General features: G+C 63.2%; 471 protein-coding genes, 6 tRNA genes and 2 riboswitches (2 of these 479 only partly in view). Of the genes, 285 read left to right on the top strand and 192 right to left on the bottom strand.

Annotation, left to right across the window (positions count from 1 at the left end; genetic code table 11):
- Positions 1–149, bottom strand: the start of a protein-coding gene (locus tag R8L07_04985) for a GNAT family N-acetyltransferase (GenBank protein MDW3204877.1). Its footprint begins 460 nt before the window's first position; 149 of the gene's 609 nt are visible here — the first part of the coding sequence; it begins with the start codon at positions 147–149; its stop codon lies off the left edge, out of view.
- Positions 150–510: 361 nt separating this feature from the next.
- Here R8L07_04985 and R8L07_04980 point away from each other — a divergent pair, with 361 nt between their 5' ends.
- Positions 511–879 carry a helix-turn-helix transcriptional regulator gene (locus R8L07_04980; GenBank protein ID MDW3204876.1) on the top strand — a complete coding sequence of 123 codons (369 nt, stop codon included), beginning with the start codon at positions 511–513 and terminating at the stop codon, positions 877–879.
- A gap of 108 nt (positions 880–987) precedes the next feature.
- On the opposite strand, the gene R8L07_04975 is transcribed toward R8L07_04980, so the two are convergent.
- Positions 988–1,338, bottom strand: a complete 351-nt coding sequence (locus R8L07_04975) for a helix-turn-helix transcriptional regulator (protein MDW3204875.1) — start codon at positions 1,336–1,338, stop codon at positions 988–990.
- A 232-nt stretch (positions 1,339–1,570) separates the two neighbouring features.
- Here R8L07_04975 and R8L07_04970 point away from each other — a divergent pair, with 232 nt between their 5' ends.
- Complete coding sequence (locus tag R8L07_04970; GenBank protein ID MDW3204874.1) at positions 1,571–2,179, top strand: hypothetical protein; 609 nt, start codon at positions 1,571–1,573, stop codon at positions 2,177–2,179.
- Between the two features lie 90 nt (positions 2,180–2,269).
- Here R8L07_04970 and R8L07_04965 read toward each other — a convergent pair.
- The 4 genes from R8L07_04965 to hemC form a co-directional block, all read right to left on the bottom strand.
- Positions 2,270–2,345: transfer RNA gene (locus R8L07_04965), tRNA-Thr, on the bottom strand.
- A gap of 321 nt (positions 2,346–2,666) precedes the next feature.
- Positions 2,667–3,935: a heme biosynthesis HemY N-terminal domain-containing protein gene (locus tag R8L07_04960; protein MDW3204873.1), complete on the bottom strand. Its 1,269-nt coding sequence runs from the start codon at positions 3,933–3,935 to the stop codon at positions 2,667–2,669.
- On the bottom strand, positions 3,932–6,322 hold the full coding sequence (locus tag R8L07_04955; protein MDW3204872.1) for a uroporphyrinogen-III synthase: 2,391 nt from the start codon (positions 6,320–6,322) through the stop codon (positions 3,932–3,934). Before R8L07_04955 ends, R8L07_04960 begins: the two co-directional genes overlap by 4 nt.
- Complete coding sequence (gene hemC / locus R8L07_04950) at positions 6,315–7,235, bottom strand: hydroxymethylbilane synthase (protein ID MDW3204871.1); 921 nt, start codon at positions 7,233–7,235, stop codon at positions 6,315–6,317. Before hemC ends, R8L07_04955 begins: the two co-directional genes overlap by 8 nt.
- Positions 7,236–7,321: 86 nt before the next feature.
- On the opposite strand from hemC, the gene tsaD reads away from it, so the two are divergent.
- On the top strand, positions 7,322–8,383 hold the full coding sequence (gene tsaD, locus R8L07_04945; protein ID MDW3204870.1) for a tRNA (adenosine(37)-N6)-threonylcarbamoyltransferase complex transferase subunit TsaD: 1,062 nt from the start codon (positions 7,322–7,324) through the stop codon (positions 8,381–8,383).
- Positions 8,380–9,378, top strand: a complete 999-nt coding sequence (locus R8L07_04940) for an NAD(P)H-dependent glycerol-3-phosphate dehydrogenase (GenBank protein ID MDW3204869.1) — start codon at positions 8,380–8,382, stop codon at positions 9,376–9,378. The genes tsaD and R8L07_04940 overlap by 4 nt, the downstream gene beginning before the upstream one ends.
- Positions 9,379–9,387: 9 nt before the next feature.
- On the opposite strand, the gene R8L07_04935 is transcribed toward R8L07_04940, so the two are convergent.
- From R8L07_04935 to R8L07_04920, 4 genes are read right to left on the bottom strand one after another with little or no spacing between them, the layout of a single operon-like run.
- Positions 9,388–10,086: a diguanylate cyclase gene (locus R8L07_04935; GenBank protein MDW3204868.1), complete on the bottom strand. Its 699-nt coding sequence runs from the start codon at positions 10,084–10,086 to the stop codon at positions 9,388–9,390.
- Between the two features lie 23 nt (positions 10,087–10,109).
- The gene (locus R8L07_04930; GenBank protein ID MDW3204867.1) at positions 10,110–10,490 is read right to left on the bottom strand and encodes a SiaC family regulatory phosphoprotein; all 381 of its coding nucleotides are present in this window, start codon (positions 10,488–10,490) and stop codon (positions 10,110–10,112) included.
- A gap of 50 nt (positions 10,491–10,540) precedes the next feature.
- Complete coding sequence (locus R8L07_04925) at positions 10,541–11,089, bottom strand: SiaB family protein kinase (protein ID MDW3204866.1); 549 nt, start codon at positions 11,087–11,089, stop codon at positions 10,541–10,543.
- Between the two features lie 3 nt (positions 11,090–11,092).
- Complete coding sequence (locus R8L07_04920; GenBank protein ID MDW3204865.1) at positions 11,093–12,379, bottom strand: PAS-domain containing protein; 1,287 nt, start codon at positions 12,377–12,379, stop codon at positions 11,093–11,095.
- Positions 12,380–12,510: 131 nt separating this feature from the next.
- Between R8L07_04920 and R8L07_04915 the strand changes: the two genes are divergently transcribed.
- Together R8L07_04915 and R8L07_04910 are read left to right on the top strand one after the other, a co-directional pair.
- A tRNA-Leu gene (locus R8L07_04915) sits at positions 12,511–12,597 on the top strand.
- Between the two features lie 83 nt (positions 12,598–12,680).
- Positions 12,681–13,682 (top strand): hypothetical protein, encoded by a 1,002-nt coding sequence (locus R8L07_04910; protein MDW3204864.1) that lies wholly within the window; start codon positions 12,681–12,683, stop codon positions 13,680–13,682.
- Between the two features lie 30 nt (positions 13,683–13,712).
- Here the strand turns inward: R8L07_04910 and R8L07_04905 are convergent, their stop codons facing one another.
- From R8L07_04905 to R8L07_04895, 3 genes are read right to left on the bottom strand one after another with little or no spacing between them, the layout of a single operon-like run.
- Positions 13,713–14,117, bottom strand: coding sequence for a Fur family transcriptional regulator (locus R8L07_04905; protein MDW3204863.1), 405 nt, complete (start codon positions 14,115–14,117; stop codon positions 13,713–13,715).
- Positions 14,114–14,947, bottom strand: a complete 834-nt coding sequence (locus R8L07_04900) for a metal ABC transporter permease (GenBank protein ID MDW3204862.1) — start codon at positions 14,945–14,947, stop codon at positions 14,114–14,116. Before R8L07_04900 ends, R8L07_04905 begins: the two co-directional genes overlap by 4 nt.
- A complete protein-coding gene (locus R8L07_04895) occupies positions 14,944–15,858 on the bottom strand; it encodes a metal ABC transporter ATP-binding protein (protein ID MDW3204861.1) in 915 nt (304 codons plus the stop codon). The genes R8L07_04900 and R8L07_04895 overlap by 4 nt, the downstream gene beginning before the upstream one ends.
- A 152-nt stretch (positions 15,859–16,010) precedes the next feature.
- Here R8L07_04895 and R8L07_04890 point away from each other — a divergent pair, with 152 nt between their 5' ends.
- Positions 16,011–17,099, top strand: coding sequence for a zinc ABC transporter substrate-binding protein (locus R8L07_04890; GenBank protein MDW3204860.1), 1,089 nt, complete (start codon positions 16,011–16,013; stop codon positions 17,097–17,099).
- A 6-nt stretch (positions 17,100–17,105) separates the two neighbouring features.
- Here R8L07_04890 and R8L07_04885 read toward each other — a convergent pair whose 3' ends face one another.
- The 3 genes from R8L07_04885 to R8L07_04875 all read right to left on the bottom strand — a co-directional run bounded on the left by R8L07_04885 (position 17,106) and on the right by R8L07_04875 (position 18,770).
- Positions 17,106–17,816 (bottom strand): sulfite exporter TauE/SafE family protein, encoded by a 711-nt coding sequence (locus R8L07_04885; protein MDW3204859.1) that lies wholly within the window; start codon positions 17,814–17,816, stop codon positions 17,106–17,108.
- Positions 17,817–17,941: 125 nt separating this feature from the next.
- Entirely contained in the window at positions 17,942–18,343 is a 402-nt protein-coding gene (locus tag R8L07_04880) for a RidA family protein (protein ID MDW3204858.1), read from the bottom strand.
- Positions 18,336–18,770, bottom strand: coding sequence for a thioesterase family protein (locus R8L07_04875; GenBank protein MDW3204857.1), 435 nt, complete (start codon positions 18,768–18,770; stop codon positions 18,336–18,338). The genes R8L07_04880 and R8L07_04875 overlap by 8 nt, the downstream gene beginning before the upstream one ends.
- Before the next feature lie 123 nt (positions 18,771–18,893).
- On the opposite strand from R8L07_04875, the gene pcaD reads away from it, so the two are divergent.
- Positions 18,894–19,676, top strand: a complete 783-nt coding sequence (gene pcaD, locus R8L07_04870) for a 3-oxoadipate enol-lactonase (GenBank protein MDW3204856.1) — start codon at positions 18,894–18,896, stop codon at positions 19,674–19,676.
- Positions 19,677–19,975: 299 nt separating this feature from the next.
- Positions 19,976–21,655 carry a PAS domain S-box protein gene (locus R8L07_04865; protein MDW3204855.1) on the top strand — a complete coding sequence of 560 codons (1,680 nt, stop codon included), beginning with the start codon at positions 19,976–19,978 and terminating at the stop codon, positions 21,653–21,655.
- A gap of 29 nt (positions 21,656–21,684) precedes the next feature.
- Here R8L07_04865 and R8L07_04860 read toward each other — a convergent pair whose 3' ends face one another.
- Positions 21,685–22,218 carry a hypothetical protein gene (locus R8L07_04860; protein ID MDW3204854.1) on the bottom strand — a complete coding sequence of 178 codons (534 nt, stop codon included), beginning with the start codon at positions 22,216–22,218 and terminating at the stop codon, positions 21,685–21,687.
- Positions 22,219–22,538: 320 nt separating this feature from the next.
- Here R8L07_04860 and R8L07_04855 point away from each other — a divergent pair, with 320 nt between their 5' ends.
- The 6 genes from R8L07_04855 (at position 22,539) to R8L07_04830 (ending at position 31,092) form a co-directional block, all read left to right on the top strand.
- Positions 22,539–23,402, top strand: coding sequence for an ABC transporter permease (locus R8L07_04855; GenBank protein ID MDW3204853.1), 864 nt, complete (start codon positions 22,539–22,541; stop codon positions 23,400–23,402).
- A 14-nt stretch (positions 23,403–23,416) separates the two neighbouring features.
- On the top strand, positions 23,417–24,259 hold the full coding sequence (locus tag R8L07_04850; GenBank protein ID MDW3204852.1) for an ABC transporter permease: 843 nt from the start codon (positions 23,417–23,419) through the stop codon (positions 24,257–24,259).
- A gap of 120 nt (positions 24,260–24,379) precedes the next feature.
- Positions 24,380–27,226 (top strand): [protein-PII] uridylyltransferase, encoded by a 2,847-nt coding sequence (locus R8L07_04845; protein MDW3204851.1) that lies wholly within the window; start codon positions 24,380–24,382, stop codon positions 27,224–27,226.
- A 72-nt stretch (positions 27,227–27,298) separates the two neighbouring features.
- Entirely contained in the window at positions 27,299–28,855 is a 1,557-nt protein-coding gene (gene murJ / locus R8L07_04840; GenBank protein ID MDW3204850.1) for a murein biosynthesis integral membrane protein MurJ, read from the top strand.
- 109 nt (positions 28,856–28,964) lie between these two features.
- Positions 28,965–29,996, top strand: a complete 1,032-nt coding sequence (trpS, locus tag R8L07_04835; protein ID MDW3204849.1) for a tryptophan--tRNA ligase — start codon at positions 28,965–28,967, stop codon at positions 29,994–29,996.
- A 70-nt stretch (positions 29,997–30,066) separates the two neighbouring features.
- Positions 30,067–31,092: an agmatine deiminase family protein gene (locus R8L07_04830; GenBank protein MDW3204848.1), complete on the top strand. Its 1,026-nt coding sequence runs from the start codon at positions 30,067–30,069 to the stop codon at positions 31,090–31,092.
- Positions 31,093–31,108: 16 nt separating this feature from the next.
- Here R8L07_04830 and R8L07_04825 read toward each other — a convergent pair whose 3' ends face one another.
- The 4 genes from R8L07_04825 to R8L07_04810 all read right to left on the bottom strand — a co-directional run bounded on the left by R8L07_04825 (position 31,109) and on the right by R8L07_04810 (position 36,113).
- Positions 31,109–31,849, bottom strand: coding sequence for an MBL fold metallo-hydrolase (locus tag R8L07_04825; GenBank protein ID MDW3204847.1), 741 nt, complete (start codon positions 31,847–31,849; stop codon positions 31,109–31,111).
- 5 nt (positions 31,850–31,854) lie between these two features.
- Positions 31,855–33,936 (bottom strand): ABC transporter permease subunit, encoded by a 2,082-nt coding sequence (locus tag R8L07_04820; GenBank protein MDW3204846.1) that lies wholly within the window; start codon positions 33,934–33,936, stop codon positions 31,855–31,857.
- 10 nt (positions 33,937–33,946) lie between these two features.
- Positions 33,947–35,044, bottom strand: coding sequence for a betaine/proline/choline family ABC transporter ATP-binding protein (locus tag R8L07_04815; protein ID MDW3204845.1), 1,098 nt, complete (start codon positions 35,042–35,044; stop codon positions 33,947–33,949).
- 97 nt (positions 35,045–35,141) lie between these two features.
- Positions 35,142–36,113, bottom strand: a complete 972-nt coding sequence (locus R8L07_04810) for an ABC transporter substrate-binding protein (GenBank protein ID MDW3204844.1) — start codon at positions 36,111–36,113, stop codon at positions 35,142–35,144.
- A 334-nt stretch (positions 36,114–36,447) separates the two neighbouring features.
- On the opposite strand from R8L07_04810, the gene R8L07_04805 reads away from it, so the two are divergent.
- The 6 genes from R8L07_04805 to R8L07_04780 all read left to right on the top strand — a co-directional run bounded on the left by R8L07_04805 (position 36,448) and on the right by R8L07_04780 (position 43,249).
- Positions 36,448–37,377 (top strand): 3-keto-5-aminohexanoate cleavage protein, encoded by a 930-nt coding sequence (locus tag R8L07_04805; protein ID MDW3204843.1) that lies wholly within the window; start codon positions 36,448–36,450, stop codon positions 37,375–37,377.
- A 44-nt stretch (positions 37,378–37,421) separates the two neighbouring features.
- Positions 37,422–37,769: an antibiotic biosynthesis monooxygenase gene (locus R8L07_04800; GenBank protein ID MDW3204842.1), complete on the top strand. Its 348-nt coding sequence runs from the start codon at positions 37,422–37,424 to the stop codon at positions 37,767–37,769.
- Positions 37,770–37,856: 87 nt separating this feature from the next.
- Positions 37,857–38,387, top strand: coding sequence for a PAS domain-containing protein (locus R8L07_04795; protein ID MDW3204841.1), 531 nt, complete (start codon positions 37,857–37,859; stop codon positions 38,385–38,387).
- A 94-nt stretch (positions 38,388–38,481) separates the two neighbouring features.
- Positions 38,482–39,045: a PAS domain-containing protein gene (locus tag R8L07_04790; GenBank protein MDW3204840.1), complete on the top strand. Its 564-nt coding sequence runs from the start codon at positions 38,482–38,484 to the stop codon at positions 39,043–39,045.
- Between the two features lie 54 nt (positions 39,046–39,099).
- Complete coding sequence (locus R8L07_04785; protein MDW3204839.1) at positions 39,100–39,639, top strand: PAS domain-containing protein; 540 nt, start codon at positions 39,100–39,102, stop codon at positions 39,637–39,639.
- 163 nt (positions 39,640–39,802) lie between these two features.
- Positions 39,803–43,249 (top strand): pyruvate carboxylase, encoded by a 3,447-nt coding sequence (locus R8L07_04780; GenBank protein ID MDW3204838.1) that lies wholly within the window; start codon positions 39,803–39,805, stop codon positions 43,247–43,249.
- On the opposite strand, the gene R8L07_04775 is transcribed toward R8L07_04780, so the two are convergent.
- Entirely contained in the window at positions 43,250–45,070 is a 1,821-nt protein-coding gene (locus R8L07_04775; GenBank protein ID MDW3204837.1) for an ATP-binding cassette domain-containing protein, read from the bottom strand.
- A gap of 119 nt (positions 45,071–45,189) precedes the next feature.
- Between R8L07_04775 and R8L07_04770 the strand changes: the two genes are divergently transcribed.
- From R8L07_04770 to R8L07_04760, 3 genes are all read left to right on the top strand, one after another.
- On the top strand, positions 45,190–45,894 hold the full coding sequence (locus R8L07_04770) for a glutathione S-transferase (protein MDW3204836.1): 705 nt from the start codon (positions 45,190–45,192) through the stop codon (positions 45,892–45,894).
- Between the two features lie 103 nt (positions 45,895–45,997).
- Positions 45,998–46,528 (top strand): ClpXP protease specificity-enhancing factor SspB, encoded by a 531-nt coding sequence (locus tag R8L07_04765; protein ID MDW3204835.1) that lies wholly within the window; start codon positions 45,998–46,000, stop codon positions 46,526–46,528.
- Positions 46,529–46,590: 62 nt separating this feature from the next.
- Positions 46,591–48,213, top strand: a complete 1,623-nt coding sequence (locus R8L07_04760; GenBank protein ID MDW3204834.1) for a fumarate hydratase — start codon at positions 46,591–46,593, stop codon at positions 48,211–48,213.
- An 82-nt stretch (positions 48,214–48,295) separates the two neighbouring features.
- Here R8L07_04760 and R8L07_04755 read toward each other — a convergent pair whose 3' ends face one another.
- The gene (locus R8L07_04755) at positions 48,296–49,315 is read right to left on the bottom strand and encodes a chemotaxis protein CheW (protein ID MDW3204833.1); all 1,020 of its coding nucleotides are present in this window, start codon (positions 49,313–49,315) and stop codon (positions 48,296–48,298) included.
- Positions 49,316–49,506: 191 nt separating this feature from the next.
- On the opposite strand from R8L07_04755, the gene R8L07_04750 reads away from it, so the two are divergent.
- Together R8L07_04750 and R8L07_04745 are read left to right on the top strand one after the other, a co-directional pair.
- Complete coding sequence (locus R8L07_04750) at positions 49,507–50,133, top strand: alpha/beta family hydrolase (protein MDW3204832.1); 627 nt, start codon at positions 49,507–49,509, stop codon at positions 50,131–50,133.
- A 99-nt stretch (positions 50,134–50,232) separates the two neighbouring features.
- Positions 50,233–50,511 (top strand): ribbon-helix-helix domain-containing protein, encoded by a 279-nt coding sequence (locus R8L07_04745; protein MDW3204831.1) that lies wholly within the window; start codon positions 50,233–50,235, stop codon positions 50,509–50,511.
- Here R8L07_04745 and R8L07_04740 read toward each other — a convergent pair whose 3' ends face one another.
- Complete coding sequence (locus tag R8L07_04740) at positions 50,512–51,789, bottom strand: nucleoside transporter C-terminal domain-containing protein (GenBank protein MDW3204830.1); 1,278 nt, start codon at positions 51,787–51,789, stop codon at positions 50,512–50,514.
- Between the two features lie 241 nt (positions 51,790–52,030).
- Here R8L07_04740 and phaP point away from each other — a divergent pair, with 241 nt between their 5' ends.
- Complete coding sequence (gene phaP / locus R8L07_04735; protein MDW3204829.1) at positions 52,031–52,528, top strand: TIGR01841 family phasin; 498 nt, start codon at positions 52,031–52,033, stop codon at positions 52,526–52,528.
- Between the two features lie 128 nt (positions 52,529–52,656).
- Positions 52,657–52,998, top strand: a complete 342-nt coding sequence (locus R8L07_04730) for a tRNA-binding protein (GenBank protein ID MDW3204828.1) — start codon at positions 52,657–52,659, stop codon at positions 52,996–52,998.
- An 8-nt stretch (positions 52,999–53,006) separates the two neighbouring features.
- Here the strand turns inward: R8L07_04730 and R8L07_04725 are convergent, their stop codons facing one another.
- Positions 53,007–53,906 (bottom strand): LysR family transcriptional regulator, encoded by a 900-nt coding sequence (locus R8L07_04725; GenBank protein ID MDW3204827.1) that lies wholly within the window; start codon positions 53,904–53,906, stop codon positions 53,007–53,009.
- Positions 53,907–54,009: 103 nt separating this feature from the next.
- Here R8L07_04725 and R8L07_04720 point away from each other — a divergent pair, with 103 nt between their 5' ends.
- Together R8L07_04720 and R8L07_04715 are read left to right on the top strand one after the other, a co-directional pair.
- Positions 54,010–54,633 (top strand): glutathione S-transferase, encoded by a 624-nt coding sequence (locus R8L07_04720; protein MDW3204826.1) that lies wholly within the window; start codon positions 54,010–54,012, stop codon positions 54,631–54,633.
- A gap of 9 nt (positions 54,634–54,642) precedes the next feature.
- Entirely contained in the window at positions 54,643–55,650 is a 1,008-nt protein-coding gene (locus R8L07_04715; GenBank protein ID MDW3204825.1) for a pyridoxamine 5'-phosphate oxidase family protein, read from the top strand.
- On the opposite strand, the gene R8L07_04710 is transcribed toward R8L07_04715, so the two are convergent.
- The 5 genes from R8L07_04710 to R8L07_04690 all read right to left on the bottom strand — a co-directional run bounded on the left by R8L07_04710 (position 55,643) and on the right by R8L07_04690 (position 58,962).
- Positions 55,643–56,260, bottom strand: coding sequence for an MliC family protein (locus tag R8L07_04710; protein MDW3204824.1), 618 nt, complete (start codon positions 56,258–56,260; stop codon positions 55,643–55,645). The genes R8L07_04715 and R8L07_04710 overlap by 8 nt on opposite strands.
- 43 nt (positions 56,261–56,303) lie before the next feature.
- Positions 56,304–56,477, bottom strand: coding sequence for a hypothetical protein (locus tag R8L07_04705; GenBank protein ID MDW3204823.1), 174 nt, complete (start codon positions 56,475–56,477; stop codon positions 56,304–56,306).
- 10 nt (positions 56,478–56,487) lie between these two features.
- Entirely contained in the window at positions 56,488–56,757 is a 270-nt protein-coding gene (locus R8L07_04700) for a DUF6460 domain-containing protein (GenBank protein ID MDW3204822.1), read from the bottom strand.
- A 12-nt stretch (positions 56,758–56,769) separates the two neighbouring features.
- Positions 56,770–58,356 (bottom strand): lysine--tRNA ligase, encoded by a 1,587-nt coding sequence (locus R8L07_04695; GenBank protein MDW3204821.1) that lies wholly within the window; start codon positions 58,354–58,356, stop codon positions 56,770–56,772.
- 102 nt (positions 58,357–58,458) lie between these two features.
- Entirely contained in the window at positions 58,459–58,962 is a 504-nt protein-coding gene (locus R8L07_04690; GenBank protein ID MDW3204820.1) for a PAS domain-containing protein, read from the bottom strand.
- Positions 58,963–59,065: 103 nt separating this feature from the next.
- On the opposite strand from R8L07_04690, the gene R8L07_04685 reads away from it, so the two are divergent.
- The 3 genes from R8L07_04685 to R8L07_04675 all read left to right on the top strand — a co-directional run bounded on the left by R8L07_04685 (position 59,066) and on the right by R8L07_04675 (position 61,615).
- Positions 59,066–60,010, top strand: coding sequence for a fatty acid desaturase (locus tag R8L07_04685; GenBank protein MDW3204819.1), 945 nt, complete (start codon positions 59,066–59,068; stop codon positions 60,008–60,010).
- A gap of 7 nt (positions 60,011–60,017) precedes the next feature.
- A riboswitch (FMN riboswitch) is annotated at positions 60,018–60,173 on the top strand.
- A 93-nt stretch (positions 60,174–60,266) separates the two neighbouring features.
- Complete coding sequence (locus R8L07_04680) at positions 60,267–60,758, top strand: 6,7-dimethyl-8-ribityllumazine synthase (GenBank protein MDW3204818.1); 492 nt, start codon at positions 60,267–60,269, stop codon at positions 60,756–60,758.
- Positions 60,759–60,856: 98 nt separating this feature from the next.
- Complete coding sequence (locus R8L07_04675; protein MDW3204817.1) at positions 60,857–61,615, top strand: TVP38/TMEM64 family protein; 759 nt, start codon at positions 60,857–60,859, stop codon at positions 61,613–61,615.
- Here R8L07_04675 and R8L07_04670 read toward each other — a convergent pair.
- Both R8L07_04670 and tldD read right to left on the bottom strand, forming a co-directional pair.
- Entirely contained in the window at positions 61,612–62,214 is a 603-nt protein-coding gene (locus R8L07_04670; protein ID MDW3204816.1) for a hypothetical protein, read from the bottom strand. The two genes, R8L07_04675 and R8L07_04670, sit on opposite strands and share 4 nt — an antisense overlap.
- Before the next feature lie 61 nt (positions 62,215–62,275).
- Positions 62,276–63,709 carry a metalloprotease TldD gene (gene tldD / locus R8L07_04665; protein MDW3204815.1) on the bottom strand — a complete coding sequence of 478 codons (1,434 nt, stop codon included), beginning with the start codon at positions 63,707–63,709 and terminating at the stop codon, positions 62,276–62,278.
- A gap of 165 nt (positions 63,710–63,874) precedes the next feature.
- On the opposite strand from tldD, the gene R8L07_04660 reads away from it, so the two are divergent.
- From R8L07_04660 to R8L07_04560, 21 genes are all read left to right on the top strand, one after another.
- Positions 63,875–65,281, top strand: coding sequence for a DUF3422 domain-containing protein (locus R8L07_04660; protein ID MDW3204814.1), 1,407 nt, complete (start codon positions 63,875–63,877; stop codon positions 65,279–65,281).
- A 341-nt stretch (positions 65,282–65,622) separates the two neighbouring features.
- Entirely contained in the window at positions 65,623–66,501 is an 879-nt protein-coding gene (gene coxB, locus R8L07_04655; protein MDW3204813.1) for a cytochrome c oxidase subunit II, read from the top strand.
- A 60-nt stretch (positions 66,502–66,561) separates the two neighbouring features.
- Positions 66,562–68,178 carry a cytochrome c oxidase subunit I gene (gene ctaD, locus R8L07_04650; protein ID MDW3204812.1) on the top strand — a complete coding sequence of 539 codons (1,617 nt, stop codon included), beginning with the start codon at positions 66,562–66,564 and terminating at the stop codon, positions 68,176–68,178.
- A gap of 93 nt (positions 68,179–68,271) precedes the next feature.
- On the top strand, positions 68,272–69,183 hold the full coding sequence (cyoE, locus tag R8L07_04645; GenBank protein MDW3204811.1) for a heme o synthase: 912 nt from the start codon (positions 68,272–68,274) through the stop codon (positions 69,181–69,183).
- A 26-nt stretch (positions 69,184–69,209) separates the two neighbouring features.
- Positions 69,210–69,380, top strand: a complete 171-nt coding sequence (locus tag R8L07_04640) for a hypothetical protein (protein MDW3204810.1) — start codon at positions 69,210–69,212, stop codon at positions 69,378–69,380.
- Positions 69,381–69,391: 11 nt separating this feature from the next.
- A complete protein-coding gene (locus tag R8L07_04635) occupies positions 69,392–69,988 on the top strand; it encodes a cytochrome c oxidase assembly protein (GenBank protein MDW3204809.1) in 597 nt (198 codons plus the stop codon).
- Between the two features lie 108 nt (positions 69,989–70,096).
- Complete coding sequence (locus tag R8L07_04630) at positions 70,097–70,936, top strand: cytochrome c oxidase subunit 3 (protein MDW3204808.1); 840 nt, start codon at positions 70,097–70,099, stop codon at positions 70,934–70,936.
- A gap of 113 nt (positions 70,937–71,049) precedes the next feature.
- Positions 71,050–71,421 (top strand): DUF983 domain-containing protein, encoded by a 372-nt coding sequence (locus R8L07_04625; GenBank protein MDW3204807.1) that lies wholly within the window; start codon positions 71,050–71,052, stop codon positions 71,419–71,421.
- 7 nt (positions 71,422–71,428) lie between these two features.
- Complete coding sequence (locus R8L07_04620) at positions 71,429–72,148, top strand: SURF1 family protein (protein MDW3204806.1); 720 nt, start codon at positions 71,429–71,431, stop codon at positions 72,146–72,148.
- A complete protein-coding gene (locus R8L07_04615) occupies positions 72,145–73,644 on the top strand; it encodes a carboxypeptidase M32 (protein ID MDW3204805.1) in 1,500 nt (499 codons plus the stop codon). Before R8L07_04620 ends, R8L07_04615 begins: the two co-directional genes overlap by 4 nt.
- A 3-nt stretch (positions 73,645–73,647) precedes the next feature.
- Positions 73,648–74,490, top strand: coding sequence for a mechanosensitive ion channel (locus R8L07_04610; protein MDW3204804.1), 843 nt, complete (start codon positions 73,648–73,650; stop codon positions 74,488–74,490).
- A gap of 9 nt (positions 74,491–74,499) precedes the next feature.
- Positions 74,500–75,903, top strand: a complete 1,404-nt coding sequence (gene thrC, locus R8L07_04605; protein ID MDW3204803.1) for a threonine synthase — start codon at positions 74,500–74,502, stop codon at positions 75,901–75,903.
- Positions 75,900–77,165 carry a pitrilysin family protein gene (locus R8L07_04600; GenBank protein MDW3204802.1) on the top strand — a complete coding sequence of 422 codons (1,266 nt, stop codon included), beginning with the start codon at positions 75,900–75,902 and terminating at the stop codon, positions 77,163–77,165. The genes thrC and R8L07_04600 overlap by 4 nt, the downstream gene beginning before the upstream one ends.
- Before the next feature lie 19 nt (positions 77,166–77,184).
- Positions 77,185–77,787 carry a GNAT family protein gene (locus R8L07_04595; protein ID MDW3204801.1) on the top strand — a complete coding sequence of 201 codons (603 nt, stop codon included), beginning with the start codon at positions 77,185–77,187 and terminating at the stop codon, positions 77,785–77,787.
- A gap of 271 nt (positions 77,788–78,058) precedes the next feature.
- On the top strand, positions 78,059–79,102 hold the full coding sequence (locus R8L07_04590; protein ID MDW3204800.1) for a rod shape-determining protein: 1,044 nt from the start codon (positions 78,059–78,061) through the stop codon (positions 79,100–79,102).
- Positions 79,103–79,226: 124 nt separating this feature from the next.
- A complete protein-coding gene (gene mreC, locus R8L07_04585; protein MDW3204799.1) occupies positions 79,227–80,072 on the top strand; it encodes a rod shape-determining protein MreC in 846 nt (281 codons plus the stop codon).
- 54 nt (positions 80,073–80,126) lie between these two features.
- Positions 80,127–80,651: a rod shape-determining protein MreD gene (gene mreD / locus R8L07_04580; GenBank protein ID MDW3204798.1), complete on the top strand. Its 525-nt coding sequence runs from the start codon at positions 80,127–80,129 to the stop codon at positions 80,649–80,651.
- 18 nt (positions 80,652–80,669) lie between these two features.
- The gene (mrdA, locus tag R8L07_04575; GenBank protein MDW3204797.1) at positions 80,670–82,646 is read left to right on the top strand and encodes a penicillin-binding protein 2; all 1,977 of its coding nucleotides are present in this window, start codon (positions 80,670–80,672) and stop codon (positions 82,644–82,646) included.
- Positions 82,646–83,800 carry a rod shape-determining protein RodA gene (gene rodA / locus R8L07_04570; GenBank protein MDW3204796.1) on the top strand — a complete coding sequence of 385 codons (1,155 nt, stop codon included), beginning with the start codon at positions 82,646–82,648 and terminating at the stop codon, positions 83,798–83,800. The genes mrdA and rodA overlap by 1 nt, the downstream gene beginning before the upstream one ends.
- A gap of 112 nt (positions 83,801–83,912) precedes the next feature.
- Positions 83,913–85,823: an AsmA family protein gene (locus tag R8L07_04565; protein MDW3204795.1), complete on the top strand. Its 1,911-nt coding sequence runs from the start codon at positions 83,913–83,915 to the stop codon at positions 85,821–85,823.
- Positions 85,824–85,943: 120 nt separating this feature from the next.
- Positions 85,944–86,019: transfer RNA gene (locus tag R8L07_04560), tRNA-Lys, on the top strand.
- A 21-nt stretch (positions 86,020–86,040) separates the two neighbouring features.
- Here R8L07_04560 and R8L07_04555 read toward each other — a convergent pair.
- A complete protein-coding gene (locus R8L07_04555) occupies positions 86,041–86,631 on the bottom strand; it encodes a TetR/AcrR family transcriptional regulator (protein ID MDW3204794.1) in 591 nt (196 codons plus the stop codon).
- Positions 86,632–87,041: 410 nt separating this feature from the next.
- Here R8L07_04555 and R8L07_04550 point away from each other — a divergent pair, with 410 nt between their 5' ends.
- The 11 genes from R8L07_04550 to R8L07_04500 all read left to right on the top strand — a co-directional run bounded on the left by R8L07_04550 (position 87,042) and on the right by R8L07_04500 (position 97,668).
- A complete protein-coding gene (locus R8L07_04550; GenBank protein MDW3204793.1) occupies positions 87,042–88,121 on the top strand; it encodes a hypothetical protein in 1,080 nt (359 codons plus the stop codon).
- 16 nt (positions 88,122–88,137) lie between these two features.
- On the top strand, positions 88,138–88,602 hold the full coding sequence (locus R8L07_04545; protein MDW3204792.1) for an SRPBCC domain-containing protein: 465 nt from the start codon (positions 88,138–88,140) through the stop codon (positions 88,600–88,602).
- A gap of 4 nt (positions 88,603–88,606) precedes the next feature.
- On the top strand, positions 88,607–89,479 hold the full coding sequence (locus tag R8L07_04540) for a xanthine dehydrogenase family protein subunit M (protein ID MDW3204791.1): 873 nt from the start codon (positions 88,607–88,609) through the stop codon (positions 89,477–89,479).
- Entirely contained in the window at positions 89,476–89,955 is a 480-nt protein-coding gene (locus R8L07_04535; GenBank protein MDW3204790.1) for a (2Fe-2S)-binding protein, read from the top strand. Before R8L07_04540 ends, R8L07_04535 begins: the two co-directional genes overlap by 4 nt.
- Positions 89,952–92,273, top strand: a complete 2,322-nt coding sequence (locus R8L07_04530; GenBank protein MDW3204789.1) for a xanthine dehydrogenase family protein molybdopterin-binding subunit — start codon at positions 89,952–89,954, stop codon at positions 92,271–92,273. Before R8L07_04535 ends, R8L07_04530 begins: the two co-directional genes overlap by 4 nt.
- Positions 92,263–93,117, top strand: coding sequence for an alpha/beta hydrolase (locus R8L07_04525; protein ID MDW3204788.1), 855 nt, complete (start codon positions 92,263–92,265; stop codon positions 93,115–93,117). Before R8L07_04530 ends, R8L07_04525 begins: the two co-directional genes overlap by 11 nt.
- A gap of 53 nt (positions 93,118–93,170) precedes the next feature.
- Complete coding sequence (locus tag R8L07_04520; GenBank protein MDW3204787.1) at positions 93,171–94,337, top strand: amino acid ABC transporter substrate-binding protein; 1,167 nt, start codon at positions 93,171–93,173, stop codon at positions 94,335–94,337.
- A gap of 77 nt (positions 94,338–94,414) precedes the next feature.
- Complete coding sequence (locus R8L07_04515) at positions 94,415–95,302, top strand: branched-chain amino acid ABC transporter permease (GenBank protein MDW3204786.1); 888 nt, start codon at positions 94,415–94,417, stop codon at positions 95,300–95,302.
- An 11-nt stretch (positions 95,303–95,313) separates the two neighbouring features.
- Positions 95,314–96,213, top strand: coding sequence for a branched-chain amino acid ABC transporter permease (locus tag R8L07_04510; GenBank protein MDW3204785.1), 900 nt, complete (start codon positions 95,314–95,316; stop codon positions 96,211–96,213).
- Positions 96,210–96,962 carry an ABC transporter ATP-binding protein gene (locus R8L07_04505; GenBank protein ID MDW3204784.1) on the top strand — a complete coding sequence of 251 codons (753 nt, stop codon included), beginning with the start codon at positions 96,210–96,212 and terminating at the stop codon, positions 96,960–96,962. The genes R8L07_04510 and R8L07_04505 overlap by 4 nt, the downstream gene beginning before the upstream one ends.
- Complete coding sequence (locus R8L07_04500) at positions 96,955–97,668, top strand: ABC transporter ATP-binding protein (protein ID MDW3204783.1); 714 nt, start codon at positions 96,955–96,957, stop codon at positions 97,666–97,668. Before R8L07_04505 ends, R8L07_04500 begins: the two co-directional genes overlap by 8 nt.
- Here the strand turns inward: R8L07_04500 and R8L07_04495 are convergent.
- The gene (locus R8L07_04495; GenBank protein MDW3204782.1) at positions 97,665–98,633 is read right to left on the bottom strand and encodes a LysR substrate-binding domain-containing protein; all 969 of its coding nucleotides are present in this window, start codon (positions 98,631–98,633) and stop codon (positions 97,665–97,667) included. The two genes, R8L07_04500 and R8L07_04495, sit on opposite strands and share 4 nt — an antisense overlap.
- A gap of 87 nt (positions 98,634–98,720) precedes the next feature.
- Between R8L07_04495 and R8L07_04490 the strand changes: the two genes are divergently transcribed.
- From R8L07_04490 to R8L07_04460, 7 genes are all read left to right on the top strand, one after another.
- Entirely contained in the window at positions 98,721–99,191 is a 471-nt protein-coding gene (locus tag R8L07_04490; GenBank protein ID MDW3204781.1) for a TRAP transporter small permease subunit, read from the top strand.
- The gene (locus R8L07_04485) at positions 99,188–100,486 is read left to right on the top strand and encodes a TRAP transporter large permease (GenBank protein ID MDW3204780.1); all 1,299 of its coding nucleotides are present in this window, start codon (positions 99,188–99,190) and stop codon (positions 100,484–100,486) included. The genes R8L07_04490 and R8L07_04485 overlap by 4 nt, the downstream gene beginning before the upstream one ends.
- 46 nt (positions 100,487–100,532) lie before the next feature.
- Positions 100,533–101,528 carry a TRAP transporter substrate-binding protein DctP gene (gene dctP, locus R8L07_04480; GenBank protein ID MDW3204779.1) on the top strand — a complete coding sequence of 332 codons (996 nt, stop codon included), beginning with the start codon at positions 100,533–100,535 and terminating at the stop codon, positions 101,526–101,528.
- Between the two features lie 61 nt (positions 101,529–101,589).
- Positions 101,590–102,684 (top strand): FAD-dependent oxidoreductase, encoded by a 1,095-nt coding sequence (locus R8L07_04475; GenBank protein ID MDW3204778.1) that lies wholly within the window; start codon positions 101,590–101,592, stop codon positions 102,682–102,684.
- The gene (locus R8L07_04470; protein MDW3204777.1) at positions 102,665–102,958 is read left to right on the top strand and encodes a (2Fe-2S)-binding protein; all 294 of its coding nucleotides are present in this window, start codon (positions 102,665–102,667) and stop codon (positions 102,956–102,958) included. Before R8L07_04475 ends, R8L07_04470 begins: the two co-directional genes overlap by 20 nt.
- The gene (locus R8L07_04465) at positions 102,939–104,336 is read left to right on the top strand and encodes an NAD(P)/FAD-dependent oxidoreductase (GenBank protein ID MDW3204776.1); all 1,398 of its coding nucleotides are present in this window, start codon (positions 102,939–102,941) and stop codon (positions 104,334–104,336) included. Before R8L07_04470 ends, R8L07_04465 begins: the two co-directional genes overlap by 20 nt.
- Positions 104,333–104,674, top strand: a complete 342-nt coding sequence (locus tag R8L07_04460) for a RidA family protein (GenBank protein ID MDW3204775.1) — start codon at positions 104,333–104,335, stop codon at positions 104,672–104,674. The genes R8L07_04465 and R8L07_04460 overlap by 4 nt, the downstream gene beginning before the upstream one ends.
- Before the next feature lie 97 nt (positions 104,675–104,771).
- On the opposite strand, the gene R8L07_04455 is transcribed toward R8L07_04460, so the two are convergent.
- Positions 104,772–105,521, bottom strand: a complete 750-nt coding sequence (locus tag R8L07_04455) for a sulfite exporter TauE/SafE family protein (protein ID MDW3204774.1) — start codon at positions 105,519–105,521, stop codon at positions 104,772–104,774.
- Between the two features lie 83 nt (positions 105,522–105,604).
- On the opposite strand from R8L07_04455, the gene R8L07_04450 reads away from it, so the two are divergent.
- A complete protein-coding gene (locus tag R8L07_04450) occupies positions 105,605–106,282 on the top strand; it encodes an FCD domain-containing protein (GenBank protein MDW3204773.1) in 678 nt (225 codons plus the stop codon).
- A gap of 430 nt (positions 106,283–106,712) precedes the next feature.
- Complete coding sequence (locus R8L07_04445) at positions 106,713–107,231, top strand: RNA polymerase sigma factor (GenBank protein MDW3204772.1); 519 nt, start codon at positions 106,713–106,715, stop codon at positions 107,229–107,231.
- Between the two features lie 170 nt (positions 107,232–107,401).
- Here the strand turns inward: R8L07_04445 and R8L07_04440 are convergent, their stop codons facing one another.
- On the bottom strand, positions 107,402–108,130 hold the full coding sequence (locus R8L07_04440; GenBank protein ID MDW3204771.1) for a response regulator transcription factor: 729 nt from the start codon (positions 108,128–108,130) through the stop codon (positions 107,402–107,404).
- On the bottom strand, positions 108,127–110,130 hold the full coding sequence (locus tag R8L07_04435) for an ATP-binding protein (GenBank protein ID MDW3204770.1): 2,004 nt from the start codon (positions 110,128–110,130) through the stop codon (positions 108,127–108,129). Before R8L07_04435 ends, R8L07_04440 begins: the two co-directional genes overlap by 4 nt.
- Positions 110,131–110,390: 260 nt before the next feature.
- Here R8L07_04435 and R8L07_04430 point away from each other — a divergent pair, with 260 nt between their 5' ends.
- From R8L07_04430 to R8L07_04415, 4 genes are all read left to right on the top strand, one after another.
- Entirely contained in the window at positions 110,391–110,807 is a 417-nt protein-coding gene (locus R8L07_04430) for a hypothetical protein (protein ID MDW3204769.1), read from the top strand.
- Entirely contained in the window at positions 110,804–111,157 is a 354-nt protein-coding gene (locus tag R8L07_04425) for a hypothetical protein (protein MDW3204768.1), read from the top strand. Before R8L07_04430 ends, R8L07_04425 begins: the two co-directional genes overlap by 4 nt.
- A 6-nt stretch (positions 111,158–111,163) precedes the next feature.
- A complete protein-coding gene (locus R8L07_04420; protein ID MDW3204767.1) occupies positions 111,164–111,667 on the top strand; it encodes a hypothetical protein in 504 nt (167 codons plus the stop codon).
- A gap of 141 nt (positions 111,668–111,808) precedes the next feature.
- Positions 111,809–113,101 (top strand): DUF2254 domain-containing protein, encoded by a 1,293-nt coding sequence (locus R8L07_04415; protein ID MDW3204766.1) that lies wholly within the window; start codon positions 111,809–111,811, stop codon positions 113,099–113,101.
- 77 nt (positions 113,102–113,178) lie between these two features.
- Here R8L07_04415 and R8L07_04410 read toward each other — a convergent pair whose 3' ends face one another.
- Both R8L07_04410 and R8L07_04405 read right to left on the bottom strand, forming a co-directional pair.
- Positions 113,179–114,141, bottom strand: coding sequence for an OmpA family protein (locus R8L07_04410; protein ID MDW3204765.1), 963 nt, complete (start codon positions 114,139–114,141; stop codon positions 113,179–113,181).
- Between the two features lie 484 nt (positions 114,142–114,625).
- Positions 114,626–115,045: a hypothetical protein gene (locus tag R8L07_04405; protein MDW3204764.1), complete on the bottom strand. Its 420-nt coding sequence runs from the start codon at positions 115,043–115,045 to the stop codon at positions 114,626–114,628.
- 174 nt (positions 115,046–115,219) lie between these two features.
- On the opposite strand from R8L07_04405, the gene R8L07_04400 reads away from it, so the two are divergent.
- From R8L07_04400 to R8L07_04380, 5 genes are all read left to right on the top strand, one after another.
- Positions 115,220–116,791: a mechanosensitive ion channel family protein gene (locus tag R8L07_04400; protein MDW3204763.1), complete on the top strand. Its 1,572-nt coding sequence runs from the start codon at positions 115,220–115,222 to the stop codon at positions 116,789–116,791.
- A 137-nt stretch (positions 116,792–116,928) separates the two neighbouring features.
- Complete coding sequence (locus R8L07_04395; protein MDW3204762.1) at positions 116,929–117,069, top strand: entericidin A/B family lipoprotein; 141 nt, start codon at positions 116,929–116,931, stop codon at positions 117,067–117,069.
- A gap of 14 nt (positions 117,070–117,083) precedes the next feature.
- Positions 117,084–117,278: a CsbD family protein gene (locus R8L07_04390; GenBank protein MDW3204761.1), complete on the top strand. Its 195-nt coding sequence runs from the start codon at positions 117,084–117,086 to the stop codon at positions 117,276–117,278.
- A gap of 52 nt (positions 117,279–117,330) precedes the next feature.
- Positions 117,331–117,507, top strand: a complete 177-nt coding sequence (locus tag R8L07_04385) for a DUF1328 domain-containing protein (GenBank protein MDW3204760.1) — start codon at positions 117,331–117,333, stop codon at positions 117,505–117,507.
- Between the two features lie 105 nt (positions 117,508–117,612).
- Positions 117,613–118,320: a Crp/Fnr family transcriptional regulator gene (locus R8L07_04380; GenBank protein MDW3204759.1), complete on the top strand. Its 708-nt coding sequence runs from the start codon at positions 117,613–117,615 to the stop codon at positions 118,318–118,320.
- 13 nt (positions 118,321–118,333) lie between these two features.
- Here the strand turns inward: R8L07_04380 and R8L07_04375 are convergent, their stop codons facing one another.
- The 5 genes from R8L07_04375 to R8L07_04355 form a co-directional block, all read right to left on the bottom strand.
- Positions 118,334–119,743: a TRAP transporter large permease gene (locus R8L07_04375; GenBank protein ID MDW3204758.1), complete on the bottom strand. Its 1,410-nt coding sequence runs from the start codon at positions 119,741–119,743 to the stop codon at positions 118,334–118,336.
- Positions 119,743–120,405, bottom strand: coding sequence for a TRAP transporter small permease (locus R8L07_04370; GenBank protein MDW3204757.1), 663 nt, complete (start codon positions 120,403–120,405; stop codon positions 119,743–119,745). Before R8L07_04370 ends, R8L07_04375 begins: the two co-directional genes overlap by 1 nt.
- Before the next feature lie 72 nt (positions 120,406–120,477).
- The gene (locus R8L07_04365; protein MDW3204756.1) at positions 120,478–121,485 is read right to left on the bottom strand and encodes a C4-dicarboxylate TRAP transporter substrate-binding protein; all 1,008 of its coding nucleotides are present in this window, start codon (positions 121,483–121,485) and stop codon (positions 120,478–120,480) included.
- Positions 121,486–121,629: 144 nt separating this feature from the next.
- The gene (locus R8L07_04360; protein ID MDW3204755.1) at positions 121,630–122,976 is read right to left on the bottom strand and encodes a sigma-54 dependent transcriptional regulator; all 1,347 of its coding nucleotides are present in this window, start codon (positions 122,974–122,976) and stop codon (positions 121,630–121,632) included.
- Positions 122,973–124,814, bottom strand: coding sequence for a cache domain-containing protein (locus tag R8L07_04355; protein ID MDW3204754.1), 1,842 nt, complete (start codon positions 124,812–124,814; stop codon positions 122,973–122,975). Before R8L07_04355 ends, R8L07_04360 begins: the two co-directional genes overlap by 4 nt.
- 98 nt (positions 124,815–124,912) lie before the next feature.
- Between R8L07_04355 and R8L07_04350 the strand changes: the two genes are divergently transcribed.
- The 15 genes from R8L07_04350 (at position 124,913) to leuS (ending at position 143,695) form a co-directional block, all read left to right on the top strand.
- Positions 124,913–125,968 carry a C4-dicarboxylate TRAP transporter substrate-binding protein gene (locus R8L07_04350; GenBank protein MDW3204753.1) on the top strand — a complete coding sequence of 352 codons (1,056 nt, stop codon included), beginning with the start codon at positions 124,913–124,915 and terminating at the stop codon, positions 125,966–125,968.
- Between the two features lie 33 nt (positions 125,969–126,001).
- Complete coding sequence (locus R8L07_04345) at positions 126,002–126,499, top strand: TRAP transporter small permease (protein MDW3204752.1); 498 nt, start codon at positions 126,002–126,004, stop codon at positions 126,497–126,499.
- 12 nt (positions 126,500–126,511) lie between these two features.
- Positions 126,512–127,852 carry a TRAP transporter large permease gene (locus R8L07_04340; protein MDW3204751.1) on the top strand — a complete coding sequence of 447 codons (1,341 nt, stop codon included), beginning with the start codon at positions 126,512–126,514 and terminating at the stop codon, positions 127,850–127,852.
- Positions 127,853–127,861: 9 nt separating this feature from the next.
- Complete coding sequence (locus tag R8L07_04335; protein ID MDW3204750.1) at positions 127,862–128,698, top strand: IclR family transcriptional regulator; 837 nt, start codon at positions 127,862–127,864, stop codon at positions 128,696–128,698.
- A 133-nt stretch (positions 128,699–128,831) separates the two neighbouring features.
- Positions 128,832–130,931, top strand: a complete 2,100-nt coding sequence (locus tag R8L07_04330) for a 3-hydroxyacyl-CoA dehydrogenase NAD-binding domain-containing protein (GenBank protein ID MDW3204749.1) — start codon at positions 128,832–128,834, stop codon at positions 130,929–130,931.
- Positions 130,932–130,934: 3 nt separating this feature from the next.
- Positions 130,935–132,110 (top strand): acetyl-CoA C-acyltransferase, encoded by a 1,176-nt coding sequence (locus R8L07_04325; GenBank protein MDW3204748.1) that lies wholly within the window; start codon positions 130,935–130,937, stop codon positions 132,108–132,110.
- A 14-nt stretch (positions 132,111–132,124) separates the two neighbouring features.
- Positions 132,125–133,321 carry an acyl-CoA dehydrogenase family protein gene (locus R8L07_04320; protein ID MDW3204747.1) on the top strand — a complete coding sequence of 399 codons (1,197 nt, stop codon included), beginning with the start codon at positions 132,125–132,127 and terminating at the stop codon, positions 133,319–133,321.
- Positions 133,322–133,323: 2 nt separating this feature from the next.
- Complete coding sequence (locus tag R8L07_04315; protein MDW3204746.1) at positions 133,324–134,460, top strand: acyl-CoA dehydrogenase; 1,137 nt, start codon at positions 133,324–133,326, stop codon at positions 134,458–134,460.
- A 6-nt stretch (positions 134,461–134,466) separates the two neighbouring features.
- A complete protein-coding gene (locus tag R8L07_04310) occupies positions 134,467–134,889 on the top strand; it encodes a PaaI family thioesterase (protein ID MDW3204745.1) in 423 nt (140 codons plus the stop codon).
- Position 134,890: 1 nt separating this feature from the next.
- Positions 134,891–135,685 carry an enoyl-CoA hydratase family protein gene (locus R8L07_04305; protein MDW3204744.1) on the top strand — a complete coding sequence of 265 codons (795 nt, stop codon included), beginning with the start codon at positions 134,891–134,893 and terminating at the stop codon, positions 135,683–135,685.
- Positions 135,682–136,704, top strand: coding sequence for a nitronate monooxygenase (locus R8L07_04300; GenBank protein MDW3204743.1), 1,023 nt, complete (start codon positions 135,682–135,684; stop codon positions 136,702–136,704). Before R8L07_04305 ends, R8L07_04300 begins: the two co-directional genes overlap by 4 nt.
- 15 nt (positions 136,705–136,719) lie before the next feature.
- On the top strand, positions 136,720–138,237 hold the full coding sequence (locus R8L07_04295; protein ID MDW3204742.1) for a class I adenylate-forming enzyme family protein: 1,518 nt from the start codon (positions 136,720–136,722) through the stop codon (positions 138,235–138,237).
- Between the two features lie 84 nt (positions 138,238–138,321).
- A riboswitch (cobalamin riboswitch) is annotated at positions 138,322–138,526 on the top strand.
- Between the two features lie 139 nt (positions 138,527–138,665).
- Complete coding sequence (locus tag R8L07_04290) at positions 138,666–139,904, top strand: aromatic ring-hydroxylating dioxygenase subunit alpha (protein MDW3204741.1); 1,239 nt, start codon at positions 138,666–138,668, stop codon at positions 139,902–139,904.
- A gap of 6 nt (positions 139,905–139,910) precedes the next feature.
- A complete protein-coding gene (locus tag R8L07_04285; GenBank protein ID MDW3204740.1) occupies positions 139,911–140,993 on the top strand; it encodes a hybrid-cluster NAD(P)-dependent oxidoreductase in 1,083 nt (360 codons plus the stop codon).
- A 164-nt stretch (positions 140,994–141,157) separates the two neighbouring features.
- On the top strand, positions 141,158–143,695 hold the full coding sequence (gene leuS, locus R8L07_04280) for a leucine--tRNA ligase (protein ID MDW3204739.1): 2,538 nt from the start codon (positions 141,158–141,160) through the stop codon (positions 143,693–143,695).
- Positions 143,696–143,701: 6 nt separating this feature from the next.
- Here the strand turns inward: leuS and R8L07_04275 are convergent, their stop codons facing one another.
- Positions 143,702–145,483, bottom strand: coding sequence for an ABC transporter transmembrane domain-containing protein (locus tag R8L07_04275; GenBank protein MDW3204738.1), 1,782 nt, complete (start codon positions 145,481–145,483; stop codon positions 143,702–143,704).
- 132 nt (positions 145,484–145,615) lie between these two features.
- Here R8L07_04275 and R8L07_04270 point away from each other — a divergent pair, with 132 nt between their 5' ends.
- Positions 145,616–146,668: a cupin domain-containing protein gene (locus R8L07_04270; GenBank protein ID MDW3204737.1), complete on the top strand. Its 1,053-nt coding sequence runs from the start codon at positions 145,616–145,618 to the stop codon at positions 146,666–146,668.
- On the opposite strand, the gene R8L07_04265 is transcribed toward R8L07_04270, so the two are convergent.
- Positions 146,665–147,858 carry an MFS transporter gene (locus R8L07_04265; GenBank protein MDW3204736.1) on the bottom strand — a complete coding sequence of 398 codons (1,194 nt, stop codon included), beginning with the start codon at positions 147,856–147,858 and terminating at the stop codon, positions 146,665–146,667. The genes R8L07_04270 and R8L07_04265 overlap by 4 nt on opposite strands.
- Before the next feature lie 311 nt (positions 147,859–148,169).
- Here R8L07_04265 and R8L07_04260 point away from each other — a divergent pair, with 311 nt between their 5' ends.
- From R8L07_04260 to R8L07_04240, 5 genes are read left to right on the top strand one after another with little or no spacing between them, the layout of a single operon-like run.
- The gene (locus R8L07_04260) at positions 148,170–148,724 is read left to right on the top strand and encodes a F0F1 ATP synthase subunit delta (protein MDW3204735.1); all 555 of its coding nucleotides are present in this window, start codon (positions 148,170–148,172) and stop codon (positions 148,722–148,724) included.
- A 3-nt stretch (positions 148,725–148,727) separates the two neighbouring features.
- Positions 148,728–150,257, top strand: a complete 1,530-nt coding sequence (gene atpA, locus R8L07_04255; protein MDW3204734.1) for a F0F1 ATP synthase subunit alpha — start codon at positions 148,728–148,730, stop codon at positions 150,255–150,257.
- Between the two features lie 55 nt (positions 150,258–150,312).
- Entirely contained in the window at positions 150,313–151,206 is an 894-nt protein-coding gene (locus tag R8L07_04250) for a F0F1 ATP synthase subunit gamma (protein MDW3204733.1), read from the top strand.
- Positions 151,207–151,236: 30 nt separating this feature from the next.
- Entirely contained in the window at positions 151,237–152,655 is a 1,419-nt protein-coding gene (gene atpD / locus R8L07_04245) for a F0F1 ATP synthase subunit beta (protein MDW3204732.1), read from the top strand.
- A 42-nt stretch (positions 152,656–152,697) separates the two neighbouring features.
- Positions 152,698–153,114: a F0F1 ATP synthase subunit epsilon gene (locus tag R8L07_04240; protein ID MDW3204731.1), complete on the top strand. Its 417-nt coding sequence runs from the start codon at positions 152,698–152,700 to the stop codon at positions 153,112–153,114.
- A gap of 74 nt (positions 153,115–153,188) precedes the next feature.
- Here R8L07_04240 and R8L07_04235 read toward each other — a convergent pair whose 3' ends face one another.
- Positions 153,189–153,788, bottom strand: coding sequence for a short chain dehydrogenase (locus R8L07_04235; protein ID MDW3204730.1), 600 nt, complete (start codon positions 153,786–153,788; stop codon positions 153,189–153,191).
- Positions 153,789–153,899: 111 nt separating this feature from the next.
- On the opposite strand from R8L07_04235, the gene R8L07_04230 reads away from it, so the two are divergent.
- Both R8L07_04230 and R8L07_04225 read left to right on the top strand, forming a co-directional pair.
- Complete coding sequence (locus tag R8L07_04230) at positions 153,900–154,862, top strand: LysR substrate-binding domain-containing protein (protein MDW3204729.1); 963 nt, start codon at positions 153,900–153,902, stop codon at positions 154,860–154,862.
- Positions 154,863–155,034: 172 nt separating this feature from the next.
- On the top strand, positions 155,035–155,286 hold the full coding sequence (locus tag R8L07_04225; GenBank protein MDW3204728.1) for a hypothetical protein: 252 nt from the start codon (positions 155,035–155,037) through the stop codon (positions 155,284–155,286).
- Positions 155,287–155,324: 38 nt separating this feature from the next.
- Here R8L07_04225 and R8L07_04220 read toward each other — a convergent pair whose 3' ends face one another.
- From R8L07_04220 to doeA, 3 genes are all read right to left on the bottom strand, one after another.
- Complete coding sequence (locus R8L07_04220; protein MDW3204727.1) at positions 155,325–155,717, bottom strand: hypothetical protein; 393 nt, start codon at positions 155,715–155,717, stop codon at positions 155,325–155,327.
- 177 nt (positions 155,718–155,894) lie between these two features.
- Positions 155,895–156,203, bottom strand: a complete 309-nt coding sequence (locus R8L07_04215) for an MmcQ/YjbR family DNA-binding protein (protein MDW3204726.1) — start codon at positions 156,201–156,203, stop codon at positions 155,895–155,897.
- 42 nt (positions 156,204–156,245) lie between these two features.
- A complete protein-coding gene (gene doeA / locus R8L07_04210) occupies positions 156,246–157,430 on the bottom strand; it encodes an ectoine hydrolase DoeA (GenBank protein MDW3204725.1) in 1,185 nt (394 codons plus the stop codon).
- Positions 157,431–157,566: 136 nt separating this feature from the next.
- Here doeA and R8L07_04205 point away from each other — a divergent pair, with 136 nt between their 5' ends.
- From R8L07_04205 to doeB, 4 genes are all read left to right on the top strand, one after another.
- Positions 157,567–158,070 (top strand): Lrp/AsnC family transcriptional regulator, encoded by a 504-nt coding sequence (locus tag R8L07_04205; protein MDW3204724.1) that lies wholly within the window; start codon positions 157,567–157,569, stop codon positions 158,068–158,070.
- 113 nt (positions 158,071–158,183) lie between these two features.
- Positions 158,184–159,680: an NAD-dependent succinate-semialdehyde dehydrogenase gene (locus R8L07_04200; GenBank protein ID MDW3204723.1), complete on the top strand. Its 1,497-nt coding sequence runs from the start codon at positions 158,184–158,186 to the stop codon at positions 159,678–159,680.
- Positions 159,681–159,685: 5 nt separating this feature from the next.
- Positions 159,686–161,056, top strand: a complete 1,371-nt coding sequence (locus R8L07_04195) for an aspartate aminotransferase family protein (protein ID MDW3204722.1) — start codon at positions 159,686–159,688, stop codon at positions 161,054–161,056.
- Positions 161,057–161,101: 45 nt separating this feature from the next.
- On the top strand, positions 161,102–162,091 hold the full coding sequence (gene doeB / locus R8L07_04190; protein MDW3204721.1) for a N(2)-acetyl-L-2,4-diaminobutanoate deacetylase DoeB: 990 nt from the start codon (positions 161,102–161,104) through the stop codon (positions 162,089–162,091).
- Between the two features lie 54 nt (positions 162,092–162,145).
- On the opposite strand, the gene R8L07_04185 is transcribed toward doeB, so the two are convergent.
- The 7 genes from R8L07_04185 to R8L07_04155 form a co-directional block, all read right to left on the bottom strand.
- Positions 162,146–163,087, bottom strand: coding sequence for a hypothetical protein (locus R8L07_04185; GenBank protein MDW3204720.1), 942 nt, complete (start codon positions 163,085–163,087; stop codon positions 162,146–162,148).
- Positions 163,088–163,096: 9 nt separating this feature from the next.
- Entirely contained in the window at positions 163,097–163,660 is a 564-nt protein-coding gene (locus R8L07_04180; GenBank protein MDW3204719.1) for a tautomerase family protein, read from the bottom strand.
- Positions 163,661–163,674: 14 nt separating this feature from the next.
- On the bottom strand, positions 163,675–165,015 hold the full coding sequence (locus tag R8L07_04175) for a TRAP transporter large permease (GenBank protein MDW3204718.1): 1,341 nt from the start codon (positions 165,013–165,015) through the stop codon (positions 163,675–163,677).
- A 36-nt stretch (positions 165,016–165,051) separates the two neighbouring features.
- Positions 165,052–165,573: a TRAP transporter small permease gene (locus tag R8L07_04170; GenBank protein ID MDW3204717.1), complete on the bottom strand. Its 522-nt coding sequence runs from the start codon at positions 165,571–165,573 to the stop codon at positions 165,052–165,054.
- A 71-nt stretch (positions 165,574–165,644) separates the two neighbouring features.
- Positions 165,645–166,649, bottom strand: coding sequence for a TRAP transporter substrate-binding protein DctP (gene dctP / locus R8L07_04165; GenBank protein MDW3204716.1), 1,005 nt, complete (start codon positions 166,647–166,649; stop codon positions 165,645–165,647).
- Between the two features lie 72 nt (positions 166,650–166,721).
- Positions 166,722–167,816, bottom strand: a complete 1,095-nt coding sequence (locus R8L07_04160) for a methyltransferase domain-containing protein (protein ID MDW3204715.1) — start codon at positions 167,814–167,816, stop codon at positions 166,722–166,724.
- Positions 167,813–168,103: a hypothetical protein gene (locus R8L07_04155; GenBank protein ID MDW3204714.1), complete on the bottom strand. Its 291-nt coding sequence runs from the start codon at positions 168,101–168,103 to the stop codon at positions 167,813–167,815. Before R8L07_04155 ends, R8L07_04160 begins: the two co-directional genes overlap by 4 nt.
- 142 nt (positions 168,104–168,245) lie before the next feature.
- Between R8L07_04155 and R8L07_04150 the strand changes: the two genes are divergently transcribed.
- Genes R8L07_04150 through R8L07_04115 form a run of 8 tightly spaced genes read left to right on the top strand, consistent with a single transcriptional unit; the run spans position 168,246 to position 177,543 of the window.
- Positions 168,246–169,076, top strand: coding sequence for a GntR family transcriptional regulator (locus R8L07_04150; protein ID MDW3204713.1), 831 nt, complete (start codon positions 168,246–168,248; stop codon positions 169,074–169,076).
- A complete protein-coding gene (locus R8L07_04145; protein ID MDW3204712.1) occupies positions 169,073–170,374 on the top strand; it encodes a 3-isopropylmalate dehydratase large subunit in 1,302 nt (433 codons plus the stop codon). The genes R8L07_04150 and R8L07_04145 overlap by 4 nt, the downstream gene beginning before the upstream one ends.
- Positions 170,371–170,859, top strand: coding sequence for a 3-isopropylmalate dehydratase (locus R8L07_04140; protein ID MDW3204711.1), 489 nt, complete (start codon positions 170,371–170,373; stop codon positions 170,857–170,859). The genes R8L07_04145 and R8L07_04140 overlap by 4 nt, the downstream gene beginning before the upstream one ends.
- The gene (locus R8L07_04135) at positions 170,856–171,740 is read left to right on the top strand and encodes an oxaloacetate decarboxylase (protein MDW3204710.1); all 885 of its coding nucleotides are present in this window, start codon (positions 170,856–170,858) and stop codon (positions 171,738–171,740) included. Before R8L07_04140 ends, R8L07_04135 begins: the two co-directional genes overlap by 4 nt.
- Position 171,741: 1 nt before the next feature.
- Positions 171,742–173,478, top strand: a complete 1,737-nt coding sequence (locus R8L07_04130; protein ID MDW3204709.1) for a hydantoinase B/oxoprolinase family protein — start codon at positions 171,742–171,744, stop codon at positions 173,476–173,478.
- Positions 173,475–175,556 carry a hydantoinase/oxoprolinase family protein gene (locus R8L07_04125; protein MDW3204708.1) on the top strand — a complete coding sequence of 694 codons (2,082 nt, stop codon included), beginning with the start codon at positions 173,475–173,477 and terminating at the stop codon, positions 175,554–175,556. Before R8L07_04130 ends, R8L07_04125 begins: the two co-directional genes overlap by 4 nt.
- A complete protein-coding gene (locus R8L07_04120; protein MDW3204707.1) occupies positions 175,553–176,164 on the top strand; it encodes a cysteine hydrolase in 612 nt (203 codons plus the stop codon). The genes R8L07_04125 and R8L07_04120 overlap by 4 nt, the downstream gene beginning before the upstream one ends.
- Positions 176,161–177,543 carry an FAD-dependent oxidoreductase gene (locus R8L07_04115; protein MDW3204706.1) on the top strand — a complete coding sequence of 461 codons (1,383 nt, stop codon included), beginning with the start codon at positions 176,161–176,163 and terminating at the stop codon, positions 177,541–177,543. Before R8L07_04120 ends, R8L07_04115 begins: the two co-directional genes overlap by 4 nt.
- Here the strand turns inward: R8L07_04115 and R8L07_04110 are convergent.
- The gene (locus tag R8L07_04110; GenBank protein ID MDW3204705.1) at positions 177,536–178,639 is read right to left on the bottom strand and encodes a histidinol-phosphate transaminase; all 1,104 of its coding nucleotides are present in this window, start codon (positions 178,637–178,639) and stop codon (positions 177,536–177,538) included. The genes R8L07_04115 and R8L07_04110 overlap by 8 nt on opposite strands.
- Positions 178,640–178,709: 70 nt before the next feature.
- Positions 178,710–179,183: a group III truncated hemoglobin gene (locus R8L07_04105; GenBank protein ID MDW3204704.1), complete on the bottom strand. Its 474-nt coding sequence runs from the start codon at positions 179,181–179,183 to the stop codon at positions 178,710–178,712.
- A gap of 147 nt (positions 179,184–179,330) precedes the next feature.
- Here R8L07_04105 and R8L07_04100 point away from each other — a divergent pair, with 147 nt between their 5' ends.
- From R8L07_04100 to R8L07_04085, 4 genes are read left to right on the top strand one after another with little or no spacing between them, the layout of a single operon-like run.
- On the top strand, positions 179,331–179,654 hold the full coding sequence (locus tag R8L07_04100; protein MDW3204703.1) for a metalloregulator ArsR/SmtB family transcription factor: 324 nt from the start codon (positions 179,331–179,333) through the stop codon (positions 179,652–179,654).
- Complete coding sequence (locus R8L07_04095; GenBank protein ID MDW3204702.1) at positions 179,651–180,082, top strand: SRPBCC domain-containing protein; 432 nt, start codon at positions 179,651–179,653, stop codon at positions 180,080–180,082. The genes R8L07_04100 and R8L07_04095 overlap by 4 nt, the downstream gene beginning before the upstream one ends.
- A 27-nt stretch (positions 180,083–180,109) precedes the next feature.
- Positions 180,110–180,325 carry a hypothetical protein gene (locus tag R8L07_04090; GenBank protein ID MDW3204701.1) on the top strand — a complete coding sequence of 72 codons (216 nt, stop codon included), beginning with the start codon at positions 180,110–180,112 and terminating at the stop codon, positions 180,323–180,325.
- Between the two features lies 1 nt (position 180,326).
- Positions 180,327–180,464 carry a hypothetical protein gene (locus R8L07_04085; protein ID MDW3204700.1) on the top strand — a complete coding sequence of 46 codons (138 nt, stop codon included), beginning with the start codon at positions 180,327–180,329 and terminating at the stop codon, positions 180,462–180,464.
- A gap of 13 nt (positions 180,465–180,477) precedes the next feature.
- Here the strand turns inward: R8L07_04085 and R8L07_04080 are convergent, their stop codons facing one another.
- Positions 180,478–181,215 carry a hypothetical protein gene (locus tag R8L07_04080; protein ID MDW3204699.1) on the bottom strand — a complete coding sequence of 246 codons (738 nt, stop codon included), beginning with the start codon at positions 181,213–181,215 and terminating at the stop codon, positions 180,478–180,480.
- 459 nt (positions 181,216–181,674) lie between these two features.
- A tRNA-Ser gene (locus R8L07_04075) sits at positions 181,675–181,764 on the bottom strand.
- Positions 181,765–182,112: 348 nt separating this feature from the next.
- Here R8L07_04075 and rplU point away from each other — a divergent pair.
- The 8 genes from rplU (at position 182,113) to R8L07_04035 (ending at position 188,226) form a co-directional block, all read left to right on the top strand.
- Positions 182,113–182,595, top strand: a complete 483-nt coding sequence (gene rplU, locus R8L07_04070) for a 50S ribosomal protein L21 (protein MDW3204698.1) — start codon at positions 182,113–182,115, stop codon at positions 182,593–182,595.
- A 30-nt stretch (positions 182,596–182,625) separates the two neighbouring features.
- On the top strand, positions 182,626–182,892 hold the full coding sequence (gene rpmA / locus R8L07_04065) for a 50S ribosomal protein L27 (GenBank protein ID MDW3204697.1): 267 nt from the start codon (positions 182,626–182,628) through the stop codon (positions 182,890–182,892).
- Between the two features lie 194 nt (positions 182,893–183,086).
- Positions 183,087–184,163 carry a GTPase ObgE gene (gene obgE / locus R8L07_04060; GenBank protein MDW3204696.1) on the top strand — a complete coding sequence of 359 codons (1,077 nt, stop codon included), beginning with the start codon at positions 183,087–183,089 and terminating at the stop codon, positions 184,161–184,163.
- A 17-nt stretch (positions 184,164–184,180) separates the two neighbouring features.
- The gene (gene proB / locus R8L07_04055) at positions 184,181–185,314 is read left to right on the top strand and encodes a glutamate 5-kinase (GenBank protein MDW3204695.1); all 1,134 of its coding nucleotides are present in this window, start codon (positions 184,181–184,183) and stop codon (positions 185,312–185,314) included.
- Between the two features lie 46 nt (positions 185,315–185,360).
- Positions 185,361–186,641, top strand: coding sequence for a glutamate-5-semialdehyde dehydrogenase (locus R8L07_04050; GenBank protein ID MDW3204694.1), 1,281 nt, complete (start codon positions 185,361–185,363; stop codon positions 186,639–186,641).
- 10 nt (positions 186,642–186,651) lie between these two features.
- On the top strand, positions 186,652–187,293 hold the full coding sequence (locus R8L07_04045; GenBank protein MDW3204693.1) for a nicotinate-nucleotide adenylyltransferase: 642 nt from the start codon (positions 186,652–186,654) through the stop codon (positions 187,291–187,293).
- Complete coding sequence (gene rsfS / locus R8L07_04040; GenBank protein ID MDW3204692.1) at positions 187,290–187,721, top strand: ribosome silencing factor; 432 nt, start codon at positions 187,290–187,292, stop codon at positions 187,719–187,721. Before R8L07_04045 ends, rsfS begins: the two co-directional genes overlap by 4 nt.
- Positions 187,722–187,767: 46 nt before the next feature.
- A complete protein-coding gene (locus R8L07_04035; protein ID MDW3204691.1) occupies positions 187,768–188,226 on the top strand; it encodes a 23S rRNA (pseudouridine(1915)-N(3))-methyltransferase RlmH in 459 nt (152 codons plus the stop codon).
- Positions 188,227–188,259: 33 nt separating this feature from the next.
- On the opposite strand, the gene R8L07_04030 is transcribed toward R8L07_04035, so the two are convergent.
- Entirely contained in the window at positions 188,260–189,249 is a 990-nt protein-coding gene (locus tag R8L07_04030; protein ID MDW3204690.1) for a putative metalloprotease CJM1_0395 family protein, read from the bottom strand.
- A gap of 278 nt (positions 189,250–189,527) precedes the next feature.
- Here R8L07_04030 and R8L07_04025 point away from each other — a divergent pair, with 278 nt between their 5' ends.
- Positions 189,528–190,241 carry a phosphoadenylyl-sulfate reductase gene (locus R8L07_04025; GenBank protein MDW3204689.1) on the top strand — a complete coding sequence of 238 codons (714 nt, stop codon included), beginning with the start codon at positions 189,528–189,530 and terminating at the stop codon, positions 190,239–190,241.
- Positions 190,242–190,337: 96 nt separating this feature from the next.
- Here R8L07_04025 and R8L07_04020 read toward each other — a convergent pair whose 3' ends face one another.
- From R8L07_04020 to gpmI, 5 genes are all read right to left on the bottom strand, one after another.
- Positions 190,338–190,892: an RNA pyrophosphohydrolase gene (locus R8L07_04020; GenBank protein MDW3204688.1), complete on the bottom strand. Its 555-nt coding sequence runs from the start codon at positions 190,890–190,892 to the stop codon at positions 190,338–190,340.
- Between the two features lie 70 nt (positions 190,893–190,962).
- Entirely contained in the window at positions 190,963–192,273 is a 1,311-nt protein-coding gene (locus tag R8L07_04015; GenBank protein ID MDW3204687.1) for a divergent polysaccharide deacetylase family protein, read from the bottom strand.
- A gap of 76 nt (positions 192,274–192,349) precedes the next feature.
- On the bottom strand, positions 192,350–193,594 hold the full coding sequence (locus R8L07_04010) for a S41 family peptidase (protein MDW3204686.1): 1,245 nt from the start codon (positions 193,592–193,594) through the stop codon (positions 192,350–192,352).
- Positions 193,595–193,686: 92 nt separating this feature from the next.
- Positions 193,687–195,051 (bottom strand): peptidoglycan DD-metalloendopeptidase family protein, encoded by a 1,365-nt coding sequence (locus R8L07_04005; protein MDW3204685.1) that lies wholly within the window; start codon positions 195,049–195,051, stop codon positions 193,687–193,689.
- On the bottom strand, positions 195,038–196,597 hold the full coding sequence (gene gpmI, locus R8L07_04000; protein MDW3204684.1) for a 2,3-bisphosphoglycerate-independent phosphoglycerate mutase: 1,560 nt from the start codon (positions 196,595–196,597) through the stop codon (positions 195,038–195,040). Before gpmI ends, R8L07_04005 begins: the two co-directional genes overlap by 14 nt.
- A gap of 140 nt (positions 196,598–196,737) precedes the next feature.
- On the opposite strand from gpmI, the gene R8L07_03995 reads away from it, so the two are divergent.
- Entirely contained in the window at positions 196,738–197,244 is a 507-nt protein-coding gene (locus tag R8L07_03995; GenBank protein ID MDW3204683.1) for a hypothetical protein, read from the top strand.
- Positions 197,245–197,251: 7 nt separating this feature from the next.
- Here R8L07_03995 and R8L07_03990 read toward each other — a convergent pair whose 3' ends face one another.
- From R8L07_03990 to R8L07_03950, 9 genes are all read right to left on the bottom strand, one after another.
- Positions 197,252–197,740, bottom strand: coding sequence for a GNAT family N-acetyltransferase (locus tag R8L07_03990; protein ID MDW3204682.1), 489 nt, complete (start codon positions 197,738–197,740; stop codon positions 197,252–197,254).
- Positions 197,731–198,183: a molybdenum cofactor biosynthesis protein MoaE gene (locus R8L07_03985; protein MDW3204681.1), complete on the bottom strand. Its 453-nt coding sequence runs from the start codon at positions 198,181–198,183 to the stop codon at positions 197,731–197,733. The genes R8L07_03990 and R8L07_03985 overlap by 10 nt, the downstream gene beginning before the upstream one ends.
- A 3-nt stretch (positions 198,184–198,186) precedes the next feature.
- Positions 198,187–198,438: a molybdopterin converting factor subunit 1 gene (gene moaD / locus R8L07_03980; GenBank protein ID MDW3204680.1), complete on the bottom strand. Its 252-nt coding sequence runs from the start codon at positions 198,436–198,438 to the stop codon at positions 198,187–198,189.
- A complete protein-coding gene (locus tag R8L07_03975; protein ID MDW3204679.1) occupies positions 198,435–199,733 on the bottom strand; it encodes a molybdopterin molybdotransferase MoeA in 1,299 nt (432 codons plus the stop codon). The genes moaD and R8L07_03975 overlap by 4 nt, the downstream gene beginning before the upstream one ends.
- A 30-nt stretch (positions 199,734–199,763) precedes the next feature.
- Positions 199,764–200,003: a hypothetical protein gene (locus R8L07_03970; protein ID MDW3204678.1), complete on the bottom strand. Its 240-nt coding sequence runs from the start codon at positions 200,001–200,003 to the stop codon at positions 199,764–199,766.
- Positions 200,004–200,036: 33 nt separating this feature from the next.
- Complete coding sequence (locus R8L07_03965) at positions 200,037–201,761, bottom strand: adenylate/guanylate cyclase domain-containing protein (GenBank protein ID MDW3204677.1); 1,725 nt, start codon at positions 201,759–201,761, stop codon at positions 200,037–200,039.
- A gap of 42 nt (positions 201,762–201,803) precedes the next feature.
- Positions 201,804–202,301 (bottom strand): molybdopterin-guanine dinucleotide biosynthesis protein B, encoded by a 498-nt coding sequence (gene mobB / locus R8L07_03960; protein ID MDW3204676.1) that lies wholly within the window; start codon positions 202,299–202,301, stop codon positions 201,804–201,806.
- A 3-nt stretch (positions 202,302–202,304) separates the two neighbouring features.
- The gene (gene pgsA / locus R8L07_03955; protein ID MDW3204675.1) at positions 202,305–202,859 is read right to left on the bottom strand and encodes a CDP-diacylglycerol--glycerol-3-phosphate 3-phosphatidyltransferase; all 555 of its coding nucleotides are present in this window, start codon (positions 202,857–202,859) and stop codon (positions 202,305–202,307) included.
- 130 nt (positions 202,860–202,989) lie between these two features.
- Positions 202,990–205,206 carry a primosomal protein N' gene (locus tag R8L07_03950; GenBank protein MDW3204674.1) on the bottom strand — a complete coding sequence of 739 codons (2,217 nt, stop codon included), beginning with the start codon at positions 205,204–205,206 and terminating at the stop codon, positions 202,990–202,992.
- Positions 205,207–205,350: 144 nt separating this feature from the next.
- On the opposite strand from R8L07_03950, the gene fsa reads away from it, so the two are divergent.
- The 8 genes from fsa (at position 205,351) to R8L07_03910 (ending at position 212,185) form a co-directional block, all read left to right on the top strand.
- A complete protein-coding gene (fsa, locus tag R8L07_03945; protein MDW3204673.1) occupies positions 205,351–206,004 on the top strand; it encodes a fructose-6-phosphate aldolase in 654 nt (217 codons plus the stop codon).
- Positions 206,005–206,068: 64 nt separating this feature from the next.
- Positions 206,069–206,776, top strand: coding sequence for a DUF484 family protein (locus R8L07_03940; GenBank protein ID MDW3204672.1), 708 nt, complete (start codon positions 206,069–206,071; stop codon positions 206,774–206,776).
- A 27-nt stretch (positions 206,777–206,803) separates the two neighbouring features.
- On the top strand, positions 206,804–207,763 hold the full coding sequence (locus R8L07_03935) for a tyrosine recombinase XerC (protein ID MDW3204671.1): 960 nt from the start codon (positions 206,804–206,806) through the stop codon (positions 207,761–207,763).
- A 213-nt stretch (positions 207,764–207,976) separates the two neighbouring features.
- Positions 207,977–208,912, top strand: coding sequence for a ribose-phosphate pyrophosphokinase (locus tag R8L07_03930; GenBank protein ID MDW3204670.1), 936 nt, complete (start codon positions 207,977–207,979; stop codon positions 208,910–208,912).
- Between the two features lie 155 nt (positions 208,913–209,067).
- A complete protein-coding gene (locus tag R8L07_03925; GenBank protein MDW3204669.1) occupies positions 209,068–209,739 on the top strand; it encodes a 50S ribosomal protein L25/general stress protein Ctc in 672 nt (223 codons plus the stop codon).
- 30 nt (positions 209,740–209,769) lie between these two features.
- On the top strand, positions 209,770–210,471 hold the full coding sequence (pth, locus tag R8L07_03920; GenBank protein ID MDW3204668.1) for an aminoacyl-tRNA hydrolase: 702 nt from the start codon (positions 209,770–209,772) through the stop codon (positions 210,469–210,471).
- Between the two features lie 21 nt (positions 210,472–210,492).
- A complete protein-coding gene (gene ychF, locus R8L07_03915) occupies positions 210,493–211,593 on the top strand; it encodes a redox-regulated ATPase YchF (protein ID MDW3204667.1) in 1,101 nt (366 codons plus the stop codon).
- A gap of 109 nt (positions 211,594–211,702) precedes the next feature.
- On the top strand, positions 211,703–212,185 hold the full coding sequence (locus R8L07_03910) for a YHS domain-containing (seleno)protein (protein MDW3204666.1): 483 nt from the start codon (positions 211,703–211,705) through the stop codon (positions 212,183–212,185).
- Positions 212,186–212,194: 9 nt separating this feature from the next.
- Here the strand turns inward: R8L07_03910 and R8L07_03905 are convergent, their stop codons facing one another.
- From R8L07_03905 to R8L07_03890, 4 genes are all read right to left on the bottom strand, one after another.
- Complete coding sequence (locus tag R8L07_03905) at positions 212,195–213,814, bottom strand: heparinase II/III family protein (GenBank protein MDW3204665.1); 1,620 nt, start codon at positions 213,812–213,814, stop codon at positions 212,195–212,197.
- 69 nt (positions 213,815–213,883) lie between these two features.
- The gene (rpe, locus tag R8L07_03900; protein ID MDW3204664.1) at positions 213,884–214,549 is read right to left on the bottom strand and encodes a ribulose-phosphate 3-epimerase; all 666 of its coding nucleotides are present in this window, start codon (positions 214,547–214,549) and stop codon (positions 213,884–213,886) included.
- Positions 214,550–214,624: 75 nt separating this feature from the next.
- Entirely contained in the window at positions 214,625–215,929 is a 1,305-nt protein-coding gene (locus R8L07_03895) for an adenylate/guanylate cyclase domain-containing protein (GenBank protein ID MDW3204663.1), read from the bottom strand.
- A 7-nt stretch (positions 215,930–215,936) separates the two neighbouring features.
- Positions 215,937–216,308 (bottom strand): VOC family protein, encoded by a 372-nt coding sequence (locus R8L07_03890; protein ID MDW3204662.1) that lies wholly within the window; start codon positions 216,306–216,308, stop codon positions 215,937–215,939.
- Between the two features lie 121 nt (positions 216,309–216,429).
- Here R8L07_03890 and R8L07_03885 point away from each other — a divergent pair, with 121 nt between their 5' ends.
- Positions 216,430–216,873, top strand: coding sequence for a heme-binding protein (locus R8L07_03885; protein ID MDW3204661.1), 444 nt, complete (start codon positions 216,430–216,432; stop codon positions 216,871–216,873).
- 46 nt (positions 216,874–216,919) lie between these two features.
- Entirely contained in the window at positions 216,920–217,984 is a 1,065-nt protein-coding gene (locus R8L07_03880) for a GntG family PLP-dependent aldolase (protein ID MDW3204660.1), read from the top strand.
- Positions 217,985–217,991: 7 nt separating this feature from the next.
- Here R8L07_03880 and R8L07_03875 read toward each other — a convergent pair whose 3' ends face one another.
- From R8L07_03875 to R8L07_03860, 4 genes are all read right to left on the bottom strand, one after another.
- Positions 217,992–219,395, bottom strand: coding sequence for a diguanylate cyclase (locus tag R8L07_03875; protein MDW3204659.1), 1,404 nt, complete (start codon positions 219,393–219,395; stop codon positions 217,992–217,994).
- 147 nt (positions 219,396–219,542) lie between these two features.
- Entirely contained in the window at positions 219,543–220,139 is a 597-nt protein-coding gene (locus R8L07_03870; GenBank protein ID MDW3204658.1) for a nucleotidyltransferase family protein, read from the bottom strand.
- A 41-nt stretch (positions 220,140–220,180) separates the two neighbouring features.
- Entirely contained in the window at positions 220,181–220,960 is a 780-nt protein-coding gene (locus tag R8L07_03865) for a hypothetical protein (GenBank protein ID MDW3204657.1), read from the bottom strand.
- Positions 220,961–221,039: 79 nt separating this feature from the next.
- A complete protein-coding gene (locus R8L07_03860; GenBank protein ID MDW3204656.1) occupies positions 221,040–221,681 on the bottom strand; it encodes a MarR family transcriptional regulator in 642 nt (213 codons plus the stop codon).
- Positions 221,682–221,735: 54 nt separating this feature from the next.
- On the opposite strand from R8L07_03860, the gene R8L07_03855 reads away from it, so the two are divergent.
- Positions 221,736–222,068, top strand: coding sequence for a hypothetical protein (locus R8L07_03855; protein ID MDW3204655.1), 333 nt, complete (start codon positions 221,736–221,738; stop codon positions 222,066–222,068).
- A 73-nt stretch (positions 222,069–222,141) separates the two neighbouring features.
- Here R8L07_03855 and R8L07_03850 read toward each other — a convergent pair whose 3' ends face one another.
- Positions 222,142–222,768 carry a hypothetical protein gene (locus tag R8L07_03850; protein MDW3204654.1) on the bottom strand — a complete coding sequence of 209 codons (627 nt, stop codon included), beginning with the start codon at positions 222,766–222,768 and terminating at the stop codon, positions 222,142–222,144.
- Positions 222,769–222,955: 187 nt separating this feature from the next.
- On the opposite strand from R8L07_03850, the gene R8L07_03845 reads away from it, so the two are divergent.
- The 3 genes from R8L07_03845 (at position 222,956) to R8L07_03835 (ending at position 224,353) form a co-directional block, all read left to right on the top strand.
- Positions 222,956–223,324 (top strand): DUF6152 family protein, encoded by a 369-nt coding sequence (locus R8L07_03845; protein MDW3204653.1) that lies wholly within the window; start codon positions 222,956–222,958, stop codon positions 223,322–223,324.
- A gap of 9 nt (positions 223,325–223,333) precedes the next feature.
- Positions 223,334–223,783, top strand: a complete 450-nt coding sequence (locus R8L07_03840; GenBank protein ID MDW3204652.1) for a hypothetical protein — start codon at positions 223,334–223,336, stop codon at positions 223,781–223,783.
- Positions 223,784–223,873: 90 nt separating this feature from the next.
- Complete coding sequence (locus R8L07_03835; protein MDW3204651.1) at positions 223,874–224,353, top strand: type II 3-dehydroquinate dehydratase; 480 nt, start codon at positions 223,874–223,876, stop codon at positions 224,351–224,353.
- Positions 224,354–224,423: 70 nt separating this feature from the next.
- Here R8L07_03835 and R8L07_03830 read toward each other — a convergent pair whose 3' ends face one another.
- From R8L07_03830 to R8L07_03820, 3 genes are all read right to left on the bottom strand, one after another.
- Positions 224,424–224,723, bottom strand: coding sequence for a CcdB family protein (locus R8L07_03830; GenBank protein ID MDW3204650.1), 300 nt, complete (start codon positions 224,721–224,723; stop codon positions 224,424–224,426).
- A gap of 8 nt (positions 224,724–224,731) precedes the next feature.
- On the bottom strand, positions 224,732–224,962 hold the full coding sequence (locus R8L07_03825) for a type II toxin-antitoxin system CcdA family antitoxin (GenBank protein MDW3204649.1): 231 nt from the start codon (positions 224,960–224,962) through the stop codon (positions 224,732–224,734).
- Positions 224,963–225,216: 254 nt separating this feature from the next.
- Positions 225,217–227,646, bottom strand: a complete 2,430-nt coding sequence (locus R8L07_03820) for an FAD-dependent oxidoreductase (protein ID MDW3204648.1) — start codon at positions 227,644–227,646, stop codon at positions 225,217–225,219.
- Between the two features lie 249 nt (positions 227,647–227,895).
- Between R8L07_03820 and R8L07_03815 the strand changes: the two genes are divergently transcribed.
- Positions 227,896–228,414, top strand: coding sequence for a PAS domain-containing protein (locus R8L07_03815; protein ID MDW3204647.1), 519 nt, complete (start codon positions 227,896–227,898; stop codon positions 228,412–228,414).
- 60 nt (positions 228,415–228,474) lie between these two features.
- Here the strand turns inward: R8L07_03815 and R8L07_03810 are convergent, their stop codons facing one another.
- Both R8L07_03810 and R8L07_03805 read right to left on the bottom strand, forming a co-directional pair.
- Positions 228,475–229,275, bottom strand: coding sequence for a formate/nitrite transporter family protein (locus tag R8L07_03810; protein ID MDW3204646.1), 801 nt, complete (start codon positions 229,273–229,275; stop codon positions 228,475–228,477).
- A gap of 58 nt (positions 229,276–229,333) precedes the next feature.
- Positions 229,334–230,770 (bottom strand): FAD-dependent oxidoreductase, encoded by a 1,437-nt coding sequence (locus R8L07_03805; protein MDW3204645.1) that lies wholly within the window; start codon positions 230,768–230,770, stop codon positions 229,334–229,336.
- 727 nt (positions 230,771–231,497) lie between these two features.
- Between R8L07_03805 and R8L07_03800 the strand changes: the two genes are divergently transcribed.
- The 3 genes from R8L07_03800 (at position 231,498) to R8L07_03790 (ending at position 235,700) form a co-directional block, all read left to right on the top strand.
- Positions 231,498–233,156, top strand: a complete 1,659-nt coding sequence (locus R8L07_03800) for a BCCT family transporter (protein ID MDW3204644.1) — start codon at positions 231,498–231,500, stop codon at positions 233,154–233,156.
- A 188-nt stretch (positions 233,157–233,344) separates the two neighbouring features.
- Positions 233,345–234,832, top strand: coding sequence for a SulP family inorganic anion transporter (locus R8L07_03795; protein MDW3204643.1), 1,488 nt, complete (start codon positions 233,345–233,347; stop codon positions 234,830–234,832).
- Between the two features lie 7 nt (positions 234,833–234,839).
- Positions 234,840–235,700, top strand: coding sequence for a universal stress protein (locus tag R8L07_03790; protein MDW3204642.1), 861 nt, complete (start codon positions 234,840–234,842; stop codon positions 235,698–235,700).
- A 6-nt stretch (positions 235,701–235,706) separates the two neighbouring features.
- On the opposite strand, the gene R8L07_03785 is transcribed toward R8L07_03790, so the two are convergent.
- Positions 235,707–236,564 carry a uracil-DNA glycosylase gene (locus tag R8L07_03785; GenBank protein MDW3204641.1) on the bottom strand — a complete coding sequence of 286 codons (858 nt, stop codon included), beginning with the start codon at positions 236,562–236,564 and terminating at the stop codon, positions 235,707–235,709.
- A gap of 89 nt (positions 236,565–236,653) precedes the next feature.
- Here R8L07_03785 and R8L07_03780 point away from each other — a divergent pair, with 89 nt between their 5' ends.
- Both R8L07_03780 and R8L07_03775 read left to right on the top strand, forming a co-directional pair.
- Positions 236,654–238,306 carry an electron transfer flavoprotein-ubiquinone oxidoreductase gene (locus R8L07_03780; GenBank protein ID MDW3204640.1) on the top strand — a complete coding sequence of 551 codons (1,653 nt, stop codon included), beginning with the start codon at positions 236,654–236,656 and terminating at the stop codon, positions 238,304–238,306.
- Between the two features lie 217 nt (positions 238,307–238,523).
- Positions 238,524–239,237: a DNA helicase gene (locus R8L07_03775; GenBank protein ID MDW3204639.1), complete on the top strand. Its 714-nt coding sequence runs from the start codon at positions 238,524–238,526 to the stop codon at positions 239,235–239,237.
- Here the strand turns inward: R8L07_03775 and R8L07_03770 are convergent.
- On the bottom strand, positions 239,234–240,211 hold the full coding sequence (locus R8L07_03770; protein ID MDW3204638.1) for a helix-turn-helix domain-containing protein: 978 nt from the start codon (positions 240,209–240,211) through the stop codon (positions 239,234–239,236). The two genes, R8L07_03775 and R8L07_03770, sit on opposite strands and share 4 nt — an antisense overlap.
- Positions 240,212–240,324: 113 nt before the next feature.
- Between R8L07_03770 and R8L07_03765 the strand changes: the two genes are divergently transcribed.
- Positions 240,325–241,494, top strand: coding sequence for an aromatic ring-hydroxylating dioxygenase subunit alpha (locus R8L07_03765; GenBank protein MDW3204637.1), 1,170 nt, complete (start codon positions 240,325–240,327; stop codon positions 241,492–241,494).
- Positions 241,495–241,500: 6 nt separating this feature from the next.
- Positions 241,501–243,162, top strand: coding sequence for a choline dehydrogenase (locus R8L07_03760; GenBank protein ID MDW3204636.1), 1,662 nt, complete (start codon positions 241,501–241,503; stop codon positions 243,160–243,162).
- A gap of 13 nt (positions 243,163–243,175) precedes the next feature.
- On the opposite strand, the gene R8L07_03755 is transcribed toward R8L07_03760, so the two are convergent.
- On the bottom strand, positions 243,176–245,197 hold the full coding sequence (locus tag R8L07_03755) for an aminopeptidase P family protein (GenBank protein ID MDW3204635.1): 2,022 nt from the start codon (positions 245,195–245,197) through the stop codon (positions 243,176–243,178).
- A 439-nt stretch (positions 245,198–245,636) separates the two neighbouring features.
- On the opposite strand from R8L07_03755, the gene R8L07_03750 reads away from it, so the two are divergent.
- From R8L07_03750 to R8L07_03735, 4 genes are all read left to right on the top strand, one after another.
- Positions 245,637–246,425 carry a class III extradiol ring-cleavage dioxygenase gene (locus R8L07_03750; GenBank protein ID MDW3204634.1) on the top strand — a complete coding sequence of 263 codons (789 nt, stop codon included), beginning with the start codon at positions 245,637–245,639 and terminating at the stop codon, positions 246,423–246,425.
- 147 nt (positions 246,426–246,572) lie between these two features.
- A complete protein-coding gene (locus R8L07_03745) occupies positions 246,573–247,265 on the top strand; it encodes a hypothetical protein (GenBank protein ID MDW3204633.1) in 693 nt (230 codons plus the stop codon).
- A 4-nt stretch (positions 247,266–247,269) separates the two neighbouring features.
- On the top strand, positions 247,270–248,400 hold the full coding sequence (locus R8L07_03740; GenBank protein ID MDW3204632.1) for a hypothetical protein: 1,131 nt from the start codon (positions 247,270–247,272) through the stop codon (positions 248,398–248,400).
- On the top strand, positions 248,400–249,404 hold the full coding sequence (locus R8L07_03735; protein ID MDW3204631.1) for a hypothetical protein: 1,005 nt from the start codon (positions 248,400–248,402) through the stop codon (positions 249,402–249,404). Before R8L07_03740 ends, R8L07_03735 begins: the two co-directional genes overlap by 1 nt.
- A gap of 45 nt (positions 249,405–249,449) precedes the next feature.
- On the opposite strand, the gene R8L07_03730 is transcribed toward R8L07_03735, so the two are convergent.
- The 5 genes from R8L07_03730 to R8L07_03710 all read right to left on the bottom strand — a co-directional run bounded on the left by R8L07_03730 (position 249,450) and on the right by R8L07_03710 (position 255,738).
- Complete coding sequence (locus tag R8L07_03730; protein ID MDW3204630.1) at positions 249,450–250,184, bottom strand: outer-membrane lipoprotein carrier protein LolA; 735 nt, start codon at positions 250,182–250,184, stop codon at positions 249,450–249,452.
- Positions 250,141–252,522 carry a DNA translocase FtsK 4TM domain-containing protein gene (locus tag R8L07_03725; protein ID MDW3204629.1) on the bottom strand — a complete coding sequence of 794 codons (2,382 nt, stop codon included), beginning with the start codon at positions 252,520–252,522 and terminating at the stop codon, positions 250,141–250,143. Before R8L07_03725 ends, R8L07_03730 begins: the two co-directional genes overlap by 44 nt.
- A gap of 40 nt (positions 252,523–252,562) precedes the next feature.
- The gene (locus R8L07_03720) at positions 252,563–253,783 is read right to left on the bottom strand and encodes an aminotransferase class I/II-fold pyridoxal phosphate-dependent enzyme (protein MDW3204628.1); all 1,221 of its coding nucleotides are present in this window, start codon (positions 253,781–253,783) and stop codon (positions 252,563–252,565) included.
- 268 nt (positions 253,784–254,051) lie between these two features.
- On the bottom strand, positions 254,052–255,383 hold the full coding sequence (gene amt, locus R8L07_03715) for an ammonium transporter (protein MDW3204627.1): 1,332 nt from the start codon (positions 255,381–255,383) through the stop codon (positions 254,052–254,054).
- Positions 255,384–255,399: 16 nt separating this feature from the next.
- Positions 255,400–255,738, bottom strand: coding sequence for a P-II family nitrogen regulator (locus tag R8L07_03710; GenBank protein ID MDW3204626.1), 339 nt, complete (start codon positions 255,736–255,738; stop codon positions 255,400–255,402).
- A gap of 384 nt (positions 255,739–256,122) precedes the next feature.
- Here R8L07_03710 and R8L07_03705 point away from each other — a divergent pair, with 384 nt between their 5' ends.
- Positions 256,123–257,361, top strand: coding sequence for a UbiH/UbiF/VisC/COQ6 family ubiquinone biosynthesis hydroxylase (locus R8L07_03705; protein MDW3204625.1), 1,239 nt, complete (start codon positions 256,123–256,125; stop codon positions 257,359–257,361).
- Positions 257,362–257,374: 13 nt separating this feature from the next.
- Entirely contained in the window at positions 257,375–258,013 is a 639-nt protein-coding gene (locus R8L07_03700; GenBank protein ID MDW3204624.1) for a glutathione S-transferase family protein, read from the top strand.
- A gap of 3 nt (positions 258,014–258,016) precedes the next feature.
- Here the strand turns inward: R8L07_03700 and R8L07_03695 are convergent, their stop codons facing one another.
- The 5 genes from R8L07_03695 to R8L07_03675 form a co-directional block, all read right to left on the bottom strand.
- On the bottom strand, positions 258,017–258,406 hold the full coding sequence (locus tag R8L07_03695) for a DUF971 domain-containing protein (GenBank protein ID MDW3204623.1): 390 nt from the start codon (positions 258,404–258,406) through the stop codon (positions 258,017–258,019).
- 5 nt (positions 258,407–258,411) lie between these two features.
- Positions 258,412–258,633, bottom strand: coding sequence for a Trm112 family protein (locus tag R8L07_03690; protein MDW3204622.1), 222 nt, complete (start codon positions 258,631–258,633; stop codon positions 258,412–258,414).
- A 29-nt stretch (positions 258,634–258,662) separates the two neighbouring features.
- Complete coding sequence (locus tag R8L07_03685; protein ID MDW3204621.1) at positions 258,663–259,325, bottom strand: LON peptidase substrate-binding domain-containing protein; 663 nt, start codon at positions 259,323–259,325, stop codon at positions 258,663–258,665.
- Between the two features lie 97 nt (positions 259,326–259,422).
- On the bottom strand, positions 259,423–260,346 hold the full coding sequence (locus R8L07_03680) for a co-chaperone YbbN (protein ID MDW3204620.1): 924 nt from the start codon (positions 260,344–260,346) through the stop codon (positions 259,423–259,425).
- Positions 260,347–260,468: 122 nt separating this feature from the next.
- Complete coding sequence (locus R8L07_03675; protein MDW3204619.1) at positions 260,469–260,981, bottom strand: prolyl-tRNA synthetase associated domain-containing protein; 513 nt, start codon at positions 260,979–260,981, stop codon at positions 260,469–260,471.
- Positions 260,982–261,178: 197 nt separating this feature from the next.
- On the opposite strand from R8L07_03675, the gene R8L07_03670 reads away from it, so the two are divergent.
- Positions 261,179–261,253, top strand: a tRNA-Gly gene (locus R8L07_03670).
- 82 nt (positions 261,254–261,335) lie between these two features.
- Here R8L07_03670 and R8L07_03665 read toward each other — a convergent pair.
- The 4 genes from R8L07_03665 to R8L07_03650 all read right to left on the bottom strand — a co-directional run bounded on the left by R8L07_03665 (position 261,336) and on the right by R8L07_03650 (position 264,620).
- Positions 261,336–262,439, bottom strand: a complete 1,104-nt coding sequence (locus R8L07_03665; GenBank protein MDW3204618.1) for a tyrosine-type recombinase/integrase — start codon at positions 262,437–262,439, stop codon at positions 261,336–261,338.
- Positions 262,424–262,624 (bottom strand): hypothetical protein, encoded by a 201-nt coding sequence (locus R8L07_03660; protein MDW3204617.1) that lies wholly within the window; start codon positions 262,622–262,624, stop codon positions 262,424–262,426. The genes R8L07_03665 and R8L07_03660 overlap by 16 nt, the downstream gene beginning before the upstream one ends.
- A 13-nt stretch (positions 262,625–262,637) precedes the next feature.
- Positions 262,638–262,832, bottom strand: a complete 195-nt coding sequence (locus R8L07_03655; GenBank protein ID MDW3204616.1) for a hypothetical protein — start codon at positions 262,830–262,832, stop codon at positions 262,638–262,640.
- A gap of 258 nt (positions 262,833–263,090) precedes the next feature.
- The gene (locus R8L07_03650; GenBank protein ID MDW3204615.1) at positions 263,091–264,620 is read right to left on the bottom strand and encodes a DNA cytosine methyltransferase; all 1,530 of its coding nucleotides are present in this window, start codon (positions 264,618–264,620) and stop codon (positions 263,091–263,093) included.
- An 82-nt stretch (positions 264,621–264,702) separates the two neighbouring features.
- On the opposite strand from R8L07_03650, the gene R8L07_03645 reads away from it, so the two are divergent.
- Entirely contained in the window at positions 264,703–264,993 is a 291-nt protein-coding gene (locus tag R8L07_03645) for a hypothetical protein (GenBank protein ID MDW3204614.1), read from the top strand.
- On the opposite strand, the gene R8L07_03640 is transcribed toward R8L07_03645, so the two are convergent.
- The 7 genes from R8L07_03640 to R8L07_03610 are packed head-to-tail and all read right to left on the bottom strand — an operon-like array spanning position 264,971 to position 266,945.
- Positions 264,971–265,177, bottom strand: coding sequence for a hypothetical protein (locus tag R8L07_03640; GenBank protein MDW3204613.1), 207 nt, complete (start codon positions 265,175–265,177; stop codon positions 264,971–264,973). The genes R8L07_03645 and R8L07_03640 overlap by 23 nt on opposite strands.
- A 16-nt stretch (positions 265,178–265,193) precedes the next feature.
- The gene (locus R8L07_03635) at positions 265,194–265,877 is read right to left on the bottom strand and encodes a hypothetical protein (GenBank protein MDW3204612.1); all 684 of its coding nucleotides are present in this window, start codon (positions 265,875–265,877) and stop codon (positions 265,194–265,196) included.
- Complete coding sequence (locus R8L07_03630) at positions 265,874–266,104, bottom strand: hypothetical protein (protein MDW3204611.1); 231 nt, start codon at positions 266,102–266,104, stop codon at positions 265,874–265,876. Before R8L07_03630 ends, R8L07_03635 begins: the two co-directional genes overlap by 4 nt.
- Complete coding sequence (locus tag R8L07_03625) at positions 266,101–266,343, bottom strand: hypothetical protein (GenBank protein MDW3204610.1); 243 nt, start codon at positions 266,341–266,343, stop codon at positions 266,101–266,103. Before R8L07_03625 ends, R8L07_03630 begins: the two co-directional genes overlap by 4 nt.
- Positions 266,344–266,347: 4 nt before the next feature.
- On the bottom strand, positions 266,348–266,557 hold the full coding sequence (locus tag R8L07_03620) for a hypothetical protein (GenBank protein MDW3204609.1): 210 nt from the start codon (positions 266,555–266,557) through the stop codon (positions 266,348–266,350).
- A 9-nt stretch (positions 266,558–266,566) separates the two neighbouring features.
- Complete coding sequence (locus R8L07_03615) at positions 266,567–266,755, bottom strand: hypothetical protein (GenBank protein ID MDW3204608.1); 189 nt, start codon at positions 266,753–266,755, stop codon at positions 266,567–266,569.
- 10 nt (positions 266,756–266,765) lie between these two features.
- Entirely contained in the window at positions 266,766–266,945 is a 180-nt protein-coding gene (locus R8L07_03610; protein MDW3204607.1) for a hypothetical protein, read from the bottom strand.
- Positions 266,946–267,152: 207 nt separating this feature from the next.
- Between R8L07_03610 and R8L07_03605 the strand changes: the two genes are divergently transcribed.
- Positions 267,153–267,917 carry a TerB family tellurite resistance protein gene (locus R8L07_03605; GenBank protein ID MDW3204606.1) on the top strand — a complete coding sequence of 255 codons (765 nt, stop codon included), beginning with the start codon at positions 267,153–267,155 and terminating at the stop codon, positions 267,915–267,917.
- 74 nt (positions 267,918–267,991) lie between these two features.
- Positions 267,992–268,690, top strand: a complete 699-nt coding sequence (locus tag R8L07_03600) for a hypothetical protein (GenBank protein MDW3204605.1) — start codon at positions 267,992–267,994, stop codon at positions 268,688–268,690.
- Positions 268,691–269,061: 371 nt separating this feature from the next.
- Here R8L07_03600 and R8L07_03595 read toward each other — a convergent pair whose 3' ends face one another.
- Positions 269,062–269,334, bottom strand: coding sequence for a hypothetical protein (locus tag R8L07_03595; GenBank protein ID MDW3204604.1), 273 nt, complete (start codon positions 269,332–269,334; stop codon positions 269,062–269,064).
- 81 nt (positions 269,335–269,415) lie between these two features.
- Positions 269,416–270,081 (bottom strand): helix-turn-helix domain-containing protein, encoded by a 666-nt coding sequence (locus R8L07_03590; GenBank protein ID MDW3204603.1) that lies wholly within the window; start codon positions 270,079–270,081, stop codon positions 269,416–269,418.
- Positions 270,082–270,132: 51 nt separating this feature from the next.
- Here R8L07_03590 and R8L07_03585 point away from each other — a divergent pair, with 51 nt between their 5' ends.
- Both R8L07_03585 and R8L07_03580 read left to right on the top strand, forming a co-directional pair.
- Positions 270,133–270,378: a Cro/CI family transcriptional regulator gene (locus R8L07_03585; GenBank protein ID MDW3204602.1), complete on the top strand. Its 246-nt coding sequence runs from the start codon at positions 270,133–270,135 to the stop codon at positions 270,376–270,378.
- A complete protein-coding gene (locus R8L07_03580; protein MDW3204601.1) occupies positions 270,375–270,716 on the top strand; it encodes a hypothetical protein in 342 nt (113 codons plus the stop codon). Before R8L07_03585 ends, R8L07_03580 begins: the two co-directional genes overlap by 4 nt.
- A gap of 45 nt (positions 270,717–270,761) precedes the next feature.
- Here the strand turns inward: R8L07_03580 and R8L07_03575 are convergent, their stop codons facing one another.
- Complete coding sequence (locus R8L07_03575) at positions 270,762–270,971, bottom strand: hypothetical protein (GenBank protein ID MDW3204600.1); 210 nt, start codon at positions 270,969–270,971, stop codon at positions 270,762–270,764.
- A 35-nt stretch (positions 270,972–271,006) separates the two neighbouring features.
- On the opposite strand from R8L07_03575, the gene R8L07_03570 reads away from it, so the two are divergent.
- From R8L07_03570 to R8L07_03415, 32 genes are all read left to right on the top strand, one after another.
- Positions 271,007–271,627, top strand: coding sequence for a hypothetical protein (locus tag R8L07_03570; GenBank protein ID MDW3204599.1), 621 nt, complete (start codon positions 271,007–271,009; stop codon positions 271,625–271,627).
- An 11-nt stretch (positions 271,628–271,638) separates the two neighbouring features.
- On the top strand, positions 271,639–271,899 hold the full coding sequence (locus R8L07_03565; protein ID MDW3204598.1) for a hypothetical protein: 261 nt from the start codon (positions 271,639–271,641) through the stop codon (positions 271,897–271,899).
- A gap of 12 nt (positions 271,900–271,911) precedes the next feature.
- Entirely contained in the window at positions 271,912–272,751 is an 840-nt protein-coding gene (locus tag R8L07_03560; protein ID MDW3204597.1) for a DUF6551 family protein, read from the top strand.
- Positions 272,748–273,104: a hypothetical protein gene (locus R8L07_03555; GenBank protein ID MDW3204596.1), complete on the top strand. Its 357-nt coding sequence runs from the start codon at positions 272,748–272,750 to the stop codon at positions 273,102–273,104. The genes R8L07_03560 and R8L07_03555 overlap by 4 nt, the downstream gene beginning before the upstream one ends.
- Positions 273,101–273,604, top strand: coding sequence for a GcrA family cell cycle regulator (locus R8L07_03550; protein ID MDW3204595.1), 504 nt, complete (start codon positions 273,101–273,103; stop codon positions 273,602–273,604). The genes R8L07_03555 and R8L07_03550 overlap by 4 nt, the downstream gene beginning before the upstream one ends.
- Positions 273,601–273,876, top strand: coding sequence for a hypothetical protein (locus R8L07_03545; protein ID MDW3204594.1), 276 nt, complete (start codon positions 273,601–273,603; stop codon positions 273,874–273,876). The genes R8L07_03550 and R8L07_03545 overlap by 4 nt, the downstream gene beginning before the upstream one ends.
- 25 nt (positions 273,877–273,901) lie before the next feature.
- A complete protein-coding gene (locus tag R8L07_03540) occupies positions 273,902–274,144 on the top strand; it encodes a hypothetical protein (protein ID MDW3204593.1) in 243 nt (80 codons plus the stop codon).
- Positions 274,135–274,578: a hypothetical protein gene (locus R8L07_03535; protein MDW3204592.1), complete on the top strand. Its 444-nt coding sequence runs from the start codon at positions 274,135–274,137 to the stop codon at positions 274,576–274,578. Before R8L07_03540 ends, R8L07_03535 begins: the two co-directional genes overlap by 10 nt.
- A 2-nt stretch (positions 274,579–274,580) precedes the next feature.
- The gene (locus tag R8L07_03530; GenBank protein ID MDW3204591.1) at positions 274,581–275,096 is read left to right on the top strand and encodes a hypothetical protein; all 516 of its coding nucleotides are present in this window, start codon (positions 274,581–274,583) and stop codon (positions 275,094–275,096) included.
- Between the two features lie 34 nt (positions 275,097–275,130).
- Positions 275,131–276,672: a replicative DNA helicase gene (locus R8L07_03525; protein ID MDW3204590.1), complete on the top strand. Its 1,542-nt coding sequence runs from the start codon at positions 275,131–275,133 to the stop codon at positions 276,670–276,672.
- Positions 276,669–277,658: a hypothetical protein gene (locus R8L07_03520; GenBank protein ID MDW3204589.1), complete on the top strand. Its 990-nt coding sequence runs from the start codon at positions 276,669–276,671 to the stop codon at positions 277,656–277,658. Before R8L07_03525 ends, R8L07_03520 begins: the two co-directional genes overlap by 4 nt.
- 43 nt (positions 277,659–277,701) lie before the next feature.
- Positions 277,702–278,310, top strand: a complete 609-nt coding sequence (locus R8L07_03515) for a hypothetical protein (protein MDW3204588.1) — start codon at positions 277,702–277,704, stop codon at positions 278,308–278,310.
- 122 nt (positions 278,311–278,432) lie between these two features.
- On the top strand, positions 278,433–278,771 hold the full coding sequence (locus R8L07_03510; GenBank protein ID MDW3204587.1) for an HNH endonuclease signature motif containing protein: 339 nt from the start codon (positions 278,433–278,435) through the stop codon (positions 278,769–278,771).
- Positions 278,772–278,946: 175 nt separating this feature from the next.
- The gene (locus R8L07_03505) at positions 278,947–279,501 is read left to right on the top strand and encodes a phage terminase small subunit P27 family (protein MDW3204586.1); all 555 of its coding nucleotides are present in this window, start codon (positions 278,947–278,949) and stop codon (positions 279,499–279,501) included.
- Positions 279,498–281,165 (top strand): terminase TerL endonuclease subunit, encoded by a 1,668-nt coding sequence (locus R8L07_03500; protein MDW3204585.1) that lies wholly within the window; start codon positions 279,498–279,500, stop codon positions 281,163–281,165. The genes R8L07_03505 and R8L07_03500 overlap by 4 nt, the downstream gene beginning before the upstream one ends.
- A gap of 3 nt (positions 281,166–281,168) precedes the next feature.
- Positions 281,169–282,452 carry a phage portal protein gene (locus R8L07_03495; protein ID MDW3204584.1) on the top strand — a complete coding sequence of 428 codons (1,284 nt, stop codon included), beginning with the start codon at positions 281,169–281,171 and terminating at the stop codon, positions 282,450–282,452.
- Complete coding sequence (locus tag R8L07_03490) at positions 282,439–283,065, top strand: HK97 family phage prohead protease (protein ID MDW3204583.1); 627 nt, start codon at positions 282,439–282,441, stop codon at positions 283,063–283,065. The genes R8L07_03495 and R8L07_03490 overlap by 14 nt, the downstream gene beginning before the upstream one ends.
- Positions 283,066–283,133: 68 nt before the next feature.
- The gene (locus R8L07_03485; protein ID MDW3204582.1) at positions 283,134–284,402 is read left to right on the top strand and encodes a phage major capsid protein; all 1,269 of its coding nucleotides are present in this window, start codon (positions 283,134–283,136) and stop codon (positions 284,400–284,402) included.
- A 68-nt stretch (positions 284,403–284,470) separates the two neighbouring features.
- Entirely contained in the window at positions 284,471–284,758 is a 288-nt protein-coding gene (locus R8L07_03480) for a hypothetical protein (protein MDW3204581.1), read from the top strand.
- On the top strand, positions 284,758–285,363 hold the full coding sequence (locus R8L07_03475) for a hypothetical protein (protein MDW3204580.1): 606 nt from the start codon (positions 284,758–284,760) through the stop codon (positions 285,361–285,363). Before R8L07_03480 ends, R8L07_03475 begins: the two co-directional genes overlap by 1 nt.
- Positions 285,345–286,133, top strand: a complete 789-nt coding sequence (locus R8L07_03470) for a hypothetical protein (GenBank protein MDW3204579.1) — start codon at positions 285,345–285,347, stop codon at positions 286,131–286,133. The genes R8L07_03475 and R8L07_03470 overlap by 19 nt, the downstream gene beginning before the upstream one ends.
- Complete coding sequence (locus R8L07_03465; protein ID MDW3204578.1) at positions 286,087–286,833, top strand: hypothetical protein; 747 nt, start codon at positions 286,087–286,089, stop codon at positions 286,831–286,833. The genes R8L07_03470 and R8L07_03465 overlap by 47 nt, the downstream gene beginning before the upstream one ends.
- A 7-nt stretch (positions 286,834–286,840) precedes the next feature.
- Positions 286,841–287,581, top strand: coding sequence for a hypothetical protein (locus tag R8L07_03460; GenBank protein ID MDW3204577.1), 741 nt, complete (start codon positions 286,841–286,843; stop codon positions 287,579–287,581).
- A complete protein-coding gene (locus tag R8L07_03455) occupies positions 287,562–288,218 on the top strand; it encodes an FkbM family methyltransferase (GenBank protein ID MDW3204576.1) in 657 nt (218 codons plus the stop codon). The genes R8L07_03460 and R8L07_03455 overlap by 20 nt, the downstream gene beginning before the upstream one ends.
- 4 nt (positions 288,219–288,222) lie before the next feature.
- Complete coding sequence (locus tag R8L07_03450) at positions 288,223–288,924, top strand: hypothetical protein (GenBank protein MDW3204575.1); 702 nt, start codon at positions 288,223–288,225, stop codon at positions 288,922–288,924.
- Positions 288,921–289,553 carry a hypothetical protein gene (locus R8L07_03445; GenBank protein MDW3204574.1) on the top strand — a complete coding sequence of 211 codons (633 nt, stop codon included), beginning with the start codon at positions 288,921–288,923 and terminating at the stop codon, positions 289,551–289,553. The genes R8L07_03450 and R8L07_03445 overlap by 4 nt, the downstream gene beginning before the upstream one ends.
- Positions 289,554–289,567: 14 nt before the next feature.
- Positions 289,568–289,909 (top strand): phage head closure protein, encoded by a 342-nt coding sequence (locus R8L07_03440; protein ID MDW3204573.1) that lies wholly within the window; start codon positions 289,568–289,570, stop codon positions 289,907–289,909.
- Positions 289,909–290,343 (top strand): hypothetical protein, encoded by a 435-nt coding sequence (locus tag R8L07_03435; GenBank protein MDW3204572.1) that lies wholly within the window; start codon positions 289,909–289,911, stop codon positions 290,341–290,343. The genes R8L07_03440 and R8L07_03435 overlap by 1 nt, the downstream gene beginning before the upstream one ends.
- Positions 290,340–290,753 (top strand): DUF3168 domain-containing protein, encoded by a 414-nt coding sequence (locus tag R8L07_03430; protein ID MDW3204571.1) that lies wholly within the window; start codon positions 290,340–290,342, stop codon positions 290,751–290,753. Before R8L07_03435 ends, R8L07_03430 begins: the two co-directional genes overlap by 4 nt.
- Before the next feature lie 29 nt (positions 290,754–290,782).
- Positions 290,783–291,262 carry a phage tail tube protein gene (locus R8L07_03425; protein ID MDW3204570.1) on the top strand — a complete coding sequence of 160 codons (480 nt, stop codon included), beginning with the start codon at positions 290,783–290,785 and terminating at the stop codon, positions 291,260–291,262.
- 1 nt (position 291,263) lies between these two features.
- Positions 291,264–291,635 carry a hypothetical protein gene (locus tag R8L07_03420; protein ID MDW3204569.1) on the top strand — a complete coding sequence of 124 codons (372 nt, stop codon included), beginning with the start codon at positions 291,264–291,266 and terminating at the stop codon, positions 291,633–291,635.
- 32 nt (positions 291,636–291,667) lie between these two features.
- Positions 291,668–291,913 (top strand): hypothetical protein, encoded by a 246-nt coding sequence (locus R8L07_03415; GenBank protein MDW3204568.1) that lies wholly within the window; start codon positions 291,668–291,670, stop codon positions 291,911–291,913.
- Here the strand turns inward: R8L07_03415 and R8L07_03410 are convergent.
- Entirely contained in the window at positions 291,910–292,224 is a 315-nt protein-coding gene (locus tag R8L07_03410; GenBank protein MDW3204567.1) for a helix-turn-helix transcriptional regulator, read from the bottom strand. The two genes, R8L07_03415 and R8L07_03410, sit on opposite strands and share 4 nt — an antisense overlap.
- Here R8L07_03410 and R8L07_03405 point away from each other — a divergent pair.
- The 18 genes from R8L07_03405 (at position 292,217) to R8L07_03320 (ending at position 306,691) form a co-directional block, all read left to right on the top strand.
- Positions 292,217–292,555 carry a hypothetical protein gene (locus R8L07_03405; GenBank protein MDW3204566.1) on the top strand — a complete coding sequence of 113 codons (339 nt, stop codon included), beginning with the start codon at positions 292,217–292,219 and terminating at the stop codon, positions 292,553–292,555. The genes R8L07_03410 and R8L07_03405 overlap by 8 nt on opposite strands.
- Positions 292,555–293,454: a BRO family protein gene (locus R8L07_03400; GenBank protein MDW3204565.1), complete on the top strand. Its 900-nt coding sequence runs from the start codon at positions 292,555–292,557 to the stop codon at positions 293,452–293,454. The genes R8L07_03405 and R8L07_03400 overlap by 1 nt, the downstream gene beginning before the upstream one ends.
- A gap of 85 nt (positions 293,455–293,539) precedes the next feature.
- Positions 293,540–295,765 carry a hypothetical protein gene (locus R8L07_03395; GenBank protein ID MDW3204564.1) on the top strand — a complete coding sequence of 742 codons (2,226 nt, stop codon included), beginning with the start codon at positions 293,540–293,542 and terminating at the stop codon, positions 295,763–295,765.
- Position 295,766: 1 nt separating this feature from the next.
- The gene (locus R8L07_03390) at positions 295,767–296,426 is read left to right on the top strand and encodes a hypothetical protein (protein MDW3204563.1); all 660 of its coding nucleotides are present in this window, start codon (positions 295,767–295,769) and stop codon (positions 296,424–296,426) included.
- Positions 296,423–297,019: a hypothetical protein gene (locus tag R8L07_03385; protein ID MDW3204562.1), complete on the top strand. Its 597-nt coding sequence runs from the start codon at positions 296,423–296,425 to the stop codon at positions 297,017–297,019. Before R8L07_03390 ends, R8L07_03385 begins: the two co-directional genes overlap by 4 nt.
- Entirely contained in the window at positions 297,012–297,452 is a 441-nt protein-coding gene (locus tag R8L07_03380; protein ID MDW3204561.1) for a hypothetical protein, read from the top strand. Before R8L07_03385 ends, R8L07_03380 begins: the two co-directional genes overlap by 8 nt.
- Positions 297,452–300,520, top strand: coding sequence for a hypothetical protein (locus tag R8L07_03375; protein MDW3204560.1), 3,069 nt, complete (start codon positions 297,452–297,454; stop codon positions 300,518–300,520). Before R8L07_03380 ends, R8L07_03375 begins: the two co-directional genes overlap by 1 nt.
- Positions 300,521–300,529: 9 nt before the next feature.
- Positions 300,530–302,086 (top strand): hypothetical protein, encoded by a 1,557-nt coding sequence (locus tag R8L07_03370; protein ID MDW3204559.1) that lies wholly within the window; start codon positions 300,530–300,532, stop codon positions 302,084–302,086.
- Positions 302,087–302,098: 12 nt separating this feature from the next.
- Positions 302,099–302,458 (top strand): hypothetical protein, encoded by a 360-nt coding sequence (locus R8L07_03365; protein MDW3204558.1) that lies wholly within the window; start codon positions 302,099–302,101, stop codon positions 302,456–302,458.
- Positions 302,458–302,634, top strand: coding sequence for a hypothetical protein (locus tag R8L07_03360; protein MDW3204557.1), 177 nt, complete (start codon positions 302,458–302,460; stop codon positions 302,632–302,634). Before R8L07_03365 ends, R8L07_03360 begins: the two co-directional genes overlap by 1 nt.
- Positions 302,635–302,638: 4 nt before the next feature.
- Positions 302,639–302,842: a hypothetical protein gene (locus R8L07_03355; protein ID MDW3204556.1), complete on the top strand. Its 204-nt coding sequence runs from the start codon at positions 302,639–302,641 to the stop codon at positions 302,840–302,842.
- Complete coding sequence (locus tag R8L07_03350) at positions 302,839–303,234, top strand: hypothetical protein (GenBank protein ID MDW3204555.1); 396 nt, start codon at positions 302,839–302,841, stop codon at positions 303,232–303,234. The genes R8L07_03355 and R8L07_03350 overlap by 4 nt, the downstream gene beginning before the upstream one ends.
- 11 nt (positions 303,235–303,245) lie before the next feature.
- Positions 303,246–303,815, top strand: coding sequence for a hypothetical protein (locus R8L07_03345; protein ID MDW3204554.1), 570 nt, complete (start codon positions 303,246–303,248; stop codon positions 303,813–303,815).
- Between the two features lie 46 nt (positions 303,816–303,861).
- A complete protein-coding gene (locus R8L07_03340; GenBank protein ID MDW3204553.1) occupies positions 303,862–304,389 on the top strand; it encodes a hypothetical protein in 528 nt (175 codons plus the stop codon).
- Positions 304,386–304,580 (top strand): hypothetical protein, encoded by a 195-nt coding sequence (locus R8L07_03335; protein MDW3204552.1) that lies wholly within the window; start codon positions 304,386–304,388, stop codon positions 304,578–304,580. Before R8L07_03340 ends, R8L07_03335 begins: the two co-directional genes overlap by 4 nt.
- A 326-nt stretch (positions 304,581–304,906) precedes the next feature.
- Entirely contained in the window at positions 304,907–305,503 is a 597-nt protein-coding gene (locus R8L07_03330) for a LysE family translocator (GenBank protein ID MDW3204551.1), read from the top strand.
- Between the two features lie 165 nt (positions 305,504–305,668).
- The gene (locus R8L07_03325; GenBank protein MDW3204550.1) at positions 305,669–306,184 is read left to right on the top strand and encodes a response regulator; all 516 of its coding nucleotides are present in this window, start codon (positions 305,669–305,671) and stop codon (positions 306,182–306,184) included.
- A gap of 12 nt (positions 306,185–306,196) precedes the next feature.
- Positions 306,197–306,691 carry an Hpt domain-containing protein gene (locus R8L07_03320; GenBank protein ID MDW3204549.1) on the top strand — a complete coding sequence of 165 codons (495 nt, stop codon included), beginning with the start codon at positions 306,197–306,199 and terminating at the stop codon, positions 306,689–306,691.
- A gap of 51 nt (positions 306,692–306,742) precedes the next feature.
- On the opposite strand, the gene R8L07_03315 is transcribed toward R8L07_03320, so the two are convergent.
- Positions 306,743–307,006 (bottom strand): hypothetical protein, encoded by a 264-nt coding sequence (locus tag R8L07_03315; protein MDW3204548.1) that lies wholly within the window; start codon positions 307,004–307,006, stop codon positions 306,743–306,745.
- 211 nt (positions 307,007–307,217) lie between these two features.
- Here R8L07_03315 and R8L07_03310 point away from each other — a divergent pair, with 211 nt between their 5' ends.
- Positions 307,218–312,110, top strand: a complete 4,893-nt coding sequence (locus R8L07_03310) for an NAD-glutamate dehydrogenase (protein MDW3204547.1) — start codon at positions 307,218–307,220, stop codon at positions 312,108–312,110.
- Between the two features lie 12 nt (positions 312,111–312,122).
- Positions 312,123–313,385 (top strand): kynureninase, encoded by a 1,263-nt coding sequence (kynU, locus tag R8L07_03305; GenBank protein ID MDW3204546.1) that lies wholly within the window; start codon positions 312,123–312,125, stop codon positions 313,383–313,385.
- 40 nt (positions 313,386–313,425) lie between these two features.
- On the opposite strand, the gene R8L07_03300 is transcribed toward kynU, so the two are convergent.
- The 16 genes from R8L07_03300 to R8L07_03225 all read right to left on the bottom strand — a co-directional run bounded on the left by R8L07_03300 (position 313,426) and on the right by R8L07_03225 (position 328,971).
- Positions 313,426–314,001 (bottom strand): hypothetical protein, encoded by a 576-nt coding sequence (locus R8L07_03300; protein ID MDW3204545.1) that lies wholly within the window; start codon positions 313,999–314,001, stop codon positions 313,426–313,428.
- Positions 314,002–314,197: 196 nt separating this feature from the next.
- A complete protein-coding gene (gene ptsP, locus R8L07_03295; protein ID MDW3204544.1) occupies positions 314,198–315,973 on the bottom strand; it encodes a phosphoenolpyruvate--protein phosphotransferase in 1,776 nt (591 codons plus the stop codon).
- A 7-nt stretch (positions 315,974–315,980) separates the two neighbouring features.
- Positions 315,981–316,244 carry an HPr family phosphocarrier protein gene (locus tag R8L07_03290; protein MDW3204543.1) on the bottom strand — a complete coding sequence of 88 codons (264 nt, stop codon included), beginning with the start codon at positions 316,242–316,244 and terminating at the stop codon, positions 315,981–315,983.
- A gap of 2 nt (positions 316,245–316,246) precedes the next feature.
- On the bottom strand, positions 316,247–316,642 hold the full coding sequence (locus R8L07_03285) for a PTS sugar transporter subunit IIA (GenBank protein MDW3204542.1): 396 nt from the start codon (positions 316,640–316,642) through the stop codon (positions 316,247–316,249).
- Entirely contained in the window at positions 316,639–317,562 is a 924-nt protein-coding gene (gene rapZ, locus R8L07_03280) for an RNase adapter RapZ (protein MDW3204541.1), read from the bottom strand. The genes R8L07_03285 and rapZ overlap by 4 nt, the downstream gene beginning before the upstream one ends.
- Positions 317,559–317,978, bottom strand: coding sequence for an aldolase (locus R8L07_03275; protein MDW3204540.1), 420 nt, complete (start codon positions 317,976–317,978; stop codon positions 317,559–317,561). Before R8L07_03275 ends, rapZ begins: the two co-directional genes overlap by 4 nt.
- A 112-nt stretch (positions 317,979–318,090) precedes the next feature.
- A complete protein-coding gene (locus R8L07_03270; protein ID MDW3204539.1) occupies positions 318,091–318,405 on the bottom strand; it encodes a cupin in 315 nt (104 codons plus the stop codon).
- 21 nt (positions 318,406–318,426) lie between these two features.
- Entirely contained in the window at positions 318,427–319,401 is a 975-nt protein-coding gene (locus R8L07_03265) for a GlxA family transcriptional regulator (GenBank protein ID MDW3204538.1), read from the bottom strand.
- A gap of 309 nt (positions 319,402–319,710) precedes the next feature.
- Positions 319,711–320,349, bottom strand: coding sequence for a LysE family translocator (locus tag R8L07_03260; protein MDW3204537.1), 639 nt, complete (start codon positions 320,347–320,349; stop codon positions 319,711–319,713).
- A gap of 45 nt (positions 320,350–320,394) precedes the next feature.
- Positions 320,395–321,639 carry a phenylacetate--CoA ligase family protein gene (locus R8L07_03255; protein ID MDW3204536.1) on the bottom strand — a complete coding sequence of 415 codons (1,245 nt, stop codon included), beginning with the start codon at positions 321,637–321,639 and terminating at the stop codon, positions 320,395–320,397.
- Positions 321,640–321,646: 7 nt separating this feature from the next.
- Positions 321,647–322,486: an ABC transporter ATP-binding protein gene (locus R8L07_03250; protein ID MDW3204535.1), complete on the bottom strand. Its 840-nt coding sequence runs from the start codon at positions 322,484–322,486 to the stop codon at positions 321,647–321,649.
- Between the two features lie 54 nt (positions 322,487–322,540).
- Entirely contained in the window at positions 322,541–323,878 is a 1,338-nt protein-coding gene (locus R8L07_03245; protein ID MDW3204534.1) for an ABC transporter substrate-binding protein, read from the bottom strand.
- 115 nt (positions 323,879–323,993) lie between these two features.
- Entirely contained in the window at positions 323,994–325,073 is a 1,080-nt protein-coding gene (locus R8L07_03240; protein ID MDW3204533.1) for a branched-chain amino acid ABC transporter permease, read from the bottom strand.
- Between the two features lie 14 nt (positions 325,074–325,087).
- Positions 325,088–326,053 (bottom strand): branched-chain amino acid ABC transporter permease, encoded by a 966-nt coding sequence (locus R8L07_03235; GenBank protein MDW3204532.1) that lies wholly within the window; start codon positions 326,051–326,053, stop codon positions 325,088–325,090.
- 17 nt (positions 326,054–326,070) lie between these two features.
- Positions 326,071–326,808: an ABC transporter ATP-binding protein gene (locus tag R8L07_03230; GenBank protein ID MDW3204531.1), complete on the bottom strand. Its 738-nt coding sequence runs from the start codon at positions 326,806–326,808 to the stop codon at positions 326,071–326,073.
- Between the two features lie 177 nt (positions 326,809–326,985).
- Positions 326,986–328,971 carry an AMP-binding protein gene (locus R8L07_03225; GenBank protein ID MDW3204530.1) on the bottom strand — a complete coding sequence of 662 codons (1,986 nt, stop codon included), beginning with the start codon at positions 328,969–328,971 and terminating at the stop codon, positions 326,986–326,988.
- Between the two features lie 310 nt (positions 328,972–329,281).
- Here R8L07_03225 and R8L07_03220 point away from each other — a divergent pair, with 310 nt between their 5' ends.
- Positions 329,282–329,899, top strand: a complete 618-nt coding sequence (locus tag R8L07_03220) for a TetR/AcrR family transcriptional regulator (protein ID MDW3204529.1) — start codon at positions 329,282–329,284, stop codon at positions 329,897–329,899.
- Positions 329,900–330,080: 181 nt separating this feature from the next.
- On the opposite strand, the gene glcF is transcribed toward R8L07_03220, so the two are convergent.
- The 4 genes from glcF to R8L07_03200 form a co-directional block, all read right to left on the bottom strand.
- Entirely contained in the window at positions 330,081–331,364 is a 1,284-nt protein-coding gene (gene glcF, locus R8L07_03215) for a glycolate oxidase subunit GlcF (GenBank protein MDW3204528.1), read from the bottom strand.
- 7 nt (positions 331,365–331,371) lie between these two features.
- Complete coding sequence (gene glcE, locus R8L07_03210) at positions 331,372–332,589, bottom strand: glycolate oxidase subunit GlcE (GenBank protein ID MDW3204527.1); 1,218 nt, start codon at positions 332,587–332,589, stop codon at positions 331,372–331,374.
- 4 nt (positions 332,590–332,593) lie between these two features.
- Positions 332,594–334,084, bottom strand: coding sequence for an FAD-linked oxidase C-terminal domain-containing protein (locus tag R8L07_03205; protein MDW3204526.1), 1,491 nt, complete (start codon positions 334,082–334,084; stop codon positions 332,594–332,596).
- Between the two features lie 76 nt (positions 334,085–334,160).
- A complete protein-coding gene (locus tag R8L07_03200) occupies positions 334,161–335,090 on the bottom strand; it encodes a DUF2817 domain-containing protein (protein MDW3204525.1) in 930 nt (309 codons plus the stop codon).
- Positions 335,091–335,227: 137 nt separating this feature from the next.
- Between R8L07_03200 and R8L07_03195 the strand changes: the two genes are divergently transcribed.
- Positions 335,228–335,791 (top strand): tetratricopeptide repeat protein, encoded by a 564-nt coding sequence (locus R8L07_03195; GenBank protein ID MDW3204524.1) that lies wholly within the window; start codon positions 335,228–335,230, stop codon positions 335,789–335,791.
- Here R8L07_03195 and R8L07_03190 read toward each other — a convergent pair.
- Positions 335,760–336,191, bottom strand: a complete 432-nt coding sequence (locus tag R8L07_03190) for a MerR family transcriptional regulator (GenBank protein MDW3204523.1) — start codon at positions 336,189–336,191, stop codon at positions 335,760–335,762. The two genes, R8L07_03195 and R8L07_03190, sit on opposite strands and share 32 nt — an antisense overlap.
- Positions 336,192–336,280: 89 nt before the next feature.
- Here R8L07_03190 and R8L07_03185 point away from each other — a divergent pair, with 89 nt between their 5' ends.
- Entirely contained in the window at positions 336,281–336,625 is a 345-nt protein-coding gene (locus R8L07_03185; GenBank protein ID MDW3204522.1) for a hypothetical protein, read from the top strand.
- A 54-nt stretch (positions 336,626–336,679) separates the two neighbouring features.
- A complete protein-coding gene (locus tag R8L07_03180; GenBank protein ID MDW3204521.1) occupies positions 336,680–336,913 on the top strand; it encodes a GDCCVxC domain-containing (seleno)protein in 234 nt (77 codons plus the stop codon).
- Between the two features lie 84 nt (positions 336,914–336,997).
- Here the strand turns inward: R8L07_03180 and R8L07_03175 are convergent, their stop codons facing one another.
- The 3 genes from R8L07_03175 to nth form a co-directional block, all read right to left on the bottom strand.
- Positions 336,998–338,095 carry a 3-hydroxyacyl-CoA dehydrogenase family protein gene (locus tag R8L07_03175; GenBank protein MDW3204520.1) on the bottom strand — a complete coding sequence of 366 codons (1,098 nt, stop codon included), beginning with the start codon at positions 338,093–338,095 and terminating at the stop codon, positions 336,998–337,000.
- 97 nt (positions 338,096–338,192) lie between these two features.
- Positions 338,193–338,621 carry a PaaI family thioesterase gene (locus R8L07_03170; protein ID MDW3204519.1) on the bottom strand — a complete coding sequence of 143 codons (429 nt, stop codon included), beginning with the start codon at positions 338,619–338,621 and terminating at the stop codon, positions 338,193–338,195.
- A gap of 13 nt (positions 338,622–338,634) precedes the next feature.
- Positions 338,635–339,273 (bottom strand): endonuclease III, encoded by a 639-nt coding sequence (gene nth / locus R8L07_03165; protein MDW3204518.1) that lies wholly within the window; start codon positions 339,271–339,273, stop codon positions 338,635–338,637.
- 121 nt (positions 339,274–339,394) lie between these two features.
- Between nth and R8L07_03160 the strand changes: the two genes are divergently transcribed.
- Positions 339,395–339,883, top strand: coding sequence for a DUF2244 domain-containing protein (locus tag R8L07_03160; GenBank protein MDW3204517.1), 489 nt, complete (start codon positions 339,395–339,397; stop codon positions 339,881–339,883).
- On the opposite strand, the gene R8L07_03155 is transcribed toward R8L07_03160, so the two are convergent.
- The gene (locus tag R8L07_03155) at positions 339,859–341,220 is read right to left on the bottom strand and encodes an MATE family efflux transporter (GenBank protein MDW3204516.1); all 1,362 of its coding nucleotides are present in this window, start codon (positions 341,218–341,220) and stop codon (positions 339,859–339,861) included. The two genes, R8L07_03160 and R8L07_03155, sit on opposite strands and share 25 nt — an antisense overlap.
- A 187-nt stretch (positions 341,221–341,407) precedes the next feature.
- Here R8L07_03155 and R8L07_03150 point away from each other — a divergent pair, with 187 nt between their 5' ends.
- A complete protein-coding gene (locus R8L07_03150) occupies positions 341,408–341,596 on the top strand; it encodes a hypothetical protein (GenBank protein MDW3204515.1) in 189 nt (62 codons plus the stop codon).
- On the opposite strand, the gene R8L07_03145 is transcribed toward R8L07_03150, so the two are convergent.
- Positions 341,597–341,869, bottom strand: a complete 273-nt coding sequence (locus tag R8L07_03145) for a DUF3572 domain-containing protein (GenBank protein MDW3204514.1) — start codon at positions 341,867–341,869, stop codon at positions 341,597–341,599.
- Positions 341,870–341,988: 119 nt separating this feature from the next.
- On the opposite strand from R8L07_03145, the gene R8L07_03140 reads away from it, so the two are divergent.
- The 4 genes from R8L07_03140 (at position 341,989) to R8L07_03125 (ending at position 345,399) form a co-directional block, all read left to right on the top strand.
- Positions 341,989–343,539 carry an MFS transporter gene (locus tag R8L07_03140; GenBank protein MDW3204513.1) on the top strand — a complete coding sequence of 517 codons (1,551 nt, stop codon included), beginning with the start codon at positions 341,989–341,991 and terminating at the stop codon, positions 343,537–343,539.
- 92 nt (positions 343,540–343,631) lie between these two features.
- A complete protein-coding gene (ppa, locus tag R8L07_03135; protein ID MDW3204512.1) occupies positions 343,632–344,174 on the top strand; it encodes an inorganic diphosphatase in 543 nt (180 codons plus the stop codon).
- Between the two features lie 13 nt (positions 344,175–344,187).
- Positions 344,188–344,736 (top strand): O-acetyl-ADP-ribose deacetylase, encoded by a 549-nt coding sequence (locus tag R8L07_03130; GenBank protein MDW3204511.1) that lies wholly within the window; start codon positions 344,188–344,190, stop codon positions 344,734–344,736.
- 63 nt (positions 344,737–344,799) lie between these two features.
- A complete protein-coding gene (locus R8L07_03125; GenBank protein MDW3204510.1) occupies positions 344,800–345,399 on the top strand; it encodes a GNAT family N-acetyltransferase in 600 nt (199 codons plus the stop codon).
- A gap of 8 nt (positions 345,400–345,407) precedes the next feature.
- Here the strand turns inward: R8L07_03125 and R8L07_03120 are convergent, their stop codons facing one another.
- From R8L07_03120 to R8L07_03100, 5 genes are all read right to left on the bottom strand, one after another.
- Positions 345,408–345,779, bottom strand: a complete 372-nt coding sequence (locus R8L07_03120; protein MDW3204509.1) for a MarR family transcriptional regulator — start codon at positions 345,777–345,779, stop codon at positions 345,408–345,410.
- 157 nt (positions 345,780–345,936) lie between these two features.
- Positions 345,937–347,313, bottom strand: a complete 1,377-nt coding sequence (locus R8L07_03115; GenBank protein ID MDW3204508.1) for a leucyl aminopeptidase family protein — start codon at positions 347,311–347,313, stop codon at positions 345,937–345,939.
- An 84-nt stretch (positions 347,314–347,397) separates the two neighbouring features.
- Positions 347,398–348,210 carry a DUF1849 family protein gene (locus tag R8L07_03110; protein MDW3204507.1) on the bottom strand — a complete coding sequence of 271 codons (813 nt, stop codon included), beginning with the start codon at positions 348,208–348,210 and terminating at the stop codon, positions 347,398–347,400.
- A 10-nt stretch (positions 348,211–348,220) separates the two neighbouring features.
- Positions 348,221–349,864 (bottom strand): acyl-CoA dehydrogenase family protein, encoded by a 1,644-nt coding sequence (locus R8L07_03105; GenBank protein MDW3204506.1) that lies wholly within the window; start codon positions 349,862–349,864, stop codon positions 348,221–348,223.
- Between the two features lie 9 nt (positions 349,865–349,873).
- The gene (locus tag R8L07_03100; GenBank protein ID MDW3204505.1) at positions 349,874–350,167 is read right to left on the bottom strand and encodes a hypothetical protein; all 294 of its coding nucleotides are present in this window, start codon (positions 350,165–350,167) and stop codon (positions 349,874–349,876) included.
- A 137-nt stretch (positions 350,168–350,304) separates the two neighbouring features.
- Here R8L07_03100 and R8L07_03095 point away from each other — a divergent pair, with 137 nt between their 5' ends.
- From R8L07_03095 to R8L07_03085, 3 genes are all read left to right on the top strand, one after another.
- Complete coding sequence (locus R8L07_03095) at positions 350,305–351,240, top strand: AEC family transporter (GenBank protein MDW3204504.1); 936 nt, start codon at positions 350,305–350,307, stop codon at positions 351,238–351,240.
- Positions 351,241–351,404: 164 nt separating this feature from the next.
- Positions 351,405–351,731, top strand: coding sequence for a hypothetical protein (locus R8L07_03090; GenBank protein ID MDW3204503.1), 327 nt, complete (start codon positions 351,405–351,407; stop codon positions 351,729–351,731).
- An 81-nt stretch (positions 351,732–351,812) separates the two neighbouring features.
- On the top strand, positions 351,813–352,679 hold the full coding sequence (locus R8L07_03085; GenBank protein MDW3204502.1) for a DUF4743 domain-containing protein: 867 nt from the start codon (positions 351,813–351,815) through the stop codon (positions 352,677–352,679).
- On the opposite strand, the gene gluQRS is transcribed toward R8L07_03085, so the two are convergent.
- Positions 352,651–353,505, bottom strand: coding sequence for a tRNA glutamyl-Q(34) synthetase GluQRS (gluQRS, locus tag R8L07_03080; GenBank protein MDW3204501.1), 855 nt, complete (start codon positions 353,503–353,505; stop codon positions 352,651–352,653). The genes R8L07_03085 and gluQRS overlap by 29 nt on opposite strands.
- 40 nt (positions 353,506–353,545) lie before the next feature.
- Here gluQRS and R8L07_03075 point away from each other — a divergent pair, with 40 nt between their 5' ends.
- Entirely contained in the window at positions 353,546–354,160 is a 615-nt protein-coding gene (locus R8L07_03075; GenBank protein MDW3204500.1) for a DNA-3-methyladenine glycosylase 2 family protein, read from the top strand.
- A gap of 47 nt (positions 354,161–354,207) precedes the next feature.
- Here R8L07_03075 and R8L07_03070 read toward each other — a convergent pair whose 3' ends face one another.
- Complete coding sequence (locus tag R8L07_03070) at positions 354,208–354,897, bottom strand: class I SAM-dependent methyltransferase (GenBank protein MDW3204499.1); 690 nt, start codon at positions 354,895–354,897, stop codon at positions 354,208–354,210.
- Positions 354,898–355,050: 153 nt separating this feature from the next.
- On the opposite strand from R8L07_03070, the gene R8L07_03065 reads away from it, so the two are divergent.
- The 3 genes from R8L07_03065 to R8L07_03055 all read left to right on the top strand — a co-directional run bounded on the left by R8L07_03065 (position 355,051) and on the right by R8L07_03055 (position 357,913).
- Complete coding sequence (locus R8L07_03065) at positions 355,051–355,752, top strand: alpha/beta fold hydrolase (protein MDW3204498.1); 702 nt, start codon at positions 355,051–355,053, stop codon at positions 355,750–355,752.
- Positions 355,753–355,978: 226 nt separating this feature from the next.
- On the top strand, positions 355,979–356,536 hold the full coding sequence (locus R8L07_03060) for an HNH endonuclease (GenBank protein ID MDW3204497.1): 558 nt from the start codon (positions 355,979–355,981) through the stop codon (positions 356,534–356,536).
- 78 nt (positions 356,537–356,614) lie between these two features.
- Positions 356,615–357,913, top strand: a complete 1,299-nt coding sequence (locus R8L07_03055) for an FAD-binding oxidoreductase (protein MDW3204496.1) — start codon at positions 356,615–356,617, stop codon at positions 357,911–357,913.
- On the opposite strand, the gene R8L07_03050 is transcribed toward R8L07_03055, so the two are convergent.
- From R8L07_03050 to R8L07_03035, 4 genes are all read right to left on the bottom strand, one after another.
- On the bottom strand, positions 357,897–358,385 hold the full coding sequence (locus R8L07_03050) for a demethoxyubiquinone hydroxylase family protein (protein MDW3204495.1): 489 nt from the start codon (positions 358,383–358,385) through the stop codon (positions 357,897–357,899). The genes R8L07_03055 and R8L07_03050 overlap by 17 nt on opposite strands.
- A 65-nt stretch (positions 358,386–358,450) precedes the next feature.
- Positions 358,451–358,966, bottom strand: a complete 516-nt coding sequence (locus R8L07_03045; GenBank protein MDW3204494.1) for a disulfide bond formation protein B — start codon at positions 358,964–358,966, stop codon at positions 358,451–358,453.
- The gene (locus tag R8L07_03040; protein MDW3204493.1) at positions 358,963–359,550 is read right to left on the bottom strand and encodes a YqaA family protein; all 588 of its coding nucleotides are present in this window, start codon (positions 359,548–359,550) and stop codon (positions 358,963–358,965) included. Before R8L07_03040 ends, R8L07_03045 begins: the two co-directional genes overlap by 4 nt.
- An 82-nt stretch (positions 359,551–359,632) precedes the next feature.
- A complete protein-coding gene (locus tag R8L07_03035) occupies positions 359,633–360,040 on the bottom strand; it encodes a DUF1036 domain-containing protein (GenBank protein MDW3204492.1) in 408 nt (135 codons plus the stop codon).
- 366 nt (positions 360,041–360,406) lie between these two features.
- On the opposite strand from R8L07_03035, the gene mdh reads away from it, so the two are divergent.
- Positions 360,407–361,363, top strand: a complete 957-nt coding sequence (gene mdh / locus R8L07_03030; GenBank protein MDW3204491.1) for a malate dehydrogenase — start codon at positions 360,407–360,409, stop codon at positions 361,361–361,363.
- A 21-nt stretch (positions 361,364–361,384) separates the two neighbouring features.
- Here the strand turns inward: mdh and R8L07_03025 are convergent, their stop codons facing one another.
- On the bottom strand, positions 361,385–362,266 hold the full coding sequence (locus tag R8L07_03025; protein ID MDW3204490.1) for a folate-binding protein: 882 nt from the start codon (positions 362,264–362,266) through the stop codon (positions 361,385–361,387).
- Between the two features lie 135 nt (positions 362,267–362,401).
- Between R8L07_03025 and R8L07_03020 the strand changes: the two genes are divergently transcribed.
- Positions 362,402–363,364 (top strand): glycosyltransferase family 9 protein, encoded by a 963-nt coding sequence (locus tag R8L07_03020; GenBank protein MDW3204489.1) that lies wholly within the window; start codon positions 362,402–362,404, stop codon positions 363,362–363,364.
- A 4-nt stretch (positions 363,365–363,368) separates the two neighbouring features.
- On the opposite strand, the gene R8L07_03015 is transcribed toward R8L07_03020, so the two are convergent.
- Together R8L07_03015 and R8L07_03010 are read right to left on the bottom strand one after the other, a co-directional pair.
- Positions 363,369–364,667 (bottom strand): Hsp70 family protein, encoded by a 1,299-nt coding sequence (locus tag R8L07_03015; protein ID MDW3204488.1) that lies wholly within the window; start codon positions 364,665–364,667, stop codon positions 363,369–363,371.
- A gap of 33 nt (positions 364,668–364,700) precedes the next feature.
- Positions 364,701–365,489: a glycosyltransferase family 2 protein gene (locus tag R8L07_03010; GenBank protein MDW3204487.1), complete on the bottom strand. Its 789-nt coding sequence runs from the start codon at positions 365,487–365,489 to the stop codon at positions 364,701–364,703.
- A gap of 147 nt (positions 365,490–365,636) precedes the next feature.
- Between R8L07_03010 and R8L07_03005 the strand changes: the two genes are divergently transcribed.
- The 4 genes from R8L07_03005 to pyrC are packed head-to-tail and all read left to right on the top strand — an operon-like array spanning position 365,637 to position 370,825.
- Positions 365,637–366,965, top strand: coding sequence for a hypothetical protein (locus tag R8L07_03005; protein MDW3204486.1), 1,329 nt, complete (start codon positions 365,637–365,639; stop codon positions 366,963–366,965).
- Positions 366,966–368,015 (top strand): glycosyltransferase, encoded by a 1,050-nt coding sequence (locus R8L07_03000; GenBank protein ID MDW3204485.1) that lies wholly within the window; start codon positions 366,966–366,968, stop codon positions 368,013–368,015.
- 3 nt (positions 368,016–368,018) lie between these two features.
- The gene (gene asnB / locus R8L07_02995; GenBank protein ID MDW3204484.1) at positions 368,019–369,788 is read left to right on the top strand and encodes an asparagine synthase (glutamine-hydrolyzing); all 1,770 of its coding nucleotides are present in this window, start codon (positions 368,019–368,021) and stop codon (positions 369,786–369,788) included.
- On the top strand, positions 369,785–370,825 hold the full coding sequence (gene pyrC, locus R8L07_02990; protein ID MDW3204483.1) for a dihydroorotase: 1,041 nt from the start codon (positions 369,785–369,787) through the stop codon (positions 370,823–370,825). The genes asnB (R8L07_02995) and pyrC overlap by 4 nt, the downstream gene beginning before the upstream one ends.
- Positions 370,826–370,831: 6 nt before the next feature.
- Here the strand turns inward: pyrC and R8L07_02985 are convergent, their stop codons facing one another.
- Positions 370,832–371,677 (bottom strand): branched-chain amino acid aminotransferase, encoded by an 846-nt coding sequence (locus R8L07_02985; GenBank protein MDW3204482.1) that lies wholly within the window; start codon positions 371,675–371,677, stop codon positions 370,832–370,834.
- 52 nt (positions 371,678–371,729) lie between these two features.
- Entirely contained in the window at positions 371,730–372,356 is a 627-nt protein-coding gene (locus R8L07_02980) for a S24 family peptidase (GenBank protein MDW3204481.1), read from the bottom strand.
- A gap of 327 nt (positions 372,357–372,683) precedes the next feature.
- On the opposite strand from R8L07_02980, the gene R8L07_02975 reads away from it, so the two are divergent.
- From R8L07_02975 to R8L07_02935, 9 genes are all read left to right on the top strand, one after another.
- Complete coding sequence (locus R8L07_02975) at positions 372,684–373,103, top strand: hypothetical protein (GenBank protein ID MDW3204480.1); 420 nt, start codon at positions 372,684–372,686, stop codon at positions 373,101–373,103.
- Positions 373,100–373,492: a hypothetical protein gene (locus tag R8L07_02970; GenBank protein MDW3204479.1), complete on the top strand. Its 393-nt coding sequence runs from the start codon at positions 373,100–373,102 to the stop codon at positions 373,490–373,492. The genes R8L07_02975 and R8L07_02970 overlap by 4 nt, the downstream gene beginning before the upstream one ends.
- A 127-nt stretch (positions 373,493–373,619) precedes the next feature.
- A complete protein-coding gene (locus R8L07_02965; GenBank protein MDW3204478.1) occupies positions 373,620–373,829 on the top strand; it encodes a hypothetical protein in 210 nt (69 codons plus the stop codon).
- The gene (locus R8L07_02960; protein MDW3204477.1) at positions 373,826–375,466 is read left to right on the top strand and encodes a portal protein; all 1,641 of its coding nucleotides are present in this window, start codon (positions 373,826–373,828) and stop codon (positions 375,464–375,466) included. The genes R8L07_02965 and R8L07_02960 overlap by 4 nt, the downstream gene beginning before the upstream one ends.
- Positions 375,456–375,719, top strand: a complete 264-nt coding sequence (locus R8L07_02955) for a hypothetical protein (GenBank protein ID MDW3204476.1) — start codon at positions 375,456–375,458, stop codon at positions 375,717–375,719. The genes R8L07_02960 and R8L07_02955 overlap by 11 nt, the downstream gene beginning before the upstream one ends.
- Positions 375,720–375,733: 14 nt before the next feature.
- Positions 375,734–376,435, top strand: a complete 702-nt coding sequence (locus R8L07_02950) for a hypothetical protein (protein MDW3204475.1) — start codon at positions 375,734–375,736, stop codon at positions 376,433–376,435.
- 33 nt (positions 376,436–376,468) lie between these two features.
- The gene (locus R8L07_02945) at positions 376,469–376,786 is read left to right on the top strand and encodes a hypothetical protein (GenBank protein MDW3204474.1); all 318 of its coding nucleotides are present in this window, start codon (positions 376,469–376,471) and stop codon (positions 376,784–376,786) included.
- Positions 376,787–377,008: 222 nt separating this feature from the next.
- A complete protein-coding gene (asnB, locus tag R8L07_02940) occupies positions 377,009–378,841 on the top strand; it encodes an asparagine synthase (glutamine-hydrolyzing) (protein ID MDW3204473.1) in 1,833 nt (610 codons plus the stop codon).
- Positions 378,842–378,867: 26 nt separating this feature from the next.
- Positions 378,868–379,914, top strand: coding sequence for a class I SAM-dependent methyltransferase (locus R8L07_02935; protein MDW3204472.1), 1,047 nt, complete (start codon positions 378,868–378,870; stop codon positions 379,912–379,914).
- A 7-nt stretch (positions 379,915–379,921) separates the two neighbouring features.
- On the opposite strand, the gene R8L07_02930 is transcribed toward R8L07_02935, so the two are convergent.
- On the bottom strand, positions 379,922–380,332 hold the full coding sequence (locus R8L07_02930; GenBank protein ID MDW3204471.1) for a hypothetical protein: 411 nt from the start codon (positions 380,330–380,332) through the stop codon (positions 379,922–379,924).
- Positions 380,333–380,463: 131 nt separating this feature from the next.
- Here R8L07_02930 and R8L07_02925 point away from each other — a divergent pair, with 131 nt between their 5' ends.
- Entirely contained in the window at positions 380,464–381,267 is an 804-nt protein-coding gene (locus tag R8L07_02925) for a helix-turn-helix transcriptional regulator (GenBank protein MDW3204470.1), read from the top strand.
- Between the two features lie 24 nt (positions 381,268–381,291).
- On the opposite strand, the gene R8L07_02920 is transcribed toward R8L07_02925, so the two are convergent.
- The 4 genes from R8L07_02920 to R8L07_02905 all read right to left on the bottom strand — a co-directional run bounded on the left by R8L07_02920 (position 381,292) and on the right by R8L07_02905 (position 383,804).
- Positions 381,292–381,615, bottom strand: a complete 324-nt coding sequence (locus R8L07_02920) for a DUF1330 domain-containing protein (GenBank protein MDW3204469.1) — start codon at positions 381,613–381,615, stop codon at positions 381,292–381,294.
- A gap of 90 nt (positions 381,616–381,705) precedes the next feature.
- Entirely contained in the window at positions 381,706–382,191 is a 486-nt protein-coding gene (locus R8L07_02915; GenBank protein MDW3204468.1) for a PAS domain-containing protein, read from the bottom strand.
- 105 nt (positions 382,192–382,296) lie between these two features.
- The gene (locus R8L07_02910; protein MDW3204467.1) at positions 382,297–382,632 is read right to left on the bottom strand and encodes a DUF1491 family protein; all 336 of its coding nucleotides are present in this window, start codon (positions 382,630–382,632) and stop codon (positions 382,297–382,299) included.
- 2 nt (positions 382,633–382,634) lie between these two features.
- Positions 382,635–383,804, bottom strand: a complete 1,170-nt coding sequence (locus tag R8L07_02905) for a CaiB/BaiF CoA-transferase family protein (GenBank protein MDW3204466.1) — start codon at positions 383,802–383,804, stop codon at positions 382,635–382,637.
- Between the two features lie 153 nt (positions 383,805–383,957).
- Between R8L07_02905 and R8L07_02900 the strand changes: the two genes are divergently transcribed.
- Complete coding sequence (locus R8L07_02900; protein MDW3204465.1) at positions 383,958–385,370, top strand: malonyl-CoA decarboxylase; 1,413 nt, start codon at positions 383,958–383,960, stop codon at positions 385,368–385,370.
- A gap of 39 nt (positions 385,371–385,409) precedes the next feature.
- Here the strand turns inward: R8L07_02900 and R8L07_02895 are convergent, their stop codons facing one another.
- Complete coding sequence (locus R8L07_02895; GenBank protein MDW3204464.1) at positions 385,410–386,090, bottom strand: YafY family protein; 681 nt, start codon at positions 386,088–386,090, stop codon at positions 385,410–385,412.
- A gap of 117 nt (positions 386,091–386,207) precedes the next feature.
- On the opposite strand from R8L07_02895, the gene R8L07_02890 reads away from it, so the two are divergent.
- From R8L07_02890 to R8L07_02865, 6 genes are all read left to right on the top strand, one after another.
- Positions 386,208–386,390, top strand: a complete 183-nt coding sequence (locus R8L07_02890) for a hypothetical protein (protein ID MDW3204463.1) — start codon at positions 386,208–386,210, stop codon at positions 386,388–386,390.
- A 40-nt stretch (positions 386,391–386,430) separates the two neighbouring features.
- Positions 386,431–386,835 (top strand): hypothetical protein, encoded by a 405-nt coding sequence (locus R8L07_02885; GenBank protein ID MDW3204462.1) that lies wholly within the window; start codon positions 386,431–386,433, stop codon positions 386,833–386,835.
- A complete protein-coding gene (locus R8L07_02880; protein MDW3204461.1) occupies positions 386,828–387,403 on the top strand; it encodes a GNAT family N-acetyltransferase in 576 nt (191 codons plus the stop codon). The genes R8L07_02885 and R8L07_02880 overlap by 8 nt, the downstream gene beginning before the upstream one ends.
- Positions 387,400–388,224 (top strand): isocitrate lyase/phosphoenolpyruvate mutase family protein, encoded by an 825-nt coding sequence (locus tag R8L07_02875; protein MDW3204460.1) that lies wholly within the window; start codon positions 387,400–387,402, stop codon positions 388,222–388,224. The genes R8L07_02880 and R8L07_02875 overlap by 4 nt, the downstream gene beginning before the upstream one ends.
- A 90-nt stretch (positions 388,225–388,314) precedes the next feature.
- Positions 388,315–388,806 carry a hypothetical protein gene (locus R8L07_02870; protein MDW3204459.1) on the top strand — a complete coding sequence of 164 codons (492 nt, stop codon included), beginning with the start codon at positions 388,315–388,317 and terminating at the stop codon, positions 388,804–388,806.
- A 28-nt stretch (positions 388,807–388,834) separates the two neighbouring features.
- Positions 388,835–389,137: a hypothetical protein gene (locus R8L07_02865; protein MDW3204458.1), complete on the top strand. Its 303-nt coding sequence runs from the start codon at positions 388,835–388,837 to the stop codon at positions 389,135–389,137.
- Between the two features lie 7 nt (positions 389,138–389,144).
- On the opposite strand, the gene R8L07_02860 is transcribed toward R8L07_02865, so the two are convergent.
- Complete coding sequence (locus R8L07_02860) at positions 389,145–389,708, bottom strand: TetR/AcrR family transcriptional regulator (protein MDW3204457.1); 564 nt, start codon at positions 389,706–389,708, stop codon at positions 389,145–389,147.
- 86 nt (positions 389,709–389,794) lie between these two features.
- On the opposite strand from R8L07_02860, the gene R8L07_02855 reads away from it, so the two are divergent.
- Entirely contained in the window at positions 389,795–390,613 is an 819-nt protein-coding gene (locus R8L07_02855) for a class I SAM-dependent methyltransferase (GenBank protein MDW3204456.1), read from the top strand.
- Positions 390,614–390,618: 5 nt separating this feature from the next.
- Complete coding sequence (locus R8L07_02850) at positions 390,619–391,344, top strand: hypothetical protein (GenBank protein MDW3204455.1); 726 nt, start codon at positions 390,619–390,621, stop codon at positions 391,342–391,344.
- A gap of 42 nt (positions 391,345–391,386) precedes the next feature.
- Here R8L07_02850 and R8L07_02845 read toward each other — a convergent pair whose 3' ends face one another.
- From R8L07_02845 to eutB, 10 genes are all read right to left on the bottom strand, one after another.
- Positions 391,387–392,085, bottom strand: coding sequence for a copper resistance protein B (locus tag R8L07_02845; protein ID MDW3204454.1), 699 nt, complete (start codon positions 392,083–392,085; stop codon positions 391,387–391,389).
- A gap of 3 nt (positions 392,086–392,088) precedes the next feature.
- Positions 392,089–393,801 carry a copper resistance system multicopper oxidase gene (locus R8L07_02840; GenBank protein ID MDW3204453.1) on the bottom strand — a complete coding sequence of 571 codons (1,713 nt, stop codon included), beginning with the start codon at positions 393,799–393,801 and terminating at the stop codon, positions 392,089–392,091.
- Positions 393,802–393,834: 33 nt separating this feature from the next.
- Entirely contained in the window at positions 393,835–394,392 is a 558-nt protein-coding gene (locus R8L07_02835; GenBank protein MDW3204452.1) for a plastocyanin/azurin family copper-binding protein, read from the bottom strand.
- A 68-nt stretch (positions 394,393–394,460) separates the two neighbouring features.
- Positions 394,461–394,805 carry a hypothetical protein gene (locus R8L07_02830; protein ID MDW3204451.1) on the bottom strand — a complete coding sequence of 115 codons (345 nt, stop codon included), beginning with the start codon at positions 394,803–394,805 and terminating at the stop codon, positions 394,461–394,463.
- 72 nt (positions 394,806–394,877) lie between these two features.
- Positions 394,878–395,390, bottom strand: coding sequence for a DUF934 domain-containing protein (locus R8L07_02825; GenBank protein MDW3204450.1), 513 nt, complete (start codon positions 395,388–395,390; stop codon positions 394,878–394,880).
- Positions 395,391–395,409: 19 nt separating this feature from the next.
- Entirely contained in the window at positions 395,410–397,080 is a 1,671-nt protein-coding gene (locus R8L07_02820) for a nitrite/sulfite reductase (protein MDW3204449.1), read from the bottom strand.
- Positions 397,081–397,083: 3 nt separating this feature from the next.
- Positions 397,084–397,404, bottom strand: a complete 321-nt coding sequence (locus R8L07_02815; protein ID MDW3204448.1) for a DUF2849 domain-containing protein — start codon at positions 397,402–397,404, stop codon at positions 397,084–397,086.
- Positions 397,405–397,424: 20 nt separating this feature from the next.
- On the bottom strand, positions 397,425–398,399 hold the full coding sequence (locus R8L07_02810; GenBank protein ID MDW3204447.1) for an NAD(P)-dependent oxidoreductase: 975 nt from the start codon (positions 398,397–398,399) through the stop codon (positions 397,425–397,427).
- Positions 398,400–398,573: 174 nt separating this feature from the next.
- On the bottom strand, positions 398,574–399,566 hold the full coding sequence (locus R8L07_02805; protein ID MDW3204446.1) for a cyclodeaminase: 993 nt from the start codon (positions 399,564–399,566) through the stop codon (positions 398,574–398,576).
- An 11-nt stretch (positions 399,567–399,577) separates the two neighbouring features.
- Positions 399,578–400,579 carry a hydroxyectoine utilization dehydratase EutB gene (eutB, locus tag R8L07_02800; GenBank protein ID MDW3204445.1) on the bottom strand — a complete coding sequence of 334 codons (1,002 nt, stop codon included), beginning with the start codon at positions 400,577–400,579 and terminating at the stop codon, positions 399,578–399,580.
- Between the two features lie 127 nt (positions 400,580–400,706).
- Here eutB and R8L07_02795 point away from each other — a divergent pair, with 127 nt between their 5' ends.
- Complete coding sequence (locus R8L07_02795; GenBank protein MDW3204444.1) at positions 400,707–402,116, top strand: amidase; 1,410 nt, start codon at positions 400,707–400,709, stop codon at positions 402,114–402,116.
- 10 nt (positions 402,117–402,126) lie between these two features.
- Here the strand turns inward: R8L07_02795 and R8L07_02790 are convergent, their stop codons facing one another.
- Both R8L07_02790 and R8L07_02785 read right to left on the bottom strand, forming a co-directional pair.
- Positions 402,127–402,585: a DUF4168 domain-containing protein gene (locus R8L07_02790; GenBank protein ID MDW3204443.1), complete on the bottom strand. Its 459-nt coding sequence runs from the start codon at positions 402,583–402,585 to the stop codon at positions 402,127–402,129.
- Positions 402,586–402,686: 101 nt separating this feature from the next.
- Positions 402,687–403,445: a prephenate dehydrogenase/arogenate dehydrogenase family protein gene (locus tag R8L07_02785; protein MDW3204442.1), complete on the bottom strand. Its 759-nt coding sequence runs from the start codon at positions 403,443–403,445 to the stop codon at positions 402,687–402,689.
- Between the two features lie 158 nt (positions 403,446–403,603).
- Between R8L07_02785 and scpA the strand changes: the two genes are divergently transcribed.
- Entirely contained in the window at positions 403,604–405,766 is a 2,163-nt protein-coding gene (scpA, locus tag R8L07_02780; GenBank protein MDW3204441.1) for a methylmalonyl-CoA mutase, read from the top strand.
- Between the two features lie 644 nt (positions 405,767–406,410).
- Here scpA and R8L07_02775 read toward each other — a convergent pair.
- Positions 406,411–407,406, bottom strand: a complete 996-nt coding sequence (locus tag R8L07_02775; GenBank protein MDW3204440.1) for a M23 family metallopeptidase — start codon at positions 407,404–407,406, stop codon at positions 406,411–406,413.
- Between the two features lie 117 nt (positions 407,407–407,523).
- On the opposite strand from R8L07_02775, the gene R8L07_02770 reads away from it, so the two are divergent.
- Positions 407,524–408,087, top strand: coding sequence for a hypothetical protein (locus tag R8L07_02770; protein ID MDW3204439.1), 564 nt, complete (start codon positions 407,524–407,526; stop codon positions 408,085–408,087).
- Positions 408,088–408,099: 12 nt separating this feature from the next.
- Here the strand turns inward: R8L07_02770 and R8L07_02765 are convergent, their stop codons facing one another.
- The 3 genes from R8L07_02765 to R8L07_02755 form a co-directional block, all read right to left on the bottom strand.
- On the bottom strand, positions 408,100–408,669 hold the full coding sequence (locus tag R8L07_02765; GenBank protein MDW3204438.1) for an MAPEG family protein: 570 nt from the start codon (positions 408,667–408,669) through the stop codon (positions 408,100–408,102).
- A 47-nt stretch (positions 408,670–408,716) separates the two neighbouring features.
- A complete protein-coding gene (locus R8L07_02760; protein ID MDW3204437.1) occupies positions 408,717–409,385 on the bottom strand; it encodes a DNA-3-methyladenine glycosylase I in 669 nt (222 codons plus the stop codon).
- A gap of 83 nt (positions 409,386–409,468) precedes the next feature.
- Positions 409,469–410,065: a CGNR zinc finger domain-containing protein gene (locus tag R8L07_02755; GenBank protein ID MDW3204436.1), complete on the bottom strand. Its 597-nt coding sequence runs from the start codon at positions 410,063–410,065 to the stop codon at positions 409,469–409,471.
- Positions 410,066–410,158: 93 nt separating this feature from the next.
- Here R8L07_02755 and R8L07_02750 point away from each other — a divergent pair, with 93 nt between their 5' ends.
- Positions 410,159–410,965, top strand: coding sequence for an alpha/beta hydrolase (locus R8L07_02750; GenBank protein ID MDW3204435.1), 807 nt, complete (start codon positions 410,159–410,161; stop codon positions 410,963–410,965).
- 133 nt (positions 410,966–411,098) lie between these two features.
- Here R8L07_02750 and R8L07_02745 read toward each other — a convergent pair whose 3' ends face one another.
- Positions 411,099–412,004, bottom strand: coding sequence for a LysR family transcriptional regulator (locus R8L07_02745; protein ID MDW3204434.1), 906 nt, complete (start codon positions 412,002–412,004; stop codon positions 411,099–411,101).
- A 138-nt stretch (positions 412,005–412,142) separates the two neighbouring features.
- Here R8L07_02745 and R8L07_02740 point away from each other — a divergent pair, with 138 nt between their 5' ends.
- Positions 412,143–413,132 carry a fatty acid desaturase gene (locus tag R8L07_02740; GenBank protein ID MDW3204433.1) on the top strand — a complete coding sequence of 330 codons (990 nt, stop codon included), beginning with the start codon at positions 412,143–412,145 and terminating at the stop codon, positions 413,130–413,132.
- A complete protein-coding gene (locus R8L07_02735; protein ID MDW3204432.1) occupies positions 413,129–413,965 on the top strand; it encodes a TIM barrel protein in 837 nt (278 codons plus the stop codon). The genes R8L07_02740 and R8L07_02735 overlap by 4 nt, the downstream gene beginning before the upstream one ends.
- A 194-nt stretch (positions 413,966–414,159) precedes the next feature.
- Here R8L07_02735 and R8L07_02730 read toward each other — a convergent pair whose 3' ends face one another.
- Both R8L07_02730 and R8L07_02725 read right to left on the bottom strand, forming a co-directional pair.
- Entirely contained in the window at positions 414,160–415,413 is a 1,254-nt protein-coding gene (locus tag R8L07_02730; protein MDW3204431.1) for a nucleotide sugar dehydrogenase, read from the bottom strand.
- Between the two features lie 66 nt (positions 415,414–415,479).
- Positions 415,480–416,223 carry a sulfite exporter TauE/SafE family protein gene (locus R8L07_02725; protein ID MDW3204430.1) on the bottom strand — a complete coding sequence of 248 codons (744 nt, stop codon included), beginning with the start codon at positions 416,221–416,223 and terminating at the stop codon, positions 415,480–415,482.
- 57 nt (positions 416,224–416,280) lie between these two features.
- Between R8L07_02725 and R8L07_02720 the strand changes: the two genes are divergently transcribed.
- Together R8L07_02720 and recQ are read left to right on the top strand one after the other, a co-directional pair.
- Positions 416,281–417,057 carry an alpha/beta fold hydrolase gene (locus tag R8L07_02720; GenBank protein MDW3204429.1) on the top strand — a complete coding sequence of 259 codons (777 nt, stop codon included), beginning with the start codon at positions 416,281–416,283 and terminating at the stop codon, positions 417,055–417,057.
- A complete protein-coding gene (recQ, locus tag R8L07_02715) occupies positions 417,054–418,856 on the top strand; it encodes a DNA helicase RecQ (GenBank protein ID MDW3204428.1) in 1,803 nt (600 codons plus the stop codon). Before R8L07_02720 ends, recQ begins: the two co-directional genes overlap by 4 nt.
- Before the next feature lie 6 nt (positions 418,857–418,862).
- Here recQ and R8L07_02710 read toward each other — a convergent pair whose 3' ends face one another.
- The gene (locus tag R8L07_02710) at positions 418,863–419,459 is read right to left on the bottom strand and encodes an HD domain-containing protein (protein ID MDW3204427.1); all 597 of its coding nucleotides are present in this window, start codon (positions 419,457–419,459) and stop codon (positions 418,863–418,865) included.
- Positions 419,456–420,577 (bottom strand): TauD/TfdA family dioxygenase, encoded by a 1,122-nt coding sequence (locus R8L07_02705; GenBank protein MDW3204426.1) that lies wholly within the window; start codon positions 420,575–420,577, stop codon positions 419,456–419,458. Before R8L07_02705 ends, R8L07_02710 begins: the two co-directional genes overlap by 4 nt.
- A gap of 261 nt (positions 420,578–420,838) precedes the next feature.
- On the opposite strand from R8L07_02705, the gene clpB reads away from it, so the two are divergent.
- On the top strand, positions 420,839–423,442 hold the full coding sequence (clpB, locus tag R8L07_02700; protein MDW3204425.1) for an ATP-dependent chaperone ClpB: 2,604 nt from the start codon (positions 420,839–420,841) through the stop codon (positions 423,440–423,442).
- Positions 423,443–423,510: 68 nt separating this feature from the next.
- Here the strand turns inward: clpB and R8L07_02695 are convergent, their stop codons facing one another.
- Positions 423,511–426,969 carry an EAL domain-containing protein gene (locus R8L07_02695; protein MDW3204424.1) on the bottom strand — a complete coding sequence of 1,153 codons (3,459 nt, stop codon included), beginning with the start codon at positions 426,967–426,969 and terminating at the stop codon, positions 423,511–423,513.
- A 150-nt stretch (positions 426,970–427,119) separates the two neighbouring features.
- Here R8L07_02695 and dusA point away from each other — a divergent pair, with 150 nt between their 5' ends.
- Complete coding sequence (gene dusA, locus R8L07_02690; GenBank protein ID MDW3204423.1) at positions 427,120–428,112, top strand: tRNA dihydrouridine(20/20a) synthase DusA; 993 nt, start codon at positions 427,120–427,122, stop codon at positions 428,110–428,112.
- An 18-nt stretch (positions 428,113–428,130) separates the two neighbouring features.
- Here the strand turns inward: dusA and R8L07_02685 are convergent, their stop codons facing one another.
- Positions 428,131–428,385, bottom strand: a complete 255-nt coding sequence (locus R8L07_02685; GenBank protein MDW3204422.1) for a hypothetical protein — start codon at positions 428,383–428,385, stop codon at positions 428,131–428,133.
- Between the two features lie 120 nt (positions 428,386–428,505).
- Here R8L07_02685 and R8L07_02680 point away from each other — a divergent pair, with 120 nt between their 5' ends.
- The 14 genes from R8L07_02680 (at position 428,506) to R8L07_02615 (ending at position 446,395) form a co-directional block, all read left to right on the top strand.
- The gene (locus R8L07_02680) at positions 428,506–429,222 is read left to right on the top strand and encodes a 2Fe-2S iron-sulfur cluster-binding protein (GenBank protein ID MDW3204421.1); all 717 of its coding nucleotides are present in this window, start codon (positions 428,506–428,508) and stop codon (positions 429,220–429,222) included.
- Positions 429,219–429,557 carry a succinate dehydrogenase gene (locus R8L07_02675; protein MDW3204420.1) on the top strand — a complete coding sequence of 113 codons (339 nt, stop codon included), beginning with the start codon at positions 429,219–429,221 and terminating at the stop codon, positions 429,555–429,557. The genes R8L07_02680 and R8L07_02675 overlap by 4 nt, the downstream gene beginning before the upstream one ends.
- Positions 429,554–429,904: a succinate dehydrogenase, cytochrome b556 subunit gene (gene sdhC, locus R8L07_02670; protein ID MDW3204419.1), complete on the top strand. Its 351-nt coding sequence runs from the start codon at positions 429,554–429,556 to the stop codon at positions 429,902–429,904. The genes R8L07_02675 and sdhC overlap by 4 nt, the downstream gene beginning before the upstream one ends.
- On the top strand, positions 429,905–431,650 hold the full coding sequence (locus R8L07_02665; GenBank protein ID MDW3204418.1) for an FAD-binding protein: 1,746 nt from the start codon (positions 429,905–429,907) through the stop codon (positions 431,648–431,650).
- Positions 431,647–432,903 (top strand): O-antigen ligase family protein, encoded by a 1,257-nt coding sequence (locus R8L07_02660; GenBank protein MDW3204417.1) that lies wholly within the window; start codon positions 431,647–431,649, stop codon positions 432,901–432,903. The genes R8L07_02665 and R8L07_02660 overlap by 4 nt, the downstream gene beginning before the upstream one ends.
- 41 nt (positions 432,904–432,944) lie before the next feature.
- Positions 432,945–434,114, top strand: coding sequence for an aminotransferase (locus R8L07_02655; GenBank protein MDW3204416.1), 1,170 nt, complete (start codon positions 432,945–432,947; stop codon positions 434,112–434,114).
- The gene (locus R8L07_02650) at positions 434,115–435,119 is read left to right on the top strand and encodes a GlxA family transcriptional regulator (protein ID MDW3204415.1); all 1,005 of its coding nucleotides are present in this window, start codon (positions 434,115–434,117) and stop codon (positions 435,117–435,119) included.
- 434 nt (positions 435,120–435,553) lie between these two features.
- Positions 435,554–437,182 (top strand): ABC transporter substrate-binding protein, encoded by a 1,629-nt coding sequence (locus R8L07_02645; protein ID MDW3204414.1) that lies wholly within the window; start codon positions 435,554–435,556, stop codon positions 437,180–437,182.
- A 137-nt stretch (positions 437,183–437,319) separates the two neighbouring features.
- Positions 437,320–438,288: an ABC transporter permease gene (locus tag R8L07_02640; GenBank protein MDW3204413.1), complete on the top strand. Its 969-nt coding sequence runs from the start codon at positions 437,320–437,322 to the stop codon at positions 438,286–438,288.
- Positions 438,285–439,265, top strand: coding sequence for an ABC transporter permease (locus tag R8L07_02635; protein MDW3204412.1), 981 nt, complete (start codon positions 438,285–438,287; stop codon positions 439,263–439,265). Before R8L07_02640 ends, R8L07_02635 begins: the two co-directional genes overlap by 4 nt.
- A 3-nt stretch (positions 439,266–439,268) precedes the next feature.
- Positions 439,269–441,092 (top strand): ABC transporter ATP-binding protein, encoded by a 1,824-nt coding sequence (locus tag R8L07_02630; GenBank protein MDW3204411.1) that lies wholly within the window; start codon positions 439,269–439,271, stop codon positions 441,090–441,092.
- 303 nt (positions 441,093–441,395) lie between these two features.
- Entirely contained in the window at positions 441,396–442,952 is a 1,557-nt protein-coding gene (locus tag R8L07_02625; GenBank protein MDW3204410.1) for an ABC transporter substrate-binding protein, read from the top strand.
- Positions 442,953–443,259: 307 nt separating this feature from the next.
- Positions 443,260–444,765 (top strand): hypothetical protein, encoded by a 1,506-nt coding sequence (locus tag R8L07_02620; GenBank protein MDW3204409.1) that lies wholly within the window; start codon positions 443,260–443,262, stop codon positions 444,763–444,765.
- Between the two features lie 4 nt (positions 444,766–444,769).
- Complete coding sequence (locus R8L07_02615) at positions 444,770–446,395, top strand: SGNH/GDSL hydrolase family protein (protein ID MDW3204408.1); 1,626 nt, start codon at positions 444,770–444,772, stop codon at positions 446,393–446,395.
- A gap of 78 nt (positions 446,396–446,473) precedes the next feature.
- Here R8L07_02615 and R8L07_02610 read toward each other — a convergent pair.
- Positions 446,474–446,550: transfer RNA gene (locus tag R8L07_02610), tRNA-Gln, on the bottom strand.
- 259 nt (positions 446,551–446,809) lie between these two features.
- Between R8L07_02610 and dnaG the strand changes: the two genes are divergently transcribed.
- Positions 446,810–448,316: the 5' portion of a DNA primase gene (gene dnaG / locus R8L07_02605; protein MDW3204407.1), read on the top strand. 395 nt of this gene lie beyond the right edge of the window; only the first 1,507 of its 1,902 coding nucleotides appear in the window; it begins with the start codon at positions 446,810–446,812; its stop codon lies beyond the right edge, outside the window.

Raw genomic sequence — 448,316 nt, 5'->3', positions numbered from 1 at the left:
AATTCTTCGTGGAACGGTTCGCCGCGGGCCAGGAATGCGGCGGATCTGACGGCGTTGCACGCCATGAAGTCGTTCATCGTGGTCACCACAATGACGCGTACTGAATCGGCATCCTTATGCCGGGGGTGGTCAATCTTGAGTTCTGACATGATCTTCCCTTCCACTTAAACGGTTGGATTTGGGCGCTTTCGGCACCCGTGAGTACTCTTTTACCGTGTTCTACGGATAAAAACGCGATTTTCCTTGAACATATGTAATTTCACTGTAATGTAATTGCACTTCTGCCGTGTATTCGGGTCCTGTATTGAAGACGCAAACTCGTGCTTCGGGACCTTGGGGCGAACGCCCCGTCAGTACGTCCGGCGGTGTCGGTGTCAGCCGGCCTAAATCCAGCTTTCCATGAATCCGTTGTTGCGGTCTTTGGTCCGCAGTGGATCGGTCGTGCCTCACACCATCCGCCAAGCCGGGCTCATGGGAGCGGTTTCATCCAAGTCGAAACAGGAGATTGATATGCCGCATCCTACGGATGTTTATGTTGGCCGCCGTGTGCGCGAAGCGCGTGTTGCCAAGGGAATGTCCCAGACTGATCTGGGCGACAAGCTGGGCGTAAGTTTTCAGCAGGTGCAGAAGTACGAGAAGGGCACGAACCGGATCGGCGCCAGCCGCCTGTTGCAGACCTCCGTCGCATTGAGTGTTCCGGTCGAGTATTTCTTTGACGGGATCGACGGCGTCGATGCCGATCAGGGGCCGAACAACGCGAAACTGTCGCGGAAGGCCATCGCCACGGCGACCAAGCTTCACCAGATCCCGGACGACGCCATGCGTCGTGAGATCATCCGCCTGATCGACGTTGCCGCCGAGGCGCGCCTGGCGAGCTAAAATCAGTGACGGTAGTGTATTGTTTCAAGGGCGGTCGCGCCGTTGTCAGCAGCGGTGCGGCCGAACCTTGCAGATCGGTACCGTATTCACCTTTTTTGCGCGACGACGTTACAGACGGGACATGGTCCGGACGAGCTGTTTGACCGCCGTCCGCATACCCTCGTTCTCGATCCGCTGGATATCCCGCGCGATCCGCATTGCCTCCGGATCGGCCAAAGGCTTGTCAGCGGCATCCGTGACGGACGCAATGCCGTCGAAAATGTCGTTCACCGACACTTTAAGGGCTTCGCAAATCTGAATGAGGCGGCTCGCCCCCATTCGGTTGACGCCCTTTTCATACTTCTGAACCTGTTGGAAACTGACACCGAGTTTCAGACCCAGATCCGTCTGAGACAGTCCGGCACGTGTACGCAACTCGCGAACGCGATTCCCTACTGCAACGTCAACTGGATGCGCCATCCCTTAGTCCCTCTCAACCCCCCAAATCCAGGTCGTAACGATTATCCTATCCCAGCGGTAATTCAACTTGATTGATTTTTTTCAATTCAATTAAAACGTGAGGTTAACGGTATTGAAATGCCGCACTCTAAAACTTTAGCGGTACAATTGGCAGTCCATAGGGTGTATTTGTTTCCTATTTGGCGGTTATTTCGCCACTAGAGGGTTCTGTAACAAAGGAGCAACAGTATCGATGCCAGATTATCGATTCGTCGCCGACCGGGATGCGGTCGTACTGGTCAGCGTCGGCAAGGATGGGGCAACAAATGCCGCTCCGATCCGGATAGAGGCGGCGCGAAGCCGGTCACCGGACGATGACGATCTGGAGATTTGGGGGATGACGGCGACGCTGGACGGCGACGAACTGGCTCAGGTTGCGGCTCGTTGCCTGAATGCGGCGCTCAGCATCGACCGGGAAGACATCGCGACCGCCTCACAGGCCCTGGAAATCCTGGTGGCGCAGCAACTGGCGAAAGTCGATGCCGACGATCCGGTGGCTTTGGTTGAGGAGGCGATGCGCTATGTCCTGCGGCAGGAGCGTTGGCGGTTCGAGATCGTTCGCGAAGGCCGAGAAGACGGTGTCAGACTGGCCCTTAGCAATCCGGCAGGGGCGCCGGTGCCGCTGGCGGTACATGTCTCCAATCGCGGCCGGACGCCCAGTTTCTGGGTCATGCAGGACAATCGTCTGGTTCAGGGGGGACATGCCTACAAGATCCCGATCCAGGCTGCGACCGCGCTGAAATCGGCGGTGGAAGACTACCTGTATGCCCACGATACCGGCGATATCCGTCCGCACGGATAGCGGCCCCTCCGATCAGGCTGCGGGGACAGCACGCATGACAGCCTGCCCCGAACGAAACGGGTTGGCGTCTGCTGTTTTTTCGGGAGGAAGTGGTGCCGCCAGGGTGACTCGAACACCCGACCTACGCATTACGAATGCGCCGCTCTACCAACTGAGCTATGGCGGCCCGCCACAATCGATGCCTGCTCGCCACTGGCGTCAGGCGGCAGGGTTTTATCCGCACCGCAGCCGCATTGCAAGTCCGACCTGACCTGATTTCGCCGCGAAATGTGACCTGAAAGACGAAAAAATTGGGGCAATGTGACGGCAATCACTTACGTTTGCGCCTATGTGACCCATATTGATCGTCAGAAGGCGGCGCAAATCCTCGGCGCTTCGATCCAAAAGGATCCGTCCCCCGCCGGGGAAACACCGCAACCTTCTACCTCCAAGTCAGACTCAGGCCGGTCCCGTCCGGCCTTTTTTTTGAGCTGAATCCGGCGACCGGTCAGACGACGACACCGTCATCCCGGTGGTCGCCCAGATGGGATTGGGGTTCGACGGCCGTGGTAAGACCCTGAGAATCTTCAACCTCCGTTGCGCGCATCAGCCAGGCATGCGCCGCCGTCAGGTCACCATGCTCGGATTCTTCCAGTCGCGCCCAGAGACGGCACAGGCGCGGTGGCACAGGCTCCCCGACGATGTCGAGGGACTTCGCCAGATGCGACCGGGCTTCACCCCACAATTCGGCATCCAGGCTGGCATCGGCCAGTGCCATATGGCTTTCCGCGTCATCGGGCGCGAGGCTGAGCAGTTTTTCAAACCGCTTTACCTGGGCGAGGGCGGTTGTCCCCTCCGGTGCAAGGTCCCGATAGGCTGCCGCCAGATGGGGGCCGGGCGCCTTCTGCCAGGCATCCTCGATCAGTTTCTCCGCCTTCCGGTCCTTACCGGCACGCGCCATCAGGCTTGCGGCCAGGGTGACGGCCTCCGCATTTTCCGGATCGGCCTTCAGCGCGGTCTGCGCCGTTTTCAGGGCCGGCCCGTCATCGCCTCTAATTGACAGCAACTCGGCCTGCCGGACGGCCAGACGTGCGCGAACCGGGGCGGCTTCCTCGGGCGGCAGAGCGCCGGTACGCTCTGCATCCTCCAATGTTTTGAGGGCGCTGGCCCAACGGCCGGCATTGATCTGCAGGTCCAGCAGCTCCAGCAACACCCATTTGGCGGCAGGGCGCAGCTTTCGTGCTTCCTCGGCCAATTCCAATGCACGGGCCTTGTCCCCGGCACGCAGAGCCTGGGTCATCAGACCGCGCAGTCCGAGGAACGCCACCTCGGGGTCGCCGCGCATATCCTCGAAATAGGCCACAGCGGCCTGATCGTCGCCGGACAGGCGGGCGCTTTGGGCCTGCAGCAGCTTGGTCAGGGGCGCGTCGGTCAGCAGATCCTTGGCGCGGCGTGATTGCCGCCGGGATTCGTCCTTGTCGCCCGCCGCGACCGCAACCATGCCCAGCGTCAGGGCGCGATAGCCCTTCATCTCACGGATGGCTTTGCGCTGAGCACGCCAGCGGCCCGGGAAACGAAATACGGTCTGTCGGATTCGTTCCCCGTAGACGAACAAAAGCACCAGAACCAGAAGGCTCAGCGCGAAGACGCCGACCGGCATGTCGATGACCCAGCCCTGCCAGTCGAAGGTGACGCGACCGGGCTCCAGCGCAAAGAACACCGCAAGGGCACCAATGATGCCCAGCTTGATCAGAAACCAGAGAACCCGCCAGGTCATGCGCCGTCCCCGTCTTTGCTGTCGCCGTCCGTAACGCCGTTCAGGCCGGCCGCAACCGTTCGGCGGAGGTGGCGCAATGCGGCTTCCGCCGCCAGTCGGGCTTCTGCGCCGGCGAGCCAGAGATCGACTGTCGTGGAGACATCTCGAACCGGCGTCAGAGCGGCAACGGCGCCGGTCAGGTCGCCGCGTGCCAGCGCTGCCTCTGCGCGGCTGACGGGGGGCGCGTCGGGGGCATCGCCCTTGCGACGGACCGAAACCAGTGACCGAGCGCCGTTCAGCAACGTATCCAGGACATCGCCATCGGTTTTGCCCAGCTCGGTCTGCATTGCCGGGGCTTCACGGCGGAATGCGGCCAGCAGATCGGCATCCGTCGGCACCCCGGAAGCAGCGTAGGGCACCAGCGAGCCGGCGGCCTCGGCAATCGCGGGGTCGTTCTCCGCCAGCGCCTGCAATCGAAGCAGCGCGTCTGAGAAGGGGCGTCCGTCGGCCATGGCGGATTCGACATCGCCGACCGCCAGGGCGAGGCCGGCCTGAGCCGCCCCCTCTATCGCGGGACGACGTTCCAGGGCAGCGATGGCATCGTCCTGACGATTCAGGGTCGCCTCGACACCGGCCAGACCGGCCATAGCCCTTTCGGCCTCCGTGGTGGCCTGTTCTGTCAGACTCTCGATGACCCCCAACCGTTCCAGCAGGCGTGCCCGCGTGTCGTCATCGCGTTCGATCGATGCCTTGACCGAATTGATGGCACCGCGCAGTTCCGATATCTCGCCTTCGAGCGCGGACAGGCGGCTCGCCATGCCGTAGACCACACCGTGGCCGTCTTCACCGGGGACACCCTGTATGGCGACGGGACGCTCCTCAACCGACTGCAGTCGGGTCCGCAGATCCGCGATCTCGGCATTGAGTTCCGACAGATCGACACTTGGAGTGGCTGGTACCATCGGCGCACCGCTGCCCGATGTCCCCTGTGGGATGTACTTGGCCAGATGGGGATCGACGTAGGGGCCCCAGACCGGCCGGGCGACCACTGCCAGGATCGCGGCGACACCGACCAGCAGTGCAAGCTTGCCGCCGCCTTGCGACGCTGTCGCCGGGCGTTCGTCCTGCGGGGAGTCCGGAGCGGCGTCCTCGGACGTGGGCTGTGCCGCGCTCTCCTCCGTATCGATTCTCTGTTCCGTTGCCATGTCGTGACCATCCGTGTCGCCGGCTGCGGCATCGACGGAACCGGCCGCGTCGCTCTGCTCGTTCGCTTCTTCTGACCAGGGAGTCTCGCTCTCCGCCACGCCGTCGTCCGCGTCCCGCTCGGCCGGACCGTCTTTCGGCAGCGCCGCACTCAGGTCGATGTCATGGGCACCGGCGGCGGCGATGATGTCGCGCCATCGGGAATCGGGAATGTGGCCGCGGGTTTTCCAGCCCTGGACGGTGCTGACGGCGACGTCCAATTTCGACGCCATCGGTCGAATGCCGCCAAAAGCCTCGATCACCGCATCGGCATTGAGGTCCTCGACGGGCTCCGCGATCGTATCCTCGTCGGCGATCGCATCGTCGGTCTCGTTGTCCGGCTTGGTTTTGTCTTCCGTCATGGCACCTGCCTTGTTCATTGTCGCGGATTCGACCGCGTTCACACTCGTCGCGCCTGGCCCGACCGTCTCCGCAAGAGCAGCGATTATCGCCGCGGTATCCCGGGTTTCGGCGACTTTGGTTCCGGTCCATTCGATGGCCCGAGCTTCCGCAGCCACGGCCTCGCTGAGACAGATGGCCCAAACCGTACGCGCACGGGGCGCACGCCCTGATTCTTCCAATAGCCTAACAAAGGCTGTGGCGGTACGGGGAGAAAAAAACGTGGTCGCGGCAATTCGACCGCTGTCGAAGGCCGCCAGGCACGCATCGCTCAGCCCGGTAGCCGGTTCGGCATTGTAGAGGTGTTCGCGCCGGACACGGTATCCGATGGCCTCCAGGCGCCCTTTGAGGTCCCCTGCGGTGACGGTACCGGCTGCATGAAAGAACGGCGCTTCCCCCGGCGAAAACCGGGCCTGCACCGACTCGATCAGGGCGTCGACATCCCCTGCGGCTGCTTCAACATCCTCGAATCCGGCCTCCGACGCGGCCAGGGCACTGGCGGGGCCGACAGCGATGACCGGCAGATCCCGACGGGTCGACAATCTTGAAAACGCACGTACGCCGTTGGCCGATGTAAACAGCAGCGCCCGGCAATCGTCGATGTCGATCCGGGCGTCCGCCCGCGGTTCTATCCGAAGCATCGGCTCAACCATGCCATCCAGTCCGATGGCCCGGATCGCATCCAGCAGCGGCGCGGCGTCTTCGGCCGGCCGTGTAATCAGCACAAGAGGGGCGAGGGCGGGGGCGTGGCCGTTGGTATCAGTCAAAGAAGGTCTCGCCCATTTCAGCCCGCAGTTCGGCCGCGGCATCCCGTGCCAGACTTTCGGCGTCTGCAGCCGCGCCGGACCGTTCGACGGTCAACACCCTCGTGCCGTCCTCGCGGGCGACAAGGCCCCGGAACCGAATCGTATCGCCGTTCAGTTCCGCCAGGCCGGCGATCGGGGTGTGGCAGGTTCCATCCAGGACATCCAGAAAGCCGCGCTCGGCATGCACGCGAAGGGCGGTCTCCGCATGGTTGAGCGGCGCCAGGAGTGCCGCCAGATCTGCATTGTCCGTGGCAATCGTAATGCCGACGGCGCCCTGGGCAACGGCGGGCAGCATCTCCTCCGGCTCCAGGGCCGTGGTTGCGACGTCGGCCATGCCCAGACGGTTCAATCCGGCCATCGCCAGCAGAGTGGCATCGGCAACCCGTTCCTCAAGCTTGCGCAGTCGGGTCTGAACGTTGCCCCGGAAAAGCACGACCTCCAGATCGGGGCGCGTGGCCAGGATCTGGGCCTTGCGCCGAAGCGACGCGGAACCGACGCGGGCGCCGACCGGCAGGTCCGCGATAGAACGCGCGACGGGGCTCAGAAAGGCGTCTCGTACATCCTCGCGTTCCAGGATGCAGGTCAGGGAGATTCCCTCTGACAGCCAGGTTTCCACATCCTTCATTGAATGGACGGCGGCGTCGCACCGTCCGTCCATGACCGCGCGGTCCAGCTCCTTGGTGAACAGGCCCTTGCCGCCAACTTCCGCGAGGGGACGGTCCTGAATCTGATCGCCGACCACCTTGATCTCGGCGATCTCGACCTGCAGGCCGGGATGGGCTGCGATCAGCCGGTCCCGGACCTCCTCCGTCTGGCGCATCGCCAAGGGCGATCCACGCGTTCCCAGGGTGACTTTTTCGATCGACGGCGCCATGAAGAACCCTTCCGGCCGGTTGTAAGGACTTGAACTTTCGGAACCTGTAGCGCATCCGGTCCGCATAGGCTACATCCTGCGATGACATGTTAGTACTGGGTATCGAAACCTCCTGTGACGAGACTGCGGCCGCCATTGTCGACGACGGGCGGCGCATTCTTGCCAATGTCGTCCTGTCGCAGCTCGACGACCACCGTCCCTATGGCGGGGTCGTGCCGGAAATCGCGGCACGCGCGCATCTGGTCCATCTCGACGGCATCGTTTCGGATGCCCTGAACGAGGCCGGGCTGGCACTGTCCGATCTGGACGCCGTGGCTGCGACCGCCGGCCCGGGGCTGATCGGCGGTGTGATGATCGGGGCGACGATGGGCAAGGCCATGGCCCTGGGGGCGAACCTGCCCTATGTCGCCGTCAATCATCTCGAGGGGCATGCCCTGACCGCCCGTCTGACGGACGATGTCGCGTTCCCGTATCTGCTGCTCCTCGTCAGCGGCGGCCATTGCCAGCTTCTCGCCGTCGATTCGGTCGGCCACTACGAACGATTGGGCGGAACAGTCGATGATGCCGTCGGAGAGGCCTTCGACAAGACAGCGAAACTGCTGGGGCTCGGGTATCCCGGTGGCCCGGCGGTGGAGGCGGCCGCGAAGACGGCGGGGAATCCGGATCGGTTCAGTCTGCCCCGACCGATGGCCGGACGGCCGGGGTGCGATTTTTCCTTCGCCGGGTTGAAGACGGCGGTGCGTCAGGCCGCTGACAAGCTGCCCGCCGGGGCGGACGGTGCGCTTGACGCTATGGACCGCGCGGATCTGGCGGCGGCCTTCCAGAACGCGGTCGCGGATGTCATCGCAGACAGGACCCGAAACGCGATCCGCCTGTTCCGGGAGACGCGCGGGGCGGGGGGGACGCTTGTCGTCGCCGGCGGGGTCGCCGCCAATGGAACTCTCCGGTCGGCCCTGGAGCGCCTTTCGGCCGAGGAGGACATTGCCTTCGCCGCGCCGCCGATCAAGCTGTGCACCGACAACGCGGCCATGATCGCGTGGGCCGGCCTGGAACGTTTTCGGTTGGGGCTGACCGACGGTCTGGATTTCAAGCCGCGCCCACGATGGCCACTATCCGAACTGACCGGACCGGAAAAGGAGGCGTCGTGAGCAATACCGTCGCTGTACTGGGGGGCGGCGCCTGGGGAACCGCGCTGGCTTGTGTGGCGCGGCGTGCCGGCCGGCCCGTGCGGCTGTGGGTGCGAAACCCCGATGCCGCCAAGGAAATCACCACGGGATCCAACCCGGGACGTCTGCCCGGCGTGACCCTGGAGCGTGGGATCGAAGCCACGACCGATCTGGCAGCGGTGCTGGCGGACGCGGATTTTGCGCTTCTGGCCGTCCCCGCGCAGGTCGTGCGCGCGGTGGCCGAAGCCGCGGCACCGGTCCTGCCGGAGGGCCTGCCCGTGGCGATCTGCGCCAAGGGGATCGAGCGCGGCAGCCTGAAGCGGATGAGCGAGGTTCTGTCGGAAACCCTGCCCTCAGCCCGAACCTGCGTCTTTTCGGGGCCGACCTTTGCGGCGGAGGTCGCGCGCGGCCTCCCGACCGCGATAACCCTGGCGGCCGAGGATGAGGAGGCGGCGAAGCGGGTGCAGGCCGGGATCGGGTCGGGCTCGCTGCGGGCCTATCTGTCGGATGATCCGGTCGGCGCGGAGCTGGGGGGCGCGATCAAGAACGTGATCGCCCTCGCTGCCGGTATCGCGACCGGCCGGGGGTTGGGGGAGAATGCCCGCGCGGCCCTGGTCAGTCGCGGACTGGCGGAGATGGTACGCCTCGCTGTCGCGGAAGGTGGGCGGGCGGAAACACTGATGGGGCTGGCCGGCGCGGGAGACCTGATTCTGACTGCGATGAGCGCGACATCCCGAAACACATCCTTCGGAATTGCCCTGGGGGAGGGACGTCGGATCGGCGACGTCCTGACCGCGCGGCGGGCGGTGACGGAGGGCTACTGGTCGACCCAGGCGGTCGCGGCGCTGGCGGATCGGGCGAAGGTCGACATGCCGATTACCCAGACCGTGAATGCCATTCTGGATCAGCAGATCGATGTGGACGACGCCATCGCCCGCCTGATGGGCCGACCGCCGGCGACGGAATTTCGACACTGACGCCTGAAATCAGGGCTCTTCAGCCATTAACCAGCGGTCGCGGCCCGATGTCTTCGCCGCGTACAGGGCCTGATCGGCACGGTAGATGGTGCGGTCGTAACCTTCATCGGTGTCGATATAGCGGCAGAGCCCGGCGCTGGCCGTTATTCGCAAGGGGCCATTTGCCGTTTTGATCGGGCGTGCACGGAGTTTCTCCAGAAACCCCTCCAGCAGGATGCTGGCGTCATCGGGGCCGGTTTCGGGCATCAGCACCAGAAACTCTTCACCGCCCCAGCGCGCGATGAGGTCGCGTTCGCGCATGGAACCGGCCAGCCGCGCGGCGAAATCCACCAGCACTTCGTCCCCGACATCATGGCCGTGGGTGTCGTTCACGGCCTTGAAGTGATCAATGTCGAACAGGGCCAGACAGAACGGAAGACCCGCGTCGTGGAACGCCCTCGTCTCCGATATCAAGGCATCATGAGCGCCGCGCCGGTTGGCCATTCCGGTCAGGGGGTCGGTGATCGACGCCGCGCGCAACTGATCGTTCAGTTCCAGAATCTGGGCCTGCATGCGGTCGCTCATGCGTGAGATCTTGTCCAGATTGCGATCAAGTCGGCGATACCGGCCGACCAGCCATTCGACCTCGGCCCGCATGTCCGGCGTCAGGTCTCCCAGCCGTGCCAGCAGGGCATCGATCCGCGCGTCGGTTTTGCTTTGGTCCGCCAAGAGGCTTTCCCTTATGTCCGGTCCTAGTCCGTCACGATATCATAAGGCAGGGAGACATCTTCCAGCAGTTCTTCGGCCAGTTCCACGATCCGTTCGTTTTCCGGGTCGCAGCGCCAGATGACCGACACTTCGATCCCGGTGTCATGGGCCTCGTCCATCCGGTCCAGCATGTCCATCATCGATTTGATACTGCCGGTGTTGAGGTAGGACAGGGCGATTTCGAGGGTGACCGCCTGGTTCGAACCATCGTCGAGGACCGCATCCAGCCAGGCGATGATCGGTCGGTAAAAGTCGAAGGTGTTTTCCGGATAGGATTCGCCCGACAAGTGGATCACCCGCTTGTTCGGATCGCAGTCGACGGCCGGCGAGGACCGCGTTCCTTCAATCGTGATGCGTTCGACCATTCTCGTCCCCAACCAATCGTGCCCCTGACGAGGGCCCCTCTTTTCAGTTGCTAGATCACCGCTGTCAAGGTGAAGAAGGCGTGATCCGAATCCGCGTCCGACAGACTGTAAGACAGCGGTTTCGTGGCCTTCCGGGCCATCTGAAGAAAGCCGAGCCCGGCACCGGTCGCGCCTTCCGTCACCGGCGCCCGCAGGCGTTCCTTGTAGGCGGATTTGAGGGCCACGTCGTCCATGGCGATCACGGCGTCCAGCCGTTTCGTCAGGGCCGGCGCATGTTCCTTGAGAACGAGGTTGCCCGCGACCACGGCATATTCGTCCCCCTGCCGTGCGATCAGCACGGTGCCGGCATTGAGGCGCGCCGTATGGGCATCGTCCCGGCCGCAATTCTCGGCGTAGTGCCGGATATTCTGAGTTACCTCGATGTAAACGGCGAAGACGTCTGCGATCCGTTTACGCGGCTGGGTCTGGGCTTCCAGGTGGCGGCGGATCGCCTCCCCCAGTTCCTCAATCACGCTTTGCGAAAAGGGACCGTTGAAGCTGAGCACGATGTGGCAACGCTCGAAAATCTCGCGCAGGGCCGTCATATCCGTCTGATTCATGGCCTAACCCCCGACCGAAGTTCTTCGTGCGGGCGGCCGGTCCTGCTTCAGACAAAAGCCAAGCACCGCAAGATCGTCGCGCTGCACATGTCCCTTGCTGTAGGTCTCGACATCCGCGGCGAGAAGCGCGCCCTGTTCCTCGATCGGCAATCCGGTGCCCTGCTTCAGGGCATCGGTCAGGCGGCGCCGGCCGTAGCCGTAGCCCTTGTCTCCGCCGGCCTGGTCCAGAATACCGTCGGAGGTCAGAAAGATTCGCTCCGCTTCCCGGTCCGTGAAGACGGCTTCCTGGATCAGGGTCGCCGAACTGGTCTGACGGCCATAGCCAAGCCCGTGTTTCGTTCCCCGGATTCGCTCGATGTCGTTCTGTTTCTGAACAAAGGCGTCCAGGCCCGCACCGGCGATGCGGACCCGGCCGAGATCGGATTCCACAAGGCAGAGGGTCAGTTCCAGACCATTATCCGGTCCAACCTGTGCTTCGGTCTGATGCAGGTTGATGCGCACGATCCGGTCGATGGCCATCATCACGGCCGCGGGCCCGCCGACCCCGGTCTCGTTGATGGCGCGGCGGCAGACGGAGGCCGCCATCATCGTCATCATGGCGCCCGGTACCCCGTGACCGGTGCAATCGCCGAGACCGATATAGGTGCCGTAGTCGGTCTTGACGCCGATATAGAAGTCACCACCGACGATGTCCGCCGGCCTGAACAGCAGGAAGTTGGGCCCGACCTGACTGTCGAAGAAGGATTTCTGCGGCAGGATCCCTGTCTGGATCAGGCGGGCATACTCGATGCCATCGATCAGCTTCTTGTTGGCCTCGTGCAGTTCTTCCGTGCGGTCCCGGACAAGGCGATCGAGACGTTCCTTTTCCGCGACACGATCGGTGACATCCGTGAAGGTGAAGACATAACCGCCGTTGGACAGCGGATGGCCGCTGATCTCGACGTAGCGGCCGCTGCTGAGCCGACGCTCCGCAGTGTATTCCGCGCGCTCGCGGACCGGGCGGAGACGCTCCTCGACATAACTGTCAGGTTCGTCGCCACCATATTCCCCGCGAGAGGCCAGCGCGTGGAGCATTTCTTCCAAGGGGGCGCCCGGCTGGACAGCCGGATCATCCGGCGAGAAACCGAAAAAGTCGCGATAGGGGTTGTTGACGAAGACAATTGTCAGATCGCCATCGACGACCAGCAGTCCCTGCGTGATCTCCGATGCGGCCTCACGCAGCAGTTCCGCAGCTTGGTCGTCGTCGCGTCGACCGCCCTGGCGTACAGCACTGTTTGCCGTTTCCGACATCGTTTCGAACGGTCCCCTCACCACGATTCGCCAAGGTTAACGCAGGCGCACCTTCCGTGGCGAGCCTTCTTTTCCGGATTATCGCGAAACCGGTTGCCGCCCAAGGCGATTTCGCCTATCACCCGGTCGAGGCCCCTGTGGCGGAACTGGTAGACGCGGCAGACTCAAAATCTGTTTTCCTTACGGAAGTGGGAGTTCGAGTCTCCCCGGGGGCACCAATCCGACAAATTGAACGTTTGGCGAGCCTGGACGGGCCCTCGGCTTGAGCGGAATTGCCGTTCTGCTAGGATGCGCACCGTTCATGGATGGTGGGCGGGTCATGAGTCTGGTCAGGATTCCGTTGGTCGATATTCGCGATGGCGGCGCGGCCGTGCTGTACCGCGACCACCGGGAAGGCGCGCATCGGCTGCTGGCGGCCGGTCGCCGGAAGATGTCGCCGCCGGTGGTGACTTTTTTCGACGGGCGCAGCGCGCGTTGGGCGGTCCGTGCCAATAATCCCTATTGTGAAGAAATTGCTGTTCTGGCGGCGGGGATGCCACGCGGCGTCTGGTTCATGAATTTCTGCTATGAATGGGGATGCACGACAGCCGTCGAGCCGTCATCGACAGGCAGCATGTCCATGCGGCGGACGTTGGACTGGCCTTTCGACGGGCTTGGCCGTGAACTGATCGTCGCGCTGCAGACCGGCCCGACCGGGGACTTCTACAACATCACCTGGCCCGGATTTTCCGGTGTGATCACCGGGATGGCGCCGGGGCGCTTTTCCCTGGCCATCAACCAGGCGCCCATGCGTCTGAAACGGGGCTGGCCGGCCCCCGCGGGCTGGCTGCACGACCGGATTCGGGTCGGGCGCAGCCGTTTCCTGCCACCGGCCCATCTTGCCCGGCGCGTGTTCGAGACCTGCTCGGACTATGAGGCCGCCGTGGCAATGGTCCGCAACACGCCGATAGCACTGCCGGCATTGTATTCCCTTGCGGGCGCGCGATCCGGCGAGGGCTGCGTCATCGAACATCTGGGGACCGAGGCGCGAATCCATGAGGCTCCGGAAGCAGTCGCCAACGACTGGCTCAGTCCCGATTTGGGGGGGCGGCCCCGCGGCCGGGAAAACGCTGCCCGGCGCGCCATGATCAGAGGGCCCGGAGAGGACGCCAATCCCCTGCACTGGGTGCGGGAGCCGGTGTTGAACCGCGATACACGCATGGCGGCCGTTCTGGATGCGGGTGCGGGGTCGATCGCACTCCGCGGATATGAGGCCGATGGTGTGGCGACGGAGTTGTTTTCGCTCCCGGCGACGGCAGCCTGACCCCAACCAGGGCCGCAAGCGGCGGGATGTTCAGCGGCGCCCGGCACAGTCCGCGCAGTGGCCACGCAGTTCCACCGTTGTGCGGTTCGGAATGAAGGACGCCTGGTCGGCCCAATCGGCCAGTCGTGTTTCCAGGGCGGGATCGGTGAATTCCGTGACCTTGCCGCACCCTTCGCAGATTGCAAAGGCGGCCTGTCCGGTGTCGTCGCAGTCCGGGTGGTTGCAGGCAACGAAGGCGTTCAAGCTCTCCAGACGGTGCGCCATGCCGAATTCCACAAGGCGGTCGAGCGCGCGGTAGACCTGCACAGGCGCCCGCAATCCGGAGTCCCGCAGGAGGTCCAGCAGGGCATAGGCGCTCATCGGCTGGTCCGACTTGCGGAGCGCCCCGAAGACGAGCGCCTCGTTCTTCGTCAATGTGCGATGGCCCTCACTCATGAACCTGAATTCTCCCTTTCCGGCCGCCGCAGTATTCCCGCCAGCGGTGGCAATGCCAAGCTTACCAGAAAGGCGAACGTCGCGGCGACCACGATCGATGGTCCGGACGGCGTGTCGAAGGAAAGGGAACTGTAGAGTCCCACGATCACAGACAGGGCGCCGATCGCGGCGGCAAGGACGGCCATACTTTCCGGACCGACGGCAAGACGGCGCGCGGTGGCGGCCGGAATGATCAGCAGGGCGGTAATCAGCAGGGCGCCGACGACCTTGATCGCAATGGCCACCGCGACCGCCATCAGCAGCATGAAGATCAGATCGGCGCGGGCCGGTCCGACGCCCTCGGCCTCCGCCAGTTCGCGATTGACCGTGGCGGCGAACAACGGGCGCCAGATGGCGATCAGCACGGCGAGAATGAGCGCGCCCCCGCCATAGATGATCGCAATGTCCATCTGCGAGACAGCCAGAATGTCACCGAACAGGACACCGATCAGGTCGACCCGAATGGTTGTCAGCACCGCGATAGCGACCATGCCGAGGGCAAGGGCGGAATGCGACAGAAGCCCCAGGATGGAATCGGAAGACAATTCGGCGCGCCGTTGCAGGACCAAGAGGCTGACGGCGATCAGGGCGGAAATGCCGAAGACGCCCAGCACCATGTCGACCTCAATGAGGAAGGCCATGGCGACACCGAGCAAGGCCGAGTGGGACAGGGTGTCACCGAAATAGGCAAGGCGCCGCCAGACCACGAAGCAGCCAAGCGGTCCGGCGACCACCGCGACGCCGATGCCGGCGATCAGGGCGCGGGTGAAGAAATCGTCCAGAAAGGTCATGGGCGGCCTTCCTTTCCGGAATGCGTCCGCGGATCGGGTGCCGCGTGTTCGTGACCGTCATGTTGGATGTCGTGATGGCAGCCGTCCGCGATGGACCCGTCGGCGTGTCGCACCCGACCGTCGGGAAGATGGGTGTGGTCGTGATGATGGGCATAGACTGCAATCGACGCGGCGGCCCGGGCACCGAACAGGGCACGATAGGCCGGGTCCTCGGCGACGCTTTGCGGCGTGCCGCTGCAGCACACATGCCCGTTCAGACACAAGACGGTGTCGGTCGCGGCCATCACGACGTGCAGGTCGTGGGAAATCATCAGAATGCCGCAGCCGGTCTTGTGCCGGATCTCGTCGATCAGGGCATACAGGGCGACCTCTCCGGCGACGTCGACGCCCTGCACCGGTTCGTCGAGGACCAGCAGGTCCGGCTTGCGGGCGATCGCCCGGGCCAGAAGGGCGCGCTGAAACTCGCCGCCGGAAAGGGTGCGAACCTCCGCACGCGCCAGATGAGGGATCCCGACGGCCTCCAGGGCCGCCTTGCGTTCGCCTTCGGGCACCGGTCCGGTCAACCGGATCAGCCTGTCCACTGTTAGCGGCAGGGTCCAGTCGACGCTGAGGCGCTGCGGCACGTAGCCGACACGCAGGCCGGATTTTCGCGCGACCTTGCCTTCCGCAGGACGGAGAACGCCCAGGACTGTCTTGACCAGTGTCGATTTGCCGGAGCCGTTGGGGCCGATGACGGTGACGATCTCGCCGGGCCGGACGGACAGATCGATATGTCGGATCAGCCAGCGGCCACCGCCTCGAACACCGATATCGACGGCCTCGACCAAGGGCGACCCCGCCCTCGTTTCATTGGCGGATACCTGATCGTCTCGGGGCGAAAGGGACGCCACCGCAGTTGCACTATCGGCCATGGAGCTATCCTGAAGCAATCTCGCCGCCGGAGAGCGCCGCCCTTGGCAGGCGGAGCCTCAATACGGCGTTGACGCGTTCGGATAGCATACGTTATATCATCACGCAATCTATGTAACAGTATAACATTTCAGTGTCCTGGGAAGGGGTCGCCATGATCGAAACGCTTCAGCGCGGTTTGACTGCCACATTCACAGCAGTCGCGATTCTGGCTGTTGGCGTGTCTCATGCGGAAGAGGCCCCGAAGGTCGTGGCGTCGATCAAGCCGCTCCATTCCCTGGTGGCCGGCGTGATGGACGGTGTGGGGGAGCCGACACTGATTATCGACGGCCTGTCCTCGCCCCATGGATTTTCCCTGAAGCCGTCACATGTTGCGGCGATGAACGAGGCCGATGCCGTTTTCTGGATCGGACAGGCCCTGGAAACATCGCTGGATCGCCCGATCGACACCCTGCCGGACACGGTAAGGCGCGTCGCACTCATCGAAGCCCAGGGGATGCAACTGCTCCGTTTCCGGGAAGAGGCGGACTTTGAGGGGCACGACCACGATCATGCTGACCACGGACATGATGACCATGATCACGACGAGCATGCTGACGAGGGACATGCCCATGAGGGGCAAGGGCACGGCGATCATGCCCATGACGAACACGCCCATGATGACCACGCCCACGACGACCATGCTCATAAGGAGCACGGCCATGACGACCACGCCCTGTCGCAGTTCGATCCGCATGTCTGGCTTGATCCGCGCAACGCCGTTGTGATGGTGCGGGAAATTGCGGCGACCCTGTCTCAGGTCGATCCGAATCATGCGGAGACATACCGCCGTAACGCGGCTGACATGACCGACAGGCTAAATGCGCTGGTCGAGAATGTGCACGCCCAGCTCGCCGATGCGAAGGGCGTCCCTTATGCGGTCTTTCATGATGCCTATCAGTATTTCGAGCACCGCTTTGAGCTGACCGCCGTCGGTTCGGTGACCGTGAACCCCGAAACACCGCCCAGTGCGGAACGGGTGCGCGAAATCCAGGACAAACTGAAGCGGCTGAATGTCGCCTGCATCTTCACGGAGCCGCAATTTTCGGAGAAGGTTGTAAAGGTAGCGGCGGAGGGAAGTTCCGCCGGGGTCGGTCAACTGGATCCGCATGGTGTGGACGCACCGGCGGGGCCAAACCACTATTTCGCCACCATCGAATCCCTGGCGAACTCCATCGCGACCTGTCTGGCGGCCAACAGCTGACCGGTGTCAGAGGCGGCCAACCGATTCCACGGCGATCCAGAGGCCCAGCGCGGCGGTCGCCCCGCCCGCGAGGCCCTGAAGCCCGCGATGGGTCCAGGTCATCGCCCTGGCGGTCCAGGCCAGCGGGACCGCCATCAGGGCCGACAGCACGGCCATGCCGAGCACGGATCCAACCCCGAACAACAGAACGTACAGTACGCCCATCCAGGGTGACTGCAGCCCGGCCGCGGTCAGCACCAGCAGAGCCGCCGACCCCGCGAGGCCGTGGGTCATGCCGATCGCGAGGGTACGCCAGGGCAGGCCTTGCGGATGATCGTGGTCGTGGGCCGGCAGATGCGGCGCGCCGGCCGTTATGTCCTGATCATGGGAATGGGCGTGGAGATGAACCGTGCCGTCGGAATGGCGATGCCGGTGAAAATGGACCCGTTCCCGGATCAGGCGAACAAGGACATGGATGCCCAACGCCACCAGCATGACCCCGACCAGCATTTCGAGGGCTACCGCAAACCGGTCGGGAAGCGAGGCCCCCAGCAGGATTGCCCCACCCGCCACGAGCATCAGTGTGACCGTATGGCCGACACCCCAGACCGCGCCGTGGCGGACGATCTTCCGGACGGATCGTTCGCGGGCGGCGATGCAGGATACGGCGGCGACGTGATCCGCCTCCAGCGCATGCTGCATCCCGATCATCAGCCCGAGAGAAAGCGTCCAAAGCATGGCAGCGTGCCCATCCGAGGAAAGTCCCGCCGCGACTCGGGCGTTCCGGATGTGTGGCCGGAAACGCGGCCCCGGTCAAGTCGGACAGTGCAGCGCAGCGAAACATCGGGTGCGCTGGACTCTCGTCAGGCGGGGAGAACGGCCGTTGCCTCGATCTCGACCTTGGCGCGGTCCTCCACAAGCGCGACTACCTGAACCATGGTCATCGCCGGGAAGTTACGCCCCAGGACCGCACGGTAAGCCTCACCGACCTCCCGCAGGCGGGTCAGGTATTCCTTCTTGTCAGTGACATACCAGGTCAGCCGCACCAGATGCTCCGGACCGGCACCGGCTTCGGCCAGGATGGCGACGATGTTGGACAGAGTCTGCCGGACCTGATCGATGAAATCGTCGCTTTCAAACTCCTGCTGTCCGTTCCAGCCGATCTGGCCGCCGAGATAGAGCGTGCGGCCGTTTGCCGGTGCGGCAATCCCGTTGGCATAGCCGGAGGCCTTCTTCCAATTGGTCGGGTGCAGTATGTCATTCATCATTCGGTTCCTCATCCAACAGGAAATGCGCCATCTTTTCGCGCAGGTCATCGGGGAAGGGGGTCGGCTTCAAGGCTTCCAGGTCGGTATGAACCAGCACCTGGCTTCCTTCCAGGCGCACCTCGCCCTCCGGCCCCAGGAAGGCGAAGCGGGCGGTCAGGCTGGCGCCCCCCAGCTTCTCGATCCCGTATTCAATGGTGATCTCCTCACCCAGACGGCTGGGGCGCTTGAACTGGACATCGATGGACACGGTGGGAATTCCGCTGTGCCGCGCCCCATGCAGTTCCGAGAACGGGACACCGAGTTCCAGGTCGAACCATTCTTCCACCACCGCATTCAGCAGTTCGAAGTAGCGGGGGTAGAAGACGATCCCCGCCGGGTCGCAGTGCTGGAATAAAATCTTGCGTGTCGTTGCGAAGGCAGCCATCGATTCATCCCGAGATCGGCCGGAAGCAGGCCGGGAAATCCATTCTGGTAAGGTCGGCGGAGTGTCGGACTTTCCAAAAATTATTTCAAGCTTAAAATGTTTTGGCTTGAACGGGAGGATTGCATGCGTTTCGAATCCATCGGCGACTTGACCCATCACGTATCGCTGGAAGGTCCGGCCGGGGCGCCGGTTGTCGCCTTCGCGAATTCCCTGGGGACGGATTTTCGCATCTGGGACGGGGTGGTCGATCGCCTGCCGCCTTCAGTCCGAATCCTGCGCTACGACATGCGCGGCCATGGGCTTACCAGTGCGCCGCAGGCCCCCTATGCGATGACCGATCTGCGGGATGATCTGTTGGGCATTCTGGATCGGTTGGGGCTCGACCAGGTGGCGCTGGTCGGCCTGTCGGTCGGTGGCATGGTTGCCCAGAGCGCCGCCGCAAAGGCGCCGGAAAGGTTCTCAAAGCTGGTGCTCTGTGACACCGGGCACGTGATTGCGACTCGCGAGATCTGGAATGCGCGGATCGAAACCGTGGAGACCGGCGGGATGACCGCGATTGTGGATTCCGTTCTGGACCGGTGGTTCGGTCCGGACTTCAAGACGCGCGACCCGGCGCTACATGCCGGAATGCACGCCATGCTGACGACGATTCCGCCCCAGGGCTATAACGGGATCTGCGCCGCAATCCGCGATGCCGACCTGACCGAAGACACCGCGCGGATTGCCGTGCCGGCCCTGTGCCTGTGCGGCACGGAAGACAAGGCGACGCCGACGGAACTGGTCGCGTCTTTGGCCGATCTGCTGCCGAACGGCAGCTATATGGCCATTCCGGGCGCCGGTCATCTGCCCTGCATCGAGCAGCCGGACGCCGTGGCGCGCCACATCATCGAGTTTCTGGGCCTGTAGAGAGCGGACAGATCAGAGCGTCCCGGAAACAGGCGAGGTCGGGGAATGTTCGGCAGCCGAACCGGGGCGCGTTCAGCTGCACGCCGAATTGCAAGGTTTGAATATTTGACTTGTCCAATGCGACCGCGTTCCTTAACAGAAGGTTAACGCGTCCGTGTTCGATCCCGTCAGGCCCCGAAACGTGCGCCCGTTCAGCGGGCAAGTTTGCGTTTCTGCACAGTGATCAACGTTTCGGTCGCACACCGGTCCGGGACAGGTGTCTTTCCTTATCCAATGAAATCATGCAGAGGCGCAGGACAATGGCGTTGTCGAAACTGTTTGGCGGTCGTGCTCAAGATCATACTGAAACTCTGAAGGCCCTCGACCGGTCTCAGGCGGTGATTGAGTTCAAGGTGGACGGAACCATTCTGACCGCCAATGACAACTTCCTGTCCCTGATGGGATATGGCCTTGAGGAAGTGAAAGGCCGTCACCATTCGATCTTTGTCGATGCCTCCTATCGCGCCAGCCCGGAATACCGGGCCTTCTGGCAGGCCCTCGGCAAAGGTGAATTCAAGACGGCCGAATTCAAGCGCGTGACAAAGGATGGTCGCGAGGTCTGGATCCAGGCGACCTATGCGCCGATCGCCGATCACAAGGGTCGCGTCTACAAGGTGGTCAAATTCGCCAGCGACATTACGGAAGCCAAGCTGAAGGCGTCGGATTTCAACGGACAGATCGATGCCATCAACTTGTCCCAGGCGGTGATCGAATTCGAACTCGACGGTACGATCCGCAAGGCCAACAAGAACTTCCTGAATGCGATGGGCTACGAGGAATCGGAAATCGTCGGAAAGCACCATCGCACCTTTGTCGATGCCGAGACCCGAAACAGCCCGGAATATGCTGCCTTCTGGGAATCGCTCGCGCGCGGAGAGTATCGCGCCGGGGAATTCAAGCGCGTCGCAAAAGGGGGGCGCGAGGTCTGGATTCAGGCGTCCTACAACCCGATCCGGGACATGAACGGAAAACCGTACAAGGTCGTGAAGTTTGCGTCGGACATTACCGCTGAAAAGAAGCGCGCTGCTGAAGCGGCCGGCCAGTTGGATGCCATTCAGAAATCGCAGGCGGTGATTTCCTTCAAGCTGGACGGCACGATCGAGGAAGCCAATGAAAACTTCCTGAACGCCGTCGGATACCGGATGGAGGAAATTCGCGGCCGGCATCATTCGATGTTCATGCCCGAGGAGGCCGCCCGAAGCGAAGAGTACCATGCGTTTTGGGCCGCCCTGAATCAGGGGCAGTTTCAGGCCGGAGAATACCGACGGATCGGTAAGGGCGGTCGTGAGATATGGATTCAGGCGACCTACAACCCGATCCGCGATCTGAACGGGCAGCCTTACAAGGTTGTCAAATTTGCCACCGACGTGACGGACGAGGTCATGGCACGCCGGCGCGCGGAGCAGATCAGCAACCTGTTGGAACAGACTGCAGCCGGAGCCGAGGAGATGAATGCGTCCGTTCGGGAGATTGCCGTCAGCATGGAGCAGTGCAACGAACTGACCTCCGGCGCGGCAGAGGAAGTGTCGACAACCGGACACGCGACCGAGCGATTGGACAGCGCCGCGACCTCCATGGGCGGCATTACTGTCGCGATTGGCGAGATCACGAACCAGATCAACATGCTGGCACTCAACGCGACAATCGAAGCGGCCCGGGCGGGCGAAGCCGGCAAGGGCTTCGCCGTCGTCGCCAACGAGGTCAAGGTTCTGGCCGACCAGGCCCGCAAGGCGACCACCGAAATCGAAACGGAAATCTCCAATCTGCGATCGGTGTCGGCCGATGTCGTGAACGGATTGGGCGATATCCGGCACAAGATCGAACTGGTACAGGAACGGGTCGCCGCCACAGCATCAGCCCTGAGTCAGCAGACCAGCGTTGCCAACGAAATGTCCGCATCCATGGCACGGGCGGCGTCGGAAGCCTCCGGCACGACCTGACGTGGCAGTCCTGACCTTCGTTCCGTGGGTCAGGACTTCCCGGCGATGTATCTGACCTGCTCGCTCGAGAAGCCGGCCCCCGAATAGTGGGCCGGGTCGAACGATATGGCCAGGACCAGGCGCATGAACTCCTGGTCGGTCATAAGCTGGTCCGCGGCCGCACAGGTGGCGCCGACGACAAGGTTTCTGTAATTGTTCGGTAATGCGCTGGCCGATGACGTAATCAAGAATCCGTAGCATTCACGCACACCCTGACGGAACCGCCCGTACACACTTCGCGCATAGTCAGTGGACAGTGGGGTGACATCAGAAATGTCGATGTCGTGCTTCAGAACCTTGTCGAAGCCGTTGCGCAATTCCTTCTGCAATCCGAAGCCGGATGAATGGACGTTCCAGTACCAGCCATGTGGCAGCATCGACAGTCGGATGTATGTTTTGTGGCCACCGCCGCTGAGCGTGAACGTCTCGAAATACGCGGCGCTGCGACTCGTTGATATCGAAATGCTCCGGGCCTGTCGTGCAGCGCCGATCTTTGTCAGTATCTCGGTGTCATCGATGCTCAATCGGGACAGCTCCGGTGGCACCTTATAATAATGTCCTCGTGCGACCCCGTCTGCGGTCGTTTGACATGCCGCGACGGCAAGCACGGCAATCCACAAGATGAGTTTGGAAAATTGCAACTTCGCCCCCCTGAGCCAATGTATGGTTGGGACTATAAAGTGCAGATCGCAATTTGCCACTTTCCGATTTGTCTTTGCAGAGGGTCTCAACCGCAAAGGATGGTCCGGCTAGCGGCATCGTTTCCGATCCGGCGACACGCTTTTTCCTCACAGGGCGGCCGAAAGGGTTGCCTTGGACCCGTTTCGGCATAGGGTACGGCGCCATGACGACAACGCATTCTGACGGCGGCAGCCTGCCGCCGAATCAAGCCGCCGCCGCCGACAATGTCCGCCGCGGCGTTCGCGGTCCGCGCGCCTTCGGCTCGGTCAACTGGGTTGGCTGGCGCAGCCTCTACATGAAGGAAGTTCGCCGCTTCCTGAACGTCGCGACCCAGACCGTCGCGGCGCCTGTCGTGACGACGCTGCTGTTCCTCGCGATCTTCACGCTGGCGCTCGGTCGGGCTGTGGAGACGGTGCATGGCGTGCCGTTTCCTGTCTTCCTGGCGCCCGGCCTTATCGTCATGGCCATGGTCCAGAATGCCTTTGCCAACACGTCTTCCTCGCTGGTCATCTCCAAGGTTCAGGGCAACATCGTCGATGTCCTTATGCCGCCGATCAACCCGGTGGAATTCGTCACTGCCTATGCCCTGGCCGGGGCGACCCGAGGGGTCGTGGTCGGTCTGTCCACCGGCCTGTGCATGTGGATTTTCGTGCCGTTCGAGATCACCAACCCGGCATTGGTCATCTATCATGGCATCAGTGCGTCGTTGATGCTCAGCCTCATCGGCATCATCGGGGGAATCTGGGCGGACAAGTTCGACCACATGGCCGCAATCACGAATTTCGTCATCACGCCCTTCGCGTTTCTCAGCGGAACCTTTTATTCGATCGAGCGCCTGCCGGAGCCGTTCTATACGATCGCCTTCTTCAACCCGTTCTTCTACATGATCGACGGGTTCCGCAGCGGCTTCATCGGGACCTCCGATGCGCCTGCATGGCTTGGCATGACGATCATGTTCGGGATCAATCTGGCGCTGGCCTTGCTGGCCTGGCGCATGGTTCATTCCGGCTACAAGCTGAAGAACTAGGACTGGACCCGATCATGGATGCCGCGACCGGTCGCACGAGGACGCCTGCCTTCGCTGACGCCGGTCCGCCGCGGCCGCGCCTTTTCCGGCATGTAAATCTGGTCGGGCTGATCAGCCTGATCCGCCGCGAGGCGATACGCGAAATTCGCTGGTTCGGCATGGTCATTCTGGGACCGGCCATTCAGGCGCTCCTGTTTGCATCGGTCTTCACTCTGGCGGCGGGCAGCGACCTGATGGTCGACGGGCTGAACTTCATCCAGTTTCTCGCCGCCGGCCTTGTGGCATCGGCGGCGATGCAGCGCGCCTTCGAAACCACCGGCTATTCGATCATGTTCGACAAGCTGGAATCGGGCGGGCTTCAGGATATCCTCAGTTCCCCGCTGAGCCCCCTGGAGGTGCTGATCTCCTATCTGGTGACGGCGGTGACCGCAGCTGTCGCCGTGGGCGCGGCCATCGGGGTCGTCATGATGCCCTTCGGATTCGAACTGCCGGTCTCCCCGGTCGCAGCCTTCCTGTTTCTGTGCCTGGCAGCGGGCATCTTTTCCATGGCCGGGCTGATCAATGCGATCTTCTCCCCGAAATGGGATTCCTTCGCCGGGAAGGAAACCTTCATGATGCTGCCGATCATTTTCCTGAGCGGAACCTTCTTCCCGATTGCGGCGGTTCCGGAGGGCGTGTGGCGCACCGTCTTTCAGGTCAATCCGATCTACTATCTGGTCGACGGATTTCGATGGGCCGCGACCGGTCGGGCGGAGACCGATCCGATGATTGGTGCCGGCATCGGCGTGGCGGTCTTTCTGGTTCTGCTGGGCATTGCCGCCCGCCTGCTGGCGACGGGCTACAAGATCAAGGCCTAAAGCGGGCACCGCGCGGCATCGTGACAGCACAGCGCCCCCTTGCGGGCCAGGGTCTGGTACCGTCCTGGTCAGGCTGGTACGCCCCTCGTCAAATGCTGTGGCGTGAACTAGGTTAAGGGCATGATCGACACCACCGTCAAAGTGAAGCAGCAGCGCCGCATCATTGACCGGCTGACGCTGCAGGAAGAACTGGCCGCCGCCGCCCAGTCGGTGCATGGCGAGGCCGATGTGCGCGCCGCCTGGCTGCCCATCCTGAAAGCCGCACTTGCGAAGGGCCGGGAGGAAATCCGCAATCGGTTCTTCGACAATCAGGACGGCGCGGAATGCGTTCGCGCCAACTGCTTCCTGATCGATCAGACGATCCGCGTCCTCTACGACGCGATTTCGGCGCATCTCTATCCTGCGCCCAATCCGACGGAATCCGAGCGGATCGCGATTGTGGCGGTCGGTGGATACGGGCGCGGCGAACTGGCGCCGCAATCGGATGTGGACCTGTTGTTCCTGCACCAGCGCAAACCCGCCGCGCGGATCGATCAGGTGGTGGAGACCATCCTGTATACTTTGTGGGATGTCGGGTTGAAGGTCGGTCACTCGACCCGGTCGGTCGAGGAATGCCTGCGTCAGGCGAAGTCCGACTGGACGATCTGCACCGCGTTGCTGGAAACCCGTTACATCTGGGGCGACAAGGCATTGTTCACGTCGCTGCGGACCAATTTCCGAAAGACGGTCGTTGCCGGCAGCGAGACGGATTTTCTGGATGCAAAGCTGACAGAGAGGGACGAACGGCACGAACGCATGGGTGACAGCCGCTATGTCCTGGAGCCGAACATCAAGGACGGCAAGGGCGGGCTGCGGGATCTCCATACATTGTACTGGACCGCCAAGTTTCTCTATGGCGTCGATGATATTGCCCAGATGGTGGCGGAAGGCGGCCTTACCAAGGCGGAGATCGACCGGTTCGGGCGGGCGCAGCATTTCCTGTGGTCCGTACGCTGTCATCTGCATTACCTGGCGAACCGACCGGAAGAGCGTCTGACCTTCGATGTGCAGCCGGAACTGGCCCATCGCATGGCCTATTCGGACCGGGCCGGAGGGAGCGGCGTCGAGCGCTTCATGCGTCATTACTTCCTGGTTGCAAAAGATGTGGGGGACCTGACCCGGATCTTTCTTGCGGCCTTCGAGGCGGCTCAGAAGCGCCGGGGTCTGCTGCGCCTGCCGACGGTTTTCTTCCGGCGTGATGTCGAAGGGTTTCCGATAGACGGGCAGCGTTTGTCCATTCCCGAAAAGAAGTATTTCCGGAACAACCCGACAGAGATGCTGCGGATCTTTCTGGTCGCGAACCGCCACGGGCTGGAGTTGCATCCCGACGCGGTGACCGCGGTGACGCGGGCGCTGGGCAAGATCAATGCCGCGTTTCGGGATGACCCGGAGGCCAACCGCCTGTTCATGGACATTCTTTGCGCCGACGAAGATCCGGACAAGACCTTGCGCCAGATGAACGAGTGCGGATTGTTCGGGAAGTTCGTTCCGGATTTCGGGCGTGTCGTCGCGCAGATGCAGTATGACATGTATCACGTCTACACGACGGACGAGCATACCATCCGCGCCATAGGCATTCTGAACCGGATCGAGCGCGGCATGCTGACAGAGGATCATCCGGTTGCCAGCAAGGTGATCCGGCAGGTTCAGTCGCGCGAAGTCCTGTATGTCGCGACCCTTCTGCATGATATCGCCAAGGGCCGCGGCGGCGATCATTCAGAACTGGGGGCGGAGGTCGCACGGGAACTGTGTCCGCGACTGGGGATGAATCAGGAGGACACCGAAACGGTCGCTTGGCTGGTCCTGCATCACCTCGCGATGTCGATGACCGCGACGAAGCGGGACTTGGAAGATCCGAAGACTGTCCAGGATTTCGTGGATCTGGTGCAATCGCCGGAGCGGCTGCGGTTGCTGCTTTGCCTTACGGTCGTCGACATACGGGCGGTCGGTCCCAATGTCTGGAACAACTGGAAAGCCACACTGTTGCGGGAGCTTTACTGGCGCGCCGAAGAGGTGATGTCAGGCGCCTCGGCATCCGAGGGGCGCATTCGGCGGGCGGAGGCGGCGAAGGCCCGTCTTGCCGAACGACTTGAGCAGGATGGCTGGGAGGCGGCCGAGATCGAGACCCATCTGTCGCGCGGCGGTAAGGGCTATTACCTGGCGCTGGACGACGATACGCTGGCCCACCACGCCCGCATCGTGCGGTCCGCGCAAGGGCGAACGGATGAGCTGACACTGGAAACGCGGATCGACACAGACAAGGCGGTAACCGAACTCACCGTCTACTGTACCGACCATCCGGGGCTTTTCGCACGACTGTCCGGGGCGATCGCCCTGGCAGGCGCATCGGTCGTGGATGCCAAGATCTCGACCATGAAGGACGGTATGGCACTGGATACCTTCCTGCTGCAGGACGCGGAGGAAGGGGCCTTTGCGCGGCCCGACCGGCTGGCCCGATTGTCAGTTCTCATCCGTCAGTCGCTGGCGGGAGAGATCAAGCCGATGGAGGAGTTGGCGAAGCGGGCGCAATCGGCCCTGCCGTCGCGAACGCGGGTCTTCACCGTCGCGCCCAGGGTGCTGATCGACAATCAGGCGTCCAACAGCCACACCGTGATCGAAGTCAACGGCCGCGACCGGCCGGGCCTGCTCTACAAGCTGACATCCGCCTTGGTGGAACAGCGCCTGCAGATCGTGCTCGCCAAGGTTTCGACCTACGGCGAACAGGTTGTCGACGTTTTCTATGTGAAGGATACGTTCGGCATGAAGGTCGAGCACAAGGGCAAGCTGGACCAGATCCGCCAGGCCCTGCGTTTCGCCCTGCTGGATGGCGAGGAGAAGACCGCACCGCCGCCGACCAAACTGGCGAAGAAGGCCATCGCCAAGACTCGCGCCAAGCGCGCCAAGCAAAAGGTCCAGGCGGCGGAGTAGCGCTGTCCCGGACCTCGCCAAGCCCACCGAATCCGGCTAACGCTGCCGCATCGCGATACAGGAGTGGGCGTCATGGCGCTGTTGAGGTCGATTGCCACCGTTGGCGGCTGGACGATGGCCAGCCGGGTGCTTGGGTTCGTCCGCGACGCCATGATGGCCGCCGTGTTGGGCGCAGGCCCGGCCGCTGAAGCCTTCGTCGTTGCCTTCCGACTGCCCAATCTGTTCCGGCGCCTCTTTGCGGAGGGGGCATTGAACGCCGCCCTGGTACCGCTCTACGCCAAACGGATGGAGCGGGACGGAACGGAAAGCGCGGTCCGTTTCGGCGGCGAGGCGGCGGTGCTGCTGATCCTGGTCATGCTGGCGCTGACGGTGCTGGCCATGGCTTTCATGCCATTCGTGATCCTGTTCCTTGCCCCGGGTTTCGCAGAGGACGAAGGCACATTCGCGCTGGCAGTGGCGCTGAGCACAATCACCTTCCCCTATCTGACATTCATGGCGCTTTCCGCGCTGTTGTCCGGCATGCTGAACACGGTCGGGCGGTTCGGCGCGGCGGCGGCCGCACCGGTGTTGCTGAATGTCGTTCTGATCGTCGCGATGCTGCTGTCCCTGACCGGCCGTTTCCCCCTGATCCCCTCGGAATTCCTTGCCTGGGGCGTCTTTGTGGCCGGGATCGCGCAGTTCGGTCTGGTGGCCTGGGACTGCAAACGCGCGGGTGTGCTGTTTCACCTGCCGCGCCCGCGGATCGGGGACGATATCCGCCTTCTGCTGCGGCGTATGGGACCGGGCGTGCTGAGCGCCGGGGTCAGCCAGATCAACATGGTCGTTTCCACAATCCTGGCCTCGCTGCTGCCGGCGGGGGCCATCGCGCATCTCTACTATGCCGACCGGGTGGCACAGCTTCCCCTGGGCGTGATCGGCGTCGCGATCTCCGTTGCGTTGCTACCCCTGCTGTCCCGGCAGTTGAGTGCCGGGGATGATTCCGGGGCGCGGGACAGTCTGAACCGGTCGCTTGAGATCGGCATGCTGTTTACCCTCCCGGCGGCAGCGGCGCTGATCGCCATGCCGCTGCCCATCGTCGATGTCCTTTTCCGCCGCGGGGCATTCGAAACCGGAGATGCCATAGCGACGGCGGAGGTCGTGGCGGCGATGGCAATCGGCTTGCCGCCGGTCGTGCTGGTCAAAATCCTGTCGCCCGCCTTTTTCGCCCGGGGGGATACACGCACGCCGCTCTACATCGCGGTTGGGTCCATGGTGGTCAATGTCGCACTGGCCTTCGCCCTGATGCGGGTGCTGGGCGCGGCGGGGATCGCACTTGCCGCCTCCCTGGCGGCCTGGGCGAACGCGGTTGCCATGGGCTGGGTTCTGGGGCGACGCGGGCACCTGCCGCTGGATGGCCGGTTCCGCCGGCGGGTGCCGCGTCTGATCCTCGCCTCGACGCTGATGGCGTTTGCGCTGTTCTGGATGCTCGCAGCCTTGCCGGACTTCATGCCACTCACCCTGTGGATGCGGGTGGCCATTCTCGCGGCTGTCGTCGCACTGGGCGGGGTGGGATATTTCGTCCTCGCCCATGCTCTCGGCGGTGCCGATCTGCGTGAAGTCCGCGGTAGGTTGAGGCGCAATCGCAATTGATCCTTCGCAAATGTGACGGCGACCAGCGCAGCCGCTTGACCCCACCCGGGTTACCCGCGATAACCGCGCGCCTTAATCGTTTCAACACCGTTCGGGGAGTCCACATCCCATGACCGACGCCGCTCCTACCGCCACAAAGCATCCGCGCCGTGTTTTCTCCGGCATTCAGCCGACGGGCAATCTGACCCTGGGCAATTATCTGGGCGCGATCCGAAACTGGGTCCCGCTGCAGGACGAATTCGACTGCCTGTATTGCGTCGTCGACCTGCATGCGCTGACCGTGTGGCAGGAGCCGGCGACCCTGCGCGATGCGACACGCCAGGTGGCGGCGGCGCTGATTGCCTGCGGCATTGATGCGGACAAGCATATCCTGTTCAACCAGTCGCAGAACCCGGACCATTCGGAACTGGCCTGGTACTTCAACTGTGTCGCGCGGATGGGTTGGCTGAACCGCATGACCCAGTTCAAGGAGAAGGCGGGTAAGAACAAGGAAAACGCATCGACCGGCCTGTTCGTCTACCCAAACCTGATGGCGGCGGACATCCTGGCTTATCGCGGCACCCATGTGCCGGTGGGCGAGGATCAGAAGCAGCATCTGGAACTGGCGCGCGATATTGCGATCAAGTTCAACAATGACTGGGGCGTAGATGACTTCTTCCCGGTCCTCGAACCGCTGATCCTGGGCGAGGCGACCCGCGTCATGTCGCTGCGCGACGGTACCAGGAAGATGTCTAAGTCGGATCCGTCGGACATGTCGCGCATCAACCTGACGGACGATGCCGACGCGATCGCGAAGAAGATCCGCAAGGCCAAGACCGACCCGGAAAACCTGCCGACGGACAAGGACGGATTCGAAGGTCGCCCTGAGGCGCAGAACCTGGTGACAATCTATGCCGCCCTTACCAACCAGACGGTCGAATCCGCATTGCGTGACATCGGTGGCGGTCAGTTCGGCGCCTTCAAACAGCAACTCGCCGACGCCGCGGTCGCCCATCTGGAGCCGATCACGACCGAGATGAACCGACTGCTGCAAGACAAGGCCGAAATCGACCGTATCCTGGCCAAGGGCGGCGAACGGGCCCGGGCTCTGTCCGCCCCGATCCTGGCGGAAGTGCGCGATACCTTGGGTCTTGTTCGCTGACTAGGCCAAACGGGGTATAGCCTTCGGTTTCCGTTCGGCGGTAACGTTTCCCAAAAGACAGGGGGAAACGATGACCGCATATCGCATGCCCGCGGAATGGGAACCGCATATCCGAACCTGGATGGTGTGGCCGCACCGGCAAGAGATGTGGGCGCCGGATCTGGCATCCGTTCAGAAGGACTATGCGGCGGTTGCGCGCGCCATTGCGCGTTTCGAACCGGTGCGCATGATCGCCGACCCGTCGGCGGCGGAAGGGGCGCGCGCGGTCTGCGGCGGCGAGGTCGAGGTCGTCGCCTATCCGGTCGATGACAGTTGGTTTCGCGACACCGGACCCAGCTTTGTGATTTCCTCGGAAGGGCGGGCCGGCGTGTCCTGGCGCTTCAACGCCTGGGGCGGGAAGACGGACCATTTCGACAAGGACGCCGCCCTCGCCGCGACGGTCTTGCGCGATTTGAACCTGCCCGTCCTGCATTCGGCCCTGGCGACAGAAGGCGGCGCCTTGCATGTCGACGGCGAGGGGACCTTGCTGACGACGGATACGGTCATTCTGAATCCGAACCGAAATCCCGGCATCCGGCGCGAAAAGGCGGAGGCGATCTTTGCCCGGACCTTGGGGATCGAGAAGACGATCTGGCTGCCCGGCAACCCGTATGAAACCGGCACCGACGGCCATATCGACGGCATCGCCTGTTTTACCGCGCCGGGGAAGGTGCTGGTGGAAATCGATCCCGAAGCGGACGCGGACGAGGCGGCGATCGCCCGGCGGAATATCGACATCCTGCGCGACGCGACCGATGCTAGGGGACGGCGGCTGGAGATCACGGAGCTGCGGGCCGCGCCGCGCCGCGATACTGCGACGACGGAGAACTTCGATTTCTGCAACTGCTACATCAATTTCTACGTCTGCAATGGCGGTGTGGTGATGCCGGGCTTCGACCTGCCCGGTGATGCCGAAGCCCGAGAGATCGTCCAGGCGGCCTTTCCGGGGCGGGAGGTCGTCCAGGTGCCTATCCTGGCGCTGGCCACCGGCGGCGGCAGCATCCACTGCATCACGCAGCAGGAGCCGGTCGGCGCGGCCCCCGCATGGACGCTTTAGAAATCGCGGCGCCTGGTCAGTCCCTCGGGCAGCCCGGCTTGCGGCGCCCGGCGATATAGTCGTCGGCCAGTTCGATCAGGCGGTCCTTCCCGAAACTGTCGTAATGGCCGGGTCGCACCGTGCGCACGTCCAACTCCTTCAGCCGTGCCATGCTTTCCAGGTAATCCGGGATGTTCGAATGCCAGATATCGTCCAGTAGATTGCCGTCATAGATGCAGTCGCTGGACAGCAGCAGGCCTGTCGCCGCCTCATGCAGCGCGATCGAGCCCGGTGAATGGCCGGGAACATGCAGGACACGGAAAACCCTGTCGCCGAGATCGATCACGTCGCCTTCATCGACCAGCCGGGTCAGGGCAGCCGGCTTCACCGTATAGGACGCATAGGAGAAGTCCGAATGCGGCAGCGCCGAGAAATGGTGCGGCTCGATGAAGTCCGCCGCCATCGCATTGTTGGATGTCGGGTCGGCGAGGATATCGGCTTCCGCCGCATGACCGACGCGGTCCTCGAATTCCCAATGACCGCCGACATGGTCGAAATGGCTGTGACCGGCGACGCAGATGACGGGCTTCTCCGACAGGAAGGCGAGTTCCTGTTTCAGGGACCGGACGCCCATGCCGGAATCGAACATCAGGTTCCGGTCCCGGCCTTCAATGAACCAGATGTTGCAATGAATGTCCGGGCTCAGGTGGTGCTCCCAGATCAGCCGGACGCCGTCATCCAGACGCTCTGACCGGAACCAGCGATCCGCGACGGGCATACCCATTACAATCCCAACGCCTTTCGCTTGCGGTTGCTCCAGGCCTGGATGATCCGATCCGCCGTCATGGCGACCAGCGCGATGGAGAGGCCCGCGACCAACCCCATGCCTGTATCCGCCTTGCCGAGCGCAAGATAGACCGCCTGGCCCAATCCCTTGGTCCCGACCAGGGCGGCAATCACCAACATGGCCAGCCCGTACATGATGGTCTGGTTCAGGCCCAGCATGATGACCGGCAGGGCCAGCGGCAGTTTGACCTCGAACAGGATCTGGCGCGGCGTGCAGCCGATCTGTCTTGCGGCCTCCACCACATGGGCGGGGACGTTCCGCAGGCCGTGCTCGACATAGCGGATCGGCGGTACGACCGCGTAGAGGATGACCGCCAGCAGGGCCGAAAATTCCCCGACCGCAAAGAACATCAGCACCGGGATGAGGATCACGAATTGCGGCATGGTCTGAAGCGTATCATTGATCGGTCGCAGGATCGCGGAGACCCGGTCGCTATGCGCGGCCCATACACCGAGAGAGCCACCGATCAGGAAGCACAGGAAGACGGCTGCGCCACACAGATAGACTGACCGCATGGTTTCATCCCACAGGTCGTTGACCAGCATGAAGGTCAGCGATGCCACGGCGAACAGACAGACCTTCCAGCCACCCGCCAGATAGGCGGTAAGCCCGACCAGAGCGATAAAGACCGGCCAGGGGGTGCCGTCCAGGCCCCAGAACAGGATCGGCGTCGCAATTCCGATCACGATTGCCAGGGTCGTCCGCCCCTTCCACAGGCAATAGCCGAAAAGCAGCACCGCCGCGCCCCAATAGAGCGCCGCGATTTCCGGCGTCATGGCGAAGCCCCAGAACTTCGGATAGACCGCCTTGACCAGCCCGATGCGCAACGGCAGCAGGAGGAAGAAGTTGGCGCTGTTCTTGATGCCGTCCAGCACTGCGGAATAGCTGCGCACGATTTCGTCGATCCCGGCATTCAGCCAGAGGGAAACGGCGTGATGGAAAATCCATTCGTCGGGAAAGACCTTCAGCGCAGGGAAGACCTGGGCCAGAAGGATCGCGGCGACCGCGACGATACCGGCAATGATCCAGTGTCCGTGCCGCTGCCTGGCGGGAAGCTGAGAATAGGCGAGGTTGCGCTCCAGATCGGTCAGGCCGCGGCTGACCCGGTCCATGATCATGGCCAGAATGGCGATCACGACGCCGGCCAGAAGGCTCTGCCCGAACTGGGCCTTGCGCATGGTCGACAGGACTTCCCAGCCGATGTCACCGAAGCCGCCGATAATGGCGGCGATGATGACCATGCTCAGCGCTGCCATGATCGACTGGTTCACGCCGACCATGATCTGCGGCATCGCCGTCGGCAGTTGCACCAGCCAGAAGGTCTGCCGCTTCGTACAGCCGCTCATCTGCCCGGATTCGCGGATTTCCGGCGGCACGCATTCCAGGCCCAGGATCGTGTTTCGGACCATCGGCGGGGCGGCGTAGATCGCGCTGGCGATCAGGCCGACAACTGGCCCGAAACCGAACAGCAGCAGGATCGGGATCAGATAGGCGAAGGCCGGAACCGTCTGCATGAGGTCCAGCATGGGGTCGACGATCTTGCGCGCGGTAGCGTTGCGGAAGGACAGGACACCCAGCCCGAAGCCGATGGCAATGGACAGAGGTACCGAAACCCCGACCAGCGCCAGCGTGTTCATGCTTTCGAACCAGTAACCGGTGATCAGCATGTAGACCATGGACAGCAGCGTGAAGAGCGCGAGCTTCCAGCCGCCGGCGCGATAGGCCAGCGCGGTGAAGACCGCCATGGTGGCCGGCCAGGGCAACCAGTGCAGCACGACCTGAATCGCGGACATCGGCACGTCCATGACGGCCGAAATGCCCCGGAAGATGAACTGGAACGTATTCACGAACCAGGTCATTACGATGTTCAGCCAGTCGGCCAGCGGGATGACCAGAGAACCGGGGTAATCGGTCAGCCAGCGGATTTCACCACGCAGTGCGAAGCAGAATGCGGCGAAGACCGCAAGGCCGATCCACATCACGGCCGTCCGGTCGAGTCGGAAGGGGAGCCCGTTCATCTCGCGGACCTCACGCTGCGCCCTGGGCGTTGCCCTGGCGCCTCTCGCCGGCGGCAAGCGACTTTACGACACCGGCCGGTGTTACGCGGCCGATAACCTTGCCCTCGTCGTCCTGCACGATCAGCGGCCGATCAGTTCCCGCGAAGGCGGGCAGGATTTCCTCAAGGCACATTCCCGGGGACACGGTGGAGGCATCGGACGGCACTTCTCCCGTAACCGGCTCCATCACATCCCGGACGCGGATAACCCGAACCAGCGGCACGTCCTCGGTGAACTCGGCGACGTAGTCGTCGGCCGGGTTCAGGACCAACTCGGACGGTGTCCCGATCTGAACGACGCGTCCGTCCTTCATGATGCAGATCCGGTCGCCCAGTTTGAGGGCTTCCAGGAAGTCGTGAGTGATGAAGACGATGGTCTTGTGAAGCATGGTCTGCAGGCGCACGAACTCGTCCTGCATCTGGCGTCGGATCAGCGGATCCAGCGCGCTGAACGGCTCGTCCAGGAACCACATTTCCGGGCCGACGCACAGTGACCGGGCGATGCCCACGCGCTGCTGCTGACCGCCGGAAAGCTGCCGGGGGAATGCGTTTTCGCGCCCGTCGAGCCCGACGAGGGAGATCATCTCCCGGGCTTTGGCTTCGCGCTCCGCCAGTCCGACCCCCTGAACCTTCAGTGGAAAGGCCACATTCTGCAGCACGGTTTGATGCGGCAGCAGGCCGAAATTCTGGAACACCATGCCCATCTTGTGGCGGCGGATGTCGATCAGTTCCGACTCGGATGCGGATAGCAGGTTCTCACCATCCAGCAGGACCTCGCCCGCGGTTGGTTCGACCAAACGCGACAGGCAGCGGACCATGGTCGATTTGCCGGAGCCGCTGAGCCCCATGATGATGAAGATTTCGCCGGCATGGACGTCGAAACTGACATCCCCGGCGGCAACGATATGACCCTCGTCGCGAATGCGCGCCGTATGGGCGTCGGGATCCCCGACCTTGCCGTTGCCCTTTTCGAAGAATTGCGCGGGGTCCGTCCCGTACACCTTCCAGATATTACGACAGGATAGTTTTACGGGCCGGTTGTCCGGCGCCCCACCGGTGGTGTCCGACACGTGCTTCCCCCTTCAATTTGCGCAAGGAACCGGCCGGCGGTACGGGATTGCCGACCGCCGGCCGTCGCTCAATGGGTCCTGATTCGGCGCTTGCCGATCAGTTCATCGCCGCGTCCATCCACGGCTTCCAGGTCGCTTCATTGGCTTCGACCCAGGCGGAAACGACGTCTTCCAGCTTCTCGCCCTTCTGGTCGATTGCCAGCATCATCTTCTGCTGTTCCGCAGCCGACATGGTCATCTGCTCAAGGAAAGCATAGGCGGCCGGCCATTTTTCCTCGAAGCCCGACCACGCGACTTTCATCGTGTCCGGCGGAGAAACGCCGCAATCCATCACTTCATTCGGGTTCGGACCCCAGGATGCATCGGTCTCGCAGGCGGGGTCGTAGGTCGGCAGTTCGACCCATTCGACATCGACTTCGGCCAGCACCCAATGCGGCGCCCAGAACATCATGACCAGCGGCTTTTTGGCGGTGGCGGCGGCCTTCAGCTCGGCAACCAGCGCGCCTTCCGAACCGGCAGGGACGGCGGCATAGGGCAGATCCAACCCCTGGATCATCTGGGCGGAGCGATTCCCCCAATCGGCCGGATAACTTAGGATGCGCCCGTCCGGGAAGGTTTCCGGCGTCGCCATGGCTTCGGCACAATCCTTCAGGGCATTCCAGTCCGGCAGGCCCGGGCAGGTTTCCTTCATATGGACCGGGTAGACCCAGCCTTCACGGGTTTCCAGCTTCAGCGGGCCGATATCGACCAGCTTCCCGGTTTCCTTCATCTTGGGATAGATGTCGCCGGCATTGTTCAGCCAGACTTCCAGGGTGGCGTGAATCGTGCCGTCTGCCAGCGCTGAATGCTGCGGGTAGTTGCCGGCGGTCACGTATTCGACGGAATAGCCCATCTTCTGCAGAACCTGGCCGGCGATATGCGTGGTCACATGCTGGCCGGTCCATTCGTTGATCGCCAGCTTGATCGGCTCATCGGTGGCCCCCAGCTCGGCCGCTTGTGCCGACGTCACGGCCAGCATGGCGGCACCGCCGACGACGGCCGCCCGGGTCAAATTCTTGATGTAAGACATGTTCGATTGTCTCCCTCTCGATCCCTGTACATTTCATTTCAGCCGGAACGCTTGAACGCGCCCGTTCGGCCCGTAGTGTGAGGTCATTGATCGTGGAAGTCATGCCCGAAATTGAATTTCGGACCTCCCACCCTCAGCCGTGGCCAGCCTTACTGTTGCAGGCCGGCTAACACAAGAGCGCACCAAGTGCGCCATGATTTCCAACTTTTGCGCCATAAGGCGCCTCCGACGGCAGGGGCGCATGTTCGGCACTGGCTTGCTTTCGCCGACGCAGGTTATGCTTCCGGCCAAGAGCGCGCAGGCGCGAGAAAACATCCAGCGAAGGGAGAGCTTCATGGCGAAGAGCGTCATCATCACCTGTGCCGTGACCGGCGGTATTCATACCCCGACCATGTCGGAATATCTGCCGATCACCCCGCAGGAGATTGCCGATGACGCCGTTGCCGCGGCGGAAGCCGGTGCTTCGATCCTGCATCTCCATGCCCGTGATCCCGAGAACGGCCGGCCGACGCCGGATCCGAAGGTCTTCATGGAGTTCCTGCCGCGCATCAAGCAGCAGACGGATGCCGTTGTGAACATCACCACCGGCGGCGGACTGGGCATGTCGCTGGAGGAACGCCTCGCCGCCGCCGTTGCCGCCAGCCCGGAGATGACCTCGCTGAACATGGGGTCGTTCAATTTCGGCCTGTTCCCGATTGCCGACAAGATCAAGGACTGGAAGTACGATTGGGAGCAGCCGTATATCGAGGGCACGAAGGAGTTCATCTTCAAGAACACTTTCGGCGACATTGAGCGCACCATGATGGATCTGGGCCAGGGGCACGGGGTCAAGTTCGAGTTCGAATGCTACGATGTCGGCCATCTCTACAATCTGGCACATTTCGTCGATCGCAAACTGGTCGAGCCGCCTTTCCTGATACAGACGATTTTCGGGATCATGGGCGGGATCGGCGCGGATGAAGAAAACCTGATGCATATGCGCCGCATCGCCAACAAGCTGTTCGGAGACGATTACGAATGGTCGGTTCTGGCAGCCGGGCGCCATCAGATGCCCTTCGTGACCCAGGCCGCCATCCTTGGCGGGAATGTTCGGGTCGGCCTTGAGGACAGCCTCTACATCTCCAAGGGTGAACTGGCGAAGAGCAATGCCGATCAGGTCGCCAAGATCCGGCGTATCATCGAGGACTTGTCGCTTTCGGTGGCGACCCCGGAAGAAGCGCGCACGCGGTTGAAACTGAAAGGCGGCGACCGGGTCAATTTCTGACCTGAAGGTTCTCTGCCAACCACGGCGAAAGGAAAAGTCCGAGAATGCATGTGATCATCTTCGAAGTGGAGCCGGCCGACGGCAAGACCCAGGAATATCTGGATATCGCGGCGGAACTGAAGCCGCTTCTGGAAACGATGGATGGATTCATCTCCGTGGAGCGGTTTCAGAGCCTCACCACGCCGGGCAAATATCTATCGCTGTCCTTCTGGCGGGATGAAGCCGCCATCGAGCGCTGGCGGAATACCGACCCGCATCGCATCGCCCAGGCAAAGGGACGCGGGGAGGTCTTCGCCGGCTACCGCCTGCGTGTCGCGCAAGTCGTGCGGGATTACGGCATGACCGATCGGGATGAAGCACCGGAGGATTCCCGAGAGTCCCATGGCGCATGAGGAACCGGTTAAGCGGTCCTGTGACATTGCCGCCAAATCGAGATAAGGTACTGAAACCAAGGGGCGGTTCTGGTTGAGGAGCATTTCGTGCCGCCGACGAATCAAACCGGGGCGCTGACAGGCGACGACAGTCCATGGAATCTGGCGAGCTGTCGGCGGACACGTCTGCCGATCGAGGACGCGGAAACCATCCCGGTTCTTTCCGGTGTGCTGGCGCTTTGGCGGGCCAAATGTCCCGATGGGGGATTTCCGGGCAAGAGCGACCTCGATCCCACTGAAATCGGGGTAGCAGCGTTGCCGAACATCATCCTGATGGACGTGGAGAACAATCCGCGGCGCTACCGCTACAGGCTTACCGGGACGGCGATCGACCGAATTCAGAACCGGAACCTGACCGGAACCTTCGTCGATGAAAACCGCCCGGAAGAACTCCGCCGTATTCTGCTGCACGATCTGGATGAACTGGTGGAATCCGGCGCGCCGCATCTGGTGGAAATGGCCTTCCTGAATGCCGAGGGGTATAGCCGAAAGCTGCGGATACTCCGCCTGCCTCTGTCCGGGTCAGCGGACACCAGGAGCGAGGTGGCGCATATCTTTCTCGCATTCGATTTTCGTTAAATTATAGGGAAATTACCGGGGCTCTTTCCGACTCGTTTACCTTTGAGTGGTACATCCTCGCTGCAAAGGTAATCAACCATCACGCAGAAAAGACATGGACTCCCAATCGCACCCTTGGGCGGCGGCGTTTCCTCTACACGCGGCCACCCTTTGTCGACGTACCGCTCTGCCCTTCACTCAGGTCGGACAGAGCGCTGTTCTGAACGAAGTTCTGACCTTGTGGGAAGACCGGCGCCGAGGGCGGACTATGCCGTCCAGGGCGGATTGCGACGCCCCGGACTTCAGTCGTGCGGTGCTGCCGAAGCTCGGCCTCATTGAGGTAGAGCACGCGCCTCTGCGTTTCCGGTATCGTCTGACCGGAACGGCAGTGGATGAAGCCCATGGCGCCAACATGACCGGCATGTATGTCGAGGATGTCGCACGGGTCTTCATGCGTGATGACCTCCAGCCCGATCTGGAGGCGCTTGTCGATCGGAAGGTCCCGCAGCTCGTGCTGCTTCAATGTACCAACATTCACCAATACCATCGTCGGCACTACGTGCTGCGTCTGCCCCTTTCCGGTGATGGTCCGGATGCCGATCCGCTGCGGGTGGATCGCATTCTGGTTGCTTTCGAGCAGGCCGAACCGATCGAAAGGGCAGTGTTTACCAACGATTAGTAAGTGTGGGTTAGAGTATCTCATCCATTGAGTGAAATGAGCAGAGACTGATCCATGTCCGCGATTGCCGCAAACGACGACTTCACACTTTCCAGCATTTCCGACTGTTCGCGGACAGAGCTGGAGGTCGATGCCGCACGCCGGGATCCGTTCTTCAGGAAGGCGCTCGCTGTATGGGATGCCAAGCGTGGCCCCGCGCCGGCACCGTTCCGGCGAGACGTCGACGCGTTCGATTTCACCGCGGATGTGCTGCCCCGTCTGATGTTGATCGAAGTCGTCCGGAAACCGTTACGGTTTCGCATACGTCTGACCGGAACGCAGGCAGATCAAATTCATGAACGGAACATTACCGGGCTATACACAGATGAGCTGCAGCCCGGGATGCTGGCGGAATCCATGCGGCGGGATTTGACCCGTATTGTCGACACGGGGCAGCCGCAATGGGTTGAACTGCTTTTCACCAATAACCGCGGGAACCGCCGTCAGACCCGTATTCTGCGCCTTCCACTCCTGGCGAACGACGCCACCGAAGACCGTCCGGAGATCGGTTTCGTCATGTCTTTCTTCCTCTTCAAGAAACTGGCCGACGTCTGACCCCCGAATGCCGAGCGCTGAATTCGGCGCGGTGTCGCGGTTGATCTAAACCGGGACGTGGGCGATACAGTGCGTGGGGAGCAATCGGGATAGGACCGACGCAGTCGCAGGCTTGCTCCGGGCGCTGCGTCCCTTTGCCATGTCTTTTCTTCGGGGGATGTCTATGTCCGAGCACAAGGTACTTGTCGCCAATCGCAGCGAAATCGCCATCCGTGTGATGCGCGCCGCAACCGAACTGGGTCTCGGGACGGTCGCGATCTACGCGGAGGAGGACAAGCTGTCCCTGCATCGGTTCAAGGCCGATGAAAGTTATCGCATCGGCGAGGGCCTTGGACCCGTCAAAGCCTATCTGTCGATTGACGAAGTGATCCGAACCGCCAAGAAGGCCGGGGCGACCCTGCTGCATCCGGGCTATGGCTTCATGTCCGAGAACCCGGACCTGGCTGAAGCCTGCGCGGCGAACGGCATTACCTTTGTCGGACCACACCCGTCGGTCATGAGATCGCTGGGCAACAAGGTGTCCGCCCGGGAGATGGCGGTGAAGGCCAATGTGCCTGTCATGCCGGCGACCGGTCCCTTGCCCGACGACCTTGGCGAATGTGCCCGCCTGGCCGAGGAGATCGGCTATCCGGTGATGCTGAAGGCAAGCTGGGGCGGCGGCGGCCGTGGGATGCGTGTGATTGAGGACGCGTCCAAGCTGAAGGAGCAGGTGAGCGCCGGTCGCCGTGAGGCCGAGGCCGCTTTCGGCAATGGTGAGGTCTATCTGGAGAAGCTGGTCCAGCGGGCCCGTCACGTGGAAGTCCAGATCCTGGGGGATACCCACGGCAATCTGGTCCATCTTTTCGAACGTGACTGCTCCGTTCAGCGCCGGAATCAGAAAGTCGTGGAACGCGCCCCGGCGCCCTATCTGGACGACGAGAAGCGGGAGCGGATCTGCCAATCGGCGCTGAACCTGTGCCGGGAGGCCGGGTACTATGGTGCCGGCACCGTCGAGTTCCTGATGGATGCCGATACCGGCGAGTTCTATTTCATCGAGGTCAACCCACGGGTCCAGGTCGAACACACCGTTACCGAAGAAGTGACCGGGATCGACATCGTGAAGGCCCAGATGTTGATCGCCCTGGGAGGGCGGATCGGTGTTGAGGACGAAACCGGTGTGCCGGCGCAGAAGGACATCCGCCTGAATGGTCACGCCCTGCAATGCCGGGTGACGACCGAAGACCCTGAGAACAATTTCACGCCCGACTATGGGCGCATCACGGCCTATCGCGGGGCGACCGGCTTCGGCATCCGACTGGATGGCGGCACGGCCTATTCCGGCGCGGTCATCACCCGATACTACGACAGTCTCCTGGAAAAGGTGACGGCGCGGGCGTCGACCCGGGATGCCGCGGTGCGCCGGATGGATCGCGCACTGAAGGAATTCCGAATCCGCGGCGTGGCGACCAACCTCGCCTTTCTGGAAAACGTGATCAATCACCCGGACTTTGCGTCGGGCAACATCACGACCCGCTTCATCGACACGACCCCGGCCCTGTTCCACTTCCCCAAGCGCCGCGACCGGGCGACCAAACTGCTGCGTTACATCGCCGATGTTACGGTGAACGAAAATCCCGAAGCGTCCGGCCGACCGAAGCCGCCGGCGCATGCGCATAGCCCCGTCGTGCCGATCACGCTGTATCGTGAGCCCCCTCAGGGAACGAAACAGGTGCTGGACGAGCGCGGGCCGGAGGGATTCCGCGATTGGATGCTGCAGCAGCAGCGGGTTCTGATTACCGACACGACCATGCGCGACGGGCATCAGTCCCTGCTGGCGACGCGGATGCGGTCCTATGACATGGTCAAGGTCGCGGAAGCCTACGCCCAGCGTTTGCCGGAGCTGTTCTCCCTCGAATGCTGGGGCGGGGCGACCTTCGACGTTTCCATGCGGTTCCTGAAGGAAGATCCGTGGGATCGTCTGATCGACATTCGTGAGAAGGTCCCCAACATCCTGCTGCAGATGCTGCTGCGCGCCTCCAATGCGGTCGGCTACACGAACTATCCGGACAATGCCGTCCAGTATTTCGTGGAGAAAGCGGCGGATGCCGGTATGGATGTCTTCCGCGTCTTCGACAGCCTGAACTGGGCCGAAAACATGAGGGTCGCGATGGATGCGGTGCTGAAGACCGACCGTCTGTGCGAAGCGGCGATCTGTTATACCGGCGACCTGTTCGACAAGAGCCGTCCGAAATACGACCTGGACTACTACGTCAATCTTGGTCGGGAACTGAAATCACACGGCGCCCATATCCTGGGCATCAAGGACATGGCCGGGCTGTGCCGTCCGGCGCAAATCAGGGTTCTCGTAAAGGCGCTGAAGGAAGAAACCGGGCTGCCGATCCATTACCATACCCACGATACGTCAGGCATTGCCGCGGCAACCGTACTGGCGGCCTGTGAGGCCGGTGCGGATGCCGTGGACGCGGCGATGGACAGCTTCTCCGGACTGACGTCGCAGCCCAATCTGGGGTCGATCGCCACGGCGCTGGCGGACACGAATCGGGATTCCGGCCTGGATCTGGCAACGATCCGCAGCTTCTCGGACTATTGGGAAGCGGTGCGCGTGCAGTACACCGCCTTCGAACCGGACCTACGGGCCGGCGCGTCCGAGGTCTACCTTCATGAAATGCCGGGGGGCCAGTTCACCAACCTGAAGGAGCAGGCCCGGGCGCTGGGCCTAGCGGAACGCTGGCACGAGGTGGCCCGCATGTATGCCGAGGTCAACAAACTGTTCGGCGACATCGTCAAGGTGACGCCGTCGTCCAAGGTGGTCGGCGACATGGCGCTCTACATGGTCTCCAGCGGTGTATCGCCGGAGGACGTGCTGGACCCGTCGACGGATATTGCCTTCCCGGATTCGGTGGTGGCGATGTTGCGCGGCGATCTGGGGCAGCCGCCGGGTGGCTGGCCGGAAGCCATCGTGGCGAAGGCGCTCAAGGGGGAGGCACCGATCACCGATCGCCCCGGCAAGCATCTGAAGCCGATTGACCTGGCGGAGGAACGATCGAAGGCCCAGAAGGCAGCGCAGCGCCATGTCGGCGATTTCGAGCTGGCCTCTCACATCATGTATCCGAAGGTCTTTGCCGATTATGCCAAACATCGCCGGGAGTTCGGGCGGGTCGATGTGTTGCCGACGCCGGTCTTCTTCTACGGCATGAAGCCGGGGGATGAGATTTCGGTCGACATCGATCCCGGCAAGACGCTGGTCATCCGATTGATGACTGTGGGCGAGGCGGATGAAAAGGGCGAACGCGAAGTCTTCTTCGAACTGAACGGGCAGCCGCGCGTGATCCGCGTCGCCGACAAGGCTGTCGCCCCCAGCGCGCCGGCCAATGAGAAGGCGGACATGTCCGATCCGGGCCACGTTCCCGCACCGATGCCGGGCGTCGTTTCCACCATGGTGGTCAGCGAAGGTCAGTCGGTCCAGGCCGGCGACGTGTTGATGACCCTGGAGGCGATGAAGATGGAAACGTCGATCACGTCCCCGCGCGCCGGCAAGGTTAAGCGGGTCGCCGTGAAGGCCGGCGTCCAGGTTGATGCGAAGGATCTTCTGGCAGTGGTGGAGGGCTGATCAGCCCTCCAGCTCCTCGCGCAGGATTTCCAGTTCCAGCCAGCGTTCTTCTGCCAGGGACAGGGCGGACAGGGTCGAATCCAGGGCCTTGGCCGTCCGGTCGGCGGCGGCCCGGTCGCGAGTGAAGAAGTCCGGGTCGGCCATGGCCGTTTCCAGCTTTTCCTTCTGGACGCGCAGCTTCTCGATCTGGCCGGGCAGGGTCTTCAGCGCCTCGCGTTCCTTCAGAGACAGTTTTCGCTTCGCCGCGTCGGCCTGCGGTTTTGAGGTGGCCGGTTTGGACGCCTGGACCTTTTTGGACTTATGCTCCGGCGCGGCCAGCTTGCGGGCCGGCGCACCGCCCCGCTGGCTGACCATGTCGGAATAGCCGCCCGCATAGTCCTGCCATTTGCCGTTGCCCTCCGCTACCAGAACCGTCGTGGCCACGCGATCCAGGAAATCGCGGTCGTGACTGACGAGAATAACGGTGCCGGGATAGTCGGCGATCAGTTCCTGCAGAAGATCCAGGGTCTCGAGGTCGAGATCGTTTGTCGGTTCATCGAGGATCAGGAGGTTGGAGGGCAGGGTGAGCGCCCGGGCCAGCATCAGGCGGCCGCGTTCTCCGCCGGACAGGCGGCCGATGGGCTGGCGTGCCTGTTCCGGTGTGAACAGGAAGTCCTTCATGTAGCCAATGACATGGCGCGGCTGGCCGTTGACAATGACCTTGTCGCTGCCGCCGCCGGTCAGTGCGTCCTGCAGGCTGGTATCGGGATCCAGTGAGGCTCGACGCTGGTCCAGCGAGGCGACCTGCAGCTTGCTGCCCTGAACCGCTGTGCCGGAATCCGGCTCCAACTCCCCGATCAGCAGCTTCAGCAGGGTTGTCTTGCCTGCGCCGTTCGGTCCGATGATGCCCAGCCGGTCGCCGCGCAGAACCCGCAGCGACAGGTCCCGGACGATCGGCCGGTCGCCAAAGGACTTGTGCAGGTTTTCAACCTCCATGACCCGTTTGCCGGAAGCGCCGGCGTCGGAGGCACTCATGGTGACGCTGCCCTGGGCCCGACGATGATCCTTGCGCTCCTGGCGCATGGCGATCAGGTTGCCGAGACGCTTCTGATTGCGCTTGCGGCGGGCGGTCACGCCATAGCGCAGCCAGTCCTCCTCCATCGCGATCTTGCGGTCCAGCTTGTGCCGGTCGCGCTCCTCCTCCTCCAGCACGCGATCCCGCCAGGCCTCGAACCCGCCGAAACCCTCATCAAGGCGGCGCGCGGTGCCGCGGTCAATCCAGACCGTCGCGTTGGACAGGCGTGTCAGAAAGCGCCGGTCGTGGCTGATCAGGACCATGGCGGATTTCAGGCTCTGGATTTCCTCTTCCAGCCATTCGATCGCGGTGAGATCCAGATGGTTCGTCGGCTCGTCCAGCAGCAGGATGTCCGGCTCCGGTGCCAGAACCCGCGCCAGTGCGGCGCGGCGCGCCTCTCCGCCGGACAGGGTCTTCGGATCCTCCTGTCCGGTCAGGCCGAGACGGTTCAGAAGATATTCGGCGCGATGGTGTCCGGTCGTCGGATCCAACCCGTCCTCGGCGTAGGCCAGTACGGTATCGAACCCCGTCAGGTCCGGTTCCTGCGGCAGATACCGGACCGTGATTCCGGGATGGACCCAGCGCTCACCGCCATCCGGTTCGATCTGTCCCGCCGCGATCTTGAGCAGGGTGGACTTGCCGGAGCCGTTTCGACCGACCAGGCACAGCCTCTCTCCCGGCCCGACGGACAGGCCGGCGCCGTTCAGCAGCGGGTGTCCGCCGAATGTCAGGTGAATGTCTTCGAGGGTGAGAAGTTGGCGCGCCATGGGGGCGATGTACGCTCCGTTCATCGGGACGGCAAGAGGGTTCGCAAGTCCACGCTTGTCCGACGGACGAATTGTGCGAAAAGGTTGCGCGCCTCATTTCGTCCAAGGGAGACACTGCTGTGACGGATACGCTGACACTTGTTCTGGGGGACCGCACCTATTCCAGCTGGTCGCTGCGTGGCTGGCTGTTCATGGCGCAATCCGGATTGCCCTTCGAGGAGGAGATGTTCTGGCTCGACGCGCCGGATTACAAGGACGGGCTGCGGGCGGCGACCGGGGGGGTCGGCTCGGTGCCGACCCTTCGCGTGGGCACGCGGATCGTGGCGGAAAGCATGGCGATCGCGGAATATGCGGCGGAAGCGGCGCCTGATGCCGGATTGTGGCCCACCGATCCCCTGGATCGGGCCGAGGCCCGCTCGCTGGCCGCGCGGATGCATGCCGGGTTCACAAGCCTTCGCGGCAATTGCCCGATGAACCTGTCGAATCAGTTCCCGGACTTCAAACCGTCTGATGCGGTCCTGGCCGACCTGCGGGTGCTGGAATCGATGTGGGAGCCCTGTCTGGAACGATCCGGCGGGCCCTTCCTCTATGGCTCATACGGGGCGGTCGATTCCTTCTTCGCCCCGGTCGCGGCGCGGATCTATACCTTCTGTCTGCCGGTCTCCGATGCCGCCCAGGCCTATGCCGACGCCATCCTGACCCATCCATTGATGCGGCAATGGATCGCAGCGGCGGCGGAAGAGCCGAAAGTCGACCGTCCGCGTACCGGGCGGTTTTCCGAGGGCGGCTACGCACCGGGGGACTGGCCCATTCTGAAAGGCTGATTTCCAGCGTCGGAATTCGCCTTTGACCTAGCCGGATTTCCCGCTAGGCTTGGGTCGGATCGCGGCGCCCGGGGGCACGCGACGACAATCCGATGGATAGGGTATGAACGAGGATCTGCTCGGTTATAACGAGATGGTGGAACAGGCCATGCGCTCCGTGGTGCGCAAGGCGCTGGAGCGGGCTGCCAAGGGCGGTTTGCCGGGCAATCATCATTTCTACATCACGTTCAAGACCGACCATCCGGACGTCATGATCCCCAATCGGCTGGTGGACCAGTATCCGGAAGAAATGACCATCGTGCTGCAGCATCAGTTCTGGGGGTTGCAGCCGGATGATGAGGGTTTCGATGTCGAGCTGAGCTTCAACCGTCAGCACGAACATCTGCGCATTCCCTATGCCGCCCTGATTACCTTTGCCGATCCGTCGGTGAATTTCGGCTTGCAGTTCCATGTCGAGGTCGAAGAGGACGCGATTACGACGGAACATCCCGAAGCGGCGTCGGACGAAAAAGGCCCGACGCAGGAAGAAATGGAAGCCGGGGTTCCGGACGCCTCGGACGAGGATACGCCGGAAGGCGACGATGATCAGCGCAACGACAACGTTGTTACCCTGGACTTCACCCGCAAGAAATAGCGCGCCATGTCCCACCGTATCGGCCGCCGCGCTTAGCTAACCGCCAAAGTAGGAGCCGCCCCATGGTCGACGCCGCCTTTCTGGACATGCTTCCCCTCGGTCCGGACCAGACCAAATATCGCAAGTTGACCGATCGCTATGTCTCCACCGCCGAATTCAACGGCGAGGAGATGCTGATGATCGATCCGGAGGGGATCCGGTTGCTGTCGGAAGAGGCATTCCGCGACATCAACCATCTGCTGCGCCCAGGGCACCTGCAGCAATTGGCGAACATCCTTAAGGACCCGGAAGCATCGGATAACGACCGGTTCGTTGCCTACGATCTGCTGAAGAATGCCAATATCGCCGCCGGCGGTGTCCTGCCGATGTGCCAGGATACCGGCACGGCCATTGTCATGGGCAAGAAGGGACGCCGGGTGTGGACCAATGGCGAGGACAAGGCGGCATTGTCCACCGGCGTTCTGGACGCCTATGAGCGCAATAATCTGCGCTACAGCCAGGTCTCACCCCTGTCGATGTTCGAGGAAAAGAACACCCGCAACAACCTGCCGGGCCAGATCGAGATCTACGCCGAAGGGCAGGAGGATGCCTATAAATTCCTGTTTATCGCGAAGGGTGGCGGATCGGCCAACAAGTCCTTCCTGTTTCAGGGCACGCCGTCGCTTCTGGAACGCGAACGCCTGATCAAGTTCCTGGACGAGAAGATCCGTACCCTGGGTACCGCGGCCTGCCCGCCTTATCACCTGGCGGTCGTGATCGGCGGTACGTCGGCGGAGTTCAACCTGAAGACCGTGAAGCTGGCCAGCACACGTTACCTCGATAGCCTGCCGACCGAGGGCAGCGAGAACGGCAACGGTTATCGCGACCTGGAAATGGAGAAGGTTGTCCACGAACTCAGCCGCAACATGGGCATCGGCGCGCAGTTCGGCGGCAAGTATTTCTGTCACGACGTCCGGGTCATCCGCCTGCCGCGTCATGGCGCCAGCTTGCCGATCGGTATCGGGGTCTCCTGCTCCGCCGACCGTCAGGCGCTGGGGAAGATCACCAAGGACGGCATCTTCCTGGAGGAACTGGAACGCGATCCGGCGAAATACCTGCCGGACATTACCGACAAGGCCTTCGGGGGAGAGGTGGTCGAGATCGATCTCTCCATGCCGATGAAGGACATGCTGGCAACCCTGACCAAGCATCCGATCAAGACCCGTCTGTCCCTGACGGGAACGATCATCGTGGCGCGCGACGCGGCGCACAGCAAATTGCGCGCGAAGCTGGACGCCGGCGAACCGCTGCCGGACTATTTCAAGAATCATCCGATCTATTACGCAGGTCCTGCAAAGACGCCGGAAGGCTATGCATCCGGTTCCTTCGGGCCCACCACGGCCGGGCGCATGGACAGTTTCGTCGACCAGTTTCAGGCGGCTGGGGGCTCCATGATCATGCTGGCGAAGGGCAACCGGTCCCCGGTCGTGCGCAAGGCCTGCGAGAAGCATGGCGGTTTCTATCTGGGCTCCATCGGCGGGCCGGCGGCGCGTCTGGCCCAGGACTGCATCAAGAAGGTCGAGTGCATCGAGTATCCCGAGCTTGGGATGGAGGCGATCTGGAGGATCGAAGTCGAAAACTTCCCGGCCTTCATCGTGATCGACGACAAGGGCAACGACTTCTTTCAGGGCATGATGCCCGACTGAGGTTCAGCCCGTCCGTTGCGGACGGCAATTCAGCCGGATGCGATGGTGGTATAGGGGATGGGCTCCGGAAGCGCGTCCGTGGTCAGCGTCCCATGAGCTCGTCACGAACGTCTTCCACGGCGGCCATGACCTCGTCGATCAGTTCGGCCGGCATGCCCATCTGGTTCAGGCAGTCCGCCATGTAGCCCGCAGCCGCAATGAAATGCCCGTCGTCCATCTCCTTATCCTGGACCAGATGACGGCTGATGCCAGCGATGTTGGGGCCCTTGTAGGCCGCCGGCCCGCCGAAGGTCTGCGTCAGGTAGGATTTGACATGCTTTGCCTGCTGCGACGGGTCGCCGCCTTCCAGCAAGGGGCTCAGGCGGGCGTCCGCCCGGGCCTTCTCCAGGAACAGATCGACCATCGCATCTACGCCGAGTTCGCCGCCCAGCCGTTCATACAATCCCGGCTCAGCCGATGCTTTTTCCGCCGCCTTGGCCTTGCTCGGCTTGGCGGCGTCAGGCTTTTTTCCTTTGGCGGGCTCCGAATCGTCGTTGGAGGCCGGCTTCTTGGACGCCTTCTTCTGCGGCGCGCCGCCCGTGGTTTTCGCCGTCTTGTGGCGCTTAAGCGGTCGCCGCTTCGGTGCTTCGGCGATGGTGGCCGGATCCAGCACGCGTTCCACGTCCAGAACCGCCAGCAGGTCATCCTGCAGGCGGAACACGCCCGAGCATAGCTTGCGCATGCGCGCGTCCAGGGTCTGTGGCGGTTTGTCGAGGTCTCGACGCGGCAAGGAGCGGACGTCGCCGATCGAATCCACAAGGATGGTGTAAAGGTCACCCTTGTGTTCGACGGTAACGGACATCGGCCGTTCGCTCAGATCCTTCGGTTCCGCGCCCAGGCAAACCCGCAGGTCGATGACCGTGACAATCCGGCCGCGCAGATTGAGGACGCCGGCGACAGCCGAAGAGGCAAGCGGCACAGGTGTGATCTGAACCGGCTCCACGATATCCTGAACGCGCAGGATTGGAATACCGAACAACTGACTGTCGACCGTCATGGTGACGAGTTGTTCCTCGTCGCCCGCGGTCAGGCTCGAAATCCCCGCAATCGCCAAATCCGACATTCTGATCCGTCCCTCATTGATCCTTGGCGGCTCACCCCGGAAACCCCTGTGCCTCCGCCTGCCGCTCCACGGTAGCCTATTACGCGTCCCGTGACACTCAAGTCTTTGCATAAGAAAGTTAACAACCTCTTGACGGTAGCGGGGGGATTTCGTTCGTTTCACCCATGACAGGGAACGACGATATCCAGTTCATGTGCGATGGCCCGGATGGCGCGACCTGGCGCCTGCTTCTTGCGCATGGCGCGGGGGCGCCAATGGACAGCGACTTCATGAACGCCATCGCCGCGGCTCTTGCGGGGCGCGGAATCGGCGTCGCTCGTTTCGAGTTTCCCTATATGGCGCGCCGCCGGACCGAGGGTGGGAAGAAACCGCCGGACCGGGCGCCGGTTCTGCTGGAGAGTTGGCGCAGGGCAATCGACTCCGCCGAGTGGAATTTCCCCGGCGCGCGCCTGGCGATCGGCGGCAAGTCGATGGGGGGACGCATGGCGACGCTGCTGGCGGCGGAACCGGATTGTCCGGGATCGGTCGAGGCCGTGATCACCCTGGGATACCCATTTCACCCGCCGGGCAAGCCGGACAAGCTGCGTACGGATCATTTCGGAGCGCTCGCCAAGCCGGTGCTGATGGTTCAGGGGACACGCGACCCCTTTGGAACGCGCGCAGATGTCGCGGGCTATGTGCTGCCGAAACGGGCCACGGTCCTTTGGGCCGAGGACGGCGATCACGATCTGAAGCCGCGCAAGGCATCCGGCCGTACCCATGATCAGGCCATCGCCGAAGCGGGCGCTGAAATCCGGGACTTTCTGGAACGGATTTAATATTACGGAAGCGGTAAGTATTCCTTAAGAACTGAACCGTAGACTGCAGATCAAGTCGGACGGCACTGTCTGACCTCCTTGGGACCGAAGGTCTGCAACATGAACGATATCAGTATGCTCATGACACGCGGAACCGCCCGTCGGGCGCGGATTAAGAATGCGGAAGACCCGGCCGAGATCAAAAAACGCTCTGTCGTGATCTCCGGTCACCGCACAAGTATTTCTCTCGAAAACGTCTTTTGGGAAGCGCTCCGCACGATTGCCGTCGACAAGGGCATCTCGGTCAACCAGCTCGTTACCGATATCGACCGGCAGCGGACCGGCAATCTGTCCAGTGCGATCCGGACCTTCGTTCTGCTCGACGCGATCAGCGACTGATCAGACCAGGATCCCGACGGTTGCCCCCGTCAGGCAGGTCGCCAGAGTTCCCGAAATCAGGCTGCGAGGTGCCAGACGAACGAGGTCATGTCGTCGCTCTGGCACCATGGCGGTCAGCCCGCCCAGCATGATCCCCAGACTGCCGAAATTGGCAAACCCGCATAGCGCATAAGTCAGAATCAATTGCGTGCGGGGCGAGAGGGCATCCGGCGGCAGTTGTGAAAGCGCCAGATAGGCCAGCAGTTCGTTCAGCGCCGTCTTTGTCCCCAAGAGGGCCCCGGCCAGATCAGCCTCTGCCCAGGGTATCCCCATCGCATATGCGACCGGCGCAAAAACCCAACCGAAGATGCGTTCGACGGATAGCGGCGCACCGGACACGTCCGGCAGCGTGCCGGCCAGGATCATGTCGACCAGCGCGACGAGCGCGACCAGGACCAGCAACAGCGCAATGATCGAAATCAGCAGCTTCACCCCGACCGCTGTGCCCCGGGATATCGCGTCCATCATGTTGCTGGACTGCAGCCCCTCCGCTTCACCGGCAAAGGACATGTCGACATCGAGCTGTTCGTGCTGAACGCCGGCTGGTGGCGCGGGAACCATGATCCTTGCTATCAGAATTGCGGCGGGTAGGCTGATCAGCGAGGCGGCGAACAGATGGCCGGCGGCACCGGGGATAACGCCGTTCAGAAAGCCGGCATAGATGCCGAAGACCGTGCCGGCGATGGTCGCCATGCCGACGGTCATGATCAGGAACAGGCCGGACCGGTGCAGGCGCTTCAGATAGGGCGCGACCAGGATCGGCGCCTCCACCATGCCGATGAAAACATTGGCCGCGGCGCTGACCGCCTCGGCACCGCCGATGCCCAGTGTCCGGCGTAGCGCCCAGGCGCAAATCCGCACGATGGCCTGCAGCACACCCCAGTGAAACAGCAACGCTGTCAGGGCACTGATTACCAGCACGATGGGCAGAGCCTGAAAGGCGAGAATGAAACTTGTTGCGCCATCGCTGCTTTCGAACGGGATCGGTCCGCCGCCGGTATAGCCGAAAACGAAGGATGTCCCGGCGCGGGTCGCCTCTCCCAAGGCCGTCACGCCGTCGTTCAGCCCGGCCAGAAGGATGGCCATTCCCGGGAGATACAGGAACAGCGCGGCCAGGCCGACCTGAAGCAGGATGCAGATCAGAGCGAGACGTACCGGAAATTGCTGCTTGCCTTCGCTGAAGAACCACGCACAGCCGATCAACGCCGCGAATCCCGCGGTCGCCTGAAAATTCTCCATGAAATTGCACTCCCCCTATATTCCCTATCTGTAATGTGACATGCTGCTGCGGCAGAAGCCAGCCGTCGGTAGGGCAGAAGAGTCGTGGCACGACATTTTTGTTGCACTGCACAAAATATCTTGACCAACGCGCGGAAAAGTATCATGTGATAGGCGAATGCTGCGGTGCAGCATCTGAATCCGCATGATGGGGCGGGGCGGCTTGTACCCCATCTAAACGTTCGATTGGAGGAGTACCCCCATGGCCAAGAAACCGTCCTCGGCGTTCGACCCGATGAACAACCCGTTCCTGGATCCGAAGAACAATCCGTTCCTCGACCCGGAAAAGAACCCGTTCCTGAAAACCGACTTCACCCAGTACTTCCAGGGTGTCGAAGCGCCGGACCTGAAAGGGATCACCGACGCCCAGCGCAAGAACATGGAAGCGCTCAGCGCCGCGAACAAAACGGCCGCTGAAGGCGTGCAGGCGATCTTCAAACGCCAGAGCGAAATCCTGAAGAACACGATGGATGAGGCCAACGCGGCGCTGCAGGAACTGCAGGGCAAGTCGATGGCCGCGCCGGACGCGTCGGCCCAGATCGATCAGGTCAAGACGACGATCGAATCCGCGGTCTCGAACATGCGCGAACTGTCGGAAATGATGGCGAAGTCGCAGGCCGAAGCCTTTGACATCGTCAACAAGCGCTTTGTCGAAAGCCTCGATGAATTGAAGGATTCGCTGTCCAAGCTGCCGAAGTAAGGCGCAGGACATCGCGTTTCGGAACGCCCCGGCCCGGTGCCGGGGCGTTCTTCTTTGGTGCGCCTTTCCTTCCGGCTCAAACCGTCTAGGCTGTGGCCGATTGCAGCCATGCCGCGACGGGAGTGATTATGACAGACACCCTTTCCTTCGATGATTTCCTGAAGGTGGATATCCGTGTCGGAACCATTCTTCGGGCCGAGCCATACCCGGAGGCCCGGCGTCCTGCCTTCAAGCTTTGGGTCGACTTCGGTCCGGAGATCGGGGAACGCAAGACATCGGCCCAGATCACCAAGCATTATGACATTGAGACCCTCCCGGGGCGGAAGGTCGTCGGTGTGGTGAACTTTCCGCCCAAGCAAATCGGCAAGTTCATGTCCGAGGTCCTGGTGCTAGGGGTCCCGGACGAGGAGGGCGAAGTTGTTCTGCTGCGTCCCGATCTCGACGTTCCCAATGGCGGGCGGATGTACTGATCGCGGCGTCAGCCGTTGCGCAAGACCGGCTCGCGCCGCAGTTCCTCGACCAGATAGTCGATGAAGGACCGGATCCGCATCGGCGAGTTCCGGCCCTCCAGATGGACGACATGGACCGGCACCGGGTCCGGTTCGTAATCCCGCAGCAGCGGCACCAGACTTCCGTCCGCAATCGCGTCGGCAACTTGATAGGACAGCAGACGGACGACCCCGATCCCGGCGCGCGCCGCTTCATGGGCGCCATCGATCGTGTTGGCGACGAATCGGGCGGGCGGGCGCATGCTCACCGTTCGTCCGTCGCGGGTCAGGGGCCAGGGTCCTTGAAACGCGGCCGTGTAGATTCCCTCCGCCTTCTGGAGGTCCTCAGGCCCTTCAATGGGGCCGATGCGGTCAATATAGGCCGGGGCCGCGCATAGGACTTGGCGGACACTGCCGACCCGAATCGCAGTAGCGGAGGAATCCGGCAATTGCGCGATGCGCAAGGCCACATCAACGCCTTCATCCACCAGATTCACCATGCGGTCCAGGAACAGCGTGGTGAACCGGATCTGCGGGTGGCGCAGGGCGAAATCCGTGATTCGCCGCGCAACATGCAGCCGCCCGAAGGTCGCTGGCGCGGTCACGGTGATCGGCCCGCGCAACTCACCGTGAACCCCGGCGACCGCGGCCTCGGCCTCCGACACCTCCGCCAGGATGCGCCGGGCGTCAGCAAGATAGCGGGTGCCGGCCTCCGTCAGGCGCACCTGACGCGTCGTTCGGGTCAGCAACTTGCAGCCGAATCTTTCTTCCAGTGCCGCGACCTCGCGGGTCACGGAAGGTGGCGATTGCCCCAGACTGCGCGCCGCGGCGGAAAACCCGCCATTATCGGCAACCGCAATCAGCGTGCGCATGGCTTTCAGAAGATCCATATTATTCCATAATCCGGAATTATCGTTTCCGAAAACACGTTATTATTCCCAACAGGATAAGCAACTATCTTTCGGGCATCCAATTGCCATTCCGGAGGAAGTCATGCCTGAACACCGTATCCGTCTCTATCGTCATCCGCTTTCCGGTCATGCCCACCGCGCGGAACTGATGCTGGCCCTGCTGGGCCTGCCGGCCGAACTCGTCGATGTCGACCTTGCCAGCGGGGCCCATAAGGCACCGGATTTCCTGGCGCTCAATCCGTTGGGGCAGGTTCCGGTACTGCAGGACGGTGCCGTCACCCTGGCGGACAGCAACGCGATTCTGGTCTATCTGGCGCGCAAATACGACACGCCGGGACACTGGTATCCCTCGGAAGCGACGGTGGCCGCAGATGTGCAACGCTGGCTGTCGCTCGCCGCAGGTCAACTAGCGGCCGGTCCGGCCCTGGCGCGTGTCATCAATGTCTTCGGCCTCAAAGCGGATGGAGACCGGGCACGATCGATTGCAGGGGCACTGTTCGGTTACATGAACACCCATCTGGCAGACCGCGAGTTTCTGGTCGGCACGCACGCGACCATCGCGGATGTGGCCCTTTACAGCTACACGGCCCATGCACCGGAAGGCGGTGTTTCCCTGCAGCCCTATCCTGCTATCCAGGCCTGGCTCTGTCGCATTGAGGCCTTGCCGGGTTTCGTCGCGATGCAGGCGACCCCTCTGGCCGCGTGAGGCAGGGTCATGGCGGACAGAAACGATGGAAATCGGGCAGCGACCGGATGGTCGCTGCCCTCCAGCCCCTATCATGCCGGCGAGAAGGCGGTTCAGGCGCGGGACGGTGTTTCCGACTTGGCGGATCGCGCCGGGCGCCGGATGATCCGCGATTACATGCCCGATCAACACAGGACCTTCTTCGAGGCCTTACCCCTGGTTTTCCTCGGGGCGCTAGATCGGGACGGGAAGCCATGGGCATCGGTCCTGACCGGTCCCACCGGCTTCATGACCAGCCCCGATCCGAAGCACCTCCGCATTCGGGCACTGCCGGTGACGGCCGACCCGGCGCGGGACGGCGTTCATGTCGGAGCACCAGTCGCCCTGATCGGTGTCGAGTTCCATACACGCCGCCGCAACCGCATGACCGGGAAAGTGGTGTCGGTCGACGGAACGGGATTCGATGTGCGGGTGGATCAGAGCTTCGGCAACTGTCCGCAATACATTCAGGCGCGCAATCCACGATTCCGTGCGGTGCAGGAGGCGTTGGAAGTCGCGATTCTGGGGGCCGATCTGAATGAGGAAACGCTGCGCCAGATCGGGGAGGCGGATACCCTGTTCATCGCCAGCGCATCCCTTGACGCGGCGGGCCCGAACCCGGTCGAAGGCGTCGATGTCAGCCATCGCGGCGGACGGCCCGGCTTCGTGAAGGTGGAGCAGGGGGCAACGGGAACCGTTCTGACCTTTCCGGACTTCAACGGAAACCGCTATTTCAATACATTCGGCAACATCGCGGTGAACCCGCAGGTTGGCCTTCTGTTCCCGGATTTCCTCAATGGCACGGGGCTCAGCCTTTCTGGGCGCGCAGAAATACTCTGGGATGATCCGGCGATCGAGACCTTTGACGGGGCGGTCCGGATGGTGCGTTTCGGGGTGGAACAGGGCCGCGTTCTGCCAGGCCTTATCCCGTTCACATGGAGCGAACCGGAACCGTCGCCGCAAACCGCGAGAACCGGGCGCTGGGAGGCGGTTAGCTGAAAAACCGCCCGCAACCGCGATGGTCCGTGCCGTCGACAGTCATCACAATGGTCAGCGGCAGGTATTCGCCGCTCATCTCGTCGCGGCACCCCTCATCGTGGATGGTGAAGGCGATCTGTCGTCCGTCGACCGTGAAGGCCGCCGGAAATGTGGCGGCATCCTTCGGCGTCGGAAACAGTCTCGTCGTGCCATAGCCAAGTACGATCAGGCCACCGAATTCCGGGTGAATTTCCACCAGCCATCCAGGTTCATGACCGGTTGCGCGAAACGTTGCCCCTCGCACGGCGGCCGCGCGCCAGGGCGTGTCGACCTGCTCACCGTGGCAATCGCGCCATGAGCGTTCCGGCGTTTCGAACAGGGCTTCCTGCCCCTTGAGCCAGAGCGCATGTCCGTCGTCGGACCGGTATCTGGCACCGGAGCCTGCCGGAATCTGCTGCATTGAGACTTTTCTGCCGTTCCAGAGGACGAGGGCGGCCTCATCCCCGAGACGTACCTCGAAACTGCCTGCATCACAGCGATAGGCGGAATAGGTCGGCGGTGAATAAGGAAGCGCCGGAAAACCGGCGCAGGCGGCAAGGAACAGCAATCCGGCAAGGGCAGGGAGGCGCATCAATCCGACCCGGGGCGGATTGTGGTCCTGAGGGACATGCCGGTCAGTCCTTCTTGCCGCCGCCGAGGCTGAAAAGTGCGGAAATCCCGCCCTTGATGATCGCGATGATCCAGAGGAGCACCCCCAGAACAATGCAGGGAATACCGAAGATCAATCCGATGCCGGAGCCGGAGAGCAGGATGCCCACCAATACGAAAATCAGACCCAGAAGCCCCATGGGCGTGCCCCTATTCGCTGCGTCGTCGGCCCTTCAGCATGCCGAGGATCAAGGATATCAGCCAGATCGGAATGACGATGACGGCACCGATCACGATATAGCCCGCGCTCCATTCGATGGCACCGCGTGCGAAATCGTAAATCTTCCGAACCGTTACGCCGAAATTGTCGAAGATGGCTTCCGGCGTCACGTCGAACTGAACCAGTAGCCACCCGACGACGAAGCTGATCACCGCCAGTTTCAGCAGGGTTGCCATAACTTTCGACAGTTCGGTGCGCATCGTCTTTCCTTCCTACGCTGCAGACAAATCTTCGCCCGCCAGCGCCCGGTCGATCAAGGCGATAGTTTCCTTCAGTCCGTAAAGGGCGAAGAACGAGCCCATGCGGGGCCCTTGCTCCTGGCCCAGCAGGACCTGATACAGCGCCTTGAACCAGTCCCGCAGGTTTTCATACGGGTGCTGCTTGCCGATCTCGTAAACCTGGGTCTGGATGTCCTCCGCAGAGGTGTCCTCCGCCAATCCGGCCAGGGCCGCGCGCAGGTCGGCCAGGGCCGCCCGGTCGGTCTCGTCCGGTGCCTTGAAGGCCTTTTCCGGCTTCACGAAATCCTGGTAGTAGCGGATGGCATAGCCGACCAGCTTGTCCAGTTCCGGCGCGGTTTCCGGGGTGGCGTCCGGGACGTAGCGGCTGATGAAGCCCCACAGGACCGACGTGTCTTCGGTGTTGCAGACCGACGCCAGGTTCAGCAGCAGGCCGAAGCTGATCGGCGGCGCACCGTGCGGCGGTTGACCGCGATGGATGTGCCAGATCGGATTTTCCAGGCGCTTGTCCAGGTCTTCGTCATCAAACTTCGACAGGTGGGTGTAATATTCGTCCACCGCCTTCGGGATGACGTCGAAATACAGCTTTTTGGCCGTTTGCGGCTTCTGGAACATGAAGAGCGCGAGGCTTTCATTGGGCGCGTAGGTCAGCCACTCTTCCATCGACAGGCCGTTGCCCTTCGACTTCGAGATCTTTTCGCCCTTCTCGTCGAGGAACAACTCGTTGATCCGGAACTCCGGCTGGGGCGCGCCCAGGGTCTTGCAAATGCGGCCGGACAGCTTGACGGAATCGATCAGATCCTTGCCGGACATCTCGTAATCCACACCCAGGGCGTACCAGCGCATGCCCCAGTCGGGCTTCCACTGCAGCTTGCAGTGTCCGCCGGTAACCGGCGTCTCGATTTCCTGGCCGTCTTCGCGACGGTAGACGATCGTCCCCTTCTTGGCGTCCGTGGCGATCACAGGCAGCTGATAGACCTCATGGGTCTCCGGGTCGACCGGCAGGAAGGGCGAATAGGTCGCCCGTCGCTCGTCGCGCAGCGACGGCAGCATGATCTTCTGGACCTGTTCGTAGCATTCCAGCATCCGGATCAGGGCATCATCGAACCGGCCTGAAAAGTAGTATTCCGTGGAACTGGCAAATTCGTATTCGAAGCCGAAGCCGTCGAGGAACTCCCGAAGACGACGGTTGTTGTGGTGGCCGAAGCTCTCGTCGATGCCGAACGGGTCCGGCACCTTGGTCAGACGCTTGTTGAGGGCTGCCTTCAGCAGATCCTGGTTCGGCACATTGGTCGGCACCTTGCGCAGACCGTCCATGTCGTCCGAAAAGGCTATCAGCTTGGTCGGAATGTCACTCATCAGTTCGAAGGCGCGGCGCACCATGGTGGTGCGAAGAACCTCGCCGAAAGTCCCGATATGCGGCAGGCCGGACGGTCCGTAACCGGTCTCGAACAGGACGTAACCCTTTTCCGGATCCTTCTTCTCGTAGCGTTTCAGGACCTTGCGCGCCTCTTCGAAAGGCCAGGCTCGGGCATTCAGGGCTAGGTCGCGCAAATTGGTCATTGCTTCATCTCGTTTCGGATAAGGTTGAAAACGCGCCGGAAACTAGGCGCGGCCCGTGTTCGCGTCAACTGCGGCGGTGATTCGGGCGCGGGAAATGCCGTTTCAGCCGGAGGTCGGCTCTGAACCGCCGGCATTGTCTTTTCCGAAAAGGGCGCGGTACTGCTGCAGCGAATAATAGATCGCGACCCCCAGAAGGTGGGTGACGCGTCCACTGTCAGCGTCTCCCAGCGGCATGGTCAGGGCCTCATAACTGTAGGGCAGCCGGTCGAGTTGACGGTCGCCCTTGCCGTAGACGGGCGCTCTGGTCGCGACAACCTTTCGATATCGCGTCAGCAGGGTATCGCGCAAAACGAGGTCGTCGAGTCCCGACACCAGACTTCGATACAGGCCGGGCCCGAACCGTTCTGCCAGGTGAGACCCGACTGCCAGAAAGCGAAAATCCGGTGGTTCGGTGTCGGCGATGACCGTCAGCAGGATGACATGCTCTGCATGCCGCCCAAGTGTCTCGGGTTCAAGATCGGTAAAGGCTGGAAAGTCCCTGTCGCCACGCAACCGGTTCCACAGGTCAAAAACCGGCTGGATCCCGGCGCTGAAATCTTCCTTCATAAGCGTACGCTCCTGTGCTTAGTACAGTGCCGTGGAGCCGGCGCCTAGGGCAAGCCGTTCCGTGGTCGCATCCATTCGGAAATTTCAGGCAGGCGGGGACAGCGTGGCGAATCTCGCAGCAGGAACAGGCCCAGCCGGCGCCCTCGATCAGGAAACCCGCCGGGAATTGAAGGCGCTCTGCGTCTTGTCCGATCGGGTGGGGCTGTGCCGTCTTGCCGGTCACGCCGGACTGATCGTGCTGGCAGGCGGCATGGTCGCCTGGGTGGAGACCCGATTGGGCATGTTGGCTGCCGCGCCGTTTCAGGGGATTCTGGGGCTTTGCCTCGTCTTCCTGTTCGCGCCGTTGCACGAGACGATCCATCGCACCGCCTTTGCCAGCCGGCGTCTTAACGATGTTGTGGCCGCGATCGCCGGGGCCGTACTGATCCTGCCGCCGCACTATTTTCGGGCCTTCCATCTGGCGCACCATCGTTTCACGCAGATCCCGGGAATGGACCCGGAGCTTCCCGGCAAGGAAATCGGCAGCCTTTCCGGTTATGCGCTGTATCTCAGCGGGCTGCCCTACTGGCGCGCGGCCGTCGGAGGGCTTGTATCCCGTGCGCTGGGCCAAACCGGGGAAGCCTTTCTGACGGCCCGGACAGCGCCAGCCGTTATCGTGGAGGCGCGGCTCTATCTGCTGTTCTATGCCGGGCTGGCCGCTGCCTCTGTCGCGACAGGAAGCACGCTGGTTTTAACCTATTGGCTGGTTCCCGTGCTGCTGGGGCAGCCCTTTCTTCGCTTCTATCTGCTGGCGGAGCATAAGCTGTGCCCGATGGTCGAGGACATGTTCCGCAACACCCGTACGACCCTCTCCATCGGCGCGGTCCGTTTTCTGGCCTGGAACATGCCCTATCACGCGGAACATCATGCCTTCATGGCGGTTCCTTTCCACCGACTGCCGGCGGCACATCAGCTGCTGCGCGACCGGATCGAGACGATCTCGCCCGGCTATGCCGCTTTTCACAGTCGGCTCATTCACGGATTGAGGCGCGCGCCGGTTTCGGACTAGATTGATGTCTTGTTCTCGGGGCGGGGTGAAATTCCCCACCGGCGGTAACGACCACGGCTTTGGTCGAAGCCCGCGAGCGCCTTCCTCAACCACATGGGAGGGGTCAGCAGATTCGGTGTGATTCCGAAGCCGACGGTTACAGTCCGGATGGAAGAGAATGGCAGATGGCGTCGCGCCGGACCGTGAGGCGGTTCCGCGGGACGTGCGTTGAGCCGTGCGCCCTGATTCTGAAACGTCCTGAAGGAGGGAACGAGAGATGAATCAGCGGACCGACAGCCAGTCGAGCCAAACCAGTCAGAAGCGCCCTGCAATCGCCGCAATCCGGGCGCGTTGGCATGCCGGCATAGTCGACCGTGCCCATGATGCATTTGTGGCCGCGGCAGCCGGGAACGGTGTGCCCCGGGACAGTATCCAGACCTATGACGTTCCCGGCGCGTTCGAAATCCCGCTGCTTGCCCAAAGGCTGTTGCGGTCGGGACAGGCGGATGCGGTCGTCGCCTTCGCGCTGGTGGTCGACGGCGGGATCTATCGACATGACTTCGTGGCGTCGTCGGTCATAGACGGGTTGATGCGGGTTCAACTGGACGAAGGCGCGCCGGTCCTGTCCGTCGTGCTGACACCGCACCATTTCCACGAACACGGCGATCATGTCGACTTTTTCGCGGAACACTTCGTCACCAAGGGGCGCGAAGCGGCGGCGGCGCTGCATGCCGTGCTGGGATTGGAGGGATGTTCTCAGGCGGCGTGAGCGGCTCTCACGGGAATGTCATGTCATGTCAATGGCGCAGGGCGGATTTGAGCGTACATTCCGCCTTACAGACCATAAGCTGAATCGGCGACAATTCGATGAGCGACACCATGGTGACCGATCCCCGACCCCCCAAGGCGAAACCACTCTGGCGCCGGCTTTTGCCGGTGGCGGTGTTGTTGGGGCTTTTTGCGGCCTTCTTTGCCAGCGGCCTCGACCGGTTTGTCAGCCTCGATGCCCTACAGGCGCATCGCACGGATCTTCAGGAATTCGTTGGCGCCCATGCCGTGTCGGCTGTCCTGATCTACATGATCCTCTATGCGGTGATGGTTGCGGCATCCCTACCGGGGGCGACCATCTTCACGGTAACCGGGGGACTGCTGTTCGGCAGCCTTCTGGGGACGGTCTATACCGTTTTCGCAGCGACACTCGGCGCCACCATCATCTTTCTGATTGCCCGTTCCGCCTTCGGCGATGCGCTGAGGCAGAAGGCTGGCGGGCGCGTCGAGCGGTTGCTGGACGGCTTCCGCGACAACGCCTTCAGCTATCTTCTGGTTTTGCGTCTGGTGCCGCTGTTTCCGTTCTTCGTGGTCAATGTCGCCCCTGCTTTCGCGTCCGTTCCATTGCGGATCTACGTTTTCGCAACGCTGATCGGGATCGTGCCCGGCACCTTCGTCTATGCCCAGGTTGGCGCGGGGTTCGACAGCGTCATTGCGTCGGGTGAATCGCTCAGTCTGGCGGGCATTCTGACACCCGATGTTATCCTGGCCCTGGTGGGGCTGGCCGGGCTGTCCCTGATACCGGTGGTCTACAAGTATTTCCGGGGACGTCGCCCGACCGGGTCGGGGAATGCCTAATTGCCGACGACGGTCGCCGTTTCGCCTTCTGTCCGGATTTCCCGCCGGATCGTGAAGGTGTTGCCGGCGTCATCGCGCGCCCAGTACTGCAGGGTCATGCGATCCGGATCGACCGGGGTCGCGATATGGTGTCCGCGCTGGGTCAGGCTGCCGCCGGGCTCGACCCGATAACGCACACAAGCGTCGGCACAAACCTGCGCGTCCTCGACGCAGACCTTGCCGCGATAGATGTAGAGCCCGATGCCGGCGGATTCCTTGAAGCGCCGATCGTGACTGAACCGATGCCGGCCCTCCTCGAAGGAATAGGAAAAATCCTCCAGCGTCAGCGTCAGGCGGGCCGGGGTGGTGGATTCGACGGACGGTTCGGGCAATTCCCGCAGACAGGCCGTGCTGACTTCCGCCGTGACGATATCGACGACTTTGTCGGTGCCCTGCGGTTGAGGCCGCCCGGTGTCGTCGCCCGCCGTTCCTGCCGCCGGCGCCAGTTCGGACAGGATTTCGGCATTGTCGGTTTCGGCGCTGCCCTGATCGTCACAGGCCGCCACCATGACGGTGGCGAGCATGATCGCTGCAATTCCCTGCCACCGTTGAATACCCATCAATCCTCCAAACCGCCGTACTGTGTTCCGCATCCGGCTGGAGGCCGGTCACGGAAGCGGGTTACGCCGACGTGCCGCCGACGGTCAGCCCGTCCAGACGCAGTGTCGGCTGGCCGACGCCGACCGGTACGCCCTGGCCCTCTTTGCCGCAGGTACCGATACCATCGTCCAGTTTCAGATCGTTGCCGATCATGGACACTTTCGTCAACGCATCTGCGCCATTGCCGATCAGGGTAGCCCCCTTCAGCGGCGCGCCGATCTTGCCGTTTTCGATGCGATAGGCCTCCGTACAGGAGAAGACGAACTTGCCATTGGTGATGTCGACCTGGCCGCCACCGAAATTGACGGCATAGATGCCCTTGTCGACGGAGGAGAGGATTTCGCCCGGATCCTTGTCGCCGCCCAGCATGTAGGTATTGGTCATGCGTACCATCGGGCAGTGGGCATAGGACTGGCGGCGCCCGTTACCGGTCGACTTAACGCCCATCAGTCGCGCATTCATCCGGTCCTGCATATAGCCTTTCAGGATGCCGTCCTCGATCAGCACGGTTTCGCTGGTCGGCGTGCCTTCGTCGTCGACCGTCAGCGATCCGCGGCGGTCCTTCAGGGTGCCGTTGTCGACGACCGTAACGCCCGGGGCTGCCACGCGTTCCCCCAGGAGACCCGCAAAAGCGGAGGTCTTCTTGCGATTGAAGTCGCCCTCCAGGCCGTGCCCGACGGCCTCGTGCAGCAGGATTCCCGGCCAGCCCGGGCCCAGCACGACCGGCATTTCGCCGGCCGGGGCGGGGACCGCCTCCAGATTGATCAGCGCCTGTCGCAGGGCTTCATCGACCTGGGCCTGCCACTGGTCCGGCTGAACGAAGCCGGCAAAGTCCAGGCGTCCGCCGCAGCCCTGGGATCCGGTCTCCATACGGCCGTCCTGTTCCACAACGACGCTGACGAAGATCTGCACCAGCGGGCGAATGTCGGCCATGCGCTCACCGTCCGGGCGAACGATCTGAACCGCCGCCCATTCCGCGCCGAGACGGGCCGAGACCTGCTTCACACGCGAATCCTTGGCGCGGGCATAGGCGTCGATTTCGCCCAGTAGTGCCACTTTGGCGTCGAAAGACAGGGTTTCCAGCGGATTGATATCCGAATAGAGAGCCATGTTCGTCTTCGGCGGGCCGCCGGCCAATGTGCCGCCATGACCGCCGTGCACCGCGCGGACGGCGTCGGCGGCACGCTTGATCGCCGCTTCGCTCAACTCCCCGGAATGGGCATAGCCGGAAACCTCACCGACGACCGACCGCAGACCGAATCCCTGCGATGTGTCGAAGCTGGCGCTCTTGATCTTGCCGTCCTCCAGCAGCAGGCTCTCGCTCTGCACATATTCCAGATACAGTTCGCCGTCCTCTGCGCCGTGCAGGCTGTCGGAAACCAGGGCGGTAACGCGATCCTGGTCCAGTTCGGTCCGGCCATAGAACAGACCGTCGGTGATGGCGATGTCGGACATGTACTCTCCTTCCGGGGCGCGGGCGCGGGCCTCGCGCCGACTGTGGGGCCGGGATTCCGGACCTTACGGCAAAATGTTCCGTAGCGTCCTTCGCCAGTTCGGGTTATGCAAGCCCCAACCCGGCGTGAATCGATCCATGGAACCGCAGATAGGGACGCCACCGTTATGGGCAAGACCCAAGGCACCATCGACACGCAACCCGCGCCGATCCCCGGCAATCAGGATGGCGTGGAATCCGGCGCATCGCGCACCGGCCTGTTCGGGAACGAACACCCGTTGCGGTATGCGCTGACAAACGAGCTGCATGCCCGGCCGTTCGAGATGCTCGAGCCGCCAGTCCGGATCAGCATGTATGCGACGATGCTGGCAGAGGGCCGGAACTCCGGCGTGCATGCGCATCTGAAGGATTTGTGCGACCGGCATGGCGTCAACCCGCCTACCGAGGACATGAACCATTTCTCGGCGGATTTCGGGCCCTTCCGGCTGCGCTTCGAGCGCCATACCGAGTTTGCCAGCTACACCGTCCTGCGCCATGGCCGCTTCGATAAGCCCTTTGCCGTCAGCGCCTGGCAATATCTGCCGAAAGACTGGCTTGCCGCGATGCCGGGTGAAGTGCTGGTCGCGACGAATCTGGCGGTTCTGCCCGTCGATGGCGACGACCCCGATCCAGAAATCCTCTCGGAAATGTTCGTGCCGGAAAGCCTGGTTACCAGCACCTTGTCCGGTGCATCCTCGAGGGTCTGGTCGGACCTGCGCATTCATGGCGACGGGCATAACAGAATTCTGCTGAAGCCCTACGATCTGCCGCCGGCAAAGGCCGGGCGGGTGGTCCAGCGGCTCCTGGAGGTCGTTGCCTATCGCAACCTCGCCCTTCTGGCGCTGCCGGTTTCGCGCGAGGTCGGACCGGAACTGACCCGGATCGACCGGGGGCTGGCATCGCTGACCGGCGAAATGGCGCAGATTGTCGAACAGGGCAATGTGGAGGGTGGCAAACGTGAAGACGGTGCGCGTCGGGAATCGGAATTGCTGACCCAGTTGATGCAGATTTCCGCCGAGATCGAGCGAATGAACTCCCAGCACAGTTACCGTTTCTCCGCCGCCCGGGCCTATTTCGCCCTTGTGGATGCCCGGCTGGATGAGCTGCGGGAGGAACGCCATGAAGGCTATCAGACCGTTCGGGAATTCCTCGATAGGCGTCTCGCGCCGGCGCGGCGGACCTGCGAATCGGTCGAGATCCGCATGGCGGACCTGTCGCGGCGCGCGACGCGGGCGGCAAACCTGCTTCGGACTCGGGTCGACTTCATGCTGGAGAAGCAGAATCAGGGACTTCTGAGTTCGATGGACCGCCGCGCCAGGATGCAGCTGCGCCTCCAGCAGACGGTCGAAGGGCTGTCCGTTGCGGCGATAACCTATTACGCGGTCGGCCTGATCGGCTATGCGGCCAAGGGTGTGGTGGATCTGGGGGTGCCCCTCTATCCGCCCTATGTCCAGGCTGCGGCGGTGCCGCTGGTTGCGCTGGCCGTTTGGTTGGGGCTCCACCGGGTACGCAAGCGGTTGGACCGCGACGGCTGAAGCCCGACGGCGCCCCGGATCAGGTGCTACAATCTGTCGCTGACGCCGGAATCTCGGGCTTGGCGGGCAATGAAATTTCTTCGCAAGCCCCTGAATTCCGTTGATTTGCGGGCGATGCTGGTGTTTAACGCGCGGAGCTACCGGAGGGCCGATCGTCAGAAAGACCCTACCCGGCGCCGCCTTGAATGAGGCGCATAGCGAGGTACTATGTGAGACGTTCGGATAGAGCTGTATTACGGGCCGTCGGTACGCGGCCGTGACAGGATCTGAATCGACGAGGTTTGCATCGCTCCTGCGGATCGGGAATTCGCAGGCGCGGGGGTAAAGACGGGAGAAATAGGGTGCGCAAGCTCTTCACCATCCTTTCGGGACTGAGCGCGTTGGCGGTAGGCGCCGTGGCGACCGCCGGTCAAGCGCTGGCAGCGAAGGCCGAACCCTGGCAGCTTGGGCTGCCGGAGCCGGTCACGGCGCTGGCCCGCCAAATGGACGAGTTCCATACCTATTGGCTGATGCCGATCATCACGATCATCACCATCTTTGTGCTGGTGCTGCTGCTCTATGTCTGCTGGCGGTTCCGCGAAAGCGCCAATCCGGTCCCGTCCAAGACGACACACAATTCCCTGCTGGAGGTCCTTTGGACTGGTATTCCGGTGGTGATCCTGGTCGTGCTCGCCTTCCCGTCGTTGTCGCTGCTTTATGCGACCGACGATTTCGAAGGGTCGGAAATGACGCTGAAGATCGTTGGGCATCAGTGGTACTGGGAATATCAGTATCCCGATCACGGCAACTTCAAGATCGACGCCTATGTCGCCGCGCGCACCCATGAGGAAGCGGAGCAGTTGGGCGTTGAGCGTCTGATGGCGACGGACGAAATCATCGTCCTGCCGGCCAACACCAAGATCCGCCTGCAGATGACGTCGGCGGACGTGCTCCACAACTGGTCGCTTAGCGATTTCGGGGTGCGCATGGATACGGTGCCGGGGCGTCTGAACGAATTTCCGCTGAGCCCGATCGAGAAGACGGGTGAGTATTTCGGGTTCTGCTCCGAGCTTTGCGGCACGGATCACGCCTTCATGCCGATCCACGTCCGGGTCGTCCCGAAGGATGAGTTCGAGGCCTGGGCGGCCGAAGCGCGCGAGAAGTACGACCTGGTCGAAGAAGCTCGCAAGCCCGGCACGGGTGAAGCGCTGGCGGTGACGCCGGCCGGCGCCGCGCAATAATCGGGGCAGGAGAGGGCCCTGTTTCGGTGCGGGGTCCGCTAAGGAAGACGGAGAAGTTCGATGGCTAACGCTACTGCAGCGCATCACGACGACCACGGCGCCCCGCGCGGGATTGCCCGGTGGCTGTATTCAACCAACCACAAAGACATCGGGACGATGTATCTCATCTTCTCGATCGTCGCCGGCATCATCGGCGGTGCCGCGTCTGTCTACATGCGCATGGAGCTTCAGCATCCCGGCGTACAGTTCATGGCGGATGGCCACGAATGGAACATGGTGGTGACCGCGCATGGTCTGATCATGGTCTTCTTCGTCGTCATGCCTGGGCTTATCGGCGGTTTCGGCAACTGGTTCGTGCCGCTGATGATCGGGGCGCCGGACATGGCCTTCCCGCGCATGAATAACATCTCTTTCTGGCTGCTGATTCCGGCCTTCGTGCTGCTGATTCTCTCCGCGCTTCTGGGCGGCGGGGCCGGCACCGGCTGGACGATCTATCCGCCGCTGTCGAGCGCGAACGGGCCGTTCTCCGGGCATGACGGGCCTGCGGTAGACATGGCGATCTTCGCCCTTCACCTGGCGGGTGCCAGCTCCATCCTGGGGGCGATCAACTTCATCACCACGATCTTCAACATGCGCGCGCCGGGCATGACGCTGCACAAGATGCCGCTGTTCGCCTGGTCGATGCTGGTCACGGCCTTCCTGCTGGTGCTGTCGCTGCCGGTCCTTGGCGGTGCGATCACCATGCTGCTGACCGACCGCAACTTCGGTACCGCGTTCTTCCGTCCCGACATGGGCGGTGACCCGATCCTGTTCCAGCACCTGTTCTGGTTCTTCGGTCACCCGGAAGTCTACATCATGATCCTGCCGGCCTTCGGCATTCTCAGCCACGTCGTCTCGACCTTCTCCAAGAAGCCGATCTTCGGTTATCTGGGTATGGCCTACGCCATGGTCGCGATCGGCTTCGTCGGCTTCATCGTCTGGGCCCACCACATGTATACGGTCGGTCTGGACGTCGACACGAAGGCCTACTTCACGGCCGCGACGATGGTTATTGCCGTTCCGACGGGCATCAAGATCTTTTCGTGGATCGCCACGATGTGGGGCGGCTCGATCCGTTTCACCGTGCCGATGCTGTGGGCGATCGGGTTCATCTTCCTGTTCACCCTCGGCGGTGTGACGGGGGTTGTTCTGGCCAATGCCGGCATGGATGTGCAGATGCACGACACCTACTATGTCGTTGCGCACTTCCACTACGTGCTGTCGCTCGGCGCCGTTTTCGCGCTGTTCATGGGCATGTACTACTGGATGGGTAAGATGTCCGGTCGTGAAATCCCGAACTGGGCCGGTCACCTGCACTTCTGGACGACCTTCATCGGCGTCAACCTGACGTTCTTCCCGCAGCATTTCCTCGGCCTTGCCGGGATGCCGCGCCGGTATATCGACTATGCCGACGGGTTCGCCGCGTGGAACAACATTTCCTCCATCGGGGCCTATATCGCCTTCGCGTCGACGATCTTCTTCGTCGTCGTGCTGATCTACACGCTGGCCGCCGGTCGCCGTGCAGAGGCCAATCCGTGGGGTGAAGGCGCCACGACGCTGGAATGGACGGTGTCTTCGCCGCCGCCGTTCCACACCTTCAACACGCTGCCGCGCATTACCGGCGGCAACGGTCACTGATCCGTGTTCTACCCGCCGCCGGGCGAACTGTTCCGGCGGCGGGAGCACGGTTCGTGACATGACGTTTGTTGGCTTGTTAGAGGTTCTAGAGACGTGAGCGAGACGGCTTTGCAAGATGGTCTGGCCGCCGGTTCGAAGGGGGCGGAGGTCCGGGATTACATCCGCCTTTTGAAGCCGCGGGTGATGTCGCTTGTCGTCTTTTCCGGTTTTGCCGGCCTGATTCTGGCGCCCGGCGATCTGCATCCCGTTCTCGCGGCTGTTGCCGTTCTGTGCATCGCCGTCGGTTCCGGCGCGGCCGGTGCGATCAACATGTGGTACGATCGCGACATCGACGCGATCATGACCCGGACTCGTGGACGGCCGATCCCGCGCGGCAAGATCGCGGCGGACGATGCGCTGGCTTTCGGAACTGTCCTCGCGGTGGGGTCGGTCTTCCTTATGGCACTGGCCGTGAACTACATGGCGGCCGCCATCCTGGCCGTCGCAATCCTGTTCTATGTCTTCATCTATACAATGTGGCTGAAGCGGTCGACGCCCCAGAACATCGTGATCGGCGGGGCGGCCGGTGCGTTCCCGCCAATGATCGGCTGGGCCGCGGTGACCGGCGGGATTTCCATCGAATCCGTCGTTCTGTTCAGCCTGATCTTCTTCTGGACGCCGCCGCATTTCTGGGCGCTGGCACTCTATCGTCGCGGCGACTACGCCGATGCCGGCGTGCCGATGCTGCCGGTCGTTGCCGGTGTCCGTTCGACCAAGCTGCAGATGCTGGCCTACACGGTCCTGCTGCTGCCGCTGGCCGTGGCGCCCTACTGGCTCGGCATTGCCGGCCCGCTATACGGTGCCGCCGCTGCGGTGCTGGGCATCCTGTTCACGCTGTCCGCCATTGCCGTCTGGTTCGACGACACGGACAAGTCGGCGAAGCGGATGTTCGGCTATTCGATTTTCTATCTGTTCGCGCTGTTCGGGGCGATGATCCTCGATGCCGGCGCGGGCCTTGCCGTCTGACGGCGATGGCCATGAAGGAGGCGCAAATGGCTGCCGATGACAAGAACGACCTGGCGATGACGGACGAGGAAATCCGCCGCCGTCAACGCAGCCGCAACGTCGCGGTGGCGCTGGCTGTCGGGGCATTCGTCGTCATCGTGTTCGTCGTCACGATCGTGCGGATGCAGGCGGGTATCGACGCCTCGATGGGCGGCTGAGGAAGAACGGCATGGATCCCCAACTCGCCCGCAAGAATAGAAGGATGCTGGCTGGCTGTGTTTTAGCTGTCGGCTGCATGATCGGTCTCAGCTTCGCCGCTGTGCCGCTCTACGATCTGTTCTGCCGGGTTACGGGCTATGGCGGAACAACGCAGGTGTCGGCCACCGCGCCGGGCGAGGTGCTGGATCGCGTTATCACGGTCCGTTTCGATGCGTCGACCAATGTAGCGCTGCCGTGGCGCTTCAGCCCAGAGCAGCGGAGTGTGGATGTCCGCGTCGGTGAATCCGCAATGGCCTTCTATGCCGCGGAGAATCCCACGGACACGCGCACGGTCGGGACCGCGACGTTCAATGTGACGCCGCTGAAGGCGGGACAGTATTTCACGAAGGTTGAATGCTTCTGCTTTACTGAGCAGGTGCTGGAGCCCGGCCAGAGGGTGGCCATGCCGGTCAGCTTCTATGTCGATCCGGCCATCGCTGAAGACAGAAATCTGGACGATGTGGATACGATCACATTGTCTTACACATTCTTCCCGATGGAAGTTGAAGAAGACACGTCCGGGGCCGGCAGCACCGCCGCGTCCGGACAGCCGGCGCCGGTCAACTGACGCCGATTGGGTGAGAACGGTGCCGCTGGTGCGGGACCGGGACAGGTTTTGAAGTATAGTGACGACGGCGCCGGAACGGTTTCGGTGCCTCAGAGACGGGGGTAAGCCATGGCAGGCGATCATCACGCGGTCGACCACGACTATCACTTGGTAAATCCGAGCCCGTGGCCGGCATTCGGTGCGCTGAGCGGCTTCGTGCTGGCTTTCGGCACGGTTTGGTATATGCATCCGACAATGCTGGGCGATTTTTCCATCGGCCTGGCGGGAACGGCAATCGGGCTGATCATGGTGTTGTGCACCATGTATTTCTGGTGGCGCGATGTGGTTCGAGAGTCTCATGCGGGCGACCACAAGCCGGTCGTGCAGCTGGGGCTGCGCTACGGCATGTCGCTGTTCATCGCCTCCGAGGTGATGTTCTTCGCCGCATTCTTCTGGGCCTTCTTCGACGCCAGCCTGTTTGCGACCGAGGAAATCCAGTTCTGGCGGACGGAAGCCAATGGCGGGCAATGGCCGCCGGCGCATATCGAGACCTTCGATCCGTTCCATCTGCCGCTGATGAACACGATGATCCTGCTGCTGTCGGGCTGCACCGTGACCTGGGCACACCACGCCCTGCGCGAAGGCAAGCGCAAGGAACTCATCCAGGGGCTGGCTCTGACGGTCGTTCTGGGCGCCTGCTTCACCGCGCTGCAGGCCTATGAGTACGGCCATGCGGCCTTCGGTTTCACGGAAGGCATCTACTCGTCGACCTTCTACATGGCGACCGGCTTCCACGGTTTCCACGTTATCGTCGGAACGCTGTTCCTGCTGGTTTGCCTGATCCGGGCGTCGCGCGGCGACTTCACGCCGAGCAAGCATTTCGGTTTCGAGGCTGCGGCCTGGTATTGGCACTTCGTTGATGTTGTGTGGCTGTTCCTGTTCGTCTGCGTCTACTGGTGGGGCGGCTGATCGGCCAGAGTTGAGTTGTGCGGGCCGCCTGGGAACAGGCGGCCCGTTCGGTTTTTGGGGGAGCGACATCGCGGCTTCCGGCTTCGCCCGGCGTGACCAGAAGGATCTGTACGATGACTGCGCCATCTCCCTTGCATACCGGTTTTCGCGGCCGATGCCCGCGTTGCGGCACCGGCCCCCTCTATTCCGGTTTCCTCAAGGTCGCGGATGAATGCGGCCATTGCGGCCTGAAGTACAGCTTCGAGAATGCCGGAGATGGTGCCGTCCCCTTTCTGATCCTGATCATCGGTGCCATCGGCGTCGGTCTGGGCGCCTGGGTGATGTTGGCATTTGATACCGCCATCTGGGTCCCTATTGTCATTGCCGTGCCGGTGGTCAGCATTCTGACCCTGATTATGCTGCCCCGCACGAAGGGGCTTCTGATTGCATTGCAATATGTCAATCAGGCCAGCGATACCGGCACTGACAGCTACGATAAGTCGTGAGAGACAGATGTTCCGACCGAAATTGATCCCTACCCTGTTCACTCTTCCCGCGCTGGTGGCCCTGGTCTGGCTCGGCGCCTGGCAGCTGCAGCGCCTGGAATGGAAGGAAACCCTGCTGGACCGGCTGCATACGCGGGCTGAGGCCGAAGCCGTTGCCCTTCCGGCAGGCGATCTCGATATCGACGAGTGGGAATTTCAGCGCGTCACCGTGACCGGCGAATTTCTGCACGACCAGGAGGTTCACCTGCTGAACCGGTCGCTGAACGGAAATCCGGGTCTCCATATCCTGACTCCGTTGCGCCGCACCGACATGCCCGACGCGCAGACTGTGCTGGTGAATCGAGGCTGGGTGCCGTTCGAACTGAAAGAGCGCTCGGCCCGTCCTGACGGGCTGGTCGACGGCCCGGTTACGGTGGAAGGCATTGTCCGGTTTCAGCGTCCCATCACCGGCCTGCAGCGGGTCTTCCTGCCGGAGAACGAACCGGCGAACAATGTCTGGTATTCGGTTGATCAGGCCCAGATTGAGGAAACGGCGTCGCTGTCCCTGACGAACTTCTATGTCGTGGATGGTAACACGGACGTCCCGGGCACCTATCCTCTTGGCCGGCAATGGATTCTGGATATCCGCAATGACCATCTGCAGTATGCCCTCACATGGTTCCTGCTGGCCGGTGCGCTGGTGGTGATTTATGTCGTCTACCATCGTCGCGGCGGAAACGGCGAATGACCGATTCGAAGGCTGCCTATCGGGATCTGGAGCGTCGCTTCCATCGCATGGCCGTTCTGGGCGAGGTCGCAACGATCCTGCACTGGGATGCGGCTACGACCATGCCCGACGGCGGTGCCGGTCCGCGCAGCGATCAACTGGCCGAAATGAAGCTGATCCGGCACCAGGCCATGACGGATCCGGCGGTGGCCGCACTGCTGGATGACGCCGAGGCGGCGGTAACGCATCTGACGGATTGGGAGGCCGCAAATCTTCGCGAGATGCGCCGGGACCACAGGCTGACGACTGCCCTGGATGAATCCCTGGTCGAAGCGATGAGCAAGGCCGCCAGCGCCTGTGAGCATGCATGGCGGGAGGCGCGGGCCAGTTCCGATTTTGCGTCCGTACAACCCCTGCTGCAACGGGTCGTGGAACTGACCCGGGAGATCGCGGCTGCCTATGCCGACGTCTTTGGCCTGTCGCCCTATGATGCCCTGGTGGAAACCTATGCTCCGGGAACGCGCTCGGCCGATTTCGACCCGATCTTCGACGATTATGCGGCATTTCTGCCCGACTTCCTTCCGCAGGTCCTGGAGCGGCAGGTAAAAGGGGGTGAGCCGCTGAAACCGAAACCGGCCCCGGTCGAGCGACAGAGGGTCCTGGTCGAGAAACTGGCTGCCGCGACCGGCTTCGATTTCACCCGCGGTCGGGTCGATGTCAGCGCCCATCCGTTTTCAACCGGCTATCCCGGCGATCAGCGCATCACCGTGAGTTACAATGCAGAGGAGCCGACATTTGCGGTCATGGCCGCCCTGCATGAATGCGGTCATGCGGCCTATGAGGCCGGCTTGCCCCGCGACTGGATCCGGCAGCCGGTCGGTCAGTCTCTTGGCATGGTGGTCCATGAAAGTCAGTCTCTCAGCATTGAGATGCAGGCCAGCCGCTCCAGCGGATTTCTGACCTGGCTGGCCGGTCAGGCCGCCTCGGTGCTGGGGGACGATCCGGCCTATGAACCGGAGAACTTCCGCCGACTGCAACAATGGGTGAAGCCGGACTTCATTCGGGTTGATGCGGACGAGGTGACCTATCCGGCCCACGTCATTCTGCGCACCCGGCTGGAGCGGGCCATTCTGTCCGGCGATCTGCCCCTGGCGGAGCTTCCGGGAGCCTGGAATGACGGTATGAAGAGCTTGCTCGGCATCGATGTGCCGGATGACCGCAGGGGCTGTCTTCAGGACATCCACTGGTATGACGGTGCCATCGGCTACTTCCCGACCTATACGTTGGGGGCCATGCTGGCGGCGCAACTGGCGGAGGCGGCCGCCCGCGCGGTGCCGACCATTCCGCAGGCACTTGCAAACGGGGACTTTTCACCCTTGATGGCATGGTTACGCGATGCCATTCATTCGAAGGGTTGCTTTAATACATCAGACGACTTGATCCGTAGCGCATCGGGAAACCCGCTGAACGCTGCCGCCTTCAAACGGCATCTTCGGCAACGCTATCTGGGAGAGTAGGAAATGGAAGACACCGCGAAGCAGATGCAGGAATTCTGGGAATGGGCTGTTCCCACTGCGCTGGAATATGGCAGCAACATCCTTGAGGCTCTGATCATACTGATCATCGGTCTCTGGCTGGCCAGCTGGCTTTCCGGTGCGACCCGGCGGACGCTGGACAAGTACAAGCGGGTCGATGGCACGCTGAAGCCGCTCTTCGCAAGCCTGGTTCGCTACACGATCGTCATCATGACGGTCATTGCGATCCTGAGCCAGTTCGGGGTCCAGACAGCCAGCATCATCGCCGTACTCGGTGCCGCCGGCCTCGCAATCGGTCTGGCGCTTCAGGGTACGCTTCAGAACATCGCGGCAGGGATCATGCTTCTGATCCTGCGCCCCTTCAAGGTGGGCGATTTTATCGACGCCGGTCCTGTATCGGCGACCGTCGATGAAATCGGTCTGTTCACGTCGCAGTTCACGACGGTGGACGGCGTCTACGTTTCCTGTCCGAACTCGAGCCTGTGGAATTCGAAGATCACGAACTATTCGCGCAACAACAAGCGCCGCATGGATCTGGTCGTCGGGATTTCCTATGACGATGATATCGGCAAGGCGGTCGAAATTCTGTCCGGTCTGATGGAAAAGGACGATCGCGTGCTGAAGGATCCTGCGCCGCAATGCATGGTAACGACGCTGGGCGACAGTTCGGTGAACATCACCATGCGCATGTGGGCGATGAGTTCGGATTTCTGGGCCCTGAAATGGGACATGACCCGCTGGGCCAAGGAAAAGATCGAAGAAGGCGGCCTCAGCATTCCGTACCCGCAGCGTGATGTGCATATGCTGCCCGCACCGTCGGAAAAGTAAGGACCGAAAATGCGTTACATCAGTACGCGCGGCACGGCGCCGGATCTCGGATTTGACGACGTTCTGCTGACCGGGCTTGCCCGGGACGGAGGGCTTTATGTTCCGGCGGATTGGCCGCGTTTCTCGGCCGCCGAATGGCGCGAGATGCGTGGCCTTTCCTATGATGAGCTGGCCGCGCGCGTGTGCTCCCCCTATCTGGGTGACGCCATCGACGAGGATGATTTCGCCGATATGGCGGCGGATGCCTATAGCGGCTTCGACCACGATGCCGTCGCCCCGCTGAAACAGCTCAGCGGGGATACCTGGCTGATGGAGCTGTTCCACGGTCCGACGCTCAGTTTCAAGGACTACGCGCTCCAGTTGGTCGGTCGCATGTTCGATCATGTCCTGACCCGGCGGGGCGAACGGATCTGTATCGTCGGCGCCACCTCGGGCGATACCGGTTCGGCTGCTATCGAGGCCTGCCGCGACCGGGATGCGGTGGACATCTTCATCATGCATCCCTATCAGCGCTGCTCGGACGTGCAGCGCAGGCAGATGACCACGATCCAGGCTACCAATGTCCACAACATCGCCGTCGACGGTACGTTCGACGATTGCCAGGATCTGGTGAAGGCGATGTTCAATGACATGGCTTTCCGCGATCAGATGCACCTGTCGGCGGTGAACTCAATCAACTGGGCACGGATCATGTGTCAGATCGTCTATTATGCCCATGCCGCCCTGTCTCTGGGGGCGCCTGATCGTGAGGTGTCCTTTGCCGTGCCGACCGGCAATTTCGGCAATGTCTTCGCTGCCTACGCCGCCCGTCAGATGGGCTTGCCGATCGGGCAACTGATCGTCGGCGCCAACGAAAACGACATCCTGTCGCGCTTCTTCAATGCCAACGACATGTCGATGCAGACCGTGGTGCCTACCCTGTCGCCGTCTATGGATATCCAGGTTTCCAGCAATTTCGAACGCTTGTTGTTCGAATTGATGGATCGGGACGGGCCGGCGGTTGCGCATCTGATGCAGACCTTCCGGGCGTCAGGCAAGCTGGACCTGGATCGGGAGCGTTGGCAGCGTGCCCTTCAGCTGTTTTCGGCCCATCGACTGTCCAATGATGAGTGCCGTGCCGCCATGAAGGCAGTGCTTGAATCCACCGGGGAACTGGTCGATCCGCACAGTGCGATCGGGGTCGTCGCGGGCTGGACGCGGCGCCAGGACCCGGCGGTGCCGCTGGTCGTGGCGGCCACCGCGCATCCGGCCAAGTTCCCGGATTCCGTCGAGGAGGCGACCGGCACACGTCCGCAGCTGCCGCCGCGTCTGAGCGACCTGTTTGAGCGCGAGGAGCGTTACGAGCGTCTGCCGAACACACTGAACGCCATTCAGGAATTTGTGCGCGGATCCAACCGGGCGGGGCAGCAATGAGCTCGGTCCGAATTGACACGTTATCCAACGGCCTGCGGGTCGCCACGGATACCATGCCGGGTACGCGTACGGCCAGTGTCGGCGTCTGGGTCGGCACGGGTGCCCGGGCGGAACCCAAGGAAATCAATGGTGTCGCGCATTTTCTGGAGCATATGGCATTCAAGGGAACCCGTTCCCGCTCCGCCCGCCAGATTGCCGAGGAGATCGAGGCCGCCGGCGGTTATCTGAACGCCTATACCGCCCGGGAGAACACAGCGTACTACGCCAAGGTCCTTGCCGAGGATTTGCCGCTGGCGGTCGATATCGTCGCCGACATCCTGCAGAATCCGACCTTTGACGAGGTCGAGCTGGAGCGCGAGCGCGGCGTGATCCTGCAGGAAATCGGCCAGTGCCACGACACGCCGGACGATCTTGTCTTCGATCTGTTCCAGGAAGTGGCCTATCCGGACCAATCGATGGGCCGGCCGGTGCTGGGCACATCCGAAACCGTCCGGCGCATGCCGCGCGATTCCATTCGCGATTTCATGGCGCGGCGCTATGCCGGTGAGAACATGGTTCTTTGCGCCGCTGGCGGCGTCGATCACGATCGGTTCCTTGCCCTGGCGGAGGAGAAGTTTCAGGCATTGGGGGCGGTGCAGGAAACGGAGATTGCGCAGGCCGATTATCAGGGCGGGGAACACAGGCTGAACCGCGACAGCGAACAGGTTCATCTGCTGCTCGGCTTCGAAGGGCCTTCCTTTGCCGACAACGACTACTACACCTCGAACGTCCTTTCCGCCCTGTTGGGCGGCGGCATGTCCTCCCGACTGTTTCAGTCGATCCGGGAAGAGCGCGGGCTGGCCTATTCGATCTATTCCTTCGCCTGGACCTTTGCCGATACCGGCCTTTTCGGGATCTATGCCGGAACCGGAGAGGATGATGTCGGCGAACTTGTGCCGGTCATGACCGACGAGATCCTGGGGCTGGCGGACAGCTTGACCGATGCGGAGATCGCCCGCGCAATCACCCAGGTCAAGGCGTCGCTCCTGATGTCGCGGGAAAGCTCCGGCGGACGATGCGATCAACTCGGCAATCAGGTTCTGATACATGGCCGCGCGCTCGACGAGGCGGAACAGGTCGCCGCCGTGGAACGTGTCGGAAAGGCAGAACTGCAGGCGCTTGCACGACGCATCTTCGCGTCCCGACCGACCGTTTCGGCCATCGGACCTCTCTCACGGCTTGAAAGTTACGACCGTATCGCGGATCGTTTGCGGGCAGCCTGACACAGCAAGCCCGCGATACATGCTTCAATTCTTTCGACACTCCCTGCCGCGATGTCGATATTCCGGCCCTCGCGTCGCATTGCGACCACCGCGTGTGTCGGACCAGGCGGCATGGATGGCGGTTCGGGACCGATCGAAAGCCTTCCTGGAACCCTGGGAACCGGCCTGGCCTCGGGATGCTCTGACGCCGGGTGCCTTTCGCCGGCGCCTGCATCGGGTTGAGCAGGAATGGCGGTCGGGTATCGGGTACGGCTTCTTCATCGTCGACGACAAGACGGACGAGCTTTTGGGGGGCATCACCCTGGCAAATGTGCGTCGGGGCGTCGTTGAATCGGCCAATGTCGGATACTGGATCGCGAAGGATCATTCGCGAAAGGGTTACATGACGGAAGCCATTCAGATTCTTCTGGATTTCGCCTTCTGCAAGCTGAACCTTCACCGCATCGAAGCCGCCTGTCTCGTTCACAACGAGGCGAGCCGGAACCTGCTTCTGAAATCCGGATTCCGGCTTGAAGGCCGCGCCCGCAAATATCTGTGCATCGCCGGGCGTTGGCAGGATCACGACACCTTCGGCATCCTGCGTACGGACGACCGTCCGGCAGTGCCGGTGACGGAGCGCTGATCGATCCGGTCGGCGGGACGAATCGGCGATTCCGCGTGCTCGGTCGCGCGATGGGGCGAATAAACCGAAAATGCCTTACTTTTGCCGGATTTCCTAAGGAGAAAAGAATTGCCGGAATGGCTGAATCGGCGTAAGTCACACGCTTGTATGAGCGCGCCGCAACGCTCCATTTCGCGCGGGTTTCAGCGGTGTTGAGCCGCCGCATCCAATGGCTGAAAAGCGACATGGCATGCGGCTGGATTGCTAGGGGTCGGAGGCTAAGGCTGCCACTATGTTTTCTCGGTTACTCGGTTTTCTCTCCGCCGACATGGCGATCGATCTCGGTACGGCCAACACGCTGGTTTACGTCAAGGGGCGTGGCATCGTCCTGAACGAGCCGTCCGTTGTCGCGATCGCCGAAGTGAAGGGCAAGAAGCAGGTTCTCGCCGTCGGGGACGAGGCGAAGATGATGCTGGGGCGTACGCCCGGCAACATACAGGCCATCCGGCCGCTGCGCGATGGTGTGATCGCCGACTTCGAAGTCGCCGAAGAGATGATCAAGCACTTCATTCGCAAGGTTCACAATCGCCGCAGCTTCGCCAGTCCGCAGGTCATTGTCTGTGTGCCGTCCGGATCCACCGCGGTGGAGCGTCGTGCCATTCAGGAATCCGCGGAAAGCGCCGGTGCGCGCCGGGTCTTCCTGATCGAGGAGCCGATGGCCGCCGCGATTGGCGCCAATCTGCCGGTGACCGAACCGACCGGCTCCATGGTGGTCGATATCGGCGGCGGTACGACCGAGGTTGCGGTGCTGTCGCTGGGCGGCATTGTCTATTCGCGCTCCGTGCGTGTCGGTGGCGACAAGATGGACGAGGCCATTATTGCCTATATCCGTCGCAATCATAACCTGCTCGTCGGGGAAGGCTCTGCCGAGCGGATCAAGAAGAAGATCGGTTCCGCCTGTCCGCCGGAAGAAGGCGACGGGGAAATGATGGAAATAAAGGGCCGGGATCTGATGAACGGCGTCCCGAAGGAGCTGAACATCTCCGAGCGCCAGATCGCAGAAAGCCTGGCCGAGCCGGTTGGTGCCATCATAGAGGCGGTCAAGGTCGCGCTGGAACAGACTCCGCCGGAGCTTGCCGCCGACATTGTCGACAAGGGTATCGTGCTGACCGGCGGTGGCGGGATGCTGCGCAATCTTGATTACGTGCTTCGGCACGCCACGGGGCTTCCGGTTTCCATCGCGGACGAGGCGTTGAGCTGTGTCGCTCTGGGCACCGGCCGGTGCCTCGAGGAGATGCGCACGCTGAAGAACGTGCTGATCAGTATGTACAATTAGTCGCTGCCGCGGGTTCCCCCGGCCGACGCGAAAGTCGCCGTGGGACGATCGGGTGGGGGCTCCGGTTGGTCCGGGTTTTGGTGTCTGGTTGGTGTTGACTGGTTGGTAGAGGCTGGGGGCCATCTTGGCGAAACGCGCAAAAGGGCCTGAAATCAGAACGGCGCAGCCGCTTCGCACGCTGGCGCAGCGACTGCTCTTCGCGCTTTTCCTCGGAAGTTCCATTGCCCTTATGGTTCTCGGGCGGTCCGATCCGGAAGCGTTCGAGCGTGCGCGTACGCAGGTTACCGATGCGGCGGCACCGATCCTGGAGACGCTGACCCGTCCGGTCGACGCGGTGAACAACGTCGTCGGCGAAGTGAAGAACCTTGCCCATCTGCATGAGGAGAATGCCCGGCTGCGCCAGGAAGTGGCGCGGCTGCAGCAATGGCAGGCGGTCGCCCGCCGGCTGGAAGTTGAAAACATCCAGATGCGTGAACTGCTGACCTTCGAACGCGAGGATGTGAAACGCTTCGTGACGGGCCGGGTTATCGGAATGGGCAGCACTTTCGTGCGTTCTCTGGTGCTGAATGTCGGGCACAGCGATGGCGCACAGAAGGGGCAGGCGGCGGTGACCGGCGACGGTCTGATTGGCCGGGTGGCCGAGGTTGGGCAAAGATCGTCACGGGTGCTGCTGATTACCGACCTGAATAGCCGGGTCCCGGTCGTGATCGAAAATTCGCGGGCGCGGGCAATTCTGGCCGGCGACAATACTTCCTTTCCGCGGTTGATCTACGGCGCGGCGAATTCGGATCTGACGCCGGGTCAGCGTGTGGTAACGTCAGGCGATGCCGGGGCGTTTCCGCCCGGTCTGCCGGTCGGCGTGATCTCCAGCGCGGATGAAAACGGCGTGCGGGTTCAGCCCTATGCGGCCGACGAACGACCGGAACTTGTCAGGCTGATGGATTTCGGCCTGGACGGAGTGCTGCAATAGACGCGGCAGCGGTATGTCCGGACCTTGCGCCGGACCAGATGGATCGAACGGACGATGAGAACTGGATTTCTCTCCAGACTGGATCATTTCGCGCGCGGGCTGCTGCCGCTGATCTGCACGCTGCTGGTCGTCCTGTTGAGCGCCCTCCCGCTGCGTTTGCCCATGGCTGCGATGGTTGCCCCATCGCTGACGCTGATTGCCGTCTACTATTGGACGATCTATCGACCGGACCTGTTGAACGGTTTCTTCATACTGCTACTTGGGCTGCTGCAGGATCTTCTGACCGGTGGCGCCCCCGGGGTTACGTCGATGGTCCTGCTGCTGGCCTACCTGGTGGTCGTCTCTCAACGGCGCTTTTTCCACGGCAAGAGCTTCAGCGTTGTCTGGTGGGGGTTCATGCTGGTCGCGATCGGCGCGGCGTTCCTGTCCTGGTTGTCCAATTTCATCCTGAGCGGCCGTTGGATTGATCCGACAGGCGCAGCGATTGGGTTGCTGCTGACCATTCTTCTTTATCCACCCCTGGCGGCGCTGCTGTCCCAGGCGCACAAGCTGGTGCCGGCACGCGATGCCGATGCGTGACGGAAGGGGGCGGCGGTCATGAATCCAGAGAAGACACGGACCAAGGTTTTCAACCGGCGTGCCGCCCTGTTCATGGGGGGGCAGTGTCTCGTGATGGGGGGACTCGGTGGGCGTCTCTACTACCTTCAGGTCGTCGAGTCCGAGCGTTATGCGACGCTGGCTGAAGAGAACCGCATCAATTTTCGGCTGATTGCGCCGCCGCGCGGCTTCATCACCGACCGCAACGGTGATTACCTGGCGATCAATGTCCAGAACTATCGGGTCGTTCTGGTGCGGGAGCAGGCGAAGAATGCCGGCGGCGTTCAGGCGGTCCTGGAAAAGCTGGCGAAACTCATCGACATCAACGAGCACACGATGGCCCGGGTGCTGCGCGAAACCGAAAGCCGCCGCGCCTTCGTGCCGATCACGGTCGCGGAGAACCTGAGTTGGCAGGAAGTCAGCCGGATCGGGGTCAATCAGCCGGATCTCCCGGGCGTCAGCATCGATGTCGGTCAGACCCGCCACTATCCCTATTCGGAACACATGGCCCATGTCGTCGGCTATGTCGGGGCGGTGTCGGAAGCCGAACAGACCGGGGACCCGCTATTGGATCTGCCGGGGTTCCGGATCGGCAAGAATGGGATCGAGAAGCATTATGACCTGGCCCTTCGCGGCAGTGCCGGGACCAGCAAGGTCGAGGTGAACGCCCTCGGCCGGGTCATTCGGGAGATCGATCGGCAGGAAGGGCAGCCCGGGCGAGAGGTCAAGCTGACCCTGGACATGCGCCTGCAGGACTTTGCCGGTGCGCGGCTTCGTAACGAGAAAGCGGCCTCCGCCGTCGTAATGGACATTCACAGCGGCGATGTCCTTGCCCTGGTGTCGGTCCCCTCCTACGACCCGAATGCCTTCAGTGAGGGGATCGGGGCGAGCGAATGGCAGGCCCTGGTCAAGAATCCCTATGGTCCGCTGACGAACAAGGCCATCGCAGGTCAGTATTCGCCGGGATCGACCTTCAAGATGGCCGTCGCGTTGGCGGCGATGGAAAACGGCATTCAGCCGGATCACACCGTTTTCTGCCCGGGCCATGTCGAACTCGGTGACAGGCGCTTCCATTGCTGGAAGCGACATGGCCATGGCTCCATGGACCTGCATACCGCGATTGAACAGTCCTGCGACGTTTGGTTCTACGATGTCGCCCGGCGGGTCGGCGTTGACCGGATTGCCACCGTCTGCAAGCGTCTGGGCCTCGGAGAGGAAACCGGTATCGAGTTGCTGGGCGAGCGGGGCGGCCTGATTCCGACGCGGGCGTGGAAGCGCGAGAAGCGCGGCCAACCCTGGCATATGGGCGAAACTCTTGTGGTCGGTATCGGACAGGGCTTCGTTCTGACCACGCCGCTTCAGCTTGCCGTCATGACGGCCCGACTGGTCAATGGCGGAAAGGCGGTGACCCCGCGCCTTGCCTATCCGCTGCCTGGCTTCGACCGCCATGGGAAACCGATCGTCAATTCCGGCCAGGACGGTGACATGCCGCCGGGCGAAACACTCGCGGAAGCGACCGAGGCGGTGGCGGCCGGCGGGCCGCTGCCGGATCGCAATGCACCCGAGTTCGAGGATCTCGGGTTCCGGGATGAACATCTTGCCACCCTGTTGGATGCGATGAACGCAGTGGTGAACAGCGATCGCGGCACCGCACGCAAATCGACCTTGCGGTTTTCGGATTTCACCATGGGCGGCAAGACCGGGACCAGTCAGGTTCGGCGTATTTCCCAGGCTGAACGGGAGGCGGGCATCCGGTCGGGTGAAGACATCGCGTGGCGCTTGCGGGATCATGCCCTGTTCGTCGGCTTCGCGCCGGTCCACGCCCCGCGCTATGCGGTATCCGTCGTGGTCGAACATGCCGAGGGCGGGTCCCGAGCCGCGGCCCCGATCGCGCGCGATCTGCTGGAGGAGGTGTTGCGCCTGCAGGGCTACGTCACCGCCGATGGGGTTGGCATCAAGACGGGAGGGGCCGGCTGATGGCGATCCGTCACGGTGAATTGCGGCAGCCCGAAATGACGCTGACGCAGAAGATCTGGCAGATCAACTGGTCGATGTGGCTGCTGCTCGGCCTGTGTGTCGCGATCGGCATCGCCATGCAGTATTCCGCCGCCAACGGGTCCTGGGAGCCGTGGGCCAAGAAACAGTTTATTATCTACTCCGTTGCGGCAATCGGTGTGCTGGTGCTTGCCGTGATCGATATCCGCGTGGTTCTGCGCTACGCCTATGTTGCTTACGGGATTTCCTTCCTGATGCTGGTCGGGGTCGAGGTCTATGGCGCCATGCGGGGCGGGGCGGAGCGGTGGTTGCCGATCTTCGGTTTCGGCAATTTCCAGCCTTCGGAACTCATGAAATTCACGCTGATCCTGGCGTTGGCGCGCTATTTCCACAAACTGTCTTATGAAGATGTCGGGCGGTTGAGCTATCTGGTCGTGCCCAGCCTGCTGATCGCCGCGCCGATGATCCTGATTCTCCGTCAGCCGGACCTGGGAACAGCGGTCGTGATGGCGGGGGGCGGCGCCTGCATGTTCATCCTTGCAGGCGTGCGGTGGTGGAAATTTGCCCTGGTCGGCATGTCGGCCATAGCAGCCAGCCCGTTCATCTGGGGCATGATGCACCCCTATCAGAAACAGCGGGTCATGGTTCTGTTCGACCCGGAATCCGATCCGCTGGGCAAGGGATATCACATCCTTCAGTCCAAGATTGCGATGGGCGCCGGCGGGATCAGCGGGCGCGGTTTTACCAAGGGCTCGCAGAGCCACCTGAACTTCCTGCCTGAGAAACAGACGGATTTCATCTTTACGATGCTGGCTGAAGAGTTCGGCCTGCTGGGCTGCATCGGGTTGATGGGGCTCTATCTCATCCTGATGGTCTACGGATTCGGAATTGCTCTGAGGTCACGCAGTCAGTTCGGACGCCTGTTGGCCATGGGCTGCATCGTCGCCTTCTCCTTCTATGTCTTCATCAACATAGCCATGGTGATGGGGGTCATTCCCGTCGTCGGCCTGCCCCTGCCACTGGTCAGCCACGGGGGGTCGGCACTGCTGGCGGTCATGTTCGGGTTCGGCCTGATCATGAATGTCTTTGTACATCGCGACGTCCGGATCGGCCGTCAGGGTGACAGCCAGTCCTGATATTCATTCCGAAAATTGAAACCGACACGCCTCTTGCGCGTTTATGACATGACCGCCCGCGGCGCTTGCTCCGCCAAGGTGCGTCATTCAGATCCGCGAGAAAGGCATCCCCATGTCCAGAGGCGCGAAAATTGCCGTCGGTCTGTTCCTGACCCCGATATTCATCTTGGTCTTTGCGAGTTTCGGATTGCTGCTGTTCGACTGGAATTGGATCAAGGGTCAGTTGGCTGAAGCGATCGGGGCGTCGATCAATCGAGACGTCTCGATTGGCCGCATGGACGTGGAGTGGGGCTGGACGACCTGGATTCGCGCCGAAGACATCGAAATCGGCAATGCGGAATGGGCCGTCGCGGACCGGATGGCGGATATCGGGTCGCTGGACATCGCGGTCGAACTCTCGCCATTGATCCGGGGGCGGATCGTGTTGCCGTCCGTGGCGGTCGGTGATCCTGTTCTGGCCTTCGAACGCGATGGATCGGGCGCGGTCAACTGGTCCTTTGCCGGGCCTGGTGACGAGATTGCGGGTGCGGTCACACCGGATGAACGGGACGAATTCCCGACTGTCGGCCAGTTGAAGGTCTCCGATGGACGGGTTTCCTATCGGGATGCCATCCGAGACATGAACCTGACGGGGCAAATTTCCACCGCAACCGGCGAAGCGGCGGAGAGCGACGGTCTGACCCTGTCGCTGGACGGATCGCTTGCCGGCCGGGATGTGTCGGTCGCCTTTCGCGGCGGGTCTCTGGCACATCTTCGGGAATCCGACAGGCCTTACCCGATTTCGCTCCGGATTGCGGCGGGGGCAACCCAATTGGAGGTCGAAGGCACGGCGGTGGAGCCGCTTGCCGTCCGGCAACTGGACGCCCGCTTTCAAATCGAAGGCGCAACCATGGCCGAAATCTATCTGATCACCGGCATACCGCTGCCGGATACGCCTCCATACGCCCTGTCCGGGAGGCTCGCTCGGGAGGGCGCGGTCTGGCGGCTGACCGCGTTCGACGGGCGGGTCGGCGACAGTGATCTATCGGGTGAGGCGTCGATCGATCCGTCCGGAAAGCGGCCCCGACTCCAGGGCGATCTGGTGTCCGGACGCTTGGATTTTGATGACCTCGCCGGTTTCATCGGGGCCGAACCCGACCCGGACGAATCGGCCAACGAGGCGCAGCGCGCGGCAGCGGATGATGAAAGCCAAGGCGTCTTTCCAGACACGCCCGTCGACACGGAGCGGATGCATGCCATGGATATGGATGTGCGCTTCAGCGGAAGGGAGATCCTCGCCCCCGGTCTGCCTCTGGAGGAACTGGAGGCACATCTGGTGCTTGAAGACGGGCGCGCGATGATTGATCCGCTGAACCTGTCCGTGGCACAGGGCAGGGTCGATGCGGCGCTGATCCTGGATGCCCGGCCGTCCGTGCCGGTCGCAGAGCTGGCAGCGACGTTTGAGGAACTGAACCTGAAACCCTTCTTCACGGACACCGAATTCGTGAATGAGATGGGCGGTAGGTTCTTCGGCGATCTGAAACTGAACGGTCAGGGGGCGAGCCTTGCCGAGATGCTGGCTGCTGCGAACGGGTCCGGCTGGCTGGGCATGCGTGACGGAACAATCAGTGGACTGCTCGTAGAGGCGGCCGGTGTGGATGTCATTGAGGCTCTGGCGGTGCTGGTCACCGAGGATGCCCGCATCCCCATCCGTTGCGGGCGTGCCGAGATCGAAGCCAACGCCGGCGCGGTGACGGCGCAGCGGGTGATCGTCGACACGTCCGATTCCATCTTGCTGGCGCGGGGCAACGCCGATCTGAACGGGCAATCAATGGACCTGCAGATCGAGGCGCGCCCAAAGGATTTCAGCCTGATCGACATGGCTGCACCGGTCCATGTCCATGGCCCGTTCCGCAGCCCGTCGGTCGGTCTCGGCGGTCTCGATCCGCTGCCGTTTCTGGAACTCGGTGAAGCGGAGGATGTCGACTGTTCGGCATTGCTGGCCGGAGAGCCGGTATATGTGGCTCCGGACAGTCGGATGTGACCTCCGGGGCCCATTACTTTGTGGGACGTGAGCGATTGACCGCCCGGAATTACTCTGCTAAATCCGCGCACCTTCATGAGGGAGCCCACATGCCATCGGCATGGTTCGGGCGAACACGGCGGGCCACTAGCTCAGTTGGTAGAGCATCCGACTCTTAATCGGCAGGTCGTAGGTTCGAATCCTACGTGGCCCACCATCCCCCCTCCCTCAAATCCCCTCACTCCGTACGACACGTCCCGAACAGCAGATCGCTCGTGATCCGCACGATTTCGGTTAGGCGCTTGGAGCGTCCCTTGACCCGGGTGGTCAGGACGAAACCGTCGAAGGCCATGAAGGCGAGATGGGAGAAGGCGTCCGAGTCTCCCAGGACCCCCTTGCGGTCCTCCGGTAGGCTGTCGCGCAGCATGACGGTCAGTCGTTGTTCCAGATACAGAAGCAGATCGCGGCTGTAATTGTCCTCCGGCTTCGACAGCGCGACCCCCTGGACCAGGTTGATCGCCAGATTGTTGTCCGCCGCCGGAATTTCACCCCACAGGACATGCAGGATTCGCTCGACCCGTGCGCGGCCATCCTCGATCCCCTGAAGCTCGAGCTCCAACTGGTCAATCTGGCGAAACAGCCAGGGTCTGAGGACGGCCCAAAGCAAGTCCAGTTTCGAGGGAAAATAGACATACAGGTTCGATGTCGACGCCCCGGCCCGCTTGGCGATCTGCGACAGGCTCGTCGAGGCGTAGTCCTTTTCGGAGAACAGTTCGAAGGCGCTGTCGAGTATCGCCTCCCGGACATCCGCTTTCTTGACTTGGACCATGAAATCCTCTGGCTGGTTGCCGCCTTCTTTCGCGGGGAATTCATTAAAACCGAACGATGTGCGATTAAAAGAAGCCTGAAAGCCCAAGATAATCAATATTTTTCGGAACTTTTTGGCTCCCATGCGATTTGCAGATCTCCAGTTTGGTTTAAAAACGAACGCAATACGGTATTGACATCGATATGTGATCGGCGCATCGTGAGGCCATGGAATTCGAAGCTGCCTCATGAACAGGAAGGCGGCCGGGATTGGATGGGAATGAACAACGCACGGTGGGCTGCGGGCTCTTTGGTCGGCAGGCGGATAGACTTCACCCGAGCGGAAATCATTCAATCGGATAGTTGGGGCGGTCGGTTGGCCGTCTGGGGACAGGTGCGCCGAAACAGGCCGGCGCCGAGGATTGGAGACAGATGATGCAGGCAGATATCCGCACGATGGAGGTCAACCCGGCCAAGATGGCGATGCTGTTTCGCAAACAGTTCGAGCTTTGCAATATCAAGAAGGGCGAGACCATTGCGATCGTCTCCGACCTGGGGACAAGGCGGGAATACATCCAGGCGGCCTTCGCCGCGGCCGATGAACTGGGCGCCGACATCTACGAGATGTGCGTGAACCAGATACCCGGCTGGACCAAGGTTGGCGTGCCGACCGTTGGGCAGTGCAAGGGTACGCTGGAGGCGCTGATGGCCTGCGACATGGTGCTGATCTTCCATGTCCCGCTATTCGCCAAGTGGCTGCGCCAGGTGATGGACAACGGTGTCCGCGTTCAGATGATCATCGATGCGCCGGACGATCTGGAGCAGCTGCAATCCCCGCCCGGTTTGAAGGAAGCGGTTCTGCATGCGCACAAGGTCTACGAAAAGACCAGTACCGTTCATGTGACCAGCAAGGCCGGAACGGACCTGCATTACGAATGCGGCGAATACCCTGTGATGAGCCAGTACGGCATGGCAGATGAGCCGGGTCGGTTCGATCATTGGGGCGTCGGGTTGATCCATACCTTCCCGAACGAGGAAAGTGCCCATGGGACGGTTGTCATCCAGCCCGGCGATGTGATCATCCTGCCCTATTGCAGATATGTCGTGGACCCGATCCATCTGGAGATCGACGGCGGGCATATTACGAAAATCGACGGCGGGCTGGACGCGGCTCTGATGCGGGAGTGGCTGAAGGACGGCGAGGATTTCGAGGGGGATCGGGATCCTTATGCGGTGTCCCATCTGGGCTGGGGCATGAACCCGCAATGCCGTTGGGACTCGATCGCGCTTTATGGGGACGGACCGGAGCGCAGCCGCGCCGCGTCGCGATGCTTCCCTGGCAACTTCCTGTTCTCGACGGGACCTAACACGCAGGGCGGCGGAAAGCGCACGACGCGCGGGCACTACGATGTGCCGATGCGTGAATGCACCATCAGCCTCGACGGAAAGGTCGTTGTGGACGAAGGTCGGCTGGTCGATCCGAAGATGATCGTGCCGCGCGTGAAACGCTGATCCGACGGAGCCCGCAATGAAGATCGAACAATCCTTTGTCGTTGAGGCGCCCGCCGACCGGGTCTGGTCGTTGATCCGTGATCCGGAGATCATGGTCAGTTGCGTGCCCGGTTGCGATGCCATCGAGCAGGTGGATGACACGACCTACAAGGCCGACGTCACCGTGTCGGTCGGCCCGATCAAGGCGACCTTCAACCTGATCATAGAGATTGTGGAAGAAATGCCCCCGGTCTTCGTAAAGACCCATTCGCGCGGCGAGGAAGGGTCACGGGCAAGCATGGTCAAGTCGGTCAATGAGATGCGGCTGACGAGCCTGTCCGCAGGCGAGACGGAGATCGCCTATGCGGCGGATGTCGAGATCAGCGGCCGTCTCGGTCGCTACGGGGCCGGCATGATGAAGAAGATCGCCACCAAGCTGGCAGCGAAATTCGAAGATTCCTTCCGCCAGCTGGCGGAGGAATCCGAACCGGTCACGGGGTAAGGCAATGGGCGAGGCGCGATTCCAGAAACCCACCACCGTCGAGGAAGCGGTTGCGCTGCTTGTTGCCGCTGGGGAAGGCGGCCGTCCGATTTCCGGCGGTGCGACATTGGTTGCGATGATGAATGCGCGACTGGTGGAGCCGGAAAGTCTGGTCAGTCTGCGCGCGATCGAGGAATTGCGTGATCTGAAGGTCAATGCCGATGGGTCGGTGCGGATCGGCGCCATGCGGCGTCATCGCGAAACAGCTTTCGAATCGGACCTGTCGGGCGGTCACAGGGTGCTATCTGCGGCCGCGTCCCAGATCGCAAATCCGCCGGTTCGCAATATGGGGACCCTGGGCGGGTCCATCTCCTTCGCCGATCCCGCAGCGGACTATCCGCCAGCGCTGGTCGCGGCGAACGCCGAAGTCGAGATTGCAGGTCCCGACGGGCGCCGCCTGGTTCCGGCGGAGGCGTTCTTTCTCGGTTGGTATGAAACCGCTTTGGAGGACGGGGATATCGTGACGGCGGTCATTCTGCCACCCCAGCCCGATGGGGCCGTCGGCCATTACGAGAAACTGTGTCGTGTGGCGGGGGACTTTGCGCTGGCATCGGTCGCTATCGTGCTTGCCCGAGGCGGGGACGGCGCCTTGACGCATCTGCGGCTGGCCGTCGGCGGCTGCGGCGGTGGGCCGGTGCGCAGCGAGGCGGCGGAGGCGATGCTGATCGGCAGTGTCCCGACGGCTGAACGCATCGCCGCGTTTGCGGAACGCCTCGTGGAGGAGCTCGATCCCGTCGATGACGTCCGGGGCAGCGCCGAGTATCGGATGCAGGTCGCCCCCCGGCTGATTGCCAAGGCCTTCGACGAGATCCTTTCAGATGTGGAGCAAGTGAAATGACAAGCGCCCGCCAGGATGTCTCCATGACCGTGAACGGAACGGCGCGTGAGGTCTCGTGCGACGGGACGACAACGCTGCTTACCACCCTGCGCGAAACGCTTGCACTGACCGGGGCGAAGCGAGGCTGCAATCAGGGCGTCTGCGGGGCCTGTACCGTGCTGGTCGACGGTCGCCCGGTGCGGTCCTGCCTGACTCTCGCCGCCAATCTGGACGGATCGGAGGTGACGACCGTGGAGGGGTTGGCACCGCGTGGAGAGCTGACGCGGGTGCAGGAAAGCCTGCTGCGGCAGAACGCCGTGCAATGCGGTTTCTGTACATCGGGGATCGTCATGACAGCCCATGATTTTCTGCAGCGGAATCCCAGCACCGATCCGGACGCGGTGCGAACGGCCCTTTCGGGCAATATCTGTCGCTGCTCCGGCTACCGTTCCATTGTCGATGCCGTGATCGATGCGGCCATGGGAGAGGCAGAATGAGCGCGGTGAACCCTTCCGGCGCCGTCGGTGCCAATGTCACGAAGCTGGAAATCGCAGAGAAACTGACAGGCTCGGCGCAATACATCGCCGATCTCAGCCGTCCGAACATGCTGCATGCCGCCATCGTACAGAGCGACGTCGCCCATGCCCGGATCACAGGCTACGACCTGACGGCGGCGCAAGCTGTGCCAGGGGTGGCCGCCGTGCTGACCGGCGAAGACTTCCCTGACGGTCGGATGGGCGCGTTCATCAAGGACGAACACGCCATTGCCAAGGGCAAGATCCGGTATTTCGGGGAACCTGTCGCGGTCGTGGCGGCCGAGTCCGAAGGGGCGGCTCGCATGGCTGCCAAGCTTGTTGTCGTACATTACGATGAATTGCCCGCCATTCTGTCTCCCGAAGCCGGGCTGGCGGAGGGCGCGGCCGTCGTCCACGAAGATCTGGAAGACTATCTGAAGGTCTTCCCGGCGGTCTGTTCCGGTAACATGGCATCCTACACGGAGCTGAGCGAGGGCGACATTGATGCCGGCTTTGCGGAAGCCGACGTTATCGTCGAGGGCGAATACGAGACTGCGCCGCAGGCGCATCTCGCCATCGAGCCGGTCGGTGCGCTTGCCGAGATCGACAGCCAGGGGCGGGTGACCCTGTGGTCAGCCAATCAGTCCGTCTTCCGGGTTCAGGCCAATGTCTGCGAAAGTCTGCAAATGCCGATGAGCAAGCTGCGCTGCCTGACGCCGCGGATCGGCGGCGGCTTCGGCAACAAGATGGAGCCGCATATTCAGCCGCTCGTGGTGCGCCTGACCCAGGTGACCGGTCGCCCGGTGAAACTGATCCTGAGCCGGGAGGAGGATTTCGAATGCGTGCGCGCCCGCCATCCGTTCAAGGTTCGCTGTCGGACCGGCGCGAAGAAGGACGGGACGCTGGTCGCCCGGGAGATGGAGGTGTTGCTGGATTGCGGTGCGTTCGGTGACGATAGTCCGGGTGTCCTGGGATACAGCCTGCTGATGGCGCGGGGACCCTATCGCATTCCGAATGCCAAATGCCACGGCAAGCTGGTCTATACCAACAAGATGCGGTTCGGGGCCTATCGCGGTTTCGGCAATCCCCAGGTTTCGTTCGCCGGCGAACAGCAGATCGACGAGATCGCTGCCAGGCTCGGCATGGATCCGCTGGATCTGAGGGAAAAGAACCTGATTCAGCCCGGTGACCCCTGGTTCGGGGGGGGCAAGGTGGCGTCCAACGGGCTTGCGGATTGCATCGCCGCCGCGCGCAAGGACTCGAACTGGGATTCCCGGCATGACCGTCCGGCCCCGAAAGGGAAGCGGCGCGGCACCGGTGTTGCCCTGGGGGCCCATATTTCGGGGCTGTTGGGAACCGGTGCAATCGTGCGTGTGCTTGAGGATGGATCGGTCGTTCTGAATACCGGCGCGGTCGATATCGGGCAGGGATCGGATACGGTTCTGGTCCAGATCTGCGCCGAAGCGCTGAAGATGCCGGTTGAGAAGATCAGCCTGGCCAGCCCGGATACGGACGGGTCCCCCTACAATTGGGGCACGACCGCCAGTCGGGTGACCTATACGACCGGTCGCGCCGTCGTCGGCGCCGCAGGAGAGGTCGAGAAACAACTGAAGCAGCATGCGTCCCAGATGCTGGAATGCGCTGTGGAGGACCTGGAATTGCGTCCCGGCGGTTCCGTCGGTGTCACCGGATCCGACAAGGAAGTGAGTTTCCATGAGATCTCGCTGCGTGCCCACTGGGCCGCCGGCGGGCCGATTGTCGGGCACAACACGCTGGTCTTCGACCAGCCCACCGTCGATCCGAAACGGGCCGTGGCGAAGGGCCTGCCCTTCCCGCAGATCGGGGTCTACAGTTTCATCTGTACCATCGTCGACACCCTGACCGATGAAGTCAGCGGCAAGACGGAAGTCGATGAGGTCTGGTGTGCGGTCGATGTCGGCCGGGCCATCAACCCGTCCATGGTGGTCGGTCAGATGGATGGCGGCTTTGTCCAGGGCATGGGCTTTGCGCTATCCGAGGAAATGGTTTGGGACGGCCCGAAACTCGCCAATCCCACACTGCTGGATTACAAGGTCCCGACATCGCTGGATTCGCCCTATCGCATGCATACGACCATTGTCGATGCGCCGGAACCGGACGGACCGTTCGGGGCAAAGGGGGCCGGCGAGATCGGGCTGGTGCCGGTCCCGGCCGCCATCGCGAATGCCATCGCCGATGCAATCGGAAACCGCCTGAACAGTCTGCCGATGAAGCCGGAAAAGATCTTCCGCGCCATGCTGGAGGACTGCGATGCGGCCTGAGGACTATCCGGCACAGGAACCCTTCTCGGCCATCGGCGAACGCTATCACGCGGAGGTGCTGCGTCTTGGTGCCGAGGTTGCGGGAAGTGATGTCTCCCTTGGCGACGACCCGTATCAGTCCGTCGCTGTCTATCAGGCCGAAAAGCCTGCGGGACCCGTCCTTTGCCTGATTCATGGCGGCGGCTGGACCAATGGTTACAAGGAATGGATGGCCTTTATGGCGCCCGCCCTGACGACCCGAGGCATCACGGTTGTCTCCTTTGGCTATCGGCTGGCCCCGGATCATGTGTATCCGACCCAGTTCGAGGACTGCGCGAAGGCGGTTGCCTGGACCTGGCGGAACATTGCCTATTTTGGCGGCGACCCTGAACAGATCCATGTGGCGGGGCATTCGGCCGGGGGCCATCTATCCGCCCTGCTGGCACTTCGCACGGACTGGCAAGGCGCATGCGAAGTCCCGACAAATGTCATCAAGTCGGCCCTGCCGATATCCGGGACCTATCTTTTCGGTGATGCGTCGGGACTTTCCATGCGCCCGCGCTTCCTGGGAGACCCCGAACTGGGCAACGAGGGACCGGCCTCGCCGGTCACGCATATCCGTCCGGACGCACCGCCATTCCTGGTGGCCTTCGGATCGAAGGACTTCCCGCATCTGATCACGCAGGCCCAAAACTTTGCGGAACAATTGGCCGCGGCCGGCGTTCGGACCGAGACGCTGGAACTCGAAGACTGCGACCACCTGGGGGCCAGCTATGCCTCGGGCGAACCCGACGGCACCTGGGTCAGAGCCGCCGTTGCCCATACTCGAAATCTCATGCCAACAACGACCGGGATAACCGGCTGATCCCGTTTGGCAGACGGGATGTCCATTCGCACTTGAACTGAGGGAGATAGGGAATGTTTAAGTCGCTCAAATCCGGTCTCGCCGTTGCGGCGATGCTGGCCCTGCCATTCTCGGCCCAGGCGGCGGAGCCGGTGAAGATCGGATACTCCATCGCAAATACGGGTCTGTTTTCGAAGGCGGCGCCGTCACAGGTCACGGCCTATGAATTGTGGGCAGAACAGGTAAACGCCGAAGGCGGCCTGAATGTCGCGGGGGAGAAACGCCCGGTCGAACTGATCTGGTATGACGATGAATCCGACCCGGTGAAATCCGCCCAGATCTACGAAAAGCTGATCAACGAGGACGAGGTCGACCTGCTGCTTGCCCCCTGGGGGACGCCGCATCATCTCAACATTGCCGGCGTGGTGGAGCAGTACGGTTTCCCGATGGTCGGCAATACCGCTGCTTCCGTCGCCATCCGCGAAGTAGAGCCGGGGAACATCTGGTTCCCGACATCGGCCATCCCGGATCGCATCGGTCCGGCGCTGGTGGCGATGCTGAAGGAAGAAGGCGTCGGTTCGGTCGGTATTCTGGCGAATGTCCTGCCCTTCAGTCAGGAGAATCTCCAGTTCCTCGTTCCGGCTCTGGAAGCCGCCGGCATCGAAGTCAAACTGAACGAAAGTTATCCGCCAGACATCAAGGACATGACGCCGCTTCTGACGCAGCTGAAATCCGCCGATGTCGATGCGGTTCTGGCGCTGACCTATCCGTCCGATGCCTTCCTTTACATGGGGCAGGCCAAGGAACTGGGGATCAATGCGCCCTATCAGTTCCTGCTGATCGGGCCGACGATTTCCGCCTTCAAGGATGCGTTCGGGCCGGTTGCCGACGGAATCATGACGGTTGGTCACTGGGCGGAAACTCAGGACGACTGGCCGCGTGCGAAGCCGTTCTACGACGCCTATGTCGCCAAGTACGGCCATGCGCCTGACTATCTCGACTCGGCGCTGGCCTACATGTCCTGCGAGATCCTTGCCCAGGCCGTGGCCGAGGCCGGGCTGGATCATGACGCGCTGCGCGAGGCGATTGCGTCCGGGACCTTTGAAACCATCAACGGACCGGTGCGTTTCGACGGGGTCGAAAACGCAGTGACGCCGACCGCCTTCCTGCAGATCCAGGGTGGAGAGATGCAGATCGTCTGGCCGAAAGACATCGCAACGGCGCCGGTCGCCAAGCGATAGTCCTATTGCCTCCGGCGGGGCGTTTGGCTGCGCCCCGCCGGAGTTTCTTCTCCTTCGCGCTCGTCCGGAGAACTGTCGTGGAAGTCCTGCTGTCAGGTCAGCTTCTCTTCGCCGCCCTGGTGCTCGGGTCGGTCTATGCGGTGATCGCGCTGGGCCTGAACCTTGTTTACGGCACCATGCGGCTGTTGAACATTGCCCATGGCGACATCGTAATGATCGGCGCCTATGGGGCGTTTTGGGGATTCACCCTGCTGGGACTGCCGACACTGATCGGGCTGCCGATGGTCGCCGCGTTGACAGGTCTGATCGGGTATTTCCTGTACCGAACGCTGTTCCGCCGGCAACTGTCCGCGAACCGCCCGGCGGCCCAGTTGGAGGCGACATCGCTGCTGCTCTTCTTCGGGGTTTCAATCGTCATCCAGAACCTTGCGAGCCTGGCCTTCACGGCAACGCCGCGCGCCTATCAGCATATGGATACCGTCTATTCCTTCGGCGGCGTTGCCATGACGGGCAACCGGATCGCGACCCTGGCCGTTGCCATCGTTCTACTGGTTTCGGTTCTGCTGTTCCTGAATCGCAGCATCTACGGGCTGGCGGTCAAGGCCCTGATCCAGCATCGCAACGCGGCGCGGGTCGTCGGTATCAATATCGACAGGGTTCAGACGATCAGCATCCTGGGCGGCTTCGGCATCGCCGGTATTGCCGGGGCGCTGATCAGCATGGCGGAACAGGTTTCGCCCTTCATGGGGTTCCCGTTCACCATTGCCGCTTTCGTGGTCATCATCATGGGCGGGCTTGGGAACATTGCCGGGGGCATCCTGGCCGGTTTCCTGTTGGCCTTCATCGAAATCTATGCCGTGGCGCTGACATCCGCGAATTTTCGCTCGATCCTGATCTACGGGATCTTCGTCGCCATCCTGCTGCTGCGTCCGCAGGGCCTGCTTGGAAAGGCGCGGCGATCATGATGATGCGGTCGATGCTATTGCCACTCGCAGCGACCCTTGTCGGTGCCGCCGCCCTTCTGGCCTTCGGATTGGGCGCCGGGGCATACTGGACGATCGTCGCCCTCAACCTTGCGATGTGGATCGCGCTGACCCAAAGCTGGAGCCTGTTCAGCGGGACGACCGGCTACATTTCCCTCGGCCATGTGGTGGCCTATGGCATTGGCGCCTATGTCGTCGCGGTTTCGTTCAAGACCCTGCCGCTCTGGATCTCGATCCCGCTGGCGGGCGGCGTCGCCGGCCTGTTCGCGCTGATCGTGGCGCTGCCCGTCCTGCGCGTCCGGGGGCCCTATTTCGTAATTCTGACCTTCGGGCTCGCGGAACTGGTCAAATATATCCTGCTCAATGTCGAGACCTCCCTGGGGCAGTCGAGCCGTCTTCTCTTCGGCGCGCCACGGCCGGATACGCTGCTGTGGATCATGGTCGGACTTGCGGTCGCAGCGACGCTGGCGCTGCATGCGGTCCATCACTCCCGCTTCGGGCGCGGGCTGGATGCCATCCGCGAGGACGAGACGGCGGCGGAGACCATCGGTGTGCACGTGGTCCGGCTGAAAGTTCTTGCCTTTGCCGCATCGGCCGTCATTCCGGGCATGGTCGGCGGCGTCATGGCGTTACGGTCGACCTATTTCGAGGTGCTTCAGGTCTTCAATCCGACGATCTCCTTCACCATCGTGACCATCGCAATCATCGGCGGTGCGGGCGATTCACGCGGGCCCGTTCTTGGCGCGGTTTTCCTCGTCGGCCTGTCCGAGGTGCTGCGCAACACCGCGCCGCAGGTCTATCTGATTCTGTTGGGGCTCTGCCTGATCGGGTTCGTGCTGTTTGCGCCGGCCGGAATTGTCGGTCTGCTGAGGCGCCGGGGGGCAGGGGGATGAGCCTTCTTCGCATCGACGGGTTGAGCAAGAGTTTCGGCGGGCTGAAAGCCCTGAACGATGTGTCCTTCGAAGTGGAGAGCGGCAGCATTCACGGGCTGATGGGGGCGAACGGCGCCGGCAAGACGACGCTGTTCAGCATCATTGCCGGAAATGTGAAGCCCAATGCCGGGCGCATCCGCTTCGACGGAATGGAAATCCAGGGGATGAGGCCGGATCAGGTCTGTCAGCGCGGCATCGCGCGGACCTTCCAGATCGTCCGGCCTTTTCCAGGGCTGACCGTTCGCCAGAATGTCGAAACGGCGGCGCTGTACGGTCGGTCGGAGAGGCTGACCTCGATAGAGGCGCGAAAGGTGGCGGATGCGGTCCTGGCGGAGATCGGTCTCGACGGGCAGGCTGACAAACCGGCCGCGACACTGACCCTGTCCGGGCGGAAGCGGCTGGAGGTCGCGCGTGCCTTGGCCACGGGACCGAAGCTCCTGATGCTGGACGAGGTCATGGCGGGCCTGACACCGACGGAAGTGTCCGAGATGATGGCGACGATCCGCCGCCTGAAGGCAGCCAACGATCTGACAATCCTCATCATCGAACATGTCGTCAGCGCGCTGTCGGACCTGTCCGACAGGATTACCGTCCTGCATCATGGGGAGAAGATCGCGGACGGCACCGCACGCGACATCGCCGAGAACCGCGTCGTTCAGGCTGCCTATTTCGGGGCGGACGACGACACGGAGGAGGCGGCGCATGTCTGATCTCCTGACCGTCACCGATCTGCATGCGGGCTATGGCGAGGTACGCGTTCTGCATGGTGTGTCGCTGAATGTCGCGGCGGGCGGGATTACGGCCATCATCGGTTCGAACGGGGCCGGCAAGTCGACATTGATGCGAAGTCTGTCCGGCATGATTGAACCCAGCAGCGGTTCTATCCTGTTCGAAGGGCGTTCCATCGGTGGGATGCCGAGCGACCGTGTCGTCGCAGACGGGATCACCATGGTACCGGAGGGGCGCTGGATTTTCCCGGACATGACGGTCATGGAGAATCTGCGCGTCGGGGCGATCGCGCCGCGCGGTCGGGCCGTCCAGGCCGATACCCTGGAGACCGTGCTGGAAATGTTTCCGCGTCTTCGGGAACGCACACATCAGGCGGGCGGAACCTTGTCCGGTGGTGAGCAGCAGATGCTTGCGCTGGGGCGGGGCCTGATGGCGGCACCCAAGGTGCTGCTGCTGGACGAGCCGACCCTCGGGTTGGCGCCGGGAATTGCGAAGCTGATCTTCCGCATCCTGCCGGACCTCGTGCGTCTTGGCCTGACCGTGGTGCTGGCGGAGCAGAATGTCTCCCAGACCCTGGCCATTGCCGATCATGCCTATGTCCTTGAGAACGGCCGCATCGTGCTGGAAGGGACCGGGTCGGATCTGCTGGGGTCGGAACAGGTTCGCGCAGCCTATCTCGGCCACTAGGTCGATGGGTGCCCGTGCGGGGGATGGCCCGTGCGGGACTGCATGTCAGCGACATTCCTTGTCGATTCGAGGCTTCGCATTGCCTGGGACAGCAGATCGTGAAAGGCGGTGGCGAGTTGTGAGGCGGGTCGGTGTGCCGGGCGCAGGATGGAAATCCTGGAGGCGACCGCCGGCTTGAAATCCCGAAACACGATATCGGTGCCGGCATAGGTCGATACGGTGATCCGGTCGACGATGGAGGCGCAAAGGCCGCCGGCCACGAGATCGAGCGTCGGCAGAAGCGTGCGCAGACAGAAGCGCCGGTTCACCCGGGCGCCCGCCTGACGAAAGGCCGCCCGCAGATCCCGGGTCATGCTGTGTTCGTCGAACAGCATCGCCAGCGGCTTGCCGTCCAGCTCCTTCGGCGTGATGACGGGCAGGGATGCCAGCGGATCATCCCGGGACAGTGCGACGACCGAACTCAACTCGAATGATTCGATCTGCATCGATGGGCGCGGTTCCGGCGTCTCTGCAAGGCCGATATCGTATTCCTGGGATGCAATTAGGTCCTCAACCACAAGAGAGGATCGCATCATCAGATCCGCCTTCACCTTGGGTCTGTCGCGCAGGAACTCGACCAGCAGTCTTGGCAGGAAAAAGCCCGATGCCGCCGGGTAACAGGCGATCCGGACCGACCCTCGCTGGTGTCCCGACAGCTCAGCCATGGCGTGTTGTGCACGCTCCAGCCGAGTCAGGATTTCCTCCGCTTCCTCCAGAAAGTAATGCGCCTCGGGGCAGGGGGTCAGACGGCCGCGATCCCGGATAAAGAGCGGAAAACCAAGCTCTCGTTCCAGTGCCGCGATCACGCTCGATACCGCCGGCTGGGTGCGGCTGAGCGCCCGTCCCGCTTCGGAGATCGAACCGGTGCGCATCACTTCGCGGAAGGTTTGCAATTGCCGGATGGTGAGGTTTGGAGTGTATGCCATAAGACAGATTTATAGGATCAGCGAAATTTCGAATTTGAACTTGTGCATGCCGTTGTCGTTAGTTCAAGCAATTCCGTGGGGGGCTTCATGAACCGTTTCGTATCCATCCTGCTGACATCGTTGATCTGCATCGTGGCGCTGGGCCAATTCGTGCAGGTCATCACGCGTTATGTCCTGGAAGTCCCGGTCATGGGGCTTGAGGAAACAATGATGTATCCGACCGTCTGGCTCTACATCCTGGGCGCGGTCAATGCCTCGCGCGAGAATTCCCATATTCGCGCGAACGTGCTGGAAATCTTCCTGAAAACCGATCGGGGACACACGATCCTGGCGATCATCGGCGAAGTGATCAGCCTCGTCGTGGGACTTTGGCTGCTGACCTGGGCGTGGCAGTTCACGCAGTACGCTTGGCGGGTCTGGCGGGAAAGCCCGACGCTCTACATCCCGACATTCTATTTCGACATGGCGCTGGTGATCGGTCTCGCCCTGATGATGGTCTACACCGCGCTGCATCTGATCCGGCATATCCGCGACCTGCGGACGGGAGCCCCCCAATGATTGAAGTTGCTCTTCTCGCCATCGGCGTTCTGGTCGTGACGCTGACGCTTGGCGTGCCGCTGCCGTACTGTTTCGGTGGCGCCCTGATGGTCATGTACTTCGTCGGCGACGTCACGATGAAGGGGATGATGCTCTGGGGCGTTCAGCAATTGTCGAACCCGATCCTGCTGGCGATTCCGCTCTTCGTGCTGGCCGGGACGATCATGTCACAAAGCGGTATAGCGGCGTCCCTATTGCGGTTCGTGAACGTCTTTGTTGGGCATGTACGGGGTGGATTGGGCGTCGTCGCGGCGGTCAGTTGTGCCATCATCGGTGCGATTTCCGGCTCCGGTCTGACCGGTATCGCGGCGATCGGCCCGCTGCTGATCCCGGAAATGGAGAAGCGTGGCTATCCCCGGGCCTATGCCACGGCGCTGGTTGCCAACTCCTCCATTCTAGGCCTGCTGATCCCGCCATCCGTCACGATGATCCTTTATGGCTGGGTCACCGATACGTCGATCGCCGCCTGTTTCCTGGCGACGTTGGGACCAGGCCTTCTGATCATGGCGTCCTTCTCGGTCATGAACCTGTGGATGAGCCGGAAGTTCCCGCTGATCCTCGATGAAACGCCGAGCTTCGGAAAACTGGCCGGGGAGGCGACCCGTCGGGGCGCCCGCGCCCTGCCCGCCCTGCTGCTGCCGGTCATCATCCTCGGCGGCATCTATGGCGGGGTCATGACCCCGACCGAAGCGGCGGCCGTCGCGGTGATCTATTCAATCCCGGTCGGCTTTCTGATCTATCGCGGGCTGAAGCTGCCGAATTTCCTGTCGGCGGGACGCGAGGCGGCGACGGCTGTCGGGACGATCATGGTCATGATCCTGTTCTCGATGATCCTCAGCCAGATGTTCGTTTATGAGAGCATTCCGCAGCAAATGGTCTCCGCCATCTTCTCGGTCACCGAGAATAAGGTCCTGCTTCTGATCTTCATCAACATCCTGCTGTTCCTGGTCGGCATGGTGGTCAACGACGCGACCGCGATCATCCTGATTGCACCGCTGTTGCTGCCGTTGATGACGGCGCTCGGAATCAGCCCTGTCCAGTTCGCGGCGATCATGGGGGTCAACACCGCCATGGGAGGGGTGACGCCGCCCTACGCCTCCATTCTCTATCTCGGTGCCAGGGTCGGGAATGTGAAGGTTACGAAGATGATCCCGCCGGCCATGTTCCTGATCGTCACCGGCTATGTCCCGGTGGTGTTCCTGACGTCCTTCTGGCCGGACCTCTCATTGTTCCTGCCAAGGCTCTTTGGGTACTGAGCCGCGGCCAAGTTTTAACCAACCTCCGAAAATCTGGGAGAAATCGATGAAAGCGAAACTGTTTGCTACGGCGCTTGCCGCCCTGGTCACCGCATCGCCCGCGCTGGCCGAGACCTTGAAGATGAGCCATGTCCGACCGCAGGGCGCGACCATCGACGTCGAGCTGCGCGCTTTTGCAGATGCTGTGGAAAAGGCAACCGATGGCGATGTGAAGATCCAGATCTTCGCGGCCTCCGCGTTGGGCGACTATACGACCGTGCAGGAGCGGATCAGCGTGGGCGCCATCGACATGGCGACGCAGCCGGCCGGTGCTGCCGCCGACCGTCGCATGCAGATCGCGTCCTTCCCTTATCTGGCGGGCAACTGGGATGAGGCCCAGGCCATCTACGGGCCGGGCGGCGCCGTTCGCGAGACGATGGTGGACCTGTTCCAGGAACAGAACATCACGGTCCTGGCGGCCTACCCGGTCTATTTCGGCGGCATCTCGCTGAATGTCGACAACCCGAAGGCCGGCAGCACGGTACCGAACGGGATCAAGGTGCGCGTGCCCGGGATCAAGAGCTTCCAGCTGACCGGTGAAGCCCTGGGCTACATCCCGTCACCGATTCCCTTCGCCGAAGCCTTCACGGCCGTCCAGACCGGTGTCGTGGATGGTGTCATCGGGTCGGGCGCCGAAGGCTACTACGCCTCCTTCCGGGACGTGACCAAGACTTACATTCCGGCCAACACCCATTTCGAAGTCTGGTTCATGATGCTGTCCAACGAAAGCATGGCCGAACTGTCGGAGGAAAGCCTGGCGGCGCTGAAGAAGGAAGCGGAAGCTTTCGAAGCCACCCGATGGGAAGTGGCGGAGGCCGATCAGGCCCGCAACGAAAAGCGGCTTGCCGACGAACTCGGCACGAACATCGTGACCCTGACGGACGAGCAGATTGCCGCGATGGCCTCCAAGATTCGCGCCGAAGTCTGGCCGGTCGTGCTGGAGGATGTCGGCGCCGAATGGGGCCAGGCGATCCTCGACCGCGCCCAGTCGGCCACGAACTAAGTCAGGCATCAGGCAGGCGGCACCCTGGCCGCCTGCCTGATCCTCCTTTCGGAGAATTGGAATGGAATCGGACTACGCCATAATCGGTGGCGGGGTGGTGGGGCTTTCTGTCGCCTGGGGGCTGCTGAAACGCGGCCTGTCGGTGACCATCCTCGACGGGGATGACGGATCCTTCCGGGCCAGCCGAGGCAATTTTGGCCTGGTCTGGGTGCAGTCGAAGGGGATGAACCAGCCGCGTTACGCCCAGTGGTCCCAGCAATCCGCCGGCGCCTGGGCCGAGTATGCAGCAGAGCTGGCCGATGCGACGGGCCGGGACATCGGTCTGCGGCAAGAGGGTGGCTACGACCTCCATTTCTCCGAAGAAGAGTTACAGAGCACTGTCGCAAAGTATGAAGAGCTTAAACGGAAGCTCGGCGGCGACTATCCGTACGAAGTTTTGGGCAGCAATGCCTTGCGCCGGGAGGAGCCGAATATCGGCCCCTCCGTGGTTGGCGCGATCCTGCACCATCAGGATGGCCATGCGAATCCGCTGCGGCTGTTGCGCGCGCTGGCTCAGGATGTGCGGGCGCAGGGCGGCAATGTTCTTGTCGGCAAAAAGGTCACCGCCGTCGACAAGCAGGACCTGTTCCGCATCACCTGTGCCGACGGGACGGAAGTCCGGTCCCGCAAGACGGTCCTGTCGGCCGGCTTGGGGGCGATCGATCTGGGGCCGCGCATGGGCTTCAAGGCACCGATCCGTCCGCAACGCGGGCAGGTTCTGATTACCGAAAAGATGCCGAAGATCATGAGCCGCCCCTCCCTGATCGCGCGTCAGGTCGACGAGGGCGGCATCCAGATCGGCGCCACAAATGAAGAGGTCGGGCTCAACAATGGCGTCACGCCAGCCGGGTTGTCGCGGCTCGCGTCGGACGCCGTTCAGGCCTATCCGATCCTGACCCGCGCCAATCTGGTACGGTCCTGGGGAGCGTTGCGCATCCTGTCGCCCGACGGTCTGCCCATCTATCAGGAAAGCCCGGAGATGCCGGGCGCCTTTCTCGTCACCTGCCACAGCGGCATCACGCTGTCCGCGGCCCATGCGCGGTTCCTGCCCGACTGGCTGGAAAAGACATCGGCCGCCCCGGATCTGGAGGTCTTCGGTGAAGCCCGCTTTTCGTAATCTGGACACCGATGGCAGACGCGTTCGTGTCATCTTCGACGGACGAGGTCTGTCATTGCCCGAAGGGGAAAACCTGGCCGCGTCGCTTCTGGCCGCCGGGATCCATACCTTTCGCGAGACTCCGCTTTCCGGCGCGCCGCGTGCCCCGTTCTGCATGATGGGGGCCTGCTACGACTGCCTGGTCGAGATTGACGGCGTCGTGCGGCAGGCCTGCCTTGTCGCCGTCCGGGAAGGGATGACGATCCGCAAACCGCATGAGCCGCATGATGCATGATCTGATCGTGATCGGAGCAGGCCCGGCCGGCATGGCTGCGGCCCGAGAGGCCGCCGGGAAGGGTCTGTCGGTGATCGTTCTGGATGAGCAGACGCGGGCGGGCGGTCAGATATACCGCGATGTCGAACGCGCCGCAGCACGACGAGGCGATATACTGGGGTCGGACTATACGGATGGGCTTCCGCTCGTGCGCGGACTGGAACATCCGTCCATTAGCCATATCCCGGGGGCGACCGTCTGGCAGATTGATGATGGGCCGACTGTGTTCTTCTCGGTCTCAGGACAGGCGCGGAGCGTCGAAGGAAAGCGTTTGCTGATCGCGACCGGTGCGTTGGAGAGGCCGATGCCGATACCGGGATGGACCCTTCCCGGCGTTATGACGGCCGGTGCGGCGCAGATCCTGCTCAAGCAGTCCGGAATAGTGCCCGAACGGGCGGTCGTCGCCGGTTCCGGGCCGCTGCTTTATCTGATCGCGGCACAGATGGTGCGGACCGGGACGCCGCCGCTCGCCCTTGTCGAGACCCAGACACGGAGCGACTTTCTGCGCGCGCTCAGACACCTGCCCGGTGCCCTGTCGGGCTGGCGCTATCTGCTTAAGGGCGCAAAGATGCTGCGTCAGATTCAGCGTGCCGGCGTGCCGCGCTACACCGGTGCGACGGGGCTCGCCGTTGAAGGCGCCGGTTGCGCGGAGGCCTTACGGTTTGAGGCCGGTGGCAAACAGCATCAGATTGAGGCCGATACGATCCTGCTGCATCACGGGGTCATCCCGCATGTTCAGGCTGTACGGTCCCTGGATATTCCCCATCGGTGGGATTGTTTGCAGCACTGCTTCAATCCGGAAACCGGTCCGGGCGGGCGAACGGTCAACGACACTGTCTTCGTGGCTGGCGATGGGGCCGGGATCGGTGGAGCGAAGGCGGCCGCGGTTGCCGGCCGGATCGCCGCACTGCATGCCGCCCGGGACATCGGTGCGGTAACCGATGCCGACATTGCTTCTGAATTGGCGTCGCTGACACGGGCGTTGCGGAAGGAACTTGCGGTCCGACCGTTTCTCGACGCCGCCTATCCACCCTATCGGGAAGCGCTGTCGCCGGGAGAATCCACCATCATCTGCCGATGCGAGGAAGTGACCGCCGGCGATATTCGTCGCTATGCCGGGCTTGGCTGCCTGGGGCCCAATCAGACCAAGGCCTTCGGGCGGCCAGGCATGGGCCCCTGTCAGGGGCGGTATTGCGGTCTGACCGTAACGGCGTTGCTGAGCGAGGCGAACGGCATCTCTCCGGATGCTACCGGCTATTACAGAATCCGCCCCCCGATCAAACCCGTAACCCTGGGAGAGATCGCGGCACTGAACGAACAACAGGAGATGAAAGAGTGATAGAACGCATCGAAACCGGCAAACGCATGTCCAGGATCGTGAAGCATAACGGGGTGGTTTACCTGTGCGGCCAGGTCGGGGAAGGCCCGACCGTGGCGGATCAGACCCGGGACTGCCTGGGACGGATCGAGGTCCTGCTGGAGAAGGCCGGTTCCTCGCCCGACCGCATCCTTCAGGCCATCATCTGGCTGTTGGACATGGCAGATTTCGCCGAGATGAACGAGGTGTGGGATGCCTGGGTACCGGAAGGGCATGCGCCGGCCCGGGCCTGTGGTGAATCCCGTCTGGCGCGGGAAGACCTGAAGGTCGAGATGATCATCACAGCCGCCGCCGACTGACGCAATCGAACATCGCCTTGAAACTCCGGCCCGGTATCCTCCGGGCCGGAGTTCTTGTTTGCGGTTCTTGCGGAAAGTGGATGCGGCGCCGCGTTACCTAGGCTGTAAAGAACATGACGGTCATGAACAGTCCGACCACCGTCACGAAAATCCGCAGCAGATCGGTTCGGACGATGCGGCGGCTGAGGCGGGCACCGAGATACCCCCCCACCGTCGCGCAAAGGGCCATGAGGACGGCGTGTTCCCAGGCCACCAGACCAGCGGCGGCAAGCGTCACCGCCGATACCAGGGACAGCAGCGCGGAAAGAATGTTCTTGAGCCCATTCATCCCGTGCAGGTCGGTGAATCCGATCAAGCCGAAGACGGCCAGCAGCATGATCCCAAGGCCGCCGTTGAAGTATCCACCATAGATCGCGACCGCGAGGACGGTAACGCCGGATACGAGGCGGCCCGCCGACGCAACCGACCGCTTCCGGAACTGGCCAATCATGGCCGGGCCAGTGGCGAAGAGGAGCGTCGCCAGGAGCAGGAGCCAGGGAACAATATCGAGGAAGGCGTCCCCGGGAGTCGCAATCAGTAGAAACGACCCCGCAATACTGCCCAGGACGGTGACGGTCAGGATTGCCCGGAGACCGAGGGCGCCTTCAGACCGAATGTCTTCCCGGAACCCCCAGGCACTGGCGATATAACCGGGCAGGGCCGTGACGGTCGCCGTGGCGTTCGCCGTGACCGGCGGCACGCCGACATAGATCAGGGCGGGAAGGCTCAGGAACGTGCCTCCCCCCGCAACGGCGTTCAGAGCCCCAGCGGCAAATCCCGCCGCGCAAAGAATCAGTATTTCGATCACGTCAAAGACCTCGTCGAACAAGAGAGAGGCCCGTATTGCATTCGGGGTGATTGGTCTGCAAATTGGTCTGGAAAGGAGGTCCCATGGGGCGGAAGAGTTCGGATGTCATTGTCGACCTTCGTGCGATGCTGGAGGACATCCCCATCGGTGAGCGACTGCCCACCGAGCGGGATCTGGCACGGGACCTCAGTTGCAGCCGCGAGACCGTCCGACTGTGTCTGGCATCGCTGGAGAAGGATCGTGAAGTCTGGCGTCATGTCGGTCAGGGCACGTTCCGCGGCCCGCGTCCCCGCCATCTTCCAATGCGCGACAATGTCTTGGTTGAGGGGGCGTCGCCCGAGGATGTGATGCGGGCCCGTTTGCTTCTGGAGCCGCAGGTTGCCGCGGAGGCGGCCCGGAACGCTGACGCGGCGGATGTCGCGCTGCTGAGGCGGCGGGTGGCCGAAGGGCGTGCGGCGCGGGACCGACCGGCATGTGAGCAGGCGGACGATGCGTTCCACAACGCCCTTGCGGCGGTTTCCCGGAACCCGATCCTGACCGGGTTTCTGAACTATCTCTCGGGTATTCGGCGCCGATCCGGTTGGCAGAGGGAGTGGGACCGCACCTATCGTCGGATCGGGGCGGGAGAGTTTCTGACGGTTCACAGCGACCAGCACGAACGAGTGGTCGATGCCATTGCAGCCCGCAAACCGGAAGATGCCTTTGCCGCGATGCAGGGGCACCTGGAAACCATTCAGCAAAGCATGCAGGGCAAGGAATAGCGCGCGATGGGGGCGACGGTCAGGGCTGAAGCCGGGAACCGGGTATCGATTGATGTGCTCCGCCCACTTGCTCGGCCAGCGTAGGCCGGTTTTCAGGCTGCCTGACGCGATCTCCCGGCGACCGTTTACGCGTCATAAAGGGATATATACCCCCACGCACTGACATCGATATTAATGTCATTAATGGGCGCGGTGTCGGGTCTCTGCCCTGATTCAAGACAGCTGTCGATGTTCGGATGTTTTGGAATAACTTAATTTTTTCAGATAGTTGAAGGGGTTTCGCCAGTGCCCGGCTGACGGCGGCGTCAGGAAATTACCGAGAATGTCCATTAATGATTTTTTAACGGCCAGGGCCAAAACGCGATATCGAAGTTTTACGGGGACAGGTCCTATCTTCTCATCATCGCTAATCAAGACGGAGACGTCTTACATGTGTGATGTAAGAGACAATATCGTGAATGAGGTTCCCCACATTCGTCGCTTCGCGCTGTCCCTTGTTGGGCCAAGCCGCGAGTTCGACGCCGACGACCTCGTTCAGGAAAGCGTGGAGAAGGCCTTGAAGCAGGCCCATACCTTCCAAGGCGGAACCAACCTGCGCGGCTGGCTCTTCACCATCACCCGCAACGCCTTTCTGTCGGGTAAGCGCCGCGACTCGGTCAAGGCCCGCTATGCCCGAGAGCAGATGAGTGCGGACGAGGAATCGGTCGATGCGCCGCAGAACATTCAGTTGATGCTGGGGCAGACCGCCGCCGCGCTCAAGACCTTCCCGCGGAAGGAACGTGAGACGCTGATCGAACTGGCCGTAATGGAGCGCCCGCAATCGGCGATTGCCCGACGGTACCGCGAGCCGATCGGCACGGTGAAGTCTCGCCTCAGCCGTACGCGCGCAAAACTGCGCAAGCATTTGGGAGGAATGTCGGCGGAGGCCGTTTCGGCCCTTGCCGCTTGAGAGTGGACCTAGATCGGGAGACTTAAAATGTCCATGTACTGCAGCAGCCTCAAAGACGAATTCGCTGAGTTCTTCGACGACCTGCGTAAGGCAAATCTCTTCCTGCTGATGCGCTGGCACTAAGGCCGTCGCCGCCCCGGCGGACCTCCTTGCTCTCAGGCGCGGACGGCTCAGGCTGTCTCCGCGCCGGGGGCGGGGAGGTCCGAACCGTTTTCGGAATCGCTGACCAGCCGATATCCCACACCCGGCTCGGTCAGCAACAACTCCGGGTCCGATCCGGAATCGCCGATCTTGTCGCGGAGATTCTTGATATAGATTCGGAGATATTGCTTCTCTTCGACATAGGCTGGTCCCCAGCATTCCCCGAGAATCTGCTGATGCGTCAGAACCTTTCCCGCGTGACGCGTCAGCATCAGCAGAATGTCGAATTCCTTCTTGGTCAGACGCACATACCTGTCGCGGATATAGACGCTGCGGGAAGAGACATCGATCCGGATCGGACCGTTGGTCAGCGTGGATCCGGAAAACTGCGCTTCGACTTCCGACATGTCCCGGATCAGTCGCCGCAGCCGTGCCAGCAACTCCGGCATGCCGAACGGCTTGGTCACGTAGTCGTTGGCCCCGGCGTCGAGGGCCAGGACCTTCTGGGTTTCATCATGGCGTGCGGATAGGACGATGATCGGGGTGGACGCGATGGATCGCACGGTTTTGACAACGTCCAGACCGTCGCCGTCCGGTAGCCCGAGGTCGAGGATAACGGCGTCGGGCGACGCCGTCGTGAACTCGCGAACCGCCCCCTGACAGTCCCCGGCCTCATAAACCTCATACCCCTGGGCCTTCAGACTGACGTTCAGGAAACGTCGAATCTGCGCCTCGTCATCTACTACAAGAACCTTCATGCCGATTGTGCGTGGTCGTTCGCTCCGTCGATATCGACGACGTTTTCAATGGGAAGGTCGATTGTAAAGGTGGTGCCATGCCCGAGTCCACCACTCTCAGCGCGCAGCGAACCTTTGTGCAGGCGCGCGACTTCGGTGCAGATGGACAGGCCGAGCCCGATTCCGTCCGACCGTACCTCGCCGGCATGCACCTGGTAGAACGGGTCGAAGATCGAAACGCATTGCTCCTTCGTCAATCCGATGCCCTGGTCGCTGATTGCGATCGACAGGGTGGATCCCGTCGCCTTGAAGTCGATGGTGATGGTCGATTTCGGCTTGGAATACTTCATCGCGTTTTCAAGAAGGTTCTGGACCAGATGCTCCAGAAGCGCGGCATCGCCCCGGATCAGCGGCACGACGTCCGGCGCGCGGACCTCGACCTGATAGTTCAGCAGTTTCTGGTTCAGGGTCTCGCAGGCGGTATCGACGACATCGGTCATGTCGACGAAGTCCGAATCTTCGATTTCCAGCTTTGCCTGCAGGCGCGTCTGGTCGAGGATCTTGCGAACGAACTTGTCCAGTCGCTCTGCACCGGAAACGATGTTTCCGAGCAGTTCGTCGATCGTTTCATCCGAATAGGTCGACCGGAACTGCTGCAGGCTGGATGCCGTGCCCAGAATGGTGGACAGCGGTGTTCGGAAGTCGTGGGACATCGCCGCCAGCACGGCACTGCGGGACTGTTCCGCTTCGGACTGCAGGCGCACGGTATGCAGGGCCTCACGGGCCTTAATCCGAGACAAGGTCAGACCGATCAGATCGGACAGACTTTCCATCAGGACCCGGAAGCCGCTCTGCCGCAGCGTCGTTTCTTCTGCGCCTGACACGACCAGCAGCGCGTTCTCGGGACCTGTCGCAATCGGCTCGTAATAGTTCAGAACATAGTCAGAGAACGATGTCCCGACACCGGTGGGTTCGGATGTCTGGCAGGCAAAGACGGCGGCCTGCAGGTCGCTTAGCATGAATTCAATGCCCTGCTCGGTCAATTGTCGCTCGACATGATCGGGATCGTTGGCGCCAGTGATGACCGCCAGACGGAAACCCAGTTGCTGGCCGAACTCATCCCCCAATGCCTTTGCAACGTCCGACTCGTTGTTCGCTTCGGCCATACGCCGGGCCGCGCCGAAGAGAAGCGATGCGGTGACCTGCCTGTCGCGGGCGGCAATCGCGCGATCGGTCGAACGCCCGACGATGAAACTCATCAGACCGCCGACACCCAGGAAAATGAACAGTGTCATCAGGCTGCGTGCGTCCGAGATCTCGAAGACCCATAGCGGCCAGATGAAGACGAGGTTCAAGACGATGGCGCCGAGGCACGCCGCGACGATCCCCGCCCAGCGTCCGAAAAGTACGGCGGATATCAGAACCGCCAGAAGCATCGTGATCGAGGGGGGAGCGATATTCTCCCAGAGGTTTATGCCATATGTCGCACCCGAGAAGGCGGCCACCACCCCGACAATGCCGAGCAGCTTCGTCGCGATGTTTCCGTCGTCGTCCCAACTGGCAGTCAGGCCGAGAGACTGGGAAACCGGCAGTCGGGCCGAGGAAATCTTGGCGTCACTGAACGAGCGCCGCATGCGCGCCAACAGCATGCGCAGCTGATAGCGGGACAGAATACCCTCGTCATGAACCGCCAGTATGCTGGTCCGGGATTCATCGCCCTCGGCCACATAGTCCTGAAGATCGCTGTAATCGCCGGTCAGGACAGTCGCACCGGCCCGTTCCGCCCGCACGGACGTGTCGCGCCGGGAGAGCGTGGTCGCCAGACTGTCCCGGGTCCAGCCCTCCAAGACGAAAACCGTCCAGTTGTCTGCCTGGGTTCGAAATTTTGAAACGCCCGCTGCGCGCACGGCGGCCCAGTCCGCGCCGCCCATCAGCACAAGAATGTTTGATCGCTCTTGCGGGGGCGATCCCGCTTGCGCGGTCTCGTTCTGGTCCGCGGTCTCATCGCCTTTGCGGTTCAATAGCGTATCCCTTCATGGCCCACCCGAAGCAGCATGTTCGGGGATGCCAGTTGGTTTCATTCCAAACTGCGAACGCACACTCTTATACGAGGTAGGCCGATACGGCACTAACATATGTCATGTTTCCATGACGGACAGGGGGGCGGCGCGGTTCCCGCGCATTTTCCGTCGGCCGCGACTGATTTTTTCGGACGGCGATGCAACTTTCCCGGATTTCCGACGTTACTCAGACAGCAACACGGAAATCGGAGGCAGTCGGAATGGATACCGTCCGCGAAACCCGAAACGACTCACAGGCGACGGATGGTCAGGCCGCCACCGGCGAATTGCTTGGGGCGGTGATGAACTATGCCTTTGGCGAGCCGCGGAATGCGGTTTCCGCCGCCATGCTGGATGCATCCAGCGCGGCTCATGCTGCCGCGGAAGATCTGGACGGCAACCAGCGCGGTGACGCCGCGACACTGGTCGGTCAGGCCGCGGAATGGCTTGGTGCCACGGGGCGTCGCCTCCTGCGTGCCTCGCCGGAAGAAACGGTTGACACGCTGTCTGAGGCGGCGAAAGCCCGGCCGGCACTTTATCTGGCCGGGGCTGCGGCAGTTGGTGCTGCGGCGACCCTCTGGTTCCAGTACCAGCGAACCGCCCAACAGGACGCCGAGAGCGAGGCGCACGAAGAATGACCGCCACGCGGCAGTCCGACAGGCAAAAGGCAGGCGTCAACGGGATCGAAGGCGTCGCGGCTGCTGTGTTGTCCGCAATTGCGGCGATGCTTGTGGACGCGATGCGCCCGCATCTGAACCTGCTGGCGAAATGGATCGCATGGCGCTTCCTAGGCCTGGTCGCCGCCACATTGGCGACGGGCTGGGCGGCGGTCGGTCTGACCTTGGCAATCGACGAAGTGGCACCTCTATGGGCCGCCTTTTTATGCGTATCGGGACTCCTCGCCCTTGGAGCCGCGATCGCATTCACCCTGCCCCCCAAAGGGCGAACCTTGAGTTCGGGGTATTCGAAACCCGAGAAGAAGGAGTAAGGAGTTATGGCTGAGAAGAGCAAGACGAAGCAGACGACCGCCAAGACGAAACAGAAGAACAAGCGGACTGCCGCGAAGGCCGAGCGGGCGCAGAATGCACAAAGCGTTCAGGCCGCCGAACCGGTCGACGCGCAATCCGCTGCCGCAGCGTCGGCTGATTTCATGCGGGAAAATGTCATCCCGCTGAGTCTGGTCGCCGCGGGGGTGGGCATGCTGGCCGTCAAGAATGTCAATGGCGGCGACAACGCCGTCATGAATGCGGCCGGTCGCGGCAAGGAAGGCGTCAGTGCCGCCGCCGCGTCGGTGACGAAACATGGCCGTACGATCAGCGGCAAGGCGCGGAACGGTGTCCAGCGCGTCGGCAGCGGCGCCCGCCGGTCGGTCGACGGAACGCGTCAGATGGTTGCGACACACCCGGTTGCGTCCGGCATCGCCGCTGCGGCCCTGGGCGCCGGGCTGGCAATCGCGCTGCCGAAACTTCTGAACCGGAGCAATAGCGGCAAGGCCTGATCCGGGCCGGGTACCGGAACGCGGCCGGCCATCGGAAGATACGGCGCGCAGTTTCGGGTCATATGTGCTCTAGTCGAACCGGGCATCGTCCTATCAGGGACGGTGCCCGGTTTCTTCGTATGCAGGGAGCGTGGCGTGACGATGTTCAACAGACTGGCGATATCCACCCGCGTCATGATGCGGGGCTTCCTGTTCTGGCCGGCCGCCCTCAGCTGTTTCGGCATCGCCCTGGCGACGCTGGCCCTGATGATCGATGCACGGGGGTGGTTGGACGGCACGCTGACGGTATTCCCCTGGCTGGAAATTGATCGCGACGGTGCGGCATCGGTTCTCGGCACGATTTCCGGTGCCATGATGACGGTACTCAGCCTCGTCTATTCGCTGACATTGGTGGTGTTTACCCTGGCCGCCGGCAACATAGCGCCCCGCCTCCTGGAGACCTTCACGGACAATCGGGTCAACCAGGTTACGGTCGGCTTGCTGGGATCGACCTTTCTGTATTCCCTGCTGGCCCTTCACGGCATCACCGGCATTGAGACGCCACGCATCACGGTCGTCCTGGGAATGGGACTGGCGACGGTCAGCTTTTTCTGGGTCGTGTATTTCGTCCATGATACCGCTCAGCGCATCATGGTCGATAACGAGATCGGGCGGGTCCAGCGGTCGTTGCGTTCGACCATCGACCGGTTGCTGGCGGACGAGCCTGCCGAGGCGCCGGACGATACCGATTCCGTTCCGAAGGAGGGCGGGCGGGACCTCCTGGCAACCAAGACGGGGTACGTCACCGTCGTCGATACACAATCGCTGCTGTCCATCGCGCAGCGATGCGACGGATTCATCGAAATGCTGGTTCGACCGGGGCGCTTCATCATCAACCGGGAGCCCCTGGCTCGGCTCCACGGGATTGACGAGGCCGAGGATTCGGCGATCCATGGGGCGGTGATGGTCGCAGATGCCCGCGCGCCGGAGGGGGACATAGAGTTCTCGATCCACCTGAATGTCGAGATTGCACTGAAGGCGTTGTCTCCGGGCGTCAATGACGCCTACACGGCCATCAGTGCGATCGATCATCTGTCCGGCTCTCTGGCCAGGATACTGCAGCGCGGTGCGCCCAGTTCCCTGACCCGGGACAAGGAGGACACGCCGAGGATCTGGCACGAGATCATGTCCCTGCACGAAATCATCGGTACCGCTCTTCATCCCCTGCGGCGGGCATCGGCGCCGAACCTTCTGGTCATGATGAAGCTGATCGAGGCGATCCGGCGGATGGCGATCGTTACAGACCGGTCCAATACCCCCATCCTGATGCGGCATCTCAGGTTGATCGCGGCCGATATGCGGCGCGTCGTGGAAAACAGGGATGACCGCGATGCTCTCGCCGTTCTGATCCGGTCCGCCCGAAACGTCATGGTTTCGCGTGTGGCCGGCGACTAGAAACGTGTTGCCCGGGCTCCGGACACAAAAAAGCCCCCGGAAGGTTCCGGGGGCTTTCCTGCATGAGGCGTCGAGAATTATTCGACGGTGTAGGCCGAAGCCGTCTGGTCGGGCTCGATGACGCCCTGGACGACAATCTCGACACGACGGTTACGCAGTTCGCGCACGCCATCCGCCGTTTCGACAGCCGGATCCGTTTCGCCTTCGCTTTCCGTTCGAAGGGTATCAACCTTCGAGACTTCCAGCCCGTGGCGGATCAGCTCGGCGCGAACCGTCTCGGCGCGCTTCTTCGCCAGTTCCGCGTTGTAGTCGGCGGGGCCAGCACGGTCAGCGTGACCTTCGACATACAGTTCGATGTCGTCCTGGTTCGACAGATCGGCGACGATCTGGGAAACCTTGGCTTCGCCGGCCGGGTTCAACGCCGCTTCATCAAAGTCGAAATAGATGACGTGGCGAGCGATCTCTTCCATGACCGGCGGCGCGACCTTGGTTTCGGCCTTGGTCTCGACCTTCGGCTCTGCCGGCATCATCGCCTTGTGAAGGTCGGCCATGGCGGCTTCGAAGCCTTCACGGCAGCGTGCGATGTGCAGGGTCTGCCAGCCTTCTTCCTGCTGTTCGACCCAGCAGTCGTATTTCGACTGCGCTTCCGCGGCCAGTTCCGGGGCAATCGTGGCGGCGCCGTCATTCAGCGCCATCACCAGCTGATGGCGGCCGGATTTCAGATCGCTGCGCGCCTGCGCACTGTCGATATCCCAGTTCTGCGGCTGGAACGGTTCCGGCGCGACTCCGGCGCGGGCCTGCATGCCACGCTCTGCATAGGTTTCAGCGTCGATGTAATCGTACATTTCCTGGTACTCATAGACGCTCAGATCCTGGTAATCGCGCGCCAGGTAATCGGTGAAAGTCTTGCCCGAAATCGACTCGTCCTTGAACGCGGCGTAATCCGGGAACAGCAGGTTCGCGGCGGAGGCCGGAGTCGCAGCAACGCCGCCGACAAGCACGAGCGGGGTGGCATAGGTAAGGATCTTTCGGAAGGCCATGAATGGTTCTCCTCTTTTCCTGGTGCGGACCGCGCAGCCTGTCTGCGGCGCGCGGCCATCTGATCGGAACGACCGGCTCCGGCCGCTCCAGGTCTCGTGAAAGAAACGCGTGGGTGGAATGAAGGTTGCGATTTTTTTCGAACAAACCGTTTAAAATACAACAGCGTGGTAAAGCTGACTTGAACTGGCTGTGCGCTCGCCGCGGTAAAGCCCCGCGCACGAGTGGTCGCCGGAAGATGGCGCCGAGAGGTCAGAAACTGCTGGTCTGCTGACCTTCGACCTGCTGCGGTTCCGGCATATCGAACATATAGACCGAAACGATCAGCCCGATGGTCAGTGCGGCCAGGGTAAGAGCAAGATATTTCATGCCTGTGCCAATTCCTCCAAGTAATCGGCGCTGGAGACGCCGGAGAGGGGCGTCGGTGCGACGCCCCTCTCGAAATCACGGATCCCGTGAGGGGAGCCGGGATTCACTGCCAATACGTTACTCTTTCGTCAGTTCCTTCCAGGCAGCTTCCATGCGGTCCGTGGATTCATCGAACTTGGCCTTTGCTGCCGCCCAGTTTTCTTCCGACGCGTCCTCGACGTCCTGCCAGGCGATCTGCAGTTCGGCCCAGGCCTCGGTCGCCGCGTCGCGCGCTTCTTCGGTGGCGTTCTCCGCAAAATTCTGCAGATCGTCGCCGGCCTCCTCGACCTTGCGCTGCCATTCCGCGAAGGTGGCCTCCATTTCGCTCCGTTCGGATTGCAGCCCGGAAGCTTCGACCATCTGAAGGGGGGCTTCCGCGAGGCGCAGCGACACCGGAACCTGAACAGCAGAAGCTGAATTCGAAGGCATGGCGATGGCGCCCGCGATGGGGGTGGCAATCAGCGCAGCAGTGGCGATGAACTTCGTGGAAAACGACATCGTGATCTCCTGATGAAGTTGGTGTTCACCCCAGAAACGCATCAAACCGCCAGGCGTTGCAGGTGGAGTGCGTTTTTTTGAGATCAGAAAAATTTTGGTCGTGAAGCAACCGTGGGCCGTCGCCGCGCGTTAGTTGGGCACCGTTAGAAATTTCTGAATTTTTCCGGGGGTATCATGGCCTTTCTCCGCACGCTCGCGCTCATCCTGCCGCTTTTTATTGTCATGCCGGCGTCGGCGCAGTCGATTGTGCCCGGCAACCCTGCCTCATCCGGGGCTCAGACGTTGACCGAGGAGCAGGCTTCGGCGCTTGAGGAACTGATTGAGAAGCTTGAGTCCGAAAGCGGACGAAAGGAATTGATCGATCAGCTAAAGGCTTTGCTGGATGCGTCACGAAAAGGTGAGGCAGCCACTGGAAATCAGGACTCAAGCCAGGACGGAAATGAAGGCCTGGCGGAATCGGTCACCGACTCGCTGGGCATCGACGCCTTGTCCGAAGAGGTGATGGCGCAATACAAATCCTGGATCCAGGAATTGGGCGTGCGGCAGAACACGCCGATACAGATCGCCGTTCTGACGGCGCTCGTAATCGGGTGGGGTATTCTTGCGCTGATTGCCGCCGCGCTGATCCGAAAGGTGTCTTCGGGACGTGCCGTGGAACGATGGAAGCGGGTCTCAAGCCCCAATCGCATCTCCCGGTACTTCAGCGCCGCCCGATGGTTGATACAAGGGGCGCTGACCGTCGGCGTGATTTATCTTGCCGCGGCGACGCTTGGTTATTCTCTGGAAAACGGCGAATTCGGAAAGTGGTTGGGCGAAACGGCGAACACCGTGTTCGGCATCCTGTTGGTGCTTGTCGTTGCCTTGGCGATCTATGAACTGATCGTCTTTGCCCTGGCGCGACTGGCACGACGGGACAGCAACCGGCTCCAGACCGTCATTCCGCTGCTTCGCAATATCGTCGTGGTGACAATGTCGGTGGTGGTCGGGTTGGTCGTCCTGTCCGAGTTCGGGATCGACATCATGCCACTTCTGGCCGGGGCCGGTGTCGTCGGCATCGCGATTGGTTTCGGTGCCCAGGCACTGGTCAAGGACCTCCTCTCTGGCATCCTGATCATCATTGAGGACCTGTTCCAGGTTGGCGACTGGGTGGCGCTGGGCGATTCCGAAGGCACCGTGGAAAACATCACGTTCCGCAAGGTTGACCTCCGGGACCTGAGCGGCGCCGTCCATACGATCCCGTTCGGTACCATCGAGACCGTTCGCAACATGACGAAGGACTACAGCTACGCCGTTCTGGAAACCGGTGTGGCCTATCGCGAGGATACCGATGCCGTCACTGAGGAAATCATCGCGGTCGCCGAGGAATTGCGGAAGGACGATACGTTCGGCCCGCTGATTCAGGGGGATCTGGAGGTGATGGGCGTCAACGATTTGGGCGACTCCGCCGTGGTCATCAAGACCCGGACCCGGACCATCGCCGGCCGTCAATGGGCCGTCGCCCGCGAAATGCGCCGTCGTATCAAGTATCGCTTCGACGAGTGCGGAATCGAGATTCCGTTCCCACATCAGACGATCTATTTCGGCGAACCCAAATCCGGTTCGGCGCCGCCGGCCAACATCTCGCTGCTGGATCGCTCGGAGAAATCCCGCCAGGCACAGGGTGACGGCGGGCAGGCCGCATCGTCCGGCGGCAGCGACGAGGAAATGACCTCGACAGGGCGTCTGGGGGACAGCGCGGAAGACTGACGGCGGCCTCTTGGTCGACGGGCGCACGGGATGCTGCCAACGCGAACCCGGATCGCAACCTTTCCGTTTCAAGGGCGTTAGTACAGCAAGAGTGGCGCACGACGCGCCGCAACGACGAAACGGAAGGAGAAGTCACAATGCTTGAGGCGATCCGTAAGTTCACGTTTCCGATTATTCTGCTGGCCGGCACGATGGGTCTGGCTGCCTGTGAAACCGTCGAGGGTGCGGGCCGTGACATCGAACAGGCCGGTGAATCCATTCAGGACGCTGCCGAGTAACGCGGCCGGCGATCATGAATTCGGATATCCTTGAAGGACGTTGGAAGGAGCTGAAAGGCGAAGTCAAACGCAAGTGGGGCCAGCTGACGGATGACCAAATCCATCAGATCGAAGGCAGCCACGACCGTTTGATCGGCGCCATACAGCGGAGCTACGGGCTGACCCGCCATGAAGCGGAAAAGGAAGTCCGCAGTTGGCTCGGTCGCTGACAGCCGCCCTGCAACCGTCAGACATCATCCAGACAGCGAAAGGAGAAACTCCATGCTTGGTTGGGCCATCACCTGTTTGATTCTCGCGCTTATCGCCGCCGTTCTCGGCTTCGGCGGACTGGCCGGTACCTTTGTCGGCATCGCGGAAATTCTGTTCTTTGTCTTCATTGTGCTGTTTGCGATCACCGCGATCGTCGGTGCGATCCGGGGTCGCCAGCCGCGGCTCTGATCGACAAGGGATCCGCGCCATGCGCGCCTAATTCGAGCCTGTCCCCGTCGAGCCCTCGGCGGGGACAGATTCGTTTCATTGGTTCGGAAGTTGGGGCGTCGACAAGTGAGTGAGAACGCAATGTCCATGGAAAGTGTTGAACCGGGCGATCTGCTTCGCGCCAAGCTCGGCAAGGTGATGGAGACGCGGCAGGACGCCGTGGAGGCTCTGGCCGCCTGCCTGACGGGCACGCATGTGGTCGAACCCGGCACGGAACTGGTGTCACGGGATCGCCCCTATAGCGGGACCTTCGTCATCCTGTCGGGATGGGCCATGCGGTCGCGCGACGTCTATGATGGGGAGCGTCAGATCATCAGCTTTCTGCTGGCCGGTGACACTGTGGGATATGCCGCCAATTTCTTTGATGTGGCCGATCACGATGTCAGGGCGATCACGCGACTGACCTATGCGAAGCTGGACTCCGCGGCGCTCTGGAAGGTCGCTGCGGAACACCCGAAACTCTTCGGCGCCTTCGTCTGGGGCATTGCCCAGGAAGAGGCGATGATGCGCGATCAGATCGTCGGTCTGGGACGGCTGCGGGCAACCGACCGCATTCGCCTTCTGTTGGCGGAGCTCGTCATGCGCCAGAGCCTGACCGGCGTTCCCTATCCGAAGTCCCACGAACTGCCGTTGAACCAGCAACTGGTCGCGGACAGCGCCGGAATCTCGATCACCCATGCCAACCGATGCATCGGCGAACTGTCCCGTGCGGGTTTCCTCAGCATCGGGCATAACCGGCTGCGGATTCTGCAGGTGGTGCCAGGACCTGAGTGATCCGGGGCGCCGGCTATTTCCCCAGCAGCAGCTCCGGCAGGTAAAGAACGATACCCGGATAAGCGATCAGGGCCGCGATGGTCAGGGCATCCGCCACGAAGAACGGCGAAGAGCCGCGGAACACGTCCTGGACCGAAATGTCCGGCCGGACCCCGGCGACAACAAAACAGTTCAAGCCGATTGGCGGTGTTATCAAACAGAGTTCCGCCATCTTCACCACAATGATCCCGAACCAGATGGCGCAGCCGGTGCTGCTCATCCCGAAGGCACTGTCGGCGGCTTCCACCCCGACACCGCCGTTCAGGGCGATGACGGCCGGGAACACGACCGGCAATGTCAGCAGCAGCATGCCGATCGCATCCATGAACATGCCCAGGATGGCATAGGCCAGCAGGATCAGAACGAGCGTCAGCATGGGGCTTTGTTCAAGGGTCGAGATCCAGTCGGCGAAGGCGCCCGGCAGATCGGCGAACCCCAGGAAGCGGACATAGATCAGGACGCCCCAGATGATCGTGAAGATCATCACCGACAGTTTTGCGGTCTCCAGCAACGCGTCCTTGAACTGCGGCCAGCGCATCCCGCGGAACAGGGCCATCAGGAATACCACGAAGGCACCCAGGGCACCGCCTTCCGTTGGGGTCCCCCAGGCGTCGCCGCCGAACGGGTTGTAGATGAAGAAGATGATGATGGTGATCACGAAGAAAATCGGGAAGGCGCCCGGCAGCGACTTGAAGCGCTGACCCCAGGTGAACCCTCCAACCGGCGGGCCGAAATTCTTGAAGCTGAGTGCCAGGATGACTACCAGACCGCCATAGATCAGGGCGGAGAATGCGCCGGGAATGAAACCAGCCAACAGCAGCGCGCCGACATCCTGTTCGACGATGATGGCATAGATAACCAGAATCGCAGACGGCGGGATCAGCGATGCCAGGGTCCCGGCGCAGGCCACCACACCGGCAGCGAAGCGCTTGTCGTATCCGACCTTCAGCATTTCCGGAATGGCGATGCGCGCGAAGACGGCGGATGTCGCAACCGACGCACCGGACACGGCGGCGAAGCCGGCCGTCGCGAAGACCGTGGAGACGCCGAGCCCGCCCGGCAGCCATCCGACCCATCGCTTGGCGGCTTCGAACAGGGCTTTGGTCAGGCCGGCGTAATAGGCCAGGTAGCCGATCAGAATGAAGGTCGGGATCAAGGACAGGGCCTGGGAGGCGATCTTGGAATGCGGGACGGAGCCTGCGGTCTTTACCGCAACGGTCAGCGCCCACATGAACTGGCTCGGGTCGTAACCCTTCTTGGCCCAGAAGATCCAGATCAGACCGGCGACGCCGGCGATGGCGGCGGCAAAGGCGACGCGCACGCCGATGATCACCATGACCAGCAGGCCCGCCGAGACGATGAGGCCGATATCGAGACTGTCCATCAGGCGGCCCCCCCATTGCGGCCTTTTCGATCGTCTTCCATGCCGGATACTGTCGCAGCTTCATTGGCGGCGATCGTGCTGACATCTTCGATCAAGGGTACGGCAACCGGTTCTTTTGTTCCGGTAACGATGGCCCGGCCGAAGCCCCAGAGCTGGAGCGTCAGCCGCAGGCTGAGTACTGCGAAGGCGACAGGCGCCAACAGTTTTGCCGGCCAGAGCGGCAGGCGGATGTCAACACTGGAATCGCGACTCCACAATGGTGCGTTGAAATCAAAGGATCGGTCGAAATGCGACCAGCTGCCCCAGACAAGCAGTAACATGAGAATCAGCATCACCAGGACGGACACGAATTCGGCCGTCCACAGCGCACGGCCGGAAAGACGCGCAATCAGAATATCCATTCGGATATGACCGCCGAGTCGCTGGCAGTAGGCGACGCCGATAAAGGCAATCAGCGGCATGGCCTGTTCGATCCAGTCGACATAGCCGGGCAGCGGCCGGTTGAAGAAGTTGCGTCCGCCGACACTGATAACCGCCATGACCATCAGCGAGAAAACCGCCAGACCGCCGATTAACGCCAGGACTGTCTCCAGGCGAAACAGCGTACGGTCAATGCGGCTGAGCAGCGAATCGTCGCTCAGAATGGATGCGTGTCCGGCCATGGCTCTGTCCCCCTCGAACTGGCTACACCCCGCCCGCGCTTGGGCGGGCGGGATGCAATGGCATGGTCGAGGTTATTCGCCGACGATGCCCGTGACCAGATCGTAGAGTTCCTGGGCCGGCAGACCGCGGGCGTTGTTCTCTTCGATCCAGGACTGGGCAGCCGGGCCGGCAACCTTCTCGCGGAACGCCGCAAGGGCTTCGGCACTGTAGGTCACGCGCTCGATACCCTTCTCGTCCAGCAGCGGGCCCCATTTGGCCATCGTCTGGTCGTTGTAGTAGCTGACATAGTGTGCCAGCGCTTCATCGACCGAGCCCAGCAGGGCATCGCGTTCGGCGTCGGACAGGGCGTTCAGCGCGTCGGTGTTGACGACGACCGGGCAGTTGACGGTGCCCGGGTTCAGGTTGGTCGTCCACCACTTGGCATTTTCGACTGTGCCGAAGGACATGTGCGCATGCGGCGCGAAGGACACGGCCTTCACGACACCGCTGTCCATGGCCTGCCGGACTTCGGTGGCGGACATGGAGGTCGGCACGGCGCCGACGGCTTCCATCGCCTTACCGATGCCGCCGGTGGCGCGAACGGTCAGGCCTTCATAATCGGCCAGCGTCTTCGGCGCATCGCCGACACCGACGATGTTGTATTGCGGCAGCGGCGACGGCATCAGCAGCGTCGCATTCCAGCGCGCCAGGTCTTCCTGGACCGCGGGGTGCTGGTAGACTGCCATCGAAGCCTCGATTTCCTTCTCCAGGGAATCGACGCCGAGGAAGGGCAGTTCCAGAACCGTAATCGACGGGTTCTTGTCCTCATGGTAGCCGGCACAGAACTGGGCCATTTCGAAGGCGCCGATGGAGATACCGTCCAGGTTCTCCTTGTTCTTGGCCAGACCGCCATAGGAAATGTTCAGCGTGAATTCGCCATTCGTCTTTTCGCTGACCAGTTCGGCCAGTTTCTCGACGTGTTCGGTGAAGGCGCGACGCTTGCCCCACAGGGAAACGTTCCACTCGGTCGCCAGCGCCTCGGTGGCGAAGGACAGGCCGAGCACGGCCGAAACGGCAATGCCGAAAGTCTTGGATTTCATCGGATCCTCCCATGAACGGTTAGTGGAATTCTTGATTGCCGCGGAGGGTAGGGAGGTCACGCAACCGGGGCTATGAAGAAATGCGCGCAAGCGCGTCATCTGCCCTGCGGATTTCCGCAGGGCAGATGCAAGCCGCAGATATCATTAGAGCAATTCGGCCTTGTTCAGGCCCAGTTTGACGATTTTCTCGTTGAGGGTCCGGCGGCCGATCCCCAGGGCTTCCGCGACCGCATCCATTTTGCCGCCATGCGTCTGGATCGCCTTGGCGACCAGCTGGCGTTCGAAGGCGGCGACAGCTTCGCGAAGGGTCTCGGGCACTTCCCCGCTGTCGCCGTCGAGGGCAAGTGCCTCGGCAACCGATCCCCGGCCGCGCCTTGCCGCCAGGACACGGCGCTCGGCGACGTGCCGCAACTCCCGGACATTTCCCGACCAGCCATGGGACAGCAGCCCCGCCAGATCTTCCGAGGTGGTGGCGGGCGCGGTGATCTCATAGAGCGCGGCGTACTGCTCCACGAAATGGGCATAGAGCAGCGGGATGTCGTCGCGTCGGTCGCGCAGTGCCGGCAGGCTGAGGACCACCGTGTTCAGCCTGAACAACAGGTCTTCGCGGAACTTTCCCGTTGCGACCGACGTATCCAGCCTTTCGTTGGAGGCGGAGACGATGCGGAAATCCGAACGCGTGGGCTCCGCCGCCCCCAGGGCCATGAATTCCCGCGTCTCGATGGCGCGCAGCAGCTTTGCCTGTGCCGCCAGCGGGCAGGCGCCGATCTCGTCGAGGAACAGGGTGCCGCCATCGGCGGAGGCCAGCATGCCGCGCGTGCCGTCCGCCGTTCCGAACATGGTCGTTTCGAAGTGCTCGACGGGGATCGTGGCGCAGTTGACGGCGATGAAGGGGCCCGCGGACCGGGTGCTGAGATCGTGCAGAGACCGGGCGACCAGTTCCTTGCCGGTCCCGGTCTCTCCCAGCAGCATGACCGATACTTCGGTGCCGCTGAGGTCCAGAATATCCTCGCGCAGATCCCGGATCGGCTTGGAATCGCCCAGCATGACCCGGTCCAGGTCCGACAGGCTGGCCAGCCTGTCACGCAATCGTGCGGCATCCCTGGCCAGACGATGCTGTTCCGCCGCATGGCGCAGGGCGGTCAGCAGCCGGCGCGGCTCAAACGGCTTCTCCATGAAACTGTAGGCGCCCTGCTGCATCGCCTCGACCGCCATCGGAATGTCGCCATGGGCGGAGATCAGCAGGACCGGCGGGGAGTCGCGCTCGGTCAGGCTGCGCAGCAATGCCATGCCGTCCATGCCCGGCATCCGCACATCCGTCAGCACGACATCGGGCTGCAATGTCGCGATGCGGCTTTCAACCGGCTGCGCTGAGGGCAGGGTTTCCACCTGCCAGCCGGCAGCTTCCAGCAGATGCTGTAGCGAATCCCGCATTTCGCGGTCATCGTCGACAACCAGGATGCGGAAACGGTCAGACGGCTGACCTGTCATGCGGCCCGTTCCTCCTCAATCAGCGGGAAGCATACCGAGAATTCGGCACCGCCGCCGTCCCGGTTCTGCGCCGCAAGCGAACCGCCGTGCTCTTTCACGATCTCGGCCGAAATCGCAAGTCCCAGACCCATCCCGTCGCCCGAGGCCCGGCTGGTCACGAAGGGTTCCTGCAGTTCCTCCAGGCTGGCATTGCCGAGCCCGCATCCGGTGTCGGCGATGGCGATCCGGATGGTCCCGCCCTCATCCGCGATGGTAACGCTCAGGACCTTCGTTTCACTGTCCTTCATGGCCAGTATGGCATTGCGCACCAGATTGACGAAGACCTGCTCCAGCCGCATCCGGTCGCCATGGACCGGAACCGGCCGTTTCGTGATGGTCTCTTCGACGGTCACACCGGCGGCACGGGCATCTGCCGCGATCAGTTCCTGCGCCCCGCGCCACACCGCGACCATGTCGGTCGGGGCAAATCGGTCCGTGCTGGGCTGTGCGAAGAAACGCAGCTGGGCCGTCAGTCTTTCCATGCGGGCGACAATTCCGGTCAATCGACCGAAGATGCGGGATTGTCCGTCCGGCTGTGGCGCCATTTCCGCCGCGGCCAGATAGTTCTTCATGGCCGCGATCGGTTGACCCAGTTCATGGGTGACGGATGCGGCAAGCTGACCCAGCGCGGCCAGTTTGCTGGCGCGCGCCAGTTCCGTGCGCGCGGATTCCAGCCGCTGTTCCGCCGCGCGTCGTTCCTCGATCTCGCGGGCCAGTTCGACATTCGCCAGCCGCAGTTTGCGGCGCGCCGCCTGGGAGGCTTGCAGGGCCGTCCGGATGCGCCGGGCGCGTATATATAGGCCTATGGCCAGAAGCAGGGCCGCGACGATGGTCGCCGCGATTACGCTGAACCATGCCTGAACCAGAACCTCGCGCTCGTCCGTCAGGAAGTGCAGGGTCCATTTCGGGGCGGGAATGCCGGCGGTGACATGCAGGAACCGCGTGCCGTTCAGAACGGCGATATCAGGTCCTTCCGTCCGCCATTGCAGGGCCGCCAGAGGTTCATTCCCGAACTGGCGGCCATCCCGGATGGCGATCCGTCGCGGCTCCGGAATGCGTTCCAGTGCGCGATACCGCCATGCCGGATCGGAGGACAGGACGACAACCCCATCCGGGTTGGACACGAAGACCGTCTCGCCGCCTCGGTTCCAGGCTGTTTCCAGGCCGGTCAGATCCAGTTTCAGGGCGATCACGCCGCGGATCTGTCCGGTCTCGTCCCGCACCGGCTCCGCAACGAAAAAGCCGGGCCGAAGCGTTGTCGCGCCAATTCCGAAGAACTGGCCGCGATTGCCCTGCATGGCGCTGCGGAAATAGGGGCGAAATCCGTAGTTCTGGCCCAGAAAGGTCTGCGGTTGATCGTAGTTGGAGGCGGAGATGGTCAGCCCTGTCCGGTCCATCAGATAGATTGCGTCCAGGGCCGCCTGATCGGAAAAGTCGGCCAGGCGCCGGTTCAGCGCATCCCGATCGCCGCCGCTGGCCGCGTCGATCACATAGGGGTCGCGCGCCAGTACATAGGGCAGGTGCTGATAGCGGTCCAATGCGCTGATCAGGGTGCTGCGATACAGGGTGACACGACCTTGAGACCGCTGAAGTTCCAGCGATTCGAAATAGGACAGCGATACCTTGAACAAGATTGCCGTCACGCCCGCGAATATCGCGACCGCCAGCAGCAGCCAAACCCCGATGCGCGGGCGCGCCAGATCCGGAAAATCACCTTTCGCCATGCCTTTTTCGTACCCGCAGACCATTCCCGTGTCGACAAATCCGACCATCAGACCGGGCCGACAGACCAGTTTCATAAAGTTTACCATTGCATGTCGACACGTCATTCAGTACGAATCCTAAAAAGTAAAACTAAATTCCGCATAGTGGAACTGAACCTGGGAGGAACGATCCAATGAAATTCCGTAAAAGTACCCTTGCGCTTGGCATGGCGATGTCCCTGTTCGGCGCGGTCGCCGCTTCGGCTGAAACAGTCCTGATTCATGGTGAGGCCGGTCCGAATCGCGGGGCGCGTGCCAAAGCCTTGCAATGGTTCGCGGACGAGGTCGGCGCCAAGTCCAATGGTGATGTCAAGATCGACATCCAGTGGGGCGGCGCGCTCTACAAGGCGCCGGCGGCCGTTCAGTCCATCGGGCAGGGTGTATCCGACCTGGGTACGGTCATTGCAGTCTATTTCCCGCAGGAAATGATCGGATACGGCATCGCCGATCTGCCGGTACAGAACCCCGACGCCTGGGTCGGCATGCGGGCCACGGACGAGTTGATGCGCAATTCGGACGCCATTGCCGCCGATCTGGCTGAAAAGAATCTGGTCTATATCGGCACCTTCACGACCTCTGCGGTTCACATCGGCTGCAAGGGGGATGCGATCCGGTCCATCGACGATATCGCGGGCAAGAAGGTCCGCGGCGTCGGTGCCTACGGCAAGGTGTTTGCCGAATTCGGCGCGAACATGGTTCCGATGAGCATCTACAAGGCCTATCAGGGACTCGATACGGGGCTGCTGGACTGCTCTCAGGGGTATTCCTATGCGGTTTCCGCCCTGAAACAGCAGGAAGTCATCAACAATTATACCCTGCTGAACTGGGGCCAGGTCGGTGGCCTGGGCATCTTCATGAACAAGGATTCCTTCGACGCGCTGGATGAAGCCCAGCAGAAGGTCATCATGGAAGCCGGCATGGGCATGGCGGACGAGTTCGGTCGCCTGATCACGGCCGCTAACGAGGCTGCGATCGAAAAGATGAAGGAATCCGGCGTCGAGATCATCGAACTGCCGGCGGCCGATCTGGAGAAGCTGAAGCAGAGCGGTGAGAAATTCGTCGGTGAATGGGTCGAGAGCGCGAACGGCATCGGCCTCGACGGTACCGCCCTGATGGAAGAATATCGTGGTCTGATCGCGAAATACACCAAGGAGCGTGATGAAAAGGGCTATCCTTGGACGCGTAACTAAGGGATCGGCACGTTGAGCGGCGGCGGAACGACCATGCTGGGTAAGTTGGAAAACATTCTGCTCGGCATCGGCGCCGTCGCCGTGATCCTTCTTGGGCTTCTGATCACGGCCAGTGTCGTGACGCGGTCGGCCTTCGGGGTTGCGCTGCCTGATACCATTGTTCTGGTGCGTGAATTGATGGTTGCGGCGATCATTTTGCCGCTTGCGGCGACAACGGCAGCCCGGAACCATGTTTCGGTATCCTTCTTTTCCGACAGGTTTTCCGCCCGTATTCGCGGTTGCTGCATCATCTTCGGGTCAATCGTCGGCATGCTGGCGCTACTGCCCCTGATCTATGCGGCCGGGCGGGAGGTCATTCACATGGCCGCGTCCGGCAGTTTCTATTTCGGCGACCTGAACCTGCCGAAATGGCCGGGCCGGGCGATCTTTGTCATCGGCATCGCGGTCTGCTGGCTGCGGCTTCTGGCGCTGGCGGTGACGGACATCCGGGCCGGGGCGGCGACAACCGGCCTTGCCGAATCCGGTCACTAGGAGCGATTTCGAATGGACCCGAGCCTGATCGGTCTCTTCGCATTTCTTGCCGTCCTGCTGCTGCTGGCGGTGCGTGTGCCCATCGCCTTCGCGCTGGCCGGCGTCGCGGCGGTCGCCAGTTTCTGCATCTTCGCCTTCCGCACCGGCACCTTCATGCCGGAACGGGCCTTCAAGGCGACGACGTCGATGGTGTTCTCGAACTCCTTCGACCTGATCCATTCCTATGACCTCAGCATGATCCCGCTCTTCGTGGCGCTGGGGCACATCGCCTACCGATCCGGCATTACAACCGACATCTATTACGCCGCCCGGGTCTGGCTCAGCCGTTTGCCCGGCGGCGTCGCAATGGCATCGGTGGTCGGGTGCGGCGGCTTTTCCGCCATTACCGGGTCCAGCGTCGCCTGCGCGTCGACGATGGGGCGGATCTGCACGCCCGAGATGCTGCGCATGGGCTATGACCCGCGTCTGGCCACGGCCAGTGTGGCGTCCGGCGGCACGCTGGGATCCCTGATTCCGCCCAGCGTTCTGTTCATCATCTACGGGATATTCACCGAAACCTCGATCAGCCGCCTGTTTCTGGCCGGAGTTCTGCCAGGCATCATTTCGCTGCTGGGCTTCCTGCTGGTGATTTATATCTGGGTGAAGCGGGACCCTTCCGCGGCGCCGGTCGATGACGGCCAGGTCGCGATGCGGGACCGCTTCAAGGCCGCCACAAGGGCGTGGCCCGCGCTGACCCTGTTCGCGATCATCGTCGGCGGCATTTACGGTGGAATCTTCACTGCGACCGAGGCTGCCGCGGTCTGTGTCGTCGCCGCGGTCGTGATCGGCTTTGCCCAGCGCAAACTGGATTTGAAGGCGATATGGGAATCCATGCGCGAGACCTGCATCCAGACAGCGTCGATTTTCTTCATCGCGGCGGGGGCAAAGATCTTCGTCGCCTTCATTGCCCTGACCGGGTTGGCACCGGATCTGGTGACCTCGGTGACCGAGGCGGAACTGTCGCCGGTATTGCTGCTGATTGCGATCGCGCTGATCTATCTGTTGTTGGGCATGTTCCTGGATCCGATCGGGATCATGGTGCTGACCCTGCCGCTCATGGTTCCGCTGGTCGAAAGCTACGGGTTCGATCTGATCTGGTTCGGGGTTGTGGTGATCAAGCTCCTGGAGATCGGGCTGATCACCCCGCCGGTCGGGCTGAATGTCTTCGTGATCGCCAATGTGGTCGGCAAGGAAGTGTCGATTGATCGGATTTTCTCGGGCATTTTGCGCTTCCTGTCGGTGGATGTGATCGTGCTGGTGCTGATCATCGCCTTCCCGATCCTGTCGCTTTTGATCCCCAACACCATGTGGTAGGGCCGCAGCATGTCGTCGGATAAGTCGGATAAGAAGGGGCAGAGCCCGGACCTGCAGGGGGATCGTCGATTCGCCACGACGCTGGCCCGCGGTCTCAGCGTCCTGCGGGCCTTCCGCGCGTCTGACGACGGTCTGGGCAATCAGGAGATCGCGGAACGCACCGGTCTTCCCAAGTCCACGGTTTCGCGCCTGACCTTCACGCTTCAAGCGCTGGGTTACCTTTCGCATGAGGGACGCCGGGACCGGTATCGTCTCGGGCCCTCGCTGCTGGCATTGGGCAATGTGGCAACGGCGTCGATGTCATTCGTCGACGTGGGTTCACCGATCATGCAGGCGCTGGCCAACGAAACCGGCACGCTGGTGGTGCTGGCCGTGCGGGACGAGCGCAAGCTGCTGCTGGTCAAGACCTGGCGTCCGCGCGGGGTCTCTTCAATCTGGTTGGAGACCGGCCACCGCATTCCCGTGAAGGGATCCTCCTCCGGCCACGCGCTGCTGGCGGCCTTGTCGGACAGTGAGTTCGAGGAAGTGGCGGCCTATCTGGAGGGGGAGAACGGCCTGACGATCGATATGGCCCGCACATTGCGGAACGAGGCTTATGCCGATCTGGTGTCGGTCGGTCATGTCATTGCGCGGCCGGAAATCCGCTTTGCGTCGACCGTGAACGCGGTGGCCGTGCCGTTCCGGAGCTATGAACTGACGGAACCGGTGATCTTCACCTGTGGTGCGTTGCCAAAAGACCTGACGGATGCCCGTATGCAGGAGGAGGTAGGCCCGAAATTGCGGGCTGCCGTCCGGGAGCTGGAACGGGCAACCGGTCAATCCCCTGCGCTGGCGCAGCGTGGGTGACGGTTGCCATAAATATGAACTGTGGTAATTCCGCATAGTGGAATTCAATTTTATTTATTGAAATTCCGCTGACGGTTGCTAGGTTTTGACAATCGTTGCGGCAGGCCGCAGGCCGCCGCCAGGAGGAGTACAAATGTCCGATTTGGTCCGTGTGTCTGTCCAAGATCGCATTGCCGTCATTCGCGTGGCGAATCCGCCGGTTAACGCCCTGTCTCAAGGGGTGCGCCAGGGGCTGTCCGATGCGATCGAAACAGTCGATACCTCCGCGGATATCGATGCCGCGATCATTGTCGGCGACGGTCGGACCTTCATTGCCGGGGCTGACATTTCCGAATTCGGCAAGCCGCCGCTGCCACCCGCCCTGCCGGATGTCGTCAACCGGATCGAGGCCTCGATGAAGCCGGTCGTCGCCGTCCTGCACGGCACCGCCTTGGGCGGTGGACTGGAAGTGGCGCTGGGAGCCCATTACCGGGTCGGCCTGAAAGGGGCACGAGTCGGTCTTCCGGAGGTGACCCTGGGCATTCTGCCCGGCGCCGGTGGGACACAGCGCATGCCGCGCCTCGTTGGTGCGGAGGCCGCACTGGACATGATTACATCCGGCCGTCACGTGCCGATTACCGAAGCAGAGAAACTTGGAATCGTCGATGCGGTTTCGGATGAAGCCGATCCGGAAGCCGCCGGTCTGGCGTTCGCCTTGAAGCTATTGGCGGAAGGCAAGGGCGTTCGTCGAATCCGGGACATGGATGTGCCCGCGAAGGACGAGGCGCTTCTGTCGGACTGGCGCGGGAAAGTGACAAAGTCCGCCCGCGGCCAGATCGCGCCGCCGACCTGTGTCGACGCGGTGGAGGCGGCATTGACCCTGCCCTTCGATGAAGGGCTGGCGGAGGAGCGCCGCCTGTTCAAGACGCTACTGGAATCGCCGCAACGCGAAGGGCTGATCCACGCCTTCTTCTCCGAGCGCAAGGTTGCAAAGCTACCGGAACTGAAAGGCGTAGAACCGCGTCAGGTCGCCAGTATCGGTGTAATCGGCGGCGGCACGATGGGGGCGGGGATCGCCTTCTGCGCCTTGCTGAACGGGCTGGATGTCACGCTGATCGAACGCGACCAGGACGCTGCGGACAAGGCGGCGGGCACCATTGCCAAACTGGCCGACGGCAGTGTCAAACGGGGCAAGCTGACTCAGGACAGGCGTGACGCGCTGGTTGGCAAATCCTTCCGGGCGGTGACCGATTACGCCGCGTTGTCCGACGCCGATCTCGTGGTCGAAGCCGTGTTCGAAAGCATGGACGTGAAGAAGGATGTCTTCACCAAGCTGGACGCTGTATGCAAACCGGGTGCGGTGCTGGCGACCAACACATCCTATCTGGACATCAATGAAATTGCCGCGATGACCGCGCGCCCGCAGGATGTGATCGGCCTGCACTTCTTCTCGCCGGCCCATATCATGAAACTTCTGGAAGTCGTTGTGGCCGACAGGACGGCGCCGAATGTGGTGGCAACCGGCTTCGCATTGGCCAAGACCCTGAAGAAAATCGCCGTTCGTGCCGGGGTCTGCGACGGGTTCATCGGCAACCGGATGCTGGCGGTCTATCGTGCCGCAGCGGATCATATGATCCTGGACGGGGCCAGTCCCTACCAGATCGACAAGGCGCTGGTGAGTTTCGGCTTTGCCATGGGACCTTTTGCGGTCAGCGATCTGGCCGGCTTGGACATTGGTTGGGCGACGCGCAAGCGCCGTGCCGCGACCCGCGACCCGCGTGAACGTGTGCCGACCTACGCGGATCGCATCTGCGAGAACGGCTGGTTCGGTCAAAAGACCGGACGCGGCTATTACAAGTACGAAGATGGCGCCCGCAAGGGTACGCCGGATCCCGAGGTCGAACAGATCATCGCAGAGGAACGCGCCAAGCTGGGGATTCAGCCGCGTGAATTCAGCGATGAAGAGATTGTCCGGCGCTATATGGCCGCGATGATCAACGAAGCGGCCAAGATCGTCGATGAAGGCATCGCCAGACGGCCGCTGGATGTCGATATCACCCTGTTGTCCGGCTATGGCTTCCCGCGTTGGCGCGGCGGCCCAATGAAGTATGCCGACATGGTCGGGTTGGACCGGATTCTCGACGACATCCGGACCTTTGCGCAGGAAGACGACTATTTCTGGCAACCGGCCCGCCTGATCGAGGATCTCGTGGCCAAGGGCGCCAATTTCGACAGTTTGAACAACGAGGGTTAAGACATGCGCGAGGCCGTCATCGTATCCACGGCGCGGACCCCGATCGGCAAGGCCGGTCGGGGGGCGTTCAACCGCACCCATGGTGCAACGATGGGCGGCCATGTCGCGGCCGAGGCGGTGCGGCGCGCGGGTGTCGCACCGGACCGGATCGAGGACAACATCGTCGGTTGCGGCTATCCGGAGTATGTGACCGGCGGCAACATCGCCCGGCAGATCGCGATTCGTGCGGGCCTGCCGGTCAGTGTCGCCGGCACGACCGTGAACCGTTTCTGCGCTTCGGGTCTGCAGGCCGTCGCAATGGCCGCCCATTCGGTCGTGCAGGATGGCGCGGCCTGTATTCTTGCTGGCGGTGTCGAATCCATATCGATGGTTCAACCGCCGGCGCGCCATAGTCGCGAGGCATGGATCGAAGCGCACAAGCCCGATCTCTATCTGACCATGATCGAGACCGCGGATATCGTGGCCCGTCGCTATGGTATCAGTCGGGACTATCAGGACGAATACTCACTCTCCTCCCAACAGCGTACGGCCGCGGCGCAGGAGTCAGGGCGGATTGATGCGGAACTGGTTTCCATCGATCTGGTAAAGGCCGTGAAGGACAAGGAAACGGGGGAGGTTTCGGAGCAGGAGATCACCCTTTCCAGGGATGAGTGCAATCGTCCCGACACGACCCTGGAGGGTCTTTCCAAGCTGGCGCCTGTGCGCGGCGAGGATCAGTTTATCACCGCCGGGAATGCCTCCCAACTGTCGGACGGCGCAGCAGCCCTGGTCGTCATGGACGCGAAGGAAGCCGAGCGCGAGGGGCTGGAACCACTGGGCGCGTTTCGCGGATTTTCGGTTGCCGGCTGCGAGCCGGATGAAATGGGGATCGGTCCCGTCCTGGCCGTCCCCCGGCTGCTCGAGCGGGCCGGCAAGAAGGTTTCGGACATCGACCTTTGGGAGTTGAACGAGGCTTTCGCCAGTCAGGCGCTCTATTGCCGGGATACGCTGGGCATCGATCCGGACATCTTCAATGTGAACGGCGGATCGATTGCCATTGGACATCCTTTTGGAATGACAGGTGCGCGGATGGTCGGCGCATTGCTGCTGGAAGGGAGACGCCGGGGCGCAAAGCTGGGCGTGGTGACCATGTGTGTCGGCGGCGGCATGGGCGCAGCAGGCCTGTTCGAAATCTACTGACGGGGGACCGGCCGATGGACTTGAGTTATACAGCGGAGGAATCCGCTTTCCGTCAGGAGGTTCGCGACTTCCTGAACGAGAAACTGCCGGAGCGTCTGTCGGAGAAGGTCCGACTTGGTAAGCGTCTTTCCAAGGCAGATCATGAGGAATGGCATGCGACCCTGAATGATCGCGGCTGGCTCGCCGGCAATTGGCCGGTGGAGTTCGGTGGCACGGGGTGGAACGCGGTTCAGCGCCACATCTTCGAAGAGGAAACGACCCTGGCCAATGCGCCGCGCATCGTGCCCTTCGGTCTGACCATGTTGGGGCCGGTTCTGCAGAAGTTCGGCTCGAAGGAGCAACAGGATCATTTCCTGCCAAAAATCCTGAACGGCGAGCATTGGTGGTGTCAGGGATATTCCGAGCCGGGGGCGGGTTCCGATCTGGCGTCGCTGAAGACCCGCGCGGTGCGCGACGGTGACGACTATATCGTCAACGGCCAGAAGACCTGGACAACGCTGGGACAGCACGCGAACTGGATATTCTGCCTCGTTCGAACCGATCCCGACTGCAAGCCGCAGGAAGGGATTTCCTTCCTGCTGATCGACATGAACAGCCCCGGTGTCGAGGTGCGTCCCATCGTGCTTCTGGAAGGGACACCGGAGGTGAACGAGGTCTTCTTCGACAATGTCCGCGTCCCCGCGGCAAACCTGGTCGGCAAGGAGAACGAGGGCTGGACCTATGCCAAGTTCCTGCTGACCCATGAACGCACCAATATTGCCGGGGTCGGGTTCTCCAATGCCGGACTGGCGAACCTGAAACGGATTGCGCGACAGGAAAAGTCGGGCGGGCGTCCTTTGATCGAAAACCCGCATTTCGCCGCGCGCATGGCCCAGGTCGAAATCGATCTGATGGCCATGGCGACGACCAACCTGAGGGTTATCGCCAAAGCCGCCGCCGGTCAGGCACCGGGTGCGGAAAGTTCCATGCTGAAGATCAAGGGCACGATCATCCGTCAGGAAATCAACGACCTGACGCGGCGGGCCGTTGGTCCCTATGCCATGCCGTTCGTGTCCGAGGCATTGGATGAAGGCTTCAATGAGGAGCCTGTCGGACCGGAATACGCGACCCCGGCTGCGCCGCAATACTTCAACAATCGAAAACTGTCGATCTTCGGCGGGTCCAATGAGGTCCAGCGAACGATCATCAGCAAGGCCATTCTGGAACTGTAATCATGGTTGATTTCGCCCTGACCGAAGAGCGGCAGATGCTGCAGGACACGCTGCGGCGCTACTTGTCCGACCGCTACACCACCGATGCGCTGAACGCGATTCTGAAGGAAGACGGCGGCTTCAGCCCGACGGTCTGGTCCGAACTGGCGGAACTGGGCGTGATCGGCGCCTTGTTCGATGAATCGCAGGGCGGTTTCGGCGGCGCCGGGTTCGATGTGACGGTCCTGTTTGAGGAATTCGGTCGTGCCGGTGTGGTGGAACCGTTCCTCGACACGGTTGTCCTCGCCGGAGGTCTGATTGCGGATCTGGGGACGGACGCCCAGTGCGGTATCCTCGAGGATGTTATTGCAGGTTCTGTGCAATTGGCTTTCGCTCATGGCGAGCCGGACTCGCGCTATGACCTTAATCGGGTATCTAGCGTCGCGGAGATTCGCGGTGATACCGTCGTACTGAACGGGCGAAAGGCGGTTGTGGGCAACGGCGCCAACGCGCAGATGCTGGTGGTCAGTGCCCGCAGCAGCGGCGATGTCGCGGACCCGGACGGCATCTCCTTGTTTCTGGTCCCCGCGGATTCGCCGGGCCTGTCGCGACGCGGTTATCCACTGATGGGCGGCGGCACGGCGGCGGAGGTTACCCTGAGCGATGTCGAGGTGTCGCTGGACGCCGCATTGGGACCGATTGGGCAGGCCTTCCCGGTTATCGAACGCCGGGTCGCCATAGCGGTTACCGCGCTGTGTGCGGAAGCGCTCGGTGCCATGGAAAGTGCGAAGGATTTGACCGTCGAATACCTGCGGACGCGAAAACAGTTCGGACGGCCACTGGGCAAGTTTCAGGCGCTTCAGCACCGTATGGCCGACATGCTGGTCGAAATCGAACAGGCACGCTCCGCCGTCATCAATGCTGCGGGACATCTCGACCGCGACCGGGTTACCCGCGAACGGCATGTCAGCGCGGCGAAGAATCTGATCGGACGGGTCGGCCGTCTGGTGGCCGAGGAAACCATTCAAATGCATGGCGGCATCGGCATGACCCAGGAATACGGCCTGGCCCATTTTGCAAAGCGCATGGTGATGGTCGACCATCGCTTCGGCGATACCGATCACCATCTGGAACGGTTCATCGCGCTGGCGCAGGGCTGACCGGCCATGTCCGCAGAGGCGATCATCCGTGACGAGACGGGACCGCAGCGCCTGATCGGCTATGTTCTGGATGTCGGTCAGCCTGACAAATGCGCCCGGTGCTGGCTGGACGTAGAGGATCGACATCTGAACCGGCATGGGGTCCTGCATGGCGGGATTGCCGCAACCTTGCTGGACAGCGCCTGCGGGGCGACAGGCAGCCTGACGGTCGATGAGACCGGGCGCGTTCCCTTCCTGACGATATCCATCAACACACAGTTCGTGACGCCGGCCACCGGCGGGCGTGTCACGGCAGTCGGACGTGTCACCGGCGGCGGGCGCAGTCTTCTGTTTATCGAAGGGCAACTGACCGATGAGTCAGGGACCCTGATCGCGACGGCGACCGGCGTCTTCAAGAAAGTGCCGCCGCACCGGCGTGGGGGAGTGTGACATGGCCGATGTGACACTGGAACAGATCGGTGCGGCGCTGGTGGTAACCAATTGCGACGGTGCGCGACGCAATCCGCTTTCCCCGGAGTTCTATGCGGCAATCCGGAACGCCACTGACCGCGCGGCCGGAGACGCTACGATCGCCTCCGTCATCCTGACGGGAGAGGGCAGCTTCTTCTGCGCCGGCGGCGATCTGAAGACCCTGGTCAAGCGGCGGGAGATGACCGAATCCGGAAGGCGCGAGGCGATTGATGGTCTGCATGATGTCATCCGCGCGATCCGGGCCTGTCCGAAACCGGTGATCGCGGCGGTCGAGGGTGGCGCGGCCGGGGCCGGGGTTTCTCTGGCGCTGGCTTGCGACTTCCTGATTGCAGCACGCGGTGCTCTCTTCTCGGTGGCCTATGTGAAGGCCGGGCTGGTGCCGGATGGCGGGCTGACCGCACGTCTGGCGGCGCAACTGCCGCGCCCCCTGGTGTCCCGCCTCTGCATGCTGGGCGATCCGGTTTCCGCGGATCGGTTCTATGATCTGGGCATGGTCACGGAGCTGTGCGATCCGGGCGGCGCCATGGCCCTTGCCACGCAGTATGCCGACCGCCTGGCGGCCGGTCCGGCCCAGGCCCTGCGCTACATCAAGGCTTTGCTGGAAACCGCGTCCTTCTCTGACCCGGACTCCCAGCTGGATCGGGAGCGCGACGCCATGGCACGTGCCCTGGGCAGCGACGAGGCGGCGGAAGGCATCGGAGCCTTCCTGAGCAAGACCAAACCGGATTTTGCAAAACTGCGGAGCGGCGAATGACACCGCCCGATGGCAGCGCGGCGCCGGTTACGGACCCGGCATTCGATACGCCGGTGACCCGAATCTATGGCACGCGACTGCCCATCGTCGCAGGCGGCCTGATGTGGCTGGCCGATGCGCAGTATGTTTCGGCCGCTGCACGGGCGGGCATCATTTCCTTCATCACCGCCGCCAGCTTCCCGGAACCTGCGCGGCTGCGCGACGAAATCCGCAAGTGCCGCGACCTGTGCGACGGCGCGCCGTTCGGCGTCAATGTCTCCATGCTGCCGAAACTGGTGCAGGGGGAGCAGACCGAAGCCGTGTTCCGCCTGATCGCCGATGAAGGCGTGCGCTTCGTCGAGACCTCGGGACGCAATCCCGAACCCTACATCCCGATGCTGAAGGATGCCGGCATCACCGTCCTGCACAAGGTTCCAAGCGTCCGCTACGCGGTGAAGGCGCAGTCGGTGGGCGTCGATATGGTCTCCATCGTCGGTGCGGAATGTGGCGGCCATCCGGGCATGGACATGATCGGCAGCATGGTGAACGGCGCGCTGGCTGAACGGCGATTGTCCATTCCCTTTCTGATCGGTGGCGGGATCGGGACGGGTTCGCAACTGGTCGCGGCCCTGGCCATGGGGGCTGCGGGGGTGGTCGTCGGTACGCGGTTCCTGGTGGCAGAGGAAGTGACGGCCCATCCCGACTACAAAAGGGCGCTTATTGCAGCCAGCGAACTGGATACGGCCCTGACGATGCACACGGTGCGAAACACCATCCGCACGCTGCGAAACGAGACAACGGACAGGGTTGCCGAACTGGAATCCGAAAATCCACAGATCGGGATCGAAGGGTTGATGCCTTACGTCTCCGGCAAGATCGGGCGCGAGGCATACCGCACCGGCGATGTTTCGCGCGGAATGTTGTCCGCCGGACAATCGCTCGGCCTGACGGATCGCATCGAACCCTTTGCCGATATCGTCAACGGCATGGAGCGGGAGGCGCTGGCCGCCCTCTCGCGACTTCGGCCGAACATCGCGTAACGAAAGAAACCCGGTATGAGTCAGGATCAGGTCACACGCATTCATCAGAATATCGACCGTCATCTGGCGGAACGCCCCGACAATCCGGCGGTGATCGATTTCGACGGCCGGCGTCTGACCTATCGTGACTATGCGGCGGCCGTGTCGGAGGCGGAGGCGGTTCTGCGCGGGGCAGGGGTCGTTGCCGGCGACCGGGTTTTGATCGTGGCTGAAAACAGTCTCGCCGCCATTGCCTTCGTTTTTGCCTGTAGCCGGCTGGATGCCTGGGCTGTTCCGGTCAATGCCCGCATGACGGCGGCCGAGATGACCCGTATTCGCCAGCACGCAACACCCCGTGCAGTCGTGTTTACGGTCAAGGCATCGCCGGATGCTGAGACCCATGCCGAGGCGGATTCTGCCGATCTATTGACCGGGCGTTTCGGCACGATTGCCCTGTCGACCCCCTTCGACAGCACGCCGGAGCCGGTGGAACCGGGGCGAGGGCAGGTTGGTGTCGTCCTCTATACCACCGGCACCACTGGCGCCCCCAAAGGGGTGATGCTGACCCAGGGAAATCTGCTTTTCGCCGGAAAGGCCTCTGCGGAGCTGCGCGACATGACGCCGACGGATACCGTCTATGGCGTCCTGCCGATGACCCATGTCTTCGGCCTGGCCTCGATGGTCGTCGCGGCGAGTCATGGTGGCGCCTGTATCCGCCTGAACCCGCGCTTCAGCGCGGAGGCACTCTACAATGCCCTGCGCGAGGATGTGACGATTCTGCCCGCCGTACCGCAGATGCATGCCCATCTGATGCACTATACCAAGGCCCAGGGATACACGAAGCTGGAGGGCAGCGGTCTGCGCTATGTGTCCTCCGGCGCGGCGCCGCTGGATCCGGCCTGGAAACGCAATGCCGAGGCTTTTTACGGCATACCGCTGCAGAACGGATACGGCATGACGGAAACCACCGCCGGCGTCTGCGCGACCCGCAACGCGATCGGCAGCCCGGATGTCAGCGTCGGCTATGCCCTGCCCGGTGTGGAGATCAAGCTGGATGAGGACATTGGCGGCCGAAGCGACGGAGTCGGCGAGATCCTGACCCGCGGTCCGCATATCATGAAGGGGTATTTCCGCAATCCGGAAGAAACCGAAAAGGTGTTGCTGCCGGACGGGTTCTTGCGAACCGGGGATCTGGGGCGCATCGACGAGAACGGCATGCTGCACATTGTCGGCCGGTCCAAGGAACTGATCATTCGCTCCGGTTTCAACGTCTACCCGCAGGAAGTGGAGAAGGCGCTGAACGACCATCCGGCCGTCGTGCTGGCGGCGGTTGTCGGCCGCACGGTCGAAGGCGGGAATGAGGAAGTATTGGCCTTTGTGCAGGTCGGTGATCCTGCCGCGGTGTCGGAGGACGAGTTGAAGGCCCATATCGCCGAAAGCCTGTCGAGCTACAAGCGACCGTCGAAGATCGTAATCACCGACAGGCTGCCGGCTGCAGCGACCGGTAAGATCCTGAAGAACAGACTGATCGAGACGTTCCGCGATCAGCTTTAGGGGCAAAGCAGGCGTTTTTCGTCGCTTGTCGCTGCCAGCACGTTACCTGTCGCGATGCAGAAATCCCGAACATGCGACCAGGCGCACATTCGCCGCGCTTGTGGTGCTGGCTCACCTCCTTGGTGTGCCGGATAATTGGGAAGCCGGTGAAATCCCGGCACTGCCCCCGCAACGGTAAGAAGGGTTGAACCGCGGCGAATGCCATTGGGATCACGGTCCCGAGAAGGCGCCGCGACCGGCTAGCACCTCCCTTCGAGTCCGGAAACCAGCCCAGGCAGAACTGCTCTTGGATCGCGGGTGGCGATCACGAGGTGCCTTTCTTTCCGTCTGCCGTCCGGCAAATCGGCGCGGAAAGGATGTCCTCATGACAACACCAGCGACCATACCAACGGACCGCCCTGTGCGGCACATGACTGAGGAGTTTCGGTATGGACGCGACTTACCTTGTCCAGAATCTGCTGGCCGCTCGGCGACCGGGCTATTCCCTGGAACGGGCATTCTATGCGGACCGCGCGGTCTTCGATCTGGAAATGGAGACCCTGTTCCTGAACGAATGGCTGTTCGCGGGTCACGGCTGCGAGATTCCCGAGGCCGGAGACTACACCACCTATCGCATCGGCCGGGCGGAAGCGATCATCCTGCGAGGAGCGGACGGCGAGATTCGGGCCTTTCACAATGCCTGCCGCCACCGCGGTTCGCGCATCTGCCAAACGGCGCAGGGCAATGCCGCGCGCCTGGTCTGCCCCTATCACCAATGGACATACGACCTGGATGGCAAGCTGCTCTTCGCGCGTGAGATGGGGCCGGATTTCGACCCCGAGGCCCACCGGCTGAAACCGGTCGCCTGCGAAAGCGTCGGCGGCTATCTCTTTGTCAATTTTGGCGATGTACCGTCCGACTTCGCCCCGGTCCGCGCCCGGATCGAGCCTTACATGCTGCCGCATCGGCTGGAATACACGAAGGTCGCGTACAAGACGACGATCGTCGAAAAGGGCAATTGGAAACTGGTCTGGGAAAACAATCGGGAATGCTATCATTGTTCCGGCTCCCATCCGGAACTGTGCCGTACCTTTACCGATGCACCGACGGTGACCGGCGTCGAACAGACCGACGGCGACACGTCTCTGCAGGATCATTGGGCCCGATGTGAGGCCGCCGGTCTGCCCAGCCGGTTTTATCTGGACGAAAGCGGCCAGTACCGTGTCATGCGCGTACCGTTCCTGCGAGATACCGAGAGTTTCACTATGTCGGGGAAGCCCGCCTGTTCCAAGATGCTGGGCGCGATCCGTGAGCAGCGCATCGGTTCCATGCTTCTGTTCCACTACCCCAGCAGCTGGAACCACCTGTTGCGCGATCACGCGATCTCGTTCCACGTCAATCCGATCGGGCCCCAGGAAACGGAGGTCACGACGCGCTGGCTGGTGCGTAAGGATGCGGTCGAAGGGATCGATTACGATCTGAAGACCCTGACGGAGGTCTGGAACGCGACAAACGACCAGGACCGCCTGCTGGTCGAACAGAACCAGCTGGGGGTGAACTCCCCGGCCTATCAGCCCGGTCCCTATTCCCCGGTCCACGAAACCGGCGTGCGCCAGTTCGTCGACTGGTATTGCGATGCCATGACACGGCATCTGGGCGCCTATGCGCAGCCCGCGGCGGCGGAGTAACCGGCGATGCGGTTGACGAAATTCAAATCGCTGGACGAGCGCACATACTGGACCGATGCAAAGGAACTGGAATGCGTGATGGTCATTCCGGAGGCGCCAGACGTCACTTCCTTCTGCTTCAAGACTGCCGATGACAGCTGGTTTCGATACTCGCCCGGGCAGTTTGTCACGCTGGAACTGCCTGCCGGGCCGGAACCGTTGCTGCGGACCTATACGCTGTCTTCCTCTCCATCCCGACCGCTGTCGATATCCGTAACGGTCAAGGCGCAGCCCGACAGCGTCGGGTCGCGCTGGATGCTGGACAATGTGAAGGTCGGGGATCGGTTGCGCGCATACGGGCCGGGCGGGATCTTTTCCTTCATGCAGTATCCGGCGGAGAAGTTCCTGTTCATTTCTGCTGGCTCCGGCGTCACGCCGATGATGTCGATGACACGCTGGCTGTTCGACAATGGCGAGCATACAGATATCGCCCTGATCTCTTGTGCCCGCCGCCCATCGGAACTGATATTCGAGCCGGAATTGCGCCGCATGGCGCAGCGGGTGCCGGATATCAAGCTGTCCTTTGTCGTGGAGGAGGACGATCCGTACTCCGCCTGGGCCGGCTACCGGGGGCGCCTGAACCAGCTGATGTTGGAACTGATGGCGCCGGACTATATGGAGCGGGAAATCTTCTGCTGCGGTCCGGAACCCTTCATGAAGACGGTGCGCGATATCCTCAATGTCGCCGGCTTCGAAATGGCGCATTATCACGAGGAAAGCTTCCACGCACCGATCCGGACCGAGGATCAGCGCCCCGAACATGACGACATCGTGCTGGATGAAACCGCCGGCGCGACGATCCGGTTTGCTGCTGCCGGGCTGGAGGCGTCATGCAGCGAAACGGATACGATCCTTCAGGTCGCGAAGGCCCAGGGCCTGAACATTCCGTCCGCCTGCCAGTTCGGCGTCTGCGGCACCTGCAAGGTCAGGAAGACTTCGGGCGAGGTGCACATGGTCCATAATGGCGGGATTACCGACAAGGAGATCGAAGCGGGAATGATCCTGGCCTGCTGTTCGAATCCGATCGGTCGTGTGGAGGTCGACATCTGACCGTTTCAGAATGATGGAAGCCCGGAGATTGACTTGTTTCCGGGCGGCTTGCTATCTAGGGCCGCGCGCGAACCCGCGCGAATGCGGTCATTTTCAAAGAGATACGATCCGAGGCGGTCTGTCCGGCCGCCCCATCATTCCTAGCGAACGCGGAAAGAGATTGAATGGCTTACGATCCCAGCCTGGTTGAGCCTAAATGGCAGCGCTTTTGGGAGGAGAACGAGACCTTCAAGGTCGAGGTCGACACCTCCAAGCAGAAGCTCTATGTCCTGGACATGTTCCCGTACCCGTCGGGGGCGGGGCTGCATGTCGGCCATCCGGAAGGCTACACGGCCACCGATATCGTCTGTCGCTACAAGCGCATGCAGGGGTTCAATGTTCTGCATCCGATGGGCTGGGACGCCTACGGTCTGCCGGCGGAACGCTATGCCATGCGGACCGGGGTCCACCCGTCGGTCACGACGAAGGCGAATATCGATACCTTCCGCGCCCAGATCAAACGCCTCGGCTTCTCCTATGACTGGAGCCGCGAGTTTTCGACGACTGACCCGGATTATGTGCGCTGGACCCAGTGGATCTTCCTGAAACTCTATGAGCGGGGGCTGGCCTATCAGGCAGAGGTCCCGGTGAATTGGTGCCCGGCCCAGGGTACGGTCCTGGCCAATGAAGAGGTCAAGGACGGGAAATATGTAGAGACCGGCGACCCGGTCGAACGCCGCCTGATGCGTCAGTGGATGCTGCGCATCACCAAATACGCCGACCGCCTGCTGGAAGACCTGGAAGACCTGGACTGGCCTGAAGGGATCAAGGCCATGCAGCGCAACTGGATCGGCCGGTCCGAAGGCGCGCAGGTCACCTTCGCTGTGGCGGACAGCGACAAGAGCTTCGAAATCTACACGACCCGACCGGATACACTGTTTGGCGCGACCTACTGCGTTCTGTCGCCGGAACACCCGTTGGTCGATGCCATCACTGCCGAAGATCAACGCGCAGCGGTCGATGCCTACCGGGATCAGGCATCGAAGATGAGCGAACTTCAGCGCACTGAACTGGCCAAGGACAAGACCGGCGTCTTTACCGGCGCCTTTGCGGTCAATCCGGTCAATGGCGAGAAGCTGCCGGTCTGGGTCGCGGACTATGTCATGATGTCCTATGGCACCGGCGCGATCATGGCCGTACCCGCCCATGACGAACGCGACCATGAATTTGCGCGTAAATTCGATCTGCCGATTGTTCAGGTGATCAAACCGACCGAAGAGGTGGATATCCAGAAGGAAGCCTATATCGGCGACGGTGTCGCGGTGAATTCCGGTTTTCTGGACGGCCTGGGTGTCGATGAAGCGAAGAAGAAGGTCATCGCCTTCCTGGAAGAAAAGGGTGTCGGCGAGGGGCGCGTTCAGTACCGCCTGCGCGATTGGCTGTTCTCGCGCCAACGTTATTGGGGCGAGCCGATCCCGGTGCTGCGCAAATCCGATGGCGATATCGTGCCGCTGCCCGAGGACAGCCTGCCGGTCCTGCCGCCCGCGCTGGACGATTACCGCCCGACCGACAATGGCGAACCGCCGCTGGCCCGTGCCACGGATTGGGTCAACGTCACCGATCCGGATACCGGTGAGGCGATGCTGCGCGAGACCAATACGATGCCGCAATGGGCCGGGTCGTGCTGGTACTATCTGCGCTTTATCGATCCGAAGAACGACAAGTGTTTCGTCGATCCGGAGAAGGAAAAATACTGGATGCCCGTCGACCTGTATGTCGGCGGCGCGGAACATGCCGTCCTGCACCTGCTCTACGCCCGCTTCTGGCACAAGGTGCTCTATGACATTGGCGCCGTATCGACCAAGGAGCCGTTCCGTAAGTTGTTCAACCAGGGCATGATCCTGGCCTATTCCTACCGCGACGCGCAGGGCAAGTATTACGAGCCTGAGAAGGTGCAGCAGGTCGATGGCAAGCAGATGGTCGGCGATGTCGAAGTGACCTCGCAGATCGAGAAGATGTCGAAATCGCGTCTGAACGTCGTCAATCCGGACGATGTCGTGCGGGAGTTCGGTGCCGATTCCATGCGCCTCTATGAGATGTTCATGGGACCGCTGGACGTCACCAAGCCGTGGCAGACTTCCGGTGTTGCCGGTGTCCGCCGATTCTTGAACCGGTCCTGGCGGATTGTTTGCGACGAGGACGACGTTCTGGATACCGCCCGCATCGTGGATGAGGAGCCGAGCCTGGAACTGAACGGGTTCCTGCACCGGACGATCGCCGGTGTGACCGACGATCTGGACGGGCTGCGCTTCAACACCGCCATCGCCAAGCTGATGGAACTGGTCAACGAGCTGACCCCGATGGAGCGCCGCCCGCGTTCGGTGGTGGAAAGCTTCGTCCTGCTGCTGTCGCCCTTCGCGCCGCATTTGGCCGAGGACCTCTGGCAGAAGCTTGGCCATGACGACACGCTGGCCTATGAAGCCTGGCCGGTAGCCGATCAGGCGATCCTCGCCGCCGCCGCGGAGCAGCAGAAGAAGGAATACCCGGTCCAGATCAACGGCAAACTGCGCGCCCGCGTGATGGCCGATCCGAATCTGGACAAGGAAGGGCTGCTGGACGCGGTGAAGGCCGATCCGGCCGTTCAGGAACATCTGGCGGGCAAGGAGATCGTGAAGGAGATCGCCGTGCCCGGGCGTCTGGTGAACTTCGTCGTTAAGGGGTGACGCTGCCTAGTTGCCCGGTCGGCTGAACTGCAATTCGGCCAGCCGGGCGTAGAGCGGGTTCGACTTCAGCAATTCGTCATGGGTGCCGGTGGCGACGATCCGGCCCTGGTCCATTACCGCGATACGATCGGCATTGACGACCGTGGCCAGCCGGTGGGCGATGATCAGCGTCGTCCGTCCTTTCATCAGCCGTTCCAGTGCGTCCTGAACCAGACGTTCGTTTTCGGAATCCAGCGCGCTGGTCGCTTCGTCCAGCAGCAGTACCAACGGATTGCGCAGGATCGCCCTTGCGATCGACAGGCGCTGTTTCTGACCACCCGACAGACGTGTGCCCTTTTCGCCCAGGAATGTCTCGTATCCCTCCGGCAGGGCTTCCAGGAATTCATGGGCCGCGGCGTCGTGCGCGGCGGCCTCGACCGCCGCATCGTCGGCATCAGGACGACCGTAACGGATGTTCTCCCGGCCGGAGGTGCCGAAAACCACCGGATCCTGCGGGACCAGCGCCATGCGCTCGCGGATTTGCGCGGGATCCGCGTCGGCCAGATCGACATCGTCCAGACGGATCGCCCCGGCATGCGGATCGTAGAAACGCAGAAGCAACTGAAAGACGGTGGATTTTCCCGCACCGGACGGGCCGACCAGTGCGACGGTTTCGCCGGGTTCCACGGTCAGTGTGAAATCCTCCAGGGCGGCGGTGTCGGGGCGGGACGGATAGCGGAAAAAGACCGCGTCGAAACTGACCCTGCCGACGGGCGGATCGGGAAGCGGGGTTGGCCTGGGCGGTGCCTGGATCGCCGGTGCCGCTTCCAGAAGTTCGATCAGGCGTTCCGTCGCGCCGGCCGCCCGCAGAACCTCGCCATAGACTTCCGAGATGATCCCGACGGAGAAGGCGACCAGCGTGGCATAGAACACGAAGGCAGCCAGTTCGCCGCCGGTGATCCGGCCGGCAAGGACGTCGTTCCCGCCGACCCAGAGAATGACGCCGATCGACGTGAAGACCAGCAGGATGACTGTTGCGGTCAGCAGACCGCGCAGTCTCGTGCGACGGATTGCCGTTTCAAATGCCTCCCGGACTTCAGCTCCGAAGCGGCTGCGGTCGCGGGCCTCATGGGTGAAGGCCTGGACGGTGCGGATCGCGTTCAGGCTTTCCTCGGCGAAGGCACCGACATCGGCAACCCGATCCTGGCTGGCGCGGGACAGTTTCCGAACGCGCCGACCGATCACCAGGATGGGCACCACGACCACCGGCACGACCAGAAGCACCAGGGCGGTCAGCTTCGGGTTGGTCACCGCCATCATCACAATGCCGCCGATCATGATCAGCAGATTGCGTAAGGCCATGGACGCGCTGGACCCGATGATGGATTGCAACAGCGACGTGTCGGTGGTCAGCCGGGACAGAATCTCTCCGGTCTTCGTGACTTCGAAAAACCCGGGATCCATGCGCAGCACACGGTCAAAGACGGCGTTGCGCAGATCGGCGACAACCCGTTCGCCCAGCCAGGTGACAAGGTAGAAGCGGCAATAGGTGCCAAGTGCCATCAGCACCGACAGACCGATCAACAGCGCCAATGCATTATCCAGAGCCGCGGGGTCGCCATCCGCGAAACCGCTGTCGACCAGGGCGCGCAAACCCTGACCGAGCGCCAGAACGGTGCCGGCGGTAACCATGAGCGCGAGGGTCGCCAGCGCGACCCGACCGCGATAGGGCGCCAGAAAGGCCAATACCCGGCGCAGCGATCGGATGTCGCGACCCTTGGGTCGGTCGGGCCCGCCTTGTCTAGCCAATGTCCTGCTCCGTTTCAGATTGAGTAGGCTGTGCAGTAACGTGCATCGGTGAAGTAAGGAAAGGCGGATTTGGAATTGTCTCGGGATGGCATAGTGTGTCCGCCGGGAAAAGCGTTAAGAGGACATGGTGCGATGAGCGACCCGTTGCCAGAGATATTGAGTGCCGAGATGGACCTGCCCTGCGACGACGTCCAGGAAACGGCCGGCTTCTTCACCGATACGTTGGGGTTTCTGCTGCATACGATCTATCCCGCCGATGATCCGTCGGTGGCGGTGATTTCAGGGTATGGCGTCCGGTTGCGGCTGGTTCGGGGGCTCAAGGCCGATCCGGGCAGGTTGCACCTGCTTGGCCCGGCGGACCGCGCATCGCTGACGGCGCCGAACGGAACGCGGATCGACTTTGGTCCTGTCGATCCGTGGCCGGACATTCCGGACGGCGTTCCGTCCTTTCATGTATCCCTGCCGCCGGGCCGGGACGGCTGGGGACAGGGGCGCGCAGGCATGCAGTATCGTGACCTGATTCCCGACCGTTGGGGCGGGCGCTTCATCGCCTCCCATATCCGGATCCCTACGGGCGGACCGGTGCCGGATTACGTTCATTTCCACAAGGTCCGGTTCCAGATGATCTTCTGTTACAAGGGGTGGGTTCGACTGGTCTATGAGGATCAGGGGGAGCCGTTCATCATGAAGGCGGGCGATTGCGTATTGCAGCCCCCTGAGATTCGGCATCGCGTGCTGGAAGCGTCAGACGGGTTGGAAGTGGTTGAGATCGGCTGTCCCGCAGACCATCCGACCCATGTCGATCATATTCTGCCGCTCCCGACCGAATTTCTGCGCCCGGAACGGGATTTCGGCGGCCAGCGCTTTGTTTTTCATCAGGCCGAAGGCGCCGACTGGATCCCCTGGGAAGGTGCGGGATTTGACTGTCGCGACCTGGGTATCTCTGCGGCAACCGGCGGATTGGCGGATGTCCGCGTCGTGCACCGGGACTCCGGTTCGACCGAGGCGATCAAGAGCGCGCCGGAGTTTCATTTCCTCTTCGGGCTGGAGGGGGCGGGCAGTCTGTCGGTTGAAGGTGAAGAGCCTGTGACGCTGTCCCCGGGGGCGTCCGTCGCGATTCCGGGCGGGCGGGCGGTGTCGCTCGATGCCTCCGCGCCGTTCGAATTTCTCGAGGTTCGGCTCTAGAGCCTGGGATGCACGGTGCGCGATAGAATCGAGAGGGCTGCCAGAATCAGGGCCAGAACCAGATAGACGATCTCGATCGGCAGCAGGCTGAGCAGGACGGCGAAGATCGCAGCATGTCCGATCTCCGCCACGTCGCGATAGGTCGTGAAGGCGGGGGTCATTTCTGTTCGCTGACTGGGGCGGCAGGCCCGGAAGAACAGCGCATTGCCGTATCCGTCATTGACCGCCATGGCCAGCGCGGCTGCCAGAATGCCGGCGGCACCCAGATAGGGCATGTGGGAGAAACCCCAGGCGCCCAGGCATCCGACGGCTGCGGCGCCGAAGGTCAGCATGGCGATTCGCCGGATCCCGAACTGCCGCGTCAGCCAGCCCCAGAGCGGCATGCCCATCATGCCGCCCGCGCCCAGTGACAGCAGGGCGCCGGCCGCGAACTCGCCCAGCCCGGTATTCACCGCATAGATCGGTGTGTAGATGAAGAAACTCATCCAGAAGAATCCGCGTCCGGTGGCATTCAGCCAGGCATGCAATAGCCGTCGATCGCGCATGAACGCCCCCAGACTGGCGAGGGGATTGCGAAACTTTCTGTTCGTGGTCGGTCGCACACCAGGGGCCGAGCGGAAACGCAATGCCCAGAACAGCAGCATCAGCGCAAGCATGGCCGCGGCACTGAAGTAATAGGGTGCCGCTGAGGACACATATTGGGATAGCGCCACGCCGATCATCGGGCCGACGAACCACCCGGTTCCCAGCGACAGCATGCGCAGCGGCTCCGAGCGTCCGAGATCGCCGCGACGGACATAATCCATGACGAAAAGGTTCAGGCAGACGCTGACCAATGCCACCCCGAGTGCCCGCAGGATGAAGCCGAGCACCTGGGCCGAAGCCAGATCGAGCGCGAACAGGATGGCGGCAAGCCCGCCGCCGATGCAGGACAGGCTCAGAAGTGTCGCCCGCCCGAAGCGGCGGGCCAGGGCCGGCGCCGCAAAGACGGAGGGGATGGCAACTGCGGATCCCGCCAGGACACAGAGGCTGACCGCCTCATCCGAGCCGAGCAGGCGGACAGTATCGATCGGCAGCACCGCGGACGCCGTGCCGCGCGCCAGTGCCTCCAGCCCGAATAGAATTGCGATCGTCTCGGCGCCGGGCGATTTGATCCGCCGCAGCCAGACGGCGTCCATGGAACCCGCCAAGAAGCCTCCCCACTGATATTTCAGTATGCAGTTTGGACCCGTGCGGGCGGGAAAGGAAAGACCCTGCGACTCGGTTCTGAAACCGGGCCGTAATGATGCGTCACAATGCGCCACATCGCCGGGGGCCGAGTCTTGTTGCACCCTTCGTACCCTTATGCTAAACCCCGCGCGTCCTCGGGGGGCGTTGCAGCAAGAAAAAGCCGGTTATCGGCGGGTTTCAGCGCACTTTGACGGACCCATGTCCCGGTCGTCTCCGGGCCTTGGATCGACGACACGGACGGCAACGATTAATATCGAGGGGTCTCCCAACCGTGGCAGCCAAAGGTGGCGTGAACGAAATCGCCGATCGATACGCGAAAGCGCTGTTCGATCTGGCCGATGATGGCAAACAACTGGACGCCGTGGCGGACGATCTCCGTACGCTCGGTGCTCTGCTCGACGAATCCGAAGATCTTCAGCGTCTCGTGCGCAGTCCGGTCATCAGCCGTGCCGATCAAGGCAAGGCGATGGCGGCGGTGCTCGACAAGACCGGCGCCGGTGACCTGACCCGCAAATTTGTGGGCCATGTCGCGGCGAACCGCCGTCTGTCCGCGCTGAAAGCGATCTCAAAGGCGTTTCTCGCCGAACTGGCCGCGCGCCGGGGCGAGGTGACCGCCGAAGTCTCTTCCGCGAAGGCGCTCAGTGATGCGCAGATCGCCGCGGTCGAAGAGGCGCTCAAGAAAGCCGTGGGCGGCAAGGTTGCCGTCTCGCACAAAGTGGATCCGTCGTTGATCGGCGGTCTTATCGTCAAAGTCGGCAGCCGGATGATCGATACGTCGGTCGCCACCAAGCTGCAGCGCTTGAAGCTTGCGATGAAGGGAGCTTAAGAGATGGAACTCCGGGCCGCGGAAATTTCCGCAATTCTGAAGGACCAGATCGCGAATTTTGGCACCGAAGCCGATGTCGCGGAAGTCGGGCAGGTCATCTCCGTCGGTGACGGGGTCGCTCGCGTCTACGGGCTGGACAACGTCCAGGCCGGTGAGATGGTCGAATTCCCCGGCGGCATCAAGGGTATGGCGCTGAACCTCGAAACCGACAATGTCGGTGTCGTGATTTTCGGCTCCGACCGTGAGATCAAGGAAGGCGATACCGTCAAGCGGACGGGCACCATCGTTGACGTGCCGGTCGGCAAGGGTCTGCTCGGTCGCGTCGTCGACGGTCTCGGCAACCCGATCGACGGCAAGGGGCCGATCGAATCGGACACCCGCGCCCTCGCTGAAGTCAAGGCGCCGGGCATTATTCCGCGCAAGTCGGTGCATGAGCCGGTGCAGACCGGTCTGAAGGCCCTCGACGCGCTGGTTCCGATCGGCCGCGGCCAGCGTGAGCTGGTCATCGGTGACCGTCAGACGGGCAAGACCGCCGTTATCGTCGACACGATCCTGAACCAGAAGCCGATCAATGCCGGCAACGACGAGAAGAAGAAGCTTTTCTGCATCTACGTCGCCATCGGTCAGAAGCGCTCCACCGTCGCGCAAGTCGTGAAGACCCTGACGGACATGGGTGCCATGGATTACACCGTTGTCGTCGCTGCGACCGCGTCCGATCCGGCGCCGCTGCAGTTCCTGGCGCCGTATACCGGTTGCGCCATGGGCGAGTACTTCCGCGACAACGGCATGCACGCGGTCATCTTCTACGACGATCTGTCGAAGCAGGCCACGGCCTACCGCCAGATGTCGCTGCTGCTGCGCCGCCCGCCGGGACGTGAAGCCTATCCGGGTGACGTGTTCTACATCCACTCGCGCCTGCTGGAACGCGCCGCGAAGATGAATGACGACCATGGTGCGGGCTCGCTGACAGCATTGCCGGTCATCGAAACCCAGGCGAACGACGTGTCGGCCTATATTCCGACGAACGTCATCTCGATTACCGACGGTCAGATCTTCCTGGAAACCAGCCTGTTCTATAAGGGTATCCGCCCGGCCATTAACGTCGGTCTGTCGGTTAGCCGCGTCGGTTCTTCCGCCCAGACGAAGGCGATGAAGAAGGTTGCGGGCTCGATCAAGCTGGAACTGGCCCAGTACCGTGAGATGGAAGCCTTCGCCCAGTTCGCGTCGGACCTCGATGCCTCGACCCAGCGTCTGCTGGCCCGCGGTGCGCGCCTGACCGAACTGCTGAAGCAGCCGCAGTACCAGCCGCTGAAAGTGTCCGAACAGGTCCTGTCGATCTATGCCGGTACCAAGGGCTACCTCGACAAGATCGCTGTCGGCGACGTCAACCGCTACGAATCGAAGCTCCTGGAGCATGCCCGGTCCGAGCACAAGGCGACGCTGGACAAGATCGACGACACCGGCGTTCTGGACGAGGACACGGAAAAGGCACTCGTGTCCATCCTGGACGGGTTCGCGAAGACCTTCGCCTGATCGGCGAAGGTCTGACGACCCAAACGGAAACGAAACGCTTCTATCGGGATAGGACATGCCGTCTCTCAAGGATCTAAAGACCCGCATCTCGAGCGTCCAGTCGACCCGCCGCATCACTTCCGCGATGAAGATGGTGGCGGCGGCGAAGCTGAAGCGCGCTCAGGAAGCGGCCGAAGCCGCCCGGCCCTACGCCGAGCGGATGGAGCGGATGCTGGGGTCGCTGGCCGCCGGCGTCTCCTCCGACAGTGCGCCGAAGCTGCTGGCAGGCACGGGTGACGACCAGACCCATCTGATCGTCGTCATGTCCTCCGACCGCGGCCTCTGCGGCGGGTTCAACGGCTCGATCATCCGCGCTGTCAAAAAGCGCATCGAACAGCTGAGTGCCCAGGGCAAGACGGTGAAGCTGATCGCGATCGGCCGGAAGGGCGTGTCCCTGCTGCGCCGCGAACACCGCGACAAGCTGGTCCACGGTTTTGAGGAACTGGTGAAGCCGTATCCGGCCTTCGACCAGGCCGATGCCGTCGTCGCCAAGGTCGTCGAGATGTTCGAGGCCGGTGAGTTCGACGTCTGCACGCTGTACTACAACAAGTTCATTTCCGCGCTGACGCAGGAAGTGACGCCGCTGCAGCTCATTCCGTTCGCCAGCTCCGAGGAGGGCAGCGACGATGATGAGGACGCGTCCGACCTGGGCGGTGCGCAGTACGAGTTCGAGCCCGACGAGGAAGAAATCCTGAAGGCGCTGCTGCCCAAGAACCTGTCGGTTCAGGTCTTCCGCAGCATGCTGGAAAGCTTCGCCTCCGAACAGGGCGCCCGGATGACGGCCATGGACAATGCGACGCGGAACGCGGGCGATATGATCAATTCGCTCAGCATCACCTACAACCGCGCCCGCCAGGCCATGATTACCAAAGAACTGATCGAAATTATCTCGGGCGCCGAGGCGCTCTAACAGATTAAGTCCGAGACAGGAGCAACCGCGATGAGCAACACCACCGGCAAGATTACCCAGGTTCTGGGCGCTGTCGTCGACGTTCAGTTCGACGGCGACCTGCCGCCGATCCTGAACTCCCTGCACACCAAGATCGAAGACCGCACGCTGGTTCTCGAAGTGGCGCAGCACCTCGGTGAAAACACCGTCCGGACGATCGCCATGGACACGACAGAAGGTCTGGTTCGCGGTCAGGAAGTCGTCGACACGGGCGACGCCATTCAGGTTCCGGTCGGTCCGGAGACCCTGGGCCGCATCATGAACGTCATCGGCGAGCCGGTGGACGAGCGCGGTCCGGTCAAGACCAAGTCGACCTACCCGATTCACCGTCCGGCGCCGGAATATGTCGACCAGGCAACGGAAACCGAGCAGCTGGTCACCGGCATTAAGGTTGTCGACCTGCTGACCCCGTATCCGAAGGGCGGTAAGATCGGCCTGTTCGGCGGTGCCGGCGTCGGCAAGACCGTGCTGATCATGGAGCTGATCAACAACATCGCGAAGGGTCACGGCGGTTATTCCGTGTTCGCCGGCGTCGGTGAACGTACCCGCGAAGGGAACGACCTCTATCACGAAATGATCGAATCCGGGGTTATCGACCTGGAAGGCGACTCCAAGGTGGCGCTGGTCTACGGCCAGATGAACGAGCCGCCCGGCGCCCGTTCCCGTGTCGCCCTGACCGGTCTGACCCAGGCCGAGTATTTCCGCGATGAAGAAGGCCAGGACGTGCTGTTCTTCGTCGACAACATCTTCCGCTTCACCCAGGCCGGTTCCGAAGTGTCCGCCCTGCTGGGTCGTATCCCGTCCGCGGTGGGTTATCAGCCGACGCTGGGTACCGACATGGGCGCGATGCAGGAACGCATCACCTCGACCAAGAAGGGCTCGATCACCTCGGTGCAGGCCGTTTACGTCCCGGCGGATGACTTGACCGACCCGGCGCCGGCCACGACCTTCGCGCACCTCGACGCCACGACGGTTCTGTCGCGCTCCATCGCGGAGCTGGGTATCTACCCGGCGGTGGATCCGCTCGACTCGACCTCGCGCATTCTGGACGCCTCCACGGTGGGGGACCGTCACTACCAGGTCGCGCGCCGCGTGCAGGAAACCCTGCAGCAGTACAAGGGCCTGCAGGAAATCATCGCGATCCTGGGCATGGACGAGCTGTCGGAAGAAGACAAGCTGGTCGTCGCCCGTGCGCGCAAGATCCAGCGCTTCCTGTCGCAGCCGTTCCACGTCGCCGAAGTCTTCACCGGTTCTCCGGGCAAGTTCGTCGAACTGGAAGACACGATCAAAGGCTTCGAGGAAATCGTCGACGGCAAGCATGACGATCTGCCGGAAGCGGCCTTCTACATGGTCGGCGGCATCGACGAAGCGATCGAAAAAGCGAAGAAGATGGCAGCCGAAGCGGCCTGATGGACCGCGCCGTAACGCCAATTCTTACGCAGGAGTCAGACTATGTCGGATAAGGTGGCCTTCGAACTCGTCTCCCCGGAGAAACTTCTGTTCTCCGGTGAGGTCGACATGGTGGTCCTGCCGGCCGCCGACGGGGATATGGGTATTCTGCCCGGTCACGCGCCGGTCATCGCCACGATCCGTCCGGGCACGATCTGCATCTTCGAGGGCAACTCGGTGAAGGAACGTCTGTTCGTCGCCGGTGGCTTTGTCGAAGTCACGCAGGAACGCTGCACGGTGCTGGCCGATACCGCCATCCCGGTCGAGAAAATCGACCTTGCGGCGGCCCAGACCGAAGCCAAGGATCTGAGCGAAGACGTCAGCCACGCCAAAAATGACGACGACAAGGCCAAGGCCGAACTCGCCCTGGCGATTGCTGAAGCAAAGATCCAGGCGGCGCAGAGCCCGGCCTACAAGTAAGTTACTTCCATTTGGAAGGTACGGAACGGCCCGCCATATGGCGGGCCGTTTCACATTTGGGTCCGGATCCGGCGTCAGAAAATCTCGAAAATTTGCCCGGTCTGCAGACCTTCAACGCTCTTGGCGTATCCCAGCGCCGCGCGGGCACCCGGCACGGGCTCATGACCGCGAAAGTAGGGGCCGTAGCCTTCCATGGATTCGACCAGCACCCCGGGGCTGACCGTATTGATGCGCATGCCGTTGCCGAACTCGATTGCGGCGGCCCGGGTGAAGGCCTCGATCGCGCCGTTGACCATGGAGGCGGAACTGGCATAGCGGATCGGATCCCGGGTCAGGATCCCGGTTGTCAGGGTGAAGGACGCTTTCGGGGCGACGTGGTGCCGGCCGATCAGAACCAGATTCACCTGACCCATCAGCTTGTCATTGATGCCGATACGGTAATCCGCGTCTTCCATTTCCCAGAAATCACCGAACTTTACACCGCCCGCTGTCGACACGACGGCATCGACGGCGCCGACTTTTTCGAAGGCTGCGCGAATGCTGTTCGTATCGGTCATGTCCAGGGTGACATCGCCGCTGGACCGCCCGGCGGTGATGATGTCGTGGCGGGCGCCCAGTTCCGATGAGACGGCCTGACCAATGGTGCCAGAGGCGCCGACGAGGAGAATCTTCATGTTCGTGCTTCCTTGTAGAGATTTTCGGTTTGTGGTGAGCGCAATATGGTCTCTCCCTGATTGTTTTGATAAGTATGCAGATATTGAACAGAACGTTCGGAAACACGAACAATGCCAAACCTCCTCAGTGAAATGCGCAGCTTCGCTCTGGTCGTGGAACATGGCGGGTTCTCGGCTGCGGCACGGGCGGCCGGTGTCTCGAAGGCGCGCCTCAGCCAACATGTCAGCCGCCTTGAAGAGGCTGTTTCGGCGCAGCTTCTGCATCGCTCCACCCGCAGCATGAGCCTGACCCGGGCGGGGGAGGTCATGCTCGCCCATGGACGACAGGTCCTGACCGCCCAGGAAGAGGCTTTTGACGCGGTCGAGGCCCTGGCGGCGCTGCCGGCCGGGCCGGTCGGGATCACGGTCCCTGTCTCATTCGGCGAAATGTTTCTGACCGATATCGCCGCGGCCTTTCGGGCCCGCTATCCCGATGTGCGGATCCGGCTGGAACTGGACAATCGGTATCGCGACCTGAAGAAGGCAGAGGCGGATATCGCGATACGGGCGGGACTGTCGGACGATCCGGATCAGGTTGCGATACCGCTTGGCGAGTATTCGGAGGTGACCTGCGCCGCGCCGTCCTATCTGACCGGCCGAAACGACACACCGGTCCGGGCGCCAGACGATCTGCGCGGCCATGCCTGTCTGGTCAATCACCATTCCTGTCCGGACGGACGCTGGACCTACTTTCAGGGCGAAAGTGCCTTCTCCGTCGCCGTGGACGCCGCGCTCAGCCTGAACCATTTCCCCTTGATCCGGACCGCGGCCCTGGCAGGGCAGGGGGTGGCCAGGCTGCCGCGCTACCTCGCGGTACCGGAGATTGCCGCGGGCCGTCTGGTGGAACTGCTGCCGGATTACCGCTCTCCGACCAGTCCGATTTATCTGGTCTACATCCGCGAAAGCCGCCTGCCCCGCCGCGTCCGCCTGCTGGTCGACTTCATCCGCGACTGGTTCCGCGCTTCACCGGAGCTTTTGCTGCGGGGACCCTCACCCGACCCTACGCGCCACACTCGCGTTGGGGGAGAGGGATAACCAGGCCGCGCTTCGGCAACTCCCTCTCCCTGGAGGGAGTGGGCCGGGGTGAAGGACGCGCCACCGCGCGATCCTAAGGATTCTGTCCGCCGGACACTTCGATCCGCTGGCCGGTCATTCATTGCATCTCGCCGGTCAGCAGCGCGGCCATTGCGCCGCCGAAATTGTCCGGTTGTCCGGTGAGGACGAGTCCGTTCAGCTTCCACACCCATTTCAAGGCCGTCACCGCGACGATCCCGCTGCAAAATCAGAAAAGGACCTGCGCCTGCTGGAAGCCCGCAGGCACCTGATCGTCACAACCCGCCCCGTCGCCGAAATCGCCTTTGCCGTCGGTTACGAAAGCCCGATCCAGTTCAGCTGGGAACGCGACCGGAAGTTTGGGTTTCCGCTGAGGCAGGAACGGAAACAATTTGAGTTGATCTGATGGTGTTCTGAACTTATATCTAATAACAATTGAAATTTCTATTTGAAAAAATCTTCTATTTTGAAGTTAATTGGCCGAACTACTCTTCCTTTTTTTCGAATTTTTCGAACTAGCAATATGCTTGGGGTCGAAGCCACCATACAGAATAACCAACTTACGGCACAGAGCGAGATGGCAGCGGTTTTGGGGTGCTCCTTAGCGAGAAATGAGTTGATATTTTGCTCTGTCACCAAGTCAAAAGCGGGCATCTCCAGAAAAATAAGAATGAAGTAAAAATTAACAATTAAAGCAATAAATAAAGAAGCTATGGCTGGAAAAAGAAATAAAACAAGGTAGAACCAATAAAATTTTCTCATGATTTGGGCAAATCCCATCACCGCAATCGCGGTGACGCCGATTCTGATTATGCTTTCAAAATCCTGTGTATCCATGAGATCCGTATGGAGGGCCTCATTGTCCTATAAGAATGCCCCAAACATTATATTGATTTCTGATGAGAAAACCCAATGCTGCATTATTCCGTAACATTGACCAATTGTGCAAGATACCCCACCTAACTAAAACGAGTAAATTGACGGTTTTCTGGTCTCCCGACGACGGACCTCCAGTCAGTCAACGCGTGAGGCCAATCGTTTCGGTGCGATCAACCGGTAGCTTCGTCGAACAATGGCCGCCACTTCCGACCAGTTGGGATCCTCGTCCAAGCGCATTCCAACCCAACCCTTGTGGCCGACATAGGGAGGGACGAAGAACCGTTCCGGATCGGCGGAAACCAGAACGTCCTGGCTGCCCGGCGGGGCCTTGCACCATACGGAGGCGCGACCATCGCCGCGCTTCTCCATCGCGAAAATCTTGTCGCGAACCCGGAAGGTCGGATTTCCCCAAGCCAGTTTCTCGCTGGCTTCGGGGAGGTCCAAACAGATTTCCCGAAGTTTTTGGGTTTCCGGGGCGTCCACGGTCTACCGCTTCACCAGCATCTCGCGCGGATGGTTGGTCAGGCATTCGGCGGGGCCGGAATCCCGGATCAGGATGCTTTCGGTGATTTCCAGGCCCCAGTTTTCCATCCACAGGCCGGGCATGAAATGGAAGGTCATGCCGGGTTTCAGTTCGGTCTGGTCGGTTTCGCGGAAGCTGATGGTGCGCTCGCCCCAATCGGGCGGGTAGGACAGACCGATCGGATAACCGCAGCGGGCGGAGCGTTCGATCTTGCCCTTCATCAACTCGTCGGCCAGTGCGATGGCGACGTCACAGGCGCGGTTGCCGGCACGGGCGGCATCGATCCCGGCTTCCAGCCCGGCCAGCAGCGCCTTTTCGGCATCCAGCATGTATTGCGGCGGCTCACCCAGGAAGACGGTGCGGCTGAGCGGCGCGTGATAGCGCTTGTAGCAGCCCGCAATCTCGAAAAACGTGCCGGCGCCGGACTGCATCGGCTGATCGTCCCAGGTCAGGTGCGGCGCGGCGGCATGCGGCCCGGTCGGCAGCAACGGCACAATGGCGGGATAGTCGCCGCCGAATTCCTCCGTTCCTGCGATGCCGGTCTTGAAGATGTCGGCGACGATATCGCATTTCCGCACGCCCGGTTCCATCCGCTGCGCGATCATCGTGTGCATCCGGCCGACAATGGTCGCGGCCTTGCGCATGTAGTCGATCTCTGTTGCGGATTTGACACCCCGCTGCCAGTTCACCAGACCGGTCGCGTCGGTGAAGGTCGCGTTGGGCAGGTTGGTCTGCAGCGAGGCATAGGCGGCGGCGGAGAAATAGTAATTGTCCATCTCCACCCCGATGCGCAGCTTGTCCCAGCCACGGTCCTTGAACTTGTCCGACAGGTGGTCCATCGGGTGGCGCTCGGTCGACTGCACATAAATGTCGGGATAAGGCAGGACGCATTCGTCGGGCATGTAGACGGTGCGGACCGCGCCGTTGCCATCCTGGCCCCGGCCCCACCACAGGGGCAGACCGTCCGGCGGCACGATCACCCCCTGATGGACATAGAACGACCAGCCGTCATAGCCGGTGAGCCAGGCCATGTTCGACGGGTCGGTGATGTAGAGAAGTTCGATGCCCTTCTCCTCCATGGACGCCCGCACCTTGGCGAGACGGTCGGCATATTCCTCAATGGTGAACGGCAGATCGGCAGCGGGCATCGCAAACTCCTCAAAGACGAATGGCAACCTGCAGGGATGCGCGAAGGAACTACTTCGGCGCGAGGCAGATTGCATATGCCGCCGATGCGTGACAAGAGGCTGGGCGGCGGCCATGATGCGCCGTTGGGGAGTGCACATGATCGCATTGGACGACCGGGATCTTAAAATTCTGACCGTGCTTCAGGCCGATGGACGCATCACGAAAGCGGCCCTGGCGGAGCGTGTTCACCTGTCCCCCACGGCCTGCTGGGAACGCCTTCAGCGACTGGAGCGGGCGGGGCTGATTACGGGGTATGAAGCACGCCTCAATCCACAACTTCTGGGTGGTGCGGCCGAGGTCATGATGTCGGTCGAGCTCGATAGTCACAAGGCCCAGGATTTCAGGGTTTTCGAAGATGGAATCCATGAAATTCCAGAGGTCGTCGACTGTTGGGCCGTCGGCGGTGGAATCGACTATTTGTTGCGTATCGTGACCAGCGATATCAAGGCCTATCAGACCCTTGTGGACGAGATCCTGAGCGCGGAACTTGGTGTGCGCCGTTACTATACCTATGTGGTAACCAAATCCATCAAGCATGGGCCGGTCCCACTGGCCCGGGTCGAATCCGTGCTGCCGAGGAATCCTCGGCGGGTCGGCTGAACTTTCGAAGAATCCTCGTGGTCGTCGCGGCGGATCGGTAAGTTCTTCGCCGCAAGAGCGGCTACAGTTTCGGTCAGTTCGCAATGCGACCCCGACAATTCAAGAGGTGCGTCATGACGCAGGAGCCCGTCTCTCCGCGCGAGAGCCTGTCCGATCCGTCCTTGTTCAAGGCAGACTGCTTTATCGCAGGCGCCTGGCAGGATGCGGCTTCGGGCGGCAGAATTTCCGTCACCGATCCCGGCAACGGGAATTCGATCGGCAGCGTTCCGTCGATGTCCGGTGAGGAGAGCCGCAGCGCCGTGGACGCGGCACAGCGTGCCTTCCCGTCCTGGTCGGTGATGCTGCCCCAGGACCGCGCGGCGATCCTGCGCCGCTGGTTCGAGGCGGTGCGCGATGCCAAGGAAGATCTGGCCCGGATCATGGTCCTGGAACAGGGGAAGCCGATTTCCGAGGCACGCGGCGAAATCGATTATGCCGCTTCCTTCATGGAGTTTTACGCCGAGGAAACCAAACGTCCGAATATCGAAGGCGTGACGTCCCACCTGCCCGATGCCGAGGTGGAACTGTGGCGGGAGCCGGTCGGCGTGGCCGCCCTTATCACCCCCTGGAACTTCCCCTGCGCGATGATCACCCGCAAGGCGACGGCGGCGATGGCGGCGGGCTGCACCGTTGTCGTCCATCCATCGAAGGAAACACCTTTCTCCGCCCTGGCACTGGCCGAAACCGCGCGGCGCGCCGGTGTTCCCGACGGTGTGTTCAACGTCGTCACAGGCGATCCGGAAACCGTGGTCCGTCCGTGGACCGACGATACCCGCGTCCGCGCCCTGTCCTTTACCGGGTCGACGGAAATCGGTCGCCTGCTGTATGAGCGCAGCGCGCAGACCGTGAAGCGCCTGGTCCTGGAACTGGGCGGACATGCGCCCTTTGTGGTGTTCGATGACGCCGATCTGGATATTGCTGTGGACAGCGCGATGGCCGCGAAATTCGCGACCTCCGGCCAGGATTGCCTTGGCGCCAACCGCATCTATGTGCAACGCGGCGTCTATGACGCCTTTTGTGAGCGCTTTGCCGCGCGTACCGCCGACCTGCGCATCGGCTATGGTATGGATGATCCGGATATCGGCCCGCTGATGAATGCGAATGCCGTTGCCAAACAGGTCGAACATGTCGCCGACGCCACGGAGAAGGGGGCGCGAATCCTGACCGGGGGGAAAGCGCGGGACGATCTGGGGCCGCTCTATTTCGAGCCGACCGTTCTGGCCGATGTGCCGCCCGATGCGAAGATCTTCCGAGAGGAGACATTCGGGCCGGTTGCCGCGATCACATCCTTCGAAACCGAAGGCGAAGTGCTGGCCCGGGCCAACGACACCGAATACGGGCTGATCGCCTATGTCCATACGATCGACCCGCGCCGCATCTTCCGGCTCAGCCGGGGGCTGCAGTATGGCATGGTGGCGGTCAATCGGACCAAGGTGACCGGCGCGCCGATCCCGTTCGGCGGTATGAAGCAATCCGGTCTGGGCCGCGAAGGTGCGCGTCAGGGCATGGAAGCCTTCACCGATGTGAAATACGTTTGTCGCGACTACGGCGACCTCACCCTAGTGGAGTAATGACGATGCTAAAAAACGAACCGCTCGAAGCCTGGGACCGCGACCACTTCTTTCATCCGTCGACCGCGATGGGTGCCCATGCCCGGGGCGAGACCCCGCACCGCATCATCGAAGGCGGCAGCGGTGTCTACATCACCGACAGCAACGGCAAGACCAGCCTGGACGGTTTCGCCGGCCTGTATTGCGTGAATGTCGGCTATGGCCGCAGCGAGATCGCCGACGCGATTTCCGAACAGGCGCACAAGCTGTCCTATTATCATTCCTATGTCGGTCATGCCTCCGAACCGGCGATCCGCCTGTCCCAGATGATTGCGGAGCGCGCGCCGGAAGGGTTGAACCATACATATTTCGGTCTGTCCGGGTCGGATGCCAACGAGACCAACATCAAGCTGGTCTGGTATGTGAACAACATCCTGGGGCGGCCGGAGAAAAAGAAGATCATCTCGCGCTGGCGCGGCTATCACGGGTCGGGCGTGATGACCGGCTCGCTGACTGGACTTGCGCTGTTCCATAACAAGTTCGATCTGCCGCGCGCACCGATCCTGCACACCGAGGCGCCTTACTATTATCGCCGGGAAAACCTGGATCAGTCGCCGGAGGAGTTTTCGCAGCATTGCGCCGACAAACTGGAGGAACTGATCCTGGCCGAAGGGCCGGACACGGTCGCTGCCTTCATCGGCGAACCGGCGCTGGGCACCGGCGGCCTGGTGCCGCCGCCGCCGGGCTATTGGGAGAAGATCCAGGCCGTCCTCAAGAAATACGACGTGATGTTGATCGCGGACGAGGTGGTAACCGGTTTCGGCCGTTTGGGGACCATGTTCGGTTCTGTCCATTACGGCATGGATCCGGATCTGATCACCATCGCAAAGGGCCTGACCTCCGCCTATGCGCCGCTGTCCGGCACGATCGTCCATGACCGTGTCTGGAAGGTGTTGGAACAGGGATCGGACGAGCTGGGGCCGATCGGGCATGGCTGGACCTATTCCGCGCATCCGCTTTGCGCTGCTGCCGGTGTGGCGAATCTGGAACTGATCGATCGTCTCGATCTCGTAGCCAACGCCGGCGAGACCGGTGCCTATTTCAACAAGGCGATGAAGGACGCACTGGCCGACCATCCGAATGTCGGCGAGGTGCGCGGGGAGGGCCTGCTCTGCGCCGTGGAATTCGTCGAGGACAAGGATAGCCGCACCTTCTTCGATCCGTCGAAGAAGATGGGGCCGACCCTGTCCGCCGCCGCTTTGGAGCAGGGGCTGATTACCCGCGCCATGCCGCAGGGCGACATTCTGGGCTTTGCGCCGCCGCTGTGCCTGACCCGGGACGAGGCGGACAAGATCGTGGGAATGGCTGCCGCGGCGGTCAAAGCGGTGCTTGGCTGATCCACGGCCTCTCGCTTAGTGTCGTGAGACGGGAGGTCTTGTGGAATGGTGATTAATCCGATCTCGCCGACGGTCGATTTCGACCAGGACGGCGTTCAGCATGGCTTTTTGAAACTGCCCTACAGCCATGACCAGTCGGCGTGGGGGTCGATCATGATCCCCATTACCGTGGTCAAGAACGGCACCGGGCCGACCGCCGTGCTGACCGGCGCCAATCACGGTGACGAATACGAAGGGCCGATCGCGTTGTATGATTTGGCCGCGAAGATCGATCCGGTGGATGTCAGCGGTCGGATCATCATCGTTCCGGCCTTCAACTATCCGGCCTTTCTGTCAGGGACCCGTACGTCACCGATCGACGGCGGGAACCTGAACCGGATTTTTCCGGGTCGCCCGGACGGTACAGTAACGGAAAAGATCGCCGATTTCTTTCAGCACCAGATTCTGTCACGGGCGGATTACGTTCTGGACATTCATTCCGGTGGCAGGACGCTGGAATTCGTTCCATTCGCCGCCTGCCATGTGCTGCAGGACAAGCGCCAGGAAAAACGCTGTGTCGAGGCGATGCAGGCATTCAATGCGCCCTATTCGCTGATGCTCCTGGAGATCGATTCCGTCGGAATGTACGACACGGCCGCGGAGGATCTGGGGCGCGTCTTCGTGTCGACGGAACTGGGGGGCGGCGGTTCGGCCAGTGCCACGACGATCCGGATCGCCAAGAAGGGAATCGAGAATTTCCTGAAACATGCCGGCATTCTGGCGGGCGAACCGCTGATCGAGCCGACGGTCAACCTCGATATGCCGGACGGCCGCTGTTATGTCTCCTGCGAGACGCCGGGCCTGATCGAATACACCGTCGAACTGGGCGATGAAGTCGAAGAGGACCAGGTCGTCGCCGTCGTGCATGAGATCACCCGGACCGGCCGTCCGCCGGCGCTGTATCGCGCCGGGATCAGCGGCATCTTCACCGGCCGTCACTATCCCGGGATGATCAATATGGGCGACATTGTCGCCGTCATCGCCGTTCCTGTTTAGATCTGACAATCATCACCGCGCGCCTGCGAAAGCAGGAGCCTGTTTGCCGTGTGTTCAGGGCACGCCCGCGACCGCCGTCCGCTTGTACAGATGGGTCAGGATGGCCGGCATGATGTACATCGGCAACTGCCAGATCGCGAAGTACAGGAAGATGTCGGGATGGGCCCCGGCGGGCAGAACGGCAAGGATCACGCCGACATTGCGGTTCGATCCGACGAAGCCGATGGTCAGCGCAACCCGCTTTCCAAAGGACAGCCCCGCCAGGGTGCCTGCGGCGAGGAACAGACCGTAGGCCAGGAAGGCAATTCCGGTCATGCCCAGCACATAGGCCGTTTCGGTCAGCAAACGGTCGGTCACCCCGTCCATGATCGCGACCGAGAAGGTCAAAAGAAGTGCCACCATGGCAAGGTCCATCGACTGTCGGGCGGCCTTGATACGGTCCGCGCCCAGCATCCGGCGCAGGATCAGTGCAACGGCCACGGCGCTGCCGATGAAGAGCGTGAGTTGCAGGCTCCACACCATCGGGTCGATGCCGAGATCGAAGCCCAGGAGGTGGAGCGCGATGAAGGGCAGCGTAAAGGGCGACAGCATGGTGGCAATGACCATGACCAGCATGGCCAGCGCATCGTCCAGTCCAAGGATCTGAGCCAGCGACGGGGTCGACATCAGCGGCGCCGCCCCGGCCATCAGAACCAGTGCAGCCGCCAGTCCGGGACTGTCCACCGGCAGCATTGTCAGAATGCCCCAGGCCAGTAGCGGGGTTACGACCAGCATCCAGAGCAGTGTCGCCAGAACGGCACCGGGTCGACGGATATGGGCAATGGATTGGGCTGGATCGATCCGGACGGCCGCGAGCGTCAGCAGGATCCAGATCGACGGTGCCAGGAGCGGCCGCGCAATCTCGGCAAGGCCGGGCGCGGCCAGTCCGATCATGACGCCTAGGGCGAGTAGCAGCGGTGCCCGTCTGGAGAGGGCGTTCAGAACATTGGATAACATGAAACTGGTCTAACCCGTACGCGCCGATTCCGCGAGATCGTTCCAGACATGCTGCTGCAGAATCTTGCCGCCGCGCAGCAGAAACCAGTCCGCATAACGAATTCCCTCAAAGGCCGTTCCGTCCGGCCATTCGCCGTAAAGCGTGCCGTAACAGGTCACGGCCGTTCCGTCCTCAGCCGGGGCGGCATCGAACCGTTCGAACCGCTTGCCGACCCAGCGGTATCGCGGCTTGGCCCAGTCGATCAGTTGTTGAAACTCGGTGAACCGACGACCGCCGGGGAAAATCATCTCGAAACCGTCCGCCGTGAGGGCCTTCGCGCCGTCGAGATCGCGCGATTCCATACATTTCAGGAAGCGTCGCACCACTTCGACCGGGTCGGGAACAGGCGGCCCGGGCACCTTGTCGGTACCGCCGCGCCGGTAGTTTGCCGAGGGCACTTCGCGGGCGACAATCGTCACGCCTTCGTCGGGCGCGGCGATGACGCTCTGAACCGCCTGATGCAGCGCCCTGGTCAGGCGCCGCCTGGTGTCTTCGTCATAGCCTTCGATCAGGGTGATTTCGACGATTGGCATGCCGGTATCCCGCGCTAGGGTCTGCTGACGGATGGCAGCCAGGTCGCGATCTCAGGGAAGACCACGATCAGCACGACCAGCAGCATCGCACAGCCCATGAAGGGCAGGGCGGCCAGACAGATGTCCCAGAATTTGGTGCCCGGTGGCGCTACCCCCTGCATAACGAAGAGCAACAGACCGAAGGGCGGCGTGGTGAAACTGATCTCCATCGCCAGCAGGACAATGACGGCAAACCAGATCATGTCGAACCCGAAGCTCTGCGCCAACGGGAAGAAGATCGGTACGGTCAGCAGCATCATCGACAACTGATCCATGAACATGCCGAGCAGCAGCAGGATCAGGAACATGACCCCCAGCATGACCATCGGGGAGATGTCGAGCCCGGTGACCCAGGTGATCAGTCCCGCGCTGCCGCCGGAAAAAGCCAGGGTCTTCGAGAAGGTCGCCGATCCGAAAATGATCAGCAGGGCAACGACGGTTACCCGGGTCGCCCCTTCCAGCGATTTCCAGATCGCCGCCAGTGACAGGGAACGGAAGGCAATGGCCAGCACGAGCACGCCCAGGCAGCCGAACGCCGCTGCTTCCGACGGGGTGGCCCAGCCGACCATGATCAGAAGGATGACGCCGATCACGACCGATACCATGGGCAGGATATCGCGCATCAGAATGACAATTCGCTCCGACCAGGGCGCGATGTCGACCGCATAGGCCGGCGCCGCGTCCGGGTCCAGCCGGGCGATCGCATAGATCAGAACCGCGTACATTGCTGCCAGTAACAGGCCCGGAACCACACCTGCGATCAGCAAGGCGCCGATATCCAGTTCCGCCAGCGTACCGAGGAGCACGGCCAGTGCCGAGGGGGGGATCAGCATTGCGATACCGCCCGTTCCCAGGATCGGGCCGATGGACAGAACCTTCTTGTAGCCGCGTCGGGACATTTCCGGGACCATCAGGGTCCCCAGCAGGGCGGTGCTGCCCATCGACGATCCGGACAGGGTGGCAAAGGCCGTGCCGCCTGCCACGGTGACATAGGACAGCCGCGCCGGAACGCGGCCCATCAAACGTTCCACACCGGAAAACATCCGGTTTGCGAGCCCGGTATGAAAGAATAGTTCCCCCATCAGCAGGAACATCGGGATCGGTACCAGTGCGAAGTTCGCCATCGAGCCGAAAGCATTGTCGGCCAGCGTGGCGATGCCCAGTTCAAGCTGATCGAGGAAGGATCCGTTGCCGCCGAAATAGATCATCGCAGCGACGATGTTGACCGCCAGAAAGGCAATACCGACCGGGAAACCGACCGCCATCAATACCAGGATGGCGCCAAGCAGGACCGTGAGTGTCCAGTACCATTCCATTGCGCTTACCGCCCCGCCCGAAAAGAGGTGTCGAGATTATTCATGGACGCCGGGTTCGCCGACATGGATCACTGACTGGCCGAAGACGAACCGCAGGAACTCGACCCCGGACAGGCCGAACCCGACAGGCATTGCCGCGATCACGACCCAGCGCTTGATATCCAACTGACCGCGCAACTCGTCGAACCGGTTCCAGGAGTAGTCTTCCCAGGTCAGCAGTCCGGTGTAATAGGCCAGGGTCAGGCAGACTACCGCACAGATCAGCGCCACTCCGCGTGACCAGAGGCGGCGGATGCGGTCACTCAACAGCGCGGTGACCAGTTCGATATAGACATGGGCCTTCTGCCGAACCAGCCACGGACAGCCCAGCATCAGGGCATAGATGAACCCGTATTCGATCACCGTGAAGGAATAGCGGTTATAGCTCCATCCCATGCTGCGGAAGGATGTGTAGTAGATGATCAGGATCATCATCGCTGCGATGTAAAGACAGGCCGCGACCATCAGGGCACGGACCAGCAGCGTATAACCCCTGTCGATTGTTGCGAGTGTCGACATTCCCATCTGGACCCGTCTAGAACGATGCGGGCGGCCCCCGTCCGGGGCCGCCCGACTTTCGATGTCGCGGCTTACTGGATGTAAAGGCCGCGCAGCTTTTCGGCGTGCTCCAGGGACGTTCCGTCGCTGGTCAGTCGTTCCGTCATCCGGCCGTAGGCGGATTCGATGGCCAGGTTCAGATACTTCTCTGCCGCCGGAACGGTATGAACCTGCATGCCAGCGGCCTCGAGTTCCGCCTTTTCCTGGCCGACCTCGGCCATGCGGGCGGCGCGGCTGGATTCCTCATGCGCCATGACGGTGTCGGCGACGATCTTCTTCGCTTCGTCCGACAGACCATTCCAGGTATCCAGATTCATGATGACGCCGATATCCGTCTGATAGAATTCCGGATCCAGACGATGGGTCAGGAATTCATCCCATTTCAGGCCCTTCACACCGATCGAGGTCCAGGCGCTGGCATTGACCACGCCCTTCTGGATCGCACCGTAGACATCGGTGACCGGCATCTGATGCGTTTCCGCGTCCATCGCCCGGAAGAAGGCGCCATAGATCGGGTTGTCGCGCATCTTCACATCGCTGAAATCCGGCATGCCTTCATCGTTGAAGACCGGCGCGTCCTTCAGATAGATGTGGAAACGCACGCCGCTGTCGACCCAGCCGAGATACTTCATGTTCACCCGCTCCTGGTGGAGCTTGTCGATGATGTCCATGCCGCCATTCGCACGCACCGCAGACGGGCTGCTGTTGGAGGTCGAGATCGCCTCGTTCTCCGGCAGACTGCGCGCGTAGAAGGCTGCGGGCAGGCAACTGATGTCGACCACACCCTTCTGGATCGCCGTCGCCTGTTCGAACATGCCGATCGAGTTGAACGGCTTCACGTCGACGCTGACGACGCCTTCGCCGGCGGCGTTCAGCTTGTCCGCCAGTTCCTTGCAGCTCTTGGTGTAGACCAGAAAATCCGGGAACGGATAAACCATCGACAGAGTGGTCTCCGCCTGTGCCGGCCCGTTTGCGCCGGCCGTCAGGGCCGCAGCAAAGCCCGCTGCGGCCAATACCGATTTGAACCCCTTACGCATGTCCCTAACTCCCTTCGTTCATTGCCTTCGATTGTGCGTGAGTTTCACACATTTGTCTTGCGCCTTGACCGGTCATCCCGGTTTGGCAGCGCTTATTGTGGTCCAGGGGAAACGCCAGGACCGGTTCTCCGCCGCCAAGGCGCCGGGGGATTCTTCAAACGGCTCGATTTCGATATCGGTAAAGCCGATTTGTGTCAGGATGGTCGGCAGATCCATCTCCGCCAGGGGCTGCATGAACGGCTCGTTGTTGCGCCGTCCGTGTCCGTAGTGGATGAACCGCGCGAACGCATCGGGCAGGTGATAGAAATCCAGATGCGCCATTCGGCCGCCCGGCTTCAGAACCCTGAAACTCTCCTGCAGCGCCTTTTCCACCCGGTTCGGCGGCATTTCGTGCAGGTACATGGTCGACGTTACCAGGTCCTGGGATTCGTCTTCCAGCCCGCTTTCGGTCGCGTCGCCCTGAACGAAGCGCACATTGCGGCGCTGCGCGTTCGCGGCGGTATGCGCGCCGAGCCGTAGGCATGGTTCCGAAAGGTCCATCGCGATGATTTCCGCATCGGGGTAGGCCTCGGCGAAAGGCAGGGTGCTTTTGCCGAATCCGCAGGCCATGTCGAAGATCGTGCCGGGCGGCACGGGCATCAAGGCCGCAACCTGATCGGTAAACCGCGTATGCAGGTCGGGATGCTTGGCACCCAATGTCGGGGTCGTCGAACGCGCGCCGCGTTCATAGACATAGCCGGCGATCGGGTCGCTCCAGACACCGCCCGGGTGCTGATGAATGTCCGTGCTTGTGTAATAGCGCGGCATTTCCAGATCCGGGTCGAGGGTCAACATGCCGTCGGGTAGGCCCCGGTCGTTCAGCGACGCCTCCAGGCCTTCTCTGTGCGCCGCATGATAGACCTGCAAGCCGTAGCGGCCACTATATTTGAACCGCTGCAGATGGCGTTCCAGCCAGGCAAAAATCCGATAGTCCGGATCGCTTTCCAGGATCGCGGCGACACCTTCCACCGCCTCCGGATAGGCCTCGGCCTTGGCTCTCAGTCGCGGAAACAGGTCGTGGGTCCAGCGCAGCTTCGCTTCAAGAAGAAAGGCCTGTGCGGCGGTGAAGGAGCGGCCGTTCAGTCCGGGGTCTCCGGGCGGCCTGTTAGCGGCACCTTGCTCGCTCACGACGACGCCCCCTTGGATTGCTGGCGCCCGGTCAGGTTGACGAACAGCCCGTCGATGAAGGCCTTTCGGTCCGCGGAGCGCGCCATGAGTTCCTCCGGCGTCGCCTCGGCGCGTAGCGCCTCCAGGTCCACACTCCCGTTCGCGGCCAGCGCGGATTCCAGCACGTCGACGCGGTCGCGCAGGACATAGACCTCAGTCGCGAGCGCCCAGGTCAGGCCGTACAGCCTGTCGAGCGCCGGGTCATCGAAGAACCGCTGTTCCGGTCGTCCCTCTTCATCCTCGGGCACCGCGCGCGTCACAATCAGGGCCTCCCTCCGCTGCGACCAGCAATAAAGATGTTGAAATCCTGCAAATGTTATACTGTTATGTCAATAGTGGTTTTGATGGAGGTCGGGCAAAGACCCGGCGGCCCGCTGGAGGTTGCGCGCGATGGAAAGAAGGGCGGTTTCGTTGGATCGGTTCGACGCGGGCGGAATCCGTCCGGCGGAACCCGCCCGTACGCCGCTCTATCATCAGATCTATCTCGTTCTGCGGCAGCGCATCATCGATGGGGAATTCTCGGAAGGCGACCTTCTTCCCGGAGAGTTCGATCTGGCCGAGATGTACGGCGTTTCCCGCATTACTGCGAAGAGGGCTCTGGACGAGCTGGCCAAGGACGGGCTGGTTCGCCGGGAGCGTGGACGGGGCACAACCGTCTCTCATCGACGCGAAGACGGTCCGATGCAGGCCCAGTTCGAGGGACAGTTGGAAGACCTGCTCGCCATGGGTCTGGAGACATCGGTCGACCTGCTGGAATTTGCCTATATGCCCGCATCCGCTGAGGTGGCCTCCGCCTTGGCGTGTTCAGCCGGTGACGAGGTGCAGATGTCGGTTCGCGTGCGCAGTGTACGCGGCGAGCCGTTCTCTCATCTGACGACCTATGTTCCCGGAGATGTCGGACGCAGTTTCGGGGAGCAGGATCTGGCGCAACGCCCGCTTCTGGCACTGCTTGAAAAGTCCGGTGTCCATGTCGATGCGGCGGAACAGACGATCACGGCGACGCTGGCCGATGCTGGTACGGCACGCCGTCTCGACACGACCGTCGGGGCGCCTTTGATCAAGGTGGTGCGGATCGTACAGGACAAGACCGGCCGCCCCGTCGAGTACATCACCGCGCTCTACCGGCCGGATCGCTACCAGTATCACATGAACCTGACGCGCCAGGCCGATGGCAAGGCCCGGGTGTGGTCGCCGAGCCGAACCGGATACCGACTGTCATGAGCACGGTCGCTGCCGGCAATCCGCAAACCCTGGCGCAGAAGATTGTAGCCCGCGCCGCTCAACGCGACTCCGTGGCGCCGGGCGAAATCGTGATCTGTAATGTCGACCTGGCGATGATCCACGATTCCGGCGGTCCGCGCCGCGTGAAGCCGATTCTGGAGCGGCTCGGCGTGACGGTTTGGGACCCGGACCGTGTTGTGGTGGTGTCGGATCACTACGTCCCGGCAGTGGATGCGGACAGCGCGGCCATTCTGAAGCTGACACGGGACTGGGTGAAGGCGCAGGCGATCCGCAAATTCTACGATCAGCAGGGTATCTGTCATGTGGTCCTGCCGGAGCGCGGCAATCTGCGGCCCGGCCTTTTCGTGGTCGGTGGCGACAGCCATTCGCCGACCGGCGGCGCTTTCGGATGTTTTATGTTCGGTGTCGGGGCGACCGACATGGCGGGCGTGCTGGCGACCGGTGAAACCTGGTTGAAAATGCCGGAAACCATTCTGATCCGCTGGTCGGGAACCCTGGCCGATGGTGTCTCGGCAAAGGACATGATGCTGCGCGCCTGCACTCGGCTCGGCATGGATGGCGGTGATTATCAGGTCGTGCAGTATGAGGGCGAGGCCGTTCGCGCCCTGTCCATGACGGAGCGAATGACGCTCAGCAACATGGCGGCCGAGCTGGGCGCGATGACCGGGCTGATCGCACCGGACGGCGTAACGGCGGACTACGTCGTTCAGGCGGGCGGCGAGCCTGTCGACACGGAGTTCTGGCAGCCCGATCCCGGTGCCTCCTATCGGGCGGTCCACGAGTTTGACGGATCGGATCTGGCCCCTCAGGTCGCCGCTCCGCACAGCCCTGCCAATGCCGGCGATGTCGACGCAGTCGCCGACGGAAAGGCGATCGACCAGTGCTACATCGGTGCCTGTACAGGTGCCAAGCTGGAGGACCTTCAGATGGCCGCCCGGGTTCTCAAGGGACGGCAGGTCGCGTCGGGCACCCGACTGATGATTGCGCCGGCTTCGACCCGGATTACCGCCGCAGCGGCGGCCGACGGCACGTTGGCAACGCTGACCGCGGCGGGGGCGATTCTGCTACCGTCGGGCTGCGGCGCCTGCGCGGGGTATGGAGCGGGCGTCCTGGCTGAGGGCGAGCGATGCATGGCATCGACTGCGCGCAACTTTCAGGGCCGAATGGGGGCCCGATCGGCGACCGTGTTTCTGGGCTCCCCCTATACGGTGGCGGCCACTGCGGTTGCAGGTCAGATCGCCGATCCACGTCCCTTCCTGGCGGAGGGGCACACATGATGGGGCGGGTCTGGAAGTTCGGGGATGGCATCGATACCGATCTGTTGGCCCCCGGAGCCTATATGAAGGGGCCTGTCGAGGAACTGGCAAAGCATTGCCTGGAATCCGTCGACCCAAAATTCGCGGCACATGTTGGGCCCGGCGACATCGTTGTGGCGGGCCGCAATTTCGGCATTGGCTCAAGTCGGGAACAGGCGGCCCAGGCACTGAAAATCCTGGGGGTGAGCGCGGTCGTGGCCAGGAGTTTCGGCGGCATCTTTTATCGCAACGCCTTCAATCTTGGGCTGCCGGCGCTGGTCTGTGAGGCAGCCGACAGCATCGAAACCGGTCACGAAATCGAATTGAATCCGGCGGCGGGCAGACTCTTCAACCGGAACACGGAGGCGACCCTGACCTGCGATGCGGTCCCGGCCCATCTGCTGGAGATCGTCGCCCTGGGCGGGCTCGTGCCTTATCTCGAACAACGCTTCCGGAGGACCGGATGACGACGCCGCAACGGAAACTGCGACAGCGCCTGGAAAGCGACGGAATCATCGTAGCGCCCGGCGCCTATGATGCGATGGGGGCGCTGTTCGCGTCTGAGGCGGGGTTCGACACGCTTTACGTATCGGGCGCGTCGATTGCCTATTCCAGGCTGGGCCGTCCCGATATCGGCCTGTTCGGACTGGCGGAACTGACGGATACGGTGGCGCGGCTTTCCGACCGGGTGGACGCCGCGCTGGTCGTCGATGCCGATACCGGCTTTGGCAATGCGCTGAATGTGCAGCAGACCGTTCGCCAGTTGGAGCGGGCCGGGGCCGCGGCAATCCAGCTCGAGGACCAGTCCATGCCCAAGCGGTGCGGGCATTTGGATGGCAAGGCCTTGGTTTCGCAGAAGGAAATGGCGGGAAAGATTGCCGCTGCACTGGATGCAAGGCGCGACCCGGATACGGTGATCGTCGCCCGCACCGATGCCATCGGCGTTGAAGGTCTGAATGCGGCCCTGGACCGGGCCGAAGCCTACACCGAGGCTGGATGCGATGTTCTGTTCATCGAGGCACCGCAGGATGACGGCCAGGTCGCGGCCATCGTCGACCGGTTCCGGGGACGCGTTCCGCTGCTGGCCAATATGGTGGAGGGAGGCAAGACGCCGCTGCGCAGTGCCGAGGAGTTGCAGGCGCAGGGCTACAAGATCGCGATCTTTCCGGGCGGATTGGCCCGCGCCGTCGGCCATACGATGCGCAACTATTTCTCGTCGCTGAAAAGCGCCGGAACCACCGGGCCGTTCCGGGACCGGATGCTGGATTTCAAGGATTTGAACGCGGCCATCGGCACACCCGAAATGCTGGAACGCGGCCGCCGTTATGATGGTGAGGAGACGGAGTGACATGTCCGCTTTGGACCCGGTAACCCTGGCCGTGTTGCGCGGCCGGCTGGAGCAGATCGCGGACGAGATGGATGCGACCCTGTTCCGCAGTGCCTTCAACCCGATCATTGCAGAGGCGCATGACGCCAGCCATGGTCTCTATCATGCGGAAACCGGCGAAACCCTGGTTCAGGGGAAGTCCGGGCTGCCGGTTTTTGTCGGCGCGATGGCCTTCGCGGTAAAGGCGGTGATCGATCGGGCTACGGCACAGGGCGGGCCCCAGCCAGGTGATGTCTGGATTTTCAATGACCCCTATGACGGCGGCACGCATCTGTCGGACTTCAAGCTGGTGCGCCCGTTCTTTCATGACGGAAACCTGTTCTGCTGGCTGGCGTCTGTCGGACACTGGCACGATGTTGGCGGGGCCGTGCCCGGTAACTACAACCCGGCGGCGACCGAATGCTTTCAGGAAGGCATGTTGATTCCGCCGGTCAAGCTGTATGACGCCGGAAGCTACCGTCCGGACATCGTCGCGATCCTGCAGGCCAATTCCCGACTGCCCGGTTCTCTCTACGGTGACCTGAATGGTCAGATCAATGCGCTGGAACTGGGTGAGCGGCGTCTCGCGCTTCTGCTCGACGAGTACGGTGCGCAGACGGTTGCCGATGCGCTGGAGGAACTGAAGACGCGGGCGGCAACCCTGATGCGCGACCTGATCGCCTCCCTGCCGGATGGCCGCTACGAGGCCGAGGATTTTCTGGACAATGACGGTATTGACGATGTCCCGCTGAAGATCGCCCTGGCGATCGAAGTGTCGGGGGGCCGGATGCATCTGGATTTCTCCGGAACCTCCGGGGCTTGTGCCGGACCGGTCAATATCGCGCGGTCGACGGCGATCGCGTCCTGCTATGTCGCCCTGAAGCATGTCTTTCAGGACGTGCCGGCGAATGCCGGCGTGCTGGAGCCCATCGATTTTACCATTCCGGAGGATTGTCTGCTGTCGGTTCAGGCGCCAAAGCCCGTCGGTGGTTATACGGAAACAATCCTGCGGGTCATAGATACGGTCTTCGTCGCCTTGGCGGCTGCAGCGCCGGAGCGGGTGAACGGCTGTGCCTACGGAACGATTAATGCGCTATCCCTGGCGGGCCACCGTAAGGACGGGCGGCGTTGGGTCATGTTCTCCTTCTTTGGTGGCGGGCATGGCGGTCATCCGGAAGGGGACGGCCTGAACCATGGCAACGCGCCGATCTCGACGGCGACGATCCCGCCACTGGAAATCCTCGAATCCGCCTATCCGGTGCGGTTTACGGAATGGGCGTTGCGCCCTGACAGCGGCGGGGCGGGAGAAACCCGGGGAGGCTGCGGCGCGGTCTATGAAATCGAATTGCTGGAAGAGAAAGCCGATGCCTTTCTGTTCGGTGAAAGGGGGCGTTATCGCCCGCCGGGGGTTGTCGGCGGTGGCGCCGCGGCTGCCAACCGGTTCGCCTATCAGGACGGTGACGGATGGCGAGAGCCGCCGATGACGTCGAAGATGCTTGGTATGAAACTGTCCCGGGGTCGACGGGTCCGCCTGGAGACGCCCGGCGGCGGCGGCTACGGCAATCCGCGACAGCGGCCTGCCGAAGCGATCGCACGTGATGTCCGGCTCGGCTATCTCTCGCCCGACGCAGCCCGGCGGGACTATGCCTGCGTGGTCAGCGCCGATGGGGAATACGATGCTGCGGCGACGGAAGCCCTGAGAGCGGAGAGCGGCCGATGACCGGGACAGGTGCGAACCGGACCGTCGTTGGTGTCGATGTCGGGGGAACCTTCACCGATCTGTTCTTTCTGAATGAGGCGGATGGCTCCTGCACCGTTGCCAAGGTGCCCTCGACGCGGGGCGATCAGTCGATCGGAATTCGTGAGGGGATCGGACAGCGCGTCGATAATCTGGCAGCGATCGCAACCATTGTTCATGGGACGACGGTCGGCACCAACGCCCTGCTGGAACGCAAGGGCGCGCGCACCGGCGTGATCACGACCGAGGGCTTTCGCGATGTCCTGGAGATGAGACGCCGCGACCGGCCCAAGACCTGGGGGCTGTGGGGAACCTTCGATCCGGTCGTGCCGCGGGATCTGCGGCTGGAAGTGCCGGAGCGGGTGCTGGCGGACGGCACGGTCCATACGCCGGTCGATGTCGACGCCGTGCAGCGTGCCGCGCAGACGCTGTTGGCCCGCGGCGCGGAATCCGTCTGCCTGTTCTTCATCAACGCCTATGCCAATCCGGCCAATGAGCAGGCGGCGCTGGCGGCGTTGAAGTCGGTCTGGCCGAACGATCATATCAGCGTGGCTTCCGACATCCTGCCGGAGATAAGAGAGTTCGAGCGCGGATCGACGGCATCGCTGAACGCCTATCTCCAACCACCCGTGGGGTCTTACCTCCAGAAGCTGGAGGCAGGGCTGCGTGACGGCGGGTTTGCCGGCGAAGTATTGATCGTTCAGTCCAACGGCGGCGTCATGTCGGTCGACACGGCGCGCCGCCTTCCGGTTCGAACGGCCCTGTCGGGACCGGCCGCGGGGGTTATCGCCGGGGCCTATATCGCCGAAAAGGCGGGCTATCCGAACATCATCACCTGTGACATGGGGGGCACCAGTTTCGATGTGTCCCTGGTGGCCGAGGGACAAAGCGCCCTGGCCGCCCAGACGGAGATCGATTTCGGCATGGTCGTGCGGACGCCGATGATCGAGATCACGACAATCGGGGCCGGTGGCGGGTCCATCGCCCATGTTGACCGGGGCGGCATCCTGCAGGTCGGCCCGGAAAGCGCCGGATCGGATCCGGGGCCTGTCTGTTACGGTCTGGGGAATGACCGACCGACCGTGACCGATGCCAATACGGTGCTGGGCCGGATCGACGCCGCAAGTCCGATCGGCGGCAAGCTGGACCGGCTGGACCTCGATGCCGCGAAGGAAGCGATCCGCAAGCACATTGCCGAACCTTTGGGCATCGATGTGATGGCGGCGGCGGAGGCCATCATCCGCGTTGCCAATGCGCGGATGGCCGGCGCGATCCGGCTGGTATCCGTTGAGCGGGGCCATGATCCGAAGAACTTCGTCGCCATGCCGTTCGGCGGCGGCGGTGCGCTGCATACCGGTGCGCTGATCAAGGAGATCGGCCTCGCCCGTGCGCTGGTGCCGCGCTATCCCGGCGTGACCAGCGCCCTGGGGTGTGTGATCGCCGACATGCGGCACGACCGGGTCGAAACCTTGAACGCGATGTTGGATGAGCTTGACGTCGCGGCGCTGGATCGCCGGATCGTCGGGATCGCAGAGGATAGCGATGCGCTTCTCGACCGGGCCGGTGTCGGGTTCGAGGGGCGCACCTGTCAGGTGGAACTGGACATGCTGTATCTTGGGCAGACCCATACTGTTGCCGTGCCGCTGCCCGTCACTGTGGAGAATGGCAGGGCTGGTATCAGCGCGTCGCTGATCCGAAAGGCTTTCGAGGCGGCTTACAAATCGGCTTTCGGCCGGCTTCTGGATGGCATTCCGATCCGTGTCATGAATCTTCGGGTCGCCTGCATCGGGCTTCGGCCCAAATTCGATCTCTCCATTCTGGCCCCGGCGGCCGGTCTCACGATGGAGGCGGCGAGGACCGGCACGCGCCAGATCTGGGCGGACGGCGCCTGGCACGAGGCGACGGTGTATGACCGACTGGCCCTGCCGGTCGGGGCACAGGTCGAGGGACCGGCGGTTCTGGAACAGGCGGATACGACGATCTTCGTGGAACCGGATCTGCGCGGGCGGGTCGACGATTACGGAAATCTGATCATCGAAAGAAAGGAAGGGACGGCGTGACGGGTTCCGACTGGACGCGGACGGCCCTGCTGCTGGTCGATCTGCAGAACGACTTCATCCATCCTGAAGGAGCCTACGCCCGGGCCGGCGTCGGAGCGAAGGATATCGCGGCGCTGCCGGAACGGCTGCGTCCCTTGACCGAAGCCATGCGCGCTGCGGGTGGCTGGATCGTGTCCACACAGTTCACCCTGGTACCCGGAAAGGGAGGCGAGCCCTTCATCTCCCCCCATCTGAAGAGATTGCGCCCGTTTCTGGAGAAGGGAGATTTCGCGCCGGGCAGTTTCGGCCAGGATCTGGTCGATGAACTGAAGCCGGCCGATCTGTCGGTCGAAAAGGTCGCCTATTCAGCCTTTTACATGTCGCGACTCGAATGGGTTCTGAAGCGTGCGGGGATCGAACACCTGATGATTGCCGGGATCGTGACCAATGGCGGAGTCGCCTCGACGGCGCGCGATGCACATGTCCGGGACTTTCACGTGACGATCCTCAGCGACGGTTGCGCTGCCTTTTCCCGGGAGGTCCACGCCGACAACCTGGCGGGCCTGCGCAGCGTTGGACGTCAGATGACCTGTGCCGAGGCCCTGGCAGAGATCGGGGCAGGCCGGTGACGATTCGCCTGGCGAGCGATGCGAACCCCGCGGTGACCGTACCGATCGTCATTGTCGGAGCCGGTGCCTGCGGACTGGTCGCGGCGCTCCGTGCGGTGGAGGCGGGCGGCGAGGTCCTGGTGCTGGAGCGGGACGCGGTGCCTTCGGGATCGACGGCTCTGTCCTCCGGCATGATTCCGGCCGCTGGAACGGTGCGCCAGAAGGCGCGCGGCGTAACGGATAGTGCCGAAGGGTTTGCAGGCGACATCCAGGGCAAGTCGAAGGGACGCTCCGATCCGGTCATCCTGAAGGCGGTCACCGAAGCATCGGGTAGGACCGTCGACTGGCTGAACGGTATGCCGGAGATCGACCTTCAACTGGTCGAAGGGTTTCTCTATCCGGGCCATTCGGTCATGCGCATGCATGCCCCGCCGGACCGGACGGGGCGCAGCCTGATCGGCATGCTGCACGCGGCGGCCACTGCCCGACAGATCGACATTATGACCGGGGCGACCGTCACGGATCTGTATGCTCGCGATGACGGCCATGTGACCGGCGTGCGGATTGTCCGACCGGACGGCACGGCGGAGGATATCGGCTGCGAGGCCCTGATCCTTGCCTGCAACGGCTTCGGTGGAAATCCGGACATGGTCGCGGAGCACATCCCGGAGATGTCCAGCGCCGACTATTTCGGCCATCCCGGCAATCAGGGCGACGCCGTCACCTGGGGGCTGACCCTGGGCGGTGAAGCCAAGCACATGTCCGCCTATCAGGGGCACGGATCGGTTGCGACCCCACATGGCATCCTGATCACTTGGGCCCTGATGATGGAGGGCGGGATACAGGTGAATGCTGCCGGGCACCGGTTTTCCAACGAGCATGCCGGCTATTCCGAACAGGCGGTTTCCGTGCTGGCGCAACCTGGCGGTGTCGCGTGGAACATTTACGATGCGCGCCGTCATCAACTCGGCCTCGATTTTGACGATTACCGTGCAGCCCTGGCGCAAGGCGCGGTGCGGGAGGCCGATGACATTGCCGGACTGGCGGAAACGATCGGCGTCCCGGTGGAGGCTCTTCGCCGATCCGTGGCTGAAACCGCCCAGCCCGGACCGGATCGCTTCGGTCGTCGCATGGGGCTGCAGGCGCCGCTGGAAGCACCCTTCTATGCGGTGAAGGTTACCGGGGCACTGTTTCATACCCAGGGTGGCTTGCGGGTCGATGCAAATGGCCGTGTTCTTCGACGCGGCACGGATCGTCCGATCGGCAATCTCTATGCCGGGGGCGGGGCGGCCTGCGGTGTCTCGGGGCCCTTTGTCGACGGATACCTGTCCGGAAACGGCCTTCTGACGGCAGTGACCCTGGGGAACCTGGCCGGCAGCCACGCCGCCCGTTCTAGGTAAGAATTCCGCGCAACACTTGCGTTGCGATCTCCATGTCCTCCGCCGTGCCGATGGTGATGCGCAGGCTGTTCGGCTGACCGTAGGGCCCCATGGGACGTAAAAGGACGCCCTCAGCTTTTGCCATGTCGCAGACCGCCGCGGCTGGATGCCGGGCCGTCTCGTGAAAGGTCGTGAAGACGAAATTTGTGTGACTTGGCAGAACGGATACCCCGGGCAGGGCCGACAGCTCGGCGGCGAACCGATCCCGGATATCCGCATTGCGTTGCCGCCGTGCCGCGATCAGTTCCGCCTCCCCGACGGCCGTCACCGCCGCTGCCAGCGACGGGCTGGCGATGCTGCCGGGACGGATGATACGCCGCAATGTCTGCGCAATCCCGGCGGAGGCATGGGCCCAGCCGACGCGCAAGCCGGCCAATCCGTAAATTTTGGAAAAAGTTCTCAGTACAACGGTGTTGTCACCCTGATCGACGAGGGAATCGCCGGCGTCGAAATCGGGATCGATGACATAGTCCGCATAGGCCGCATCGAGCACCAGAAGAATGTCTTCGCGCAGCGCGGCCCGAAAGGCGTGCAGCTCGTTGCGATCAACGATGGTGCCGAGCGGGTTGCTGGGATTGTCCAGAAACACGATCCGTGTCCTTGGTGTGACCGCGGCCAGAATGGCATCCGGGTCGAAGCCGGGCCGGTTTCCGATGACATCCGATCCGGCCAGGGCCGGGGTTCCGCCCGCCGCCCTGGTCGCGATGGCAAAGTAGAGATAGCCCTGGCGGCCGATCAGGGTTTCATCCCCCGTCCCGCAATAACATTGAGCCAACAGTGCGATCAGGTCGCTGGACCCGACGCCGCAGACGATCCGGTCCGGATTCAGGCCGCCGTACCGGCGGGCGATGGCTTCGCGCAATGCGGTTTGCCCAACATCGGGGTAGCGGTTTGCATGGCGGCCGCCTTCGGCGATGGCGGCAAGCACCGCTGGCGACGGGCGTTCGGCGTTCTCGTTATTCGCCAGACCGACGATCCGGGAGACGCCGTCGGCGCCGGAGTCGCCGATGGGAAGGATGGGAAGGCTGGCAATGCTGGCAACTGGGCGGGGCGGCATCGGGACTCTCGACTGATCAGTATCCCCGAAGTCTATGCCGAACCGGCGACCGCGCGATAGCGCTATCCGGTCACGGTATCTGTGCCGAGGGCAGATGCACCTCGTCGTCGGGGCGGCGGAGTCGTTCTCCCTTTCGCAGCATCTTTCCGCACTGCATGGAGATGCCCAGTTCGAGACTGGCGGCGATGCGACCGGCACGGTCTTCGAAGATCTCCGCCGCCGCAGGCGGGCACAGCTCCCGCACCGTTTCGCCGAACAGTTGGAGCCAGCGGTCGAAATGTCGGGCATCCACGGGCAGGAAGGCATGCTTTGCCATGGGCTGCCCGCTGTACCGGCCGCTCATCAGCGTGACCGATGACCAGAAGGCGAACATGCGCTGAAGGTGCGGTTCCCAGTCTGTGATCCGGTCTTCGAAGACGGGGCCCAGCAGGGCGTCCGCGCGAATGCGATCATAGAAGGCACGGACAACGCGTTCGATCAGGGCCTCGTCGATCCCGGCCCGGCTCCCGGCATTCGGGACCGGCTCTTTATGCTGCGCTTCCATGGGCCTCTCTTAAATAAATATCTTAGATGCGTATTTAAGTGAGTCCGCACCGAAGATCAAGTTCGCACGGTCTGGCATTGCGGGAATTGACGAAACATAACGGATTGGTTATTGATCTGTTAAATAACTGTTGAGTTATGAATTCAGATGACCCAGCCCCATGACATGCTCTTCCGCGCACTGTCGGATCCGACCAGACGAGCGATCTTTGAAGATCTTTGTCGGGACGGTGAAATGACGGTGTCCGCCCTGACGGAAAGGGCCGGCATTTCGCAACCAGCTGTGTCCAAGCATCTCGGCATGCTGAAGCAGGCCGGGTTGGTGCGCGACCGTCCGTCCGGTCGCCGGACCCACTACAGCGCGCAGTTGGAGGCACTGGCCCCGCTGACGGACTGGACGGAACAGATGCGCGGCTTCTGGGACCAGCGCCTTGATGCGCTCGACGCGCTGCTGAACAGGATGGACCAGTGACGGATAAAGACACGGAGATGCGCACCGTTGTCGTGGAGCGTGATTTCGCCCATCCCCCGGAAAAGGTCTGGCGGGCCCTGACCCAGCCCCATCTAATCGCGGAATGGCTGGTCCAGAACGATTTCCTGCCGGAAGTCGGACATCGTTTCTCGGCCCGGTTCGACTGGGGCGCCGTCGACTGCCGGGTCCTCGAAATCGAGCCGCCGACCATTCTGTCCTACACCTGGGCCTCCGGTGAACTGGACAGCACGGTGACATGGTATCTGAGCGCGACGGAGACCGGCACCCGCTTGCTGATGGAACAGACCGGCTTCGGACGGGACAAGGGCCAGGCTCGGTTCTATCACGGTGCCCGGGCGGGCTGGCCGCGGTTCCTCGACGCCATGGAAGCTCTCCTCACGCGCCTTGAGGCGCAACCGCCAACCTGAGCCGCACGAGATGGAAGGAATTCGCCAATGACCTGGAACAAATGGGTGCGCCAGATCCACCGCTGGCTGTCGATCGTCTTCACCCTGGCGGTGATCGCCAACCTCGCCATGATGACACAGGGGGAGCCCCCGCTTTGGATCGGTCTGACAGCCCTCGTCCCACTGATCCTGATGCTGTTGTCCGGCCTTTATCTCTTCTTCCTGCCTTACACAGGAAAGGGGCGCCGGGAGACCGCGTCCTAGAATGCGCATCGGGGCAGGCCAGAAGGGTGCGGAGGCGATCCGCGCCGCCCTGGCCTGCCGCTGTCATGGCCCGGAAGCCGGTGTGCAGGGCCGGGTTGACCGGCTAGAGACCCATCCTCTCTGCGCGCAATCGCCGTGACGAAACCATGGGTCTAATTGTTCCACACATCCAGCGGCGGAAGCTCGTCCAGCGATCTGCCCTTCAGGCATGCAGCATATCGATCCGCAGCTGTCGCCCAGCACCTTCTGGCAGCTGCCTCGCCCCGCCTCTTTTTGATCTGTCGGCAGGTGTTGCCGTCCATCTCGTACAGTTCGTCGCACTGGGCGTCACTGGGGCTCTGGGATCCATCGTCCCTCGAATAGTTCTTTATATGTTCTTCTATGGTTTCCTTTTCTTCCGGTGACAGGGATATCCACCAGGCATAGGCGGCGGAGATCGTCATCCCGAAGAAAACGGCAACGTGGTAGACGATGACAGGGACGACCGCCGGCAGCGCCGCATGCTGTTGCCGGTTCTCTCCGGATGGATTTGACGGGGAGGCACCGTCCTTCGCGCCGGGGGGTGAGCCGACCGTTGGCAGGGCCGGGCTGGACGGTCCGGATGACGAACCGGTGTGCGTGGAACGCTCCCGGAGATCAATGATCTCATTCAGTTTGCGCTCGGTTTCACCGCCCGGTGCCATCAGGCTGTCTTTTTGAAGGTCGAAGTCCTTCTGGAAATTCGCAATGCCTTCAAACAGGGGCTCATCGGGATAGGGCGTAATCCCGAAGGCAGGTTCCTGGTAGTATCCGACATCGCGCAGCGCCAGTTTGACGCCGCGGGTGTCGTCCGGCGTGACGCCGTGCCGACGGCTGACCTTGCCGCGAAGACGAAGACGTGCCGTGTTCATTATGCGTGCTCCTTTCCCCTGTCCCGGATCTCCGGACAGCGAGGGAAGCCGGGGCCGAGACAAATCGTGTCGGTTGGGAACCCGCCTCTGCGGGATCCCGTGAAATCCGTCCTGATTGTTCGGGGGTGTTGTCCGCCGCGGGTTGTCGGAGCGCCGATCCTTCAGCCTCCGGCCCTGCGGGCACGCGCCCGTTCCGTATCAACCACCCGGCATGGAACGGTAAGGCACCGGGCTGACCACATATCGCGCAGTTATCCCGAGAACTGAGCGCTCCCGGGGCTGAGTTGGCAATGTGAGTGAGAACAAATAGGGGTTAAATGAAAAACGTCAACCCTGACCCGCGTGATTCCGACACGAACGCGCCATCGGCTTGCGGCGGTCGTCGACATCATGACGGTCGCCGTTGGATAGATTTCATTGGCTTCAGGGTGGGCTTTCCAGGGCTGCCCGGAAAAGCAGTGGCGGAGAGGGTGGGATTCGAACCCACGGTACCCGTGAAGGCACACCTGATTTCGAGTCAGGCCCGTTCGACCACTCCGGCACCTCTCCGCGATAGGGCATGGGGATACCCCGGTCGAAACGCGCGCCTGTCTACACGATGGGCCGCGGGCTGCCAAGTCCCAATCATGGCGGATTTGCGACAGGCGGGGGGCGATGTGAAAAATCCCAGTTTGCCGTTGACTTGCGAGGGGTGATCCGTATATTCCGCGCGTCTCGCAGCCCGGCTTCATCAGGAAACGGGTCGTGGGACATTTTGCGTGACTGCGCTGTCCGAGGTTCGGCGGGGATCAGGGTTCCCGGCCGCCGCATGAAGGAAAGCCCGTCCGCCCGGCCGTAACAGCGCGGCCCCGGGACGGCACCACAGGACGCGTGAAGCGAAGATAAAGGAAGAGACCCATGTTCGCGGTAGTGAAGACGGGCGGCAAGCAATACCGTGTCGCCAAAGACGATGTGATCCGTGTCGAGAAGCTCGACGCCGAAGCCGGTGAGACGGTGATCCTGGACGAAGTCCTGATGGTCTCCGACGAGAACGGCGCGAAGACCGGCACCCCGCTGCTGGAAGGCGCGGCTGTCGAAGCTGAAGTGGTCGAGCAGACCCGCAACAAGAAGATCATCATCTACAAGAAGAAGCGGCGCCAGAATTACCGCCGCAAGAAGGGCCACCGTCAGCAGGTGACCGTTCTGAAGGTGGTGGACATCTCGCTGGACGGCTCGAAGAAGAAAGCCAAGGCCCCGGCCAAGGCGAAGACCGAAGCCGCCCCGGCCGCCGCAGAGGCAAAGGAAGCCAAGAAGGCCGCGCCGAAGAAGGCCGCTGCCAAGAAAACCGCGAAGAAGACCGCCGCCAAGAAGGCCGCGGCCAAGAAATCCGACGCCGAGTAAGGCGCGGGCTAGCCAGAAGGAGCTTGAACCATGGCTCATAAGAAAGCAGGCGGTAGTTCCCGGAACGGCCGCGATACCATCGGCAAACGCCTCGGTGTCAAAAAGTTCGGCGGCGAAAACGTCCTGGCCGGCAACATTCTGGTCCGTCAGCGCGGCACCAAATGGCATGCCGGGGACAATGTCGGCGTCGGTCGTGACTACACGCTGTTCGCGCTGGTGAACGGTAACGTCGAGTTCAAGAAGACGCGCGAACGCACCTACGTTTCGGTGCGACCGCTGCCGGAGGCCGCCGAGTAAGGCCGGTCCCGGACCCGACAGCGCGTCGATCGGGTGATGAGAAGGGGAACGGCCGGGCCGTTCCCCTTTTCGTATTTTCTGCATGGTATCGCGGCGCCAGCCCTCTCCCCCACCCGGCCACCCAACGGCAGCTTACAATGTGGGTGGCCGGGTGGGGGAGAGGGCCGGTGCCGTAGCAAGAATGGATTAAAGCCATGAAGTTCCTGGATGAAGCCAAGGTCTATGTCCGCTCCGGCGACGGCGGCGGGGGATGCGTATCCTTCCGGCGCGAGAAATATGTCGAATTCGGCGGGCCGGATGGCGGCGATGGCGGACGGGGCGGCGATGTCGTGGCCGAGGCCGTGGACGGGCTGAACACGCTGATCGACTATCGCTATCAGCAGCACTTCAAGGCCAAGACCGGAACCCATGGCATGGGGGCGAACCGGACCGGCAAGAGCGCGCCGCCGATCACCCTGAAACTGCCGGTCGGGACCCAAATCCTGGCCGAGGACAAGGAAACGGTTCTGGCCGACCTGACCGAAGTCGGGCAGACGGCGATCCTGGCGCGTGGCGGCATGGGGGGACGCGGCAATGCCACGTTCAAATCCTCCACCAATCAGGCGCCGCGCCGTGCCGATCCGGGGGAACCGGGTGAGGATCGCTGGGTCTGGCTGCGCCTCAAACTGATCGCCGATGCCGGACTGGTGGGCCTGCCCAATGCCGGCAAGTCGACCTTTCTGAACGCGGTCAGCCGCGCCCGACCCAAGATCGGCGACTATCCCTTCACGACCCTGCATCCGCAACTGGGTGTGGTCGGCGTGGATTCGTATGAATTCGTCATGGCGGACATTCCCGGATTGATCGAAGGCGCGCATGAAGGCTCCGGCCTCGGCGATCGCTTCCTGGGACATATCGAGCGCTGTCGGGTGCTGCTGCATCTCATCGATGGGGTCGAGGACAATGTCGTCGAATCCTATCGTACGATCCGCCATGAACTGTCGGCCTATGGCAACGGGCTGGATGAGAAGCCGGAGATCGTGGCGATCAACAAGTCCGATGCGTCGATCCCGGAACTGCTGACCGAACAGATCGCCGCCCTGCGCCAGGAAACCGATGCCCCGATCCTCGGCATTTCCGGCGCGGCGGGTACCGGTGTCGTGGATGCCTTGCGCGCCCTGTGGCGGGTGATCGAACCGTTCCGGAAGGCCGAGGCGGAGCGCCGCGCGGCGGAGGCCGAGAAGAAGGAGCCCCCGGTCGACGAGGAACCCAAGCCCTGGTCGCCGCTGTAAGGGAAGGGACAGCGTCCATGCGCCTGACCGACGCCAACCGCATTGTTGTGAAGATCGGTTCCGCCCTTCTGGTCAATCCGGACGGGACGATCCGCCAGGCCTGGCTGGATGCCCTGGCGGAGGACATCGCGGCCTTCCGGGCTGCGGGGCAGGAAGTGTTGATCGTCTCCTCCGGTTCGATTGCGGTCGGACGCCGCATTCTGGGGCTGGGCGACGGCACGTTGAAACTTGAGGAAAAGCAGGCTTCCGCCGCGACCGGACAGATTCGGCTGGCCCATGCCTATCAGACGGCCTTGGCGCAGCACGATATCACCGTCGCGCAGATCCTGCTGACCCCGTCGGATACCGAGGAACGTCGCCGCCACCTGAACGCCCGCGCGACCGTTCTGCAGCTCCTCAAGCTCGGCGCCGTGCCCGTCATCAATGAGAACGATACGGTTGCCACCAGCGAAATCCGCTATGGCGACAATGACCGGCTGGCGGCCCGGGTGGCGACGATGGCAAGCGCGGATTTGCTGGTTCTGCTGTCGGATATCGACGGCGTCTATACCGCCGACCCGCGCAAGAATCCCGATGCCCGCCACATCCCGGAGATTCGCGCGGTAACGCCGGAAATCGAAGCCATGGCGGGCGACGCGGTGCCGGGCGTATCCACCGGCGGGATGATCACCAAGCTGGATGCCGCGAAGATTGCGCTGGCCGGTGGCTGCCGCATGGCGATTGCGCTGGGACGGGAGCCGCATGCGCTGAGCATGCTGGCACAGGGGGCGAAGGCAAGCTGGTTCGTGCCGTCCGACCAGCCGGTGACCGCCCGCAAGCGCTGGATATCCGGCACCCTTAAACCCGTGGGAGAAGTCACCGTGGACGCCGGCGCCCTGGCGGCGCTGGGGCGGGGCAAGAGTCTGCTGCCAGCCGGGGTCCGGTCGGTGTCGGGCGCGTTCGAGCGAGGCGACGCGCTGCAGATCAAGGGGCCGGACGGACGGATCGTCGGCAAGGGTCTCAGCGCCTATTCCTCCGAGGACGCAATCCGGATTATCGGCAAGCGATCCGCAGAGATCGGCGAGATTTTGGGCTATGACGGGCGATCGGAGTTGATTCATCGGGACGACATGTCGATCGATCCCGCCGAGTTTGCGGTTGCAGAGAAATGAGGCACGGGCCTAGGCTGGGCGCCGATTTGCCGAGGGAGTTGAGATCATGGACGGTGTGACGGCGGCAGCGGAAGACGCGAAGGCGGATCTGGAGGCCATGGCGGGAAGGGCGCGGAATGCGTGCCGGTCGCTTGGGCTTGCCACGCCGGACCAGCGGGCCGAGGGGCTGCGCCGGGCCGCGGCGGCCGTTCGGGCGCGGGCGTCCGAGATCGAGGCGGCAAACACCAGGGATATGGCATTCGGCCGCGACAAGGGGCTGAGCACCGCCATGCTGGACCGGCTGTTGCTGACCCCCGACAGGATCGAGGCGATGGCGTCGGGGCTGGATGCCGTCGCGGATCTCCCGGACCCGGTCGGCAAGGTGATCGATGCCTGGGACCGCCCGAACGGGCTGAAGATCGAACGGGTCCGCACGCCGCTGGGTGTGATCGGAGTGATCTATGAAAGCCGCCCGAATGTAACCGCCGACGCCGGTGCCCTCTGCGTCAAGGCGGGGAATGCGGCGATCCTGCGGGGTGGCTCCGAGAGTCTTCATTCATCGGGTCTGATTGCCGACTGCCTGCGGCAGGGGCTGGCGGAGGCGGGGCTGCCCGAGGATTCGGTGCAGATTGCCCGGACGCGCGACCGTAGCTTTGTCGGTGCCATGCTGGGGGCCGCGGGACTGATCGACGTGATCGTACCGCGCGGCGGTCGCAACCTGATTGAACGCGTGCTGAGCGATGCGCGCGTTCCGGTCTTCGCCCATCTGGAAGGGCTTGTTCATCTCTATCTTCATGCGAAGGCCGACCCGGAAAAGGCGGTTGCCATTGCGGTCAACGGCAAGATGCGCCGGACGGGCATCTGCGGCGCCACCGAAACCCTCCTGGTGGATCGCGCCATTGCGGCGGACCTGTTGCCCAGGGTCGCGGCCGCCCTTGTCGATGCAGGCTGCGCGCTTCGTGGTGACGAGGAGGCGGCCGCCCTCGTGGAGGGGATGGCACCCGCCGGCGAGGAAGACTGGTCGACGGAATATCTGGATGCCATCCTGTCGGTCCGGATCGTGGACGGTCTCGATGAGGCGATGGCCCATATCGGACGTTACGGGTCGGATCATACGGACTGTATCGTGACCGAGGATGCCGCTGCCGCGGAGCGTTTCCTGAACGAGGTGGATTCGGCGATCGTGATGCACAATGCCTCAACCCAGTTTGCGGATGGCGGTGAATTCGGCATGGGGGCGGAGATCGGTATTTCCACCGGCCGCATGCATGCCCGCGGCCCGGTTGGGGCGGAGCAGCTGACCAGTTTCAAATACCGCGTTCGCGGCACCGGGCAGATCAGAGGCTGACCCGTCGGCGATGCGCAAGATTCCGCCCCGGATACCTGTTCATCGCCGGAAACAGATGACCGTCGGTCTGCTGGGCGGATCGTTCAATCCGGCCCATGAGGGGCACCTGCACATATCGCGCGAGGCGCTGAAGCGGCTCAGGCTCGATCAGGTCTGGTGGATGGTCTCGCCGCAGAACCCGCTGAAGTCGACATCCGGCATGGCGTCGTTTGAGCAGCGGCTGGGCTCCGCCCGGGCTGTCGCCCGCGACCCCCGCATCCGGGTCACCGATCTGGAGCGCCGCCTGGGGACGGCACAGACGGCGCTGACGCTGGAACGACTGCAACGCGCGGTGCCCGGGGTGCGGTTCGTCTGGCTGATGGGGGCGGACAATCTGTTGCAAATTCACCGCTGGTATCGCTGGCACAAAATCTTCATGACCGTTCCCCTTGCCGTTTTTGCAAGACCTACGTATGATTCCAAAGCGTTGGCCGGGTTGGCGGCAACCCGGTTTGCCAGATCGCAGCTGCCGGAAAGGTTCGCCTCGACCCTGGCATACAGAGCGCCGCCGGCCTGGGTGTTTTTGGCGATACGCCGACATGCGGCGTCGGCCACCGCGATCAGGGCTTCCGGCGGGTTTCCCTCAACAGAACCCGAATCGGATCAGTCATGAGACCCGGAAACCGGCCGCAGGCGCGTCGGCGGTTTGAGAAGGAGAGACCGAAGATCGCTACCAACCTTGCGCAGCAACCGGATCCCGACGCCTTGTTGGGATTGATCGAAACCTCTCTTGATGACGACAAGGCCCAGGCCGTGACCGTCATCGAACTGCGCGGCAAGACGACAATCGCGGATCACATGGTGATCGCGTCCGGCACTTCCAGCCGGCAAGTCGTTTCCATGGCCGACCATCTTCTGGAAAAGCTGAAAGCCGAGGGCGTCCAGGGGGCGACCGTTGAAGGTTTGAGTCAGGGCGACTGGGTCCTGATCGATGCCGGCGACGTGGTCGTACACCTGTTCCGTCCGGAGGTCCGAAGCTTCTACAATCTGGAGAAGATGTGGGGCGTGGCAATGCCGGAACCGATGGGCCTGCACGCCTGACGGATGAGGGCGGCCCGCTTCGGACCGCCGGAACGGAGAGGGGTCGATGCGGATACGCATCATCGCGGTGGGGCGCGCCAAGCGCGGGCCCGAACAAAGTCTTTATGATGTCTATCGCAAGCGCATCGCCTGGCCCCTCGACCTGATCGAAGTGGAGGAGAAGCGACCGCTTCCCACCGACCAGCGCATCGCCCGGGAGGACGAACTGATCCGCGCGAAGATTCCCGACGGCGCGGTGATCGTGGCGATGGATGAAACCGGGGATGATCTCACCAGCCGAAAACTCGCGGCGCGATTTCGGGAATGGCAGGACGGCGGTGTCGGCGACCTGGTCTTCCTGATTGGCGGTGCCGATGGTCTGTCGGAAGGCTTGAAGCAATCGGCCAGTCTGAAGATCCGTTTCGGGAGGGTCACCTGGCCGCATATGCTGGTTCGGCCGATGCTGGCAGAGCAGATCTATCGGTGCCGCCAGATACTGGATGGGCACCCGTATCACCGGGATTAGGGGCGTTAGGAATTAGGGCCGTGGTGGCGAAGGCTAGAAGAAGCCGCGGGCCTGACGCGGTGACCCCGCCGTGTCGTTCAGTGCGAGGGACTGGCTGAAGGCCTGACCGGCTTGAAGGCTGCGGGATGCAAGGTCGGTCGATACGATGGCAGCGGGCTGTTGTCCGTTCTCGATCGAGGGCTGGGACGTGCCCGCGGCCTGTCGAACGGCATCGGCGCGCTGTGTCGCCTCGCCCAGGGCGGATGCGTTCCCACCTTCGGAATCACCTCGGGTTGCCTCCACGGATTCCGAACTCTCCCGACGGCTTTCCGCCTCTTCGGCGCGGGCCTCGGCTTGCTCGGTTCTCAGGTCCGCCCGGGCCTGGGCAATCTGCTGCTGTGCCTCCGTGGCGACGCGCCGGTCCTGCGGCGAAGGCTGGGTAGGCGCCAATGCCGCGCGACGCACCTGTTGTGCCTTGGCGATGGTGGCCTGCGGGTCACCCGGGATCGGGCTGGTGTCGATGCTGACTTCGCCGCCTATGGCGTAAAGCCGTCCATCCGGCCCCCGCTCATATTCGTAGCTTGGTGCCCCGGCGAAGCGGCCGCCGGCGGCGGCGTGGGCCTGTTCATGCCGCCGAACTTCCGCGTCCCGACGTTGCAGTTCCCGGACAACGGCCTCTTCTTCGGTCGTCAGCCCGTCCGAACCATCTTCCCCGACCTGGGGTTGCGGTTGCCGTGATGACGCGTCGGAGGCGTCCTCTGCTCCGGCTCCGCCACGGGTGTCATCACCCGCTCGGCCCCCGACAATCTGTCGGGTCAGCCCGGAACCATCGCTTTGCTGCAGGGTCGTGACCGCCTGGGCACTAAGGTGAGATCCTGACAGCCCCACAATCGGCGCGCCCGAATGCTGCAGTGATTGAGACTGTTGGGTGGCAGTCGATTGGATCGGCGTGGACGGTACAGGGGCAGCAGAAGGCGGTTCGCGAAGCGATCCGATCTGTTGAACTGCTGCCAGTGCGGCCGATCCGGCCCCGTCGATCTGCATTGCTCGTCTTCTGACGGCACACCCGTGCGCATCGCAATTCGATGCCGTTCGGTGCCCGATCCTGCTGATCGTCTGCGTGTCGACTGGACGTCGGATCATTGCTGACGGTCGGGTTGAAAGGCAATTCTGCCCCTGATCAGACGTCAGATTAGCGGAAATGCGGGGAAATGGCGACTCTGAAACGAGTCTTCCAAAAATAGATCGTTTGAAAGTGTGGAAATCATTGAATCACACAAACACAGTGTATAGATTATGAAAATACAGTTTGGAGAGATGAGATGAGCCACGACGCCCACAGTCCCCATCGTCTGGAAACCGCCCTGCAGGCGCTGAGCGGCCTTTCAGACACGCCGTTGCTCAGTAAGGCCCTGGAGGAGATTTTTCCGGGTCGGGCCTGCGTGGTTTCCGCCTTCGGCGCGGAATCGGCGGTCGTGCTGGATCTTGTCGCCCGGATCGATCGGCGGACGCCGGTCCTGTTCATCGACACCGGAAAGCATTTCCAGGAAACGCTGGATTACCGGGACATGCTGATCGACCGGCTTCGGCTTGAGGATGTGCGCAGTATCGGTCCCGCCCGTGACGCAACTCCGGGCGATCCTGACGGGCTGCTGCACAAGACGGACACGGACGCGTGCTGCGATCTGCGAAAGGTTCAACCGCTGGACAAGGCGCTGGCGCAGTTCGATGTCTGGGTCACGGGACGCAAGCGCTTCCAGGGCGGCGCCCGCGCGGTTCTGCCGACAGCGGAAACGGACGGGCCGAACCGGCTGAAGCTCAATCCCCTGGCGGATTGGACGCCGGATCGTATCGATGCCTATTTCGAAAACTTCGCGCTGCCGCGCCATCCGTTGTGGCACCGCGGATATCGCTCGATCGGATGCGGCCCCTGCACCGGAAAGCCGGTTGCGGCCGGCGATGACCGGTCCGGGCGCTGGGTCGGTCAGGAAAAGACCGAATGCGGCATCCACCGCTACGGCGAGCGCGCGGCATAACCGACCGCGCCGTGCCGGCCCGGCGAGAGCGGAATTAAGCCAATACTACAGTGGGGCTCTCGCATCGGCGGGAGCCCCCGGCGATTCAGGGCCGGATTATCCGGAAGCCTGGCGACCGAATTCCGAGAACTCGCGGATCACGCGTTCATAGATCGGCCGCTTGAACGGCACGATCAGGTCGGGAAGCTTGTCGAGCGAGACCCATCGCCATTCGCTGAATTCCGGCTTGTGGTGGGTCAGGTCGATGTCATCGTCCTGACCCAGAAAGCGGAATGCGAACCAGCGTTGTGTCTGGCCGCGATACTTTCCCTTCCATATCCGTCGTGACAGGCCGACAGGCAGATCGTAGGGGTACCAGGTCTTGCTTTCAGCCAGGATTTCCGCCTGATCGGTGCCGACTTCTTCGCGCAGTTCGCGCCAGGCGGCCTGATCGGGAGATTCGCCCGGATCGATCCCGCCCTGTGGCATCTGCCAATGGTCGCCCGGGACATCGATACGATTGCCGACAAAGACGGCACCGGTCCGGTTGAACAGCATCAACCCGACACAGGGGCGATAGGGGCGGGGATCGTCCCGATAGGGATCGACGGAATCGGTGATTGCGACCGGACCCGTACGTGTTGGTACATCCGATTGTTCCCGTCCCGACATCCCTGCTCCAAACACTGTTCGACCGGTTCACCGGCCTGATTATTGAACAACGCCGTTCTGTGACGAACGATCAGCTTCCGCGATTGCGGGCCGTTATTATGCCGGATAACGGCGACAGGACCATCGATTTTCCGGCGAGGTCCCGGGTCCAGGATCCAACACGTTCCATCAACATCGGAAAGGCCTGAACGGCGACGATGGCCGTCTTCTGGTTCTTTGCGACCAGTTCCAGCTGGCTCAATCGCGACGTCACCATAGGCCGCGAAAGGCTCTGGTCCAATACCAGATCGGCCGTTGCAAAGGGGGTGCTCAGAATCTCGGCCAGTTCCGGCGCGACACTGGTCGCGTTCTCCAAGGTATCGAGATAGACCAGCCCGCGGTTGGTCAGGGCCTCCAGAACGGGCTGCATCGCGGCGCGACTGGCCGTGAAGCCGGATCCCTGAAAATTGACCACGCCGATATAGCCGGACCCGACACTGAGGACCCGCTGGAGGTTGAGCAGGTTCTGCTCCTCATCGACTGAGGTCATGAGTGAGAGAAGACCGGCGTCGCTGCGCGGAAAGTCTCGCGGCTCCATCGGCAGTCCCAGCAGAACCTCGTGTCCCGCTTCCCGCGCCCTTGCGATCCATTCCTCGATCCGCGGCGCGTAAGGCGAGAAGGCGAGGGTGACCGCGCCGGGCAGGGCGATCGCTGCCTCCGTGCTGCGCTCCGACAGGCCCAGATTGGTGACCACCACCGCAATGCGGGGTCGGTTTTCCAGACTGCTGGATGGCCGGGCATAGACCTTCCACGGCAGCCGACCGTCCTCCCCGATTTTCGGCAGGCTTCCGATGGTTGCGATCTGCTCCACAAGTCCGGGATCGGGATGCGGCGCAAGATTGCCGGCGTAGGGGTCCGGCTCATCGACCGACCGGACGGGCGCCTGCTCGGTTTCGGTCGTCGATGCCTCCTGCGTCTCCGTCGCCTGGGAGGTCGGAGTGTTGTCCGATTGGGCCTCCGACGCTGCGCCGGGAACCGCAGCCTCACCAGCACCTGAATCCTCTGATGACTGACCGCGTTTGTCGACGAGATCGAATTCGGTCATCTCGACCCGCGGAATCTTGGCTTCCAGTTCTGCTTCGATGGATTCGGACTTCAGCAACAGGTAGGTGCCGATGCCCACCACTGCGAGGAAGAGTGCCGCATAGGCCGCCACGACCGGCAGGATATGAGCGTTGCGCTCGAAGAAGGTCGGCTTCAGATGGTCGGGAACGTCCGCGTAGGGATCGGGTTCCACTTCCTTGTCACGGCCGCCGCCCAGCTTTCCGGGCAATCGGGCACGCAGGGCGGGTCCGATCCCTTTCAACTTCTCGATAATGGCGGCCATGTTCGGCTTCTGCACAACAAACCCTCATCGCGCGGTCAGGCGACCGAACCGCGCGATGAGGATGCGAGTCCGCGTCAATGCCCGCCGCGACTTAGTTGGACGACTGAGTCCGATACAAGCTGATTCCGCGCACAAGGTCGAGTGCGCGTGCAAGCTGGTAGTCGTCGATCGTCGTATCGGTCGCCGCCCGGTCGTCATTCTCGACGTCGCCGTTCTCGTTTTCCAGAGAGCCGTCCAGATCGCGCTCGAAACGCCGCTGACCGCCGTCGATCACCTCTACCCGGGCGCGTTCGACGGTGATGTCCGGCTTGATGCCCAACTGCTGGATCGACGTGCCGCTGGGGGTGTAGAAGCGCTGGGTGGTCAGCTTGATGGCGGCGTTGTTGCGGCTTAGCGGGGTGATCGTCTGAACGGACCCTTTGCCGAAGGTCGGTGTGCCGAGAAGGATGGCCCGCTGCTGATCCTGAAGGGCGCCGGCAACGATTTCCGATGCACTGGCGGAGCCGCCATTGATCAGCACCACGATCGGCAGGCCGTCGGTAAGATCGCCCGGCGTCGCCTGGAAGCGCTGGATTTCCTCCGGGTCGCGACCGCGGGTGGAGACGATTTCGCCGCGCTCCAGGAAGGTGTCGGAAACGGACACGCCCTGGTTCAGCAGGCCACCCGGATTGTTTCGCAGGTCCAGGACGTAGCCCAAGAGGCCGTCGCCGGCTTCCTGCTTGATCTCATCGATTGCGCGTTCCAGGCCGCTTTGCGTCTGACCGGAGAAGCTGGTGATGCGGATATATCCGACATCCCCTTCCAGACGGCTGCGCACCGACTGAATCTGGATTTTGTCGCGGGTAATGGTGATATCGAAGGGCTCCGCGACGCCTTCCCGCAGGATGGTCAGCACGATTTCGGCACCGACCGGGCCGCGCATCTTCTCGACGGCCTCGTTCAGTGTCAGGCCCTTCACCGCATCACCGTCGAGATGGGAAATCAGGTCCCCGGCCTCGATACCGGCCCGGTCCGCCGGCGTGTCGTCAATCGGCGAGACGACCCGGACAAATCCACTTTCATCCATGCTGACCTCGATCCCAAGCCCGCCGAACTCGCCGCGGGTATGGGTTTGCATGGCCTGGAAGGTTTCCTCGTCCATATAGGCCGAATGCGGATCCAGACTGTTCAGCATGCCTTTGATCGCGGCCTCGATCAGATCCTTGTCGCTGATCTCCTCGACGTAATCCTCGCGCACCCGGTTGAAGACCTCACCGAACAGATCGAGCATTTCGAAAGTGTCGGGCTGGTCCTTGTCGGTATCCTGCGCGAAGGCGTCCGGTGCCGGCGCTGCCATAAAGGCGATGCCCAGGGCCGCAGCCGCCAGGAAGGATCGAACGGCGGGCAAGCCGGCGCGGTTCGAAATGGCACATACGTCATTCTGAGAAATCATCCGTTCACCCTAATGCTGCCAGCCGTGATCCATCGAAGCGGATTGACGGGATGCCCCTCGCGCCTCAGTTCCATATAGAGCCGCGGACGCGTTCCGCTACCCAAACTCTTTCCGCCCGTAAATTCGGAGACGACGGTATTCGCGTGCGGCATGATGCCGATCGGCTCCCCGGCCAGTACCCAATGTCCGCCGGCGACGTCGATGCGCGCAAACCCCGCCAGAACCGTATGATATCCACCGTCATGCTCTATGATCAAGATCGGGCCAAGGTCGCGGAACGGTCCCGCGAAGACCACCTTTCCATCGAAAGGTGACAAAACTGCGGCATCGGGGCGGGTCTCTATGACGATGCCCTTTGCGGTCTGGCCGTAGCCGGTATCCTGTCCATATCGCTGGATCAGATCTCCGACTGAAGGCGGTGTGATGACTCCCTCGGCGGGAAAGGCCCGGATTCCGTCGGGTCGCCGCGTCGGCGCGATGGCAAGTGCGGCGAGCTGTGCGGCATCCGTGCCGTCTGCCTGCGGCGGCGCGGCCTGTTCCGAGGCTCGGTTTGCGGCTGCTTCCGCTGCGGCGAGAGCCTCCTGCTGCGCACGGAACCGTTCGGCCTCTTCGACCTCACGGGAAATGCGTTCGGCTTCCAGGGCGGCCATCAATTCTTTGAGATCGGCTGACTTCTCGGTCAACTCGCGCAGTCTTTCGTTGGCGGCCCGGGATTGCTGCGCGGTCTGCTCATAGAGGGCGCGCTTCTTGACCATGAGGGATTCCAGTCGGGCGCGATCCTGCGTCAAGGCAGCGTCCTGCTGGCTCAGCCGGTCCAGCTTGTCGTTGAGATCCGCGCGAACCGCTTCAAGCGCCGCTAGGTCGTCGCGCAGGACGCCGGCCCGGCGCCCCAGAACCGGGGCCGCCGATTGCAGCAGGATCGAACCGCGCACCGCATCCATCGGTTCGCCGGGATACAGGAAGAAGGCGCGCGGCGCGTCGGCGGACAGACCTGTCAGGGCGCTCAGGGTACCGGTCAACTGGCTGTGACGCTCCGTCAGAACCTGACGGCGTCGCTCGGTTTCGGCCCTCAGGTCGGCGATCTGCACTTCCAGATTGCTGACCAGATTCTCGCGCTCCTGCGTGTCGCGGGCGACGCTGACCAGTTGCATGCGCAACTCTTCCAGCTCCCGGGCCAGGGATTGCGCCTGCTTCTCCAATTCGCGGCTGCGCGCACGTTCGCTTTCCAGTTCGGCTTCGATCCGCTCCGCTTCGGCCTCGGGATTGGTCTGCGCTGCAGCAGGGTGAGGCAGCCATACCAGGCTTGCCGTCAGCCACAGGACGGCCGGAAGGAAAATGTCTGTACGCCTATTCCGCGGCATGGCGGGCGGAGCGCCGGATGAGGCTCCGTCCTGACATGGCGGCCGGTTGTGCCAAGCCCATCAGGTCCAGCAGGGTCGGCGCAACATCGGCCAGGCGCCCGTCGCCCAGTCCATCGATCGCGTCGTCCTGTGCCCCGACAAGCAGCAGGGGAACCTTGCTGAGCGTATGCGCCGTGTGCGTGCCGCCCGTTTCCGGATCGACCATCATGTCGGCATTGCCGTGATCGGCTGTCACCAGCATACGGCCGCCGGCTGCCAGGACCGCGGCTTCCAGCCGTCCAAGGCAGGTATCCACCGCCTCGACCGCGGCGACGGCGGCTTCAAACACCCCGCTGTGCCCGACCATGTCCGTATTGGCGTAATTCACGACGATCAGGTCGTAGGTCCCGGATTCGATGGCGGCGACCAGTTTGTCCGTGACTTCAGGCGCTGACATTTCAGGCTTCAGGTCATAGGTCGCGACATCCGGCGACTGCACGAGAATCCGGTCCTCGCCTTCGAAAACCGCTTCGCGCCCGCCATTCAGGAAGAAGGTGACATGCGCGTATTTCTCGGTTTCTGCAATGCGCAGCTGCTTTCCACCGGCATCGGCGACAACCGCCCCCAGCACATCGTCCAGGGTTTCGGGCGGGAAGAGGGTCTTCAGGAAGGCATTATGCGCCTCCGAGTATTCGATCATGCCCAGGCTGGCGGCAAACGTGACGCGGCGTCCGCGCTGAAACCCGTCGAAAGCCGGGTCGAGCAGAGCGGACAGAATTTCACGGGCCCGGTCGGCACGGAAATTTGCCATCAGAATGCCGTCTCCGTCGCGCATGCCGTCATAGCCGCCGAGGGCGACCGGCTCGACGAATTCATCGCCGATATCGGCGGCATAGGAAGCCGCAATCGCCGTTTCGGAGTCTTTCGCTTCCGCGCCGACACCGTCTACCAGCAGATCATAGGCCTTGCGGACCCGGTCCCAGCGCTTGTCACGGTCCAGGGCCCAGTAGCGCCCGCACAGGGTGCCGATCCGGATACCCGGTGTCGCGGCTTCGAATTCGGCGACCAGGGTGGCGGCGCTGCGTGGCGGGGTATCGCGGCCGTCCAGGAAACCATGAACGATCACGGGAATGCCCAGACCGGTCAGTTCCTTGGCGAGGGCGGCAATATGGTTCTGGTGGCTGTGCACGCCGCCATCCGAGAGCAGCCCAAGAAGATGTGCCGTGCCGCCGGACTGACGGAGCCTGTCCGCGAAATCCTTCAGTTCCGGATTGGCAGCCAGTTCGCCCGCCTCGATAGCGGCGTCGATGCGCGGCAGGTCCTGCATGACCACACGCCCGGCACCCAGGTTCATATGCCCTACTTCGGAATTGCCCATTTGTCCGCTGGGCAGGCCGACAAAGGTCTCTGATGCCTCGAGCGTGGCAAAAGGCAAGGACCCTTTCAGCCGGTCGAAAACGGGTGTCTTCGCGGCGGCGATCGCGTTGTCCTTTGTCTCGGCCCTCTCGCCCCATCCGTCGAGGATGCAAAGGACAACGGGGCGAGGTTTCGAAGCGTTTGTCGTCATGGCTTCAGCGCTATTTTCTGATCCTGGTAATGCAATTTCGGCGTCCCCATACTATAATGAGTGCCGGAGGGGAGGTTGTACCGCAGACGCGGGGGTGTTGAAAGTCTGCGGCCTATTCGTTGCTGAAAAAGGATCGGGACATGGCGAAGACCAAGGAAGCGACCCCCATCGACGCGAACCTACGAGCCCCTGCCCTCGCACTGCGTGCGTTCGAGCGGGAGATCGAAAAATTGCTGGAAGGATCGGGGACACCGCTGGCGCGTCAGGATGCTGTCCAGCTGTCGAGTATCCACAGTTACACCATCCTGCTGTTTCTGGCGGATTTCTCTTCGTCGGATCTGACCGAGAAGCAGTTTGCGTCACTCCTTGCACGGCATGAAGTCGACACGCCGGGCAACCTCAAGATCTATCCGAATCTCAGCCAGTCGGCGCTGTTCGAGATCTTCGGCAATATCGGCGTGTCGCGCGAAACCATTCGCCGGTTGCTGATCCTGCTGTCGCAGCATGGGCTGGTAGACCGGGTCAGCAAGGGGCCGCCCTTCCCGGATCAACTCGGCATTTCCAAGGCGGGAACCAAGCTGATTAATCGGGTCGGCAAGAAGCTTGGCAAGGAACTGGGTAAGGAAAAGGCGTTCGCCTACCTGTAATTCCGGGCTAAAGCTTCAGCTTCATGAACGGGCCGACATGCCGGAAGCCCTGGCGTTCATAGAACGACTGGGTCCGCGCCCACTTTTCACCGTTCGGTGTATTGACTTCCAAAATTGTCCAGCCGCGGGACAGGCCGATAGTCCGTGCCTCCTGGATCAGGCGGTCGCCGATCCCTGCCGATCGCGCATCGGGCACGACGTAGAGCTCCATGATGATGCCCAGGCGACCCTGGGCATAGATCGCGACGGCTTCCGTGATCGTCATGACGCCGACCGGACGGCGCTCCGCGTCAAAAGCCAGCAGCGCGATGAAGCGGGAATCCCCTTCCATCAGTTCGCGGCAGACTTCATGAATCCGTTCGTCGTCGGGCGCGCCGTGCCAGGCCCCGACCTCATGCAGCAGTCGGTGGACCATGATGGCCACCAGATCTGCGTCATTCTCGCCGGCGCGGACGATTTCCAGCGGGCCGGTATCCAGGTTCGTTTCTAGCGCCATTTCGCCGCTGCCTCCTCGTCTCCGTCGCGGGCTTCCACCCATCTTGTATCGCCGTCGGCCAGTTCCTCGGCCTTCCAGAACGGCGCCTTTGTCTTCAGCCAGTCGATCAGGAAATGACAGGCTTCGAATGCGGCCAGCCGGTGCGGACTGGCGGTTGCCACCAGAACGATGCGATCGCCCGGCTCCAGCCGTCCATAACGGTGGATGATGCGGCTGGCTTCCAGCGGCCAGCGTCGATGGGCCTCCGCCTCGATTTCCTCAAGCATCCGCTCGGTCATGCCGGGGTAATGTTCCAGGGTCATCGCCCCGACCCCTGCGTCGTCATTCATATCCCGGACAAGCCCGACGAAGCTGCAGACGCCGCCGATGGACACATTGCCGTCTGTCATCGCGGACAGCTCCGCCCCGACATCGAAATCCCCGGCCTGAACGGTGATGCTCATCGATCAGCCACCGGTCACGGGCGGGAAGAAGGCGACCTCGTCATTGGCCGCGACTGGCGTGTCCCGTGACCCGAACGCCTGATTGACGGCGATCTTCACCGCATCGGCGTTCTGAAATGCCTGCTGGTAGCCAGGACCGCGGGTCTTCAACCATTCCATCAGTTCCCCGGCATTGGTGACGTCTTCCGGCAGGTCGAGGGTTTCCTCGCCGGTACCGATCCGCTGGCGCAGCCAGGCAAAATACAGAACTTTCATCGAAATACCTCCGCAAACGGCAGGAAATCCACCGCTGTACCCGGTTCCAGATGGGTGTCTTCCTCCGGAAGTTCCACAAATCCGTCCGCACCGACCATGGATGAAAGAACGCCAGCCCCACTGCGGCCGTGCTTCACCGCACGCGGCAGGGAAGTCGCCGCATCCCGACCGTCCAGTCTCGCGCGGACGAACTCGCGGCGTCCGGATTTCTTCTTATAGCTGAAATCGGCGACGACCCGAAATCTCGGCACGTCGGTTGATGTCGCACCCGCCAGCGTCAGCAGAACCGGCCGCGCCATGGCGATAAAGGTCGTCATCGCCGCGACGGGATTGCCGGGGAGTCCGATCAGAACCGTGTTTTCGCCGGTTTCGCCGCGAATCAGGCCCATTCCCACGGGGCGGCCCGGCTTGATGGCGACCCGCCAGAAATTCAGACTACCCAGGGCCTCGACAGCGGCGCGGACGTGATCTTCCTCGCCCATCGACATCCCGCCAGAGGTCAGGATGGCTGAATGGCGGCCGGCCGCATGCCGCAAGGTCTCGCGAATACGGGCCGGATCGTCGGGCAGGATACCCAGATCGTCGACCGTACAGCCGATGGCACGCAGCGCTGCGCCGATCGCATAGCGGTTCGCGTCGTAAAGCGCGCCGTTCGGCAGGGGGCTGCCTGGCTCCGTTACCTCATCCCCGGTGGAGAACAGCGCGACGGATAGCGGGCGCCGGACCGACATGTGCGTCAATCCGCAGGCGGCGGCCATGCCCAGCTCTGCCGGGCCCAGCCGTGTTCCCGTGGTCAGAACGGTTTCGCCGGAAGGGACATCGTCGCCGGCCAGCCGACGGTTTGCCCCCGGCTTAATACCCGGCTGCAGGGCAACCCGTGCCCCGTCGTCAGAGGCGCGGCAGTCTTCAAGCATCATCACGGTGTCGGGGCCGGCGCCGTCGGTACCGTCCGGCATGGGAGCACCGGTGAAGATCTGGACGGCTTCCCCCCGTTTCTGGGGGCGGCCCAGCGGGCGACCGGCCGCAACGCGTCCAACCACCGGCAGAACCGTCTCGGCATCCGGATTAAGGTCCGCGTGATACACGGCGAATCCGTCGACGGCGGAGTTTGCATAGGGCGGAATGGCGTGCGGTGCGGCAATATCGGTGGCCAGAATGCGGTGCAGCGCGTCGCGAATCGGAACGGATTCCACCCCGGCAACCGCGGTCAGGCCATCACGAATACGCGCCAGCGCTTCGGACGCCGTTATCAGCGGCCCGTCGAAGGCAAAACAGTCATCGGTCAGCTGCGCCATGCCTGATCCATTCCCAGTCGCGAGTTCGGCCTAGAGGTGCCGGCCGCGTTCCAGGATTTCCAGCGTGTATTCCCGGTAGGTCATGCCCAGTTCTTCCGCCCGTTTGCAGCGGCGGCGCACGACTTCCGGCGGGGGCGTTTTCCAAGCCTTAGCCTGCGCCTTGCGCCAGCAGACTGCCTTCCAGGTATAGCGGCTTTCCAGCGGCGGGCCGCCGTTATGGCCTATACCGGGGGGGACCAGTCTGGGGTCTATGCGTTTTCGATCGGACATGGTGGCACAGCATAACGGCAAGGACCCGATCCGTCACTTGCTTCGCATCTCCCAAACGCCATCCCAGTCTTCCGGTGGCGGTGCGTTGCGCAGGGCCTCCGCACGCTCCTTCTGGACCTGGCTCGGCGCGTCGTTCGGGACGATTTCAAGGCATTTGTCGAACAGACGGATCGCGCCGTCGAAATCCCGCTTTCGAAAGGCGGTCAGGCCCTGTGCATAGGTCTTCGCAAGCTGCTGGTCCACATCCGGTGCGGGCAGTCGGGCCATCGGCTGATAGGCGCGCACCGGCTCGCCACGCCCCTTGACGCGCAGAAAATCAATCTCGCGGAACAGCACGTTCTTGCAATCCGCCTGGGTTGCCTCATCCACCAGGATACGGACGCGATAGGCCTTGCAGGCGCCTTCCAGGCGGGCCGCCAGGTTCACCGTGTCGCCCATCACCGTGTAGTTCCGATGCTGATGCGATCCGACCGTACCGACCAGGGCCGGGCCACTGGCGATGCCGCTGTGGATGTCGATCGGATCGGCCTGAAGCTTCACGCCGATGATTTCGGGTACGGCCTTCCGGAATCCCTCCAGGCGATCCAACTGGTCCAGGGCCGCCGCGCAGGCCCATTCCGCCTGATGCAATGGATCGGTGAAGGGCGGTCCCCAATAGGCCATGATCGCATCGCCGATATACTTGTCGATCACGCCTTCCCGGCGCGTGATCGGGTCGGACATCTCGGTGAAGTATTCGTTCAGCAGGCGCACCAGAAGGTCCGGGGACAGTGCTTCCGACAGGCCGGTAAAGCCGCTCATATCGGTGAACAGCACTGTCATGTGCCGCCGGTCCCCGCCCGGCTTGGTCAGCGATGGATTGCCGATCAGCGAGTCGACGACACGGGCATCGACATATTTCCCGAAGGTCTCGGTTATGCGTTCCTTCGCCCGCAGTCCGGCGATCATTTCGTTGAAGCTGCGGGCCATGGTGGCGGTCTCGTCGCGGGTGTCGATTCGCAACTCCGTCTCCAGGTCGCCATCCTCCACCCGCTTCAGTCCCGATACCAGGGCCCGCATCGGGTTCACGATCCAGCGCGTTACGACGGCGGACAGGATCAGCCCCAACAGCGCGGCGAGCCCGGTCAATGTGAAGATCAGGCGATCCAGGATCTCGTCCAGTTCCACGACATGGTTCAGGGATGCCGTGACATGGTTCTGCATCTGGGCCCGCACCTTTTCGGCATGGGCGTAGATTTCCTGCTCGTCCTGAATCACCAGGTCGTTCAGCAGTTGGACGTCGGACAGGGCCCCGCTCAATTCCGCCTTCAGCAGGCGTTCCAGCTTCATGCGATAGTCGCGATATTCGGCATCGACCTGATGCAGCGCGGCTTCGACCTGGGCGGCGGCGACAGCGCTTTCCTTGGTCAGGGTATCCTGATCGATGTTTTCCAGAATCGCATAGGCTCTCTGGAATTCTTCGTCGGCGGTGGCGCCGATCCGTTGGATCTCGCGATGGATGTCGTCCGACATCGCCGTCCGGCGGCCTTCTTCCAGCGCATGGCGCAACCGCTCGATATGTACTTCGCCATCCAGCACACGGGCTTCGATCGAGGCGATCCGGTTGCTGAGGGGCAGAAATATCGCAGACTGGAGTTGCAGTTCCTCCCGGACCCGCTCGACCATGTAAAGGGACGCGGCGGAGACCGCGACCATCAGGATCACCAGACCCAGGGCAATCGAGTAGATCTTGCCGCCGATGGAAAAGGATTTCAGCATTCGGTTGCTCCATTTGGACGGCCGAATGCCGGCCGGGACGGATCAGACCTTAGCATACTCCGCGACAAAATCCGCAATGGCATCAATGTCATCGATGTTCAGCCGCGGGATGGTGAGGGAGGGAAGCTCCGACAGGTCCGTGGCGATTGCGATGACGTTGCGATCCTGCTGCGCCAGCATCGGCTTGCCGACGGAACTCCGAAACACTTCCAGCTTCGGATGGTCGCCGAATTTCCATCCCTCGACCAGGACCAGATCGACCGGTGCCAGCTTCTTCAGCAGGTCGTCGAGGCCGGGCTCGTCGGCGCCACGATGTTCATGCATCAGGACCCAGCGCTGGTCGGAGGATACCAGCACCTCGGACGCCCCTGCCTTGCGATGCTCGTAGGAATCCTTGCCGGGTGTGTCGACGTCGAACGCATGATGCGCATGCTTGACCGTGGAAACGCTCAGCCCGCGCGCGACAAGGGCCGGTATCAGCCGGGTTACCAGTGTTGTCTTGCCGGCGCCGCTGAAACCGGCGATGCCCAGAACCCGCATGGCCTATTCCGTCATATGTTTCAGGCCGGCGCGCAGATAGTCGAAACCGGTGACGACCGTCAGCAGGGCCGCGATCCAGATCAAAACGTCGCCGATCAGCACGGTCGGCAGAATGGCCGGACCGGCCTTCCCGACGATCAGGAAGCCAAGCGCCAGCATCTGGATTGTGGTCTTCCACTTGGCCAGGTTGGATACCGGCATGCCGACCCGCAGTTCGGCAAGGTATTCGCGCAGACCGGAAACAGTGATTTCGCGGATCAGGATGACGAGGCCGGGCAGAACCGCGAGCCCGCTCAAACCGCCGGACGCAACCAGCATCAGGATTACCGCGGCGATCAGGAGCTTGTCCGCGATCGGGTCCAGGAAGCGGCCCAGCTTCGACACCTGCCCGGTGGCGCGGGCGAGATATCCGTCGAAGAAATCGGTAATTCCGGCAACGGCAAACAGGCCGAAGGCCGTCCAGCGGGCCCAGTTCTCGTCGATATAGAACAGGCCGACGATCGGTGCGATCGCCACAATGCGCAGCAGCGTGAGGAAATTCGGCAGACTGAACAACATCGCGACCCGGCACCCCTCCGTCGGACGAACCGCCGCCCCGGTTCGGTGGGTCGGCAATCCGGTTTCTTACTACCCGGCTGCCGCCATCGGCGCAATCGGAAGGGCTGTTCCCGATTGTCACAGGATACGGTCACATGAAGCTGTAGGGATCTACATCCACCTGAACTCTTACGGCGTTCGGTGGCTTCACCCGCGACAACCAGTCACTCAGGACCCGTTGAATGCTGATGTCCCGCCCGGTCTTGAGGAGCAGTCGACGTCGGTATCGACCCCTGAGCAGTGCCAGCGGCGGCGCTGCCGGCCCCAGAACCCGCAACCCCTCGCTGCGCGGCGCGGCCCGCGCCAGGTCGCTCGCGCTCCGCTCCACCAGGTCCTCATCCTCGCCCGAGACGATCAGCGCGGCCAGCCGGCCGAACGGGGGCCAGCCGTGTTCCTCCCGCATCGCAGCCTCGGCGGCATAGAACCCGTCGCGGTCGCCGGTGGCGATGGCCTGGAGTACGGTGGCACCCGGATTGGCGGTTTGCAGCATGACGCGGCCGGAATGGCCTGCGCGTCCGGCTCGCCCGGCGACCTGACTCAACAACTGGAACGTCCGCTCCGACGCACGCAGGTCGCCGCCCGCCAGACCCAGATCGGCATCAATCACCCCGACAAGGGTCAGCAGGGGGAAATGATAGCCCTTGGCCACGATCTGGGTGCCGATCACCAGATTGACCTCGCCGCTGGCCATGCGGTCCACGAAGGCGGCGGCAGCCAGCGGTCCCTGCAGGGTATCCGATGTGACGACCTCGATCCGGGCATCCGGCAGGATCGACAGGGCCTCCTCATGCAGGCGCTCCACGCCGGGGCCGCAGGCGACGAGGCTGCCGGTATCCTCGCATTCCGGGCAGTGGTCCGGCGTCTTCATCGCGAAACCGCAGTGGTGACACTCCAGTCTCCGCCCGAAGCGATGCTCGACCAGCCAGGCATCGCAGGCCGGGCATTCGATACGGTGGCCGCAGGTCCGGCACAGCGTCAGCGGGGCGTAGCCCCGGCGGTTCAGGAACAGCAGGGCCTGCTCACCCCGGGACAGGGTTTCTTCCAGTGCGTCCTGCAATGGCTGGGAAATCCAGCGTTGCCGGGGCGGCGGCGTCTTGCGCAGATCGACCATGTCGATGGCGGGAAGTTCGGCAACCCCATGTCGTTCCGTCAGTCGCAGCCGGCGGTACCGGCCGGATTCTGCGTTGGTCACGGTCTCCAGACTGGGCGTGGCGGAGGCCAGGATGATCGGGCAGCCGAAGACCTGCGCGCGTAAAACGGCCATGTCCCGGGCGTGATAGATGACGCCTTCTTCCTGCTTGAAGGAGCCATCATGCTCCTCATCGACAACGATCAGGCCGAGCTCCGGAAACGGCAGATGCAGGGCGGAACGCGCGCCGACCATGACCTTGATGCGGCCTTCGGCAACGGCCTTCCAGGTGCGCCTGCGCGTGCCGGGCGGCAGGTCGGAATGCCATTCCGCCGGGCGTACGCCGAACCGTTCCTCAAATCGCTCCAGCCATTGCGCTGACAGGGCGATTTCCGGCAGCAGAACCAAGACCGGCCGCCCGGCTTCCAATGCCGCCGCGACCGCTTCGAAATAGACTTCGGTCTTGCCGGATCCCGTGACCCCGTCCAGCAGGGTGACGGAAAATGCCCTGGCGCGCACGGCGTCGCATAGCTCGGATGCGGCGGCGCCCTGACTGTCCGACAGGGCAGGGCCCGGGCGCTTCCATTCGGGCTCCTCGAAGTTTTCGGTATCCGGCAGACGCAAGGGCAGCAGGGCGCCGGCATCGGCCATGCCCCGGATGACGCCGGGCGTAACCCCCGCCTCACGCGCCAGGTCCGCGGCGGGCAGGGCGGGGCCGTCGGCGGCGACGCTCATGACCCGGCGCCGTGCCGCGGTCCATCGCAGGTCGTCCGGCGGCGGATCGGCGGCGGTGTAGACGGTGCGTAGGGAGGCCGGTTCCAGGGCCTTTGGCGCGCTCATCGCCATGCGCAGGACCGATCCCGGTGGCGCCAGGGTATAGGCGGCGACCCGCTCGACAAACCGGCGTGACGCTTCGGGAAGCGGTGGCGCCGGCAGGATGCCGCTGATTTCCTTCAGCTTTGCTTCGGGGACGTCGTCCGGATCCGGCTCTCCGTCCCAGACGACGCCGACAACGGCGCGGCCGCCCAGAGGGACCTCGACGAAACTGCCAGGCACCGGCTCAAGGCCCGGAGGGACGCCATAATCGTAGGATCCAGCCAGCGGCAGCGGCAATAGAACCTTGACCCGGCGGGCCGGAGGGAACAAAGAACGGGCCAACGGCGGCGTTCCATCCGTCATCGCGTTGCCCCCGTCCCGAACCGGGGCACGTCACGGCGGAAGCGGCGTTGAAAGCGGTTTACTTCCGCGAATCGGGGCATGATCTCTAACCATGGGCGCGGCGCCCGATTTTTCAGCGGGCCGGACGCGCCAAGCGAGGAAAGTATGAAATTCTTCATCGACACGGCGGATATTGAAGAGATTCGCGACCTGGCCTCAACCGGCCTGGTCGACGGTGTGACGACAAACCCGTCGCTGGTCGCAAAGAGCGGCCGCAACTTCCTGGAAGTGGTCGAGGAAATCTGCGGCGTCGTGAACGGCCCGGTCTCGGCGGAATGTGTCGCGACGGATTTCGACACCATGCTGAAGGAAGGTCGCAAACTGTCGAAGATCGCCGACAATATTGCGGTCAAGGTGCCGCTGACCGAGGCGGGGCTCAAGACCTGCAAGGCACTCAGCGACGATGGCGTCATGGTGAACGTGACCCTGTGCTTTTCCCCGGCCCAGGCCCTGCTGGCGGCTAAGGCCGGCGCGACCTTTATCTCGCCTTTCGTCGGGCGGCTGGACGATATCGGCCAGGACGGCATGGACCTGATTGCCGACGTCGTCACGATATATGAGAATTACGGCTTCGCCACCGAAGTGCTGGTCGCTTCGATCCGCCACCCGGTGCATGTGGTACAGGCCGCGAAAATGGGCGCGGGCGTCGCCACGCTGCCGCCGAAAGTGCTGCGCCAGCTGTTTGCGCACCCGCTGACCGATAAGGGCCTCGCCGCCTTCCTGAAGGACTGGGAAGCGACGGGTCAGTCGATTCTTTAACGCCGGTTTCAGGCCCCGAACGGGTCGGGGCGCGGGCCGGTCGTCGACGGAGGAGAATGCGATCATGAAACCCTCTCCCGGCAGTCATCCCGCGCCGACCGGCGTTGAAGCCAAGGACGTTGTCAGTTTTCTTCGCGACAATCCGGGGTTTCTGAACGAGCACCCGGATCTCCTGTCCGAGCTGGACCCGCCGAAACGCAATGGCGGGAAGGGCGTCTACGATTTTCAGGAAGCCATGATCCGGCGCCTGCGGGACCGGATCGAAGAGACGACCGATGTCGCGCGGGAACTGATCGATACCAGTCGCGAAAACCTGAACAGCCAGTCGCGGGTTCACGAATGTGTTCTGCGACTGCTCAGCGCGAACTCCTTCGAACAACTGATCAACCTGGTTCAGACCGATGTCGCGGTCGTGCTGGACATGGATGTCGTCACGCTGGCGGTGGAATCGGCGAATGCCGAGGACTTTCCGGTGCGCAGCGTGACCCTCGTCCCGCCGGGATTCGTGGACCGTTTGATCGGAACGGACCGGGACATGCTGCTGCGGGCCCACATATCGGGCGATCCGGACCTTTTCGGCGGGGCTGCAACCCTGGTGCAGAGCGATGCGCTGGTCCGGCTGCAGATTTCAAACTCGTCACCGCCGGCCCTGCTGGCCTTCGGGCACCGCGACCCGGAGAAGTTCCATCCCGGTCAGGCAACCGAACTGATCGGCTTCCTGTCGGCGGTGCTCGCCCAACTGGTGCGCATTTGGCTGGATCTGCCCGAATAGCGGCACCCCTAGTCGGAAGGCTGCGGCATGGGCGATGATCGTTTCGATCTGTCGCAGCATCCCGTCACCGGGGACGGTCCGACAGCAAAGGCCTATCGCGCCTTCCTGGGTTGGTTGAGCGACGAACGGCGGCTCAGCCCCCATACGATTGCGGCTTATAGCCACGACGTCGAAGATTTCCTGACCTTTCTGACACGGCATCTGGGCGCACCGCCGGATCTATCCGACCTGGCCGATCTGCGACAACTGGATTTCCGGTCCTGGCTGGCGCGATTGTCGGAAGATGGCGTTCAGGACGTTTCCCGGGCCCGAAAACTGTCGTCGATCCGTACCTTCTTTCGGTATCTGCGCAAGAAGGGTCTGGTCGAAAACGATCGCCTGCAACTGGTCCGCGCCCCCAAGATACCCCATTCCGTCCCGAAGCCGTTGAGCGTGCCGGACGCGGAACTGCTTCTCGAATCGGCAGGGGATTTCGAAACCGAAAGCTGGGTTGCGAAGCGCAATATTGCCCTTCTGACCATGTTGTACGGGTGCGGTCTTCGCATAGCCGAGGCACTTTCCCTCAATGAAAAGGACGCACCGTCGGGCGATGCGATGCGGGTGCTGGGGAAGGGAAACAAGGAACGCTTCGTGCCGGTCCTGCCGGCGGTGCGGGACGCACTTTCCGCCTATCTTTCGGAAAGCCCGTTTGCCGGTGACCCGGACGGTCCGCTGTATCGCGGTGTACGTGGCGGGCGGATGAACCAGGATACGGCGCGCAAGCCGATCCGGATGCTGAGGATTGCACTGGGGCTTCCGGACACTGCGACGCCACACGCCCTGCGGCACAGTTTCGCGACCCATCTTCTTGCAGGAGGCGGTGATCTGCGCGCCATCCAGGAACTGCTCGGCCATGCCTCGCTCAGCACGACCCAGCGATACACGGAAGTCGATACCGCGCGCTTGATGGCGGAGTATGCGCGGGCTCATCCGCGTGCCAGACGGTGAGGCCGCGACGAAACGTGTCAGGCCGTTTACAGTCCGCATGCCCCTTGGTATATCCCACCCGCGCGGTCGTTCGCGCGTCCCGGCACGGTCTTTCCCAAACGGGTGGAGCGGAGGAGGGCATCGGGATGCGGAACGGCGGACGAAGTCGAAAGCGGGGGTGACCGTGTTCAGCGAAACACGGTGGGTCCCGGCGCATCAGGGATACGCCATCTCATGAAAATTCTTGCCGGCAACTCGAACAAGCCGCTTGCCGAAGCGATTTCCGCTTACCTCAACGTTCCTCTGACCAAGGCCTCGATCCGACGGTTCTCCGATATGGAGATATTCGTCGAGATCCTGGAGAACGTGCGCGGCGAAGACGTGTTCGTGGTTCAGTCGACGAACTATCCGACCAATGACAATCTGATGGAACTGCTGGTGATGATGGACGCGTTGCGGCGCGGCTCCGCCCGGCGCATCACGGCGGTCATTCCTTATTACGGCTACGCCCGGCAGGATCGGAAAACCGGACCCCGGACGCCGATCTCGGCCAAGTTGGTTGCCAACCTGATCGAGACGGCGGGCGCAAACCGCGTCCTGACGCTGGATCTGCATGCCGGTCAGATTCAGGGCTTCTTCGAAGTCCCGACGGACAACCTCTTCGCCCTGCCGGTCCTGCACAAGGATCTGCAGGAGATGCTGAAGAATGAAGACGAGCTGATGGTCGTCTCGCCCGATGTCGGCGGTGTGGTGCGCGCGCGTGCGCTGGCGAAACGCCTGGAGTGCGATCTGGCGATCATCGACAAGCGCCGCGAAAAGGCAGGCGTGTCCGAGGTGATGAACATCATCGGGGAGCCGAAGGGCCGGACCTGTATCCTGATCGACGACATCGTCGATTCCGCCGGCACGCTGTGCAATGCGGCTCAGGCGCTGGTCGATGCCGGGGCCAAGTCGGTCCATGCGGTCGTCACTCATGGCGTCCTGTCCGGCGGAGCAGTGGCGCGTGTCGCGGCATCGCCGTTGGAGCAACTGGTGATTACGGATTCGATCCAGGCGACCGAAGCGGTGCGTGTCAGCCACAATGTCCGACAGGTTACGATCGCCCCGCTTCTGGCCGAGGCGATCCGCCGGATTTACGAAGAAAAATCGGTTTCCAGCCTCTTCGATTGAGTGTAGAAGAGGCCGCTTTTCGGGCGCCGGGCGGTCAAGGCCGATCCGGGCGCGCGAAATATTGGCCCTGGAAGGGCCCCAGCCGACACCCCTGGAGGTCGGTCGCCGGATCGGAGGTCGGTTCGGTGGATGCTAAAATATTGAGGAGAAACAAGATGGCTGAGAAAGCGATCTTCCCCGCGAAACCGCGGGAGCGGGCAGGTAAGGGGGCAGCCCGTGCGGTCCGCCGCGAAGGCCTTGTGCCGGGTGTCGTCTATGGCGACAACAAGGATCCCCTGACGATTGCGGTCGATCCGCGTCATATCATGAAGCAGCTGGAAATGGGCCTGCTGTTCAACACGATCTACACGGTCGAAGTTGAAGGCGGCGCCAAGGAGAAGGCCCTGCCGCGCGATGTGCAGTTCCATCCGGTCACGGATGCGCCGCTGCATATCGACTTTATGCGCCTGCGCAAAGGCTCGAAGATCAACGTCAACATCCCGGTCACCTTCATCAACGAAGATGCCAGCCCGGGTATCGACGAAGGCGGCATCCTGAACGTCACGCGTGACGAAGTCGAACTGATGTGCCCGGTCGACGACATTCCGCACGAAGTCGTCTGCGACCTGACCGGCACCCAGATCGGCGATACGATCCGTATCTCCATGGTCAAGCTGCCGGAAGGCGTCGAGCCGGTCATTCAGGATCGCGATTTCGTCGTTGCCAACATTGCGGCCGCCGCGATCGCGGAACCGGTCGAGGGTGCGGAAGACGACGAGGACGTGGCAGCCGAAGGCGAAGAAGCCACGGAAGCCGAAGGCGAAGAGGAAGAAGAGTCCGAGGAGTAATCCTCCGTTTCGGACGAAAGGCGGTATCCCATGCGTCTCGTCGTTGGGCTCGGCAATCCCGGACCGAAATACGAGCGCAACCGCCACAATGTCGGATTTCTGGCGGTGGACGAAATCGTCCGCCGCCATTCCTTTTCCGCCTGGCGTAGCCGGTTTCAGGGCCTGACCTCGGAAGGCGATGTCGCCGGAGAGAAGGTTCTGATCCTCAAGCCGGCGACCTTCATGAACGAGAGTGGACGCGCCGTCGGCGAGGCCATGCGCTTCTTCAAGCTGCAGCCCTCGGACGTGACGGTGCTGTATGACGAATTGGACCTTGCCCCGACCCGCATCAAGGTGAAGCAGGGCGGTGGCAATGGCGGCCATAACGGTCTGAAGTCCATCGATGCGCATATCGGCAAGGATTATTGGCGCGTGCGGATCGGCATCGGCCATCCCGGTGACAAATCCCGGGTTGTCGGTCATGTCCTGTCGGATTTCAGCAAGGCCGAATGGCCGGATTTCGAACGACTGCTGGATGGAATCTCGGATCGGTTCGATCTTCTGGCGCAGGGCCGGGCCTCGGATTTCATGTCCAAACTGGCCATGGATCTGAACCCGTCGAAATCGGCGCCACAGTCTAAGGAAAGCAGTCCGGCTGCCGTGACCCCGGCGAGGGCTGGTGCCGAGAAGCCGGAAACCGGTCTGGCGGCCCAATTGAAGAAATGGATGTCCGGCGGTCCGGACGATCAGTGATGAAAAGTTAGGAGGGGGCCCATGGGCTTCAATTGCGGTATTGTCGGTCTGCCCAATGTCGGCAAGTCGACCCTGTTCAACGCGCTGACCGAAACGCAGGCCGCCCAGGCCGCGAACTTTCCGTTCTGTACGATCGAACCGAATGTCGGTCGCGTCGCCGTGCCGGATCCGCGCCTGGACAAGCTGGCCGACTTGGCAAAATCCGCGAAGATAATCCCCACGCAGCTCGAATTCGTGGACATTGCGGGTCTGGTCAAGGGCGCTTCCAAGGGTGAGGGACTCGGCAACCAGTTCCTCGGCAATATCCGTGAGGTCGATGCGATCTGCCATGTGCTGCGCTGTTTCGAAAGCGGAGACATCACCCATGTCGAAGGGTCAGTCGATCCGCTGCGCGATGCGGAAACTGTTGAGACCGAACTGATGCTTTCGGACATGGAAAGCCTGGAGCGGCGCATTCAGCCGATCCAGAAGAAGGCGAATTCCGGCGACAAGGAAGCCAAGGCCGAGATCGCCCTGATGAACAAGGCGCTGGACCTGTTGCGGGACGGCAAGCCCGCCCGCATGGCCGATCTGACGCCGGAGGAAGAAGTTCCGTTTCGCCGATTGCAGCTGATCACGTCGAAGCCCGTCCTCTATGTCTGTAATGTGGAGGAGGATTCGGCAGGGGTCGGAAATGAACATTCGGCGAAGGTGTTCGAAAAGGCCAAGGCCGAAGGTGCCGAAGCGGTGGTGATTTCCGCTGCGATCGAGGCCGAGGTCGCTCAGCTCGACACCGAGGAAGAGCGCCGCGAGTTTCTCGACACGCTGGGGCTGGAGGAAACCGGTCTCGCACGGGTCATCCGGGCTGGATATTCACTCCTGGACCAGATTACCTTCTTCACGGTCGGGCCCAAGGAAGCTCGCGCCTGGACCGTGTTCCGTGGCGCGAAGGCGCCGCAGGCCGCCGGGGTCATTCACACCGATTTCGAACGAGGCTTCATCGCCGCCGAAACCATCGCCTATGACGACTATGCCGGTCTGGGCGGCGAAGCGGCCGCCAAGGAAGCGGGGAAGGTGAGACTGGAAGGGCGCGATTACCTGGTAAAGGACGGTGACGTCTTCCATTTCCGTTTCAACGTCTGATACCGGATTCAGTCTGACGGCATCGCGTGGTTGACTTGACCCGCCGGAGGCGCAGACAATCGCCTTTGAATGTCAAGGGTCTTTCAATTGCCGGGACAGGAATAGACACATGAAGCGCGCCGTGCAGTCGTTGGTCGGGATCGCGATTGCGGTCGCAGTGGTGGTCTGGGTTCTGGTCGGAACACAGCAGGATCCCGTAACCGCCATCAACACCAACGAGGCCAATGTTGCCATCCACGGCTACGATCCGGTGGCCTATTTCACGGAGGGTCGACCCGTCGCCGGTTCCAGTGATTTCCAGGCGACCTATCGGGATGCCGAGTTTCTGTTCTCCACGGCGGAAAACCGGGATCGCTTCTTGGCTGACCCCGAGAAATTTGCCCCGGCCTATGGCGGCTATTGTGCCTATGGCGTTACCCAGAAGCAGAAATTCGATATTGATCCCAATGCGTGGGAGATCGTCGGCGACCGCCTGTTCCTGCAATTGGATCCGGGAACGCGCCTGATCTGGCTGGAAAAGCGTGACGATCATATCGCGACGGCGGACACGCTGTGGCCGGAAATCAAACCAATTCCGGCGAAAGACCTCTAAGGAAACGGCTCAGCGCTTCGATTCACGCTGAAGCGCCCATTTGATCCGCGTTCCTTCCGGGCCGGTGACGCCGGTCAGCAGTATCTGCTGGGTCCGTTTGGTTTCCTGCGGCCCGCCCAGATAGACGCTGTCGGTAAGCGACATCGCGGCACCGCTGACCCGCAGGCGCCACCCCGTGCCGGAAGGGGTCTTCAGCAGCGCCGACGCGTTGTTCGACAGGAGGGAGACCTGAACCTTCGGATGCAGGTGGAAACGCGCCGTGAAGGTGTGCCCCTCCGGCCCGTCCAGCACATCCTCCCCACGCAGGTCGGTGCCCTCCGGTGCCAGATAGAGGCGGCGGGTATGGGTGACGCCGAAGGGTTTTGCATAACCGTCATGGGACATTTCAACCCAGACCGCACCGTCGGCCTCATTGCGCTCGACGACGGTGCTGGCGCGACGGCGGCCGATCCGGCCATCCTTGCCGATCTCATCCGCGTTCGTGTCTTCAATGCCCAGGGTGGAATGGGCGGCGGTACTGCGTTGTGCCCGGGCCCAGTCTCCTTCGGTCAGGCGCGCGGCGCCGCAATTCACGATCAGTCGTTCAGCGGCATAACTGACTTCGATCGCCAATGGGGCGGCATGGGCGTGGGCATCGAACGGATGGCCCGGCGGGGCGCCGGCATCCGCCAGGACGTTCAGCTTGCCGGATATCAATTTCTCGAAGCCGCCATGCGGGCATCGTAGCGGCGCCCGACCGCGCGCATCGGCCCGCCCCAGAACCGTATCGATTTCCCCGCTATCGCCTTCGCGGCTGTCATGGAACAGGGCGAGGCCACCGTCTCCATGCCGGAAGAATCTCAGCACCGGCGCCATCCGATCGATGGCGGTGATCAGGCCGATGGGAATCTCCCGCTGCATTTCCTGAAACAGTTCCTTCAGGCCGACGAGATCGCGCATGACCTCGAACTGGATGCGCGGGCTGCGGGTCGCATGACAGCCATCCGGCAGGATGGAGAAGGACAGCTCACGCTCCAGCAAGCCGATCGCGGCCCCGGCACGGGATGAAAACATCGGCAGCATCAAACAGGCCTGAACATAGCCGATGATGCCCTGGAGGCGTTCCGCGCCGATACCGTCCGAACCGGCATAATGTGCAAGGTGGCGAATCTGCCGGCCCAGCGATTCCAGCATCGCTTCGGTGCGCTCGCCGCTCAGCCCGTCCGTGACCAGACGCCAGTGATAGAGCCAGGCACGCACCCGTCGGCCGACCGTTCCGGCGGACCAGGCGATGCGGTCGTTGGCCGGTTTGCTTCCGGCCAGATCGCGTTCCAGCCATTCCAGCGTCAGACGTTGGGCGCATTCGCCTGCTTCGTCGCCGCCGGCGGCCTCCAGATCCCGCAGCCATTCGAAGGAATGCGCCGCATTGCGCCATCCGGGTCCGGCTTCGTTCTGGTCCCACAGGGACTCCGCGGGTGTCACGGTGGTGCCGGCGAAGGTGTAACGGCCCGACGCGATGGCTCGGCCGCGGGCGGGATCACCGGGCCAGGGGTCCGGCACCGTGCGATAGGGCGCGCCGGGACGTGGCCCGGACAGCATGATGCCGTACAGGCCCAGCATTCCCGCCAGGCGCGCGGTCCTGTACCGCACCTCCTGTCCAATCGGGTTGGGCGGAATCGTTACCGGTTCCATGATGGCCCGTGGCCCTTTCGAATGGCTTTACTCGCCGCGCAGACGGCGAATATTCCGTGCATATGCGTCCGGTCCGCCGCGGAATGTCGCGGTGCCGGCGACCAGAACGTCGGCACCTGCGGCCACCGCGCGCGGGGCGGTTTCGAAATTGATACCACCATCGACCTCCAGGTCGATCTCGCGGCCCGTCGCGTCGATCATCTCGCGCAGGCGGGCAATCTTTTCCAGCTGACTTTCGATGAAACTCTGTCCACCGAAACCCGGATTGACCGACATGACGAGAATCAGGTCCAGCATATCCATCACGGGTTCGACCACCTGGATCGGCGTCCCAGGGTTCAGCACAATCCCGGCTTTCTTGCCGAGGGCGCGGATGCTCTGAAGCGTGCGATGCAGATGCGGGCCGGATTCCGGATGAACCGACAGGATATCGGCTCCCGCCGCGGCAAAAGCCTCGATATAGGGGTCGACGGGCGCGATCATCAGATGAACATCGAACACCTTTTCGGTATGCGGGCGCAGGGCCTTTACCACCGCCGGACCGATGGTGATGTTCGGCACGAAATGGCCGTCCATGACATCGATATGGATGTAATCCGCACCGGCGCCATCGATGGCCGCCACTTCGGAGCCCAGGGCGGCGAAATCCGCGGACAGGATGGACGGTGCAATGCGGGTGGACTGCTGCGTCACGTCGGTACTTTCGGCAAGGTTTCGATCTGTATCTAGGTAGTCCCGGATTCGCCCGGACGCAACCGCACCCCACGCTCAGCCGGAAGATTCCGTGACCGGCGTATAGGCGGTCATCGGCTCGGCGATGCCGGGTAGAACCACGTTATCGATCGCGCGCAGCGCATGATCGTTCCCGACGGCGCCTGCGGTTTCGGCGGATATCAGAATGCGGGTGCCGTGCTCCTTGTTTGCGGCCTCCAGCCTAGCCGCCAGATTGACCGTTTCACCGTGCACCGTATAACCCCGGCGACCGGCACCACCGACGGAGCCCGCCACCAGCTGACCGGTGGCAATGCCGATCCGCGGCGTCATGGTCTCACCGCCGAAGGACGCGCCCGCACAGGTCTCCAGGATATCCCGGGCGGCGTCGAGGGCACGACGTTCGTGGTCCGTCAGGTCGGTCGGGGCATTGAAGACCGCCAGGGCGGCATCCCCCTGATACTGGGTGATGATCCCGCCATGTTTGCCGATACACGCCGCAACACCATCGAAATAGTCGTTCAGGACCGCGACCGTCCGTTCCGGGCCGAGCCGTTGCGTCATTGCCGTGAAGCCGGCCAGGTCGCAGAACAGAACCGTCGCCCGTCGCTGCTCCGGGGGCAGGATGCCGCCGGATGCGATCATCGCATCGGCAACGGTGTCGGGGACATATTGCCCGAAGGCCTCCCGCACCGCCTGCCGGCCCTTTTCCGATTCGATCTGACGCGCGACCAGGCGGCGCGCGCGATAGACGATCAGGCTCAGGATGCCAGCCGTTGCCAGAATGACGATGGACTCCTGTATGCGTCCGAATCCACCGGTCCATTCCGTCGACAGGATATAGGACAGGAACTCCTGCCCCGTCGCGTCCGGCGGGATGTCATTCCAATCCAGGCTGCCCGGGTGGTCGATCGCCAGGAACAGCATCATCCAGCCGGCGACAATGCACAGCCCGGTCCACAGCACGACCCGGGGTGACAGGCTCATTCCCGTACTGATCAGCACCAGGAAGAAATACGGAAAATAGTTGAAATGATAGACCATGCCCGGCGGCACATGGTCGAAGAACAGCAGCAGCGACAGGGCGATTCCACCGATCACCAGCGCCACGTCGAGGCCGTAGAGGACGTAGGGCAGCCATCGCATCTGCGCGTAGCAAGGCGCCAGCCGGTAATGCAGCCCGGTGATCAGCGCGAACAGCATGCAGGCGCCCAGCGTGTGGTAGACCACGGGCGGGTTCCGGGTTACGCCGAGCCAGATGGCGATGGCGGCCAGAACGGCCAGACGGCCCAGCATGGCAAGCCGGGTGGAGGCGACCCGCTCCCGGGCGAAAATGTTCTGCGCATCCAGTCCCCGGCGCATGACCCGCTCAGTCCGGCAGCGGATACTGCACGAGGGTCAGAACGTTGCCGTCCGGGTCAAAGAAATGCGCCAGCGCACCGCCCCAGGGTTGAATTTCCGGGCGCCCGTCAAAGGGCACGCCCTTGCCTTCCAGTTCGGCAAATGCCGCCCGGATATCCTGAACGGCAAAGGACAGGCCGGTGAAACGGCCGGCCAGATCTTCGGCTTCCTCGCTGCCCGGTTCCAGCGCCTCCAGCATCAGCTTTGCAGATCCCGTGTCGAAGATCGCGACGCCTTCGTCCGAAACGGCGGGCGTCATGCCCAGCTTGTCCCGATAGAACTCCAGGGATCTTTCCAGATTGACGGTGAACAGGCGCACCGTGTCGATCGGTCCCAACATATCTGGCAGCACTCCGTCGCTGTGTCCGGTCTCGATTTCGCCGGGGCGGTTCTGTTTGACACATTGGTACTTCCTCCTCAACGTTCCAGAAAAATACGATAACGCGACACGGGAGGTGACCATGCGGTCCGTCACGCTGGCACAGGCGCGGATCATTATCGATCAGGCGCTTTCCGCCCCACGATCTTCGCCGGAACGTCGACTGGCCGTTGCCGTCTGTGATGCGGGCGGACATCTGCTGGCGTTCGAACGGGAAGGCGGTGCGCCACCGTTGCTGGGCCATATTGCCCAGGCCAAGGCACAGACCTGCATCGCCTATGGCAAATCGACCGCCGCCTTGATGGACATGGCAGAGCAGTGGCCAACATGGTTCGAAGGCATCAGCCGGGTCTCGATGGAACGCATGGGAATGCCGCTGATCGCGACCCGCGGCGGTGTGTTCATTCGCGATACCGACGGTTCCGTGATGGGGGCCGTGGGCGTGGCGGGTGAGGCCGGAGAATACGATGAAGCCAATGCCGTGGCCGGCATCCGGTCTGCGGGACTGGCCGTCGATCCTGAGTAGCCACGTCATTTCAGAACAATAAATCCATACAGAAACAGGGGTTTCCATGGCCGGCAGCACGCGTGCAAACGACATCCGCATCGAACTCTACAGCGACACGAAGACCCGTCCGTCGGCCGCCATGCTGGCCGCAATGGCGGAGGCCGCGACCGGTGACGAGCAGGCGAAGGAGGACCCGACCACCCTGTTGCTGGAGGAGCGGGTGGCCGACCTGCTGGGCAAGGACGCGGCGGTGTTTCTGCCGTCGGGAACAATGTGCAATCAGATCGCCCTGCAGATTCATTGCCGCCCCGGCGATGCGGTCGTTGCGGACCGGACCGCCCATATCATCGGCTTCGAAGGCGGCGGGGCCGGGGCGACCGCGGGCGCCAACATCCTGCCGGTCGACGGAGAGCGCGGTGTCTATTCGGTGGCACAGGCGGAGGCTGCCATTCCGCCGCGCAGCAATCGCTACGCGCCCCGTGTGACCCTGATCGAGGTGGAACAGACGGCCAATCTGGGGGGCGGAGCCGTTTGGCCGGTGGACCGTCTGGATGCGCTGGGCAAACTGGCGCGGGACAAGGATTGCGCCCTTCATATGGATGGCGCACGGCTGATGAACGCGGTTGCCGCGCTGGACGTTCCGGCGTCACGGATCGCGGCGGCGACCGACAGTGTCTGGATCGACCTGTCAAAAGGGCTGGGCTGTCCGATCGGTGCGGTACTGGCCGGATCGCGGGAGTTCATTTCCGAGGCCTGGCGGGTGAAGCAACGCATGGGGGGCGCCCTGCGCCAGTCCGGTTATCTTGCCGCGGCAGGGCTTTACGCGCTGGACCACAATGTCGAGCGGCTGGCGGACGACAATGCCAATGCGAAGCTCTTCGCGGAGGGTATTGCGGGCCTGCCCGGTATCGATCTGGACCCGACAACCGTCCACAGCAACATCGTCCTGTTTTACGTGACGGACGGTGCGCGACTGGACGCTCCCGGGATATCGGATGCCCTGATGAAGAAAGGCATCCGAATCGGAGCCTTCGACAAGCGTACCATGCGGGCGGTCACCCACCTGGATGTCACCCGCCCGCAGGTGGAGGAAGCCGTCGCAACGATGCAGGCCCTGTTGTCGGCCTGACGGCGGGTCAACCGGTCCAGCGCAGGGCCTGGTTCCGGCCGGCCTTCTTGGCATCATACAAGGCCGAATCCGCCTTTTTCAGGGCCTCTTCGATATCGATCTGCGGTTTCGGGGAAGGGGCCACGAAGACACCGACGCTCATTGAGACAGAGATTTCGGTATCGCCGACCGTTACCGGTTCGGCCGCGTAGCCCGACACAAGGCGGCGGCACATCCCTTCGGCGGCCTCGGCGTTGTTGACCAGCACCGCGAAGGCGAATTCCTCGCCCCCCATGCGACCGAAATTGTCCTCGGCACGGAAGAATTTGCGCAGGCGCCGGGCGGTCTCGTTCAGGACGGCATCCCCGGCATCGTGGCCATGGGCGTCGTTGATCTTCTTGAAATGGTCCAGGTCGATCATCCCGATGGCGACCAGCCGTTCGTAGCGGGCGGCCATGGCGCATTGCTTCTTCACCTGATCCAGGAAGCAGCGGCGGTTGGGAATGCCGGTCAGTTCATCGTAATGGGCCATGCGCTGCAGCGAGTAGTTGGCGTCGCGCAACTCCTTCGTTTTCTCCGACACCAGTTCTTCCAGGCTGTGCTTCAACTGTCGCAGATCCTCGTTCCGCTTGGAAAGCTGATCGGCGTAATAGGTCTGGTCCGTGACGTCGCGTTCGATCGCCGCGAAATGCGTCACCTTTCCGAACTGATTGCGCAGTGGAAAGATGTCCATGTCCAGCCAGTAGGGTTTTCCTGTCTTGGTATAGTTCAGGATGACCTCGCGGATCGGCTGGTGTTTTTCTAGGGCCTTGCGAATGCGCTTGCGGCACTCCTCGTCCGTTCCCCGCCCCTGCAGGATTCTGGGTGTCTCGCCGATTGCCTCCTCCGCCGTGAACCCAGTCAGTTCCTCGAAGGCGCGGTTGACGAAGACGATCTGGGGACCGAACGGTGCCTTCACGCTATCCGAGTCGGTTACGATGACGACGTCGCGGGTATTTTCGATGACGTCGCGGTAGGAGAACAGATGCCGGCGCGCCGTGATCTCGTTGAATGTGACGATGATGAAGCCTTCGCCGCCGAACTCCTCCCCGACTTCCGGATAGGCGTTCACCAGGAACCAGTTTACCTCACGCGTGGCCGGGCTGTACTGACCGATCATCTCGTTGATCAGGGGTTTTCCGGTGTTCAGGACCTGCTTCACCGGATAGGCGTCGATCGGAATCTTCTGTTGGTATTCGTCGATGAAGTACCAGCCGGGGTCATAGGCATCCCGGCCGATGACCTGGTTGTAGTTCATGTCCAGCAGTTTCAGCGCGGTCGGATTGGCATAGACGATGGATGTATCCAGCCGGTGAATGACCACGCCGATATGGGCGTGCTTCAGCAGGCTCTTCAGATTGATCCGGTCTAACTCGTCCGTCTCTGTTTGCATGTCCAAAGCTATCCTCCCCGATAACGTTTGGATTGTCCGGCTGTGGGCGCCCGATGCCCCATAGAGTGCCAGAACGCCCAGATTATCAGCAACATTCGAGCCTGCCCAGAGACCGTAGGTAGTTCTGGTTGCATCAATTCCCGGCTGCTACCAGGGCTGGACGACAAGGTCGGGCCAGATTGTCGTCCATCGCCCCGCCTTCTCGGCATAGACAGATGGAATGTTCAGGCGGTGGTTCGGAACGATCCGGCCGCGCAGGGCATTGCCGACGCCGAACGGGGCGTAGAGAACCGGCTTGCCCGTGGGCCCGCGAGTGAGGGCAATGGCCGTGGTTTTGGACGGGAATCGCAGTACGGCATGCTGGGCTTCCCGAACGGGCGGATAGGGGATGCCGAATTTCTCGCGGTACCAGATCGGGACACGGGCCTGATTGCGGACCTGCACGCGGATCGGAAGATCGGCGAACAGGTCGGCGGCGCGGCGGATGACCCGGTCTTCGGCCTCCCAGGATCGATCCGGGTCCAGGTAGATCAGGTCGTAATCCGCTATGTCCGCTTCGGCCGCACGGCCAGCGTTTCGGTTCCAGACCGGCTGAACCAGGCATCCGGAAGTCAGCCAGGTTCCGGGCGGCATGACATCCAGCCGGCGCAGGATTTCGACATTGAACCGGTTTGCCAGGCAGAGGGAGAGGAAAGTGTCCCGCGACATGCCCGCCAGTATAGGGGCCGGGGCCGGAAGAGCCATCGTCTCCCGGCCCCGGTCTCGGCCCGATCTCGGCGACAGGGTTACTCTTCGATTCTACCGGGCAGACTGAGATCGCCCGAGGCCACATCGAAGACATCGGTGACGCAAAGCAGCGGCGCGTGGAGGTTGGCGTTCACACGCAGGCCGCTGGTCACCCCGTCATAGGCGATGCCGGTGAGATCCTGATCGTGTGCGAAGGGCACCTTCACATCGACGGACGGACCGTGCAGCAGAGGCTGCCAGCCGGGACTGTCGATCAGGATCGGCAGTCCGGGCCAGGTCCGGGGCAGGTTGGGTGTCGTTCCTTCCGGAATATCCAGAACCTTCAATGCGCCGGGGCCGCAGGCTTCGTCCGGGCCCAGGACGACCCAGTGGCTGTGCCACAGATTGCCGTCATTGGCGGTATCGCCGTCGCCGTTCTCGTCGAATAGCGGCGTATCGTCGAAGTCGGGATGGGCGGTGACCGCCAGCGACAGGATACCGGCCCCGCTATCGAACCCCACCGCGGATGCATCCAGCCCGGTGGGCCAGACATAGGCGAAGACGTCCGACCCGGCCAGTTGACCGCTGGCCGTCGGTCGGGTTTCGCCCGCCGTGCCCGAAACCGCCATGTGAAAGGTCGCGACATTGCCGTCGACGGTCACCTTGGCATGGACGATGTCGAAATCGGCGTGGCGGGCGGAATTCGGCGCGGCCTGAATGCCGCCGGTATGGCTGTCATGGGCGGAGACGGGCCCGACCGACCAGAGTAAGGCGGCCGCGGTCGTCGCGAGGAGGCTTCGAACCAGCCTGCTCTGGCCCGGATTGGGGTTCCATGTCATGATTGGGGACTTCCTTTCTGTGCTGAGAGAGGTTGTAAACGGACGCTCCGGTCGTTGCCGCGGCCGGGGCGTCTTTCGGTCAGGCCGGTGGTCCCGTTTCGAACCGGCGGGCATTGCGCCGGGCCAGATCGGGATCGGCCGCCTCGTGTTCGGCGCAGTCGAGACGCAGCTGCGCCTCCCCGAATGCGGCGTTCACGAAGTCGCAGTGATGCGGCTTGGCCGCATCGTCATAATGGTGGGGCCGGAAGAACCGGCAGGTGACGCAGAGCCGCTGCGGCGCGATGGCGCCCGCGTCCTGCAGGCCGCGTACAAGCTTCACCAGGACGCGATTCAGATCGCCCCGGTCGCGTGCGGGCAGACCATCGATCACCCCCTTCAAAGCGATGTCACCGCCATCCAGTTCCGCAATGGTCCGGGTACCGTCCCGGGTCAGGGTCGCCAGCACCGCGCGGCCGTCCTGCGGGTCACGGACCCGCTCCAGACTGCCCTTGGCGACCAGCGCCGAGACGGCATCGCTCACCGTGGCCTGGGTTGCCCCGACCTGCGCGGCAAGCCGGGCGATCCGCATCGGCCCGTGCCGGTATACCAGGTGCAGGATCGAGATCTGCGTCGGTGTCAGGCCCAACCGTTCGCCGTCCTGCCATCCCTGCTGACGCAGATAGGCGGCGATCCGTTTCAGGCCCTCGACGGGCTGGGCACTGTCGTTCGGAAGATAGCTCATGACATTTATATAGGACTCCTAATTAAAATTGGCAAGAGACGGCTGCGGGGGGGCGTGAAAATATTGTTTGCCGCCCCTCTGGTGGCGGGTCGGGACCGCGACGATATCTCCTGCGGCTTCTTCTGGAGTGACCCCGCCATGTCCCTGTCCGTCCGGCTGTCCTGTGCGACAGTCGCGTTCCTGATCTCCATGCTGATCGGCAGCGAGATCTTTGCCGTGCTGTCCGCCGTCTTCTGGGCGATTGTCGGAACGCTGGACCTGCCGCCTCCGGTCCTGACCGTCGCGCTCTGGCTTGCGGCGGCGATCAGCGTCGCGGCGACCCTGCGCCTGGGCATTTACGTCTATGGTGTCGAACGCCGAAACGCGTCTGTCTCCGGACTGGTGTGACCTGCCGGCATCCTGAAACGGAAAGGGCGGCCCGCAATGGACCGCCCTCCTTGTCGGCATACCGATGCGGCGCTTATTTCAGCGCGGCGATGATTTCCGGCGAATTCAGGATCGCGGCGATCTTGCGGCCGTACTCGGCCGAGACGCCCTCCCCAACCGTGCTGGGCATGCTGCCCAGGTTGCCGAGATTGTCCGGTCCCGTGAAGGATTTCGACGCCAGCTCGTTACCTTGATCGTCGAACACAAAGACCTTCAGGTCATAGTGCAGAGCGGTGTTGAAGAAAGTATCCGACTTCAGTTCGAACATGGTCACCAATAGCGACCGGTCACGTCCGGCGTCAAACAGCATGCTGCGGGTCTCATCCACGCCGGTTAGCGGTGCTGTCGTGACCGGCGTCGCGGTGATGCCTTTCCGGGCAAGCGCCTTGGTGATTGTCGACGTGACGTCTTCCGCCAGGGGATTGGTGCTGGTTGTCAGAACGTCGAACGGATTGCCGAAGCCGCCCCGTTGCAGGCCAACGAAATCCGGCGTCTTGTCGGAGCTGACGATATAGGGCCGCAGGTCCACGGTCGCGACCGCTACGGATTTATCCGTATCGACCGCCGTATCGACCGTATCCAGGTCCATCTGATACGTATTGCCGGCGGCGCACCCGCCCAGCAGAACAATGAAAGAAATAAGGGCAAAAAGCCTGGTCATCGGAACTCCCCTCTCCACTCGTCCTCGTTGAGACCTCTGTCCGATTGGACGTAAACGCGTGTAGCCGCGGCGGGGGGCGGTGTAAAGTGAATTGGAGAGGACTTTCGCGGCATGTGCCCGGCTGGAAAGCGCCGCGCCCGGCGCTAGATTGACCATTGTCATTCCGACAGAGGCAAGGAGCGTCGACATGCGATATCTCATCCCCGTTCTGGCGGGCCTCATGATCCTTCTCGGCGTCGCGGCGACGGCCATGGCCCATCACGGCTGGCGCTGGACGACCGGCGGCAATATCGAACTGACCGGCGTCATCCAGTCGGCGAAACTGGGCAACCCTCACGGCGTCCTGAAAGTCGATGCGGAGGGCGAGATCTGGACCGTCGAGGTCGGCCAGCCCTGGCGCAACGAACGCGCCGGCGTGCAGGACGGCGACTTGGCGGAAGGCGTCGAAATCCGCATCATCGGCGAACCCGCCGCCGACCCGTCCCAGAAACTGCTGAAGGCGGAAACGTTCTATATCGGCGACCGGGAATTCGTGCTCTACCCGGAACGGAACTGACCCCCGGCGATGGAGGCGCTGCTGACAGCCCTGGCGGAGACGCCGCCCGCCGCCTATCTGCGAACCGCCCGCTGGGGCTACGCCGCCGTCAGCGCCGCGCATATCCTGGGGATCGCGCTGCTGATCGGCGCCGTCGTTCCGATGAATCTGCGCCTGCTGGGCTGGCACGGGAAGGCGCTGGACAGCGCCGCGCTGATCCGCGTCCTGCGGCCCTGCGCCATGGCGGGACTGACCCTCGCCGCCCTGACCGGGCTGCTGCTGTTCAGCATTCAGCCCGCCGACTATCTGGCACTCTCCGTCTTCCAGGCGAAGCTCGCGCTCGTCGTCCTGGGCACTGTCGCCGCCCTGTGGGGCAGCCGCCGGACGCCGCCCGGCCATCCTCGCACCCATGCCCTGGTCTCGCTCTCCTGCTGGATCGCCACGTTGATCTGCGGCCGGATGATCGCCTTCGCGGCGTGACGGGAAGCCTCCCGGCAACAGTCTCTCGGCAATCGTCCCCGGGCGTGCTCCTATGGCGCCCATCGATCATCCGACCCGGGGGAGACCGCCATGACCGACCTGACCATCCTGAACGGCCCGAATCTGAACCTGCTGGGGGAGCGGGAGCCGGAAATCTACGGCGCCACGACCCTGCCGCAGATTGAGGAAGCCTGCACCGGTTTCGCGAAGACGCTGGGCCTGTCCATGACCTTCCGTCAGTCGAACTATGAGGGTCAACTGATCGAATGGATTCACGAGGTCCGCAAGACCGGCCGCGCGATCATCCTCAACCCGGCGGGCCTGTCCTTCCATTCCGTGCCGCTGCTGGACGCGCTGAAGACCTTCGACGGCCCGATCGTGGAGGTCCATATCTCCAACATCCACGCCCGCGACATCCACCACCGCCATTCCATCATCTCCACGGCGGCCACCGCCGTGATCTGCGGCCTGGGCCCCTATGGCTATCTGATGGCGATGCTGTCGGCGGCCCGCATGCTGGACGCCGTGCCGGACGGCATGCCCGCGCCGCTGCGGACGCTGCCGGTATAGGGGGAAGAGAATCGCAGAGGCCGCAAAGAAGACGCCAAGGTCGCGGAGGAATCGGCGCCGACGGGACGGGCTAGAAGCCGATGAACACCATATCCAATGCATTGCGCAGTTCGTCGGCCTGCGACGCCAGCGACCCGACCGGCTTGCCAAGGATCGATACCGGCACGGCGGCGAGGTTCTGGGTGACCATGACATGATCCGCGCCGTTCAACGGAAAAACGGGGTTCAACCGCCGTGCCGGCGGCGGAGCCTCCGCGCGGGGCAGCAGTGGCACAACGACCCGTGTGCGCAACTCTTCCAGCAGTTCCACCTGAACGTCCAGCAGATACCCGGCGCCATCGGGCATGGCGTAGAGATCGTACTGTGCCACGGCCCTCCTCAGAACTGCCGGTACTTGTCGAGCGGCAGTCCGTTCGCCTCGACCCACCGGTTATAGCCATCCAGAGCCTCGGCGTTCTCTGCCTTCCACCGCGCCGCCTTCGCCTTCGCAACGGCCGCCCGCACACCTTCCTCCGCCGCTTGGGAAAGGTTGACGGACAGCGCCTTCGCCTCGCCGATCAGGGCGGCGTCGAGGGACAGGTTGGTGGGCTTTCTGGCATGGGCGGACATCGGAAACTCCATTGCTATACGCATACTATATGCGCATATCGCAAAATCCCCAATACCCGGTTCCGAGGCGCTGCGGCGGCTGCCGGTTCAGGGGAAGAGAACCGCAGAGGACGCAAAGAAGGCGCCAAGGACGCCCAGGGACCGTTGCCCCCATTTCCATCCCGTCATCCCCGCGAAGGCGGGGATCCAGGGAAACAGGCAGGGTCGTGCCACAGCGCCCTGGATTCCCGCCTTCGCGGGAATGACGGTGGTAGTTACCCCCGCATCCGTTCCGCCTTCGGGTCGAACAGGACTTCCTCGATCAGCGTGGCCTGTTTCACCTCGCCCAGGATTTCGATTTCGAATTGGGCGCCGTCTTCGATCATTTCCTTCGGGATCATGCCGATGGCGACACTTTTCTGGCTGTAATGGGCGTAGCCGCCTGAGGTGACGAAGCCGACGACCTTGCCGTCCTTGTAGATCGGCTCGTCGGCGACGCAGTCGGCGGCATCGGGGCCGTTGCCGGTGTCGACGATGAAGGTCGCCAGGTGGCGGGCGGGGGGATTGTCGCGTTCCTGGACGGCGACATCGTGGCCGATGAAATCGTTCTTCTTGAAGCTGATGAAACGGTCCAGACCGGTTTCGGCGCAGGTGAATTCCGGGCGGAATTCACGCATCCAGGAGCCGAAGCTCTTTTCCAGGCGCAGGCTCATCATCGCGCGCATGCCGAAGGGTTTCAGGCCCAGGTCTTCGCCGGCCGCCGACAGCGCCTCGTAGAGCGCGCATTGGTGGACGGCGTCGACATAGATCTCGTAGCCCAGATCGCCGGTATAGGTGACGCGGTTGACCAGGGCCGGGATCGGGCCGATTTCGACCGGCGTGCAGCTGAGGAAGGGCATCGCCGCGTTCGAGACGTCGCTGTCGGTGACGCGGGACAGCAGCTCGCGGGCATTCGGCCCGGCGATCTGGAAGCCGATACGCTGCAGCGAGACGTTCTGGAGCGCGACCGACCCGTCCTGCGGCAGGTGGTGCAGGAACCAGCGCATGTGGAAGGCCTGCGCGGAATAGGAGGCGGTGAGCTGCACCTCCTCCTCGGCCAGGCGGGCCATGGTGAAATCGCCGATGATCTTGCCCTTGGGCGACAGCATCGGGGTCAGGGCGATCTTGCCGATTTTCGGCACGCGGTTCGCCATGATGCGGTTCAACCAGTCGACGGCGCCGGGGCCGGAGACGAGATACTTGCCGAAATTGTGGATCTCGTTGATGCCCACGGCCTCCCGCACCGCGCGGCATTCGGCGGCGATGGCGTCGAAGGCGTTGGAGCGGCGGAAGGTCGGCGTTTCGAACAGCGGTTCGCCCTCGGGCGCGAAATAGTTCACATGTTCCAGCCCATAGCCGGAGCCGAAGACCGCGCGCTGCGCCTTCCACAGCCCATAGGCCGGGGTCGTCTGCAGCGGCCGGCCGACCGGCAGTTCCTCATTGGGGTAGGAGATGGAGAAGCGGCGCTGATAGTTCTCCTTCACCTTCATGCGGGTATAGGGGCGGGTGCAGTAATCGCCGAACCGGGCGACATCCATGGCATAGACGTCGCGGCCCGGTTCGCCCTCGACCATCCATTCGGCCAGGGTCAGGCCGACACCGCCGCCCTGGCTGAACCCGGCCATGACGGCGCAGGCGGACCAGTAATTGCGCAGGCCGGGGATCGGCCCGACCAGCGGGTTGCCGTCCGGCGCGAAGGTGAAGGGGCCGTTGATGATGGTCTTGATCCCGGCGCGCTCCAGCACCGGATAGCGCTTGAAGGCGGCGTCCAGCGGCTCGGCGATGCGTTCCAGATTGTCGTTCAGCAGCTCATGCCCGAAATCCCACGGCGTGCCGTCGACGGCCCAGGGGTCGCAATCCTGTTCATAGATGCCGATGACGAGGCCGCGGCCTTCCTGGCGCAGATAGGTCTCGCCCGCCGGGTCCATGACATGGGGCAGTTCCTCTTCACGCTTATAGACTTCCGGGATGTCGCCGGTCACCAGATACTGGTGCTCCATCGGGTGCAGCGGCAGCATGATGCCCGCCATCTCGCCGACCTCGCGCGCCCATAATCCGCCGGCATTGACGACATGCTCGGCATGGACGGTGCCCATCTCGGTCACCACGTCCCAGGTGCCGTCCGGGCGCGGGTTGGTCTCGATCACCCGGTTGCGCAGGACGATTTCGGCCCCGGCCATGCGGGCGGCCTTGGCATAGGCATGGGTCGTGCCCGACGGGTCCAGATGCCCGTCCAGCGGGTCGTAGAGCCCGCCCAGCACGCCGTCGACATTGGTGATGGGCGAAAGCTTCTTGATCTCTTCCGGCCCGACGATTTCCGTCTCCAGGCCCATGTACCGATGCTTCGCGCGCTCCGCCTTCAGATAGTCAAGGCGGTCCGGCGTCGTCGCGATGGTGACGCCGCCGACATGGTGCAACCCGCAGGACTGGCCGGTGATCTTCTCCAGCTCGCGGTACAGCTTGATCGTATAGCCCTGCAGCGCCGCCATGTTGGTGTCGGCGTTCAGCGTGTGGAACCCGCCGGCCGCGTGCCAGGTCGACCCGGAAGTCAGCTCCGACCGCTCGATCAGCATGATGTCGGTCCAGCCCAGCTTGGTCAGGTGATACAGAACCGAACACCCGACGACGCCGCCGCCGATCACCACCACACGCGCCTGATTTTTCATGGACAACCCCCGATCAAGACAGATCCGTACTCCCGTTAGGACGCGCGCACTCTGACTCGGTTTGAAAGCGGGGGAAAGTCAATCATGTATAGACATAACAATTTTCTGCATTTCGGTGATCCGGGGAAAAGCGGCGATCGTATAAATTTTTTGAGATGTGTGTGCGCCGGGTGTGTTAGGCTATGTTTGTCGACGTATCCTTGCAGCGGTCCGGGTGACGAAATGGGGAGGAGTCGAAAGTGACATTGAATGCTGGAAACTGCCGTTAGCCGACTTCTGAGCCCGGAAGAGGCGGCGTCCATCGAATTTCCGGAACTGCTGCAGGAAGCACTGCAAATCTGGCAGACCCTGCGCGGCCGGCAGCGCTTTCCCTCCCGCGATCAACTGGACCCGCTGGTTCTGCGCCGCCTGACGACGCATATCATGCTGTGGGAAGTGAGGGAGGCGCCGAAGGGCGAGGAATTCGTTGTTCTGATTGCCGGTGAGAGGGCCGTCCAGAACGGTGGCGGAAGGATGCGCGGCAAGACGCTGCCGAGTTTTCACGGCGACGATTATGAGGAAGTCTGGCGCGAGTTCGATGCGGTGCGCCGTACGGGAAATCTTCACTATTGCCTGCGCGGGGCGCACTGGATCCGTCAGCCCTACCTGCAGTTCCACCGTCTTCTCATGCCATTGGGGGAGGGCGATACCGTCACGCATCTGTTCAGCATTCTGGATTACGATTCCGCCGTGTCGCTGACCCCGATGGACAGTCTGATGCAGATCTGATCTGCGTGAACGGACGACGTCGGAGGTCGTTGCCCTGTCCGGCGAGGGCCGGCCGATGGCTTACATTTCCTCCTTCACCTGGGCGTAGGCCATCATGGCAAAGACGCCTGTCCCGCCGATGATGTTCCCGGCCGCCGCCATGAACAGGTAGCCGATACCGTGTTCCAGGCCGACCTCGCCGTTCAGCATCAGGAGGAAGGCCTCGATGGACCCGGCGACGACATGGGCGAAATCCCCGATCGCAATCAGATAGGTCATGGCGATCACGATCCAGACCTTGGCCTGCCCGGCGGAGGGCATCATCCAGACCATGGCGGCGATCAGGAAACCGGCCGGCATGGCCTGGAAGAAGACATCTGTCAGCGGGCGGTTCACTGCATGGCGCGAAACCTCCAGGAACGGCTCGAACTGTTCCGGGCTGAACAGCGGCAGGTGGCTGACCATCAGGGCGGCCAGAAACGTGCCGATCAGGTTGAAGGCCAGGACGACCGTCCAGAGCCGCGCGATGCAGACCAGCCGGTACCAGCTGGACTGCTCCAGCAGCGGCAGGATCACGGTGATCGTGTTCTCGGTAAAGAGCTGAAACCGCCCCATGACGACGATCAGAAAGCCGATCGTGTAGCCCAGATTTTCGATCAGGTAGAAATCCGCACCTTCCGGGGCGTGCAGTTTGAAGAACCCTTCGCAGAACAGCGAGAAGCTGATGCACAGCCCGGCTACCAGACCGGAGGAGGCCAGCGACTGGAACGGCCGCTCCAGTTCCTCACGGCCCTCCTTGGCGATCAGCTTGTAGATTCTGGACGATGGCAGCCGTAGCGTGCCGTTGTCCTCTTCCTGGGTGTCGGGTCGTTCGTCGGCCATTTTCGGTGTTCCGTTCGCCATCGCGTTGGGCGGGCGGCCAGACGACGCGCCGGCGACCCTATGAGAACCACTTCATTAACGCACGAACCACCTTCCGGGTTCGCTCCGAAAACAGACTTGGCGTGAAATAGCTTCCGGCGGCGCGTTTCGTGACCTCCGACAGGGTCGGGTAGGGGGCGATCAGGCCGGCGATCTGGCCCATCTTCTGCTTCTGTTGAACGGCCATGACCCAGGGCAGGATCAGGTCGCCGGCATGTCGACCGACCAGAGTGCAGCCCAGCGCACGGCCCTTGGTGTCGACCACGACCTTGGCGAAGCCGTCGGTTGCGCGTTCGGCCTGGGCGCGGTCGTTCTCGGCAAAGCTCCAGCGCAGGATCTGATAGCGGCCCTTGCCCAAGGTGTTTTCGGCGTCGGCTTCCGTCATGCCGACCTGGGCCAGCTCGGGATCGGTATAGGTTACCCAGGGGGCGGCGCTGTAATCCGCCTTGGCCCAGAACATCTTGAACAGGGCCTGGCGGATCACGATCCCCGCGTCATAGCCGGCCATATGTGTGAACTGCAATCCACCGCGCACGTCGCCGATGGCGAAGACCCGGCGATTGCGGGTCTTCAGATGGGCATCGACGCGGATGGCGCCGCGGTCGGTCTCGACCCCCGCCTTCTCGAGATCGAGGCCGGCGATATTCGCGCGCCGGCCGACGGCGATCAACAGATGGCTGCCGTCGATTGTCTCGGTGCCGCCGTTCGATTCGATGGTCGCGCGGATACCGGTTTGTGTCGTCTCTACGGATTTCAATTCGGTGCGGTCGCGAATGTCTATGCCTTCCGCGCGCAGGGCATCCAGCACCAGCGCGGCCGCCTCCGGATCGTCCTTGCCCAGCGCACGGGCCATCTCGATCACGGTTACCCTGGCGCCCAGTCGGCGGTGGGCCTGCGCCATTTCCATGCCGATCGGGCCGCCGCCGACAACGATCAGATGGTCGATCGGGGCATCATTGTCGAAGATCGTCTCGTTGGTGAAGTAGGGCGTATCATCCAGGCCTGGGATCGGCGGGATGAAGGCGGACGACCCGGTGGCGACCACGATATACTTCGCACGGATCTGCGTCTCGCCCACCTGCACGTCGCGCGGTCCGGTGAACCGTGCCTCGCCCTGCAGGACGGTGACCCCCAACCCTTCGAAACGTGCAACGGAATCGTTCGGGGCGATGGCGGCGATCACGCTTCGGACATGATCGCGAACCTGCTTCCAGTCGACCCGCGGCGTGACCGGTGAGATGCCGAACCGCCCGGAATCGCGTTGACTCTGGGCGGCATGACCGGCCGCCAGCAATGCCTTGGACGGAACGCAGCCGTAGTTCAGGCAGTCGCCGCCCATCAGTCCCTTTTCGATCAGGACCGTGCGTGCGCCCATCTGGGACGCCCCGGCAGCGACGCTCAATCCGCCGGAACCTGCGCCGATGACACAGATATCGGTATCGATCCGTTCGGGCATGGCTCTCCTCAACTCCTGCATCAGGCAGACATCCAAACCCGAACGACCGCGCCGGGCAACCGGCAAGCAAGATGGAGACGACCAACCGGCTGGGCGACACACGCCGTCTCACATCTTCGTTATGCCCCCATCACTGTTACCCGCGTTCAGGAGTTTGCGTCGGACGCACGGGCGATCGGTTTATGTCGCAGATGTTACAGTGCCTCAGCTTCCGCCCTTCTAGCCTGATGGCGGTAAGTAATCATGGGGGGAGGTTGAATTTTGCGGCGCACAACGGGCGTCGGGGGAGTCATTCAAAAATAATAAAGAACTCATGATACCGGAAAATCGCCGAAACGCCCCGTTTTGATGCTTCCAATGTCTGCGGTATCTTTGTCATTATTTGCCGGATTTCTGCCGTGGGTAGGCAGGTGTGTTGAAAATCTGGCGAATCTTTGACGTAATGTATCGCAGCGTGAACATCCTGGCCGGCCTGAAGCATCTGAATGATCGGGTCGGCCGTTTGGCGCTGGGGGGTATCGGGCAAGTCGAGACGGAGGGATCCGTCCTTCGCCGCCCGCTCCGGGGCCGTACAGCAGGCCGCCGTCGACAACGAACCGACCAAACAAGAACCCCCGGCGACTGCGTGACAACCCAACTGCGGGAGACAAACACTTATGTGCAAGAATCCATGTGCGGCCGACCCAGCGTTCGGTCAGGACAATAATCTGCAACGGGGGACAGGATAATGAGCGACACACCCTCTCCATCGCAGGGCGTTCCCAGTCCGGACGGGCACGCCCATGTGATCAAGACCGATTACGAGATCGGGCAGGACAATATCGGCGGGAATGTCGGCCCTCTCGGTTTCGACATCCACAACCCGGTGTTCATGATCTCCGGCATCACGATCGTGGCCTTCGTGTTCTACACATTGGCCCTTCCGGAGCAGGCGGGCGCGGCCTTCTCCTGGCTGTTCAGCGCGGTGACCACGGGCTTCGACTGGTTCTTCCTCGGCGCGGCGAACATTTTCGTGCTGTTCTGTCTGATGCTGATCGTGACTCCGCTGGGCAATGTCCGGTTGGGGGGTGCCCAGGCGACACCCGATTTCAGTTACCTCGGCTGGTTCGCGATGCTCTTCGCGGCCGGTATGGGCATCGGCCTGATGTTCTACGGCGTGTCCGAACCGATGACCCATTTCTCCACCGCCATGGGCGGCACGACCGTCGAGAACGGTGTGCGCACGGATTGGGCCCCGCTCGGCGCGGCCGCGGGGGATCAGGCAGAGGCCTTGAGGCTCGGCATGGCCACGACGATCTTCCACTGGGCACTGCACCCCTGGGCGATCTATGCCGTTGTGGCTCTGTCCCTTGCGCTTTTCAGTTACAACAAGGGGCTTCCGCTCTCGATCCGCTCCGCCTTCTATCCGATTTTCGGCGAGCGCGTCTGGGGCTGGGTCGGGCATGTCATCGACACGCTCGCGGTCTTCGCAACCCTGTTCGGGCTGGCCACGTCTCTGGGGCTTGGCGCGACGCAGGCGAATGCCGGCCTGGAGGAACTGTTCGGCATTCCGGCCAGCAGCACGGCAGAGGTGGTCCTGATTTCCGGGATCACGGCCATCGCATTGATTTCGGTCCTGCGCGGGCTTGAAGGGGGCGTCAAAGTTCTTTCGGAAATCAACATGGGCCTTGCCTTTCTGCTGTTGATTTTCGTGCTTTTCGCCGGGCCGACAGTCGCGGTCCTGTCGGGCTTTGCGTCCAATCTGGTGGCCTATGTCGAGTATCTGCCGGCCCTGTCCAACCCGTTCGGGCGTGAGGATGTCAACTTCAGCCAGGGCTGGACGTCATTCTACTGGGCTTGGTGGATTTCCTGGTCCCCGTTCGTCGGCATGTTCATCGCGCGGGTCAGCCGGGGACGAACCGTCCGCGAATTCGTAACCTGCGTCCTGATCATTCCGTCGCTGGTCTGCGTCCTTTGGATGTCGGTCTTCGGTGGCGTGGCCATTCAGCAGGTTCTGGTCGAGGGCTACACCGCGGCACAGGATGCGGCGCTGGAACTGCAGCTGTTCAAGATGCTGGATGCGATGCCGCTCGCCTCGCTGACCTCGTTCATCGGGATCGTGCTGGTGATCGTGTTCTTCGTGACGTCGTCCGACAGCGGCTCGCTGGTCATCGACACCATCACGGCCGGTGGCAAGACCGACGGTCCGGTGCCGCAGCGCGTCTTCTGGTGCATCTTCGAAGGTGCCGTGGCGATCGTGCTGTTGCTCTCTGCCGGGGGGCTGAAATCCCTGCAGTCGATGGTGATTTCCACCGGGCTGCCTTTCACGGTCGTCCTGCTGGTCATGTGCTATGCGATCTATCGGGGCCTGATGCAGGAACGCAAACACCTGAAGAAGGCCGCCTAGTTCCGACCACAAACTGAAGGTCGCTTCAGTGAAACGCCCCGTATCGTCAGATGCGGGGCGTTTTCCTTTGGTCGGCGGGCGACATGGGCTTGATTTTGTGCGGTGCAGCATTGTAGGGTCCGCGCCTTTCCCGGACGGGATTATGCGAAACACCGGCTCATCCGATGGGCCCGACCTCAGGACCCGCGATGACCGACCATCTTCGAACCCTGAAACATGAATGGCTGGGCAATGTCCGCGCCGACCTTCTGGCCGGCCTCGTGGTCGCCCTGGCCCTGATTCCAGAGGCGATCGCCTTTTCGATCATTGCCGGCGTCGACCCGAAGATCGGCCTCTATGCCTCCTTCTCGATCGCCGTGCTGACATCGATTGTCGGCGGACGGCCGGGCATGATCTCGGCGGCGACGGCGGCGACGGCGGTCGTCATGGTAACGCTGGTTCGTGATCATGGTCTGCAGTACCTGCTGGCCTGTACGGTCCTGACCGGCGTGATCCAGATAGCGGCGGGCTGGCTGAAACTGGCCCGTGTCATGCGGTTTGTCTCGCGCTCGGTCATGACCGGTTTCGTCAATGCGCTGGCGATTCTGATCTTCATGGCGCAGCTGCCGGAACTGATCGATGTGCCGCCGATGACCTATGCGCTCGTCGCGCTGGGGCTCGCGATCATCTATCTGGTCCCGCGCTTCATCTCGATCATTCCGTCGCCGCTGATCTGCATCATCATCATCACCGCGATTGTCTGGGGCTTCGGACTGGACCTGCGGACCGTGGGCGATATGGGTGAGTTGCCGGATACCCTGCCGATCTTCCTGCTGCCGGACGTGCCACTGACGCTGGAGACGCTGTGGATCATCCTGCCCTATTCTCTGGCGGTGGCGGCGGTCGGTCTGCTGGAAAGCATGATGACGGCCCAGATCGTCGACGAACTGACCGACACGACCGGCGACAAGAATCGCGAATGCATCGGTCAGGGTGTGGCGAACACGGTCACCGGCTTCCTGGGCGGCATGGCCGGTTGCGCGATGATCGGTCAGTCGATCATCAATGTTAAATCCGGTGGACGGGGGCGTCTTTCCGGTTTCTTCGCCGGCTGCGGCCTGTTGTTCATGATCCTGGTCCTGGGCGATCTGGTCAGCCAGATCCCGATGGCCGCGCTGGTCGCGATCATGATCATGGTGTCGGTCGGGACTTTCAGCTGGTCGTCGATCAAGTCCCTGCGCACCAACCCGCGATCGTCTTCGATCGTCATGCTCAGCACCGTCGCTCTCGTCGTCTACACGCATAACCTGGCGATCGGCGTCGCGTTCGGCGTGCTGCTGTCGGCACTGTTCTTCGCGGCGAAGATCGCGCAATTGTTCCGCGTGACCAGCACCATCACGCCGGACGGCCGGACGCGAACCTACATCGTCGAAGGCCAGATCTTTTTCGCCAGTGCCGAAGCCTTCGAACGTGCCTTCGACTTTCGCGAGGCGCCCGACTCCGTCATCATCGACGTCAGCAAGGCGCATATCTGGGACATTTCCAGCGTCGCCGCCGTGGACATGGTGATCCTGAAGTTCCGCAGAGAAGGGACGCAGGTGGACCTCGTCGGCATGAACAAGGCGTCCGAAACGATCGTCGACAAATTGGGTGTCGCCGATCAGCCGGGCGCCCTGGACAAGCTGTTGGGGCATTGAGGGGGGAATGAGCTTGAAACTCGCGGCTTTCGTGGACGGGTCCGTTTATTCGGCCAGCGTCTGCGACCATGCGGCCTGGCTGGCCAATCTCAACGCGCCATCGCAGATCATGGTGACCCATATGCTGGGCCGGCGGTCGCGCCAGAGCGTCCCGGCGGATCTTAGCGGCAATCTCAGCCTCGGGGCGCGGACGGACCTGCTGACCAAGCTGTCGGCGGCGGATGAGGAATGGGCGCAGCTTGCCCTGGCGCGGGGACGGGCCATTCTGGAGGATGTCTCTGCCCGCTTGGCGGACAAGACCGATGCCACGGTCGAAACCCGGCTGCGTCACGACGATCTGGCAGACGCCATCGCCGAACAGGAAGCGGATGTCATCGTCATCGGCAAGCGGGGGGAAGCCTCCGGCTTTGCCCGCGAGCATCTGGGCTCAAACCTCGAACGCGTGCTGCGCGGATCGGACAAGCCGGTTCTCGTGGCAAACTACGAATTCAGCCCGATCGAACGGTGCCTGATCGCCTATGACGGCGGCACCAGCATCGCCAAGGCCGTGCGCTACCTGTCCGGTTCGGCCGCCGCGGCCTATGCCGGAATCGCGTTCCATATCCTGAAGGCCGGAGACGACACGCCGGATTCCCGGGCTGAATTGGAAGGTGTGGCGGCGACGCTGAAACAGGCCGGTCTGTCGGCAACCTGGGAAATCGGTGCGGGGGAGCCGGAACAGGCGATCCCCAATGCTGCAATCGAGAAACAGAGCCAGATGGTCATCATGGGGGCCTATGGCCACAGCCGCATCCGCAACCTGATCATCGGATCGACGACAACCAGCCTTGTCCGTTCCTGCCGCCTGCCGATTCTGATGTTCCGCTAGGGCATTTCAGCCCAGCCCCATCTCCCGCATCTTTCGTTGGAAGGTCAGCAGGTCCTGCCAGGCCTGGCGTTTGGCGGCGGGGGTGCGCAGCAGATAGGCGGGGTGGAAGGTGGCGAGGGCCGGGATCGTTTTGTCGCCGACCTTCACATCGTACCATTGCCCCCGGCTGCGGGTGATGCCTGTCGTTGCCCCGGCCAGGCCACGCACGGATTTGTCACCGACCAGCAGCAGCAGTTTCGGATCGATCAATTCGATATGCCGGTCGACGAAAGGGCGGCAGACGGCGAATTCGCCGTCATTCGGCTTTCGGTTGCCGGGCGGCCGCCAGTAGACCGTGTTGGTGATGTAAAATGCCTCGCGCGTCAGGCCGATGAAGGACAGCATCCGGTCCAGCAACTGGCCGGACACGCCGACGAAGGGCTTGCCCTGCCGGTCCTCGTCGGCGCCGGGCGCTTCGCCGATTACCATGATGTCCGCCTGCGGATTGCCATCGCCAAAGACGAGCTGGGTTGCGGTATTGCGCAGGGCGCATCCGTCAAACCCTTCCAGGGCGAGGCGCAGGTCCTCCAGTGTCTTGCAGTCGCGCGCGGCCTTCTGACCCGCCGCGGCGGCCTCAGCGGCGCCCAGCGGCGCCCCGGCTTCCGCCCGCGGCCGGGGAACGGGAAAGGCCTGCGCGGCGGCCTGGGCGGGGGCAGCGGATCTGGCCTGCTCGGCACGGGCCTGGCGCCGCGCGGCGGCAAGCGCATAGCGGTCGACCGGTCCGTCGGCAATGGCCTCGTCCACGCCCATGGCGACCTGCCATTCCAGCGCAGAAATCAGGGCTTTTGCGTCGTTTTCCAGCACGTTCCCGTCGCCAACCGTCATTGCGTTTTCGGCTTCAGCCTTTATTGTGCCTGCCGAATTGGGGGACGCCAAGAGCAGCGTTCCAGGGTCAACGATAAGGGGTCCGTATTATGTCCGAGGCGGTCGAACGCGAAAGCATGGAATATGACGTGGTGATCGTGGGCGCGGGCCCTTCCGGTCTGGCTACGGCGATCCGTCTGAAGCAGTTGGAACAGGAGACCGGCAAGGAAATTGCCGTCTGCGTCATTGAGAAGGGCGCGGAGGTCGGAGCCCATATCCTGTCCGGTGCCGTGCTTGAGCCGCGTGCGCTGAACGAGCTGATCCCCGACTGGAAAGAGAAGGGGGCGCCGCTGGATACGCCGGCAAAGGACGACCACTTCCTGTATCTGACCGAATCCCGGGCGTTTCGTCTGCCCACGCCGCCGCAGATGAACAATCACGGCAACTACATCATTTCGCTCGGCAACCTGTGCCGCTGGCTGGGCGAACAGGCCGAGGCGATGGGGGTCGAGATCTATCCCGGCTTCGCAGCCGCCGAGATCCTGTATCACGACGATGGCAGCGTGAAGGGGGTCGCGACGGGCGATATGGGGCGCCTGAAGGACGGCAGCGAAGGTCCGATGTTCCAGGTCGGCATGGAACTGCACGCAAAGCAGACCGTGTTCTCCGAAGGCTGCCGCGGCCATCTGGGCAAGCTGCTGATGGAGAAGTTCGACCTGCGCAAGGATGCCGAGGTCCAGACCTATGGCATCGGCATGAAGGAATTGTGGGAAATCGATCCGGCAAAGTCCCAGCCCGGCAAGATTGTGCATACGACCGGTTGGCCGATGGACACGAAGACCTATGGCGGGTCCTTCATGTATCATCTTGAAGGGAACCTGGTGTCGATCGGTTTCGTGATCGGCCTCGACTACGAAAACCCGCATCTCTTCCCCTATATGGAATTCCAGCGGTTCAAGCATCACCCGGAAATCAAAAAGGTGCTGGAGGGCGGTAAGCGCATTTCCTACGGCGCGCGGGCCCTGAACGAGGGCGGCTTCCAATCGATTCCGAAACTGTCCTTCCCGGGTGGCTGCATCGTCGGCTGTGAAGCGGGCTTCCTGAACGTGCCGAAGATCAAGGGCACCCATACCGCGATGAAGTCCGGCATGACCGCCGCCGAGGCGCTGTTCGAGGCACTGACCGGCGAGGGCGAGGCCCCGCGCGAAATCACCGCCTATCCGGAGGCGCTGAAGAAGACCTGGGTCTGGGACGAACTCCACGGTGTCCGCAACATCCGTCCCTCGTTCAAATGGGGCTTCTGGGGCGGGTTCTTCTATTCGGCCATCGATACGGTCCTGTTCCGGGGCAAGGCGCCCTGGACGATCAGTCACCACGGCCCGGACCATGCCGCCCTGAAGCCGGCGGACCAGTGTCCGAAGATCGACTATCCGAAGCCGGACGGGGTGATCAGTTTCGATCGCCTGACCAATGTGTCTTTCTCGGGCACCAACCATGAGGAAGACCAGCCGGTTCACCTGACCCTTAAGGATCCGTCCGTGCCGGTGGAAGTCAATCTGGCCAAGTACGATGAGCCCGCGCAGCGCTACTGCCCGGCCGGGGTCTATGAGATCGTCCGCGATGACGACGGCTCCAACCCGCGCCTGCAGATCAACGCGCAGAACTGCGTCCACTGCAAGACCTGCGACATCAAGGATCCGACCCAGAACATCCACTGGGTGGTCCCGCAGGGCGGCGAGGGGCCGACCTATCCGAACATGTAGCGTTTGCCACAACGCTCTTGGAAAGGCGGTCTTCGGGCCGCCTTTTCTTTTGCAGCTGCCGTCCGATGCGCTACCCTTGCGGCAGGCGCGGCCCGCGCCTCCTCCCTCCGACCGGGAAGCAGTCGACCTGCAGGGTGCATGATCTTTCGAACCGACCATTTCCGGCCGGACGCATAAGGAGGGGGTGCGGTCACGGACCGGAACTGGAGGTTCCATCATGCGACTATCCGCACCAATCTTTCGTTTGAAGCGCCGGGCGAAGCGGATCGCCCGTGACCGCGCAATTCCACTTCACGCCGCCCTCGATGATCTTGCCCGACAGGAAGGCTATGAAAGCTGGTCCCTGCTGGCGGCAAAAGCGTCAGAGAACCGTCCGGCCGCGGATTGTCTGGCGCGGCTCGTACCCGGCGACCTGATACTGCTTGCGGCCCGGCCCGGGCAGGGCAAGACCGTTCTGGCGCTCGAAATCCTGGTCGAGCATCTGCGATCGGGCGGGCAGGGCATTTTCTTCACCTTCGAATACACTGGCCCCGAGGCCGAGGCGCGATTTCTCGCAGCCGGCGGCGCGGCCGGGGACATAGGGGGGCGGTTTCGGATTGATGCCTCGGACCCCATCGGCGCGGAGCCCATCATTGCGAGCCTGTCCAAGATGCCACGGGGGACGCTCGCCGTGATCGACTATCTGCAGCTTATGGATCAGCCGCGGGAAACGCAGCCGCTCGCGGATCAGATCGAGGCGCTGCACGGGATCGCCAGGGAGGCAGGCATGTTTCTGATTTTCCTGTCCCAGATCGACCGCGCTTTCGAGCTCTCCACGAAAGTGTTGCCGGACCTGTCGGACATCCGTCTGCCGAACCCGGTGGATCTCGCCCGGTTCGACAAGGCTTGCTTCCTGCATCAGGGCCGCTACCGGTTCGAAACACTGGCCTAGCGGGCGGGAGAAAGCACCATGCGCGGCACCGGCGCCGTCTCCGTCTGCACACGGTCCTTGCTGGGCGGCACGCCGAAACGGGTGCGGTAGGCGCGGGAAAAGCTGGGCAGGCTTTCGAAACCGGTATCGGCAGCGATTTCGCCGACCGATAGGCTGGTCTGCTGCAACAGGTTCTGGGCGCGGCTCAGGCGTAGGGTCAGGTAATGCTCCCCAGGGGTGCGGCCCAGGGCGCGGCGAAAGCGGCGCTCAAGGGTCTTCTGCGTCGACGCGACCCGGACTGCGATCTCCCGCAGGGACAGGGGGGTGTCGATATTCTCTTCCATCTGGCGCAACGCGGCGGCGACCAGCCGGTCATCCCCCGGTCCGGGGGCGGCATTGGTGCCGGTCTGGGTCAGGGCGGACGGGCGCAGCATATGGGCGGAAACGATGCGTGCCAGGTTGGGGCCCGCATCCTCCTCTATCAGGTTCAGGGCCAGATCGACGGCGGAGGAGGCCCCGGCACAGGTCAGACAGCGCCCGGCGCGCTCCACCGGTCTGTCGCTGACGGGGACCTCCGGAAAGGTTTCGATGAAGCCATCGCGATTGGCCCAGTGGATGGCGGCTGCACGACCGTTCAACAACCCGGCCCGGGCCAGGGTAACGCTGCCGGTTTCCACCCCGGCGATGCGCGCGCCGAAGCGGTGGGCGGCACGCAGGAACGCCGTGACCCCCGTGGCGTCGGCAAGTCCGTAGGGGTCGAAACTGCTGAGCGCCAGAACGATGTCAGCCTGTTTCGGGTTCAGGCCTTCCAGGGGGACGGCTTCAACGGAAACATTGCTGAATCCCCGTGGACGCGCCTGCTCCGGTACGGCAACGGTCCAGCGGTATATCGGCCGCCCGGACTGCCAGTTCGCGACGAAGAAGGCATCGGTCAGAACTGCCAGCGTGGTCAGGCTGAAACCGGGATAGACAATGAACACGGCGCGTTGGGTCATTTTTCATATTTACCATGAAAAGACACTATTTTGTCGATCAGAGAAAAATAGAGCCTGTGTCCGGGAGTAGCTTCCTCTCAGCCACGCATTTCCACGCAAGGAGAGACGACGCCATGGGACCGGAAAAAGTGACCGAATGGCATTGGGACCGCCCGGAGACCGCGCTGACATTGCCGTCGCGCTACTATTTCGACCGCGACATCTTCGAGCGCGAGGCCGAGACCATCTTCTATCCGTCCTGGCATTGCGCCTGCCATGACAGCGAGATCGAGAATGTGGGCGATTTCGTGAAGTTCGACATGCTGGATCAGAGCATTCTGATCATTCGCAGCGACGACGGGTCCGTGAAGGCTTTCTACAACGTCTGTCAGCATCGCGGCACGCAGCTGATCCAGGAGCGCCGCGGCCAGATCCGCCGCATGATCGTCTGCCCGTATCATGCCTGGGCCTACAAGCTGGACGGCTCCCTCCGCGCCGCCCCGCGCAGCGAAACGCTGGAGGGCTTCGATCCCACGCAATACGGCCTGAAGCCCGTTCGCTGCGAGAATTACGGCGGCTTCTGGTATGTGAACATGGATGCGCATGCCACCCCGGTCGCGGAGGAGTTTGATGGGGCGCTGGAGGCAATGCGGCCCTTCCTGCCGGATATCGACAATCTGCGCTTCGTGGAAGAAGTCGAATACGTCGTCGACGCCAATTGGAAGGTGATCACCGACAACGCCATCGAAGGCTATCATTTCAAACTGTCGGGCCCGGTACACCGCGAACTGGCGTCGTTGATCGACTTCGACGGCTATACCCTGACCGCCAACGGCAAGTGGTGGGATTTCAAGGGGCCGCCCAGGAAGGTTGAAACCGCCTTCGGCCATCCAGTCGCCGGTCAGCACTATCAGACCGACTGGTTCTACAACATCCAGCTCTGGCCGATGACGACGATCTATGCCTTCCCCTATGCCGATGTGGTCGGAACCTTCAATTCCATCCCGATCGGACCGGAGAAGACTCTGCTGCGCTTCGGCCATTACGCGCCGAAATCGCGGGAACCGGGGGATCTCAGCAAGGCCGCCATCGACTGGTTCAATACCCAGCTGGGGCCGGAGGATATCGATCTGAACCTCTATGTGCAGCGCGGTCTGCGGTCCTTCGGCTTCGACCAGGGCCGTTACATGATCGATGCCGAACGGGGGCCGAACAGCGAGCATCTGCTGCATCACTTCCATGTGTTGATCCACGATGCCCTGACCGGCAAGGCCCCCGCTCCGAAACGCGCGGCGGCAGAGTAAGCCGGAATGGGGTTCGAACCGGATTACATCATCGTCGGTGCCGGCTCGGCCGGTTGCGTCCTGGCCAACCGGCTGACGGCGGATGGGAAGCACAAGGTCCTGTTGCTGGAGGCCGGCCCGCCGGATCGGCACTGGACCCTGCGCATGCCGTCGGCCATGGGGGTCGCACTGACGCAGAAGCGCCACAACTGGGCCTACCAGGGTGAGGCCGAACCGGGGCTGGGCGGCCGGTCGTTGAAGCATGACCGCGGCCGCGTCCTGGGCGGATCATCCTCCATAAATGGCATGGTCTGCGTGCGTGGCCATCCCCGGGACTACGACACCTGGCGGCAGATGGGCTGCGACGGTTGGGGCTATGCCGATGTGCTGCCCTATTTCAAACGTCTGGAATCCTACGAGGGCGGCGCGGACGATTACCGTGGCGGCGACGGACCGCTGCATGTGCACCGCCCGACAGTCACCAACCCGATCGTCGCGGCCTTCCTGAAGGCAGGGGAACAGGCCGGTTATCCGGTCTCCGACGATGTCAGCGGCTATCTGCAGGAAGGGTTCGGTCTCCTGGACAGCACGGTCAAGGACGGCGAGCGCTGGAGTTCGGCGCGGGCTTTCCTGAACCCTGCAAGATCGCGCGCCAACCTGAAGATCGAAACCGGTGTCCTGGCGCGTCGTGTCCTGTTCGACGGCCGTCGCGCCACCGGTGTGGAATATGCCGACGCGGCGGGGGTGATTCACAAGGTTTCCACGGCACGGGAAGTCATCCTGTCCTCCGGCGCGGTCGGCACGCCGCATCTCCTGATGCATTCCGGTATCGGAAAGGCATCGGCGCTGAAGGATCTCGGGATCGCGGTCGTGGCGGACCGGGCCGGTGTCGGCGCCAATCTGAACGAACACCCCGATTTCGTGGTGAAGGTTCGATGTGATCGGCCGCTGTCGATCCTCAACCAGACCCGTTGGCCGGGCAAGGCGCTGGTCGGTCTGCAATGGCTGCTCGGCCGCAAGGGGATCGGCGCAACCAATCTGTTTGATGCGGTCGCCTACATCCGATCCGCCGCCGGGGTGGATTATCCGGATATCCAACTGACGATCATGCCGATTGCGGTCCAGCTTGGCGGCGTGGACCCGATTCCGGAACATGCATTCCAGATCCATATCGGTCTGATGCGGGCTCACTCACGGGGTCAGATCACCTTGCGCAGCGCCGACCCGGCGGATCCGCCCCGCATATTGGTGAACTACCTTCAGGATCCGCGCGACCGCGACATCCTGCGTCGGGGGGTGCGTCTGACCCGCGATCTGCTGGAACAGCCTGCCTTTGACGGCATTCGTCGGGACGAGATCTTTCCCGGCGCCGACGCGCAGGATGACGAAGCGCTGGATGCCAAACTGGCGCAGGCCGTGGACACGCAATGGCATCTGTCCTGCACCGCGAAGATGGGGGCGGAGACCGATCCGATGGCGGTCTGCGATCCAACGGGGCAGGTCTATGGCGTATCAGGTCTACGCGTCGTCGATGCCTCGCTGATGCCCATCGTGGTGAACGGCAACACCAATTGCCCGACACTCATGATGGCCGAGAAGCTCAGCGATGCCATTCTCGGCAAGCCACCGCTGCCCCGCGAGGACCCGCCGATCTGGCAACATCCGAACTGGGAGACGGCCCAGCGTTAGGACGAACGGCGCCTCAGACAGGCGCCGTTGCCTGTTCCAGCCATTCCAGCGCCTCCCCGTCCAGCTGCGGGGCAAGTTCGGTGCGAACGCGATCGTGGTACAGGTTGAGCCAGGCGCGTTCCGCCTCTGTCAGCAGGGCTGTCTCCACCAGATTGCGGTCGATCGGGGCCAGAGTGATCGTTTCGAACTCCAGCAGCTTGCGTTCGGCCCCTTCCGGCGGTTCCGCGACTTCCCGGACCACGACCAGATTCTCGATGCGAATACCGTACTCGCCGGCCTTGTAGTAGCCGGGTTCGTTGGACAGGATCATGCCCGGTTTCAAGGCGACAGCATTGTGCGCCTTGGCGATCCGCTGCGGCCCCTCATGAACATTGAGATAGCTGCCGACCCCGTGGCCGGTGCCGTGGTCGAAATCCAGCCCGGCGCGCCAGAGCGGCATCCTGGCCAGAGGGTCCAGCTGACTGCCGCTGATGCCGACCGGGAATCGCGCGGTGGCAATGGCGATATGGCCCTTCAGCACCAGTGTGAAGCGCGCTTTCATCTCATCGGTCGGCGTGCCGATGGCAACGGTTCGGGTTACGTCCGTCGTGCCGTCCAGATATTGACCGCCACTGTCGACCAGCAGCAACTGCCCGGTTTCGATGGGGCGGTTGGTGCGCTCGGCCGCGCGATAGTGAATGACGGCGCCGTTTGGCCCGGCCCCGGCGATCGTGTCAAAGCTGAGACCCCGGAAGTGCTCACCGGCGGCCCTGAATTCACGCAGGCGCGCGATGGCGCTCAGCTCGGTCTGGCCGCCCTTCGCGGCGTCGCTTTCGATCCAGTGCAGGAACCGGGACAGGGCGGCCCCATCGCGGCGGTGGGCTCTCCGGGTGCCGTCGATCTCAACCGCGTTCTTGCAGGCCTTGGGCATCAGGCAGGGGTCGGCCGCCTCCACCGTACGCGCGCCATACTGCGTCAGTCGGTCGAAGACCAGGCAGGGCGCGGTTGCCGGATCCGCCTGGACGCTGCGCCCCTGGCGGCCCAGCTCTGCCAGCGCATCGGGAAACTCGCTTTCCGGCCGCACCGCGATTTCATTGCCCAGTGCGGCCTTTGCGGCAGGCGTCAGCTTGCGCTCGTCGATGAACCAGTCGACCGCGCCGTCGCTGTGCAGCAGGGCGAAGCTGAGCGGCAACGGACAGTTCGGGACGTCGCCGCCGCGCATGTTCAACAGCCAGGCAATCGAATCCGTTGCCGTGATGACGGCAGCATCCACGCCCGTGCCGCCAAGTGCCTCACCGAGGCGGCGGCGCTTGGCCTCCGCACTTTCCCCGGCGAAGGCCACATCGTGCGGCACCACGGGGGAGATCGGTGACGATGGCTGATCCTTCCAGACCGTGTCCACCGGGTTGGGTTCGACCCGTATAAGCTCCGCGCCGGCCCGTCGTGCAGCTATGTTCAGATGTCCGGCGCCATGCTGGGTGTGAAGCCAGGGATCGAAGCCGATCCTGTCACCGCTGCTGAAGGTTTCGGCAATCCAGTCCGTCGCCGGTTCCTCGATCAGATGGCGCGGCTCGAACAGGGTCGTATCGACCTGATCGCGCACCTGCAAGGTATAGCGGCCGTCAACGAAGATCGCGGCCTTCTCCAGCCCGACAACGACCGTTCCGGCAGACCCGGCAAATCCCGTCAGCCATTGCACCCGCTCCGCGCGCTGGGCGATGTATTCGCCCTGATATTCGTCGGTGCGCGGGATGACCAGCCCGTGGAGACCGAGGCGCCGCATCTCGGCGCGCAGGGCCTGCAGTCGCTCCGCAGGGGCAGGGCCATCGGCAAACGGGCTGCCCAGGGCCTCGATGTAGCGATGCCCGGCAGCGACCATGCGTGCCCGTGTCGAGGCATCGGCGTCTGGCGCCATCAGGTCCGGCCAACTCGCGCGGGTGTCCGCGGGCGCGGCTGCTACGCCGCGCAGCAGGGCTTCGATCTCTGCGGGATCGCGCACGATGTCGGATTCTTTCAGAATTTCCTGCAACTCGGTCAGGGCGGAGGAGGCGGTCATCGGGGCACCAATTCTTTTTAATGAAGTCTCGATGAAGCTATGGAGCCGCCGCCCGATTGGCAAGGTCACCGGTACAACCGGGGTCAAGGTTGCAGCCATGCGTCGAAAGCATGACGGGATTGCATTTTGTTCACTCTACAAAGCCGACGTTTATCCCCATATCGGTGGTCAAGAGGAAGCGCTGCCGCCCTCCTCCCCCAATACCAGGCAGCGGCTTCCACCGGACGAAGGGAGAATTCCCGGCTGTCCGGCGCCTTGTTTGCAAGGCTGCGCCCCGTCTCCCCCTCCCCCGAGACGGGGCGCCTTAATTTTCGGCTTCGTGATCTTTAACTTGGCCGCCGGACTTTCTCCGAAAATGCGACGGACTGTTTCCATCTGCGCGCTACTATCCGGTGTGTCCCTCACGATATGATCCGTGTACCAACAGCCGGACCGGACCATGTCAGAATCTCTTCCTGCCATCTTTGTATCTCACGGCCCTCCAACCCTTCCCCTGGAACGTCTCGAGGCGCGGGACTTTCTCTCGGGGCTGGCCGGGCAACTGCCCCGGCGGCCCCGTGCAATCCTTGCGATATCCGCCCATTGGGAGACCAAGCAGCATGCCGTGACCGTCCGCACGCGTCAGGCGGCGCTGTACGATTTCTACGGTTTCCCGCCGGCGCTCTACGACATGACCTATGCGCCGCCCGGCGATATCGAACTGGCGCATCGGGCCGCAGTCCTTCTGGAAGGGGCGGGGATTCCCGTGCAGGCCAACCCGGATCGAGAACTCGATCATGGGGTCTGGACGCCGCTGAGCCTTGTCTTTCCGGAGGCGGATATCCCGGTCGTGCAGTTGTCGCTGCGCGCCGATGCCGATACCCGCCACCATCTGGCGGTCGGGCGGGCTCTGGCGCCCTTGCGGGACGACGGGGTGCTGATCCTGTGTTCAGGCAATGTGACGCACAATCTTCGTGAATGGCAGCGCCTGGCGCAGGCTGGTGAGACGCAGACCCCGACCTGGGTGACGGATTTTCAGGAGTGGGTCGCGGAACGCGTTTCCAATGGCGAAGACGAGGCGCTATGCGACTTCGCTACCCACCCGAATGGTCGCCGCAATCATCCGACGGATGAACATTTCATGCCATTCTTCGTCGCGATGGGGGCCGGGGGCCTGGAAGACAGTCACCGTCTGCATGAAAGCATCTGCTATTCAGTGCTGGCCATGGATGCCTATTCCTTCGGCTGACCGCCCTGAACGGCGTCAGTGTCCGACGTTGCGTTTGGGTGACGGGATTGTGCTGAATATCCTCACCGAACTGGCGCTCTTCCCGATTAGCGCGAATCCGTGAATCATCTTTCCCATCGCCTTCAATGAACCGATGGGAACGCTGGAATGTCTGATGATCGATCGGATTTCGCTGAAATCGAAACGGCCGGGCAAGGCGACTGGACCGTGGAACCAGGCGACAGTATCGATTCGATCGCCGAACAGACCGGCCATTTCTGGCAGACATTGTGGGATCATCCAGATAATGCCGCGCTGAAATCCGTGCGCCCGTCGCGCACCGTTCTTATGCCGGGGGACCGGGTGACGGTACCGGATCTGCGCCCCAAGGAGGAATCCCGACAGACCGACCTGATTCACAGTTTCAAGCGCAAGGGCGTGCCCGCTGTGATCCGCTTTCAGGTGCTGGATGTCGACGGGGCACCGCAACCGAACCGGCCCTATACGCTGGAAGTGGGCAGACGCCGCTATGAAGGAACGACCGATGGTGACGGTAAGCTGGAGCATTACGTGTCGCCCGGCGCCCGACAGGCCGTCCTGACGGTCCGTACCGATCCGGCGGATGAGTCCGTGACTCGGCGCTGGACGTTGCAGATCGGCCGACTGCAGCCCGTAGGGACAATCGAGGGGCTGCAAAGCCGGCTGAACAATCTGGGATATGGCTGCGGCCCCGCCGACGGTGAACTCGGCCCGAAAACCGAGGCCGCGCTGAATCGTTTCCTCACGGATGAAGACCTTCCGGCCGAGAATGGATACGATTCCGCGGCCCAGGACGCGCTGCGGGCGCGTCACGGAAGTTGAAGCTATGTCTACACTGGCAGGAATGGGGCAAGCGAGCCTGTCCGATGATGACGGGTTCAACGCGGTTCAGCCTGAACCTGAGAAGCTTTTTATGTATGTCTTCGTGGAATCAATTGAGCCGGTTTATCGCTTTGACGTGGATACCACGCATCCCGGGGAGGCTCTCGATGGGGACCTTGCCGACGAGATTGCTTACTGGATCGAGCTTGATGGAATTACGGCCTATCAGTTCGACGGCGTAATGCAATCAACAAGTAACTACCGAGAGATCGATCCTTCACAACTTGATCCGGCTGACAGCGACATAATCGAACAGCGAAAGAACTTGTTGGATGAAATGCACTCGGACCCTAACCAGTTGGGCACGGTTTATCTGTACATTACGGCGGATCATGAGGAATGCGGCAACATCCTTGCCGGTTTTCCAGTCGGAACGTGGCAGTTGATCGCAATCGAAGCGGCTGACGAAGACATGACGCCCGACGAGATTGAGGAGGTCGAACTCTCGGATGCCTTCATCATGATGGTCGCAAACGACCCCTATGATGACACCTTTGTTCTATTGGACGATTTGGAAAGGCATGAACTGGAGGACGAGGGGCGCCAGTATCTGGAGGAGGTCTTCAGCCTCAACCATGTGGTAGATATCGATCTGCCGGACGACGACGGCGGCGGCAGCGCGCCGCCGCTGCCCACGCCGGTACCTAACACGCCACCGCCGGTGATCGAGTTCGGTTCGCTCGAAACGTTTTTGGCCGGATACGGGTTCCGGCTGCAACCGGACACCGACTATCAGGCCGGTGGCGGCGCATTCCGTACATTGTGCGAAAATCTATGGGGCAAGGGGTTTGATGGGGTATCGATTTCGATCGAAAACGATATCGAAATGAACGGATGGTTGCTTAGCTGCGCGGGGTATACGTTTCACACGAAAGCAGAAGAGAACCACGCCGTTTGGCGCGACCAATCAGATCGGGACTGGCGATTGTACTATTTTGCACATCCCGGTTTTGGAGTGGCGCTGCCCCATGCCCTCTGCAAGGAGGAAGGTGCCATGACGCCTGAACACGGGTTCGAGGCAATGCTGGTCTGGCCACCGCAGCCCGAGAGTACCTGGGTGAAGGTGGAAGCCTGATGGCGAAAGAAGTCTGGGTCAATTCGCTGGGAAACGTGAAAATCGCCGTGATGACGAGTTGGGTGCCGTCCAGCGCCGAGGTGCTGACGACGATGGCGAAGGCGGGCAGCGAGGTAAAAGGCGTCAGGGCGATCGATTTCGGGCAGGGCGATTGCAACGCGATCGTCGCGAAGGACGGGGACGGGAACGACAAACCGATCCTGTTCTTCGATCTGGGAGGTGGCTGTGGACAATGTTCACGCACCCACCGTCATCATCCGACCCATGGCAAAGCGGGAGAGAAAGGGTGGGGTAACATCGCGCCGAAGATCGATACCACCCACAAGCCGACGGTGATCCTGTCGCATTGGGACAAGGATCATTACTTTTCGGCAACGAAGGCCGAGGCCAAGGTCAAGGGGCTCAACTGGCTGGTGCCGAGACAGAAGATCGGCCCACAATGTGTAAAGTTCGTGCGTAAGCTGACAAATATCCGATGCTTTCCGAACGGCGCGCCGGGCGTTCGCTATCAACTCCTGGCGCAAACCGGCCACATTGATCTCTACATCGAGCAGGCCACCGACTACAACGCGGCGGACCGCAATCTCAGCGGCCTGATCTGTACTCTGGTGAAACATGACGGCGCGGGCGCGGATCAGGAAAGGATCGTGATGCCGGGCGATGCGCCGTACCATAAGATTCCATCGCTCAGTGGGGGCGCAAGTCCCGGCGGGACGGTCAAGAAGCTGTTCGCCTATCATCACGGGTCACGCGAGCACATGAACCACGCCAAGGCACGCATTCCGAATAATCCGGGCGGCGGTCACCTTCTGCAGATGACCTACGGGCTTACGACCGGCGGCAAGAATCACTACGGGCATCCCAACAAGGATGCGGTCGCGCAGTACAAGGCGAAGGGCTGGACCACACGCACCAACACGGCTAGTGCCAATCCCACCGATACGAACTCCGCTACCACCGGTCAGAATCCAGCAACGCGGAGCGACAGGACCGTCTACTTCTAGCGCGGTTTCAGTTCGCTCAACCGTGTTGCAGTCTTTTACGCTCCGTCAGTTTCCGCCTTCGCGCGTGCTCCAGGGGTTTACGAAGGTGAAGGTATCCTTTGCGAATTTAACGCCGGTCTTCGGGTTCTGTAGCAGGACACGTGTCACGACGCCCTGGGCGTCGATGACGGTCCATTGACGCAGCGCCAGGGGCTCCTCGTTGAAGGCAAGGGTCAGGGTGCCCGCGTCTTCCGCCTCTTTCTGGGCGACGGTGACATACAACACGCCGCTGTCGCGCGCCGCGTCCACCACGGTCAGTTCCTCACCGAGATTCATCGGCTGGCGCAGCAGCATGTTGGCCGGAGTGAGGGCCAGCGGGATGTGCGACACCTCCTCCAGGTCTTCATCGACGAAGATGTAGAAATTGCCGTCGGCGACGATCTTGTAGGGGACGGGATCGTCGTAATCGATCAGCATCCTGCCGGGCCGATTGATCTTCACGTCACCGCGATAGACCGATCCGTCCATATTGTACTGCAGGAACCGCGCCTGCATCGTTCCGACGCCGTCGAAGTAGCTCTCCACCTCGTTCAGCAGGATGCGCTGCTCGTCCGGGCCCAACGAGGCCGCGCGCGACGCGACGGCATTTGAATTGGGGTCGGTGAACTGCGCCGATTGGGCGAAAGCGGACTGGGTCAGCGCTGCACTGACCGAAGCAGCCAGGAAAGAACTGAGCAGCAGAACGCGGGACAGCGCCTTAAGCGGAGTGATCGCCGATAAGGACGTTACGTTTTCCGACATGGTTGGCCGCACTGACGACACCTTCCTTTTCCATGCGCTCGACGATCCGGGCGGCCCTGTTGTAGCCGATCTGGAGATGGCGCTGCACGAAGCTGGTCGAGCATTTGCCTTCCCGGGCGACCAGGGCCACGGCCTGGTCATAGAGCGAATTTTCACCGCCGTCATCGCCGCTTCCGCCGCCCATCGGGCTGCTGGCGCCGCTGACATCGGTATCGAAACCGCCTGTCATATCGTCTTCGTCTGTCACACTGTCAACATAGGCCGGTGTGCCCATGGACTTAAGGTACTGACAAACCGCCTCAACTTCGCTGTCGTCGACGAACGGGCCGTGCACACGGGTCACGCGTCCGCCGCCGGCCATATGCAGCATGTCGCCCTTGCCCAGCAGCTGTTCGGCGCCCTGTTCGCCAAGGATGGTTCGGCTGTCGACTTTCGATGTCACCTGGAAGGAAATCCGGGTCGGGAAGTTGGCCTTGATCGTCCCGGTGATGACATCGACCGAGGGGCGCTGCGTCGCCATGATCAGATGGATGCCCGCGGCACGTGCCATCTGCGCCAGACGCTGGATGGAGGCTTCGATATCCTTGCCGGCGACCAGCATCAGGTCCGCCATCTCGTCGACCAGAACGACGATATAGGGAAGGGGGCTCAGGTCCAGCGGTTCGTCTTCGAAGATCGGTTTGCCGCTTTCGGCGTCGAACCCGGTCTGCACCCGGCGGGTGATGACCTCACCCTTGCGGGACGCTTCGGCGACGCGCTTGTTGTAGCCCTCGATATTCCGGACCCCGAGTTTCGACATGGCGCGATAGCGGTCTTCCATCTCCCGCACCGCCCATTTCAGGGCGACCACCGCCTTCTTCGGATCGGTGACGACCGGGGCCAGCAGATGAGGAATGTCGTCATAGACGGACAGTTCCAGCATTTTCGGGTCGATCATGATGAAGCGACACTGGTCCGGCGTCATCTTGTAGAGCAGGGACAGGATCATCGTGTTCATGCCGACTGATTTCCCGGACCCGGTCGTACCGGCGATCAGCAGATGTGGCATGGTTGCCAGGTCGACGACTTCAGGCGCGCCCCCGATATCCTTGCCCAGGATCAGCGGCAGCTTCGACTTCGACCGGTCATAGGTGTCCGACGCGACCAGCTCCCGGAAGCCCACCATCTCGCGTCGGCCGTTCGGCAGTTCGATACCGATCACGCTGCGTCCCGGCACGGTCGCGATACGGACGGAAATCGCCGACATGGAACGGGCGATGTCGTCGCTCAGGCCGATCACGCGGCTGGTCTTGGTGCCCGGCGCCGGTTCCAGCTCGTAAAGGGTAACAACGGGGCCGGGGCGTACGCGTACGATCTCGCCCTTGACACCAAAATCTTCCAGCACGCCCTCCAGCATGCGGGCATTCTGTTCCAGGCCCTCGGCATTCTGGGATTGCGCCTCCGGATCGGGCTGACGGTCGACCAGGATATCGATCGGCGGCAGGTGGAACTCGCCATCCTGCGGCGGCAGGTCCAGTCGGATCTGCTGTTCCTGTTTCGCGCGCTTGGAGGGACGGGTGGCTTCGGGCGTCTCCACGCGATCTTCCCGCTGCGGGCGCGGGGCGGCCGGGGTGACCCGCTGAGGCGTCTCCCGTTTGACGGAACGGTCCAGGGTCGGCTCGACGCGCCCGGTATCGCGGGTCAGCAGATCCTTGAGCGCCGGGGCCAACTGATCGGATTTCCGGGCCAGACTCGCGGCGCCGCGGAGGCCCGTCCATCCCTGAACGCCAAGCGCGCGCCATTCCCCCAATGTGATGCCGAAGCCATAGAGCGCGATGGCGGCGGCCGGGACGGCAAGGACCAAACCGATCCAGCCGGGCTCCACAGGCGGCAGAACGGCGGTCAGGGCGCCCAGGCTCATATCCCCGAGGAAGCCCCCCAGCCCGGATGCGATGGGCCAGGAATCATGCGCCGGCAGGGTGGCGAGGGCGGCGGCGGTCAGGATGGCCAGAACCGGGGTCAGTGCCAGACGGACCCAGGCACGCGGCAGTGACCGATCGACCACCAGGCGCCAGCCCCAGCCCGCAAGCAACGGAAAGCCCAGAAAGGCCGCCATGCCGAGGCTCTGCAGGGCGACATCGGAAATCGCGGCGCCGGTCATGCCCAGCAGATTGGTGGCGATGCGGTCTGTGGCCGTGTTGGGGGACGGGTCCAGCGGGTCGTAGCTTATCAGCGCGGCCAGCAAGGCAAGACCGAGGACGATCAGGCCAACGCCCAGACATTCGATGCCGCGCTTGCGCAGATAATCGGTTGTTCCGGCCGGCAGAAAGGCTGCCTTTTCCTGTGTTTTCGCAACCATGGTCTCGTCTCGCTCTTACGCGGTTCGTCAGTCTTCGTTCTCAGGCGGCGCTGAATACGCCGGCGACGCGTTCCATCGCCCGGGCGACCGTGTCCGGATCATGTACCAGGGCAAGCCGCAGATAGGCGTCGCCCGGGCTGGCATCCGTACTTGGATCCGGTCGTGCCATGTAGCGGCCCGGCAAGGCTTTCACCCCGGCATCCGCCCAAAGCCGCCTGGCGGCCGCCTCGCCATCCCCGAATGTCGCGGATACATCCATCCAGAGGAAGAAGCCCGCTTCCGGTTTGCGATAGCCGGGTATTCCGGACAGATGATGGTCCGCGATCTGGACCAAATTATGGTAGCGCTCGCGGTTGGCGACGGCATGGGCCTCATCCCGCCACAGCGCCGTGCCGGCCGCCATCAGGGCGCCGGGTACCTGCGCCCCGCCATAGCTGCGCAACAAAGTCATGGCTTCGACCAGTTCCGGGTCACCGGCGACGAAGCCGCAGCGCAGTCCCGGCGAGCCGGATCGCTTGGACAGGGAATTGAATACCAGCAGATTCTCCGTCCCGCCCAGCGCCTGCGCCGCATCGAAGCCGCCTGCCGGGGCGCGATCGAACCAGATTTCCGAATAGCATTCGTCAACGGCCAGAACGAAATCATGCTTGCGCGCCAGCGCCAGCAGGTCGCGCACCGCTTCCGGGGAGGCCACGGCACCGGTCGGGTTGCCTGGAGTGCACAGATAGCAGATCGCCGTGCGGTCCAGCACCGATTCCGGCAGCCCGGCATAATCCGGAAGGAAGCCATTCTCCGCCGTAGCGTTCAGCAGGATGGGATCGGCGTCTCCGACGACGGCGCCGCCGAAATAGACGTGATACATCGGGTTGGGTACCAGCACCGCCGGCGCGATGCCGGGGTCGCGCATGCGCTCGCGTTTCCGGATGATGGCCATCAGCGCGGCCTGAAACAGGCCCTCGCGGGTGCCGCAAAGCGCTGTTACCTGCGTGACGGGATCCACGGCGCCCGCTTCCAGGCCGTAACGCCCCTCGATCCAGCGGGCAACGGCCTCGTTATAGTCGGGGGCTCCGTTCGGCGGCGGATACTTGCCAAGATGTGCGGCATTCGCGGTGACGGTCGGCAGCACCATATCCGGCACGGCATCCTGGGGTTCACCGATCTGCAGGAACAGCGGTGACTGGGCGGGTTCAATGCCGTCCAGCAGCGCGGTCAGGCGCCGATAAGGGAAATTCTTCAGTAACTCGAGACGCGATCCGCCCATTGTCATCCCATGTCGGTAAGAATCCGAATAGCCCCTTCCATCCGCTATGGATGGAAGCAAATAGCGCGCCATTCGCTTGATAGGGTAGACTATACTAGATTTGGGAGGGTTTGACAGGGGGCATGCGCGGCCCGTCCGATGCGCCCTACTCACCTTGTTGTCGCCTGTCCGTAAACAAAAAAATCCCCGGAAGGCGGACCCTCCGGGGAAGTTTTGCGGGGTGGAAACGGGTGGTTCGGGTCGTTTCCTTCTTTGATGTCTCCTCGACTTACATCGAGGAGGAACCCGAACCGAATTCCGGATAGGCCTCCATGCCGAGCTCGGCCTTGTCGAGCCCGATCATTTCGTCTTCTTCGGAGACACGCAGGCCGATGGTGGCCTTCAGGATGCCCCAGACGATGGCGCTGGTGACGATCGTCCAGACGCCGACCGCGACGATGCCCGTGATCTGGGCGATCAGATCGCCGTCGCCGAAGAACGCGACACAGAGCGTGCCCCAGATACCGGCAACAAGGTGGGCCGAGATGGCGCCGACCACATCGTCGATCTTCAACTTGTCGATCAGCGGAATGGCGATCACGACCAGCGCGCCGCCGACACCGCCGACGATGATGGCCAGGAAGCTGAATTCCAGGGCCGGACCGGCGGTGATGGCGACCAGGCCGCCGATGGCGCCGTTCAGGGCCATGGTCAGGTCGATCTTCTTGTAGAGGATCTGGGTCATCAGGATAGCCACGACGACACCGGCAGCCGCGGCCAGGTTCGTGTTGGCGTAGACGATGGACATTTCCGCAGCGGCTGCTGCCGAGCCCAGGGCCAGGACGGAACCGCCGTTGAAGCCGAACCAGCCGAGCCACAGGATGAAGGTGCCCAGCGTAGCCAGCGGCAGGTTGGCGCCCGGGATCGGGTTCACCTTGCCGTCGGACGTGTACTTGCCTTTCCGCGGGCCAAGCAGGATGGCGCCGACCAGGGCCGCCCAACCGCCGCAGCTATGCACAAGCGTTGATCCGGCATAGTCGGAGAAGCCCATTTCGGAGAGCCAGCCGCCGCCCCAGGTCCAGGAGGCCTGAACCGGATAGATCACCGCGGTCAGGACGATCGTGAAGATCATGAACGGCCAGAACTTGATGCGCTCCGCGACGGTACCGGACACGATCGATGCGGCGGTCGCCACGAACACCATCTGGAAGAACCAGTCGGACATGGTCGAATAGCCGACATCGGCCACTTCCACGGCCAGCGCGGCTTCGTCCAGCGAGCCGTCATAGAAGATCGCGAAACTGCCGATCCAGCCGGAGACATCGACATACATCAGATTGTAGCCGATCAGGTAGTACATCAGGCCCGCCACGGAGTAGAGCGCGATGTTCTTCAAACAGATCGTCGCGGTGTTCTTGTTGCGGACAAGACCCGATTCCAGCATCGCGAAGCCGCAGGCCATCCACATGACCAGGAAACCCGAGATCAGGAACGAGAAGGTGTTGAAAACGTAGGCCGTTTCGATCTCGACCTCCGCCAGGGCCGGTGTGGCCACCAGCGCCGCGACAGCGGCGACGGCGCCGCCGATCGAGGCGCGTTTGAAATTCGTTGCGATAGACATTTTCCCTTGAACCTCCTCAGAGCGCGTCGGCGTCGGTTTCGCCGGTGCGAATCCGAACAGCCTGTGCGACATCGATGACGAAGATTTTGCCATCGCCGATCCGACCGGTATTGCCGGCCTTCTGGATGGCTTCGACGGTCTTCTCCGCAAGATCGGTGGAGACGACGACTTCGATTTTGACTTTCGGCAGGAAGTTCACGGAATACTCGGCTCCGCGATACACTTCTGTCTGCCCCTTCTGACGGCCAAAGCCTTTGACTTCGGTCGCGGTTAACCCCTGAACGCCAAGTCCGGTCAGTGCCTCACGCACATCGTCCAGCTTGAAGGGTTTGATGATCGCCATGATCAGTTTCATTGCATTTCCCCGAGGGCTCCCTCTCTAGTAAAGCCTGGTACGCTCTCCCTCCGCGCCATGCGACCGGACCTTCGCGATATCGACCAGCGTCCCCCCGCGAAGAACCCGGGTGCCGACCGCGGCCGGAATTGCTGCGGCGCACAAGGTTCGAGGTGCTAATAACAAGATGCGTGCCAGAATCTGATTGAGCGATTTTTTGCATATTAAACAATGGGATATAGCGGGTTGACCGGCTGAGAGTTCCGTTCCGAGAACTTCAAAAATGCCTAATAAATAGTCAAATCAGTATTCTGCTTAAAAAATCATCATCAATTTGCGGCATTCTGGCACTGGACAGATGCGCGGCGGCGAACGACCCTTTGAAGCGGGGAGAATGCGTGAAAAATGGAGAGCGAACACACAATGCGCACGGATGTGGTCTTTGCCGGTGGCGGAATGGTCGGGCTCAGTCTGGCGATCGCCTTGGCGCGGGCGGGACTTCAGGTCGTCGTGGTGGACCGTGAGACGCCTGAATCCGTTCAGTCCCTGGATTACGACGGCCGTGCCTCCGCCATTGCGCTGGGGTCCAAACGCGTTCTGGAAGGGTCGGGGATCTGGCAGGAAATGGCGGATCACGCTTCGCCGATCTGGGACATACGCGTCGCTGACGGCCACCCGCTGCGCGGTGTTTCGCCGCTGTTCCTGCATTACGATCATGCCGATGTCGGCGAGGACCCGTTCGGCTGGATCATTGAGAACCGCATCACACGTCAGGCCCTGCACAAGGTTGCGGCGCGGACCGAGGGGCTGACCTTGCTGGCGCCGGCTACCGTTGCCAAGATCGATCGCGATGCGGACCGGGCCCTGGCGGTGCTGGAGGACGGGCGCGAAATCACGGCAATGCTGGCAATCGCCGCCGACGGGAAATTTTCCAAACGGCGCGAGGAGGCCGGCATCGCTGTCAGCGGCTGGAACTACGATCAGGTATCCATGGTCGCGACCGTCCGGCACGAACGCGCCCATGACGGTGTCGCGGTCGAACTCTTCCTGCCGGGCGGACCGTTCGCCATGCTGCCGATGACGGAAAACCGCAGCAACATCGTCTGGTCCGAACACAAGGATCGTGCTGCGCGTTTCATGGCCATGGAGGATGCCGAGTTTCTGGCGGAATTGAAGCTGCGATTCGGCGACTGGCTCGGTGACATCGAACTGACGGGCCCGCGTTTCGCCTATCCGCTCAGCCTTCAGCAGGCGGCGCGCTATACCGATCAGCGGTTCGCCCTGATTGGCGATGCCGCCCATTCGATCCATCCGATCGCGGGGCAGGGCCTCAATATGGGGCTGCGCGATGTCGCCGGTTTTGCGGAGGTCCTGGTCGATGCGGCCCGGCTTGGGCTCGATATCGGTTCAGCCTCGGTCCTGCGGGATTATGAGCGGCGCCGACGCTTCGACAATGTTCTCCTGGCCGCGGTAACCGACGGCCTGCTGCGGCTGTTCTCCAACGATGTGCCACCGGTCCGGGCCGTGCGCGACCTGGGACTGGCCACTGTCAATCGACTGCCGCCGGTGAAGCATTTCCTGATGCGACACGCCATGGGCGTTGTCGGCGACCTTCCGCGCCTGGTCCGCGGCGAAGCGCTGTAGGAGGCGGCCCGTCATGCTGGAACTCCATGGCTACCGCGACAGTGTCTATTCCTGGATTGTGCGGCTGACCCTGCATGAAAAGGGGGTGGACTATCGCTGGGTGGAAGTGGATCCCTTCGCCCTGGTCGTGCCGCAGACTTTTCTGGACATGCAGCCGTTCTGTCGTGTGCCGGTGCTGGTTGACGGCGACTTTCAGATTTTCGAGACCTGCGCCATCACACGATACCTGGACGAGGCATTCGACGGCCCCCCGTTGCAGCCCACAACCGCACAGTCCCGGGCGCGACAGGCGCAAATTGTCTCCATCATCGACAGCTACGGCTATTGGCCGCTGGTTCGTCAGGTCTTTGTCCACGGCTGGTACCACCAGAAGTCCGGGGAGGAACCGTCACCGGAAGAATTGGCGACCGGGCTGGCGGCGGCGCCGCGGGTGCTGGGCGCCCTGGAACGGCTGGCCGCGCCGGAAGGGGTGTTTCTTCTGGGGGCGCTGCCGACGCTGGCGGATCTTCACGCCTTCCCGGTGGTGGACTATTTCGCCATGACCGAGCCCGGTGCAGACCTGCTGGGTCGCTATCCCAAACTGGCGGCCTGGCACACGGCGATGACAAAGCGCGAGACGGTTCAGAAAACGCGCCCGCATTTCGGCAGCTGACCCTTACGGATCGCGGCTCAGGCCCTTTGTGTCCAGCTCGTTCAGATAGGCCTGCCAGCGCTCCTCATACTCGAGGCCCAGCTCGTAGAGGTACTTCCAACTGAAGATGCCGGTATCGTGCAAGTCGTCGAATTCGATGCGCACGGCGTAATTGCCGACCGGCTCCATCTTCATGATGCCGACATGGCGGCGGCCGCTGACCAGTTTCTTCTGGCTGGGCGTATGCCCCTGGACCTCGGCGGAGGGGCTTTCGACACGCAGGTATTCGGCGGGATAGGAGAATTTCGCGCCGTCGTCGAAATCGACCTCCAGACGCTTTTCGGATTTCTTGTGGCGGATTTCGACCGGCCATGCCTTGGTCGAGAACCGGTCCGTTTCAGGGTCGCCGGTCATGCTGGTCAATCGGCCTTAATCTCGCGGGCCTCTTCCGGCAGCATGATCGGAATGCCGTCGCGGATCGGATAGGCAAGACCGGCCGTGTCACTGATCAGCTCCTGTGCGTCGGAATCATAGCGCAGCGTGCCATGGGTCACCGGGCAAACCAGAAAGTCCAGAAGCTGCCGGTCGACGCCTGGCGTCCCGGCGGTCGCGGGTCGGTCGTCCTTGGGGTCCTTGGCCATGGTCCGGTCTCCAACAGAAGGGGCGGCGATTACTGCTTAGCTTTCTCGCCGCCGCCCCCGCCGGTGTCAAGCACGGCCATCTCGACCAGGGCGGTCAGGACCTTGGCCCGGTCGCGCAGCGTTTCGGCTTCGAGCAGCGCCTGCTTTTCGGGCGGGTCGAAGGGGCAGATCATGGATAATGAATTCACCAGACGTTCGTCCGGGGTTTCCTTCAGGGCGGACCAACTGGCCTCAATCCCCTGAGACGTGAAATAGGCTTTCAGGCTCTTGAACAGGGCATCCCGGTCGACTGTCCGTTCTTCCGGCCCCGACAGGTCCGCTTCGAACCCCGTCCAGTCGGGCCGTACCCGCCGATACCCGCGCATGGTCGGGATCTCTTCGCCGGCCCGGAAGCGGCATACACCCTTGAGACTGATGAGGAAGCGACCGTCATCGGTTTCCTCGAACGCGGTGATCCGGCCGGCGCATCCCACCGGATAGATCGGCGGTTCCTTGCCGCTCTCGGCCCGGTCGCGTGGCTGGGTCATGCCGATCATGCGGTCCGCGGCCAGCGCGTCCTGGATCATGTTCAGATAGCGCGGCTCGAAAACATTCAGCGGCAGCAATCCGCGCGGCAGCAGCAGCACGCCGGTCAGCGGAAAGATCGGCAGCGTCGTCGGCAGGTCGTCAAAGTTTGGATCGAATTGACTCATCGCTCTGGCCAGGCCCGTGCCGATTGGCGGCGTTCGGGCATCCGTTACTGGTTTCCACCCAGGCCCTCGGGTCGTCGATCCTTGCGAACGTCCGGTCTCAGCTGAACAGCAGCGACGAAAGACGTCGACGGCCCGACACCACATTCGGGTCTGTCGGACCCAGGGCCTCGAATACTTTCAGTAACTGTAGGCGGGCCGCTTCGTCGTTCCAGCCCCTGTCGACCTGAATTATGTGCAAAAGATTGTCGATCGCGGCTTCGGACTGACCCATGGCAGCCTGTGCCTCGGCCAGGTCGAAGCGGGCCTGATGGTCGTTCGGGTTGGCTTCCAGCGCGGCTTCAAGCGGTGCCAGCTTGTTTTCCGCCTCGGCGGCCTTGGCCGCAAAGTCCAATGCCGCGCGGGCCGACGCGATTTCCGCCTCCTGGGCTTTCGCTTCCGGAACGTCGTCCAGCAGCGATTGCGCCGCCTCCAACTCGCCCAGCTTGATATAGGCCTGGGCCAGCTTGCCAAGAGCCTTCATGTTCTCCGGATCGTGTTCCACGACCTGCCCGAAGATCGCGGCGGCGCTGGCGAAATCGCCGGCTTCGACGGCCGCTTCAGCCTGTTCCATGGCCTGCTCGACAGGATCGTCCCCGGCCTCGCCGCCCGCGGCGGAGATCAGGCGGTTGATGAATTCCTTGATCTGGCTTTCGGGCAGGGCGCCGGCAAACCCGTCCACCGGGCGGCCGCCGACGAAGCCGAACACGGCGGGAATCGACTGGACGCGCAGCTGACCTGCGATCGAAGGGTTCTCGTCGATGTTGATCTTGACCAGCTTGACCTTGCCGCCGGCATTGCCGACCGCCTTTTCCAGCGCCGGGCCCAACTGCTTGCAGGGGCCGCACCACGGGGCCCAGAAATCGACGATGACCGGCGTCTCGAGGCTCGCTTCCATCACGTCTTCACGGAAGGTCGCATCGCTTCCGTCAACGATGGCGGCCGCCGCGGCCTGGGCGTCGGCTTGTCCGATCAAGGGTTCCATGGACGCTCTCCCACTTTTGTCTGGTTCCGCGCCGGGCGGGTCTGCCCGTCGCGGCGCATGTGATCTAGGCGCTTCCGGCGCCGTACTCAAGACCCGGATATCAATTCGATGGCGGGACCGGATCAGTCCTCCGTTAGCGGCTGTCCGAAATCGATACGCTGCGGATCGTATCCCTCCGCCTTCAGGAAGGTCAGGAGGTCTTCACATTTCAGGGTCGTCGTGCGGTCGTTGCGCAGGGGATGGCAGTTCACCAGCTCCTCCGCGAACAGTCCTTCATCCAGAATGACGGTCACCTGGCGGTCGGTATCATTGATCACGGCCAAGGGGGTCACGGCACCCGGGATGACGCCCAGGACATCCATCAGCAGATCCGGCGCCCCGAAACTGATCGAGCCCTGCGCGCCCAGCCGCTTGCGCAGCGCCTTCAGATCGACGTCGCGATCTTCCAGCACGGTGCACAGCCACAGCCGCTTCTTCCGGTCGCGCAGAAACAGGTTCTTGATATGCGCACCGTCCAGCCTGCCGCGCAGCGCCTGACTTTCCTCAACCGTGAAGACTGCGGCATGTTCCGTCGTTTTGTGGGCGATTCCCAACTCGGTGAGCCGCTGATAGAGATCCTGATCGGTTTTCGGCATGGCAACATCCTTCCCCAACGCAACGTGACGGGTCTTGCTAGCCCATTCGAAGGCCGCGGAAAACCCGCACTTGTGCGCCGTGAAGAAAATGTTGTGAAATCGGGCTTGCCATAGCGGGATCGATCCGTATATACACGCCCTCGCTTCGGCAACGAGGCACCGCCGACCGGCCGAACGGAGCCGGTGGCACACAGGATGCGGGCGTAGCTCAGGGGTAGAGCGCAACCTTGCCAAGGTTGATGTCGTGAGTTCGAATCTCATCGCCCGCTCCAGTGCCTTCTAAAAAGGCAATAGAAATCAAGACATTACGGGAAAAGTGTCCCACGCTGAAAAGCGTCGTGGGACACCTTGGCGTTACCAGTCCAGGGCGGACAGGTGTTGCATGGCGTCGGCGGCGAGGGCGGCGCGGCGGATTCCGGCGGTGTAGATTTCCGACGTCCTGGCCTCGCTGTGGCCGTGGATCGTCATGATGTGATACTGGCTGCACCCGGCCTGCGCCAGCAGATGGCCGGCGGCCTTCCGGATGCCGTGCGGCGACCGGTTCTCCAGCCCCGCCTCGCGGCACCATCTGCGGAAGACCTGACCCAGACTGTCCGGCGTCGAATAGGGCCGTCCGTGGTCGCTGAGAATGTAAGTCGGTCCCTGCACCGTCGCCGCGCGGGTGGCGGCGTAGAGTTGCGGCGCCATCGGAATCCGCACCGGCGACGATCCTTTCTTCGCCGGCTGCCAGCCCAGCCAGCGGACGCCGGCCTCGTCGAATTCATTGGCGCGGCCGAAGCCGACGACGTCGCCGATCCGGGCGGCCGTGAACATGAAGATCGTCAGCGCCAGGTATGGTTTCGTGCCCGGCGGGTGCGCCTGGCGAAAGCGCTGCAGGTCTTCCGGCGTCCAGGGCACGGCGCCGCCGCCCCCGCGGTTCAGCTTGCCGATGCCGGTGAAGGGATTCACATCGGCCCAGGCGTTTTCCATGCACCATTTGAACAGGCCCCTGCCGGCCTCCATCATGCTGTCGGCCCAGGCGGGCCGGTCGACCATGGAATCGCGCAGCTGCACCGCGATCGATGACGGCATGCCGCGCAGGGCGAATTCGCCCAGCGGCGCCCCGTCGACCAGGAAGTCGCGCATCTGGCCGTAGAGCAGGCGGCGTTTCTTCACGGTCTTTTCGTCGAACAGGCCGCGCGCGACCAGGCGGTCCAGGTGATCGAGGTGTTTGAAGGTCGCCCAGGCGATCGAGCCGCGTTCGGTGCCTGCCTCCGGCAAGTCTTCCGGCGTGATCCGGATGCCGCGCCGGGCGGCCAGGTAGCAGTCGCGGAATTGCGGGTGGTCGGGTGTGACGGAAAGCGGGATCCGCCGGGCCTTGTCGCCTTCGACGCGGACCCGATACCGCCGCGCGCCGGACGGCAGTTTTTCGATCAGCAGTCCGGGATAGTCGATCTTCACGTCTAGGTCTTCGGCCAAGGTCTCGGTCCCGAAGTCTTGCCGGGCTGCGCGGCGGCGTCAACCGGTTCGCCGCCGCCCGGATCCGCGAAGATCAGGCGGACCTGGCCCGGCGTGACGATACATTCCCGCAGACGCAGACCGGCCGCCGCGGCGACCTTGATCGCGCGGGTCATTTCGGCCTGGCTGACGGCTGGGCGGTTCATGGTGTCCGAATCCTCAGTGGTGCCGGACGTGGCGCATCAGGTTCCCCATCGCCGCGGCGGCAGCGGCACCCTCGTCGAGGGCCGGGAAGGTGCGCAGATTGTCATCGGACTGCCCGGTCCATTTCAGGACCGCCGTGCAGAAGGCCATCACCCGATTGTGCGCCTCGATCAGGTCCGCGCGCGGGATTTCGATCGTGTCGTCGTTCATGTGTCGCTCCTTATCGCTCCTGACGGTGGAACTGAACTTCCATACTATCGCCGTCATGTTCGATTATCCGATATCCGCAAGCTGCTGCGGTTCGCTCTACGTCAACGGGGCACAGGCAACACTCGTCTGGAATCGCTTCCGATCCATATTCCGGGTCGATCAAGACATTCTCAGCACCGAAACGATCTTTTGCCTCACGGATGCTGGTTAGTTCGACGCCTTCGCAAATGATTGAAACGCACATCGGTTGGGCCTCCTTTATGCCACGGCCGCGACGGCTTCGGTGGCGACTGCGTTGGCCCTGACGATCGCGGCGGCGACCGGCGGGCAGACGGAGTTTCCGCACATGCGGATCTGCGCCGTCTTGGTCATGGGCGATCCGTCCGGGTGACGATCGATCACGTATTCGTCCGGGAAGCCCTGGGCTCGGAACAGTTCGCGCGGCGTCAGCATGCGCATGCCGATGTCGACGATCTGATAATCCTGACCGGCGACCGTGACCAGGCCGAGGCGGGCCTTTGACGTCACTGTCGGCGCCGGGTCGCGCGGATCCGCGAGTTGGCCGCCGGTGCCGTAATACTTCATCAGGAAGGCGCGCACCTCAGCGTGATGTTGCCCTTCGGCCTGGACGGTTCCCAGCGGGTCCGAGACCGGCCGGCCGTCCTTGCAGCTGCCCTTGAACAGCGTCAGGTGCGACGTCACCAGCTGCGTCTGTGTCCCCCGCGTCGTCACGGTCGGCAGCGGCGTGTCCGCGCGGACACCTGTCACACCGCCGAAATGTTTGGCGAGGAACGCCGTGCATAGAGCGTGCTTGCCACCGCCGGATACGACGGTGCCGAGGGGTTTGTGGATGTCGAGGGCGCGCGGGGCCTGGCCTTGTCGCTCACCGTATCCTGTTTGGACCAGTGTCGGCGAAACCAGGGCCATTTCGCCGCGTTGTGCCGTCGTGATTGTCCGCAGCGGATCGTTGATGTCATAGACCCGGGCGTCGCCGCGATGCGTCAGCGGCACAATGAACGGGTCAGCCGCGTCGATCACATACCGCTTGAGCCCCCGGGCGATGCGCAGTTGCGTCGCCTCGGCCAGCGGTCGCGCACGATCGAAGATCGACGGGCAGGGTTGCGACCAATCGATGATCTCGGCCGCCGTGCGCCACGGCGCCAAGCGCCCCGCCCGCACGTCCGGATCATCCGGCGCGCCGTGCGTCGGTTCCGGCCAGCGGATCGGCAGGCCGTCGCATCGCGCGACCAGGAAAAGACGCTTGCGGATCGTCGGGGCACCGAAGTCGCAGGCGCGCAGTTCCTTCCATTCGACCTTGTAACCGAGGCGCCGGATTTCCCCGACCCATCGATCGAAGGTTTCCCCCTTGCGATCGGGACAGGGTCGGCCGTCCATGTCGACCGGACCCCAATCGCGGAACTCCTCGACATTCTCAAGACAGATCACGCGCGGCCGAACCCGCTTGGCCCAGAGAACCACGACCCAGGCCAGATCGCGGATGCTGCGCTTTGCCGGGCGCGATCCTTTCGCTTTGGAGAAGTGCTTGCAGTCCGGTGAGGCCCAGAGCAGCCCGACCGGTGGCCCGCCGGCGGCGCGTACAACGTCCATCGGATCCGCGTGCCAGACATTGGCGCAATAATGCACGGTGTCCGGATGGTTGACCGTGTGCATCGCGATCGCGTCCGCGTCGTGATTGATCGCGACATCGGGCGATCGGCCGAGGGCGATTTCGATCCCTGTCGAGGCTCCGCCGCCGCCGGCGAAACTGTCTACGATCAATCCATCCATCGGCTCAATTCTCCATTCCAAAGTGATCGGCCACAGCGTTGGCCGGTTGTCGCAGGCTTTCGTTTGTTCTATCGGTGTTCGCATGAGCGATTACACCTTGGGACAGCTTCATGAGGCGCGGACATGGGTCCATGTGACCTATCAGTGCGGGCGCGAGGTCTATATCGACGCCGCGCTGCTGGTGCTGAAATACTGGCCGATCACGCCGCTGCGGAACCTTCGTGATAAGTTCGTCTGCAAGGACTGCCGGGCCAAGGTCGCCGATGTCTGGATACTGCCGATGTACGACGAACATTGGCGTCGGCTGGAGTATCCGGGAATGGAAGACGATGCACCGACCCGTCATTGCCTCAATCCTTTGTCGGCTGATTGACGGACATTTCCGCGTCCGGGCGCGGCAGGTGCAGCCAGTGCGTCCAGACGCGGCTGGTTCGGAGGTCTTCAGGGTGTTCCGGCCAGTCGAGAATCGACCATCCATTGCAGGCGTTGTAGACGGCGTAGCATTCGGTCGACATGTCGGCGTCGCGGGGAAAATCGGCGATCGGCTGCGGGATCATGGTCCTTCTCCTGTCGTCAGCGCACGCGCAGGGCGGCGATGGCGGGGCCGGTGAGGGTGAGGTCTGTGGCGCGGGCGGCGAGGCGGTCGAGCAGCGCGGCGGCGTCCATCGGCCAGGGCTGCGGGCGCAGCGCCGACCAGCGCGGCGGGTCCGGCATGTCGGCCGGGCGGTCGGGATGCGGGATCAGCGCGCGCCATTCGATGGCCGCGGCCAGGCTGTCGGCCTGGGCGATCAGGTCGGCCTCCGCCGCGTCGGGCGGGTCGATTCCGACCGCCTGCCAGATGGCCGCGTCGATCGGTGCCGTCAGCTGCTGCAGCGCGGCCGCCATGTCCGGACCGCCGACCCGGATCAGCGCCGTGCGCAGCTGGCGCGTCAGGTCGCCGATCGCCGCCTCATGGAAATCATGCAGCAGCGCCAGACAGCACAGCCGCGCCGAGGCCGCCGCCGGGCGGCGGTGGATCAGCACCTGTTCGACCAGCACCGAATGCGCGGCGACCGACCATATCTCCGACGGCGTGCCGCCCCCGAAGCGCGCGATCTTGGCCAGGCGGTCCGCCATGGCCGGCAGGTCGACCGCGCCCGGATCCGGCGCCAGCAGGTCGAACCGCCCGTCGCCCAGCGGGATCTGCGTCGCCGCCCAGGGTTCTGTCGGCGTGGCCTGAAGGCCCGCCAGGGCCGCGCCCAGCGAGTAGTCGGTCATGCCGTCCCCCTTTTGTGTTCGGGCGCCGCCGCATGCCAGGCACAGGACACCGTGATCTCGACCCGGCGGCGGCCGTCGGCGCGGGCCCGCTGACGGTGCAGTCGGACCCGCGCCTTACCGTCCAGCGGCGCGGCGGGAAGCCGCACCGGCGAGTCGCCGGACGGGGTTCTGTTCGGTGTCGGAGGGGCGGGCGGCACGGCGCCCTTGCCTGCGGGAAGGGCGGTCATTCGGTTCTCCAACGGGGTTCGACGGGGATGGCCAGGACGGCGCAGACGGTTTCGATGGGCTGTCCGGTTTGGGCGGCGATGGCGTTGGGCGGCCATCCGAGGCGGCGCAGCTGCCGGATTCGCCCGGCCGCCGCCGGTTCCTCGATCGTCGTCAGGGAAGGTGGCGCCATTGGCCGTGGCGGCGCGGCGACCGTGATCAGGTCGACGACGCGGCCCAGGGATGTCACCGCCCGCACCATCGGATCAGCCTTTCCGGAACCGGCAGACGAGGCCGGTGATGGTTGTGCCGTCGATCAGGACCGACAGGCGGAGCGGGGCGCCGTTGCTGGCGCGGTGGATGGCGGTGACCGGCCCGGCCTTGCCGGTGGTCAGGTCGACCGCCGTGTCGCGGTCTTTCCAGGCCGGCGACAGGGCCGGCAGGCGGCGCGGCTGGATGCGGATGATGTTTCCCATGGCCGCCCCCTATGCCGCGGCGCCGTGCAGGCGCGCGGCGCGGGTCTTGGCCTCGGCGGAAAAGCGGTCGATGTCGCGGGCCGCGAAACCTTCCTGCAGGAGGTCGTCGCGGGTGCAGTCCCCGCGCTCCCCCCGAATGCGGAACATCGCGCCCGCCATGCGGGTTATCAGGTCCTGCTGCTTTGCGTCGCTTGTCACGGTGATCTCCTCAATGCCGTTGCAGATAGGAGATCAGCGCGTCATGCAGATCCGGGTCGCCGTAGAAAAGTGCGATCAGCAGCCCGACCACGAACCAGAAGCCGCTGATCGACGGCCTGTCGAACTTGATCCAGGTCTTGCTGCGGGTCGGCGTCTCCTTGACTCCGGCCGTTTCGGGTGTGTCCGTCATGCGGTGCCTCCCGGTCGCCCCCGCCCGGCCGGGGAAGGTCCCGAAGGACCCGCCCCGGCCGACCGGCGGACCGACGCGACTGGCGTCCGTGAGGGGGGGGAGGGTGCCCGCCGGTGTCAGATAACAAGCATACTTGATATTCGAATGTCAAGCATACTTGTTATTGCGGCGCGTACTCTGTCGGAACACGCGACGGGAGAAGGTCCCATGAGATCATCAATAGAAGTGGTGTCCGACTATGTGGTGACGCGGGCGTCGGTGACGATCGCCTTGCCTGGAAAACACTCGGAACACGGGCCGGTGAGGGATGTCGATACTGTGTATGATGACCCGGCCGGTGAGTGGCTGCCGCTGGGGCTGCTGATAAGATATGTCGATGCCGTCGGCGAGATATCCTCCCGGCGAGTGACCGTTTACTCATGCCGGTTTAGCGATAAGGGCGACCCGCGCCTGACCGGCTATTGTCACTTAAGAAAAGCGAAACGGAGCTTCCGAGCCGATCGCATCCTGGAGGCGGTCGATGCTGTGACAGGGGAGGTCTATTCGCCTCCATCCGCGTTTCTGGAGCATTTTGGGTTTTCTGCCGTCGATGCTTCACCCGTCGATCAGACGGCGGCCGCTATCCGCGCAGCGCAGCATGGTCTTACGGTTCTGGTATTCCTTGCGCGCTGTGACGGTCACGTACATCTCTCGGAACGGGACGTCCTCCATCAATACTTGATCGATCGGGCGTTCGAATATGAGATAGACGTTGATAGGGCCAATGTGTTGCTGGATCGTTTCGCGCCGGACGCGGCTTCCATGATGGCGAGTGCAACCCTTCTAGCGAAAGGTGCAGGCGAAACCAGTCTGGAACGCGTGCTGCTATTAGCTGCGAGAATGATCGATGCCGACGGTGTGATAGATGAGCAGGAAGCGAAGTTTGCTGTTGAACTGAAATCTGTCCTGCAGGATATCACGCTTGCGTGCTAGGTATTGTCTGAAAGTATGCTTGTCATATTCAGGTACCCCTGAGGCGCGGTGTGATAGACCCTATCGAGTTGAGTATGTTCCTGACGGATCGGGTGTCCGCGGCAGAATCTCGCGGGCTGCGCCTTGAGGTATCGAGCGATTTCGAGTTGCTCTATTCGCTGGAACTGGACGGGCATTCTCTTTCCCCGATGTTCCATCCCCGGCATTTCGATCTGCGCGACGAGACAGGATTCTGGATCGCCGGAAGAGATGCGTCCGGCCGGGTCGTTCATGTCCAGGCGATCCGGGTGCAGTCTCCGGGCCTGGGTGGTCTGGACAATCTCTGGGAAAGTGAGTTTCGGCGCCTGTTTCCGCTGGCTCCGCGTGCCGGTACGGTCGCGGCCGAGGGCGCGCAGATGTTCGGGCAGGTGACCTATCACGGCGAACTGTGGCTGCATGAGTCCGTGCGCGGGGCAGGATTTGGGCCGCTGTTGGCGTCTGTTGGACTGGCGTGCGCTGCGATCCGCTTCGATCCGGACCATTGCTATGGCTTTGTCGAAGATCCGAACGCCTGGTCGGGTTACGCGTTCCGGGAGGGGTTCTTTACTGTGAAACCTCTGTCTGAAGGTTGGCGCCGGGCGGAAGGTTTTCTGTTAGAAACGGATTGGATTGTAACGATGTCCAGAGATGACCTGCGGCGCCTTGTCGAGCGAGATCGGCGGCAAGTGCAGTCGTACACCCGACGACAGTTTGTGCCGCGTAATGAATGGGAAGCACCAGACGGAAGTAACTGACGAGCGTCGGCCTTCCGTGGATGTCCAGAATTCCAGAAACTCTTTCCGAGACGATTCGGCCCTGGGCGGCTTGATAATAGGCCGACTTCACGGCGCGTTCCAACGCCACGTCCGGCAACCCGGTCGATCCTACCAGATTGAGAGCATAGTCGCGTCCATATGCGCGCGCCGTCGTCGTTTGGTCGCCGCAATGGATGTAGGGCGCTCCATCCCGGGTCGTGGCAAACAGCTGCAAATGGGGCAACAGGTGCCTGAACCGTTCGGGCGCGGCGTTGGCGTCGCCGCGCGCGTCGCGGGCAAACAAAAGGGCGTCCCGGAACGTTGGTGACAGGTCCGCCAAGTGAACCGGCGGGATTGGTTCAATACGCCATCTAGCCATTGGCCGCTTCTCGACGGGAAAGGGCCCCGCGCATCATTCTGGCGACCGTATTCACATAGGACAGGGTGTCGTCGATCTGATTTGCTGTCAGGTGTTCTAGGTCGGTCCCGTACATGGCTTCGATTCGGTATGCAACCAACGCGTCGATTCCGACGCATCGCACCGAGTTTTTTAGGATGGATCGCCGCGCTTCAATCGGAAGCGGGGTTGCCTCTTCTAAAAGTGCTCGAAGCCGCGATGACAGCTTCTCCTGGCGGGACGGCATAGGAGGAGTCCTGTTCTTTTTTACGGGTGCAGCTTATCGCATAGAAAGCTGTGGTCAATTGGTTTCGCGTTTTAGGTGCAGTTAGGAAATCAACCTCAGGGTCCTCTGAATCATCTCGTCCCTGGCGTTGGATTCGACGGCGGCGGCATACTTGAACAGTACCCCGCACATCTCGCTGAATTTCTCCGGCGGTAGCTGCTTGCCCTGAGATTGTAGATGGGAGGAGGCGGTGCGGATGATTTCAACCATATCCGCTTCGCTGAGTGGCTCCGCATTGAGGGGCGTGACCCCTTCGGATTCCAAAAAGTCTTGGAACGCGTCCAGTCCGTCCGGGCCGTCGTCGGCGGATGGCAGGTGTTCCAGGAGTGCCATGGAGAAGTCCCGAATCTGGTCCGGTTCAATGTCGAATCTCAACCCGTTCTCGAACCGGCTGAGGGTAGTCATTAATACGTAGGTGACGCGGAGTGCATAGGTTTTCGTTGCGTCGTCCCCGTTGTTTGGGTCGGGATCTCGCGGGCCGATTCCGAGCGTCAGCCATTCCGCCCGAACCTTCAGGGCGCGGATAAGATGACCGATGTTCTCGCCCTTTGGGGACGTAGCACCGGACTCCCATTGCGAGACCGCTTGCGCGCTGACGCGGCACAGTTTCGCGAGTTGCGCCTGGTTGAGACCTGCGGATTCCCGCGCCTGTTTAATTCTGTCGCCGATGGTCATGCGGCGGTTAGTAGCTTGTTTCGAATCAAGCATGCTTGACATTCGAATAACAAGCATGCTTTACATTCGGGCATGTCAAAGCTCATGCTCCCTATCGTCAGAGAGGCGGTCGAGATTGTCGGCGGGGTCAACGTCCTTGCCGCAAGGGTCGGGATCGCTGTTCAAAACTTCTATCAGTGGAAGGAAATTCCGCCGCGCCGGGTGCTGGCGATAGAGGCTGCGACCGGCGGCAGGATCAGTCGATACCGGATGCGCCCCGATATCTATCCGCCCGGCGATGTCGCCGGCCATGGCGGCGAGGCGGCGCAGGGCGAAGGAGAAGCGGCATGACGCATACCGCGACCCTGGTCCTGGACCCGTCGCCGCTGCTGGCGGCGCTGAATCAAGCCAGTCCGGCGCTACCGGCGCTTGCCGATCTTCCCGAAGGAATTCGCGAGAGTCTTCTTGAAATCGTCCAGGGCGGTTTCGGCCGTGCGGATGCCGTCGAGAAATTTGTCCGCCTGGATATCGATCCGGGTGCCGCAACCGGGGCAGGCGAAGTGGTCGTGCGCCTTTATCCAGGCGACGGATTGCTCGGTCTTCTGGCCGCATTTCGGGCAGGGAATCGGGATGCGCTTGTCGTCGAACAGTCCGGATTTGGGCATAACGAAACTCCCGAGGGTGATTGAATGAACACGTCACCTTACACGGGAAAGTGCGGGCGGGGAACGGCATCATGCCGCGTCCCGCCCGCCGCCTGGGGCGGTTCCGGAAGATCGTATCCGCCCGGCGATGTCGCCGGCCATGGCGGCAAGGCGGCGCAGGACGAAGGCCTCGGCGGGCAGGGTGCCGGCCAGGCCGGTCAGGTCGTCGGCCAGCGCGCGCAGGGTCTGCGCGGCGGCGGTTCGGGTTCGGCGGGTTGTTCGGGGGCTGCTGTGTGTCATGGCGCCATGATGCCAGGCGCGGCGGGGGAAAACCTATGACCGCCATATACACCGATCTTTCCCCCGAAGGCGTCGAGGTCGGACGCCGGATCGCCGCGCGCGTACGCGCCGCCGGTCCGGTCAAGGCTGTCGCGCGGACTTTCGGGGTCGCGCCGGCGACGGTGCGCAGCTGGCGGGACGGGAACCCGCCGCAATTCCGCCATCTGCTGGAAATGGTCGGCCTGTGGGGGCCGGGATTTCTGGAGGATGTGTTCGCGCCTGTCCTGACCGACGGGGACATGGCGGCCACCGCGCTGGCGGCGCGGATCAAGTCTGATGTTCAGCGGCTGGAGGGCCTTATCAATGACAGAAGTGACCCGCGCGGCGAAGGGCGCGGTGCTGTGGATCCGGATCGTGCTGCTGCGCCTGGCGCGGCGGGCGACCCTGCGGTCGGCGGCGCGGGCGCGGGATTCCGCGGCGGCGTCGCTGGCGGCGTCGGACGCATTCGAGGCGCGGTTGCGCGCGCTGGTCGCGGCGCGGCAGGCCTTGCGGTCGCCGCGGCGCTGATCTGCGCCAGCCTGACGCCGGACCGGGCGCAGGCCGATGGCGACCCGATCGGCGGCGACTGGGCCCGGCGCGGCAAGCCCGCGCGGGTCCTGACCATCGGCAAAAACTAGGAGGGGGCCAGATGCCGACGCTATCCGACGACCAGATCACCGACTGTGCCAGGGAGGTCGGCACGGCGCTGTTCCTACACCGGCAGTCGAACGGCGGAAACGGCATTGAGGCGGTCCTGATCCTGCTGGCCGCGGCGGCCATGCTGACCGCCGCCGGTGCCCGGGACGACGCTACCCCGGGCGATCAGGAGAGTATTTCGAACGAGGCAGCCGAAGCCCTGAAGGACCTGATGATGCAGGCCTTCCGCGAGCGGTTCGGCGCCGTCAACTAGGAGGGCCAAGCGATGGCGGATGACGTGAAACGGGACGAGGCGCCCCTGTCCGATCCCGGGCCGAAACCCCGACTGGAATTCCATCCGCCGGACAAGCTGATGATCGACGAACGCTATCAGCGCAGCGTGTCGACCAAGCGCGGCAAACAGCTGATCGGACGACTGGTCGAGGAATTCTACTGGCCGTTCTTCGGCGTGATCATCGCGACGGATAACGGCGACGGAACGTTCTGCGTCATCGACGGGCAGCACCGTGCCGAGGCGGCGCGGCAGCGGGCGGACATTCATTCCGTCCCGGTCATGGTGATCGAGGAAATGTCCCTGGCCGAGCAGGCGGCGGCCTTTGTCGCGATCAACGAGAACCGCGTCCGGTTGAACGGGCTGCAGGTCCATCATGCCAAGGTCCGCGCCGGAGACGAAACGGCGGTCGCGATCGACGCGATCTGCCGGGAGGTCGGCCTGACCATCTATCGCAACATTCCGTCGCGGCAGCACCTGAAGGCCGGGCACACCATGGCGGTCGGCGCGGTCTATGCGGTCTACGAGACCCATGGCCCGGCCGTCCTGCGCCGGGTGCTGGCCTGCATGCTGAAGGCCTATCCGGATACGGCGGACGACCTGCGCGCGATCCCGATCAAGGCTGTTGCGGCGTATCTGGGCACCAATCCGCAGGCCGATGACGCGTCCGTCGTCCGGTTCCTGCGGCGGCGCGATTCCGAAAGCTGGCAGGAGGCCGCAAGGACGGTCGGCAAGAATGAGGGAATCACGACGGTCGGCGCCCTGGCGCAGATGTTGGTTACCGAACTGCAACCGGCGGCGGAACAGCCCGCCCTGGAACGGGGGGCGGCATGACGGGGCATACCGACAACGGGCGGGGCGGGCTGCCGGTCGGCCCATTGGGCCGTCCGGCCTATGGCCTGACCGCCGGTCAGCGGGATTGCCTGGCGGTGATCCAGGAACTGACGGCCGTCGACGGGCGCTGTCCCAGCTATGCCGAGATCGCGCGGGAAATGGACCTGCCCCGGCGCAGCGCGGTGAAGGGCCTGGTCGACGGGCTGATCGAGCGCGGCTGGCTGTCGCGCGTGCCGGGGCGGCGGCGGTCGCTGGTGCCGCTGTTGACCCTGCGCCTGCCCGACGGGGCGGACCGCCCGGTCGCCGGGCTGACCGATCGCGGGCGCGCGGCGGCGGAAGGGAGGGCGGCATGACGGGGCATACCGATACCGGACGCTGGACCGAGGCGGAGGATCTGCGCCTTCGGGAATTGTGGCGCACCGGCCATACGGCGGCGCAGAGCGCGCAGATCCTGAGCGACGAGTCCGGGCGGGAGATCACCCGGTCGGCCGTGCTGGGGCGGCTGTACCGGATGGGCCTGTCCAAGCCGCGGGTGCGGACGGTTCCGGCCCCGGTGGAGGACGGGAAGGCGGAAGACGGGAAGCCGGACGACGGCAGGACGGAAGGCGGCGGATCGGCGGTCCGGCGGGCCCTGGGAATGGATGGCCGGATCATCCCGCCACCGAAAACCTGTCAATGGCCCCATGGCCAGCCCGGGACGGACGGCTTTCATTTCTGCGGATCCGACCAGGTCGTGCCCGGCAAACCCTATTGCGCCGATCATTGCCGCGTCGCCTATCGGCAGCCGCGGGACGCATCGGCCGAAGGTCCGGCGGAAGACCGGGCCGAACACCGGGTGGGGGATGCGGCATGACACCGGCGACGGCGGCGAACGGGCTGCGGCCCGACGAGCGCGAGGCGGATTGCCGCGCGGTGGCGGCGGCGATCGAGGATTACTGGCGGTCGCGCGGCTATCCCGGGATTCGCGTCCGGTATTACCGCCGGCCGACCGGGGCGGGCGGGGCGCCCGCAGGATACGACCTGCGCACCAATCTGGGCCCGGACGGCTATCCGCCGGGGGGGGCGGGTGACGGTTTCACGGGTGGCGGTTTCAGGGGGGACGGCCCGGAAGGCGCCCCCGGGTGACGTGCCGCCCCAAAGAAACATCCCCTTGAAGGCGCGGTCGCTGATCGTACTGAACGCCATCCAGGACATCCATGCCGCCGGCAAACGGGCGGATTACGGCAGCGTCGTCCGTGCGACCGGCCAATCGAAAATGACGATACAGCGCGCCCTTGGCGACCTGACCGGGGCGGGCCTGATCGAGACGCAGGGCGGTCGCGGCACGCGCGGCGGCATGCGCTTCCTGCCGGTCGAATCCGGCGTCACGAAGGAGACGGGGCAATGCACCTGACCGAAACGAGCATGCGGATGATGCGGGCCAGCGGCGCGCTGGACATGGCCTGTTACGAGGGGTCCGGCAACAGGCGCGGCTGGCGGCGGGCCCTGCGCCGGGGCGCGCGGCGGGCGGCGATCGTCGCCGGCGGTCTGGCGGTCGGCGCGGCGGTCGGGGCGGCGCTGCTGTTCTGGGCGCAGGCGGCCGAGGCGCAGGGCGCATCCTGCGGTCACCGCCAGGCGGTGGTCGAGCATCTGCGCGCGGGTTTCGACGAGGTTCCTACGGCGGCCGGCGTGACCGGCAGCGGCTATATGGCCGAAGTCTTCCTGTCGCCCGACGGGGCCACCTGGACCTTTGTCGTCACCCGCCCGGACGGGATTTCCTGTCTGGTCGCGGCGGGTCACACCTGGGAACAGGGCGAGGTCCCGAAGGCGACGGGCGAAGGGCTTTGACCATGGCGGACGCCATCGCCCCGGCGCTGTCGACCCGGGCGGCCGGACCCGACCGTCCGACCATCCTGGACGGCCCCGCCCTGCCGGTTCTGGGATCGGGGGCGTCGGCGCTGTACCGGTTGGGGCCGTGCCGGGATTGCGGCGTGCTGGTCGTCGGCACACAGCCGGTGCCCCCCGGTCCCGCGGGCCCGCGCTGCGGCGACTGTACCGCGGCGGCGGTGGCTGGCGGCGCGCCGGGCACGGATCTGCGCACCTATCTGCGCCGCGCGCCGGCGGTGTTCGGCCTGCCGTTGGATGTCATCGTTCATGGGTCTGCGGTCGGGTCGATCCGAGCGCGCGATGCGGTGTTCTATGCCGCCCGGCTGCAGGGCTGGTCCGTCGCCGATCTGGCCCGCGACTGGGGCTGCAGCAAGGGTCAGGCATGGGTCTATGTCGGTCAGGCGCGGTTCTGGGCAAAGAACGATGCAGGCTTCCGCGCGCGCCTCGCCGCGCTGCAGGCGGGAGAGGGAATATCGTGACGGACGTTACCGGTAACGCATGGTTGGTGATGCGATGACGCAGGCTGTCGTTGATGAAGATTCGGGCATGCGGGTGTCGCGCCGCCGGCGGAAGCCCCCTTACAATGCCGAACTGGAATGCGCCTTTCTGGGGGCGGTGCTGCGTCATCCAAAGGTGATTGACGCAATCCCGCCCGGCTTGGCAGAGCACCATTTCTATGTGCCGGAGCACGGTGTCCTGTGGCGGGAGATTCTGCGCCTGCGCGATGGCGGGATGGATGTGTCGCCCGCGACGCTGGCCGGGTTTGTCGATCGGGAACCCATCTTTCGCGAGGTCGCCGACGAGCCGAAGGCATGGCTGTACGAGATGGCTATGAATGTCGTCACGGTGATGAACGCGTCGGAGTATGGGGCGACGATCATCGATCTGGCGATGAAGCGCGAGATGATCGGTGCGGCGCGGGATCTGGAGGATATGGCGTTCGATCCGCAATGCGGGGAGAGTGCGGCGGAACTGCTGTCGGCGCATGAATCGGCGCTGTTGCGGTTAACGGACGGCACCCCGGCGCGGATCGGGTCGCGGTCGCTGTCCGACGTGCTGTCGGAAACGATGTCTGGCATCGACGCGGCCATGAAGCACGATGGCGCGGTTCTGGGCGTGCCGACCGGATTTCACGATCTGGACCGGATGACCAGCGGGATGATGGGCGGGGACCTGATCGTGCTGGCCGGGCGGCCCAGTATGGGGAAATCGACCCTGGCCTATAACATCGCGTTTCACGTCGGCCGTGCCCAGGCGGCACTGCCGGCCCGTGACGAAGCGGGAAGCGTTACCGGTAACGCCGGGACCGAAACGCGGGGCGCTGTGCTGATTTTCAGCCTGGAAATGAGCCAGGGGCAACTTGCTAAGAAATGCCTGTCGGCCATGTCCGGCCTGCCGACGCAGGCGATGGATCGCGGTGACCTGCGGTCGGATCAGTACGAGACCCTGGACCTTGCCGCCCGCGGCGCAAGGCAGTGGCCCGTATTTCTGGACGATGGTGGCGAGGCGTCCGCGGCGCATATCCGGCTGGAGGCGCGGCGGCTGGCGCGGCGCATCGGGCGGGTCGCGCTGATCGTGGTGGATTATCTGCAGATCATGGGCGACGGCGACGGGTCGGACCGCGGACCGAACCGGGCGGAGATGCTGGGCCGGATTACCCGGAGGTTGAAGGCTGTGGGCAAGGAACTGAATTGCCCCGTCCTGGCGCTGTCTCAGCTGTCCCGCAAGGTCGAGGATCGCGAAGAGAAGCGGCCGGGGCTGGCCGATCTGAGAGAAAGCGGCGCCATCGAACAGGATGCCGATCAGGTCTGGCTGCTGTACCGGCCGGAATACTACCTGATCCGGGAAGGCGACCCGGTCAAGCGGTCGAACGAGTCGGAGGAAAAGTTCGCGGCGCGGCAGGATGCGTATAACGGCGCGCTGGCGGAATGCCGGGGGACGGCGACTCTGATTATCGCAAAGCAGCGTATGGGGCCGGTCGGCGACGTGGTGCTGGGTTTCGACGGCCGTGCCAGCCGGTTCTCGAATATGGGCGAGGTCGAGGGAGTTTCATGAGCATCAGAGCGATGACGGCTGTCTGGGACCATTCCGCCGCGGAAGGGCCGATGTTGCTGGCCTTGTTGGCGATAGCGGATGTTGTCAATGACGAGACCTGGGAAGGTTGGGTCGGGATGGCGACCATCGCGCGGCGCATGCGGCGTGGTGAAAGGGCCGCCGAGCGCGCCGTTGCGTCGCTGGTGTCTATGGGAGAGATCGAAATCGTTGGACGGCACGGCAAGAGCCGCGTCAACATCTATCGCATTCTGACGGGCCGTGCGCGCCATGGCGCCGCGCAAGGTCAGTCCGGACCATCCGAGGAAGGGCCAGAGCGGCCGAGTGAGGATGTCGGACCCGTCAGAAACAACGGGGTCAACCCGTCAGAAATGACGGGGTCAGGCGGCCCCCCAACCCGTCAGAAACGACGGGGTCAACCCGTCAGAAATGACGGGGGCAACCCGTCAATAATGACGGGTGCCTATATAGAAACCCATCCTTATCCATCCAGTTCCACCCCGTCGCGCGGCGAGAACGAGACCGGGAAGGATGGTGATCGGTCGCGGCGGTGGTGTGTGTTGGGAGAGGCGCTTGGGCTGGACCCGTCCCGCAGTCCCGCGGACTTCAACAAGCTTCGGAAGGTTGCCGAATGCTGGGCCGGGTTCGATCTGGATCGGGTGGTCCTGCCGGCCCTGGAGGAAGGCCGCACTGCTCTGGAAAGGCAGGGGAAAGACGCCCGTCCCGGTGAAGTCGGATGGAAGTATTTTGACCCGATCGTGCGGCGCCGTGGCGAGCAGGACGCAGCCGATATGCGCGCTCAACGGCTGACGGCGGGGATGTCGGGGGAAGCGCAGAAACGGATGCGCGCCGTGGCGTCGTATCTTCGAACCGGATTGTGGTCCGGAAATTGCGCGCCGCCCGCGGAAGACGAGATTTCGGCAGTCCGGCGCAGATACGCAGATGCGGGTTTGGAGAAGCTGATCGAGGCGCGTCATGCGGCAGAGTGAAATCAATTCTTGCACCTACGATGCCCCACCACGACCGGTTCGGATGTCGGACCGGCGGCTGGAGACGCTGCTGCATTGGACCTATGGCGACCAGATGGCGCATCTGGGCGGTCTCGGCGACGGGGTGTTCGACGGCTATGGCGGCGCGACGCTGGGCTATGGCGTCGGCTGGTCCGGGGAAGGGCCGCGGCCGGTGCAGCTTTATGCGGCCATGGGCAAGACCGATCCGCTGGCCGACTGGGTGCATCGCCAGGTGCGGGCGCGCCTTGCCTCGGATCCGGCGGCGCTGTCCGATGTGGTCACGCTGGCGGCCCTGAAGCGGCGCCCCGCCTGGCCCGTGCTGCGGCTGGTGGCGCAGCCGACCCATGTCGGGCGCCCGATCGGGCCGCACAACCCGCCCGTCATGCGGTTCGGGCCGGAACGGCGGATCCGGTGCAGGCATGCGCCGGGCGGACGGATCACGGTGCGGGAACCTTACCTGTGCGTGGTGGAGCGGGTGGGACCGGATGTCCCGGCCCTGATCCGGCAGCGGGCGGAATATCGTCGCTGGGTCGTGGCGATGGGCTTCGTGGCGGACCATCTGCGGGGGCTGGGCGTGCCGCTGGTCGAATGGGACGTGGATGTGCCTGCGCTCAAATGGTGGGAACGCTAGGCAATCTGCGGCCTGTAGCGTGCCTGTTGACGTGGTCAGGAAAAGTTTGTAAGCCTTATCACGATCCAATCATTGCGCCTCGACGGTCCACACCGTCGGGGCGCTTCGCGTTTGGGGATACCATGCCGACCATGCCGCCGACCTTCGGGGCGCCCAAACTGCAGCAGCGCAAGGACCAGCAACGGCTGACCGATCGGCGCCGGGGCAGTGCGGCGCAGCGCGGCTATGATGGCAGATGGCGCAAGGCGCGCGAGGCTTTCCTGGCCAAACATCCGCTGTGCGAAATGGACTGTGAGGCCGAGGGTCGGGTAACGCCGGCGACGGTGGTCGACCATATCGTGCCGCACAAGGGCGACCGTGCCCTGTTCTGGGACAGATCGAACTGGCAAGCGGGCTGCGAGACCTGCCACAACCGCAAGACTGCGCGGGAGGATGGCGGGTTCGGCAGGACGCCCCGCTAGGCCCCAGCCTTCCGGCCGCGACCGGCCGAAGGGGGGAGGGGGTGGTCCGATTCTTCCCGCCCCAGCCCCTTAGACCGTCCTCGCAACCGTGTGTGTGGGGGCGCGGAATTGGGAAATCTTTTTTTGTGAGCCGGACAGGGTGCGAGGACGCGCCGCGGCCAATCCGAGGAAATCCATGGCAAGAGGCCGGAAGCCGAAACCCGCCGAGGTTTCGGAAGCGCAAGGCAATCCGGGCCGCCGACCGAAGGCGGCACCGCCGCCCAGCGTGCCGACATTGGGAAGCCTGTCTGCGCCGAAGGAACTGCGCCGGGCCGATCAAAAGGCGGTGTGGGAGAAACTGGCGCCGCTGCTGGCGCGGATGAATTTCCTGCGCGCGACCGACCAGGCGGCGATGGTGCGCTACTGCATCCATCTGGCCGACTGGCATGCGCTGACCCGCGAACTGAAGGGCCGGGCGTTCACGTATGAGACCGTCTCCAATCACGGCACGATGGAGCGGGTGAAACCGGCTTTTCTGGTGCGCGAGCGGATCGAGAACCGCCTGGAGAAACTGGAGGACAAGCTGGGCCTGACGCCGTCGGCGCGCCAGTCGATCCTGCAAAGCCTGGCGTCGGCGGTGCCGCAGCTGCCGTTCGATGCGCCGGAGTCCAAGAAGGATGCCGACAAGCCGGCCGCGCCCGCGGCGTCGCCGATCGGCATGCTGAACAGCGACGGCCAGGCGGTCCATTGAGCGCCGCGCCGAAGGTCGAACCGCCGCCGGAAATCCTGCCGGCCTGGCGGGTGGAGCAGTTCCGCAAGAAAGGTTACCGCTTCGACGAGGCGGCCGCCGCTGCCGCGGTCCGTTTCTTCGCCGACTATCTGCGGCACACCGAAGGCGAATGGTACGGGCGCCCGTTCATCCTGCGCCCGGAACAGCGCGAGATCGTGCGGACGATCTTCGGCTGGAAGCGCCCGGACGGGTCGCGGGTCTTCCGCCAGGTCCTGATCCTGATGCCGCGCAAGAACGGCAAGACGGAATTTGCCGCCGGCCTGGCCTGTCTGTGCCTGATCGCCGACGGCGAGATGGGCGGACAGGGTTATGCGATGGCGGTCGACAAGGACCAGGCCAAGATCGTTTTCAACAAGGCCGCGGTCATGATCGGCCTGTCCGAGGCGCTGTCGCGCGATGTCGAGGTCTTCAAGACGTCGATCTATTGCGCGCCGCTGCAGGCCAGTTTCAAGCCGCTGTCGGCCACGCCGGGCTCCAAACACGGGTTTTCCCCCAGCTTTTCGATCGCCGACGAAACCCATGAATGGCCGGACGGCGAACTGGCGGACGTGGTGCACAAGGGCACCGGCGCACGCCGGCAGCCGCTGGAGATCGAGATCACGACGGCCGGCGTGCGCAACCGCGGTTATGCCTGGGAACGCTACGAATACGCCCTGGGGGTCCAGGCCGGCGAAGTCGAGGACGACGGGTTTCTGCCGATCCTGTTCGAAGCGGCGGAGGATGACGACTGGACGGCGCCCGAGACCTGGGCCAAGGCCAATCCGGGCCTGGGGATCAGCCCCAAGCTGGAATACCTGGAATCGGAATGTGCCAAGGCGAAAGGAAATCCGCGCAAGGAAAACGCCTTTCGCCGGTTCCACCTGAACCAATGGACGGAACAGACGACGCGCTGGATCTCGCTGACGCAGTGGGACCGGAATGTCGGTCCGACCGACTGGCGCGAGATGGAGGAAGCGCTGCGCGGGCGCCGTTGCTTTGGCGGTCTGGACCTGTCGTCCACCACGGATTTCACGGCGCTGACCCTGGCCTTTCCGGACTGGCCGGTGCCCGATCACTGGGCCTTTCTGTTTCGCCTGTGGCTGCCGGAAAAACGGCTGCTGGACCGGGCGGAAAAGCGGATCCGCCGCGGCCGCGAGGCGGCGGCGCCCTATGAGAAATGGCGCGACGAGGGCGCAATACGGCTGACGCCGGGAAATGTCGTCGATTACCGCGCGATCCGGCAGCAGATCGATGCCGACGGCGCCGCCTTCCGCCTGGATCAGCTGGCGATCGACCGCTGGAATGCGACGCAGCTGGCAACCGAACTGCAGGAGGATGGCGCGCCGGTCTTTCTGTTCGGCCAGGGCTTCGCGTCGATGAACGCGCCGTCGAAGGAACTGGAACGGCTGGTCGAGGCGGAACAGGTCGCGCATGGCGGTCATCCGGCGGCCCGCTGGATGCTGTCGAATGTGGCGATCCAGGAAAGCCCGGCCGGCGACATCAAACCGGACAAGGCGTCGAGCGGTGAGCGCATCGACGGCGTCGTCGCCGGGATCATGGGTCTGGGCCTGGGCCTGGCCTTCGGAAGCGGCGGCCCGGCGAGTCCCTACGACACCGACGAAACCTATCAAATCGAGGTTTTCTGACCGATGTGGAACCCCTTCCGCCGCAAGGCGCCCGAGGTTCGGGCGGTGTCGCTGGAGAATGCGGACATACCGCTTTCCAGCGAGGCGATCCTGCAGATTCTGGGCGGCCCGGCGACCACGGTCGGCATATCGGTCAATCGTCAGACCGCCCTGGACTGCATTCCCGTCTGGGCGGGCGTCGATTTCCTGTGCGGCGCGCTGGGTAGTTTTCCGCTGCATGTCTATCGCAAGACGGACGACGGTCAGGAGAAGGACCGCCGCGATCCGGCTTACAGCCTGCTGCACGACGCGCCGAATCCGGAAATGAGCAGCACCGACTGGCGTCGGTGGCTGATGTCGGAATATCTGCTGTCCGGCCGGGCGATGTCCTGGATCGAGCGCACGCCGGGCGGCCGGATCAAGGCGATCTGGCCGCTGGAGACGGCGAAAACGACGGTGTCGCGCAAGGATCGACGGATCCGTTACGAATACAAGGCCGACAGCGGCGCCGGCGCCATCTATGACAGCGCGGAAGTGATCGACCTGGTCTGGATGCGCAAGCCGGACGGCGTCGGCCATGAGGATCCGGTCCATCGCGCGCGGGAGGCGATTGGCCTCTATCTGGCGCAGCAGGGCTATGCCGGTCGCACCTTCCAGAAGGGCGGTGTGCCGCCTTTGCAGATGGTCACGATCGCCCAGACCGAACAGGGTGTGCGCCGGGCCAGCGACGATGTCGCGCGCGCCCTGGCCAAGCTGGCGGAGGACGGAAAGAACGTCCTGGCCATGCCGCAGGGTCACGAATTGAAGGGCATCGGCTTCGAGCCGGAAAAGATGCAGATGGAATCGGCGCGGCTGTTCCAGCTGGGGGAAATCGCCCGCTGGCTGGGCCTGCCGAAGGTCTTCCTGCAGGACCTGACGGGCGCGACCTATACGAACACGGAACAGCAGGACCTGAACCTGGTGAAGCACCGGCTGACGGATCTGACGACCCAGTTCGAAAAGGAAATGTCCCTGAAGCTGTTCCCGGACCGGCGCAACCGCCGTTATGTCGAATTCGACATGAACGGCCTGCTGCGCGGCGACTTCAAGTCGCGCATGGATGGCTACGCGACCGGCGTCCAGAACGGGTTCATGACTCCCAACGAGGTCCGCCACAAGGAAAACCTGCCGGCGCTGCCGGAAGGCGACCGCCTGTATATTCAGGGCGCGACCGTCCCGCTGGGCACGGTCCCGGCGCCAGCAACGGCGCCCGGCGATCCTGCCCCTTCCGATCCTGTCAAGAAGGAACCGAACGATGCCGAAGCCTAACACCGGTGCGGACCGGGAGGTCCGCGCGACCCGTCCCGCCGAAATTCGCACCGCGGAGGACGGCACGATCCGCGTCAGCGGCTATGCCGCCGTGTTCGGCGAGGAAGCCGACATCGCGGGCATGTTCCGCGAGGTAATCGCGCCCGGCGCCTTCCGCCAGGCGATCGGCCGCGACGACGTGGTCTTCGTGATCAATCACGACGGTCTGCCGCTGGCCCGGACCCGGTCCGGCACGCTGACGCTACGCGAGGATGCCCGCGGCCTGTTCATGGAGACGGAACTGGATCCGGAGGATCCGGACGTCCGCAGCATCGTGCCGAAAATGAAGCGGGGCGATCTGGACAAGATGTCCTTTGCCTTCCGGGCGCGGAAACAGGAATGGGACGACACCCAGGACCCGCCGCTGCGGACGGTCCTGGAGGTCGATCTGTTCGACGTCTCGATCGTGACGAATCCGGCCTATGACGGCACGGAAATCGGCCTGCGGTCGCTGGCGGCGGCGCGCGAGGCCCGCGGCGATCCCGCCGCCGCCGCGCGGGCGCGCCTGCGCATGAAACAGGGGCTGCGCGATCGCGGCGCCCATCGGAACCAGGTCGCGGACTCCCGCACCTGACGGTCGTCCGGCGGGCAAGAGGGCCTGCGTCCGGACGCGAACACGGTCCATCCAAGGAGATACAGACCATGACGATCAAGGAAATGCGGGAGCGGCAGCAGCAGCTGGTCGCGGAGGCCCGCGAAGCACTCGATTCCATCACCGATGCCATGCCGGCCGACCAGGTGGCCGAGGCGGAAGCGCGCTATGACAAGATCATGGCCGAACACGATCGCCTGCAGAAGAAGATCGAGAACGAGGAACGCCTGGCCGCCGCCGAGGCGGCGCTGGATGCCGAGGACCGCCGCCGCGCGGCCGTCCTGCCCGACACGAATGGCGAGAATCGCGGCGCGGATGATGGCGAGATCGACGACGCGGAACTGTTCCGCCGCTACTGCCAGTTCGGGGGCGAGGGGCTGACGCCGGAACAACGCCAGCGGTTCGCCTCCATGCGGGTCAGCAATCTGCCCCCGGAAATGCGGGCGCAGTCGACGTCGGGGTCGGCCGGGGGTTACACGATCCCGGAAGGCTTCCTGCCGGAAATCACGCGGACCATGGCGATGTACGGGCCGATGCTGGATCCGGGCGTGACGCGCATGATCACGACGGCGAGCGGTAATGATCTGCCCTGGCCGACGATGGACGACACCGGCAATGAGGGTGCGATCCTGGCGGAAAACTCGCAGATCAGCGAACAGGATGTCACCCTGGGTCAGAAGACGCTGGGCGCCTATCTGTATACGTCCAAGCTGATCCGGGTCAGCTATCAGCTGCTGCAGGATTCGGCCTTCAACGTCGAAAGCGACATCATCGTCCCGGCGTTCGGGGAACGCATCGGGCGGATCGTCAACCGTCACCTGACGGTCGGCACCGGGTCCAGTCAGCCGAACGGCATCGTCACGGCGTCGAGCGCGGGCAAGACCGCGACGACGGGGACGACCCTGTCCTTCGACGACCTAATCGATCTGGAACACAGTGTCGATCCGGCCTATCGCCGCGCGCCGTCCTGCCGCTGGATGTTCAACGATTCGACGCTGAAGGCGGCGCGCAAGCTGAAGGACGGCGACGGCAACTATCTGTGGCAGCCGGCCGATGCGCGTACCGGCGCGCCGGGGTCGATCCTGGGGCATCCCTACATCGTCAACCAGGCGATGGCGGATATCGACGGATCGTCCAAGCCGGTCCTGTTCGGCGATATGAACAAGTATATCGTCCGCCGGGTCCGGGAATTCACCATGGTCCGCCTGGTCGAACGCTATGCCGATTACCTGCAGGTCGGTTTCTTCGCCTTCGGCCGTTTCGACGGTGAACTGGCCGATACGGGTGCGGTCAAGCATCTGGTCATGCAGTCCGGCTGATCCTTCGGGTGAGGTAACGAAAGGGCCGGGCGGCCAGGCGGTCGTCCGGTCCTTTTCGGAGGTCGATCATGCGAATCAAGTTTCTGACAAGCCTGTCGGGTCCGCGGGTCACGGTGTCGCGCGGCGACATCCGGGACTGGCCCGACAAGGAAGCGTTGCGGCTGATCGCGGCCGGTATGGCGGAAGCCGCGCCGGCGGGTGCCGAAACGGCCCAGGCATCGCTGCCCGGTGTCGAAACGGCGGTCAATGCCGATGCCTGGACGGGCGCGGGCGGTGAGGGTGAAAGCCTGGCCGATCTGGGCCGGAAGGTGAAAAAGGCGGCGGGCCGCTATGGCCGGTCGCCGCGCAAGAGGTAATGGACGGTTTTGCGGGCCGGTCGGTCCTGATCGTGGCGGGCGGGCCGAGTGTCACGCCGTCGGCGATCGAGGTCTGGCGGGCGCGATGCGACCGCGTGGTCGCGATCAACAATGCGGTGGAACTGCTGCCCGGCGCGGATCTGCTGTGGTTCACCGATCGCGCCTGGTACGAGGTCCACGCCGAAACCGTGGCCGGGTTCCGGGGCGCGGTCGCGACGCTGGAGAACTACGACCTGGTCGCGCGCATTCCCGGTCTGCATTGCCTGAGGAACATGGGATCGGACGGGTTTCATCCCGAGCCGGACGGCGTCATGACCGGGGCCAATGGCGGATATCAGGCCCTGCATCTGATGCTGCATGCGCGACCGCGGCGGATCGTGCTGCTGGGCTACGATTTCTGTTATGGCGCGGCGGGCGCGCATTGGCATGGCAGCCATCCGGCCCCGCTGACCAATCCATCGCCGCGCGATCTGGTGAAATGGACCCTGCGGTTCGACGCGCTGGCCGAGGAAGCGACACGCCGCGGCATAGCGGTTCTGAACGCCTCGCCGGTGTCGGTGCTGACCTGTTTCGAAAGGGCGTTTGAATGCGCGCGATCTGCCTGATCCGCGACCTGCCGGCCTATCGGCGCGATGCGTTTGCGGCGGGGCTGCAGGCGATCGGCGCGCGGGTGCGGTTCGACGAGGCGCCGCCCTATGGGCCGGACGACGTCGCCGTGATCTGGAACCGGTACGGCCGCGCGGCGGATCTGGCCTGGCAGGTCGAACAGGCGGGCGGCCGGGTCCTGGTCTGTGAGAACGGGTATCTGGGCCGGGAATGGCGCGGCGGCATCTGGTACGCGATCGCCCTGGACCAGCACAATGGCGGCGGCCGCTGGTTTCCGGGCGGACCGGAACGGTGGGATTCGTGGAAGGTCGACCCGGCGCCCTGGCGCGACGACGAGGCCGGCGACCTGGTGTTTCTGCCGCAGCGGGGCATCGGCGTGCCGCCGACCGCCATGCCGGCGGATTTCGAAAAACGGCTGCGCGGCGAGATTGTCGGCCTGGGGGTCATCCGGGTCCGACCGCATCCGGGGGAAGGCCCCAGCCGACCGCTGGAGGAAGACCTGGCGCGGGCGCGGATCGTCCTGACCTGGGGATCCGGCGCGGCGCTGAAGGCGCTGATGATGGGCATCCCGGTCGCATATTGGTTCGACCGCTGGATCGGCGGTCCGGCCGCCCGGCCTGGGCGGAACGGGGTCGACCGTCCGCTGCGCGACGATGCGGCGCGGCTGTCGATGTTCCGGCGCCTGGCCTGGGCGATGTGGGAACTGGAAGAGGTGGCCAGCGGTGAACCGTTCCGTCATCTGCTACTACGCCAAGGGCGGACAGGGTAAGGTCCTGGCGCCCGCCTTCGCGGAAGGCTGTGGCGGGGAAATACAGCGCGGCGGACCCTGGCGCGGCGGCGTGGCGGCCTTCTACGGGGTCAAGGCGGAGACCGAGGCGGCCTGGAAGGCGGCGCGGGATTCCGCGGCGGACTGGTTCTATATCGACAACGCCTATTTCGGGCGCGGTTCATATTTCCGGATCACGCGCAACGCGATCCAGCATGACGGGCGCGGCACCGCCGACCCGGCGCGGTTCCTGGCGCATGGTCTGACCATTCAGGAATGGCGCCGGCGCGGCGATCACATCCTGGTCTGTCTGCAATCGGACAATTTCATGATGCGCACCTGCGGCATCGACCCGGCGTCCTGGCGGCGCGGGGTGGCGACGGCGCTGGCGGCCCATACGGACCGTCCGATCGTCTGGCGCGAGAAGGACACGGCCCGGCCGCTGCGCGACGATTTCCGGCGCTGCTGGGCCGTGGTTACGCACACATCGAATGTCGCGGTCGAGGCGCTGCTGGCCGGCATTCCGGTTTTTCTGACAGGCCCATCCGCGGCGCGGGCCATGGGGTCCGGCGACCTGAGCCGGATCGAGGATCCGCCGATGCCGGACGGGCGTCCGGCCTGGGCGGCGGTACTGGCGGCGAACCAATGGTCGCTACCGGAAATTCGCAGCGGTCGCGCCTGGGCGGCATTGCAGGGAAATTGAAATGGGCATGGGCGACGAGATCATGGCACTGGGCCGGGCGCAGGCGCTGTCGGCGCTGCTGGGCGGACCGATCGGGATCTGCGACCGGCACGGAAGGGTGCGGACGCATCCGATCTGGCGCGGGTCGCCGGCGGTCGCCGATTGTGCCGCGGCGGCGGTGGCAACCCTGTCGGATGCCGGCCATTGCCGCCCATATATCGATTACGACCGGACGACGGCCGATCGCTGGGCGTTCAAACCCTACCGACCGTCACCGGCGCGGCTGGCCTGGGTGACACCGGATCCGCGCGGGGCGGGGCGCATCCTGATCGAACCGCGGATCAAGCAATCGGCGAGCCCGAACAAGCAATGGGGCCGCTGGCAGGACCTGATCGACCTGGCGCCGGGTCTGCCCTGGGCGCAGATGGTGCCGCCGGGCGTGACGCCGTTGCGCGGTGTCGAGCGGATCGAGACGGCGACATTCGAGGCGGCGGTGAATGTCCTGGCGGCGGCACGTCTGGCGGTGCTGCCGGAAGGCGGACTGCATCATGCCGCGGCGGCCGTCGGGGTCCGCGCGATCGTGCTGTTCGGCGGTTTCACCGGTCCGGAGATCACCGGCTATCCCGACCAGATCAACCTGGCCGTGGACATGCCCGCCGCCCGCGGCTGGCGGGTCGCGCATCCGGCCTGCGCCGAGGCCTGGCGGCATGTCACGCCGCAGGCGGTACTTCGGGAAGTGGAGAGGGAAATTGAACGCGAAGCTGCATGAAGGTGTCTGGCTGCCCGGCGGCGAGGCCCATCTGATCGAGATGATGTCGCCGGGCGCGAAGCGGTTCGCCCGCCTGCCGGACGGCCGTGCCAGCTATCAGCGCCACAAATATCTGGCCGCGCTGGACCTGGTGCGCGCGCGCCAGGTCTTCGTCGATATCGGCGCGCATGTCGGCCTGTGGTCGATGCAGGCGGAATTCGATTTCGCGGAGATCACGGCCTTCGAGCCGCATCCGGTGCATGCCGATCTGTACCGTCACAATGTCGGCCGCGGCGTCCTGCATGAGGTCGCGCTGGGCGATGCCGAAGCGGCGGTGTCGCTGACATCGTCGCCGACATCGAGCGGCGACACCTGGGTCAGCGGCACAGGCGACATTCCGATGCGGACGCTGGACGGATTCGGCCTGGAGCGGATCGACCTGCTGAAGATCGACACGGAAGGATACGAACTGCCGATCCTGCGCGGCGCTGCCGAGACGCTGCGGCGCTGCCGACCGGTTGTGGTCGTGGAACAGAAGGGCCGGGACGCGCGCTATCACGGCGGGCGCGACGGCGAGGCGCTGGACCTGCTGCGCGAGATGGGGGCGGTGCCCCTGCGCGCGCCGATCAGCGGCGATCACTTCATGGGATGGGTCTGATCCCATGCGGATCTATGTCGGATACGACGCGCGCCAAGACCTGGCCTATCGCGCGACCGTCGCGTCGATGACCGCCTGTTCCGCCCGCCCGCTGGATGTTTCGCCGATCGTGGAGGCGCATTGCCGGGCGCTGTCATTGTACCGGCGGCGCCATGAAATGCGCGACGGCCGGGTCTTCGACCGGATCAGCGACGCGCCGATGTCGACGCAATTCGCGATCACCCGGTTCCTGGTGCCGGCCCTGGCCGCGCGCGACCGGGTGCGGGATCCCTGGGCGCTGTTCTGCGACAGCGACTTCCTGTTCCTGGCCGATGTCGGCGATCTGATGCGCCATGCCGATCCGCGTTTCGCGGTGCTGGCAGTCCAGCACGATCACCGTCCGACGGAAACGGCGAAGATGGACGGTCAGGTCCAGACCGCCTATCCGCGAAAGAACTGGTCCAGTCTGGTGCTGTGGAACCTGGAGCATCCGGCGCACCGCCGGCTGGTCGAGGCGGACCTGGCGAACCGGGTGCCCGGCCGCGATCTGCATGCGTTCTGCTGGCTGGAGGACGACGAGATCGGCGCGCTGCCGGCGGCGTGGAACTGGCTGGAAGGCTATGACGACCCGGCGGCGGTGCCGAAGGCGGTGCATTACACGCGCGGAACGCCGGACATGATCGACAATGCCGCCTTTGCGGCCGAGTGGTGGAGTTGGCTGCGATGATCGATTACGCGCTGACCCGGACGGTCGAGCCTGCCGCGGCGATCCTGCCGGATGCGCGGATCTGGGATCACCTGCGGGTCGAGACATCCGGGTCGCCGGCGGAACCGGAGGACAAGGCCCTGATCGACGTCTATCGCGAGGCGGCGACATCGGTCCTGGACGGCGCCGACGGTATCCTGGGCCGGGCCCTGATCACCCAGACCTGGCAGATGAAACTGCCGTCCTTTCCGTGCAAGTTGGACCCGATCCACCGCGACCGGCGGATCGTCCTGCCGCTGCCGCCGCTGCAATCGGTCACGTCGATCACCTATTTCGACAGCGCCGGGGACGAACAGACGCTGGCGACTTCCGTCTATTCCGTGCTGACAAGGGGCATGGAAAAGGGCGCGATCGTCCCGGCTTATGGCCAGTCCTGGCCGGCGACCCGTGCCCGGGCGGATGCGGTGACGGTGACCTTTGTCGCCGGGTACGGCAACAGTTCCGACGACATTCCCGCCGCGATCCGGGCGGCGGCGCTGCTGCTGATCGGCGATCTGTATGAGGGCCGGACGGAAACCGAAGTCGGAATCACCGTTCAGCCGACCGGCGCGGTGCAGCGTCTGCTGATGCCGCACCGGATTCCGTTCTGACCGGAGGGGCGGCAATGCGGCAGAAGATGCGCGCCGGGTCGCTGGATCAGCGGGTCGCGGTTCAGCGGGAAACGCGGGTCGCGGACGGCTATGGCGGCGCGGCGGTCAGCTGGTCGACGCAGGCGACGGTCTGGGCGCGGGTCGAGGCGGTGCGCGGCCAGGAGCGTGTGATCGCCGACCAGGACCGCGGCGTCGTCGGCTACCGGATCACGGCGCGGAATGCGGGGGTCTGGGCCGGTGTGACGGCGGCGGACCGGCTGGTCTGGGCCGGCGTCGTCCTGAATGTCCGGGGGGCGCCGGCGGCAGGCCGCGCCGCATACCGGACGATCGAGGCGGAAAGCGGGGTGAACACCTGATGGCGGTGATCGGCGCGCGTGAGGCGGCGGCACGGATCCGGGCGATCCCGGCGACCGTGCGGGCGGAAATCCAGGAGGCGGTGGAACAGGTCGCCGACCAGATCCTGATCGACATGAAGGGCCTGGTGCCGCGCGATTCCGCGGCGCTGGCGGCGGCGCTGACCAAGGCGGCGATCGAGGGCGGTCTGGGCTACCGGATCGGCCTGCCGACCGAGGCCCTGGCGCGGAAGTTCTTTTATGCCCGGTTCCTGGAGGAAGGCACAAAGGGCGGCCTGGTCAGTTTCCGCAGGGCCGGATCGGCGGTGCCGCATACGATGCGCGTCCCGGCGCGGGCGCGGCGGCCGTTCATGGAACCGGCCCTGGATGCCGGCAAGCGCGACCTGGTCGCGGCGATCGGCCGGGCCGTGAATGACGGCATGAGGCGCGCCCGATGAGCGTGGTGGAAACCGGTCTGGCCGTACAGAAGGCGGTCTATCAGGCGATCGCGGCGGCGGTTGCCGGCCTGTCCCCGGTGCCGGGCGTCTATGACGACGTGCCGGACGGTGCCGACCTGCCCTATGTCACGCTGGACATGCAGGATACCCAGCCGATGGACGGGCTGACGGCGCGGCGTGACGAGATCCGGTATTACGCGACCGTCTGGTCCGATTATGCCGGGGCGAAACAGGTCAACGAAATCCTGGCGGCGATCCGCCCGGCGCTGCATGAGGTGCGACTGACGCTGGAGGCGGGGACGATGATCGGCTGTTCCGTCCTGCGGATGCGGACGGCGCGCGACGTCGACGACAAGACGTATCAGGGGCTGTTCACCCTGCGGATCAGAGTGTTCCGCGGGGACGCGTAACCGGTTCATTCAAACACAAGGAGAGAGACATGTCCGACGTGCAAACCGCGTCCGGGTGGAAGATCTATATCGGCGCCGAAGACGCCGACAATTCGGTCGACACCCAGGCGGAATACGAGGCCGAAAGCTGGACCCAGATCGGCAAGGTCGAGGATCTGGGCGAATTCGGGGACCAGTGGGAAACTACGACCTTCAACAGTCTGGAGGATGCCCGCCGGAACAAGCTGAAGACCGTCAAGGACGGCGGCGACCTGAATCTGGTCGTCGGCTTCGTGCCCGGCGATTCCGGCCAGGTCGCGCTGGCGACCGCCGAGGATTCCTATAACAACTATCCGTTCAAGATCACCGCGAACGATGCCAGTTCCGGATCGCCGTCCAGCCCGACGACCTTCTATTTCCGGGCGCGGGTCACGTCGAACCGGATCGCCGCGGGCGCGGTCGACAATGTCGTCCGGCGCAATGTGACGCTGGCGATCAACAGCGATCAGATCCAGGTTGCGGCGGTCTGACATGGCGGGCAGGAGCAAGAAGGCGGGCGGCCTGACGGACGCGCCGATCCATGTCGAAATCGGCGGGCAGGGCTACGACCTGGAGGTCACCCTGGCCGCCGTGCGCACGATCTGCCGTCTGTTCGGCGGCGTCCGCCCGGCCTTCCGTCAGGTCCAGGACATCAACGTGTCGACCATGGCGGGCGTCATCCTGGCCGGGTCCGGCACGGTGCTGAAGGATCAGGCCGCGCTGGACGCATTCGAGACCGCGGTCCTGAAAGGCGATCTGGCGCAGATCGGCGGCGCCTGTACCGATTTCCTGGCGCAGGTCCTGGCCGGCGGGATCGCCGCGCCGGGGGATGAGGCAGGAGACGGCCGGCCGGGAAAGGGCTGACCCTCGAGGACCACTGGGATCAGCTGTATCGGATGGCGACGGGCTGGCTGGGCTGGTCCGACGCCGAGGCGCTGACGACGCCGGTGCCGCGGATCCTGCTGGCCGTCGAGGGGCGGACGGAATGGGCGCGGCTGACGAACCCGTTCGGGTCGGAGAAACCGTCCCATGGCGGCATCGCCGGGGCCCGACTGACATCCGCCGGCACCGTCGATCTGAGCGGCTGGACACCGCCAAGCCCGGCGGAACTGGATGCGAAGATCCGCGGCCGGTTCGGTTAGGGTTTGCGGAGGCGGACGCCGGGGCCTTCGCCGTTCTCGTCGATGAAGATGACGCCCGCATTTTCCAGGGCAAGCCGGATCACATTCAGAGTCGACTGGTTCACCTTATCGCCTTTCTCAAGTCTGGCGATGGTGTTGCGACTGACACCAGTCTCATGACTGAGTCTGTCGATTGTCCAGTTCAGGGCTGCGCGCCCCATGCGTGATTGTTCAGGCACCATGTTGTGCATAATGCGCCATGTAATGCTTGACGGCAAATGTATAAACGCATTAAATAGTGCGAAATGCACTATGGAGGCTGCGATGAGCACGCGATTTAACTCTGACCCGCTGTCGTCCGTCCGGGAGTTGAGCAACCGGGACCTGAAGAACCTGTATCAGGGCGCGCGGCTGATCGATTCCGTGATGGACGGTCTGCTGTGTCAGCCCCGCTTCGATTTCGGCACCGCCGTCCGTGGGCGCCTGGAGGTCCTGCAGGAAGGTCTGGAGGCCGAAGCCGAACAGGCCGCCGAGGAAGCCGTGACACGCGGCCGGGCCGGTCTGGCGGATGAGGATATCTGGGACATGTTGTTGCAGCACGCGGTCTATGCCCCCGACTTCCGGTCGGAACTGGTCGCGCTGATCGCGAAGGAGAAAGCCTGATGGGTGCGATTTCGATTTTCGAGTTCGAAGGGAACGCTGTGCGCAGCGTGATGGACGAATCCGGCGATCCGTGGTGGGTCGGCAAGGATGTCTGCCGCTGCCTGGAAATCGTCAACAGCAATCATGCCATTTCGCGACTGGACGATGACGAGAAAAGAGATGGGGTCGCTATTAGCGACCCCATCGGTCGACAGCAGAAAGTCGTCGTAATTAACGAACCGGGCCTGTACACGCTGATCATGCGCGGGCGGACCGAGGCGGCGAAACGGTTCCGCCGCTGGGTGACGCACGACATGCTGCCCGCGCTGCGGCGCGACGGGTTCTATGCCCTGCCGGGCGCGGAGCCGGACGATTGGGACATGGACGACGTTCCGGATTATCTGCCGCCGCGCGATATTTCGGCCTGGGTCCATGCGGTGAACGCGGCGGGCCGCTGGTTCGGACCGTCCGCGGCGCGGGCGGCATGGGACCGGTCGCCCCTGCCGTCTATCTATCGCGCCGGTCAGGCGCCGAAACCGAAGCGATCGGCCAAGGCCGGGGAAGCGGCGCTGCGGCATCTGCTGTCGGCGCGGCCCGGCCGCTGGCCGGAAATGACCGTTGCCGACTGTATCGGTCTGGGCAAGGCACAGCCGGACGTTACGGCGGAACTGGCCCGGATGGGTATGATCGTCTCGCCGCCGGATCACCCGGAAATGCTGGCGGTCGCGGTGGATCATCCCGGTCTGCAGCACCTGTTCCGGGTGTTGACGACCTGCGACAACTACGCCGCCGATCTGCGCGCGGTCGCCGGGGCGGGGATTCCCGCGGACGGCTTCAGCTTCGCGGGGCGCACCTATCGGTCTGTTCTGGTGCCGTTGGATGCGATCCAGCGAATCGCGGGCACGCTGGCAGAAGACTAACCCTTACCCTCCACAACCGCCGATCAGGCCATCCCGCATCGCCAGCGATGCGGGATGGTCCGGCTGTTTCTGAAAGAGAATGTCAATGGTCGAACAAGTCGGCTTTGCGGTCACGATCGAGGCGCATCTGGACCGGTTCGACCGGGAGATGCGGGATGCCGGGCGTGTCGTCGAGACGACGGCGGCCGGGATGGACAGGTCGACGAAACGCGCGGCGCGGTCGTTCGATGCCCTGGAGGCGGCCCTGGACCCGGTCGCGCGGGCGACCCGGCGTTACGAACGCGATGTCGAGCGGGTGAAGCGGGCCCTGGATTCCGGCGCCGTGTCCCAGGAACGGGCTGCCAATGTCCTGCAGCGCCTGCATCAGCAGTATACGCGGGCGACGACCGTGAACGACAATTTCGGCGCCGCCACCGGTCGCACCGCCATAATGTCCGGACGCATGGGCAACGCGGTACAACAGGCGGGTTTTCAGGTCGGTGACTTTGCGGTCCAGGTGTCGAGCGGGCAGAACCCGCTGCGGGCCTTCATTCAGCAAGGCACACAGATGATCTCGATGTTCGGGCCTTGGGGCGCGGTGATCGGTGCCGGTGGCGCGGTGATCGGTGCGCTGGCCATGTCGTTCATCGGTGCGAACGACGAGGTCGAGAAGACAACCGACAGCATCGACGAGTTTTCCCTTGCGACCGAGAACATGGCGCGCCTGGTCGGTGGGGGAGAGCAAAGTCTGGATGGGCTGACCGAAGCTTACCGCCGCCTTTCCATGGCGCAGCGGGACGTTGAGCGCACGGCCCTGGCAACCCAACGCGACACGTTCGAAAGTCAATTGGAGTCCGCCGCGCGGGCCAGCCGCAGTACGATTGGCGGGATACTGCCGACGGCACTGGGTAGCTATCAGGAAGAGTTCCGCGAGGCGCGGGAGGCGCTGCTGCAGATCAAGGACGTGGCGCGGGATCGCGCGCAGATCGTCGAGAATGTTCGGGCGGCCATCGAAGCGCTGCGCGAGGCGGGGCGTATCGAAGAAGCACAGCAACTGCTGACAAACCTCCGCGACTTCGAAAAGGCAAGCCAGGCCCTGGATCATATCGACGGGCGTATGGCCACCCTGAGCCGGTCCGCGCAGGGGCTGATCATCCCGGAAAACTCCCTGCTCTCGGGCAACAGGTCCGCCGCAAACGACCTGTATTTCCAGGACGTGCAGGCGAATGTCGATGCGACGCGCGACCGGATCGCGAAGCTGAAGGAAGACATCGTCGATCTGGATGCGGAATGGGATCGTGTCCGCAACATCATGGCGTCGACACAGGGCCAGAATTCCCTGACGACCGGGGAGGCCTCGGCGGCGTCGCAGGCTGTCTTCGACCGGGCGAACGCCCAGGCGGCGGCCGTGCTGGAACGGCGGGAGGCGGCGCAGAAGGAACTGAACCGCCAGACCGCGATTGCCAACAATCTGCTGGCCCAGTCGGTAACGCCGATGGAACAGCACCGCGACGCCCTGGAGGCGATCGCGGCGGCGGAGGCGGCCGGGACGATCACGACCGAACAGGCCACGGCGGCGCGGCTGCAGGCGATGAACGTGTTCATGGAATCCGATCCGGTGCTGAGTTCGGTTCAGTCCGGCCTGCGCGATGTCGGCCGGTCGATGATCGATCTGGGCGACGATGCCGGGTCGATGGGCGACCGGGTCGCCGCGGCCTTCGAGCGGATGGCGGAACGCATTCTGCAGGCGGCCTTCGAACTGGAGGTCGTCAATCCGATCATCAACAGCCTGTTCGGCGCCGGCTATCAGACGTCTTCCGGTTTCGGGGGCGGTTTCGGCGGAGGCGGCGGTGGCGGCATTTTCGGATCGCTGATCGGCGCGGCGGCCAGCTTTTTCGGAGGCGGGGGTTACACGACCACTTCGGTCGGCACCATCCATAGCGGCGGCCTGGCGGGCGGGGCGCGCGGCATCACCCGCGATGTCAGCCCGGCCGTGTTTTTCGGCGCCGGGCGGTATCATGACGGCGGCATTCCCGGCCTGCGCGGCAATGAGGTCCCGGCGATCCTGGAGGATGACGAGGAAGTCCTGACCGTCCGCGATCCGCGGCACCGGTTCAACCTGGGCATGCCAGCGAACGACCGGGCGTCCGGCCCGGTCTTCAACATCGATGCGCGCGGCGCGGATCGCGAGGGCATGGCGCGCCTGGAGGCGACGATCCGCGAACTGAACGGCCGGATCAACCAGGTCGACCGGTCGATCGAGGCCCGCGCGGTCGAGGCGAACGTATCCGCCCGGCAACGTGAACCGGGCCTGTTCGGAAGGGTGCGCTGACATGGTGTCCTATTCCTATCCGCTGACCGCGCCGTCCGTATCCCCGGAGCGGGTCGTCATCGGGCTTGAAAGCCGGGTCGCCGTTGGCGTGTCCGAATTCACCTTTGCCGAAGATGTTCAGGTCCATCCCGGCCGGCGTCTGATGCTTGAAATCCGCTGGCCGCCGCTGCAGGACGTCGCGGACATCCGGGCGATGGAACAGTTCCTGCTGCGCCTGAACGGCATGGAGGGGACGTTCCTTTATGGCGAGCCGCGCCGGACGGCGCCGGCGGGCAACTACGATTCCGGTCTGGATACGCCGGTCTGTGACACGGCGGGATCCCCGGCGCCGAACAACAAGGGCGACCGCGTCCTGTATACCCGCGGCTGGCGGAACAGCGGCACGAATCTGCTGCTGCCCGGCGACGTGCTGCAGCTGGGGTCCGGGGCCACGACATCGCTGCAGAAGGTCATGACGGCGGTCGACAGCGACGGGTCGGGGGATGCGGCAATCGACATCTGGCCCGGTCTGCGGCGGCAGCCGTCCGACGGGTCGGCGATCGTGCTGACGAATCCCGTCGGCCTGTGGCGTCAGGCGACGAACCGTCAGGGTTGGGCCCATGAGCCCGGGGATCTGCGAACCGGGTTCCGGCTGACCGCGGTCGAGGCGGGCATTCAATGACCCGGAACTGGAGCGCGGCCGCGCTGGCGCAGGCGGATACCGGGCGCTATACGCCGGTCATTCTGGTCGATGCGGAATTCGAGGATTCCGCCGGCAATGCCGCGACCCTGTCCCTGTTCACGGGCATCGGGACACTGACGATCGGGGGTACGACCTATACGGGCGCGGGCGATCTGTTGAGGATCGAGGGGATCGAGGAAATCAACCGACTGGCGGCGCGCGGTGTGACGGTTTCCCTGAACGGCATCGGCGTGTCGGAGGTCAATGGCGCGGGCGACAGCATCCTGGATCTGGCGTATCGCACCGAATACCAGAACCGGCCCTGCACCGTGTCCCTGGCCCTGCTGGATCCGGACACGCAGCAACCCATCGGTGACCCGGAACCCTGGTTCGTCGGCACGATGGACGTCATGACGCCGGAGGAAGACGGCGAGAACGCGACGATCACGATGACCGTCGAGAACGCCCAGATCGCGCTGGAACGGCCTGTCGGGCGAACCTATACCGCGGAAGACCAGAAGGAACGTTATAGCGGCGACACGTTTTTCGACCACGTTTCGACCCTGCAGAATCTGGAAATCGACCTTGACTGATCCGATCCGACTGCGCCGCCGTCCCGGTTGGGAAGTGGCGCTGCCCGACTTTCTGAAGGCCGCCGAGGGGCGGCCTTTCTGCTGGGGACAGAACGATTGCGTTCTGTTCCTGGCCGACTGGACGGCGATCCTGACCGGCCAGGACTTCGCCGCACGGCACCGCGGCAAGTACAAGACGGCGCGCGGTGCGGCGGGCGTCCTGAAGCGGATGGGCGCTGCGGATCCGGCCGGGCTGATCGACCTGCATGTGCCCCGGCATGAGGCGGTCCTGCTGGCGCGGCGCGGTGATGCCGCTGCGGTGCCGGCGGCCGCGGATTGCGCGCTGTGTGTCGGCATCGTCGATGACAGCGGCAGCAAGGTCGCGGTCGTGGCCGAGGCGGGGCTGGCCCGCTATCCCCTGACATCCGCAAAAGTGGCCTGGAGGATCGGCTGATGCCGCAGGCAATTCCGATCATCGTCGCCGTCGCCGCAAAGTATTTCGCCAGCTATGCCGTCGCTTCCCTGGTCGCGACGGCCGTCAGTGCGATCGCGTCCTATGCGATGCAATCCGCCATGGCATCGAAGTCCGGGCGCGGCGATGGCACGGGCGTTGGGTTCGGGGCGGCGGCATCCAACCGCACGCAGACCATCCGCCAGCCGGTCGTCGCGCGGCGGAAGGCGTCGGGGACGGTGATCCTGGGGACGGTTCTGACCTATTACGCGCAGACGGAAAACAAGAAGTACCATCATCTGGTCCTGACCGTCTGCGACGGACCGGTCAGCGGATTCGGCACGGTCTGGCTGAACGACGAGCCGATCAACCCGGAGGATATCGACGGCGACGGGGTGGTGACGCGCGGCCGTTTCGCGGACAAGGTCCGGATCAAGTTTCACACCGGCGCGACCGACCAGGCGGCGGATGCGGATCTGATCGCCGAGGTCGCCGACCTGGACTCGTCCTTCCGGGGCCGCGGGATTGCCTATATCTATCTGCGCGTCCAGTGGAACAGCACGATCCTGCCGTCCGGCCTGCCGTCGGTGCGGGTCGCCGTGCGCGGATCGGTCGAAGATCCCCGCACCGCATCGACCGGGTACAGTGACACCGCGGCGCTGATCTGGCGGGACTATATCGCCGATTCGACGCTGGGTCTCGGTGTGCATGGCGCGACGGTCGCGCGGATCGAATCCGATGCGCTGATCGCCGCGGCCAATATCTGCGACGAGATCGTCGACACGAATGACAAGGATGCGACGGTCGAGGCGGTCGACACCGCCGGCGACAGCCTGGCGCTGACGGACGATCGGGTGCCGTTCTTTACCGGCGACCGCGCCGAACCGGTGACGACGGGAACGCTTCCCGCAGGCCTGTCGGTCGCGACGGATTACTATGTGATCGTCGTCAATCATGCCCGTGCCTCGGCGGACAGCCCGGTCCGGATCCAGCTGGCGACCAGCCTGGCCAATGCCAGGGCAGGGACAGCCGTCACGATCAGCGATGCGGGCACCGGGACGCATACGATCCGGAAGACCGGCGAACCGCGTTACCGGGCGTCAGGCATGATCGATACCGAACGCACGCCATACGAAATCCAGGACGATCTGCTGACGGCGATGGTCGGTGTCGCGACCTATAGCGGCGGCAAATGGCGCCTGCTGCCCGGCGCCTATCGGGCTGGGACGGTGGAGATCGACGAGGACGATCTGCGCGGCACGCTGCGCGGACCGACGCGCTATTCCCGGCGGGAGGCCTTCAACGGCTGCAAGGGCCTGTATGCGTCGCCGTTCAACGATGGCGAGCCGAACGAATATCCGGTCGTCGTGTCGTCGGCCCTGGAGGCGGTCGACAATGACGAACGGATCTTCGACAAGTTCGATCAACCGATGTGCATTTCGCCCCTGCAGGCGCAGCGCTGTGCCGCGCAGCGTCTGAAACGCTATCGGACCGGGGAAATCCGGATCGAATGCCGCGTCAGTTTCGCAAAGGGCATGCGGATCCGCGCCGGGGAAACGGTGCTGTTCAGCAATACGCGGCGCGGCTGGGTGCAGCGGCCGATGACGGTCGAGGCGCATGCGCTGGATGTCCAGGAACAGGAAGACGGCACGCCCTATCTGGCGTTTCGCCTGCTGCTGGCGTCGACCCTGTCGACGGATTTCGATTTCGATCCGGCGACGGAAGAAACGGACGTGTCGCCGTCGGCGCGCCTGACCGGGTCCGGCGTGTTCGATGTCGATACGCCGACCCTGGGCACGATCGCCAGCGGTACGGATCACCTGTTCGTCAAGAAGGACGGCACCGTCGTCAGCCGGATCCACGTGCCCTGGACATCGATTACCGACGAGATCGTCCGCAATGGCGGCGCGGTGGAGGTCCGGTTCCGTCAGACCGGCGAGGCGGATACCGCCTGGCTGATCCGGCGGCAGGACGATCCGTCGCTGGATTTCGTCTATCTGGATCCGGTCGAGGACGATGTGTCCTATGACATCCAGATCCGCGCGGTGAACGGTCTGGGCGTGGCGTCGGACTGGTCGTCGACATCGACGCATACGGTGGTCGGCAAGACGGCGGCGCCGTCGAACGTCACCGGGTTCACGGTGCAGCAGAACGGCGCGGCCTGTGTCTTCAAATGGGATGCGATATCCGACGCGGACCGCGCGGGATACGCCATCCGCTACAAGGCGCAGGGCAGCTTTGTCTGGGCGGATGCGACGCCGGTGTCGGAGGAACTGATCGCGCGGGGCACGACGATTTCGACCTTCCTGATCCCGCCCGGCGACTGGACCTTCGGGATCAAGGCTTATGACACGTCCGGCAATCAGAGCGGCACGGCCGCGACCTTCAATCTGACCGTCAGTAATTCGAACGATGTCGTCTTCAGCCAGGCGCAGGCCCCCTACTGGTCCGGGACCCTGGACGGGTTCGTCAAGCACTGGACCGGCGTCCTGGTTCCGGATTCCCAGAACCTGGCCAGCGCCGACGGATGGGAGACCTTCGACGAATTCGTGCCGTCGCCGGTCGCGACCTGCCGCTATACCGCGCCGGTCGAGGATCTGGGTTTCGATGCCGACGGCGTGCGCGTCTGGGCGGAGATCGACAGCGTGCTGGGCCCGGGCGAGACCGGCGGCGTGGCGGATCCGGTCCTGTCGATCGACACGCGCGACGACGCGGATGCCTTCGACGGATTCGAGACCTGGACGGTCGGGACCGCCGATTTCCGGCATATCAAGGGCCGGATCACGGTCGACACGTCGAAGGGCCTGCCGGTCGTGCGGGACTTCACGCTGGTCTGCGACGTCCAGGAGCGCACGGAAAGCGGCAGCGACGAGACGGCGGCGGTGAGCGGCACGGCGGTGACTTTCGCGCAGCGGTTCCACACGAAACCGGCGGTGCATCTGACCGCGGACGGGGACGACCGGATCGCCATGAAATCCGCCGTCACGGTCACGGGATTCACGGCCAAGGTCTATGACACGGCCGGCAACGATGTCGGCGGCACCTTCGACTGGACCGCCACGGGCGCATAGGAGACACGCATGACTGTTGCAACACCGCTGCAGCCGAATTTCACGACCCAGAGCGCCAGCGATTACAAGCGCGCGATCGATGCGACGGCCGCGGCCGGCTGGCGGATCGCGACCTGGTTTGCAGCGCATGAGAACAACGCCGGCAGCCCGGCGACGGCGGACATGACGGTCCGGCTGGAGGCTGGATTCGTGGAGACGTCGTCCGGCCTGACCGAGGTCGCGGCGCAGTCGACCGGGACGTTCACAGCACCGGTGTCGAATCCGCGCAAGGACCTGGTCGTCGTGGATGCGGCCGACGGCACGGTGTCGGTGATCACCGGCAGCGAGGCGGCGAGCCCGGCCTATCCGGCGCTGACCGCCGGCAAGATCCCGATCGCCGGAGTGACGCTGGCCACGTCGACGACGGCAATCACGAATGACCTGATCGAGGATCTGCGCGGCCTGTCGCTGGCGCCGGCGACGACCGACGAGATGGAGGCCGGATCCGAAACCGAACTGCGCGCCATGTCGCCGGCGGGCGTCGCGGCCGCCATCGCCGCCTTGGCCTCCGGCGAAGACCAGACCGCGCGCGACATGGCAACGATCAATGCCTGGGAGATCGCGCGGATCGACGGGCTGTCCAATCTGGGAATGGTCAACACCTATATCGACGTGTTCACCGACGAGACCGGCATTTCCGCGGGCAGCAGCACAAACGAATACTACAATGACGCCGGCGACTACTATATCGGTGCTTCGCTGGCATCCGAGGCCAGCGTGACGCTGGACAAGAACCAGACGTCGATCGGCGATTCGACCTATGCCCAGGTGATCGCCGCGGCGGCCCTGTCGAATGCAGGATCCGGCGTGCGCGTCACGTTCGAAGCGGCGTCGACGCAGAATCTGAACATATCAAAGGCCTATATCGGCGAGCAGGCGTCGTCGGGCGACGCCTGGGATATCGAAACGGGCACGATCACGCAGCTGACCTTCGGCGGCGGCAACGCCAACACGACAATCACGTCGGGCAATACGGGCGACACGGATGAGGTCGCATTCACGGTCGATCCGGCAAAAAGCTATGTGATCAAGTTCTATGTCCAGTCGACCGGTTCAATGGGCATTCGCGCCAAGGCGTCGGTCACCAACTGGACCGGCTACAAAAAGACCGGCGATTCCGCGGCGTCCGAAAACGACGGCGGGTTCTCCGCCTCCGACAACGCCGTCGGCGTCAAGGACCTGTCGCTGCTGGTCGTGTCGAACCTGACGCTTGTGTCGGCTTCGGTGACGGCGTCGTCCGCGCCGGCCAGCCTGCGGGTCCTGGCGGATATCGAGGAAATGGAGGCCGCGACAGAGAACACGGATTTCGTCGCCTCGGTCAGCCGCGACGGCGGCAGCACCTGGACGGCGGCGACGCTGTCGGCGATCAGCGGCGACACGGCCGGCCGTGCCGTCTATGCCGCGACGGTCGATGTCAGCGGCCAGCCGAGCGGCACCGATGTCCGCTGGCGTCTGGTCACGTCAAACACCAAGGACATACGCCTGCACCGCATCGGCCTGCAGGCCGATGTTGCACTGACCGTTTAGGAGGCGCGCCCCATGCCCTATATCGAGGAAGACCGCGGCCTGCCCCCGGCGGCCCGGATCAGCAAGGACGCCGAACGGCGGATCGCGACCGGCATCCTGGTCGACGGCAAGCCGTTTCGCTGCGACGAGACATCGGCACAACGGATCTGGCAGTGCCTGTCGGCGTTTCAGGACGGGCTGGTCCCGCCCGGCGGGACGTCCTTCCGCACCGCGGCCGGCGATGTCTTTACCCTGACCACCCAGGCGCAGGCGCAGGCGATCTTTGACGCGCAGCGCCGCTATATCGCGGCCGTGCTGTCGGCCAGCGCGGCGCTGCAGACCGGCCAGTCCGGCGTCGACTGGCCCGACCGCATTTCGATCACGCTGGACTGATGGGCGACCTGACGGTTCCCGGCGAGATCGTGGTCGCGGTGGGGACCGCCTTTGTCGGCCTGTCGGCGTTCATCAAGTGGCTGGTCGGGCGCCTGTTGCAGGTCGTCGAACGCAATACGGAAGCGATGACGACCCTGTCGACGGAACTGCGCGCCGGGCGCGACAAGAAGACCTGATTTCATGCGGCTATACGAGGCGATCCTGGACTGGGCAAAATCCCTGACCATCGTCCGTGTCTTTCAAAGCAACCGTGAGGCGCAGCAACAGCTTGAACTGACCCTGAACGGGTGCGGCGCGCCGACGCCGGACGGGGCGGGTCAGATCCGCGATCTGCTGGCCGCGATCGAGGCCGACAGGCCTGCACGACAAAGGAGGCGGCGATGACGCCGATGATTCACGGCGCCTATGCGGTCTGGGCCCTGACCATGCTGCTGGTCGCCGGTCTGGCGTACCGGGTTGCCTGGAAGGAACACGCCGCCGGCTATCACCGCGACCGGTTCTGGTTTGCCATCTTTATCGGCACGTCGGCCCTGGGCTCGTCCATGACCCGGTTCTGGTGGCTGGTCTGGGGGGCGGCCAGGATCGGCGGCGAGGATGTGGTCTGGATGGTCGATCACGTCTTTGTCCTGCTGGCGGCGATGCTCGTCGTGCTGGGCGGGCTGGGTCATGTCCGGACCTTCACGGCCGGGCGCTGGCCGCGCTTCTGGCTGAAATGGTGCGTCTCCATGGCGCTTGTCTTCACTCTGGCGGCCCTGTTCTCCGAACATCTGGGCTAAGGGATACCGACATGTCGAACCTGATCGACCCGGCGCGGATCGTCGCGTCCGGGATCCATCCCGTGCATCTGCGCGATCATGTGATCCGCCCGGTGCTGACCTATCTGGAGCGCAAGACCGGCCGGACCGGCTGGACCGGTCCGGCGCCGGAACGGCTGCTGATCGGTACGGCCCTGGCGGAAAGCCGCGGCGGGCACTGGCTGGTCCAGCTGGGCCGCGGCCCTGCGCGCGGGATATTCCAGATGGAACCGGCGACCCATGACGACATCTGGAAAAACTGGCTCGCCTTCCGACCGAAGGAAGGCGAGGCGGTCGAGGATCTGCGCGCCGTCGTCGTACCGACCGCGCATCTGAAACAGGACGGCGCGTGCCAGGCGGACGAGATGGTCTGGAACCTGGCCTATGCGGCGGCACTGGCGCGGATCCGCTATCGCCGGGTGCCCGACGCTCTGCCGTCCGCGAACGACCTGGACGGTCTCGGCCGGTACTGGAAGCAGCACTACAACACGCCCGCCGGCAAGGGCCGGGCGGAGGAATTCACCGACCTGCTGCGGGCGGCGGTGGATGCGTTCGGGGTCTGACCGGCCCCGGTTTCATCCCTACAACCACGGAAAGGAGGGTCCAGCCATGGACTCGAAACCGTTCTGGGCCTCGAAAACCATCTGGGCCAATGTTCTCAGCCTGATCGCGACGATCGCCACCGTGTTCGGCCTCGATCTCGGCCTGACGCCGGAGGTGCAGGCGACGATCATCGCCGGCGTTGTGTCGATCGTTAATATCGTCCTGCGCGGCGTCACGAAAACCGGGGTGACCGCTGGATCCGGTGATCCCGGCGGCGGCAGGCTGCAGGCGTCGCCCTGGATGTGTTTCGTGGCGATCTTCCTGACCCTGTGGGCCCTGGCGGGCTGTGCCGGGGATGCCGGCACGCGGGCGGTGACGTCCCTGGCCATCGCGTGCGACAGCTACGCGACGGTCCTGCAGCAGCTGACCTTCCTGCGGTCGGAGGGGGCACTGGACGCCGCGGCGATTGCCGCCGTCGATCGGGCGAATGCGATCGCGGACCCGCTGTGCCTGCCCGGCAGTCCGGTCGATCCCGGTTCCGCCGCCGACCAGGTGCGCGGCGTTGTCGAAACACTGAAGGGGTTGAGGACATGACGACAACCACAAAACTCCTGGACTTGGCCCTGCAGGGCCTGGCGGCCGCGACGGAGGCGGCGGACCTGTATGCCCGTGCCGCTAGGGCGGCCAATCAGGGCGACCGAAGCGGCGCGGAGGCCTATCTGGACAGGGCCCGCGCCCGCTATGCCGCGACCCGTGCCGACTGGGACGCCGGCGGCGGCGACTGACCGCCTGCACTCCTGCCAAATCAGACCTGACGCCCCGGCGGTCCCGACGGATCGCCGGGGCCATTTTTCGTGGGACACCCTGTTTCTAAGTGCTTGAAATCATTAGACCCGGATTGCGCCGATCGTGGGACACATGGGCGTTGATTTCATTAGGAAATCGGCGATTACGGTATCTCATCGCCCGCTCCATTTTCTACCCGGAAAATCGATTGACCGACGAAACGTGACTGCGTTTCGCCCTGGAAAATTGTCATCAGGACAATGTTTCGGATTACAGGGTGACATGGCTACGGCAGTATTGCTGACCTAATTGTCAGGATGTCGCCATGTCTCTGGAAACGTTGCTCGCGCTTGCGACTTTTGCCTTCGTGGCGTCCGCCACGCCGGGTCCGAACAACATGATGCTGCTGGCGTCGGGTGTGAATTTCGGGTTTCGCCGGACGATCCCGCACATGATCGGCATTGCCGTCGGCTTCGGGGTGTTGGTGATCTGTGTCGGCATGGGGCTGGGGGCGCTGCTGGTGCAGTTCCCGGTCCTGGAAATGGCGCTCAAGGTGCTGGGCGGCGGCTATCTGCTGTATCTCGCCCTTCGGATCGCCCTGTCGCGCAGCCTGTCTACCGCCAAAACCGCCGCGGCGCGGCCGATGTCCCTGATCGGGGCGGCCCTGTTTCAATGGGTCAATCCCAAGGCATGGATGATGGCTGTCAGTGCCATTGCGATCTATGCCGACAAGCAGGACCCCTTCATCTCCGTCCTGTTCGTTGCCCTGGTCTTCGTCGTCATCAACTTTCCCAGCGTTTCGCTCTGGGCAGGCTTCGGCACGGTCCTGCAGGGGTTCCTGACCGACCCGACGCGCCTGAAATGGTTCAATGTCATCACCGGCATCCTGCTGGCCCTATGCATTGTTCCGATGGTGACGTAGGGCGAAAACGCCCTCCGGTTGATCACCGGGAAAATGGTTAACAAAATGCTAATGTTCGTTTCCTGTGATGCGGAAGCGCTGTATAGTTTTGCTGTGTCGCGGGGAGGCGATGCGTGCGATCGGGACGGGGAACACCCTGGGAAACCCGAGGACAAGGTTGGGGCAATGGCAAAGAATTACGATTTTCGGTATCTCCGCGTGCTTGTCGTGGATGACAGCCGGTTCATGACCCGTGTCGTCACGCAGATTCTGAAAGCCCTGGGGGTCGGGCATGTCGAGACCGCGCATTCCGGTTTCGATGCGTTTCAGGTCGCGAAGGAATTCGGGCCGGACATCGTCATTTCCGATTGGGACATGGAAGGGGGCGAAGGCCCCGAACTGGTCCGGTTGCTGCGCAACGGTGATGACAGTCCCTGTCCCTATGTGAACATCCTGATGCTGACCGGTTTTGCGGAGCGCAAGCGGGTGCTGGAAGCGCGGGATTTCGGGATTACCGAGTTTCTGACGAAGCCGGTGTCCGCAAAGGCCCTTTATGCGCGATTGGTCGCCATGGTGGAACGGCCGCGCAGTTTCGTGCGGGTCGGGGAAGATTATTTCGGTCCGGACCGGCGCCGGGTCGCAAATGAGGATTACAAGGGGCCGGAGCGCAGGGAGCCCGTCGACTATGCCGAAATCGGGTGAGTTGACATCAATATGAGCGAGGATCGGCGAAAGGAAGGCACGAGCAAGGTCGAGTATATCAACCCGGCGCCGCTGGCCGACAAGGTTCCGCCGATGGGCGGCCCGCGCCCGTCCGACGCCCTGCGTCGGGCCGAGGACGTGGTGGCCAAGGTTGCAGGAGAATTTGACGGGGTGCTGGCCGAGGAACTGTCCGATCTGGACAAGCTGATGGCGCAGTACCTGGCCAATCCGGAACAGGCGACGCTGGATAAGCTGTTTCGCCGCGTCCATAACCTGCGCGGGCAGGGTACGACCCTCGGCTATCCGCTGATCACGCGGATCGGCACATCCTTCTGCAAGTACATCATCGAACGCGACGCCCAGAAGCCGCTGAATCCCGGATTGATCGAGCAGCACCTGAAAGCGCTGCATATCGTCCTGAAGGAGAAGCGCGCGCAGGAGGGGGATGCCCTGTCCCTGAAGGTCGCGGAGGCGCTGGAAACCGCGGTGGCCAAGGAAATCGCCTGATCTTTTCCGGATCGACACTCCGGCCTTCGATGGGATACGGGCCGTCGCTGACTATTCCAGGACGGCGCTTGCAAGCAGCAGCAGAACCGCGACCAGCGTGTAGAACAGGCTGGCACCCAGCGTGAAGAACAGGATTGTCGCGGCGGACCTGCGGATGCTGCGGGCGGCATCCTCCCGGGATCGAACCGCCGGGCGGCGTTCCCGCCCCACCATGATCCGAAGATAGATCGGCCCACCGAACCAGGGCAGTCGGTACCGGGCATCGACCGTGTGCTCCCCGGACCAGACGCGATCATCGTTATCCAGAATGGCCATATACAAAATCCCCCTTGTGCTTCCACCCGTGGCCCCGATCCAAAATCGTAGCATGACCGGACTTGGAGTCCGGTCGAAAATCCAAAGCCCCTCGACCATTTGCGCCATCGGCTTTTCGGATTAAGGTGATGGAAACACAACCGAAGCCGACGGCCGCAAAGACGGCGCGCAATGATCGGAACGGCTTCGAAATCCGGCGGGGGAAATCGGCATGTCCGACCGAATCGACGCGAAGAAAACCGAACTTCTGGAGAAGGTCCACGGCCTGATCGACACGCGGATAAAGGCGGATCAGCGCGAACCCGCGCATGTCTTCGCGACCCATTACTATCGCAACGTCCCGCCGGAAGATATCTGCAACCGGGAGGCCGAGGATCTGTACGGTGCCGCGATCTCCATGTGGGCTTTCGGTCAGGAACGGGTGCCGGGCAAGCCGAAAATCCGCGCCTACAATCCGCGCTTCGAGAAGCATGGCTGGCATTCGACCCATACGGTGATCGAAATCGTCAATGACGACATGCCGTTCCTCGTCGACAGCGTCACCATGGAACTGGCCCGTCAGATGTACACGGTCCACCTGGTGGTGCATCCGGTATTCGGTGTCGACCGAGACGCAAAGGGCAAGGCGAAGAACTTTCCTGCCGCCGGCGCGAAGACGGAGGACTATCCGCGGGAAAGCTTCATGCATATCGAGGTCGACGAGCAGTCAGCCCCGGAAGTTCTGCGTGCGATCGAGGCCGGTATCGAAAGTGTCCTGAGCGATGTGCGCCTGTCCGTCGAGGACTGGGCCGCCATGCGGTCCCAGATTCTGACGATCCGGAAGGAACTGGACAAATCCCCGCCGAAGGGGATCGAGAAAAGTGCCGTCGCGGAGACGAAGGAATTCCTGCAGTGGCTGCATGACGATCATTTCACCTTCATGGGCTATCGCGACATCGATTACAGCGGCACCGGCAAGAAGGCGCGGCTGGAGATCGTTGCGGATAGTGGCCTCGGCATTCTGCGCGACCCCGACCGACAGGTCTTCGAAGGGCTGCGCAACCTCGGCAACCTGCCGCCGGAGATTCAGGCCCATATGCGTGCGCCGGATCTGGTCCGCATCACCAAGGCCAACAACCGGTCGACGGTCCACCGTCGGGTCCATATGGACACGATCGCGATCAAGAAGTTCGACAAGGATGGCAACGCCGTCGGAGAGCGCCTGTTCATCGGGCTGCTGACATCCGTTGCTTATAATCAGTCGCCGCGGGAAATTCCGCTGTTGCGGCACAAGGTCAACGCCGTCGTGGAAGGCGCGGGGTTCGAGCCGGGCGGGCATTCCGCCAAGGCGCTGATGCATGTCCTGGAGAGCTATCCGCGCGACGAGCTGTTCCAGATTTCGACCGAACGCCTGGCCGATATCGCGCGGGGAATCCTGTTCCTGCAGGAACGCCAACGGATTGCCGTTTTTCTGCGTCAGGATCCGTTCCAGCGCTATGTGTCGGCGCTGGTCTATGTTCCGCGCGACCGGTTTTCCTCCTCCCTGCGCAAGACTATCGGCGCGCAGCTCGCCAAGGAATTCGACGGCCATATCGCGGCCCATTACACCTTCATGACGGACGAACCGCTGACCCGGGTGCAGTTCATCGTGAAGACGACACCCGGCGCTGTGCCGGAGGTCGACCGGAAGCAGATCGAAGAACGGCTGGTCGATGTCACCCGGACCTGGGAGGACAAGCTGCACCAGGCCCTGGTCGAGAATCTGGGCGAGGAACGCGGCATCGGCCTGTATCACCGCTACCGGGAAGCATTTCCGCACGCCTATACGGTCGATTTCAACGTCCAGACGGCCTGCTATGACATTGAGCAGGTCGAAGGCGCGATGGGGGACGGCTCACCGCGGGTGAATTTGTATCATCCGATCGAGGCCGGGGCGCATCAGGTTCGCTTCAAGATCTATTCCCCGTACAAGCCACTGATCCTGTCGACCGTCATGCCGATGCTGGAGAACATGGGTGTGAAGGTGATGGAGGAGCTTCTGTACGAGGTTCATCCCGCCGGAAGCGACAAGGTGCCGGGGCGTCTGTCCGCCCAGCAGCGCATGGCGCCGGATGCCCATGACGGGACAGCGGGGGTTTTCATTCACGATTTCGCGCTGGAGACCGAGGACGGTCGCGACATCGATTTCCAGGCCGTGCGCGACGTCTTCCACGACAGTTTCCTGCGCGTGCTGGCCGGTGACGTGGAAAACGACGGGTTCAACCGTCTGGTTCTGTCCGCGGGGCTGGCCTGGCGCGACGTCGTGGTCTGCCGCGCCTATTCCAAGTATCTGCGTCAGGCCGCGATTCCGTTCTCCCAGGATTACATGGCGGAAACGCTGGCCAACAATCCCGGCATCGCGCGTAACCTCGCCAGCCTGTTCACGACACAGTTCGACCCGTCGGTGGACGGGGACCGCGATGCCTTGGCAAAGCAGCATGTCGATGCGATCGAAGCCGCGCTGGAGGATGTGTCGAACCTGGACGAGGACCGGATCATCCGCCGGTTCCTGAACATGATTCAGGTGACACTGCGCACGAATTTCTATCAACCGGACGCGTCCGGCCAGCACAAATCCTATGTCTCGTTCAAGTTCTCCAGCCGGGACATTCTGGAAATTCCGCAGCCTGCGCCGCTGCGGGAAATCTTCGTCTACAGCCCGCGCTTCGAAGCGGTGCATCTGCGATTCGGCCTTGTCGCCCGTGGCGGCCTGCGCTGGTCGGACCGACGGGAAGATTTTCGGACGGAGGTGCTGGGCCTCGTAAAGGCACAGCAGGTCAAGAACGCCGTCATCGTGCCGGTCGGGTCGAAGGGTGGGTTTGTCCTGAAGAAGGCGCCGCCGGCTTCCGACCGCAAGGCGTTCCTGGATGAAGGTATCGCCTGCTATCAGCTGTTCATCTCCGGCATGCTGGATATCACGGACAATCTGGTGACCGGTGAGATCGAGCCGCCGGCCAGCGTTGTGCGTCGCGATCAGGACGATCCCTATCTTGTCGTCGCGGCGGACAAGGGGACCGCCACCTTCTCCGATTATGCCAACGCGATTTCCCAGAAATACGGGTTCTGGCTGGGCGATGCCTTCGCATCCGGCGGCTCCGCCGGCTATGACCACAAGAAGATGGGAATCACCGCACGCGGCGCCTGGGAAGCGGTCAAACGCCATTTCCGGGAAATGGGCCACGATACCCAGACGCAGGACTTCACCGTGGTCGGGGTCGGCGATATGGGCGGCGACGTCTTCGGCAACGGCATGCTGCTGAGCGAGCACATCCGGCTTCAGGTGGCGTTCAACCATCTGCACATCTTCATCGATCCGGATCCGGATGCGGCGAAGACGTTCAAGGAACGCAAGCGCCTGTTCGATGCCGTGAAAGGGTGGAACGAGTATGATACGGCGCTGATTTCGAAGGGCGGCGGAATTTTCGAGCGCTCGGCGAAGTCAATCAAGCTGACCCCGGAGATAAAGGCGCTGCTGGGGGTGACGGAGGACAGCCTGCCGCCCAATCAGTTGATCCGCGCCGCGCTGCAGATGGAAACCGACCTGATCTGGTTCGGCGGCATCGGCACCTATGTGAAGCATTCGGACGAAAGCAATGCGGATGCGGGCGACCGCGCAAACGATGCCCTGCGCGTCGATGCCAGGGATCTGCGCTGCAAGGTGATCGGCGAAGGTGCCAATCTGGGGCTGACCCACCGGGCGCGGATTGAATTCGCACAACAGGGCGGTCGCGTGAATACCGACGCCATCGACAATTCGGCCGGCGTGGATTGTTCCGACCATGAAGTGAACATCAAGATCCTGCTGGGCGATGTCGTGCAGCGTGGCGACATGACCGAGAAGCAGCGCAATGCGCTTCTGGAGAAGATGACGGACGAGGTCGCCGCCCTGGTGCTGCGCGACAATTATCAGCAGACCCAATCCTTGTCGGTCGAGCTCTCTCAGGCCGAGGCCATGCTGGATCGTCACCAGCGCCTGATCCGCGCGATGGAACGGGCGGGCGACTTGAACCGAAAGCTGGAATTCCTGCCGGATGATGAGGAACTGGCCGAACGGATGCAGAAGAAGGAAGGCCTCTGCCGTCCCGAACTGGCCGTCATTCTGGCCTATGCCAAGAACATCACCTATCGCGAACTGCTGGATTCACAGCTGCCGGACGATCCGATGCTGGAGGCGGATCTGTTCCGCTATTTCCCGGAGCCGCTTCAGAAGAAGTATCCCGAGAACATTCGAAACCACCGGCTGCGGCGTGAAATCATCGCGACGGCCGTTACCAATTCGATGATCAATCGCACCGGTCCGGCCTTCGTGAACGAGATGCACCAGCGCACGGGCATGTACGAATCCGAGATCGCCCGTGCCTATACGGTGGTGCGGGAAGTGTTCGGGCTGCGGGATATCTGGAACGGGATCGAAGCGCTGGACAACAAGGCGGATGCCAAGATCCAGACCCGCATGCTTCGGGAGACGGAGCGCACGATCGAGCGCATGACGGAATGGTTCCTGCGCAACAGCGAGCACCCGATCGACATGGGCGCATCCATCGAGACCTACAAGCCGGGCGTCGCGACCCTGAAGGAGAATCTCGACGATATCCTGTCGACTTTCGCGAAGGCAGATGTCGAGTCCCGGCTGGAGCGGTTCTCCGATACGGGCGTGCCCGAAGACCTGTCCCTGTCCGTCGCCCAGTTGAAGGTCCTGTCATCGGCCTGTGATGTCGTCCGACTGGCAACCCAGTCCGAGGCGCCGGTCGTCAATGTCGGGCGGATCTATTCCACCGTGGGCGATCGTTTCGGGCTGGACTGGCTGCGATCCTCGGCCAACCGGATTCCATCGGACAACCAATGGCATCGCCTCGCGCTCAGTGCGATCATTGACGATCTGTGGGGGCTGCAGTCCGATATTGCATCGCGCGTGCTGGCCCGCGAAGGTGCCGGTGACGATGCGGTGGATTCCTGGACGAGATTGCGGGCCGAGACCGTCGAACGGCTGGATGGGTTGCTGGGCGAGTTGCGGGCGCTGCCGCAGCTTGACCTGGCGATGCTGGCCGTGCTGAACCGCGAACTGCGCAACCTGATTGCCGCGTAAATCGGGGTTCTGATGATGTCTGAAGCTGCAGCGAACCTGAAGGAGCGTGCCCGGATTCTGGATCGTGACGATCCCCTGGCGACGCGGGCGGATCTCTTCGATCTGCCGCGCGGTACCCTCTATCTGGATGGAAACTCCCTCGGGCCGCCGCCGCTTGGCGTGATGGACCGGCTGACCCGGGTTGCCGGTCAGGAATGGGGCGTCGACCTGATCACCAGCTGGAACAAGAACGGCTGGATGGGGTTCGGGTCCAGGATCGGGGACCGGATCGCCGCATTGATCGGGGCCGCACCGGGCTCCGTTCGGGCCTGCGATTCCACCTCCGTCAATCTGATCAAGGTCCTGTCGGGGGCGCTCACCTTGCGGCCCGAACGACGGGTGGTGGTTTCGGAGCGCGGCAATTTTCCGACCGATCTCTATGTTGCGCAACGTCTACTGGAAGAACTGGGCAATGGGTATGCCCTGCGCCTGATCGACGATGCGGAAACCGATCTGGACGATGCGCTGGGCGCCGACGTTGCGGTGGTCATGCTGACCCAGACGGATTACCGAACCGGCCGAAAACTGAACATGCGTCGCGTGACGGATGCCATTCATGGTGCTGGTGCGCTGGCGCTTTGGGATCTGGCACATAGCGCCGGTGCCTTTGAAGTGAATCTGGACGCGGATGGGGCGGATTTCGCGGTCGGCTGCGGCTACAAGTTCCTGAACGGCGGGCCTGGCGCCCCTGCCTTCGTCTACGCCGCGTCGGCCCATCGGGAGGCGGCACGACCGATCCTGGCGGGATGGCTGGGCCATGCTGCCCCCTTCGACTTCCGCTCGGATTACGAGCCTGCGCCGGGCATGGACCGGTATGTCATCGGTACGCCGCCGGTCCTGTCCATGGCCGCGCTGGAAACGGCGCTGGAGGCCTATGACGGCGTGGACGGCGCGATGATCGAAGCCAAGACGTCCGGTCTGGGCGATTTCTTCATCGACTGCGTCGATGCTCTGGTCCCTGAAAAGGTGGGGCTGACCCTAGCCAGTCCGCGGGACCGGGCGCGTCGCGGGGCGCAGGTGTCCTATCGCCATGCCGAGGGCTATGCGGTGATGCAGGCACTGATCGCCCGCGGCGTCATCGGTGACTTCCGGGCCCCGGATATCGTTCGGTTCGGCTTCTCGCCGCTATACCTCACCTATGCCTCGGTTCTGGAGGCCGCGGAAATTCTGGCGGGTATCCTGGACGAGCGCACATGGGACCGGCCCGAATACAAGACCCGGGCCGCCGTGACCTGATCGTTGAGGGGACCCGGGGCGTCAGCCGCCGGGCCGATCCTTATTCGAGGATGGTGATGCCGCCCGCCGCGACGGTGCTGCCCTGGGCGACGACGTCACAGCCGCCGCTGGTCGCCGCCAGGGTGATTTCCTGCTTCAAAGACGGCGAAACCCGCATGGAATAGGCCAATGCGATGCGGTGCAGATCGGGGTTCTTTTCGATCAGCAGTGCCTTGAAGGCGCTGACGGTGCCACCGCAGAAGGCCTTGCGATCCTGGGCGTGCCGGACCGAGGCGTAATTCGCCAGGTCGGTCACATAGGCGTTGATTTCGCGGGTTGCGGCACTGCCGTGCAGCTTGTTGAAATAGGCCTTCAGCGCCGTGCCCTGTGTCTGAAGGTCGGGCCGGTATTTCACCGCGAAGGCGTTGTAACGGTCGCGTTCGTTGCAGGACAGGGCGGATACCATCAGATCCGACTGAAGCGTGCGCACCGAAAGGGCCAGCGTATGGTCCGGGACGATCCCGTTCAGACAAGCCTGAGCGACACCGGAAACCGACATGGCGGCAGCGAGCGTGGCAGCAACTGCCGTCGCGCGCCATTTACGGGAACGGCGTGCCGGCTTGGACTGATCGACCATGAAATACCCTCTCCCTCTCAGGGGCCGCATCACCGCGAAGGATGCGGCTGCCCAATTGCGTAGCCGCGCCAGTGTACCGAAGCAAATTGCCTAAATTCAAGTGAAGCTTTTCGCGCTTTTGCACCAATGGGTTAGGACGCTCATTACACAGGACCGCCATTGTGTCGGCACATTTCGGATTCGCATGCGGCCCCGGTCAGTTCAGGCCGTTCAGGTCGTCAAGCAGCATCCGGATGCGTCCGCTGTCGTGGCTTTCCATGACCATTCGCGCCCGGTTGGCGGCGGCGGTGAATTCAATCTGGCGGATGCGCTGCTTGACCCGCAGCAGGCTGGTCGACGCCATGGACAGATCACGGATACCAAGTCCGACCAGCAGAGCCGTAAACCGCGGGTCGCCGGCGATCTCACCACAGACGGAGACCGGAATCCGGGCACGCAGGGCCGCCTGAACCGCGAAATCCATCAATCTGAGCACGGCCGGATGCAGCGGGTTATAGAGATGTGCGACCTGCTCGTCCGTCCGGTCGATGGCCAGGGTGTATTGCGTCAGGTCGTTGGTGCCGATGGCGAAGAAGTCGGCGACCTGGGCCAGGGAATCGGCCGCGATGGCCGCTCCGGGGACCTCGATCATGACGCCCAGCGGCGGCAGGGGATCGGCGAACTCGACGCCCCGGCGGCGAAGTCGCTTGGCGACCCGGGCCAGAATGTCGCGCACCTGCCGGACCTCGCCGGCCGTCGCGATCATCGGCAGCAGGATTCGCACCGGACCGTGCGCCCCGGCCCGAAGAATGGCACAGAGTTGGGTTTCCAGAAGCTTCGGGCGCTTCAACGATAACCGAATGGCGCGCAGTCCCAGGGCCGGGTTGGGCGAGGGGGCAAGGTCGTCTCCTAGGGCATAAGCCAGCTTTTCCCCGCCGACATCCATGGTGCGGATGGTCACGGGGCGTCCTTTCATGGCGCGGACAACGGCTGCCAGTGTTTCGTACTGGTCTTCCTCATCCGGGGGGGTGTCACGGTTCATGAACATGAACTCGGTCCTGAACAGACCGACGCCGTCCGCCCCGTTTCGGGAGGCGATTTCCGCCTCGCGCGGCAGTTCGAGATTGGCTTCCAGGCGAACGGAAATGCCGTCCCGTGTCGCTGCGGGCTCATCGATCAGGGCTTCCAACCGGCGTTGTTCGCGGACCTGCTTGGCAAGTTTGTCACGATAGCGGCTTTCGGTCTCCGGCGTCGGCGCTACGACCAGGACCCCTTCCGAGCCGTCAAGGATGACGGGCGTGTCCGCCGCAACCGGGTGAACCGTCCCGATCCCCAGAACCGCCGGGATGCCGAGCGACCGCGCCAGAATGGCGGTATGGCTCTGCGCGCCGCCCTGGGAGGCCGCGAAACCGTTTATCCGGTCGGGGTCCATCATTGCGGTGTCGGCCGGGCTGATGCTTTCCGACAGCACGACCGATCCGACCGGCGCCCCGGCAAAGGCATTCTTGGGCGCGTCGGTCAGGTTGCGCAAAACCCGATAGGCAACCTCGCGAACATCGTCGGCCCGGGCTGCCAGGTACCGGTTGTCCATCGCCTGGAAGCCCATGACGACCGCGTCGCATTCCGCCTTCATTGCGGCTGCCGCGTTCAGACATTGGTCCTGGATGCGCTTGCGTGCGCCGCGTACCAGACGGGAATCGCCCAACATGTGAACATGGGCTTCCAGAATGTCCCCGAGTTCCGCCGCCGCGGCATCGGGCAGACGGCCACGAATGCGTTTGAGGGCCAGGATCTGGCGCCGGCTTTTTCGGACGGCCTTGTCGAAGCGTTCCACTTCCCGCGGGATGTCCGGTTCCGCGACAGGGTCGTCGGGAACGCCATATCCGGCGGCATCGATCAGCGCGATTCGGCCGAAGGCGACCCCGGGGGACACACCGATTCCCCTGATGATCCGTTCCTGGACCTCCACGCCGGATTTGCCTTTTCGGGACATGACGCCGTCAGTTCTCCTCGTGGAAACCGGCCTCCACCAAAGCGACGATTTCGGCCAGTGCGGCATCGGCCTCGGGCCCTTCGGCCCGGACATCGATGCTGGTGCCCTTCGCGGCTGCCAGCATCATCAAACCCATGATCGAGGTGCCGGTCACTGTCTGACCGTCCTTCGACACTTCGATCTCGGCATCGAATTTTTCGGCCGTCTGAACGAATTGGGCGGCGGCGCGCGCATGGAGTCCGCGCGAATTCCGAATCGTCAATGTCCGCATGATCATCCCAGCAGGGTGCTGGCCACGTTGATGTATTTCGTGCCCGCTTCCTGCGCCAGCGCGACCGCCTTGTCCAGTGGTTCCGCCCCGCGCACCTTCGCCAGCTTGATCAGCATCGGCAGGTTCAGACCGGCAATGACCTCGACCTTGGCCTGGTCCATGATCGATATCGCCAGATTGGACGGCGTGCCGCCGAACATGTCCGTCAGCAGGACCACGCCTTCCCCGGAATCGACGGACTTCACGGCCTCCAGAATGTCGACGCGGCGGCGCTCCATGTCGTCGTCCGGACCGATGCAGATTGCGGTCACCTTGTCCTGTGGCCCGACGACATGTTCCATCGCGGCGACGAATTCCCGCGCCAGCCCCCCATGGGTTACCAGTACCAGTCCGATCATGCGCTGTCCTTCTCCAGACCGTCTCTCTTCGGCTTTTCCGCATCGGGCCTCGGCATGTCCCGATGGAAACGATACGCTGCCCGACCCTGTTTCGTCAGCCATAAAGCCAATCTTTCGGCCATATAGACCGAACGATGTTTGCCGCCCGTACAGCCGAAGGCAATGGTCAGATAGCTTTTTCCCTCGGTTTCCTGGCGCGGCAGGATCCGCAGTAGCAGTGTCTGCAGGTCCTCCAGAAAGCCTTCACAGTCGGGATCGGCCGCGATCGACGCGCCGACCGCTGCATCCAGTCCGGTCAGATCCCGCAGGGCCGGATCGTAATGCGGATTCTTCAGGAACCGGACATCCAGCACCATGTCCGCCTCGCGCGGTACGCCGCGGCGGTAGGAAAAGGACATGACCGTGATGGCGGCGCCGACCGCCGCCCCGCCACCGAACAGTGTCGTCATACGCTGCTTGAAGTTCCAGACCGTCAGTCCGGTCGTATCGATCATCATGTCCGCCCGTTCGGCCAGCGGTGCGATGGCGTGACGTTCCAGTCGGATGCCGTCCGCCACCGGTCTGTCCGCGGCCAGGGGGTGCCGCCGCCGTGTTTCGGTGAACCGGCGCAACAACTCGTCGTCGTCGCAATCCAGGAACAGGGTCGTGACGCGAAGACGGTCCGTGTTCTTCAGCGTGTCGATCTCCGCCAGAAGGGTGCCGACGCCGAAATCCCGGCTGCGAATGTCGACGCCAATGGCGATCGGGGCTGCCTGACGGTCTTCGCGGATCGACTGCGCCAGACGCGTCAGGAAGCTGAGCGGCAAATTGTCGACCGCCTCAAATCCCAGATCCTCCAGCACTGCAAGAGCGGTCGACCGCCCTGCGCCGGACATGCCGGTGACCAGAACCAGATCCGCCGTGTCGCGCGTGCCGGTCATGGCGACACACCAACGCCCTGACGCAATGCCAGGCGAAGCTTCGCCGGTGCGGAGGCTTCGAATGGTGCGATGGCGACCCGGGGCAACTTGATCCCTCCTATCGTGTCTTCCTCCCTCTCGGGCAGCCTGTCCGGGGCCACGTCAAGATCGGCCAGCAGGGACAATGCGACACGGGCCCGGTAGGGCAGGGTGACGATCCCGACGCCCCGAACCTCCAGGAGCCCGGCCAGCGCGGCCGGTGCTTCGGCAATGACTCGGTCGCCTTCGGTCACCATCGCCGTGCGATCGTCGGCGACCAGCTCTGCCCCGTCTTCGATCAGACGCAGCGCCAGATCCGATTTGCCGGACCCGGACCGACCGCGCAGCAGAACACCGCGCCCGTCAATCGCGATCGTGGTCGCGTGCACCGTCAGCATTCTTCGATTATCGCCCCTCGATTTTCGGCCGTCTCGACCGGCCCATCTCGCGTCAGGGTGAGGGGGCGGTGATTGCCTGTCAATCGGGATGAGGGACTAGAAGCTGCCGGGATCAGATCGACCCCGGCCTCTCGACCACCAGAATGCGCGACGGTTCCAGCGGTTCTGCGCGGTGTTCGTCGCCCTGTCTGCAATGAACGACGTCGCCCGGAACCATGTCGATATGCGTCTCCGCGCCGTCGGCACCGCGAGAATGCATGCGTACCGACCCTGACAGCAGCACGAACACCTCCGGCCCGTCATTGACGTGCCAGACATAGGCCTCGTCGGTCCAGTGCAGGCGCACTGTGGCAGCGTCGAATGCCTCGATGTCCAGGGCGGCCCAGGGCCGGTCGCCGGTGAAGTTTCCTGGCTTTATCTGACGCATTTATCGCCTCCTAAAACACGGTCACGAAGTCCGGCTGGCGGTGCGGAACCGATCCCGGTATTCCGCCGGGGAGAGGCCCAGAACACGCTGAAAGGACCGGCGCATGCGTTCGGCGTCGCCGAACCCTCTGGCCGCGGCGACCCGTTCCAGGCCGCGCGCCCCGTCTTCCAGGTCGCGGCGGGCGGCATCGACACGGGCGCGTTCGAGAAACTTTGCCGGGGGCATGCCGAATGTTTCGGAGAAGCGTCGCTGGAAACTGCGGCGGCTCATCGCGGCGCGTTCGGCCATGGTTTCGACATCGATCGGTGTGTCGAGATGGTTGAACAGCCAGCCCATCAGGGAATCGAACGCCGACCCGCCCTGTTCCTGCGCCAGCAGTTCCGCTGAGAACTGGGATTGGCCGCCGGGTCGCTTCAGATAAAGAACCAGTTCCCGCGCGGTCGCCAGCGATACCGAGCGGCCGAGATCCTGTTCGATCAGGGCCAGGGCCATATCCATGCCGGAGGTCACGCCGGCTGCGGTCCAGATGTTTTCATCCTGGCAATAGAGGGAGTCCGGCTCAACCCGGATGTCCGGGAACTCCCGGGTCAGGCGCGGCACCGATTCCCAGTGGGTGACCGCCCGTCGCCCGGACAGCAGCCCGGCCTCTGCCAGCAGGAAGGCACCGCTACAGACCGAGCACATCCGACGCGTCTTGCTGCAGGTGGCACGCAGCCAGTTCATCAGGTCGGCATCGCGGCGCATGTCGTGCACGCCGCGACCACCCGGCACGATTACCGTGTCGAACCGAGCGGGGTCGACCGCATCAATGGCCTGAGCCGGGCCCAGGGAGTAGCCGCTGCTGCTCATCACATCTGGGCCGGCGGCCGACAGCAGCCGGGTGCGATAGAAGGGGCCGGCAAACCGATTGGCCATCGTGAAGGCTTCCAGCGGTCCGACGACATCCAGCATCTGAAAATCGGGCCACAGGATCAATGCGATCTCTCGGATGGGCATGGCGCCTCCAACTGCTTTGATACAGGGGTAGTCTGCCATTTGGAGGAATTGGCGCACAGGCCATATATCCGGCGAATTGCGCCAGAATGTGAGAAGGGCGGAGGCCAAAAGAGTGGCGGCCGCCGGTGGGGGGGATACCGGCGGCCGCCTATCGCGGTTGCAACGACTTCGTTCCTTGGAAGTCGCTCCGGGGCCATTGGGGGGGCGCCCCGGTGAGAGGGGAGGTCTCAGCGCCTTAGATATTGGAATTTCTACGGGTGTTTTAAGAGGTGGAATTAAGGCAATTTCGGGGCAGGTAGCCGGTTACCTTCAGCGCTCTGATACGGCGAGGTGCAGGCCCAGCCCGATCAGGATCGATCCGCCCGCCCACCGGGCAATCCGAACCGCCCGTTCGCCGCGTTTCAACCCGACCATGACGGCCGATGTCAGCATGACCGCCACGACATCCGCCGCCGAGAAGGCAAGGTTCACGACCGTCCCAAGGATCAGCATCTGCGCCCAGATCGGCAGCGCGGCCGCCGGATCGACGAATTGCGGCAGGAAGGCAATGAAGAACAGGGCGGTCTTTGGGTTCAGGACCTCCACCGTGATGCTTTGCATGAAGGCGCGCCGTCCGGGTCGTTTGGGCCGGCCGATTTCCGATGAAACGGCATCCGGGTCAAGGCGGCTGCGCAGAATCCGGTAGCCGATATAGATCAGGTAGAGCGCCCCGGCGATCTTCAGCCCGGCATAGAGGGTCGGCACCAGGGTGAATAGCGCAGACAGGCCCAGTGCGGCGCCTGCGACATGGGCAAAACCGCCCAAGTGAATGCCCAATGCGGCCATGAAGCCGCCCTGCCGGCCATGGGCCAGTGTCTGTGCCGCGGTATACAGCAACGCCGGACCGGGCATGACGGCAAATACGATGGTGGCCGCCAGAAACGGCAGCATCAAGTCCCAACCGGGCATGGGCGAAAGCCTCCTTCGAAACGGGTCCCGCCCGCCGGGGAGGCGTCAGGACGAAAAATCGCGCGTGTCGTCGATAACCTTGCCATCGTTGGGCAGGCTGCCCGGCTCGACAAGGGCCACTTTGGCTTTCAGCTTGGTGACGCTCTGGACCGTCTCCGCAACCCGATCGGCGTCGATATCGCCTGCTGCCTCACACTGCACCGTCATCACATCCTTCTTGGCCTCGTCGGAGGCGATGGTGACGCGGGCTCTGGTGATTTCCGCATGGCGGGCGACGATTTCCGCCACCTGCGACGGACGCACGAACATGCCGCGGATCTTGGCGGTCTGGTCGGCACGCCCCATCCAGCCCTTGATTCGGGGCGCGGTGCGACCGCACGGGCTCGTCCCCGGCAGGATGGCCGACAGATCGCCGGTCGCGAAGCGGATCAGCGGGTAATCGGGATTGGTCAAAAGGGTGACGACCACCTCTCCGACTTCGCCTTCGGCGACGGGGGTGCCGGTGCCGGGGCGGACGATCTCGACGATCACGCCTTCCTCCGTGATCAGCCCTTCCATGGCGTCACTCTCATAGGCGACGCACCCCAGATCGGCAGTACCGTAGTTCTGCAGGCACGACAGGCCGCGATCCTGGTATTCCTGGCGCATGGACGGGAAAAGCGGTCCGGCGCCGACCGACAGCTTCTTCAGCGACGACAGGTCGATGCCGAGCTCGTCCGCCTTTTCCAGCAGGGTCTTGGGGTAGTCCGGCGTACCGGCGTAGCCCGTTGCACCGAAAAGCCCCATGGCATTGACCACGGCCTCGCTGTTTCCGATCCCGGCCGGCAGGACAACGGCGCCACAGGCATGGGCGGCCTCTTCGAACATGCGTCCGGCGGGCGTCAGATGATAGGAATAGCAATTGGTGACGATATCGCCGGGCCGGAAGCCCGCCGCCCAGACGGCCCGACCGAAGCGCCACCAGTCGTTCTTCGGGGAATGGCCATCCGGGTCCAGGATCGGACCGGGCGACATGTAGACGCGCGCCAGACCGCCGAGCGGGGTCGCCGTCATCCCGGCGAAGGGCGGGTCGTTCTTCTGCGCTTCCAGAAGATCTGCCTTGCGCACCAGCGGCAGTGCGGCCAGGTCCGAAGCATCCTTCAACCCGTCCGGATCGACATCCGCCAGACTGTCGCGAAAGTACGGGGCTTTCGCCTTGGCATAGGCGACTTGCGCGCGCAGTTGGCCAAACTGACGGTCCGAACGCGCATCCGCACTTTCGGTCTCAAAGGCGTCAAAAAAATCAGTCATACCGTCCTTACAGCCAACGCTTGCGGCGTTTGTAGTGTTTGACTTCACGGAAGTTCTTGCGGCCTTCGGTAGACAGGCCGAGATAGAATTCCTTCACGTCCTCGTTGGACAGAAGGGCGTCGGCAGCCCCGTCCATCACGACGCGCCCGTTTTCCAAAATGTAGCCGTAATCGGCATAGCGCAGCGCGACGTTGGTGTTCTGCTCTGCCAGAAGGAAGGTCACGCCTTCTTCCTCGTTCAGGCGCTTCACGATCTCGAAGATCTGTTCCACCAACTGAGGAGCAAGACCCATGGACGGCTCGTCCAGGAGGATGAGTTTCGGTCGTGCCATCAGGGCGCGGCCGATGGCGCACATCTGCTGCTCGCCGCCCGACGTGTAGCCCGCCTGGCTCTTGCGCCGTTCCTTCAGGCGCGGAAAGTACTCGTAGACCAGTTCCAGGTCGGCCTTCACTTCGTTGCTGTTGCCGCGCGTATAGGCGCCGGTCATCAGGTTTTCTTCCACCGTCAGGTGCTCGAAGCAGTGACGGCCCTCCATCACCTGCACGCAGCCGCGCTTGACCAGGTCGTTGGCGGTCAGGTGCTGCACCTTTTCTCCCGCCAGTTCGATCGTCCCCTTGGTCACTTCGCCGCGTTCGGCGCGAAGCAGGTTGGAAATCGATTTCAGTGTCGTGCTTTTGCCTGCGCCGTTGGCACCCAGCAGGGCGACGATCCCGCCCTCGGGTACCGACAGGGAGACACCTTTGAGCACCAGGATCACGTGGTCGTAGATCACTTCCACGTTGTTGATCCGCAGCAGCGGTTCCGCCTCGGCGGTTTGGCCCGCAGGATCGGTAGCTTGGACGCTCATTCGGTGTCTCCCTATTCGGCTTAACGCCTACGCTAAATCCGCTTCAACCGCGCCTTAGGAGCAGCTACGGGCTTCCAGGCCCTGCTCTTTGGCGTAGTTCGTCGCTTCTTCTTCCAGGATCGGGCGGGTCAGTTCGGCCATGGCCGGGACCCAATCCGAGACGATTTCATACTCGCTGCCGTTCCACTGCTGGATCAGGACCGCCGGGTTCTGACCTTCGTGGTTTTCGCAGGTGATCGTGACCGGCGGCACGAGGCCGGCGGCGCCGATTGCAGCGATGTCCTCATCCGACAGGTCGAGGTTTTCCAGAGCCCACTGCATTTCCTCGCCGGTGATGACACGGTTGCCGTACTTGCTCTGAGCCAGCTTGATCGCCTCAACGACGTAGATCGCGTTCGCGACGCCGCGGTTGTAGAGGACGCGGCCCCACTGATCGCCCTTACCGGCAGCCTTGCCGGCGTCATAGACGTACTTTTTCAGATCGGCGTAGACCGGATAGTCGTCGCCCGCGCCGTGGAAGGTTGCGGCCTTGTAGCCGACGGCGCCCTTACCGGCGGCCTCGACGGCGTCCTCACCTGCGGACCACCAGTTGCCGATGAACTTGTCCATCGGGAACTTGATCGCCGCGGCTTCGTTGACGGCCGTGCCGTTCATCGCACCCCAGCCCCACATGATGGCGTAGTCCGGACGCTGACGGCGGATCTTCAGCCAGATCGACTTCTGTTCCGTCATCGACGCCGGCGGCACCGGGTAACGGTCATAGGAGAAGCCGAATTTCGCGGCCATGACGTCCAGCGTCGGCAGCGGCTCCTTGCCATAGGGGTGATCCAGGTAGATGTAGGCGAAGTTCTTGCCCTTCAGCTTGTCCAGCCCGCCTTCCTGATTGGCGATGTACTGGATGATGGCCGTGGCCTGGTTCCAGTACGTTGACGGGAAGTTGAAGACGTAGGGGAAGTACTTGCCCGCCGCTGCCGAGGTACGGCCATAGCCCATCGACAGGATCGGAATCTTGTCCTGGGTGGCTTTCTCGATCAGGGCATAGGTGATGCCGGTCGACCACGGGCTGTAGACCGTGGCGCCGCCGCCTTCGTTCTTCGTCCGGTCATAGCACTCGACGCCGCGGTCGGTGTTGTAGCCGGTTTCGCATTCGACGACCTTCAGCTTTACGCCGTTGATGCCGCCATCGCGCTCGTTGATCAGGGTGAAGTAATCGGCATAGCCGTCGGCCAGCGATACCCCGCCCGGCGCATAGGGGCCGGTCCGGTAGACCGTCGACGGAATGACCTGCTCCTGCGCCGAGGCGGTGCCGGCGGCAAAGGCGCTGACCCCCATCACGGCACTCAGCGCCAGACCCGTCAGGGCCTTGGGGCTGGACTGTAAGATACGTCTCACGAACATAGTGTTCCTCCTTGTTATAGGTCGCTTATACCGCCCTCTTATCCCCGAGGGTTTGGGTCTTAGCGGCGACGCCGTTCTCTCGCGACGGCGTTTGTTCGCTCCCCGAAGCTTAGTGCGGGAACGGCCACAATCTCAATTTTTCCTTTGCGATCTGCCACAAGCGGGCCAGTCCGTGGGGCTCGACGATCAGGAAGAAGATGATCGCGGCGCCGAAGATCATGAATTCCAGATGCGCGACGATGTCGGTCGCGATCTCCAGACCGAACCAGCCGGGCACGTTGTTCAGGAAAATCGGCAGCAGGAAGATGAAGGCCGCGCCGAGGAAAGCCCCCAGAACCGACCCGAGTCCGCCAATGATCACCATGAACAGCACATCGAAGGAGCGGCCGATGTCGAAGGCCGTCGGCTCTACCGTGTTGATGTAGCAGAAGGACCAGAGGGCACCGGCGATACCACAGTAGAAGGACGAGATCGCGAATGCGCTGAGCTTGGTCTGCAGCGGACGGATGCCGATCAGCTCCGCGGCAATGTCCATGTCGCGAATCGCCATCCAGCTACGGCCGACCCTGCTGCGGGCCATGTTCCGCGCAATGATCGCCAGAATGACCACGAAGGCCAGGACAAAAAGGTATTTCGCCTCCGGCACGGCCTGGGCGCCTGTCACGTGATAGCCGAGGATGGTCGTCGGCGGGGCGGACGGTACACCGGAGACGGAATCGTTCACGAACCACGGGATCGACTGAAACAGCCAGAGCAGGAAGAACTGGGCCGCCAGCGTCGCTACCGCGAGGTAGAAGCCCTTGATCCGCAGGCTGGGCAGTCCGAACGCGATGCCGACTGCCGCGGCGAACAGACCCCCGACGATGACCGGGATCCACACCGGCATGAAGTCCGGCATGTTTGTCGCGACCTTGTAGGACATATAGGCGCCGGCGGCCATGAACCCGCCCGTGCCGAGCGACAACTGCCCCGCATAGCCGGTCAGGATGTTCAGCCCCATGGCGGCAATCGACAGGATCAGCACCGGGACCATGATGGATTCGATCCAGTACTGCGATCCAAAGGCCGGCACCAGAATTGCGGCGACCAGGACGACGCCGATGACGAAGTACCGGTCCATCGGGATCGGCAGCATCTGCTGATCGGCGGCGTAGCTCGTTTTGAATTGGCCTGCTTCGCGATAGAACATGACTTAGGTGCTCCTCACACGCGCTCGATGATCTTTTCGCCAAACAGCCCCTGGGGTCGGAAAACCAGGAAGCCGAGCGCGAGAATATAGGCGAACCATTCTTCGATCGCGGCCGGGAAGCCGCTGTAGATGTAGGTCTGAATGGCGTCGACCAGGAAGATCTCGGCCAGTTTCTCCCCCGCACCGATGATCAGCCCGCCGACAATGGCGCCGGGGATCGAGGTGAAACCACCGAGGATCAGCACCGGCAGTGCCTTCAGTGCCAGAATCGACAGGGAGAACTGAACGCCCAGTTTCGAGCCCCACATGATGCCCGCGACCAGGGCCACGAAACCGGCCACCGACCAGACGATAATCCAGATATGGTTGAGCGGAATGCCGATCGACAGTGCCGCCTGGTGGTCGTCCGCCACGGCGCGCAACGCCCGGCCGATCCGCGTGTAGTGGAAGAACAGCGCCAGCGTCACGACCAGGATGCTGGCGATGATCGCCGCAAACAGGTCGGAATCCTGGATCATCGCTTCGCCGACGAAGGTCACGTCATCGGGGATGCCGATGTCCAGCGGCTTGATGTTCGACCCCCAGATCAGTTCGCCGAAACCTTCCAGGAAGATCGCAATTCCGATCGTGGCCATGAAGAGGGAGATATGCGCCTGGTTGACCAGCGGGCGCAGGACGACCCGCTCAACGACCAGGGCCAGCAGGATCATGACGCCCATCGTCACGATGAAGGCGAGGGCAATCTGCAATACCGCGGGCAACCCGCTGAACACTTCGAGGAAACCCACGAAATTCAACGCCGCGAAGAGCACCATCACGCCCTGCGCAAAGTTGAACACGCTGGACGCCTTGAAAATCAGTACGAAACCGAGGGCGACGAGGGAGTACATCACCCCCGCCATCAGGCCGCCGATCAGAACTTCGAAGAAGAACCAGAGATCGAACGGATCGATCCCAAAGATTCCGGCGATCGCTTCCATCGCTACATGCCCTCCCGTCAGTCGTGTGCAACGCCAAGATAGGCGTCAATAACGGCCTGGTTCTTGCGAACTTCGTCCGGCGTCCCGTCGGCCAGCAGCGCGCCGTGATCCAGCACCACGACCCGGTCCGACAGATCCATGACGACGCCCATATCGTGTTCGATCAGGGCGATGGTCGTGCCGAAATGTTCATTCACGTCGATGATGAAACGCGACATGTCCTCTTTCTCTTCGAGGTTCATGCCCGCCATCGGCTCGTCCAGCAGCAGCAATGTCGGCTGCGCGGCCAGCGCCCGGCCCAGCTCGACGCGCTTCTGCAGCCCGTAGGGCAGGCGGCCGACCGGCGTCTTGCGGATTGCCTGGATTTCCAGGAAGTCGATGACTTCTTCGACGAATTCGCGGTGTTCCAGTTCTTCCGAACGGCCGCGGCCGATATAGAAGGCCTGTTCCAGAAGGCTGGCCTTCTGCTTCAGGATCCGCCCCGTCATGATGTTGTCCAGGGTCGTCATGCCCTTGAACAGCGCGATGTTCTGGAAGGTCCGGGCAATGCCGTTCGACGCCGCGTCATGCGGGCGCATCGGGCTGTAGGTCTTGCCGGCGTACCAGATCGACCCTTCCTGCGGCTGATAGAAACCGTTGACGACGTTCAGCATCGACGATTTTCCGGCGCCGTTCGGACCGATGATCGATCGGACCTCCCCTTTTCGGATGTCGAAGGATACGTCGCTGATGGCCTTCACCCCGCCGAAGCGCATGGTGATGTTTTCGACCCGCAGGATGACATCCCCGATCCGGCCCGGCTTGTTGCCGGGACCCGCCGACGCTGATTCCTGCGCAGTGGTTGCGGTATCGCTCAAACCCTGACCTCCCTCGCGCGGACGATTTGCCCGTACGTTTCTTCTTCGTTGCGGCTCGCGGCGTTATGCGCCGTCTTATTCCGCAGCGGCCTTGTAGTTTCCTCCGCCTGGCGGGAACTGTTCCACGTCGAAGATGTCGACCGTGGCGTCCAGCATGCCCTTGCGCCCGTCCTCGAAGGTAATTTCGCTCTTGATGGTGCCGGTAGTCGCCTTCGGATCGTACAGCGCGTCGATCAGCGGCCCATATTTCTCGGCAATGAAACTGCGCCGCACCTTGCTGGTCCGGGTCAGTTCCCCGTCATCGGCATCCAGCATCTTCGGCAGCAGCAGGAAGCGTTTGATCTGCGAGCCCGCAACCATTTCCTCCTGGCTGAGGTCCCGGTTCACCTTCTCGACATGCGCCTTGATGATCTCGTAGACCTCTTTGCGGGACGACAGTTCCTGATACGAGGCATAGGAGAGATTGTTCCGCTCGGCCCAGCTGCCGACAGCCTCCAGATCGATGTTGATGAAGCAGGCGCAATAGTCCCGCTCATGCCCGAAGGCGACGACTTCCTTGATGTTCGGGAAGAATTTCAGCTTGTTCTCGATGTATTTCGGGGCGAACAGCGTGCCGTTGTTCAGCTTTCCGACATCCTTGGCCCGGTCAATGATCTTCAGATGGCCGCGCTCGTCTACGAAGCCGGCATCGCCCGTGTGAACCCAGCCGTCCTCCGTCTTGGCGCTCTTGGTGGCTTCCGGATTCTTGAAGTATTCGACGAAGACGCCCGGGCTGCGGAACATGACCTCGCCGTTTTCGGCGATCTTCAGTTCGACCTCCGGCGCAGGCGTGCCGACCGTGTCGTCATAGATTTCACCATTCGGCTGAATGGTGATGAACACCGACGCCTCGGTCGATCCGTAAAGCTGCTTCAGGTTCACGCCAATCGACCGATAGAAGGAGAAGATGTCCGGTCCGATCGCTTCGCCGGCGGTGTAGCCGATGCGCACCCGGGTCAGACCCAGAACGTTCTTCAACGGGCCGTAGACCAGCAATTCGCCGAGGCCATAGGTCAGGCGGTCCAGAAGGCCTACGGATTTGCCGTCGAGAATTTTGACGCCGACCTTGCGGGCGTGATCCATGAAGTAATGGAACATCTTGCGCTTGACCGCCCCGGCATCCTCCATCCGGATCATGACCGTGGTCAGGATGTTTTCGAAGATGCGCGGCGGTGCAAAGAAATAGGTCGGTCCCAGTTCGCGCAGATCCGTCAGCACGGTTTCCGAGTTTTCCGGGCAGGCGACGCAGAAGCCGCAGATAAAGGCCTGCCCGTAAGAGAAGATGTGATCCCCGATCCAGGCGATGGGCAGATAGGCCAGGCTCTCGTCCGTGGACCGCAATCCTTCGAAGATCGCGCCGTTATAGGCCGCCCGCATCACGTTGCGGAAACTCAGGCTGACGCCCTTCGGATTGCCGGTCGTCCCAGAGGTGTAGGGGATGATCGAGATGTCGCCGTGATCGCCCTTGTCGATCTCGTCATCGATCAGGGAGGGCTGCTTCGCCAGCAGTTCCGCGCCGCGTTCGACGACCTTGTCATAATGATGCAGGAAGGGTTGCGGATAGTCGCGTACACCACGCGGCTCATCAAAGACAATGGTTTCCAGCTTCGGCAGGCGGTCCTTGATCGACAGCAGCTTGTCGACCTGCTCCTGATCCTCGACCACCGCAAAGCGGACTTCGGCGTGCTCCAGCGGGTAGTGGATCTCTTCGGCGACAGAGTCCTGATAGACCGGCACCGGGATGGCGCCCAGGCACTGCGCCATGCAGATCGTCCAGTACATCCGCGGGCGGTTGTCGCCGATGATGGCGACCTTGTCGCCGCGCTCGACGCCCAGTTCCTTCATGCCGGCGGCGAAGCGGTAAATCTCGTCCTTCACCTCCGCCCAGGTATAGGATTGCCAGATGCCGTAGTTCTTTTCCCGCATGCTGGGACGCGCGCCATGCCGCTGCGCGTTGTACCGCAACAGTTTCGGGAACGTGTCGTGGGTATCGATATCCGGCAGATCGGCCGTCGGCGGCATCGCCGCAGCCGAATAGGTTTGCGAACCGGTCATGACCAGTCGGTACCTCCCTGTAGCCCTGGCGCCGCTTTATCGACCGCCCCGTTTCCCGGGGTCGGACCGGCTGCCAATTCTTATCGTTGGCGTTATCCTAATGGCCCTGTGTCAAAACCGACAAGAAATAGATTCCCGGGCGGCCCGATCAGTTCCATACGCTTGCGTATGGTTTGTAGCGAAGGCAGAATGCGTCGTCAATACGCCTGCGTATGGAAAAAAATAATCCTGTGCCATGCTGCAGCGCAATAAAAATACAATTCCGGGAGGGCAGGCCGTGGGCAGGAAGACACAGGGCGAAGGGGGAAAGGGCGATGGCGGAACCTCGTCCCGACTGACCCGGGAGGACTGGGTCCAGGCCGCCTATCAGACCCTTTCGGAGAGCGGTTCACGATCCCTCAACGTCGAGGCCCTGGCCAAACATCTCGGCGTGACCAAGGGCAGCTTCTACTGGCATTTCAAGGACCGTGCGGAGCTGCTGGGGGCCGTGCTGGATCGCTGGCATGTGCAATTGGTGATCTCTCGGGCGGAGGCGTCCGGCGGCACGGCGGCCGACCGCATCCGGTACATGTTGGACATCGTGGTCAATTCACGGCGGCCAGGCCGGGGCGGGGCGCTTGAACTGGCCATGCGCAGCTGGGCCCGGCGCGACCCGCGCGTCGCGGAGGTGGTGGAATCCGTCGACCAGAGACGGCTGGACTATACCGCCGGCCTGTTCCGCGAATGCGGGTACAGCAGCGAAGAGGCCGAGGCCCGGGCGATGCTGCTGTTCTCGTATATCTTCTCGCAGGGCATTCTGAGCTTTACCAACGACCGCGTCCTGAAACAGCGCCTTCACGGCCTCTGCCGGACCTTGATCGAAGGCGACATCGTGGCCGAAGCGGCAGCGGAATAGCATCGGCGGGGCCATTCCCGAACTGAATGCTTCTCTGAAGAAAAGACATTCTTAAATTGTGTTGATTGCAGGGTTGGTCGTGGCATCTTTCCCGGGTTTTCGGGGGAGGCTAGGACCCCGCCATCGCGGCAGGCTGCCGATACTGGGCATGGGCAATACAGGCCGCTGAGGTCGATCCGCGTTACAGTCCGTCGGGTGTCGGGCCGCCTGTCACCCAATCCAGCAGTTCGACGGTGTGTATCACCGGAACTGCTGTTCCGCCGGCGATCTGCTGGATGCAGCCGATATTGCCCGCCGCGACGATATCCGGCCTGGTCGCCTCGATATTGCGGACCTTGCGCGCTTTCAGCGTGTCGGCCAGTTCCGGCTGCAACAGGTTGTAGGTGCCGGCCGATCCGCAGCACAGATGCCCTTCGGCGGGGCTGACCACCTTGAAACCGGCCTGCGTCAGCAGGGTTTTCGGCAGGGCCGTGATCTTCTGACCGTGCTGCATCGAACAGGCGGAATGATAGGCCACCGTCAGGCCCGGCTTGCGGGTCGGCGTCGGTGCGCCGATCTCCGCCAGATATTCGGTAATATCCTTCGTGATCGCCGACACGCGGGCGGCGTCATCGGCCAGCGCCGGATCGGCTCGGAACATGAAGCCGTAATCCTTGACGGTTGTCCCGCAGCCCGATGCGTTGATGATCACGGCGTCCAGACCTTCGCCGTCCATCTCCCGCGTCCAGGCGCGGATATTGCCGGCGGCCTGGCCATGGCTCGTTTCCGTGTCCCCCATATGGTGGACCAGTGCGCCGCAGCAGCCTGCACCCTGTGCGACCACGACCTCGATCCCCATCCGGGTCAGCAGACGGATCGTCGCTTCATTGATCTTCGGCTGCAGTACCTGCTGCGCACAGCCGGTCATCAGCGCCACGCGCCCGCGTTTCACGCCCTCCGCCGGGATGGTCTGGGGCACGTCCCAGGCCGATGGTCTAGGAATGGATTTCGGCGCCATCCGGAACATCGCCCCGAACGGGCCGGGCAGGCCTTTCAGGAACGGCTTGCCCAGCCAGGCACCTACCAGCGCCAGCCGGAACAGGCGCGGGTTGGGCAGGATGGCGGCCAGGACACGCCGCAGCCATTTGTCGGCGAACGGCCGCTCATAGGTCTCATGGATGCGGGCGCGCGCCAGGTCGACCAGATGCATGTAATGCACACCCGACGGACAGGTCGTCATGCAGGACAGGCAGGACAGGCAGCGGTCGACATGCTTCACCAGCTTGGAAGAGGCGGGCTTGTCCCCTTCCAGCATGTCCTTGATCTGGTAGATTCGCCCGCGCGGCGAATCCAGCTCGTCCCCCAGCGTCACATAGGTCGGGCAGGTCGCGGTACAGAACCCGCAATGCACGCATTTCCGCAGAATGTCGTTGGCAACCGCCAGATCCGGATCTTCCAGCTGCGCGAGGGTGAAGTGGGTCTGCATGTCTGTCCTAGACCCCTTCCGTCATGCGGCCCGGATTGAGCACGCCATACGGATCGAAACTGGACTTCAGGCGCCTTGTGACAGCGGCCAGCGGGGCGGGTTGGGGGTGAAAGACGGGGATGGCATTGCGCAGGGTGGCGCTGCCGCGGATCAGGGTGGCATGGCCGCCGATCGGCGCCATGGCGTCGCGGATGATTTCTGCGGCGCCCTGTTTCGGGGCGTCTACGGCGAGCCATATCAGCCCGCCGGCCCAGTCCAGATAGGCCGACTGGTTCTTCAGATGGGACAGCCTGGCCAGCATTCCGGGCGCATCGGTCGGAGCGACGGAGATACGCCAGACGATGCGGGAATCGCCGTGGAACGGGACGACATCCCGGATTTCGCGCCAGAAGGTCAGGGAGTTGTGGCTGTGCAGTTCCTCCGTCTCTCCATAGGACGACAGCAGTGCGCGCAGCTTCTCGCAGCGGTATTCGACCGAGGGCCCGAAGCCTTCGAGGCGCAGCGCCGCCACCGACACGCCCGCGTCCCGGATATAGCCGACCCCGGACGACGCGGTCAGCCCGGCCGGAAGCCAGGCCGCCCCGGACACCTCGAACGGGCCGTTCAGTCCGTCGGCCAGCGCCTTCACCGCCTGCGCCGCTTCGATCCCGCGGATCAGAACCGTTCGGGATTTCTGCGCGCGCGGCAGAACCTTCACCACAAGGCGGGTCATCGCTGCCAGCGTGCCGTAAGAGCCACAGATCAGCTTGGGCAGGTCGTAACCGGTGACATTCTTCATCACCCGCCCGCCGGACTTGAAAACCTGTCCCCGACCGGACACCGCGTCGAATCCCAGGAAATGGTCGCGTGCCGCGCCGTCCTTGATGCGTCGCGGTCCGGCCAGATTGGTCGATATCACCCCACCGATCGTCCCGGCGTCTTTCGATCCCAGAAGGCCGGAAAGGTCCGGCGGTTCGAAGGCCAGCTGCTGGTCCTTCTCGTCCAGGGCGGCCTGGATTTCGGTCATCGGCGTGGCCGGACCGGCACCCAGGACCAGTTCTTCGGGTTCATACAGATGGATGCCGGAAAAGGCGGTCAGGTCCAGACGATGGGCAGCCTGCACGGGACGGCCCATCGTGCGTTTGCTGGCACTGCCCAGAACTTCCAGCGGCAGGCGCTCCGCATTGGCCCAGGTGACGGCCTCGGCAAGCTGTGCCTCGGTTTCGGGGCGAAGGGTCTCGGTCATGGGATCAGAATCTCGGGATGTCCGGGAAGGGGATCTTCCCCTTGTGGATATGCATCCGACCCAGCTCGGCGCAGCGGTGCAACTGCGGAAAGACCTTGCCGGGATTCAGCAAACCGTCCGGGTCGAAGGCGCATTTCACGCGCTGCTGCTGGTTCAGATCCTCCTCGGTGAACATGGCGGGCATCAGATCGCGCTTTTCGACCCCGACACCGTGTTCACCGGTCAGGACGCCACCGACCTCGACACAGAGTTTCAGGATATCCGCGCCGAATTCCTCCGCCTTCTCCAACTCGCCCGGATTGTTGGCGTCATACATGATCAACGGATGCAGGTTGCCGTCGCCGGCATGGAAGACATTGGCAACGCCCAGGCCATACTGCGCCGACATTTCATTCATGCGCTTCAGGACCAGCGGCAGCTTGTTGCGCGGGATCGTGCCGTCCATGCAGTAGTAGTCCGGGGACAACCGTCCGACAGCGGGGAAGGCGGCCTTGCGCCCGGCCCAGAAGGTCGCTCGTTCCTCATCGGTCTCCGAGATGCGCAGCGACGTCGCGCCCAGCCCTTCGGCGATTTCGCGCACCCGGCCGATCAGATGATCGACCTCGGCCTCGGGCCCGTCCAGTTCGACGATCAGCAATGCCTCGCAATCCATCGGATAGCCGGCATGGACGAAGTCCTCCGCCGCGATGATGGCGGGCTTGTCCATCATCTCCATGCCGCCGGGGATGATGCCGCTTCCGATCACCTGCGCGACGCAATCGCCACCGGCCTCGCTGGACGGGAAGCCGATCAGAAGCGCGCGGGCGGTTTCCGGCTTGGGCAGCAGGCGCACGGTCACCTCCGTCACGACCCCCAGCAGACCTTCCGACCCGATGGCGAGACCCAGCAGGTCGTAGCCTTCGGCATCCAGATGCTTGCCGCCAATCCGCATGATTTCGCCGTCCATGGTGACCAGTTCGATTCCCAGGACGTTATTGGTGGTCAGGCCGTATTTCAGGCAATGCACGCCGCCGGAGTTTTCGGCGACATTGCCGCCGATGGTGCAGGCGATCTGGCTCGACGGGTCGGGGGCGTAATAGAACCCGTCCCCCTGCACCGCATGTGTGATGGCCAGATTGGTGACGCCGGGCTGAACCCGGGCGCATCGATTGTCGTAATCGACCTCCAGCACGCGGTTGAACTTGCCCATGCCCAGAAGCACGCCATCGGCCAGCGGCAGGGCGCCGCCGGACAGGCTGGTTCCCGCGCCCCGCGGCACGACCTTGATCCCGTGGGACTTGCAGTATCTGAGAACCTCCGCGACCTGTTCCACCGTCTCCGGCAGAACCACGACCAGCGGCATGGTGCGATAGGCGGTCAGTCCGTCGGACTCGTAGGGGCGGCGTTCGTCCTCGTCGACGATAACGCCTTCGCCCGGAACGATGGCGCGCAGGTCGTCCGCGATGGACAGCCGGCGCGCGATCGCCCCCTCGTCGAGTTCCGGCATCTTCAACATGACATTTCCTGTCCCACCAGAATTGGTAATACCAATTTGTCTTATACGCCGGTCTCCCGGGCGTCAACGATACACTCTACCCTTCCCGCATAAGACCCTGATAGGCGCGACGCAAGGTTTCGCGCACCGCGCGCCAGGCCGACGCACGCCAGTCGGCCGAACTCGGAAAGGCCCGCATCGCGTCTTTCCGGTCGCCGCCGCTCAGGACACCCGCCATTGAGTAGGTTCCGATTTCCACGATGACATTGGTGACTCGCGACGTCGTCATCAGCCCGCCCAGCCCTCCGGCACAAGGGGTGTTGCCGGCCCCCTGCACCCGTTCGGCCGCCAGCGGATCGATGGCGAACCAGGCGTCCGCACGGTCGCGCGCGGCCGATCCATCCGGGTCGCAGGAGACGATTTCATGGGCCGCAAACTGTCCCGGTCCGGTGCGCGGATCGACGAAACAAAGATGCTCCAGCCCCTTCAGGCGTTCGGCCGCGATCTCCCGCAAGACGTCCCCATTCCAGGCCGGTGGCGACATGGATGCCAATGTCTGACCGGCAAGCTTGGACCAATCGAAGCCGGTTTCCTGCTGGAAGTCGGAGAAGCGCTTTTCGGCGGCCGCCAGAACGCCGTCGGACCAGTTGGGCGCGGGACCGTCCGACGCGGGCGCGTCACCGTCGGCAAAGTAGGGCCAGACCGGACCACCCGGATTGGCGGCATGAACCAGAATCAGGCCGACCTCTTTCGGAAGGTCCTGGATCCCGCCGGCCGTGATGACCCCCAGCGCGCTGCCGCAGCCCAGCAGGCCCGCCGGGCCCGCGGCCGCGGAGCACAGGACCACCGCGCGTCGTGCCTCGGGCGAGCCGAGTCGTGTCACGTCGCAAAACAGCGGGTTGCCGTTGCGCTGCGTCAGGCCGGACCGATGCGAGGTCACGCGCAGACCGATCCTGTCGCAGGCAATCAGGAACCTTTCCCGCGCCTTGTCGACCCCGTCACTGAAACAGTTCGCCTCTTGGGACATGACCCGATCTAACTTGCTCTCAAACTACTGTGGCGGCATCTCCGGAAAACCTCCACCGATGGCGAAGGTTGCCGCCCCTCCGGTCCGGCCCCATACTTCCTTACCATAGAACGCGCAACAGAAAGGGGAGCGTTCACATGGCTGCCTTGGCACGGATCATCGCAATCGCCCTTGTCGCGATCGGGCTCACGGCGTCCCCCGCCGCCGCCGATCAGAACGACAAGCGTCTGGGGGCCTTGTTTGAAGTCCTTCTGAATGCGCCGATGGGCAGCCCGGAAGCGTTGGTCGCGCAGCAGCAGATCTGGGCGCTGTGGCTTGAGGCACCGACCGCGACGGGCCGCATTCTGATGGCGCAGGGCGTCGATCAGATGAAGCAGCAGGACTTGACCGGGGCCGTCAGGACATTCTCCGCACTGATCGAACTGGCGCCCGACTTTGCGGAGGCATGGAACAAGCGCGCGACCGTCTATTTTCTGATGGGATTCTATCCGGAATCGCTGGCGGATATCGATGAGACACTGCGCCTCGAACCGCGCCATTTTGGGGCACAGTCGGGCCAGGGTCTGGTCTTCGATGCGATGGAGGAACCGGAGGCCGCGCTGGATGCCATGGAAAAGGCGCTGCGCCTCAATCCACACATGCCGCAGATCCGAAACCGCGTCGACCAACTCAGAACGGAGATACGGGCCCGCCAGATCTGAACGGCCCGACCTTGTCACGTTCGAGCTCCCGGATCATGGCGCAGTCGCTGCGTGTCGGATCGCAATTCTTCAGAGCCTGCGTCAGGCCCTCTTCCAGCCGGGTGAGCGAATCGATCGCGTCGCGCAATGCCTGAACATGCGACAGGCCGATGCGTCGCCCGTCTGCGCAGGAAATGTCGGTTTGCGACCGCAAAGCCAGAAGGCTGCGAATATCGCGGATCGAAAATCGCGCGGCTCTGCAATGCGCAATAAACTTCAATGTCGCGACTGCCTCGTCATCGAAATATCGATGCCCGGCAGCGGACCTCTGCGGCGCCGGGATCAGGCCTTCGCGTTCGTAGTATCGAATCGTCTCGACATGGACGCCGCTGAGCCGTGAGGCCGCTCCGATCGTGAACATCCAAATTCCCCTTGATCCTGTAGCCGCTACAGGGGGCAAACAGTACCCGACATCGCACCCGGAATCTCACTGGTAACGGATTCTTGACCATGGAACGTCTCGGATACTGGACTGCATCCATCATTGCCGCGGTAACGGCGGCCTGTTGCTTCCTGCCCCTCATGTTCATGCTGTTGGGGGTCGGAGTGGCGTGGATGACGATCTTGTCGCCCTTCGTCGAATATCGCGTACCGATCCTGCTCTTGGTGTCATTCGGTCTTGGCACGATGCTTGTCGTCTTGGGCGTGCGTCGTCGCAGCACTGGAAGGCGCGGCCTTCTGCTGCGCCCGGCCGGCATCGTGGCCATCATTTTTCTCGCCCTCGCCTGGGCCAGCCCTCTCTGGGAAGACACCGTTGTCGAGCAGTTGCTGGTCCTGCTTTATGGGGCCGACTGAACCGGTCGATAAGCGAGTGGAAAACAACCGACACACTGGAAGGGAGGTCGCTCCATGACATCCGCCCCGCCGCCGAAGTTCGAGCGTCACTCACTCCTGACCTGTCCGGAATGCGGAGCGTCCGAAATGCTGGAGATGCCCACTGACGCCTGCCTCTGGTTCCATGAATGTCCGGAATGCGGCGTGATGCTGAAGCCGCGCAAGGGGGATTGTTGCGTGTTCTGCTCCTACGGGAGTGTCCCCTGTCCGCCGGTTCAGACTGGCGGATGTTCGGGTGCGGGGCCCTGATGTCATGCTTCGCCGGGCCCAAAAAACAACCGGGCGGCCGTGAAGCCGCCCGGGAACTGGGATTCTGAATGCTCTGCGGGTTGGTCAGCCGCGCAGGCTGCCGACCTTGTCCAGGCTGGCCGGCATGGCATGGCCGTACTTTTCGGTGATGTGACCGACGATCCGGGCCACTTCATCCTTGCCCAGGCTGTCCATCAACTCGCACGGGGCCTTGCCGAAGCGCAGGGCCAGACCGGCGCCCATGTCGATATCGGCCGGGGTCGCAACGTCTTCATCCAGCTCCTGCAGGACCGGGAAGAAGGTCGCCGCGCGCAGACGGTCGGCGACAATGGCGTCGCTCTCCGGGCTGCCGGAGGCATCTTCGCCGATGTCGAACGTGTAGTCGCTATCGCCTTTCGCAGCCAGTGACTCCGCGATGGCATAGAAGGCGCCGTGCGGACCCAGATTGCGCTGGGCGTGGAACATGATCTTCGGCTTCACCAGGTTCATGACGACGAAGGGGCCGGCGGCGACCCCCAGGCAATCCTGCGCCACGCGGTCGATCTGTGCCGGGGTGGCGACGCCTTCGTCCATCAGGCGCACCGCCTCGTTTCCATAGGGCACGAAGAAACGGTTGATGGCGAAACCGTAGGCATCCTTGCAGGGGATCGGTTTCTTCGCGGTGTCGCGGCAGAAATCGACGCAGCGCTGGAAGATCGCGTCATCGGTCTTGTCGCCCTTCACGACTTCAACGATCGGGTTGATGGCCGCCGGGTTGAAATAGTGCAGGCCGAGGAAACGTGCCGGATTGTCGACCGTTTCCGCCAGTTCGGAAACCCGCAGCGCGGACGTGTTTGTCGCGACGACGGTTTCCGGCTTCAGATGCGGGTTCAGGCGGGCGAACAGGTCAGCCTTCACCTGGAATTCCTCGAAGATCGCCTCGATGATCAGGTCGCATTCGGCGACGGCGGCGATATCGGTGGACCCGGAAAGGGCGCCGAAGGCCGCGGCGGCGGCGTCTTCAGTCATCTTTCCCTTTTCAGCGGCCCGGTCATAGAACTTCTTGGCGGCGGCCAGACCGCGCTGGACCGCATCCTCCGTCGTATCGACCAGAACCGTCGACACGCCCTGTTGACCCAGGCTGGTGGCAATGCCCGAACCCATGGTGCCGGCGCCGATAATGCCGATTTTATTGAACGTCATTTTCCGAACCCCTTTTTGCGTGATGCGCTGAATTTTTCGATTGCGGCAGTTCTAATGCCGCGATGCAGCATTGTCGAGGCGCCGATCGGCGCCGGCATCATTCGGTGCCGCGCGGCCACAGCACGATCTGGGTGCAGCGAAACAGCGCGATGGGTCGGTCGGGGCGCGCCTCCGTGAAGACTTCCGCGTCCCAGACCTGGGTCGTGCGTCCCTGGTGCTTGGCGTGGGCGTTGCAGATCAACCCGCCCTTGCGCGATGTCCCGAGGTGATTGGACTTCAGTTCCGCCGTCGTGAAGCCTTCCGCGCCGTCCGGCAGATCGGCGAAGGTCCCGAAGCCGCAACAGGTGTCGGCCAGGGCGACGACCGATGCGGCATGCAGAAAGCCGTTCGGCGCCAGATGACGCGGCGTGATCTTCATCCGTGCCTTGGCGGTGCCTTCGCCGGCATCCAGCATCTCGATGCCCAGGTGATCGACCAGCGTGTCAGCGGCGCGTTCGCGAATTTTCGAGAAATCGAGTTTCGGCATGGCGGAAGCCCTCTCAGAGTGCGGTTGTCTTGCCCTTGAACTTGCAGAGATCGCTGACGATGCAGGCCGGACAATCGGGTTTGCGCGCCTTGCAGACATAGCGCCCGTGCAGGATTAGCCAGTGATGCGCGTGGCGCAGGTAATGCTTCGGAACCCGCTTTTCCAGCTTCAGTTCCACGGCCAGCGGGGTCTTGCCCGGCGCCAGCCCGGTCCGGTTCCCGACCCTGAACAGATGCGTGTCGACGGCGATTGTCGGTGCGCCGAAGGCGATGTTCAGCACCACATTGGCGGTCTTGCGCCCCACACCGGGCAGGGTTTCCAGGGCGGCCCGGTCCTGCGGCACGATACCGCCGAAGTCGCGGACCAGGATTTCCGCAGCCTTGATCACATTCTTGGCTTTGGAATTATAGAGGCCGATCGTCTTGATGTGCTGCTTCAGCCCCTCCTCACCCAGTTCCAGCATCTCCTGAGGGGTCGAGACCTCCTGAAACAGCTTTTCCGTGGCCTTGTTGACGCCGACATCGGTCGCCTGTGCCGACAGGGCGACCGCGACCAGCAGCGTATAGGGATTGGTCCAGTTCAACTCGCCCTTGGGCTCCGGATTGGCGGCCTGAAGGCGGGCGAAGAAGGTTTCGATATCGGCTTTTTTCATCGTCGGCTGGCAGGTTGGGGGCGGGCGGACCGCGTCACCCTAAAGAAGGCGCCGTCGCGGTGAAAGCATTTAGCGCGGGGCCGGGGCTTTACCTGTGTCGTGGCTGCGGTACATTTTCAGCATGCCGGAAGCCGAAACATCCACCGTCCTGTTTGACGCCACACTGCGCCCTCATCGCAGTCTGGGGCGGCGCGGATTTCTACTGGTCATGGCGGCCGTCGGCGGTGGCGGCTTCCTGATCGGCACCGGGTTCTTTCTGGCCGGCGCCTGGCCGGTTGCCGGCTTCTGCGGGCTGGAAATCCTGCTGGTCTATATCGGCTTCAAGATGAATTTCCGCGAGGGGCGTCGGTCCGAACATCTGCGGCTCACCCGGGAGGGGCTGGCGGTCACGCATGTCGCGCCGAACGGCAAGCGGGGAACCGTTCGGTTCGAGCCTACATGGCTATCGGTTCAGATGGACGATCCACCAAGGCATGACAGCCGGCTGACCCTGCGCAGCCATGGTCGGCAGCTGGAAATCGGCGCCTTCCTGCAGCCCTTCGAGAAACTGGAGGTGGCGCAGGCGTTGCGGGAGGCGTTGATCCGCTATCGCGAGATGCCGGCGTCCTGAGCGTCCAGCCGCCGGACCAGTCGCGGATACTGCACGCCGAGCGTCATGCCCCGCGCCACCAGGAAGATGTGCAGGGCGAGCCACAGTCCCTCATTTCCGTAGGCCGGAACCAGCAGCCATTGCAGGGTGAAGTAGACTGCGATGGCGGCGATCATGCCGTTTCGCAGGGCGGCGGACCAGGTCGCCCCGATGAAGATTCCGTCGATGACGAAGGCCCAGACGGCGGTCAGTGGCAGGATCGCAGCCCAGATCAGGAATGTGTCGGCCTGGTCCAGCACCTCCGGCTGGTCGGTCAGCAATCCGACGATCCAGCCGCCGCCGACATAGAAGATCACGGAACTGATCCCCGCGATGGCGAACCCCCAGAGATGCGCCAGCCGCACGACCTTTCGAAATGCGGCGGCATCGCGCCGCCCGACCGCCTTTCCAACCAGGATCTCCGCGGCATTGGCAAAGGCGTCCAGACCGTAGGAACTGATATCCAGGAAGGTCAGCAGCACGATGTTGGCGGCCAGGACGGTGGTCCCCAGGGTCGCGCCCTCGAACTTGAAATGCGCGAAGGCGATCAGAAGACATAGCGTGCGAATGAAGATGTCGCGATTGACCCCCAGCATGCGCTGCATGCCCTTCAGGTCGGTGAGTGCGCCCGGCGGCGGCCTCAGCCCGCCATAGGGGCGTAGCCGCCGCGCCACGATGGCGAGGCCCAGCAGCGCGCCGGTCCATTCCGCGACGACGGTCGCCGCGGCGACGCCCTCAATGCCCCAGTCGAAGCCGAAGACGAAAAGGAAATCCAGTGCGACATTGACCAGATTGGTGACGACCTGAAGCACGACCGGCGCCCGCATGTGGCCAAGACCGAATAGCCACCCCAGGATCGCCATGTTCAACAGGGCGGCCGGGGCGCCCCAGACCCTGATGTCGTAGTAGTTCAGCCCCAGTTCGATAACCCTCGGGGCGGCCTCTGTCAGGCCGAAGGCAAAGCGGCCCAGCGGCTGATGCGCCAGCAGCAGGGCGGCGGATATGATCAGGGCCAGCGCACCGCCGCGATACAGGACCGCACGAACATCGCGGGCATTCCCGGCCCCGTCCGCCTGTGCGGTCAGCCCGACCGTGCTCATCCGCAGGAAGCCGAAGGTGAAGAAGAGGGTCGCGAAGATCATCGCCCCGAGACCGACCGCTGCGAGGCCGGCTGCTTCCGGCTGATGACCCATGACGGCGGTGTCGACGAGGCCCGGCAGCGGCACGGAAAGGTTCGCAACGACAATCGGACCGGTCAGGGCCAGGAGCCGCCGGTTCCAGTTGACGGGCGGGGCGCTGTCGACGGTGCGTTCGGTCATGCCGGCTAGTTATTCCGCTTTGTCGGGCTGCGGCAAGCGGCCTTCGGGCGGGATGTCCGGCAAATTGGTAAAAAGAATCTTAACTTCGAGTGACCGCCGTCACTGCGGTTCCAGCCGGCGTGGTGCATTCTCTTCACGGTGATGACATGGACTCGGCACAAGCCGGTCCGCGACGGAGAACCGGACGATGATTGAAGTGGACTACGGGAATTATCTGGCGATACAGGCGGAATGGGCCAACGGCCTGATGCGCGCGGCGGAATACGCCCACGGAAAAAACGACGACAGCGAACGGGACCTTACCCTGGCTGCCGGCGGCGCGCTGGCCCGGCTCAGCGACGTCAAGGCGCCCAAGATCCTGCGTTTCGAGGATTGATCACCAGTCGGGATTGACCCCGGGCAGGGCGGCGCGGGCGCGCTGCACCGATACGGGGTCGATATCCGCTTCCTCGGCGAATGCCATCAGATCGGGCTCGTGCCCCAGCAGATGGTCCAGAACGCCCCCCAGAAAAGCCGGGTCTGCGATCCGGCTTTTCAGATCGTCGGGCCCCAGACCCGACAGCGCGACGAACCGATCCATCCGATCTTCATCCGCCGCGATATAGGCCAGCGCCTGCAATGCCACGGTTTCGGCCTGTTCCTGCTTCACTCTGCCCCCGCTCTGTCGATCTCGTTTCCTGGATGGGTCGGCGCGAATCTGTCCGATAGTGACGGCAGGCGCAATCCGGTTCTCCGGAATCGCGCCGGTTTGCTGGGAAAGGGGGATCGGTGTCCGAAACGCCGAGTGAAACGCATCGCTGGCATGCCGCCATTGCCGCCCTGTGGGACCGGCGAACGCTGACGCTTTTCTTCCTGGGCATGTCCGCGGGACTGCCCTTGCTGCTGATCTTCTCCACCCTGTCGATCTGGCTGACCGAAGCCGGGGTGCCGCGTGCCGATGTCACCTTCTTCAGCTGGGCGGCACTTGGCTATGGCTTCAAATTCGTCTGGGCGCCGCTGGTTGATCGCATCCCGCTGCCGGTTCTGGGACGGCGCCGGTCCTGGCTGCTGCTGGCGCAGGTCAGCGTCGCGGCGGCGCTCATCGGCATGGGGCTGACAGATCCTGCCGAGCAACCGGTGATCATGGCCTTATGGGCGGTGATGCTGGGTTTTTCGGCCGCAACGCAGGACATCGTCATCGATGCCTATCGGATTGAAATCGCCGAACCCGCTATCCAGGCCATGCTCTCCGCCGCCTATATCGGCGGGTATCGCGTGGGCATGATCCTGGCCGGCGCCGGCGCGCTGGAAATCGCCGGGCTGCTGGACAGTGCGCCCGACGGTTATGACTACGCTTCCTGGCGCGCAACCTATCTCGTGATGGCGGCCACAATGGGGCTGGGCGTGATCACCACTCTGCTGGCCCGCGAACCGGATCTGAGGCTTGACAACGGGCAGCACGGTCCAGGCGATTACGCGCGCTTCTTTCTGTTGTTTCTGCTCGCGGTGCTGGCCTTCGTGGTGGTGTTCAGTGCGTGGTCGCGCTTTGCGATGCCGCTGTCGGAAGGGCTCAGCGCGGCGTTGGGACCGGTCGGCGGTTTTCTGAGCGGCGCGCTTCAACTGGGACTTGCCGTGGCCGCGGCTGTACTTGCCGGTTGGGGCGGGATGCGCGCCCGCATCGCGCCGCGCGACCTTGTCATCGACGGCTATGTTTCACCGTTCCGCGACTTTGTCGGGCGGTTCGGCGGCATCGCCGTGTCGCTGCTGTGCCTGATTGCGCTGTATCGGATGGCCGATGTCGTGATGGGGGTGGTCGCGAATGTCTTCTATACCGATCTCGGTTTCGAGAAGGAGGAGATCGGGCGGATCACGAAGCTGTTCGGCCTTGTTGTGACAATTCTGGGCGGTTTCGTCGGCGGCATTCTGACGATCCGGTTCGGGGTCTTTCGGATCCTGTTTCTGGGGGCGCTTCTCTCCGCGGCGACCAACATCCTGTTTGCGTTTCTCGCGACACGCGGCGCGGACACGGTCTTTCTCGCCATGGCGGTTTCGGCCGACAATCTCAGCGCCGGTCTGGCATCGGCCGCCTTTGTGGCATTTTTGTCATCACTGACCGACGTTCGATTCACGGCCATGCAATATGCCATGATAAGCTCATTAATGTTACTTGTTCCGAAACTCGTCGGCGGGTATTCCGGCGCCATGGTCGACGCCGCCGGGTACGAGATGTTCTTCATCGGCACGGCGATTGTCGGTCTGCCGGTCTGTGCGTTGGTTCTTCGGGTTGCACGGCACCCCGCCTTTCGCGCCTCCGGCGAAGGAACTGATGCGACGAATTAGCCCTTATTGCGGTGCAGCAATTAGGGTATTATACGAATGGCCGAGACAGTTGGGCACGCAATCGTGCCGCCGCCCTGGCGAAAGGAAATCCTATGCGAGTTGATAGCATTCCGGTCGGTGAGAATCCGCCTTGGGACATTAATGTCATTATCGAGGTGCCGATCGGCGCGGATCCGGTGAAGTACGAGCTGGATAAGGAATCCGGCGCGCTTTACGTCGACCGGTTCCTGCATACCGCCATGTTCTACCCGGCGAATTACGGCTTCATTCCGCATACGCTGTGCGGTGACGGCGACCCTATCGATGTGCTGGTTGTCGGCCGCGTGCCGGTTGTCCCGGGGGCTATCGTTCGGTCCCGCCCCGTCGGCGTGATGATCATGGAAGACGAAGGCGGCATGGACGAGAAGATCATCGCCGTTCCGCATGACAAGCTGCACTCCTATTATGAGGACGTGTCCAGCTATCGCGACCTGCCGAAGATCCTGATCGACCAGATCGCCCACTTCTTCACCCACTACAAGGACCTGGAGAAGAACAAATGGGCCAAGATCGCGCGCTGGGGTGAAGCCGGCGAAGCGGCCAAGCTGATCGAGGATTCGATGGCGGCCCATAATCTCAGGAAAGCGGCGGAGTAACGCCGGGCAGGAAATGCAGGACGTACCGTCGACCCCGTTCGACTCGCGCATGACCGTGGTGGAGGGCGATATCACCCGCCTGTCCGTCGATGCGGTCGTGAATGCGGCGAACGAAAGCCTCCTCGGCGGGGGCGGGGTTGACGGGGCGATCCACCGGGCAGCAGGCCCGGAACTGCTGGAGCAATGCCGGAAACTGGGCGGATGTCCAACCGGCGAAGCCCGTATCACGCCGGGTTTCCGAATGGCCGCGCGCCATATCATCCATACCGTCGGGCCAGTCTGGCAGGGCGGTGAGGAAGATGAGGATGCACTGCTGGCATCCTGCTATCGCAACAGCCTCTCCCTGGCGGAAGAAAACGGCGTCCGAACGCTGGCCTTCCCGGCCATTTCCACCGGCGCCTATGGTTTCCCCTCCGAACGGGCGGTGGCGATTGCCATCGAGGCGGTGACTTCCTATCTATCGATGACGGAAGCGATCGACCTCGTGGTGTTCTGCTGTTTCGATAAGCAGACGGCGGCGCTTTACGAATCAGCCCTCGAGGCTGAAAGTCAAAAATCATAAAGACATTTCAGGGCGGACTCGCACGGACGGTAGGCAGGAAACACTGATATCGGTGGGTGCCGCATGTCTGTTTGCAGTCTTGATTATCAGATCAACCCTTCCCCCTCTGCACTCGCCGGAACGGGCGGGGCGTACCCACTTCATCTGGAAGGGACTGTCCTCCTGCAGGATGGACGCCGGATCGCAATCCGACTCATCCGTCCGGATGATGCGGGCGCGTTGCAGACCCTTGTGGCGCGCTCGCATGCCCAGGATGTCCGGTTTCGTTTCCTGCATACCATGAAGCATCTGCCGGACCGGCTGGCGGCGCGTCTGTCGCAGATCGACTATGCGCGCGAGATGGCCTTTGTCGCGATCGATCCGGACGATCCGGCGGCGATCATCGGTGTGGCGCGGTTGATTTCGGATTCGGACGGAATGCAGGCGGAATACTCCATCCTCTTGCGCCGGGATCACCAGGGGGAGGGGCTGGGATATGCGCTGATGAAATGCCTGATCGATTTCGCCCGGTCACGGGGCATCGTTCTGGTTTATGGCGATGTGCTGAACGAGAACGAGCCGATGCTGTCGATGTGCGCCGATCTGGGATTCCGCCGCTCCGCACATGGTGCCGACCCGAGCGTCCAGAGGGTGGTGCTGCACGTTAAAGCGAAAGCCGACTAACTGTTCGGTCAGGCAGCGTGCGCGGTCGAAGTTTCGATTTCCGCCGTCCCCGTCTCCTCGGCGGCCTTCACGATCAGTTCGCCGAACTCACTCAGGAAGACCGAACCTTTGACGGTGCGCTGGATCAGGACCGATCGGCGGTCGTTCGGGTCGGGCTTGCGCCGGACGAGGCCCAGATCCGACAGACGGTCCAGGGCACGGGTCACCGCCGGCTTGGCGACATTAAGCGTTTCGGCAAGGCCGCGCACCGTATGCGGCGACGCGCTGAGATAGACCGTGGTCAGCACGGCCATTTGTCGCGCGCTCAGATCCGGGGAGTCGCGCCTCACGCTCTCGACGATGGCTCCGCGCCAGATGTCCAGGGCTTGTGTCGCGTTCACGGCTCTTCTCCGAGTTGGTTTGATGTCGTATCGATTCGGTACGCCGATTCGGTACGATTCTGAAACGATTAAATTCAAGATGGGCCGGTTCGCGCCCGATGGCAAGCGATGGCGCGGGAAAAATAGGCTGCAAATTTTTGAACTTTTGACGTCGGCGTTACCCGAATCGGCCGCGAATCGCTTCGAATACGGCGCGGATTCCCTGCGCTTCACCGCCTTCAGGCCGTCCGGGCTTTGAGGAGACGTTCCAACTCATCAGGTCGAAATGGGCCCATTCGATGCCGCTTTCGACGAACTTTTCAAGGAACAGTGCCGCCGTGATCGCCCCGGCATAACCACCGGTCGAAATGTTGTTCGTATCGGCGATCTTGCTGTCCAGCATGCTGGCATAGGGTTGGTGCAGCGGCAGACGCCAGACCGGGTCCTGCGTTGCCCTGGCGCCGTCCGTCAGATCGTCGGCCAGGGTATCGGAATTCGTGAACAGGGCCGGCAGGTCGGTGCCCAGCGCGACCCGTGCCGCACCGGTGAGGGTGGCAAAATCGATCAGCAGTTCCGGCTTCTCCTCGCAGGCCAGGGTCAGTGCATCCCCCAGGACGAGCCTGCCCTCGGCATCTGTATTGCCGACTTCGACGGTGAGGCCCTTCCGGGTCGACAGGATGTCCATGGGACGGAAGGAATCGCCGGAAACGCTGTTCTCCACGGCCGGGATCAGGACGCGCAGATTGACCGGCAATTTGCTGGCCATGATCATGCGCGCCAGGCCAAGCACCTGGGCCGCACCGCCCATATCCTTCTTCATCATCAGCATGGCGCCGGACGGTTTCAGGTCCAGTCCGCCGGTATCGAAGCAGACGCCCTTGCCGACCAGTGTCACTTTCGGGTGCGCCGGCTTGCCCCAGCGCAGGTCGATCAGGCGCGGCGGACGTGACGAGGCGCGGCCGACGGCATGAATCATCGGGAAGTTCTCGCGCAGCAGATCGTCGCCGACAACCGTCTCGCAGGCGCCGCCAAAGTCACGGGCCAAAGCGCTTGCGGCGGAGGCCAGTTCGCCCGGGCCCATGTCCGACGCCGGCGTGTTGACGAGATCGCGCGTCAGATAGATCGACCCGGCGGTGGCCATGACGGCACCGCGGTCGGCATTCTCGGGCCAGACAAGTTCACGCACCGGCTCTTCGCGCTTTCTGTAGCGATCGAACTGGTAACTGCCGAGCGCCCAGCCCAGGCAGGCGCGATAGGCGGCATCCTTGTCTGCGGGGACGGGGTCCAGGGTATAACGGCCCTCCGGCAGGCGGGCGGCGGCAGCACCCCAGGACCAGATGTCGTCGGCCTTCTCAAGGATCAGCAGAAATCCCGTCGGGGCGCCATTGTCGTCCGGCAGGGGGCTGATCGTGCCCGCCTTCGCCTTCACGCCCATACCGTCCAGCCAGCCGCGAATCCGGTCCGGCTGATCCTTCAGCCAGCGATCGTAGTCGTCCTTGGCGACGGCGCTGAGGCGGCGCGTCGTATCGTCGGTGCGCGCGACGAAACACTGCATGGTTCTTTCCTTCTTTTGCGGTGCCCCGGTTTTAGCCGGTCCGTCCGACAAGGCCAAGCGGCCGGCCGGACGGGAATGCTGTGCTCAGCAATTGGGCTCCGGGACGGCGGTGATTTCGATCAGGCGGGACTCCACGACCATGAAGCCCATATCGACCGTCAGCCGGGAGGCGATGCCGTTCGGCAGCATGTCGACGATATAGGTGGTCTGAGGCTCGGAATCCGTATCGGAGAATTCGAACAGGGTCGTGACGATGCGGCGGAGGTCGCCCTGAACCAGCTTGTCCGGATCGTCGAGTGATCGGCTGATCGGGTCGGGTGTCCCGGCCACAATGTCGGTGCCCCGCATCGGCGATGGGGATTCGCCATCGAACATCAGATAGTTCACAAGACGGGCGCCGTCGTTCCAGATTCGGTCGATCGCGTCCCGCGCGGCGGTGATCGGAAAGGTCGTTCCCTTCGGCAGAGGAAAGCTGACCTCGCGCGGCTTCTTGAAGGTTGCGGTGCCGCGGCCATCCTCGTCCAGCTCCGCGCGTCCGCTGATCGCTTCCTGCAGGTTGCCGCCGACCCGAACGGAGGATTCGAACTCCATCCAGCGCCCTTCCAGGTCCTCGCGGATCATACTTTCGGCATCGACCTCGATGGACGGGTTGTCGATGGCGCCCCCGCTCATCGTCAGCTGGTTCTGCGACGTCCAGGCCTCGCAACCGCGAATGACCGAGATGTCCATGCTGCCATCAACGGCGGCGATGTCGCCGACCCGGGTCTCCAGAAGATGCAGCGAGTAGGTGGCGGTGTAGGGCACCAGCCGAACCGGTTCCGCCGCTGCCGCGGACCAAAGCGACGATCCGGCAAGAACGAGGGCGGTTAGAAACGGCGTGGCAGATTTGCGTAGCATGGGGCTCCTGTCAGTTGCGGCGGCTCATCAGGCCGCGGGCGATGACCTGGGCCTGAATTTCGCCGGTCCCTTCGAATATGTTCAGAATCCGTGCATCTACAAGGACCCGGGAGATTTCGGTTTCCTCGGCATAGCCGATCCCGCCGTGAATTTGCAGCGCATCGTCGGCCGCCGCCCAGGCCGCCCGCGCGGCGACCAGCTTCGCCATGCCCGCCTCGACGTCGCAGCGCCGTCCGGTATCCTTCGACACCGCGGCGAAGCGAGTCAGTTGCCGGACGATTTCGGTCTCGGCCGCCATCAGCGCGATCTTGTCCGAAATCCGGGGGAAGGAGATCAGCGGCTTTCCGAACTGCTTGCGGGTCGTCGCGTAGTCGATAGCGAGCCGCAGCGCATTGCGCGCCACGCCGACCGCGCGAGCTGCCGTCTGGATGCGCGCGGATTCAAACGTCGCCATCAACTGCCGGAACCCTTCGCCTTCGCTGCCGCCCAGAAGGTTCGTCGCCGGCACCTCGAAATTGTCGAAGGCGATGTCGTATTCCTTCATTCCGCGATAACCCAGCGTGCGGATCTCCCCGCCGCGCATGCCCTCCGCTGGGAAGGGGTCGGCAACCGTTCCGCGCGGCTTTTCCGCCAGCAGCATGGAGACGCCGCGATGATCCTTGCTGCCTGCTTCGGTCCGGACCAGCAGCGTCATCAGATCGCTGCGCCCGCCATGGGTGATCCAGGTCTTGGCCCCGGAAACCTGATAGACCGGCCCCCGGCGGACGGCGCGGGTGGACAGATGCGCCAGGTCCGAGCCGATATCCGGCTCCGTGAAGACCGCTGTCGGCAGGATGGCGCCGGACGCGATACCCGGCAGAAACCGTTGCTTCTGCTCTTCCGTGCCGGACTGTCCGATCAGTTCGCCCGCGATCTCCGGCCGGGTCGCCAGAGACCCCGTGGGCAGGTGATAGGAAGACAGTTCCTCCGTCACCGCGACCATGGCCCGTTTCGACAGACCCAGCCCGCCATAGGCTTCCGGGATGGTCACGGCAAAGGTACCTAGTTCGGCAACGCGATCCACGGTTTCGTCCGGAATCAGCGCGTCCTTCAGATGCCATTGGTGACAATGCGGTGCGATTTCCGCCTCTGCGAAGCGACGGTACTGATCGCGCATCATGACGATGTCTTCGTCATCGTCCGCCGGGTCGCTGAATCCGTGCCGGGCGATGGCGAAGGCGGTCGCGGCGCGGATCTCCGGAAGGTCGGCATCCTCGATCAGTGCCTGCACCACCGGGTCCGCGGCGATTTCCGCCGCCGCATCGCCCAGACCCAGCGCGGCGGGGCGGGCGATTTCGGTCTGGCTCATCGGCAGGCCATAAAGGATACGGGCAAGATACTCCGCAAATCCGATCCGCAGGATTCCGGCCTCCACCGGGCCCATGCGGTCGCTCTCCTCCAGCCGGCCGGCCCAGGCATCCAGCGCGGTCAGTCCGGCGATATGGGATACCAGCCATGCGGTGCCATGGGCACGGTGCTGGGCGTGTTCGAAGCGAAGCGCGTCGACCTTGCCCGTTTCCGGATCGGTGCAGTGGGCGTGCAGTGCCCCGATTGCGCCGGTAGCGAGGGCTTCCAGTCCGGAGAGGACGGTCTGTCGGGTTTCGGGGGTAATCACGGTCGCGCGTCAGTCCCGGAACGGGGCCGGGCGGCCGCCATGGCGGGGGCTGTGCGCATTGCGGGTGCCGCGATTGGCGCGCGGCTGAAAGGACAGCACATTCTGGGCGTCACGACCGTCGACACGCGGCGGACGCTCGGCCTCCGCGCGCTCTGCCTTTTCGCGCGCCGCGTCGCGGGCCAGGGTCAGGCCTGCCTGTTCGACAACCGTATCGCCATTCATGGGAAAGGTGGCGTTGAAACCGCCATGCCGATGGCGCACGAGGGCGGCGGGTTTCCGCCCGAAAATCCAGAGGTCCGCCATGCCGGATCGTTCCTTCGTCAGGCCAAGCACCTATGGCCGATAGATGGCACGCGCGCGACGCGACCGCAAGGGGTGGGGCTTGCCGGACGACCGGCGCAGGGGGTATCAGGGGCGCAACCCCTAGAGGACTGCCGCCCTTGGATATCGTCGTCAACGTTCTGCTGCCGGTCTTCGGCATCGCCGCGATCGGCTATGCCGCCGCCCGCATGGGCTGGTTCACCGAATCGGCGGAATCCGGCGTGTCGAACTTTGTCTTCAATTACGCCGTCCCCTTCATGCTGTTCCGGACAATCGCCACGACCGATCTGCCGGATCGGATGCCCTGGGACCTGTTCGGCTCCTATTACCTGCCGGCCTTTACCGTCTACGGGCTGGGAATGGCGATGGGGCGGTATCTGTTCGGGCGGGATGCGATGGGGGCGATCCTGACCGGCATGGGCAGCGCCTTTTCCAATACGGTGCTGCTGGGCCTGCCGCTGATCCTTCTGGCCTATGGCGAGGCTGCGGCCCTGCCGTTCTTCCTGATCCTGTCCGTGCATGGCCTGATGCTGTTCACCGGCACGACGATCATGCTGGAACTTGCCCGCAGCGCCGGGAACGGACTGGCCGGCGTTCCGGCACAGGTCATGCTCGGCCTGGTCCGAAATCCGATCCTGATCGGGCTCGGCTGCGGGCTGGCCGCCAATCTGGCGGGGTTGATTCTGCCGACCCCGGTTGCCCGGATCGCGGAAACCTTCCAGGGGGCGGTTCTGCCTTGCGCCCTGTTCGTGCTGGGCGCATCGCTGAAACGCTATGGCGTCGCGGGTCGGGTGGTTCAATCCCTGGCGCAGGTGTCGCTGAAGATCGCGATCTTTCCGGCACTGGTCTATCTTGCTGGAACATTTATCTTCGACCTGGATCCGGTCTGGGTGCAGATCGCGGTCATAACCGCCGCCCAGCCGACCGGCGTGATGGTCTATCTTTTCGCCCAACGCTACGGCACCGCCCAAGCTCTGGCCACGACATCGATCTTCCTGGCCACGGTCGGGTCGGTGTTCACCTCCTGGGTGATCCTCTGGCTGTTTAGCCTGTAGTCGTTGCACGGCGCGCGGGCCCGGCGTATAAACAGGCCATGAACACGACCTTCTCATACGGGCGCCCGATCGTGATCGGGCGAATTACGGACCCGGCCCCCCGCGATTGACGCGGCTGGGGGTGCCGGGCGTTTGCCGCTACCCGTATCGAGAAGAGGTTTCCCATGTTGACGATGTTGCGTGCCGAGGGCCGAGAGCCCCGGCTGTCGCCCCGTGTTTCTCCGACCGTTCAGACGGCCTGTTTTTCCGTGACCGCCGATGCCGATCCGGGCATGCTTTCCCGGGTCCTGGGGCCCGTCGCAAAGCGCGGCCTGGTCGTCGACCGGGTCAATGCCCTGCGAGAGGAGGGCAGCGATCCCGTATTGCTGATCGACATGCAGGTCAGCGGCCTGGACGATCAGGGGCGGGATATCGTGGCGGCGGTCCTGTCTCAGACGGTCGGTGTCCGGTCGGTGTTGGTTTGTGACAAGAGCGCCGGTCGCGCCGCCTGACGGGTCCTCCAGGCATTTGCGGTTCGGCTCAAACGGATTGGACCCAAGAGGCCTTGGTCTGAAAGGGAGCGCAGTTCCACAGTGGCGTATCTGGACAGGATTGCGGCCTGCAACAATGCCGATTTGGCGCGTTACAAGCCGCTCTATGGGCGGGGCGCTCGGATCGGCTGGGTGCGCGAGGATAAGCTCGACCTGCTGGGCCGCTTCCCGGCTGTGTTTTCCGTCGCGGAGTGCCGGGTCGATCTCGCCCTGACGCTGAACGATTACGACACGGCGACCGAGGCGCTGGACGGTGCCTTGAGGGATCTGGCCGCAGACGGCCATATCCGGGCCTGGCGGGGGGAGCGATATGCGGTGGCCGCCAAATTCGGGGCCGAGCCACTGATGGGAATCGAACGTGCCGCCTGTGCATTGCTGGGCATACGGTCCTGGGGGTTGCATGTGAACGGCTATGTCCGGCGGGCGGACGGGCTGCATCTTTGGATCGCGGAACGGGCGCACGACAAGCCGACCTATCCTGGCGAACTGGACAATACGGTCGCGGGCGGCCAGCCGGAAGGCATGGGGCTGTTCGACAATCTGGTGAAGGAATGCGCCGAGGAGGCATCGATCGGCGCGGATCTGGCCCGCCGAGCGGTGCCGGTCGGTGCGATCTGCTACCGGCATGAGGCGACCGACGGTCTCAAACCGGACGAAATGTTCCTCTATGATCTGGAACTGCCAGAGGATTTCATCCCGGTCCCGTCGGATGGCGAGGTCGCGGCGTTTCATCTGATGCCGGTCGAGGAGGTGATGGCGATCGTGCGCGATACGGACAGGTTCAAGTTCAATTGCGCCGCGGTCCTGATCCATTTCTTTATCCGGCACGGGTTGCTGGATCCGGACACGGAGCCGGACTATGCCGCGCTTTGCGCCGGTTTCAATCTGGGAAGCCCGCCCGTGCCCTGACCTCGGCAGGTGACAGGCCGGCCTCGCGCATGGCCTGAAGGGTCAGGGACCTGTCACGTTTGGCGAAACGGCGGCCCTGATCGTCGGTCAGTAATCCGTGATGCCGGTATTCCGGCTCCGGAAATCCCAGCAGCGTCTGGAGGACACGGTGGATATGCGTCGCATGCAGCAGGTCCTCGCCACGGGTCACCCGTGAGACATGCTGCAGGGCATCGTCCACCGTCACGGCAAGATGATAGCTGGTCGGCACGTCCTTCCGCCCCAGCACGACATCGCCACAGCTTCCCGGCTGCACGGCGATCTTTCCCCTGTCGATATCGATAAAGGTCAATGGACCAGCCATGCGCGCCGCGCGGTCCATGTGGATACGGATCGCGTGGGGTTCACCCGCTGCAACCCGGTCTCGCGCCTCGGTCGGGTCCATGTCCTTGCAGGTCCCGGGATACAGGGGGCCGTCCGGTCCGTGCGGTGCGCTGGGTGCGGCATCAATCTCCGCCTGGATCTCCTTGCGTGTGCAGAAGCAGGGATAGGTCAGCCCGCCTTCCTCAAGAACATGCAGGAACTTGTCATAGAGCGGAAAACGGTCGGACTGGCGCAGCACCGGTTGCGGCCATTCCAGGCCCAGCCAGGAAAGATCTTCCAGAATGCCGGTCTCGAATTCCGGACGGCAGCGACCTGTATCGATGTCTTCGATGCGCAGCAGGAACACGCCGCCAATCGCTGCTGCCTCGCGGGCGGCAAACAGGGCGGAATGGGCATGACCCAAATGAAGTCGCCCGCTGGGGCTTGGCGCGAAACGGGTCGCTTGTCGAATTTCCGGTTGCATGCGTCTGGCGTAGTTTGGCGGTGCGGGGTAAGTCAAGTGGATGGACAAACCCACCCTCATCCGTCATCTCGACGCCGTTGCCGAACGCGATCCGCAGGTCGCGGACGGTCTGTCGCTGGTCGGTTATCCGGAACCGCGTTTGACCGACCACGGTTTCGCGACATTGATGAACATCATCATCTCGCAGCAGATTTCCCGCGACGCCGCGACTGCCATCCGGACCCGCGTGGATGCCCTGTATCCCGATGGCGACGCGCGATCCTTCCTGACGTTGAGCGACGAGGATCTGAAGGGGGCCGGCCTGTCGCGCCCGAAGATCGTGTACGCGCGTGGGCTCGCGACGGCGATCGCCGACGGGTCCCTGAACCTGACGGCGGTGGCTGAAATGCCGGATGACGAGGCGGTCGCCGCCATTGTCGCGCTGAAAGGGTTCGGACGATGGAGCGCGGAAATCTACTGCATGTTCGCATTGCGCCGGGAGGACATGTTTCCGGGGGAGGATATCGCCCTGCAGGAGGCGATGCGGCGGCTCAAAGGGCTGGAAACCCGACCGACGGCAAAGCAGGCACGCGCGCTTGCCGAATCATGGTCGCCCTGGCGCACCGCCATGTCCGTCTTCCTGTGGCACTACTATCGCGGGGCGCCGCAAAGCTGAGGCCCCCCTGCTTGGTCATTCCCCTTACTGCGCTTCTCCTGCGCCGCTCATACGGACGGCCGTTCGGATAGCAGAAACTCCACCGTCAGGGGCCGATCCGGTCCGCGTTTGGTCAGTTTGGCGGGCAGGGCGTCGCCAAAATCGCGCGGACACCATTCGCGGCAGGAATCCACGGTCAGGCCGGCCCGGGCGAAGGCGCTGAGATGATCTGAAAACCGGTGGGGAACGGTCGGTATGCGGACCTCCTGATCGCCGTCCCGAAAATGCGCCCCGATGCCCGCATTGGCCAGATCAGGGTGAATTTCCACGACGATGATCCGCCCGCCCCGCCGCAGCAGCCGGCGTGCTTCCGAAAGCGGCGTCGCAGGGTCCTCGACATGTTCCAGAACGAGGCAGAATACCGCCAAGTCGGCGCTTCCGTCCGGCAGAGGAACGGGGGAAGTCAGGTCGTGGCGGAGGAGGCGGAAATCCCGGCCCCGGGCCGCGGCCTGGGCCAGCATGCCGTCCGACAGATCCAGGCCGATGATGCTGCTCGCCCCGGCCTCTGCGAACAGGGCAAGGTTGCGGCCGGTTCCGCATCCGAACTCGACGACATCCCGTCGCGCGAAGTGGTCACGGTGCCGCTCCAGGATGCGCTGAGCCGCGAATACCATGGGGTTGTCATAGGCATCATAGCTTTCCGCCCACCGGTCGTACGCATCCCGCACCGGCAACTCGACGATGGTGGCTTCTGTCATGGTGGAAGGACCCTTTGATTCCCGGTTGATGCTGACAGGTGGGCCCGGCGATGCGTATGGACAAGACTGGCAACGGCGTTTGCACGCCGCCCCGCGATCGTCCAAGCTGCCACGGAAAATTCGATGGGCGACATTCACGACAGGAGGCAGACCATGACCGACGCACCGCTCACCGGCCCGGAACACGCTCCCGCAACGGGGGAGACACCGGACCGGCTGATCGTCTTTCTGCACGGTCTGGGCGCGAACGGAAACGATCTGATCGCGTTGGCGCCGATTCTGGCACAGGTTTTCCCGAAGGCCCATTTCGTCGCGCCGGATGCACCCTATCCCTGCGACCTGTCGCCGGTCGGGCGGCAGTGGTTTTCGATGCAGGATCTGAAGACCGACAGTCTTTTTAACGGGGTGAAGAAGGTTTCGCCGGCGCTGGACGCCTTTCTAGACGATCAGATGAAGCGGTTCGGACTGGGGCCGGATCGTGTTGCGGTGGTCGGGTTCAGCCAGGGCACGATGCTAGCATTGCACAATCTGACCCGCCGGGATCAGCCGGTCGCGGCGTTGCTCGGCTATTCGGGCATGCTGATCGCGCCGGGCGCGCTGGCCGACGATCTGACCTGCCGGCCGCCGACCCTGCTGATCCATGGAGAGGATGACGAGGTCGTGCCGGCGGAGATGAGCCGCATGTCCGGGGAGGCACTGAAGATTGCCGGATTCGATGTCGAGGTCGCCTTCTGCAAGGGCCTGGCCCATTCCATCGACGAGGCGGGATTGCGCCTGGGTGTCGAGTTCCTGATGCGCGCTTTCGGCGATACGCCGGTCGAGGGGGACGCCGAGGCCGCGCCGGATCAGGGCTGATCACGGTCGGGGCGCGTGAAAGTCAGCATAAAGTACCGGGGTGCTGTTATAATCCTGTCATCGAAACCGGTTAGACGGGAAGGGATCGATGCCGCGATGTTACAACAAGATGATAAGTAGCTGGCGCGGCCCACAAAATGTTGTGGCGATCACAGAATATGGGTAGATTGAGTCAGGCGATGTAGAAACCATCGTTCCGGTAAGGGAGATTTGGAGAGCGGCCATGATGACCGCCTTGGACAATAGCCCGGCCCTGGTACTGAACGCGGATTTTCGTCCGCTCAGTTACTTTCCGCTGTCGGTCTGGAACTGGCAGGACGCCATCAAGGCCGTTGTGGCCGATCGCGTGAACGTCATCTCGGAATACGAGCTTGAGGTTCATTCCCCGACCTGTTCCCTGCGGCTGCCCAGTGTCATTTCCCTGAAAGAGTATATCGCACCGGCCCGACGGCCCGCCTTCACCCGGTTCAATGTCTTTCTGCGGGATCGACTGGTCTGCCAGTATTGCGGCGATGCCTTTCCGGCGCATGACCTGACCTTCGATCATGTCGTGCCGCGCAGTCAGGGCGGCGTCACCTCCTGGGAGAATGTCGTGGCCGCCTGTGGTCCGTGCAATCTGGCCAAGGGCGGCCGGACCCCGCGTCAGGCCCATATGCCGCTGCGCCGCGACCCGGCCGAGCCATCGACATGGGAACTGCAGGAAAACGGCCGGGCTTTCCCGCCCAACTTCCTGCATGAGAGCTGGCGCGACTACCTGTACTGGGACACGGAACTGGAAACCTGATCGCGATCGTGTCTATCCTGCCCGGCACAATTCTACGGGCAGGAACCCATGCATCTTTCCGAAACGGATAAAAACGGATTGTCACGCTCACTCTGGGAGGCCACCGCCATTGCAGCCCCGGACTGCCCGCCGCTGCGTGAGGACCGGCACGCCGATATCGTCGTCGTCGGAGGCGGTTTCGCAGGCCTGTCGGCTGCCCTGCATCTGGCGGAGCGGGGGACCGATGTCTGCCTCCTGGAAGCGCAGGAGCCGGGTTTCGGCGCATCCGGACGGAATGGCGGTCAGGTCATCGCCGGGATCAAGCATGAACTGTCCGAGCTGACCGGGCTTGTCGGGCGGGATGCCGCGGAGAAGCTGATCGCCTTTACCGATCAGGCTGCGGATCTGACATTCGTCCTGATCGACCGGCTGGGCATCGATTGTGATGCGTCGCGCGGCGGCTGGGTGCAGGGGGCACACAGCGACGGCGCCCTGGGCGGGCTGAAGGCCAAGGCGGATCGCTTGGCGGCACGGGGCGCGGATGTCGCCTTTCTCTCCGCGACGGAAATGGCATCCCTGACCGGAACCGATTGGTATCGCGGCGGCTATCTGGACCGTCGGGCCGGAACGGTGCAGCCGCTCAGCTATGCGCGGGGCCTGGCCGCCGCGGCAATCAGGGCCGGCGCCGCGCTGCATGGATCGACCGCGGTCACGGCCATTCGCGAAACAGCCGCGGGATGGCGTGTCGAAACCGAAGCGGGTGCGGCGGTAACGGCGTCGAAGGTCCTCCTCTGCACCAACGGATATTCCGATCTGACGGGCTATATGCCGGCCATTGTCCGGTCTGTCGTCCCCTTCTACAGCTATCAGATCGCCACCCGGCCACTGTCGGACAACGTCCTGAAATCCTTGCCGGCGCAAGGGCTTGGCGTGTCGGAGACCCGCCGAATTCTGAGTTACTACCGCATCGATCGGGCGGGACGTTTCGTCCTGGGCGCGCGCGGCGCCCTGAACGGATCGCTCGCCGACCCGGCCTTCGACCTGTCGCGCCAGCGGCTGCGGGAGTTGTTCCCTCATCTTGCGGAGGAGCCGCTGGAATTTGCCTGGAACGGGCGCGTGGCGATCACGCCGGATCACCTGCCGCGTTTTCTGGAGGCCGCGCCGGGTCTTCACGCGGCGCTGGGCTGGAACGGCAGGGGTGTGGCGCTGACCGGCGCCATGGGGCCGGTCCTGGCGGACTGGCTGACCGGTACATCCGCGCGGGATCTGCCCGTGCCGGTGACCGCGCCGCGCCCGATTCCGTTTCATGGGGCGATGCGGCCGATCGCCGGTCTGGCGGTGATGTGGAAGAATTTTCAGGACCGCAGTGAACGCGGCCGGGTCACACCCGCTCGCTGAGCCAGATCGCGAGTTTCGAAGCCCGCTTGATGGCGGCGCTCAGGACCGGGTAGGCGGGGGCCTGCTCGGCACCGTGATCCAGGCCGATATCCCGGTGTTCCAGCTCTTCCAGCCGGAATTCCTCGATCGTGTCGCGCAGCTCCGCTTCACTGTCATCCAGGGCGGCCTGCTGTTCGCGATAGTGTTCGTCGATGACTTCCTCGACGGCCACGGTGCAGGCCATTGCCGCCTTTTCGCCCAGCAGCGCCGTGCCCGCACCCAGGGCGAAGCCGGCGACATGCCAGATCGGCTGCAGGGCGGTCGGACGCACCCGGCGTTCGGCGACAAGCTCTTCGAATTTCGCCAGATGGCGCTCTTCCTGTTCGGCCATATGACGCAGGATATCGCCCTTGGGCCCTTTGCCCAGAACCGCGATCTGTCCCTGATAGATGCGTTTCGCCCCGAACTCGCCGGCATGGTCCACGCGGATCATGGACACGAGGCTGCGGGGGCCGGTGCTGTCGCCCGGTAGATATTTCGGTCCCTTGCGTGTCCGGCTCATGATTTCCTCGCGGCGGCCCGAATCGCCAGCGCGCCCAAGGCGACCAGCCCCAGCGACAGGAGAAAATTATAGCCCGCCATGGATATGCCGAAAAGGCTCCAGGGCGCTTCGTCGCAGGACGGTCCTGTCGGCCCCTCTGACACCTTTGACAGGGCCTGGGAGAGATCGCCGCTTAGCGATGCCGTGCCGCTGCAGCCCGACGGGCCCGGCCAGAACTGGTACTCGACCCCGGCGTGATAGCCTGCGATGCCGGCGCCGACCGCCACGGCGATCAGTGCGGTGATGGCGATCAGCAGGGCCAGGGTCGGCCGTGCCTTGATCACCAGCGCCGCCAGACAGCCCAGACCCAGCGCGACCCACCAGGGCAGCCGCTGATACAGGCAGAGCTGACACGGCACATAGCCGAAAACATGTTCGAAGATATTGGCCGTGGCGAGTATGGCGGCGCTGACGCCCGCGATAACCGCCGGAAGCCGCTTCGGCGGCAGATATTTTGCGAGCAGAGCGTTCATACGACGTATTTGATCAGAAGGAAGCCGCCGATCAAGAGAATGAACCCGACTGCGACCACAAGGCCCAGCCGCTTTTCGATGAAATCGCGGATCGGCGCGCCGAACTTCCACAGCAGCGCCGCGACCAGGAAAAAGCGCACCCCGCGTCCGATGACCGAGGCGGCGGTGAAGGCCAGCGGGTCCAGCGACAGGGCACCGGACGCGATCGTGACCACCTTGTAGGGGAACGGCGTCATGCCGCCGCCCAACACGATCCACCAGCCGTTATCCGCGAAATCCGATTGCACCGCGGCCAGGGCATCCTGGGCGCCATAGAGGGCGACTAGCGGCTGCCCGACCGTGTCGAACAGGAAGAAGCCGATGCCGTATCCGGCGAGGCCACCCAGAACGGAGGCGATCGTACAGACCAGCGCGTAGCGGAACGCCTTCTCCCGCGCCGCAAGGATCATCGGGATCAACAACGCGTCCGGCGGAATCGGAAAGACCGAGCTTTCGACGAAGGACACCGCCGCCAACCACCAGATGGCGTGCCGGTGCGCGGCCAGGGACAGGGTCCAGTCATACAGGCGTCTGATGAGAATCATCGGGAAAATCCGGTTCCGGGGCGGCACATGCCGCTTCCCCTAGCCGATCCCGGACCGTCCGTCGAGCCCGTATGCCGGACGCCTAGTCGGTCAGGTCCAGCGTGTAGTCGAGCTTGTTGCCGGTATCGATTTCCATGAAACCGCCGGATTTGTATCCGCGGTCGGAACAGTTTTCGTCACCGTAAATGGTGAAGACCTCGTCGATGTAACAGAAATTGTAATCGTCGGTCCAATAGGTGACGCCGTCATGGCTTTCGCCCCGGACATAGTAATAGGTGTTGGACAGATCCCCTGAAATCACCTGGGCGCATTCGTCGTAGTCCAGGTTCCACCATCCTTCGGAAACCCATTCATCCCCATCATGATATCCGATGGCGACGGAGACCATGTCGAAGGTCTGGTTGCAGACCGTGAAGTCGGCTTGCGCACCGCCGCTGAATCCCGCAATCGCAGGAATGGAAACGATCGCTGCCGCTATATGTCGATACATCTCTCTGTCCCCGCATCTCTGGCCCGAGCATATAGTGCCGATAGTCTACTCTGGATTTTGACATTCGTAAGGATGTAACTGTTTGGGTCGCACTACCATTGCGGGGCTTGTGCCGGTCACGGAATAGAAAAGTCGGGCAAAATCCGGTGCGATCGCGATCTCCCATCCGGGATTTGGGGGTATCCTGCCCGCGACGTAGCCCCGCAGGCTTCTTGCACTGCGAAAAGCCTTCCGCTACAGAACCTCACGAGATTTTTCGGAAGCATTTCGGCGCCCGCCCCGCCCGTCGGCGGCGGCGGGCCAGTAAGGGTCCTTTCCCTTCCCGGGGCGGACCCTCAGCCCCAATCGAAAGGAGTTTCCTTCATCATGGCACGTAACAAGATCGCGCTGGTCGGCGCGGGGAATATCGGCGGAACGCTGGCGCTTCTGGCCGGTCTGAAACAGCTGGGCGACGTGGTCGTCTTCGACATCGTCGACGGCATGCCCCAGGGCAAGGCGCTGGATATTGCCGAGGCCGCGCCGGTCGAAGGCTTCGACGCCAAGATGATGGGCACCAACGACTACGCGGATCTGGCCGGGTCCGACGTCGTCATCGTCACCGCCGGTGTCGCCCGCAAGCCGGGCATGAGCCGCGACGACCTGATCGGCATCAACGCCAAGGTCATGAAGTCGGTCGGCGAGGGCATCAAGACCCATTGCCCGAACGCCTTCGTCATCTGCATCACCAACCCGCTGGATGTCATGGTCGGCCTGCTGCAGAAGGAAAGCGGTCTGCCGCCGCAGAAGGTCGTCGGCATGGCCGGCGTGCTGGACAGCGCGCGGTTCCGTTGCTTCCTGGCCGAAGAATTCGATGTCTCGGTCGAAGATGTCACGGCCTTCGTTCTGGGCGGCCACGGCGACACGATGGTCCCGCTGGTCCGCTACTCGACCGTCGCCGGCATCCCGGTTCCGGATCTGATCGAAATGGGCTGGTCGACGCAGGAAAAGATCGACGAAATCGTCAAACGCACCCGTGGCGGCGGCGGCGAGATCGTCGCGCTGCTGAAGACCGGTTCGGCCTTCTACGCGCCGGCCTCCTCGGCCATCGCGATGGCTGAGAGCTACCTGTTGGACAAGAAGCGCGTGCTGCCCTGTGCCGCCTATTGCGACGGCCAGTACGGTCTGAACGGCCTCTATGTCGGCGTGCCGGTGGTGATCGGTGAGAACGGCGTGGAACGGATCGTCGAGATCAGCATGAGCGACGATGAGAAGGCCATGTTTGACCATTCTGTCGACGCTGTGAAAGAGCTGAATACCGCGCTGGAAGGTGTTCTGGCCGGCTAAGCCCTTCGATGCCGGGACGACTCACTCCGCGAGGGTGAGCCAGTCCGGCATGGCAGGTTCCAGACGGGCGCCGCTGGCCTCCAGCGGCGCCTTTCTCTTGACCGGATCGACCCGCAGCAGGGCAAGACCGACCGGGCCTGCGATACTGTAGAGCGTGCCGGCGTCCTTGCCCTCTGACGTGATCTGGCTGCCTTCCTCCGGCGCGTCACCCTCGATCCGAACCGGCATCAGGCGTTTCTTGACCAGGCCGCGATACTTGGTTCGGGCCGTCAGTTCCTGCCCCATGTAACAGCCCTTCTTCCAGTCCACGCCGTGCAGTTCGGCGAAACCGTTTTCCAGCAACAGCGCCTTGTCCGGCTGCATGTCGCGGGCGCCGTCGGGCACACCCAGCGGAATTCTGTGGGCGTCCCAGTCGGTCTTGGCGACTTCGTTTGCGCCGAGTGCCGTCAGGGCGGCGCGCCCGGCCTGCTGCGGCGCGAGAAGCCGGATACCCATTTCCGGCAGGCGCGGGTCCAGATAGGCGAGCCCGTCGGCAAACGCGACAGTCGGTTGGTCGTCCGACAGGCCGATGGCCGACGGATCGATGTTCCAGGCGGCAAAGACCGACCAGGCGCCTTCGATATCCAGTTTCGCATCCGCCCGCAGAACGTAACGGCGCAGAGTCTTGCCCAGATCCATCATCCGGTCACCGCCCTCGCAATCCAGCAGCAGCCGGTCCTGGTCCTTCAGAATGAAGAAATCATGCCGGTATTTGCCCTGTGGCGACAGCAGCGCCGACCAGACGGGCCGCCCCGATTCGGCCTGGGTAACGTCGTTGCTGACGAGCCCCTGGAGAAAGGAAACGCGATCCGATCCGGACAGGCTGATCAGGCCGCGTTCTGTTAACTGGACGAAACTGGGCATGTAGGTTCGATCCTCGGTGTGACGGGTTCCGTTTTGCGCTTCCTCACGTAGGCGGCGGCAGGCCGGTTGGCAAGACGGGGTCCTAAGGCTATACCGCCTCGCCCCGGCTGAAGTACCGAAAGAATTCCGTCCGCGATGCGCCTGCTCTTCATCACATCCAACCGGATCGGCGATGCGGTCCTGTCGACCGGCCTTCTATCGCATCTGATAGACCGCGACCCGGGCATCCGGGTGACCGTCGCCGCCGGTCCTGCCTCAGCGCCGCTGTTCGGCGCGGTCCCCGGCCTGGAGCGCGTGATCGTTCTGCGCAAGGCGCGTTTCAAGGCGCATTGGTGGCGTTTGTGGCGGGCGGTTGGCCTGACCCGGTGGGACGTGGCCGTCGATTTGCGCCGTTCGGCGATTCTGGGGTTGGTTCGCGCCGGTGAGAAAATGACCGTCCCGAAGGCGGCCGGCATGGTCCACCGGGTGGATCTGCTGGGACAGATGATCGGGCGCGAAGAGGATCCGCCGCTGCCGAAGCTGTGGTGGAATCCGCCGCATGACGAAAACGCTGTGAAACTGCTGGGCGCGGAAAGCGGTCCGGTTCTGGCCGTCGGCCCGACTGCGAACTGGCAGGGAAAGATCTGGCCGGCCGAGCGGTTTGTCGATCTGATCGAGGCAGTGACGGCGCCGGATGGATGCCTGCCCGGGGCGCGGGTGGCGGTGTTCGGGGGGCCGAACGAAAGATTGCAGGCGAATCCGGTATTGCGGGCGATCCCGAAGGAGCGGCGGATCGACCTGGTCGGCAAGGCCGACCTACTGACCGCGGCGTCGGTGCTGCATCGCGCCTCTCTTTATGTCGGGAACGATTCCGGGCTGATGCACATGGCTGCGGCGGTGGGCGTGCCGACGGTCGGCCTTTTCGGTCCGTCCGAAGATGCGCTGTATGCGCCGCGGGGCCGCAATGCCATCGCCGTCAGAACGCCGGAATCCATGGCGGAGCTGATCGGATTTCCGGGATACGACCGGCATACGGTCGGTTCCCTGATGACCAGCCTTTCGGTCGATACCGTTCTGAACGGCGTTCGGTCGGTTCTGGGCGAGCAAGTCTGCCGCTAGGACATCAGCCCGTCGCCCAATAGGCGATGTCGTCTTCATGGCCGATCAGGGACAGTCCTTCGGCGACGGAACTGAAGCGCTCTCCGGCACTGACCTTGTCCTGACCGAAACGGTCGGTGAACAGTGCGTTGATTGCCGGTACGAAGGATGTGCCGCCGGTCAGGAAGACCTTGTCGATATCGCTGTCGGCCAAGCCGGATTTCATGACCGTCTCGTCGACGCGTTCTGCGATGCGCTTCACGTCGTGGGCGATCCAGGTTTCGAAGTCGCTTCGGGTGATCGTCTCGCAAAGCTGAATTTCGCCCAGATCCAGGGTCAAATCCGTGCTGTCCCGGTCCGATAGGTTGGCCTTGGCCGCCGCGACCGCCCGGGAAATTGCGAGACCCTGGTTGTGGTCGATGGCGTAGATCAGCCGTGCGATCTGTTCCGGTGCTTCCGACGCGCGGCGGATATCGTCCAGCTCGCGCAGGTATTTTGGGGCGCGCAGCAGGGTCATCTGGTGCCAGCGGGCCAGGGCGGAGTAATAGGACCGCGGCACCGGCAGGCGCTTGCCGTTCTCGCGGTAATGGGTTTCGGAACCGAAGTGCCGAACCAGTGCGTTTTCGATGATCCGGGCGTCGAACGTGTCGCCCGCGATGCCGATCCCGGCATGGGACAGGACTTCGGTCTTCACGCGGGACCCGGCCAGCCTGAAGCGGACAATGACGAAGTCCGACGTGCCGCCCCCGAAATCCGCGATCAGCACGGTGACATTGCTGCGGACCGTCCGGAAGAAGGAGAAAGCGCCGCCGATCGGCTCCAGCACGAACTCGAAATCGTCGATTCCCGCCGCCCTGAACCCGTCACGGTACCGTGACAGCGCCAGGTCTTCATCCGGCTTGTCGCCGTAGAACACGACAGGACGCCCGACAACGATGCGTTTCGGACCGTCGACGGCTTGGATGGCGTCGGCGATCCCGGACCGGCGCAGGAAGCAGGCAAAGATACCGGCGAGATCGAATCGTCTCCCGAAGATCGTCGTCCCGGCGAAGGCCGGGCTGGCGACGTGGCTCTTGAAGGACTGGACGTAACGGAAGTCTTCCGGATGGGCGGCCGCAAGGGAAATGGCCCTGGCACCGGTCTCCATGGCCAGTTCCATCGGCCCCCGATCATAGGTGGGCTCGAAGGCGATTACGGATGGATGTGTCTTGCGGGCATCCTCGCCGTCGCCCAGCGGCAGGGCCTCCAGCGCGTCCGCGTCCGCGGATTTCACCACGACGGTATTCGTCGTGCCCAGATCAATGCCGAAAGCGGTGGTGCGCATCGGGGTCTTTCAGTTCGTGAATCGGGGGGACGGTCAGGACCGGTTTTCGCGGTCCTGTATTTCCCGGGCCTTCAGATGAATCAGCAGGCTGTAGGACGCGGCGAAGAAGGCGAGGGCGATGCCGTAATAGCCTTCCTTGTAGCCCTTGCGGGCGATGTAGGACTTCCAGCCCCGGGACACGATGCGGCGCAGCGCCGCGCCGAGGCCGGGAACCTTGCCCTTGTCCACCGCATCCTGCGCCATCAGGTCGGTGTAGCGGTTCATCCGGTCGATCATGTCGGAAATGTTCCGGTCGACCAGATGGATCAGGCCGTGCTTCAGAGAGCCATGCTTCGGCCCGGTCTGAAGGGAGGGATGGACCCGCTCCGGCCCCCAGACCTTGTCGCCCCTGGAAAACAGGCGCGGTGCGCTGGCTGCGCCGTTATACGCGCCCCAGCCGTGGCGGACCTCCCGCCCGTCGATAACGTTTCGGATCGGGATCAGATAGAGGCCGTTCGGCGCGGTCTGGATATGGGCCCGTACCTCCCGGGCGACATCCGACGTCGCGCGTTCGTCGGCATCGACCTCCAGGATCCAGTCCCCGGTACAGGCCTCGATCCCGGTATTGCGCCGCGCCCCTTCGGATTCCCAGGCACCTTCGATCACGAGGGCCCCCGCCTTCTCGGCAATGGCCTTCGATCCATCGGTGGTGCGGTCGAGCACGACAACCAGTTGATCGGCGAAATCCAGGGACGCCAGACAGGCGGGCAGCATCGCTTCCTCATTGCGGGCGACGACCAGGCAGGACAAAGTCTTGCCGCTATTTTCCCGGGCTTCGGTCATGGTTGCTGCGTATATCGAAGATTCCGCAGCGCGGAAAGATGCGATTGCCCGTACGATTTGCCCGGGGGCGGACTCTGGTGTAAGCACAAACGACAAAGATCCATTCATGATCGACTTTCCGAAACGGATTCCCGAGCCGCTGCCGGCATGACCGAACCCGCGAATCCCAGATTGACCGACAGTCTCGTCGACGCGGCCCTGGTGCTTGCGGCGGCCTCTCTGGCCGCGTTGATCCACCCTCTGGCCGTGGCTTTCGCGGCCCTGATCTGCATTGTGACAATCCTGGCGCTGCGGTTTCGGCTGATCCCGACCCTGCCCCGCGCCATGGGGGCGGCGGGTTGGGTTACGCTGGTCTTCGGCATCTATGTAACGGCCAGCGCCGTCTGGTCGGTCGATCCTGCATTTTCGCTGATCGCGGCCCTGCCGCTGTTGCTGGCGGTCCTGTTTGCCGTGCCCTGTGTCATTCTGTTGGCGGCGCGCGGCCCCGGGATCGAAGCCAGCTGGCCGGCGCTTCTGACAGTCGCTGTCGTGGCAGGGCTGATCGTGTTCGAGGCGGCGTCGGGCGGGTTGCTGCGGCGGATGATACCGGGAGGACCGGGGCTGTTCGCCCTGCTGGTCGCCTTTCTGACGGTCATGATCTGGCCGATGGCGGCGCTGCTCGAGGTTCGGTATTCGTGGCGGGAAGCGCTGATCTGGATCGTTGCGGCCCTGATCGCCATTTTCCTGTCCGAACATCAGACGTTCCTATGGGCTGCCCTGATCGGCGTCGTCTTCTTCGCTCTGGCCTATGCATCCTCCATACTGGCGCGGGCACTTCTGGTTTTCGGTATCCTCACGGTCGGCTTCGGTCCTGCCATCCTGGCGACGGTCTTCGGGTCCGGGGGCATGGATCTTCCGGCACAGCTCGACCCCTATCTTGCCGCCTGGCCGGCCGCATTGTCGGTCTGGGCCGGCACCCCGATTCACGGAACGGGGGCGGGTACCGCGGTGCCGGAGATGCTGCAACTGCCGGGTCGAAATGTTGCCTTGCAGCTGCTGATCGGTACCGGTGCCCTCGGGCTCGTTCTGGCAATCTGCGCTGCGGTCACGATCGTCCTGCGGGCCGTCACCAGGGACGTTTCCGTCTGGCGCGGTGCCAGCGCCGCCGGTCTGGCCGGGTCGGCTTTGGCCATGGCGGTTTCCGGGCCCGGTCTATGGCAGCCCTGGTGGATCGCGGCCCTGGCGGTCGCGTCGCTTGGCATCGCGGGCGCCATTCCCGTCGCGGCATCCGGTGGTGCATCCCTGGGGTCCATCTTCGATGCCGCCAGAGAGGCGGAAGAGGAAGAAGAGGAAGACGACCTCTACCATTTCGACGATGATGAAGATTACGACGATTACGATGATGACGAAGAGGACGGCGAGTGGGATATCGACGAGGCCCGCGTCGACCGTGACGACAGGCCGCCCCGACCGGGCGCCGACGAGAAGCGTGACTAGATGAGCGATACGGTGAACCATTCGGTTCTACAGATCATGGCCGGCGCGGAGACCGGCGGTGCGGAGGCATTCTTTGTGCGCCTGGTCTGCGCCCTGCAGCGTGCCGGCACGCCCCAGCGGGCGGCGATCCGGACCCATGCGGCGCGCAAGGCGACACTGACGGAAGCCGGTGTGCCCGTCACCGAACTGCCGTTTTCCGGCAAGTTCGATCTGACGACGAAGAAAGAGTTGAAGAAGCTGGCCCGGGATTTCGACCCGGATGTCGTGCTGGTCTGGATGAACCGTGCGGCGCGGGTTGCCCCGAAAGGGGACTGGACCGTGGTCGGTCGCCTCGGCGGCTATTACAAGCTGAAGAACTACAAGCGTTGCGACCATCTGGTCGCCAATACCGAGGATATCCGGGAATACCTGCTGCGCGAGGGCTGGCCGGCGGAACGGGCCTGGTATCTACCGAATTTCGTCGACGACCGCCGCATGCCGCCGGTCGAAAGGGCGGCATTGGATACGCCGGACGGTGCGCCGCTGATGCTCTGTCTGGGGCGGCTGCATACCAACAAGGCATTCGACACGGCGCTGGAGGTTCTGTCGCGGGTGCCGAAGGCCTATCTGTGGATCGCGGGCGACGGCAGGGAAGAGACGGCGCTGAGGGATCAGGCATTGCGCCTCGGTGTATCGCAGAGGGTGCGGTTCCTGGGCTGGCGGGACGATGCGCCGGCGCTGCTGGCGGCATCCGATATCTTCCTGTGTTCCTCCCGTCATGAGCCGCTGGGCAACATCGTTCTGGAAGCCTGGGCGCAAGGCGTGCCGGTCGTCGCCGCCGCGTCGCAGGGGCCGACCCAGCTGATCGAGGACGGCAAGTCGGGCCTGCTGGCGCCGGTGGACGATGCGGATGCCCTGGCCAAGGCGGTGGATCGTCTGATCGAGGACAAATCCCTAGGCCTCGACCTGGCGGGCAACGGCCACAAGGTCTTCACGGAGCGATTCTCAGAAGGACCCGTCGTTGCGGCCTATCAGGAGTTCTTCGACACCATTCGGCGAAACGGCGGCTGAGCCATGTGCGGAATTGCCGGCATCATGACGCGGGACGGATCGGCCCCGCCGGAAGCGGCGCTGAACGCGATGATGGACGCGTTGAGCCATCGCGGTCCGGACGGCAGTGGACGCCATCATGGCGGCGACACGGTTCTGCTGCAGACCCGACTGGCGATCATTGATCTGACGACCGGCGATCAGCCGCTCTACGAGCCGGACGGCGCGGCGCTGGTCGCGAATGGCGAGATCTACAACTACGTCGAACTGCGGGCCAGGATGGAAGGGACGCCGTTCCAGACCGGGTCGGACTGCGAACCGGCGCTGTTTCTCTATCGTCAGATGGGGGACGCCTTCGCTGACGAATTGCGCGGCATGTACGCGATCGCGATACATGATCCGACCGAAGGCGGCAGCCTGATCCTGGCGCGTGATCCCTTCGGCATCAAACCGCTTTATTATGCCGAGACCGAGGTCGGCCTGATCTTCGCGTCCGAACCCGGTGTTCTGTTGCGGACCGGTTTGCTGGATGTCGCCCTGGACGAGGCGGCGCGGGACATCTTCCTGCAGCTTCAGTTCTCCTGCGGCCGGTTTCTGCCGATAGCCGGGGTTCGCCGCGTCCTGCCGGGCGAGACACTCGTCGCCCGTCAGGGACGTATCGTGGCCCGACGACAGCGACAGGCCCTGCCACCCGGTGGGCCGGAAAGGATCACGGAACAGGACGCGTTGGATCGTCTTGATGCGGCGCTTCGAAACAGCGTGCGCGTTCATCAGCGCTCGGACGTGCCCTACGGCCTGTTCCTGTCCGGTGGCATCGATTCCAGCGCCATCCTCAGCATGATGGCTGAACTGAACGAAACGCCGGTCATTGCCTTCACCGCAGGGTTCGATGATGCCAGCGTTCAGGATGAGCGCGAGCATGCCCGCATGCTGGCAAAGCGGGTCGGTGCGCAGCACGAGGAAGTGACTTTCGGGCGGGAGGACTTCTTTCGCCTGTTGCCGCGCATCGCTGCCGCCGTCGACGACCCGACGGCGGATTATGCGGTGCTGCCCAGCTGGACCCTGGCGGAGCGTGCAGCCCAGGACCTGAAGGTCGTGCTGTGCGGCGAGGGCGGGGATGAGCTGTTCGGCGGCTATGGCCGGTACCGGTCTGTACAGCGCCCGTGGTGGCTGGGCGGCAAGGCAATCCGCAGCCGCGGTGTCTTTGACCGGTTGGGCGTGCTGCACGATGCGCCGAACGGCTGGCGGGACAGCATCGCCGGGCGTGAGGCCCTGGACCGTCAGGCGGGCCGGAACCGCCTGCAGAGTGCACAGGCGACGGATTGCGAGGATTGGCTGCCGAACGACCTGCTGGTCAAGCTGGACCGTTGCCTGATGGCACATGGGCTGGAAGGTCGGACACCATTCCTGGATCCGGCCGTGGTGGAAGCCGCCTATCGCCTGCCGGACGATCTCAAGATCCGGGACGGCAGGGGCAAGTGGCTGTTGCGCCAATGGCTGAACAAGCGCCTGCCCGAGGCCGATTCGTTTGCACCGAAGCGTGGGTTCACCGTGCCGGTCGGCGCCTGGATTGCCGGGGACGCGGCACGGCTGGGACCGCTGGTGGCGCGGCAGGCCTGCATCCAGGAGATCGCCCGTCCCGACCGGGTCGAAGCCCTGTTCATGGCGGCGGCCAGGAAACGCGAAGGGCAGGCGGCCTGGGTGCTGCTGTTCTATGCCCTGTGGCACAAGGCCCTGATCGGCGGTGCGGCGATCCGGGAGGCATCGATACACGAAGCGTTGGAGGCGGCATGAGCGACGCGACATTGACCCTGATCCGGCCGGATGACTGGCACATTCATTTTCGCGACGGGGCGGTCATGCGTGCGGTCGTTCCGGAAACGGCCGCGGTCTATGCCCGGGCCATCGTGATGCCGAATCTCGTGCCGCCGGTTACCCGGGCGGAACACGCGTCCGCCTATCGTGAGCGGATTCTGGCGACGCTGCCGGAAGGGTCGTCCTTTCAGCCACTGATGACGGCCTATCTGACGGAAAGCACGGACCCTGACGATCTGGCGGCAGGCCACGAGGCGGGCATTCTGACGGCGGTGAAGCTCTACCCGGCCGGGGCCACGACGAACTCGGACGCCGGTGTCCGGGACATCCGCAAGGTCGATGCGGTACTGGCGCGGATGGCTGAGATCGGCATGCCCTTGCTCGTCCATGGTGAGGTCACCGATCCGGAGATCGACATCTTCGACCGCGAGGAAGTGTTCATCGAGCGGGTCCTGAAGCCGCTGATGGAACGCCAGCCGGACCTGAAGATCGTACTGGAACACATCACGACGCGGCAGGCGGCGGAATTCGTGCCGACCGGCGGCGACAATCTGGCAGCGACCATCACGCCGCATCATCTGGAGATCAATCGGACCGACATGTTCCGGGGCGGAATTCGGCCGCATCTCTACTGCCTGCCCATCGCCAAGCGCGAGGAACACCGTCTGGCCGTGCGTGCCGCAGCGGTCGGCGGTAACCCGCGTTTCTTCCTGGGAACGGACTCGGCGCCACATCCGGTCCATGCGAAGGAATCGGCCTGCGGCTGCGCCGGAATCTACAACGTCGCCTCGGCGCTTTCAGTCTATGCCGGGGTGTTCGAAGCGGAAGGTGTACTCGATCGGCTGGAAGCTTTTGCCAGCCTGAACGGCCCGCGCTTCTATGGCCTGCCGGTGAACGAGGACCGCATCACATTGAAGAAATCCGGCGTGACCATCGCGGACAGCCTGACGGCGGGGACGGAAACGATCCGCCCCTACCACGCCGGGGAAAGCCTGGACTGGACCGTCGCCGCCTGACGACGCCTAGCTGGCCTTGCCGTGCGAGAATTCCCAGTAGAGCTCGCGCGCCAGGTTGAACTTCGGTCCGGGCTGCAGGTCGCGGTCCTCATAGCGAATGACCGGCATGACCTTGCCGTAATTCCCGGTATTGAAGATTTCATCCGCGTGATAGACGTCATCGGCGGTCAGCCGGCATTCGACGACGGTCTCGCCCCGGTCGCGCAGAAGTTTCATCACGCGCTGCCGGGTAATGCCGTTCAGGAAACTGCCGTTGATCGCCGGAGTCTTGATCACGCCGTCCTTGGCGATGAACAGGTTTGCGGTTGCGAACTCCGCGACATTGCCCATCGGATCCAGCATGACGCAGTTGTCGAATCCGCGACCGCGGGCTTCCAGCAGCGCCCGGCCGGCATTGGGATACAGGCAGGAGGCCTTGGCATCGGTCGGCGCGGCATCCGGCATCGGCCGGCGGCGAGTCGACAGGCAGGCGGAGAACCCGCCGGTTCCCGGCATCGCCATCGGCGTCAGGGTCAGGGCAAAACGCGTCGAATCCGGGTTCGGCGCGACGAAACCGTCATCGGCCCAGAACAGCGGGCGGATGTACAGCGCCTCGTCGGAGGCGAACTTCTTCATGCCTTCGCGGGCGATCTCTTCGATTTCAGCCGCGGTCTTGGTCGCCCGCAGCCCCAGCGCATTGGCGGAATTGATCGTGCGCTGACAATGCAGGTCGAGATCCGGGGTCACGCCTTCGAACGCGCGGGCGCCGTCGAACACCATGGAGGAAAGCCAGACGCCGTGGGAGACAGAGCTCCATAGCGGGGCGTTGGCGTCGACCCATTGGCCGTCGACATAGGTAATTGCGCTGCTCATTTCCAGTTTCCTGTCTGTTAGCGAAGGCCCGCGCGGATGGGCGAATTTCAGATTACTGCCGGGCCCAGGCGATGCGCGTGATCCAGGAGATTTCCTGGGCCGGGAAAGTGTCCGTCTCCGTCCCGTCAAGCGATGCCAGATCGACCCGGAAGGGAGTTTGGCGGACCAGGGCAGCAATGGAAAGACCCATCTCGCCACGCCGGTATACGATCCGGTCGCCGCGCCGCAGGCTCATTCCCGGGGCACAGATCAGAATGTCACCTGGCCGGTAAATCGGCAGGTGATCGTCGGAATCGATCTTCAGTGCAAAACAGCGCCGGTCCTGCACATCCGGAAACTCCATCCGATCCCATCCGCCACCGGTCGGGAAGCCATCCTCGTCGTAGTGTTCGTTCCGCGCCGCCTTGTCGATCGGCAGAACGGGAATCCGGAAGGCCGACCGGCTGGCAGGGTCCGCGTGCATGTAACCGACGAAGTCGGAGAGGGAGATGTTGGTGACCCGGAACACGCGTGCCAGGCTCTCCAGTCCCGGCCAGCGCAGGTCGCCCTTGGCGTTGCGGCGGCGTCCGGCGCTGAACACCGACTGGTCCAACCCGGCATATTTCGCCAGGCGCGCCGGGGTGATCCCCTGATCGGCCGCCAGCCTGTCGATTCCACGCCAAATGTCGTCTGGTTTCATGACATGGGTTCCCGGTCCGTATGCGGGTCATAAGGCCGTCCGCCGATTCAAGTGCCGCCACCGACGTGCGAATGCGACCGTAAACATAGACGGTACAAAGTTTGTTCTCCTGATAGTTTATCCGGAAGGGTGGAACATAGAAAGATCGAAATCCGGTTGTGCCGACGGATGCCGCCCAATTAGTCTTCGGCGTTCGACGGGAGGCACGCATTATAAGAACGAAAATAAAACAAATGTGATCGGGTGGGTTGACCGAAATCAACTTATCTCATACGTTGTATCCACCTGCCCGACAATCGATTAACCGAACTCGCAAGGAGGATACGGATGGCGCGAAAGCGTTATGTGCCGCGGCCGACCCATGTTGTCTTCGGGACGGCGTTCGATTCGCCGGAGGAGGCATGGTTATGGGCGGCCAGATCGATGAGGATTGCGGCTGAGGGCGCGCAGCTTTCCGCGGATCGGGCTGTTGTTCAGCGGCCCTGTGAACCGCGGGATCTCGTCGCCCTGGCATCGCGGTTGCGCCGCCAGAAGGTTCTGGACGGATATGAGATGCATGCCCTGTGTGCCTTCGGCGCCATGGATCGCCCGCCGGATCCGCGGGATTCTGAGGAAGCCCATCATGAGCCCTTCTGGCACAGTGCACTGGACAAGCTTGCCGGTCCCCTGATTCGGAAGGGAATCGTTCTGCCCCGTCATTCGGAAATGCATCGGGAAAGCGTCAGCATGAAAAAGAACATAACATGAATAAAATCAAATCTGCGTCCGACCGGAAGCGGCCTGCGATTGTCGCTTATACAGATCAGGCTGCGTTCAGCCCGCTCCGCCTGCTGAAGCGGCGGTTTCGGCATTGCCTCATCCTGGTCGAGGTGTCGCCCTACTGGATTGCGATCGACAGTCTGATCGGTCGGATTTCCTATGCGGTTCTGGACCCTCAGGGCTTGGCCGAGTATCTGATAGTCCTGCACGATCTGGGCTACCGTTGTCAGGTGACGATGACCCGCCCGGTTTCCGTTTCCCGTTTCCGGCCGCTGCCTCTGACCTGTGTCGAAGTCGCAAAGCGGACGCTGGGAATTGACGATCCGCGGATTTGGACGCCGTATCAGCTGTATCGACTCTTAAAAAGAACAAATTGACAACAAGATGATTTGCAGCTATAAGATGTCTCACTTCCTCCGCTGCAAGTCGGAATGCATCGTTTTCTGAAGCCAAGGTCTCGGTTTCGATCCTCGTTGAATGAAAAAGGAACAAAAGGAGAAAAATATGTCGGGCATGTTCAGTTCGCCGTCTCCGCCTCCGCCGCCTCCCCTGCCGCCGGTCAAGGACCCGGAGGAGGGCAAGCGCGACAATCGGATTGAAGCCCTCGAGCGGCGCCGTCGCGGGCGAACTGGTACGATCGAAACCGGCTTCCGCGGCGTCCTTACCCGTGCCGGCGGGACACCGGACGCCGGCAAGACCCGGCTGGGTGAATGAGCGTGTCCCAGCCTGAAGCGCAGAGCGGCGGCCCGGAGGCCTTGCTGCGGCGCTTCGAACGGGCAAGACGGCGTCGCGTCGTATGGGAGGATCACTGGCGGGACTGCTACGAGTTCGCGATGCCGCAACGGGATGGCGCCCTGTCCGGTGGCCCTCCCGGCGAAAGAAAGACTGACCGCCTGTTCGATGGCACGGCGCCGGAAGCTGTGGACCAACTGGCAGCCAGCCTGATGGCGGAACTGACGCCGCCCTGGTCCCGCTGGTTCGGATTTGTCCCCGGAACGGCGGTTCCCGAACAGGATGCCCAGCGGCTGGCGGCACCGCTGGAAGAGGTCGCGGCGACGGTTCAGAGCCATTTCGACCGTTCGAACTTCGCAGTGGAGATTCACCAATGCTATCTGGATCTCGTGACGGCCGGGACCGCATGCCTCCTGTTCGAAGAGGCGCCGTTGGGCGAGCCCGCTGCATTTCGATTTACGGCGGTGCCACTGGGGGAGGCCGTATTGGAGGAGGGCGCGTCGGGTTTGCTGGACGTGACCTTTCGGCGGCACGAGTATTCCGGGGAGGCGCTGGCGGCGCGCTTTCCGCATGCTGCTGCGGCGCTGGCGCGGGATCCGGTCCTGTCCGAAGCGGGGGAGGCCCGTCTGGCGGTCGTCGAGGCGGTGGTCCCCGACAATGGCGGCTTTGCCTATCGCGCCGTGGTGGAGCCCAGTGCGGGGCAGGCGGCGCAGATACCGGAAAGCCTGTCCGAAGGTCGATTTGACGTTTCGCCCTTCATTAACTTTCGATGGACCAAGGCTCCGGGTGAAACCTACGGCCGGTCCCCGGTGATGAAGGCTCTGCCGGATATCAAGACGGCCAACAAGGTTGTCGAACTGGTGCTGAAAAACGCGACCATCGCCGTCACCGGAATCTGGCAGGCGGACGATGATGGCGTGCTGAACCCCGCAACGGTGAAGCTGCTGCCCGGCACCATTATTCCAAAGGCGGTCGGCTCCAGCGGTCTCACCCCGCTGACCGCGCCGGGCAGTTTCGACGTCTCCGGCCTCGTACTGGACGATCTGCGGGCGCGTATTCGTGCCAGCCTGCTGGCGGACAGACTCGGCCAGATCGACGCGCCGCGCATGACGGCGACGGAGATTCTGGAACGATCCGCCGAAATGGAACGGCAACTGGGTGCGACCTATGGCCGGCTTCAGGCCGAACTTCTGTTCCCGTTGGCCAGACGTGCCGTCGCCATCCTGCGCCGTCGCGGCGAAATTCCGGACATCGCGGTCGATGGCCACGACGTCGATCTCCAGATTGTGTCGCCCATCGCCATGCACCGTCGCCATGCCGAGGCCCAGGCCGCGCTGCAATGGTTTCAGACACTGGGCGTCCTCGGGCCGGATGCCGCGCAAATCGTCAAACCGCAACAGGCGGCGCGCTGGCTGGCGAAGGCCTTCCGTGTGCCCGAGACCCTGCTGCGGACAGAAGAGGAGTTGGATCGAATGAGAGCCGAACAGACAGCACCCGGCGCGCAGGGGGCCGCAGACCCGATGGCCATGCTCTCCGCCATGACAGGGCCGGCGATGGCGGCACAGATGGAGGCTGCGCCGACAGGACCCGCAGCACCCGGGGGCGATCATGCAGGATGATGCCGGGGGATGGGCCGCGCTGGACCACGGAAGCGCGCTGCCGGCTCCGCTTTCGCCGGAAATTCTCAAGGCGTTTGCCCGTGGTTTTTCCGGCCCCGACGGTGACCTGATCCTGAACCACTTGCGGGCGTTGACCCTGGACCGGGCGCTCGGCCCCGCGGCAAGCGCTGCCGAGATCCGGCATCTGGAGGGCCAGCGCTGTCTGGTTCGTCAGATCGAAACCCTGATTGCGCGCGGTCGGGCCGCGCCATGAGAAAGGACCCAACCATGTGTGAAAAATGCGAGGCGAAATCGGCCCCCTATCCGGCGAAATTCACCGATCCCGAAACCGGGGACCTGAATGTCGAGAGCCTGCTGAAATCCTACCGTGAACTGGAGCGCAAGCTGGGCAGTGGTCCGGTCCCCGATCCCGACGCCCCCTTCGACCGGGCGGCCGCCTTGAAGGCACTGGGCGTCCCGGACACGCCGGAACAGTACCGGGTCGAAATTCTGGACGAATATCTGGAACGGGATCCGGAACTGGAGGCGGTTCTGCACCAGGCCGGATTCACCGGGGAGCAGGTGCAGCTTGTCTATGACCTCGCGGCGGAGAAGTTGGCCCCGCTGATGGCGGAGGTGGCCCAGACCGCGCGCGGCGCAACGGATGCAGCCCGGCTGGAGGCACATTTCGGCGGCCGGCACCGCTGGGCGGAGACCCGGCGCCAGCTTCGCAAGTGGGGATCCCGGAATTTGCCGGGGGACGCCTTCGACGCGCTCTGTTGTTCCTATGACGGGGTGATGGCCATGCACCGCATGATGTCGTCCGGCGACGAGCCGGGACTGGCCGCCGGGGACGGCGCCGAGACGGCAATATCCGAGGCGGACCTGAAACGCCTGATGAGCGACCCGCGCTATTGGCGAGATCACGATCCGGCCCTGACACGCCGGGTCGAGAGCGGGTTCCGGCATCTCTATCCCGGAGCCGGCTGATCCGGTGACCGTAACCGAAAGGAACGAAACGGCATGTATAACGGCAATCAAACGGTTCAGACGATCGCGGACGGGCTGCGCGGGCTGGAACCGTCCGAAATTCAGGAACTGGACGATATCATCACGCCGCGTGCGGCGCTGCTCCTGACCAAGGCGTTCGGACCGGAAATGGCGGAACTGCTGGGACCGCTGACCGAAAACGACGATCCCAAGGAACGCGCTGCGGCGGAAGCGGAACTGCGTACCCTGATGCGCGACCCGCGCTACTGGCGCGATCGCGATCCTCAGGTTGTCGATGCCGTCAGTCAGGGATTCCGGCGGCTCTACCCGGAGGGCGACGCTTCCGCCTGACGGTGTCTTCGGCGGGGGACGGGCCGGGACGATGGTCCCCGGGCAGGTCCCGTTTCCTGCCGTCTCCGGACCCGGCTACGGCCGGGAACCCTTTGCGACCCGCGATTTTCGGCGTATAAGCCTTGAAGGAAGGTCCAGAAGGGGCCCTGCAGGGATCGTATCGAACGCCAGAAGGCCGAGGATCGTGATCGACAATGCCAACCTGAAATCGGGCGCCCGCTGATGTGCGGAATCGCCGGCTATATCGGACGAAGCCCGCCGGACGCGAGGGCGTGCGCGCGGACGCTCGCGACCATGTCGCGGCGCGGACCGGACGATTCCGGTCAGCGCGAGTTGGATGTCGGGCCCTGGCGTTGCGTGTTGCTGCATACCCGTCTGGCCATCATCGACCCCGATCCCCGATCCGCTCAGCCCTTCGAAATCGACGGGCGGGTGATGATCTACAATGGCGAGATCTACAATTACCTGGAGCTGCGCGAGACGCTGATCGGGCTGGGGCATGTCTTCCGGACGGACAGCGATACCGAAGTCCTGCTGCGGGCCTATCTTGAATGGGGCGACGCTGCCTTCGACCGGCTGGAAGGCATGTGGGCGCTGGCCATTGCCGATCCGGCGGACGGGACTGTCCTCCTCTCGCGGGATCGTTTCGGCGAGAAGCCACTGCTGACCCATCAGACAGATCACGGCCTCTACTTCGCGTCCGAGGTGAAACAACTGGTAGCCCTGACCGGGCGGCAGTTTCCGGTGCGGACTGCGGCGGTCGGGGATTTTCTCGCCCATGGCTATCGGCGCATTTTCCGCCGTCCCGAAACGTTCTTCGACGGCGTGAGCCGGTTTCCCTCCGGGCATTGCGCGCGGATGTCCGGGGACGGTCTGTCGGCACCGGCGCCCTACTGGACGCCCGGCTTCACGCCGATGGAGATGACGCAGGAAGAGGCCGCCGAAGGTGCCATGGCGGAGATCGACCGCGCCATCCGCATCCGACTGCGGGCCGATGTCCCGATCGCAATCAGTCTCAGCGGCGGCATCGACAGCAATGTCCTGGCCGGCATCGCGGTACACCGCCACGGCCAGCAGTTGCATACCTTCTCGATGCTGGAGCAGGACAGCGACTATGACGAAAGCGCCGCAATCCGGACGGCGCAGCGGTCGCTGGGCGTTCCGGCGCATGAAACGCGCGTCAGTCATGACGGGTTCCTGGACCGGCTCGCGGTGATGAGCCGCGCCTATGACGGGCCGGTTCCGTCGCTGGGCATGTATCTGGACGGGTTCCTGTCCGAGGCAGTGGCGGCGGAAGGCTACAAGGTTCTGATCAACGGCAACGGCGCAGATGAAATCTTCGCCGGATACTATGACCATTACCTGTTCTGGCTGGCCGGGCGGGCAGCGGAGGCAGAGGTCGATTTCGACGCCCTGGTCGCGGAATGGCGTCAGAGTTTCGGACGCCACGTCCGCAATCCGCTGCTGCAGAATCCGCGCGCCTTCATCGACGCGCCGGGGGAACGGGGCCACCTGCATCTGAACGCGCCGGATGTCGCGGATTACCTGATCGGGCATCGGGTCGGTGAGACATTTCCGGAGACGGATTACGGTCCGGACCTGTTGCGCAGCCGAATGCTGAATGAGCTGATGTCGGAATCCGTACCGGTCCTGACATGGGCCCATGACAGTCACTATATGCATCATTCCATCGAAAACCGCGCCGCCTATCTGGATCGCGGGCTGGTGGATTTCATGGCCCGGGTCCCATCGCGCCACCTGATCCAGGGTGGATTCAGCAAGGCCCTGCTGCGTCGTGCGGGCGAGGGCCTGGTGCCGACGGAAATCCTGCACAAGACGCAGAAGCTCGGTTTCAACGCGCCGATCGCCTCGCTGCTGGACCGCCGGGACGGGCAGGTGCGAGAGCGTCTGCTGACACAGAGCGCATTCTGGGATCTGGTGGACCGCGACAAGGTACGGCGCTTGCTTGACCCGGAGACCGAAAGCCGGGGGCGCGACAATTTCCTCTTCTGCCTGGTGTCGGCCAGGCTTTTCTACGAAGAATTCGTGGATTGACGGTTGGACGTGAAAGGATCGATCCGATGGAAAAGACCTATCTGAAACGCCTGGATGAACTGAAGCGCCTGGCCGCAGAGCTGCCGCGCACGCGGTTCATGGCGCTGGCCCGGATCGAGGCCCTGATCCGCATGAACATGGGCTGGGAAGCGCTGCAACTGGATCGCAACCTGCCGGACCATCCGTTCAAGCTGACCCACGATCTGGTCGATCGGGCCATTGCCAGCCTGGAATCGGCGCGATCCATCGCTTTCTGTGACGGCGGACTGTCGCTGGACGTCGACCCGCGCGAGCAGACGATGGAGGAGGAGCATCACGACCTGTTCCAGTCGCTTTGGACCCAGTTCGACGCCGATCAGTATCGCGAACGGATTGCCCGCTACGACGACCGGCTACGCTTCAACGATCTGGACAAGGGGGTGTTTGACGGGCTGCGGGTCGTGGACATGGGCTGCGGCCACGGCAATTTCGACCATGCCATTCTGAACGCCGGGGCGGCCGAGGTGGTCGGCGTCGATTACGGTGAGGAAAGCATCCGCTATGCCGAAGCCGCCCGGGACCGATTGGGCGTCCCGGAATCGAAACTGCGCTTCATCCATGCGACCGTCTATGACGTGCCGGAAGAGTCAGCGAGTTTCGACGCCGCGATCCAGAACGGTGTCTTCCACCATCTGGATGACGAAGATCGCGCCTATACCGAAATGCACCGCCTGCTGAAGCCCGGCGGCTTCGCCTGGATCTATACGGAAGGCGAAGGATCCATCGCACGGGACCTGTTCCATGTTTCGGTTCAGATTCTGGCTGACGTACCGGCGGCGCTGGTGCAGGCGCATCTGGCGCATCTCGGCTTCTCGATCAACAAGCGCTATCACCTGGGCGACGGGCTGAAGGCCGTCTACCGCGCCACATCGGTTGCCGCCCTGAAGGCGCGTCTCGATGCCATCGGTTTCGGCGACTACCGTCGACTGATCGGCGGATTCGACACCGACCTGGATGTCACCGGCGACGACCCCTATGCCGCAGAGAAGTTCGGCGAGGGGGACATTCGACTGCTGGCGCGGAAGATGGGCTGACACGGGGTCACGCCGCCGCGATTCCGGACTGACGGGACAGGCGGCGGACGCCGATGATTTCCAGTTCGGTCAGGATCAGAACGCCGGCCGCCTGAACGGCGACGAAGGCGATCCCGATCGGCGTCAGGCTGTCCAGTACGAGCAGCAATGCAACGCTGGCAATGACCCAGCCGGCATTGCCGAGGATCAGGAGCCAGACCGCCCAGATCGGGGTTTCGGCGCGCGATCCGATGAAGGCGTTGTAGCCCGCGATGGGCAGCAACACGATGCCGACCCAGAGGATCAGTGCCTGCGGCAATCCGGTCATCGTCGCGACCGGGCCCGAGGCGCCGGCCAGGACGACCCCCATGATCGCACAGGTCACGGCGTCCGCCAGCAGGGTTCGGCGCAGCAGGCTGGGATGGTTCAGGAACGACATGAGACTCTCCTTTCGCAGTCGTGAGGCCATTGATTGACGGCCGGTGCGCGAAAGGTGATCGATATCCGTAGCTGGGTCGATTACCTGTCAGGTTATTGGATGCGGATTTGCGGCAGGGATATTCTGACGCCATGAGAACACGACACCTTGCGCCGAATTTCGGCGACCTGCTGAAGACCTGGCGCGAACGACGCCGGATGAGTCAGCTCAAGCTTGCTGTCGAGGCGGAGATCTCGCAGCGTCATCTCAGCTTTGTGGAAAGCGGGCGGTCCCGACCTTCCCGGGACATGGTCTTGAGGCTCTGCGACCATCTTGATGTCCCGCTGCGCGAACAGAATGCATTGCTGCTGGCCGCCGGTTTCGCGCCCGCCTATGCCGAACGATCGCTGGACGATCCGGACCTGGCGGAGGCACGGGCCGCCATCAACCTGATCCTGGAAGGACATATGCCCTATCCGGCGCTGGCGGTTGATCGGCACTGGACCATGGTCGCGGCAAATGATGCCGTCGGGGCCCTGTTGGGCGGGGTCGCGGCGCATCTGCTGGAACCCCCGGTCAACGTCCTGCGTCTCAGCCTGCATCCCGAGGGTCTGGCGCCCCGCATCGTCAATCTGCCGGTCTGGACCGCGCATATCCTAGAACGCCTGCGCCGTCAGCACGACCTGTCCGGGGATGCAGGAATCGCGGACCTGATCGCGGAGATCGAGGCGTATCGCGATGGTTCCAGCGCGGCTGATACGGTCCCCCCGGTGCAGGTGGCGGACAATTCGGTGCTGGTGCCAATGGTGCTGCAGACCGACCGGGGCGTGCTGTCCTTCTTCAGCACGACGACGGTATTTGGTACCGCAGTGGAGGTGACATTGTCGGAACTGATCCTGGAGGCGTTCTATCCGGCGGATGAGGAGACGCGGAGCCGCCTGCAGCCCCGCGTCTGATCTCCCCGGTCAGGCCGACAGAATTCAAGCCGGCAGGATGTCCGGTCCCCGGTGTCCCGGCGCGACCGTGTCGATCAGAATCACGTCGCCTTTGGAGTTTTCGGTGCGCAGCGGTCGGATGGCCCGATAGGCGTCCGACGCGTACCAGTCTTCGGCGCTGGTCCGGTCAGGAAATTCCAGGATGACGACATCGCCCGGCCAGTCACCTTCCAGCACCGCCTTCGGGCCGCCATGGACCAGATACCGGCCGCCGAACGGTTCCATCGTGTCGTCGATCCGCCGCAGATAGTCGACGATCCCGTTCCCGAAATTGACGTCGGTGATGGCGGCGATGGCGAGTGTCGGCATGGCTCTGTCCTCCTGAATCTGTTGCGTTGAACGACAAGGAGGTTATGGCCGTCTGGGCATGCCGGGTCGATTACCTGGCGGGTAATGGGATCAGATCGAATCCTCCCTCGGACGGTAATCGACATAGGTCAGGATCTTGTAGACGTTGCCGGTATCGTCGGCCAGCGGACAGGCCAGGACCTCGACCCGCAGGAAATGCTTGTGCGGACCGACATAGGGAACGCTGTCGAAACGCGGCAGATGGCTTTCGACCACGGATTCGAAGAACTGGAAAATCTTGCTGTCCGGCCCGCGTTCCGGCAGTTCCCGCCAGGGAATGCCCATATAGCTGCGGTGGTTGTGGTACTGGACGGTTTCCCCGGTGATCCGTTCGACGAAATCCAGGGGATCGCGCAGCACGTCCAGCAGGACCACATTGCCCAGCAGACGCCGGAAAACGATCGGATCGATATCCCGACGGTGCGGCATCCGCCGCCCGTCGCATTTTTCCATCCAATAGGCCGCCCCGGCCCTGATCAGGGACGACGCGTCTTTGGACACCAGCGCGTCTTCGTCCCCGCTTCTGAAGCTGGACACCTTCATCCCTTTTTTTAGCACCCCGCCTAAGGTGCCCTCCCGAGGGGGACGCTAACATGATTGATCTGGAAAATCACGAAAACGTAACAATCCGAACGCATGCCCCTAGTCGGAATCGAAAGGGTTCGTTCCGGTCCGGTCTTCGACCTCGATGATCCACAGGTCCGGGTCCCGCGACCGGGCGCGCCGGATATACTCGTCAGCGTCCGATTCCAGGGGGACGGCGTCGGACGGCAGGGCGTCGATCCATTTCAGGTCGCCGCTCAGATCGCGTTGCTGGGTCAGCAGTCGCACCCGGCCGTCCAGCGTCGCGATCCGAACCAGGACGATGCCGGTATGGGGGTCGCCCTTGTGCGAGACGACGGCCGGTACGCCGCGCCCGGAACACAGGGCCAGCCCGGCTTGAACCCAGAGATTTGTCGGCAGCCGCGGATCGTACATGACTAATCCTCGATGCCCAGTTCGGCCAGGATACGGGCACGGTCGGCATCAAGCTTCGGGGCCGGTGGCCGCCGGTCGGGATCGGCAATTCCGGACATCTTGATCGGGTTCCCCGCCATGGTCAGGTTCGGTCCGTCCGGGTCATGCATTTCGACCACCATGTTGCGCGCCCGGATCTGCGGATCGTTCAGCGCCTGGGCGACATTGTTGATCGGACCGTTCGGCACGCCCGCGTCGTCCAGCACGGCAAGCCAGTGCGCGGTCGGGGCGGTGGTCAGGGTCCGTTCCAGCTCTGCCTTCAATTCCTCGACATGGGCCGCGCGCTGGGCGTTGGCGAGGAAACGCGGGTCGTTCGCCAGGTCCGGCCGGTCGAGCGCGGCGGCAAGGATGCGGAACAGCTTGTCATTGCCGGCCGCGATAATGATGTGGCCGTCCTGGGTGGCATAGGCCTCGAACGGGGTGATCGAAGGGTGCCGTGCGCCCAGTGGTCCCGGCGCCTGGCCGGTGACGGCGTAGCGTGCGATCGCGTTCTCCAGAATGGCGACCTGACAGTCCAGCATTGAGATATCGATCATCCGGCCCAGGCCGGTACGTTCCCGCTGATAAAGAGCCGCGTTGATCGCGGACAGGGCGAACAGCCCCGCGGTCAGGTCGCCGACCGAAGTGCCGACGCGGGTCGGCGGGCCGTCCGGTTGACCGGTGACCGACATGATGCCGCCCATGCCCTGTACGACCATGTCGTAGGCCGGGCGGGACTTGTAGGGGCCGGTCTGCCCGAATCCGGAGATCGCGGCGTAGATCAGCCGGGGATTGGCCGCCTGCAGCGCGTCCCAGCCGTAGCCCAGTCGCTCCATCGCACCGGCGCGGTAGTTTTCGACCAGAACGTCCGATTGGCGGATCAGGGCGTCGAAGATCGCGCGGTCGCGCTCGTTCTTCAGGTTCAGCGCAATCGACTCCTTGCCTCGATTGAGGCTCAGGAAATAGGCCGAAACCCCCTCGATGAACGGCCCGAAGCTGCGGGAATCGTCACCGGTTTCCGGTACCTCCACCTTGATGACGCGCGCGCCCAGGTCCCGCAGCAGCATGGTGCAATAGGGACCGGCGAGGACGCGGGTCATGTCGATGACGGTCAGACCGGATAGTGGACCGGCGGATTCTGGACTTTCATTCATGGCGGGCGGACTCGAACCTTCACGAACCGGGATGGCTGCTGCAAACTGACCTGCGGCAAACTGAACTGCACCGCAACATGCCGGTTGTGAGCCGGCTTTTCCAGGCCATATCAATAGGGTGTGGAACAAGGACCGATGACGGAGCGAACGACCATGACGACAACGATCGCCGTGAAGGAAGAGAGCGGCTTCTTCGCGCGGACGCTGGCCAGCCTGCGCGAGGTGTGGGACGACCTTGCCGGGACCGAGCGTGTCAGCGCGCTGAAACCCGACCTGAACGACCGGGATCTGTCGACGGTTCGCAAGCAGATGGTCGCCTGCCTGGAAGGCAAGGGCGGCGAGGTCTCCGCGCGCCAGCGCGCGGCGGCACTGGGGCAGGCGTATCTGTCGCTCAGCCGGGACGGTCGGCGCCGTTTTCTGCTGCTGCTGGCGGAGGAGTTCGGCACCAAGTCCGAGCAGGTCGCCGAAGCCATGCGCCACTGGCAGGAGGCCGGGGACGAAGCCGCGCGCCACAAGGCTGAACGGGAAATGCGGTCGGCCCTGACCGCGCCGCGCATGGCGTTGCTGACCCAGTTCAACGCTCTGCCGCAAGGGGTCAAGTTTCTGGTCGACATGCGCGCGGACATCCTTTCCTTCCTGAAGGAGGAACCGTCGCTCAAGCCGCTCGACGCGGATCTGCAGGGGCTATTGGTCAGCTGGTTCGATATCGGCTTTCTGGAGATGCGCACGATATCCTGGAAATCCCCGGCGTCCCTTCTGGAGAAGCTGATCGAATATGAGGCGGTGCACGAAATCCGGTCCTGGCAGGACTTGCGCAACCGGCTGGAATCCGACCGGCGGCTCTATGCCTTCTTCCATCCGCGCATGCCAGAGGAGCCGCTGATCTTCGTGGAAGTGGCGCTGGTCAACGGCATCGCCGGAAATGTTCAGAGCCTGCTGGACGAAGCCGCGCCGACAGAAGACCCGGCGGCGGCGAACACGGCGATCTTCTATTCGATTTCGAACACGCAGAAGGGGTTGCGCGGGATCAGTTTCGGCAATTTCCTGATCAAGCGCGTGGTTGAGGATCTGCGCCGCGATCTGCCGAATCTGAAGACCTTCTCCACCCTGTCGCCGATACCGGGCTTCCGGGCCTGGCTGGAAGGCGCCATTGCCGAAGGGAAACCGAACATCCTGACAGCGGATGACCGGAAAAAGTTGAAGGAAGCGGTCGGCGCGACCGTTTCCAAGGGACAGATACCGAAACTGATCGCGTCGGACTGGAGCAGCAACGCGGCCCTTTCGTCCGCGCTGAAGGAGCCGCTGATGCGGCTTTGCGCGCGTTATCTGGTTCAGGAAAAGCGGGGCAAGCTGCCGCTGGATCCGGTTGCGCGCTTCCATCTGCACAACGGCGCCCAGGTCGAGCGGATCAACTGGCTGGGCGATACCTCGACAAAGGGGTTCGAGCAATCCTGCGGCATGATGGTCAACTATCTCTATCGCCTGCCGGATATCGAACGAAACCATGAGGCCTTTGCCGCCGAAGGGACCGTCGTCTATTCCAGCGCCGTGAAGTCGTTGCTGTAACGGCTACGGGCCTCTGTTGCGCCCGGATAGAGGCGATGTCTACGGCAGGTTCGCCGTTTCGCGCCATTGTCGACGCAGAGCGGCGGCACGGTCGCGGAACGGGGTATTGAGGCGCTCCGCCCTGGCAATCCGGTCGATGCGGAAATGGCGGAAGTCGTTGCGCAACTCGCACCAGGCCGCCAGGACGACGGCATCGATGTAATAGATCATGCCAAGGGGCAGGATTGTGCGGGTGCTGGCGGCCCCTTCGGCATCCGTATAGTCGATGTGCAGTCGATCCTCGTCCCGCAACGCCTCGCGAAAGAACCGCGTGTCGGTTTCCGAGTCCGGAATCGTATTCCAGCTAGAGGCGTAGAGCGTCCGGTCCGCCAGGGGGGCGGCGTGGTTCGGGACGGCCGAAGCGATCTTGCGCCCGGCCCGGTCGGCGGCTGTCAGCAGACCGCTGTCCCGGGTGCGGCCCAGCATGGCCAGTCCGACGACGATCGCTTCGATTTCCTCTGCATCGAACATCAGCGGCGGCAGGTCGTAGCCGGGCCGCATGATGTAGCCGATCCCGGCCTCACCTTCGATCGGAACGCGCATGGCCTGAAGCGCGGCGATGTCGCGATAGACGGTGCGTTTGGCGACCTCCAGCATGTCGGCGATGGCCTGACCGGTCATCGGCCGGTCCGCCGCGCGCAGAATCTGGATGATTTCGAACAGACGTCCGGATTTGCTCAACCGTCCTCTCCTTTCCGCGCAGACTATACCACGACTGCTGACAACCTGTTGTCAGCAGCGTTCCGATATTCTGGCGTGGTCCCTGACGATCGACCGACACAATCGAGGAATGAGACGATGATCAAGTATCTGTATCCGGACGGCACCCATTGCTACCGCGCCCTGCACACCGCCCATGCGGTATTCTATGCCGAGGACGGGACTCTGACGGCGCGCGCCGAGAAGCCGGATGGCAGCGGACTCTACGAGTTCGAAATCGTCGGGTTCGAGCTGCTTCAGCCGGGGGTTCGTTATGACTGACCGGTCCACCCTTGCGGCATTCGAGACCCGTTCCGTCGAAATGCGGCACTTCTGGACCGTCACGATCCAGGCCCCGGCAGAAGATGTGGACAGAATCATGGCGCATGTGACCTCCGTCACGCCCCTGATGCAGGGTCCCTATGATAACAATGCCTATGTGACCGCAACCGGAACGGAACGGTATCGCCCGCTCCCCGGGGCGGCGGCCGGGCCGGAAACCGCGGTGCGGGAGCGCCCGGGCGTCGTTGAGGTCGGCTTCGAAATGGCCCCCGATCCGGGGCTGCTGCAGCAGGTGGTGGAAACGGTGTTTCAGGTACACAGCTATCAGGAACCGGTCATCAAGGTTCACGACACCCTGGTCAGCCGATCCAAGGGGCTGGACGACAGTGCCAATCCGTACCGCTGGTGGAATACGACGGGCGACTGGAAGAAGGCCGATGCCTGAGCCGGGACGCATCACGCTGTGCGACGCGGGCCCCGATGTCTGGGAGGCCTTCGTCGACCTGATGGGCCCGAAGAAGGGCGGGGCCGGCGGCTGCTGGTGCATGCTGTGGCGGCTGGACCGCAAAAGCTTCGATGCCGGGAAGGGCGAGGCCAACCGGGATGCGATGAAGGCGCTGTTCGACCAGGATGCACCGGGCATTCTGGCCTTCGACGGGGACAGGGCGGTCGGCTGGTGCGCCATCGCGCCCCGGCCCGCCTATCCCTATCTGGACCGCTCGCGCCTGTTCAAGCCGCTGGACGATCTGGCGGTCTGGTCGGTGTCCTGCCTGACCATCGCGAAGTCGCACCGCCGACAGGGCCTGTCCGTGACATTGCTGGAAGGGGCGGCGGAGTTCGTGCGTCGTCGCGGCGGCCCGGCGGTGGAGGGGTATCCCGTCGACCCGGCTGTGCCGAATTATCCCGCCGTTTATGCCTGGACCGGATTGGCGGAATCCTTTCGCCGCGCCGGATACAAGGAAGTGGCAAGACCGTCTGAAACCCGTCCCGTCATGCGAAGGATGCTGACATGAGCGATATTCATGAAGAAAGACGCGCGAAGTTTCGGGCGCTCCACAAGCGCGGTACGCCGTTGCTGATTCCCAATCCCTGGGATGTCGGGTCCGCCCGGATTCTGCAGGGACTTGGCTATGAGGCCCTGGCGACGACCAGCGCCGGCATGGCCTTCATGATGGGGGAATGCGAAGGCGCGATCGGGCGTGACACGGCGCTGGATCATTGCAGGGTGCTGGTCGACGCAACGCCACTGCCCGTCTCCGCCGATCTGGAGAAAGGTTTCGCCGACAGCCCGGAAGGCGTCGCTGAGACCGTTCGTATGGCGGTCGAGACAGGGCTCGCCGGCTGCTCCATCGAGGATCACACCGGCGATCGGGAGAGCCCGATCTTCGACGAGAGTCTGGCAGTCGAACGGGTGGCGGCTGCGGTCGAGGCGGCGCGCGCCCTGTCGCCGGATTTCATGCTGACCGCGCGCTGCGAGAGCTTGCTGTGGGGCGGACAGGATCTGGAAGCGGTCATCCGCCGCCTGCAGGCCTTTGAGAAGGCCGGCGCCGATGTGGTCTACGCGCCCGGCTTGCGGGACCTCGAGTCAATCCACCGCGTCTGCCGATCGGTCGCCGTGCCCGTCAATGTGGTGATGGGCATGCCGGGAGCGCTCTTCACCCTGTCGCAACTGGCCGAGGCTGGGGTGGCGCGGATCAGCGTCGGGTCGGCCTTCGCCAGGCTGGTCTATGGCGGTCTGGTCAAGGCGGCGCGGGAGGTCCGGGAGGAGGGCGTATTCAGTTTCGCCAAGGATGCGATGGACTTCGCCAGCCTGGAACGGTTCTTCGAACGCTAAGGCTTTCATTAACCCGGATTTTTGGCGCTTTTCCGGGTGCTCTGCAATGGCACGTCTCTTGCTTGTTAACCAAACGGAGGCGTCGCAGGCATGAAGTTGAACTCTTTTCTGGATCCGGTGCGGGATGACCACTCGGCTGAAAGTCCGGGCAGCGTCCTGGCGCGCGGTGCGCGTATCCTGCGGTCTCAACCCCCGGGCAAGGATCGCCGACCGGCAAAGAAGCGCCTGCCCGAACCGCCGCCTCTTGGGGACGACCGGATATCGGTCAGTCTGGAGGCGACCTATCTGATGGTCGGTGATCGTTACGATCCCCGGTTCCTGACGCCGAACGAACTGACGGACATGACGGAACTGATGCTGGCCGGCCGGGCCATTGACCGCAGCGAACAGACCCTGTTGCTGCGCGGTCCGAAGGGGCAGGGCTATCCGGTCGGCGATGCCGGATCGGCCCGCAACATCATTGCCGATTGGCAGCATCATCTGGCGCGATCCGTTGGCCGTTCCGACCTGAACGGCGTCACCCGCGCGACCCGGGCGCTCGGCATTCTGGGCCGGGTCGCGGTCACCCGCATGCCGCAATAGGGTATTTCCCGTCAGTTCTCGGTCGGAGATGCCCTTTTTTGTCGAGAAGCCGAAGATGGGGCGGATCGGCAAGCTTGGTCTACGGGTTGAATCCCGCGTGGATGGGAAGACCACCTATCGATCGCGACCCGCATTGGCGATATCGTACCGGTTCTCGAATGAGACAACGATCGAGTCCGTTGAATCGGAGATGTCCGGGGCAGGCGCCGTTCTTTACGACATCGAACTCGGCATCCTGGTCTATGTATCGGAGTTCAAGGCCTACAATTACCTCTCAAACTCGAAATTCTTCCAATCCAGGGAGAAGAGGACCTGGCGCAACTATCTCTAGCGGCGCCTCAATCCCCCGACAGCAATCGGTCCGAAGCGGCGCGGCCGGTGTCGAGGACTTCCCCGGCGAGAGGCGTGTCGCCGGTACCGCGGGTCAGCAGAACCGTCCCAACCAGAAGCGCGAGCAACTCCAGCGCCGCGGGACGTCCCCCGGGCAGGCCGACGGACAACTTCGCGATCGCCTCTTCCGCCCCGGCTGCCAGTGACGCCCGCCAGGAATCGGGGCCCCGCCCCGCCTCCGCTGCCATGGTCGGAATCGGGCATCCGTCGCCGGGGTCGGTCAGATGCTCATGGGAGAGGTACTGGTCGACATAGGCGCGGGCCTCCTCCTCGGGGGCGTCTGAGGCTTCCGTGAAAACGCGCAGGCCGGACCGGAAAGCATCGCGGATCGCGGTGGCGGCGAGGTCTTCCTTGGACGAGAAATGGCGATAGAAGCCGCCATGGGTCAGGCCCGCCGAACCCATGACGTCGGATACACTGGTCTCGCCGATGCCTTTCTCCCGGAACAGGCGCGCCGCGGCATTCACGATCTCTTCCCGGCTCTGTGCCTTCTCCGATTTCGAACGTCTCATGCGATCATCCATTCCAACTTGACAGTTTAGATTTCATATATCATCTATAAAGATAGATGACAATTATCATCCAAACGGAGAAGGCAATGACGGCTGACCAGGCAAACCGCGACCGCATGCTGGCGCATTATGAAAAGCAGGGCGCGATGGAGCGTGTTCTGGCGGGATGGCAGGCCGCTGGCGGTGCGCCGGAAGCCCTGGCGGCCGTCGACGAGTTTCATATTCGCGGGCCGATGGCGACGAAAATGCTGATGGACCATCTGGACCTGCCTGCGGGCGCGCGTTTTCTGGATGTCGGGGCCGGGCTTGGCGGGCCCGCCCGGGCGCTGGCAAGGCACAAGGGCTATGATGTCACCGGCCTCGACCTCTCCCGCAGCTATTGCGAAATCGCGATTGAGCTAAGTGCCCGGGTCGGTCTCGCCGGCAAGACGGAGTTCCTGTGCCGGGACGTTGCCCATCACGACGGCGACTATGACGGCGCCTGGACCATCCATGTCGGGATGAACGTGGCCGACAAGGAGGGCTTCTACCATGCCATCCGGCGGCGTCTGAAACCGGGGGCGCCATTCATCGTCTATGACATGTTCCGCGGGGACGGCCCCGATCCGGCCTATCCCATGCCGTGGTCGGACACCGAAGAGAACAGCCATCTGGCCGACCGGGAGGCTGTGGAGATCGATCTGCGGGTCGCCGGTTTCGAGATCGTCGACGGCGCGGACGATACCGACGCCGCGGCGGCCTTCATGAGGAAATCGATCAACAAGATCCGGGAGGCGGGTGGTCCGCCGCCGCTTGGCCTTCATCTCGTGCTTGGCCCCGTCTTTGCCGAAATCGCGCCCAACCTGTTGCGCAATCTGTCCTCCGGGGCGTTGCGGGTCGGCATGATCCTCTGCCGGGCGGCCTGACGGGGATGAGCAATTCCACACTGCCCTTTCTGTTTGCCGCGCAGGCGGTCTTCCTGTCGTTCCTTCTGATCCGGGCCCGCCGATCCGGGGCGTTGAGTGGCCGTGGCACGTTTTTCGGCTTTGCCATCCTGGCCGCTCTGGCGGGATGGGGTGTCTTCAGCGGCATTCTGGCCCGGGACGGGGTCTATGCACAGGACTGGTTCCTGGCGTCCTGGCCGCCGTTCTGGATCACGATGCCGCCGGTCCTGCTGCTCTCTCTGCCCCTGATGACGGGGCCCGGGCGGGACGGGATGCGGGCGTTGATCGACAGCGTCCCCGATTACTGGAACACCGCGCTGCAATGCCTGCGGATCTGTGCGATCGGCGGCGTCATGAAGGGGCTGAACGGCGATTTCACGCTCTACTTCGCCCTGCTGATCGGAATCCCGGATCTGCTCTTCGGGCTCTCCGCGCTGTGGATGACCCGGCGCGTGGCGCAACGGCGCGTAACCGGCCCGCGTCTGGCGGCATGGCATCTCTGTGGTGCCGCCGTCATTGTCCCGTCGGCGCTGATCCTGATGCAGATGGGGCTTCCCGGTCCCGTCCAGGTGTTCACCGATGCGCCCGGGATGGCGGCGATCTTCCAGTTTCCGATGGCGCTCGCACCGACCCTGGTCGTACCGGTGTTCGTCGCCCTCAACTTCCTGATCGCATGGCGTCTGCTGGAACGGGCAAGGGACGGGGTCAGATGAAAATGGGCGGGAGCCGGCGCCCGGCCGGCCCCGCCCGTGGAGTCAGAACAGGACTTTCATCCCGGTAACCAGATAGACCGACTCGCTGGCCTCTCCTTCGTTGGAGAGAATTCGCTCGGTCTCGCCGAAGCTGCGTTCGTAGTGAACCCCGACATAGGGAGAGAACAGCCGGTCGACCAGATCATAGCTTACCCGGGCACCGATCTCCGTTGTCACGCCCCAGGCACCGACATCCTTTTCGGAATCGTCGGTGAAGGGCAGGTCCATTTCGAAACTGGGCGTCAGGGTGACCCTGTTGGTAATCAGCCCCTCATATTCGACCTCGAACCGGGCGGAAGGGTGATCCGACAGGAACAGATCGGCATCGACCTCGAACCACTGTTTCGTCAGGCCGTGCAGGCCGGCGACAAAGTCGACCCGGTCATAGCTTTTCGGATTTTCCACCCGGATACCCATGACCCCGTCGAAGAAGTCCGACACCGGAAACTGCAGCCGGGCCTGGTTCTCAAGGGACTCGAAGCGGCTTGGACCGGTTTCGTATTCTGCTTCGCTGCGCCAGACGAATTTCAGATCGTCGTCCCCAACGAATGCGTCGAAGTCCCACGCCAGGAGATTGCCGTCCGCTTCCCCGAGGCGATGCTCCAACTGTTCCACCTGGACACCCCAGACGATGGGTTCCGCCTGTGCCGTGGTTGTGGCGCCGGAGAACAGGACGGCCAAAGCGGCAAGTGTTTTCCTCATCGCTCAGCCCTCACTTTTCAACGCGTCGGCGACCGGGCCGCCCTGGACAATCACCTTCCGGAACATGCCGCTGTCGGCGTGGTAGGACAGGTGACAATGGAAGGCCCACTGGCCGGGCGCATCGACCTCCGTTTCCATGTAGACCGTGGTGCCGGGCGACACGCTGACGACATGCTTGATCGGGTCGAACTTGCCGTTGCCATTATCCAGGATCGACCACATGCCGTGCAGATGCATCGGATGCGTCATCATGGTCTCGTTGACAAACTTGAAGCGGACACGTTCGCCGTATTGCAGGACGATCGGATCGGCGTCATCGTATTTCACGCCGTTCAGAGACCAGATATAGCGCTCCATATTGCCGGTCAGACGGATCTCGATTTCCCGGGTCGCCTCGCGGTCCTTGTATAGTGGTTTCTGGGCTTTCAGGTCGGCATAGGACAGGAATTTTCCGTCATTGGCCGCCCGTGGGGTCAGACCGCTGCCCGGTGCATAGAACGGATCGGCGGCAGAGCCCTGCATGCCGGCATGGGCGCTGTGGTCCATGCCTTCCATGCTGCCGTGTGCCATACCTTGCATAACGGTGCCGTCCGCCATGGTATGGGTCCCGGCGGCCGGGGCCCCGTGCCCCATGGCCGCGTGATCCATGCCGTCATGCGCCATGCCCATATCCGCCATGGTCAGCAGCGGAGGCTGGCGCAGGTCCGGCACGGGACCGGCCATGCCTTCGCGCGGGGCAAGGGTGCCCCGTGCATAGGCGGTACGCCCCATTGATTCAGCAAAGATCGTATAGGCGCGATCGTCGGTCGGCTTCACAATGACGTCATAGGTTTCCGCCACTGCAATCCGGAACTCGTCGACGCTGACAGGCTGAACATTGTTGCCGTCCGCCTGTACGACCGTCATTTCCAGGCCGGGAATGCGGATATCGAAATAGGTCATCGCGGATGAGTTGACGAACCGCAGCCGCACCCTTTCGCCGGGTTCGAAAAGTCCGGTCCAGTTCTGGCTGGCGCTCCTGCCATTGATCAGCGGATCGTATCCCTGCAGGTCCTCGATATCGGTCGGCATCATGCGCATGTCGCCCCAGGCGGCACGGTCCGCCAGGGCCGATTGCATGCCTTCCTTCTCGCTGTCTGACAGGAAGTCCAGGAAGGTCCGCTGCTGCCGGTTATAATAGTCCGGCATCATCTTCAGATTTCGCATGATCCGATGGCCGGAATGCGGATGGGCGTCGGTCAGTTGAACCACATATTCACGGTCGAACCGGAATGGTTCACGGCCTTCCGGTTCGATGACGATCGCCCCATAGGCGCCGTCTGGCTCCTGAAAGTCCGTGTGGCTGTGGAACCAGTAGGTCCCGGCCTGAACGATGGGAAACCGGTAGGTGAAGGTTTCACCGGGGGCGATACCGTCATAGCTGATGCCGGGCACGCCGTCCTGCTCATAGGGCAGGATCAGGCCATGCCAATGAATCGAAGTCGGCTCATCCAGATTGTTGGTCACGTTGATCGTAACCTCTTCGCCTTCCTTGAAACGCAGGACAGGGCCGGGCGAGGCGCCGTTGTAGCCGATGCCGCTGCGGGTGAAGGATCCGGTGTCGATCGTAACGCGATCGACCGTCAGGTCATATTCTCCGGCCGTCACGCCACCCCATGGCAGCGCGATCAGGCCGGATCCGAGCGCAAGCGCCCGGATCGCGGTTTTCAGAGTCATTTCAGAGTTTCCGATTCTGCTCCGTGGGCCCGATCAATGCGACAGCTTGATCGGTCCGACCATGCCCGCGCCGTAATGGCCGGGCACATTGCAGGCGAATTCCAGTTCGGCATGATCCGGAAACTGCCATACGATCTCAGCGGTCTGTCCCGGTTCCAGAAGGATACTGTTCGGTTCCTCATGCATGCCGTGGCCCATGGACTCCTGCATGGCCTTGGCAGCTTCCCAGTTGATCCGGTCGCCTTCCAGCACGCCGTGCTCCATCATCATCATCATTTCGGGCTGATGGGCCTTGTGCATTTCCGCCGTCGCAATGTTGAACTCGTGCACGAATTCGCCCTTGTTGGTGACGACGAAACGAACGGTTTCCCCTTCCTTGACCTCGATTTCCTCGGGTTCGTAGAAGTTGTCGCCCATGTTGACTTCGATGGTACGTGACACGGCGGACGGGTCCCCCGGTTGACCGATCTTGGCGCCATGACCATGGCCGCCGCCATGTTCACCGGCCGCAAAGGCGGAGGCGAGGGCAAGCGAAGCACTCAGACCGAAAGCAAAGACGGCCGAGACGGAATTTTTCACAGAGAACGTCATATCGAGACTCCATAGATTTGAATCGTGTTCGTGGTGCGGAACCGGAGTTCCGCCTTGGGAAACGCGAATCAAACTCTTGGAGGGGGGCTGTCTGTCCCGGGCGCGTAGCCATGCAGGCGCTCGCCCGCGTCGTGATACTCCGCCCCGCCGATCTCGGCCGGCTCCGAAAGGAAAACGAGGTCCTGAAGGGCGGTTGAATTGCAATGGCTGGCAGAAATCAGACAGGCCATGCCATGGCCGGCGCAATGAGCATCCACCGCTGAAGCATCAATCGATGTGATCGGGGAAGAGGCTCCTGACATGGCGTGATCGTCATGGAGGTCGGCACTTGCGATCGTAACGTCCGCAAGCACCAGCGTTACCATGCCGATAGCCAGGAATACCGAAAGGGCTCGTTTCAGCGCGAATGCCATGCCGACTATATTGCGGCTAACCGGTTCGCGGTCAAGAGATGTCCTGCTGCACCGGCGGCGTCGTGGCCAAATTCACTCCGCCGCCGCAGCGGCCAGTCCGGCATGGCGCAGGGCCCAGACGGCGGATGTGCCGTTCGGGGCAGGCTGGTAATAGTGCGAGAATTCCCGCACCGCATCCAGCCACTGCCGGGCCTCGACGCCGTCCCTGACCTCGAAACTGTCGAAGCCGGCACGCTGCATGAACAGGTACTGATCCCGCAGAACCTCGCCCGTGGCGCGGATTTCGCCCTCGAAGCCGAGGCGCTGGCGCAGAATGCGGGCGGCGCTGTAAGACCGGCCATCGGTGAATTTGGGGAAGTCCAGGGCGATGACCTGAAGGCGTGGCAGATCGCGTTCCAGCGCGGTGACATCCTCGCCCGGGGCCACTTTCACGCCCAGTTCGGCACGGCTGCGCACCAGGGTTTCGCGTTCTTCCAGGAAGCGCTTGTAGCTGACGATGGTCGGAATGTCGGCCTGCACCGGCGTATCGTCGTCGGCGGTGATCCACTGATCCGAAACCTGGGTACCGTTCTTGATAAGAGCCATGTCTGGGGTCTCCTTCCGGTCAGGCGGCCTTGGCGCCGTACAGGCGCTCCTTGAACGGCTGGGGTCCCAGGCGTTCAAGCGTGTCGATGAAGCGTTCCGCGGGATCGCGGCGCAGCGTCAGATAGGTTTCGACGACGGTTTCCACCGCGTCGACAATGCCGTCGGCGCTGAAGCCGGGGCCGGTGATCTTGCCGATGGCGGCGGCATCGTCGGCGCGCCCGCCCAGCGTGAGCTGGTAATGCTCCTCGCCCTTCCGGTCGACGCCCAGAATGCCGATATGGCCGACATGGTGATGGCCGCAGGCATTGATGCAGCCGGAAATCTTGATCTCCAGCGGGCCGATATCGTACTGGCGGTTCAGGTCCGCGAACCGTTCGGAGATTGCCTGGGAAACCGGGATCGACCGGGCGTTGGCCAGGTTGCAGTAGTCCAGCCCGGGGCAGGCGATGATGTCGCCGGCCAGACCGATATTGCCGGTTGCTAGATCGGCCGCGACCAGACGGTCATAGACGGCGGGCAGGTCCTGCAGGCGGACATGCGGCAGAACCAGGTTCTGCTGATAGGTCGCGCGGATTTCGCTGTCGACGGCATAGGCATCGGCGATATCCGCGACCGCGTCCATCTGGTCGGCGGTGATGTCGCCGGGAATGCCGCCGGTCGGCTTGAGCGAGATGTCGACGATGGCATAGCCTGGCTGACGGTGCGGCTTCACATTGGTACGCACCCAGTGACGGAAGTCGCGGTCCTCGAACTTGCGGGCTTCGAAGCCGGTGTCGGTGTCGGCCAGCGTCTCGAAGGCGGGCGGCGCGAAATAGGCGGCAATGCGGTCGCGCTCCTCGGCCGGCAGGTCGACAGAGGTTTCCTTCTTCATCGCTTCCCACTCGGCCTCGACCAGGCGGGTCACTTCCTCGACGCCGACTTCGTGGACCAGGATCTTGATCCGTGCCTTGTACTTGTTGTCGCGGCGGCCGAGCATGTTGTAGACGCGCAGCACGGCCTCCAGATAGGACAGCAGATTGTCCTTCGGCACGAATTCCCGGATCGTCTTTGCGATCATCGGGGTGCGGCCCTGACCGCCGCCGACCATCACCTTGAAGCCGACTTCGCCCGCATCGTTGCGCACAATGACCAGGCCGATATCGTGCACGCGCACGGCGGCACGGTCGTTCTCGGCACCGGTCACGGCGATCTTGAACTTGCGCGGCAGGAAGCTGAATTCCGGGTGGAAGCTGGACCACTGCCGGATGATTTCCGCCCAGATGCGCGGGTCTTCATGCTCGTCCACGGCGGCGCCGGCATAGGGGTCGGCGGTCGTGTTCCGAATGCAGTTGCCCGAGGTCTGGATGGCGTGCATCTCGACAGTGGCCAGTTCCTCCAGGATGTCCGGGGTCTGGTCCAGCGTGATCCAGTTGTACTGAATGTTCTGGCGCGTGGTGAAATGGCCGTAGCCCTTGTCGTAGACCCGCGCGATATGGGCCAGCTTGCGCATCTGCGTGGCATTGAACGTGCCATAGGGAATGGCGACGCGCAGCATATAGGCATGAATCTGCAGATAGAGGCCGTTCATCAGGCGCAGCGGCTTGAATTCGTCTTCGGTCAGTTCGCCGGCGACCCGGCGGGCGACCTGACCGCGGAACTGGGCGACCCGTTCCTGGACCAGCTGAGCGTCGAATTCGTCGTAACGGTACATGGCTTACGCAACCTCTTGCAGACGGGATTTCGGCTCGGCCTGCTTGCCGAGATCGAGGCGCACGGTCGGCCCCAGCGCACGAATGCGCTCCTTCAGTTTGGTCGGGACCGGCGCGCCGTCCCGGATTTCGACGTCGATCAGTTCGGCATCGACGACCAGGGCGTCGGCCGTGGCCTGGGCACCGATCTTCTCCAACGCGGCATGGCCGTCGGCATCGCCTTCGGTCCGGGCGGCGGAGACGCGGTCGGACCAGCCGCCGGCATCGGTCAGCCAGACGGCTTCGCCGTCGGACAGGCGGTTGGCTTTCAGGGCTTTCAGGCTCATCGCCGAATTCCTCCGATGGCTCAGACGGCGGCCAGGGCGGCCGGACGGGCATCCGGGGCCGCGCCATGGCGCAGGGTTTCGTAACGGGTTTCGGGCAGGCTGCCGGGCGGGCCCAGAACGACCACGGACAGGCCGACGCCGGCATGACGGGCCGCAAGGTCAAGGACGCTGTCGGCGCGGGTCCATTCGGCACGGTCCGCGTCGCGGCGAGTCAGTTCCATCAGCGCCGGGGCGGCGTCGGGGCGATGCAGCACGATGTCGGCGCGCTGCATCCGCCGCAGCGCGCGTAGGCTGAGCAGGTCCGTCTCGACCGCATCGACTTCGATCAGTGTCACGCTGCCAGCCGGGCGTTCGGCGGCCGCGCGCCGGTTCAGGACCGTCAGCATGGCGTCATTGGCCGCGGCCTCGTCACCGTCCAGTACCTGCTGGGCAACCGGCCCGGCGAAGAAGCTTTCCCAGAAGGCCTTGCGGGCCTTGCCGTCACCCAGTGTTGCAGAGACCGCACCCCGGAAACGCCGGGCGAAGGCGGCCAGATTGCCCAGGCGCGCGGGCAGGATCGCTTCCAGCGTCTCACGGACATTCCGGGCCAGGATCGGCGCGGCGCCCCCGGTTGCGATCCCGATCACGACCGGGTTGCGGTCGACGATGGACGGGATCAGGAAATCGCAGAGTTCGGTCCGATCGACGGCGTTCACCGGGACACGGGCCGCGCGCAACAGGGTGACAGCGTCTTCGGCGACAGCATCATCCTCTGTGGCGACGACCGCAAAGGCGGCGTCATCGTCGATGTCGGCCACGGTCAGGGTGCGTCGGTTCAGGACGATACGCCCGTTTCGCTCCAGGGCGGCGATTTCCGCCGCCGGGTGGTCGGAGAATACGGTGAGGCGGGCCGGCGTTCGGGCGAGCAGGCGCAGTTTGCGGATCGCCGCATCGGCGCCGCCGACCACGATCACGCTTCTGTTCTCCAGACGCCAGAAGGACGGAAACACGTCCATGATATTGCTCTCGCCTCGCTTGCCGATTTCACACAATTAAATGTGTGAAAAATCATTTAGACGTAATATAAGTGTGAATTATAAATATGTCCACACCTGCATGCGGAATTGGCGGACGAAATTCACATCGTCCGCGGCACAAGCCGTGGCGAGAAAGGCGCGGGGCCGGCTGGTTCAGTTGGTGATGCGGGTACCGAAGCTGTTTTCCAGAGCGACGGACAGGGCATAGGTGGCGATCGCCGTGTCCTGCGCGCCGGTTCCGGTCAGGTCGCAGACGGTCACGGCATCGTCGCTCTGACGTCCCGGATGGGTGCCGGCGACAACATGGCCCAGTTCCGTGACCGGCATGTCTTCCGGCACGACACCGGCGCCCACGGCATGGTGCAGTTCGCCCAGCCGCGCGGATTGTTCATGCTTGTCGCAAACGAAGAGATCGGCCTCGGCAATGACGTTCGGGGCCAGCTCGTTCTTATGCTCCGCATCCGACCCCATGGCGGTGATATGCAGGCCGGGATGCAGCATCGACTCGTCGATCAGCGGTGTGCGGCTGGGGGTCGTCGTCACGGCAATCTGCGCGTCGGCCAGGGCCTCCTCCACAGAACCGGCAATCCTGGTCTTCAGGGAAGTCGACCATTCGATATCCTGCGCGCAGGCGGCGGCCTTTTCGGGGTCCCGGCCCCAGACGGTTACGGTTTCGATCGGCCGGACCAGGGTCAGCGCCTGGATCTGCAATCGTGCCTGCAGCCCGGTCCCGATGACCGCGGCGCGGCTGGCGTTCTTGACGGACAGGCATCGCGCGGCGACCGCACCGGCGGCTGCGGTGCGCACATCTGTCAGATAGCCGTTGTCCAGCAGGACCGCCTGCACGAAGCCGGTCTTGGCATCATGCACGACCATGAGCCCGCTGGTCGTCGACAGACCCTTTTTCGGGTTGTCGAAGAAACCCGGGCTGACCTTGATAGCAAAGCCGTCCAGTCCCGGGACATAGGCGGTCTTCACGTCGACCTCTCCGTTTCTGTCCTCCATGTCCATGCGCAGGATCGGCGGCATGATGACCGAACCGTCGGACAGTTTCGCGAAGGCCTCGGCGACCAGATCGACCGCCGTCATGTCCAGCGTGATCGCCTGGCGCAGTTCGTTTTCGTTCAGGATCAGGATTTCTTGCATGTCGGTCCCCTTCAGGAGCGTTCCCTGGCCAGATCGACGTCTTCGCCGTTCACGATCCGGGTAAAGATATCCATGTCGACATTGCGGCCGCTGACGATGACGGCGGTGTGCCGGTTCTTCGCGTCGATCTTGCCGGACATGAGGGCGGCCACGCCGACCGCGGCACCGCCTTCGCAGACGATCTGCTGATCGCGATACAGCCCCCGCATCGCCGCCGCGATCTCCGTTTCGCTGACGAGAACCGTCTCGTCGACGAGGTCGCGGACCATGGCAAAGGTATGGGCATTGTCCAGTCCAATACCGCCGCCGAGCGAGTCCGCAAGGGTCGGTTCCTCGACGACCTCAACCGGCTTGCCGGCGCGCAGGCTGTCATACATTGCCGGGCCGCGTTCCATTGTGACGCCGATCAGGCGCGTCGACGGGCGCCTGGCCTTCACCGCCGAGGCAATTCCGGCCAGCAGACCGCCGCCGGACAAGGGCACGACGACCGTATCCATCTCGGCCCAGTCCTCGACCAGTTCCAGGCCGATCGTGCCCTGGCCGGCAATGACATGCGCGTGGTCGAAGGGCGAGATATAGATCATGCCTTCTTCGCGCATCAGGCGCATGGCCTCGACTTCGGCCTCGTCCTGGCTCTTGCCGCCGATGCGGACTTCGCCGCCGAAGCGCTTGATGCCGTCCACCTTCACCTGCGGCACCAGCTCCGACATGCAGACCACCGCCCGCACCCCGAGGAGGTGCGCGGCATAGGCGACCCCGCGCCCGTGATTGCCCGTGGAGCAGGTAACGACGCCCCGGGCACGATCCGCGTCGCTGAGCGACAAGATCGCATTGGTCGCACCGCGCAGTTTGAAGGCACCGGTCGCCTGCAGGAACTCCAGTTTCAACCGGATTTCTCCGCCGACCGAGTCGGACAGGGGAAAGGCCGGGACCAGGGGCGTGCGAAGCACATGCGGACGAATTTTCTCGTGCGCTGCCTCGATGGCGGACAAGGGAATGTGTGCATCTGTCATGGTGCGCGCAGAATAAGCACGCACCACCGGTTCGAACAAGATAACCGGCGGGTCTTTTCGGCAATTGCCGCCATTCGGTTTCGGTGATACTGCGCAGCGGTCAGATTTTGGGGGCGGAACGACAGAAATGAACAGCATCACCCGGTTGTCGGCATCGGAATTGGCGGCGCGGATGCGATCCGGCGCGCTGACCTGTGCCGAGGTCATGGCCGCCTTCACGGATCGGATCGGCCGGTTGAACGGGCGGGTCAACGCGATCATTCAATCGGATCTCGATGCCGCGATGCGTGCCGCCGAATCGGCGGACCGGGACCGCGCCGATGGGCGGGCGCAGGGGGCGCTGTTCGGCGTGCCTGTCGCGATCAAGGACAATTTCGATGTCGCCGGTTTTCGCACGACCTATGGTGCCAAGGCGCTGCGCGACAACTGGCCGGAATCGGACAGCCTGCATGTCCAGCGCATGAAAGCCGCCGGCGCCATCGTCGTGGGCAAGACCAATATGCCGGAATTCGCCTTCGGGGCCGATACCGACAACGCCCTGTGGGGACGGACGCGCAATCCCTACGCGCTGGATCGGACGGCGGGCTCCAGTTCGGGCGGGGCCGGCGCGGCGCTGGCGCTGGACCTCGTGCCGCTGGCGGACGGAACCGACCTGGGCGGATCGACCCGCATTCCGGCATCCTGGTGCAATGTCGCGGGGTATCGCCCGTCGACCGGCGTCGTGCCGAAAGTGCCCAGCGTCGCCCCTTTCGACCGGCTGCATGTCATGGGGCCGATGGCAAGGCGGGTCGACGATCTGCGCCTGATGCTGTCGGTAGTGTCCGGACCCGATCCGCGCAGCCCCATCGCGCCGCCCTTCGGCCCGGAAGAGTTCGATGCGCCATTGACGGGGAACCTGTCCGGCATGCGGATCGCCTTTTCGGTCGGCTCCGCCGCCTTCACCATCGACCCGGCGGTGACCCGGGCGCTGGCACCCTGCGCCGATGCACTTTCGGATGCCGGCGCCGCCGTGGCGGAGGACGACCCGAATGTCGCCTTCATGGCGCGCAGTCAGCCGGTCTTCCGGGCGCTCTGCGCCGCCGAATATGCCGGCTGGGCGGTTGACGAATACGGGCTGGAACTGGGGCACGACATCCTGGATCTGGTCGCCCAGTCGCGTCACATGACGGGCTTTGAAATGGAGCGGGCCTATGCGGCGCGGGTCAAGGCCTGGCACATCCTGGCGGAATTCTTCACGCGCTATGACCTGATCTGCTGGCCGACGACCAGCGGCACCGCCTTTCGACCGGAAGAAACGGACCATGATGCCTATGACTGGGGCACGGTCTATATCAGTCCGGCGCTGGACCTGCCGACCGTTTCGGTACCCGGTGGCTTTACCGAAGCGGGCCTGCCCGTCGGGCTGCAGATCGTCGGTCCGCCCGGCAGCGACCGCAAGGTGCTGGAGGCGGCGGAGGCGGTCGAACGCGGCCTTCAGGTCTGGGCCCGCAATCCCCCCGTGGACCGGCCGGTCGTCGCCGCACCCGTGGCGGAATAACCGGCCGGCGCTACGGAAGGTCCTGATAGCGCTGACGCAGCAGGGCGTCGGATTTCAGCGCGGTGTCGATGCGATTGTAGGTGTCGACGCTCAGGCCGTTCTGTTCGATCGCGGCGGTCATCTGAATGCGCACAATGTCCTGTGCGGACTCATCCTCGGCGTCGACTTCGCCCCGCTCGACGCGGTTCTGCCATTCGTCCTTGATGGCCATGACCGTTGTCTTGGCGGTCTTGAAGGATTTCAGGGTTTCGTCGCTGATCTCTTCCCCGCTCTGCGCGGTGACGAGGCTGCCGGCGGATTCCATTCCCGCAACGTGATGGGGCTGCCACGGATAGGCTGTGGCAGGATCGGCGGTGAGGAGTGCGGGCAGGGTGGCGAGCGCCAGGGCGCCCGCGATCAACAGGGCTTTCCAATCGGCTCCGGTCGGGGCCGGGGGAAGATTGGCCATCGCGTGATTCATGCTGGTCATTGCGTCCTCTCATCACGGCTTGAACCTTCGAACCGGCACCGGCCGGTCCACGGGTATTCCGAAGAGAAGATGCAAAAAGGGCCGAAAAAGTTCCCGGCGTGTCAGTCGGATTCCGGCGCAGGCGTCAGATTCAGCAACCGTTTCTTGACGTCCCGTTCGCTGCGATCAAAGCGGCGGACGACTTCTTCACAGTAGGAATTGAAACGGCAGACCTCCTCGAACAGGCGCGTGTCGTGGCGCACGCTGTCCACCGCGTCCATCAGGAATCCGAACGAAACCGTGTCGATCTCCGTGCGCTCGAACCCGCCGCGGGCAATGACCTGACCGACATAGTGGGTCAGGAACAGGGTCTCGGCCAGTTCCCGATCATGCTCGTCGGCGGTCTTCTCGACAATGTCGAAGCCTTCCCGGCGCAGCATGCTGCGGATCGGCTCGACGGTCTCATCGGGCAGATTGGTTTCGGTGATGACGATGCGGAAGCCGGTGACGTCGCCGCCCTGCTTGGTATAGCTCTCAGGCCCGAACATCGGGTGGGTGCAGATATGCGGCTGCCCCGGCACGATGGCCCGGATCAGATCGCCGGTATGGCGTTTGACCGTTGCGACATCGATCAGGATCGTTTCGGGGCGCAGCAGATCCTTGATCGCGTGCAGCGTTTCCTCATAGACCCCGATCGGCACGCAGAGCAGCAGCGCGTCGCTGTCCACCGCCTCTTCGAATGTCGTGAAGACGCCGTCGCCCGGCTTGCGGCTGCGGGTATGGACACGCACGGTCACGTCGGGGATGAACCGTTCCGCCATACGATGCAGAAAGGCCCCGAAATGCCCATATCCCAAAATGCCCAGCGTGAAATTCGCCACTGTACCGGTACCCGTCGCGTTGAAACCCAGCGTGCTTATCGGTTCCGTCCGGGATAGGCAACTGGTCTGCGCCGTCCGGCCCGCGTCGATGGAACCGTTGGACTCATCGTTGTGCAGTGCGGTATTGTGGGCGGATAAAGATAAGGGAGTGGAACGTGATGGCCGAGTTCGGCAAGAAGACGCTGGCGGATTGGGAAGCCCTGTTGGAGAAGGAATCCAAGGGCAAGACCGCCGCCGACATGACCTGGCAATCGCCCGAAGGCATCGGCATCAAGCCGGTCTATACCGAGGCCGACCTCGACGGGCTGGAGCATACCGGCTCGCTGCCCGGATTCGCCCCCTTCACCCGCGGACCGAAGGCGTCGATGTATGTCGGGCGTCCCTGGACCGTGCGCCAGTATGCCGGCTTCTCAACTGCCGAAGACTCCAACGCCTTCTACAAGCGCAATCTCGCCGCCGGTCAGAAGGGCCTGTCCGTCGCCTTCGATCTGGCGACCCACCGCGGCTATGACAGCGACCATCCCCGCGTCGTTGGCGATGTCGGCAAGGCCGGCGTGGCGATCGACAGCGTCGAGGACATGAAGATCCTGTTCGACGAGATCCCGCTGGACGAGATGTCGGTTTCCATGACCATGAACGGCGCGGTCCTGCCGGTACTGGCAGGCTATATCGTCGCCGCCGAGGAGCAGGGCGTCGGGCCGGAAAAACTGTCCGGGACGATCCAGAACGACATCCTCAAGGAATTCATGGTCCGAAACACCTATATCTACCCGCCGGACCCGTCGATGCGCATCGTCGCCGACATCATCGAATACACCGCCGAACACATGCCGCGGTTCAATTCGATCTCGATTTCCGGCTATCACATGCAGGAGGCCGGAGCGACCCTGACCCAGGAACTGGCCTTCACGCTGGCCGACGGGCTGGAATATGTCCGCGCCGCCCAGGCCAAGGGGCTGGATGTCGACAAGTTCGCCCCGCGTCTCAGCTTCTTCTTCTGCATCGGCATGAACTTCTTCATGGAGGTCGCGAAGCTGCGCGCCGCGCGCTTCCTGTGGGCCGATCTGATGCAGAAGCATTTCCAGCCGAAGGATCCGCGCTCGCTGATGCTGCGAACCCACTGCCAGACCTCGGGCTGGTCCCTGACGGAGCAGGATCCCTACAACAACGTCGTGCGCACCGCCGTCGAGGCATTGGCCGCTGCGCTGGGCGGAACGCAGTCGCTGCATACCAACGCCTTTGACGAGGCGATCGGCCTGCCGACCGATTTCTCCGCCCGGATCGCCCGCAACACGCAGCTGATCCTGCAGGAGGAAACGCATATCACGAAGACCGTCGATCCGCTGGCCGGCTCCTACTATGTCGAAAGCCTGACCGGCGAAATGATCGCCGAGGCGCGCAAGCTGATCGACGAGGTCGAGGCGATGGGCGGCATGACCAAGGCCGTCGACACCGGCTGGCCGAAGATGAAGATCGAGGAAAGCGCCGCCGCCCGTCAGGCCCGCATCGACCGGGGCGAGGAAACCATCGTCGGCGTCAACAAGTACCGCCCGGCGGAAAAGGACGAGATCGACGTTCTGGACATCGACAATTCCAAGGTCCGCGACGGCCAGGTCGCGCGTCTGAAGAAGATCCGCGAAACCCGCGACGAGGCCGCCTGCCGCGCCGCGCTGGAGGCGATCACCCAGGCGGCGGAAAGCGGCGAGGGCAACCTCCTCGACCTGTCGGTCAAGGCGACCCGCGCCCGCGCCACGGTCGGTGAAATCTCCGACGCCATGGAAAAGGCCTTCACCCGGCACCGCGCGGTGATCCGCTCCATCACCGGCGTCTACGGCTCCGCCTATGAAGGGGATGCAGGCTTCATGCAGATTCAGAAAGACATCGAAGGCTTCGTCGAACGCCAGGGCCGCCGGCCGCGCATGCTGGTGGTCAAGATGGGCCAGGACGGCCACGACCGTGGCGCCAAGGTCATCGCCACCGCCTTCGCGGATATTGGCTTCGACGTCGATATCGGCCCGCTGTTCCAGACCCCGGAAGAGGCCGCCAACCAGGCCATCGAGGCCGACGTCCATGTCATCGGCGTCTCCAGCCAGGCCGCCGGCCACAAGACCCTGGTCCCGCAACTGATCGATGCCCTGAAGGCCCAGGACGCCGGTGACATCCTCGTCGTCTGCGGCGGCGTCATCCCGCCCCAGGACTACGATTTCCTCCTGAAAGCCGGCGCGTCGGCCATCTACGGCCCCGGTACCAACATCCCGGCAGCGGCGGGGGAAATCCTGCAACTCATCGAAAAAGCGGTAGCGGCACAGGCGGCGGAGTAGGCCCTCACCCAACCCTTCTCCCCGAAGGAGAGGGTAATCTATTGAAAAGACTGTTTGGGGCTTGTGGTCGGAAAAAATTAGGTTACGATAGTCACAATCCGGAAAGTGCGGTTGGCGCTCTTGTGCAAGGGTAACGACTGTTACTTTAACTGGAGTTTCTAATTCTTGCCTTTTCGACAGATGTCATGTAAGAATTAGATAATTGAGGTTGGATTTGTCCGCCCGCTTGGTCCTTCCTAGGCGGGCTTTTTCTTGTCGAGGACAAAGTTGGCCTTTTCAGCAATCGGGTGGATTGCACGCCGTTCCCCAAAAGAACTGGGATTAACCGAGAATGGAAACCATTCTCGGCTGGGCACTATGCCTGATCCGGTGTGTGCTAAAACTGCTGGTACCGAAGAAAACGAAGACAAGACTTCGGATGCGAAAGATCAAGCTTCGGTTCCGCGATTTTAGCTACACCAAGATCGAGCATTTCGACTAGCCGGATACGCAACGCTTCTATACCGCATGACTTTGCGGTTTAAAGGTCGATAGTTGCGGCGAAGACTCGTATCTATAATGTTCATGTTTTGTTCTTTTTTTGCAACGTGAAGTATGGGTGTTCGATGAACGGTTCAGACGGGAGGAGAACCAAGGTGAGGGGGCTACGGCACTGTCACGACCGCAATCCGGGTGACCGTCCGCTCGGGCCCGGTCAGCGTCACTCTTCCCGTATACCGTCCCGCCGGCCAGCCGCCTGGTGGGGTCTTTCGGCCGATGAAGTTGAACTGACGGGCCTTGGTTTCCGGCATGGGGAAAGTGTCCTCGACGAGGACCGCGCCGTCCGGGCCCTCGATCCGCAGGGCGAGGACGGAGCCGGCGGGGACGCCGTAGATGGTGGCGTAGAAGACCAGGGCCGGCGCGTCGCGCGGCAGGGTTTCCGGCGCCGGATTGGCCTGGGCGTCGCGGACCTTCAGCGGGCCCGGGGCGAAACCGGCATGGCGGATGAAGCTGGGCGCGTACTCCCCGAAGGCGGCGAGCGCGGTGTCGGTCCAGAGCGGCGCACCGACCCGGCAGGCGGCGGGATTGTCGGGGCTGCGGCCGAGGAACGGGTCCAGGACCGTGCCGTCCTTTTCGAGCTGGAAATGCAGATGCGGTGTCTCGCTGGCGCCGGAACTGCCGATGGCGCCCAGCATTGTGCCCGCCGTGACGCGCTGGCCCGCGCGGACGGCGATGCTGCCCCTCTTCAGGTGGCAGTATTGCGTGGTCCAGCCGCCGCCATGGTCGATGCGCACGCCGTTGCCGCATTCCCGTCCCTTCGTGAAGTCCGTTTCCCGATCCATGCGGTTGTCCGGTTCTCCGTCGCGGGTTCCAAGGACCGTCCCGTCGGCGGCGGCGCGGACGGGCACGTTCGATGCCATGGCCGCAGGGTCGAGCAATGCGATATCAGTTCCCTCATGCCCGGCATAGGTCCGCGGTCCGCAGCTATGGTCCCGATAGTCCGGGCCCGAATCGAGGTCGACATGGCTCAGAATCCAGCAGCCTTGGCCGATGGCGCAATCCGCCGGATAGGACAGGGCCGGCGGCTGTTGCGCGGCGAGGGGCGTGCCGGCGACAAGGGCGATCAGGATGACGAGTGCATGAAGGACGAAATTCTGCATGCCGCCACACTACCTGTGCCCCGCCGCGGGCCCTAAGGATTTGTTAATCGGTCGGGCCCATCCTGCCCTGTGCGACAGTGTGGTGACGCGGGGAATGAACGGATTGGGAGGCGGCCCGTGAACAGGTATTCAAGCCGGATTGCCGATATCGGAAGTCTTGCGTCCGGCCCCATGAAGGTGGTTCTGGATCACTGGAACGCGGTGCGCGGGGCATCGGCAATGCCCTCGGGTGAGGCGGTCCTGGCGGGCGGACGGCTGCCGGCGACGCCGCATTGCGTACAGATCGACGTGCCGGAGCGGCTTGGCGACATGTCCTTCCGGATGTTCGGATCCGGTCTGACCCTCGCCGTCGGCCGGGATTACACCCATTACCGCATCCTGGATCTGGAACCGTCGGACTACGCGGATCTGGTTTTCCGCGACTATTCCGAGGTCGCACACTGCGCCGTGCCAGTGCTGCGCGAGGTGCGGGCGGAATCGGATGGCGACACAAGGTGTTACCAGCGCCTCGTCCTGCCCCTGGGACAACGCGAGGACCGCGTCGACGGGCTGCTGGCGGTTTCTGCCATCAACCGCAGGTTCTGGGGCGCGGTGCTGGAGGATCGAGCCGCCATCCCGCCCGTCATGACCGAAATGGTCGGCGGTGCCGAACCCGCGGTTCCAGCCGCGCCGGCCGCTTGAGATGCCGGCGCACTAGGCGGTCAGGGCGAGGAGGAGATAGCTCGCCATCCCGAACAGAGCGGTCAGGCTGAGGCTCATGAACAATCCACGCAGGCCGGTCTGCCGGGTCAGATAGGCCGCGCTATGGCCAAGGCGCGCTGCGGCGAAACCGGTGATCCAGAGATACGCCGCCAGCGCCGGGGGCGAGACCAGCGCGAAGAGCGGGGCCAGCAGCGCGAAATAGACGGTGTTTTCGGTCAGATTGCGGTGCGCGTTCAACCGGCGCTCCAATGCGTCCCGCGCCGTCGGGTCGGCGTCGCGTGCCAGGACAGCATCTTCGCCCAGTTCCTCCGGCGTTGTGGCGATGCCGTGGCGCAGGCGGGTCAGTTCCGTCGCGGTCATCAGCCAGGCGTGGTTCACCAGCAGCAGCGCGGCGGCGATGGCGAGCGCGATCAGTGTCGTGCTGTCCGGCAGGGACGGTCTGGCTGGGGCAATACCGATTGCAAACAGATTCACCGCCGTTGCGATCAGTGCCAGCGCGACCGGATAGCCGCAGATGATGCGCGCGATGCGGCGCTTCCGAGGGGAGAGGTCCGGGGGCATGTGGGACGGCTTTCCGCTTCAATGGGATTCTGGAATGCGCGGAGACCCTAGCGGGAGTCGATGCTCATCGCCAGGATCGCGCTGATCTCCGACAGGGATCGGCCGCTTTCGGCCGCCCATTGATCGAAGGCGGCCTGAATGGCTGACAGTGCCTTCTTGGACGTGGCCGCACCGTCGATCACGCCTTCGGCGGTCAGGCGTGCGACGACATCGTTTGACAGGATGAAGGCCGGCAGGCCGAGATTGCGCAGGACCCGCTGGCCCGTGACACCGCCGAGGCGGCTGCCTTCCTTTTTCAGCCGGTCGAGCAGCAGGATGTAGTCTGTCGGCGGGTAGGCCGCGAGAGCCCGGGCGGCGCTGCCATGTTCCTGCGCAAGGGAGAGCAGGAAGCCTGCATTTTCCGGCACGCTCTTCACCTTGGCCGGGTTTCGAACGATGCGCGGATCGGCCAGCAGGGCCTCGATCTCCTCGTCATGGATCATGGCGCAGCGGTTGGGGGCGAAACCGTGGAAAGCGGCCTCGAAGCCGGGCCATTTCTGATCGATGACTTTCCAATGGAACCCCGCCTGAAAGATGCATCGTGTCATCTCCGCCAGGATACGGTCGTCCGGAATCCTGGCGATATCCGCCGATGGCTTCGGCAGGCGCGCATTCAGGGCCGCCGCGCCGCCGTGACGGTCGGCCGCGATGGCGAAGATTTCTTCGAAACTACGCATGGTCCCCTCCCTGAAGCGCGATCCCGGATAGATGGGGTGGGCGCGGAAAAAAGGCGCACAAAATTTCGTGAGCCAGGCATTTCCTATCCCGCATGGGACTTGCGGTATCGTTCCGCCTTGGCGCGGTTGCCGCAGGCGGACATGCGGCACCAGCGGCGGCCGACGCCACGGGCCTTGTCGAGAAACAGCCAGGAACAGCGACCGCATTCCTTGAGCCGCGCAAGCTCCGGCCCCTGAAGCAGGTCCCAGAGCATCAGGACGATGCGATACCGGGCGAGATCGGCGCCCGCGCGGTCCGGGTCGACCTGCCACGCATAATGTGCCGTCGCCGGATCCGGACGGGCGCAGGCGATGGCGTCGCGGATATCGGCCTCGAAATCGCGCGGCAGGGCCGGCGGCACCGCGTCCCCGGTACCGCGTGCGGCGGCAATGGCACTGAAGACATGATGGGCCCGCTCCCGGAAATCGATCAGGGCGGCGAAGGCGCGATCTGCGCCGGCGTCCCTGGCGAAGACCGTGACTTCCGGTGCCGAAAGGATGCCAGCGAACTGCAGCCACGACAGGGCGGTCGGCCAGTCCGGGATTTGCGTGCGGCTGCGGGTCTTGTCGATGTCTTCGACCGTGTTCAGGAAATCCAGCCCACGGTGCTCCGCGATGAGGTCGTCTGCGCTCCAGGTCATGAAAGTAACCTATAAACGGTTTTTGTGGGTTGACAATGGCGATTGAGAGAGTAACCGTTAATTATAGAAAAAAAGGTTATAAGGGAATTGGACATGCTGACGCTGGATCAACGTTTCGACTTTCGCGGCCGTCCGGTGGCCTGGGGCAAGATGGGGGAGGGCGATCCCCTGGTGCTGATCCACGGGACGCCGTTTTCGTCCCAGGTCTGGCGGCGGATCGCACCGCATCTGGCGCAGCGCTATCGCGTCTATTTCTTTGATCTGCTTGGCTATGGCCAATCGGATATGACGGCCGGGCGCGATGTGTCCCTGGCGGTGCAGAACGAGCTGCTAGCCGCGCTTTTCCGGCACTGGAACCTGGAGCGTCCGGAGGTGCTGTGCCACGATTTCGGCGGTGCGACGGCGCTTCGGGCGTATTACCTGAACGGGCTGCGGTATCGCCGCATGACGATCTTTGATGCGGTAGCCGTCTCGCCCTGGGGATCGCCCTTCGTACAGCATGTTCGCGATCACGAGGCGGCCTTTGCGGGGGGCCCGGCCTATATTCACGACGCCATGCTGCGGGCCTATCTTCGCGGTGCCGCCTATCAGCCGTTGCGTGAAGAGGCACTGACGGCCTATTCCGCGCCATGGACCGGTCAGACCGGGCAGGCCGCCTTCTATCGCCAGATCGCCCAGATGAAACAGGCCTATACCGATGAGGTCGAGGACGCCTATGGCCCGATGGAGGGTGCGGTGCAGGTGCTTTGGGGAACGGCGGATGACTGGATCCCGCTGTCCCAGGGCAAGAAGCTGGCCGACCGGATCGCCGGCGGACGCCTGACCGCCATCCCTAATGCCGGCCATCTGGTTCAGGACGACGCCCCGGAAGCCATCGTCGCGGCGGTGTTGAATGGGTGATCCGACGGCGACCGCGAAACCTTGAACCATGCCGCCAAGTTCTGCACATGGTAGTCGCTGGACGAGGACGGATTGGACGATACGGCCAAGGTCGACCTCGTGGTCGGCAAGTGGCTCGGCGGGTAGGAGGCTGCTAGCCTACTGCGTCCAGAAACGCCGCGAGCACCGGTGAGGGGCGCTTTGTGTCGCGGGTGATCAGCGCAAAGCCCTGTTCGTAGCGGGTCAGATCCTTGCGAAGAGGCCGCAGAATGCCGGAGGCCTCCCAAGTATGGGTGTATTGTTCCGGCAGGCGGCCGAGATAGCGGCCGGTCTGGAGAAGGATCAGGATTGCCTCCAGATTGCTGGCGCTGGCCGCCGGGCGGGTGCGATAGGGGCGGTCGGTGGAATGCGCCGTGTCCAGAAGGCTGAGCCCGACATAGGGATGATCGGTCAGATCGCGTTCGGTGATATCCGCGTCCGGCCGGACGAACAGAGGATGCCCGCGTCCGCAGTAGATATACTGCACCTCCCGCGCAATCTCGCGGTAGGTCAGGCCGGACCGCTTGCGGTGCTGGCCGATGAAGGCGGCGTGGAGCGTTCCGTCTAGAACACGGCGTTCCATTTCCTCTGAACTCATGACCGACAGGGTGACATGGACATCCGGCGCGGCATCGCGGAACCGGGCCAGCGTTTCGGCAATCGGGACGTCGGGCAGGGTCAAGATGCCGTCGATCACCGCAACATGCAGGTCGCCGACCAACCGGTTTCCGGCGCCGGATACACGGGCCTCGAACGCAGCCACCGCCCCCATCAGGCGCTGCGCCTCCTGATAGACGAGGCGCCCTTCCTCCGTCAGGGCGAAACCACCGCGCCCCCGTTCGCACAGGCGCAGTCCCAGTCGGGTCTCCAGGTTCGCGATATGGGTCGAAATGGTGGAGCGGGCGATGTCCAGTTCAGCCTCCGCCGGGGTAAATCCGCCGCATTCGACGACCGTCGCAAAAACGCGCAGGAGCCGGATATCGGTATCGCCGAGGCTGCCGGTAAAGGAAGGTTTGATCATTATGTCGGTATTTATCGACGTTTAGTTCTATACAGCGCTATTTATAGACGTTTTGGCGTGGCGTACAACAGTTTGGAACGAGGAAGAGCGCCAAGCCTGTGTCTCTTGGGCGGTGGCGTAGCAACTGGGAGATCCGTCATGGAAGATTTCGTCGGACGCAAGAACCTGATCCCGCGCGACCGGATGCGGGAACTGACCAAGCGGTCGGATCTGCGCGGCTGGATACAGACGATCAGCCATTTCGGGGCGATCCTGCTGGCCGGAACCGGCCTGTATTTCACCTTGAATACCGAGGGGGTCAGTCAGTGGTGGGCCGTCCCGTTCTTCTGTATCCTGGGGATCCTGCTGAACTACCTGTTCGCGGCCCAGCATGAATACAATCACTACACCGCCTTCAAGACCCGCTGGCTGAACGATGTCTTCAACCGCATTACCGGGTTCATTCAGCTCTATCCGCGCGACTATGAACGCTGGTATCATTTCGAACATCACCGGCATACCCAGGACTGGGACAACGATCCGGAACTGATCAGCCGGGGCGGCCCCTACACGCTGGGCAGCTATCTGCCCTATCTGTTCGGGCTGACCTACTGGACCGGCCGCATTCAGCGCCTGTTCATCGTCGCGTCCGGCAAGACGGCCCATTACTTCACCGACAAGCAGAAGCAGAAGGTCGTGGCCGAACATCGCTGGCATCTGGCGGGCTATGCGCTGGTTGCGGCGGCGTCTGTCTATCTGGAGACCTGGGCGGCGGTGATCTATTGGATCGGCCCGTTGTTCACCATGAAGGTGTTCCAGAATGTGCAGAACGTGACGGAACATACCGGTCTGACCCATCTGCAGGACACGGTGCACAACACGCGGACCATCAAGACCTGGTGGATTTTCCGCTGGATGGCCTGGAACATGCAGTATCACACGGCCCACCACACCTTCCCGGCCGTGCCCTTCTTCAACCTGCCGGCGCTGCATGCCGAACTGGTGAAACATGCGGGATACGAGCCGCCCTCCACCGGCTATCTGGCCTTTCAATACCGCTTCATCCGGCAATTGATCAAAGGGCCGGAGACCCGTGACGGCATCGCCGAGATCGACAGTTCCACCGCCCATGTGGAACCCGCCGAATGACCCAGAAGCTGAAAGTCTATCAGTCGCGCTGGGCCATGGAACTGCGCCGTCCGGACGGGGTCGAGCGCAGCGATGAGGAAGCCTTCGAAATGGTCGCCGAGGCAGGCTTCGACGGGATGTGCCTGGACCTTGGCGCGTCCGAGATCGATGTCGCCAAGGCAACCCTGCCGCTGTTCCGCAAGCATGGTCTGGGCTGCATGATCAATGCCTTTCCGAACACGCTGGAAGACCTGCAGCCGGTTCTGGACATGGCGAAGGAATTCGAGGCCGATTACGTCAACATCATCGGCCAGGTCATGCCCTTTACCGTCGAGGAAGGGGAGACCGTCGTGCGCCATTGGATGGCGATGGCCGACCGGGCGGGGGTGCCGATCCTGTTCGAAACGCACCGCAATTGCATCACGAACGACCTGTTCTATACGCTGCAATTGATGGATCGGGTGCCGAACATGCCGATCTGCGCCGACCTGTCCCATTACATCGTCGATCGGGAATTCTGGTTCCCGTTGAGCGACGGCGATCAGGCCCTGATCCGACGCATCCTGGAACGCGCCGACAGCTTTCAGGGCCGCATCGCGGGTCGCGAACAGGTCCAGCTTCAGATCGATTTCCCGCAGCATCAGAAATGGGTCGAGCAGTTCAAGGCCTGGTGGGCCGAAGGCTTCCGATCCTGGAAATCCCGCCATGCTGCGGATGACACGATGATCTTCCTGACCGAGCTGGGGCCGCCGGAATATGCCATTACCGGGCCGGACGGTTTTGAACTGTCCGATCGCTGGGAAGAGGCGCTGAAGATCAAGGGCTGGGTTGAGGAGATCTGGGCCGCGACCTGAGGCAACGCCGCGCAAGCCGGGATTCATGTCGTGGGGCGGCGCCGTCTGCCCTTGGTCGACGCCGCATCCAACCCGCGGCATGAATCCCGCCTTGCGCGGCGGCATTCCCGGTCATGTACCCCCAAGGCACCTGCTTTCGCAGGACCCCTCAATGAGTCTTTACGCGGACTCGGAAACCCGCATCGTTGTAGGCGCTAGAGCGTCCAGTAGCGCATTTCCTCGGGAACGCCGCGGCTGCGCCAGATCGCCTTGATGTCGGCGACGAGGCCGCCCGGCTTGAGCAGCCGACGCAGCGACAGCGACAGGAAACCCGAATGGCCCACGGCGCCGACGACGGCGTCATAGCCGCCGGCCGGTTCGGCGATCAGGCCGATACCGTATTCCCGGCGGGTCTCTTCCGGGTCGGCCATCGGGTCAAAGACGTCGACATCGTGGCCATGCTCCTGCAGGCGGCGCACCAGATCCACGACCTTGGAATTCCGGATATCCGGCACGTTTTCCTTGAAGGCGATGCCCAGAACCAGAACGTTGGATTCCGGCTTCAATTCGGCATGAATCCGGTCGGCGATCTTTGGGGCCATGCCGTCATTGATTGCCCGGCCCGCCAGGATGACGCGCGGCTCGATGTTCAGGCACTGCGCGGCATGGGCGAGATAATAGGGGTCGACGCCGATGCAATGGCCACCGACAAGTCCCGGTGAGAAGGGCAGGAAGTTCCACTTCGTGCCCGCGGCCTCCAGCACGTCATGGACGGACAGACCCATCTCGCCGAAAATATGCGTGATCTCGTTGACGAAGGCGATGTTGATATCGCGCTGGGCATTCTCGATCACTTTCGACGCTTCGGCCGTTCGGATGTCCTTGGCGATGTAGATATTGCCGTTGTTCATCGTGCCGTAGATCTTGGCCAGAAGGTTCGCGACCTTCTCCGTCTGACCGGCGACGACCTTGGTGATCTGGTCCACCGTGTGAACCTTGTCGCCGGGATTGATGCGCTCCGGCGAGTAGCCCAGGAAGAAGTCCCGGCCGGAAACCAGATCGGATTCCCGCTCCAGGATCGGGCCGCAGACTTCCTCCGTCACGCCGGGATAGACGGTGGATTCGAACACCACGACCGACCCCATGCGGATGCGCTGGCCCACCATGCGACTGGCCGATTCGATGGCGCGCAGGTCGGGTTTGTTGTCCGGTCCGACCGGTGTCGGCACGGTGATGATGTGGATATGCGCTTCTTCCAGGAAACTGTCGTCGGCAATGTATTGAAGCTTGGAATCCGCCAGTTCACCGCGCGTCAGTTCCCCTGTGCGATCATGATAATCGCGCAGTTCGGCTATTCGCTTCTTGTCGATGTCGAAACCCATGACATCGAAGTGGCGGGCCAGGGCGACCGCCAGCGGCAGGCCGACATAGCCCAGTCCGATGACGGCGATTGTGGGGTTTTCAAACATGCGGGTCGCTGTCCCTTTACAGTCTTCTTGGCACAGGTCGTTGTATCGGCCCCGGCTGCGCTCCTGTCAATTCCGGGCGAGCCAGGCGATCAGGTGGGTGATGCCACCGATCAGCAACAGGATGAGAACGATGCGCCGGAAATTGCGATCGCTGGTTCGGCGATAGGTGGTAATGCCCAGGATCGAACCGCCGGCGGCGCAGGCGAAGGCGATCAGGGCTTCGGTTCCGGCAACGGGATCGAACCGGTCGTACAGGCCGTGCCCCGCGACCGACAGCCCCAGGATGACAAGGTTGAACGGTTGGTAGACGCCGCGCTGTTCATCCTTCGGCCAGCCGCGCAGGCCCGCCCAGATGGTCGGCAACGGCCCGGAAACGCCGGAAAGTCCGCCCAGGAATCCCCCTCCGAAACCGACGGCGCCGTCGGCCGGGCGACCGCCGCCGGCAATAACCGGCGGACGGCGCACCGCCAGTCCATAGGTGCAGTAGAGGATCAGGAAGGCGCCCAGGCCGGCCTTCGCGGCATCGCCGCTGAGGACCGAAAGGGCGGCCACACCGATCGGCAATCCGATCAGGCCGCCCAGCAGAAACGGCCAGACACGGCGCCAGACGATGCCCTGACGGATATAGGTCAGCGTGATCAGATGGCTGAGAACAGCGATGGAGGCGGCCATGGGCACTGCGATCTGCGGTGTCGTGACATGCAGCCAGAAAGCCAGCGCGGTCAGCGCCGTTCCCAGACCTGTCAGACCGGACACGAACCCGGCCGCACCGGCCCCCAGAGCGAATATGAGAAGCGCGCTTCCATCCATGGCGCGAAGAGGCTAGGTTCCGCCCATATCCCGGTCAATCACGGAAATGGAGGACACATGCCGGTCCTGGACCTCGCCTATTCCGAAATCGGTGACGGCGCGCCACTGGTGGTGCTGCACGGCCTGTTCGGCAACAAGCGGAACTGGGGCGCGATCGCCAAGTCCCTTGCCGGGACGTATCGGGTGATCACGGTCGATCTGCGCAATCATGGCGAATCACCCTGGGATCCGGACATGGCTTACCCGGTCATGGCCCGCGATGTGGCGGGGCTGATCGAGAAACTGGTCGGCGGCCCGGCCCATGTCATCGGCCATTCCATGGGCGGCAAGACCGCGATGATGCTGGCCTTCGAACGGCCCGAGCTGATCGATCGTCTGGTCGTCGCCGACATTCCGCCCGCGCCGCGTGACAGCGGGCTGATGGCCTATGTCGAGGCCATGCGCGGATTGGATACGGCGTCGATGACACGGCGTGCGGAGGCGGAGACCGCGCTGGAGCCGCATATATCCGAGCGCATGATCCGCACCTTCCTGGTTCAGAACCTTACGCCTGCCGAGGATGGCGGTCTGACCTGGAAGCTCAATCTGGAGGCAATCCGTGACCAGATGCCGGTCATCGAAGGCTTTCCCGATGTTGACAGCGACGATGCCTTTCCGCGGCCGGCGCTGCACATCGTCGGCGCCAATTCAGAATACGTGCTGCCGCGCCACCAAGCCGAGATCGAGCGATTGTTCCCGCATGCTGAGATCGAGGCGATCCCCGATGCCGGCCACTGGCTGCATGCCGAACAACCCGCCCTGTTCACCGAGGCCGTCCGGACCTTTCTGTCGTGAGGTCGTCCCCGCAGGATGTTCTGGCCGGTGTATTCGGCTTCCAGGGATTTCGCCCGGGCCAGGAAGAAATCGTCGATCGGCTGCTGGCCGGGACGAATACCCTGACCGTCATGCCGACCGGCGCGGGCAAGTCATTGTGCTATCAGGTGCCGGCGCTGATCTTCGACCGTCCCACGGTTGTCGTCTCGCCGCTGGTCGCGCTGATGGACGATCAGGTAGCGGGTCTGCGGGCCAATGGCGTAGACGCGGCCTGTATTCATTCCGGCCAGAGCCGGGACCGGAATGTCGACGAATGGATGAAGGTCCGGAACGGATCGGCGAAGCTGCTCTACATGTCGCCGGAACGGCTGATGACCGATCGCATGCTGGCGGCACTGGAACGTTTGAATCCCGCCATGTTCGTGGTCGATGAGGCCCACTGCATTTCGAAATGGGGCGCAAGCTTCCGCCCGGAATATGAAATGCTGTCCGCGCTGACCGACCGTTTCCCCGATGCCACCATGGCGGCTTTCACCGCAACGGCGGACAATGCCACGCGACGCGATATCGCGGAGAAGCTGTTCCGATCGCGCGGGGATACGGTGGTGCACGGCTTCGATCGACCGAATCTGACCCTGGGCGTGACGCCGAAGACCCATTGGAAGAAGCAGTTGATGACTTTCCTGGATTCGCGGCGCGGGCAGGCCGGGATCGTCTATTGCCTGTCGCGGCGCATGACGGATGAAGTCGCCGAAATGCTGACGGGCGAGGGCTTCAGGGCGTTGCCCTATCACGCCGGTCTGGCGCCGGAGATCCGCAAGGAGAACCAGGACGTCTTCATGACCGAAGAGTCGGTGATCATGGTCGCGACCATCGCTTTCGGCATGGGAATCGACAAGCCGGACATCCGTTTCGTCTTTCATCTGAACCTGCCTGGCAGCATGGAAGCCTACTATCAGGAGATCGGCCGCGCCGGACGCGACGGCAATCCGTCCGAAGTGCAGATGCTGTTCGGCCTGGACGACATTCGCATGCGCCGCCAGTTCATCGATCAGGACGGCGAGAACGCTGAGCACAAACTGCGCGAGCACAAAAGGCTGGACGCGCTGCTGGCCTATTGCGAGGCGACGCGCTGTCGCCGGGCGGCGTTGCTGTCCTATTTCGGGGAAGAAAGCGATGCCTGCGGGAATTGCGATACCTGCCTCGATCCGCCGGTCCTGATCGACGGGACACGGGAGGCGCAGATGCTGTTATCCGCCGTTGCGCGGACCGGGCAGTCATTCGGTGCCGCCCATATCATCGATATCCTGCGGGGGGCAAAGACGGCCAAGATCGAAGAGCGCGGTCATGACAGCCTGCCGACCTTCGGTGTCGGAGCCGGCCACGACAAACCCTTCTGGCAGGCCTTTATCCGTCAGGCCGTCGCCGGCGGCTATCTGTCGATCAACATCGAAGGGTATGGCGGCCTGGTGCTGACCCGGAAGGGCGACGCCGTCCTGAAGGGAGAGGAAAGCTTCACCTATCGCGAAATTCCGAAGACCGCGAAGTCGGCACGATCGGAACGCCGCAGCAAGGTCGAAATGGATACCAGCGACATCGATGGCGACCTGCTGGCCTCCCTGAAGGCACTGCGCCGCGATCTGGCGGCGGAACGCAATGTGCCGGCCTACATCGTCTTCGGCGATGCGACCCTGATCGACATGTGCCGCATGCGCCCGGAGACATTGGATCAGATGTCGCTGGTCAACGGCGTCGGCCCGAAGAAGCTGCAGGATTTCGGCCCGGCCTTCCTGCGTGCGCTGGCCGCCGGGGCAGCCTGACCGGGTTCAGTCCTTCAACAGCCTTTCCAGCATCGGACGATAGAACTCGATTGGCGGGGTCTTCAGATCCGGAACCTTCGCGCCGTCGTCGCAGCGTCGCAGGATCACCGCCTCCGCCAGGTGGGGGTGGGCGGCGAAGCGTTCCAGTTCCTCCCCCTGCATGGGACCGCCCTGTAATTCCAGGCTGCGGATCGATGCCGGGGACAGCCGGTCGAAATAGCTGGGTTCCACCGCGCAGAGATAGCGTTTGGCATCGACATGCAGGCGCACCGGCTCCGACACTTCCGGTGGGAAGAAGCGGGCCAGGAAATCGGCGCCGCAATCCTCATGCTGGGAGTCGATCCCATGCTCGGCACAATCCTCCGCGCAGGCGTGCAGGAAATGGCCGATATCGTGCATCAGGGCCGCTGCGGTCAGGCTGTCGCGGTTCTCCAACTGGTCGGCCATGACCGCGCATTGAATACCGTGTTCTCTCTGGCTGATCGGTTCGCCGATATAGTCGCGGTCGCCGATATGCCGGAACAGCTCAATGATGAAGTCAACCGCCGTGTCCGGGGAAACCGCGTCGGGGTGGGTCGGCAGGGTATCGGATATGGCGGTCATCCCTGGGACTCCTGATCGGATTGTCGGGATAGGACGGCGGCCATGCTGCGCAAGGCGTCCTTGTCGGCATAGCAGCCCTGAAGATGACGCGCGCCGCCGGTAAATCCGGTCCGGCCATGCAGCACGCGTTCATTGTCGAAGGTGACCAGATCGCCCGGGTCGAGGCGCAGCCGCATCTCGCCCTCCGGATCATGCAGCATGCCCGCGAACAGACGCAGCGCATCGTAATACTCCGCCATGACCTCGAACGGCAGGTCCAGCGGCGCCGCAGAGCGATTGTTGTATCGGACAGCGATGAGGCGTCCCTTGTCGTCGATCTCGATGCAGGGGGTCCGGTTCGTCAGATCGGCACCGGCATCGCGATAGCGGAACGGGGCCCGAAACCGGGTCAGAAGATCGAAGGCATCCGGCGCGGTTTGGCGCAGCTTCGCGGCGCAACGAAAGCCATCGACAAAGACCGACTCGCCACCGTCCGCCGCATTGGTCAGGCAATGCAACAACTGCAGGCCCGGAACAGGGGACCGGTAGGGATTGTCCGTATGAACGTTCAGGCCCACGGGCGTGTAGGCGAGGTTGATCGGCTGTGCTTCGCTGCGGACCTCGAAGAGACGGCCGTAATTCGTTTCCCGAACGTAACCGAAGATTTCCGCGACCTCGCAGACCTTGCCTTCGACAGTCGGGACATTTCTAAGCAGTGCGATGCCGTTTGCGACGATGTCGTCGAGCCAGGCCTTGCGTGCGGCCGGGTCGCTTTCGACCGCCGCGTAGTCGTGGCGGATCAAGCTGTCCGCGTGTTCGGCGCCCCAAACCGGCTGCGAGGGCGTGTTGGAACCTCCATCGTAAGCGTAATCGCGCAGAAAGTCCGATTCGAACACGGAAGAGGCATCGTCCGGCGTGAAACGTACCGCGACCCCTGCAGGCTGAAGCCGGGCCTCCGCAATCGCGACACCGTCAGGAATATCTGTCAGGTCGAACAGCCGCTGATCATTGCCGGGGTGCCGGAAAGCGTCGCCCCGCGCATTATCGCGCAACCAGATGGCATGATACCGGGTCACGGACCCGTCCTGCCATCGAACCGTCAGGACTTCCGGTGTATGATCGACGCCGGTTACGGTCATTTTCGAACTCCTTCGTTTCTGGCCGGACGGTATCACCACGCGATGAGGGCTTCGAGTGGATATGTTGGGAAATTTATCTAGACCATTTGGTGGAAATGTCGTTTCGACGGGCTGGGCCGCCATGTGAAAACCTTGTTCCCGAATAGGCGCTTACCCATATATTCGGGGCGGGTGCTGCCCAGCAGGCCCGTTTATTGAATGACAACTCCACACCCGGCCCTGCCTCCTGGAGGGGGATCGGAAACGAGAGGTTGAACGACGATGAATATTGAAAAATTCACCGAACGCGCGCGCGGATTCATACAGGCCGCCCAGACCATTGCCGTGCGCAAAGACCATCAGCGGCTGACCCCCGAACATCTGTTGAAGGCGCTGCTGGACGACCGTGAAGGCATGGCAGCCAGTCTGATCTCCGCCGCGGGCGGCGATGCGAAACTGGCATTGGATCAGGTCGACCAGTCGATCGCGAAGCTGCCGAAGGTGCAGGGTGCCGGTGCGGGCGGTCTGCATCTAGATACGGCCCTGGCCAAAGTGCTGGATAACGCGCAGCAGGTCGCCGAAAAGAACGGTGACAGCTTCGTCACCACCGAAATCATGCTGATGGCCTTGGCGCTGGCGGAAGGCACGGAGGCAGCCAAGGCGCTGAAGGCGGCCAAACTCACGCCCCAGGCGTTGAATACGGCCATCAAGGATATGCGCCAGGGGCGCAGGGCCGACAGTGCCTCCGCCGAAGACAAGTATGATGCGCTGAAGAAATATGCCCGCGATCTGACCCAGGTTGCGCGCGACGGCAAGCTGGACCCGGTCATCGGGCGCGACGAGGAAATCCGCCGCACGATTCAGGTCCTGTCGCGCCGGACCAAGAACAATCCCGTCCTGATCGGGGAGCCCGGTGTCGGCAAGACCGCGATCATCGAAGGCCTGGCCCAACGCATCGTGGCCGGTGACGTGCCGGAGACCCTGCGCGACAAGAAGCTGATGGCGCTGGATCTGGCCTCCATGGTTGCCGGGTCGAAGTTCCGCGGCGAGTTCGAGGAACGCCTGAAGGCGGTTCTGGAGGAGATCGAGGCCGCGGCGGGCAACATCATTGTCTTCATCGACGAACTGCACACGCTGGTCGGTGCCGGCAGTGCCGAAGGGTCGATGGACGCTTCCAACATGCTGAAACCCGCCCTGGCGCGCGGGGCGCTGCATTGCGTTGGTGCGACCACACTGAACGAGTATCGCAAGCATATCGAAAAGGACGCGGCGCTGGCCCGCCGCTTCCAGACCGTCTTCGTGGCGGAGCCGAGCGTCGAGGACACGATTTCGATTCTGCGCGGTCTGAAGGAAAAGTATGAACTGCACCACGGAGTGCGGATCACCGACGGTTCCATCGTTGCGGCAGCGACCCTGTCCAATCGCTACATCACCGACCGGTTCCTGCCGGACAAGGCGATCGACCTCGTCGACGAGGCGGCCTCGCGCCTGCGCATGGAAGTCGATTCCAAGCCGGAGGAAATCGACGAACTGGACCGTCGGATCATTCAACTGAAGATCGAGCGGGAAGCCCTGAAGAAGGAGTCCGACCGGGCGTCCAAGGAACGTCTGGGCAAGCTGGAAACCGAACTTTCCGCGCTGGAGGAACAATCCGCGGCCCTCACCGCACGCTGGCAGGCGGAAAAGGGCAAGCTGAACCAGGCGCAGGAGCTGAAGGAAAAGCTGGAGGCCGCTCGCTACGAGCTGTCTTCGGCTCAGCGCGAGGGCCGGTATGACCGGGCTGGCGAACTGGCCTATGGCGTCATCCCGGAGCTCGAGCGCGCTCTGGAAGCCGCGGAAGGCCATGAGGACGGTGCCATGCTGGAGGAAGAGGTGAGCGACCAGCATATCGCCTCCGTCGTCTCCCGCTGGACCGGTGTGCCGGTCGACAAGATGCTGGAGGGCGAGAGAGAGAAGCTGCTGCAAATGGAGCGGATCATCGGCAAGCGGGTGATCGGGCAGGACCGCGCGATCACGGCCATTGCCAACGCGGTGCGCCGGGCGCGCGCCGGGCTCCAGGATCCGCATCGACCGATCGGCAGCTTCCTGTTCCTTGGACCGACCGGGGTCGGCAAGACCGAACTGACCAAGGCGCTTGCCGAATTCCTGTTCGATGACGATCAGGCCATGGTCCGGATCGACATGTCGGAATTTATGGAGAAGCATTCGGTATCCCGGCTGATCGGTGCGCCGCCCGGCTATGTCGGCTATGACGAGGGCGGGGCACTGACCGAGGCGGTGCGGCGACGGCCCTATCAGGTCGTCCTGTTCGACGAGATCGAAAAGGCGCATCCGGATGTCTTCAACGTCCTGCTTCAGGTCCTGGACGATGGCCGCCTGACCGATGGGCAGGGCCGGACGGTCGATTTCAGCAATGTGCTGATCGTCATGACGTCCAATCTGGGCGCCGAATTCCTGGCCGAGCAGAAGGATGGCGACGATGTCGAAACCGTCCGTGATCTTGTCATGGGCGTGGTACGTCAGGCCTTCCGACCGGAATTCCTGAACCGGCTGGACGAAATCCTGCTGTTCCGCCGCCTGACGCGCGACAACATGACGGGCATCGTCGACATCCAGCTGGATCGCTTGCGTGCCCTCTTGAGCGATCGCAAGATCACGCTGGACCTCAGCAAGGACGCGCTGATGTGGCTGGGCAATGCCGGATATGATCCGGTCTATGGCGCCCGGCCGCTGAAACGGGTGATCCAGAAGCATCTGCAGAACCCGCTGGCCAGCATGATTCTGGAAGGCAGCGTTGCCGACGGCGACACCGTCCAGGTCACCGCCGGCGAGGGCCATCTGATCCTGAACGGCCACCCGGTCGACGTGGAGGCCGAAGCGGCCTGACGTTCGGCCGGTCCGGAAAATCGAAAAGGCGCCGTTCTTCGGGACGGCGCCTTTTTCATACATGCGGATCAGTGGAGCGACGTCACTTCCTGCCAGACCCTGCCCTGGCGGATCATTTCGGCGATCCGGTCGGCGGGTTGCGGGCTAGCGAAATAGTATCCCTGGCCGAATTCGCAATCCAGTTCGTGCAGGCGCAGCAGGTGACGGTCGGATTCGACGCCTTCCGCGATGATGTCCATGCCCAGATTGTGGGCCAGCAGGGCGATGGATCGGATGATTTCCATGTTTTCCGACTTTTCCTCCATGCTGACGACGAAGGACCGGTCGATCTTCAATGTGTCGAACGGGAAACGGTGCAGATAGCTGAGCGACGAATACCCGGTGCCGAAATCGTCGATCGACAGGGCGACGCCCAGTTCCTTCAATTCGAACAGAATCCGGGAGGTGATTTCCGGATTCATCATGATCATGCTTTCCGTGACCTCGAGCTTCAGACGCGATCCCGGTACTCCCTCGCGTGCCAGGATCAGTTCGATCTCGCGCACCATGTCGGGGTCCTGCAACTGCCGGCTGGACAGGTTCACGCTCATCGTCTCCGGTGCCCTGTCGCCGAGATCCCGTTCCCACTCCTTCATCTGGCGGCATGCCAGGCGCAGCGCGGCCGTACCGATGGATGTGATCATGCCGGTGTCTTCGGCCAACGGAATGAAGTCCGCCGGCACCACCGTGCCGCGATCGGGGTGGCGCCACCGCGCCAGGGCTTCGACGCCGGCGATCCGGCCGTCCCGGAAACTGATGATCGGCTGATAGTACATCTCGATTTCGTCGCGATCGACGGCGCGGCGCAGGTCGTTTTCCAACTGCATCTGGGTGATGGCGCGGGACTGCATCTGCGGGTCGAAGACGGCGGTGGAGGACTGGCCGAGATCCTTGGCCTTGTACATCGCAATGTCGGCGGCGCGCAGCATCTCCTCCGCATCCGCGAAGCCGAGCGAGGGTAGCGCGATCCCGACGCAGGCCGATGTGAAGATTTCCTGATCGCCGATCACGAAGGCGGCGGCAATGTCGGACTGCAGCCAATGCACCGCGTCCTGGATCGCTTCGCGTCCGGAGACGCCGGTCATCAGAACGCCGAACTCGTCCCCGGACAGGCGGGCGACGGAATCGCCGGGCCGGATGGTGCTTTCCAGGCGCCGGGCGACCTCGATCAGCAGGGCGTCGCCCAGGTCATGGCCCAGGGAATCGTTCACCACCTTGAACCGGTCCAGATCGAACAGCAGGACCGCGAAAGGATCGCCGGACGGATCGGGGTGACGGCGCTTCTCCTGCGCGATGCGGTCCAGGAACAGCGCGCGGTTCGGCAGGCCGGTCACCGTATCGTAGAGGGCATCCCGGATCAGCTTCTCTTCCGCGCGCTTGCGTTCTGTGATGTCGGTCAGGGACCCGGTCAGTCGGACCGCCTGTCCTTCATCGTCGCGCACAGCGATGGCCCGCGCGAGGGTCCAGAGATAGGCGCCATCGGCATGCAGAATCCGGAACTCCTTCTGAAGATGTTCGGTGCGGCCGCCCAGATGTTCCTGGATGGCGACCTCCAGTTCCTCGATATCGCTGGGATGGACCCGGTCGAGCCATTCGTCGGGGCGCTCGGACAGGGGATCCCGGCCCAATCCCAGCATCTCGCGCCAGCGCGGGGAGGTATACAGCCGGTCGGCCGCGATATCCCAGTCCCAAAGCCCGTCATTGGCGCCGGCGGCGGCCAGGGCGTAGCGCTCCTCCGATTGGCGCAGCGCTTCCGCAACCCGGGTCCGCTCCGTAACGTCGGTATAGGTGATGACATACCCTTGCCCCGGGATCGCACGGTGGGACAGCTGCAGCCAGCGATCGCCGGACAGTTGAACCAGCTCGATCGCAGGCTGACCGTCCGGGCCGGTCGGTGCGGGGGCGTCCCAGTCGGTCCGGTCGAACGCTTGCTCGACCGCCGCCGCGTCCTCCGGTGCAATCGCGTCGCGCAGGACGGCGCGCAGATTGCGCCCGGCATCGACATCGGAATCGGTCATGCCGAACAGATCCAGAAAGCGTCTGTTCCAGTTCAGCACCCGGCCCTCGGCGTCGACCGCCGTCAGCCCGTCGCTCATATGCTCGAAGGTCGTTGAAATCAGAGCCGCGGCGGCTGCTCGCTCGGCCTCGCTGCGCCGTCTTTCCGTGACATCCAGATACAGCGAAATCAGAAGGCCGTCGGGCGTGCGCGTGCGACGGATTTCGATGATGTTTCCGTTCCCCAGGGTCTCTTCGATGATTTCGGTTTCAGCCCTTCGGAAATCGTCCAGGCGCTTCGCGACGAAGGCCTCCCAATCCTCGATAGGGCCGTACTCTCCGCGTTCCAGCCTCAGACGCACGACGGTTTCCACGTTGAAGCCTGTCTTGCGTAGGCTGGTCGGCAGGTCGTACAGCCTGAAGAAATGCTCATTGGCGGCAACGATGTTCAGATCCCGGTCGACGACATTGATGCCTTCCGACATCCGCTCCACCGTTGCCTGCATCAGGGCGCGTTCGCGGCTCAACGCGTCGCTTCGACGGCGGGCGGCGTCCCCGAAACCCAGCACGGCCATTACAAGGACGCTCAGCAGAATGCTGCCGATGCGCAGACCGTTGCCCAGTTCTGTCGGAATACCGCCGCGAAACCGGTCGTCGGCGGACCACACGAAACGCCATCCGACACCGCCCTGGGCATAACGGGTTTCCCATTCCAGCCGGGCGGTTTCGGTGGCCGGGCGTGGAACCTCGAAAATGGCAGCGGGGGGCGTCGCCTCACCGGGGCGGCGCTCCTCGATCCGGACCGTCAACCCTTCCGGAAGGCTTACGGTAAGGGACGTATCCAGAAGTTCGGTCAGATCCAGCAGCCCGATGACGACGCCGGTATTGCCTTGACGGATTGCGACCGGGGACAGGCGATGTCCTTCGGACAGGAAACTGGGGCCGGTCACCGGAATGCCGCCGACGCGGAATCCATCGCTGGCGGTCGGACCCAGCCGCGGGTCAGCGGCCAAATCCAGGCCGACGAACAGATGATCGGTCGGACCATGCCGTCGGAGGGTCACAAACCCCTCGCCCTCGCGTTTCGCCGGCTTTCCCTCCGGTCCCAGGATCTCGATTCCGACGGTATCCTCAAAATCGGCACGGCCGGCGGCGGGGATTCGGGTTGCGTAGGCGAGTCCCTGAAAGGCGGTGCGCCCTTCCAGAAGGTTCAGCGCGGACGCTTCCGTGGTGAAGATCGCGTCGAAGCGACTGGCGCCGTCATCCAGCCCGTCCGGCAGACTTCGGGCAAATGCCAGGAGTTGCGATTCGGCCTGTTCCAGCATCACCGCGACGGATTCGGTGACGTCGGCCGCCTCTTCTTCCGCCAGAACCCGCCAATGCTGCATGGCGTTTCGGTCGACCTGCCACGCGGCCCCCCATCCCGCGCCGACGCCCAGGACGGCGATGGCGATGGACAGCGTCATCCATCCGGTGGACCGTCCCAACTTCAATCCAGGCTGCTCCCGATTTTACCGGCGCCGATCCCGATCCGGCGCTGCGGCATGCCCCTTCACGAATAGCATCAGTCAGACAATGATTGGTCAAGCGCGCTCGGCTTGTGTAAAACGCGGCCCGGATCACCAGCCTGCATGGAGGGCGAGATGCCTTTGGACCGGCGCCTTAGTGTCGCGCCGATGATGGATTGGACGGACCGGTTCGACCGGTATTTCCTGCGCCTGATCACGCGCCGGACCGTTCTCTATACGGAAATGATCACGACCGGTGCGCTGTTGCATGGCGACGTCGAACGGCATTTGACCTTCGATACGGCGGAGCATCCGGTGGCGTGTCAACTCGGCGGGTCGGAACCGGGTGAACTGGCGCAGGCCGCGCAACTGGTCGAGCAGGCGGGCTATGACGAGGTCAATCTGAATGTCGGCTGCCCGTCGGACCGTGTTCAGAGCGGCCGGTTCGGCGCCTGCCTGATGGCCGATCCGCCGCTGGTCCGCGACTGTATCGCGGCCATGCGGACGGCGGTCGATATTCCGGTTACGGTCAAATCCAGGATCGGCATAGACGGTCAGGAAAGCTATGAAGATCTGGTCCGGTTCGTTTCCTGTGTCGCGGAAAGCGGTTGCAATACATTTATCGTTCATGCGCGGATCGCGATCCTGGCTGGGCTGAGCCCCAAGGAGAATCGCGAGATTCCGCCGCTGAAATATGACTTCGTCCATCGTCTGAAACGCGAGTTTCCGGAACTCTCGATATCGATCAACGGCGGTATCCAGACCCTCGATCAGGCATCCGATCATCTGCCGGCGCTGGACGGTGTGATGATCGGACGGGCAGCCTATCAGGACCCTTACTGCCTTGCCGAGGCCGATCGGGTGATCTTCGGCGATACGGATTGGGTGCCGCCGTCGCGGCACGACGTTGTCCGGGCACTGCTGCCCTATATCGAAAGGCAGCGGCAGCAGGGCGTCGCCCTGCATCACATTACGCGCCACGTTCTGGGGCTGTTCAACGGATTGCCCGGTGCCCGGCGCTGGCGGCGTTATCTCAGTGAAAACGCCTATGGCGGCGCGGCCGGACCGGAAGTGGTGGAACAGGCGATGGCACTTGTGCCGGAAGACGCCATCGAACGCCGCGCGTAGCAGGCGCGGCAGGCTTCGTCAGAGGCGCCCGGCCTTGACCATCGCCGTATAGACGGCCTTGGCAACTTCGGAGGGTTTGTGGCGGCCGATCTCGATCTGCTCACGCCCGTCCTTCAGCATCTCGGAATCCGGCTCCAGCGGGACAATTCCCCAGCCGGCCTTGTTCACCGCCTTGATGACGGACGCAGCCTGCTTGGTATAGTTTTCGTTGAAAATCGTCCAATCGGCGCGTTTGATGGCTTTCGCGATGATGGTGTGGATGTCGTCGGCCATCGGCGCTTGGTGCTCCTTCTGTAGACTTCGAGGATCGCCGCGATTCGCGAATGGGGGCAAGGGTTTGAGATTTCCAAACGGGCGAAAGGGCCCATCCGATCGCGGCCGGAGAACGGCGCCATGACCGATACGCTGCCGGTCCGTGTCTGGCGCGGCGGGGACGAGGGTGCTTTCCGGACCTACGACGTTCCCCTGCGCGACAATCAAACCATTCTCGATGTCGTCACCGAGATCCAGCGGCGTCAGGATCCTACACTGAGCTATCGTTTCGCCTGCCGCGTCGGGGTCTGCGGGTCCTGCGCCATGACGGTGAACGGCGTGCCGCGCTGGACGTGCCGGACGCATGTGGCGAAAGTCGCGGCGGAGGGCGTCCTGACGCTGGAGCCGTTGCGCAACCTGCCGCGGATCAAGGACCTGACAGTCGACATGACGCCGTTCTTCGATAAATGGCAGCAGGCCGGTGGCGTCTTTCATGGCCGCAAGACCCGTGATGACGCGGTCGATCCGGTCAAACCCGGAAGCCGCGCGCGCCGGGCCGCGGATGCGGCCATCGAATGCATCAACTGCGCGGTCTGCTACGCCGCCTGCGATGTCGTGGACTGGGACCCGGATTACCTCGGGCCCGCCGCTCTGAACCGCTCCTGGACCCTGATCAACGACCGGCGCCATGCCCGACGGTCGGATACGCTGGACCGGGCGTCCCAGGCTGGCGGCTGCGGCTCCTGCCACAGCCAGGGCGCCTGCATGCGCCATTGTCCGGTGGGTCTCAGCCCGACGGAAAGCATTGCCGGTCTGAAGCGGTCGATTCTGTTTTCTCTGCTGGGGGGACGCTTGTGAGCGAACGCGGTCTGATCGCCCTGCAACGCCTCACCGCGTTGGTCCTCGCGCCCTGTGTCATCGCCCATGTCGTGGTGATCGCGATTGCCTTTCAGGGCGGCCTGACAGCCGGCGAAATTCTGGGCCGGGTTCAGAACAGCGCGGGCTGGGCCGCATTCTATGCCCTTTTCGTGGCTGCCGCCGCCATTCATGCGCCGATCGGACTGCGCGCGGTGCTGGTCGAATGGGGCGCGCTGCCCCGGCGTCTTGTCGACATCCTGATGGGGGCATTCGCCGGGTTGCTTCTGATTACCGGTTTGCGCGCCGTCTTCGCCGTGGTCTGGGGGGCGCCATGATCGCGCGACACCGCCGCGACCGGGCCTATCTCGCCTTTCTCGGGCATCGGATTTCCGGCGTGGGACTGGCGATATTCCTGCCGCTGCATTTCCTGGTCCTGGCGGAAATCCTGCAGGGAGAGGCGGCATTGGATTCCGTTCTGGCTTTCACCGCGCATCCGCTTGTCAGAGCCATGGAATGGCTGCTGCTGGTATTGGTGGTCAGCCATCTGATCTTCGGCCTGCGACTCCTGGCGCTTGAACTGCGGCCCTGGCGCCGCCGCGATGACGACCGACGCGGCTGGATCGTGCCTGGCGTGCTGATCGCTCTGGCGGTCGGGACCGTCTGTGTCCTGGGGGTGGGCTAGATGACGGTCGAAACGGTCGAGACCGATCTTCTGATCCTCGGGTCCGGCGGTGCCGGGTTCTTCGCGGCGCTGCATGCGCTGCAGGCAAATCCGGACCTGGATGTGACCATCGCGGTCAAGGGGCTGCTGGGCAAATGCGGCTGCACCCGGATGGTTCAAGGGGGATACAATGTAGCGCTGTCGCCGGGCGACTCCGTTGAACGTCACTTCATGGACACGATTGTCGGCGGCAAATGGCTGCCGCGCCAGGATCTGGCCTGGTCGCTCTGTCTGTTTGCGGTGGAACGGGTTCAGGAACTGGAAAACGAGATCGGTTGCTTCTTCGACCGGAACAGCGACGGCAGTCTGCATCACAAGGCGTTTGCCGGACAGACCTTCGACCGGACGGTCCACAAGGGGGATCTGACCGGGATCGAGATCATCAACCGGCTCATGGAACAGGTCATGGCCCGGCCCGTCCGGCGGCTGGAGGAGCATCGCGCCGTCGATCTGATTCCGGCGCGGGACGGTTCGCGGATTGCCGGGGCGCTGCTGCTCGACATACGGACCGGCCGATATCGCCTGGTACGGGCGAAGGCCGTGTTGCTGGGCACCGGCGCCGGTCCGACAATGTACAAATATCACACGCCGTCCGGGGACAAATCCTGCGACGGGCTGGCCATGGCATTGCGCCTGGGCCTGCCGCTGCGCGACATGGAAATGGTTCAGTTCCATCCGACCGGCCTGCTGGGCGGGCCGGATACGCGAATGACCGGCACGGTGCTTGAGGAAGGGTTGCGCGGGGCAGGGGGGCACCTTCTGGATGGCGCAGGCCGCCGCTTCATGGCCGATTACGACGACCGCGGGGAACGCGCGACCCGCGATGTGGTCAGCCGGGGTATCTATGCCGAGATGCGTGCCGGGCGGACCGGCCCCATGGGCGGCATCTATATCGAAATGAAGCATCTGGGCCCGGACAAGGTCGCTACCCAGTTTCCCGGCATGGTGAAGCGCTGCGCCGATTGCGGCTTCGATCTGGCCGCCGGCCGGGTCGAGGTGGTGCCGACTGCGCATTACATGATGGGCGGCGTCGAGTTCGAGCCGGACGGGTCGACCGAAATGCCGGGCCTGTTTGCGGCCGGGGAGGATTGCGGCGGCGTCCATGGCGCGAACCGGCTGGGCGGTAACGGGGTTGCCAATTCGACGGTCTTCGGCGGCATCGCAGGGGAGAGCATGGCGCGCTACGCCGCCCGACAGGGGCACCCGGCCGATCCGGATATGAATGCCGTCGACGCGGCAATCGCGCGCGCGGAACGTCCCTTCGGCCTGCCGCGATCCGCGGGGCTGGCCGACCTGCGCGATGAACTGGCGGAATGCATGTGGGACGATGTCGGCGTGATGCGCACGGCCGAAGGATTGCGACGCGGTCAGACCCGGATAGAGGGCATGGCGTCGGAACTGGCTTCGGCCGGACTGGCCGAGACGGATCGGTCCTTCAATCTGACCTGGCAGGACTGGCTGAACCTCGACAGTCTGCTGGCCGTTTCCAGGGTTATCGCGACGGCGGCGCTGGACAGGGATGACAGCCGCGGCGCGCATTTTCGGGAGGATTTTCCCGAGACCGGTGATCTGGAGGCCTCGGCCTTTACTCGTGTCCGTGCCCGGGATGACGGAATGCTCGACCTGGAGCGCGTGCCGGTGGTGTTCAGCCGCGTGCGCCCCGGCGAGTCCCTGATCAACGAGGATTCCGGACCCGCCGCACCATGATGAACGCGACCTTGAACGTCCTTGCGGTGGCGGTCTGCGTGATCGCCGTGGCGGCCGAACCGACCTATGCGACGCCGGTCGCCGTCGCGGCGGTCCTGATTCCCGTGATCCTGCTGCGGCAGCGGGCGTTTGCCGAGGTGTCGAAGGCGCGGACGGTTCTTTTCCCGCTGGCCTTGTTCGTCGTTGCGGTCTGTGCCGCCGCGTTCTGGGGGCTGAGCACACCGCTGGACCTGGCCGCGCGGGCCGGCAAGATTGCGCTGTTCGCCCTGGCCGGGGGCGTCGCCCTCAGCCTGCCGGTCTCCGGCCGCGTCGGGATGCCCGTGATGATGGGGCTGGCCCTGGGCGCAACCGTTGTTGCCCTGGCCCTGTTCGAGAACAGGTTTGTCGGGGCGCTGGCGGATCTGTTCGTTCCGGCGGATGCAGGCGAATTGGAGGCCGTCTTCATCCGGGCCAACCTGCACAAGGCACCGGCGGTATTTCTGGCCATACTGTCCTTCCCCTTGGCGCTACTGGCGGTTTCGACCCGTTCCCGCGATGGCGGTGGAATGATCTGGGGCCCGGCCGCAATTGTTGTTCTGGGTGTCGCGATGTCCGGGCACGAGACCGCTTTTCTGGCGCTTGGCGCCGGTGTGGCTGCGGCCGGTTTGGCCTATTCCCTGCCGCGAATTGCGGGGGGTGTCGTTGTCCTTGTCGCGGCATTCCTCCTGTTGGCCGCGCCCGCGCTTCTGGCGAAGGGCGATCTGAAGCCGCTTCTGGACGCGACCCGGTTTTCCACCAGCATTCAGCATCGTGTCCTGATCGCCGATTTCGCCGCCGCCCGCATTGCCGAACGCCCTGTGCTGGGGTGGGGTCTCGATTCGGCGCGCGCCATTCCGGAAGCGTCTGCGCGGATCGCCGACACGCCATCCCGTCTGGACCGATTCGACGTCGCCGATCTGACGCCCACGGTCTGGCAGCGGGCGCAGAACATGCCGCTGCATCCGCATAATGTGATGCTTCAGATTCGCCTCGAACTCGGCCTGCCGGGCGCAGTGGCGGCGCTGCTGCTGTTGGGTGCGGTCGCATCCGGTCTGGCGCGGATGCAATCCGCACGGGGCCGTGCCATGGCGTTCGGCATGCTTGCCACCTATCTGGCGATCGCTTCCGTCAGCTATGGCGCGTGGCAGTCCTGGTGGCTGTCCATCCTGGTTCTGGCCGTCCTTTCCGGGCGCTGCGCACTGGCCGCGTCGGCGCGCTTGCGAGGGGGTGCCTGACGCGCCAATCTGCGCAGAGTGCGAGATGAGCAGAGGGCGGAATGGTTCAGATAAACCCGAATATCGTTGCAACGGCGGAGCCGCCGATTCCGGAGGCGATGGCCTGGCTGAAGGAAGCCCGGCCGACGCCGGATCGGCCGCTGCTGAATCTGGCGCAGGCGGTGCCCAGCTATCCGCCGGACCAGACCTTGATGCAGGCGATGTCGCGGGCGGCCCTGGACCCGGAAACCGCCTTCTATACCCCGATACTGGGGATTTCGCCGTTGCGCGAACGGCTGGCCGAGACGATTTCCCGGGATTATGCCGCGACGGTCCAGGGCGACGATGTCGCGATCACGGCGGGGGGCAACCATGCCTTCTGCATGGCGGTGCTGGCATTGGCGGGCCCCGGCGATGAAATCATCGTGCCGCAGCCCTGTTACTTCAATCACGAGATGTGGTGCCAGATGCAGGGCATCAGAACGGTGCCGCTGCCCTGTCGCCCCGGCCCGTCGGGGATGCTGCCGGACCCGGCGGAGGCCGAGACGCTGATCGGGGAGAAGACGCGCGCGATCCTGCTGGTAACCCCCAACAATCCGACGGGTACGATCTATTCACCGGACCTGTTGGACGCGTTTCACGATCTCGCCCAGCGGCACGGAATCGCCCTGATGATCGACGAGACCTATCGCGACTTCCTGGCGGACGGAACCCCGCCGCACCGGCTGTTTCAGGACACCCGTTGGCGTGACGGCTTCGTGCATCTGTACAGTTTTTCGAAAGTGTACAGCCTGACCGGCTATCGTGTTGGCGCGCTGACCGCCGGGCCGGAGATCATGGGCGCGATCGGCAAGATTGCGGATACGGTTACCATCTGTCCCAGTCATATCGGACAGTTGGCCGCGCTTTACGGTCTCGACGAACTGGATGCCTGGAAGCGTGCCCGACGCGATGAAATGACGGCGCGGGTGAATGCGTTGGATGCCGCCTTTGCCCAGAACCCGGGCGGCTATCGCCTTGTGTCGCGTGGTGCGTTCTTCGCCTATCTGGAACATCCCCATGCCGATCGTGGCGCCGCAGACATCGCTCGCTCGCTGGTAAGGGATAAGTGCATTTTCGTTCTGCCCGGGCCGATTTTCGGGGAAGGTCAGGAACGGTTTCTGCGGGCGGCCTTTGCCAATGTGGACGAGGCCGGGATCGCGGATTTGGGAGCGCGCCTGTCGGAGGGCTAGATGTCCACCGTGGAAATGCCCGATGTGCATGTCGAGAATCCCCGAACACGTCGTTGGGGCATTCTCGTGCTGCCAAATTTTCCGATGCTTGCCTATTCGTCTCTGGTGGAACCGCTGCGGGCGGCGAACACGGTCACCGGCCTGCCGCTTTATGAATGGATCACGGTTTCGCCCTTTGGGCGGATCCCGAAATCGTCGAGTGGCCTGGGGGTCGTCGTGGACAGCGTCGCGGAAGAAGCCCCCTCCGTCGACCGCCTGGTCGTGGTGTCCGGTGTCGATGCCCACGAATACACGTCCCAGCCCGCCTATAGCTGGATTCGCCGCGAGTTGCGGCGCGGCGCGGCCATCGGCGCGGTGTCGGACGGGGCCTTCTTTCTGGCCCGGGCCGGCCTTCTGGACGGCTATCGCTGTACCCTGCATTGGCGGGTCCAATCCTCCTTTCGGGAGGCCTTCCCGAAAATCGAATGTAGCCGCGATCCCTTCGTGATCGACCGGGACCGGTTCAGCGCGGCGGGCGGTGTCAGCACCCTGGATATGATGCTGGCGATGATCGAGGCGGATTACGGGCCCGACCTGACCCTGGCCGTGTCCGAATGGTTTCTGCACAATCGGTTCCGCACTTCGGACGACATGGATGTGCTGTCGATCCGGCTGCGAACCGGGGTCGGGGACGGCCGCATCCTGCAGGCCATTGTTGAAATGGAACAGAATATCGAGGAACCGCTGCCGGCGGACGAACTGGCCCGGCGGATTGGCGTTTCGGTCGATACGCTGGAACGTGGTTTCAAGCGCGCCGTCGGGCAGACGACAATGCATTACTACCGCAGCCTCAGGTTCCGGCGGGCGCGCGATCTGCTGGAAGGCACGGCCCTGAGGATCAGTGAAATCGCGGTGGCATGCGGCTTCTCCGACAGCTCCAGTTTCGCGCGTGCCTACCGGACTCATTTCGGTGTTTCGCCACGCCAGTACCGGCAGCGGACGATGGATCGATTCAAATCCGCGTGAGAGCCGACAATGCCGCCATGTGCGGTTTTATGTATGGTAATAGCGGATTTCGGAACATACGACCGGCAGGTTTTCTTCCAAGCTTAACAAAGTCGCTTGGGAGACGATGTATCGCATGAATGGATTTCCATGCGGTTTTCCGATGGGCTTGTCACGGGGCGGAACGATCCCGGAAAGCAGTGGGGGAACGGAGAACCTGCGCGTTCAGACAACTGTCCGTGCACAACGTGCCAGCCGGCGCGGCGCCGTTCTTCGTGATATCATTTTCTCTACAAAACCGAACAAAAACAATGGTTTGAAAGTATCATTGGGGCCGGTCCGGATTCCCGGAGCCGGCGGCGTCTGGGGAAGTGTGACAAAGCTTGGAAAGAACAGCCGGAACAGGCTCGAAACGGCCCGCAGGGGGCCATACTGAACAAGGAGGCGTAACTTCGATGCGTAAACTGAACGAACCGAGTTTCGAGGGCTTGAGCGACAAGGATCGCGCAACAGTCGTCGAAATGGTCAAGAAGGGCGCGAACCGCCGTGAGGTGATGGCCTGGATGATGGCAGCGGGTGCGACCGCCGCCGCGGCGGGATCTGTCTTCGGCGGCGCCAAGGAAGCCTGGGCCAACACCCCGAAAAAGGGTGGCCGCATGGTGATCTCCAGTGACCAGCACGGCCCGGCCGATACGCTGGACCCGGCGGCGATGACCGCCTCCATCGACTATATCCGCAGCCGCATGGTCTATAACGGCCTCGTCCGGATGCAGCAGGACCTGTCCTACGAGCCGGAGCTGGCCGAAGAAATCCTGCCCAATGCCGACGCGTCCGAATGGACCTTCAAGCTGAAGAAGGGCGTCGAATGGCATAACGGCAAGTCCTTCAACGCCGACGACGTGATCTACACGATGAACCGCCATCTGGGCGAGGATTCGAAGTCGGTGCTGAAATCGCTTTATGAAGGCGTGGAAAGCTGGCAGAAGGTCAACGACCATGAGGTCAAGGCGGTCCTGAAGACCCCGAATGCCGACCTGCCGGCGATCCTGGGCCTGTTCCAGTCCAAGATCATTCCGGATGGTCAGACGGATTTCTCGGCGCCTCCGGGCACCGGTCCGTTCAAGGTGTCGGAGTTCAAGCCGGGCGTGCGCTGTGTCGTGCAGCGTAACGAGAACTATCACGAGGACGATGGCCCGTATCTCGACGAGATCGAAAGCTTCGGCATCGGCGACTCGACGGCGCGCATCAACGCCCTGAAGGCCGGCGATATCGACATCATGGCGAACCTGCCGCCCAAGTCGATCGAGGATATCGAGCAGAATGGCGACACCGAAGTCTGGTCGACGCCGTCCTCGGCCTACATCACCTTCGCATGCCGCCAGGATCAGGCGATTTCGGGCAATCGGGACCTGGTGCGTGCGCTGCAGTTGCTGATGAACCGCGAGCGTGTCGTGAAGGGCGTGTTCAAAGGGCAGGCCTCGGTCGGTAACGACCATCCGATCGGTCCGGCCTATTTCGACCATTGCGCGGATATTCCGGTGCGCGAACTGGATCCGGATCAGGCCAAGTTCCACTTCGAGAAGTCGGGTTTGGGCCAGACACCGATTCCGATCGTCACGGCGGAAGTGGCACCGGGCTGCGTCGAAATGGGAACGTTCCTGCAGCGTGAAGCCAGCAAGATCGGCATGAACATCGATCTGAAGAAGGTGACCACCGACGGTTACTGGAGCGCGGTCTGGCTGAACGAGCCGATCTGTGCCGTGTCCTGGAACATGCGCCCGACGGCGAACATCATGATGACGCTGGCCTATGCGAGCGATGCGAACTGGAACGAGACCTACTGGAAGAACGAACAGTTCGACAAGCTGCTGGTCGATGTCCGCTCGGTCACCGACCCGGCTACGCGTAAGCAGATGTACTGCGACCTGCAGACCCTGATCTGGGAGCATGGCGGTTCCATCACGCCGGCCTACCGGAACTACGTGGATGCCGTGCGCAGTCATGTGAAGGGTCTGACCCACGTGCCGCTGAATGCCTTCGGCGGCGCCGAATGCCCGCAGTATCTGTGGCGTTCTGACGCCTAAGCGTCCGGAAGGGCGGGTCGCCGGTGAACCGGCGGCCCGCGTTTCCTCAACCGATCGCGCGGGGATGCGTTCCGATCCGGCGGCGGCCATGGGTGCCGCCCGACCGTAACGCGCCATGGCCGAGTCCGGGGGGGCCCATGTTATCGATTATCTTTCAACGCCTGTGGATCGGGGTGATCACGGTCTTCTTCGTGTCACTGATCATCTTCGTCTGCACCCAGATCCTGCCTGGGGATGCCGCGGAAATGCGGCTGGGACAGGCTGCGACCGACGAGACCCGCGCGGCACTGCGCAAGGAACTCGGCCTCGATCAGCCGATCTACATGCAATATCTGAACTGGGCGGGAAACTTCCTGCAGGGGGATCTGGGCAAGTCGCTGGCGGGGGACCGTTCGATCTCGGAATCGATCGGCGACCGCTATCAGGCGACGCTGACGGTCAGCATTCTGACCGCGGCCATCGGCATACCGGTCTCGCTGTTTCTCGGGATCATGGCGGCGATGTTCCCCGGCAGTCTCTATGACCGGATCCTGACTTTCGTGTCGGTTTCGCTGGTCGCGGTTCCGGAATTCTTCACGGCGACCCTGATGGTGCTGATCTTCGTCTTCGCCTGGGAGGCCCTGTTCGGGTTCCAGCTTGCCAATGCCGTGGTCGTCGGCAGCACCGACGACCTGAACGTCTTCGAACTGATCGGACATTACGCCCTGCCGATCGCGACCCTTTGTTTCGTCATCGCCTCCCAGCTGATCCGCATGACCCGCGCGGCGGTGCTGAACGTGATGAGTTCCCCCTACATCGAGATGGCGATCCTGAAAGGCGTGCCGCGCAAACGTATCATTCTGCGCCATGCGCTGCTGAACGCCATCGGACCGATCGTCAATGTCATCGCGCTGAACCTCGCCTATCTGGTTTCCGGGGTCGTCGTGGTGGAGGTCTACTTCGCCTATAACGGCCTCGCGACCTTCATCGTTCAGGGCGTGCAGCAGCGCGATTTCGTGCTGGTCCAGTCGATCGGCATGCTGTTCTGCGCCACCTACGTCATCCTGATGCTGCTGGCGGATATTGCATCCATCGTGTCCAACCCGCGTTTGAGGCACCCGAAATGAGCGACTATACGAGCGACAAGAGGGCGGGGCACGGCGAGCACTACGTCAAACCCTTCGAATCCGAGGAAATCTCCTTTGAGGAACTTCAGGACGCGGCGCCGTCCTCCAGGTTCAAGCTGTCCGTTTCGGGCTGGGTCGGCACGGTCATCGTGGCCTTCTGGGTGGTGATCGCGGTCTTCGGCCAGGTCCTGGCCCCCTATGACGAGGCCGCCTTCCCTGTCGAGGAATACTATCAGGGCGATATTCCCGACGATGTCGAGGAATACGGCGAGTTTCGTGGGCCGTCGGACATGGCCTGGCTGGGCACGAACCGGGACGACCGGGACGTGCTGTCGCGCCTGATGTACGGTGCGGGCCGGACGATCGGGATTTCCTTCGCGGGCACGGTCCTGGCCTATTTCCTGGGGGTCGTTCTGGGGATCGGGGCAGCCGTGGCCGGACCCAAGGTCGACATGGTGGTCAGCCGCCTGAACGATGCCTTTATCAGTCTGCCGACCATCATGCTGGGCCTGATCGTGGTGACGGCCGTCGGCTCGTCGGTGCCGGTGCTGATCGTAACGGCGGGGCTGATCTACATGACGATCGTCTATCGCCTGGCGCGGGCGATCGGCATGGAAATCATGGTGATGGACTATGTCGAAGCGGCGAAGGTCCGCGGCGAAGGCATCTGGTGGATCGTCACCAAGGAGATCTGGCCCAATGCCGCGATGCCGTTGATCTCGGATTTCGGTTTGCGCCTGATCTACGTGATCCTGTTCGTCTCCAGCCTCAGCTTCCTGGGCATGGGCGTACAGCCGCCTCAGGCTGACTGGGGCCTCATGGTCCGCGAGAATCTGAGCGCGTTCCAGACCTACAACGCCTCGCTGCTGCCCGTTTTGGCGCCGGCGCTGGCGATTGCGACGCTGACGGTCGGGATCAACCTGATCGTCGACGATATCTCCGCCCATGCCGGCGGCAAGCTGACCAAGGCGATGTGATCCATGTCTGACGACGAAATCGTTTTCGAGGTCGACGACCTTCGTATCCACGCGGTCCGCGACGACGGCAGCGAGTTGCCCATCGTGAAGGGCGTGGACTTTCAGGTGAAGCGCGGTGAGGTCGTCGCCCTGATCGGGGAATCCGGATCGGGAAAGACCACCATATCCCTCTCGGCCCTGGGCTACTGCAAACCCGGACTGAAATTCGCGGGCGGTGAGGCGCGGTTGCTGGGCCAGAATCTGACCGGCCTGACGACAGAGGAACTGCGGCCCTATCGCGGGGAACGGGTCGCCTATCTGGCGCAGAGCGCTGCCGCGACCTTCAACCCGTCGATCAAGATCAACGAACAGGTGACCGAGGCGCCGGTCCTGCACGGCAGCAAGACGCAGGAGGAGGCCAACAAGAAGGCGTTGGAACTGTATCATGCGCTGGAACTGCCGGATCCGGAAAACATCGGGAACCGATATCCGCACCAGGTCTCCGGTGGCCAGTTGCAGCGGTTGATGGCGGCAATGGCGCTGTGCGGCGATCCCGACCTGCTGGTGCTGGACGAGCCGACGACGGCACTGGACGTGACGACACAGATCGAGGTGCTGAAAGCCTTCAAGAAGGTCATTCAGGAAGAGGGCGCTGCCGCGATCTATGTGACCCACGATCTGGCGGTCGTGGCGCAGATCGCCGATTACATCGTCGTTCTGTATCACGGTGAGATTCAGGAGAAGGGGCCCACCGACGTCATCATCAACAACCCGAAGCACCCGTATACCAAACGCCTGATGGCCGCGGTCCGGCCGTCACCGGCGGCAGGGCAGGGGGATGATGATACCGGCGATCATGGCACTGACGTTCCGGCCCTGGACGTGCGCGACGTCACGGCCGGCTATGGCAAGGGGCCCGGCGGGAATCCGCTGGTTACCATCCTGCGGCATGTGAACCTGTCGATTGAGCGCGGCAGTACGGTCGGGATCATCGGGGAATCGGGCTGCGGCAAGTCCACGCTGGCCCGCGTCATGGCGGGACTACTGCCCGCCGCCGAAGGCGAGGTGCTGCTGGACGGCGAACCGATGAGGGCCAGCTACCGGCAGCGTACCCGCGACGACCTTCGCAAGGTTCAGTTTGTCTACCAGATGGCGGATACGGCGCTGAACCCGCGTCAGCGGATCGGCGATATTCTGGGCCGGCCGCTGGAGTTCTATCACGGTCTGCGCGGCAAGAAGAAACGCGAGCGCGTGGCCGAACTCCTTACCCTCGTCGACCTGCGCCCCGAATTCGCACAGCGTCTGCCGCATGAATTGTCAGGCGGGCAGAAGCAGCGCGTGAACCTGGCCCGGTCCCTGGCGGCGGAGCCGGAAGTCATGCTGTGTGACGAGGTCACCTCGGCGCTGGACAGCATCGTCGGGGCCAATGTCATCGAGTTGCTGAAACGACTGCGCCGGGAAACCGGCGTGTCCTTCGTGTTCATCAGTCACGACCTGTCGACCGTCGCTTCTTTCGCCGACGAGATCTGTGTGCTCTATGCCGGTCGCGTCGCGGAAAAGGGACCGACGGATCAGGTTCTGTCCCCGCCCTACCATCCCTATACGCGGCTGCTGATTTCCTCTGTTCCGGAGATGCGGGTCGGCTGGCTGGAGGAATCGATGCAAAGTCGCGAGGCCCTGGCCGGGATCGCGCGCGGCGTGAAGATTACCGAAATCGGATGTCCGTTCTTCGAACGCTGTCCACTGGCGATCGAGGGGACCTGCGATAAGGTCGATCCCCCGACCCGACGGGACGGCAAGGGGCATGTGATCGAATGTCATCGCGAGATTTCTGAACTTGGCGGTTAGCGCGATCATAGTTTTCGATCCGATCAGAAAAGATATTGATATCAGCGTTTGGCCTAATGCGCTGCCGCGGTTACACTTCCCGCGACGGAGGGGCATGACGCCCGAAGGTGTTTCTGACGGGGTGGATCCGACCGGCTGCGCATGCAGGCCTGGGATATCCGGCAGATGCCGATCTTCGTCACGCAGGGCGGTACGACAGAACGTTAAAAGGACCCGAAAACCGGGGCGGTTTCATCCCCCGTTGAAACCGCGCGTCGAGTATAGCCACCAGCGTGTAATGACCAAAACAGGAGAGACAGGCACATGAAAAACTTGATCCAAACGGGGCTCAACAGACGACATTTTCTGCAGGCCAGTGCGGCGACCGGTGTCGCGGCCAGCCTTGTAGGTGGCAAATCCGCCATGGCGGCACCGAAGAAGGGTGGGGTCATGCGCATGGGCAAGGCCCATGGTCAGACATCCGACTCACTCGATCCGGGGCATTCCGAGAATGGTTTTACCATCGCATTGCTGTTCGGGATTCACGGATACCTGACGGAAGTCGGGGCCGATGGCTCGCTGCAGCCGGGCCTGGCGGAAAGCTGGGAAGCCTCCGCTGATGCCGCGGTCTGGACGTTCAAACTGCGCCAGGGTGTGACCTATCACAGCGGCAAGAGCTTCGGTGCGGAGGACGTGATCGCGTCGCTCAATCATCACCGGGGCGAAGCATCCACCTCGGCGGCGAAACCGATCGTGGCCTCGATCATCGAAATGACCGCCGACGACCCGCATACGGTGACGTTCAAGCTGGACGGCGGCAATGCGGACTTCCCCTTCGTGCTCAGCGATTACCACCTGTCGATCTGTCCGGCGAAGGATGGAAAGCTGGATTGGGAATCCGGAGACGGTTGCGGACCGTACAAGCTGCGTGAATTCAACCCCGGGGTTTCGGCGTATTTCGACCGCAACGAAAACTACTGGAAAGAAAACGCGGCCCATTTCGATGCCGTCGAGATGCTGGCTCTGGTCGATCTCAACGCCCGGACGACGGCGCTGGTCTCGGGTGAGGTCGATGCCATCGACCGTCTCGATCTGAAAACCGTCGGTCTGCTGGCGCGAAAGTCGGGCATCAACATCCACTCGGTTGCGGGCACGCAGCATTTCACCTTCGCCATGTCCTGCAACACGGCGCCCTATGATGACGTCAACGTTCGTCTGGCGCTGAAATACGGCATCAACCGACAGGAGATGGTCGACAAGATCCTGTTCGGCTATGGCGTGGTCGGCAACGACCACCCGATCGGCCAGGGTCAGCGTTACTTCAACAAGGATCTGCCGCAGCGCGAATACGATCCGGACAAGGCCAGGTTCCACCTGAAGAAGGCCGGACTGGACGGCTTGAAGGTCAACCTGTCGGCGGCCGATGCGGCTTTCCCCGGCGCGGTCGACGCGGCGGTCCTGTACCAGAACTCCGCCAAGGATTGCGGCATCGACCTGACCCCGGTGCGGGAGCCGAATGACGGCTACTGGGCCGATGTCTGGATGAAGAAGCCGTTCACCGCGGTCTACTGGAGCGGCCGCCCGGTCGAAGACCAGATGTTCGCAACCGCTTACAAGACCGGCGTCGACTGGAACGACACCTTCTGGTCGAACGAGCGGTTCGATGAACTGCTGGTCCAGGCCCGGGCGGAACTGAACGACGATACCCGTCGCGCCATGTATTACGAGATGCAGGAAATCCTGCACAATGACGGCGGCGTCATCGTTCCGATGTTCGCATCCTATGTCTTCGCGACCTCCGACAAGGTCGTGCATGGCGACTTCGGATCCAACTGGGATCTGGATGGCGAGCGCTGGATGGAGCGCTGGTCCTTCGCCTGATCCCTGGGATCGGATTGACGGAAACGGGCGGTCTTCGGGCCGCCCGTTTTCTTTGCGACAGGGGGCAATGCGCGAATATCGATTGAACAGCCCTGCGACGAGGCGAGTTTTTCACCGTCATTGGAAGCGATGTCCTGATGCCCTCTGGCGGCGGCCTCTGCCTTGTTCCGATTTCCTGCCTGCCCCTTGGTGCTCCCAGGGTGCCCGCGCTTTACCGTCTTATGCCATTTCAATATAACCGGCATGTCGTTCGGGCGCGGCGCCGCAGGGGGCTGGACCGTGCCATGGGAAGGGAAGACTGACGGTTATGGGGCTCGGGCGCGAATTCATTCAACGGTTGCTGGATCTCAAACGCTCGGGGAATCTGGACCGGATCGACTCCGTTGCCGAAATTGGAAATCAGCAACTGGGGCACAGGCTGTTGACCAGCCCGATCCTGCCGGAATTCCTGTCCGCCTTTGATGCATCCGATGACTTCGACATCGCCGCCCTGAAAACCCGTCAGGGTGACGTCGCCCATGGCGACATCCACCACCAGGCGCCGGACCAGCCCAATTCCCGACTGCTGTGGCATGCCATCGGCGCCAGGTATGCCGGTTTCGACCTCGACGATGATCCGGACACGGTGGCGCTGGACCTCAATTTCGACAGCGTCCCGGAGGAACATCGAGGGCAGTACGGTCTGGTGACCAATCTCGGCACGACCGAACATGTTCTGAACCAGTTCAATGCGTTCAAGGTCATGCACGACCTTTGCCGGCCGGGCGGCCTGATGGTTCATGAACTGCCGAACAGCGGGTATCTGACCCATGGTTTCTTCACCTACACGCCGAAGCTGTTCTGGCAACTGGCCAAGGCCAATGATTATGTCGAAGTAGACGGCGGGATAGAGAGCGATCTGCCGTCAGGCGGCGACTATCGCGTCTATGATATCCAGGCGGCCTACTACAGCAGCCGGATGTGGGCGCCCTGGGTAACGCGTCAGGTCCGGGGACGGGATATCGGGATTGTCGCCGTCCTGGCGAAACGACACGACGCGCCCTTCAGGATGCCTCTGGATGCCGCTGATTTCGGGTCGGGCGACGGATCCGATCCATCCCTGGTCAAGCGGTACCCGGCCTATTTTGCCGGACAGGATGTCGGCCGGTCGGGTCCCGGTCCCGCATTTACGCCGATCCACCGTCATGCGGTCGACGAGGAGTTCTGTCTTTTGGTGGCGACAAGGCTGGGCGACCGGTGCGCAACGGAGATCCGGAACCTTGCCTTTGACTTCGAAGGAACGGTGCCGCGCGCGGATCTGGTCTGCCGTTACCTTGATCGTGTTCGGGAGATCCTGCTGTCCGCCTATCAAACATCCCGACCGATCCCGGTTGCCGAGGGCACCATCGATCTGGCCGGGGAGGACTTCTTCGGTGTCGAATGGGGGATCGCCCTGTCAAACCGGCTGGGTCAGCGTTGGCGCTATCTCGGGCCGCGCGACCGTTCCACGGTCCTGATGTCGCTGAAGCCGGGTATCGAATATGTCGTTGAGTTCGATATTCTGGACGTGAAGCCCGGGGTGGCGGAGGCGCTGACCATCGCCTGCAACGATGTTCATTGTGTCACCGAGATCCGAAGCACGGATGGCGGTCTGACGGCCTCCGCGCGGATCGAACCGGCTATAGTGGCGAGGGAGGGCGATGGGACGGCCATCGAACTGCTGGTCCGGAATTCACCCAATCGGTTCCGTCCCGGCAGCAGCCTGACCGACGTGCCGCCGAATCGTGCCTCATTAACGGAAATGCGTGTTCGCCCCGCCGAAAGCGAGATTTGAGATCATGAGCCAATACAAATCCATTCTGGCCGTCATCCTGGTCAACGCGATGCTGATCGTCCTGCCGCTGGCGGCGGTGGAAGGCTACTACCGCTATTTTCGCGACGATCTCGAGGTCCCGGCGAACGCGCTTTGGCAGCGTTTCCAGCCCTATATCATGTTCACCACGGTCGCTCAGACCTATACCGGCTGGACCGATACCTATACCGGGGAGCACATTCCCGCCGAGGTGACGACCAATTCCATCGGTTTTCGCGATGACCGGGAGTTCGATTTCGCCAAGCCGTATCAGAAGGCGCCGAATGAGAAGGTCGTTCTGTTCACCGGCGGGTCGGCCGCCTGGGGCGTCGGGGCGACCCGTGGCGACACCACCGTCGCCGGCCGGATGGAGCATTACCTGAACGCGGCTCAGGACGATTACAAATACACCGTCGTCAACCTGGGGATGGGCAGCTACATCGCCTATCAGCAGGCCATCGCGCTCGACCTGTACGGCGAAGCCTTCGATCCGGACTGGGTGGTCGTCTGGGACGGGTTCAATGACGCCAGCGTCGGCTGCGGCTATGCGCAGGGGGCGGGGAACCCGATGTATTTCGCGGTGATGAAGTCCTATATCGAGGGGTATCTGCTGAACAACACCAACCCGCCCTTCTATCGCGGCGCGTTCTACAACGAGCTGCTGAAATACAGTCACGCCGTCCGGAAGATTTCCGGTGAGCAGTATATCGAGAACACGCAGACTTACGACGACCACAATACCGAAGCCGCCTATCGCGGCGTCATCAACCCGGACGCCAGGGTCGGGGACGCGCCGCGCATGGTGGAGTTCTATGTCAAGGCGCACCGCATGATTGCCAATCGGTTCTCCGACGCCAACGTGATTCTGTCGACGCAGCCTTCGACCCATCAGGTCAACAACCTGTGGAGCGACTATTATCATCAGGCCGGAACCGACCTGTATTCCGCGCGCCGCGAGGCATTGGCGAAGCGCTATGACGAGACGATCGCCGCGGTTGCCGACCAACCCTGCAACAAGTCGACCTACAATCCGGCCATGTACTACGTCTATGCGATGGGGGCGATTGAGGTCGAATCCTATGTCGAGGAACTGCGGCAGGCCGGGCGGAATGCCTCCTACTACAACACGTCGATGCTCTATCCGTCCGGTATGGAGGAGCGGCAGCGGCATTTCATCGACGTCGTGCATCTGAAGGACAGCGGCATGGACATTGCCGGCCGCTTCCTGGCCGGGCGCATCCTGCACTCGGATCTCGGAATCGCCGTCCCGACCGATTATCTGCCCCAGGAACTGCTGAGCCATTTTGCGCCGGAAGCCGTCCGGGCCAAAGCCGAGGCGCGCACCGGGATTACTGCCGTGTCGGCGACCTATGGCGCCAATTGCGGCGCGGTCGAGGGCAATGCGACCGCTTCCGTGACCAGCGACTGCCTGGGGAAGGAGCAGTGCGAATACTCGATCGACGTCTATCGGCTGGGCGATCCCGCCGGCGGCTGCGGCAAGGACTTCACCGTCAACTGGCAATGTACCGGCGAAACGGACCTGCGCAGCCTCTATGTCGAGGACGAGGCCGGCTATCCCGCCCAGACCATCCAGATCGGCTGCGGCGACTGACGGCGCAAGGAACGCACTTCGGCAACCGCGAAAGACCGGCGCAGCATGCTGGAAGCGGGATGGATTGGAAGAAAAGAATGGCTGGGGCGCTAGGATTCGAACCTAGGAATGCCGGTACCAAAAACCGGTGCGTTAGACCACTTCGCCACGCCCCAATCGCGTCCGTGTCACGATGGGGCGCAATTTAGTCGGGGCGTCCGGAATGGGCAAGATGCTATTGAGGGGCGACGCGACATTCACGCCGGCCCATGCCCGCCCGCGTTGGATGACGAGTCCGTGACGCGGCCGGATCTTCCATGCTAGACTGCGCCGCGCATCCGCCGGGGAACGGCAGGTGACGAATCTCCTGGCAACCGATAGGCTGCGCGACCGCGTTCCGGCGCGCCAATCAGGATTGACGGTCCCTTACTCGCCATGGCGTTTCAGCAGAACTTTCTGGATGAGATCCGCGCCCGCGTGCCGCTGACACAGCTGGTCGGCCGCCGGGTGCAGTTGAAGCAGCGCGCCCGCGATGACTGGTGGGGCCTGTCGCCCTTCACCAATGAGAAGACCCCATCCTTTCATGTGAAGGACGACAAGGGCTTCTATCACTGCTTCGCGTCGGGGGAGCACGGCGACCATTTCTCCTGGCTGATGCAGGTCGAGGGGCTGAGCTTCCCGGAAGCGGTCGAGACCCTGGCGGGATTGGCCGGAATGGAGGTGCCGAAATCCTCGCCGGAGGAGCGCCGCCGCGAGGAAAAGCGCAAGGACCTCACCGAAGTCGTCGCCTTTGCCGCGACCTGGTACGCAAGACAGCTTGATGCGCCGGCCGGGCGAGAGGCACGGGACTATCTGAAAGGGCGCGGGCTGGAGGCGCTGACGATCGAGACTTTCGGCCTGGGCTATGCGCCGGATGATCGCGAATCGCTGGCGGCAGCGGCGAAGGAGCAGGGCATCGAGATGCCGCAGCTGATCGAGGCCGGCCTGTACCGCAAGCCCGATGACGGCCGAAGCCCCTATCCCCTGTTCCGCAACCGCATCATGTTCCCGATCAACGACCGGCGCGGTCGGCCCATCGCCTTCGGCGGGCGGTTCATGGGCGACGCCAAGGCGATCGGGGTCGGAAAATACATCAACTCCCCGGATACGCCCCTCTTCGACAAGTCGCGCACGCTCTACAACCTGGAGCGCGCCCGGGAACCGGCGCGTCAGGGCGAGCCGCTGCTGGTGGTCGAAGGCTATATGGATGTCATCGCCCTTTGGCAGGCCGGGTTTGTTTCCGCGGTCGCGCCTTTGGGAACCGCAGTGACGGAACACCAGATTGCCGAGCTGTGGCGCTTCCACGACGAGCCCGTCCTCTGCCTGGACGGCGATGTCGCCGGGCAGAAGGCCGCGATCCGCGCCGGGGAGCGCGCCCTGCCGGGCCTGAAACCGGGCAAGAGCCTGTCCTTCGCCTTCATGCCGGAAGGCGACGACCCCGACAGCCTAGTCAACGGTCCGGGCGGAGTGCGGGAGATGAACGAACTGATCAAGCAGGCTCAGCCGCTTTCGGACTTCCTGTTCGAGACGGAAAGCGATGGGGTGCGCCTCAACACGCCGGAGCGCCGCGCACGTCTGGAAGCCGACCTGTTTCAGCTGATCGGCGGAATTCAGGACGAGCTGGTCCGCAAGGAATATCAACGATCCTTCCGCGACAAGCTGTTTCAACTGCACCGCCGGCACAGCCAGACCCGTCTGAAGCAGACGCGCCGTCAGGCCATCCGGGAGATGCGTGCCACACGCAACGATGCCCGTGGGCCGCAGGCTGAACAGCCTTTCGGCCGCAAGCTTCTGGAGACTGCGGGCAAGCGGCTGGTCCGTCGTCGACAGGAGATCGTTCTGGCCACTTTGGTCAATCACCCGGTGCTGATTCCGGAGTTTGACGAGGCCCTGGATGCAATTG

Source organism: Alphaproteobacteria bacterium, from assembly GCA_033344895.1.
Taxonomy (GTDB): domain Bacteria; phylum Pseudomonadota; class Alphaproteobacteria; order UBA8366; family Aestuariispiraceae; genus Pacificispira.
The sequence above is the reverse complement of the archived record's forward strand: the minus strand, read 5'-3'. Positions and strand labels throughout refer to the sequence as shown.

What these genes read in the sequence shown, in the direction of transcription:
- R8L07_04980 (MDW3204876.1), top strand. Translation starts at nt 511, where the DNA reads ATGCCGCATCCTACGGATGTTTATGTTGGCCGCCGTGTGCGCGAAGCG.
- R8L07_04975 (MDW3204875.1), bottom strand. Translation starts at nt 1,338, where the DNA reads ATGGCGCATCCAGTTGACGTTGCAGTAGGGAATCGCGTTCGCGAGTTG.
- R8L07_04970 (MDW3204874.1), top strand. Translation starts at nt 1,571, where the DNA reads ATGCCAGATTATCGATTCGTCGCCGACCGGGATGCGGTCGTACTGGTC.
- R8L07_04960 (MDW3204873.1), bottom strand. Translation starts at nt 3,935, where the DNA reads ATGACCTGGCGGGTTCTCTGGTTTCTGATCAAGCTGGGCATCATTGGT.
- hemC (MDW3204871.1), bottom strand. Translation starts at nt 7,235, where the DNA reads ATGGCGCCGTCGATCGAAAAAGTCACCCTGGGAACGCGTGGATCGCCC.
- tsaD (MDW3204870.1), top strand. Translation starts at nt 7,322, where the DNA reads ATGTTAGTACTGGGTATCGAAACCTCCTGTGACGAGACTGCGGCCGCC.
- R8L07_04930 (MDW3204867.1), bottom strand. Translation starts at nt 10,490, where the DNA reads ATGGTCGAACGCATCACGATTGAAGGAACGCGGTCCTCGCCGGCCGTC.
- R8L07_04925 (MDW3204866.1), bottom strand. Translation starts at nt 11,089, where the DNA reads ATGAATCAGACGGATATGACGGCCCTGCGCGAGATTTTCGAGCGTTGC.
- R8L07_04920 (MDW3204865.1), bottom strand. Translation starts at nt 12,379, where the DNA reads ATGTCGGAAACGGCAAACAGTGCTGTACGCCAGGGCGGTCGACGCGAC.
- R8L07_04910 (MDW3204864.1), top strand. Translation starts at nt 12,681, where the DNA reads ATGGATGGTGGGCGGGTCATGAGTCTGGTCAGGATTCCGTTGGTCGAT.
- R8L07_04905 (MDW3204863.1), bottom strand. Translation starts at nt 14,117, where the DNA reads ATGAGTGAGGGCCATCGCACATTGACGAAGAACGAGGCGCTCGTCTTC.
- R8L07_04900 (MDW3204862.1), bottom strand. Translation starts at nt 14,947, where the DNA reads ATGACCTTTCTGGACGATTTCTTCACCCGCGCCCTGATCGCCGGCATC.
- R8L07_04895 (MDW3204861.1), bottom strand. Translation starts at nt 15,858, where the DNA reads ATGGCCGATAGTGCAACTGCGGTGGCGTCCCTTTCGCCCCGAGACGAT.
- R8L07_04890 (MDW3204860.1), top strand. Translation starts at nt 16,011, where the DNA reads ATGATCGAAACGCTTCAGCGCGGTTTGACTGCCACATTCACAGCAGTC.
- R8L07_04885 (MDW3204859.1), bottom strand. Translation starts at nt 17,816, where the DNA reads ATGCTTTGGACGCTTTCTCTCGGGCTGATGATCGGGATGCAGCATGCG.
- R8L07_04880 (MDW3204858.1), bottom strand. Translation starts at nt 18,343, where the DNA reads ATGAATGACATACTGCACCCGACCAATTGGAAGAAGGCCTCCGGCTAT.
- R8L07_04875 (MDW3204857.1), bottom strand. Translation starts at nt 18,770, where the DNA reads ATGGCTGCCTTCGCAACGACACGCAAGATTTTATTCCAGCACTGCGAC.
- pcaD (MDW3204856.1), top strand. Translation starts at nt 18,894, where the DNA reads ATGCGTTTCGAATCCATCGGCGACTTGACCCATCACGTATCGCTGGAA.
- R8L07_04865 (MDW3204855.1), top strand. Translation starts at nt 19,976, where the DNA reads ATGGCGTTGTCGAAACTGTTTGGCGGTCGTGCTCAAGATCATACTGAA.
- R8L07_04855 (MDW3204853.1), top strand. Translation starts at nt 22,539, where the DNA reads ATGACGACAACGCATTCTGACGGCGGCAGCCTGCCGCCGAATCAAGCC.
- R8L07_04850 (MDW3204852.1), top strand. Translation starts at nt 23,417, where the DNA reads ATGGATGCCGCGACCGGTCGCACGAGGACGCCTGCCTTCGCTGACGCC.
- R8L07_04845 (MDW3204851.1), top strand. Translation starts at nt 24,380, where the DNA reads ATGATCGACACCACCGTCAAAGTGAAGCAGCAGCGCCGCATCATTGAC.
- murJ (MDW3204850.1), top strand. Translation starts at nt 27,299, where the DNA reads ATGGCGCTGTTGAGGTCGATTGCCACCGTTGGCGGCTGGACGATGGCC.
- trpS (MDW3204849.1), top strand. Translation starts at nt 28,965, where the DNA reads ATGACCGACGCCGCTCCTACCGCCACAAAGCATCCGCGCCGTGTTTTC.
- R8L07_04830 (MDW3204848.1), top strand. Translation starts at nt 30,067, where the DNA reads ATGACCGCATATCGCATGCCCGCGGAATGGGAACCGCATATCCGAACC.
- R8L07_04825 (MDW3204847.1), bottom strand. Translation starts at nt 31,849, where the DNA reads ATGCCCGTCGCGGATCGCTGGTTCCGGTCAGAGCGTCTGGATGACGGC.
- R8L07_04820 (MDW3204846.1), bottom strand. Translation starts at nt 33,936, where the DNA reads ATGAACGGGCTCCCCTTCCGACTCGACCGGACGGCCGTGATGTGGATC.
- R8L07_04810 (MDW3204844.1), bottom strand. Translation starts at nt 36,113, where the DNA reads ATGTCTTACATCAAGAATTTGACCCGGGCGGCCGTCGTCGGCGGTGCC.
- R8L07_04805 (MDW3204843.1), top strand. Translation starts at nt 36,448, where the DNA reads ATGGCGAAGAGCGTCATCATCACCTGTGCCGTGACCGGCGGTATTCAT.
- R8L07_04800 (MDW3204842.1), top strand. Translation starts at nt 37,422, where the DNA reads ATGCATGTGATCATCTTCGAAGTGGAGCCGGCCGACGGCAAGACCCAG.
- R8L07_04790 (MDW3204840.1), top strand. Translation starts at nt 38,482, where the DNA reads ATGGACTCCCAATCGCACCCTTGGGCGGCGGCGTTTCCTCTACACGCG.
- R8L07_04785 (MDW3204839.1), top strand. Translation starts at nt 39,100, where the DNA reads ATGTCCGCGATTGCCGCAAACGACGACTTCACACTTTCCAGCATTTCC.
- R8L07_04780 (MDW3204838.1), top strand. Translation starts at nt 39,803, where the DNA reads ATGTCCGAGCACAAGGTACTTGTCGCCAATCGCAGCGAAATCGCCATC.
- R8L07_04775 (MDW3204837.1), bottom strand. Translation starts at nt 45,070, where the DNA reads ATGGCGCGCCAACTTCTCACCCTCGAAGACATTCACCTGACATTCGGC.
- R8L07_04765 (MDW3204835.1), top strand. Translation starts at nt 45,998, where the DNA reads ATGAACGAGGATCTGCTCGGTTATAACGAGATGGTGGAACAGGCCATG.
- R8L07_04760 (MDW3204834.1), top strand. Translation starts at nt 46,591, where the DNA reads ATGGTCGACGCCGCCTTTCTGGACATGCTTCCCCTCGGTCCGGACCAG.
- R8L07_04755 (MDW3204833.1), bottom strand. Translation starts at nt 49,315, where the DNA reads ATGTCGGATTTGGCGATTGCGGGGATTTCGAGCCTGACCGCGGGCGAC.
- R8L07_04750 (MDW3204832.1), top strand. Translation starts at nt 49,507, where the DNA reads ATGTGCGATGGCCCGGATGGCGCGACCTGGCGCCTGCTTCTTGCGCAT.
- R8L07_04745 (MDW3204831.1), top strand. Translation starts at nt 50,233, where the DNA reads ATGAACGATATCAGTATGCTCATGACACGCGGAACCGCCCGTCGGGCG.
- R8L07_04740 (MDW3204830.1), bottom strand. Translation starts at nt 51,789, where the DNA reads ATGGAGAATTTTCAGGCGACCGCGGGATTCGCGGCGTTGATCGGCTGT.
- phaP (MDW3204829.1), top strand. Translation starts at nt 52,031, where the DNA reads ATGGCCAAGAAACCGTCCTCGGCGTTCGACCCGATGAACAACCCGTTC.
- R8L07_04730 (MDW3204828.1), top strand. Translation starts at nt 52,657, where the DNA reads ATGACAGACACCCTTTCCTTCGATGATTTCCTGAAGGTGGATATCCGT.
- R8L07_04725 (MDW3204827.1), bottom strand. Translation starts at nt 53,906, where the DNA reads ATGGATCTTCTGAAAGCCATGCGCACGCTGATTGCGGTTGCCGATAAT.
- R8L07_04720 (MDW3204826.1), top strand. Translation starts at nt 54,010, where the DNA reads ATGCCTGAACACCGTATCCGTCTCTATCGTCATCCGCTTTCCGGTCAT.
- R8L07_04715 (MDW3204825.1), top strand. Translation starts at nt 54,643, where the DNA reads ATGGCGGACAGAAACGATGGAAATCGGGCAGCGACCGGATGGTCGCTG.
- R8L07_04710 (MDW3204824.1), bottom strand. Translation starts at nt 56,260, where the DNA reads ATGCGCCTCCCTGCCCTTGCCGGATTGCTGTTCCTTGCCGCCTGCGCC.
- R8L07_04705 (MDW3204823.1), bottom strand. Translation starts at nt 56,477, where the DNA reads ATGGGGCTTCTGGGTCTGATTTTCGTATTGGTGGGCATCCTGCTCTCC.
- R8L07_04700 (MDW3204822.1), bottom strand. Translation starts at nt 56,757, where the DNA reads ATGCGCACCGAACTGTCGAAAGTTATGGCAACCCTGCTGAAACTGGCG.
- R8L07_04695 (MDW3204821.1), bottom strand. Translation starts at nt 58,356, where the DNA reads ATGACCAATTTGCGCGACCTAGCCCTGAATGCCCGAGCCTGGCCTTTC.
- R8L07_04690 (MDW3204820.1), bottom strand. Translation starts at nt 58,962, where the DNA reads ATGAAGGAAGATTTCAGCGCCGGGATCCAGCCGGTTTTTGACCTGTGG.
- R8L07_04680 (MDW3204818.1), top strand. Translation starts at nt 60,267, where the DNA reads ATGAATCAGCGGACCGACAGCCAGTCGAGCCAAACCAGTCAGAAGCGC.
- R8L07_04675 (MDW3204817.1), top strand. Translation starts at nt 60,857, where the DNA reads ATGAGCGACACCATGGTGACCGATCCCCGACCCCCCAAGGCGAAACCA.
- R8L07_04670 (MDW3204816.1), bottom strand. Translation starts at nt 62,214, where the DNA reads ATGGGTATTCAACGGTGGCAGGGAATTGCAGCGATCATGCTCGCCACC.
- tldD (MDW3204815.1), bottom strand. Translation starts at nt 63,709, where the DNA reads ATGTCCGACATCGCCATCACCGACGGTCTGTTCTATGGCCGGACCGAA.
- R8L07_04660 (MDW3204814.1), top strand. Translation starts at nt 63,875, where the DNA reads ATGGGCAAGACCCAAGGCACCATCGACACGCAACCCGCGCCGATCCCC.
- ctaD (MDW3204812.1), top strand. Translation starts at nt 66,562, where the DNA reads ATGGCTAACGCTACTGCAGCGCATCACGACGACCACGGCGCCCCGCGC.
- R8L07_04640 (MDW3204810.1), top strand. Translation starts at nt 69,210, where the DNA reads ATGGCTGCCGATGACAAGAACGACCTGGCGATGACGGACGAGGAAATC.
- R8L07_04635 (MDW3204809.1), top strand. Translation starts at nt 69,392, where the DNA reads ATGGATCCCCAACTCGCCCGCAAGAATAGAAGGATGCTGGCTGGCTGT.
- R8L07_04630 (MDW3204808.1), top strand. Translation starts at nt 70,097, where the DNA reads ATGGCAGGCGATCATCACGCGGTCGACCACGACTATCACTTGGTAAAT.
- R8L07_04625 (MDW3204807.1), top strand. Translation starts at nt 71,050, where the DNA reads ATGACTGCGCCATCTCCCTTGCATACCGGTTTTCGCGGCCGATGCCCG.
- R8L07_04620 (MDW3204806.1), top strand. Translation starts at nt 71,429, where the DNA reads ATGTTCCGACCGAAATTGATCCCTACCCTGTTCACTCTTCCCGCGCTG.
- R8L07_04615 (MDW3204805.1), top strand. Translation starts at nt 72,145, where the DNA reads ATGACCGATTCGAAGGCTGCCTATCGGGATCTGGAGCGTCGCTTCCAT.
- R8L07_04610 (MDW3204804.1), top strand. Translation starts at nt 73,648, where the DNA reads ATGGAAGACACCGCGAAGCAGATGCAGGAATTCTGGGAATGGGCTGTT.
- thrC (MDW3204803.1), top strand. Translation starts at nt 74,500, where the DNA reads ATGCGTTACATCAGTACGCGCGGCACGGCGCCGGATCTCGGATTTGAC.
- R8L07_04600 (MDW3204802.1), top strand. Translation starts at nt 75,900, where the DNA reads ATGAGCTCGGTCCGAATTGACACGTTATCCAACGGCCTGCGGGTCGCC.
- R8L07_04595 (MDW3204801.1), top strand. Translation starts at nt 77,185, where the DNA reads ATGCTTCAATTCTTTCGACACTCCCTGCCGCGATGTCGATATTCCGGC.
- R8L07_04590 (MDW3204800.1), top strand. Translation starts at nt 78,059, where the DNA reads ATGTTTTCTCGGTTACTCGGTTTTCTCTCCGCCGACATGGCGATCGAT.
- mreD (MDW3204798.1), top strand. Translation starts at nt 80,127, where the DNA reads ATGAGAACTGGATTTCTCTCCAGACTGGATCATTTCGCGCGCGGGCTG.
- mrdA (MDW3204797.1), top strand. Translation starts at nt 80,670, where the DNA reads ATGAATCCAGAGAAGACACGGACCAAGGTTTTCAACCGGCGTGCCGCC.
- rodA (MDW3204796.1), top strand. Translation starts at nt 82,646, where the DNA reads ATGGCGATCCGTCACGGTGAATTGCGGCAGCCCGAAATGACGCTGACG.
- R8L07_04565 (MDW3204795.1), top strand. Translation starts at nt 83,913, where the DNA reads ATGTCCAGAGGCGCGAAAATTGCCGTCGGTCTGTTCCTGACCCCGATA.
- R8L07_04555 (MDW3204794.1), bottom strand. Translation starts at nt 86,631, where the DNA reads ATGGTCCAAGTCAAGAAAGCGGATGTCCGGGAGGCGATACTCGACAGC.
- R8L07_04550 (MDW3204793.1), top strand. Translation starts at nt 87,042, where the DNA reads ATGATGCAGGCAGATATCCGCACGATGGAGGTCAACCCGGCCAAGATG.
- R8L07_04545 (MDW3204792.1), top strand. Translation starts at nt 88,138, where the DNA reads ATGAAGATCGAACAATCCTTTGTCGTTGAGGCGCCCGCCGACCGGGTC.
- R8L07_04540 (MDW3204791.1), top strand. Translation starts at nt 88,607, where the DNA reads ATGGGCGAGGCGCGATTCCAGAAACCCACCACCGTCGAGGAAGCGGTT.
- R8L07_04535 (MDW3204790.1), top strand. Translation starts at nt 89,476, where the DNA reads ATGACAAGCGCCCGCCAGGATGTCTCCATGACCGTGAACGGAACGGCG.
- R8L07_04530 (MDW3204789.1), top strand. Translation starts at nt 89,952, where the DNA reads ATGAGCGCGGTGAACCCTTCCGGCGCCGTCGGTGCCAATGTCACGAAG.
- R8L07_04525 (MDW3204788.1), top strand. Translation starts at nt 92,263, where the DNA reads ATGCGGCCTGAGGACTATCCGGCACAGGAACCCTTCTCGGCCATCGGC.
- R8L07_04520 (MDW3204787.1), top strand. Translation starts at nt 93,171, where the DNA reads ATGTTTAAGTCGCTCAAATCCGGTCTCGCCGTTGCGGCGATGCTGGCC.
- R8L07_04510 (MDW3204785.1), top strand. Translation starts at nt 95,314, where the DNA reads ATGCTATTGCCACTCGCAGCGACCCTTGTCGGTGCCGCCGCCCTTCTG.
- R8L07_04505 (MDW3204784.1), top strand. Translation starts at nt 96,210, where the DNA reads ATGAGCCTTCTTCGCATCGACGGGTTGAGCAAGAGTTTCGGCGGGCTG.
- R8L07_04500 (MDW3204783.1), top strand. Translation starts at nt 96,955, where the DNA reads ATGTCTGATCTCCTGACCGTCACCGATCTGCATGCGGGCTATGGCGAG.
- R8L07_04495 (MDW3204782.1), bottom strand. Translation starts at nt 98,633, where the DNA reads ATGGCATACACTCCAAACCTCACCATCCGGCAATTGCAAACCTTCCGC.
- R8L07_04490 (MDW3204781.1), top strand. Translation starts at nt 98,721, where the DNA reads ATGAACCGTTTCGTATCCATCCTGCTGACATCGTTGATCTGCATCGTG.
- R8L07_04485 (MDW3204780.1), top strand. Translation starts at nt 99,188, where the DNA reads ATGATTGAAGTTGCTCTTCTCGCCATCGGCGTTCTGGTCGTGACGCTG.
- dctP (MDW3204779.1), top strand. Translation starts at nt 100,533, where the DNA reads ATGAAAGCGAAACTGTTTGCTACGGCGCTTGCCGCCCTGGTCACCGCA.
- R8L07_04475 (MDW3204778.1), top strand. Translation starts at nt 101,590, where the DNA reads ATGGAATCGGACTACGCCATAATCGGTGGCGGGGTGGTGGGGCTTTCT.
- R8L07_04465 (MDW3204776.1), top strand. Translation starts at nt 102,939, where the DNA reads ATGAGCCGCATGATGCATGATCTGATCGTGATCGGAGCAGGCCCGGCC.
- R8L07_04450 (MDW3204773.1), top strand. Translation starts at nt 105,605, where the DNA reads ATGGGGCGGAAGAGTTCGGATGTCATTGTCGACCTTCGTGCGATGCTG.
- R8L07_04445 (MDW3204772.1), top strand. Translation starts at nt 106,713, where the DNA reads ATGTGTGATGTAAGAGACAATATCGTGAATGAGGTTCCCCACATTCGT.
- R8L07_04440 (MDW3204771.1), bottom strand. Translation starts at nt 108,130, where the DNA reads ATGAAGGTTCTTGTAGTAGATGACGAGGCGCAGATTCGACGTTTCCTG.
- R8L07_04430 (MDW3204769.1), top strand. Translation starts at nt 110,391, where the DNA reads ATGGATACCGTCCGCGAAACCCGAAACGACTCACAGGCGACGGATGGT.
- R8L07_04425 (MDW3204768.1), top strand. Translation starts at nt 110,804, where the DNA reads ATGACCGCCACGCGGCAGTCCGACAGGCAAAAGGCAGGCGTCAACGGG.
- R8L07_04420 (MDW3204767.1), top strand. Translation starts at nt 111,164, where the DNA reads ATGGCTGAGAAGAGCAAGACGAAGCAGACGACCGCCAAGACGAAACAG.
- R8L07_04415 (MDW3204766.1), top strand. Translation starts at nt 111,809, where the DNA reads ATGTTCAACAGACTGGCGATATCCACCCGCGTCATGATGCGGGGCTTC.
- R8L07_04410 (MDW3204765.1), bottom strand. Translation starts at nt 114,141, where the DNA reads ATGGCCTTCCGAAAGATCCTTACCTATGCCACCCCGCTCGTGCTTGTC.
- R8L07_04405 (MDW3204764.1), bottom strand. Translation starts at nt 115,045, where the DNA reads ATGTCGTTTTCCACGAAGTTCATCGCCACTGCTGCGCTGATTGCCACC.
- R8L07_04400 (MDW3204763.1), top strand. Translation starts at nt 115,220, where the DNA reads ATGGCCTTTCTCCGCACGCTCGCGCTCATCCTGCCGCTTTTTATTGTC.
- R8L07_04395 (MDW3204762.1), top strand. Translation starts at nt 116,929, where the DNA reads ATGCTTGAGGCGATCCGTAAGTTCACGTTTCCGATTATTCTGCTGGCC.
- R8L07_04390 (MDW3204761.1), top strand. Translation starts at nt 117,084, where the DNA reads ATGAATTCGGATATCCTTGAAGGACGTTGGAAGGAGCTGAAAGGCGAA.
- R8L07_04385 (MDW3204760.1), top strand. Translation starts at nt 117,331, where the DNA reads ATGCTTGGTTGGGCCATCACCTGTTTGATTCTCGCGCTTATCGCCGCC.
- R8L07_04375 (MDW3204758.1), bottom strand. Translation starts at nt 119,743, where the DNA reads ATGGACAGTCTCGATATCGGCCTCATCGTCTCGGCGGGCCTGCTGGTC.
- R8L07_04370 (MDW3204757.1), bottom strand. Translation starts at nt 120,405, where the DNA reads ATGGCCGGACACGCATCCATTCTGAGCGACGATTCGCTGCTCAGCCGC.
- R8L07_04365 (MDW3204756.1), bottom strand. Translation starts at nt 121,485, where the DNA reads ATGAAATCCAAGACTTTCGGCATTGCCGTTTCGGCCGTGCTCGGCCTG.
- R8L07_04360 (MDW3204755.1), bottom strand. Translation starts at nt 122,976, where the DNA reads ATGACAGGTCAGCCGTCTGACCGTTTCCGCATCCTGGTTGTCGACGAT.
- R8L07_04355 (MDW3204754.1), bottom strand. Translation starts at nt 124,814, where the DNA reads ATGAAACTGGTCTGTCGGCCCGGTCTGATGGTCGGATTTGTCGACACG.
- R8L07_04350 (MDW3204753.1), top strand. Translation starts at nt 124,913, where the DNA reads ATGAAATTCCGTAAAAGTACCCTTGCGCTTGGCATGGCGATGTCCCTG.
- R8L07_04345 (MDW3204752.1), top strand. Translation starts at nt 126,002, where the DNA reads ATGCTGGGTAAGTTGGAAAACATTCTGCTCGGCATCGGCGCCGTCGCC.
- R8L07_04340 (MDW3204751.1), top strand. Translation starts at nt 126,512, where the DNA reads ATGGACCCGAGCCTGATCGGTCTCTTCGCATTTCTTGCCGTCCTGCTG.
- R8L07_04335 (MDW3204750.1), top strand. Translation starts at nt 127,862, where the DNA reads ATGTCGTCGGATAAGTCGGATAAGAAGGGGCAGAGCCCGGACCTGCAG.
- R8L07_04330 (MDW3204749.1), top strand. Translation starts at nt 128,832, where the DNA reads ATGTCCGATTTGGTCCGTGTGTCTGTCCAAGATCGCATTGCCGTCATT.
- R8L07_04325 (MDW3204748.1), top strand. Translation starts at nt 130,935, where the DNA reads ATGCGCGAGGCCGTCATCGTATCCACGGCGCGGACCCCGATCGGCAAG.
- R8L07_04320 (MDW3204747.1), top strand. Translation starts at nt 132,125, where the DNA reads ATGGACTTGAGTTATACAGCGGAGGAATCCGCTTTCCGTCAGGAGGTT.
- R8L07_04315 (MDW3204746.1), top strand. Translation starts at nt 133,324, where the DNA reads ATGGTTGATTTCGCCCTGACCGAAGAGCGGCAGATGCTGCAGGACACG.
- R8L07_04310 (MDW3204745.1), top strand. Translation starts at nt 134,467, where the DNA reads ATGTCCGCAGAGGCGATCATCCGTGACGAGACGGGACCGCAGCGCCTG.
- R8L07_04305 (MDW3204744.1), top strand. Translation starts at nt 134,891, where the DNA reads ATGGCCGATGTGACACTGGAACAGATCGGTGCGGCGCTGGTGGTAACC.
- R8L07_04300 (MDW3204743.1), top strand. Translation starts at nt 135,682, where the DNA reads ATGACACCGCCCGATGGCAGCGCGGCGCCGGTTACGGACCCGGCATTC.
- R8L07_04295 (MDW3204742.1), top strand. Translation starts at nt 136,720, where the DNA reads ATGAGTCAGGATCAGGTCACACGCATTCATCAGAATATCGACCGTCAT.
- R8L07_04290 (MDW3204741.1), top strand. Translation starts at nt 138,666, where the DNA reads ATGGACGCGACTTACCTTGTCCAGAATCTGCTGGCCGCTCGGCGACCG.
- R8L07_04285 (MDW3204740.1), top strand. Translation starts at nt 139,911, where the DNA reads ATGCGGTTGACGAAATTCAAATCGCTGGACGAGCGCACATACTGGACC.
- leuS (MDW3204739.1), top strand. Translation starts at nt 141,158, where the DNA reads ATGGCTTACGATCCCAGCCTGGTTGAGCCTAAATGGCAGCGCTTTTGG.
- R8L07_04270 (MDW3204737.1), top strand. Translation starts at nt 145,616, where the DNA reads ATGAGCGACCCGTTGCCAGAGATATTGAGTGCCGAGATGGACCTGCCC.
- atpA (MDW3204734.1), top strand. Translation starts at nt 148,728, where the DNA reads ATGGAACTCCGGGCCGCGGAAATTTCCGCAATTCTGAAGGACCAGATC.
- R8L07_04250 (MDW3204733.1), top strand. Translation starts at nt 150,313, where the DNA reads ATGCCGTCTCTCAAGGATCTAAAGACCCGCATCTCGAGCGTCCAGTCG.
- atpD (MDW3204732.1), top strand. Translation starts at nt 151,237, where the DNA reads ATGAGCAACACCACCGGCAAGATTACCCAGGTTCTGGGCGCTGTCGTC.
- R8L07_04240 (MDW3204731.1), top strand. Translation starts at nt 152,698, where the DNA reads ATGTCGGATAAGGTGGCCTTCGAACTCGTCTCCCCGGAGAAACTTCTG.
- R8L07_04235 (MDW3204730.1), bottom strand. Translation starts at nt 153,788, where the DNA reads ATGAAGATTCTCCTCGTCGGCGCCTCTGGCACCATTGGTCAGGCCGTC.
- R8L07_04230 (MDW3204729.1), top strand. Translation starts at nt 153,900, where the DNA reads ATGCCAAACCTCCTCAGTGAAATGCGCAGCTTCGCTCTGGTCGTGGAA.
- R8L07_04220 (MDW3204727.1), bottom strand. Translation starts at nt 155,717, where the DNA reads ATGGATACACAGGATTTTGAAAGCATAATCAGAATCGGCGTCACCGCG.
- doeA (MDW3204725.1), bottom strand. Translation starts at nt 157,430, where the DNA reads ATGCCCGCTGCCGATCTGCCGTTCACCATTGAGGAATATGCCGACCGT.
- R8L07_04205 (MDW3204724.1), top strand. Translation starts at nt 157,567, where the DNA reads ATGATCGCATTGGACGACCGGGATCTTAAAATTCTGACCGTGCTTCAG.
- R8L07_04200 (MDW3204723.1), top strand. Translation starts at nt 158,184, where the DNA reads ATGACGCAGGAGCCCGTCTCTCCGCGCGAGAGCCTGTCCGATCCGTCC.
- R8L07_04195 (MDW3204722.1), top strand. Translation starts at nt 159,686, where the DNA reads ATGCTAAAAAACGAACCGCTCGAAGCCTGGGACCGCGACCACTTCTTT.
- doeB (MDW3204721.1), top strand. Translation starts at nt 161,102, where the DNA reads ATGGTGATTAATCCGATCTCGCCGACGGTCGATTTCGACCAGGACGGC.
- R8L07_04185 (MDW3204720.1), bottom strand. Translation starts at nt 163,087, where the DNA reads ATGTTATCCAATGTTCTGAACGCCCTCTCCAGACGGGCACCGCTGCTA.
- R8L07_04180 (MDW3204719.1), bottom strand. Translation starts at nt 163,660, where the DNA reads ATGCCAATCGTCGAAATCACCCTGATCGAAGGCTATGACGAAGACACC.
- R8L07_04175 (MDW3204718.1), bottom strand. Translation starts at nt 165,015, where the DNA reads ATGGAATGGTACTGGACACTCACGGTCCTGCTTGGCGCCATCCTGGTA.
- R8L07_04170 (MDW3204717.1), bottom strand. Translation starts at nt 165,573, where the DNA reads ATGTCGACACTCGCAACAATCGACAGGGGTTATACGCTGCTGGTCCGT.
- dctP (MDW3204716.1), bottom strand. Translation starts at nt 166,649, where the DNA reads ATGCGTAAGGGGTTCAAATCGGTATTGGCCGCAGCGGGCTTTGCTGCG.
- R8L07_04150 (MDW3204713.1), top strand. Translation starts at nt 168,246, where the DNA reads ATGGAAAGAAGGGCGGTTTCGTTGGATCGGTTCGACGCGGGCGGAATC.
- R8L07_04145 (MDW3204712.1), top strand. Translation starts at nt 169,073, where the DNA reads ATGAGCACGGTCGCTGCCGGCAATCCGCAAACCCTGGCGCAGAAGATT.
- R8L07_04140 (MDW3204711.1), top strand. Translation starts at nt 170,371, where the DNA reads ATGATGGGGCGGGTCTGGAAGTTCGGGGATGGCATCGATACCGATCTG.
- R8L07_04135 (MDW3204710.1), top strand. Translation starts at nt 170,856, where the DNA reads ATGACGACGCCGCAACGGAAACTGCGACAGCGCCTGGAAAGCGACGGA.
- R8L07_04130 (MDW3204709.1), top strand. Translation starts at nt 171,742, where the DNA reads ATGTCCGCTTTGGACCCGGTAACCCTGGCCGTGTTGCGCGGCCGGCTG.
- R8L07_04125 (MDW3204708.1), top strand. Translation starts at nt 173,475, where the DNA reads ATGACCGGGACAGGTGCGAACCGGACCGTCGTTGGTGTCGATGTCGGG.
- R8L07_04110 (MDW3204705.1), bottom strand. Translation starts at nt 178,639, where the DNA reads ATGCCGCCCCGCCCAGTTGCCAGCATTGCCAGCCTTCCCATCCTTCCC.
- R8L07_04105 (MDW3204704.1), bottom strand. Translation starts at nt 179,183, where the DNA reads ATGGAAGCGCAGCATAAAGAGCCGGTCCCGAATGCCGGGAGCCGGGCC.
- R8L07_04100 (MDW3204703.1), top strand. Translation starts at nt 179,331, where the DNA reads ATGACCCAGCCCCATGACATGCTCTTCCGCGCACTGTCGGATCCGACC.
- R8L07_04090 (MDW3204701.1), top strand. Translation starts at nt 180,110, where the DNA reads ATGACCTGGAACAAATGGGTGCGCCAGATCCACCGCTGGCTGTCGATC.
- R8L07_04085 (MDW3204700.1), top strand. Translation starts at nt 180,327, where the DNA reads ATGCGCATCGGGGCAGGCCAGAAGGGTGCGGAGGCGATCCGCGCCGCC.
- R8L07_04080 (MDW3204699.1), bottom strand. Translation starts at nt 181,215, where the DNA reads ATGAACACGGCACGTCTTCGTCTTCGCGGCAAGGTCAGCCGTCGGCAC.
- rplU (MDW3204698.1), top strand. Translation starts at nt 182,113, where the DNA reads ATGTTCGCGGTAGTGAAGACGGGCGGCAAGCAATACCGTGTCGCCAAA.
- rpmA (MDW3204697.1), top strand. Translation starts at nt 182,626, where the DNA reads ATGGCTCATAAGAAAGCAGGCGGTAGTTCCCGGAACGGCCGCGATACC.
- obgE (MDW3204696.1), top strand. Translation starts at nt 183,087, where the DNA reads ATGAAGTTCCTGGATGAAGCCAAGGTCTATGTCCGCTCCGGCGACGGC.
- proB (MDW3204695.1), top strand. Translation starts at nt 184,181, where the DNA reads ATGCGCCTGACCGACGCCAACCGCATTGTTGTGAAGATCGGTTCCGCC.
- R8L07_04050 (MDW3204694.1), top strand. Translation starts at nt 185,361, where the DNA reads ATGGACGGTGTGACGGCGGCAGCGGAAGACGCGAAGGCGGATCTGGAG.
- R8L07_04045 (MDW3204693.1), top strand. Translation starts at nt 186,652, where the DNA reads ATGCGCAAGATTCCGCCCCGGATACCTGTTCATCGCCGGAAACAGATG.
- rsfS (MDW3204692.1), top strand. Translation starts at nt 187,290, where the DNA reads ATGAGACCCGGAAACCGGCCGCAGGCGCGTCGGCGGTTTGAGAAGGAG.
- R8L07_04035 (MDW3204691.1), top strand. Translation starts at nt 187,768, where the DNA reads ATGCGGATACGCATCATCGCGGTGGGGCGCGCCAAGCGCGGGCCCGAA.
- R8L07_04030 (MDW3204690.1), bottom strand. Translation starts at nt 189,249, where the DNA reads ATGCAGATCGACGGGGCCGGATCGGCCGCACTGGCAGCAGTTCAACAG.
- R8L07_04025 (MDW3204689.1), top strand. Translation starts at nt 189,528, where the DNA reads ATGAGCCACGACGCCCACAGTCCCCATCGTCTGGAAACCGCCCTGCAG.
- R8L07_04020 (MDW3204688.1), bottom strand. Translation starts at nt 190,892, where the DNA reads ATGTCGGGACGGGAACAATCGGATGTACCAACACGTACGGGTCCGGTC.
- R8L07_04010 (MDW3204686.1), bottom strand. Translation starts at nt 193,594, where the DNA reads ATGGCAGCGCCGGCACCGGACGCCTTCGCGCAGGATACCGACAAGGAC.
- R8L07_04005 (MDW3204685.1), bottom strand. Translation starts at nt 195,051, where the DNA reads ATGCCGCGGAATAGGCGTACAGACATTTTCCTTCCGGCCGTCCTGTGG.
- gpmI (MDW3204684.1), bottom strand. Translation starts at nt 196,597, where the DNA reads ATGACGACAAACGCTTCGAAACCTCGCCCCGTTGTCCTTTGCATCCTC.
- R8L07_03995 (MDW3204683.1), top strand. Translation starts at nt 196,738, where the DNA reads ATGGCGAAGACCAAGGAAGCGACCCCCATCGACGCGAACCTACGAGCC.
- R8L07_03990 (MDW3204682.1), bottom strand. Translation starts at nt 197,740, where the DNA reads ATGGCGCTAGAAACGAACCTGGATACCGGCCCGCTGGAAATCGTCCGC.
- R8L07_03985 (MDW3204681.1), bottom strand. Translation starts at nt 198,183, where the DNA reads ATGAGCATCACCGTTCAGGCCGGGGATTTCGATGTCGGGGCGGAGCTG.
- moaD (MDW3204680.1), bottom strand. Translation starts at nt 198,438, where the DNA reads ATGAAAGTTCTGTATTTTGCCTGGCTGCGCCAGCGGATCGGTACCGGC.
- R8L07_03975 (MDW3204679.1), bottom strand. Translation starts at nt 199,733, where the DNA reads ATGGCGCAGCTGACCGATGACTGTTTTGCCTTCGACGGGCCGCTGATA.
- R8L07_03970 (MDW3204678.1), bottom strand. Translation starts at nt 200,003, where the DNA reads ATGTCCGATCGAAAACGCATAGACCCCAGACTGGTCCCCCCCGGTATA.
- R8L07_03965 (MDW3204677.1), bottom strand. Translation starts at nt 201,761, where the DNA reads ATGCTGAAATCCTTTTCCATCGGCGGCAAGATCTACTCGATTGCCCTG.
- mobB (MDW3204676.1), bottom strand. Translation starts at nt 202,301, where the DNA reads ATGCGGGTTCTGGGCATCGCCGGTTTCAGCGGCGCCGGCAAGACAACA.
- pgsA (MDW3204675.1), bottom strand. Translation starts at nt 202,859, where the DNA reads ATGTTGTTCAGTCTGCCGAATTTCCTCACGCTGCTGCGCATTGTGGCG.
- R8L07_03950 (MDW3204674.1), bottom strand. Translation starts at nt 205,206, where the DNA reads ATGACGGATGGAACGCCGCCGTTGGCCCGTTCTTTGTTCCCTCCGGCC.
- fsa (MDW3204673.1), top strand. Translation starts at nt 205,351, where the DNA reads ATGAAATTCTTCATCGACACGGCGGATATTGAAGAGATTCGCGACCTG.
- R8L07_03940 (MDW3204672.1), top strand. Translation starts at nt 206,069, where the DNA reads ATGAAACCCTCTCCCGGCAGTCATCCCGCGCCGACCGGCGTTGAAGCC.
- R8L07_03935 (MDW3204671.1), top strand. Translation starts at nt 206,804, where the DNA reads ATGGGCGATGATCGTTTCGATCTGTCGCAGCATCCCGTCACCGGGGAC.
- R8L07_03930 (MDW3204670.1), top strand. Translation starts at nt 207,977, where the DNA reads ATGAAAATTCTTGCCGGCAACTCGAACAAGCCGCTTGCCGAAGCGATT.
- R8L07_03925 (MDW3204669.1), top strand. Translation starts at nt 209,068, where the DNA reads ATGGCTGAGAAAGCGATCTTCCCCGCGAAACCGCGGGAGCGGGCAGGT.
- pth (MDW3204668.1), top strand. Translation starts at nt 209,770, where the DNA reads ATGCGTCTCGTCGTTGGGCTCGGCAATCCCGGACCGAAATACGAGCGC.
- ychF (MDW3204667.1), top strand. Translation starts at nt 210,493, where the DNA reads ATGGGCTTCAATTGCGGTATTGTCGGTCTGCCCAATGTCGGCAAGTCG.
- R8L07_03910 (MDW3204666.1), top strand. Translation starts at nt 211,703, where the DNA reads ATGAAGCGCGCCGTGCAGTCGTTGGTCGGGATCGCGATTGCGGTCGCA.
- R8L07_03895 (MDW3204663.1), bottom strand. Translation starts at nt 215,929, where the DNA reads ATGCGCCGGGGACTGGATGCGCAGAACATTTTCGCCCGGGAGCGGGTC.
- R8L07_03890 (MDW3204662.1), bottom strand. Translation starts at nt 216,308, where the DNA reads ATGTTGGGACCGATCGACACGGTGCGCCTGTTCACCGTCAATCTGGAA.
- R8L07_03885 (MDW3204661.1), top strand. Translation starts at nt 216,430, where the DNA reads ATGCGGTCCGTCACGCTGGCACAGGCGCGGATCATTATCGATCAGGCG.
- R8L07_03880 (MDW3204660.1), top strand. Translation starts at nt 216,920, where the DNA reads ATGGCCGGCAGCACGCGTGCAAACGACATCCGCATCGAACTCTACAGC.
- R8L07_03875 (MDW3204659.1), bottom strand. Translation starts at nt 219,395, where the DNA reads ATGCAAACAGAGACGGACGAGTTAGACCGGATCAATCTGAAGAGCCTG.
- R8L07_03870 (MDW3204658.1), bottom strand. Translation starts at nt 220,139, where the DNA reads ATGGCTCTTCCGGCCCCGGCCCCTATACTGGCGGGCATGTCGCGGGAC.
- R8L07_03865 (MDW3204657.1), bottom strand. Translation starts at nt 220,960, where the DNA reads ATGACATGGAACCCCAATCCGGGCCAGAGCAGGCTGGTTCGAAGCCTC.
- R8L07_03860 (MDW3204656.1), bottom strand. Translation starts at nt 221,681, where the DNA reads ATGAGCTATCTTCCGAACGACAGTGCCCAGCCCGTCGAGGGCCTGAAA.
- R8L07_03850 (MDW3204654.1), bottom strand. Translation starts at nt 222,768, where the DNA reads ATGACCAGGCTTTTTGCCCTTATTTCTTTCATTGTTCTGCTGGGCGGG.
- R8L07_03845 (MDW3204653.1), top strand. Translation starts at nt 222,956, where the DNA reads ATGCGATATCTCATCCCCGTTCTGGCGGGCCTCATGATCCTTCTCGGC.
- R8L07_03840 (MDW3204652.1), top strand. Translation starts at nt 223,334, where the DNA reads ATGGAGGCGCTGCTGACAGCCCTGGCGGAGACGCCGCCCGCCGCCTAT.
- R8L07_03835 (MDW3204651.1), top strand. Translation starts at nt 223,874, where the DNA reads ATGACCGACCTGACCATCCTGAACGGCCCGAATCTGAACCTGCTGGGG.
- R8L07_03825 (MDW3204649.1), bottom strand. Translation starts at nt 224,962, where the DNA reads ATGTCCGCCCATGCCAGAAAGCCCACCAACCTGTCCCTCGACGCCGCC.
- R8L07_03820 (MDW3204648.1), bottom strand. Translation starts at nt 227,646, where the DNA reads ATGAAAAATCAGGCGCGTGTGGTGGTGATCGGCGGCGGCGTCGTCGGG.
- R8L07_03815 (MDW3204647.1), top strand. Translation starts at nt 227,896, where the DNA reads ATGCTGGAAACTGCCGTTAGCCGACTTCTGAGCCCGGAAGAGGCGGCG.
- R8L07_03810 (MDW3204646.1), bottom strand. Translation starts at nt 229,275, where the DNA reads ATGGCCGACGAACGACCCGACACCCAGGAAGAGGACAACGGCACGCTA.
- R8L07_03805 (MDW3204645.1), bottom strand. Translation starts at nt 230,770, where the DNA reads ATGCCCGAACGGATCGATACCGATATCTGTGTCATCGGCGCAGGTTCC.
- R8L07_03800 (MDW3204644.1), top strand. Translation starts at nt 231,498, where the DNA reads ATGAGCGACACACCCTCTCCATCGCAGGGCGTTCCCAGTCCGGACGGG.
- R8L07_03795 (MDW3204643.1), top strand. Translation starts at nt 233,345, where the DNA reads ATGACCGACCATCTTCGAACCCTGAAACATGAATGGCTGGGCAATGTC.
- R8L07_03790 (MDW3204642.1), top strand. Translation starts at nt 234,840, where the DNA reads ATGAGCTTGAAACTCGCGGCTTTCGTGGACGGGTCCGTTTATTCGGCC.
- R8L07_03785 (MDW3204641.1), bottom strand. Translation starts at nt 236,564, where the DNA reads ATGACGGTTGGCGACGGGAACGTGCTGGAAAACGACGCAAAAGCCCTG.
- R8L07_03780 (MDW3204640.1), top strand. Translation starts at nt 236,654, where the DNA reads ATGTCCGAGGCGGTCGAACGCGAAAGCATGGAATATGACGTGGTGATC.
- R8L07_03775 (MDW3204639.1), top strand. Translation starts at nt 238,524, where the DNA reads ATGCGACTATCCGCACCAATCTTTCGTTTGAAGCGCCGGGCGAAGCGG.
- R8L07_03770 (MDW3204638.1), bottom strand. Translation starts at nt 240,211, where the DNA reads ATGACCCAACGCGCCGTGTTCATTGTCTATCCCGGTTTCAGCCTGACC.
- R8L07_03765 (MDW3204637.1), top strand. Translation starts at nt 240,325, where the DNA reads ATGGGACCGGAAAAAGTGACCGAATGGCATTGGGACCGCCCGGAGACC.
- R8L07_03760 (MDW3204636.1), top strand. Translation starts at nt 241,501, where the DNA reads ATGGGGTTCGAACCGGATTACATCATCGTCGGTGCCGGCTCGGCCGGT.
- R8L07_03755 (MDW3204635.1), bottom strand. Translation starts at nt 245,197, where the DNA reads ATGACCGCCTCCTCCGCCCTGACCGAGTTGCAGGAAATTCTGAAAGAA.
- R8L07_03750 (MDW3204634.1), top strand. Translation starts at nt 245,637, where the DNA reads ATGTCAGAATCTCTTCCTGCCATCTTTGTATCTCACGGCCCTCCAACC.
- R8L07_03745 (MDW3204633.1), top strand. Translation starts at nt 246,573, where the DNA reads ATGTCTGATGATCGATCGGATTTCGCTGAAATCGAAACGGCCGGGCAA.
- R8L07_03740 (MDW3204632.1), top strand. Translation starts at nt 247,270, where the DNA reads ATGTCTACACTGGCAGGAATGGGGCAAGCGAGCCTGTCCGATGATGAC.
- R8L07_03735 (MDW3204631.1), top strand. Translation starts at nt 248,400, where the DNA reads ATGGCGAAAGAAGTCTGGGTCAATTCGCTGGGAAACGTGAAAATCGCC.
- R8L07_03730 (MDW3204630.1), bottom strand. Translation starts at nt 250,184, where the DNA reads ATGTCGGAAAACGTAACGTCCTTATCGGCGATCACTCCGCTTAAGGCG.
- R8L07_03725 (MDW3204629.1), bottom strand. Translation starts at nt 252,522, where the DNA reads ATGGTTGCGAAAACACAGGAAAAGGCAGCCTTTCTGCCGGCCGGAACA.
- R8L07_03720 (MDW3204628.1), bottom strand. Translation starts at nt 253,783, where the DNA reads ATGGGCGGATCGCGTCTCGAGTTACTGAAGAATTTCCCTTATCGGCGC.
- amt (MDW3204627.1), bottom strand. Translation starts at nt 255,383, where the DNA reads ATGTCTATCGCAACGAATTTCAAACGCGCCTCGATCGGCGGCGCCGTC.
- R8L07_03710 (MDW3204626.1), bottom strand. Translation starts at nt 255,738, where the DNA reads ATGAAACTGATCATGGCGATCATCAAACCCTTCAAGCTGGACGATGTG.
- R8L07_03705 (MDW3204625.1), top strand. Translation starts at nt 256,123, where the DNA reads ATGGAGAGCGAACACACAATGCGCACGGATGTGGTCTTTGCCGGTGGC.
- R8L07_03700 (MDW3204624.1), top strand. Translation starts at nt 257,375, where the DNA reads ATGCTGGAACTCCATGGCTACCGCGACAGTGTCTATTCCTGGATTGTG.
- R8L07_03695 (MDW3204623.1), bottom strand. Translation starts at nt 258,406, where the DNA reads ATGACCGGCGACCCTGAAACGGACCGGTTCTCGACCAAGGCATGGCCG.
- R8L07_03690 (MDW3204622.1), bottom strand. Translation starts at nt 258,633, where the DNA reads ATGGCCAAGGACCCCAAGGACGACCGACCCGCGACCGCCGGGACGCCA.
- R8L07_03685 (MDW3204621.1), bottom strand. Translation starts at nt 259,325, where the DNA reads ATGAGTCAATTCGATCCAAACTTTGACGACCTGCCGACGACGCTGCCG.
- R8L07_03680 (MDW3204620.1), bottom strand. Translation starts at nt 260,346, where the DNA reads ATGGAACCCTTGATCGGACAAGCCGACGCCCAGGCCGCGGCGGCCGCC.
- R8L07_03675 (MDW3204619.1), bottom strand. Translation starts at nt 260,981, where the DNA reads ATGCCGAAAACCGATCAGGATCTCTATCAGCGGCTCACCGAGTTGGGA.
- R8L07_03660 (MDW3204617.1), bottom strand. Translation starts at nt 262,624, where the DNA reads ATGAACCGCCCAGCCGTCAGCCAGGCCGAAATGACCCGCGCGATCAAG.
- R8L07_03655 (MDW3204616.1), bottom strand. Translation starts at nt 262,832, where the DNA reads ATGAACGACGACACGATCGAAATCCCGCGCGCGGACCTGATCGAGGCG.
- R8L07_03650 (MDW3204615.1), bottom strand. Translation starts at nt 264,620, where the DNA reads ATGGATGGATTGATCGTAGACAGTTTCGCCGGCGGCGGCGGAGCCTCG.
- R8L07_03645 (MDW3204614.1), top strand. Translation starts at nt 264,703, where the DNA reads ATGAGCGATTACACCTTGGGACAGCTTCATGAGGCGCGGACATGGGTC.
- R8L07_03640 (MDW3204613.1), bottom strand. Translation starts at nt 265,177, where the DNA reads ATGATCCCGCAGCCGATCGCCGATTTTCCCCGCGACGCCGACATGTCG.
- R8L07_03635 (MDW3204612.1), bottom strand. Translation starts at nt 265,877, where the DNA reads ATGACCGACTACTCGCTGGGCGCGGCCCTGGCGGGCCTTCAGGCCACG.
- R8L07_03630 (MDW3204611.1), bottom strand. Translation starts at nt 266,104, where the DNA reads ATGACCGCCCTTCCCGCAGGCAAGGGCGCCGTGCCGCCCGCCCCTCCG.
- R8L07_03625 (MDW3204610.1), bottom strand. Translation starts at nt 266,343, where the DNA reads ATGGTGCGGGCGGTGACATCCCTGGGCCGCGTCGTCGACCTGATCACG.
- R8L07_03620 (MDW3204609.1), bottom strand. Translation starts at nt 266,557, where the DNA reads ATGGGAAACATCATCCGCATCCAGCCGCGCCGCCTGCCGGCCCTGTCG.
- R8L07_03610 (MDW3204607.1), bottom strand. Translation starts at nt 266,945, where the DNA reads ATGACGGACACACCCGAAACGGCCGGAGTCAAGGAGACGCCGACCCGC.
- R8L07_03605 (MDW3204606.1), top strand. Translation starts at nt 267,153, where the DNA reads ATGAGATCATCAATAGAAGTGGTGTCCGACTATGTGGTGACGCGGGCG.
- R8L07_03600 (MDW3204605.1), top strand. Translation starts at nt 267,992, where the DNA reads ATGTTCCTGACGGATCGGGTGTCCGCGGCAGAATCTCGCGGGCTGCGC.
- R8L07_03595 (MDW3204604.1), bottom strand. Translation starts at nt 269,334, where the DNA reads ATGCCGTCCCGCCAGGAGAAGCTGTCATCGCGGCTTCGAGCACTTTTA.
- R8L07_03590 (MDW3204603.1), bottom strand. Translation starts at nt 270,081, where the DNA reads ATGCTTGATTCGAAACAAGCTACTAACCGCCGCATGACCATCGGCGAC.
- R8L07_03585 (MDW3204602.1), top strand. Translation starts at nt 270,133, where the DNA reads ATGCTCCCTATCGTCAGAGAGGCGGTCGAGATTGTCGGCGGGGTCAAC.
- R8L07_03580 (MDW3204601.1), top strand. Translation starts at nt 270,375, where the DNA reads ATGACGCATACCGCGACCCTGGTCCTGGACCCGTCGCCGCTGCTGGCG.
- R8L07_03575 (MDW3204600.1), bottom strand. Translation starts at nt 270,971, where the DNA reads ATGACACACAGCAGCCCCCGAACAACCCGCCGAACCCGAACCGCCGCC.
- R8L07_03570 (MDW3204599.1), top strand. Translation starts at nt 271,007, where the DNA reads ATGACCGCCATATACACCGATCTTTCCCCCGAAGGCGTCGAGGTCGGA.
- R8L07_03565 (MDW3204598.1), top strand. Translation starts at nt 271,639, where the DNA reads ATGCCGACGCTATCCGACGACCAGATCACCGACTGTGCCAGGGAGGTC.
- R8L07_03560 (MDW3204597.1), top strand. Translation starts at nt 271,912, where the DNA reads ATGGCGGATGACGTGAAACGGGACGAGGCGCCCCTGTCCGATCCCGGG.
- R8L07_03555 (MDW3204596.1), top strand. Translation starts at nt 272,748, where the DNA reads ATGACGGGGCATACCGACAACGGGCGGGGCGGGCTGCCGGTCGGCCCA.
- R8L07_03550 (MDW3204595.1), top strand. Translation starts at nt 273,101, where the DNA reads ATGACGGGGCATACCGATACCGGACGCTGGACCGAGGCGGAGGATCTG.
- R8L07_03545 (MDW3204594.1), top strand. Translation starts at nt 273,601, where the DNA reads ATGACACCGGCGACGGCGGCGAACGGGCTGCGGCCCGACGAGCGCGAG.
- R8L07_03535 (MDW3204592.1), top strand. Translation starts at nt 274,135, where the DNA reads ATGCACCTGACCGAAACGAGCATGCGGATGATGCGGGCCAGCGGCGCG.
- R8L07_03530 (MDW3204591.1), top strand. Translation starts at nt 274,581, where the DNA reads ATGGCGGACGCCATCGCCCCGGCGCTGTCGACCCGGGCGGCCGGACCC.
- R8L07_03525 (MDW3204590.1), top strand. Translation starts at nt 275,131, where the DNA reads ATGACGCAGGCTGTCGTTGATGAAGATTCGGGCATGCGGGTGTCGCGC.
- R8L07_03520 (MDW3204589.1), top strand. Translation starts at nt 276,669, where the DNA reads ATGAGCATCAGAGCGATGACGGCTGTCTGGGACCATTCCGCCGCGGAA.
- R8L07_03515 (MDW3204588.1), top strand. Translation starts at nt 277,702, where the DNA reads ATGTCGGACCGGCGGCTGGAGACGCTGCTGCATTGGACCTATGGCGAC.
- R8L07_03510 (MDW3204587.1), top strand. Translation starts at nt 278,433, where the DNA reads ATGCCGACCATGCCGCCGACCTTCGGGGCGCCCAAACTGCAGCAGCGC.
- R8L07_03505 (MDW3204586.1), top strand. Translation starts at nt 278,947, where the DNA reads ATGGCAAGAGGCCGGAAGCCGAAACCCGCCGAGGTTTCGGAAGCGCAA.
- R8L07_03495 (MDW3204584.1), top strand. Translation starts at nt 281,169, where the DNA reads ATGTGGAACCCCTTCCGCCGCAAGGCGCCCGAGGTTCGGGCGGTGTCG.
- R8L07_03490 (MDW3204583.1), top strand. Translation starts at nt 282,439, where the DNA reads ATGCCGAAGCCTAACACCGGTGCGGACCGGGAGGTCCGCGCGACCCGT.
- R8L07_03485 (MDW3204582.1), top strand. Translation starts at nt 283,134, where the DNA reads ATGACGATCAAGGAAATGCGGGAGCGGCAGCAGCAGCTGGTCGCGGAG.
- R8L07_03480 (MDW3204581.1), top strand. Translation starts at nt 284,471, where the DNA reads ATGCGAATCAAGTTTCTGACAAGCCTGTCGGGTCCGCGGGTCACGGTG.
- R8L07_03475 (MDW3204580.1), top strand. Translation starts at nt 284,758, where the DNA reads ATGGACGGTTTTGCGGGCCGGTCGGTCCTGATCGTGGCGGGCGGGCCG.
- R8L07_03470 (MDW3204579.1), top strand. Translation starts at nt 285,345, where the DNA reads ATGCGCGCGATCTGCCTGATCCGCGACCTGCCGGCCTATCGGCGCGAT.
- R8L07_03460 (MDW3204577.1), top strand. Translation starts at nt 286,841, where the DNA reads ATGGGCGACGAGATCATGGCACTGGGCCGGGCGCAGGCGCTGTCGGCG.
- R8L07_03450 (MDW3204575.1), top strand. Translation starts at nt 288,223, where the DNA reads ATGCGGATCTATGTCGGATACGACGCGCGCCAAGACCTGGCCTATCGC.
- R8L07_03445 (MDW3204574.1), top strand. Translation starts at nt 288,921, where the DNA reads ATGATCGATTACGCGCTGACCCGGACGGTCGAGCCTGCCGCGGCGATC.
- R8L07_03440 (MDW3204573.1), top strand. Translation starts at nt 289,568, where the DNA reads ATGCGGCAGAAGATGCGCGCCGGGTCGCTGGATCAGCGGGTCGCGGTT.
- R8L07_03435 (MDW3204572.1), top strand. Translation starts at nt 289,909, where the DNA reads ATGGCGGTGATCGGCGCGCGTGAGGCGGCGGCACGGATCCGGGCGATC.
- R8L07_03430 (MDW3204571.1), top strand. Translation starts at nt 290,340, where the DNA reads ATGAGCGTGGTGGAAACCGGTCTGGCCGTACAGAAGGCGGTCTATCAG.
- R8L07_03425 (MDW3204570.1), top strand. Translation starts at nt 290,783, where the DNA reads ATGTCCGACGTGCAAACCGCGTCCGGGTGGAAGATCTATATCGGCGCC.
- R8L07_03420 (MDW3204569.1), top strand. Translation starts at nt 291,264, where the DNA reads ATGGCGGGCAGGAGCAAGAAGGCGGGCGGCCTGACGGACGCGCCGATC.
- R8L07_03415 (MDW3204568.1), top strand. Translation starts at nt 291,668, where the DNA reads ATGGCGACGGGCTGGCTGGGCTGGTCCGACGCCGAGGCGCTGACGACG.
- R8L07_03405 (MDW3204566.1), top strand. Translation starts at nt 292,217, where the DNA reads ATGAGCACGCGATTTAACTCTGACCCGCTGTCGTCCGTCCGGGAGTTG.
- R8L07_03400 (MDW3204565.1), top strand. Translation starts at nt 292,555, where the DNA reads ATGGGTGCGATTTCGATTTTCGAGTTCGAAGGGAACGCTGTGCGCAGC.
- R8L07_03395 (MDW3204564.1), top strand. Translation starts at nt 293,540, where the DNA reads ATGGTCGAACAAGTCGGCTTTGCGGTCACGATCGAGGCGCATCTGGAC.
- R8L07_03390 (MDW3204563.1), top strand. Translation starts at nt 295,767, where the DNA reads ATGGTGTCCTATTCCTATCCGCTGACCGCGCCGTCCGTATCCCCGGAG.
- R8L07_03385 (MDW3204562.1), top strand. Translation starts at nt 296,423, where the DNA reads ATGACCCGGAACTGGAGCGCGGCCGCGCTGGCGCAGGCGGATACCGGG.
- R8L07_03375 (MDW3204560.1), top strand. Translation starts at nt 297,452, where the DNA reads ATGCCGCAGGCAATTCCGATCATCGTCGCCGTCGCCGCAAAGTATTTC.
- R8L07_03370 (MDW3204559.1), top strand. Translation starts at nt 300,530, where the DNA reads ATGACTGTTGCAACACCGCTGCAGCCGAATTTCACGACCCAGAGCGCC.
- R8L07_03365 (MDW3204558.1), top strand. Translation starts at nt 302,099, where the DNA reads ATGCCCTATATCGAGGAAGACCGCGGCCTGCCCCCGGCGGCCCGGATC.
- R8L07_03360 (MDW3204557.1), top strand. Translation starts at nt 302,458, where the DNA reads ATGGGCGACCTGACGGTTCCCGGCGAGATCGTGGTCGCGGTGGGGACC.
- R8L07_03355 (MDW3204556.1), top strand. Translation starts at nt 302,639, where the DNA reads ATGCGGCTATACGAGGCGATCCTGGACTGGGCAAAATCCCTGACCATC.
- R8L07_03350 (MDW3204555.1), top strand. Translation starts at nt 302,839, where the DNA reads ATGACGCCGATGATTCACGGCGCCTATGCGGTCTGGGCCCTGACCATG.
- R8L07_03345 (MDW3204554.1), top strand. Translation starts at nt 303,246, where the DNA reads ATGTCGAACCTGATCGACCCGGCGCGGATCGTCGCGTCCGGGATCCAT.
- R8L07_03340 (MDW3204553.1), top strand. Translation starts at nt 303,862, where the DNA reads ATGGACTCGAAACCGTTCTGGGCCTCGAAAACCATCTGGGCCAATGTT.
- R8L07_03335 (MDW3204552.1), top strand. Translation starts at nt 304,386, where the DNA reads ATGACGACAACCACAAAACTCCTGGACTTGGCCCTGCAGGGCCTGGCG.
- R8L07_03330 (MDW3204551.1), top strand. Translation starts at nt 304,907, where the DNA reads ATGTCTCTGGAAACGTTGCTCGCGCTTGCGACTTTTGCCTTCGTGGCG.
- R8L07_03325 (MDW3204550.1), top strand. Translation starts at nt 305,669, where the DNA reads ATGGCAAAGAATTACGATTTTCGGTATCTCCGCGTGCTTGTCGTGGAT.
- R8L07_03320 (MDW3204549.1), top strand. Translation starts at nt 306,197, where the DNA reads ATGAGCGAGGATCGGCGAAAGGAAGGCACGAGCAAGGTCGAGTATATC.
- R8L07_03315 (MDW3204548.1), bottom strand. Translation starts at nt 307,006, where the DNA reads ATGGCCATTCTGGATAACGATGATCGCGTCTGGTCCGGGGAGCACACG.
- R8L07_03310 (MDW3204547.1), top strand. Translation starts at nt 307,218, where the DNA reads ATGTCCGACCGAATCGACGCGAAGAAAACCGAACTTCTGGAGAAGGTC.
- kynU (MDW3204546.1), top strand. Translation starts at nt 312,123, where the DNA reads ATGATGTCTGAAGCTGCAGCGAACCTGAAGGAGCGTGCCCGGATTCTG.
- R8L07_03300 (MDW3204545.1), bottom strand. Translation starts at nt 314,001, where the DNA reads ATGGTCGATCAGTCCAAGCCGGCACGCCGTTCCCGTAAATGGCGCGCG.
- ptsP (MDW3204544.1), bottom strand. Translation starts at nt 315,973, where the DNA reads ATGTCCCGAAAAGGCAAATCCGGCGTGGAGGTCCAGGAACGGATCATC.
- R8L07_03290 (MDW3204543.1), bottom strand. Translation starts at nt 316,244, where the DNA reads ATGCGGACATTGACGATTCGGAATTCGCGCGGACTCCATGCGCGCGCC.
- R8L07_03285 (MDW3204542.1), bottom strand. Translation starts at nt 316,642, where the DNA reads ATGATCGGACTGGTACTGGTAACCCATGGGGGGCTGGCGCGGGAATTC.
- rapZ (MDW3204541.1), bottom strand. Translation starts at nt 317,562, where the DNA reads ATGACCGGCACGCGCGACACGGCGGATCTGGTTCTGGTCACCGGCATG.
- R8L07_03275 (MDW3204540.1), bottom strand. Translation starts at nt 317,978, where the DNA reads ATGCTGACGGTGCACGCGACCACGATCGCGATTGACGGGCGCGGTGTT.
- R8L07_03270 (MDW3204539.1), bottom strand. Translation starts at nt 318,405, where the DNA reads ATGCGTCAGATAAAGCCAGGAAACTTCACCGGCGACCGGCCCTGGGCC.
- R8L07_03265 (MDW3204538.1), bottom strand. Translation starts at nt 319,401, where the DNA reads ATGCCCATCCGAGAGATCGCATTGATCCTGTGGCCCGATTTTCAGATG.
- R8L07_03260 (MDW3204537.1), bottom strand. Translation starts at nt 320,349, where the DNA reads ATGCCCGGTTGGGACTTGATGCTGCCGTTTCTGGCGGCCACCATCGTA.
- R8L07_03255 (MDW3204536.1), bottom strand. Translation starts at nt 321,639, where the DNA reads ATGACTGATTTTTTTGACGCCTTTGAGACCGAAAGTGCGGATGCGCGT.
- R8L07_03250 (MDW3204535.1), bottom strand. Translation starts at nt 322,486, where the DNA reads ATGAGCGTCCAAGCTACCGATCCTGCGGGCCAAACCGCCGAGGCGGAA.
- R8L07_03240 (MDW3204533.1), bottom strand. Translation starts at nt 325,073, where the DNA reads ATGTTCTATCGCGAAGCAGGCCAATTCAAAACGAGCTACGCCGCCGAT.
- R8L07_03235 (MDW3204532.1), bottom strand. Translation starts at nt 326,053, where the DNA reads ATGGAAGCGATCGCCGGAATCTTTGGGATCGATCCGTTCGATCTCTGG.
- R8L07_03230 (MDW3204531.1), bottom strand. Translation starts at nt 326,808, where the DNA reads ATGCGCTTCGGCGGGGTGAAGGCCATCAGCGACGTATCCTTCGACATC.
- R8L07_03225 (MDW3204530.1), bottom strand. Translation starts at nt 328,971, where the DNA reads ATGCCGCCGACGGCCGATCTGCCGGATATCGATACCCACGACACGTTC.
- glcF (MDW3204528.1), bottom strand. Translation starts at nt 331,364, where the DNA reads ATGCAGACCCACTTCACCCTCGCGCAGCTGGAAGATCCGGATCTGGCG.
- glcE (MDW3204527.1), bottom strand. Translation starts at nt 332,589, where the DNA reads ATGACCGAGACCCTTCGCCCCGAAACCGAGGCACAGCTTGCCGAGGCC.
- R8L07_03205 (MDW3204526.1), bottom strand. Translation starts at nt 334,084, where the DNA reads ATGTTGAAGATGCCGGAACTCGACGAGGGGGCGATCGCGCGCCGGCTG.
- R8L07_03200 (MDW3204525.1), bottom strand. Translation starts at nt 335,090, where the DNA reads ATGTCCCAAGAGGCGAACTGTTTCAGTGACGGGGTCGACAAGGCGCGG.
- R8L07_03195 (MDW3204524.1), top strand. Translation starts at nt 335,228, where the DNA reads ATGGCTGCCTTGGCACGGATCATCGCAATCGCCCTTGTCGCGATCGGG.
- R8L07_03190 (MDW3204523.1), bottom strand. Translation starts at nt 336,191, where the DNA reads ATGTTCACGATCGGAGCGGCCTCACGGCTCAGCGGCGTCCATGTCGAG.
- R8L07_03185 (MDW3204522.1), top strand. Translation starts at nt 336,281, where the DNA reads ATGGAACGTCTCGGATACTGGACTGCATCCATCATTGCCGCGGTAACG.
- R8L07_03180 (MDW3204521.1), top strand. Translation starts at nt 336,680, where the DNA reads ATGACATCCGCCCCGCCGCCGAAGTTCGAGCGTCACTCACTCCTGACC.
- R8L07_03175 (MDW3204520.1), bottom strand. Translation starts at nt 338,095, where the DNA reads ATGACGTTCAATAAAATCGGCATTATCGGCGCCGGCACCATGGGTTCG.
- R8L07_03170 (MDW3204519.1), bottom strand. Translation starts at nt 338,621, where the DNA reads ATGCCGAAACTCGATTTCTCGAAAATTCGCGAACGCGCCGCTGACACG.
- nth (MDW3204518.1), bottom strand. Translation starts at nt 339,273, where the DNA reads ATGAAAAAAGCCGATATCGAAACCTTCTTCGCCCGCCTTCAGGCCGCC.
- R8L07_03160 (MDW3204517.1), top strand. Translation starts at nt 339,395, where the DNA reads ATGCCGGAAGCCGAAACATCCACCGTCCTGTTTGACGCCACACTGCGC.
- R8L07_03155 (MDW3204516.1), bottom strand. Translation starts at nt 341,220, where the DNA reads ATGACCGAACGCACCGTCGACAGCGCCCCGCCCGTCAACTGGAACCGG.
- R8L07_03150 (MDW3204515.1), top strand. Translation starts at nt 341,408, where the DNA reads ATGATTGAAGTGGACTACGGGAATTATCTGGCGATACAGGCGGAATGG.
- ppa (MDW3204512.1), top strand. Translation starts at nt 343,632, where the DNA reads ATGCGAGTTGATAGCATTCCGGTCGGTGAGAATCCGCCTTGGGACATT.
- R8L07_03130 (MDW3204511.1), top strand. Translation starts at nt 344,188, where the DNA reads ATGCAGGACGTACCGTCGACCCCGTTCGACTCGCGCATGACCGTGGTG.
- R8L07_03125 (MDW3204510.1), top strand. Translation starts at nt 344,800, where the DNA reads ATGTCTGTTTGCAGTCTTGATTATCAGATCAACCCTTCCCCCTCTGCA.
- R8L07_03115 (MDW3204508.1), bottom strand. Translation starts at nt 347,313, where the DNA reads ATGCAGTGTTTCGTCGCGCGCACCGACGATACGACGCGCCGCCTCAGC.
- R8L07_03110 (MDW3204507.1), bottom strand. Translation starts at nt 348,210, where the DNA reads ATGCTACGCAAATCTGCCACGCCGTTTCTAACCGCCCTCGTTCTTGCC.
- R8L07_03100 (MDW3204505.1), bottom strand. Translation starts at nt 350,167, where the DNA reads ATGGCGGACCTCTGGATTTTCGGGCGGAAACCCGCCGCCCTCGTGCGC.
- R8L07_03090 (MDW3204503.1), top strand. Translation starts at nt 351,405, where the DNA reads ATGTTGACGATGTTGCGTGCCGAGGGCCGAGAGCCCCGGCTGTCGCCC.
- gluQRS (MDW3204501.1), bottom strand. Translation starts at nt 353,505, where the DNA reads ATGCAACCGGAAATTCGACAAGCGACCCGTTTCGCGCCAAGCCCCAGC.
- R8L07_03075 (MDW3204500.1), top strand. Translation starts at nt 353,546, where the DNA reads ATGGACAAACCCACCCTCATCCGTCATCTCGACGCCGTTGCCGAACGC.
- R8L07_03070 (MDW3204499.1), bottom strand. Translation starts at nt 354,897, where the DNA reads ATGACAGAAGCCACCATCGTCGAGTTGCCGGTGCGGGATGCGTACGAC.
- R8L07_03065 (MDW3204498.1), top strand. Translation starts at nt 355,051, where the DNA reads ATGACCGACGCACCGCTCACCGGCCCGGAACACGCTCCCGCAACGGGG.
- R8L07_03060 (MDW3204497.1), top strand. Translation starts at nt 355,979, where the DNA reads ATGACCGCCTTGGACAATAGCCCGGCCCTGGTACTGAACGCGGATTTT.
- R8L07_03050 (MDW3204495.1), bottom strand. Translation starts at nt 358,385, where the DNA reads ATGATCCGCGTGGACCATGCCGGCGAGTTCGGGGCGAAACGCATCTAT.
- R8L07_03045 (MDW3204494.1), bottom strand. Translation starts at nt 358,966, where the DNA reads ATGAACGCTCTGCTCGCAAAATATCTGCCGCCGAAGCGGCTTCCGGCG.
- R8L07_03040 (MDW3204493.1), bottom strand. Translation starts at nt 359,550, where the DNA reads ATGATTCTCATCAGACGCCTGTATGACTGGACCCTGTCCCTGGCCGCG.
- R8L07_03035 (MDW3204492.1), bottom strand. Translation starts at nt 360,040, where the DNA reads ATGTATCGACATATAGCGGCAGCGATCGTTTCCATTCCTGCGATTGCG.
- mdh (MDW3204491.1), top strand. Translation starts at nt 360,407, where the DNA reads ATGGCACGTAACAAGATCGCGCTGGTCGGCGCGGGGAATATCGGCGGA.
- R8L07_03025 (MDW3204490.1), bottom strand. Translation starts at nt 362,266, where the DNA reads ATGCCCAGTTTCGTCCAGTTAACAGAACGCGGCCTGATCAGCCTGTCC.
- R8L07_03020 (MDW3204489.1), top strand. Translation starts at nt 362,402, where the DNA reads ATGCGCCTGCTCTTCATCACATCCAACCGGATCGGCGATGCGGTCCTG.
- R8L07_03015 (MDW3204488.1), bottom strand. Translation starts at nt 364,667, where the DNA reads ATGCGCACCACCGCTTTCGGCATTGATCTGGGCACGACGAATACCGTC.
- R8L07_03010 (MDW3204487.1), bottom strand. Translation starts at nt 365,489, where the DNA reads ATGACCGAAGCCCGGGAAAATAGCGGCAAGACTTTGTCCTGCCTGGTC.
- R8L07_03005 (MDW3204486.1), top strand. Translation starts at nt 365,637, where the DNA reads ATGACCGAACCCGCGAATCCCAGATTGACCGACAGTCTCGTCGACGCG.
- R8L07_03000 (MDW3204485.1), top strand. Translation starts at nt 366,966, where the DNA reads ATGAGCGATACGGTGAACCATTCGGTTCTACAGATCATGGCCGGCGCG.
- asnB (MDW3204484.1), top strand. Translation starts at nt 368,019, where the DNA reads ATGTGCGGAATTGCCGGCATCATGACGCGGGACGGATCGGCCCCGCCG.
- pyrC (MDW3204483.1), top strand. Translation starts at nt 369,785, where the DNA reads ATGAGCGACGCGACATTGACCCTGATCCGGCCGGATGACTGGCACATT.
- R8L07_02985 (MDW3204482.1), bottom strand. Translation starts at nt 371,677, where the DNA reads ATGAGCAGCGCAATTACCTATGTCGACGGCCAATGGGTCGACGCCAAC.
- R8L07_02980 (MDW3204481.1), bottom strand. Translation starts at nt 372,356, where the DNA reads ATGAAACCAGACGACATTTGGCGTGGAATCGACAGGCTGGCGGCCGAT.
- R8L07_02975 (MDW3204480.1), top strand. Translation starts at nt 372,684, where the DNA reads ATGGCGCGAAAGCGTTATGTGCCGCGGCCGACCCATGTTGTCTTCGGG.
- R8L07_02970 (MDW3204479.1), top strand. Translation starts at nt 373,100, where the DNA reads ATGAATAAAATCAAATCTGCGTCCGACCGGAAGCGGCCTGCGATTGTC.
- R8L07_02965 (MDW3204478.1), top strand. Translation starts at nt 373,620, where the DNA reads ATGTCGGGCATGTTCAGTTCGCCGTCTCCGCCTCCGCCGCCTCCCCTG.
- R8L07_02960 (MDW3204477.1), top strand. Translation starts at nt 373,826, where the DNA reads ATGAGCGTGTCCCAGCCTGAAGCGCAGAGCGGCGGCCCGGAGGCCTTG.
- R8L07_02955 (MDW3204476.1), top strand. Translation starts at nt 375,456, where the DNA reads ATGCAGGATGATGCCGGGGGATGGGCCGCGCTGGACCACGGAAGCGCG.
- R8L07_02950 (MDW3204475.1), top strand. Translation starts at nt 375,734, where the DNA reads ATGTGTGAAAAATGCGAGGCGAAATCGGCCCCCTATCCGGCGAAATTC.
- R8L07_02945 (MDW3204474.1), top strand. Translation starts at nt 376,469, where the DNA reads ATGTATAACGGCAATCAAACGGTTCAGACGATCGCGGACGGGCTGCGC.
- asnB (MDW3204473.1), top strand. Translation starts at nt 377,009, where the DNA reads ATGTGCGGAATCGCCGGCTATATCGGACGAAGCCCGCCGGACGCGAGG.
- R8L07_02935 (MDW3204472.1), top strand. Translation starts at nt 378,868, where the DNA reads ATGGAAAAGACCTATCTGAAACGCCTGGATGAACTGAAGCGCCTGGCC.
- R8L07_02930 (MDW3204471.1), bottom strand. Translation starts at nt 380,332, where the DNA reads ATGTCGTTCCTGAACCATCCCAGCCTGCTGCGCCGAACCCTGCTGGCG.
- R8L07_02925 (MDW3204470.1), top strand. Translation starts at nt 380,464, where the DNA reads ATGAGAACACGACACCTTGCGCCGAATTTCGGCGACCTGCTGAAGACC.
- R8L07_02920 (MDW3204469.1), bottom strand. Translation starts at nt 381,615, where the DNA reads ATGCCGACACTCGCCATCGCCGCCATCACCGACGTCAATTTCGGGAAC.
- R8L07_02910 (MDW3204467.1), bottom strand. Translation starts at nt 382,632, where the DNA reads ATGTACGATCCGCGGCTGCCGACAAATCTCTGGGTTCAAGCCGGGCTG.
- R8L07_02905 (MDW3204466.1), bottom strand. Translation starts at nt 383,804, where the DNA reads ATGAATGAAAGTCCAGAATCCGCCGGTCCACTATCCGGTCTGACCGTC.
- R8L07_02900 (MDW3204465.1), top strand. Translation starts at nt 383,958, where the DNA reads ATGACGACAACGATCGCCGTGAAGGAAGAGAGCGGCTTCTTCGCGCGG.
- R8L07_02890 (MDW3204463.1), top strand. Translation starts at nt 386,208, where the DNA reads ATGATCAAGTATCTGTATCCGGACGGCACCCATTGCTACCGCGCCCTG.
- R8L07_02885 (MDW3204462.1), top strand. Translation starts at nt 386,431, where the DNA reads ATGCGGCACTTCTGGACCGTCACGATCCAGGCCCCGGCAGAAGATGTG.
- R8L07_02880 (MDW3204461.1), top strand. Translation starts at nt 386,828, where the DNA reads ATGCCTGAGCCGGGACGCATCACGCTGTGCGACGCGGGCCCCGATGTC.
- R8L07_02875 (MDW3204460.1), top strand. Translation starts at nt 387,400, where the DNA reads ATGAGCGATATTCATGAAGAAAGACGCGCGAAGTTTCGGGCGCTCCAC.
- R8L07_02870 (MDW3204459.1), top strand. Translation starts at nt 388,315, where the DNA reads ATGAAGTTGAACTCTTTTCTGGATCCGGTGCGGGATGACCACTCGGCT.
- R8L07_02865 (MDW3204458.1), top strand. Translation starts at nt 388,835, where the DNA reads ATGCCCTTTTTTGTCGAGAAGCCGAAGATGGGGCGGATCGGCAAGCTT.
- R8L07_02860 (MDW3204457.1), bottom strand. Translation starts at nt 389,708, where the DNA reads ATGAGACGTTCGAAATCGGAGAAGGCACAGAGCCGGGAAGAGATCGTG.
- R8L07_02855 (MDW3204456.1), top strand. Translation starts at nt 389,795, where the DNA reads ATGACGGCTGACCAGGCAAACCGCGACCGCATGCTGGCGCATTATGAA.
- R8L07_02850 (MDW3204455.1), top strand. Translation starts at nt 390,619, where the DNA reads ATGAGCAATTCCACACTGCCCTTTCTGTTTGCCGCGCAGGCGGTCTTC.
- R8L07_02845 (MDW3204454.1), bottom strand. Translation starts at nt 392,085, where the DNA reads ATGAGGAAAACACTTGCCGCTTTGGCCGTCCTGTTCTCCGGCGCCACA.
- R8L07_02840 (MDW3204453.1), bottom strand. Translation starts at nt 393,801, where the DNA reads ATGACTCTGAAAACCGCGATCCGGGCGCTTGCGCTCGGATCCGGCCTG.
- R8L07_02835 (MDW3204452.1), bottom strand. Translation starts at nt 394,392, where the DNA reads ATGACGTTCTCTGTGAAAAATTCCGTCTCGGCCGTCTTTGCTTTCGGT.
- R8L07_02830 (MDW3204451.1), bottom strand. Translation starts at nt 394,805, where the DNA reads ATGGCATTCGCGCTGAAACGAGCCCTTTCGGTATTCCTGGCTATCGGC.
- R8L07_02825 (MDW3204450.1), bottom strand. Translation starts at nt 395,390, where the DNA reads ATGGCTCTTATCAAGAACGGTACCCAGGTTTCGGATCAGTGGATCACC.
- R8L07_02820 (MDW3204449.1), bottom strand. Translation starts at nt 397,080, where the DNA reads ATGTACCGTTACGACGAATTCGACGCTCAGCTGGTCCAGGAACGGGTC.
- R8L07_02815 (MDW3204448.1), bottom strand. Translation starts at nt 397,404, where the DNA reads ATGAGCCTGAAAGCCCTGAAAGCCAACCGCCTGTCCGACGGCGAAGCC.
- R8L07_02810 (MDW3204447.1), bottom strand. Translation starts at nt 398,399, where the DNA reads ATGGACGTGTTTCCGTCCTTCTGGCGTCTGGAGAACAGAAGCGTGATC.
- R8L07_02805 (MDW3204446.1), bottom strand. Translation starts at nt 399,566, where the DNA reads ATGCAAGAAATCCTGATCCTGAACGAAAACGAACTGCGCCAGGCGATC.
- eutB (MDW3204445.1), bottom strand. Translation starts at nt 400,579, where the DNA reads ATGACAGATGCACACATTCCCTTGTCCGCCATCGAGGCAGCGCACGAG.
- R8L07_02795 (MDW3204444.1), top strand. Translation starts at nt 400,707, where the DNA reads ATGAACAGCATCACCCGGTTGTCGGCATCGGAATTGGCGGCGCGGATG.
- R8L07_02790 (MDW3204443.1), bottom strand. Translation starts at nt 402,585, where the DNA reads ATGACCAGCATGAATCACGCGATGGCCAATCTTCCCCCGGCCCCGACC.
- scpA (MDW3204441.1), top strand. Translation starts at nt 403,604, where the DNA reads ATGGCCGAGTTCGGCAAGAAGACGCTGGCGGATTGGGAAGCCCTGTTG.
- R8L07_02775 (MDW3204440.1), bottom strand. Translation starts at nt 407,406, where the DNA reads ATGCAGAATTTCGTCCTTCATGCACTCGTCATCCTGATCGCCCTTGTC.
- R8L07_02765 (MDW3204438.1), bottom strand. Translation starts at nt 408,669, where the DNA reads ATGCCCCCGGACCTCTCCCCTCGGAAGCGCCGCATCGCGCGCATCATC.
- R8L07_02760 (MDW3204437.1), bottom strand. Translation starts at nt 409,385, where the DNA reads ATGCGTAGTTTCGAAGAAATCTTCGCCATCGCGGCCGACCGTCACGGC.
- R8L07_02755 (MDW3204436.1), bottom strand. Translation starts at nt 410,065, where the DNA reads ATGACCTGGAGCGCAGACGACCTCATCGCGGAGCACCGTGGGCTGGAT.
- R8L07_02750 (MDW3204435.1), top strand. Translation starts at nt 410,159, where the DNA reads ATGCTGACGCTGGATCAACGTTTCGACTTTCGCGGCCGTCCGGTGGCC.
- R8L07_02745 (MDW3204434.1), bottom strand. Translation starts at nt 412,004, where the DNA reads ATGATCAAACCTTCCTTTACCGGCAGCCTCGGCGATACCGATATCCGG.
- R8L07_02740 (MDW3204433.1), top strand. Translation starts at nt 412,143, where the DNA reads ATGGAAGATTTCGTCGGACGCAAGAACCTGATCCCGCGCGACCGGATG.
- R8L07_02735 (MDW3204432.1), top strand. Translation starts at nt 413,129, where the DNA reads ATGACCCAGAAGCTGAAAGTCTATCAGTCGCGCTGGGCCATGGAACTG.
- R8L07_02730 (MDW3204431.1), bottom strand. Translation starts at nt 415,413, where the DNA reads ATGTTTGAAAACCCCACAATCGCCGTCATCGGACTGGGCTATGTCGGC.
- R8L07_02725 (MDW3204430.1), bottom strand. Translation starts at nt 416,223, where the DNA reads ATGGATGGAAGCGCGCTTCTCATATTCGCTCTGGGGGCCGGTGCGGCC.
- R8L07_02720 (MDW3204429.1), top strand. Translation starts at nt 416,281, where the DNA reads ATGCCGGTCCTGGACCTCGCCTATTCCGAAATCGGTGACGGCGCGCCA.
- R8L07_02710 (MDW3204427.1), bottom strand. Translation starts at nt 419,459, where the DNA reads ATGACCGCCATATCCGATACCCTGCCGACCCACCCCGACGCGGTTTCC.
- R8L07_02705 (MDW3204426.1), bottom strand. Translation starts at nt 420,577, where the DNA reads ATGACCGTAACCGGCGTCGATCATACACCGGAAGTCCTGACGGTTCGA.
- clpB (MDW3204425.1), top strand. Translation starts at nt 420,839, where the DNA reads ATGAATATTGAAAAATTCACCGAACGCGCGCGCGGATTCATACAGGCC.
- dusA (MDW3204423.1), top strand. Translation starts at nt 427,120, where the DNA reads ATGCCTTTGGACCGGCGCCTTAGTGTCGCGCCGATGATGGATTGGACG.
- R8L07_02685 (MDW3204422.1), bottom strand. Translation starts at nt 428,385, where the DNA reads ATGGCCGACGACATCCACACCATCATCGCGAAAGCCATCAAACGCGCC.
- R8L07_02680 (MDW3204421.1), top strand. Translation starts at nt 428,506, where the DNA reads ATGACCGATACGCTGCCGGTCCGTGTCTGGCGCGGCGGGGACGAGGGT.
- sdhC (MDW3204419.1), top strand. Translation starts at nt 429,554, where the DNA reads ATGATCGCGCGACACCGCCGCGACCGGGCCTATCTCGCCTTTCTCGGG.
- R8L07_02665 (MDW3204418.1), top strand. Translation starts at nt 429,905, where the DNA reads ATGACGGTCGAAACGGTCGAGACCGATCTTCTGATCCTCGGGTCCGGC.
- R8L07_02660 (MDW3204417.1), top strand. Translation starts at nt 431,647, where the DNA reads ATGATGAACGCGACCTTGAACGTCCTTGCGGTGGCGGTCTGCGTGATC.
- R8L07_02655 (MDW3204416.1), top strand. Translation starts at nt 432,945, where the DNA reads ATGGTTCAGATAAACCCGAATATCGTTGCAACGGCGGAGCCGCCGATT.
- R8L07_02650 (MDW3204415.1), top strand. Translation starts at nt 434,115, where the DNA reads ATGTCCACCGTGGAAATGCCCGATGTGCATGTCGAGAATCCCCGAACA.
- R8L07_02645 (MDW3204414.1), top strand. Translation starts at nt 435,554, where the DNA reads ATGCGTAAACTGAACGAACCGAGTTTCGAGGGCTTGAGCGACAAGGAT.
- R8L07_02640 (MDW3204413.1), top strand. Translation starts at nt 437,320, where the DNA reads ATGTTATCGATTATCTTTCAACGCCTGTGGATCGGGGTGATCACGGTC.
- R8L07_02635 (MDW3204412.1), top strand. Translation starts at nt 438,285, where the DNA reads ATGAGCGACTATACGAGCGACAAGAGGGCGGGGCACGGCGAGCACTAC.
- R8L07_02630 (MDW3204411.1), top strand. Translation starts at nt 439,269, where the DNA reads ATGTCTGACGACGAAATCGTTTTCGAGGTCGACGACCTTCGTATCCAC.
- R8L07_02625 (MDW3204410.1), top strand. Translation starts at nt 441,396, where the DNA reads ATGAAAAACTTGATCCAAACGGGGCTCAACAGACGACATTTTCTGCAG.
- R8L07_02620 (MDW3204409.1), top strand. Translation starts at nt 443,260, where the DNA reads ATGGGGCTCGGGCGCGAATTCATTCAACGGTTGCTGGATCTCAAACGC.
- R8L07_02615 (MDW3204408.1), top strand. Translation starts at nt 444,770, where the DNA reads ATGAGCCAATACAAATCCATTCTGGCCGTCATCCTGGTCAACGCGATG.